Annotated in this window: 465 protein-coding genes, 3 tRNA genes, 6 pseudogenes, 1 riboswitch and 1 other annotated feature (2 of these 476 cut by a window edge); of the genes and pseudogenes, 388 read left to right on the forward strand and 86 right to left on the reverse strand. The window is 37.3% G+C overall.

Annotated elements, in window-relative coordinates:
• Window positions 1–416 carry the 5' portion of a Crp/Fnr family transcriptional regulator gene (locus tag ACKXGF_RS05685; RefSeq protein ID WP_167263812.1) on the reverse strand. Its footprint begins 313 nt before the window's first position, so the window shows 416 of its 729 coding nt (coding positions 1–416); its start codon is at window positions 414–416; its stop codon lies off the left edge, out of view.
• A gap of 487 nt (window positions 417–903) precedes the next feature.
• Here ACKXGF_RS05685 and ACKXGF_RS05690 point away from each other — a divergent pair, with 487 nt between their 5' ends.
• Window positions 904–1,788 (forward strand): N-acetylmuramoyl-L-alanine amidase, encoded by an 885-nt coding sequence (locus ACKXGF_RS05690; protein WP_167263810.1) that lies wholly within the window; start codon window positions 904–906, stop codon window positions 1,786–1,788.
• 1 nt (window position 1,789) lies between these two features.
• Here the strand turns inward: ACKXGF_RS05690 and ACKXGF_RS05695 are convergent, their stop codons facing one another.
• Window positions 1,790–3,010, reverse strand: a complete 1,221-nt coding sequence (locus ACKXGF_RS05695) for an MFS transporter (protein ID WP_411955250.1) — start codon at window positions 3,008–3,010, stop codon at window positions 1,790–1,792.
• A gap of 123 nt (window positions 3,011–3,133) precedes the next feature.
• On the opposite strand from ACKXGF_RS05695, the gene ACKXGF_RS05700 reads away from it, so the two are divergent.
• A complete protein-coding gene (locus ACKXGF_RS05700) occupies window positions 3,134–4,237 on the forward strand; it encodes an NAD(P)/FAD-dependent oxidoreductase (protein ID WP_411955251.1) in 1,104 nt (367 codons plus the stop codon).
• A gap of 45 nt (window positions 4,238–4,282) precedes the next feature.
• Here ACKXGF_RS05700 and ACKXGF_RS05705 read toward each other — a convergent pair whose 3' ends face one another.
• The gene (locus ACKXGF_RS05705; RefSeq protein ID WP_411955252.1) at window positions 4,283–4,681 is read right to left on the reverse strand and encodes a hypothetical protein; all 399 of its coding nucleotides are present in this window, start codon (window positions 4,679–4,681) and stop codon (window positions 4,283–4,285) included.
• 132 nt (window positions 4,682–4,813) lie between these two features.
• On the opposite strand from ACKXGF_RS05705, the gene ACKXGF_RS05710 reads away from it, so the two are divergent.
• The 10 genes from ACKXGF_RS05710 (at window position 4,814) to ACKXGF_RS05755 (ending at window position 12,003) form a co-directional block, all read left to right on the forward strand.
• Entirely contained in the window at window positions 4,814–4,987 is a 174-nt protein-coding gene (locus tag ACKXGF_RS05710) for a hypothetical protein (protein WP_411955253.1), read from the forward strand.
• A gap of 281 nt (window positions 4,988–5,268) precedes the next feature.
• Window positions 5,269–6,027 (forward strand): metal ABC transporter ATP-binding protein, encoded by a 759-nt coding sequence (locus ACKXGF_RS05715; protein ID WP_411955254.1) that lies wholly within the window; start codon window positions 5,269–5,271, stop codon window positions 6,025–6,027.
• Entirely contained in the window at window positions 6,027–6,896 is an 870-nt protein-coding gene (locus ACKXGF_RS05720) for a metal ABC transporter permease (protein ID WP_167263797.1), read from the forward strand. Before ACKXGF_RS05715 ends, ACKXGF_RS05720 begins: the two co-directional genes overlap by 1 nt.
• A gap of 11 nt (window positions 6,897–6,907) precedes the next feature.
• Window positions 6,908–7,807 carry a metal ABC transporter solute-binding protein, Zn/Mn family gene (locus ACKXGF_RS05725; RefSeq protein WP_411955255.1) on the forward strand — a complete coding sequence of 300 codons (900 nt, stop codon included), beginning with the start codon at window positions 6,908–6,910 and terminating at the stop codon, window positions 7,805–7,807.
• 138 nt (window positions 7,808–7,945) lie between these two features.
• Window positions 7,946–8,320, forward strand: coding sequence for a hypothetical protein (locus ACKXGF_RS05730; protein ID WP_411955256.1), 375 nt, complete (start codon window positions 7,946–7,948; stop codon window positions 8,318–8,320).
• A 75-nt stretch (window positions 8,321–8,395) separates the two neighbouring features.
• A complete protein-coding gene (locus ACKXGF_RS05735) occupies window positions 8,396–8,563 on the forward strand; it encodes a hypothetical protein (protein ID WP_411955257.1) in 168 nt (55 codons plus the stop codon).
• 69 nt (window positions 8,564–8,632) lie between these two features.
• On the forward strand, window positions 8,633–8,848 hold the full coding sequence (locus tag ACKXGF_RS05740; RefSeq protein WP_411955258.1) for a hypothetical protein: 216 nt from the start codon (window positions 8,633–8,635) through the stop codon (window positions 8,846–8,848).
• Complete coding sequence (locus ACKXGF_RS05745; protein ID WP_411955259.1) at window positions 8,849–9,424, forward strand: hypothetical protein; 576 nt, start codon at window positions 8,849–8,851, stop codon at window positions 9,422–9,424. It abuts the gene before it with no gap.
• 235 nt (window positions 9,425–9,659) lie between these two features.
• Window positions 9,660–11,591, forward strand: a complete 1,932-nt coding sequence (locus ACKXGF_RS05750; RefSeq protein ID WP_411955260.1) for an EAL domain-containing protein — start codon at window positions 9,660–9,662, stop codon at window positions 11,589–11,591.
• 139 nt (window positions 11,592–11,730) lie between these two features.
• Window positions 11,731–12,003 (forward strand): DUF3219 family protein, encoded by a 273-nt coding sequence (locus ACKXGF_RS05755; protein WP_411955261.1) that lies wholly within the window; start codon window positions 11,731–11,733, stop codon window positions 12,001–12,003.
• Window positions 12,004–12,041: 38 nt separating this feature from the next.
• Here ACKXGF_RS05755 and ACKXGF_RS05760 read toward each other — a convergent pair whose 3' ends face one another.
• Window positions 12,042–12,767 carry a 3-ketoacyl-ACP reductase gene (locus ACKXGF_RS05760; protein WP_411955262.1) on the reverse strand — a complete coding sequence of 242 codons (726 nt, stop codon included), beginning with the start codon at window positions 12,765–12,767 and terminating at the stop codon, window positions 12,042–12,044.
• 222 nt (window positions 12,768–12,989) lie between these two features.
• Here ACKXGF_RS05760 and ACKXGF_RS05765 point away from each other — a divergent pair, with 222 nt between their 5' ends.
• The 3 genes from ACKXGF_RS05765 to ACKXGF_RS05775 all read left to right on the forward strand — a co-directional run bounded on the left by ACKXGF_RS05765 (window position 12,990) and on the right by ACKXGF_RS05775 (window position 16,991).
• The gene (locus ACKXGF_RS05765) at window positions 12,990–14,513 is read left to right on the forward strand and encodes an AbgT family transporter (RefSeq protein ID WP_411955263.1); all 1,524 of its coding nucleotides are present in this window, start codon (window positions 12,990–12,992) and stop codon (window positions 14,511–14,513) included.
• Between the two features lie 152 nt (window positions 14,514–14,665).
• Window positions 14,666–16,249, forward strand: coding sequence for a peptide chain release factor 3 (locus tag ACKXGF_RS05770; protein ID WP_411955265.1), 1,584 nt, complete (start codon window positions 14,666–14,668; stop codon window positions 16,247–16,249).
• Between the two features lie 268 nt (window positions 16,250–16,517).
• A complete protein-coding gene (locus tag ACKXGF_RS05775; protein ID WP_411955266.1) occupies window positions 16,518–16,991 on the forward strand; it encodes a universal stress protein in 474 nt (157 codons plus the stop codon).
• A gap of 46 nt (window positions 16,992–17,037) precedes the next feature.
• Here the strand turns inward: ACKXGF_RS05775 and ACKXGF_RS05780 are convergent, their stop codons facing one another.
• Window positions 17,038–17,979, reverse strand: a complete 942-nt coding sequence (locus ACKXGF_RS05780) for a glycine betaine ABC transporter substrate-binding protein (protein ID WP_411955267.1) — start codon at window positions 17,977–17,979, stop codon at window positions 17,038–17,040.
• A gap of 325 nt (window positions 17,980–18,304) precedes the next feature.
• Here ACKXGF_RS05780 and ACKXGF_RS05785 point away from each other — a divergent pair, with 325 nt between their 5' ends.
• Window positions 18,305–18,817, forward strand: a complete 513-nt coding sequence (locus tag ACKXGF_RS05785) for a type 1 glutamine amidotransferase domain-containing protein (RefSeq protein ID WP_411955268.1) — start codon at window positions 18,305–18,307, stop codon at window positions 18,815–18,817.
• Window positions 18,818–19,060: 243 nt separating this feature from the next.
• Here ACKXGF_RS05785 and ACKXGF_RS05790 read toward each other — a convergent pair whose 3' ends face one another.
• The gene (locus tag ACKXGF_RS05790; RefSeq protein ID WP_411955269.1) at window positions 19,061–19,828 is read right to left on the reverse strand and encodes an SDR family NAD(P)-dependent oxidoreductase; all 768 of its coding nucleotides are present in this window, start codon (window positions 19,826–19,828) and stop codon (window positions 19,061–19,063) included.
• Window positions 19,829–20,026: 198 nt separating this feature from the next.
• Here ACKXGF_RS05790 and ACKXGF_RS05795 point away from each other — a divergent pair, with 198 nt between their 5' ends.
• The 3 genes from ACKXGF_RS05795 to ACKXGF_RS05805 all read left to right on the forward strand — a co-directional run bounded on the left by ACKXGF_RS05795 (window position 20,027) and on the right by ACKXGF_RS05805 (window position 22,466).
• A complete protein-coding gene (locus ACKXGF_RS05795) occupies window positions 20,027–20,539 on the forward strand; it encodes a universal stress protein (protein ID WP_411955270.1) in 513 nt (170 codons plus the stop codon).
• 270 nt (window positions 20,540–20,809) lie between these two features.
• Complete coding sequence (locus ACKXGF_RS05800) at window positions 20,810–21,031, forward strand: hypothetical protein (protein WP_411955271.1); 222 nt, start codon at window positions 20,810–20,812, stop codon at window positions 21,029–21,031.
• A 214-nt stretch (window positions 21,032–21,245) separates the two neighbouring features.
• Window positions 21,246–22,466, forward strand: a complete 1,221-nt coding sequence (locus ACKXGF_RS05805) for a hemolysin family protein (RefSeq protein WP_411955272.1) — start codon at window positions 21,246–21,248, stop codon at window positions 22,464–22,466.
• A gap of 150 nt (window positions 22,467–22,616) precedes the next feature.
• On the opposite strand, the gene ACKXGF_RS05810 is transcribed toward ACKXGF_RS05805, so the two are convergent.
• Complete coding sequence (locus ACKXGF_RS05810) at window positions 22,617–24,386, reverse strand: YhgE/Pip domain-containing protein (protein ID WP_411955273.1); 1,770 nt, start codon at window positions 24,384–24,386, stop codon at window positions 22,617–22,619.
• Entirely contained in the window at window positions 24,379–26,475 is a 2,097-nt protein-coding gene (locus ACKXGF_RS05815) for an efflux RND transporter permease subunit (protein WP_411955274.1), read from the reverse strand. Before ACKXGF_RS05815 ends, ACKXGF_RS05810 begins: the two co-directional genes overlap by 8 nt.
• 117 nt (window positions 26,476–26,592) lie before the next feature.
• Between ACKXGF_RS05815 and ACKXGF_RS05820 the strand changes: the two genes are divergently transcribed.
• From ACKXGF_RS05820 to ACKXGF_RS05835, 4 genes are all read left to right on the forward strand, one after another.
• Window positions 26,593–27,147, forward strand: a complete 555-nt coding sequence (locus tag ACKXGF_RS05820) for a TetR/AcrR family transcriptional regulator (protein WP_411955275.1) — start codon at window positions 26,593–26,595, stop codon at window positions 27,145–27,147.
• A gap of 229 nt (window positions 27,148–27,376) precedes the next feature.
• The gene (locus ACKXGF_RS05825) at window positions 27,377–28,561 is read left to right on the forward strand and encodes an IS256 family transposase (protein ID WP_411953968.1); all 1,185 of its coding nucleotides are present in this window, start codon (window positions 27,377–27,379) and stop codon (window positions 28,559–28,561) included.
• A 208-nt stretch (window positions 28,562–28,769) separates the two neighbouring features.
• Window positions 28,770–30,035, forward strand: coding sequence for a purine/pyrimidine permease (locus tag ACKXGF_RS05830; RefSeq protein ID WP_411955276.1), 1,266 nt, complete (start codon window positions 28,770–28,772; stop codon window positions 30,033–30,035).
• Between the two features lie 138 nt (window positions 30,036–30,173).
• The gene (locus ACKXGF_RS05835) at window positions 30,174–30,746 is read left to right on the forward strand and encodes a hypothetical protein (RefSeq protein WP_411955277.1); all 573 of its coding nucleotides are present in this window, start codon (window positions 30,174–30,176) and stop codon (window positions 30,744–30,746) included.
• Window positions 30,747–30,758: 12 nt separating this feature from the next.
• Here the strand turns inward: ACKXGF_RS05835 and ACKXGF_RS05840 are convergent, their stop codons facing one another.
• Window positions 30,759–31,724 carry a hypothetical protein gene (locus ACKXGF_RS05840; protein ID WP_411955278.1) on the reverse strand — a complete coding sequence of 322 codons (966 nt, stop codon included), beginning with the start codon at window positions 31,722–31,724 and terminating at the stop codon, window positions 30,759–30,761.
• Window positions 31,725–31,997: 273 nt separating this feature from the next.
• Here ACKXGF_RS05840 and ACKXGF_RS05845 point away from each other — a divergent pair, with 273 nt between their 5' ends.
• Both ACKXGF_RS05845 and ACKXGF_RS05850 read left to right on the forward strand, forming a co-directional pair.
• Window positions 31,998–32,933, forward strand: coding sequence for an InlB B-repeat-containing protein (locus ACKXGF_RS05845; RefSeq protein ID WP_411955279.1), 936 nt, complete (start codon window positions 31,998–32,000; stop codon window positions 32,931–32,933).
• Window positions 32,934–33,202: 269 nt separating this feature from the next.
• Complete coding sequence (locus ACKXGF_RS05850; RefSeq protein WP_411955280.1) at window positions 33,203–34,174, forward strand: DMT family transporter; 972 nt, start codon at window positions 33,203–33,205, stop codon at window positions 34,172–34,174.
• A 115-nt stretch (window positions 34,175–34,289) separates the two neighbouring features.
• Here ACKXGF_RS05850 and ACKXGF_RS05855 read toward each other — a convergent pair whose 3' ends face one another.
• From ACKXGF_RS05855 to ACKXGF_RS05870, 4 genes are all read right to left on the reverse strand, one after another.
• Window positions 34,290–34,730, reverse strand: a complete 441-nt coding sequence (locus ACKXGF_RS05855) for a YrvL family regulatory protein (RefSeq protein ID WP_411955281.1) — start codon at window positions 34,728–34,730, stop codon at window positions 34,290–34,292.
• Window positions 34,731–34,754: 24 nt separating this feature from the next.
• On the reverse strand, window positions 34,755–35,048 hold the full coding sequence (locus tag ACKXGF_RS05860) for a hypothetical protein (RefSeq protein ID WP_411955282.1): 294 nt from the start codon (window positions 35,046–35,048) through the stop codon (window positions 34,755–34,757).
• Window positions 35,049–35,414: 366 nt separating this feature from the next.
• Window positions 35,415–35,714, reverse strand: a complete 300-nt coding sequence (locus ACKXGF_RS05865) for a nucleotide pyrophosphohydrolase (protein WP_411955283.1) — start codon at window positions 35,712–35,714, stop codon at window positions 35,415–35,417.
• A complete protein-coding gene (locus ACKXGF_RS05870; RefSeq protein WP_411955284.1) occupies window positions 35,707–37,353 on the reverse strand; it encodes a DUF2075 domain-containing protein in 1,647 nt (548 codons plus the stop codon). The genes ACKXGF_RS05865 and ACKXGF_RS05870 overlap by 8 nt, the downstream gene beginning before the upstream one ends.
• A gap of 159 nt (window positions 37,354–37,512) precedes the next feature.
• On the opposite strand from ACKXGF_RS05870, the gene ACKXGF_RS05875 reads away from it, so the two are divergent.
• Complete coding sequence (locus ACKXGF_RS05875; protein ID WP_411955285.1) at window positions 37,513–38,022, forward strand: YfiT family bacillithiol transferase; 510 nt, start codon at window positions 37,513–37,515, stop codon at window positions 38,020–38,022.
• A gap of 139 nt (window positions 38,023–38,161) precedes the next feature.
• Here ACKXGF_RS05875 and ACKXGF_RS05880 read toward each other — a convergent pair.
• A tRNA-Val gene (locus ACKXGF_RS05880) sits at window positions 38,162–38,233 on the reverse strand.
• A gap of 99 nt (window positions 38,234–38,332) precedes the next feature.
• Here ACKXGF_RS05880 and ACKXGF_RS05885 point away from each other — a divergent pair.
• From ACKXGF_RS05885 to ACKXGF_RS05895, 3 genes are read left to right on the forward strand one after another with little or no spacing between them, the layout of a single operon-like run.
• Window positions 38,333–38,524: a hypothetical protein gene (locus tag ACKXGF_RS05885; RefSeq protein ID WP_411955286.1), complete on the forward strand. Its 192-nt coding sequence runs from the start codon at window positions 38,333–38,335 to the stop codon at window positions 38,522–38,524.
• Between the two features lie 29 nt (window positions 38,525–38,553).
• The gene (locus ACKXGF_RS05890; RefSeq protein WP_411955287.1) at window positions 38,554–39,420 is read left to right on the forward strand and encodes a gamma-glutamylcyclotransferase; all 867 of its coding nucleotides are present in this window, start codon (window positions 38,554–38,556) and stop codon (window positions 39,418–39,420) included.
• On the forward strand, window positions 39,420–39,677 hold the full coding sequence (locus tag ACKXGF_RS05895) for a GIY-YIG nuclease family protein (protein WP_411955288.1): 258 nt from the start codon (window positions 39,420–39,422) through the stop codon (window positions 39,675–39,677). The genes ACKXGF_RS05890 and ACKXGF_RS05895 overlap by 1 nt, the downstream gene beginning before the upstream one ends.
• Before the next feature lie 320 nt (window positions 39,678–39,997).
• Here ACKXGF_RS05895 and ACKXGF_RS05900 read toward each other — a convergent pair whose 3' ends face one another.
• Both ACKXGF_RS05900 and ACKXGF_RS05905 read right to left on the reverse strand, forming a co-directional pair.
• Window positions 39,998–42,484, reverse strand: a complete 2,487-nt coding sequence (locus ACKXGF_RS05900; protein ID WP_411955289.1) for a S8 family serine peptidase — start codon at window positions 42,482–42,484, stop codon at window positions 39,998–40,000.
• Between the two features lie 288 nt (window positions 42,485–42,772).
• Window positions 42,773–43,084 (reverse strand): winged helix-turn-helix transcriptional regulator, encoded by a 312-nt coding sequence (locus ACKXGF_RS05905; RefSeq protein ID WP_167264026.1) that lies wholly within the window; start codon window positions 43,082–43,084, stop codon window positions 42,773–42,775.
• 135 nt (window positions 43,085–43,219) lie between these two features.
• Here ACKXGF_RS05905 and ACKXGF_RS05910 point away from each other — a divergent pair, with 135 nt between their 5' ends.
• Window positions 43,220–43,750 (forward strand): YceI family protein, encoded by a 531-nt coding sequence (locus ACKXGF_RS05910; protein ID WP_411955290.1) that lies wholly within the window; start codon window positions 43,220–43,222, stop codon window positions 43,748–43,750.
• A 259-nt stretch (window positions 43,751–44,009) separates the two neighbouring features.
• On the forward strand, window positions 44,010–45,380 hold the full coding sequence (locus ACKXGF_RS05915) for a dipeptidase (protein WP_167264023.1): 1,371 nt from the start codon (window positions 44,010–44,012) through the stop codon (window positions 45,378–45,380).
• Between the two features lie 60 nt (window positions 45,381–45,440).
• Here ACKXGF_RS05915 and ACKXGF_RS05920 read toward each other — a convergent pair whose 3' ends face one another.
• Window positions 45,441–45,686: a GlsB/YeaQ/YmgE family stress response membrane protein gene (locus ACKXGF_RS05920; protein WP_167264021.1), complete on the reverse strand. Its 246-nt coding sequence runs from the start codon at window positions 45,684–45,686 to the stop codon at window positions 45,441–45,443.
• A gap of 192 nt (window positions 45,687–45,878) precedes the next feature.
• Here ACKXGF_RS05920 and ACKXGF_RS05925 point away from each other — a divergent pair, with 192 nt between their 5' ends.
• From ACKXGF_RS05925 to ACKXGF_RS05945, 5 genes are all read left to right on the forward strand, one after another.
• Window positions 45,879–47,276 (forward strand): tyrosine phenol-lyase, encoded by a 1,398-nt coding sequence (locus ACKXGF_RS05925; RefSeq protein WP_411955291.1) that lies wholly within the window; start codon window positions 45,879–45,881, stop codon window positions 47,274–47,276.
• A gap of 160 nt (window positions 47,277–47,436) precedes the next feature.
• Window positions 47,437–49,116 carry a PucR family transcriptional regulator gene (locus ACKXGF_RS05930; RefSeq protein WP_411955292.1) on the forward strand — a complete coding sequence of 560 codons (1,680 nt, stop codon included), beginning with the start codon at window positions 47,437–47,439 and terminating at the stop codon, window positions 49,114–49,116.
• Window positions 49,117–49,370: 254 nt separating this feature from the next.
• Complete coding sequence (locus tag ACKXGF_RS05935; protein ID WP_411955559.1) at window positions 49,371–50,579, forward strand: M24 family metallopeptidase; 1,209 nt, start codon at window positions 49,371–49,373, stop codon at window positions 50,577–50,579.
• 84 nt (window positions 50,580–50,663) lie between these two features.
• Window positions 50,664–51,860, forward strand: a complete 1,197-nt coding sequence (locus ACKXGF_RS05940) for a cystathionine gamma-synthase family protein (RefSeq protein ID WP_411955293.1) — start codon at window positions 50,664–50,666, stop codon at window positions 51,858–51,860.
• Between the two features lie 531 nt (window positions 51,861–52,391).
• Entirely contained in the window at window positions 52,392–53,243 is an 852-nt protein-coding gene (locus ACKXGF_RS05945; protein WP_411955294.1) for a CAP domain-containing protein, read from the forward strand.
• Between the two features lie 39 nt (window positions 53,244–53,282).
• Here the strand turns inward: ACKXGF_RS05945 and ACKXGF_RS05950 are convergent, their stop codons facing one another.
• On the reverse strand, window positions 53,283–53,678 hold the full coding sequence (locus ACKXGF_RS05950) for a thiol-disulfide oxidoreductase DCC family protein (RefSeq protein WP_411955295.1): 396 nt from the start codon (window positions 53,676–53,678) through the stop codon (window positions 53,283–53,285).
• A 14-nt stretch (window positions 53,679–53,692) separates the two neighbouring features.
• Window positions 53,693–53,992, reverse strand: a complete 300-nt coding sequence (locus ACKXGF_RS05955) for a TIGR04104 family putative zinc finger protein (protein WP_411955296.1) — start codon at window positions 53,990–53,992, stop codon at window positions 53,693–53,695.
• A gap of 82 nt (window positions 53,993–54,074) precedes the next feature.
• On the opposite strand from ACKXGF_RS05955, the gene ACKXGF_RS05960 reads away from it, so the two are divergent.
• From ACKXGF_RS05960 to ACKXGF_RS05970, 3 genes are all read left to right on the forward strand, one after another.
• Window positions 54,075–54,764: a response regulator transcription factor gene (locus ACKXGF_RS05960; RefSeq protein WP_411955297.1), complete on the forward strand. Its 690-nt coding sequence runs from the start codon at window positions 54,075–54,077 to the stop codon at window positions 54,762–54,764.
• The gene (locus tag ACKXGF_RS05965) at window positions 54,751–56,091 is read left to right on the forward strand and encodes a sensor histidine kinase (RefSeq protein ID WP_411955298.1); all 1,341 of its coding nucleotides are present in this window, start codon (window positions 54,751–54,753) and stop codon (window positions 56,089–56,091) included. The genes ACKXGF_RS05960 and ACKXGF_RS05965 overlap by 14 nt, the downstream gene beginning before the upstream one ends.
• A gap of 138 nt (window positions 56,092–56,229) precedes the next feature.
• The gene (locus tag ACKXGF_RS05970) at window positions 56,230–57,147 is read left to right on the forward strand and encodes a PepSY domain-containing protein (RefSeq protein WP_411955299.1); all 918 of its coding nucleotides are present in this window, start codon (window positions 56,230–56,232) and stop codon (window positions 57,145–57,147) included.
• Here ACKXGF_RS05970 and ACKXGF_RS05975 read toward each other — a convergent pair.
• Window positions 57,144–57,752, reverse strand: a complete 609-nt coding sequence (locus ACKXGF_RS05975) for a hypothetical protein (protein ID WP_411955300.1) — start codon at window positions 57,750–57,752, stop codon at window positions 57,144–57,146. The genes ACKXGF_RS05970 and ACKXGF_RS05975 overlap by 4 nt on opposite strands.
• Before the next feature lie 143 nt (window positions 57,753–57,895).
• Between ACKXGF_RS05975 and ACKXGF_RS05980 the strand changes: the two genes are divergently transcribed.
• The gene (locus ACKXGF_RS05980; RefSeq protein WP_411955301.1) at window positions 57,896–58,423 is read left to right on the forward strand and encodes a PepSY domain-containing protein; all 528 of its coding nucleotides are present in this window, start codon (window positions 57,896–57,898) and stop codon (window positions 58,421–58,423) included.
• A 479-nt stretch (window positions 58,424–58,902) separates the two neighbouring features.
• Entirely contained in the window at window positions 58,903–59,379 is a 477-nt protein-coding gene (locus ACKXGF_RS05985; RefSeq protein ID WP_411955302.1) for a glutathione peroxidase, read from the forward strand.
• Window positions 59,380–59,466: 87 nt separating this feature from the next.
• On the opposite strand, the gene ACKXGF_RS05990 is transcribed toward ACKXGF_RS05985, so the two are convergent.
• The gene (locus tag ACKXGF_RS05990; protein ID WP_411955303.1) at window positions 59,467–60,117 is read right to left on the reverse strand and encodes a hypothetical protein; all 651 of its coding nucleotides are present in this window, start codon (window positions 60,115–60,117) and stop codon (window positions 59,467–59,469) included.
• A 141-nt stretch (window positions 60,118–60,258) separates the two neighbouring features.
• On the opposite strand from ACKXGF_RS05990, the gene ACKXGF_RS05995 reads away from it, so the two are divergent.
• Together ACKXGF_RS05995 and ACKXGF_RS06000 are read left to right on the forward strand one after the other, a co-directional pair.
• Window positions 60,259–62,673, forward strand: coding sequence for a penicillin acylase family protein (locus tag ACKXGF_RS05995; RefSeq protein ID WP_411955304.1), 2,415 nt, complete (start codon window positions 60,259–60,261; stop codon window positions 62,671–62,673).
• Window positions 62,674–62,740: 67 nt separating this feature from the next.
• Window positions 62,741–64,366, forward strand: a complete 1,626-nt coding sequence (locus ACKXGF_RS06000; RefSeq protein ID WP_411955305.1) for a BCCT family transporter — start codon at window positions 62,741–62,743, stop codon at window positions 64,364–64,366.
• A gap of 39 nt (window positions 64,367–64,405) precedes the next feature.
• Here the strand turns inward: ACKXGF_RS06000 and nfsA are convergent, their stop codons facing one another.
• Together nfsA and ACKXGF_RS06010 are read right to left on the reverse strand one after the other, a co-directional pair.
• The gene (gene nfsA / locus ACKXGF_RS06005) at window positions 64,406–65,146 is read right to left on the reverse strand and encodes an oxygen-insensitive NADPH nitroreductase (RefSeq protein WP_411955306.1); all 741 of its coding nucleotides are present in this window, start codon (window positions 65,144–65,146) and stop codon (window positions 64,406–64,408) included.
• Window positions 65,143–66,624, reverse strand: coding sequence for a methyl-accepting chemotaxis protein (locus ACKXGF_RS06010; protein ID WP_411955307.1), 1,482 nt, complete (start codon window positions 66,622–66,624; stop codon window positions 65,143–65,145). The genes nfsA and ACKXGF_RS06010 overlap by 4 nt, the downstream gene beginning before the upstream one ends.
• Window positions 66,625–66,878: 254 nt before the next feature.
• Here ACKXGF_RS06010 and ACKXGF_RS06015 point away from each other — a divergent pair.
• From ACKXGF_RS06015 to ACKXGF_RS06035, 5 genes and pseudogenes are all read left to right on the forward strand, one after another.
• Window positions 66,879–68,152 (forward strand): annotated as a pseudogene (locus tag ACKXGF_RS06015) (MFS transporter).
• Window positions 68,153–68,561: 409 nt separating this feature from the next.
• Complete coding sequence (locus tag ACKXGF_RS06020; protein WP_167263987.1) at window positions 68,562–69,095, forward strand: HD domain-containing protein; 534 nt, start codon at window positions 68,562–68,564, stop codon at window positions 69,093–69,095.
• Window positions 69,096–69,158: 63 nt separating this feature from the next.
• Window positions 69,159–69,584: a YwpF family protein gene (locus ACKXGF_RS06025; RefSeq protein WP_167263985.1), complete on the forward strand. Its 426-nt coding sequence runs from the start codon at window positions 69,159–69,161 to the stop codon at window positions 69,582–69,584.
• A 213-nt stretch (window positions 69,585–69,797) separates the two neighbouring features.
• A complete protein-coding gene (locus ACKXGF_RS06030) occupies window positions 69,798–71,174 on the forward strand; it encodes a TrkH family potassium uptake protein (protein WP_411955308.1) in 1,377 nt (458 codons plus the stop codon).
• A 34-nt stretch (window positions 71,175–71,208) separates the two neighbouring features.
• Complete coding sequence (locus ACKXGF_RS06035; protein ID WP_411955309.1) at window positions 71,209–73,173, forward strand: EAL domain-containing protein; 1,965 nt, start codon at window positions 71,209–71,211, stop codon at window positions 73,171–73,173.
• Between the two features lie 47 nt (window positions 73,174–73,220).
• On the opposite strand, the gene ACKXGF_RS06040 is transcribed toward ACKXGF_RS06035, so the two are convergent.
• The 3 genes from ACKXGF_RS06040 to ACKXGF_RS06050 form a co-directional block, all read right to left on the reverse strand.
• Window positions 73,221–73,334, reverse strand: a complete 114-nt coding sequence (locus ACKXGF_RS06040) for a YjcZ family sporulation protein (RefSeq protein WP_411955310.1) — start codon at window positions 73,332–73,334, stop codon at window positions 73,221–73,223.
• An 81-nt stretch (window positions 73,335–73,415) separates the two neighbouring features.
• The gene (locus ACKXGF_RS06045) at window positions 73,416–74,591 is read right to left on the reverse strand and encodes a S1C family serine protease (RefSeq protein ID WP_411955311.1); all 1,176 of its coding nucleotides are present in this window, start codon (window positions 74,589–74,591) and stop codon (window positions 73,416–73,418) included.
• Window positions 74,592–74,603: 12 nt separating this feature from the next.
• Window positions 74,604–75,785 carry a hypothetical protein gene (locus ACKXGF_RS06050; RefSeq protein WP_411955312.1) on the reverse strand — a complete coding sequence of 394 codons (1,182 nt, stop codon included), beginning with the start codon at window positions 75,783–75,785 and terminating at the stop codon, window positions 74,604–74,606.
• Window positions 75,786–76,195: 410 nt separating this feature from the next.
• Between ACKXGF_RS06050 and ACKXGF_RS06055 the strand changes: the two genes are divergently transcribed.
• The 3 genes from ACKXGF_RS06055 to ACKXGF_RS06065 all read left to right on the forward strand — a co-directional run bounded on the left by ACKXGF_RS06055 (window position 76,196) and on the right by ACKXGF_RS06065 (window position 76,855).
• A complete protein-coding gene (locus ACKXGF_RS06055; protein WP_411955313.1) occupies window positions 76,196–76,417 on the forward strand; it encodes a DUF1659 domain-containing protein in 222 nt (73 codons plus the stop codon).
• Window positions 76,418–76,432: 15 nt separating this feature from the next.
• Window positions 76,433–76,657 carry a DUF2922 domain-containing protein gene (locus ACKXGF_RS06060; RefSeq protein ID WP_411955314.1) on the forward strand — a complete coding sequence of 75 codons (225 nt, stop codon included), beginning with the start codon at window positions 76,433–76,435 and terminating at the stop codon, window positions 76,655–76,657.
• Window positions 76,658–76,723: 66 nt separating this feature from the next.
• Window positions 76,724–76,855 (forward strand): YvrJ family protein, encoded by a 132-nt coding sequence (locus ACKXGF_RS06065; protein ID WP_167264099.1) that lies wholly within the window; start codon window positions 76,724–76,726, stop codon window positions 76,853–76,855.
• 53 nt (window positions 76,856–76,908) lie between these two features.
• Here the strand turns inward: ACKXGF_RS06065 and lepB are convergent, their stop codons facing one another.
• Window positions 76,909–77,418 carry a signal peptidase I gene (gene lepB, locus ACKXGF_RS06070; protein WP_411955315.1) on the reverse strand — a complete coding sequence of 170 codons (510 nt, stop codon included), beginning with the start codon at window positions 77,416–77,418 and terminating at the stop codon, window positions 76,909–76,911.
• Window positions 77,419–77,704: 286 nt separating this feature from the next.
• On the opposite strand from lepB, the gene ACKXGF_RS06075 reads away from it, so the two are divergent.
• Window positions 77,705–77,908 (forward strand): aspartyl-phosphate phosphatase Spo0E family protein, encoded by a 204-nt coding sequence (locus ACKXGF_RS06075; RefSeq protein ID WP_411955316.1) that lies wholly within the window; start codon window positions 77,705–77,707, stop codon window positions 77,906–77,908.
• Between the two features lie 8 nt (window positions 77,909–77,916).
• Here the strand turns inward: ACKXGF_RS06075 and ACKXGF_RS06080 are convergent, their stop codons facing one another.
• Complete coding sequence (locus ACKXGF_RS06080) at window positions 77,917–79,080, reverse strand: aminotransferase A (RefSeq protein WP_411955317.1); 1,164 nt, start codon at window positions 79,078–79,080, stop codon at window positions 77,917–77,919.
• A gap of 79 nt (window positions 79,081–79,159) precedes the next feature.
• Between ACKXGF_RS06080 and ACKXGF_RS06085 the strand changes: the two genes are divergently transcribed.
• Entirely contained in the window at window positions 79,160–79,513 is a 354-nt protein-coding gene (locus tag ACKXGF_RS06085; protein WP_411955318.1) for a hypothetical protein, read from the forward strand.
• A gap of 117 nt (window positions 79,514–79,630) precedes the next feature.
• Window positions 79,631–79,840 carry a PLDc N-terminal domain-containing protein gene (locus ACKXGF_RS06090; RefSeq protein WP_167264110.1) on the forward strand — a complete coding sequence of 70 codons (210 nt, stop codon included), beginning with the start codon at window positions 79,631–79,633 and terminating at the stop codon, window positions 79,838–79,840.
• Between the two features lie 286 nt (window positions 79,841–80,126).
• Here ACKXGF_RS06090 and ACKXGF_RS06095 read toward each other — a convergent pair whose 3' ends face one another.
• From ACKXGF_RS06095 to ACKXGF_RS06105, 3 genes are all read right to left on the reverse strand, one after another.
• Complete coding sequence (locus ACKXGF_RS06095; RefSeq protein WP_411955319.1) at window positions 80,127–81,227, reverse strand: 5-methyltetrahydropteroyltriglutamate--homocysteine S-methyltransferase; 1,101 nt, start codon at window positions 81,225–81,227, stop codon at window positions 80,127–80,129.
• A 96-nt stretch (window positions 81,228–81,323) separates the two neighbouring features.
• Window positions 81,324–81,421, reverse strand: a riboswitch (SAM riboswitch).
• Window positions 81,422–81,482: 61 nt separating this feature from the next.
• On the reverse strand, window positions 81,483–82,076 hold the full coding sequence (locus tag ACKXGF_RS06100) for an SCO family protein (protein WP_411955320.1): 594 nt from the start codon (window positions 82,074–82,076) through the stop codon (window positions 81,483–81,485).
• 136 nt (window positions 82,077–82,212) lie between these two features.
• Window positions 82,213–83,082, reverse strand: coding sequence for a metallophosphoesterase (locus tag ACKXGF_RS06105; RefSeq protein WP_411955321.1), 870 nt, complete (start codon window positions 83,080–83,082; stop codon window positions 82,213–82,215).
• 163 nt (window positions 83,083–83,245) lie between these two features.
• Between ACKXGF_RS06105 and fadH the strand changes: the two genes are divergently transcribed.
• The gene (gene fadH, locus ACKXGF_RS06110; protein WP_411955322.1) at window positions 83,246–84,013 is read left to right on the forward strand and encodes a 2,4-dienoyl-CoA reductase; all 768 of its coding nucleotides are present in this window, start codon (window positions 83,246–83,248) and stop codon (window positions 84,011–84,013) included.
• 356 nt (window positions 84,014–84,369) lie between these two features.
• Here fadH and trhA read toward each other — a convergent pair whose 3' ends face one another.
• Window positions 84,370–85,008 carry a PAQR family membrane homeostasis protein TrhA gene (gene trhA / locus ACKXGF_RS06115; protein WP_411955323.1) on the reverse strand — a complete coding sequence of 213 codons (639 nt, stop codon included), beginning with the start codon at window positions 85,006–85,008 and terminating at the stop codon, window positions 84,370–84,372.
• 135 nt (window positions 85,009–85,143) lie between these two features.
• On the opposite strand from trhA, the gene cbpB reads away from it, so the two are divergent.
• From cbpB to ACKXGF_RS06135, 4 genes are all read left to right on the forward strand, one after another.
• Complete coding sequence (gene cbpB, locus ACKXGF_RS06120; protein WP_411955324.1) at window positions 85,144–85,596, forward strand: cyclic-di-AMP-binding protein CbpB; 453 nt, start codon at window positions 85,144–85,146, stop codon at window positions 85,594–85,596.
• 69 nt (window positions 85,597–85,665) lie between these two features.
• Window positions 85,666–86,385, forward strand: a complete 720-nt coding sequence (gene dapD, locus ACKXGF_RS06125) for a 2,3,4,5-tetrahydropyridine-2,6-dicarboxylate N-acetyltransferase (protein ID WP_411955325.1) — start codon at window positions 85,666–85,668, stop codon at window positions 86,383–86,385.
• 90 nt (window positions 86,386–86,475) lie between these two features.
• Window positions 86,476–87,591 (forward strand): N-acetyldiaminopimelate deacetylase, encoded by a 1,116-nt coding sequence (locus ACKXGF_RS06130; protein WP_411955326.1) that lies wholly within the window; start codon window positions 86,476–86,478, stop codon window positions 87,589–87,591.
• 68 nt (window positions 87,592–87,659) lie between these two features.
• On the forward strand, window positions 87,660–87,866 hold the full coding sequence (locus ACKXGF_RS06135; protein WP_411955327.1) for an ATPase: 207 nt from the start codon (window positions 87,660–87,662) through the stop codon (window positions 87,864–87,866).
• A gap of 178 nt (window positions 87,867–88,044) precedes the next feature.
• Here the strand turns inward: ACKXGF_RS06135 and ACKXGF_RS06140 are convergent, their stop codons facing one another.
• The 4 genes from ACKXGF_RS06140 to ACKXGF_RS06155 all read right to left on the reverse strand — a co-directional run bounded on the left by ACKXGF_RS06140 (window position 88,045) and on the right by ACKXGF_RS06155 (window position 92,470).
• Window positions 88,045–88,281, reverse strand: coding sequence for a DUF2164 domain-containing protein (locus ACKXGF_RS06140; RefSeq protein WP_411955328.1), 237 nt, complete (start codon window positions 88,279–88,281; stop codon window positions 88,045–88,047).
• Window positions 88,282–88,293: 12 nt separating this feature from the next.
• Window positions 88,294–90,105 (reverse strand): S9 family peptidase, encoded by a 1,812-nt coding sequence (locus ACKXGF_RS06145; protein ID WP_411955329.1) that lies wholly within the window; start codon window positions 90,103–90,105, stop codon window positions 88,294–88,296.
• Window positions 90,106–90,266: 161 nt separating this feature from the next.
• Window positions 90,267–91,601: an FAD-dependent oxidoreductase gene (locus tag ACKXGF_RS06150; protein WP_411955330.1), complete on the reverse strand. Its 1,335-nt coding sequence runs from the start codon at window positions 91,599–91,601 to the stop codon at window positions 90,267–90,269.
• Window positions 91,602–91,669: 68 nt separating this feature from the next.
• On the reverse strand, window positions 91,670–92,470 hold the full coding sequence (locus tag ACKXGF_RS06155) for a mechanosensitive ion channel family protein (RefSeq protein WP_411955560.1): 801 nt from the start codon (window positions 92,468–92,470) through the stop codon (window positions 91,670–91,672).
• A 251-nt stretch (window positions 92,471–92,721) separates the two neighbouring features.
• Between ACKXGF_RS06155 and ACKXGF_RS06160 the strand changes: the two genes are divergently transcribed.
• The 3 genes from ACKXGF_RS06160 to ACKXGF_RS06170 all read left to right on the forward strand — a co-directional run bounded on the left by ACKXGF_RS06160 (window position 92,722) and on the right by ACKXGF_RS06170 (window position 97,415).
• Window positions 92,722–94,473 (forward strand): ABC transporter ATP-binding protein, encoded by a 1,752-nt coding sequence (locus tag ACKXGF_RS06160; protein ID WP_411955331.1) that lies wholly within the window; start codon window positions 92,722–92,724, stop codon window positions 94,471–94,473.
• A 12-nt stretch (window positions 94,474–94,485) separates the two neighbouring features.
• Window positions 94,486–96,309: an ABC transporter ATP-binding protein gene (locus ACKXGF_RS06165; RefSeq protein ID WP_411955332.1), complete on the forward strand. Its 1,824-nt coding sequence runs from the start codon at window positions 94,486–94,488 to the stop codon at window positions 96,307–96,309.
• A gap of 404 nt (window positions 96,310–96,713) precedes the next feature.
• A complete protein-coding gene (locus ACKXGF_RS06170) occupies window positions 96,714–97,415 on the forward strand; it encodes a potassium channel family protein (RefSeq protein ID WP_411955333.1) in 702 nt (233 codons plus the stop codon).
• A gap of 99 nt (window positions 97,416–97,514) precedes the next feature.
• Here ACKXGF_RS06170 and rnjA read toward each other — a convergent pair whose 3' ends face one another.
• The 3 genes from rnjA to def form a co-directional block, all read right to left on the reverse strand.
• A complete protein-coding gene (gene rnjA, locus ACKXGF_RS06175) occupies window positions 97,515–99,182 on the reverse strand; it encodes a ribonuclease J1 (protein ID WP_167264141.1) in 1,668 nt (555 codons plus the stop codon).
• Between the two features lie 3 nt (window positions 99,183–99,185).
• Complete coding sequence (locus ACKXGF_RS06180) at window positions 99,186–99,395, reverse strand: DNA-dependent RNA polymerase subunit epsilon (RefSeq protein WP_167264143.1); 210 nt, start codon at window positions 99,393–99,395, stop codon at window positions 99,186–99,188.
• Between the two features lie 418 nt (window positions 99,396–99,813).
• A complete protein-coding gene (gene def, locus ACKXGF_RS06185) occupies window positions 99,814–100,371 on the reverse strand; it encodes a peptide deformylase (RefSeq protein WP_411955334.1) in 558 nt (185 codons plus the stop codon).
• 170 nt (window positions 100,372–100,541) lie between these two features.
• Here def and ACKXGF_RS06190 point away from each other — a divergent pair, with 170 nt between their 5' ends.
• The 5 genes from ACKXGF_RS06190 to lpdA all read left to right on the forward strand — a co-directional run bounded on the left by ACKXGF_RS06190 (window position 100,542) and on the right by lpdA (window position 106,462).
• Window positions 100,542–101,213 (forward strand): YkyA family protein, encoded by a 672-nt coding sequence (locus tag ACKXGF_RS06190; RefSeq protein ID WP_411955335.1) that lies wholly within the window; start codon window positions 100,542–100,544, stop codon window positions 101,211–101,213.
• A 481-nt stretch (window positions 101,214–101,694) separates the two neighbouring features.
• Window positions 101,695–102,738 carry a pyruvate dehydrogenase (acetyl-transferring) E1 component subunit alpha gene (gene pdhA / locus ACKXGF_RS06195; protein WP_411955561.1) on the forward strand — a complete coding sequence of 348 codons (1,044 nt, stop codon included), beginning with the start codon at window positions 101,695–101,697 and terminating at the stop codon, window positions 102,736–102,738.
• Between the two features lie 3 nt (window positions 102,739–102,741).
• On the forward strand, window positions 102,742–103,719 hold the full coding sequence (locus tag ACKXGF_RS06200) for an alpha-ketoacid dehydrogenase subunit beta (protein WP_167264149.1): 978 nt from the start codon (window positions 102,742–102,744) through the stop codon (window positions 103,717–103,719).
• Window positions 103,720–103,746: 27 nt separating this feature from the next.
• Window positions 103,747–105,048: a dihydrolipoamide acetyltransferase family protein gene (locus ACKXGF_RS06205; protein ID WP_411955336.1), complete on the forward strand. Its 1,302-nt coding sequence runs from the start codon at window positions 103,747–103,749 to the stop codon at window positions 105,046–105,048.
• Between the two features lie 4 nt (window positions 105,049–105,052).
• Window positions 105,053–106,462: a dihydrolipoyl dehydrogenase gene (lpdA, locus tag ACKXGF_RS06210; protein WP_411955337.1), complete on the forward strand. Its 1,410-nt coding sequence runs from the start codon at window positions 105,053–105,055 to the stop codon at window positions 106,460–106,462.
• Window positions 106,463–106,605: 143 nt separating this feature from the next.
• On the opposite strand, the gene ACKXGF_RS06215 is transcribed toward lpdA, so the two are convergent.
• Window positions 106,606–108,141 (reverse strand): BCCT family transporter, encoded by a 1,536-nt coding sequence (locus ACKXGF_RS06215; protein WP_411955338.1) that lies wholly within the window; start codon window positions 108,139–108,141, stop codon window positions 106,606–106,608.
• Between the two features lie 146 nt (window positions 108,142–108,287).
• On the opposite strand from ACKXGF_RS06215, the gene ACKXGF_RS06220 reads away from it, so the two are divergent.
• The 4 genes from ACKXGF_RS06220 (at window position 108,288) to ACKXGF_RS06235 (ending at window position 112,303) form a co-directional block, all read left to right on the forward strand.
• The gene (locus ACKXGF_RS06220; RefSeq protein WP_411955339.1) at window positions 108,288–109,196 is read left to right on the forward strand and encodes a polysaccharide deacetylase family protein; all 909 of its coding nucleotides are present in this window, start codon (window positions 108,288–108,290) and stop codon (window positions 109,194–109,196) included.
• Between the two features lie 202 nt (window positions 109,197–109,398).
• Window positions 109,399–109,965: an RNA polymerase sigma factor gene (locus ACKXGF_RS06225; protein ID WP_411955340.1), complete on the forward strand. Its 567-nt coding sequence runs from the start codon at window positions 109,399–109,401 to the stop codon at window positions 109,963–109,965.
• Complete coding sequence (locus ACKXGF_RS06230; protein WP_411955341.1) at window positions 109,958–110,752, forward strand: anti-sigma factor domain-containing protein; 795 nt, start codon at window positions 109,958–109,960, stop codon at window positions 110,750–110,752. Before ACKXGF_RS06225 ends, ACKXGF_RS06230 begins: the two co-directional genes overlap by 8 nt.
• Before the next feature lie 204 nt (window positions 110,753–110,956).
• Complete coding sequence (locus ACKXGF_RS06235) at window positions 110,957–112,303, forward strand: copper amine oxidase (protein WP_411955562.1); 1,347 nt, start codon at window positions 110,957–110,959, stop codon at window positions 112,301–112,303.
• A gap of 268 nt (window positions 112,304–112,571) precedes the next feature.
• On the opposite strand, the gene ACKXGF_RS06240 is transcribed toward ACKXGF_RS06235, so the two are convergent.
• The gene (locus tag ACKXGF_RS06240) at window positions 112,572–113,279 is read right to left on the reverse strand and encodes a class F sortase (RefSeq protein ID WP_411955342.1); all 708 of its coding nucleotides are present in this window, start codon (window positions 113,277–113,279) and stop codon (window positions 112,572–112,574) included.
• 231 nt (window positions 113,280–113,510) lie between these two features.
• On the opposite strand from ACKXGF_RS06240, the gene ACKXGF_RS06245 reads away from it, so the two are divergent.
• The 3 genes from ACKXGF_RS06245 to ACKXGF_RS06255 all read left to right on the forward strand — a co-directional run bounded on the left by ACKXGF_RS06245 (window position 113,511) and on the right by ACKXGF_RS06255 (window position 114,965).
• Complete coding sequence (locus tag ACKXGF_RS06245; protein WP_167259772.1) at window positions 113,511–113,615, forward strand: GapA-binding peptide SR1P; 105 nt, start codon at window positions 113,511–113,513, stop codon at window positions 113,613–113,615.
• 104 nt (window positions 113,616–113,719) lie between these two features.
• Window positions 113,720–114,679 (forward strand): NAD(P)H-dependent flavin oxidoreductase, encoded by a 960-nt coding sequence (locus ACKXGF_RS06250; protein WP_411955343.1) that lies wholly within the window; start codon window positions 113,720–113,722, stop codon window positions 114,677–114,679.
• Between the two features lie 13 nt (window positions 114,680–114,692).
• Complete coding sequence (locus tag ACKXGF_RS06255) at window positions 114,693–114,965, forward strand: UPF0223 family protein (protein ID WP_411955344.1); 273 nt, start codon at window positions 114,693–114,695, stop codon at window positions 114,963–114,965.
• 294 nt (window positions 114,966–115,259) lie between these two features.
• On the opposite strand, the gene ACKXGF_RS06260 is transcribed toward ACKXGF_RS06255, so the two are convergent.
• The gene (locus tag ACKXGF_RS06260) at window positions 115,260–115,895 is read right to left on the reverse strand and encodes a YktB family protein (protein ID WP_411955345.1); all 636 of its coding nucleotides are present in this window, start codon (window positions 115,893–115,895) and stop codon (window positions 115,260–115,262) included.
• Window positions 115,896–116,053: 158 nt separating this feature from the next.
• Here ACKXGF_RS06260 and ACKXGF_RS06265 point away from each other — a divergent pair, with 158 nt between their 5' ends.
• Window positions 116,054–116,854: an inositol monophosphatase family protein gene (locus tag ACKXGF_RS06265; RefSeq protein ID WP_411955346.1), complete on the forward strand. Its 801-nt coding sequence runs from the start codon at window positions 116,054–116,056 to the stop codon at window positions 116,852–116,854.
• Between the two features lie 32 nt (window positions 116,855–116,886).
• Here the strand turns inward: ACKXGF_RS06265 and ACKXGF_RS06270 are convergent, their stop codons facing one another.
• The gene (locus tag ACKXGF_RS06270) at window positions 116,887–117,066 is read right to left on the reverse strand and encodes a DUF5325 family protein (protein WP_167259782.1); all 180 of its coding nucleotides are present in this window, start codon (window positions 117,064–117,066) and stop codon (window positions 116,887–116,889) included.
• A gap of 130 nt (window positions 117,067–117,196) precedes the next feature.
• Here ACKXGF_RS06270 and ACKXGF_RS06275 point away from each other — a divergent pair, with 130 nt between their 5' ends.
• Window positions 117,197–117,526, forward strand: coding sequence for a YlaH-like family protein (locus ACKXGF_RS06275; RefSeq protein WP_167259784.1), 330 nt, complete (start codon window positions 117,197–117,199; stop codon window positions 117,524–117,526).
• A 79-nt stretch (window positions 117,527–117,605) separates the two neighbouring features.
• On the opposite strand, the gene ACKXGF_RS06280 is transcribed toward ACKXGF_RS06275, so the two are convergent.
• Window positions 117,606–117,809, reverse strand: a complete 204-nt coding sequence (locus ACKXGF_RS06280; RefSeq protein ID WP_167259786.1) for a YlaI family protein — start codon at window positions 117,807–117,809, stop codon at window positions 117,606–117,608.
• A gap of 135 nt (window positions 117,810–117,944) precedes the next feature.
• Here ACKXGF_RS06280 and ACKXGF_RS06285 point away from each other — a divergent pair, with 135 nt between their 5' ends.
• Complete coding sequence (locus ACKXGF_RS06285; protein WP_167259788.1) at window positions 117,945–118,196, forward strand: hypothetical protein; 252 nt, start codon at window positions 117,945–117,947, stop codon at window positions 118,194–118,196.
• Between the two features lie 43 nt (window positions 118,197–118,239).
• Here ACKXGF_RS06285 and ACKXGF_RS06290 read toward each other — a convergent pair whose 3' ends face one another.
• The gene (locus ACKXGF_RS06290; protein ID WP_411955347.1) at window positions 118,240–118,830 is read right to left on the reverse strand and encodes a YhcN/YlaJ family sporulation lipoprotein; all 591 of its coding nucleotides are present in this window, start codon (window positions 118,828–118,830) and stop codon (window positions 118,240–118,242) included.
• 67 nt (window positions 118,831–118,897) lie between these two features.
• Window positions 118,898–119,377: a hypothetical protein gene (locus ACKXGF_RS06295; RefSeq protein ID WP_411955348.1), complete on the reverse strand. Its 480-nt coding sequence runs from the start codon at window positions 119,375–119,377 to the stop codon at window positions 118,898–118,900.
• A 107-nt stretch (window positions 119,378–119,484) separates the two neighbouring features.
• Here ACKXGF_RS06295 and glsA point away from each other — a divergent pair, with 107 nt between their 5' ends.
• From glsA to pyc, 3 genes are all read left to right on the forward strand, one after another.
• Entirely contained in the window at window positions 119,485–120,414 is a 930-nt protein-coding gene (gene glsA / locus ACKXGF_RS06300) for a glutaminase A (protein ID WP_411955349.1), read from the forward strand.
• A gap of 92 nt (window positions 120,415–120,506) precedes the next feature.
• A complete protein-coding gene (locus tag ACKXGF_RS06305; RefSeq protein ID WP_167259798.1) occupies window positions 120,507–120,797 on the forward strand; it encodes a YlaN family protein in 291 nt (96 codons plus the stop codon).
• A gap of 513 nt (window positions 120,798–121,310) precedes the next feature.
• On the forward strand, window positions 121,311–124,757 hold the full coding sequence (pyc, locus tag ACKXGF_RS06310; protein WP_411955350.1) for a pyruvate carboxylase: 3,447 nt from the start codon (window positions 121,311–121,313) through the stop codon (window positions 124,755–124,757).
• A 259-nt stretch (window positions 124,758–125,016) separates the two neighbouring features.
• Here pyc and ACKXGF_RS06315 read toward each other — a convergent pair whose 3' ends face one another.
• Window positions 125,017–125,925, reverse strand: a complete 909-nt coding sequence (locus ACKXGF_RS06315) for a COX15/CtaA family protein (protein ID WP_411955351.1) — start codon at window positions 125,923–125,925, stop codon at window positions 125,017–125,019.
• Window positions 125,926–126,255: 330 nt separating this feature from the next.
• Here ACKXGF_RS06315 and cyoE point away from each other — a divergent pair, with 330 nt between their 5' ends.
• The 12 genes from cyoE to ACKXGF_RS06375 all read left to right on the forward strand — a co-directional run bounded on the left by cyoE (window position 126,256) and on the right by ACKXGF_RS06375 (window position 138,979).
• Window positions 126,256–127,194 (forward strand): heme o synthase, encoded by a 939-nt coding sequence (cyoE, locus tag ACKXGF_RS06320; protein ID WP_411955352.1) that lies wholly within the window; start codon window positions 126,256–126,258, stop codon window positions 127,192–127,194.
• 95 nt (window positions 127,195–127,289) lie between these two features.
• Window positions 127,290–128,612, forward strand: a complete 1,323-nt coding sequence (gene coxB / locus ACKXGF_RS06325; protein WP_411955353.1) for a cytochrome c oxidase subunit II — start codon at window positions 127,290–127,292, stop codon at window positions 128,610–128,612.
• A 36-nt stretch (window positions 128,613–128,648) separates the two neighbouring features.
• Entirely contained in the window at window positions 128,649–130,505 is a 1,857-nt protein-coding gene (gene ctaD, locus ACKXGF_RS06330; RefSeq protein WP_411955354.1) for a cytochrome c oxidase subunit I, read from the forward strand.
• A complete protein-coding gene (locus ACKXGF_RS06335; RefSeq protein WP_411955355.1) occupies window positions 130,498–131,118 on the forward strand; it encodes a cytochrome (ubi)quinol oxidase subunit III in 621 nt (206 codons plus the stop codon). The genes ctaD and ACKXGF_RS06335 overlap by 8 nt, the downstream gene beginning before the upstream one ends.
• A gap of 3 nt (window positions 131,119–131,121) precedes the next feature.
• A complete protein-coding gene (gene ctaF / locus ACKXGF_RS06340) occupies window positions 131,122–131,451 on the forward strand; it encodes a cytochrome c oxidase subunit IVB (RefSeq protein ID WP_167259810.1) in 330 nt (109 codons plus the stop codon).
• Window positions 131,452–131,663: 212 nt separating this feature from the next.
• Window positions 131,664–132,683: an ABC transporter ATP-binding protein gene (locus ACKXGF_RS06345; protein ID WP_411955356.1), complete on the forward strand. Its 1,020-nt coding sequence runs from the start codon at window positions 131,664–131,666 to the stop codon at window positions 132,681–132,683.
• Window positions 132,658–133,626, forward strand: coding sequence for an ABC transporter ATP-binding protein (locus ACKXGF_RS06350; protein ID WP_411955357.1), 969 nt, complete (start codon window positions 132,658–132,660; stop codon window positions 133,624–133,626). Before ACKXGF_RS06345 ends, ACKXGF_RS06350 begins: the two co-directional genes overlap by 26 nt.
• A gap of 48 nt (window positions 133,627–133,674) precedes the next feature.
• A complete protein-coding gene (locus ACKXGF_RS06355; protein ID WP_411955358.1) occupies window positions 133,675–135,384 on the forward strand; it encodes an ABC transporter substrate-binding protein in 1,710 nt (569 codons plus the stop codon).
• 102 nt (window positions 135,385–135,486) lie between these two features.
• Window positions 135,487–136,488, forward strand: coding sequence for an ABC transporter permease (locus tag ACKXGF_RS06360; RefSeq protein ID WP_411955359.1), 1,002 nt, complete (start codon window positions 135,487–135,489; stop codon window positions 136,486–136,488).
• Between the two features lie 14 nt (window positions 136,489–136,502).
• The gene (locus ACKXGF_RS06365) at window positions 136,503–137,435 is read left to right on the forward strand and encodes an ABC transporter permease (protein ID WP_411955360.1); all 933 of its coding nucleotides are present in this window, start codon (window positions 136,503–136,505) and stop codon (window positions 137,433–137,435) included.
• 164 nt (window positions 137,436–137,599) lie between these two features.
• Complete coding sequence (gene ctaG, locus ACKXGF_RS06370; protein WP_411955361.1) at window positions 137,600–138,517, forward strand: cytochrome c oxidase assembly factor CtaG; 918 nt, start codon at window positions 137,600–137,602, stop codon at window positions 138,515–138,517.
• Between the two features lie 6 nt (window positions 138,518–138,523).
• On the forward strand, window positions 138,524–138,979 hold the full coding sequence (locus ACKXGF_RS06375; protein WP_411955362.1) for a DUF420 domain-containing protein: 456 nt from the start codon (window positions 138,524–138,526) through the stop codon (window positions 138,977–138,979).
• A 49-nt stretch (window positions 138,980–139,028) separates the two neighbouring features.
• Here the strand turns inward: ACKXGF_RS06375 and ytvI are convergent, their stop codons facing one another.
• Window positions 139,029–140,087, reverse strand: a complete 1,059-nt coding sequence (gene ytvI, locus ACKXGF_RS06380) for a sporulation integral membrane protein YtvI (protein ID WP_411955363.1) — start codon at window positions 140,085–140,087, stop codon at window positions 139,029–139,031.
• 166 nt (window positions 140,088–140,253) lie between these two features.
• A complete protein-coding gene (locus tag ACKXGF_RS06385) occupies window positions 140,254–140,631 on the reverse strand; it encodes a YugN family protein (RefSeq protein WP_411955364.1) in 378 nt (125 codons plus the stop codon).
• A 184-nt stretch (window positions 140,632–140,815) separates the two neighbouring features.
• Here ACKXGF_RS06385 and ylbD point away from each other — a divergent pair, with 184 nt between their 5' ends.
• From ylbD to ACKXGF_RS06400, 3 genes are read left to right on the forward strand one after another with little or no spacing between them, the layout of a single operon-like run.
• Window positions 140,816–141,175, forward strand: a complete 360-nt coding sequence (ylbD, locus tag ACKXGF_RS06390) for a spore coat protein YlbD (RefSeq protein WP_411955365.1) — start codon at window positions 140,816–140,818, stop codon at window positions 141,173–141,175.
• A 56-nt stretch (window positions 141,176–141,231) separates the two neighbouring features.
• Window positions 141,232–141,678 (forward strand): YlbF family regulator, encoded by a 447-nt coding sequence (locus ACKXGF_RS06395; RefSeq protein ID WP_167259833.1) that lies wholly within the window; start codon window positions 141,232–141,234, stop codon window positions 141,676–141,678.
• 20 nt (window positions 141,679–141,698) lie between these two features.
• Complete coding sequence (locus ACKXGF_RS06400; protein WP_167259835.1) at window positions 141,699–141,986, forward strand: YlbG family protein; 288 nt, start codon at window positions 141,699–141,701, stop codon at window positions 141,984–141,986.
• 303 nt (window positions 141,987–142,289) lie between these two features.
• Here the strand turns inward: ACKXGF_RS06400 and ACKXGF_RS06405 are convergent, their stop codons facing one another.
• Window positions 142,290–142,679, reverse strand: a complete 390-nt coding sequence (locus tag ACKXGF_RS06405) for a methylthioribose kinase (protein ID WP_411955366.1) — start codon at window positions 142,677–142,679, stop codon at window positions 142,290–142,292.
• A gap of 138 nt (window positions 142,680–142,817) precedes the next feature.
• On the opposite strand from ACKXGF_RS06405, the gene ACKXGF_RS06410 reads away from it, so the two are divergent.
• Entirely contained in the window at window positions 142,818–144,155 is a 1,338-nt protein-coding gene (locus ACKXGF_RS06410; RefSeq protein WP_411955367.1) for a hypothetical protein, read from the forward strand.
• Between the two features lie 110 nt (window positions 144,156–144,265).
• Here ACKXGF_RS06410 and ACKXGF_RS06415 read toward each other — a convergent pair whose 3' ends face one another.
• Complete coding sequence (locus ACKXGF_RS06415) at window positions 144,266–145,336, reverse strand: IS30 family transposase (protein ID WP_411953264.1); 1,071 nt, start codon at window positions 145,334–145,336, stop codon at window positions 144,266–144,268.
• A 151-nt stretch (window positions 145,337–145,487) separates the two neighbouring features.
• Between ACKXGF_RS06415 and ACKXGF_RS06420 the strand changes: the two genes are divergently transcribed.
• From ACKXGF_RS06420 to coaD, 3 genes are read left to right on the forward strand one after another with little or no spacing between them, the layout of a single operon-like run.
• Complete coding sequence (locus ACKXGF_RS06420; protein ID WP_411955368.1) at window positions 145,488–145,706, forward strand: hypothetical protein; 219 nt, start codon at window positions 145,488–145,490, stop codon at window positions 145,704–145,706.
• Window positions 145,707–145,746: 40 nt separating this feature from the next.
• A complete protein-coding gene (rsmD, locus tag ACKXGF_RS06425) occupies window positions 145,747–146,346 on the forward strand; it encodes a 16S rRNA (guanine(966)-N(2))-methyltransferase RsmD (RefSeq protein ID WP_411955369.1) in 600 nt (199 codons plus the stop codon).
• Complete coding sequence (gene coaD, locus ACKXGF_RS06430) at window positions 146,339–146,821, forward strand: pantetheine-phosphate adenylyltransferase (RefSeq protein ID WP_167259845.1); 483 nt, start codon at window positions 146,339–146,341, stop codon at window positions 146,819–146,821. The genes rsmD and coaD overlap by 8 nt, the downstream gene beginning before the upstream one ends.
• 14 nt (window positions 146,822–146,835) lie before the next feature.
• Here coaD and ylbJ read toward each other — a convergent pair whose 3' ends face one another.
• Window positions 146,836–148,056: a sporulation integral membrane protein YlbJ gene (gene ylbJ / locus ACKXGF_RS06435; RefSeq protein WP_411955370.1), complete on the reverse strand. Its 1,221-nt coding sequence runs from the start codon at window positions 148,054–148,056 to the stop codon at window positions 146,836–146,838.
• Between the two features lie 123 nt (window positions 148,057–148,179).
• Here ylbJ and ACKXGF_RS06440 point away from each other — a divergent pair, with 123 nt between their 5' ends.
• A complete protein-coding gene (locus ACKXGF_RS06440; protein WP_411955563.1) occupies window positions 148,180–148,968 on the forward strand; it encodes a patatin-like phospholipase family protein in 789 nt (262 codons plus the stop codon).
• On the forward strand, window positions 148,969–149,988 hold the full coding sequence (locus tag ACKXGF_RS06445; RefSeq protein WP_341770907.1) for a SepM family pheromone-processing serine protease: 1,020 nt from the start codon (window positions 148,969–148,971) through the stop codon (window positions 149,986–149,988).
• A gap of 78 nt (window positions 149,989–150,066) precedes the next feature.
• Here ACKXGF_RS06445 and ACKXGF_RS06450 read toward each other — a convergent pair whose 3' ends face one another.
• Window positions 150,067–151,278: a nucleotidyltransferase gene (locus tag ACKXGF_RS06450; protein WP_167259851.1), complete on the reverse strand. Its 1,212-nt coding sequence runs from the start codon at window positions 151,276–151,278 to the stop codon at window positions 150,067–150,069.
• A 186-nt stretch (window positions 151,279–151,464) separates the two neighbouring features.
• On the opposite strand from ACKXGF_RS06450, the gene ACKXGF_RS06455 reads away from it, so the two are divergent.
• The 4 genes from ACKXGF_RS06455 (at window position 151,465) to ACKXGF_RS06470 (ending at window position 153,606) form a co-directional block, all read left to right on the forward strand.
• The gene (locus ACKXGF_RS06455) at window positions 151,465–152,025 is read left to right on the forward strand and encodes a YceD family protein (protein ID WP_411955371.1); all 561 of its coding nucleotides are present in this window, start codon (window positions 151,465–151,467) and stop codon (window positions 152,023–152,025) included.
• A gap of 42 nt (window positions 152,026–152,067) precedes the next feature.
• Window positions 152,068–152,241 carry a 50S ribosomal protein L32 gene (gene rpmF, locus ACKXGF_RS06460; RefSeq protein WP_411955372.1) on the forward strand — a complete coding sequence of 58 codons (174 nt, stop codon included), beginning with the start codon at window positions 152,068–152,070 and terminating at the stop codon, window positions 152,239–152,241.
• Between the two features lie 82 nt (window positions 152,242–152,323).
• The gene (locus ACKXGF_RS06465; RefSeq protein WP_411955373.1) at window positions 152,324–153,088 is read left to right on the forward strand and encodes an enoyl-CoA hydratase/isomerase family protein; all 765 of its coding nucleotides are present in this window, start codon (window positions 152,324–152,326) and stop codon (window positions 153,086–153,088) included.
• 44 nt (window positions 153,089–153,132) lie between these two features.
• Complete coding sequence (locus ACKXGF_RS06470) at window positions 153,133–153,606, forward strand: RsfA family transcriptional regulator (RefSeq protein ID WP_411955374.1); 474 nt, start codon at window positions 153,133–153,135, stop codon at window positions 153,604–153,606.
• Between the two features lie 53 nt (window positions 153,607–153,659).
• On the opposite strand, the gene ACKXGF_RS06475 is transcribed toward ACKXGF_RS06470, so the two are convergent.
• Complete coding sequence (locus ACKXGF_RS06475) at window positions 153,660–154,136, reverse strand: N-acetyltransferase (RefSeq protein ID WP_167259861.1); 477 nt, start codon at window positions 154,134–154,136, stop codon at window positions 153,660–153,662.
• A 146-nt stretch (window positions 154,137–154,282) separates the two neighbouring features.
• Between ACKXGF_RS06475 and ACKXGF_RS06480 the strand changes: the two genes are divergently transcribed.
• The 41 genes from ACKXGF_RS06480 (at window position 154,283) to ACKXGF_RS06680 (ending at window position 197,489) form a co-directional block, all read left to right on the forward strand.
• Window positions 154,283–155,152, forward strand: a complete 870-nt coding sequence (locus tag ACKXGF_RS06480; RefSeq protein WP_411955375.1) for a ketopantoate reductase family protein — start codon at window positions 154,283–154,285, stop codon at window positions 155,150–155,152.
• 3 nt (window positions 155,153–155,155) lie between these two features.
• Window positions 155,156–155,527, forward strand: a complete 372-nt coding sequence (locus ACKXGF_RS06485) for a DUF3397 family protein (protein WP_411955376.1) — start codon at window positions 155,156–155,158, stop codon at window positions 155,525–155,527.
• A 43-nt stretch (window positions 155,528–155,570) separates the two neighbouring features.
• A complete protein-coding gene (gene bshC, locus ACKXGF_RS06490) occupies window positions 155,571–157,196 on the forward strand; it encodes a bacillithiol biosynthesis cysteine-adding enzyme BshC (RefSeq protein ID WP_411955377.1) in 1,626 nt (541 codons plus the stop codon).
• Window positions 157,197–157,368: 172 nt separating this feature from the next.
• Window positions 157,369–157,800 (forward strand): division/cell wall cluster transcriptional repressor MraZ, encoded by a 432-nt coding sequence (mraZ, locus tag ACKXGF_RS06495; RefSeq protein WP_306975459.1) that lies wholly within the window; start codon window positions 157,369–157,371, stop codon window positions 157,798–157,800.
• Between the two features lie 23 nt (window positions 157,801–157,823).
• Window positions 157,824–158,798 (forward strand): 16S rRNA (cytosine(1402)-N(4))-methyltransferase RsmH, encoded by a 975-nt coding sequence (rsmH, locus tag ACKXGF_RS06500; RefSeq protein ID WP_411955378.1) that lies wholly within the window; start codon window positions 157,824–157,826, stop codon window positions 158,796–158,798.
• Window positions 158,799–158,800: 2 nt separating this feature from the next.
• Window positions 158,801–159,181, forward strand: coding sequence for a cell division protein FtsL (gene ftsL, locus ACKXGF_RS06505; RefSeq protein WP_167259873.1), 381 nt, complete (start codon window positions 158,801–158,803; stop codon window positions 159,179–159,181).
• Window positions 159,182–159,184: 3 nt separating this feature from the next.
• A complete protein-coding gene (locus ACKXGF_RS06510; protein WP_411955379.1) occupies window positions 159,185–161,389 on the forward strand; it encodes a penicillin-binding protein in 2,205 nt (734 codons plus the stop codon).
• Between the two features lie 205 nt (window positions 161,390–161,594).
• Window positions 161,595–163,535 carry a stage V sporulation protein D gene (locus ACKXGF_RS06515; RefSeq protein WP_411955380.1) on the forward strand — a complete coding sequence of 647 codons (1,941 nt, stop codon included), beginning with the start codon at window positions 161,595–161,597 and terminating at the stop codon, window positions 163,533–163,535.
• A gap of 65 nt (window positions 163,536–163,600) precedes the next feature.
• Window positions 163,601–165,079, forward strand: coding sequence for a UDP-N-acetylmuramoyl-L-alanyl-D-glutamate--2,6-diaminopimelate ligase (locus tag ACKXGF_RS06520; RefSeq protein ID WP_411955381.1), 1,479 nt, complete (start codon window positions 163,601–163,603; stop codon window positions 165,077–165,079).
• A 12-nt stretch (window positions 165,080–165,091) separates the two neighbouring features.
• Complete coding sequence (locus tag ACKXGF_RS06525) at window positions 165,092–166,444, forward strand: UDP-N-acetylmuramoyl-tripeptide--D-alanyl-D-alanine ligase (protein WP_411955382.1); 1,353 nt, start codon at window positions 165,092–165,094, stop codon at window positions 166,442–166,444.
• 60 nt (window positions 166,445–166,504) lie between these two features.
• Window positions 166,505–167,461, forward strand: a complete 957-nt coding sequence (gene mraY / locus ACKXGF_RS06530) for a phospho-N-acetylmuramoyl-pentapeptide-transferase (RefSeq protein ID WP_208379571.1) — start codon at window positions 166,505–166,507, stop codon at window positions 167,459–167,461.
• Window positions 167,461–168,807 (forward strand): UDP-N-acetylmuramoyl-L-alanine--D-glutamate ligase, encoded by a 1,347-nt coding sequence (gene murD / locus ACKXGF_RS06535; RefSeq protein ID WP_411955383.1) that lies wholly within the window; start codon window positions 167,461–167,463, stop codon window positions 168,805–168,807. The genes mraY and murD overlap by 1 nt, the downstream gene beginning before the upstream one ends.
• Window positions 168,808–168,865: 58 nt before the next feature.
• A complete protein-coding gene (gene spoVE, locus ACKXGF_RS06540; protein ID WP_411955384.1) occupies window positions 168,866–169,972 on the forward strand; it encodes a stage V sporulation protein E in 1,107 nt (368 codons plus the stop codon).
• A gap of 229 nt (window positions 169,973–170,201) precedes the next feature.
• Window positions 170,202–170,996: a cell division protein FtsQ/DivIB gene (locus ACKXGF_RS06545; RefSeq protein WP_411955385.1), complete on the forward strand. Its 795-nt coding sequence runs from the start codon at window positions 170,202–170,204 to the stop codon at window positions 170,994–170,996.
• Window positions 170,997–171,128: 132 nt separating this feature from the next.
• Window positions 171,129–172,430, forward strand: coding sequence for a cell division protein FtsA (gene ftsA, locus ACKXGF_RS06550; protein ID WP_411955386.1), 1,302 nt, complete (start codon window positions 171,129–171,131; stop codon window positions 172,428–172,430).
• Window positions 172,431–172,490: 60 nt separating this feature from the next.
• Window positions 172,491–173,618 (forward strand): cell division protein FtsZ, encoded by a 1,128-nt coding sequence (gene ftsZ, locus ACKXGF_RS06555; RefSeq protein ID WP_411955387.1) that lies wholly within the window; start codon window positions 172,491–172,493, stop codon window positions 173,616–173,618.
• Between the two features lie 143 nt (window positions 173,619–173,761).
• On the forward strand, window positions 173,762–174,670 hold the full coding sequence (spoIIGA, locus tag ACKXGF_RS06560; RefSeq protein WP_411955388.1) for a sigma-E processing peptidase SpoIIGA: 909 nt from the start codon (window positions 173,762–173,764) through the stop codon (window positions 174,668–174,670).
• Window position 174,671: 1 nt separating this feature from the next.
• The gene (gene sigE, locus ACKXGF_RS06565; protein WP_411955389.1) at window positions 174,672–175,391 is read left to right on the forward strand and encodes an RNA polymerase sporulation sigma factor SigE; all 720 of its coding nucleotides are present in this window, start codon (window positions 174,672–174,674) and stop codon (window positions 175,389–175,391) included.
• Window positions 175,392–175,487: 96 nt separating this feature from the next.
• Complete coding sequence (gene sigG, locus ACKXGF_RS06570) at window positions 175,488–176,270, forward strand: RNA polymerase sporulation sigma factor SigG (RefSeq protein WP_167259897.1); 783 nt, start codon at window positions 175,488–175,490, stop codon at window positions 176,268–176,270.
• A 148-nt stretch (window positions 176,271–176,418) separates the two neighbouring features.
• Entirely contained in the window at window positions 176,419–176,658 is a 240-nt protein-coding gene (locus ACKXGF_RS06575) for a YlmC/YmxH family sporulation protein (RefSeq protein WP_208379560.1), read from the forward strand.
• 67 nt (window positions 176,659–176,725) lie between these two features.
• Window positions 176,726–177,517 (forward strand): peptidoglycan editing factor PgeF, encoded by a 792-nt coding sequence (gene pgeF, locus ACKXGF_RS06580; RefSeq protein WP_411955390.1) that lies wholly within the window; start codon window positions 176,726–176,728, stop codon window positions 177,515–177,517.
• A gap of 14 nt (window positions 177,518–177,531) precedes the next feature.
• Window positions 177,532–178,206, forward strand: coding sequence for a YggS family pyridoxal phosphate-dependent enzyme (locus tag ACKXGF_RS06585; RefSeq protein ID WP_411955391.1), 675 nt, complete (start codon window positions 177,532–177,534; stop codon window positions 178,204–178,206).
• A 15-nt stretch (window positions 178,207–178,221) separates the two neighbouring features.
• Complete coding sequence (locus tag ACKXGF_RS06590; RefSeq protein ID WP_411955392.1) at window positions 178,222–178,659, forward strand: cell division protein SepF; 438 nt, start codon at window positions 178,222–178,224, stop codon at window positions 178,657–178,659.
• A gap of 21 nt (window positions 178,660–178,680) precedes the next feature.
• Complete coding sequence (locus ACKXGF_RS06595; RefSeq protein ID WP_411955393.1) at window positions 178,681–178,947, forward strand: YggT family protein; 267 nt, start codon at window positions 178,681–178,683, stop codon at window positions 178,945–178,947.
• A gap of 26 nt (window positions 178,948–178,973) precedes the next feature.
• On the forward strand, window positions 178,974–179,747 hold the full coding sequence (locus tag ACKXGF_RS06600; RefSeq protein WP_411955394.1) for an RNA-binding protein: 774 nt from the start codon (window positions 178,974–178,976) through the stop codon (window positions 179,745–179,747).
• 89 nt (window positions 179,748–179,836) lie between these two features.
• A complete protein-coding gene (locus tag ACKXGF_RS06605) occupies window positions 179,837–180,394 on the forward strand; it encodes a DivIVA domain-containing protein (protein WP_411955395.1) in 558 nt (185 codons plus the stop codon).
• A gap of 84 nt (window positions 180,395–180,478) precedes the next feature.
• Window positions 180,479–180,691 (forward strand) — a binding site (T-box leader).
• A gap of 60 nt (window positions 180,692–180,751) precedes the next feature.
• On the forward strand, window positions 180,752–183,496 hold the full coding sequence (gene ileS, locus ACKXGF_RS06610; protein WP_411955396.1) for an isoleucine--tRNA ligase: 2,745 nt from the start codon (window positions 180,752–180,754) through the stop codon (window positions 183,494–183,496).
• Between the two features lie 132 nt (window positions 183,497–183,628).
• Entirely contained in the window at window positions 183,629–184,117 is a 489-nt protein-coding gene (lspA, locus tag ACKXGF_RS06615; RefSeq protein WP_411955397.1) for a signal peptidase II, read from the forward strand.
• Entirely contained in the window at window positions 184,095–185,009 is a 915-nt protein-coding gene (locus ACKXGF_RS06620; protein ID WP_411955398.1) for an RluA family pseudouridine synthase, read from the forward strand. Before lspA ends, ACKXGF_RS06620 begins: the two co-directional genes overlap by 23 nt.
• Before the next feature lie 182 nt (window positions 185,010–185,191).
• A complete protein-coding gene (gene pyrR, locus ACKXGF_RS06625; protein WP_411955399.1) occupies window positions 185,192–185,731 on the forward strand; it encodes a bifunctional pyr operon transcriptional regulator/uracil phosphoribosyltransferase PyrR in 540 nt (179 codons plus the stop codon).
• A 140-nt stretch (window positions 185,732–185,871) separates the two neighbouring features.
• The gene (locus ACKXGF_RS06630) at window positions 185,872–187,218 is read left to right on the forward strand and encodes a uracil-xanthine permease family protein (RefSeq protein ID WP_411955400.1); all 1,347 of its coding nucleotides are present in this window, start codon (window positions 185,872–185,874) and stop codon (window positions 187,216–187,218) included.
• 11 nt (window positions 187,219–187,229) lie between these two features.
• The gene (locus tag ACKXGF_RS06635; protein ID WP_411955564.1) at window positions 187,230–188,126 is read left to right on the forward strand and encodes an aspartate carbamoyltransferase catalytic subunit; all 897 of its coding nucleotides are present in this window, start codon (window positions 187,230–187,232) and stop codon (window positions 188,124–188,126) included.
• On the forward strand, window positions 188,110–189,381 hold the full coding sequence (locus ACKXGF_RS06640; protein WP_411955401.1) for a dihydroorotase: 1,272 nt from the start codon (window positions 188,110–188,112) through the stop codon (window positions 189,379–189,381). The genes ACKXGF_RS06635 and ACKXGF_RS06640 overlap by 17 nt, the downstream gene beginning before the upstream one ends.
• The gene (locus ACKXGF_RS06645; RefSeq protein ID WP_411955402.1) at window positions 189,374–190,498 is read left to right on the forward strand and encodes a carbamoyl phosphate synthase small subunit; all 1,125 of its coding nucleotides are present in this window, start codon (window positions 189,374–189,376) and stop codon (window positions 190,496–190,498) included. The genes ACKXGF_RS06640 and ACKXGF_RS06645 overlap by 8 nt, the downstream gene beginning before the upstream one ends.
• Window positions 190,465–193,665: a carbamoyl-phosphate synthase large subunit gene (carB, locus tag ACKXGF_RS06650; RefSeq protein ID WP_411955403.1), complete on the forward strand. Its 3,201-nt coding sequence runs from the start codon at window positions 190,465–190,467 to the stop codon at window positions 193,663–193,665. The genes ACKXGF_RS06645 and carB overlap by 34 nt, the downstream gene beginning before the upstream one ends.
• Window positions 193,662–194,423, forward strand: a complete 762-nt coding sequence (locus ACKXGF_RS06655) for a dihydroorotate dehydrogenase electron transfer subunit (protein WP_411955404.1) — start codon at window positions 193,662–193,664, stop codon at window positions 194,421–194,423. The genes carB and ACKXGF_RS06655 overlap by 4 nt, the downstream gene beginning before the upstream one ends.
• The gene (locus tag ACKXGF_RS06660) at window positions 194,420–195,346 is read left to right on the forward strand and encodes a dihydroorotate dehydrogenase (protein WP_411955405.1); all 927 of its coding nucleotides are present in this window, start codon (window positions 194,420–194,422) and stop codon (window positions 195,344–195,346) included. Before ACKXGF_RS06655 ends, ACKXGF_RS06660 begins: the two co-directional genes overlap by 4 nt.
• On the forward strand, window positions 195,319–196,032 hold the full coding sequence (gene pyrF, locus ACKXGF_RS06665) for an orotidine-5'-phosphate decarboxylase (protein WP_411955406.1): 714 nt from the start codon (window positions 195,319–195,321) through the stop codon (window positions 196,030–196,032). Before ACKXGF_RS06660 ends, pyrF begins: the two co-directional genes overlap by 28 nt.
• Window positions 196,010–196,636: an orotate phosphoribosyltransferase gene (gene pyrE / locus ACKXGF_RS06670; protein ID WP_411955407.1), complete on the forward strand. Its 627-nt coding sequence runs from the start codon at window positions 196,010–196,012 to the stop codon at window positions 196,634–196,636. Before pyrF ends, pyrE begins: the two co-directional genes overlap by 23 nt.
• Before the next feature lie 165 nt (window positions 196,637–196,801).
• The gene (locus ACKXGF_RS06675; protein WP_411955408.1) at window positions 196,802–197,062 is read left to right on the forward strand and encodes a hypothetical protein; all 261 of its coding nucleotides are present in this window, start codon (window positions 196,802–196,804) and stop codon (window positions 197,060–197,062) included.
• A 160-nt stretch (window positions 197,063–197,222) separates the two neighbouring features.
• On the forward strand, window positions 197,223–197,489 hold the full coding sequence (locus ACKXGF_RS06680; RefSeq protein WP_411955409.1) for a hypothetical protein: 267 nt from the start codon (window positions 197,223–197,225) through the stop codon (window positions 197,487–197,489).
• A 445-nt stretch (window positions 197,490–197,934) separates the two neighbouring features.
• Here ACKXGF_RS06680 and ACKXGF_RS06685 read toward each other — a convergent pair.
• Window positions 197,935–198,093: pseudogene (locus ACKXGF_RS06685) on the reverse strand (IS1595 family transposase); the annotation flags it as partial.
• A 174-nt stretch (window positions 198,094–198,267) separates the two neighbouring features.
• A complete protein-coding gene (locus ACKXGF_RS06690; protein WP_411955410.1) occupies window positions 198,268–199,986 on the reverse strand; it encodes an NFACT family protein in 1,719 nt (572 codons plus the stop codon).
• 126 nt (window positions 199,987–200,112) lie between these two features.
• Here ACKXGF_RS06690 and ACKXGF_RS06695 point away from each other — a divergent pair, with 126 nt between their 5' ends.
• From ACKXGF_RS06695 to spoVM, 14 genes are all read left to right on the forward strand, one after another.
• Window positions 200,113–200,991: a YicC/YloC family endoribonuclease gene (locus tag ACKXGF_RS06695; protein WP_411955411.1), complete on the forward strand. Its 879-nt coding sequence runs from the start codon at window positions 200,113–200,115 to the stop codon at window positions 200,989–200,991.
• Window positions 200,992–201,063: 72 nt separating this feature from the next.
• Window positions 201,064–201,324 (forward strand): extracellular matrix/biofilm regulator RemA, encoded by a 261-nt coding sequence (gene remA, locus ACKXGF_RS06700; protein WP_167259949.1) that lies wholly within the window; start codon window positions 201,064–201,066, stop codon window positions 201,322–201,324.
• Between the two features lie 11 nt (window positions 201,325–201,335).
• Window positions 201,336–201,956 (forward strand): guanylate kinase, encoded by a 621-nt coding sequence (gene gmk / locus ACKXGF_RS06705; protein ID WP_167259951.1) that lies wholly within the window; start codon window positions 201,336–201,338, stop codon window positions 201,954–201,956.
• Window positions 201,953–202,153, forward strand: a complete 201-nt coding sequence (gene rpoZ / locus ACKXGF_RS06710) for a DNA-directed RNA polymerase subunit omega (RefSeq protein WP_167259953.1) — start codon at window positions 201,953–201,955, stop codon at window positions 202,151–202,153. The genes gmk and rpoZ overlap by 4 nt, the downstream gene beginning before the upstream one ends.
• A 500-nt stretch (window positions 202,154–202,653) precedes the next feature.
• Window positions 202,654–203,850, forward strand: a complete 1,197-nt coding sequence (gene coaBC, locus ACKXGF_RS06715) for a bifunctional phosphopantothenoylcysteine decarboxylase/phosphopantothenate--cysteine ligase CoaBC (protein WP_411955412.1) — start codon at window positions 202,654–202,656, stop codon at window positions 203,848–203,850.
• Between the two features lie 9 nt (window positions 203,851–203,859).
• Complete coding sequence (priA, locus tag ACKXGF_RS06720) at window positions 203,860–206,268, forward strand: primosomal protein N' (RefSeq protein WP_411955413.1); 2,409 nt, start codon at window positions 203,860–203,862, stop codon at window positions 206,266–206,268.
• A 27-nt stretch (window positions 206,269–206,295) separates the two neighbouring features.
• Complete coding sequence (gene fmt, locus ACKXGF_RS06725; protein WP_411955414.1) at window positions 206,296–207,237, forward strand: methionyl-tRNA formyltransferase; 942 nt, start codon at window positions 206,296–206,298, stop codon at window positions 207,235–207,237.
• A 4-nt stretch (window positions 207,238–207,241) separates the two neighbouring features.
• The gene (gene rsmB, locus ACKXGF_RS06730; protein ID WP_411955415.1) at window positions 207,242–208,597 is read left to right on the forward strand and encodes a 16S rRNA (cytosine(967)-C(5))-methyltransferase RsmB; all 1,356 of its coding nucleotides are present in this window, start codon (window positions 207,242–207,244) and stop codon (window positions 208,595–208,597) included.
• A 19-nt stretch (window positions 208,598–208,616) separates the two neighbouring features.
• Complete coding sequence (locus tag ACKXGF_RS06735; RefSeq protein ID WP_411955416.1) at window positions 208,617–209,378, forward strand: Stp1/IreP family PP2C-type Ser/Thr phosphatase; 762 nt, start codon at window positions 208,617–208,619, stop codon at window positions 209,376–209,378.
• Window positions 209,369–211,399 (forward strand): Stk1 family PASTA domain-containing Ser/Thr kinase, encoded by a 2,031-nt coding sequence (gene pknB, locus ACKXGF_RS06740; RefSeq protein WP_411955417.1) that lies wholly within the window; start codon window positions 209,369–209,371, stop codon window positions 211,397–211,399. Before ACKXGF_RS06735 ends, pknB begins: the two co-directional genes overlap by 10 nt.
• Window positions 211,400–212,281: a ribosome small subunit-dependent GTPase A gene (rsgA, locus tag ACKXGF_RS06745; protein ID WP_411955418.1), complete on the forward strand. Its 882-nt coding sequence runs from the start codon at window positions 211,400–211,402 to the stop codon at window positions 212,279–212,281. It abuts the gene before it with no gap.
• 2 nt (window positions 212,282–212,283) lie between these two features.
• Window positions 212,284–212,934 carry a ribulose-phosphate 3-epimerase gene (gene rpe, locus ACKXGF_RS06750; RefSeq protein ID WP_411955419.1) on the forward strand — a complete coding sequence of 217 codons (651 nt, stop codon included), beginning with the start codon at window positions 212,284–212,286 and terminating at the stop codon, window positions 212,932–212,934.
• Between the two features lie 18 nt (window positions 212,935–212,952).
• Entirely contained in the window at window positions 212,953–213,597 is a 645-nt protein-coding gene (locus ACKXGF_RS06755) for a thiamine diphosphokinase (protein ID WP_167259971.1), read from the forward strand.
• A gap of 26 nt (window positions 213,598–213,623) precedes the next feature.
• A complete protein-coding gene (gene spoVM, locus ACKXGF_RS06760; RefSeq protein ID WP_167260491.1) occupies window positions 213,624–213,704 on the forward strand; it encodes a stage V sporulation protein SpoVM in 81 nt (26 codons plus the stop codon).
• Window positions 213,705–213,758: 54 nt separating this feature from the next.
• Here the strand turns inward: spoVM and rpmB are convergent, their stop codons facing one another.
• Window positions 213,759–213,947: a 50S ribosomal protein L28 gene (rpmB, locus tag ACKXGF_RS06765; protein WP_411955420.1), complete on the reverse strand. Its 189-nt coding sequence runs from the start codon at window positions 213,945–213,947 to the stop codon at window positions 213,759–213,761.
• Between the two features lie 191 nt (window positions 213,948–214,138).
• On the opposite strand from rpmB, the gene ACKXGF_RS06770 reads away from it, so the two are divergent.
• Together ACKXGF_RS06770 and ACKXGF_RS06775 are read left to right on the forward strand one after the other, a co-directional pair.
• Window positions 214,139–214,498, forward strand: a complete 360-nt coding sequence (locus ACKXGF_RS06770; RefSeq protein ID WP_167259975.1) for an Asp23/Gls24 family envelope stress response protein — start codon at window positions 214,139–214,141, stop codon at window positions 214,496–214,498.
• A gap of 30 nt (window positions 214,499–214,528) precedes the next feature.
• Window positions 214,529–216,193, forward strand: coding sequence for a DAK2 domain-containing protein (locus tag ACKXGF_RS06775; RefSeq protein WP_411955421.1), 1,665 nt, complete (start codon window positions 214,529–214,531; stop codon window positions 216,191–216,193).
• A 351-nt stretch (window positions 216,194–216,544) separates the two neighbouring features.
• Here the strand turns inward: ACKXGF_RS06775 and ACKXGF_RS06780 are convergent, their stop codons facing one another.
• The gene (locus tag ACKXGF_RS06780; RefSeq protein ID WP_411955422.1) at window positions 216,545–217,807 is read right to left on the reverse strand and encodes an NCS2 family permease; all 1,263 of its coding nucleotides are present in this window, start codon (window positions 217,805–217,807) and stop codon (window positions 216,545–216,547) included.
• Between the two features lie 184 nt (window positions 217,808–217,991).
• Between ACKXGF_RS06780 and sdaAB the strand changes: the two genes are divergently transcribed.
• The 9 genes from sdaAB (at window position 217,992) to rnc (ending at window position 225,955) form a co-directional block, all read left to right on the forward strand.
• Window positions 217,992–218,654 (forward strand): L-serine ammonia-lyase, iron-sulfur-dependent subunit beta, encoded by a 663-nt coding sequence (sdaAB, locus tag ACKXGF_RS06785; RefSeq protein WP_167259981.1) that lies wholly within the window; start codon window positions 217,992–217,994, stop codon window positions 218,652–218,654.
• A 20-nt stretch (window positions 218,655–218,674) separates the two neighbouring features.
• On the forward strand, window positions 218,675–219,559 hold the full coding sequence (gene sdaAA / locus ACKXGF_RS06790; protein WP_167260493.1) for an L-serine ammonia-lyase, iron-sulfur-dependent, subunit alpha: 885 nt from the start codon (window positions 218,675–218,677) through the stop codon (window positions 219,557–219,559).
• A gap of 6 nt (window positions 219,560–219,565) precedes the next feature.
• The gene (gene recG / locus ACKXGF_RS06795) at window positions 219,566–221,602 is read left to right on the forward strand and encodes an ATP-dependent DNA helicase RecG (protein WP_411955423.1); all 2,037 of its coding nucleotides are present in this window, start codon (window positions 219,566–219,568) and stop codon (window positions 221,600–221,602) included.
• Between the two features lie 70 nt (window positions 221,603–221,672).
• The gene (gene fapR, locus ACKXGF_RS06800) at window positions 221,673–222,236 is read left to right on the forward strand and encodes a transcription factor FapR (protein WP_411955424.1); all 564 of its coding nucleotides are present in this window, start codon (window positions 221,673–221,675) and stop codon (window positions 222,234–222,236) included.
• A gap of 15 nt (window positions 222,237–222,251) precedes the next feature.
• Window positions 222,252–223,265: a phosphate acyltransferase PlsX gene (plsX, locus tag ACKXGF_RS06805; protein ID WP_411955425.1), complete on the forward strand. Its 1,014-nt coding sequence runs from the start codon at window positions 222,252–222,254 to the stop codon at window positions 223,263–223,265.
• Entirely contained in the window at window positions 223,258–224,202 is a 945-nt protein-coding gene (gene fabD / locus ACKXGF_RS06810; protein WP_411955426.1) for an ACP S-malonyltransferase, read from the forward strand. Before plsX ends, fabD begins: the two co-directional genes overlap by 8 nt.
• On the forward strand, window positions 224,202–224,942 hold the full coding sequence (gene fabG, locus ACKXGF_RS06815; RefSeq protein ID WP_411955427.1) for a 3-oxoacyl-[acyl-carrier-protein] reductase: 741 nt from the start codon (window positions 224,202–224,204) through the stop codon (window positions 224,940–224,942). The genes fabD and fabG overlap by 1 nt, the downstream gene beginning before the upstream one ends.
• A 40-nt stretch (window positions 224,943–224,982) precedes the next feature.
• On the forward strand, window positions 224,983–225,216 hold the full coding sequence (locus ACKXGF_RS06820) for an acyl carrier protein (protein ID WP_411955428.1): 234 nt from the start codon (window positions 224,983–224,985) through the stop codon (window positions 225,214–225,216).
• A gap of 22 nt (window positions 225,217–225,238) precedes the next feature.
• The gene (gene rnc, locus ACKXGF_RS06825; RefSeq protein WP_411955429.1) at window positions 225,239–225,955 is read left to right on the forward strand and encodes a ribonuclease III; all 717 of its coding nucleotides are present in this window, start codon (window positions 225,239–225,241) and stop codon (window positions 225,953–225,955) included.
• 40 nt (window positions 225,956–225,995) lie between these two features.
• Here rnc and ACKXGF_RS06830 read toward each other — a convergent pair whose 3' ends face one another.
• Window positions 225,996–226,217, reverse strand: coding sequence for a DUF1128 domain-containing protein (locus ACKXGF_RS06830; protein WP_167259995.1), 222 nt, complete (start codon window positions 226,215–226,217; stop codon window positions 225,996–225,998).
• A gap of 183 nt (window positions 226,218–226,400) precedes the next feature.
• Here ACKXGF_RS06830 and smc point away from each other — a divergent pair, with 183 nt between their 5' ends.
• From smc to ffh, 4 genes are read left to right on the forward strand one after another with little or no spacing between them, the layout of a single operon-like run.
• Entirely contained in the window at window positions 226,401–229,970 is a 3,570-nt protein-coding gene (gene smc / locus ACKXGF_RS06835) for a chromosome segregation protein SMC (RefSeq protein ID WP_411955430.1), read from the forward strand.
• Between the two features lie 32 nt (window positions 229,971–230,002).
• Window positions 230,003–231,025, forward strand: coding sequence for a signal recognition particle-docking protein FtsY (gene ftsY, locus ACKXGF_RS06840; RefSeq protein WP_411955431.1), 1,023 nt, complete (start codon window positions 230,003–230,005; stop codon window positions 231,023–231,025).
• An 11-nt stretch (window positions 231,026–231,036) separates the two neighbouring features.
• Entirely contained in the window at window positions 231,037–231,363 is a 327-nt protein-coding gene (locus tag ACKXGF_RS06845) for a putative DNA-binding protein (RefSeq protein WP_167260001.1), read from the forward strand.
• A gap of 12 nt (window positions 231,364–231,375) precedes the next feature.
• Window positions 231,376–232,716 carry a signal recognition particle protein gene (gene ffh / locus ACKXGF_RS06850; protein WP_411955432.1) on the forward strand — a complete coding sequence of 447 codons (1,341 nt, stop codon included), beginning with the start codon at window positions 231,376–231,378 and terminating at the stop codon, window positions 232,714–232,716.
• Between the two features lie 72 nt (window positions 232,717–232,788).
• On the opposite strand, the gene ACKXGF_RS06855 is transcribed toward ffh, so the two are convergent.
• Window positions 232,789–233,166 (reverse strand): PH domain-containing protein, encoded by a 378-nt coding sequence (locus ACKXGF_RS06855; RefSeq protein ID WP_411955433.1) that lies wholly within the window; start codon window positions 233,164–233,166, stop codon window positions 232,789–232,791.
• Window positions 233,167–233,359: 193 nt separating this feature from the next.
• Here ACKXGF_RS06855 and rpsP point away from each other — a divergent pair, with 193 nt between their 5' ends.
• The 100 genes from rpsP to ACKXGF_RS07355 all read left to right on the forward strand — a co-directional run bounded on the left by rpsP (window position 233,360) and on the right by ACKXGF_RS07355 (window position 329,047).
• Entirely contained in the window at window positions 233,360–233,632 is a 273-nt protein-coding gene (gene rpsP, locus ACKXGF_RS06860; RefSeq protein ID WP_167260007.1) for a 30S ribosomal protein S16, read from the forward strand.
• 14 nt (window positions 233,633–233,646) lie between these two features.
• Entirely contained in the window at window positions 233,647–233,874 is a 228-nt protein-coding gene (locus ACKXGF_RS06865; protein ID WP_411955434.1) for a KH domain-containing protein, read from the forward strand.
• A 77-nt stretch (window positions 233,875–233,951) separates the two neighbouring features.
• The gene (locus ACKXGF_RS06870) at window positions 233,952–234,338 is read left to right on the forward strand and encodes a YlqD family protein (RefSeq protein ID WP_167260011.1); all 387 of its coding nucleotides are present in this window, start codon (window positions 233,952–233,954) and stop codon (window positions 234,336–234,338) included.
• Between the two features lie 5 nt (window positions 234,339–234,343).
• Window positions 234,344–234,862 carry a ribosome maturation factor RimM gene (rimM, locus tag ACKXGF_RS06875; RefSeq protein WP_411955435.1) on the forward strand — a complete coding sequence of 173 codons (519 nt, stop codon included), beginning with the start codon at window positions 234,344–234,346 and terminating at the stop codon, window positions 234,860–234,862.
• Window positions 234,862–235,611, forward strand: a complete 750-nt coding sequence (gene trmD / locus ACKXGF_RS06880) for a tRNA (guanosine(37)-N1)-methyltransferase TrmD (protein WP_411955565.1) — start codon at window positions 234,862–234,864, stop codon at window positions 235,609–235,611. The genes rimM and trmD overlap by 1 nt, the downstream gene beginning before the upstream one ends.
• Window positions 235,612–235,712: 101 nt before the next feature.
• Window positions 235,713–236,057, forward strand: a complete 345-nt coding sequence (rplS, locus tag ACKXGF_RS06885) for a 50S ribosomal protein L19 (protein ID WP_167260015.1) — start codon at window positions 235,713–235,715, stop codon at window positions 236,055–236,057.
• Between the two features lie 126 nt (window positions 236,058–236,183).
• Window positions 236,184–237,029 (forward strand): ribosome biogenesis GTPase YlqF, encoded by an 846-nt coding sequence (ylqF, locus tag ACKXGF_RS06890; RefSeq protein WP_411955436.1) that lies wholly within the window; start codon window positions 236,184–236,186, stop codon window positions 237,027–237,029.
• 57 nt (window positions 237,030–237,086) lie between these two features.
• Window positions 237,087–237,857 (forward strand): ribonuclease HII, encoded by a 771-nt coding sequence (locus ACKXGF_RS06895; protein WP_411955566.1) that lies wholly within the window; start codon window positions 237,087–237,089, stop codon window positions 237,855–237,857.
• A gap of 42 nt (window positions 237,858–237,899) precedes the next feature.
• Window positions 237,900–240,080: a hypothetical protein gene (locus ACKXGF_RS06900; protein ID WP_411955437.1), complete on the forward strand. Its 2,181-nt coding sequence runs from the start codon at window positions 237,900–237,902 to the stop codon at window positions 240,078–240,080.
• Entirely contained in the window at window positions 240,077–240,346 is a 270-nt protein-coding gene (locus ACKXGF_RS06905) for an EscU/YscU/HrcU family type III secretion system export apparatus switch protein (RefSeq protein WP_167260021.1), read from the forward strand. The genes ACKXGF_RS06900 and ACKXGF_RS06905 overlap by 4 nt, the downstream gene beginning before the upstream one ends.
• A 118-nt stretch (window positions 240,347–240,464) precedes the next feature.
• Window positions 240,465–241,625, forward strand: coding sequence for an ADP-forming succinate--CoA ligase subunit beta (sucC, locus tag ACKXGF_RS06910; RefSeq protein ID WP_167260023.1), 1,161 nt, complete (start codon window positions 240,465–240,467; stop codon window positions 241,623–241,625).
• A 16-nt stretch (window positions 241,626–241,641) separates the two neighbouring features.
• A complete protein-coding gene (gene sucD, locus ACKXGF_RS06915; RefSeq protein WP_167260025.1) occupies window positions 241,642–242,544 on the forward strand; it encodes a succinate--CoA ligase subunit alpha in 903 nt (300 codons plus the stop codon).
• A gap of 74 nt (window positions 242,545–242,618) precedes the next feature.
• Window positions 242,619–243,533: a DNA-processing protein DprA gene (dprA, locus tag ACKXGF_RS06920; RefSeq protein ID WP_411955438.1), complete on the forward strand. Its 915-nt coding sequence runs from the start codon at window positions 242,619–242,621 to the stop codon at window positions 243,531–243,533.
• A 571-nt stretch (window positions 243,534–244,104) separates the two neighbouring features.
• Complete coding sequence (gene topA / locus ACKXGF_RS06925; protein ID WP_411955439.1) at window positions 244,105–246,180, forward strand: type I DNA topoisomerase; 2,076 nt, start codon at window positions 244,105–244,107, stop codon at window positions 246,178–246,180.
• A gap of 250 nt (window positions 246,181–246,430) precedes the next feature.
• Window positions 246,431–247,330 carry a tyrosine recombinase XerC gene (xerC, locus tag ACKXGF_RS06930; protein WP_411955440.1) on the forward strand — a complete coding sequence of 300 codons (900 nt, stop codon included), beginning with the start codon at window positions 246,431–246,433 and terminating at the stop codon, window positions 247,328–247,330.
• 15 nt (window positions 247,331–247,345) lie between these two features.
• Window positions 247,346–247,909 carry an ATP-dependent protease subunit HslV gene (gene hslV / locus ACKXGF_RS06935; protein WP_167260031.1) on the forward strand — a complete coding sequence of 188 codons (564 nt, stop codon included), beginning with the start codon at window positions 247,346–247,348 and terminating at the stop codon, window positions 247,907–247,909.
• The gene (gene hslU / locus ACKXGF_RS06940) at window positions 247,909–249,303 is read left to right on the forward strand and encodes an ATP-dependent protease ATPase subunit HslU (RefSeq protein WP_411955441.1); all 1,395 of its coding nucleotides are present in this window, start codon (window positions 247,909–247,911) and stop codon (window positions 249,301–249,303) included. The genes hslV and hslU overlap by 1 nt, the downstream gene beginning before the upstream one ends.
• A 17-nt stretch (window positions 249,304–249,320) precedes the next feature.
• Window positions 249,321–250,100, forward strand: a complete 780-nt coding sequence (gene codY / locus ACKXGF_RS06945) for a GTP-sensing pleiotropic transcriptional regulator CodY (RefSeq protein ID WP_167260035.1) — start codon at window positions 249,321–249,323, stop codon at window positions 250,098–250,100.
• 220 nt (window positions 250,101–250,320) lie between these two features.
• Window positions 250,321–250,701, forward strand: coding sequence for a flagellar basal body rod protein FlgB (flgB, locus tag ACKXGF_RS06950; RefSeq protein ID WP_411955442.1), 381 nt, complete (start codon window positions 250,321–250,323; stop codon window positions 250,699–250,701).
• Between the two features lie 3 nt (window positions 250,702–250,704).
• A complete protein-coding gene (flgC, locus tag ACKXGF_RS06955; protein ID WP_411955443.1) occupies window positions 250,705–251,160 on the forward strand; it encodes a flagellar basal body rod protein FlgC in 456 nt (151 codons plus the stop codon).
• 10 nt (window positions 251,161–251,170) lie between these two features.
• Window positions 251,171–251,488, forward strand: coding sequence for a flagellar hook-basal body complex protein FliE (fliE, locus tag ACKXGF_RS06960; RefSeq protein ID WP_411955444.1), 318 nt, complete (start codon window positions 251,171–251,173; stop codon window positions 251,486–251,488).
• Between the two features lie 43 nt (window positions 251,489–251,531).
• Window positions 251,532–253,115: a flagellar basal-body MS-ring/collar protein FliF gene (fliF, locus tag ACKXGF_RS06965; RefSeq protein WP_411955445.1), complete on the forward strand. Its 1,584-nt coding sequence runs from the start codon at window positions 251,532–251,534 to the stop codon at window positions 253,113–253,115.
• An 18-nt stretch (window positions 253,116–253,133) separates the two neighbouring features.
• Complete coding sequence (fliG, locus tag ACKXGF_RS06970) at window positions 253,134–254,147, forward strand: flagellar motor switch protein FliG (RefSeq protein WP_411955446.1); 1,014 nt, start codon at window positions 253,134–253,136, stop codon at window positions 254,145–254,147.
• On the forward strand, window positions 254,140–254,889 hold the full coding sequence (fliH, locus tag ACKXGF_RS06975) for a flagellar assembly protein FliH (protein WP_411955447.1): 750 nt from the start codon (window positions 254,140–254,142) through the stop codon (window positions 254,887–254,889). The genes fliG and fliH overlap by 8 nt, the downstream gene beginning before the upstream one ends.
• Window positions 254,890–254,896: 7 nt before the next feature.
• A complete protein-coding gene (gene fliI / locus ACKXGF_RS06980; RefSeq protein ID WP_411955448.1) occupies window positions 254,897–256,216 on the forward strand; it encodes a flagellar protein export ATPase FliI in 1,320 nt (439 codons plus the stop codon).
• Entirely contained in the window at window positions 256,213–256,653 is a 441-nt protein-coding gene (gene fliJ, locus ACKXGF_RS06985; RefSeq protein ID WP_411955449.1) for a flagellar export protein FliJ, read from the forward strand. The genes fliI and fliJ overlap by 4 nt, the downstream gene beginning before the upstream one ends.
• A 17-nt stretch (window positions 256,654–256,670) precedes the next feature.
• The gene (locus ACKXGF_RS06990; protein ID WP_411955450.1) at window positions 256,671–257,249 is read left to right on the forward strand and encodes a MotE family protein; all 579 of its coding nucleotides are present in this window, start codon (window positions 256,671–256,673) and stop codon (window positions 257,247–257,249) included.
• Window positions 257,250–257,281: 32 nt separating this feature from the next.
• Window positions 257,282–258,805 carry a flagellar hook-length control protein FliK gene (locus tag ACKXGF_RS06995; RefSeq protein ID WP_411955451.1) on the forward strand — a complete coding sequence of 508 codons (1,524 nt, stop codon included), beginning with the start codon at window positions 257,282–257,284 and terminating at the stop codon, window positions 258,803–258,805.
• Window positions 258,806–258,807: 2 nt separating this feature from the next.
• A complete protein-coding gene (locus ACKXGF_RS07000; RefSeq protein WP_411955452.1) occupies window positions 258,808–259,269 on the forward strand; it encodes a flagellar hook capping FlgD N-terminal domain-containing protein in 462 nt (153 codons plus the stop codon).
• The gene (locus tag ACKXGF_RS07005) at window positions 259,262–259,639 is read left to right on the forward strand and encodes a TIGR02530 family flagellar biosynthesis protein (protein WP_411955453.1); all 378 of its coding nucleotides are present in this window, start codon (window positions 259,262–259,264) and stop codon (window positions 259,637–259,639) included. The genes ACKXGF_RS07000 and ACKXGF_RS07005 overlap by 8 nt, the downstream gene beginning before the upstream one ends.
• 83 nt (window positions 259,640–259,722) lie before the next feature.
• On the forward strand, window positions 259,723–260,646 hold the full coding sequence (gene flgG, locus ACKXGF_RS07010; protein WP_411955454.1) for a flagellar basal body rod protein FlgG: 924 nt from the start codon (window positions 259,723–259,725) through the stop codon (window positions 260,644–260,646).
• Between the two features lie 41 nt (window positions 260,647–260,687).
• Window positions 260,688–260,915, forward strand: a complete 228-nt coding sequence (locus ACKXGF_RS07015; RefSeq protein WP_411955455.1) for a flagellar FlbD family protein — start codon at window positions 260,688–260,690, stop codon at window positions 260,913–260,915.
• Complete coding sequence (locus tag ACKXGF_RS07020; protein WP_411955456.1) at window positions 260,899–261,318, forward strand: flagellar basal body-associated FliL family protein; 420 nt, start codon at window positions 260,899–260,901, stop codon at window positions 261,316–261,318. Before ACKXGF_RS07015 ends, ACKXGF_RS07020 begins: the two co-directional genes overlap by 17 nt.
• Window positions 261,319–261,349: 31 nt before the next feature.
• A complete protein-coding gene (gene fliM / locus ACKXGF_RS07025; RefSeq protein WP_411955457.1) occupies window positions 261,350–262,348 on the forward strand; it encodes a flagellar motor switch protein FliM in 999 nt (332 codons plus the stop codon).
• Window positions 262,341–263,564 carry a flagellar motor switch phosphatase FliY gene (gene fliY, locus ACKXGF_RS07030; RefSeq protein WP_411955458.1) on the forward strand — a complete coding sequence of 408 codons (1,224 nt, stop codon included), beginning with the start codon at window positions 262,341–262,343 and terminating at the stop codon, window positions 263,562–263,564. Before fliM ends, fliY begins: the two co-directional genes overlap by 8 nt.
• 21 nt (window positions 263,565–263,585) lie before the next feature.
• Window positions 263,586–263,948 carry a response regulator gene (locus tag ACKXGF_RS07035; RefSeq protein ID WP_411955459.1) on the forward strand — a complete coding sequence of 121 codons (363 nt, stop codon included), beginning with the start codon at window positions 263,586–263,588 and terminating at the stop codon, window positions 263,946–263,948.
• A gap of 22 nt (window positions 263,949–263,970) precedes the next feature.
• Window positions 263,971–264,651 (forward strand): flagellar biosynthetic protein FliO, encoded by a 681-nt coding sequence (locus ACKXGF_RS07040; RefSeq protein ID WP_411955460.1) that lies wholly within the window; start codon window positions 263,971–263,973, stop codon window positions 264,649–264,651.
• A complete protein-coding gene (gene fliP, locus ACKXGF_RS07045; RefSeq protein WP_411955461.1) occupies window positions 264,644–265,312 on the forward strand; it encodes a flagellar type III secretion system pore protein FliP in 669 nt (222 codons plus the stop codon). The genes ACKXGF_RS07040 and fliP overlap by 8 nt, the downstream gene beginning before the upstream one ends.
• Window positions 265,313–265,333: 21 nt before the next feature.
• Window positions 265,334–265,603: a flagellar biosynthesis protein FliQ gene (fliQ, locus tag ACKXGF_RS07050; RefSeq protein WP_167260077.1), complete on the forward strand. Its 270-nt coding sequence runs from the start codon at window positions 265,334–265,336 to the stop codon at window positions 265,601–265,603.
• 1 nt (window position 265,604) lies between these two features.
• The gene (gene fliR, locus ACKXGF_RS07055) at window positions 265,605–266,384 is read left to right on the forward strand and encodes a flagellar biosynthetic protein FliR (protein ID WP_411955462.1); all 780 of its coding nucleotides are present in this window, start codon (window positions 265,605–265,607) and stop codon (window positions 266,382–266,384) included.
• Window position 266,385: 1 nt separating this feature from the next.
• Entirely contained in the window at window positions 266,386–267,471 is a 1,086-nt protein-coding gene (gene flhB, locus ACKXGF_RS07060) for a flagellar biosynthesis protein FlhB (protein WP_411955463.1), read from the forward strand.
• Between the two features lie 23 nt (window positions 267,472–267,494).
• Window positions 267,495–269,531, forward strand: coding sequence for a flagellar biosynthesis protein FlhA (gene flhA, locus ACKXGF_RS07065; RefSeq protein WP_411955464.1), 2,037 nt, complete (start codon window positions 267,495–267,497; stop codon window positions 269,529–269,531).
• The gene (gene flhF, locus ACKXGF_RS07070) at window positions 269,528–270,673 is read left to right on the forward strand and encodes a flagellar biosynthesis protein FlhF (protein ID WP_411955465.1); all 1,146 of its coding nucleotides are present in this window, start codon (window positions 269,528–269,530) and stop codon (window positions 270,671–270,673) included. The genes flhA and flhF overlap by 4 nt, the downstream gene beginning before the upstream one ends.
• Window positions 270,670–271,536, forward strand: a complete 867-nt coding sequence (locus ACKXGF_RS07075; RefSeq protein WP_411955466.1) for a MinD/ParA family protein — start codon at window positions 270,670–270,672, stop codon at window positions 271,534–271,536. The genes flhF and ACKXGF_RS07075 overlap by 4 nt, the downstream gene beginning before the upstream one ends.
• Before the next feature lie 3 nt (window positions 271,537–271,539).
• The gene (locus tag ACKXGF_RS07080; protein ID WP_411955467.1) at window positions 271,540–272,607 is read left to right on the forward strand and encodes a protein-glutamate methylesterase/protein-glutamine glutaminase; all 1,068 of its coding nucleotides are present in this window, start codon (window positions 271,540–271,542) and stop codon (window positions 272,605–272,607) included.
• A gap of 11 nt (window positions 272,608–272,618) precedes the next feature.
• Window positions 272,619–274,664, forward strand: coding sequence for a chemotaxis protein CheW (locus tag ACKXGF_RS07085; protein ID WP_411955468.1), 2,046 nt, complete (start codon window positions 272,619–272,621; stop codon window positions 274,662–274,664).
• Between the two features lie 12 nt (window positions 274,665–274,676).
• A complete protein-coding gene (locus tag ACKXGF_RS07090) occupies window positions 274,677–275,141 on the forward strand; it encodes a chemotaxis protein CheW (protein ID WP_411955469.1) in 465 nt (154 codons plus the stop codon).
• A gap of 27 nt (window positions 275,142–275,168) precedes the next feature.
• A complete protein-coding gene (locus tag ACKXGF_RS07095; RefSeq protein ID WP_411955470.1) occupies window positions 275,169–275,798 on the forward strand; it encodes a chemotaxis protein CheC in 630 nt (209 codons plus the stop codon).
• Entirely contained in the window at window positions 275,795–276,292 is a 498-nt protein-coding gene (locus tag ACKXGF_RS07100; protein WP_411955471.1) for a chemotaxis protein CheD, read from the forward strand. The genes ACKXGF_RS07095 and ACKXGF_RS07100 overlap by 4 nt, the downstream gene beginning before the upstream one ends.
• Entirely contained in the window at window positions 276,292–276,618 is a 327-nt protein-coding gene (locus ACKXGF_RS07105) for a hypothetical protein (RefSeq protein ID WP_411955472.1), read from the forward strand. Before ACKXGF_RS07100 ends, ACKXGF_RS07105 begins: the two co-directional genes overlap by 1 nt.
• Window positions 276,619–276,630: 12 nt before the next feature.
• Window positions 276,631–277,398 carry a FliA/WhiG family RNA polymerase sigma factor gene (locus ACKXGF_RS07110; RefSeq protein WP_411955473.1) on the forward strand — a complete coding sequence of 256 codons (768 nt, stop codon included), beginning with the start codon at window positions 276,631–276,633 and terminating at the stop codon, window positions 277,396–277,398.
• 22 nt (window positions 277,399–277,420) lie between these two features.
• Window positions 277,421–278,929 carry a DUF342 domain-containing protein gene (locus ACKXGF_RS07115; RefSeq protein WP_411955474.1) on the forward strand — a complete coding sequence of 503 codons (1,509 nt, stop codon included), beginning with the start codon at window positions 277,421–277,423 and terminating at the stop codon, window positions 278,927–278,929.
• 67 nt (window positions 278,930–278,996) lie between these two features.
• A complete protein-coding gene (locus ACKXGF_RS07120; protein WP_411955475.1) occupies window positions 278,997–279,302 on the forward strand; it encodes a hypothetical protein in 306 nt (101 codons plus the stop codon).
• Window positions 279,303–279,328: 26 nt separating this feature from the next.
• Window positions 279,329–279,883, forward strand: a complete 555-nt coding sequence (locus tag ACKXGF_RS07125; RefSeq protein ID WP_411955476.1) for a hypothetical protein — start codon at window positions 279,329–279,331, stop codon at window positions 279,881–279,883.
• 148 nt (window positions 279,884–280,031) lie between these two features.
• Complete coding sequence (gene rpsB, locus ACKXGF_RS07130) at window positions 280,032–280,784, forward strand: 30S ribosomal protein S2 (RefSeq protein ID WP_167260106.1); 753 nt, start codon at window positions 280,032–280,034, stop codon at window positions 280,782–280,784.
• Between the two features lie 99 nt (window positions 280,785–280,883).
• Complete coding sequence (gene tsf, locus ACKXGF_RS07135) at window positions 280,884–281,768, forward strand: translation elongation factor Ts (RefSeq protein ID WP_411955477.1); 885 nt, start codon at window positions 280,884–280,886, stop codon at window positions 281,766–281,768.
• A gap of 81 nt (window positions 281,769–281,849) precedes the next feature.
• Window positions 281,850–282,572 (forward strand): UMP kinase, encoded by a 723-nt coding sequence (gene pyrH, locus ACKXGF_RS07140; protein WP_411955478.1) that lies wholly within the window; start codon window positions 281,850–281,852, stop codon window positions 282,570–282,572.
• Between the two features lie 2 nt (window positions 282,573–282,574).
• Window positions 282,575–283,132, forward strand: coding sequence for a ribosome recycling factor (frr, locus tag ACKXGF_RS07145; protein WP_411955479.1), 558 nt, complete (start codon window positions 282,575–282,577; stop codon window positions 283,130–283,132).
• Between the two features lie 83 nt (window positions 283,133–283,215).
• Window positions 283,216–283,962, forward strand: coding sequence for an isoprenyl transferase (locus ACKXGF_RS07150; RefSeq protein ID WP_167260113.1), 747 nt, complete (start codon window positions 283,216–283,218; stop codon window positions 283,960–283,962).
• A gap of 12 nt (window positions 283,963–283,974) precedes the next feature.
• On the forward strand, window positions 283,975–284,763 hold the full coding sequence (locus ACKXGF_RS07155; RefSeq protein ID WP_411955480.1) for a phosphatidate cytidylyltransferase: 789 nt from the start codon (window positions 283,975–283,977) through the stop codon (window positions 284,761–284,763).
• 24 nt (window positions 284,764–284,787) lie between these two features.
• Entirely contained in the window at window positions 284,788–285,933 is a 1,146-nt protein-coding gene (gene dxr, locus ACKXGF_RS07160; protein ID WP_411955481.1) for a 1-deoxy-D-xylulose-5-phosphate reductoisomerase, read from the forward strand.
• A 15-nt stretch (window positions 285,934–285,948) separates the two neighbouring features.
• Window positions 285,949–287,205, forward strand: a complete 1,257-nt coding sequence (rseP, locus tag ACKXGF_RS07165; RefSeq protein ID WP_411955482.1) for an RIP metalloprotease RseP — start codon at window positions 285,949–285,951, stop codon at window positions 287,203–287,205.
• Between the two features lie 82 nt (window positions 287,206–287,287).
• Window positions 287,288–288,982, forward strand: coding sequence for a proline--tRNA ligase (locus ACKXGF_RS07170; protein WP_411955483.1), 1,695 nt, complete (start codon window positions 287,288–287,290; stop codon window positions 288,980–288,982).
• Between the two features lie 81 nt (window positions 288,983–289,063).
• Window positions 289,064–293,371, forward strand: coding sequence for a PolC-type DNA polymerase III (locus tag ACKXGF_RS07175; RefSeq protein ID WP_411955484.1), 4,308 nt, complete (start codon window positions 289,064–289,066; stop codon window positions 293,369–293,371).
• A gap of 238 nt (window positions 293,372–293,609) precedes the next feature.
• Window positions 293,610–294,080, forward strand: coding sequence for a ribosome maturation factor RimP (gene rimP, locus ACKXGF_RS07180; protein WP_411955485.1), 471 nt, complete (start codon window positions 293,610–293,612; stop codon window positions 294,078–294,080).
• Between the two features lie 18 nt (window positions 294,081–294,098).
• On the forward strand, window positions 294,099–295,199 hold the full coding sequence (gene nusA, locus ACKXGF_RS07185) for a transcription termination factor NusA (protein WP_411955486.1): 1,101 nt from the start codon (window positions 294,099–294,101) through the stop codon (window positions 295,197–295,199).
• A gap of 15 nt (window positions 295,200–295,214) precedes the next feature.
• Window positions 295,215–295,487, forward strand: a complete 273-nt coding sequence (gene rnpM, locus ACKXGF_RS07190) for an RNase P modulator RnpM (RefSeq protein WP_411955487.1) — start codon at window positions 295,215–295,217, stop codon at window positions 295,485–295,487.
• The gene (locus tag ACKXGF_RS07195) at window positions 295,484–295,786 is read left to right on the forward strand and encodes a YlxQ family RNA-binding protein (RefSeq protein WP_411955488.1); all 303 of its coding nucleotides are present in this window, start codon (window positions 295,484–295,486) and stop codon (window positions 295,784–295,786) included. The genes rnpM and ACKXGF_RS07195 overlap by 4 nt, the downstream gene beginning before the upstream one ends.
• Before the next feature lie 17 nt (window positions 295,787–295,803).
• Complete coding sequence (gene infB, locus ACKXGF_RS07200; RefSeq protein ID WP_411955489.1) at window positions 295,804–298,035, forward strand: translation initiation factor IF-2; 2,232 nt, start codon at window positions 295,804–295,806, stop codon at window positions 298,033–298,035.
• A complete protein-coding gene (locus ACKXGF_RS07205; RefSeq protein ID WP_411955490.1) occupies window positions 298,036–298,314 on the forward strand; it encodes a DUF503 domain-containing protein in 279 nt (92 codons plus the stop codon). It abuts the gene before it with no gap.
• A gap of 25 nt (window positions 298,315–298,339) precedes the next feature.
• Complete coding sequence (rbfA, locus tag ACKXGF_RS07210) at window positions 298,340–298,684, forward strand: 30S ribosome-binding factor RbfA (RefSeq protein ID WP_167260134.1); 345 nt, start codon at window positions 298,340–298,342, stop codon at window positions 298,682–298,684.
• A gap of 68 nt (window positions 298,685–298,752) precedes the next feature.
• A complete protein-coding gene (gene truB, locus ACKXGF_RS07215) occupies window positions 298,753–299,667 on the forward strand; it encodes a tRNA pseudouridine(55) synthase TruB (RefSeq protein ID WP_411955567.1) in 915 nt (304 codons plus the stop codon).
• A 14-nt stretch (window positions 299,668–299,681) separates the two neighbouring features.
• Window positions 299,682–300,629, forward strand: a complete 948-nt coding sequence (locus tag ACKXGF_RS07220; protein WP_411955491.1) for a bifunctional riboflavin kinase/FAD synthetase — start codon at window positions 299,682–299,684, stop codon at window positions 300,627–300,629.
• 127 nt (window positions 300,630–300,756) lie between these two features.
• Entirely contained in the window at window positions 300,757–301,026 is a 270-nt protein-coding gene (gene rpsO, locus ACKXGF_RS07225; RefSeq protein WP_167260138.1) for a 30S ribosomal protein S15, read from the forward strand.
• 157 nt (window positions 301,027–301,183) lie between these two features.
• Entirely contained in the window at window positions 301,184–303,298 is a 2,115-nt protein-coding gene (pnp, locus tag ACKXGF_RS07230) for a polyribonucleotide nucleotidyltransferase (protein ID WP_411955492.1), read from the forward strand.
• 57 nt (window positions 303,299–303,355) lie between these two features.
• Complete coding sequence (locus ACKXGF_RS07235) at window positions 303,356–304,576, forward strand: M16 family metallopeptidase (RefSeq protein ID WP_411955493.1); 1,221 nt, start codon at window positions 303,356–303,358, stop codon at window positions 304,574–304,576.
• Between the two features lie 35 nt (window positions 304,577–304,611).
• The gene (locus ACKXGF_RS07240) at window positions 304,612–304,845 is read left to right on the forward strand and encodes a YlmC/YmxH family sporulation protein (protein WP_411955494.1); all 234 of its coding nucleotides are present in this window, start codon (window positions 304,612–304,614) and stop codon (window positions 304,843–304,845) included.
• 113 nt (window positions 304,846–304,958) lie between these two features.
• On the forward strand, window positions 304,959–305,834 hold the full coding sequence (gene dpaA, locus ACKXGF_RS07245; protein WP_411955495.1) for a dipicolinic acid synthetase subunit A: 876 nt from the start codon (window positions 304,959–304,961) through the stop codon (window positions 305,832–305,834).
• Window positions 305,835–305,849: 15 nt separating this feature from the next.
• Window positions 305,850–306,440: a dipicolinate synthase subunit B gene (locus ACKXGF_RS07250; RefSeq protein ID WP_411955496.1), complete on the forward strand. Its 591-nt coding sequence runs from the start codon at window positions 305,850–305,852 to the stop codon at window positions 306,438–306,440.
• Between the two features lie 72 nt (window positions 306,441–306,512).
• On the forward strand, window positions 306,513–307,562 hold the full coding sequence (locus ACKXGF_RS07255; protein WP_411955497.1) for an aspartate-semialdehyde dehydrogenase: 1,050 nt from the start codon (window positions 306,513–306,515) through the stop codon (window positions 307,560–307,562).
• Window positions 307,563–307,576: 14 nt separating this feature from the next.
• Window positions 307,577–308,791, forward strand: a complete 1,215-nt coding sequence (dapG, locus tag ACKXGF_RS07260; RefSeq protein ID WP_411955498.1) for an aspartate kinase — start codon at window positions 307,577–307,579, stop codon at window positions 308,789–308,791.
• Window positions 308,792–308,809: 18 nt separating this feature from the next.
• Window positions 308,810–309,676 (forward strand): 4-hydroxy-tetrahydrodipicolinate synthase, encoded by an 867-nt coding sequence (dapA, locus tag ACKXGF_RS07265; protein WP_411955499.1) that lies wholly within the window; start codon window positions 308,810–308,812, stop codon window positions 309,674–309,676.
• Window positions 309,677–310,253: 577 nt separating this feature from the next.
• Window positions 310,254–310,919, forward strand: coding sequence for a ClpP family protease (locus ACKXGF_RS07270; RefSeq protein WP_411955568.1), 666 nt, complete (start codon window positions 310,254–310,256; stop codon window positions 310,917–310,919).
• Window positions 310,916–311,128 carry a YlzJ-like family protein gene (locus ACKXGF_RS07275; protein ID WP_411955500.1) on the forward strand — a complete coding sequence of 71 codons (213 nt, stop codon included), beginning with the start codon at window positions 310,916–310,918 and terminating at the stop codon, window positions 311,126–311,128. Before ACKXGF_RS07270 ends, ACKXGF_RS07275 begins: the two co-directional genes overlap by 4 nt.
• A gap of 91 nt (window positions 311,129–311,219) precedes the next feature.
• On the forward strand, window positions 311,220–313,514 hold the full coding sequence (locus ACKXGF_RS07280; RefSeq protein ID WP_411955501.1) for a DNA translocase FtsK: 2,295 nt from the start codon (window positions 311,220–311,222) through the stop codon (window positions 313,512–313,514).
• 66 nt (window positions 313,515–313,580) lie between these two features.
• A complete protein-coding gene (yfmF, locus tag ACKXGF_RS07285; RefSeq protein ID WP_411955502.1) occupies window positions 313,581–314,870 on the forward strand; it encodes an EF-P 5-aminopentanol modification-associated protein YfmF in 1,290 nt (429 codons plus the stop codon).
• The gene (gene yfmH, locus ACKXGF_RS07290; RefSeq protein ID WP_411955503.1) at window positions 314,863–316,152 is read left to right on the forward strand and encodes an EF-P 5-aminopentanol modification-associated protein YfmH; all 1,290 of its coding nucleotides are present in this window, start codon (window positions 314,863–314,865) and stop codon (window positions 316,150–316,152) included. The genes yfmF and yfmH overlap by 8 nt, the downstream gene beginning before the upstream one ends.
• 1 nt (window position 316,153) lies before the next feature.
• Entirely contained in the window at window positions 316,154–316,882 is a 729-nt protein-coding gene (ymfI, locus tag ACKXGF_RS07295; protein ID WP_411955504.1) for an elongation factor P 5-aminopentanone reductase, read from the forward strand.
• A 70-nt stretch (window positions 316,883–316,952) separates the two neighbouring features.
• On the forward strand, window positions 316,953–317,213 hold the full coding sequence (locus tag ACKXGF_RS07300; RefSeq protein ID WP_167260164.1) for a DUF3243 domain-containing protein: 261 nt from the start codon (window positions 316,953–316,955) through the stop codon (window positions 317,211–317,213).
• Window positions 317,214–317,402: 189 nt separating this feature from the next.
• Window positions 317,403–318,197 (forward strand): DUF3388 domain-containing protein, encoded by a 795-nt coding sequence (locus ACKXGF_RS07305; RefSeq protein WP_167260166.1) that lies wholly within the window; start codon window positions 317,403–317,405, stop codon window positions 318,195–318,197.
• Window positions 318,198–318,214: 17 nt separating this feature from the next.
• A complete protein-coding gene (locus ACKXGF_RS07310) occupies window positions 318,215–319,177 on the forward strand; it encodes a helix-turn-helix domain-containing protein (RefSeq protein ID WP_411955505.1) in 963 nt (320 codons plus the stop codon).
• 59 nt (window positions 319,178–319,236) lie between these two features.
• Entirely contained in the window at window positions 319,237–319,815 is a 579-nt protein-coding gene (gene pgsA / locus ACKXGF_RS07315) for a CDP-diacylglycerol--glycerol-3-phosphate 3-phosphatidyltransferase (RefSeq protein WP_411955506.1), read from the forward strand.
• Window positions 319,812–321,053 (forward strand): competence/damage-inducible protein A, encoded by a 1,242-nt coding sequence (locus ACKXGF_RS07320; RefSeq protein WP_411955507.1) that lies wholly within the window; start codon window positions 319,812–319,814, stop codon window positions 321,051–321,053. The genes pgsA and ACKXGF_RS07320 overlap by 4 nt, the downstream gene beginning before the upstream one ends.
• An 87-nt stretch (window positions 321,054–321,140) precedes the next feature.
• Window positions 321,141–322,184, forward strand: coding sequence for a recombinase RecA (gene recA / locus ACKXGF_RS07325; protein WP_411955508.1), 1,044 nt, complete (start codon window positions 321,141–321,143; stop codon window positions 322,182–322,184).
• Between the two features lie 243 nt (window positions 322,185–322,427).
• Window positions 322,428–323,993: a ribonuclease Y gene (gene rny, locus ACKXGF_RS07330; RefSeq protein WP_306975175.1), complete on the forward strand. Its 1,566-nt coding sequence runs from the start codon at window positions 322,428–322,430 to the stop codon at window positions 323,991–323,993.
• 90 nt (window positions 323,994–324,083) lie between these two features.
• On the forward strand, window positions 324,084–324,881 hold the full coding sequence (locus ACKXGF_RS07335) for a TIGR00282 family metallophosphoesterase (RefSeq protein ID WP_411955509.1): 798 nt from the start codon (window positions 324,084–324,086) through the stop codon (window positions 324,879–324,881).
• A gap of 112 nt (window positions 324,882–324,993) precedes the next feature.
• Entirely contained in the window at window positions 324,994–325,254 is a 261-nt protein-coding gene (locus ACKXGF_RS07340; RefSeq protein ID WP_017186088.1) for a stage V sporulation protein S, read from the forward strand.
• A 133-nt stretch (window positions 325,255–325,387) separates the two neighbouring features.
• A complete protein-coding gene (locus ACKXGF_RS07345) occupies window positions 325,388–326,290 on the forward strand; it encodes a dipeptidase (RefSeq protein ID WP_411955510.1) in 903 nt (300 codons plus the stop codon).
• Between the two features lie 141 nt (window positions 326,291–326,431).
• Window positions 326,432–326,707 carry a hypothetical protein gene (locus ACKXGF_RS07350; RefSeq protein WP_411955511.1) on the forward strand — a complete coding sequence of 92 codons (276 nt, stop codon included), beginning with the start codon at window positions 326,432–326,434 and terminating at the stop codon, window positions 326,705–326,707.
• Between the two features lie 144 nt (window positions 326,708–326,851).
• The gene (locus ACKXGF_RS07355) at window positions 326,852–329,047 is read left to right on the forward strand and encodes a recombinase family protein (RefSeq protein WP_411955512.1); all 2,196 of its coding nucleotides are present in this window, start codon (window positions 326,852–326,854) and stop codon (window positions 329,045–329,047) included.
• Between the two features lie 347 nt (window positions 329,048–329,394).
• On the opposite strand, the gene ACKXGF_RS07360 is transcribed toward ACKXGF_RS07355, so the two are convergent.
• Both ACKXGF_RS07360 and ACKXGF_RS07365 read right to left on the reverse strand, forming a co-directional pair.
• Complete coding sequence (locus ACKXGF_RS07360) at window positions 329,395–329,736, reverse strand: recombinase family protein (RefSeq protein ID WP_411955513.1); 342 nt, start codon at window positions 329,734–329,736, stop codon at window positions 329,395–329,397.
• A 428-nt stretch (window positions 329,737–330,164) separates the two neighbouring features.
• Complete coding sequence (locus tag ACKXGF_RS07365; protein WP_411955514.1) at window positions 330,165–330,446, reverse strand: hypothetical protein; 282 nt, start codon at window positions 330,444–330,446, stop codon at window positions 330,165–330,167.
• A gap of 216 nt (window positions 330,447–330,662) precedes the next feature.
• Here ACKXGF_RS07365 and ACKXGF_RS07370 point away from each other — a divergent pair, with 216 nt between their 5' ends.
• From ACKXGF_RS07370 to ACKXGF_RS07655, 58 genes and pseudogenes are all read left to right on the forward strand, one after another.
• On the forward strand, window positions 330,663–330,998 hold the full coding sequence (locus ACKXGF_RS07370) for a hypothetical protein (RefSeq protein ID WP_411955515.1): 336 nt from the start codon (window positions 330,663–330,665) through the stop codon (window positions 330,996–330,998).
• Window positions 330,999–331,458: 460 nt separating this feature from the next.
• Window positions 331,459–332,961 (forward strand): IS21 family transposase, encoded by a 1,503-nt coding sequence (gene istA / locus ACKXGF_RS07375; protein ID WP_411953786.1) that lies wholly within the window; start codon window positions 331,459–331,461, stop codon window positions 332,959–332,961.
• Entirely contained in the window at window positions 332,958–333,683 is a 726-nt protein-coding gene (istB, locus tag ACKXGF_RS07380) for an IS21-like element helper ATPase IstB (protein WP_411953787.1), read from the forward strand. Before istA ends, istB begins: the two co-directional genes overlap by 4 nt.
• Window positions 333,684–333,924: 241 nt before the next feature.
• A complete protein-coding gene (locus tag ACKXGF_RS07385; protein ID WP_411955516.1) occupies window positions 333,925–334,965 on the forward strand; it encodes a hypothetical protein in 1,041 nt (346 codons plus the stop codon).
• Window positions 334,959–337,205: an AAA family ATPase gene (locus ACKXGF_RS07390; RefSeq protein WP_411955517.1), complete on the forward strand. Its 2,247-nt coding sequence runs from the start codon at window positions 334,959–334,961 to the stop codon at window positions 337,203–337,205. Before ACKXGF_RS07385 ends, ACKXGF_RS07390 begins: the two co-directional genes overlap by 7 nt.
• A gap of 87 nt (window positions 337,206–337,292) precedes the next feature.
• Window positions 337,293–337,652 (forward strand): hypothetical protein, encoded by a 360-nt coding sequence (locus ACKXGF_RS07395; RefSeq protein ID WP_411955518.1) that lies wholly within the window; start codon window positions 337,293–337,295, stop codon window positions 337,650–337,652.
• Window positions 337,652–337,873: a hypothetical protein gene (locus ACKXGF_RS07400; RefSeq protein ID WP_411955519.1), complete on the forward strand. Its 222-nt coding sequence runs from the start codon at window positions 337,652–337,654 to the stop codon at window positions 337,871–337,873. The genes ACKXGF_RS07395 and ACKXGF_RS07400 overlap by 1 nt, the downstream gene beginning before the upstream one ends.
• A 12-nt stretch (window positions 337,874–337,885) precedes the next feature.
• Complete coding sequence (locus ACKXGF_RS07405; RefSeq protein ID WP_411955520.1) at window positions 337,886–338,122, forward strand: hypothetical protein; 237 nt, start codon at window positions 337,886–337,888, stop codon at window positions 338,120–338,122.
• A gap of 100 nt (window positions 338,123–338,222) precedes the next feature.
• Window positions 338,223–338,384: a hypothetical protein gene (locus tag ACKXGF_RS07410; protein ID WP_411955521.1), complete on the forward strand. Its 162-nt coding sequence runs from the start codon at window positions 338,223–338,225 to the stop codon at window positions 338,382–338,384.
• A complete protein-coding gene (locus ACKXGF_RS07415) occupies window positions 338,381–338,800 on the forward strand; it encodes a hypothetical protein (RefSeq protein ID WP_411955522.1) in 420 nt (139 codons plus the stop codon). The genes ACKXGF_RS07410 and ACKXGF_RS07415 overlap by 4 nt, the downstream gene beginning before the upstream one ends.
• A gap of 93 nt (window positions 338,801–338,893) precedes the next feature.
• A complete protein-coding gene (locus ACKXGF_RS07420) occupies window positions 338,894–339,511 on the forward strand; it encodes a hypothetical protein (RefSeq protein WP_411955523.1) in 618 nt (205 codons plus the stop codon).
• Window positions 339,512–339,526: 15 nt separating this feature from the next.
• A complete protein-coding gene (locus ACKXGF_RS07425; RefSeq protein WP_411955524.1) occupies window positions 339,527–340,054 on the forward strand; it encodes a hypothetical protein in 528 nt (175 codons plus the stop codon).
• 3 nt (window positions 340,055–340,057) lie between these two features.
• The gene (locus ACKXGF_RS07430; RefSeq protein ID WP_411955525.1) at window positions 340,058–340,369 is read left to right on the forward strand and encodes a DUF5658 family protein; all 312 of its coding nucleotides are present in this window, start codon (window positions 340,058–340,060) and stop codon (window positions 340,367–340,369) included.
• 98 nt (window positions 340,370–340,467) lie between these two features.
• Window positions 340,468–340,836, forward strand: a complete 369-nt coding sequence (locus ACKXGF_RS07435; RefSeq protein ID WP_411955526.1) for a hypothetical protein — start codon at window positions 340,468–340,470, stop codon at window positions 340,834–340,836.
• Window positions 340,837–341,360: 524 nt separating this feature from the next.
• Window positions 341,361–341,624 (forward strand): hypothetical protein, encoded by a 264-nt coding sequence (locus ACKXGF_RS07440; protein WP_411955527.1) that lies wholly within the window; start codon window positions 341,361–341,363, stop codon window positions 341,622–341,624.
• Entirely contained in the window at window positions 341,625–341,999 is a 375-nt protein-coding gene (locus ACKXGF_RS07445) for a hypothetical protein (RefSeq protein WP_411955528.1), read from the forward strand. It abuts the gene before it with no gap.
• A gap of 139 nt (window positions 342,000–342,138) precedes the next feature.
• Window positions 342,139–342,828 carry a hypothetical protein gene (locus ACKXGF_RS07450; protein WP_411955529.1) on the forward strand — a complete coding sequence of 230 codons (690 nt, stop codon included), beginning with the start codon at window positions 342,139–342,141 and terminating at the stop codon, window positions 342,826–342,828.
• Window positions 342,815–343,459 (forward strand): hypothetical protein, encoded by a 645-nt coding sequence (locus ACKXGF_RS07455; protein ID WP_411955530.1) that lies wholly within the window; start codon window positions 342,815–342,817, stop codon window positions 343,457–343,459. The genes ACKXGF_RS07450 and ACKXGF_RS07455 overlap by 14 nt, the downstream gene beginning before the upstream one ends.
• A gap of 618 nt (window positions 343,460–344,077) precedes the next feature.
• The gene (locus tag ACKXGF_RS07460) at window positions 344,078–344,920 is read left to right on the forward strand and encodes a hypothetical protein (RefSeq protein ID WP_411955531.1); all 843 of its coding nucleotides are present in this window, start codon (window positions 344,078–344,080) and stop codon (window positions 344,918–344,920) included.
• Window positions 344,907–346,328, forward strand: a complete 1,422-nt coding sequence (locus ACKXGF_RS07465) for a terminase (protein WP_411955532.1) — start codon at window positions 344,907–344,909, stop codon at window positions 346,326–346,328. The genes ACKXGF_RS07460 and ACKXGF_RS07465 overlap by 14 nt, the downstream gene beginning before the upstream one ends.
• 16 nt (window positions 346,329–346,344) lie before the next feature.
• Complete coding sequence (locus ACKXGF_RS07470; RefSeq protein ID WP_411955533.1) at window positions 346,345–347,796, forward strand: phage portal protein; 1,452 nt, start codon at window positions 346,345–346,347, stop codon at window positions 347,794–347,796.
• A gap of 10 nt (window positions 347,797–347,806) precedes the next feature.
• On the forward strand, window positions 347,807–348,781 hold the full coding sequence (locus ACKXGF_RS07475) for a phage minor capsid protein (protein ID WP_411955534.1): 975 nt from the start codon (window positions 347,807–347,809) through the stop codon (window positions 348,779–348,781).
• Window positions 348,782–349,153: 372 nt separating this feature from the next.
• Window positions 349,154–349,789, forward strand: coding sequence for a hypothetical protein (locus ACKXGF_RS07480; RefSeq protein WP_411955535.1), 636 nt, complete (start codon window positions 349,154–349,156; stop codon window positions 349,787–349,789).
• A gap of 29 nt (window positions 349,790–349,818) precedes the next feature.
• A complete protein-coding gene (locus tag ACKXGF_RS07485) occupies window positions 349,819–350,739 on the forward strand; it encodes a DUF5309 family protein (RefSeq protein WP_411955536.1) in 921 nt (306 codons plus the stop codon).
• 61 nt (window positions 350,740–350,800) lie between these two features.
• Entirely contained in the window at window positions 350,801–351,181 is a 381-nt protein-coding gene (locus tag ACKXGF_RS07490) for a Rho termination factor N-terminal domain-containing protein (protein ID WP_411953188.1), read from the forward strand.
• 9 nt (window positions 351,182–351,190) lie between these two features.
• Entirely contained in the window at window positions 351,191–351,649 is a 459-nt protein-coding gene (locus ACKXGF_RS07495; RefSeq protein WP_411953189.1) for a DnaT-like ssDNA-binding protein, read from the forward strand.
• Complete coding sequence (locus ACKXGF_RS07500) at window positions 351,646–351,966, forward strand: hypothetical protein (protein ID WP_411953190.1); 321 nt, start codon at window positions 351,646–351,648, stop codon at window positions 351,964–351,966. Before ACKXGF_RS07495 ends, ACKXGF_RS07500 begins: the two co-directional genes overlap by 4 nt.
• A complete protein-coding gene (locus ACKXGF_RS07505; RefSeq protein WP_411953191.1) occupies window positions 351,966–352,448 on the forward strand; it encodes a hypothetical protein in 483 nt (160 codons plus the stop codon). Before ACKXGF_RS07500 ends, ACKXGF_RS07505 begins: the two co-directional genes overlap by 1 nt.
• Window positions 352,448–352,822: a hypothetical protein gene (locus tag ACKXGF_RS07510; protein ID WP_411953192.1), complete on the forward strand. Its 375-nt coding sequence runs from the start codon at window positions 352,448–352,450 to the stop codon at window positions 352,820–352,822. The genes ACKXGF_RS07505 and ACKXGF_RS07510 overlap by 1 nt, the downstream gene beginning before the upstream one ends.
• Before the next feature lie 25 nt (window positions 352,823–352,847).
• On the forward strand, window positions 352,848–353,441 hold the full coding sequence (locus tag ACKXGF_RS07515; RefSeq protein ID WP_411953193.1) for a hypothetical protein: 594 nt from the start codon (window positions 352,848–352,850) through the stop codon (window positions 353,439–353,441).
• A 57-nt stretch (window positions 353,442–353,498) separates the two neighbouring features.
• Window positions 353,499–353,966, forward strand: coding sequence for a hypothetical protein (locus tag ACKXGF_RS07520; protein WP_411953194.1), 468 nt, complete (start codon window positions 353,499–353,501; stop codon window positions 353,964–353,966).
• A 59-nt stretch (window positions 353,967–354,025) separates the two neighbouring features.
• Window positions 354,026–354,328: a hypothetical protein gene (locus ACKXGF_RS07525; protein ID WP_411953195.1), complete on the forward strand. Its 303-nt coding sequence runs from the start codon at window positions 354,026–354,028 to the stop codon at window positions 354,326–354,328.
• 20 nt (window positions 354,329–354,348) lie between these two features.
• The gene (locus tag ACKXGF_RS07530; RefSeq protein WP_411953196.1) at window positions 354,349–356,682 is read left to right on the forward strand and encodes a phage tail tape measure protein; all 2,334 of its coding nucleotides are present in this window, start codon (window positions 354,349–354,351) and stop codon (window positions 356,680–356,682) included.
• Between the two features lie 9 nt (window positions 356,683–356,691).
• Window positions 356,692–357,072: a hypothetical protein gene (locus ACKXGF_RS07535; protein WP_411953197.1), complete on the forward strand. Its 381-nt coding sequence runs from the start codon at window positions 356,692–356,694 to the stop codon at window positions 357,070–357,072.
• 36 nt (window positions 357,073–357,108) lie between these two features.
• Window positions 357,109–359,154, forward strand: coding sequence for a hypothetical protein (locus ACKXGF_RS07540; protein ID WP_411953198.1), 2,046 nt, complete (start codon window positions 357,109–357,111; stop codon window positions 359,152–359,154).
• Window positions 359,147–359,791, forward strand: a complete 645-nt coding sequence (locus tag ACKXGF_RS07545) for a hypothetical protein (RefSeq protein WP_411953199.1) — start codon at window positions 359,147–359,149, stop codon at window positions 359,789–359,791. Before ACKXGF_RS07540 ends, ACKXGF_RS07545 begins: the two co-directional genes overlap by 8 nt.
• Window positions 359,792–359,844: 53 nt before the next feature.
• Window positions 359,845–360,267, forward strand: coding sequence for a hypothetical protein (locus tag ACKXGF_RS07550; protein ID WP_411953200.1), 423 nt, complete (start codon window positions 359,845–359,847; stop codon window positions 360,265–360,267).
• Between the two features lie 60 nt (window positions 360,268–360,327).
• A complete protein-coding gene (locus ACKXGF_RS07555; RefSeq protein WP_411953201.1) occupies window positions 360,328–361,605 on the forward strand; it encodes an N-acetylmuramoyl-L-alanine amidase in 1,278 nt (425 codons plus the stop codon).
• The gene (locus tag ACKXGF_RS07560) at window positions 361,606–362,028 is read left to right on the forward strand and encodes a hypothetical protein (RefSeq protein WP_411953202.1); all 423 of its coding nucleotides are present in this window, start codon (window positions 361,606–361,608) and stop codon (window positions 362,026–362,028) included.
• Window positions 362,015–362,467 carry a hypothetical protein gene (locus ACKXGF_RS07565; RefSeq protein ID WP_411953203.1) on the forward strand — a complete coding sequence of 151 codons (453 nt, stop codon included), beginning with the start codon at window positions 362,015–362,017 and terminating at the stop codon, window positions 362,465–362,467. The genes ACKXGF_RS07560 and ACKXGF_RS07565 overlap by 14 nt, the downstream gene beginning before the upstream one ends.
• Before the next feature lie 102 nt (window positions 362,468–362,569).
• A complete protein-coding gene (locus tag ACKXGF_RS07570; protein WP_411953204.1) occupies window positions 362,570–362,836 on the forward strand; it encodes a hypothetical protein in 267 nt (88 codons plus the stop codon).
• Window positions 362,837–362,963: 127 nt separating this feature from the next.
• Complete coding sequence (locus ACKXGF_RS07575; RefSeq protein WP_411953205.1) at window positions 362,964–363,809, forward strand: DNA adenine methylase; 846 nt, start codon at window positions 362,964–362,966, stop codon at window positions 363,807–363,809.
• Window positions 363,787–365,070: a type II restriction enzyme gene (locus tag ACKXGF_RS07580; RefSeq protein ID WP_411953206.1), complete on the forward strand. Its 1,284-nt coding sequence runs from the start codon at window positions 363,787–363,789 to the stop codon at window positions 365,068–365,070. Before ACKXGF_RS07575 ends, ACKXGF_RS07580 begins: the two co-directional genes overlap by 23 nt.
• Window positions 365,071–365,160: 90 nt before the next feature.
• Entirely contained in the window at window positions 365,161–366,732 is a 1,572-nt protein-coding gene (gene miaB / locus ACKXGF_RS07585; protein ID WP_411953207.1) for a tRNA (N6-isopentenyl adenosine(37)-C2)-methylthiotransferase MiaB, read from the forward strand.
• Window positions 366,733–367,143, forward strand: coding sequence for a RicAFT regulatory complex protein RicA family protein (locus ACKXGF_RS07590; protein ID WP_167260183.1), 411 nt, complete (start codon window positions 366,733–366,735; stop codon window positions 367,141–367,143). It begins immediately after the preceding gene.
• A 188-nt stretch (window positions 367,144–367,331) separates the two neighbouring features.
• Window positions 367,332–367,862 (forward strand): outer spore coat protein CotE, encoded by a 531-nt coding sequence (gene cotE / locus ACKXGF_RS07595; protein WP_411953208.1) that lies wholly within the window; start codon window positions 367,332–367,334, stop codon window positions 367,860–367,862.
• Window positions 367,863–367,962: 100 nt separating this feature from the next.
• The gene (mutS, locus tag ACKXGF_RS07600; protein ID WP_411953209.1) at window positions 367,963–370,512 is read left to right on the forward strand and encodes a DNA mismatch repair protein MutS; all 2,550 of its coding nucleotides are present in this window, start codon (window positions 367,963–367,965) and stop codon (window positions 370,510–370,512) included.
• Window positions 370,513–370,535: 23 nt separating this feature from the next.
• Window positions 370,536–372,380 carry a DNA mismatch repair endonuclease MutL gene (gene mutL, locus ACKXGF_RS07605; protein WP_411953210.1) on the forward strand — a complete coding sequence of 615 codons (1,845 nt, stop codon included), beginning with the start codon at window positions 370,536–370,538 and terminating at the stop codon, window positions 372,378–372,380.
• 17 nt (window positions 372,381–372,397) lie between these two features.
• Window positions 372,398–373,351 (forward strand): tRNA (adenosine(37)-N6)-dimethylallyltransferase MiaA, encoded by a 954-nt coding sequence (gene miaA, locus ACKXGF_RS07610; RefSeq protein ID WP_411953211.1) that lies wholly within the window; start codon window positions 372,398–372,400, stop codon window positions 373,349–373,351.
• 24 nt (window positions 373,352–373,375) lie between these two features.
• Complete coding sequence (gene hfq / locus ACKXGF_RS07615; RefSeq protein WP_167260193.1) at window positions 373,376–373,597, forward strand: RNA chaperone Hfq; 222 nt, start codon at window positions 373,376–373,378, stop codon at window positions 373,595–373,597.
• Between the two features lie 331 nt (window positions 373,598–373,928).
• The gene (hflX, locus tag ACKXGF_RS07620) at window positions 373,929–375,164 is read left to right on the forward strand and encodes a GTPase HflX (protein ID WP_411953212.1); all 1,236 of its coding nucleotides are present in this window, start codon (window positions 373,929–373,931) and stop codon (window positions 375,162–375,164) included.
• Between the two features lie 6 nt (window positions 375,165–375,170).
• Window positions 375,171–376,406, forward strand: a complete 1,236-nt coding sequence (locus tag ACKXGF_RS07625; protein ID WP_411953213.1) for an aminotransferase class I/II-fold pyridoxal phosphate-dependent enzyme — start codon at window positions 375,171–375,173, stop codon at window positions 376,404–376,406.
• Between the two features lie 107 nt (window positions 376,407–376,513).
• Window positions 376,514–376,918: a MerR family transcriptional regulator gene (locus ACKXGF_RS07630; RefSeq protein WP_411953214.1), complete on the forward strand. Its 405-nt coding sequence runs from the start codon at window positions 376,514–376,516 to the stop codon at window positions 376,916–376,918.
• A gap of 27 nt (window positions 376,919–376,945) precedes the next feature.
• Complete coding sequence (gene glnA / locus ACKXGF_RS07635) at window positions 376,946–378,280, forward strand: type I glutamate--ammonia ligase (protein WP_411953215.1); 1,335 nt, start codon at window positions 376,946–376,948, stop codon at window positions 378,278–378,280.
• Window positions 378,281–378,488: 208 nt separating this feature from the next.
• Window positions 378,489–379,815: pseudogene (locus tag ACKXGF_RS07640) on the forward strand (IS3 family transposase).
• Window positions 379,816–380,684: 869 nt separating this feature from the next.
• Window positions 380,685–380,912, forward strand: a complete 228-nt coding sequence (locus ACKXGF_RS07645) for a hypothetical protein (protein WP_411953216.1) — start codon at window positions 380,685–380,687, stop codon at window positions 380,910–380,912.
• A 3-nt stretch (window positions 380,913–380,915) separates the two neighbouring features.
• Window positions 380,916–381,245, forward strand: a complete 330-nt coding sequence (locus tag ACKXGF_RS07650; protein ID WP_411953217.1) for a YolD-like family protein — start codon at window positions 380,916–380,918, stop codon at window positions 381,243–381,245.
• A gap of 13 nt (window positions 381,246–381,258) precedes the next feature.
• Complete coding sequence (locus ACKXGF_RS07655; RefSeq protein WP_411953218.1) at window positions 381,259–382,515, forward strand: DNA polymerase IV; 1,257 nt, start codon at window positions 381,259–381,261, stop codon at window positions 382,513–382,515.
• Between the two features lie 32 nt (window positions 382,516–382,547).
• Here the strand turns inward: ACKXGF_RS07655 and lexA are convergent, their stop codons facing one another.
• Window positions 382,548–383,168, reverse strand: coding sequence for a transcriptional repressor LexA (gene lexA / locus ACKXGF_RS07660; protein WP_167260320.1), 621 nt, complete (start codon window positions 383,166–383,168; stop codon window positions 382,548–382,550).
• Between the two features lie 201 nt (window positions 383,169–383,369).
• Here lexA and ACKXGF_RS07665 point away from each other — a divergent pair, with 201 nt between their 5' ends.
• From ACKXGF_RS07665 to ACKXGF_RS07700, 8 genes are all read left to right on the forward strand, one after another.
• The gene (locus ACKXGF_RS07665) at window positions 383,370–383,603 is read left to right on the forward strand and encodes a DUF896 domain-containing protein (RefSeq protein WP_411953219.1); all 234 of its coding nucleotides are present in this window, start codon (window positions 383,370–383,372) and stop codon (window positions 383,601–383,603) included.
• Between the two features lie 89 nt (window positions 383,604–383,692).
• Window positions 383,693–385,702, forward strand: coding sequence for a transketolase (gene tkt / locus ACKXGF_RS07670; RefSeq protein ID WP_411953220.1), 2,010 nt, complete (start codon window positions 383,693–383,695; stop codon window positions 385,700–385,702).
• Between the two features lie 96 nt (window positions 385,703–385,798).
• Entirely contained in the window at window positions 385,799–386,230 is a 432-nt protein-coding gene (gene sirA / locus ACKXGF_RS07675) for a sporulation inhibitor of replication protein SirA (RefSeq protein WP_411953221.1), read from the forward strand.
• A gap of 119 nt (window positions 386,231–386,349) precedes the next feature.
• Window positions 386,350–386,598 carry a YneF family protein gene (locus tag ACKXGF_RS07680; protein WP_167260328.1) on the forward strand — a complete coding sequence of 83 codons (249 nt, stop codon included), beginning with the start codon at window positions 386,350–386,352 and terminating at the stop codon, window positions 386,596–386,598.
• A gap of 447 nt (window positions 386,599–387,045) precedes the next feature.
• A complete protein-coding gene (ltrA, locus tag ACKXGF_RS07685; protein ID WP_411953222.1) occupies window positions 387,046–388,407 on the forward strand; it encodes a group II intron reverse transcriptase/maturase in 1,362 nt (453 codons plus the stop codon).
• Between the two features lie 184 nt (window positions 388,408–388,591).
• Window positions 388,592–389,296 (forward strand): cytochrome c biogenesis CcdA family protein, encoded by a 705-nt coding sequence (locus tag ACKXGF_RS07690; protein ID WP_411953223.1) that lies wholly within the window; start codon window positions 388,592–388,594, stop codon window positions 389,294–389,296.
• Between the two features lie 71 nt (window positions 389,297–389,367).
• A complete protein-coding gene (locus ACKXGF_RS07695; protein ID WP_411953224.1) occupies window positions 389,368–389,811 on the forward strand; it encodes a Na(+)/H(+) antiporter subunit B in 444 nt (147 codons plus the stop codon).
• A gap of 2 nt (window positions 389,812–389,813) precedes the next feature.
• Window positions 389,814–390,299: a CcdC family protein gene (locus ACKXGF_RS07700; protein ID WP_411953225.1), complete on the forward strand. Its 486-nt coding sequence runs from the start codon at window positions 389,814–389,816 to the stop codon at window positions 390,297–390,299.
• Window positions 390,300–390,316: 17 nt separating this feature from the next.
• Here the strand turns inward: ACKXGF_RS07700 and ACKXGF_RS07705 are convergent, their stop codons facing one another.
• Window positions 390,317–390,772, reverse strand: coding sequence for a DUF2621 family protein (locus ACKXGF_RS07705; RefSeq protein ID WP_167260337.1), 456 nt, complete (start codon window positions 390,770–390,772; stop codon window positions 390,317–390,319).
• A 27-nt stretch (window positions 390,773–390,799) separates the two neighbouring features.
• Window positions 390,800–390,887, reverse strand: a tRNA-Sec gene (locus ACKXGF_RS07710).
• A 216-nt stretch (window positions 390,888–391,103) separates the two neighbouring features.
• On the opposite strand from ACKXGF_RS07710, the gene ACKXGF_RS07715 reads away from it, so the two are divergent.
• The 12 genes from ACKXGF_RS07715 to ACKXGF_RS07770 all read left to right on the forward strand — a co-directional run bounded on the left by ACKXGF_RS07715 (window position 391,104) and on the right by ACKXGF_RS07770 (window position 401,477).
• Complete coding sequence (locus tag ACKXGF_RS07715; protein WP_411953226.1) at window positions 391,104–391,694, forward strand: hypothetical protein; 591 nt, start codon at window positions 391,104–391,106, stop codon at window positions 391,692–391,694.
• A 1,981-nt stretch (window positions 391,695–393,675) separates the two neighbouring features.
• Window positions 393,676–393,918, forward strand: a complete 243-nt coding sequence (locus ACKXGF_RS07720) for a helix-turn-helix domain-containing protein (protein ID WP_411953227.1) — start codon at window positions 393,676–393,678, stop codon at window positions 393,916–393,918.
• Between the two features lie 21 nt (window positions 393,919–393,939).
• Window positions 393,940–394,188: a helix-turn-helix transcriptional regulator gene (locus ACKXGF_RS07725; protein WP_411953228.1), complete on the forward strand. Its 249-nt coding sequence runs from the start codon at window positions 393,940–393,942 to the stop codon at window positions 394,186–394,188.
• A gap of 462 nt (window positions 394,189–394,650) precedes the next feature.
• Window positions 394,651–395,916, forward strand: coding sequence for a DEAD/DEAH box helicase family protein (locus ACKXGF_RS07730; RefSeq protein ID WP_411953229.1), 1,266 nt, complete (start codon window positions 394,651–394,653; stop codon window positions 395,914–395,916).
• A 94-nt stretch (window positions 395,917–396,010) separates the two neighbouring features.
• A complete protein-coding gene (locus tag ACKXGF_RS07735; protein WP_411953230.1) occupies window positions 396,011–396,724 on the forward strand; it encodes a CGNR zinc finger domain-containing protein in 714 nt (237 codons plus the stop codon).
• Window positions 396,725–396,830: 106 nt separating this feature from the next.
• Window positions 396,831–396,992 (forward strand): hypothetical protein, encoded by a 162-nt coding sequence (locus ACKXGF_RS07740; protein WP_411953231.1) that lies wholly within the window; start codon window positions 396,831–396,833, stop codon window positions 396,990–396,992.
• Window positions 396,993–397,032: 40 nt separating this feature from the next.
• Window positions 397,033–397,167 (forward strand): hypothetical protein, encoded by a 135-nt coding sequence (locus ACKXGF_RS07745; protein ID WP_411953232.1) that lies wholly within the window; start codon window positions 397,033–397,035, stop codon window positions 397,165–397,167.
• Window positions 397,167–397,364 carry a hypothetical protein gene (locus ACKXGF_RS07750; RefSeq protein ID WP_411953233.1) on the forward strand — a complete coding sequence of 66 codons (198 nt, stop codon included), beginning with the start codon at window positions 397,167–397,169 and terminating at the stop codon, window positions 397,362–397,364. The genes ACKXGF_RS07745 and ACKXGF_RS07750 overlap by 1 nt, the downstream gene beginning before the upstream one ends.
• Before the next feature lie 2 nt (window positions 397,365–397,366).
• Window positions 397,367–397,741, forward strand: coding sequence for a hypothetical protein (locus tag ACKXGF_RS07755; RefSeq protein WP_411953234.1), 375 nt, complete (start codon window positions 397,367–397,369; stop codon window positions 397,739–397,741).
• A 179-nt stretch (window positions 397,742–397,920) separates the two neighbouring features.
• Window positions 397,921–398,559, forward strand: a complete 639-nt coding sequence (locus tag ACKXGF_RS07760; protein ID WP_411953235.1) for a hypothetical protein — start codon at window positions 397,921–397,923, stop codon at window positions 398,557–398,559.
• 24 nt (window positions 398,560–398,583) lie between these two features.
• A complete protein-coding gene (locus tag ACKXGF_RS07765; RefSeq protein WP_411953236.1) occupies window positions 398,584–399,009 on the forward strand; it encodes a hypothetical protein in 426 nt (141 codons plus the stop codon).
• 86 nt (window positions 399,010–399,095) lie between these two features.
• Window positions 399,096–401,477 (forward strand): hypothetical protein, encoded by a 2,382-nt coding sequence (locus ACKXGF_RS07770; protein WP_411953237.1) that lies wholly within the window; start codon window positions 399,096–399,098, stop codon window positions 401,475–401,477.
• A gap of 272 nt (window positions 401,478–401,749) precedes the next feature.
• Here ACKXGF_RS07770 and ACKXGF_RS07775 read toward each other — a convergent pair whose 3' ends face one another.
• Together ACKXGF_RS07775 and ACKXGF_RS07780 are read right to left on the reverse strand one after the other, a co-directional pair.
• On the reverse strand, window positions 401,750–402,727 hold the full coding sequence (locus ACKXGF_RS07775; protein WP_411953238.1) for a tyrosine-type recombinase/integrase: 978 nt from the start codon (window positions 402,725–402,727) through the stop codon (window positions 401,750–401,752).
• Window positions 402,728–402,969: 242 nt separating this feature from the next.
• A tRNA-Sec gene (locus tag ACKXGF_RS07780) sits at window positions 402,970–403,066 on the reverse strand.
• 230 nt (window positions 403,067–403,296) lie between these two features.
• Between ACKXGF_RS07780 and ACKXGF_RS07785 the strand changes: the two genes are divergently transcribed.
• Window positions 403,297–404,382, forward strand: coding sequence for an ATP-binding protein (locus tag ACKXGF_RS07785; RefSeq protein WP_411953239.1), 1,086 nt, complete (start codon window positions 403,297–403,299; stop codon window positions 404,380–404,382).
• A 23-nt stretch (window positions 404,383–404,405) separates the two neighbouring features.
• Window positions 404,406–406,280: a selenocysteine-specific translation elongation factor gene (gene selB / locus ACKXGF_RS07790; protein WP_411953240.1), complete on the forward strand. Its 1,875-nt coding sequence runs from the start codon at window positions 404,406–404,408 to the stop codon at window positions 406,278–406,280.
• A 59-nt stretch (window positions 406,281–406,339) separates the two neighbouring features.
• Here selB and selD read toward each other — a convergent pair whose 3' ends face one another.
• Entirely contained in the window at window positions 406,340–407,401 is a 1,062-nt protein-coding gene (gene selD, locus ACKXGF_RS07795) for a selenide, water dikinase SelD (protein ID WP_411953241.1), read from the reverse strand.
• Window positions 407,402–407,577: 176 nt separating this feature from the next.
• On the opposite strand from selD, the pseudogene ACKXGF_RS07800 reads away from it, so the two are divergent.
• From ACKXGF_RS07800 to acnA, 3 genes and pseudogenes are all read left to right on the forward strand, one after another.
• A pseudogene (locus ACKXGF_RS07800) lies at window positions 407,578–407,760 on the forward strand (Rdx family protein); the annotation flags it as partial.
• A 74-nt stretch (window positions 407,761–407,834) separates the two neighbouring features.
• On the forward strand, window positions 407,835–409,232 hold the full coding sequence (selA, locus tag ACKXGF_RS07805) for an L-seryl-tRNA(Sec) selenium transferase (RefSeq protein WP_411953242.1): 1,398 nt from the start codon (window positions 407,835–407,837) through the stop codon (window positions 409,230–409,232).
• A gap of 147 nt (window positions 409,233–409,379) precedes the next feature.
• Window positions 409,380–412,088, forward strand: a complete 2,709-nt coding sequence (gene acnA, locus ACKXGF_RS07810; protein WP_411953243.1) for an aconitate hydratase AcnA — start codon at window positions 409,380–409,382, stop codon at window positions 412,086–412,088.
• Between the two features lie 46 nt (window positions 412,089–412,134).
• Here acnA and ACKXGF_RS07815 read toward each other — a convergent pair whose 3' ends face one another.
• On the reverse strand, window positions 412,135–414,246 hold the full coding sequence (locus ACKXGF_RS07815) for a catalase (RefSeq protein WP_411953244.1): 2,112 nt from the start codon (window positions 414,244–414,246) through the stop codon (window positions 412,135–412,137).
• Between the two features lie 144 nt (window positions 414,247–414,390).
• On the opposite strand from ACKXGF_RS07815, the gene ACKXGF_RS07820 reads away from it, so the two are divergent.
• The 6 genes from ACKXGF_RS07820 (at window position 414,391) to ACKXGF_RS07845 (ending at window position 416,946) form a co-directional block, all read left to right on the forward strand.
• The gene (locus ACKXGF_RS07820; protein ID WP_411953245.1) at window positions 414,391–415,068 is read left to right on the forward strand and encodes a hypothetical protein; all 678 of its coding nucleotides are present in this window, start codon (window positions 414,391–414,393) and stop codon (window positions 415,066–415,068) included.
• The gene (locus ACKXGF_RS07825; RefSeq protein WP_411953246.1) at window positions 415,065–415,649 is read left to right on the forward strand and encodes a TlpA family protein disulfide reductase; all 585 of its coding nucleotides are present in this window, start codon (window positions 415,065–415,067) and stop codon (window positions 415,647–415,649) included. The genes ACKXGF_RS07820 and ACKXGF_RS07825 overlap by 4 nt, the downstream gene beginning before the upstream one ends.
• A gap of 56 nt (window positions 415,650–415,705) precedes the next feature.
• Window positions 415,706–415,852, forward strand: a complete 147-nt coding sequence (locus tag ACKXGF_RS07830; RefSeq protein ID WP_306975008.1) for an FbpB family small basic protein — start codon at window positions 415,706–415,708, stop codon at window positions 415,850–415,852.
• A gap of 54 nt (window positions 415,853–415,906) precedes the next feature.
• Window positions 415,907–416,143, forward strand: coding sequence for a small acid-soluble spore protein Tlp (locus ACKXGF_RS07835; RefSeq protein ID WP_411953247.1), 237 nt, complete (start codon window positions 415,907–415,909; stop codon window positions 416,141–416,143).
• Between the two features lie 79 nt (window positions 416,144–416,222).
• Complete coding sequence (locus ACKXGF_RS07840; RefSeq protein WP_411953248.1) at window positions 416,223–416,660, forward strand: acyl-CoA thioesterase; 438 nt, start codon at window positions 416,223–416,225, stop codon at window positions 416,658–416,660.
• Window positions 416,644–416,946 (forward strand): hypothetical protein, encoded by a 303-nt coding sequence (locus ACKXGF_RS07845; protein ID WP_411953249.1) that lies wholly within the window; start codon window positions 416,644–416,646, stop codon window positions 416,944–416,946. Before ACKXGF_RS07840 ends, ACKXGF_RS07845 begins: the two co-directional genes overlap by 17 nt.
• 16 nt (window positions 416,947–416,962) lie before the next feature.
• Here ACKXGF_RS07845 and yidD read toward each other — a convergent pair whose 3' ends face one another.
• The 4 genes from yidD to plsY form a co-directional block, all read right to left on the reverse strand.
• Entirely contained in the window at window positions 416,963–417,199 is a 237-nt protein-coding gene (gene yidD / locus ACKXGF_RS07850) for a membrane protein insertion efficiency factor YidD (protein WP_411953250.1), read from the reverse strand.
• Between the two features lie 9 nt (window positions 417,200–417,208).
• Window positions 417,209–418,126 (reverse strand): GTP cyclohydrolase FolE2, encoded by a 918-nt coding sequence (folE2, locus tag ACKXGF_RS07855; protein ID WP_411953251.1) that lies wholly within the window; start codon window positions 418,124–418,126, stop codon window positions 417,209–417,211.
• Window positions 418,127–418,206: 80 nt separating this feature from the next.
• Window positions 418,207–419,376: a CapA family protein gene (locus ACKXGF_RS07860; RefSeq protein WP_411953252.1), complete on the reverse strand. Its 1,170-nt coding sequence runs from the start codon at window positions 419,374–419,376 to the stop codon at window positions 418,207–418,209.
• 14 nt (window positions 419,377–419,390) lie between these two features.
• Window positions 419,391–419,972, reverse strand: a complete 582-nt coding sequence (gene plsY, locus ACKXGF_RS07865; protein ID WP_411953253.1) for a glycerol-3-phosphate 1-O-acyltransferase PlsY — start codon at window positions 419,970–419,972, stop codon at window positions 419,391–419,393.
• A 159-nt stretch (window positions 419,973–420,131) separates the two neighbouring features.
• On the opposite strand from plsY, the gene ACKXGF_RS07870 reads away from it, so the two are divergent.
• From ACKXGF_RS07870 to ACKXGF_RS07930, 13 genes and pseudogenes are all read left to right on the forward strand, one after another.
• Window positions 420,132–420,545 (forward strand): CoA-binding protein, encoded by a 414-nt coding sequence (locus ACKXGF_RS07870; protein WP_411953254.1) that lies wholly within the window; start codon window positions 420,132–420,134, stop codon window positions 420,543–420,545.
• 102 nt (window positions 420,546–420,647) lie between these two features.
• Window positions 420,648–422,600: a DNA topoisomerase IV subunit B gene (parE, locus tag ACKXGF_RS07875; RefSeq protein ID WP_411953255.1), complete on the forward strand. Its 1,953-nt coding sequence runs from the start codon at window positions 420,648–420,650 to the stop codon at window positions 422,598–422,600.
• A gap of 11 nt (window positions 422,601–422,611) precedes the next feature.
• Complete coding sequence (gene parC, locus ACKXGF_RS07880; protein WP_411953256.1) at window positions 422,612–425,065, forward strand: DNA topoisomerase IV subunit A; 2,454 nt, start codon at window positions 422,612–422,614, stop codon at window positions 425,063–425,065.
• Window positions 425,066–425,164: 99 nt separating this feature from the next.
• A complete protein-coding gene (locus tag ACKXGF_RS07885) occupies window positions 425,165–425,773 on the forward strand; it encodes a TetR/AcrR family transcriptional regulator (RefSeq protein WP_411953257.1) in 609 nt (202 codons plus the stop codon).
• Window positions 425,774–425,848: 75 nt separating this feature from the next.
• Window positions 425,849–426,991 carry an acyl-CoA dehydrogenase gene (locus ACKXGF_RS07890; RefSeq protein ID WP_411953258.1) on the forward strand — a complete coding sequence of 381 codons (1,143 nt, stop codon included), beginning with the start codon at window positions 425,849–425,851 and terminating at the stop codon, window positions 426,989–426,991.
• A gap of 28 nt (window positions 426,992–427,019) precedes the next feature.
• Entirely contained in the window at window positions 427,020–428,657 is a 1,638-nt protein-coding gene (locus tag ACKXGF_RS07895) for an AMP-binding protein (RefSeq protein WP_411953259.1), read from the forward strand.
• 15 nt (window positions 428,658–428,672) lie between these two features.
• On the forward strand, window positions 428,673–428,984 hold the full coding sequence (locus ACKXGF_RS07900; RefSeq protein WP_411953260.1) for an AMP-binding enzyme: 312 nt from the start codon (window positions 428,673–428,675) through the stop codon (window positions 428,982–428,984).
• 13 nt (window positions 428,985–428,997) lie between these two features.
• Window positions 428,998–430,341, forward strand: coding sequence for an acetyl/propionyl/methylcrotonyl-CoA carboxylase subunit alpha (locus ACKXGF_RS07905; protein ID WP_411953261.1), 1,344 nt, complete (start codon window positions 428,998–429,000; stop codon window positions 430,339–430,341).
• A 12-nt stretch (window positions 430,342–430,353) separates the two neighbouring features.
• The gene (locus ACKXGF_RS07910) at window positions 430,354–430,566 is read left to right on the forward strand and encodes an acetyl-CoA carboxylase biotin carboxyl carrier protein subunit (protein WP_167260385.1); all 213 of its coding nucleotides are present in this window, start codon (window positions 430,354–430,356) and stop codon (window positions 430,564–430,566) included.
• A gap of 24 nt (window positions 430,567–430,590) precedes the next feature.
• Complete coding sequence (locus ACKXGF_RS07915; RefSeq protein WP_411953262.1) at window positions 430,591–431,493, forward strand: hydroxymethylglutaryl-CoA lyase; 903 nt, start codon at window positions 430,591–430,593, stop codon at window positions 431,491–431,493.
• 4 nt (window positions 431,494–431,497) lie between these two features.
• Window positions 431,498–432,277, forward strand: coding sequence for an enoyl-CoA hydratase-related protein (locus ACKXGF_RS07920; protein ID WP_411953263.1), 780 nt, complete (start codon window positions 431,498–431,500; stop codon window positions 432,275–432,277).
• Window positions 432,278–432,322: 45 nt separating this feature from the next.
• Window positions 432,323–433,825: an acyl-CoA carboxylase subunit beta gene (locus ACKXGF_RS07925; protein ID WP_411955569.1), complete on the forward strand. Its 1,503-nt coding sequence runs from the start codon at window positions 432,323–432,325 to the stop codon at window positions 433,823–433,825.
• Window positions 433,826–433,912: 87 nt separating this feature from the next.
• A pseudogene (locus tag ACKXGF_RS07930) lies at window positions 433,913–435,211 on the forward strand (FAD-binding dehydrogenase); the annotation flags it as partial.
• A gap of 116 nt (window positions 435,212–435,327) precedes the next feature.
• Here ACKXGF_RS07930 and ACKXGF_RS07935 read toward each other — a convergent pair.
• Window positions 435,328–436,398, reverse strand: a complete 1,071-nt coding sequence (locus tag ACKXGF_RS07935) for an IS30 family transposase (RefSeq protein ID WP_411953264.1) — start codon at window positions 436,396–436,398, stop codon at window positions 435,328–435,330.
• Window positions 436,399–436,503: 105 nt separating this feature from the next.
• On the opposite strand from ACKXGF_RS07935, the pseudogene ACKXGF_RS07940 reads away from it, so the two are divergent.
• A pseudogene (locus tag ACKXGF_RS07940) lies at window positions 436,504–436,863 on the forward strand (FAD-binding protein); the annotation flags it as partial.
• A 291-nt stretch (window positions 436,864–437,154) separates the two neighbouring features.
• Here the strand turns inward: ACKXGF_RS07940 and ACKXGF_RS07945 are convergent.
• Both ACKXGF_RS07945 and ACKXGF_RS07950 read right to left on the reverse strand, forming a co-directional pair.
• A protein-coding gene (locus ACKXGF_RS07945) for an IS3 family transposase (RefSeq protein WP_411953265.1) occupies window positions 437,155–438,482 on the reverse strand; the annotation gives its coding sequence in 2 pieces (ribosomal slippage) (window positions 437,155–438,104 and window positions 438,104–438,482; 1,329 coding nt in all).
• A gap of 212 nt (window positions 438,483–438,694) precedes the next feature.
• Window positions 438,695–440,641 carry an AMP-binding protein gene (locus ACKXGF_RS07950; RefSeq protein WP_411953266.1) on the reverse strand — a complete coding sequence of 649 codons (1,947 nt, stop codon included), beginning with the start codon at window positions 440,639–440,641 and terminating at the stop codon, window positions 438,695–438,697.
• A gap of 204 nt (window positions 440,642–440,845) precedes the next feature.
• Here ACKXGF_RS07950 and ACKXGF_RS07955 point away from each other — a divergent pair, with 204 nt between their 5' ends.
• From ACKXGF_RS07955 to ACKXGF_RS07965, 3 genes are read left to right on the forward strand one after another with little or no spacing between them, the layout of a single operon-like run.
• Complete coding sequence (locus ACKXGF_RS07955; RefSeq protein WP_411953267.1) at window positions 440,846–441,400, forward strand: TetR/AcrR family transcriptional regulator; 555 nt, start codon at window positions 440,846–440,848, stop codon at window positions 441,398–441,400.
• A 58-nt stretch (window positions 441,401–441,458) separates the two neighbouring features.
• Window positions 441,459–442,301 carry an MFS transporter gene (locus tag ACKXGF_RS07960; protein ID WP_411953268.1) on the forward strand — a complete coding sequence of 281 codons (843 nt, stop codon included), beginning with the start codon at window positions 441,459–441,461 and terminating at the stop codon, window positions 442,299–442,301.
• A 1-nt stretch (window position 442,302) separates the two neighbouring features.
• Complete coding sequence (locus tag ACKXGF_RS07965) at window positions 442,303–442,521, forward strand: hypothetical protein (protein WP_411953269.1); 219 nt, start codon at window positions 442,303–442,305, stop codon at window positions 442,519–442,521.
• A 230-nt stretch (window positions 442,522–442,751) separates the two neighbouring features.
• Here ACKXGF_RS07965 and ACKXGF_RS07970 read toward each other — a convergent pair whose 3' ends face one another.
• Together ACKXGF_RS07970 and ACKXGF_RS07975 are read right to left on the reverse strand one after the other, a co-directional pair.
• Entirely contained in the window at window positions 442,752–443,318 is a 567-nt protein-coding gene (locus ACKXGF_RS07970; protein WP_411953270.1) for an NADPH-dependent FMN reductase, read from the reverse strand.
• A gap of 15 nt (window positions 443,319–443,333) precedes the next feature.
• Window positions 443,334–444,389 carry an LLM class flavin-dependent oxidoreductase gene (locus ACKXGF_RS07975; protein ID WP_411953271.1) on the reverse strand — a complete coding sequence of 352 codons (1,056 nt, stop codon included), beginning with the start codon at window positions 444,387–444,389 and terminating at the stop codon, window positions 443,334–443,336.
• 158 nt (window positions 444,390–444,547) lie between these two features.
• On the opposite strand from ACKXGF_RS07975, the gene ACKXGF_RS07980 reads away from it, so the two are divergent.
• The gene (locus tag ACKXGF_RS07980; protein WP_411953272.1) at window positions 444,548–444,763 is read left to right on the forward strand and encodes a hypothetical protein; all 216 of its coding nucleotides are present in this window, start codon (window positions 444,548–444,550) and stop codon (window positions 444,761–444,763) included.
• A gap of 109 nt (window positions 444,764–444,872) precedes the next feature.
• Entirely contained in the window at window positions 444,873–445,673 is an 801-nt protein-coding gene (locus ACKXGF_RS07985) for a hypothetical protein (RefSeq protein ID WP_411953273.1), read from the forward strand.
• Here ACKXGF_RS07985 and ACKXGF_RS07990 read toward each other — a convergent pair whose 3' ends face one another.
• Together ACKXGF_RS07990 and ACKXGF_RS07995 are read right to left on the reverse strand one after the other, a co-directional pair.
• Window positions 445,674–446,678, reverse strand: a complete 1,005-nt coding sequence (locus ACKXGF_RS07990; RefSeq protein WP_411953274.1) for an LLM class flavin-dependent oxidoreductase — start codon at window positions 446,676–446,678, stop codon at window positions 445,674–445,676.
• Window positions 446,679–446,810: 132 nt separating this feature from the next.
• A complete protein-coding gene (locus tag ACKXGF_RS07995; protein ID WP_411953275.1) occupies window positions 446,811–448,580 on the reverse strand; it encodes a methyl-accepting chemotaxis protein in 1,770 nt (589 codons plus the stop codon).
• A 269-nt stretch (window positions 448,581–448,849) separates the two neighbouring features.
• Here ACKXGF_RS07995 and ACKXGF_RS08000 point away from each other — a divergent pair, with 269 nt between their 5' ends.
• The gene (locus ACKXGF_RS08000) at window positions 448,850–449,209 is read left to right on the forward strand and encodes a carboxymuconolactone decarboxylase family protein (RefSeq protein WP_411953276.1); all 360 of its coding nucleotides are present in this window, start codon (window positions 448,850–448,852) and stop codon (window positions 449,207–449,209) included.
• Between the two features lie 49 nt (window positions 449,210–449,258).
• On the opposite strand, the gene ACKXGF_RS08005 is transcribed toward ACKXGF_RS08000, so the two are convergent.
• On the reverse strand, window positions 449,259–449,462 hold the full coding sequence (locus ACKXGF_RS08005) for a CDGSH iron-sulfur domain-containing protein (RefSeq protein WP_411953277.1): 204 nt from the start codon (window positions 449,460–449,462) through the stop codon (window positions 449,259–449,261).
• A 140-nt stretch (window positions 449,463–449,602) separates the two neighbouring features.
• On the opposite strand from ACKXGF_RS08005, the gene ACKXGF_RS08010 reads away from it, so the two are divergent.
• Window positions 449,603–450,523, forward strand: a complete 921-nt coding sequence (locus ACKXGF_RS08010) for a glycerophosphodiester phosphodiesterase (protein ID WP_411953278.1) — start codon at window positions 449,603–449,605, stop codon at window positions 450,521–450,523.
• Between the two features lie 27 nt (window positions 450,524–450,550).
• Here the strand turns inward: ACKXGF_RS08010 and ACKXGF_RS08015 are convergent, their stop codons facing one another.
• Window positions 450,551–452,587 (reverse strand): penicillin-binding transpeptidase domain-containing protein, encoded by a 2,037-nt coding sequence (locus ACKXGF_RS08015; protein WP_411953279.1) that lies wholly within the window; start codon window positions 452,585–452,587, stop codon window positions 450,551–450,553.
• 118 nt (window positions 452,588–452,705) lie between these two features.
• Here ACKXGF_RS08015 and ACKXGF_RS08020 point away from each other — a divergent pair, with 118 nt between their 5' ends.
• Together ACKXGF_RS08020 and msrA are read left to right on the forward strand one after the other, a co-directional pair.
• Window positions 452,706–452,852 carry a lmo0937 family membrane protein gene (locus ACKXGF_RS08020; protein WP_167260417.1) on the forward strand — a complete coding sequence of 49 codons (147 nt, stop codon included), beginning with the start codon at window positions 452,706–452,708 and terminating at the stop codon, window positions 452,850–452,852.
• A gap of 99 nt (window positions 452,853–452,951) precedes the next feature.
• Window positions 452,952–453,482, forward strand: a complete 531-nt coding sequence (gene msrA / locus ACKXGF_RS08025; protein ID WP_411953280.1) for a peptide-methionine (S)-S-oxide reductase MsrA — start codon at window positions 452,952–452,954, stop codon at window positions 453,480–453,482.
• A 42-nt stretch (window positions 453,483–453,524) separates the two neighbouring features.
• On the opposite strand, the gene ACKXGF_RS08030 is transcribed toward msrA, so the two are convergent.
• From ACKXGF_RS08030 to ACKXGF_RS08045, 4 genes are all read right to left on the reverse strand, one after another.
• On the reverse strand, window positions 453,525–455,507 hold the full coding sequence (locus ACKXGF_RS08030) for a prolyl oligopeptidase family serine peptidase (protein ID WP_411953281.1): 1,983 nt from the start codon (window positions 455,505–455,507) through the stop codon (window positions 453,525–453,527).
• Between the two features lie 132 nt (window positions 455,508–455,639).
• Complete coding sequence (locus ACKXGF_RS08035; RefSeq protein WP_411953282.1) at window positions 455,640–459,197, reverse strand: dynamin family protein; 3,558 nt, start codon at window positions 459,195–459,197, stop codon at window positions 455,640–455,642.
• A gap of 31 nt (window positions 459,198–459,228) precedes the next feature.
• Window positions 459,229–460,272 carry a GGDEF domain-containing protein gene (locus ACKXGF_RS08040; RefSeq protein WP_411953283.1) on the reverse strand — a complete coding sequence of 348 codons (1,044 nt, stop codon included), beginning with the start codon at window positions 460,270–460,272 and terminating at the stop codon, window positions 459,229–459,231.
• Between the two features lie 85 nt (window positions 460,273–460,357).
• Entirely contained in the window at window positions 460,358–460,594 is a 237-nt protein-coding gene (locus ACKXGF_RS08045; protein WP_306978084.1) for an indolepyruvate ferredoxin oxidoreductase subunit alpha, read from the reverse strand.
• A gap of 166 nt (window positions 460,595–460,760) precedes the next feature.
• Here ACKXGF_RS08045 and ACKXGF_RS08050 point away from each other — a divergent pair, with 166 nt between their 5' ends.
• Window positions 460,761–461,373, forward strand: partial view of a M14 family metallocarboxypeptidase gene (locus ACKXGF_RS08050; RefSeq protein WP_411953284.1) — the 5' portion only. 287 nt of this gene lie beyond the right edge of the window; only the first 613 of its 900 coding nucleotides appear in the window; the start codon lies at window positions 460,761–460,763; its stop codon lies off the right edge, out of view.

Consider the following 461,373-nt stretch of genomic DNA (forward strand, 5'->3'; position numbering starts at 1 on the left):
TCACGTTCTTGTAAACGCTCACTTAGTAATTCGATCACTCGATTTAATAATGTTGGGTGTTTTTTTGAAAGCTCGTTAAACGCTGATTCCGAAATACTACAAAGATGAGTAGGTTCTAACGTTTCAATATAAACATTTTCAATTCCAAGAGAGAAAGTATTAATCTTTCCATAAGTACTGCCTGGCCCTAACATTGAGTAAGTAAATTGTCGTCCTTCTTCATTAATTGAATAAATTCTCACACTTCCAGCTTTAATAAAATAGAGTTCTTTCACCGGATCATCTGGGCGTTGAATAATTGTGTAACGTTTGAGGTAATTATGGTGAATACACTCTAGAGCTTCTTCTGCAATCTCAGATGGCAACGTCTCAAAAAAGCCAATTCTTGATAAGTACCACAGTTTACTATACTCCATTTTCCCCACCCTTTAAATCATTTGATAAGTATAATTATACAATAATCTTGAATATAAAGCCTGGTTATTCCACAACTCCTTAAAAAGCTAATATATATCTTAAAATAATCATATAACGAACAAAAAATATCAAATTAAGTATATTTTTAGCATTTTTCATCAAAAATAATAAAATAATTCGAAAATCGTTCTTTATTGTGAACTAGTTAACGGAAAAATTACACTTAACCAGATATTATAAATATACAGATCACCCCCAGCAAGTGATTTGTAAGCCAATCGAATACTTTTTGATGTGCCTGCTAAATCCCCTAACACTGTTACATTATGTAACAGAGCAGGCTCTTTTTTTGTTTAAAATCAATAATATTATAACCTATTCACTTTATAGTTCGATTATAATATGGGACAACATTTTGAGAATAGCTAGACTAACGTTGTTTCAATTTTGATTGACTAGCATAAATAAAGCTATGGGGGTGAAAATATGAAAATACGTGATTTACGTGGCCAAACAATGGGTGGAAATACCAAACGTGACGTAGTTAATCATATTGTGCGCCATCATAGTGCGACCACTTCAGGTAATGTGAATACATTCGAGCGCTATTGGCGTTCGAAAGGTTGGGAAACGGGTGGCTATCATGAAATTATTTTGAGGGATGGTACTGTTGAAAGGTGTTATGACTGGAATGTGATCGCAAATGGTGTGAAAGGACATAATAGTGACTCGTATCATATTTGTCTAGTAGGACGAGGTCAGTTTACTGATGAGCAGGAGCGTATATTTGAAGAACGGGTAAACACTTTGATGGATCAATTCGAACTTGAAGTGAGTGTCATTGTTGGACACCGTGAATTAGCAGGTGGAGGCACACAATGCCCTGGGATCAATATGGATGAAGTGCGTTCGAGTTTGAGAAATGGACAAACATCTAGGTTATTGCGTTTAGGTGACCAAGGAGATGCGGTAAAACAGTTGCAGGTGACATTAATTAATAGAGGTTATGATTTGTCTCAATATGGAACTGACGGCATATTTGGAAGTGAAACAGAAGATGCTGTTATATCGTTGCAACAGGATGGAAATATCACAGTGGATGGCATCGTTGGCCCAGAAACGCGTGATGTTTTAAATCGCAATCGAATACTTCCTAATGGGATTTACCAAAGAGGGAGTCAAGGCGGTGAAGTTAAACGAATCCAATCGGCATTAGATGAATTAGGATTTTCCCTAGGTCCTATTGATGGTATTTATGGACCGAAAACAGAAAAAGCGATCGAACGATTTCAGAGTAAATTTGTTCCGAATGAAGTCGATCGAATCTATGGACCAAATACAAGAGAAGCTATGTTAAGCGCGTTAACTTAGGTTAACGCGCTTGTTTTAATGAAGTGGCTTTTACGACGAGAATAACACTAGTTAATAGACCAATAATGGCTGTTGCGGCTAGAACAGTGTGGATGGATATACCAAAGCCGACAAACAGCGATACAAAGGCAAATGCAACAGGGGCGACCCCTTCAGAAGCAACGGTAGCAATACTCATCACACGGCCTTGTTTATCAAAAGACGTATATTCTTGAATAACACTCAAAGATTGTAAGTAAACAATCATCGCCGCAAAACCAACGATTGCAGCTAAAATCATTAGGGCAGGTAAAATGGTCATTTGACTAAAGAATAAAAAGCCAATCATTGTTATGACTAGAGTTAATAATATCATTCGACCACGTCGACTGCTTGCTGCTAAACGGTAAACTATGATGCTACCAGAGAATGTTCCAACTGATAAACCCACTTCAAGCATGCTTAATTGGAAGGCTGAACCCCCGATTGAATCAATAATTAACGGAAAGCTAATAATAATAGGTCCAATTACAAATAAGTTAACAGCACTAATGGTCATAATCCCTGATGAAATAATCGGTGAATCTTTTATGTAGCGCAAGCCTAGAATAAAATCGTTTTTAACTTCACGCAATTCAGTTTGGCCAGTAGGTTTAGCGTCTTGAATAAAACCAGGGTAGACAAATATAACTGATAAAGCGACGAAACAAGCTGCAACTGACACAGTCACACCAAATGTAGAGATGGTTAGAAGCCCGCCTGCAATAACAGGACCAAACATAAACATGAGTTCAATTGATCCATGAAAGAGTGAGTTAGCACGTTGAATATTTTGATGACCTACCAAATTAGGAATTAAAGCTGTCACAGCAGGGTAGAAGAAGGCATCTAAAAATCCAAATAAAAAAGTGATAACAAACAAGCCCAAGATTCCGAGTTGATCAAGACTAATGAAGATAGCCATCGCGCTAATTAACACGGTTTGTAGCAAGTTTGTGATAAACATTATTTGTGATTTCTTTACACGATCTGCAATAACACCGCCTAAAATCATCATTATAACGCGTGGTATCGTGATCATCATAAGGACAACGCCAACAAGAGCTGGACGTTCTAAAACATCGATGACAAACCACGACGTCGTTAAAAACAACATCGCAAAGCCAAGCATTGCAAAAATTCCAGCGGTCCAGACGAGTAAAAATGGTTTATTGTTCCGTAGTCGGTTTGGGGCTTCTGTCATGTTGGATTGTCCTTTCGTTCATGTATTTCCGGCTATCATAACATAGATGAAGGGTTATTGACTTTTAGGATGACTTCCATCCTGTTAAACTAAAACAAGACATAAGTTGAAAAGGAGATAAATATGACGCATTACCTCGTGGTTGGCGCTGGTATATTAGGTTCTTCAGTTGCTTACCATTTAGCTAAATCAAACCAACAGGTCACGATAATTGACCACTCGAATAATGGCGAAGCAACACGTGCAGCCGCAGGAATCATTAGCCCATGGTTATCACAAAAACAAAACGATACGTTATATCAATTATTAAAGCATGGTGCATCCTATTATCAAGAGCTTAACGCTGAATTAAACGCTCTCGGTATTCAAGATACGAGTTATAAGCAAGTCGGATCTCTTCATTTACATAAAAGTGAAGATAAATTGGCAAAGATGGTGGATGACACGATTGCGAGGAAAAAAGACGCTCCAGAAATAGGAGATGTCCAGCAATTATCAGAAGAAGCTGTAGCCGAATCAACGCCTGTCATGACTAGAAACATGGGCGCTGTAAAAATTTCTGGTGGCGGACGTGTCAATGGAGCTGTTTTTCGTGATGCGCTATTAAGAGGAGCCGAAATTCATGGAGCACATATAATCAAAGGTGAAGCAACCCTTAACAATGATGGGGCTACAGTGACAGTTAATGGTCAAAGGATAGAGGCTGATCAACTGATTATTACGAACGGTGCATGGGCCTCTTCATTCTTAAATAAGTCTGAAGATCATTTAGATATTAAGTCGACGAAAACACAAATCGTCCAGCTTCAGCTACCTGGGTATCAAACGGAAGATTGGCCTGTCGTGATGCTTCCGAATAATAAGTATATCGTCGGTTTTAAAAACGGGATCGTTTCAGTCGGAGCTGAACATCGTGATAATCATGATTTTAACCCGAGAGTTGATGCATCGAGTATTCATGAGATTTTAAAAGCTGCTTTCAAATTTGCACCTGGTTTAAAGGAAGCACATTTTATTGATGCTAAAGTCGGCTTTAGACCGCAAACCAATCATAATAGACCTGTTTATGGCTTTTTACCTCACAACCGATCCATTTACGTGGCAAATGGACTCGGGGCATCTGGTATGACAAACGGACCGTTCATTGGAGCAGAAATTACACGTCATTTATTAGGGCAGTCGACTGTGCTATCTCAACTGGATTTCGACCCTAAGGAACAAGTGTGAGACGATAAATGGTGGTGTGAAGTCGTTCTTTAGAGTGACAAGCTATTATTCAGAACCTAATTTTCCCATGCCCCACGTTAGGCTGATTTTTACATGATAGAAAATGAGAGCTGCGATCACACCTAAAACTGCGAATACTCTAGCATCAAAAACAAAGCCTTGATTGATCATGAAAAGTAATAAAAAAGGATTCGTGATCAAACCGCCCAGCGCATAGAGTAATAGATTACCCCAGTAAGTAGACTGATTTAGTCTCGACATGATCCAATCGGCCAAATATGAGTAAGGAATTCCGGCAAAGAATAGGGAACCCAAAGCATATAACCCTACAACAAATGCTTCCATCCAAAAGGGATTAACCCAATCAGTTAACCATAAGGTCGTCCCAATTGAAAAAATAACGGCTGATAAGATCGCTGTCAGAAAGCGCGTGAAAAAATTCATTTTAATCCCTCCAAGATTATAATTAAACATAGCACCAATCAAAAAAATAAAATTTAATGCAATGGTTGTCTATTAAACGATGCATAAAAAACTAAAATTATGATCAATTTTAAACAAATGGGGGCAAAGATGATGAAGCATACAGTACTATTAGGTATTTTAATTGGATTTACAGTTGTTTTTCTTCTCCAAGGTTTACTCACACAAGAGTTTGATTGGTCTTGGTGGATCGGTATGCTTATTGGTGGGTTGATTGGTTATATTGTAGCATACAATTTGTGGAATAAAATGAAACTGTCAAAATAATTGTATTGGAATGCAACTGAAATAACCGTATTTTATAACCTATGTCAGTTTTTAAAAAGATAATCATTAAACGACAGCTTGTTCTTGGTTGATAGGACTACAATCAACTTAAGAAGGAGCTGTTTTTTTGTGTCAAGCTTTCAAAATTGCCAGAAAAAAATTGTGCAAAATGGTTGCCATTTTTACCTTATCAGCATTATAATATATTAAGGATTTGCCCTAGGTAAAAAAATGTGAGTTTATACAAAATAAATGATTTGACGCCAAAGGAGGCGAGTCGTATGAGTAGTTCGGTAGATATCAACCATTTATCAGTGGCTTATCACGGTGAATGGGCATTAAGAGATATATCATTTCAAGCCCCTAAAGAAGAAATAATCGGGATTATCGGACCGAATGGTGCTGGTAAATCAACGTTGATGAAAGCTATCATGGGAATGGTCAGTGTGAATCAAGGAACCATTCGCGTGTTTGATCAACCTATTGACGAGGTCCGTTCAGATATTGCATATGTGCCACAACGTAATATGATTGATTTTGATTTTCCTATATTAGTAGAAGATGTGGTGATTATGGGACGTTATCCACATATGAAATGGTGGCAACGTCCTGGCAAACAAGATCGTGAAAAAGCGATTGAGAGCTTGCGCCAAGTAGGGATGGAGTCATATCGCAAAAGACAAATCGGTGAATTATCCGGTGGTCAGCAACAGCGGGTGTTCATTGCGCGAGCATTAGCACAAGAAGCTGACTTACTATTTTTAGATGAACCATTCGCAGGCATTGATTTAACATCTGAACAGATTATTATCGATTTATTGCGTCAAATTCGTGATCAAGGTAAGACTTTATTTATTGTCCATCATGATTTAAGTAAAGTAGAAGAGTATTTTGATCGTTTGATGTTACTGAATCAACGCTTAGTTGGATTTGGTCAACTTCAGGATGTGTTTTTACCTCAATTGATTAGCGAAGCCTATGAAGGGCAAGTCGCCACTATTAAAGGACGTAATAATGAGGATATGGTGGTGGTTAAATAATGGAAAATATTCAATTTTTCATATCAGGAGTAGCAAACTATCCGTTTTTACAAAATGCGCTTATGGCAGGCATTCTAGTCGGAATTGTTTGCGGCATTGTTGGTTGTTTTATTATCTTGCGTGGAATGGCACTGATGGGAGACGCCATTTCGCATGCTGTGTTACCTGGAGTTGTGATCGCCTATATGGTTGGTGTCAGTTTTTTTATCGGCGCAGTCATAACAGGTGTTTTAACAGCACTTGGAATAGGTTATATATCGCAAAATAGTAAAATCAAAGATGACTCAGCCATTGGTATTTTACTGTCAGGTATGTTTGCGATAGGGGTTATTTTAATTACCGCTATTGGAAGTATGGAAGTGGACATTTGGCATATTTTATTTGGTAATGTTCTTGCCGTATCTGTCGGTGATTTGTGGATGACGTTTGGAATCACGATTGCGGTTATTGCGTTCGTCTTCTTGTTTTATAAACAGCTACTAGTTAGTACATTTGATCCAACGATGGCGAAAGCAATTGGTGTACCAACCAAATTAATTCATTACTTGCTCATGTTTGTGTTATCACTTGTGACAGTGGCTTCACTTAACACAGTTGGTATTATTTTGGTTGTCGCAATGTTAATAACGCCTGGTTCAACAGCGTATTTATTAACTGATCGCTTACCTGTTATGTTGGTGTTATCAGCCACATTCGGTGTTATTTCCGCTGTTACAGGTGTTTTCTATTCGTATATTTATGATGTAGCTACAGGTGCATCTATGGTTATAGTGGCAACCATTATGTTTATGCTTGCTTTCTTCTTCTCACCAAAACAAGGGCTTGTTGTGCGTTGGTTCCGTGACCGTTCAGCACAACATGCATCATAATGGTGATCGTTATGGTAAAACGTAAAATTATAGTAGTTTTGATGGCCTTATTAATGGTGGTACTTACAGCTTGCTCACCACCAGATCAAGCAGAAAAAAATGATGATCAGGTTCGTATTACAGTAAGTTTTTCTATTTTGGCAGATATAGTGGAGAATGTTGCAGGTGATAAGGCAGAAGTTGATCACATTGTTCCAAATGGAGGAGACCCTCACGAATACGAACCAGTACCAAGCGATTTACGAAGCGTCAGTGAATCGGATGTCTTTTTTGTTAATGGACTAAATTTAGAACAATGGATTTCATCTCTGGTTGAAAATGTTTCTGATACACCAATTGTTGAATTAACTGAAGAGGTTGAACCGATCGAGGTCTCTGAAGGAGTCCATGACCCCCATGCTTGGTTGGATCCGGATAATGTTAAATTATATGTCGATAAGGCTGTCGAACACTTAAGTGAGATAGACCCAGCTAATTCCAATACCTATAAAGAAAATGCAGCTAAGTATAAGGAAAGATTAGATAATTTAGATGAAAGTATTCGTAATAAAACCGAATCTGTTCCTGAAGATCAACGCACCATAGTATTAAGTGAAAATGCTTTTGTATATTTTGGTGATGCTTATGGTTACGAAACAACAGGTGTTTGGGAGTTGAACTCGCACTCAGAAGGTACACCTCGTCAAGTTGCTGATTTAGTTGATCGTTTACAAACCACTTCAGCACCTTATGTGTTCTTAGAATCGACGGCTAATCCAGTGCATATGGAATCAGTATCACATGATTCTGGTGTGCCGATTTATGATCAAGGTCTATATACAGATGGCTTACCAATCGACAGCTCAATAGACACTTACTATGAAATGATGGAAGTTAACGCTCGTGCCATTACGAATGCCTTGAGTGAATAATTAGATTGATAACCACTTTAAACGATAGAGTTTAAAGTGGTTTTTTGTATAAGGTCAAACGACTTAAACTCTCCCCATTTAAATATAAAACTTGTTACAATAGAAGTTAATTCGGAATTTAAAAGAGGAGTTACAGTTATGATTTATCGTATACTTACAATTTTTACACTTTCATTTGGATTAGTTTGGGGGAGTTTAACCATTGTAGATGCTTATTCGGACCCTCTTAATGTTTTAACTGATGTTAATGATACAGGTTGGCAATTTGGCGCTGAAATTAATGAAAACCTATTAATAGAACATAATCAAGATCAAGGCGACTTTGAAACAGCCTTAGCCAATAAAATGAATTTGGACTTAGAGCAGTCTGATGTAACAGGTTCAATGGCAATTACGTTAACAGAACTAAGGCATATGGAGGACACCAAGGCGATTGAAGGTGACGGTGAGGCGGCTTTTGAATTTGGTGATTACACGTTTACAATCCCGTTCGAATCACAAGAGATTTATTAAATTGATCAAAACGGCTCGTCTGTTCGAGCGTTAAGTTTAGATGAAGAATACGAAACAGTTAATGGAGAACCAGATATGATCAATATCAATGCTTATTGGGAGCCTGATACGGATGAGGTTTATGTGGTGGGTAGCGTAGGATTTGTGACGAATTTAGCTGAAATTGTGTTCGGCGAAAAATTCATCACACCAGAAGAGTTCAATCAATCCCAGCTCGTCGAAATTGAAGACAATAATGACTAGGCGATATTTTGCTATATAATACTATTAATTAATCTAGTTTTATTCAGAAGAGATGTAAGGAGACTAAATATGTTTGAACGATTAAAACCGACGAGTCAATATGGACGAATTGGGCTATATACATTTATTATTGGAGCTATTTTATTTGTCGTGATTGAAAGTATTTTCACCTTATGGCTTAATCAATATCAATTGGTTAGTTTAATTTTCTGGTTCATTGGTATGATTGGCGCTTTGGTCTATATTACAGATTTAATTAAACATCGAGAAGGGAAGGATGAGTAGTTGAAACAATGGGTTTCTTTAATTAGTCTAAGTATCCTACTTGTGGCTTGCCAAAACAATGAGGAACCAAATCATGAAGCACAAGTCGAACAATTAACTGAACAAGTACAGGATAAAAATGAACAAATAGAAAAGCTTCAGCAAGAACTTGAAGAGAAAACTAGAGAATTACAAGAGGAACGCCAGGACGAAACAGTACAGGATAACTTTAGCGAAAGTGATGATGAACCAACTGAACCAGCTAATTCTTCCGATCAAATAGCTAGAACGGAGAATTTTCAACTTCAAACGCCACAAGAAGGAGCAAGCATTAGCGATACATTTTCTATCCAAGGCATGATCCGTTACGCAGCGGTTGGATCTGTAAGAATAGAGTTAATAGATGCTGATGGAAATACGATAGAAGAAACACAAATTGAGGAAGATTGGTTTACACAAACGACAAATGAACGAGAATGGACTGGGATTGAACTCAATCTTACGATCACTTCAAACATGACGCCAGGTGAAGGCAAGGTTGTGATTCATGATGACCTATCTGAAGAAGAAGTTACAGTACCTATTAAGCTTAAATAATTGTAAAAAATTGAATAGATTATAGGATATCTATTTTTATTTTTGTCGAATATTGGTATAATGTTGACTAATAATTAGTAGTTTTTAATCGTTTCGTCCTATCATTATTGGTCTTACCAATTTTAAGTTTGCAAAATTGTACACGGCTAAAGTCTCAAATATGAATGTAGATTATAACTAAACTATGTTTCATAAAATTGATTAAGTCAGTATCGTGGAATTTGAGGTGACAGGATTGCTTAATTTATCACTAGAACAAGATCATCTCCAACATGCTATTGAACAAGGGCAATTCACGCTTGTCTATCAGCCGAAATTAAGTTTGAACACAGGTCATGTCGTAGGGGTGGAAGCTTTAATTCGTTGGAACCATCCAGAGTATGGGTGGATATCACCAGCTGAATTTATCCCTTTAGCGGAACAGAATGGGACCATAACCGATATAACCAAATGGGTCTTATATGAAGCGTGTCGGCAAAATAAAGCTTGGCATGACCAAGGTTTCCCGAAAACTATTATATCCGTTAATATTTCACCGCTTGACTTTGAATCAACAGAATTATACCAATTGATTCTTGATACGTTAGATCAGACTGGATTAGACCCGAATTTGTTAGAGATTGAAATTACAGAAAATGTCATGCTGAATCATATCAGCCAGACGATTGAAACGTTAAAAGAAATAAAACGTACTGGAATCCGTATCGCGGTCGATGACTTTGGTAAGGGCAATTCTACGATCAGATATATTCGCGACCTTCCGATTACGACGGTTAAGATCGATCGGTCATTTATGCAAAATATACCTTATAACCAAAAAGAATCAACGGTCGTTAAAAATATGATTGAGTTATCTCATAATTTAGACTTAGAAGTAGTAGCAGAAGGTGTAGAAACGGAAGAAGTTGTGACGTTTTTATCTTTACATTCCTGCGATGTAGCGCAAGGGTTCTTGTTTAGTAAACCAATGTCACTTGATAACTATCAAGCATTGATCAAACAAACAGACTCCTATTCTAAAGAACTCATTTATCGATTAGAAAAACATATTAATGTTAAGTCAGCTCAAATGAATGACCACCGTTTTAAATCATTATTTGAACAGAATCCTGATCTCGTTTGTTCCTTCAGTTTAGAGGGTCATGTCATTAGTGTGAATCCAACCATCCAACATATGCTTGGTCTAAATCAAAAGGATGTCATGGATTCACATTTAGCTAACTTTATTCGTGATTCAGATCAATTCAAGGCTCTTAGACATTTTAAGCAAGTATTAAAAGGTGAAATACCAGAAGCAGTCGAGCTAGATTTGATACATAGTAATGGTCATTATGTGCCAACGAATGCGGTTTGTTTTCCTATGTTACTAGGAGAACGAATCGTCGGGGTGTATAGTGTTATCAAAGATATGTCAAGGCAAAAAGAACTAGAACAAAAGTTAATCGAGAGCGAAAAGAAATATCGACTCATTACCGAGAACATGTCGGATTTAGTTGTGGTGGTGAATCGAGGGGGAAGCATTGATTATGCTTCACCTTCCAATGAAAAGGCCTTCCAAATTAAACAAGAACTCATCTTACAAAAGAACATTATGTCGTTTATCGACCCAGAAGATGTCGGACATGCATATGAGGTCTTTGACCGTATATTCGATCAACATGAAGCGCAATCAACGGAACTCCGTTTGAATACGAATAACGGTAAGATTGTTTGGATTGAGGCACATGGGAGTCCCGTTTTTAGCGAAGATGGAAGTGTTGAACAAATTGTGGTTGTTTCCCGAGATATTACGAGAAAGAAACAAATGGGCGCTGAATTAAAAGCAGCTCAGGATGATTTGAAGAATACACTTGAACGTCAGTTAGGCATGACTTTTAAATATATTAAAACCCAAAGTGGATATGTTCATACTTTATGTGAAGGTGAATTAATGCGAAAGTTCGGCTATAAGTCAGAAGAAGTGGTTGGTTATACATTATATGACTTTTTACCGATAGATAAGGCTAAGATGATTGACTATTATTATAAGTTAGCATGGCATGGTGATGATGTACATTTTGAATCAACACTAAATGGAATTTCTTTTATCATGCAATTGAAGCCTGTTATGTACAATGATAAGGTTCTAGAAGTAATCGGGTCATGTGCAGAATTAACCAGACAATAATGAGAGAAAGCTGGCGTTAACTGGAACGTCAGCTTTTTTTATCTCAATCACCATAATATGAATTCAAAACACATAATTTTACGCTTATGTTTATGGTGAGCTATGATTAATACATCGTTTTATAGAAGGAGGATCAAGTATGCGAGTCTATATTAATGATGTCTTTATCGATGTTGATCAATGTGAAGTGACGCAACATCAAGGCAAACAATTAATTAAACTTGATTTCCAAGTCACACATGAAGATTATCATGATATAACGGTTTTGTTTTATGAAAATGATTTTCGAGTTAAGATTCCTAGTGAGGGAATCGATCAACATGCTACGATTCATCGTTATTATACGTCATTTACAAATTTATATGTAGAAGGTAATGTAGGTGACTTCCACGTTGAGTTAATTGAAACCTAAATTAATCCCCGCTTGTTCTTACAAGCGGGGATTGTTAGTTAGAATGGATTGGTTGCCCATTGAAGTGATTGTTTGATAAACATGCGTTGGTTTAGTTTGAGTTGAGCTACCATGTATTCAGCTAAATCCTCAGGTTGAATGAATTTTTCAGGATCATTTTTCTCATCCAATTGGTCACCAAATGGTAGTTCAGTTGCGACTAAGCTTGGATTCATGGTAAACACTCGAATATTATAAGGTCTCACTTCCTGCATAAGTGATTCTGACATACCTTGGACAGCAAATTTAGAAGCGCTATAAGCAGAAGTGCCAGCTGTTCCTTTTAATCCACTACTTGATGAAATATTGATTATATCGCCATGTTCTTGTTCCATCATGTATGGTAGGACTGAACGAGTTACATGATACATACCAAAGACATTAACATCGAAAACACGTCGCCAGTCTTCTGGTGAAGTTTCTAAGAAGTTACCACTCATTGCCATGCCTGCATTATTAATGAGAATATCAGGTGTACCTAGCCTAGAAACAAGGTTTTTGATGGTTTGTTCGACAGCTTCTAAGTCAGAAACATCAACAATTCCAATCTCTGCGTTAACGCCATATTGTTCAATTTCTTTAGCAACATCATTAAGTTTGCTTTCTTGTCGAGCAATTAGACCAACATGGACACCTTCTTGTCCTAAAGCAATGGCTGTAGCGCGTCCAATTCCTTGGCTTGCCCCCGTAATATAAGCGACTTTACCTTCCAATTTCTGACTCATACTCTCACTCCTTTTACGACTATAGCTATAGTGTAACCCCTAGAAGCGAGGAAAAGCAAAAAATAGCCACAACGCAGACAATAATATTACTAATTTTAACTCTATTGGGACAATTATATTTCCTCTTTTAATCACCAAACTTCTCATATATAATGACTTTTGTCTAAAGGCTATAATTGTCTAAATATTATTAAATTACTACACAAAGGAAGGTTATACATCATGGAACAAAAACGTCGTGGTATTTTCCAAAAGTTTTTGGATGGCATTGAACGTGTCGGTAACAAACTACCGCACCCGATTACGTTATTTGCGATCTTAGCTGTTCTAGTTGTTGTTATTTCAGCGATTGTGTCATCGCTAGGAATTTCAGTAGAACACCCTGGTGACGGAAGTGAAGTTACCGTCAATAATTTATTAGATAAAGAAGGCATACGCTATTTATTCAGTAGTATGGTCGAAAACTTCATCGGATTCGCCCCTCTAGGCGTTGTACTAGCTACCATGCTAGGAATTGGTGTCGCTGAACGTACAGGTTTAATCAGTGCTGCATTACGTGGCTTTGTTATGTCTGTCCCTAATTTCTTAATTACGGGTGGTTTAGTGTTTGCAGGTATTATGTCAAGTGTGGCTTCTGATGCTGGTTATGTTGTTCTACCACCATTAGGTGCTCTTATTTTCGCAGCATTAGGTCGTCATCCACTAGCAGGACTGGCCGCAGCTTTCGCAGGTGTATCTGCTGGTTTTAGTGCTAACCTATTCTTATCAGCTACTGATGCGATGCTAGGTGAGATTACGATTGAAGCAGCTTCTATTGTTAATCCAGACTATGCAGATACAATGAATATTGCAATGAACTATTACTTCATTGTTGTGTCAGTATTCTTATTAACACTCGTTGGTTGGTTTGTCACTGAAAAAATTGTTGAACCTCGTCTAGGAGAATATAATGGCGAATATCGAGAAGAATTAACTAAGTTACAGAAGATTGAAGTGAAAGGTCTGATCTGGGCTGGAATTTCCCTTCTAGTAACTTCAGTTGGCTTTGCGTTACTTGTATTATTACCAGATGCTCCACTACGTGCGGATGATGGTGGCATTATTCAGTCGCCGTTTATGGATTCACTTGTACCGATCATTATGATTCTGTTCTTTATACCAGGTTTAGTGTACGGAATCGTGACGAAAGAAATTAAGAATGATAAAGATGTTGCTGAACAACTATCAAATACAATGGCGTCCATGGGAATGTTCATTGTCTTAGCATTTACAGCAGGTCAGTTCGTTGCTTACTTTAATGAAACGAACATGGGGCTTGTATTAGGTGTTTATGGCGCTGAATTTTTAGAATCTGCTAATTTCACTGGAATTCCATTAATTATAGGATTTATCCTAGTTGTCGGCTTTATTAACTTATTTATCGGAAGTGCGTCAGCCAAGTGGGCAATGTTAGCACCTGTGTTTGTTCCAATTTTAATGGAACTAGGCTATTCACCAGAACTAACCCAAATGGCTTATCGTATTGCTGACTCATCAACAAATATTATTACACCACTCATGACTTATTTTGCGATTATTATTGCCTTTGCACAGAAATATGTTAAGAATATGGGTATTGGTACTTTGATTTCTGTTATGTTCCCTTATTCAATTGCATATTTAGTAATTTGGACATTAATGTTAATCGTTTGGATGTTACTAGGTGTTGAATTAGGCCCTGGTTCACCAATTATGTATACTGAATAATATTGTTTTTAGCCTCTCCAGTATTGGAGGGGCTTTCTTTGTATATAAGTGTTCAATTTAGATAGGTCAAATCTTCGGGATTTTTCACTACAATGAGGCTTGGGTTTATGTTAGGATATGAAAGGCTAAGTTAAGATAGAAAGGGTTAATATATGTCGATACAAGAAGAAGTGCAAAAACGTAAAACATTTGCGATTATTTCGCACCCTGATGCAGGTAAAACAACATTAACGGAAACGATGTTGCTTTTCGGTAATCTAATTCGGGAAGCTGGAACTGTAAAAGGGAAGAAATCAGGCAAATTCGCGACATCTGATTGGATGGAAATTGAAAAGCAACGTGGAATTTCTGTGACATCAAGTGTGATGAACTTTCCTTATGAAGGTTATGAAGTTAATATTTTAGATACACCAGGTCACGAAGACTTCAGTGAGGACACGTACCGTACACTCACCGCTGTTGATAGCGTGGTCATGGTTATTGACTCAACGAAAGGGATCGAAGCGCAGACAAAGAAACTGTTTAAAGTTTGCCGTATGCGTGGTATTCCGATTTTCACCTTTTTCAATAAGGTTGACCGTGAAGGCCGGGAACCGCTTGATTTAATGGAGGAAATTGAGGAAGTTTTAGAGATTGAAACGTATCCAATGAATTATCCAGCTGGCATGGGTAAACGCTTCTTAGGGACATTTGACCGTCAATCGAATGAATTCGTTCGTTACTTACAGAATGGAGAGGAGGAGCGCGTGCCTTATGATGAATTAGAGGCTGATGAGTATGCAGAATTACGTCAGCGCGAAGAGTTTCAGATGGCACAGGATGAAGTTGCATTATTAGATGAAGCGGGCGAAAACTTTTCGCTTGATGCAGTGCTTGCTGGTGAGCAGACACCTGTTTTCTTCGGTAGTGCGCTTGCACCATTCGGTGTCGAAACATTTCTTGATTCATTTATTGAAATGGCCCCAGCACCAGGTTCTCGTCAAACAACAGATGGCGTCATTCAGCCGACAGAGGAAGAGTTTTCTGGATTTATCTTTAAAATTCAAGCTAATATGAATCCGAATCATCGTGACAGAATCGCGTTCGTCCGTATCTGTTCAGGGAAGTTTACGCGTGATATGAGTGTAAAGCTATCTCGAACAGGTAAGACGATCAATTTAAATCAATCACAGAAATTTGTTGCCTCACAGCGCGGAACGATTGAAGAGGCGTATGCTGGTGATATTATTGGCATCTACGATCCGAATGTGTATCATATTGGTGATACGATTACTGAAAGCAAGACGCTGTTCGAGTTTGATGAATTACCTCAATTCCCACCTGAATTATATAAGACGGTGACGGCGAAAAATGTGATGAAGTCGAAACAGTTTTACAAAGGGATTGAACAACTTGTTCAAGAAGGGGCTATTCAGTTATTCAAGAAGTATCATACAGAGTCGTTTATTATTGGTGCAGTCGGTCAATTACAGTTTGACGTGTTCCAATATCGCATGCAAAATGAGTATAATTCAGAAGTCATGTTAGAGGACATTGGAGAGCGAGTACCGAGATGGTTGAGACCTGATCAGGTTGATGAATCCATTTTTGACAGCCGAAGCACGCTTGTCCGTGATCGGGAAAATAATCCGGTCGTGTTATTCAAAAATGAATTTTCGTTAAACTTGTTTAAGGATCGCCATCCAGAAATTGAATTAATCGATCTATATGAAGTGAATCAATACGAACAAAATTAATCAATTGAGTCGTAGCTAATCATAGCTGCGGCTCTTTATTTGTGACGATTACATGACTTATTAGGACAATAGGTTTAGTTGGTACGAAAAAGGTGTATATGAATAATGAGAGGATGAATGAACCATTATATGAAATAGAGACCTTGTTCATAATTGACTTATGCTCTGACCAATTATTTCACTCAGATCCTCCGAAAGACAGTTTAGTTCTTAAGCTAAATTGGAAGCATAGGAGAAATGCTTTGAAAATTAAGAGGAGGTTGTTGTAATGAAAACTTTATTTAATCATGTTTTATTGGCGTATGATGGTTCTCCTGACAGTCAAAAGGCACTGCAGATCGCAGAAGGAATCGTTAAACAAAGCGAGGCCCGTTTATACTTAGTATTTGTTGAAGGACATGACCCGTATAATCATCCAACTCCATATGATAATGAAGCGCTTAATGATCCTGAGAAAAACATTCCGAACAAATCTCAAATGAATTCCTACGATGATGGCGAAAGATTAGCTGATCGTGTCATGGAACAAGCTAAGTCTGAAGTGTCAAAAGATATTGATGTAAGGTTTGATGTATTAACAGGGCCGCCTGAACGACGTATTATCCAATACTCTGAGGAAAATGATATTGATTTAATTGTGATTGGTAATAGAGGTCTAGGTGGATTAAAACGAATAGTCATGGGTAGTATCAGTCACAAAGTCTCGAATGATGCTCATTGTCCTGTTTTAGTGACGAAATAAACGAAAAAGCTTGGACCTGTTTAATAGGTCCAAGCTTTTTAATCGTTTATTGTTCGATCCATTCGTTAACTAATTCTTGGTTGTTTTCTACCCATGTACGAGCACCTTCAATTGGCTCTTCAGCATTTTGTACAGCTGACATTAGCTCACCAATTTGCGTGTCATTCATCTTCCAGTTCTTCAACCATTGAGTGAATTGCGGATATTCATCTCCGAATCCTTGACGTGTTGCAAAGTGAATTTTCTCAACGCCACCATAAGTTTCTTTTGGATCTTCTAAATACTTAAGGTCATGTTTGGCGAAAATACTATGTGGATTCCAAAGGGGTGCCACAATTGGTTCTTCATTTTTAATTGCTTTATCGATTGCTGCGATCATAGCAGGCTCAGAACTTGGCATAAGTTCAAGGTTTAAACCGTATTCTTTAATCATTTCTTCAGTTACTTCCATGGTACCAGCACCAGAATCGAAGCCAGTAATTTCACCATCGAATTTCTCAGCATTTTCATTTAAATCTTCAATACTATTAATGTCTTCCATATATTCAGGTACAACAAGACCTACTTTTGCGTTATCATACCAAGTTGCTTCAGAGAAGAAAACTTGATCTTCATATTGGTCTAAATAGTTAGCGTCTTGAACAGGTAACCAAACTTCTAGTCCTAAGTCTAGTTCATCGCTAGCTAAAGCTTCCATAGTCGGTCCCATGTCTAAGTTTACAAGTTCAACATTGTAGCCTTTTTCTTCTAAGATAACTTTCCACATGTTAGTCACAGCGATGTTTTCAGCCCAGTTGATTTGGCCCATTTCAATCGTTTCTTGATTGACATCACCTTCGCTAGATTCGCTACCTTCATTATTTGATTCTTCGTTATTACCTTCTGATTGGTCTGATCCTTCAGATGATTCCCCGCCGCCACATGCTGCTAGGACGATTAAAACCATTCCTGTAAGGATAAGTAGTAATGCTTTTTTGTTGAAACGCATATGTGTTGTTCCTCCTCAGATTGTTAAAAATAAAGTTGATGTTATGTTGGCAAAGTGATTACAACCAATGTTGATTAGCATACATGATTCTGAATGTTTGTTCAACATTAGGTATGACGTGTCAATACGTCGATAAATAGTTTGCCATAAATCACCATCCTTTGAGTTGTTAAAAACGTTAATTTTTTTCTTTACAAAGTTTATAATAACATAGTCGGATATAATGTCAAACAATGTCGGGGAATTTTTTGATGAGTAGGTTTAAGACTAGTTGTTGATTGGGTATACCAAAGAATGTGACATTCAAAAAGGAGGTCATTAATTTATGGATAAAAAAGTAGCAGCATTACTAACAGATATGGTAGAAGAAATTGAATTAACGGATCCAGCAGAAAAATTACGAGATGCTGGACATCAAGTTGATTTGATTGGCAAAGGAAAAGGTGAAACGATAAAAGGCAAAAACGGCCAAGAAATGACCCTTGATTATGGGGTTGATGACGTTGATCCGAGTGATTATGATGCATTATTAGTTCCAGGTGGTTTTTCACCTGATTTATTACGTATTAATGAAAAGAATGCGACATTCGCACGTCAGTTCTTTGAATCAGATAAGCCAGTGTTTGCGATTTGTCATGCTCCACAGTTCCTGGTTGATACTGAACAACTAAAAGGTAAAAGACTAACAAGTTTTGTGTCAGTGCGTAATGATTTACGTAACGCAGGGGCTAAAGTAGTCGATGAAGAGGTCGTAGTCGATGGTAATTTTGTCACGAGCCGAAAACCTGATGATTTACCAGCCTTTAATCGTGAAGCGCTAAAACAATTAGAAGGTTAAAGATGAAAGGAGGGGAGAGATCTTCCCCTTTTTCATAGGGTTAGAATTTTTATTAGATAAATCCATTAATTTATGAGATAAATTCTCTGAGTTATGAGATAAACGCTTAGTTATTAGATAATCCAGTTGAATTATGAGATAAATTCGAGCAGAAATTTAATAAAAGATAGCGGAAATAAAATAAATAGAATGTTCAATAGAAAACCCTACGCTAATGATTAATAGCGTAGGGTAATTAATGTCTTATTTTAATAACTTCGCTAGGAGCCGCTGAACCATTTTTCGAGATAGAATACGCGTAAATGCAATAAGGAATTTATAACGTTTTCCAGGAATAGATACATTTTTCTTTTTGATAAGGGCATGATAGCCAATTGAAGCAACTCGTTCGGGTGACATCGCTATATCGTTAAATGATTCACCCATGGCTTGCATATTGGCTTCTTTGGCAAAGTTTGTTGCGGTTGGTCCAGGACATAGAGCAGTGACGGATAGATCGCCTTTTTTCTGAAGTTCGGTGTTAAGAGATTCAGATAATGATAAGACATAAGCTTTCGTTGCTGCATACGCACTCATCGCTGGGGTAGGGATAAAGGAAGCGATGGAGCCGATATTTAAAATTCTTCCATATTGAGAATGTACCATATCCTGTCCGAAATAATACGTTAAATTAGTAAGTGCGACCATATTAAGTTGTAACATTTGATTAAGATGTTCCAGATCAGTCTCAAGAAATAAGTCTTCTATTCCAAATCCAGCATTGTTCACTAAGGTATCCACATGGTGCCCATCCTGATGAACACGATCATAAAGAGCTTTTGTTGCTTGGGGTTTGGCAAGGTCAAACGGAATAATCGTCACATTGGTGTGTGGGCTTAATTCTGCTTTAACTTCTTCTAGTTTATTTTCGCTTCTTGCGACTAGAATAAGGTTAAAATCATTTGCCATAAGTTTAGCGAGTTCATAACCAATGCCACCACTTGCGCCAGTGATTAGAGCGGTTCTTACCATGAATATTTCATCCTTTCATAAATACATTACTTCATAAGCGTAACACAACAAATTCCTATAAATCTTGAGATATGTTCAGTGTGAGCAGTGATCGTTGATGTTGTTTTATAAAATGATAGAACATGTGATCTGTAATGTTTAAGCATCTTCGGCAAAGGATATACATAAAGTAGAACCCTTTAGAAGGAGTTGAATAGTATGAATCATGATTATGAAAAGATACTAGTTGCGTATGATGGTTCTAGTGATAGTATGAAAGCGATTCGTCAAGCAGAAAGTTTAGCAAAAGCGCATAACGCTTCCTTGAACGTCGTATACGTTCATGATCAAAATACACGACCGAAATCAACGATGAATTCAGAACCTATTTTTTCACACGGAGCGTCTATGATGCATAATACAACCAATTATGTGCCATATGTCCAATTCGGTGACTTTAACCCAACCGCAAACAAAGAATCGATTGGTAGTGAAGCTCAAAAGCTACTGGATGAAGTAGCCACCAAGGTTTCTGATGATATTAAAGAAGTGAATTATGAAACATTAGTAGGCGATCCCGCTAAAACGCTTGTCCAATATGCAGATGATCAGAAGATGGATTTAATTGTTATAGGAAATCGTGGTATTAGTGGTCTTCGTCAACTTGTGATGGGGAGTGTTAGTAATAAAGTGGCTAACGAATCAAATGTGCCCGTCTTAATCGCAAAATAGTAAGTGTATGAGAGTAAAAGCTTGGCATTGTGCCAAGCTTTTATTATGTATTAAATTTTAAATAAGTTGGTGAATAGTGGGCAGGGTTATTTCCCGGGCTATAATGTGAATTACCTTTTAAAAAATTAAATAGGTAAGAGGAAATCTTTCAAATTTTATCAATTAAGAGGTATTAAAGCGATTGAAGACGAAATAGTGTTAAGAGATTAATCAGGAGCAAAACGGCGAAATTCCAATAAATAAATATTTTATTAATGGAGTGTGGTTGGTGTGAAAAAATCAGTATTTGCACTATTGGTTGTATTAAGTTTGATGACAGGAATATTTATAAAAGGAATTTTTGAGTGGTTAAACGTTAGTTTTTTCTCTGAAAATGTATGGGAATTAATGTTTGGTGAACCAACTGTAATGTCAAAAGTCTTAGTTTTTTTGATAACAGGTTTGATTGCTTTTGCTGTTTTCTTTCCACTTTACAAAAAATTAGTTAATTAAGGTTTGTTCACAAAAATTTTGAAAAAAGTGGTCTTATTTATGAGATAATTGCATCAAGTTATTTCATAAATAACAAAGTTTATGAGATAACTGAGATAGGTTTTGAAATAAATTCATGAATTTATTTCAAAACTTCAGGAGTTAATCGTGTTATGAGTGTATCTATTGGGGGAATAGATACACCAGTTTGATGATACATAAGGAGGCGCAACTATTGATTTTCGCAATCATTGCATTAATTTTTGTTTCATTTTTCTTCTCTGGGAGTGAAACGGCTCTTACAGCAACGAATCGAATGAAATTGCAAACACAAGCCCAAGAAGGAGATAAAAAGTCAGAAAAATTATTAAAACTGGTACAAAAGCCGAATGAATTTATTACGGCAATCTTAATCGGTAATAATATTTCAAATATAATCTTGCCAACACTTGTTACAACCATGGCAATTCAATATGGATTTGATGTTGCGATAGCGACAGCCATTTTAACGATTACGATTATTATTGTCGCTGAAGTGATTCCTAAATCTGTGGCAGCTACATTTCCAGATCGAGTCTCTTATCTTGTTTATCCTGTGATTAAAGCAGCTGTAATCATTTTTAAGCCCATTACAGTTATCTTAAATTGGCTAACTGATACGATTACAAAAGTATTATCAAAAGGTGAAAAGCAACAATATTCTTTCTCAAAAGAAGAGTTCAAGGCAATGATTGATATCGCGGATTCGGAAGGAACATTTCGTGATGACGAGTCTTACCGCATTAAAGGGGCGTTAGATTTTCAAAACTTAAACGTCAAAGATGTTCTTCAAACACCGCGAGTTGAAATTGTATCACTTGATGCGGATGCTAATTTTGAAGACGTAAGGGAGATTGCGATTCAGCATCCTTATACCCGATATCCAATTATTGCTGATGACATCGACCATATTATAGGGGTTTTTCACTCGAAGTTCTTGATTCATTGGTCAATGGAGCCGGAAAAATCACTTGAATCATTCAGTGATATGGATCCATTAATTACGTATGAATTTCAGTCCATTGAGCATGTGTTCCTTGAAATGACGAAACATAACAAACACTTTGCAGTTGTATTAGATGAATATGGTGGAACTGAAGGTATTGTGACACATGAAGATATTATTGAAGCGATGATTGGAATGGAAATTGAAGACGAGATTGACGCCGATAATGATTCTATGGTTGAGAAACTTACAGAGACCGAAGTGATTTGTGACGGAAAGATTCCATTAAGACGATTAAATTCAATTTTTAATTCTGATATACCAGAAGAAGAAGACGTCCTGTCGGGTTATTTATTAACAGAAATGAATCGATTCCCAGAAGAGGAAGACGTCATTGAACGTAATAATTTAACCTTCAAAATCTTAGAAACAGAAGACAGGTCTATTCGTAAAGTGCAAATAGTGAAATAAAGAGGAAGAGCCATTTAGCACAGCTAAATGGCTCTTTTTTGTTATGAGTGATGAGATTGTTAAACAAACTAGATCATTTGTTTAACAATCTCAATTAAATGTTAAAAAACTCGGCTAATTAAAGGTTACCTTCAATTAGCCGGGTAGTTATTAAAAGAGATTTAAGAATCGATCCCAAATGGATTGATCTTCATTTGTTTGTTCAGGTTCTTCTTCAGGTTCTTGCATTTCTATTTTTTTAGTTTGTAAGGTGAATTGAACTGATTCAATTTGATCATTATTTTGCTCAGATACGAATGATTTCATTTCAAAATCATCAAAATCATATTCGCTCATCATATTATCGATTTCACTTTGCATTTCTTCAGGTAAGTCACTTGTTTGATCGCGTAACTCACGAGAACCATTGCGCAATTCATTTGATCCACTATAAATATCGCTTAATCCAGAACTTAGGTCACTTACGCCACTGTGAACAGAAGGGTAGGAATTCGCTAATTCACCGACGCCATCTGTATAGTCAACCAATCCAGAATGGAAATCGCCATATTCAGAAGATAACTGAGCTAAACCTTCTTCGAGTTCAGCCAGTCCACTTGCTGGGTCAGCATTGTTTAAACCTTCAGCCATCGTGCGTAATTCATTTGCGATGTTACCTAGTTGACTGCTTGTATCTTTTAATGCTGGGCTTACAGCATCAAAGGCTTCACTGACCTCTTGATAAGTGCCCTTAGTCGTTTGGGCCGCTTTATAAGTGTTGATTAATGTTTTTACAGTCTCATTTTTAGGATTCTCATTTTGTAATTTTGTCAATTGTTCATCGCTCAATTGTGAATCAGGAATCCCTTGAATTGTTCCGCTAAGCTCCTCATAAGCGCCTGTGTAATTACGACGCAATTCGTCTAATCCCGTAGACGCTTCATCTAATCCACTCGCTATTTCTTCTAAGCCTGATGCCATCTCACCTAAGCCATCACCAGATGTGTCTTGATTGGCTAAGTTTTGATGCATGTCATCAATTCCAGCTTGAATCGATTCAGATCCTCCTACTAGATCACCAGAACCACTATTTAAATCACGCAATCCATTTAAAACACTGGCTGAACCATCACTTAAATCACTAGCGCCATTATTTAATTCATTTAAGCCATTATTAAGTTCAGCGACACCATTGTGTAATTCTGCAACGCCATCTGATAATTCTTCCATATCACCAGTCATATCACTTGTGTTAGGCTGTTCGACAGACATGGAAGCTGGCAGTGCTGAAATACTAAATCCATCAAATTCAAATGATTCAGCTTCAGCTTCTAATGTTACCGTTTCTTCCTCTCCTGGCATGACTGTAAATGAAACTTGTTGATCCTGACCAGCACTGGCAACTGTACCATCAGGGGCTGATATATTACTGAAAATATCGGAATTCATAGTGGCAGAGACTTGAACCATGAAATTTTCAGTAAAGACTTCTCGAGCTGATTCACTATGATTAACATTGACAGACATTGTCACTGTTCCACTTTTACCAACAATTTCATTCGGTTCAACCATTTCACCATCGAGTTTATAAGTGACATCAAATGTCCACGGTAACGACTGATCATTCATATCACCTCGATAATAGAATGGATCTTCTGTTGCTGGTATAGACAATTTGTTGTCATTTCTTGTGATTTCATCAACGTTTGAAAGGTTCTGAGTCGAATCATAATTGCCATAATCAGTGATGGTACCTTTTTCATTGACGTTAAATTCATTAACAACGTATAAGCCATCTTGTTCACCACTGGCATTTAAAGTAGCGTATATCACTTCATGTTTTTCACTATAACTGCCTTCTTGTTCCGTTGCTGCAAATGTTTGGCTAGCTGGGTAAAGCAATAAGCTTAAAGCCGCTGTCACTGCGATTGTTTTACGCATCCTCTGATGCCTCCTTTTTAGAAGATCTTAACCTTAAACGATCGGTTATAAGCAGTAAAGCCGGGAGTAAGAAGACAACCGACAAGAATGCTAATAACGCACCTCGACCTAATAATAGACCAACAGATCCTACGATTGGATTACTGGATGTCAGCCATAAAATAAAGCCGACACTGGATAAAATCGCTGCTGAAATAAAGATCGCAAAGATTTTTCCATCGATCGTTTGAATAATCGCTTCTTTCGCCGGTAAGGTTTGGCGCAAGCGATTATAATTCTCGGTAAATAGAATACCGTAGTCGACAGTCGCTGCGAGTTGTACAGTACTGACAATCAAATAACCAACGAAGACAAGCTCTAAGTCCATGAAATATGGAATTGATAAATTAAACCAAACAGCTGATTGTATGGTAATTAACAAGACCACAGGGAAGATGATATTTCTAAAGGTCACGAGTAACACAGTTGCGACTGCAAGAACTGTTAGCCATTTAACAAGTGTATTATCTCGCTCTACGGTCTCCTTGATATCGTATAAAGTGACGCTTTCACCGAGTAGTTCAGCTTCTTCACCATAATATTGATCGCCAATAGATCGGACTTCCTCAACGAGACTGAATGCTTCTTCACCTTCTGTAGGTGTGTCTGTATGCAAGATGATTCGGCTATAATCTTCAGAATAAAAGGCTTCCGTCTGACTTTCGTCTAAATATTCAGCAGGAATAATGGGACCAATTGTATTAACGTAACTTTGGACCGTATCAACAGCATTTAATTTTTCTAAATCATTCACAAGCTGCTCTTCTGAAGCAACATCGCCTCTAGGTACTAACATGACCATTGGCGTATTTTGACCAAATTGTTCTTTTATTTGATCTTGGTCGGCACCTAACCTTGAAGAATCGGGTTGTTCACCAATTCCATAGATGAAAGATGTTTCACTTTGACCAAGAAAAGCCGGGACAATTAAGACGGCCACTAAGATTAGGACTGGAATTCGTACTTTTAATACTCGACGCCCAACATTTTTGAATGATGGAACAATTGGTCGATGCTCTGTTTTATCAATCCATTTGTAAAACATTAACGTCAGTGCCGGTAAAAAGATCATGACACTGATAAAGCTGAATACGATTCCTTTAACCAGATTCACGCCAAGGTCAGCTCCAATTTCAAAGTTCATAAACGTCAAGGCGATAAATCCGAAGAAAGTGGTCGATGCACTCGCTGCAATCGCTGGGAACGAACGCTTCATCGCTAGCCGCATCGCTTCATATGGCGAAGATGTTTCTTTCCGGTAATCGGAGAAACTGTGTAATAAGAAAATCGCATAATCAAGCGAGACGGCTAATTGCAGAATCGGTGCGACAGATTGTGTGACAAACGATATTTCACCGATAAAAATATTTGAACCTAGATTGATTAAGACAGAAATGCCGATCGCTGTTAAGAAAAAGATTGGTTCTGCCCATGAGTTAGTCGAAAGCACAAGAATGATAATGATAATCGGAATAAGTAAAGCAGCCGCATACATCGATTCTTGTCCTGTCATTTTTTGAGAAGTGGCAGTGTCAGCTGCTTCTCCGTCTAATGCATTATCTTCACCGATTAAGGCATAGATCTCATCAGTTGCTTCAACTTCTTCCCCTTCTTCAATGGTTACTTGAAATAGGGCGGACTGTTGATCATAATATTGTTCAACTGTGTCTTGATCAGCCATTTCAAGCGGTTGTTTTAAGTCGATTAAATCATCAAGCCAATCAACATTAGACACGCCATTAATAGCCTCTAAGTTTTCTTTGTATTTAAGCGCTTCAGGAATGGTGACATCTTCCACCATGACGCGCGCATTAGCAGTAGGTTCGTCGAATTCAGCTTCCATCGTGTCCGTTGCTTGCATAGATGGAGCCTCATCCGGTAAATAATCCATCATATTGTAATTGACGGACACAGCAAACTGCGCAATCGTACTGGCAATGGCGAGAATGATAAATGTCCAGACAACCGATTTTTTATGTTTTAGTATCTTATTTACGAGATCGATTGGTCTCATCCCTTTCTTGCATTGAATCTTAATCCACCTTATCATTATATGGACACGGTGTTGGATATTCAACAAACAGATTTCAACTTCGTGTTAGATATCCAACATTACGTTGGATTAGTGTTGGATTTCAACAAAATTGTCATAAAAGGATGAAGATCATTGAGTGAAAAACTTGATCGTCGCAAGCAATATACTCGCAAGATGTTAAAAGAAAGCATGATTGAGATGTTAAAGGAAACATCGATTAATCACGTGACAGTTAAAACGTTGTGTGAAAAGGCTGATATTAATCGGTCAACGTTTTATACACATTACCGCGATCCATACGATTTATTGATGACGATAGAAGATGAGATTATAAACGATTTAAAGGATTATTTGAATAGTTATCGTTTTGACCAAGATGAGGAATCAAAGCTCATGACGAAGAAATTGCTAGATTATATAGAGGACACACCGGAGACGTTTCGAATTTTATTAAATGAGAATGGGGATCATGCTTTTGAGAAACGGATTATGAATGTGGCTCATCAATTTGTTATGAGTAACACGAATGATTTAGATGAGGTTGTATCTGATTACTACAGTACCTACATTATCAGCGGGGCGATTCACGTTATTAAAGCTTGGATCGCTGCTGGTCGACCAGAAAGTACAGAAGACATGGCCGACTTAATTCACGCTTTTGCAAATGGAGGAGCATTAGAAGGTTAGCAATTTAAAGGGGTAACTATCTCAATTTCTAGCTATTTATGAGATAAATCCCCGAATTAATGAGATAACTCGAGCGAGTTATCTCATTAATTCCACTAATTATTTAAAAAATAAAGGAAATGGCTAATCTCAAGATAGAGTCCATATAATTGTGTAAAAAGGGTCATTTTCCTCTCCACATGGTACAATGTTTTCAACCACAAAAACGATTACCAGGAGGAGAGTACTCATGACCCAACTTAAGTTTAGCGCAAATATTGAAGATTTGAAAGAAAAAGTAATGGGCTCAGACCTAGAAACGATGGTGAAATCAACGATTGTGTTGATTTTGAATGAATGTATGGAACAGGAGCGTGAGGACTACTTACAGGCTGCTGCTTACGAACGGACAACGGAACGTGTCGATTATCGAAATGGCTACTATGAACGCGAATTGATCATGAGTTTGGGATCTATTAAATTGACTGTTCCACGAACGCGATTCGGTGATTTCTCACCTTCTATTTTTGAGCGATACGCTCGCTATGACCAAGCGTTTGTGATGTCGATGTTAGAGATGTTTGTGAATGGGGTTTCAACACGTAAGGTGACGAAAATCGTTAATACGTTATGTGGTGAAACCGTTTCGAAATCCTTTGTATCGAATTTAACGAAAAAATTAGACCCCATTGTGAATGAATGGGCTCAACGCCCATTGCACACTTTAACGTTAGATTTTGTGTTTGTCGACGCTCTTTATATCAAAGTAAGAGAAAACCAAAAAGTGGTCTCCAAGGCAGTTTATATAGCCATCGCATTAGATGATGAAGGCTATCGGCATATATTAGGGCTTCACATTAGTCATTCGGAGAATGAGGAGGCTTGGCAAACATTTTTTCAGCAGCTAATTGGAAGAGGGGTATCATCACCTAAGTTGGTTGTTTCAGATGCTCATAACGGCTTAGTAAATGCGATTCAAAAGTCTTTTATAGGGACGTCATGGCAACGTTGCACCGTTCATTTCAAACGAAATATCATCGTCAAAATGCCTAAAGAAGGCAAAAAAGAAGCCATTAAGTTATTGAAACAAATATTTGATGCCTCGTCGCAAAAGGAAGCACGACAACTTAGAGATCAGTTTCTCGATGACTATGGTGATCAACCATCATTTCAAAAGGCTTGTAAGGTTTTAGATGAAGGGTTTGAAGACGCGATTCAATATCTAGGCGATGCCATTCCTGAAAACTTTAAAACACATGTTAGAAGTACAAACTCATTAGAACGTTTAAACCAAGAAGTTCGAAGACGAGAAAAAATCATTCGTATTTTTCCGAACACACAATCAGCCTTCCGTCTGGTTGGGGCAACATTAATGGCGTATGAAGAAATCATCAAACATAATCCTAAAAAATTTAGGATCTGGGAAAACAAATGAAATGACGCGATGAGGTGGAGATGGCTCGTCCCTCACCATCTCCACCTCATCGCGATAACACATAAATAATCAATGACAAGAGTTGAATTTCATTGCCATGTATTTTACACATAATTATGGACTTGACTAATCTCAAGGTGTCAGCTGTCGATTATTACCGAAATTATGTTAAAATGTCCTTTGGTTCAATTGAAGGAGGACTTATAAATTGTTTAAAGTTATACAATGGTTTATCTTTTTACTCGCCAATGCTGTCGCGATTCCGATTGTCATTGGTTCTATTTTTGATATGGACACGACTGCTATTATGCAGCTTATGCAACGAACATTTTTCATTGTCGGAATTGCTGGTTTTCTTCAAGGACTAATCGGTCATAAACTGCCGATCGTCGACGGACCTGCTGGATTATGGGTTTCTACGTTTTCCGTTTTTGCCATTAGTGTTGGTACAACTGGACAAGCAGGCGTCGAAGCTTTTCGTTTACTTGAAGCGGCGATGATTTTAACTGGTGCGTTCTTAATGGCATTTGGTTTATTTAAAGTCTCTGGCAAAGTCATCGGATTGTTCACACCACTCGTAACAGGGGTGTTCTTAACTTTACTCACATTTCAACTAAGTGGAACCTTTTTAGAAGGAATGCTTGGGCTTAGCAGTCAAGCAACACAGATTAATTCCGGTCAATTTGCGATTGCTATGGTGACATTCAGCTCGGTCTTAATTCTATCGATCTTTTTCACAGGCTGGATGAAGAGCTATGCGGTTTTACTTGGTATTTCGCTTGGATGGTTATTATTTGTTATCTTTTTCGGTGCTGGTGATATGCTGGCTAGTCAGGCGCCAATCATGCAAATGCCAGAAATGTTCGCTTGGGGTGTTCCGAAGTTTGAATGGAGTGTGGTTCCAATCGCGATATTAACGGCATTCATTTTGCTTTCGAATATTGTTGCTGCTCTGTCAGCTACTTCTGACGTTATTGATGGCCATTCGAATTTCAGTCAAACACAGATGAATCGAGGTAGCTTTACGCTCGGTATTAATCATGGTATTTCGGGGATGTTTTCCGGTGTGGCAGTTGTTCCACTAGCATCAACAGCTGGATTTATTCAATTGACAGGCCAAACGAAAAAAGGCCCGTTCATTTGGGCCTCGGCATTATTAATGATTGTATCATTCTTCCCGGTCGTTATAGCCTTTTTAGCGATGATTCCGTCGCCGATTGCCAATGCGGCTTTACTTGCAACATTCGTACAATTAATGGGACTAGGTTTAAGAAACTTATTCGCAGAACCTCTATACGAGCGTCGTATGACCATTATTACCGTTTCGATGTTACTGGGTGGAGGCCTAATGTTTATTCCACCTGAAAGTTTCGCTCATTTACCTGAAACGGTTAAGCAAGTTGTTAGTAATGGATTATTAGTCGGTACGATCATAGCCGTGATTCTCGAAAAGATCTGGAAAACAAGTAAATAATAAAAATTAATCGTCAATTCTATGATTGGCGATTTTTTGTTAATGATCAGCATATAATGAAAATAATCCTTGTATAATCCTCAAATGTTTAACAATCCGTGTTAAACTATTTCTAACAATTATAAAGGTGGAAAATTAATGGGGGAGAAGAGGGATAAGTACATAGGATTCGTTGTTTTAACCGGTTTTATTATTGCTGTTCTATTCATCACGGGCACTATCAGCACATGGGTATCTGGCATGCAATTTGTGATTACGAAAGATGACGTCAAACCCTATTCGAATGAACTTGATTCTACGTTTCAGACGACATTTAAAAAAGGATTTCAGCTAGGCGAATTAGACAAACAGTTAGTCCTATATGACGATTTGAGCCTACAGTTAAAAACGATTGAACAAGATGATGATCAGATTGTCTTTACATTTGAATCTCAAGGTACATATGGAGCTAACTCAGCAGAAATTATATCAGTAGCCGATCAGGGACAAGATGAAAACTTCGCTAAGATTAAATTGATATCAGATGACTCGCAAGTCGAACTTAAGCCAAAGACGAATCATGGCGTTAATCACCGTAAAGGGGATCAAGTGACCTATATATTATCCCGAAAGAAATTTGAACCATTCCAATTCAAGACAACAACGCTCATGATGGATGATCTCTATTTAACGAAATGGATTAACTTTAAAGAATTAATTCGTGGACTATAATCGAATTAATGTCTAGGCTACTGGGTGATAATCTGTTGTTTTTACGGAATGATTAAATAATAAGCTGGTTTCAATGACCAATAATAGCACTAGCATCCATGGCAAAGTTTGAATAAGTAAGTTTTGAATAATTGCAAGCAAACCATCCACTTCAACCAATGAAGTTAATACGTAGAGCATGCCAAATGTGAAGTTTCGAGCCCACTGACTGACATGATATTGGCCAAGCCCTTTAACTAGACCATATTGTTTATAACGTTCATGAATTCGTATTAGTTCAATCACCTCCACGATGATGAACCAGAGCAGAGCCCAGGTCCACATCATAACGACTTCATAACTAGGAAACGCACCACTAATGAAAATAGCGACTCCGGAAATAGACATGACACCATGTATGATGCAATTAGTATTCGACCAATGATCTGCAATATTTAATTGTTGAGGTCGTGCATATTTATAAATCATCATCAAAAAGGAAATCATATAAAACACAAAGCCGATGACAATCAATGTTTGGCTTAAGATAATTGGCCATATGTCAGGTATTAAATGAGTGTACATCATGACGATGGATTGTGTACTGACTGTACTCAAAAAAAGTATACCGTGGACTTTATAGAGATATTTTTCTCGCCAAATACGAATGAATTGCCTCACGACCAGACCAACATAGCCCCCCCCACACATGACGGTGTTAAGCAATGCAAGCGGTATAACGACTACTTCCCAATCTGGTAGCCATAATACAATGACATTACACACAATAGAAGTGCCTGCAATCCATGTACCAATTGCAAAGCTATTAATTGGGTCTGATAGATGAATTTGAATAAACTGCTTATGGATGACTGACTTTGTAATGGCTAGGGATGTAAGAAGCCATATGAGGATCAATGTGACTACAAATAAATGACGTAGCCATAAACTCACATCGAAGAATAACAGAATGCCATACAAAAATACGCCGACCCCCATGACAACTGCCCCCCGATGCTGTTGGAGCTGATTGTAGGCGAATAATTTTATTTTGAAATATGAACCATACAACTAATAAGAGTACAATTGTCAAAAACACATTCATGGCGACCACTTCTTTCGCTTTTTCGTTTTCCGAAATTATTATATCAAACTATATTGAATTAAAAAGGTAAGAAAGTTTTTCGAAAAGGTCAAAAAATTAAAGCCTAAAGGTTTAATTTTAAAATTTTTCGAGTTATGATTTAATTAAACTAAAACGAGGTGAGGACTGTGCTAAGGCTAATTATCGCAATACATATAATGTTATTTATGTTATTAATTGGTTGTTCTGAACAAGAATATGAAGTCAGTGTTGATATACAACCGGAAGATGCAGGGGAAGTTACTGGCACAGGCTTATATGAATCCGGTGAAGAAGCTGTTGTATCACTTCAACCTGAGGATGGTTACGAGTTTAGTGGCTGGAGTGAAGAAGGAGAAACAGTTAGTTCAGATTTAGAATATCGGTTCGAAGTTGATCAAGACGTTCAACTACAAGCTTCTTTGGAAGAAACAGTCGAAGATATTGTCGTAGAACATATACTGGATAAAGGTACTGCTATGTCATTGGAAACTGTTGAAAAGATCGAATTTAAAGATGAAAATGTCTCAATTGATAAATCACAACTGCAGCAATCACTTAATCAAGTTTGGGAATCATCAAATGCTCCTGATTTATGGGATGATCAATTTGCTGAGGTAATTGAAGAACATCCTGATGTTAATCAATTGTTTATAAGACATGAAGGATTATCACCTAATCAGGATAAGGTTGCAGTTTCTGTGTTTACATCAGGTGATATTTTTTCCTATACCGTGGTAGGGTACGTCGATTTAGAGACTGAAGAGATTCAGTTTACTAATGTGACCAATCAAGTGGTCTCAGCTCGTGAAAGCATCATATGGTCACCAGAGGGGAATTATTATGTTTACACGACTGTTAATGAAGCACCATCGAACCAACAGGCTTTTGTCGATTCCATTGATGATGGGAATAATATTGTAACAGCTGATTTTTCAACGATTAGCGAAGCAGAACTGTTAAATGTAAATACGATTGAGTGGGAAGATGATCAAGAATCGATCTATATCGATGCAATCGGTCAAGTTGGAAATCGAATTGAAGCAAGGCTGAGTCTAGAATCAGGCGAATTTGAGCAAGAATAACACGGTCTCATCACGAGATCGTGTTTTTTTTGAATAAAGCAATCCTTTTACAACTAAAACTAATAAGACTTCTATTATGATTAAAAGCTTTGAAATGCCATTGTGACAGATTTAAAACTATATAGAAAAAGTTTCTGATTTTTCGCATCAAAATGGTTGATAATAAGCGTTCAGCGTTGTAAGATTTAAGTGCTCGAAGTAATACAACACAATATACATCTTAGTAGTTTTACCTGAACCGACAGACAGAGAAGAGGGAGGGTTTAACGATGAGAATGAATCACGTTATTGCCTACAGCATGGTAATCTTAGGGGCAGCTTTTTGGGGCCTTACGGGGTTATTCGTGCAAAATTTGTACGCCACAGGCTTCACGCCTTGGCAAGTAGTTACTCTACGTTTAACATTTTCCAGCTTGATCCTACTAGTTATGTTAGCCATTCTAGCACGCAGTTATCTTAAAATCCGACTAAAAGACCTACCTTATTTTATCGCACTAGGCGTATTTAGTATTGCCTTTTTCAATTGGTTTTATTTTCAAGTAATGGACCTAGCAACGCTTGCAGTCGCAGTCGTATTCGTGTACTCATCACCAGTGTTTGCAGCGATTATTGCCAAAGTATTATTCCAAGAAGCGCTAACCAAGCAAAAACTCGTTGCAATTTCGCTAACGATTTTAGGGAGTGCGTTTGCGATTGAATTCCTACCATTAGGAGATTTTGCCTTAACATTGCAAACTATTTTATTTGGACTGTTAGCAGGCTTTTTCTGTTCAACGTATAGCTTGCTCGGTAAAAACGTTAGTCGTTGGTACCATCCATTTACCATTACTTTTTACGCAATGGCCGGTGGAACAGTGTTTTTAATCCCGACAAGTGGTATTTGGGAAAATGCTTCTGCCTTTGCAAATGGTGATGTGTGGCTTAACATCTTAGGAATTGTTGTCATATCAACTGTCGTAGCTTACTTGCTCTATACGACTGGTCTGGCTTATATTGAATCAAGCAAAGCAACGATTCTTTCATCCGTAGAAATTATTGTCGCCATTTCAGTGAGTGTCATCGTATTTAACGAAGCCTTAACAGGTTACCAACTATTAGGGTTTGGACTACTGTTTATATCGTTATTCTTAACGGTATTTTCACTGAAAAAGTTGAAAAGATACAAGTTCCGAAAAATGCGTGGCCAAAAGCAACATTGGCCAACGGAAACGCATCATATGACCGAAAAACCCTCATGGTAACATGAGGGTTTTTCTATGTGCTTTGAAGTTTTTATTTTTGAAATAATTCCTCGAATTTATCTCAAAAATAAAAAAGAAGGTTCATCTAGACGAACCTTCGATCAAATCAATTCTATCAATAAGAAGAGGATTTAGCATGACGATCTTTATCTAATAGAAATTCTATTAATGCGATCGCAACTGCTAAAGTCAGCAAAGCGACTTCGGTTAAGGCGACTGAACTCATTACTAAATTCATCACCGATAAACTCAAAATATTAGAAAATATATCTAAACCAATCGTGATGAAAGATGAGAAGGATCGGCTATCTGTACTTGCAGATAATATGGCCGCTAATGGATTAAAGAATAGATCGAAAATAAACCCTATCAAGAAGTAGCCTGCCACAAATCCAATTAATCCCCACACTGAATGATACTGCACCCCGAGAAGCTCGAAAGTACCAGCCATCGTTAAAAAGTAGACGCCAATAACCGAACTTAAAATAATGATGACAAATAAACCCATTCCGACCCATAATCCAACTCGTTTAAAATGTTTTGAATGATCTACCATAACCTTGAACTCCTCAATAATGTCTTAGTCGTTTTGACGCCGAAATAACTGGAAAAGCATATAAATGAAACCGCCTGCTGCAATCAGTGCTAAATAGGTGGTCGTATAACGAAAAGATAATAGAATTGTATCCATCAAATAAATCTCACTACAATATTCAACTGTTTCAGGCTTGAATATGAACAAGGGTCGACAATCAGATAACGGCAAAATCGCTACTTGATTAACAAAAAACAATGAGTATAGAGCTGATACGGATAAAATCATCAATAAAGCAACCATGCCCAATATCAAGAAAAATGTTCGCCAATATCTCATACTGATCCCCCAACGCAACTTTAAGACTAATCTATCATAAGTTGACTAGGATTAGAATCACTATTCTAAAATTTTCCTTATTTATGCAATAACAGACGACATTAAGGAAACATCATTGATTTAAATGCTAGAAAAGATCATTTTTTATGTTTAAACCGCTCATTTCCTAAATTGCAATAAAAACTCAATACGCTATAATACAAATCGTGCAAAGAAAAAGATGCACATCAATCGATCAGTTGATAGGGAAATCACTGGACAATAGGAGGGTAGAAGGGGAAGTATTACAATTAAAATTAAATAGGTCGGACTTCAAAAAACTTGCTCAACACATTTGTTTGTGTTGAGCAAGTTTATTAAAAAAGATTATGTCGGATATTTCTCAGCATTCTTCTCAAGTTTCTTCGTTACAATCTCTTCAATATCCAAATCTAAATCCGAAGATAGCATCATTGTATAAATAAGAACATCAGCAATTTCTTCTTGAATATTTTCCATATTGTCTTCCAAAGCTTGCTCACTATTTTTCCACTGAAAATCTTCAAGTAATTCAGCAGCCTCTATTGAAATTGAAACGGCAAGGTCTTTTGGATTATGATATTCTCTCCAATTGCGAGCGTCGCGAAATTCGTTGATGGATTGAATTAGCTGATTAAGATTATTCATGAATATCATTTCCTTTCAATTCGAGTAATCTATTACGTAATTTTGGGTCAGTTGCATAAATGTACAATCCACGAATACCCCGCTTCATTAAGACATTAACTGAATTTAGAATAATTTCTTCTTTGATCCGTTCATTTTCTTCATACGAAAAGTCTTTTCGACGTTGAAATGCGCCTTTGTCTTGATACTGATCTGCATCAACAATTAATCGGTCATTTACTTCGTCGTAAGAAATAGATGGTCCTAATATAACCCCTACATAATTAAGGTCAAAACCTTGTACAGTATAAATTGACCCTACTTCATTAATAGTACCAGCTTCCTCAGCCCATGTCTTATTTTCATCGGTTATGTTCCAAGGCATGTTAATACCATTAGGGTCAACATAGTAAGTCGCTCCGTCTTTCTTATGTTCATAATCAAAAGTAGAGACTATTCTTGATAAACCATATTCATTATTTTTATCATACATAGATTGTTTAAATAATTCAGGGTTATCGAAAATCTTCAAGTCAAAAGAGTCATTTTCATGCGGGATAGATTCTAGCTTTTTCTCAGTAAATTGATTAATCCAGTTTACTATTTCTGGTGATGCATTCATACGTAACTGGTTTTCTAATTTTAGTGTATCAGCTTGATATTGATTGGTTATCTCTTGAAGCAATCTTTCGTTCCAGTAACTTTTAATTTTTAGAACTTGTTTTGGATCAAAGATGACGATAGTCGTGTGACTTCTTTTAATGATTTCATCGAGATGGTTATTGTAACGAAAATTATTATATGAATCTTCTTTAGTTAATAATAAATGCGCTTCATCAACTAAAGTAATATCAGCTTTTTCATTATTTTTATCCATGTTATTTATAAAAGAAGTTGGTTTCTCAAACTGCTTTTTCTTTAAATTAGGTAGACTGTAAGCGATATTTTCATAAGTTTTTAGCATTTCACTATGATTTACGAGTAAATAGTTGTTTGTATTGTAAAGGTTCGAACTCGATTCATTCGCAAAATCTTGCAAAGTGTTGAACAAGGAGCTGAGTAAGACACTTTTCCCTGTACCTGAATCTCCTTCAACAATAAGTACATTTTGTCCTGATTGTTTTGACTTAGCTTTACAAAAATCGATAATTTGTTTTTTAACTTCTACTTGTTCATCAGTCAATTCTTTAAAAGGAGATAGTTTAAAAATGTCTTTGTTTTGTAGGTCTTCAATGGATTCTTGTGCGATATTATGCTCACGTAACTTTTCCCATATATTCCGGAAAATATGATGGTTGTAGAGTTCTTTCTGAAAGTAATTATGTGTCCGCTTTATGGTTGTCTGACTCACATTTTGTAACTTATATCGATTATCAGCAATGAAGTAATTAATTAAATTAGTCTCAATATTATATGTAGCTGATTGATTGAATTTCTCATGTCCGATGAGAATTGTTTGTTCATGAATTTTACGTTCTGGGTCATTTAAGTGACTTTGCAGACGTTTATTGGCATGAGCTGTTTGACCAATATATGCGGTTGGATTCTTTTTGTTGTTAAATAATATATAAACAATTGGATAGTCATTTAAATAAATCGTTTGGAAGTTCTGTAATTCTGATTGATTAAATGCTCGTGTTTCAAATACTAGGTCACTCATATGGTTCTTCACCCTATTGTTGAATTTTGTTATATCTTAACATAGTTGGAGAGAAATACTGAATATTTTATTCAGTAGAGCGCAAGAAAGATAGTGCCAATTGGAATATGTTAAAATGTAGTAAATAATTATTTAATCAACCCCAAAAGGAGGCTACACATGGATGTTAAATTCCCAATCGGTCAATTAGAATTGCCTGAAACTATAACGTTAGATCATATCCATGAATGGATGAAAGATATTGAGACTTATACGAACAGGTTAAGAGAAACAGTGGAGGGTTTAAGTGAATCAGACTTAGAGAAAACGTATCGTGAAGGTAGTTATAATGTCCGTCAGTTGGTGCATCATATTGCTGACTCCCAGTTGAATATGTATCAACGACTAAAGATGGTTTTAACGGACAATAATCCGACTGTGCCTGCATTTGACCAAGATGAGTGGGCCGTGCAGCCAGATACTAAGCTATCTGTTGAAAGTTCGATTAAAATGTTAGAGGGTATTAATGAACGGATTGTTGCTCTGGGTAAGAGTATTAGTGAAGACGAGTTATCTAGAGTTTTCACCCGTGCGGATGAGGGTGAAATTTCAGTTGCGACTAAGCTAGCGAAGTTATCGTGGCATGAGGAGCATCATTTAGAGCATATAAAGATTGCGTTAGGAAATTAAATGGGTTCATAGTTCATTTCGATAATGCTTAAAATTTTCTAAGCTATGATGAAACCGGCTATCTACTTGATGGCCGGTTTTTCATAGATATAAAAAATACGCCCAACCGATCGGATATCAGTTGGACGCATTTGCCTAGTGACTCCGGCTGGATTCGAACCAGCGACCCCTTGCCTGTCAAGCAAGTGCTCTCCCACTGAGCTACGGAGTCTTGTTGTTGAATTGTCACCGACGTTTTGTCGACAAGTACTAATATAATAGCTTATAATATGAATGTCAACACTTTTTGATGAGTTGGAGGTAAAATTTTATGTTACCGCGCATTTTAACTTATTTATTAATTGGTTTAGCTGTGGTTGGTGTTTTTGCGTTTGTATTTCCGCAGTATTTAAATTTTGTATGGATCGGATTATCGGCGCTTTTCGTCGTCGGACTAGCCGTTATGGTTTACATATATAGTAAGCGTGTTTTCACCTTAATGAAAGAAATGAAAAAACAGTAGGCTTAGGTTAAGAATAGGGGGAGGTTATTATGGGGACGTACGTGTTTGTTTATGGTACGCTTCGTTATGGTGAACGGAATCACAGAATAATAGCCGAAGAGAAATTAATAGCCTATCAAGCTTCAATTCAAGGTAGAATGGTGGATACTGAATTAGGATTTCCTGCGGTGGTATTGGACGATTCATCTTGGGTCTATGGTGAGGTGTATGAAGTATCTGAGGAAACGCTGATAAAAATTAATGCGCTTGAAGGGTATGAGCCGAAACAGGATCCTTATTATGAACGTGTTCAGGTCGAGGTGAAGACAGATTATGGCTTTTTAAATGCATATACATATTATATGGTAGCCCACCAAGTTAAGGAATGGTCCACGATTGCATCAGGTGATTGGCGATTAGAATCTATCCTTAATCGATTTAGGCCTTATTATTTTGCCTATGGGTCTTGTATGGATACCGAAAGAATTGAACAGGCTGGTGTGCTATCTGAGTTTGATCGAATGGGGAGAGGTCAGTTGAGTGGTTTTGAGTTACAATTTACCACTCATTTACCAGATGGTGGTCGAGCAGATATTGTTGAAGCTGATGACATGGTTGAAGGGATTGTTTATCAGGTTACGATGTGGGCAATACATTATTTGTATGAACGTGAAGGTGTAAATGTGGGCAGGTACCGTCCAGCTGTCGTGGATGTCGAGTTTAACGGTGAGTTGCACTCTATGCTGACGTTTATTGTGATTGATAAACAAGAAGAGTTGGCCCCACCTGATCATTACTTACGGGAAATTTTACGCGGTGCTTCACCAGATGTCAGCTCCTCTTATTTGGCAAAAGTGCATGAACGAGCAGCTTTATTACGACAACCTGATGAGATGGGTGTAGAAGGGGAATTGTGATGTTTTTTATTTATATATTGCGTTGCTGTGATGGGTCTCTATATACAGGGTATACGAATGATGTCGAAGCGCGAGTTGCTAAACATCAGGCGGGTGAAGCGGCAAAATATACCCGGGCCAAGCGACCAGTTGAATTAGTGTATCAAGAATCGTTTCAAACGAAATCTGAAGCTATGCGAAGAGAAGCAGCGATTAAACAATTACATAAGCAGGCGAAGGAAGAGATCGTTCGCACTGCCGTGATGAATATAGAGTGAACCTGTTAGGTGCAGGTTCTTTTTTTATGGCTCAATTAATTTTTTAAATAATTTTGGGTCATTATGAGTTCATTTATACAAGTGATCTCATAATTGATTGGGTTTATCTTCCAATGAGATTGATTATCTCACAAATGGTAGAAGTTATCTCACAAATGGCGGTTGTTATTTTACAAATTGAGATGATTGTCTCACAAATTGCTGGGATTATCTCATAAATAGAGATGATTGTTTCATAATTGAAAGGCTTTATTTAATAATTAGACGAGTGAACAAAATAAAAAGCATTGGGGCCTCGCCCCAATGCTTTCATTAATCAATTATTCTTCTAAATCAAATTCACCTAGTACCCAACCTTCTTCTTTATCTCCTTTGCCAACAAAGACGACAAAGTTGTAACCATCAGAAGGTAAGATTGTAGGTAATTGAGGCAAGATAGGACTCGCATCAATTGTGAAGTTGTGCTCGCCTGCGTCATGAGCACCTGCTTGAGCAATGACTGCTCCAGCTGATAATCCTGAATCGTAAATCGCAAAATCGACGTACTCAATATCGTAATTGAATCCAAGTGTGACATCGAAAATGCCTTGGTCTAATGTGAAGTCTCCATATGCCATGAGGTCGTCAATTTCGAATACATCATATGGATCTTGGACGAATAGGACGGTAGGAATTTCGATTGTTTCATTATCGTCTTTCAACGTAAATAATCCTTCATAATATCCGCCATCAAGTTTTCCAGCATCGACTTGAACGTTCATGTTTACTTTTTGTGTGCCGCCAGCTTTAACATTTAAGTTATTGCTTGTCTTCACTTTGATGTGATCATTGCCATCAAATAAGGTCACGTCCATATCGTAGCGTTTACGCTCATTAGATAGGTTTTCAATTTCAAAATGCTGACGTTCAACTTCTTTACCGTTGTCTTTTTCAAATGTACCGAAAGAATATGAACCTGGTGCCATCAGTGTATCTGTCGTAATCGCTTCAGGAATACGGATACTACCAGCACCTTGTGTATTGTTCGGGTAGCGCTCACCACTTAAATCTTCGAGTGGTTCAGCTGTGTTCATTAGGGCACCTTTCACTTCATCGACATCCCAGTCTTCATGTGCTTGAACAACTAATGCTGCTGCTCCCGCGACATGAGGAGCTGCCATACTTGTACCAGACATCGCCGCATAAGCATGTGGCATGGCATCATTATGGGTTGGAACAGTACTAATAACATTAACCCCTGGTGCACTAACATCAGGTTTAATCATCCATGTATCTGTTACAGGGCCTCGAGAAGAGAAGTCTGCGATGGTCTCACCTGACATTCCATCTTCTTCAATATTAAAAGTGACTGTGTTTTCTCCAGCTTCTACTGAATCAACTAAAGCAGCACCGTCAGCCTTAGACATTTTAATGGTAGGTACAGCCATGTTACCAACACGTGGTTGTGTACCTTCAACATTATTATAAATCACCATACCGACGGCACCTGCCGCGGCAACGTTTTCAGCTTTATCAACGAATGGATATTCACCACGTTCGACTAAAGCTATTTTCCCTTCTAAGTCAACTTCAGCCACTTCGTCAGCTGAACCTAATCCAGCTTGTGCTAATTCATATTCACCTTCATTCAATGCTTGAAGAGCTTCAGATGAAGGTGTGCCCATCACATCTGCACTATCAGCACTTAATCCATTCACATCGATTCCGACGTTATAAAGCATATATGGCAGTTCACTTGCTCCAACAGATATAGCTTCACGGCTTGTACCTGGTGAGCCAACTGTCCAATCGCTTGGACCACTATTACCGTTTGAAGAAACAGCAACAACTCCGTCTTGCATAGCGTTATCAAGTGCTAGAGACGTCGCAAAGTCTGGATCATTATTCGTATTACCTAAAGATAAATTCATGACATCGACGCCATCTTCAACGGCGCGTTCAATCCCTGCAATGACGTTATCTGTTGTACCACTACCACCTGGACCTAATACGCGGTAACCAAGTATATCAGCTTCGGGTGCAACACCTTGAATAAGTCCATTAGCGGCAATCGTCCCAGCTACGTGTGAACCATGATTAGTGACTTCACCTTGTTCAGGTTGTGTTTCTTGTGGGTCTTCATCTTGATCGACAAAGTCATAGCCCTTATAGTCACCAAAGGCATGATTAAGGTCTGGGTGTGTGTAATCGACACCTGTGTCAATAACCCCGACTGTCACACCTTCACCTGTGTAACCAAGATCTTCCCATACATCAGGAGCACCGATATGAGGCGCAGTATCAATCATTTCAGGTGATACTTCATCTTGGCTAAAAGATTGTTCATCAACTTTCGTTACTTCGTGTTTAACGTTTGGATAAACAGCTTCAACTCCGTTAACAGCAGCGATTGCTCTAATATCGCTTTGTTTAACTTCAAGTGAAAAACCGCTAAAGACGTAATCATATTCTCGGTTAACCTTGCTAGATTCTGAAATTGATTGGATGTGATCAATAACAGAACCACGTTCTTCTTTTAACGTATCACGATCAACGGATGTATTTTGATGTTTACCTTCTAAGACCGAAGGAGAGGTCATCTCAACAATAACTGTAACGGCCTCATCAGACTCATAATCAAACTCACCGTGAATGGTTCCGGTCTTTTGTAGTTCGCTACTTGCTTCACTTGTGTCTTGATGCTTGTCGTTACTTTTGTTTTTACCTTTACCCTTTGCTTCAGCATAATCTGTAGACATAATGAATACACTGAGAGCCAGTAAAAAGGCGGTAACCCCTAATAAAAACTTGCGTAACCTTCTCGACATTCAATTCCCTCCTAAGATTTATTGTTTCGCCATATGGCGCACAACTTAACTATTCCATAGTCGCCATCAAATTCCCTTGCGACTATATAACTAATATTTAGAAAATTTGAACAATAGATGTTTTAGCATGTGTGTGAGTGGGAATAGAAAATGGTGAGGGAAAAATCGAATAGGTCATTCGAACGTTGAATTCGGGGTGAATAGTCAATTTACACAAGGTAATGAGAAGAGGTTGGTGCTTTAGACCTAAAAAATACTCCCGCTCTATAAGCGAGAGTATCTCATAAGTTATTCCGCTTCGACCCATTCATCAGCCCACGACTGGATTTGATTAAGCGCTGGCTTAAGAGAATGGCCTTTATCCGTTAAGGAATATTCGATCCGCACAGGCGTTTCGTCGTGAACAGTGCGCGTCACCATTCCTTCTTTCTCTAAATCTTTTAGGCGTTCTGATAAAACGCGTCCACTGACACCAATGGCGGACTCTATTTCACAAAAACGCTGAGAGCCTTCTAATAGTTGAAAAATAATTAAAGAAGTCCAGCGTTTGTTCATAATGGATAAAGCTTTTTCGAATTTCGGGCAAATCGTTTGATCCATATGCGATCACCTCTTGCTTACATTATAACCAATTTGTTGACGATTGAAAATCATTTTACTTACTTGACTTTATTAAATTATTTGTGTATAGTTAGTTACATAAAGTAAGTAACATATTTTGAGGAGGCTATTTTTATGGCACAAGTATCACTAGACAAAGTACACAGCTCGATTGATTTCCAGGTCAAACACATGATGGTATCTAAAGCGAAAGGTGAATTCCAAAACTTCGATGTAGAAGTAAGTGGTAATCCTAGAGATTTAGACACAGTTAATGCGAAAGCAACTGTTTATGTAGATTCAATTGAAACAAATCAAGAAGATCGTAACGGTCACTTAAAATCAGAAGACTTCTTCGATGTAGAAAATTATCCAACGATCACTGTTCAGTCTAAATCATTTAATAAAGTCGCTGATTCAGAATATGAAATGGTGGCAGATGTTACGATTAAAGACGTGACAAATGAGGAAACATTCAAAGTAGAAGCAAATGGTGTTGCAAAAGATCCGATGGGTGGTAACATGGTTGCTGGTTTTGATATTGAAGGTAAAGTTAACCGTGAAGATTATGGCCTGACGTGGAACGCACCACTTGAAACAGGTGGCGTATTAATTGGTAAAGAAGTCAAAGTTCAAGCAGCACTTGAATTTGTAATTGAAGAATAAAGTTATTTTAAGAGAGGCCACGGTCTCTCTTTTTTTTGGTTAAGTTTAATGTTATGTGAGATAGATAGTGCTGTGCCTGGTCGCGTTCATGGTTCTAGAGTCTTATCTTAGTTGATTCTAATATCATTTCTATTACATAATCAATTAAAATCACCGAAATAAAATAGTGACCAAAACGTTATTTTTAATGATTAAGTCATGCACAATCAGTCCTTTTATTTTATAATGGAATGAAGAATTAGTTTAAGGAGGGGCAGTTATGCAGAAGCAAGTTATTCAGTTTTTAAAAGATAATCGTGAACGTCACCTGGAGGAACTTCAAGATTTTTTGAAAATACCAAGTATTAGTTCATTATCTGAACACAAGGAAGATACATTGCGCGGTGCTCAGTGGGTAGAACAAGAGCTTCATAATATTGGTTTCCAAGAAGCTAAAATTATGGAGACAGACGGTCACCCTGTTGTTTATGGTGAATACATAGCAGATGGTAATGCGCCGACCGTTTTAGTTTACGGTCATTATGACGTACAACCAGTTGACCCTGTCCATTTATGGGATTCGGAGCCGTTTGAACCAACAATTCGTGATGAGAAAATTTATGCACGTGGCGCGACTGATGATAAAGGACAAGTCTTTATGCATTTGAAAGTGATGGAGGCTGTCATTAACCAAGATGATGCGCCACCTGTAAACTTCAAAGTATTAATTGAAGGTGAAGAGGAGATCGGTAGCCCAAATTTACCGAAGTTTGCGGATGAGCATGCTAATCAACTTAATGCTGACCTTGTAATTGTGTCTGATTCGGCCTTAGTAGAAAAAGGAAAACCGACGATCACGTACGGTTTGCGTGGTCTAGCAGGTATTCAAATTGATGTTGAAGGGGCGAATAGTGATCTCCATTCAGGTGAATATGGTGGAGGCGTCGTAAACCCAATTCATGCGCTTGTTAAAATCGTGGATTCGTTCCGTGATGATAATAATTTCATTCAAGTAGAAGATTTTTACCGCGATATTCCTGAATTAACGCAAGATGAGCGTGATGCGTTAGCGCGCGTGTCAGTTGATGAAGAGCAGTTAAAAGATGACCTTGGTGTTCCAGCTTTAGATGGTGAAGCGGGTTATTCTTATGTTGAGCGCACCTCTGTCCGTCCAACTTTAGAAGTTAACGGTATTTATGGTGGATTCCAAGGGGAAGGCATCAAGACAGTGTTACCAAATCAAGCAACGGCTAAGATCACTTGTCGTTTGGTACCTGACCAGGATCCAGAACATATTGTTCAACAACTGACGAAACATGTTCATGCTCAGGCTCCAGTGGGTGTGAATGTGAGTGTGACACCATTTGATAAAGGTAAGCCATATGTGACACCATTTGATCATCCTGTTATTCAGAAAGCGGCTCAAGCCTACGAAACGGTTTATCAAAATGATACGGCTTATGTTCGTGGAGGAGGATCGATTCCGATTGTAGCTGAATTGGATCGTATCTTGAATGTACCCGTGGTGCTAATGGGCTTTGGTTTACCAGATGAAAATCTACACGCACCGAATGAACATTTCCACTTAGAAAACTTCGACCAAGGTATGGAAACACTCGTCCATTACATGTATTTGTTAGGTGAACAATAAGATGAAAGCTCGGCCAGAATCCTGGCCGAGCTTTCTTTATTAAATGGGGGAAAAATTTGTCTATTTCACAACTTTCATGATTAAACTTAAGATTGCAACAAAGATCAGTGCGCCAACAATGGCAGGGAATACAGCAATCCCCATGACTTCAGGGCCAATTGTTCCAAATAGATTATGACCAATCCAAGCGCCAACAAAGCCACTCACGATATTTCCGATAATTCCACCAGGTGTGCCACCAATCAGCATACCGCCAATCCAACCGATTAGGCCGCCGACAATTATAAATAATATAAGTTCTAACATCTGAACAGCACTCCTTTCTTCTTTTATTCAAACATTACCCTTTTTTAATGTTCTATTAAACATTAAGGATTTAGATGCAAAATGATGTAAATTTTATGACGTTAAAGCGTTTATCTTTTTATGAGTGTGCTTGTTAGTTTTTAAGCCTATTTATATACTGAAAATTAAGAAAATATAAAAAGGGGTGTTTGAATGCGACGCACAGCTGAACCGTATAAAATAAAGGCGGTCGAACCACTGACGATGCTTAACCGCGAAGAACGAGAGGAAGCGTTGAAACGAGCAGGTTACAATACATTTTTACTTGATAGTGAAGATGTTTATATTGACTTGTTAACAGATAGCGGTACGAATGCGATGAGCGATAAACAGTGGGGCGCGCTGATGATGGGTGATGAAGCGTACGCCGGAAGTAAAAGTTGGTACAAGCTAGAACATGCGGTGCAAGATTTATTTGGCTATGATTATGTGATTCCGACCCATCAAGGTCGCGGGGCTGAGAATTTATTATCACAGATGAAAATTCAGCCTGGAGATTACGTTCCTGGTAACATGTACTTTACGACAACTCGTGCTCACCAAGAAATGAATGGTGGTACATTTGTAGATGTCATTATTGATGAGGCACATGATCCTTCAGCTGAGCTTGATTTTAAAGGTAATGTAAATCTTGTGAAATTAGAAGAATTAATTGATGAGGTCGGAGCTGATAAAATCCCTTATGTCTGTGTCGCTGTGACGGTCAACATGGCAGGGGGCCAACCAGTTAGCTTAGCGAATTTGAAAGAGACTTATACCTTATGCCAAGAGCATGGAATTGACGTTATGTTCGATGCGACCCGTTGCGTTGAAAATGCTTATTTTATCCAAGAAAGAGAAGAGGGCCAACAAAACCGCCCGATTAAAGATATTGTCCGTGACATGTTCAAATTCTCTGATGGCTGCACCATGAGTGGTAAGAAGGACCCGCTAGTTAATATTGGTGGTTTCCTAGCGATGAATGATTTTGATTTATATACACGAGCTCGTGAGTTAGTTGTCGTATATGAAGGGATGCCGTCTTATGGTGGAATGGCTGGCCGTGATATGGAAGCGATGGCTCAAGGGATGTACGAATCGATGGATGATGCTTATATTGAGCATCGGATTAAGCAAGTTCGTTATTTAGGCGAACAATTAATGGAAGCAGGCGTTCCGATTGTCCGTCCAATTGGTGGTCATGCTGTATATTTAGATGCTAAAGCATTTTTAAGTCATTTAGACCGGGAAATGTTCCCATCACAATCACTAGCAGCAGCGCTTTATCTTGATTCAGGTGTTCGTTCGATGGAGCGGGGCATTGTTTCGGCTGGGCGTAATAAAGAAACCGGGGAACATAATGTACCGAAACTAGAAATGGTAAGACTAACAATCCCTAGACGCGTCTATACCAATAGCCATATGGATGTTGTCGCTGATTCAGTGATTAATCTTTATAATAAAAGAGAACAAATCAAAGGCTTATCAATGGATTATGAACCGCCAACATTACGCTTCTTTAACGCCCGTTTTTCGCCGTTAAAAAGTACATTAATCGCAAATGAATCGTGATTAGCTAATTATCTTTGAATGCTGAATTTGATTATAACTTATGAAAAGTGTCGGTTTACTTAAGCCGACACTTTTTTATCAAATATCGCAATATTCTGAATTGACGGTTTTCACTAAATCCATCTATAATAAAAGAACAGATAGGAGAGAAGGTGAGAACATGGGCGTGTCAATGCGTGATGTGCTTAATCTAGATATTATGAATGAAGCGGTTGTTCATACTGGTGAAACAGAACTTGATCAACGTGACATTGAATGGATATCAGTCATTGAGATTCCGGTTGAAAATTTTGTACGTAAGCATGAATTTGTTCTGTCGACAGGGATTGGTTGTGAGGATCACCCTTCAATATTTCGTTCCTTTGTTCAAGATATTATTGATTCAGGGGCAACAGCTTTAATGATTGCAACTGGCCGCTATGTATCTGCTATACCTCAAGAGGTACTGAAGCTTGCGCAAGAACACGATTTCACGTTAATCGAAGTCTCATGGCAAACGCGTTTCTCTGATATTATTCATCGCGTAATTCAACTAATCAATGAAGAAAATGAGTCCAATCGTAATCGAGTTGAAGCTTTGCGCCAAGCACTAGTGACGAGTGTGTTGAATGGCTGTACATTGGAGGAGTTAATGAACCAATTATATCATGCCATTGAAATTCCTGTTGCGATCAGTGATGATGAGAAGAATATTCGTGCTAATTGTGATTTTGATGCTGATGTGATTGCTGCTCTAAATGGCGAACGCGATATAGCTGTGGAACAACTTGTCCGTCCTGACTTACCTCTAACTGAACATCCACTATATCACCATTTGAATCAATACTTAGTCGGTGAGAAAACATGTTATGAGTTAACGATTTTTTCAAATAATAAGAAGCAAGGTTATTTGTTGGTGATGCCGAAATCTGCAGAAGAGTTAAATTGGTTTACCATGCATGCCTTAGAACACGGCTTAACGGCTTGTGCGCTATATTTTTTAACTGAAAACGCTGTTGAAAAGACAGAAATTCGTTTAAAGGATAACTTTGTCTTGCAGTTAGCAAAAGACGATACAGCTCTTGATGCTAAAATGCTGTCTAAAGGGGAATTATTAGGGTATGACTTAACTTTACCTTATGCTTGTATTGTCGGAGATTTTCAATTAAAAGAAATTGAAACGGATTGGGATGATCACTACGATCAACCTGGGCAATCATCGTTACATAGTCTGAACTATTATGTACAGAAAGAAATAACTCATGCTAGTCAGCAGCTCGACCGTAAAACGATGTCCTCATTTGATGAAGGAGAAGTTATTATTTTTTTAGAAATAGACCATTCAGGGTATCAAGAGACGGTTAATCACTTTTTAGATATGGTCGAGCGACGATTGCATGATCAATTAGCTCATGTTTATTTTGCTTGGGGCATTGGTTTACACGCTAATGGGATGCGAGCGTTTTATGAAAGTTATCAAGAAGCACGAACGGCCCTGGATATTCATACAGATGAAGCTGGTTTTGGAGATCGAACGTTTTTTGAAGAGACGAAAGTCAATCGCTTGTTAATGAATGTGGCTGATAACGAAGCTCTAATTGAGATGGTACGGGAAACAGTGAATCCATTAATTGAGTATGATCGTAAACGACAAACGGATCTAATTCATACCTTTATGACGTATCAGAAGTTTAAAGGGAACGTCAGCCAAACATCACGAGCCCTTAATTTACATCGCCAATCGTTATTATATCGTTTGCGTAACATTGAACAATTAACAGGTTTAACGTTAGTTGATGCAGATGATTCGTTTATGCTCGAATTAAGCGTCAGACTGTGGTTGCTAAAGCAATTTAAATAAGAATGGTTGATGAAAAACTTGGCACATGCCAAGTTTTTTTATGTTCTATGAAGTTTTGAAATAAACTCGGCTACTTATTTTAAAAACCAAAGGATTTATCTAATGAATGATAGCGCTTTCAAAAAGTGTATAAATACTTTCCTGAAAACTTCATACACTTTGCACATTATCAAACCAGCTATAACGGGAATACAATAAACATAACAAAACATTTAAAAAATTCAGTCAATTAAAGAAGGGAGGCGTTAATTATGTTGACGTTTGATATTTTAGAATATCAAGAACGACTTAAGAAAACGAAAGCTCGAATGGCAAAACAAGGGGTAGAAGTATTGCTGATAACGGATCCAGCCAATATGAATTATCTATCAGGATATGATGCGTGGTCGTTTTATGTGCATCAAATGTTGATTGTCATGATTGATGAGCCGCAACCAATTTGGGTCGGACGGTTAATGGATGAGAACGGAGCGAAGGCAACAACTTGGATGTATGATGAAAATGTCATGTCTTATCCTGATTACTATGTCAATTCAGAAGTGTATCATCCGATGCAATTTATCGCTGAAATTTTAACTGAAATAGGCCATGGTAATCGCAGAATTGGTGTAGAGATGGATCAATATTATTTCTCTGCTAAAGCTTATATAACATTACTACAGAAATTACCGAATGCGACCTTTATTGATGCGACTTCACTCGTCAATTGGGTTCGTATCGTTAAATCAGATCAAGAACTAGAATATATGCGACGAGCAGGACAAATTTCAGAGCGAGCGATGCAGGCAGGAATTCAAGCGATTCATACAGGAGCAAGAGAAAACGATGCTGCTGCTGAAATTTACTACGAATTGATCAAAGGAACTGAAGAATTTGGAGGCGATTATCCGTCGATTGTGCCGATGATCCCGACAGGTGAAAATACTTCTTCACCCCATTTAACTTGGTCTGATCGTTATTTTGAGGAAGGCAATGCCGTTATTATAGAATTATCTGGTTGTTATGAACGCTATCATGCACCATTAGCAAGGACGATTTCAGTCGGTCATGCGTCCGATCGCTTAGAACGATTAAATCAGATTGTCCAAGAAGGAATTGAAAATGTGCTCGAACGTGCCAAACCAGGTGTTTATCTAGAAGAATTGGAAGAAGCTTGGCGAGAATCAACACGTCGTTATGGCATTGAAAAAGAATCGCGACTTGGCTATGCAGTCGGTTTAAATTACCCGCCTGATTGGGGTGAGCACACAGCAAGTATTCGTAAAGGCGATAAGACGGTGCTTGAACCGAATATGACGTTTCACTTTATTCCAGGGTTATGGTTCGATTCAGATGGGATTGAAATGAGCGAATCCTTTGTTGTAACGAATCAAGGCGCAGAATTGCTGACGAATTATTCGAGAGATTTAATCGTGACGAGCCCATATCACTTTCCAACTAATAGCCAAGGGATTATAAGTTAAACTTAATCCATAGTGATCAAGCGGGTGGCGGCTTTGACACAATGTGAGGTCGCCTTTTTATGAATATATTGAGGAGGGGTTATCATGACAGAATTTAAACCAGCTACAAAAGCTCTTTGGTCAGGTGAGAAAGAACAGTTGTCATACGGTGCAACGCAAGTCCCCGTAGTACACAGTGTTTCATTTGGGTATGATGATATGGATGAATGGAATGCAATTGCAACCGGTAAGCAAGAAGGCCATGTGTATGGTCGTAATACTAATCCAACGACGCAAGCTTTTGAAGATAAAGTAAAAGATTTAGAAGGAGCGGAAGCAGCAACGGCTTTTGCGACAGGTATGGCAGCCATATCTGGAACTCTAAACGCATTTGTACGTCCTGGTGATCGTGTCGTCACGGTCAAAGATACTTACGGGGGCACTAATAAAATTTTTACGGAATTCTTACCTAATACTGGTGTTGAAGTTGTTTTTTGCGAAACTGGTGATCATGAAGAGATGGAACGAGAAATTGCAAAAGGCTGTAAACTTGTGTATTTAGAATCACCGACAAATCCAACGTTAAAACTGATTGATATAGAACGTATGGCAAAAGCGGGTCATGATGTAGGAGCCCTTGTTGTTATTGATGGCACTTTTGCATCGCCAGTCAATCAAAATCCACTCGATTTTGGTGTAGATATCGTCTTGCATAGTGCGACGAAATATCTTGGCGGTCACTCAGATGCATTAGGTGGCATAGTCTGTGGGCCACATCATTTGATCGATCAAGTGTATCATTATCGTGAAATTAACGGGGCGACATTGAATCCGCAGGCAGCGTACTTTTTATTAAGAGGAATGAAAACACTTCATTTAAGGTTAGAAAGACAGAATCAAAATGCGATGCAAGTAGCTAAGTATTTGCAGTCAGTTGAGTGGGTAGAAGATGTTTTTTATCCTGGATTAGAAAGTCACACAGGCCATGACATCGCTAAAAAACAAATGAAAGGTTTCGGCGGTATGCTTAGCTTTTCCGTGAAAGGTGGTTTAGATACAGTATATCAACTGTTACCTCACTTAAAATTAGCTAAGCGTGCAGCAAGTCTTGGTTGTGTTCAAACGATCGTCGGACCACCTGCTTTAACAAGTCATGTGGAATGTACACCAGAAGAACGTGCTGCGATGGGCATTCCTGAAGGTTTAATAAGATATAGTGCAGGCATTGAAGATATTGATGATTTAATTCAAGATTTAGAGCAAGCCTTTGCAAAATTACCTAAAGAGGCTTTAAGTAAATAATCTTTAAGAGGTTGGTTTTCTACACAATTAAAATTTCGCTATGATTAAGTCCGTTATTAAATTGTAATCCGCTATCGGTGGACGCTTTCCGTAGGCACGGCTCGAGCCTTCTCGGCAACTGAAGGAACTTCGGATAAGTGCCGGACGTCCTGTCCGAACGCCGAAGTAACCCACATCCTGTGGGCCTCTGGGGGTCTCGAGACTCGTGCCTTTCCTGTGACGGCCCGGACGGCCTAATGTCGACGTTGGTCACAGGACGTGACCGAACTTAGTCGACCAGGAGTCGCCACCTTCGCTACTTACAATTTAACAACTCAGTGCTAAATTAGTTGAAAACAAGAACCAATCTTTAACAAATCCAAAATCATAAGTACTTTTTTAGGTGAGAAGGACATTTAAAAACAATGCCTTCTCATTTTTTAATGATTTTATTGAACAAACATGCTTCTTTTTCCAAAATCCACCCAGTATCATCTCCTAACAAGCGCACAAGCTATGAATGCAACAGAGAAGAAAGGAGGTATGCTAAAGATGCGAGTAACGAAGTGGTTGATCGGTGTAATGGCAATTATGCTTTTATTAACGGCTTGCCAAGAAGAGTCTGAACCGAATGATAATGTCAATGATGGTACAAACATGACCGATATTGGATTCACAGGTGATGGGAACGGTAATAATCAGGCAGATCGCGACACGTCAGACAATCGTAACGACGCCAATCGTTTTCAATATGAAAATAATCAAGACGGGAATCAACGTGGTGATGGTAATCGTTTCGTCCCATTTAATTTCTTTGATCGTGAAGGTAATCCTGATCCTGGTCAAACCGAGGAAGGTCAACGTGGACAAGATAACACCAACCGTCAACAGGGCGGCCAAAGACAAGGTGAAAATGATCGCGGTCAACAAGGTCAACAAAACGATCAAGGTCAAGGACAAAATGAAGCTCAAGATAACGAAACAAATAATGGCCAACAATCAGGCGATGTGACGACAAATCAGTCAATGGTTGATGAAGTGATTCGATTGACGAATGCAAAACGAGAAGAGAATGGTTTGAGTCCTCTTAAACATGATTCAGAAGTGACGGATGTAGCTCAACGTAAATCGGTTGATATGGCTGATCAGAACTATTTTAGTCACCAATCACCGACATATGGGTCACCATTCGATATGCTTGACCAATTTAATGTATCTTATACCGCTGCAGGAGAGAATATTGCAGCTGGACAATCAACAGCTGAAAAAGTCGTTAATAGCTGGATGAATAGTAAAGGGCACCGTGAAAACATTCTAAATGATGCCTTTACTCATATTGGTATTGGCTATGAAGATAGTGGTCGTATGAATCCTTATTGGACACAAATGTTTATTGCTAAATAAAATAAGCACGTGTTTCCAAATAATTGAGGAAACACGTGCTTATTTAACATTTAAAAACTTCTGCTTTAAGTCAGGTGTCGGCATCATACATGATTCGCGCTCGCCAAATATACGTTTACGATTATTGGCAACGAAGTCATAGCCAACATCACGTACCTGTCTAGGTAGCCATTTGAGTAAGCTTAAACTCTGGTGAGGTCGGCCTAATTCCTCAGCAATGACTAAAACAGCATCAGACTTTACATAGCGTTGGTTGTTTCGAATGACAATAATACTGTCTAAATCGGCTGATCCAGTATCGTCTAAGACACGTCTACCTAAATCACTTTGAAGCGGAGCAAAGCGAAGTGAATCCTGATGATCACGTTCAATCAACCATTGAACAATACCATTACATAAGTTACAAACGCCATCAAAGAAAATAACGGTTTTCATATTAGCATCCTTCATCACCACATGGGTTCTTCTTCATCTGATAATTCAAATATAAAAGGCGTTAGTAATAATAACGCACTTACCATAACGCCTGCGATTAAAAATACATAGGGTAATGGCAGATTAATGCTGTTCGAAAAAATGATGATGATCATGCCGACTAGGGTAAAATACATGGACTTCTTACGACTTGCTGCAGAATAATACTGCCGGTTCCCGCAATTTGGGCAATCACGGCCAACACGAGCATTCCAACTGAACGGCATAGCTTCTTTATATTTGAATTTATAGCCACAACTTGCACACGAGAACATCTAAATCACCTCAATAATCTGTATTACCTTTCCCTTTATGATATCATAGACCTTAGAAAATGTCGTAACAGAAGGTGATGAGATGACGCATATCTTGGTTGTTGAAGACGAAGCTAAAATCGCGCGTGTTTTACAGTTAGAATTAGAATTTGAAGGGTATGGGATCACGACTGTTTCCACTGGTTATGATGCCCTTGAAATCATGCGTGACGAAACATTCGACCTTATTTTACTTGATATTATGCTACCTGAGATGAGTGGACTAGATATCTTAAAACGTTATCGTAAGCATAATCAAACGACACCTGTCATTATGTTAACGGCTAAAGACACAGTTGAAGATAAAGTGACGGGACTGGATAGTGGAGCGCAGGATTACGTTACCAAACCTTTTCAAATCGAAGAGTTACTCGCAAGAATCAGGGCACATTTACGTTCTACTGAAATAGAAGATGACGGTGATTGGTTGAACTTTCCGCCCCTTCATTTAAACGTATCAACACGTGATGTCATTCGTGGAAATCGAACGATTGAATTAACACCTAAGGAATTTGACTTGCTTGTATTACTTCTTCGGCATCCAAGACAAGTGTTGTCGCGTGAGCAAATTTTAAATGCTGTTTGGGGCTATGATTTCGTTGGTGACACGAATGTTGTCGACGTTTATGTCCGTTACTTACGTAAAAAAGTTGATCAAGAAGACGAGTCACCTCTTATCCATACAGTCAGAGGTGTCGGTTACGTGCTAAAGGATCCGTATGAAACTACGTAATAAAATTTTTGTCGCGACAACCGGGTTGTTTATTGTATTACTGATTGCCTTCTCTGTTGCTATTTATGTATTATTTGCTGAGGAAGCCTATGACCGTGAGTTAAATCGTTTAGATCAAGAAGCGCAAGCAATGACTTCGAACGTTCATGATCTCAATTCTTCTGTAGAAACGGAAGATCTACTGCGTGCTTATGTCCCATCAAATGGGGCGATTCGAGTCGTTAACCAATCATTTGAAATGATGACATCCGTTACAGCGAATAGACAAGTTGGTTTATATCGAGCTTCATTACCAGAAAAGGAAGGGCGCGTCGTTACTCGATTAGATGAAATCGATGGATCAACTGTGTCATTCGTGCAACAACCCATCATTTGGAATGAGGGTGATGTTGTTTATGTCCAAATGGTTGAACGATTAGATGCTTTGGATGAAACGTTGGCAAACCTCCAATTAGTGATTTTACTCGTTACTTTAATTGCGATTGTGCCAGTTGTCATCTCTGGTAAACTGGTTGCTGACTTGGTTTTGGAACCGATTCAGTCGCTTATTCAGACAATGACTCGGATTAAAGAGAATGAAACGTTTCAAGAAATTTCTCTTCCTAAACGCTCTAAAGACGAATTGTTTACTATGAGCCAAACATTCAATGACATGATTCGCTTGCTAAAAGCTAACTTCGAAAAACAAGAACAGTTTGTCTCGAATGCGTCTCATGAATTAAGAACACCGATTACGGTCATCGAATCTTATGCTAATTTGGTGAAAAGGCGAGGGTACGAACGGCTTGAAGTGGTAGAAGAAGCCATCGAAGCGATTCATAATGAAGCTAGGAGAATGCGCGATTTAACAGAACAATTATTGCTTCTGGCTAAACGTGATCAAGATTGGCAGCTAAACACGTCTAAAGTACATCTTGACGCTCTAGTACAAGATGTGGCGAATCACATGCACCAGGCTTATGAACGGACAGTATTTGTTGATGCCTTACCTACTACTCGTTATACAGATGAAGGGAAACTCAAACAATTACTGTATATTTTATTAGATAATGCACTTAAATACAGTGATTCATCAGTGGACCTGACACTAGATTTTGTTGATGACAATCCAGTCATTATAGTTCGAGATTATGGTATAGGGATCCCAAACGTTCAACAAGAGCAAATTTTTGAACGTTTTTACCGAGTCGATGAATCAAGACAAAGAGCGACTGGTGGCAGTGGTTTAGGTTTGGCTTTAGCTAAGGAATTAGCTGATGTATTAGATGCATCGCTTGATTTATCAAGCACACCGGGGGAAGGAACCACCGTCAAAGTGATTCTTTAATCATTGGATTTATTTAATAAATAGAGGAACTAATTAAATAAATGATGGATGAAAGCTAAAATTTTGTGTTTTAATCTCATTTTAATCTCTGTGCGTTATCATAAGTCTTAGTAAAAACATTAGTTTAGGGTGAAAAGAATGAGACTTCGTACTGGACTTTGGATTGTAGTAGGTGTGATGGCAACTGGGCTGTTATTTTTACTAGCCCAATCAGTTATTTTTTCTGATGAAACGGCATTGTTGTCTAAACAGGATGCCGAGAATCGTTTAGCAGAACAGGTCGATGGTGAAATGACTTTTAAATCTGAGTCATCGAATGATTTCATATTTGAAATAACCCGAGAACAGGGTGTCTACCATGCGACAGTAAGTCGTGAAGATGGGGCGATTATTGATTTAACACGTGAAGCAACAATTGAAAATGATGAAGAAATTACTAATCAGTCAAATCAAGAAAGTCAAGATTCTAATCAGACCGAACAAAACAACGGTCAAAACAGCTCTGATTCATCCAATGATCAAGGTTCGACCCAGAATGATGAAAATAATCCTGACAATGAAAAAGAAAATGAAACCGAAACCGAAGATGAACCGACACGCCTAAGTACAGATGAAGTGACTAACCAAATCAATCAAGAATTTGAGGGAGAAATTACTTCGATCGAATTAGATGATGAATCTGATATTTATATGTTAGTAATCGAACATGAATTGACACAGACTCAACTTGAAGTGGATGCATTGTCAGGTGAGATTATTGCTCGAGAAACAGAAGATACTACACCAGAACTTGCCGTTACAGAAGAAGAGGCAACGACCATTGCGTTAGAACAAGTGCAAGGTGATGGGGAAGTGGCCAATGTTCAGTTACAAGAAATCGAAGGAATCATTTATTATATCGTGACAATCAATGCTACAGAAGAAGAACAAGCTATCGTTGAGATTAATGGATTTTCCGGCGATGTAGAAACTGTGACGTGGACAGAACGAAATGATACCTCCTCAGAAGAAAAAGAAAATGAAAATAATCAGAATGAAGAAGAGGAATCGGATTAATCCGATTCCTCTTCGTTTTCACTACTGCTATCGTTTTCACTACTGCTATCGTTTTCACTACTGCTATCGTTTTCACTACTGCTATCGTTTTCACTACTGCTATCGTTTTCACTACTGCTATCGTTTTCACTACTGCTATCGTTTTCACTACTGCTATCGTTTTCACTACTATTATTTTGGCTTTGTACCGTTTCAAACTCTAATTCATTTTTAATTGTATCTAGATGTTCTCCTTGTTCGAGGATTTCATATGTTTTCACGCCATCTTGTCCGAACATCATGACATAATCTTCCGAGAACTCGACTACTTTTTGGTCAAAACTAATGATGTAGTCTGGTTCAATGGTTTGGTTCTCGACTTCAAGTACCTCCATAGAACCTAAATCATCTAATAAAGCTTGTATTGTCTCACTTTCGGAAGTAACTGCTTGATCTGTTTCACCTTTAGAGCGACGTAAGACACTGGCTTCTTCTACTTCTTCAATGTCATTGGTGAATACTTCAGAAAAAGCTTGTGGTTCTGGTGCAGGTTCACGGTACATCCAAATAAATATTAGAATTACTGCAATACCTGTAGCGATGGACCAAATTAATGTTTTCTTCATAGATTAGTCTCCTTCCTTAGCTTCAATTTCTATTAGAGCTATTGATATTTTACCAATATTTTAATCAAATTTTAATCTTCTTTTTCTTATTTTCTCATATCTCATGAGTAAACTTGTAAGTGTCATGAATTGGAGGGAGATCAATGCGTAAAACGATCCTATATAGTACATTCGCTGGAACATTCATGTTTGGTACGATTTTCGGAATAACGAATGAGACACAACATTCTGAAGCAGATATTGCTAAAGCGGAGGATGATCAAATGAATCCAGCGTTACTAAGTCAATCTGAATTACAAAACATTATTAATCAATACATGCAAGGAACAATCGACGAGGTTACTCTAAATGAGCACAATGAATTTGAAGTAACCGTTAATCAAGATGATGAAACATTCGATGTTTTAATTGACGGTCGAAATGGTTATGTTAAACATTTATATCGTCGAGAAGAGCAACCGTCTCATAGTCTAACTGCAACAGGAACAACAATTGAACAATTAGATGCGATTGAATTGGCATTGGAAACCGTGAACGGGGAACCGAAACGCGTTGATTTAACTCAAAACAATGGTACATTGGTCTATCAAGTAATAGTTCGTTACGATGAAAAAGATTTTCATGTTATCGTCGATGCTTATACAGGTGTCGTTTTAGACGTCAATTCATAAGTGTCTAACAATCATTTCGAATATAATGAAAATAGATAAAATATATTAGGAATATGGAATTTAACCGTTTAAAAAAGTCAGATGAATCGTGATTCATCTGACTTTTTATTTAAATAATTTATTCAAAAACTTACCTGAGGCTCATCCTGCAACACGCCTACCAACCCTTTTTCCAATCTTTCCTTTTCGAGCAGCATCAACATCATTCCAAATTCTTAGTAATTTATAGATGCGTGACTTTAAACCCATACTTTCACCATCCTTAATTTTCTGTTAAATTTATTATAAACGAACAATTCAATCTGAACCAACAAAAATATTTTATAGGTGGTGTTTGATGATTGAATTTGTTGGGTATTGTATAAGATGTGAAAGAGTAGTTTACTGTGAAAATGGTTTTTAAAATGGTGTTTATCAAGATCGTAAGCTATTTTGTGAACACTGTATAGATCATTAGTATTAATATTGGGGGAAAGTAGATGTCAATGATTTACGAGTTTGAAGTCACCAAAGGAAATGGCGAAATTCAAGCATTGTCTGACTTTAAAGGAGATGTCTTATTAATCGTTAATACAGCAAGCAAATGTGGTTTTACACCACAGTTTGAGGGATTGCAGAAACTGTACGACGATTATCATACTAAAGGCTTTCACATATTAGGATTCCCTTGTGATCAGTTTATGAATCAAGAATTTGATGATCAAAACGATATTGAAAGTTTCTGTAAACTGAACTATGGTGTTAGTTTTCCGATATATCAAAAGATAGATGTTAAGGGCGAACAACAAGATCCGTTGTTTTCTTATTTGACGGAAGAGAAGAAAGGGTTTCTTGGTGGAGAAATTAAATGGAACTTTACTAAGTTTTTAGTTGATCGTGACGGTAAGGTTATTCGTCGTTACCCTCCACAAGCAACACCTGATAAAATTGAAAAAGATTTAGTCGTATTGATATAGCTTTTTGCTGAGTTTACTAATGGTTGTAAGCTCAGCATTTTTTATAAAAAACACCGATGAATTATTGAACTCATCGGTGTTGCATCATTAAAAATTCTCGCTTTTATTGCTATCCTTAAATAAAAATGCTTGGTCATTATAACTAAGGGTAATTCGTCCGCCTGGTACTTCTAACTCGGATTGGATTAAGTCGATTAAAGCTTGCAAATCTTCATCATCACCTTTTTCCTCACCGCGGTTAATCGTTAAGCGAATATGTGGTTTCACATCTTGACCAGCAACAGATGGAACATTATTCGCGTCTATCTCTTTCTTTTGTCCAATATTTTTTGGGTAAGCAATCCATAATTCTTTTATCATGTCGTCGCTACCGAACCTTGATTCGATTTCAGGACGTAAGACATTTTCTAACTCATCTTCCCAAACTTCAGCTACGTAACTGTCTACAAATTGACCTTGCTCATTTTCAAATACAAGCATGTTAAAATCCTTTTCATCTAAATCAACAATCGCAGCGTTTTGAAAAGCTTCATAAACACCAGTGGAATCATTAATGACTTCTGTTACATCTCCTTCGTGAGGAAACGATTCGTTAATATAAGTTGTGGCCTCATCTTTAAGAGAAGAAGCTGTATCATCATCTGTTGTAAAACCAAGATACATTAGATAAACAACACCAATTGCTAGAGCCACAATGAAAATGATCACAACGAGTAATGCTTTTGTTTTGGTGGGCACCTCTGTCACCTCATTTCGTATATCCTTATACATTATAAGCTTAATAAAAGGAATTCGTAAATTAAAACTATGAATCGACACAAAAGTGTTAATTTTTTTGAATATTTGTATTATGATATTAGAATAAAGGGGGAGATTAGTATGGTTGATGTAGGACAGAAGAAACGTATGCATAAAGGTTTGAAATGGAGTCTTATTATCATTGGAATTTTAGTTGTAATCATGATTATTGCACTATTGGTTGTAAACGCTTACATAAATCGGTCGCTACCGAAAACTGAAGGAGAAGTGGAGGTTAGTCAATTTATTGATGAAAGTGATAGTTTTTCAGGTTTATCTGAGGATGTTGATATCACTCGTGATGATGATGGTGTACCGCATATTAGTGCTGAAAATGATGAGGATTTATTTTTTGCACAAGGTTTTGTTACGGCACAAGATCGTTTATTTCAAATGGAGATGTCACGTCGACAAGCTTCAGGTAAGTTGAGTGAAGTTGTTGGTGATATGGCACTGAATCAAGATAAATACTTCCGTACATTAGGGTTAAGACGTGCTGCAGAGAAATCGATTTCAGAATATGATGATGAAACAATGCAAGCTTTAGAAGCTTATGCAGCAGGAGTGAATGCTTATATTGAGCAGGCCGATGAAGAGAACGGAATGCCGATTGAGTTTGCTTTAATGGGCTTGGATGAAGTGCGTGAGTGGACACCACTTGATTCGCTAACCATTGGTAAATTCATGGCATACGATCTCGGCGGTCATTGGGAGCGTCAGGCTTTTAACTATCATTTAATTCATAATTTCCCGGAAGAAGAGGCATATGAATTATTTCCTTCTTATCCTGAAGATGCTTTGACAAATATTTCAGATGAGGAATACGTAGATGTCACGGCAAGCATGACAAAAGCCCCGTCGCCTCCAGAATTTAATGGGAGCAATAATTGGGCTGTATCAGGCGATAAAACGGAGTCAGGGCAACCTTTATTAGCAGATGACCCGCACCTAGGCTTGGCTACACCATCTATTTGGTACCAAGTTCAATTAGATTCACCAAATTATCAAACGTCTGGTGTTATTTTTGCTGGTGTTCCTGGCGTTATTTTAGGGCAAAATCAAGACATTGCCTGGGGTGTCACCAATGTAGGCCCGGATGTTCAGCAACTTTATTTAGAAAAAAGGCATGAAGAAAACCCTCATCAATTTTTGTATGATGATGAGTGGTATGAAGCTGATGTGATCAATGAAACGATTGAAGTGGATGGTGAGGAACCTATTGATTATGAAGTTGTTGAAACGAAACATGGACCAGTCATTTCTGAATTTGCGAATCCAGTTGAAGCTGAAGAAAATCAAACGGTTATGTCGATCGACTGGACAGCACTAGAGGCTACAAAAGAATTGTCAGCCGTTTTACAAATGAACAGAGCCTCGAATTGGGACGAATTCGAAACGGCATTAGAGGATTTTCATGCTCCTGCCCAAAATTTTGTCTTTGCAAGTACGGACGGCACCATCGCTTATAAAGCAAACGGTCGTATTCCTATATATGATCAGCCAGATCAGGCCTTATTACCGATGGAAGGTTGGAATCCCGATCATGATCTAACAGAAACCATTCCTTATGATGAGTTACCGACACTAGTTAACCCTGAAAAAGGATTTGTCGGAACAGCTAACAATAAGATTATTTCAGATGAATACCTTTATCATATTAGTCATGTTTGGGCGCAGCCTTACCGCTACACTAGGATCCATGAGTTTTTAGAAGAACGAGATCAGCTAACTAAAGAAGATATGAAAACATTACAAATGGATACGAAGAATTTGAGAGCACGTGAGTTTGTTCCGATGTTCACTGAATTATTATCAGATGGTGACTGGTCAGAAACGGAATCTAATGCCTTAGACACATTAGCCGAATGGAATTTTCAAGATAAACGAGAGTTAGCTGGGCCACTGGTTTTTGATCGATTGTTCGCTAATATAGAAGCAGTTTTATTTGAAGAGGCATTTTCTGAAGACTTAATGGGCATGTTTAAAGGGAGTGGTCAAACGATTGATGAGCTAATACGTCATAGTTATGAAGGCGAATCAGTGAGTTGGATAGAAAAGAATGGCGGTTTACAGACTGTTGTGCGTGAGGCTTTTAAGCAAGCAGTTGAAAATATTGAATCAGACCATGGTTCAGATGTAAGTGCTTGGCAGTGGGGAGATTATCATCAAGTTTATTTCGAACACCCATTATCAAGTACAGCGTTTTTAGATGTCTTCTTTAATGAAAAAGAACCTAAACCTGTTGATGGCAGTCCTGTCACGGTAATGGCTGCTTCACATAATGAAAATGGTATTGTTGATCATGGTGCAAGCTGGCGCTTTGTGACGGATATGGTAGAACCGCTTCAAGGTGATCATATTGTCGGCCCAGGCCAAGCAGGGCATTACCGTAGTGAATGGTATGATGATCAAATTACCGATTGGGTAGAAGGTCAATATCATACGACAAATATGGAAGATTTTGCAGGTGAGACTTTCCAATTGTTGGCTGAATAGAGTAATCACTCATAATGTTACCCGCCTCGTTCATACTAAGACCATTACATCATAAGGAGTCGTACACATGAGAACAAGATTAATTGATTGGCCAACGTTTATTATCTCATTTATTGTTATATTGGCCGTTGTGGTTCCGTTAATTATCTATCCAGAGGCGGGTAGTGTTTTTGTTGCACAGTTAAATAGTGTGATGTCTGACAGGTTCGGTTTTTTATACTTAACGATGGGGTTAGCGATTTTCTTTTTTCTTATCTTTGTTGCTTTTAGTCAAAACGGTCAAGTGAAGTTAGGAGAAGAAGAAGAAGTTCCTGAATTTAGTACTCCAGCATGGGCTGGAATGTTATTTTCTGCAGGGATTGGATCGAGTATTTTATATTGGGGTACCATTGAGTGGGCCTTTTATTATCAAGGTTCACCTTTTGGGTTGAGTCCGACATCTGATCAACTTGAAACCATTCAGTGGGCCTCTACGTACGGTATTTTTCACTGGGGACCGATTGCTTGGTCCATTTATGCTCTTCCAGCTGTTCCGATGTCCTATTTCTTCTATGTACGAGAAAAACCTATTATTAAAATTAGTGAAACGCTCAGACCTCTGTTAAAAGGTTATTCGGATACAATGGTCGGTAAGCTGATTGATGTTTTGTTCATTTTTGGTTTGTTAGGCGGGGCAGGGACAACATTAGCCCTTGGTACACCACTGATTTCTCGAGGTATTGCGGATTTAACTGGATTTGAAGATAACATGTTGTTACGCACAATTGTGTTATTAGTCGTTACCGTAATTTTTGCAATTAGTGCTTATGTTGGTTTAAAGGAAGGAATTAAGCGTTTAAGTAATCTGAATTTAGGTTTATCGATTTTCTTATTATTATTTGTTTTAATCACTGGACCTACGTTGTTTATATTGGAAACGACCACGAATAGTGTTGGCCTAATATTAGATAATTTCTTTCACATGAGTACCTGGACAGAACCATTTGCAATTATAGATGGCATTGAAGAAACAGGGTTCCCAGAGTCATGGACGGTATTCTATTGGGCATGGTGGCTTGTTTATGCACCATTTGTCGGGTTATTTATTGCGCGGATTTCAAGAGGTCGAACGATTCGTCAAGTTATTGTAGGATCTATAGTATATGGTTCAATTGGTTGTTTATTGTTTTTTGGCATTATGGGTAATTTTGGATTGTTTCTGCAAATAACAGGAGAATTTGATGTTGTCCAAATATTAAATGATCAAGGTGCGCCTGCAGCGATCATATCAATCATTAATCAATTACCATTTTCGAATGTGATGGTGGCTATTTTTGTCTTCCTATCAGTTGTGTTTTTAGCTACAACATTTGATTCAAGTTCGTACATTTTAGCTTCAGTTACACAAAAAAGGTTAGAAGATGGGGAACCGTTGCGTTGGAACCGAATGTTTTGGGCGTTTACAATTTGTTTATTACCACTGACCCTCATGTATTTAGGTGGATTAGAAACGTTACAAACGGCAAGTATTGTCGGTGGATTCCCGCTCATATTCATCATGTTTTTAATCGCTTGGTCATTTATGAAGACTTCAACTCGTGACTTAAAAATCGATGAGCAGTATGAACCGAAAACCATAATACTTGATATGAAAAATATCAGACAGAAGTTGAAACGACGACGCAAGAAAAAACAACCAAATGATGAAGAATAAAAAAGAGGGGCGGAAATTTATTCCGTCCCTCTTCTTGGTTTAATGGCGATTTAGAGATTTATCTTGGATAAACGGTCCGACATCTTGACGCATCGGATTGGTTAACTTACGTTTGATTTGTTCACTCCATTGATCGTCGCGACCGTTAGTTTTCCGGTGTGTGTAATAATCAGTTACGGTTTTGTCAAAAGCATGAAACTCAGTTGCTGTTGTTACATCATATTGATTTTCGTGATATACGGTTGTCCAATCAAAACGCGGCTTACGCTCTGGCTTTTCTTCAGGGACACCAACAGCCATTCCAAATAAAGGAATGACATATTCTGGTAAGTTAAGAGTGTCATTCACACGTTTAACATCGTTACGTAAACTGCCAAGATAGCACATACCTAGGCCGAGCGATTCTGTCGCTACAGCACAATTTTGAGCAGCAAGTGTGGCATCAATTGTTGCCATCATATAGAATTCTGTGCTTTCTAGGTTAGTTTTCATTTGTTCACGTGTTGCTTCGTCTTGTGATTGCGCCAATCGATTGAGATCGGCACAAAATACAAATAAATGACCGTTTTCTTCCACATAAGGTTGACCACTTACTTCTCGTAGTTGTTGTTTAATGTTTGGATCTGTAACGCCAATTATAGAATAGGCTTGATAGTAACTTGAAGTTGAAGCGGCTTGACCGGCTTCAACAATTGTTTTGACCTGGGATTCTGTTATTTTTTCATCACTAAATTTTCGAATTGAGCGATGATTCATAAGTAAGTCGATGGTTTCATTCATCTTGATGACTCCTTTGTAAGTTGTTGTAATGCTTCAGTGGTTTTTTCAATCTCTTCATGAAGCTGTGAATTCTGATTGGTTTGTTCTTGAACAGTTGCAGTTATTTCTTCAACAGAAGCTGTAGTATGTTGAACTTTAGAAGAGATTTGTTCCATTGTATCATTAATATGTCTTGTACTTTCATTGACTTGCTCAGCAATCTGACTAAATTGGTTTAATTTTTCTTGAAGGTCTTTCGTATCATCTTCAAATTGATTAAATCGTTCGCTACTCTGATTGATTGTTGCAATATTGTCTTGTAATACATTTAGAAGATTTTGCATTTGTTCATCAGTTTGTTCATTTGTCTGTTTCATAGCATTAAGATTATCGGAAATATTAGATGCCGTTTTATCAGTATTGTCGGCTAATTTACGGATTTCATCAGCGACAACAGCAAAACCTTTACCATGTTCACCAGCACGCGCTGCTTCTATTGAGGCATTAAGAGCTAGTAGGCCAGTCTGTTCGTTAATTTCTTTAATTGATTGAATAAACGTAGCTGATGATTCAACTTTTTCCGTTAAATCTTTAAAAGTTGTACGCATTTGATTCATACTATTTTCAAACGTTTTAATCTGTTCAATCATTTGGTCTGATTCTACTTTACCTGCTTGGGCTTGATCAGATGTTTCATTTGTATTTTCTTGAATATCGTTTAAGTGATGCATCATGTGGTCAATATTAGTGGCTGTATCATTAATAGAATTATTAATTGTTGTTAAATCATAAGCTTGTGTTTCTGTACTAGATGCAATTTCCTGGATGGCACGATGCATCTCAGAAAATGCTTGAATATTGACGTTCGATTGAGATTTAATTTCTTCCATACTATTCTTAATGATCGCTGTTTGTTTTTCGATATGTTCTTTTTGTTTGATTTCATTTTGGAATCTTAAATCATTTTCTTGTCGTAACTGTTCTAATTCGTGATCTGTTTGTTTAGTAATTCTATGAAGTCCAAATAAAATGATGGCAGTGAACAAGATAAATGACAACGTTGTTTCATATCGTAAGTCTAATTGGTCGCTGTGCATAAAAACGAGAGTATGAAAAATGATCATACTTGAGGTGAAACCTAAAATTAATAAAGGCAGCGACATGTAAATTGCTGATGTGATGAGTAGGAAAAATATTAAACCGATATTATGAGTTGCAACACTTGCAATTAAAACGATATAAGCAAGCATAAGCGATAATCCTATGATAAATATGTATGGAACAATGGTCATCGCCTTTTTCGTTTTAATCAAATAACCTGTTACTATTAAGATAGCAATTAAAGCAAGTAGAACAAAAATGATCAATTGCATAGACAATCCTGCTGATATGTTCACCAATGTGCTTATAATTGTAATGATCGTGATCATGATGAATAATAGCTTGTTTTTACGATGCAAAGAAAGCTGTTCAATCGACAATGTGTCGCGATTAGACATAAAATCCCCCTCAATATTCTGGAAATTATTTATATTTAAAATTATCTTATCATAAATAGAAAATATTAGGTAGACTGGAAAGTATAAAATAATTGCAAGTATGACTCCGAATCATTATGATTAATAAGGATAAGGGGAGAGGGGAAGCTTAGATGCAATCTGAAAAAGAAAAAAATAATCTACATATAGAAAATCCCAAAATGTTATTGTTTTCGATTTGTTTCGTCTTAATGTTTTCGGTCATGAACGGAACGATGTTCAACATAGCAATTCCTGACATTGCCGAAAGTTTTAATTTATTACCATCTGAAGTCAGTTGGGTGATGACAGGCTATATTATGATTTATTCGGTTGGAGCATTAGTTTATGGCAAGTTAGCTGATATGGTAGCATTTAAGAAGTTAATTACGTTTGGTTTAATTGTTTTACGATTGGCTCAGTGATTGGTTTTTTAGCACCTAATTATTACTTTGTGTTGGCAGCTCGTGTGATTCAAGCAGTGGGTGGGTCCATGATGCCTGCGATTGCATTTATTGCTCCAATTCGTTTTTTTCCAAATGAGCGTGGAAAGATTCTTGGTATTATCTCATCTGTTATGGCTTTCGCATCAGGAATCGGCCCCATACTAGGTGGTGTGATTGCAGGATTTTTAACGTGGCAGTATTTATTTTTAACATCAGCTTTAATGATTGTTACACTACCGTTTTTACTTAAGAACCTTCCAGAAGAAGAAACAGTCAGTGCTAAATTAGATTATTTAGGTGCAGCCCTTGTTGCGGTGACAATTTCAACTACAATTATTGGTATTACGTTAGGAAATTTAAATGTTTTTTGGATCACAGGATTAGCTGGTATATTTGGAACAGTAAGAATGTTTACAGCGAAAAATCCATTTATACCGCCTCATTTATTCAAAAATCGAAACTATATTGTTGCTCTTGCCTCAAGTTTTCTAGCTGTTGCTTGTTTATTTGGTTTAATGTTTACTGTACCCATCATGTTACGAGATGTATATGATCTAACCACCATGCAAATAGGTCTTGTCATGTTTCCAGGGGCTATGAGTGCAGCATTGATTGGACGAAAAGGTGGAAGTCTAGTGGATCAAATTGGTTCACGTAAAGTCTATATCATGAGCTTAAGCTTCTTAATGACAGGATTTATTGTTGTATCTTCAACTGTTGGCTTAACTCCATGGATTGTCAGTGCCATGCTTGTGTTTCCAATGATGTGCTTCCCACTCGTGCAAGCTTCAGGTGCTGATATTTTAGCGAACTTATTGTCCAAACAAGAAACAGGCGTCGGAATGGGTGTATTTAACTTGATGAATTTCGTTTCCGGCGCATTAAGTGGGGCAATCGTAGGGGTAGCGCTTGATTTGTTTTCACCACAACATCCTGTGAATATCTTAGCCGTTAGTGGTGATAGCGCCGTATTCAGTAACGTCTTTTTTGCCTTTATGGGCTTAGTCTTATTATCACTGTTACTATTTTCGCTAATTTTCCGAGAATCAAGCCCTACAACATAATTTATTAAAAAACTTCACTAACTTTTTAAAATAGCTTTGATAAAGTCCGTTGTTGAAATTGTGATCCGCTCTCGGTGGACGCTTTCCGCGGGCACGGCTCGAGCCTCCTCGGCCGAAAAGCGTGGCCTGCGGGGTCTCGAGACACGTGCTATTCCCGCAGGAGTCGCCACCTTCGCTCCTCACAATTCAACAACTCAGTGCTAACTCATTTAATAACCACATAAAACTTTAACAGAACCAAAAAAATAAGCCAATTATTGAAATACCCCCGGATTAGTTTTGAAATAACTAATCCGGGGTATTTTATAAACTAAACAAAACCATTAACAATTGCTTTTTAATTGCATATTATGCTATATTGTTTCTTAAAACTAAACGATGGAAAACCATAAGAAAAGGAGGTAAAACAATGCAACGAGTCACATTAAATGAAATATTTAATCATCCAATCACACAAAAATATTTGCAACGTTCTGGCATTCACCATGCTGTCTCAACTGCAGAGCAATCCGTCACATTAGCTGAACAACAAGGTGTTGACCTTGATCTTGCAGCTAAATCTGCTTTGCTTCACGATATTGGGCATTATGAGTGGTATAAAGATGGTAAATGGGATTATGATGAATATCGTAAACATGACATTCATGCCATAAAAGGGGCGGAAAGATCCCATAAGTTATTAATTCGCTTAGGTGAAAATAAAGAACGAGCTAAAACAATTTCAATTGCAATCTTGCTACACACAGACTCATATTTACCATTTTCAATAGAATCAATGCGAACACCATTACATGATGTCGTATTTCGTGCAGATGAAATGGAAGAGTTACCAGGTGGGGCACATCATTATGTTGAGATGGATACCGGCGAAGCAAATGAACGTTTAGCTCGATTAGAAGAACGGATTTTGCAAAGCCAAGATCCTAAACGGTCCATTTCCTAATAAGGGCTTTTGTCTTCTGTTCGTTTACTTTATAATAGAGGTGAAGTAGGAAAGGAAGATTCGATGAAATCATTTAAGCTTGTGTCACTTGACGTTTTAGAAAAATCTGGTGATGATCTTGCTACGAAAGATATTGCTTTTTTCGATGCATTAATTATTGATCGTGAAGTTGATGAATCCCGCTGGTTAATAGAAGCGTATATTCCTAAGAAATATCAAGATTTTTTCGTACGGAAATTAGATGGAAAACAAGAGCTTGTGACACAAGTGCGTATTACGAAAGAATCGAATCCTAAAGCAACTATTTTAGCAGAAGTACAATCCGTTAATAACATTGATCAAGATATGAATGTGATTTTAATGGGAGATATGGTTAATCGTGAACGTCAACAAGTAGAAGAGACATTGCAACAACTTATTGAGGCAGGTTACCAAGGCGACTCATTATTAAATAAGTTTAAAGAGAAAAACCAAGAAAACACTTTTTAATGAATAGAAGTTAACCCTAACTAGGCAATCGAATCTAGTTTAGGGTTATTTTTATATGAACGTTGCAACGCTCAAAAACAGTCGAATACAAAAAATGGTTGATGGAAGATAAAACATGCGACATAATAAGTACTATCGACATTCTTTAACAATATTAAGACATTTTTTAAGCGATATTGCAGGAATTATTATCATCGAAGGAGAACATATACAATGAGTCGGATTAATCGTTTAACACCAACTAAATCCATACTAGATGTTTTAACACCTGTTCAATTGATTTCACTTTATTATTTTTTAGCAGCTTCAATTGCGACAGTCTTGTTATCATTACCGATTGCACACAAAGCAGGCGTCGAGTTAAATCTAATGGAAGTATTATTTACTGCTGTAAGTGCAGTTACTGTAACAGGATTAACTGTTGTTGAAACCGCAAGTTCTTTTAGTGTATTTGGTGTATTTGTCATAGCCATCGCTTTACAAATTGGTGGTTTAGGTGTCATGGCATTAGGAACGTTAATATGGATTGTATTAGGTAAGAAGATAGGGTTTAAAGAAAGACGATTAATCATGACCGATCAAAACACTAAATCAATCGCAGGAATTGTTCGGCTTGTTAAAGATATGTTTTTTGTTATTTTAGCTATTGAATTTGTTGGCTTTTTAATTTTAGGAACATATTATTTAACTTATTTTGACTCTGCACTTGAAGCGTATTATCAAGGTTTCTTTGCTTCAGTCAGCGCAACAACGAATGGTGGTTTTGATATAACGGGACAATCCTTAGAGCCATTTGCTCAAGATTATTTTGTTCAGTTTATCAATATATTATTGATTATTGCTGGTGCCATTGGTTTTCCAGTATTAATTGAAGTCAAAGAATATTTACAAATATCACAAGAACAACGTAATTTAAAACGCTTTTCTTTATTTACGAAATTAACAAGTTTAACGTATTTTGTACTACTAGCATTTTCGTTCATAGTTATTATTATTTTAGAGTCTAATCACTTTTTTGCAGATAAATCATGGCATGAAACACTATTTTATAGCCTATTTCAATCTACAACAGCTAGAAGTGGCGGGTTGTCGACTGTTGATATGAATGAATTTACAGAACAAACCCAACTCTTTTTATCATCCATGATGTTTATAGGTGCATCTCCTAGTAGTGTCGGTGGTGGTATTCGGACGACAACATTCGCTTTAGTTATTATTTTTATTTTTACATTTGCCAGTGGTCGAAATCGCGTAAGAGTCTTTGGTAGAGAGATAGAAGAAGAGGACTTATTTAAAGCAGTTGTTGTGACATTACTGGCTATGGTGATGTTCTTCTCCTGTGTCATCATTATTACAGCGATCGATGCTCATTTGTCATTAACAAGTATTATTTTTGAAGTGAGTTCAGCTTTCGGAACAACAGGGCTATCGATGGGAATCACCGAGGATTTATCAACGTTTAGCCAATTGATCCTCATTGCATTAATGCTAATTGGACGTATTGGTATTTTGACTTTCTTATTTTCATTTAATCGAGGAAAGGCGAGAGATCGTTACCGTTATCCAAAAGAGAAAATTAATATAGGATAAAGCTTAATGACACGTATATGTAGGGGGATGTGCAGTGTTTAAATCAGATAAAGAATTAACATTGCCGATTGATGAATGGATATTAGAAAATGTGAAGGATGCTATTATTTTTGTCGATGACCTTGGTTTTATTGTATCGGCTAACCAACATGCTGAAATGATGCTAAAGATCGATGAAGAAGCTGGGTCACTACGATTTGCTGACTTTATTGATTTAGAGGAAGTATTACATGCATGGGACGATGAACAATTAGTCTGGACCAAACAACAGCCAATTAGTCTTGTCATTATGAAGAAACAGTCGATTGGTCATTTAACGTGCTATACCTTAAAAGATGGTGGTTTGAAAGGCAAAAAGGATTCACTGATTTATCGCTTGAACCACGCACGAAAAAGTCCCTATGAAGGTATTCTTATGCATGATCGTGGTAAATTAATTGATTGTGATTATGCATTTGCTAGCATGCTTGGCTATAAACGATCTGAGGTAATTGGAACGTCAGTTTTTAATTTTGTCTATCCCGAAGACCGTGATTATTTAGCACAAGAAATACAACAAGAACAGCATGATGCCCCTTATCAACTTCGTGCCTATAAGAAAAATGGTGATACCATTTATGTTGAAATATTGCCAGAACAATTAAGGGAAGGTTCAAATAATATTCGTGTTGCTATTATCAGAAATATAACTGAGAGAGTAGAGAAAGAACAGCAAATAGAATTTATGGCTTATTATGATCAATTGACGAACTTACCAAACCGTAATTACTTTCATATGACAGTGAAAGAAGAGATTGATAATTTAGAAACAAAAGATGAACGGTTTGCTGTGCATTTTATTGACATTGATTATTTTAAACACATCAATGATACACTGGGTTATCATATTGGTGATGAATTACTCAAAGCTTGTGCTTTAAGATTAAAACAGCTTCTTGATGAAGATGTTTTCATTGCTCGAATGGCAAGTGATGAGTTTTTGTTATTACAACGAAATGTCCGAAAAGACGAAGATATTGATCAATTATCTAATCAAATAATCGAAAAGTTACGTAATCCTCTTAATATTGAGGGATATGATATTTATACAACGGTTAGCATCGGAGTAAGTATATATCCTGATTCAGGAACGAACGCATCAGAGTTAATAGAACATGCAGATTCAGCGATGTATGTTATAAAGGAGGAGAGGCGAAATGAATATCAAATCTTTCGTCATTCATTAAAAGAAGGGGTAAAAGAACAACTACAGCTAGAGGCTGAGCTACATAAGGCGATGCAGAATCATGATTTTGATTTATTTTTTCAGCCACAATATGACTTAAAAACCAATCGTATCATTGGATTGGAGGCTTTGTGTCGATGGTTTCATGCTAAAATGGGTGTCATTCCACCTGATCAATTCATACCGTTAGCTGAGAAGACAGGATTAATTGTTGAATTAGGTGAGTGGGTGATTTATGAAGCTTGTCTTCAGAATAAGAAATGGCAGGATGAAGACTTACCTAAAGTGAAAGTAAGTGTTAATCTATCAGCAAAACAGTTTCTACAACGTGGTCTTGTTAAACGAGTGAGTCATATACTTTATGAAACAGGCTTAGATCCTCAGTATTTGGAAATAGAAATTACTGAATCAATGGCCATGTCGAATGAATATCATATCATTGAAACGTTGAATCGTTTTTCTGAGTTAGGTGTACAAGTAGCTTTAGACGATTTTGGTACTGGTTATTCTTCATTACAGTACTTAAGTCAGTTCCCTTTAAATAAAATCAAAATTGATCGAATGTTTATCCAGGATCAAAGCGAACAAAATATTGCCATTGTGAAATCCATCATCCATTTATCTCACGCCTTGAATTTAAAAGTCATTGCAGAAGGTGTTGAAACAGAAGATAATTTAAAATTTTTACTTAATGAACAATGTGATGAAGTACAAGGCTTTTATTTCAGTAAACCAGTTGCTGCACAACGCGTGAAAGATTTTGTGGATTTTTAAAAAAAGCGGTTATTCCTTGTAAATGGAATAACCGCTTTTTTTGGAATTTAGTAATAAAATGTTGCACCTACGATGACAAGTAAAATAAACAGCACAACAATCAGGGCGAAATTGTTTCCGTATCCACCATGATGCCCTTCTTGTGAATAACCTTGATACATTCCATCACCTCCCAAGCGTGTAATATATGCATATGCTTAAGAGGCTAATGTTGTCTAGTTAACTACCTAATCTGTATTAAATTATTCACCAGAAGTTTCATTAGTACGGGATAAGATATCGCGATTCATGCTAAGAATCTTTAATTGATCGTTTTCCTGTCCGACTTCAAAGGTTGTTTCATAATGGTATGTTTCTTCGTTTTCATCATCATCCGTTACGAGATGATCTGAATTTACAACGATGGTTGCTTTGTAGTCACCAATATTAGTGACTTCACGATTGGTAACATCAATTTCAATTGAATTGACAACACTTTCACGGAACTCTTGATAGTCTTGTGATGTTTGCAAATCACTACCTAATAAAGAGTATGCCGCAAAGTAATCACGAACATTTAATGTTTCATAAAAATAATCAATCAAATAAAGCCCATCTTCTTCTAGGGTTCCCGGACTGATATCTTGATACATCGTTGGGTCACCATCATAATTCAAATCTTCTTCACTAGCTGTGTCTGACCACATAGAAACTCGATCGAAGATTTGTGCAATTGGGATACTGAAGCCGATCGTACCTTCATTGGTTGCTGCTGAGTTAATCCCGATAATTTTGCCTGTTTTTTCATGAATAAGTGGTCCACCACTATTACCCTGAGAGATATTAGCGGAAATTTGGTATAAATTATTGTATTCATATTGCTCGACTGACATATTGCGATCTAATCCAGAGATATGCCCGAGGGTCACTGTGTTTTGAAAGCCGTGTGGGCTACCAACTGCGATAATTTCATCTCCAATACTCGGTTCGAAGTTCGGATCAACTTCTAGTGTCGCACTATTAGCTAATTGTGGAACTCGAATTACAGCAATATCTTGTTGACTACCAATCCCAATGACAGCAGCTGGATATGTCTGAGCTTCAGACGTTTTCACATAGACGGAATCAGCGTCTTTAACTACATGAGCATTCGTGATAATGTCACCCTTTTCATTGTAAACAAATCCTGAACCTAAATTAGAGCCATCAGGACCAGTTGTTTCGATTTGAACGACGTTTTTTTGTGCTTCATGAATGATTTCTTGTAAATTATTTGAGCTAGTATTTTCATCTTGTGCTACTGTTTCTACTAAATTCTCTTGCGAAGCCAAACTTGTTTGTTCCCAGTTATTGTAATAGGATAACATCGCTATTGTGCCAATAATGATAATGGCGACTGAGAGAACAAGTGGTATGTTTTTAAGTAATTGATATTTCATTTGAATTCACCTCTATTCGGCTTCTTCAGGGTCTAGGTACCACGTGATTTGATCCACGTTTACATTTATTTCTTCAGCTTCAAAATCTTCAGGTAAATCGCTATGGGTATAATCAATTTGACCCGTTTCATCAGGTTGTAAAGTATCAGGGTAGGCAAACACTTCATTAGTTAACACTTCATTTTCATCTCCATCATTCAATGTATAAGTGATGGAGACTGAGTGAATGGGACGTGTTGCGACACTTTTGACTGCACCTGCCACTTCAATTTCATCGAATTCATTAAGTGATGCATTGATTTCTACCATTTCTACTGCATTATTTTCGTTATGTTCTTGTTCCAATTCATATTGAGATAAAGCCTGTTCAATCCGTTCTTGTTGCTGTGTTTCAAAATCAGACTTTTGATTTTCTACAGTTGATTGTAAGCTTGTTAACTGTTCGTTTTCAGGTGCATAACGTAGCCCATCATCAATTAATGATAAAGCAGCTGAAAACTGATTAGTTTGCAGCATTTCGTTTGCTTCGTTTGATACATGATTGACAATCCGTTCACGAATTGTTGATTCCAATTCTCCTGCTTCTTCGTGTTCAAGTGATTCAGCTTGCCAAATTAAGATTTTCAGTTCTTCTAGACCTGGATTATCTTCTAAGCGTTGATTAATTTGACTAACCCGAATTTCATTACGCGTGTTCATGATCGTATCAAGGATCTGGTTAATGATTTCACCGTCATAACCACTGATATCATTTTCAGCTTCTTGAGTTATTTGTACGGCTTGCTGGAAAGCTCCTTGTTTCATAAGGGTGCTAGCGTTTGTAAGTTTTTCAGATACGTCTAAAGCTGTATTCATAAATTCTTCATTTGTTTTGGCAGCTTCTAAGTTAGGATTATACGTTTGTGCTTTTTCGAACTGACCTTGCGCTTTAGAGTATTGACCATCTAATGCATAGTCGACACCTTCATTATATAACGATTGAGCTCTGGAATTATTATATTCTAAATAGAAGTGTAATCCAATGGCAGTTAATAATACACAAATTAATGTCACTAATGGTGTGAACCACCAGCGGTTAATACGATTAGGTGATCGCTTACGATCATCAAAATCTTTAGGTAATTGTGCGCCACAGATGACACAATATGCTTCGTTTTCTTTTGTTTTTGATCCGCAACGTGGACAGTACATCATTATTTGATCACCTAATAATTCCTTTCTATATTGTAAATTTTAACATGTGACAAGTGGATTGAGAGAGGGTTGAAAGAACTAATTGTTACAATTTATTCACAATACTTAGCAATTGCTTTTGTTTTTGATACTTATTCTATTCAAAAGGAATAATATTTGCTAGAATATAAATAGTTCATTAAACGAAACATACTCGTTAAGGAGGTGCCTCACGATGGAAGCAATTGATGTAACAATGGGCATTTTATCAATCGGAGTTCTTGTTTATTTTATTGGCAGTTGCATTTTTGATAATGTGAAGCACTAAGTGTACTCAATTTATATGACGAATTGGAAGTGTGAAATGTTGCATAACATTTCACACTTTTTTTATTTTCACTCGATTATAAGGGTGAAGGGAGGTTGACAACATGGCAGAAAAAATTGATAGTCAACTGCAATTAGTTTATCAGACAGGTTTAGATGAAGAAGGGAATTCAATTTTTCAAACGCGTCGTTACAACAATGTAAAACCAGATGCCACAAACGATGCTGTAATTGCTGTCGCTCAAGTATTATCTAATTTATGTGATGATTCACTTTCTGAAGCAATCAGACAAGATGATTCATTATTAGTTGGAACACAAGGTTAAAGGAGGGAAAAGTAAATGAGTAAACGTTTAGAGTTGAAATTTCGTAATGAAGAAGGACGAATGGCAACAGTTAGTATTGATAACCCTAAAGATCCGGTTGACCCTACTGAAGTAAAACAAGCGATGGACACCATTATCGCAGAAGGTATTATGACATCGGGTGGTTCTACGATTACAGCTATTGAATATGCACAAGTCGTGGAACGTCAAGTCAATCAAGTCCCATTAGACGAAGCATAATAAATAAGGTGGCGTATCAGTGATGCGTCACCTTTTTTCTTAACTGAAATAGAGGAGGTAGACATATTGGCTGAAGCTTGGATTAGTTGGGTTCCTGATGTTGGTTTTCCAATTCTTGTTACGTTTTATTTATTACATCGAATTGAAAATAAACTAGAGAAACTCAATAACTCAATAAAAGCAATTCCCCAATCATAATGAAAGGCCCCATTCACTTGAGTATCACGTGGATGGGGCCTTTGTTAATCGTATTACCTTGTTAATGAAAAATGACTGAATGGGAATATGACAATTTCAGAACGTCCGATGACATCATTTTCTTTAATTAATCCCAATCCATTTCGACTGTCTTTACTCACATCACGGTTATCACCCATGACGAAATAATGGTTTGCGGGGATTTTTCTTTCCCCGAAATTACCCGTTCCCTTTAATTCTTCTTCAGTTAAATAATCTTCATCTATTGGCTTACCATCTATAAACAGTTGATTATTTTCAGCTTTAATCGTCTCATTTGGCATGCCAACAATACGTTTGACGTAGTTTTTATTTGGATGTTCAATAATGACAATATCTCCACGTTCTGGCTCGTCTAATAAATAAACAGCCTTGTTAAAAATGACACGTTCGCCACTTTCTAAAGTCGGATCCATGCTAGCCCCTTCGACAACCGAAGTTGCAAAGACGAAAGACCGTAAAAAGAAAGCAATAACAAGGGCTATAACTATCGCTTTTGTCCATTCCCAGATTTCTCTTTTCAATGGGTTTCTTCCTTTCTAGCTGATTCAAAATAAACGCTTATCTTTTTATCTTATCATAATCATAAAAAAATGACAGTATAAAACGAGGTGGAAGTCGAGCTAACTATGATCTAATAGTGATGTCCAATTTCATGAAAGAATTTTCATGATTAAGTTTCAAAGTTTATTTAAAGGGTATTAATACAATAAGTTATAGTTAACTATAGTTCTTTTGGCTTTTGACAATACTGTAATTAAGTCATAGAATATATATTTTGATGCTAATTGTTACAAGGAGGACCATTAGTTGAAAAAGGATAAAGAATTAATCGAACTTGAACATAAAATTGAGATCTTAAGGCAAGACATGATTAATGTTGCTGCTAAATACGGTTATACTAGTCATGAATCCGTCCGTTTGTCACAAGAACTAGATAACTTATTGAATCAATATACAGAGAAGACAGGTTCTACTAAAAAAACACATTTAGACAATAGCACAAGTTATTAAAAGTTCACTTAACTGTGCTCATTGTCGTTTAAAAATGCTTCTAACCGATCTAACCCTTCTTTTAAAACTTCTTGGCTATAAGCATAGGACAACCGCATGTAGCCCTGTCCGTACTCACTAAATGCATCACCAGGTACTAAAGCTAACCCGGCTTCGTCTACCAAGCGTAACCCAAGTTGAAAGGACGTTGTATTTTCTAGTTGAATTTTAGGAAATACATAAAAAGCTCCTTCAGGCTCAACAACATTGACCCCCATGGATTGTAGACGAGTTATGACATAACGACGTCTTTCTGCATATGCATCACGCATCACATCACTATCATGCTTTCCTTCTGTTAATGCTTCTAAAGCAGCATATTGACTAATTGAAGTCGCACAAGAGACGTTGTATTGATGGATTTTCAACATATGCTGTCTAATAGAGCGATCTGCTAATACATACCCTATTCTAAAACCAGTCATAGAATGAGATTTAGATAACCCTTGAATAACAATCGTTTGTTCGCGAATTTGATTAAACTGAGCAATGGAAACATGTTCTTGTTTGTAAGTAAGTTCGCTATAAATTTCATCAGCCAAAATAAAGATAGGATGATCTTTGATGACTTCAGAAATATCGTGAAGTTCTTTTTCGCTTAATGAAACCCCTGTTGGATTAGAAGGATAAGGCATAATAATACATTTAGTTTTTTCAGTTAAGTTAGCTTCGATCAGATCAGCTGTTAATTTAAATTCATGATCACGTGTATCAATATGAACGGGATTAGCTCCAGCCAAACGTATGAGAGGCTCGTACCCAGGGTAAACAGGCCCTGGTAGGAGTACATCGTCACCAGGTTCTAATATTGTCCTTAATGAAATATCAATCGCTTGTGAAGCTCCAGCTGTTACAATTATTTCGTCATTTGGATCATACTGTAATTGATAGCGTTCTTGGGTATAATCGGCAATCGCTTGTCGTAATTCAAGAATACCCGCGTTCGGTGTGTAAACGGTCTTGTTTTCATCAAGTGCATGTTTCGTTGCTTCTTTTATATGATCTGGCGTTGTGAAATCAGGCTGCCCTATTGTAAGTGAGACAACATCCTCTTTTCCTGATACTAAATTGAAAAATTGACGGATCCCTGAAATTTCAATGTCTTTGACGTTTTGATTAAGTAAGTGTTCCATTGTATTCCCACCTTGTAGTATTCATTAGGTTTAAAAGTTAATAGCTCCGCTTATGCTGATAGATAAGGGAGGGACGATTATGTTTTCAGAATGGATGATTTATTTAACTGCACACTGGCAAGCAATAGGGTTATGGATTGTGTTGATTGGTTGCTTAATTAGTTTGACATATGCTGTTATTGTTCGCTTTTTAAAATTACCAATTAGTTTCAGCTTGCTATACTGGATGAGTATGGCTACTGCTTTTATGTTCGTGTTATTAGCTATATACATATTTAATCATACTGTGATTAATGATGCATCACAAATGCGGCAAGTTGTTTTAACGCTTATAAATGCCAGTTTCTTAGTTGGTACTGCGTTTTTAATTTTAGGGATTATAACCTATTTGTCTGATCGGTTTAAATATAAACAATCATTAAAAGGTAAATGAGCTGGGAAAAGTGTATCATAGAAACCAAATGGTCAAAATAAGCTTTTATTAATAGTCATCAATTATTTCATCTTATCTATATATTTTATATAATTTAGAAAAGAGGGGAGAGGTAAGATGATTTTAGATTTTTCTATTTTCGCTATCATTATATTTTTACTTTTTGGTTTAGGGTTATTAATTTTAAATATCGTAACGAGTATATGGTCGTACCGTGATGCTAAACGTAAAGGTAAAAGTAATGAATATGCTATGATCGTTTTATTTGGTACGTTGTTTTTACCTGTAATGGGGTTCATAGTGTACTTAATCATTCGAAATGATTGATGTTAAAAATGGGATGAGACAAAAGGATACTCAATTGTACAAAAAAGGAATGTATGAAAATCATAATAGTTAATCACTTATGAAGCGGAGGCAAAACACGTAGACGCCTGCGGGAATAGCACGTGTCTCGAGACCCCGCAAGCCATGCTTTTGGGCTGAGGAGGCTCGAGCCGTGCCCGCGGCAAGCGAAGTGTTTTGATGGAGCGTCATTTAAGCAGAAAACCCGAACGATTTAATTAAATCGTTCGGGTTTTACTTTGCATTATTAACTTTTGTCTCAGCTTTATTAGTTCGACCATATGTCATTAGCGAGTTGGACGATATAGCTTAATTTTTCCCATTGTTCTTCTTCAGTTAAATCATTACCATGATGAGTCGAAGCAAATCCACATTGTGGACTTAGGCATAGTTGTTCTTTAGATAGGTAGGAAGAAGCCTCATTCACTTGACTGATTATAAGATCGCGATTTTCTAGCTTGCCACTTTTAGAAGTCAATAATCCTAATACAACCCTCGGGCCATCTTCTGGGATGTGTTTTAAAGGTTCAAACCCGCCTGATCGTTCATCATACTCTAGAAAGAAACCGTCCACTTTTTCATAAGCAAATAATGTTGGGGCAATTAAGTCATAGCCACCTGAAAATGCCCAAGTTGAACGATAGTTACTACGGCATAAGTGTGTCGTGACATACAAATCATCTGGTTTGTGTTCTAAGCTGCCATTGACAACACGTAGCGCTAGATCGATAAGGTATTCACGCGAATATTGCCCATCATTAAATGGGATATCAGGTGCTGATAATCCAGCAATGTAGACATCATCAAATTGTAGGTAACGGACACCAGCATCATAAAATGCTTGAATCGCATCTTGGTAGGCTCGAATAATATCTGCTGCATACGTTTCGATGTCGGAATAGATCGATTCGTTTTGAATACCAGCATTAAAAAATTGATTAGGACTTGGAATGGTTAATTTGGCAACTGCTCGACCATTTACAATTTGGTTTAATGTTTTGAAGTCTTCTATAAAAGGGTGGTTAGGGTTAAAAGAAATACGCCCTGTATTACGAACATCATATCGTTCGGTTTCAGTATCGTTTGCGAATTGGAAGCCTGTTTCAGGTACATATCCCTCCATACCATGGAAATGCTCCATAAAATCTAAATGAAACCAAGTGCGTCGGAATTCGCCATCTGTAACAGCTTCTAATCCAATTTCTATTTGTTTATTAACAATGCGTTCAATTTCTTGATCTTCAACCTGTCGTAATGTCTCTTCATTAATGATGCCTTGCTTATAATCAGAGCGTGCTTGGTGAAGCCTTTCGGGTCTTAATAAACTCCCTACATGGTCAGCTCGAAACGGAACCTGATTTTTTGTCATGGTATATCCTTCGCTTTAAAGTATATGTTTGTAATGGATGTGAATCTCCATAAAAAAAGCCTCTTCCTAAGAAGAGACTCGTACGTGTTTGTTCTCTTCTTATCTTCTAGCGTTTGCTACTGGAATTAGCACAGTGTCAAGAACCTGTTGCTGAAGCTTCAAAGGGCCAGTCCCTCCACTTCTCTTGATAAGAATTGTATGAAATTTATTAAAGCACAACTTACATGATGACAAGACCACTGTCAATCACACTTATTAATTAACTGCTTTCAAGTCTTTAATAATATCATCCATTGCCTCATTGCTTGTACCAGAATAAGTCTTAATGACAGTACCTTCTGGATTAACTAAAGCAAATGATGTACCATGGTTGACTTGACTTTCACCATCCACTTTGGAGACGAGTGTATTGAAAGAATTTGCAGCGAAACTTTCGATTTCATTTTGGGAATAGCCTGTTAGAAAATCCCAATTGCTATAGTCGGCATTATACTTATCACCAAAAGCCTTTAATGTCTCAGGGTCGTCAACTTCAGGATCGACACTAAATGAAACAAAACGAACATCTAAATCTTCTTCAGCTGCTGTTTGTTGTAAACCAGCCATATTACCTGTCATAGGGGGGCATACTGTATTACAACTTGTGAAAATAAAATTAGCAACCCAATATTGTCCTTTGAGGTCTTCTAAGCTGACTGTTTCATTATCTTGATTCGTATATTCGAATGATTTAACTTCGACATCCAGCTCGGCTTCCAGTTCACTGGCTGAACTACCATTACAGGCGACAAGAAATGTCAGAATGCCTATGATGCTAAGTGGGATTACCCATTTAGATCGACTGATCATTTTATCAACTCCATTTATCAATCTTATCCGTTATTAATCACGCATTTAAAATTAATTTATACTTATTTTAACATGTTATAAAATAACGGCGTGTGACAGGAACGTGAATGTTTTTACAATTTCTTGACAAGCCACTTTAAGTGGCATTTAGTGTGATGACATTAATCTCAGGCCGGCAGAGAAACCGAAAAGGAAGCCGAGTCGTTCCTAAGCCGCGTGATGTTAACAAATGTAGTGGGCGCTCACCAATTGTTGTCTTACCTTCGACATATTTTTGCCCGAGAAGTGGTGTAATAATATAACCATAAAACGGAATCTGTACTTGGCCACCGTGGCTATGTCCTGATAATTGTAAGTCGAAGTTATAATCTTTGACTTCATCGGCATAATCTGGTTCGTGACACAAGAGTATGTTGAAAGTGTCTGACTTATCGTCTGGTATTAATTGGTTTAAGCGAGGATCTCCTAGTAATACATCGTCAACACCAGCTAGTAGTATTTGACTCCCATTAAGATTTATATTGTCATAATCATTCTGAAGCAAACTGAAGCCACCTTGGTTCATAACTTCTTTTATTGGGTCTGTTCCATAACCACCATGATCATGATTGCCGTAAATCCAATACTGGCCATGCTTTGCTTTTAGATTCGATAAGATTGAAATCAAATCATTATAACTCGATTGACCTATATGAGAAGGGTTATCAAATAAGTCTCCTGTAAAGACAATTAAATCAGGTGATTCTTGATTGACTTTACGGACAATTTTCTTCATGTCCTCTAATGTTAATTGGAAACCTAAATGTGTATCTGTAATTTGAACAATTTTAAAGTTATTAAATTCATCCGGTAAGCGTTCGGATTCAACCGAGTCTCGTTTGATGGTTAACCAATAAGGCTCGATGTCATGAGCGTAATAATAACCACCATAAGCTGCCCCGATGGAACCAAGTGTACCGAAAGTCGCATTTTTTAAAAATGAACGCCTAGTCATTTTATTCCCCATATTACGCCATCCTTTTTGATTGCTTATCGACATTATAGCACGATTAAGGAATGTTCAAGAGTGATAGCAAGTAGTTTTTGAAAAAAGGACAAATATTCGTTACAATAAATGAAAACGAATGAATATTCATTCATTTTAAAATTTGGGGAAAAGGGTGGTTTGTGTGAAGGATGAAGTAGTCATTGTCACAGGTGGTTCGAATGGAATGGGCAAGTATATGGCCAAGAAGTTTGCTCAAGAAGGTGCGCATGTTGCTATTACGGGTCGAAATGAAGAAAAGTTAACGCAAGCAAAAGAAGAAATTGAAGCGACTGCAACTGGCAATGTTATGGTCGTGCAAATGGATGTGCGCCAGATAGAAGATATCGAGAGAATGGTGGAGGAGGTTCATCATAAATTTGGCCGAATTGATCATCTTGTGAATAACGCAGCAGGTAATTTTATTGCGCCGGCTGAGAAACTGTCTCCAAATGGCTGGAATGCTGTTATTGATATTGTGTTGAACGGTACTTATTATTGTAGTTATACAGTAGGCCATTATTGGATTGAGCATGGTATTAAAGGGACGATCTTAAACATGGTTGCGACTTACGCTTGGGATGCTGGTCCAGGTGTGATTCATTCCGCATCGGCAAAAGCAGGTGTATTAGCCATGACGAGAACGTTAGCTGTGGAATGGGGCCGTCGTTATGGTATTCGGGCAAATGCTATTGCTCCAGGTCCAATTGATCGAACAGGCGGAGCTGATAAACTTTGGGAATCAGAGGAAGCCGCACAACGCACTATTAAATCCGTACCTCTAGAACGTTTAGGGGAACCAGAAGAAATCGGAGAGCTCGCATACTTCATGCTTTCAGATAAGGCGAAATATATGAATGGTGAAGTGATCAAGCTAGATGGTGGTCAATCACTTAATCAATATCCGTTTTAAAGAAAAAGAGGTTAGTACAAAATCTTACGATACAAAGTAAACCCCGAACGATTTATTTTATTTAAATCGTTCGGGGTTTATACTTAAGTGACGCTTCATCAAAACACTTCGCTTGCCGCGGGCACGGCTCGAGCCTCCTCGGCCGAAAAGCATGGCCTGCGGGGTCTCGAGACGCGTGCTGTTCCCGCAGGCGTCTACGTGTTTTGATTCAGCTTTATTACTGCTTATATATAATCGTTTTCAAACATTTCTCTTTTGAATTGTTGATTATTTTTGGTTCCATCCTCTTATTTAGTCATCACTTTATGAGATAACTCTGCTAATTTATTTCATAAATGAAAGAAAGTATTTCAAAATTAAGCGAGGACGACATAGAATAAGATGGTGAAGAAATGAAAGGCGCTTCCTGCAATCACAAATAGATGCCAGACTGCATGGTGATAGGGAAAACCGCGCCACATATAAAATAGGCTTCCAACAGAATATAAAATACCACCAACAATTAAATAAACGAGTCCAGTTGTTGCCATCTCAGTTGCAAGTGGTTCCCATATAAACACAATGAACCAACCAAGAGCGAGGTAAATTAACGTTGAGACGACCATAAACCGGTGGACGAAAAAGATTTTAAAAACAATCCCTAATAACGCCACACCCCAAATGACGCCAAAAAGTGTCCATCCGATTGTTCCCCGAAGCATGACGAGTAGAATCGGCGTATACGTTCCTGCAATAAATAAATAAATCGAGGAATGATCAATAAATAAAAAGATATCCTTCGCTTTACCTTCTTTTAAACTGTGAACAATCGTAGATGATAAATACATGATCAACATAGAAGCGCCGTAAATGGTAACCGAAACCACTTGCCATACATTACCGTGTAATGAGGCATATACAATTAATATAACAAGGCCTGCCAAGCTTAACAAAGCGCCTAGTCCGTGTGTTATAGCATTAACTTTTTCTTCTTTTGGTGTGAATGTGTACGACATCAAAACCCTCATTTCTATTATATTAGTATAGCTGATTTTTTTCCTATGTTAAACAATATCTATTTTCCTTATTTTATGTTAAAATAGTTCTCGGAAAACGAGACCAATCGTTTCGTTTTAATGAGGAGGAAAACCATGTTAGAAGCAAAAGAGTTTGATCTAGCGACAACTCTTGTGAAAGATATGATGGTCGACGCTGAAAAAGTGGCTCACGTTCAAAATAGTAATCCACTAGAGCATGCGTTGTTAGTTCTAACTAAAACAGGTTATAATGCAGTACCTGTTTTAGATTTCCACGGAATATTTGAAGGTGTTATTAGCAAATCAGATATTATTGAAGCGATGTTCGGTTTGGAACGAATTGAGTTGGAGCGTTTAGACTCACAAACCGTCATGGATGTGATGAATGATGAGGCACCACGTTTACACATCAATGACACTCTTGAAGAAGCTTTACACGAATTGATTGATTATAATTTTGTTTGTGTTGTAGATGATGACGAGATTATGCAAGGGATTATCACGCGTCGCCAACTTTTAAAACAATATCGAAATGAGTACTATCAGTCACGCCAAAAAAGTTCTTAAACATCTTGTGAAAACTAAGACCTCTTTGATACATTAAAAGAGTAACTAAATGAAGTGGAGGATCGAAAAATGAATCAAATGGATGCTAATGAAATTATTAATTTTATTTCGAATGCGAAAAAATCAACACCTGTAAAAGTTTATGTGAAAGGTGAAAACCTAGAGCAAGTTAATTTCCATGATGACGTACAAGCGTTTATTACGGGTAACGCTGGCGTATTATTCGGTGAATGGAGCGTTGTGAAAGAAGAATTAGAACAACATGCTTCATCAATTGAAGATTATGTCATCGAAAATGATCGTCGTAACTCAGCGATTCCGACATTAGATATGAAAAATATTAATGCACGTATTGAACCTGGTGCGATTATTCGTGACCAAGTTGAAATCGGTGATGGCGCTGTCATCATGCTTGGTGCCGCGATTAATATTGGTGCAGTCGTAGGAGAAGGCACGATGATCGATATGAATGTCGTCTTAGGCGGTCGTGCGACAGTCGGCAAGAATTGTCATATTGGTGCAGGGTCTGTATTAGCGGGTGTGATCGAGCCACCTTTTGCTCAGCCAGTAGTCGTAGAAGATGGAGCAGTTGTTGGTGCTAACGCCGTGATCTTAGAAGGTGTCACAGTCGGTGAAGGTGCAGTTGTTGCAGCTGGATCGATCGTGACTGAAGATGTACCAGCGAACACAGTTGTTGCAGGTACACCAGCGAAAAAGATCAAAGAGATGGATGCACAAACTCGTGATAAAACAGAAATCAAACAAGAGTTACGTAAGCTAGATAACTAATAGTATTTACTTAGCAGAAGCGGAATTGACTTAATAAGCAATTCCGCTTTTCTTACATATGATAGAGGTAATGAAAGGTTGAATAGGTTTATGACAGATGAAAAATGGATTGAAATACGCCGTGAATTACACCAAATACCTGAATTAGGGTTTCAAGAAGTTAAGACACAACAGTATTTGCGCGAATATATTGAAACATTACCACAAGATTTCCTCACTGTGACGCCTTGGGAAACGGGTTTATTTGTGTTTGTCGAAGGGACAGTAGGAAGTCAAACGATTGCCTACCGTACTGATATAGATGGTTTGCCAATCAAAGAAGAGACGGGTTTTTCATTTGAATCGATCCACGATGGGCAAATGCATGCATGTGGCCATGACTTACATATGACCATTGCACTTGGTGCTCTTACGGAGTTAGTTCATCATCGACCTGAAGCGAATGTCTTATTCTTATTCCAGCCAGCTGAAGAAGGACCAGGTGGAGCAGAACCGATGTTGGCGAGTGAACCGATGAAACAATATGCGCCGGATTTTGTGTTTGCATTACACGTCGATCCTAAACGTGAAGTTGGTTATGTCGCTTCAAAACCTGGATTATTATTCGCTAACACGAGCGAACTGTTTATTGATTTTCATGGTAAAGGAGGTCATGCAGCATACCCGCATGAGACACGTGATATGATGATGGCAGCTAGTGCTTTTAACGTTCAATTACAACAAGTGGTTGGTCGCATGGTTGATCCCCTTAAATCTGCCGTTGTAACGTTAGGCAAGATGGAAGCAGGCACAGTACAAAACATTATCCCTGAGCATGCTCGAGTAGAAGGGACGATCCGTACCACTGATGCCGAAACGATGAATGTTGCGAAACAGTCAATTGAGCAGATGCTAAAAGGAATTGAGACACGTTATGGATGTGAGACGACTGTAGATTATGGTGCGAATTATTATATGGTTAATAATAATGGTGATTATGTTGAACGATTTAAGCAAGCAATCGAGAAGACAAATGTTACTTATGCTGAAGCGAATGCAGCTATGACAGGGGAAGATTTTGGCTATATGTTGAAAGAACTTCCAGGTTTTATGTTTTGGTTAGGTATTGATTCAGAATCAGGTTTGCATACGAGCCGATTGAATCCGAATGAAGATGCGATTGGTATTGGTATTGAAGCGATTGTGGCGATGATTCGTGAAGGATGAAGCAAGGTTAGATCTTTAGAATTGCTTTTTTGATTAGTTAAATTCATTTGATTATTAGAGGTGGTTTTGTGAATAAATCCTTTTGGGTACCTTTAGTGGTATCGTTTGGTAGCATCATATTATTGTATCTATTAGGTTTTATTGCTGAAATCGAATCACTTATGTTCAAACTTTCTTTATCATATACTGAGATCTCGTTATTACCCATTTTGATTGGAATCATATTAGGATTCCTGAGTGAGCGGATGATGAAATTAAAAATTAAAGCGGATTAATTATTTGTCCTAAAATAACACTGATAGGCTAATGTCTTCATGACACAAGGCAAAAGAAAAGGAGGAAACTGCGAATACATTTTCCTCCTTTTATACTAGGTCACTTATTTAAGCTGAATCAGAATTTTCATCGAGTCGGTGACTGATACCATCGAGTTAAATTGACTGCCATTTTATATTATCTTAGTGGTCGTTCTAAAGAGCTTATATCTTCATCAAGGTTCACAATTTTTTGTTCGACGATTTGTCTCGCGTCATGAACACCTTGATTATAATAATAAGGCGCGATTTGTTCGGTGAGCCATGCATACATATTTTCTGCAGCTAAATCACCTAGTTCTTCTCCGCGTTCCTCGTAAAAATAAACCTTAATCTCGTCTATTATCTTGTCTTTCATAAATGCTGGTTCTTTCATAAAATCCATCTCCTATAAATGTTCATCTAAAAACGTTTTGATAGCCTGATATCCTTTTATTTGGTTAGTACGTTTAGTGAATCCATGCCCTTCATCTTCAAAAACAAGGTATTCTACTGGTACATCGTTTTTCTTGACTTCAGCGACAATTTCGTCCGATTCGATCTTGAGCACACGTGGGTCATTGGCACCTTGTAACACAATTAATGGTTTATGAATGTGATCGGCATGAAATAGTGGTGAAATGCTTCTAATATAGTCATTTTCGTGATAAGGATCACCAATTTTCTTATAGAGTGCTTGACGGCCAGACTCCCACCACGCTGGTATTTCTTTTAACGTTCGTTCCCAATTTGATACACCGAAGATATCTACACCGACTTTAAATGAGTCTGGTTGGAAGGCCAATGCTGCAAGGACCATATAACCACCATAACTTCCACCCATGATGCCAATTCTCTCCTCATCAATTCGCCCAGTAGAAATTAAATATTTTTTGGCTTCAATACAGTCTTGTAAGTCAATTTCACCATGTTGCTTATCAGCAGCTTTATAGAACGATTTCCCGTAGCCTGAACTTCCACGATTATTAACGGCCATAACTGCATAGCCCTGATTGACTAAATATTGGACCATTGGAACATAATCAGTTGTTGACTGCCCACCTGGACCACCATGAACGAGTACTAGGGCAGGGGCTTTCTCATCTTTGTTTAAATAGGGCTCATAATAAACAGCAGGGATCGTTAAACCGTCAAAAGATTGATAACGAACAATGTCAGCTTTAACTAATTCTTCAGATTGGATATCAGGGTGCTGAGCATTCGTTAGTCGATAAATTTGATTGTTTGTCGGGACATATCCAAATAAATCTGTAGGTGTAACTGAACTGTTCGTTACAAACGTCATAGCTTTTTCATCGTATGACAATTTTATTTCAATTAATTCTCCTTCTGGTAGTTCTGGGGGTTGAAACTCAATCGAACCTTGACTTAAGATTTTAAGTTTTTCTTGTCCATCTTCGTTATAGGAATAAATCAGAAAAGAATACTGCGGTGAAAATCGTGCGGATTCTATATTCCAATTCTCATCTGCAACTAATGTAACATCTTTAGTGGCAAGATTGATTTTCTTCAGTTGTAAGAATTCAGATGATTCATTTGTTAAAAAATATAATTCCTTCGAATTCTGACTGAACATCATTGGTATAAATTCAGCTTCTCCAGGTTGATCATTGAGTTGGGAGAGTCCATTTTCATATGAATAAATGTACATATTTGATTCGTTATCTGTAACAGTGTGTTGGATGGCTAATTGTTTACCATCAGGTGCTACGGTTTCGACATTCAAACCGTCCTCGTTTTTAAAAACGAGTTCAGCTTTCCATGAAGTAATATTCATTTTATAGAGGTCAAAAAATCTTGCATCACGTTTATTCGATAAGTAATAAAAACCAGTCCGATCGTGATTCCATTGTAAAAATGATGCTTTTTCATTTTCAGAAGGTGTCAGATCTGTTATTAAGCCATTTGATTGATATAAATATAAGTGACTGATTTCATTCCCTTCATGATCCTGTTGAAAAATAAAATCGTGTGATCTCGGTAAATAAGTAACAGGATAAATGCCATCATTAGTAGATTGGGTGATTTGTGTTCGGTTGGTACCATCTACTTGGACAGTATAGGCGTTGAAAACACCAGATTCATCACTCGCATACAGGATGGTTTGGTTGTCATCATTCACAGAAACGCCGCCGATCGTTTCACTACTCATAAATTGATCAATTGTGTATTTACCCCGAATAGATAAAGCATTAGTCATAGAATCCCTCATTTCAAAATTTTCTCTCCCAATTGTTATTCGTGCACAACGTAATGATTTCCTTGTTATTGAAATGATTTTATATCTAGGAAGAGATATTGATGGTTAGTGAACTTAATAACTAAAAAACCTGTCGAGCCTCAGTCGACAGGTTTAGTTCATTAGAGTGTTTTCTTTGCAGCTTGTTGGATAGGATCCCATACGCCGTTATAGGGCGGAGCATAGGCCAAATCAAGGTCAAGTAATTCTATTGTAGTCATATTGTGATAGAGTGCTGTTGCCAGGACGTCGATTCGTTTGTCCGCACCATATGTCCCTATAGCTTGGCCACCTAGAAGTTTTCGCGATCCTTGTTCGTAGACGAGTTTTAGGTGAAGCGGTTGCTGATCGTAGTAACCGGCAACGGCATTAGTTTTGATCGTTGATACATCGTAATTAAAGCCTAAGGAATTAGCTTCTTTTTCTGATAAACCAGTTCTTGCAACATCAAGTGTGAAGAATTGCAGGATGGATGTCCCTACAATTCCTTGAAAGGCTTTCGCTTGACCTACAATATTCATACCAGCAATCATACCTTGTTTATTGGCAGTTGTTCCGAGGGGTACAAAGTCTTTTTGTTGTTTGACTCTATTGTAATCAACTGCACAATCTCCAGCAGCGTATACGTTGTTAACGTTCGTTTCCATATATTCATTGACCAAGATAGCCCCTTGATCATTTGAGTCAAATACATTTGGGTCTAAGAAATCAGTATTAGGTTTAACTCCGATATTAACAATCGCTTGATCTGTTGAATATTCGCCTTGATCGGTAATCACTTTTTCTACTCGTTGATTCCCTTCGAAACGTTGAACAAATTCATTAAAGATAAGTTCGACGCCATGTTGTTCTGCTTCATCATGGAGTAGTTTGGCCATATCATAATCAAGCGGGTTCATGAGTTGTTGACCAGCCTGAATGATGCGTACATGTTTTCCGATTTCTTGCATGTTCTCAGCGATTTCAAGTCCAATAAAACCACCGCCAACGATTGTAACATTCTCAGGTTCTTCAGCTTGGATATCCGTTATAATCTTTTCTGTATCTGGGATCGTCTTCATCGAATGAATACCATCCAAACCAATACCATCCCAATCGGGCTTAATCGGGCTTACGCCAGTCGCGATCAGCAATTTATCGTATTCTAGTTCAAATGGTTCGTCGTTATCAAGGTTAACGCCTGAAACAACTTGTTGATCAGCATTGACATCAGTCACCTCATGTCTAGTTCTGGCATCTATACCATGTTTTTGACGAAACACTTCAACAGGTTTAGCAATCACGTCATCTGTTGATTGAACATCACCACTTATGACATAAGGCAAGCCACATTGGCCATAGGAATAATAATCACCTTTTTCAAGTGTAATAATTTGATCATCTTGTGAGCTTTCTCGTTTAATCTGCATGGCTGCACTCATTCCAGCAGCATCGCCTCCAATAATAACGTAACGCATTCTTACCACCTCATTTAGTTATTATAGAAAGAGCTCATGCAATAGACATGAGCTCTTTGTAGTCCGAATTAATCGTCTTGTTTCTGAATAATTGTATGATGTGGAAAAGGGATTTCGATTCCTGCATCATCAAGTGCTTCTTTCATGGCTTTACGAAGATCGCGTTCCACTTCCCATTGTAACATTTTCTCGGTTTGGGCGATGACACGTAATACAACGTCAGATGAACCTAAACTTTGGACTCCGACAACATCAGGACCTTCTTTGATGCGGTCGTCTTCACGAAAACGATCGCAGACATTCTGTAAAATTTCCATAGCTTGATCAATATTTTCACTATAACCAATGCCCATGTCGACGAGTGCACGCATATTACCACGTGTGTGGTTGTTTACAGCTTGGATATAACGGTTTGGAATGAAGTGTAGGGTTCCATCAAATCCACGTAATTGAGTTGTTCTAAGACCCAACTCCTCGACAATACCATCATGACCACCCGCTGTAACATAATCATCGACATCAATTTGTTTTTCAATCAGAATAAAGAATCCAGTAACAATATCACTAACTAATCCTTGGGCACCAAAACCGACAGCTAGTCCAACAATACCAGCACCTGCCAAGATTGGAGCAAGCGGAATACCTAGAATTCCTAGGAACGTAACGATGAAAAAGAACAATAATACGTATGTAAACACGTTTAACAATAAGTTCTCTAATGTTTTCTTACGTCCTTCATGTAATTTTTGACGCTTAGCAACATGATCCATGGCTTTGGAAATAGCTTTGCGACCGATTGGTGCCACAATAACATAAACGATAATAAGTAATAATAGCTGACCACCAATACTCACTAAGTTACTTAACATACCTTCTAAATCTAAAAAGTCCACCTTAATACTCCCTTCATTTCTTATTATAACTATTATATACCACATAATGTATTTCGTTAATCATGTTTCAATCATAATATGACATTTTACGGGCATTCAAAGTTATATTAAGAATGCGAATTATAAATTTTTTCAAAAAATTAAGGCAAAGGGGTAGCATTTTATTTCGTAACCCGATATATTTATTAGAGCAGTAATTTTCATCGAAAGAAAGTGGGGGAAGAGGCTTGGATATTTTCAAAAAGCTAAAACAATATTACTGGCCTTTTAAGCGGTATTTGATCATTTCACTTATTTCAATGTTATTTGTGACGATCATAACAGCCGCTTATCCAATCGTGATTCAACAAACGATTGATAACGTGATTGGTCAGCAAAACTTTGACCTTTTACCAATTATTATTATTGCATTCATAATTCTTATGGGCATCAAAGCAATATCTGTTTTTACACAACAGTATTTTGGTGATTTATTCGGTATCTCAACCGTTTATGAAGTCCGAAATGATTTGTATCGTAAATTACAACGCTTGTCATTCAAGTATTACGATAATGCCAAAACAGGTGACTTAATGTCACGTCTGACTGCAGATGTAGAAGGGTTTCGTTTCTTTTTATCCTTTGGTTTTGCAGAGTTATTGCGCATTGTCTCGCTTGTAATCGTAAGTGGTGCGGTTATGTTATTCTACTCCGTTCCATTAACACTCGTAACACTAGCGGCTATGCCATTTTTGGCTGTTTCCGTTTATATGTTCGATAAACGTGTTCATCCAGCATTTTTAGGAATTCGCCGTTCTTTCGGGAGGATGAATACACGTGTTCAAGAAAATATTTCTGGAATGAACACGGTTAAATCATTGTCACGTGAAAACTTTGAGATTGGTCGTTATGAAGAAAAAGGTGAAAACTACCGAGATCACTATTTAAAAACAGCATCGATTTGGTCAAAATACATGCCGTTTATGGAATTTGTCGGCAATGTATGTGTTGTCGCTTTACTTGCTTTTGGCGGTTACTTAGTGATCCAAGGTGATGTTCAGGTTGGTGAATTAGGTGCCTTTTTCTCATTAGTATGGATGTTTTTAGGACCCTTAATGAACTTCGGGTTTGTCGTCAATCAGTTTTCACAAGCCAAAGCATCAGGTGAACGTTTACTGGAAGTTCTAGAATCAGATTCAGAATTAGATGACGATCAACCAGCTAAAGGTGAAACGATTAAAGGTCATGTTACGTTTGACGATGTGACACTAACATATGTTGAAGATGACGATGAAGCGTTAAAAGAAGTTAGTTTCGATGCACCACCTGGGAAGGTTGTTGGGTTGATTGGTGCAACGGGTGCCGGAAAATCCAGTATCACACAGTTGCTAACACGTTTTTATGAACCTGAACAGGGGACGGTTTATATTGACGGGAAACCAACGACAGATTATTCATTGAAGGATCTACGTAAACAAATCGGGTTTGTCTTACAGGAGCCCTTCTTATTCTCAACGACGATAAAAGAAAATATCGCATACGGCAATCCAGAAGCTTCAATGGAAGAAATAGTAGATGCAGCTAAACGCGCACAAGCACATGACTTCATTGAAACAATGCCAGATGGCTATGACACCTTATTAGGTGAACGTGGTATGGGTCTATCTGGGGGACAAAAGCAACGGATCTCCATTGCGAGAGCCCTCTTGATTAACCCGAGTATTCTGGTATTAGATGACGCTACATCAGCTGTTGATATGCAAACAGAGGCGAAAATCCAAAAAGCCTTACGGGAAGTCATGTCGGACCGTACGACGTTTATTATTGCGCATCGTATTTCATCACTACAACACGCTGATGAAATTCTCGTCTTAGAAGGTGGAGCAATCGTTGAACGCGGTAAACATGAAGATTTACTCGACAACGAAGGTCCCTACCAACGTATTTACGACATTCAATATCAAGATAAAGAAGCCATTCTAGGTAAACAACACGTATAAGGGGGGAGACAAGTGGCAACCGAAGCTAACGAAAAAAGTCCACATTTAAAACGATTTCACTATACGCAGGATATAGCTGTTGATAAGCCATTTAACTGGCAACAAACAGTTCGACTATTAAAATACTTAAAGCCGTATTCTAAAAAGATTCTGCCGATTGCTATTATAGCCATGCTCGTATCAACGGCAGTTCGGCTTATTGTACCCATTCTTGTTGGGCGTGTAGCCATTGATATGGCAATTGACAGGGGTAACACTAATTTACTCATCCAACTTGTTATAGGCATTGCGATCATGTATTTATTTAGTTACGTCGGGAATATGGTTCGAATTAAATATGTGAATTTACTCGGACAAAACGTGATTTATGACTTAAGACGACATTTGTTTTCACATGTTCAGCATTTGTCGAACCGCTTTTTTGATAAAAAATCGGCTGGCAGTATTATCGTCCGTATCATGAATGATATTAATTCACTGCAGGAACTGTTTACGAATGGAATTATTAACTTACTCATGGATATCGTCATGCTAGTAAGTATTATTATAATCTTATTTGTTCTCAGTCCACCATTGGCTGCAGCAGTAGTCATTGTAATTCCAATTATGTTTTATATTTCAACGAAGTTAAGAAAGAGAATTCGTCGCTCATGGCAACAAGTTCGGATTCAACAATCAAGACTTAATTCACATCTTAATGAAAGTATTCAAGGGATTCGGATTACGCAATCTTTCGCACAAGAACAAGAAAACACAGAGTTTTTTGAAGGTGTTAATTCTGATAATTACGATCGTTGGCAGACAGCAACTCGTAAAAGTGCGATGTTCCGTCCGTTTGTTGAGATGAGTAATGCATTTGGAACTGCGGTTCTACTTGGTTTTGGTGCATTCTTGATTTCACAAGATGCATTAACAGTCGGTACTTTCTTTACGTTTGCATTATTCATCGGTATGTTCTGGGAGCCGATCTCACGCCTTGGGCAAATGTATAACCAATTGCTTATGGCGATGTCAGCATCTGAACGTATTTTTGAGTTTCTTGATGAGGAGCCGAATGTGAAAGAGAAAGAAGATGCCGTTCATTTAAATGATATTAATGGTCATATCGAATTTGATCACGTTCAATTTGCTTATGATGATGAGCGGATTGCGTTAGATGATATTTCCTTAGAGATGAAACCAGGTCAATCAGTAGCTCTTGTTGGTCATACAGGTTCTGGTAAAACGACCATTGCGAACTTAATTAGTCGTTTTTATGATCCGACAAAAGGTGCTGTTAAGATTGATGGGGTTGATTTACGCGACGTAAAACTCGATGATTTAAGGCAGAAGATTAGTGTCGTCCTGCAAGATACGTTCATTTTCTCAGGAACTATTATGGAAAACATTCGCTTCGGTCGTCCAGATGCATCGGATGAAGAAGTGATTGAAGCAGCAACAGTCGTTGGAGCAGATGAGTTTATTCAACGTCTGGCAGATGGTTATGAGACTGAAGTTGAAGAACGTGGGAATATATTATCTGCTGGTGAGCGTCAATTATTATCGTTTGCCCGTGCGTTATTAGCTGATCCTAAGATTATTATTTTAGATGAGGCAACAGCAAGCATTGATACAGAAACAGAAGTAAAAATCCAAAGTGCGCTTAAACGTTTATTAGAAGGACGTACTTCTATTATTATTGCACACCGTTTATCAACGATCCGTGACTCGGACAACATTATTGTGTTAGAAAACGGTGAGATATTAGAGCAAGGCAATCATGATGAACTAATGGCACATGGTGGCGAATACTATGGTCTAGTGAAGTCACAATTTCAAGCATTAGACCAAATGTAAAGGAGGACCGAGCGGCTTACATGTCGTTCGGTTTTCTTTCTTATATCAAATAGCTTATCATTAGATTGAAGGCTGCATTATTAAAGAATTTTTTAATAATTGGCTTTGTTAAAGTTTAGTGTTGATTTCAACTGGTTTAGCACTAAGTTGTTGAATTGTGAGTAGCGATGGTGGCGACTCCAGGTCGACTAAAAGCGGTCACGTCCTGTGACCAACGTCGACATTAGACCGTCCGGGTCGTCATGGGAAAAGCACGAGTCTCGAGCCGTGCCCCACGGAAAGCGTCCACCAGTAGCGGATCACAACATCAACAACGGATTTTAACAGAACATATTAAATTAGTGTATTTGTATCACAAAGATTTAATAATCATTCGACAAATAGCATGTGATATATGGTAGACTATGCTCAGTATAGACAAAAGAGGAGGAAGGCAGTTGAGTAAGCATCTCTATGGTGTCATCGGTCTCGGCCGTTTTGGCGGTAGTATTTGTAAAGAACTTGCTCGTGAAGGTATGGAAGTTCTTGTAATCGATTCAGATGAGGAAAAGATTAACGAATATAAAGATATTGCATCACATGCGGTTATTGCAGATTCAACAGACGAATTAGCTTTAAAAGATATAGGCATTCGAAATATTGACCATATCATCGTCGCAATCGGCGATAATATTCATGCAAGTATTCTAACAACCTTAATCGTTAAAGAATTAGGAATTAAAATGATTACGGTCAAAGCTCAAAATGATTACCATGAAAAAGTCTTGAATAAGATAGGTGCTGATGAAGTCGTGCACCCTGAGCGTGATATGGGTAAACGCATTGCTCATAGCATTATTTCAAGCAATATTCTAGATTATCTAGAGCTATCAGATGAGCACAGTGTCGTTGAAGTAAAAGCAGGAGAGAAGATGAATGATAAGACATTAATTGATCTTGATATTCGTGCTCGTTTTGGTTGTAACGTTGTGGCGATCAAACGAGGAGATGATATCAATGTATCGCCAATGGCGGATGATGTCATTCATCGAGATGATGTTATCATCGTGATTGGTGCTGACCAAGATATTCATCGATTTGAAAAAGCACTTGTTATTGAAGATTAGATTGTGATTGTTAAGTAAAAATAAGTTATAAATCAATATTAAAAGCCCCCATCGCCAAAAGGCGATGGGGGCTTACTACGTTGGATAGGAATGATTTAATTATACTTCCATGATGATCGGTAAAATCATCGGACGACGCTTCGTTTTATCATATAAGAATGGCTGAATTGTATCCGTAATTTCATTTTTAATTTCAGACCATTGCGTCGTCTTACGTTCCATTACTTTTTCTAAATGGTTCGCAACTAGACCTTGTGCATCTTTGATTAGATCCTCTGATTCGCGCATATAGACGAAACCACGAGAGATAATATCAGGTCCAGAAGCAATTCGGAATTCTTTCATATCGATACTTACCACCACGACAACTAAGCCTTCCTCAGAAAGGATGCGACGGTCGCGAAGGACGATGTTACCAATATCACCAATTCCACTACCATCTACATAAACTGAACCAGATGGAATCTTACCAGCAACACCTACTTTATTTTTGCCAAGAGCTAGGACATCCCCGTTATCCATAATGAAACTGTTTTTACGAGGGACACCTGTTTGTTCAGCTAAATTAATATGTTCAGCTAACATACGGTATTCACCGTGAATTGGCATAAAATATTGTGGTTTTAGTAAACGTAACATTAATTTTTGTTCTTCTTGTGCACCATGTCCTGAAGTGTGAATATCATTTAATGATCCATGAATGACATTCGCACCGGCACGGTACAATTTATTAATATTACGATTAATACTAATTGTGTTACCAGGAATCGGTGATGATGAAAAGACAACTGTGTCATCTGGTTGGATCTGTACATGGCGATGTGTGCCATTAGCGATACGTGATAATGCCGCTAATGATTCACCTTGTGAGCCTGTACAGAGAATAACCAACTCATCACTTGGTGTTTTCGAAATTTGGTTAGGTTCAATAAATGTATCTTTCGGTGCTTGAATGTAACCAAGTTTCTGACCGATTTTAATTGCGTTTTCCATGCTTCGTCCAAAGACAACAATTTTCCGTTTATTCTTAATTGCTGATTGGACTACTTGTTGCAGACGGTAAATATTCGATGCGAATGTTGCAAAAATGATTCGTCCACTCACTTCGTCGAATATATTTTGGATACTTTCGCCTACAACGCTTTCAGATAGACTAAAGCCTGGAACTTCACTGTTTGTACTATCTGATAAGAGGGCTAAAACACCTTCTGAACCGATTTCAGCCATTTTAGATAGATTGGCTGGTTCACCAACAGGGGTGAAATCAAATTTAAAGTCACCTGTGTGAACGATGTTTCCAGGTGGTGTTTTGACAACAATACCGAATGAATCGGGAATGCTGTGTGTTGTACGGAAGAAACTGACGGATGTTTTACGGAATTTAATCACGTCATCTTCCTGAATTTCGTTCAAATCAGCGCTACGGAGTAAACCGTGCTCTTCTAACTTGTTTCGGACTAAGCCGATTGCTAGCTTCCCGCCGTAAATCGGGATGTTCATCTCGCGTAATAAATATGGAATCCCACCGATGTGGTCTTCGTGTCCATGTGTAAGAAACAATCCTTTAATCTTGTCTTGGTTTTGGATTAAATACGTATAATCCGGGATGACATAATCAATGCCTAATAATTCATCTTCTGGGAATTTAATACCAGCATCGACTAAAATAATTTCGTCTTGGAATTGAATGCCGTACGTATTTTTACCAATTTCACCAAGACCACCTAACGCAAATATCGCAACTTGATCGTTTTTAACAAACTTCATGCGTTAGAGATCCTCTACTTTAAAGTTTTCGGATTGTTGTTCATAGGCTAAATGAGCCTCACTTAATTCTTGGACATGTTCAATATTATACGGACGGTCTGCTAGCTTTTCACGGACTTCACGTTTGGTTTCTGCTTCAACGTACATGGTTTTTGTTTCTTCACGTACTGGAGCTTCTGTAATGTTTTCTTGATAGAGTACTTTGAATACCATTTTGTCTCTCTCCTTACTTAGATTAGTTTTACGTTCATTCCTATCCGTATAGCTATATAAAATGCAATTAAGCATTATTAAACAAATTCAATTTGATACCATGCGAAATAAAAGGTGATAATTTACGTACTTGCACCTTGTTTAGATCTTAGTACTTTTTTTAGACGTTTTTTAATTTTTTCACGCAACCGTTTCAACATTATACCATACATCTCCTTTCAGTATGATATACAACTAGTAGTAGGTTGGTAATAAGATCGCAACTGATCGCATAGCTATGATTGGTACAGTGATTGTTTTATTCAATGCCCATAATAAATCCTATCTTTATTATATACTGTTCCTCACCATAAATAAAATAATAAATACAAAAAAAGTACTGACAAAGTTCGTCAGTACCTTAAAAATCGTCTTTGAATTATAATTCATCGACGGATACAGCGCCTTCTGGTGGAGACATTGGGTCATCTTGATTAATATGGTCATAAAACATAACACCGTTTAAGTGATCAATTTCATGTTGAAAAACACAGGCTGCGTAACCTTTGAGTCGAATTTTTACGTCTTCGCCATCTAAGGTTGTGGCTTTAACAGTAATACGTGCATGGCGTGGAACGATTCCAGGCACATCACGGTCAACACTCAAACATCCTTCTCCACCTGGTAAATAAGTTTGCTCGACTGAATGACTGACAATGCGTGGATTGTAGTAACCATTGCTGTATTCTCGGTCATTTGCATCTGTGAAGTGAACAGCCATCATCCGCTTGGCTAAGCCGATTTGGGGAGCTGCTAATCCAACACCGGGTCTCAAGTCATATTGTTCAGCTAGTTCCTCATCTTGGCTGTTTTTAATAAATTGAAGCATCTCATTTAATGTATATTGATCTTCGTCTGAAGGAGGAAGGGTGACGTTCTCGGTGCGTTGTCGTAGTCTCTCGTGTCCTTCACGAACAATATCATCCATTGTGATCATTAGTGACATCCTTTCTTATTGCACAAATTCCATCATCTATTTTAGCATAAAACCTATAAAATCATCATGGAAGTTGTATATTTTTAAAACAGAAATATGCTATACTTTACTTGTTATATAGATGTAAATAAAAGAATTGAACTATTGAAGATCAGAAAGGGAATGACGAGATGAAAAAACTTAGCTTATTGTTTATAATGATTACGATCACGACGTTTCTAGTCGCTTGCAATTCCAATCAAGCAGCAGAAGACATCTATAATCATCTAGAGGCTTCTGTCGAAGAAGAATCAGGTTTTCACGACGCACAAGAGGAATTAGTAGACGTAGAACAACAGGAACAAGAATTATATAATGAGTTAATCGAAGTTAACATGAATGAATTAGATGAGATTCAAGGCACAGTTGAAGAAGCACAAGCCCTTTTAGAAGAACGCAGAGAATTGATTGAACAAGAAAAAACGAGTATCGATGCTGCAAAAGAAGAATTTGATCAAGTTGAAGAGTCAATAGAAAACTTGGATGAGGAAGCACAAGAAGTAGCGAATAATATGGTAACCACTATGAACGAACGTTATGAAGCATTCCAAAATGTTTATGATGCTTATAATAAATCATTGGATTTAGATCAAGAGCTATATAACATGTTGGCAAATGAAGACTTGGAGCAAGAAGCTTTAGACGAACAAGTAGATGAGATCAATTCAAGTTACGATGATATCACTTCGGCTCAACAAACATTTAATGATAAGACAGAAAGCTTTAATAACCTTAAACGAGAATTTTATGAAACAGTTGACCTAAATGTAGAATTTGAAGGTGGAAATGGCGAATCTGAGTAAGTTGTTGTAGGACAGAGCACACGTATTAATACGTGTGCTTTTTTATATCCAAACATGTTTCAAATACAAGGAATACCAAGTCTCGCTCAAGTTGATATTGACTGGGGTAAGAAAACGCTTTCTTAATGTGTTTTCTGTTATAATACAGAGATGACAATTTGCTGTAACAGTTTCAGTTATTGAGTTGAATAGTATTTATTAAAAATGTTTATCATCATGCATAATCAAAAGTGTTTGACGAAAAATATTCTTTTAGGATAAACTACTTAATAGATGGATGTTGTACTAATTCATTCTAGCAGAATGTTGTAACAGTTTTTTATGATTAACGTTAATCGATTATGGGTACATATAAAAAGGATAGGTATTCATTAAATTAGGACGTTAAATCATTCCATAACAAAAATTTTTAAGATGAAAGGAAGAGGTGACCTACGTGAGTTTTAAAAGTCCACTTGAAGGTATCGAAGAACAGTTCGAAATGATTCAAATTTTAGATGAAAATGGTCAAATTGTAGATGAAGATAACCTCCCTGATTTATCAGATGATGATCTTGTTGAATTAATGCGCCGTATGGTTTACACACGTGTGTTAGACCAACGTTCAATTGCATTGAACCGTCAAGGTCGATTAGGTTTCTATGCACCTACTGCTGGTCAGGAGGCATCACAATTAGGAAGTCACTTTGCAATGGAGAAAGAGGATTTCTTGCTTCCAGCTTATCGTGATGTTCCTCAATTAATTTTCCACGGACTACCATTGTATCAAGCGTTTTTATTTTCACGCGGCCATTATCACGGTAACCAAATGCCAGAAGACGTGAATGCGGTAAGCCCGCAAATTATCATTGGTGCGCAAATTACTCAAGCTGCAGGAGTGGCATTAGGTATGAAGCGTACTGGAAAACAAAATGTCGCAGTAACTTATACTGGCGATGGTGGTGCTTCGCAAGGTGATTTCTATGAAGGTGTTAACTTTGCAGGAGCTTACCAAGCACCAGCTATTTTCGTTGTGCAAAATAACCAATTTGCCATCTCTGTTCCAGTTGAAAAGCAGTCTGCAGCAGACACTATTGCTCAAAAGGCAGCGGCTGCTGGTGTTCCTGGCTTCTTAGTTGATGGAATGGATGTACTAGCCGTATACCAAGTCGTTAAAGAAGCACGTGAACGCGCTATTAATGGTGATGGTCCAACAATGATTGAAACGATGACTTATCGTTACGGTCCACATACAATGGCTGGTGACGATCCAACGCGTTATCGTACAGATGATATGGACGACGAATGGGAAAAACGTGATCCACTTGTACGTTTCCGTAAATATTTAGAGTCTAAAGATTTATGGTCTGAAGAGAAAGAAAATGAAATCATTGAAACAGCAAAAGAAGAAATTAAAGCAGCGATTAAAGATGCTGACCAGCAAGATAAGCAAAAAGTAACGGACTTAATGTCAATTATGTACGATAGACTTCCACAAAATTTAGAAAGACAAATGGAAGAATATAAAGAAAAGGAGTCGAAGTAAGCCATGGCACAAATGACGATGATTCAAGCAATCACTAACGCTTTACAAACAGAGCTTAAAAATGATGAAGACGTCCTTGTGTTCGGTGAAGACGTCGGCCAAAACGGTGGTGTTTTCCGTGCAACAGAAGGGCTTCAAGAAGAATTCGGAGAAGATCGTGTCTTTGATACGCCGTTAGCTGAATCAGGAATTATTGGCTTATCCGTTGGTATGTCAACACAAGGTTTACGTCCAGTTCCTGAAATTCAATTCTTCGGCTTCGTATTTGAAGCAATGGATGCTGTGAGTGGACAAGCTGCTCGTCTACGTTACCGTTCAGGTGGTCGCTGGCATGCACCAATCACAATTCGTTCACCTTTTGGTGGTGGTGTTCATACGCCAGAATTGCACGCTGACAGTTTAGAAGGGTTGATGGCGCAACAACCAGGTTTACGTGTTGTCATTCCGTCAAACCCATACGATGCAAAAGGATTATTAATTCAATCTATTCGTGAAAATGATCCAGTTATTTTCTTAGAACATATGAAACTTTATCGTTCATTCCGTGAAGAAGTTCCAGAAGAAGAGTATACGGTTGATTTAGGTAAAGCAAATGTGAAAAAAGAAGGTAGTGACATTACATTTGTCGCTTACGGCGCGATGGTTCACGCGGCTCTTAAAGCAGCAGAAGAATTAAAAGAAGATGGTATTGAAGCTGAAGTGATTGACTTACGGACCGTTAGCCCGGTTGATTACGACACGATTATTGAATCTGTTGAGAAAACGAATCGTGCTGTCGTAATTCAAGAGGCTCAGCGTCAAGCAGGTATTGCAGCAAGCGTTGTTTCAGAGATTCAAGAAAGAGCAATCTTGCATTTAGAAGCACCCGTATTACGGGTTACTGCACCGGATACAGTCTATCCATTTTCTGAAGCAGAAGAAGTATGGTTACCAAATCATAACGATATTGTTGAGAAAGCAAAACAATCAATCAACTTTTAATGAAGTCAAAGACAGGAGGGTATCATAGTGGCCTTTGAATTTAAATTACCAGATATTGGTGAAGGGATCCATGAAGGTGAGATAGCCAAGTGGTTTATTAAAGCAGGTGATGAAATCCAGGAAGACGACGTGCTTTGCGAAGTGCAAAACGATAAAGCCGTTGTTGAAATTCCATCACCCGTTGAAGGAACAGTTAGCGACGTTCATGTTGATGAAGGAGAGGTCGCAACGGTTGGACAAGTAATCGTTACGATTGATGCTGAAGGATATGAGGATCAAGGGTCTGATGATGAAAGTGAATCAGAAGACGCTGAAGATCAAAAAGAAGAAAAAGAAGAACAGAAAGAACAGAAGTCTGAATCTAAAGAGAGCACAACACAAGATCGTGAAGATTCAGATGATGAAGGCGAACGTGTTATTGCGATGCCATCTGTTCGTAAATATGCCCGTGAAAATGAAGTGAACATTCAAAAAGTACAAGGTTCAGGTAAAAATGGTCGCATTCTAAAAGAAGATATTGATACCTTCTTAAGTGGAGATCAACCTGCAGAGACTGCAGAGGCTGAAGAAACTAGCGAAGAGCAACCAGCTAAAGGCAGTAAGCAAGAACCTGCACTTGAGGGTCAATATCCTGAGACACGTGAGAAAATTAGTGGCATTCGTAAATCAATTGCTAAAGCAATGGTTAAATCAAAACAGACTGCTCCACACGTAACATTAATGGATGACGTTGATGTGACAGAACTAGTCAATCACCGCAAGAAATTTAAAGAAGTTGCGGCAGAACAAGATATTAAATTGACTTATCTACCTTATGTAGTTAAAGCATTAGTTTCAACTATTAAGAAATACCCTGTGCTTAACACGTCATTTGATGATGATACAGATGAATTAATTCAAAAACATTATTACAATATTGGTATTGCAGCCGATACGGATAAAGGCCTACTCGTACCAGTTGTAAAAGACGCTGATCGTAAGTCGATCTTCAGTATCTCTGATGAAATCAACGAGTTGGCAACGAAAGCTCGTGATGGTAAACTAGCTTCAGAAGAGATGAAAGGTGCATCAACATCGATTACGAATATTGGTTCAGCAGGTGGTAAATGGTTCACACCAGTTATTAACCATCCAGAAGTCGCGATTCTAGGTATTGGTCGCATTAGTGAAGAACCAGTTGTACGTGACGGTGAAGTGGTTGCAGCACCAGTCTTAGCGGTATCATTAAGTTTTGACCACCGTATTATTGATGGTGCAACAGCGCAACACGCGATGAACCATGTTAAACGATTATTAGAAGATCCACAATTAATTATGATGGAGGCGTAGATTTATGGTAGTAGGAGATTTCCCAGTTGAGGTCGATACGTTAGTCGTAGGGGCAGGCCCAGGCGGATATGTAGCAGCCATTCGTGCTGCACAAATGGGTCAGAGTGTCACGATTGTTGATAAAGGTAATTTAGGTGGCGTTTGTTTAAACGTTGGATGTGTGCCGTCTAAAGCACTTATCTCAGCAGGTCACCGTTATGAGCAAGCAAATGATTCTGAAGATATGGGGATTACAGCTGAAAACGTATCTGTTGACTTCTCAAAAGTACAAGAGTGGAAAGGCCAAGTCGTAAACAAATTGACTGGCGGTGTTGAAGGCTTACTTAAGTCCAACAAAGCAGATATTGTTAAAGGTGAAGTTTACTTTGTTGATCAGAATACAGCGAAGATCATGGACGACAAACAATCTCAGACGTATAAGTTCAAAAATGCGATTGTTGCAACAGGTTCTCGTCCAGTAGAACTTAAACCATTCCCATACTCTGACCGTGTTCTAGATTCAACAGGAGCACTTGAATTAGATGAAATTCCAGAAAAAATGGTTGTGATCGGTGGTGGTTACATCGGTACTGAGCTTGGTGGTGCATACGCTAGCTTTGGTACAGAAGTAACTATTCTTGAAGGTACAGAAGATATCCTAGGTGGATTCGAAAAAGGCATGACACAACTTGTGAAGAAACGTCTTAAGAAGAAAGGCGTCGATGTCGTGACAAAAGCGATGGCACAAGGTGTTGAAGAAACAGATAATGGTGTTAAAGTAACGTATGAAGAAAAAGGTGAAGAAAAAACGGTAGAAGCTGACTATCTATTAGTAACAGTTGGTCGTCGTCCAAACACTGATGAAATCGGTCTAGATGAAATGGGCGTTGAGATGGACGATAATGGTCTAATCAAAATTGACAAACAGTGTCGTACAAGCTTAGATAACATCTATGCGATTGGTGACATTGTTGATGGACCACCACTTGCACACAAAGCTTCTTATGAAGGTAAAATTGCAGCTGAGGCAATTAGTGGTGAGAAATCTGAGATCGACTATCTTGGAATTCCAGCTGTTGTCTTTAGTGATCCAGAATTAGCAAGTGTTGGTCACTCAGAAGATAGCGCGAAAGAAGCTGGATTTGAAGTAGACGCTTCGAAATTCCCATTCGGCGCTAACGGCCGTGCGTTATCACTAAATGACTCTGAAGGTTTCGTGAAGCTTATTACACGTCAATCAGATGGTCTTGTAATTGGTGGTCAAGTGGCTGGACCAAATGCAAGTGACTTAATCGCAGAAATTGGTTTAGCAGTTGAAGCTGGAATGACAGCTGAAGACTTAGCATTAACCATTCATGCTCACCCAACATTAGGTGAAACAGTTATGGAAGCAGCAGACCTAGCAATGGGCATGCCAATTCATATCACAAAATAAACTCAATTAATTGATTAAACCCGCAAAATGTTGATCGACATTTTGCGGGTTTTTGTATGTTCTCCTCATTTATTAAATAAATCAGTGAACTTATTAAATAACTGAAGGAAGTTTTGAAATAAATGCATGCATTTATTTCAAAACTATTTATATTTGCGGCGTTTGAGGTCGTGTTGTTTTGCTTCTTCTCGAAAAGCTTTAACAATAGAGAATATAATCATAATGAGTATAAACACAAACGGGAAGGCGGCAATGATTGAAGCGGTTTGTAAAGCACCTAAACCACCTTGCCATAATAAAACGGCAGCTGTTGCAGACTGAACAATCCCCCATGCAAGTTTTACTTTCAAATCAGGATTAAGATCGCCACCAGTCGTTTGCATGCCTAATACGAAAGTGGCTGAATCGGCAGATGTGATAAAGAATGTGCTAATTAATAAGATTGTCAGTAATGTCGTGAAAAGTTGTAAGGGATAGTTTTCTAAGACTGTGAATAAGGCCCCTTCTGCACCTACACTATTTATAACCGTTTGTATATCCATCCCGTGATGATATTCGAGGGAGATTGCTGAACCGCCGAAAGCTGAAAACCAAAGAGCACCGAAAATCGTCGGGACTAGAAGAACACCGATGATAAATTCACGAACGGTTCTTCCTCGTGAAACACGTGCGATAAACATACCAACAAAGGGAGCCCAAGCAATCCACCATGCCCAATAGAAAATCGTCCAGCTTTCAAGCCATCCTGTATTATCTGGATTAAATGGCGTTGTACGAAAACTCATAAACGGTAAATTTTGAACATAACTACCAAGTGTGGTCGTGAAATAGTTCATAATGAAGTTGGTCGGTCCAGCAAATAACATAAATAAGAATAGCACAAACATTAGCACGATATTCGTCGTACTCAAATATTTAATACCACGGTCTAAACCTGTCAAAGCAGATAGCATAAATAAAATAGTTACGACACCAATAATAATCAATTGCAAAGTGACAGTATTAGATAAATTTTCATTAACGAAACCTAAGCCACTGCTGATTTGTTGAGCACCGAGCCCAAGTGATGTCGCTACCCCGAAGACAGTGGCAAACACGGCAATCGTGTTAACGATCGTACCTGAACTACCATCCATTCGATCGCCAAATAATGGCTTCAGTGTACTACTAATTAGTCCAGGATATTCTTTACGGAACTGAAAATAGGCTAAAGCTAAAGCTAAAATCGCGTAAATTCCCCAAGGGTGAAGACCCCAATGAAAGAAACTATAACGCATAGCAACGCGTCCAGCTTCGCCATCACCACTAACATCATACGGAGGTGAGTTAAAATGTGAAATAGGTTCTGCGGCCCCCCAAAATATCAAACCAATCCCCATACCAGCGCTAAATAACATACCGAACCAAGTTAAGTAATTGTATTCAGGTTCATCATCTTCTTTACCCAAGACAATGTTTCCGTATTTTGAGACGATCAAATAAATAGCGAAAATTAAAAAGGCAGTGGCAGATAATAAATAAAACCAACCAAATTTAGAAACAAGGAAACTTTGCACATTATTTGTGACGGTGTTAAGGTTCCAATTTGGCCAGGTTTCTTCAGGAATGACACCCCACGCAATAAATAATATGGCGATAACTAATGATATATAAAATACGCGTGTAACGGATTTCTTCATAAAACATCCTCCTATCTGAAAGTAAGACATCGTTAGTTTTAGCAAGTCATTCTAATCCATACATAAATCAGTCATAAATTAACCTATCCATTTTAGATCAAGGTAAGATATAATATAAATAAAGACGATCAAGAGGGGGAACAGAATTGAAAAAATGGATCATATTTTTTGTGTGCATTTTAGCATTAGTTGGGTGTGGAAGTGAAACCGAAAACAAAGAATCGAGTGAAGAAACTAATAATCAAGAAGAGCAAACAAATGAACAAGTAGACGAAGAAAAGAAAGAAACAGAAGATCAATCAAATGAGGAAACAACTGAACCAAGTGAAAATGAAGCTCAAGCAAAAAATGATGAAGATCAAGAGGAAGATGATAACGAGAACACGACTTCTGGTAATAATGATGAAGAAGTTCAAAAGCCTTTATATGAATTGAATGATAACGGTTTATTTAGGCCGATTAATGATGCACCTCCAGAAGTTGTTTTACTTACGATTGATGATGGGCCTGATGGTCAATTCCTTGAAATGGCCAAAACATTGAATGAACTAGATGCAACAGCGATATTTTTTGTGAATGGTATTTTTATGGAAGATGAAGAAAGCCAAGAAATTGTTAGACAAATACATGAGATGGGTTTTCCGATTGGTAACCATACATATAGTCACAAAAATCTGAGTGAAATTAGTCAATCAGAGCAGCGTGAGGAAATCTTGTCTCTTAACCAATTGATTAAGGAAGTGACAGGTGAAAAACCAGAGTTTTTCCGAGCTCCACATGGCGTTAACACCGATTTTGCTAAGCAATTGGTAGAAGAGGAAGGCATGTTGTTAATGAATTGGTCGTATGGCTATGATTTTAAGCAGGATTACATGGAGAAAGATGCGATTGCAGACATCATGGTTAATACAGAGTTATTATCAGACGGAGCGAACCTACTGATGCATGATCGTGAATGGACGAACGCAGCTTTGAAAGACATTGTTCAAGGATTGCGCGACAAAGGATATGACATGCTCGATCCAGATACTATATTATTACCGACGGATAAATAAGGGGCAAAAAACTTGGTGAACACCAAGTTTTTTTGTTAAAGTTGTAGAATTAGGATTTCCTAGATGAATTGTAGAAGATTTTTGATAAATATCATCCATTCACTCTTTTCAAACGTACTCTTAATGAATCCTTTTAAATTGTGAAAGGCTGATCTCTTAATTATAATAGTAATGACTAACTTAGCACAAAAAGGAGACTCATATGAGCGATCGGGATTTGGAATTATATGATGCAATCCAACAGGGCGACAAACATGCACTCGAAGAATTATACGAGAAGTATGAAAAGCTCCTGTATTCGTTTGCTTTTAAGATGACGAAGAATAACGAACTGTCTGAAGAAGTCGTGCAGGAAGTATTTATTAAGATCTGGACTAAGAAGGGGATTTACCAAAAAAAGAAAGGAAAGTTCTCTTCATGGATTCTGACAGTAGCAAGAAATACCGCAATCGATATCATAAGAAAAAAGAAAGTTCAAACCTACACGTTAGAAGAAAGAGATTCGCTGTATAGTGAAGAACCTTTAACAGAAGAGCTGTTCGAGTGGAAAGAGGATGCTGAAAGGGTTCGAGAGGCTATGCGTAAATTGAATACAAATCAATTAGAAGTTATCCATTTGTTCTACTTTGATGCAATGTCACAACAAAAAATATCTGAAAGACTAGATATTCCGCTTGGGACAGTCAAAGGACGGATACGACTGGCATTAAATCATCTAAAGAAACATCTGACGACAATTGATGAAAAGGGGGGATCGCGTGATGAATAACGAAAAATGTAATTGGTTGATTGATTATTTTAACGGGGAGTTATCAATAAAAGAGAAGGAAGAATTTGAAGAACATCTAAAGGACTGTTTGGAATGCCAACAGGAATTAGCTGAATTAAACACATTACACGAAGATCTCCCTTTTGCTTCCGAACCTGTTAACCCTCCTGAAGGTATGAAGGACCGTGTGCTTGGGAATATTTTCGCAAATGATGAAACGAACTCAAGTAATGAATCAGAAACTGTAGAAGGAACAGAGGAAAATGAAACAGAGAGAAAAGTTCCATCTATTTATAAAAATGACTCAAAAAGAAAGATCCAGAAAAAGCAAGCGTCATTTTATACCATTGCAGCAATTTTGTTTTTATCACTTGTAGGAAATATATATCTTCTGATGGAGATGAATGATATTGCAGATACTCCTGTCGAAGAATCTGAAAATCAAACAGACCAACTCATTCAATCCGTGTCCCTAGATGCAACTGAAGTAATGGATGCGACCGGTCAGGCGTCGATTTTGGAAAACGAAGAAGGTCGGACATTATTAGTCCAAGCTGATAATTTAGAGGAAGTTTCTGGAGAAGAAGCCTACCAAGTATGGTTATTAGAAGATGAACAGCCTTACAGAGCTGGTACCTTCGTTCCTAGTGAAAGTGGTAGCGGGGCTGTTTCCTTTAATTTAGATAACTTAGAAGATGTAAACTGGGATACCGTTGCCATCACGCTTGAGCCAACCCCTAACAGTGAAGTTCCTCAAGGGGATATCCTACTAGCTGCCGGTTTGTAAATAGCACCATTAACATTTGTCTGTGTCTTATTACTGCATAACTATTGAAGTGATATGGCACAAGGCAAATGTTTTTTATATGACAAAGTACATGTAACATAATTCTTTCAACAAAAATTTCAAAATAATTTATAATAAAAGTGATCCAAACCATCAACCTCCACGTATGCTCTGTGAAATCAATAAAAAGGAGAGTGGAGAATGATGAATTGGAAAAGAGGATTAATGGTTGTACCTTTGGCAGTATCACTGGTAATTCCAGGGACGATGACGGTGAACGCAGACGATCACAACAGTCAGAAAATGGAGCCAACAGTACAGAATGAAGCAATTGACCTTCGAACGACATTAGATCACTACTTAAGTGAACATGCGTTCTTAGCCGTTGAAGCTATGCGTAAAGGTGCAGATGGTGCAGAAGATTACGATGCTATCGTAGCAGCGCTTAACGAGAACACAGAAGATTTAACTGGAGCAATTGAATCGGTATATGGTGAAGATGCTGGTCAACAGTTTAATCAAATGTGGTCAGATCATATTGGATTCTTCGTTGATTATGTCATGGCTACTGCCGAAGAGGATGAAGAAGGAAAGCAAGCAGCACTTGATGAACTTGCTCAGTATAAGAATGAATTTTCCAAGTTTCTAGAAACAGCGACGGGAGAACGTTTAGAAGCTGAATCGCTAGCAGAAGGGTTGCAAATGCACGTAAATCAATTGATTGGTGCTTTTGATGCTTATGTGGCTGGGGACTATGAAACAGCATACGAGTATGAGCGTGAAGCTATTGGTCATATGTATATGGTAAGTAAAGGTTTATCAACAGCGATTGCTGATCAGTTCCCAGATAAGTTTAATGAAATGTCACCAGCAACTGCAGCGGCAGACTTTCGTTCAGACTTAAATAATCTTTTATCTGAGCATGCTGGACTAGCTGTAATGACAATGCAAAATGGAATTGACGGATCAGAAGATTTTGATGCATCTGCAGCAGCACTTAGCAATAACACAGATGACTTGGCAGCAGCGATTTCATCAATATATGGTGAAGAAGCAGGACAGCAGTTTAAAGAAATGTGGGCGGCACACATCGGTAACTTTGTTGAATACGTTCAAGCAACAGGAGCCGAGGATGAAGAAGCGAAACAAGCAGCACTAGATGCACTTGATCAGTACCGAACAGACTTTTCAACCTTCCTTGAAAATGCAACAGATGAGCGTCTAGAATCTGACGCATTGGCTGAAGGACTTCAAATGCATGTGAATCAATTAATTGGAGCATTTGATAATTATGTGGCAGGTGAATATGAAATGGCATATGATAAAACGCGTGAAGCATACGCGCATATGTTTAATCCGGCTGAAGGTCTATCAACAGCATTTGTTGATCAGTTCCCTGAAAAATTCCAAGAAAAATCACCTTCAGAAATGCCAAAAACAGGTTTAGCACCAGCAGATGAGGGCATGTCAGCTCTTGGGATAACTGCACTAGTCGGAATTCTTGTAGCAATTGTGGCCACAGGATTCTATATTAGAAGATCCGAACAATAATTATACAATCAATTTTAAAAGAACCGTCCATACTTAGGACGGTTCTTTTTTTGAGACACCTTTGATCTACTCACTATTAGTTCAATATTTTAACGAATCACTTCAAACTCCATTCTAAAGCCTGTGAAATCTTACCAATTTCTAATGCTGTTTATTAATCCGATGCTTTATATAATAAAACTCTAATATAAACTGCATTCAGAGCCATAAAAAGTCTAAGACCTAATACATAAAGAAGGCAATCGCATTCGGTGCGATTGCCTTGCTTTTATTTTTTCAATTCTGTAAAGACTACTAACCGTTCTTCCCGGCCATTAAATTCGTGATCGAATTCACCTTCACAAGTAATCAAGTTGAGAAGACTACGATGGGAATACCCGAAAATTTCTTTTACTGGTGAGTCTTTTCTAGGGTAAACTTCTTTTTTAAAAACTTCAAAAGTAAGTTCTTTGCCATGTTTATCAGTTATGATCACTTCATCACCAGATTCGAGTTTGTGCAGATCATAGAAGACTGCAGGATTGACTGTATCGTCTACATGTCCAGCAATAACTGAGTTGCCGCGTGCACCAGGTTTGGTACCCGGTTCGTACCAAGCAACATTTTCAAGTCCATCCGGTACATCCATTTGACCATTATCTAGTAGTCCAACATGTTCGATTTTGGTGTCTACACCAATAGCGGGAACTTCTATGCGTGTAGGTGTAATACCATTTCGTTCATCCTTTATGATATCACTACTTGAAAATGAATTTTCGTTTTGCATATGATCTGAAGTTTGATTCTTGCTTTCTGTGTTACTTTTCTCGATTTCATCATTTGAAGATGTTTTATCTTGCTTTTCTTCTGATTCTTCAAAAGCACTTTCTGAATCAGTGGAATTATTTGAACTCATCTGGTTCTGTGTAGAACTCGCACAACCAATTAAAAAAATAAGAAAAAATAAAACACAGATTAAGCTTATTATGGGCTTCATTTAATTTACACTCCCCCTTTTTAGATTTATTTAGCATACGATTAAATTAATCACTTGGATCATAGAATTAACTAATTGTATAAATAAAAATGTTGCTGTATCACATTTCTTAACGAAACAGAACTAATTTTTTTGCGGATAATTATTATAACTTGTTGCAAAAAATAGTATGACATAATATACTGTTATTAACCTAAAATTATATCATTTTCTGATAAAGGAGCGATGGTCATGGGCACAATTGTTTGTAAAGAGTGTCAACGTGTTATTGATCACTTTGAAGTTGAAAAAGTGACAGTAATTTACAGTAGTCAGTGTTCTTGTCATAAACACTAGTTTGAAATCGCTTTCAGTATCAAAGTTTTAGCACACGGTATAGACCGTGTGCTTTTTTCAATTCGAAGGGAAAATGCTATACTAATTAAAAAGGAGGGGACGCAATGGGTTTAAAAACGAGAGTAACTGAATTATTAAACATTGAGTGGCCTATCATCCAAGGGGGTTTAGCTCATTTAGCTTATGCTGATTTGGCTGCTGCTGTTTCAAATGCTGGCGGACTAGGTCAAATAACAGCTATGAGCTTACCTGACGAAAACGCTTTACGCCAGGAAATACATAATTTGAAACAAAAAACAGATCGCCCATTTGGTGTTAACTTCGCCATTGGACAAGGGCACCGAGAGTTTGCGCACATGGTGCAAGTAGCGATTGATGAAAAGGTTCCAGCAATCTCAGTAACAGGTGGCAATCCTAAGCCTGTTTTAGAACAAGTTGAAGGCACAGGTATAAAAACGCTCGTATTAGTAGCTGCCAAACGCCAGGCAGAAAAAGCTGCTGAACTGGGAGCAGATGCAGTGATGGTTGTAGGGCAAGAAGGAGGCGGTCATATTGGTCGTGACGATCTCGGAACTTTTGTTTTAACGCCAGAAGTTGCTGATGTTGTTGATATTCCAGTTATTGCATCAGGTGGCATTAGTGATGGACGTGGATTAATGGCCGCCTTAGCATTAGGTGCAGAAGGGATTGAAATGGGGACTCGGTTTATCGCGACACAAGAATGTATCCATGCACATGAGCAATATAAGCAGGACCTCGTTAATGCTGATGCTCAATCAACTGTTGTGATTAAATCATCTCTAGGTCAACCTGCCCGAGCTTTAAAAAACAATTGGACAGATGAAATTTTGTCGTTAGAAGCAAAAGAAACGGGATATGAAGGGTTAAAAGATTATATTAGCGGTGAAGCTAATAAACGTTATATTTATGACGGACTAGAAACACTAGGCTTCGGCTGGGCTGGGCAAGTAGCTATGCGAATCCAAGATATACCGACAGTAGCAGAATTATTTAGCGCTATTCAATCAGACGTTACAAGTATCCAAAAACAATGGCAAATGTAAGAGGTGACCAAATATGAATTATCATTATCCGATTGATCCTGATTGGTCGACGGAAGAAGTGATGCAAGTTATTCAGTTTTTTAACACGGTAGAATCGGCTTATGAAGAACAAGTAACGGCAAAACAAGTATTAGATGATTACAAACAATTCAAATCAGTAGTCCCAGCTAAAAGTGAAGAAAAATCGATGTTCAAAACTTTTGAAAAAGAAACGGATTATATCCCTTATCGAGTCGTGAAAAAAGCACAAGAATTGAATGAACAAGACTCATTTTCTATGACTTAATAGTTAAGAAGTTGGAACAAAATAATAATTAGCTATACAAAATATGAATGTTTGAAATAATCATAGGTAAGCAGTAGCAAAGCGGAATCAAAACACGTAGACGCCTGCGGGAACAGCACGCGTCTCGAGACCCCGCAGGCCCCGCTTTTGGGCTGAGGAGGCTCGAGCCGTGCCCGCGGCAAGCGAAGTGTTTTGATGGAGCGTCATTTAAGCAGAAACCCCGGCCGATTTATTTTTCATAAAAATCGGTCGGGGTTTACTTTGCATTATTAGTTTTGTCTCAACCTCTTTTGGTTACTGTAGTTTTTTCGTCAGATTATAAAGCGGCATTAGTGTTCTAACAGCTTCATCAAATAATTCCATCATCGTTTCTTCATCCTGTAAACGTTCATCATCACGATTGAACACTTGGCCACATAATATTTCTGCTTTTTTCACCGTTTCTAAACGTTCCACAAGTTCATCAAATTCACGATCTTTAACGTCTTTATGACTAATCGTTTCAGGTTTTGTGTGGTCTTTGGACCATACGAAATTATCGGGAATTTGACTGAGTATCTCTTGTTTGTTTGATTTTAATTGTTTTGCAAAATCTTCTTTAATTGGACTTTCGTAAATAACCGCAAACCAAATAAATACATGGGATTCCCACATGCCAATCTGGAAGTGCGGAAGCTTTTTATAACCACGCTGATTATTCGCAAGGGCAGCCCACGTGTCGTTAGGTGGATTTGTTTTACGACGTGCGTGTTTAGCGACGTGAATATACATTTGATCGCCAGCAAGTGAGGAAACAGTAGGTTCTAAACGTTCTGCAATATCTTGAAGTTTGGGCGATATACGGCTTTTCAACTCAGTCATTCGCTCATCTAATCCGTTAATTGTAAAAACATCAAAATCCTTTTGGCTAAATCCATTAAACGTTGTCATGCAATCACTCCTTGTTCAATTAATGTTCGTATTATGTCGAATTCTTTAGTTATTTTAACATATTTAGCTCATCTTGTAGCATGAAAGCCTTTAGCTTATGCGGGTTAATTATTTTTGTTATAATATAGTTATTGAAAAGAGAAAAAGGGGTTCTGTTAATGGATAATCGCAGCAAACAATCGATGTTAGATCAAGCTAAACAATGGGTTTATGATGCTGGTCAATTGATCCGAGATATGATGGAAAGCCCGTATCAGATTAATACCAAAAAAGATCACAAAGATCTAGTGACTGAAGTTGATGAAGCGACAGAACAATTCTTACTTAATAAAATTAAGTCGATCTACCCTGACCATCAAGTGATGGGGGAAGAAGGTGTAGGTGAAGATGTTAAATCACTAGAAGGCACCGTTTGGATTATTGATCCGATCGATGGAACGATGAATTTTGTTCATCAGAAACGGTTTTTTGCGATATCAGTAGGTATCTATCATGAAGGTATTGGCGAGATTGGCCTCATATATGATGTGATGGGCGATGTGATGTATGAAGCTACACGTGATCAAGGAGCTTACAAAAACGGAAGACGCCTACAACCATTGGATCAAACGAAAACACTAGAGGACGCTCTAATTGGTTTGAATAATGTTTGGGCTATGCCTAATTGGCGTCTGAAGGAGACGACGATTCATCAGCTTATTGCTAAAGCTAAAGGCACCCGTTCATATGGATCAGCTGCTTTAGAGTTTGCTTTTATTGCTGAAGGGATAATCGATGCCTATGTCACTATGCGTCTAGCTCCATGGGACGTAGCTGCTGGGATGATTCTAGTGAATGAAGTTGGGGGTATGACCACGCAAATAGATGGATCGCCTCTTGATTTGTTACAAAAAAATACGGTAATTTGTGCTAATCAGGCGATTCACTCTGAACTATTAACTTATATTGAACCGAAATAGAAAGCGAGCGCCTACGTTAAGTAAGCGCTCGTTTATTGTTCATCACGTTGATATTCGCTTTTTAATTTAAAGCCATATCCCATTAAAGCTAAACCTGAGAAGAAAAAGAGGGCCATTAACCCATAATTTCTATAGCTAATGACAATCGCAGTTGCAATAAAGCAGGATACGATAATAATAGCAAGTATGAGCATTTTCGTTTCGTATTTCATGATTTCACCTCATTCATATTCAGTGTACACGATGTGACAAATTTTGAAAACATTCAATTCCTATGTAGCACAACGTTTTCGGATTTAGTATGATGGTAAAGGGAAAGAAGGTTAGAAAAGAGGGATTATTGTGGACTCAGAATCAATTGAAGCAGCAGATCAGCATTTTCGCTTTGCGCCGATTGAACAATATTTTCTTGTAGATGTTGGCGGTGAAGCGGGCTTTTGGTTATTATTTTTAGCTATTGCTGTATTTGCAATCATCACATATAAATTAGGGTTTGCTAAACAATTGCCGATCGGTAAATCGTTGATTGTTTATGGACTGTTAGTATTAGGTTGCTTTTTATTAATTTTATTTGCGGTCTTTTCTTTACCTATTGTTGAAGTATTAATGATTGTATCGGCGGTGTTAGGTATTTATCGTTTTCGCCTTCATCGTGAACGAAATACGAATTAGAATGCTAAAATTCCGGAGGGCTAATTTGCTTAAGCCTTCCGGAATTTTTTAATGAGAATTGTAAAAAATCGCTCTCAACCTATCTTAAATATTCATCATACTCATCTGTTTGATAAGTTTTAAAGTGTGGTGATTGTTTTCGCTCAATTGTTTTAGTTGTAATACGCTCAGAACATTCTTCACATAGATAGGAAATTTTTCTTTTTTTCCGTAATTGCTTCGCTAATAGTGACACCGAATCGATTTTGTCTATTTGATCGCATAGCACACATTGTGCACGCATTTCGATCACCTCAATTAATTCATCTATAGCTTGTATTATAGCACGACAAATAAAAAATTGTCATTTCGATGTTTGAAATAGGAACATCAGGGAATACCTTAACTAAGAAATTTTTCATTTCAGGAGGGAACTTTTATGTCTAGAAAACTTATTATTTCATCAGCAATTGCTGCTGGAGCGGCCGTCACATCTTATTTATTAATTGATGAGAATAGACGTCAGGATGTAAAAAACAAAATTAATGATTTTACAAATTACTTAACAGGAGAAAGATTCCCAATTGAGGAAGCAGGTAAGCCTGAATTAGATGATCTTGAAAACTCTGAAATGGTAGCAGAAGGGTCTCAATTCGGTGTGCAATATTATAATGAAGTGAAGTCAGAGTAAATTTAACTCCCAAAAAGTCAATCCTTTTTGGGAGTTAGTTTTATTATGAAGATGTTTCCTGTTGAGGTGGATTTTGAGGGTGACGTTGCTGTTCGTCCGTTTGCTGTTCATTCGTTTGTTCTTCATATGAAGGAGCTTGATTTGATTCTGGAGGAGTTTCTGGAATGTAACGACCCACAAGATTAGCTATTTCATTAATAATGACATGTTGTGCTTCTCCCTCTCGGATACCGCGGTTGATTTCTTGGATACGTGCAACGATATCTCCACCGGCGACAACAAATGCATAATGGCCGTATGGGTCATCTTTTAATGCTTCAGCAACCGTGTATTTAACACTACCTACACGTGAGCGACTAAGATCATCAGTCACATTAATACCAACAATCGTATAACGACCGAAGACCAATGCATTAGCTTCTTCAACTTCTTCGACCTCAGCAGCGATTTGGGAGAGACGATCTGCTGCTTCTTGGTTTGTATGGTCACGGTTTTGGGGTTTTTCTGAATCTTCGACCTGAATAATGTGTTCTTCATTGATATTAGAATCAATTGAATCCATTTCAGGTTCATTTTGACAAGCATACATTCCCATAAGCGCTAAAAGAAATGAGCCGATTATAAAATATCTCATCAAAAAACTCCTTTTTAGCTTAGTATTAAGTTAAAAGGAGCTTTTAATCGTAACAAGATATTCCATTTTAAACGATGGTAATTTCGCCTACACCTTGATAAGGATTTGATTGATTAGAACCATCAGGTAAAATCACATGTACAGGACCAGATTCTTTTAATGGTTTTCCATCAACTGAGAACAATAGATAACAATTGATTAAATCTGAAATCGAAATACGTTTCTCACCATTGTCGGTATGTAAAATGGCTTCTGTAGCATCAGCGCTAGGCTCGGCATTATGGATGAAATGCTGAAGTGGCATCACATAACTGTTTTCTAATGCTTTTTTTCGATTGTAACGATCGACACTATCGTTAATTGGTGGATTAATTTTTTGTTGATACTGTTGAACGGTTAAAGCATCATCCGCTTTTTCGTCTTGTTGTTCATCTTGTGGTGTTTGGTTAAACACTTCGTCTAATAACACTTTCCGATCATCAAAAATCCATACAGTGGGATCGAGAGTGATTGGAAAGCCAACGTTTCCTTTAATTTGTACGATCATGACGTGCACCTCTTTCTATAAGAACAATCAATTTTGGGTCATTTTTTATTGACCGACAAGTTGATTATATCTAAAAATAGCTAATCATGCATTAAGGAGAGATGTTAATGAGTTTTGTTTCTAAGAATGAGCTTGATTACTGGTTAGAACATGTGCGAATTTATGCTAATAATGGAACAGTCGCCGATTATATTCCTGCCTTAGCCAATCAAAGTCCTGAAATTAGTGCGGCGGCTTTTTATAGTGTTGATGGTGAAAGTCCAAGTGCTGGACAATCAAATTATACATTTACCATACAAAGTGTATCCAAAGTTTTCATATTAGCGTTGGCATTAATTCAACATGGAGAAGAAGCGGTATTTAATCGTGTAGGTAAAGAGCCCTCAAGTGATCCTTTTTATTCGATACGTAAGTTAGAACTTGAATCGCCGGGAAAACCAATCAATCCAATGATTAATGCTGGAGCGCTTGCTGTGACCAATATGATTCGTGGTCGTCATTCTGAAGAGATGGTGGAAGAAATCTTAGACTTTATTCGACGGTTATGTCAAGATGATTCGATTACTTATGATCGCGATGTGGCTGAATCTGAATTTCAGACAGCTTTTTTGAATCGCTCATTAGCCTTTTTCATGAAACAAAATGGAGTCATTACAGGAAGTGTTGAAGAATTATTAGATGTCTACACGAAACAATGTGCGATTGAATTGAATGTAAAGCAATTGGCAAGGATCGGTGCTGTTTTTGCGAATGATGGGCGAGATCCTGATACGAATGTTCCTCTTATACCAGCAACTGTTGCAAGAATTTGTAAGACTTTCATGGTCACATGTGGGATGTATGATTACTCTGGAACATTTGCGATCAATGTAGGGATCCCTGCTAAAAGTGGAGTTTCCGGAGCTATACTTAGTGTAATCAAAAATGAAGGAGGCCTGGCTGTATTTGGGCCTTCATTAGATGAAAAGGGTAACAGTGTAGTGGGCATCGAATTATTGGAAAAACTTGCACAAGAAAAGAAATGGTCGATTTATTAAAATTCTTCTTTATAACTAGATTTCTTGCATTTTCAGCTGTGAAACGGTAGTATAATTAAGTAGATAGGATTAATAGGTAAGGGGGAATTTTCGTGTCATCTCATGTAGCGCTTGAAGAAAATGAACAAGCACTCGCCCTCTTAAAGGCAGATGCGGATAAAATATTGCAATTAATTAAAGTGCAAATGGATAACTTAACTATGCCGCAATGTCCTCTTTACGAAGAGGTTTTAGATACACAAATGTTCGGATTGTCTCGCGAGATTAATTTCGCTGTTCGTTTAAATTTAATACACGAAGATACTGGTAAAGAAATCATGGAGAATTTAGAGCGCGAATTAAGTGCCTTACACGATGCGGCTCAGGCACAGAAGTCGACTTAACAGAAACTCAAACTAATGGCTTGAATAAGTTGTTAGTTTGAGTTTTTTTATTTTCTCGATTTTCGATGGTCTTATAGTGTTCTATCAATAAGGCACAGTTAAGGTTTAGTGTTGACTTTAAAAGATGCAACACTAAGTTGTTGAATTGTGAGAAGCGAAGGTGGCGACTCCTGCGGGAAAAGCACGCGTCTCGAGACCCCGCAGGAAGTGCTTTTCTTCCGAGGAGGCTCGAGCCGTGCCCGCGGAAAGCGTCCACCGATAGCGGATCACAATATCAACAACAAATTTAAACAGAGTTATTAATTAAAATCCACCAACAACTGTTAAAATTAGTCTTTTTGATCAATGAGATGCAATATTCTTTGGTATTAGCCTTATTTCGAAGCATTACATCATTAGACAAAAATAATTTTTTCATGTAATCTAAAAAATATTCAGATATTTAAGTATATATCGTAATTGCAATCAAGCAATAATCGACGCTTAGAATAATCATTCATTGGAGGTAATACTATGGCAGACCTTAAATCATTTAATAAAGTTTTGGTTGCGAATCGAGGAGAGATTGCGATTCGTGTATTTCGTGCTTGTACTGAGATGAATATTCGAACAGTAGCGGTTTATTCCGAAGAAGATACAGGTTCGTATCATCGTTATAAGGCTGATGAATCGTACTTAATTGGTCAAGGTAAAAAACCAATAGATGCTTATTTAGATATCGAGGGGATCATTGAATTAGCGAAAGAAGTCGATGTTGACGCGATTCACCCAGGTTATGGTTTTCTATCTGAGAATATTGAATTTGCTAAACGATGTGAAGAAGAAGGGATCACTTTCATTGGACCATCAAGCGATTTATTACATACGTTTGGTGATAAAGTAAGAGCGCGAGAAGCGGCAGTTAATGCTGATATACCCGTTATACCAGGAACGGATGGGCCTGTATCATCTGTTGAAGAAGTAGAAACGTTTGTTGAAGAACATGGTTTACCAATTATGATTAAAGCTGCGTTAGGTGGCGGTGGACGTGGTATGCGCATTGTTCGCACACGCCAGTCTCTTCGCGATTCATATGAGCGAGCAAAATCAGAAGCAAGAGCTGCTTTTGGTAGTGATGAGGTTTACGTTGAAAAACTAGTCGAACAACCGAAACACATTGAAGTACAAATTTTAGGTGACCACCAAGGGGATATCGTTCACTTATATGAACGAGACTGTTCAATTCAGCGTCGTCACCAAAAAGTGGTTGAAATTGCTCCAAGTATTTCATTAGATGAAAAACAACGAGAAGATATATGTGATGCAGCTGTGAAATTAATGAATTCAGTTGATTATGTTAACGCTGGTACAGTTGAATTCCTAGTAACTGAAGATGAATTTTTCTTTATTGAAGTCAATCCGCGGGTACAAGTAGAGCATACGATTACTGAAATGATTACAGGGATCGATATCGTTCAATCACAAATCCGTATCGCAATGGGTTACACATTACACAGTCATGATGTTGGTATTCCTAGACAAGAGGATGTCATTACACACGGTTATGCCATTCAATCACGTGTTACAACAGAAGATCCACTTAATCAGTTCATGCCGGATACAGGAAAAATTATGGCCTATCGTACAGGTGGAGGTTTCGGTGTACGCTTAGATGCCGGTAATGGCTTCCAAGGTGCTGTTATTTCGCCACATTATGATTCCTTACTCGTTAAAGTTTCGACATGGGCGCTGACATTTGAACAAGCTGCTCATAAGATGGTTCGTAATTTGAAAGAATTCCGTATTCGAGGCATTAAGACGAATATTCCATTTTTAGAGAATGTCATTCAGCATAATAAGTTCTTGAACGGGACTTATGACACGACGTTTATTGATACAACGCCTGAATTATTTGTGTTCTCGAAAAGGTTTGATCGCGGAACGAAATTATTGTCTTATTTAGGTTATACGACGGTGAACGCGCCAGCAGCAACGGGTGTTGATAAAAAACCATTGTTCTCTAACCCACGTTTACCTGATGTGGATAAACACACGCCATACCCAAATGGAACAAAGCAAATCTTAGAAGAGCATGGTCCTGAAGCTGTTGCTGATTGGTTAAGTGAACAAAATGAAGTGCAGTTAACTGACACGACATTTCGAGATGCTCATCAGTCGTTATTAGCAACACGAGTGCGTTCTAAAGATTTATATCAAGTAGCTGAACCAACAGCAAAATTATTACCTAATTTATTTTCAGTTGAAATGTGGGGCGGGGCAACATTTGATGTGTCTTACCGTTTCTTAAAAGAAGATCCATGGGAACGTTTGCAAACTTTGCGTGAGAAGATGCCAAACGTACTTTTCCAGATGTTACTCAGAGCGAGTAATGCAGTCGGATATAAAAACTATCCTGATAATGTTATTGATGATTTTGTTGAAAAGAGTGCTGAAGCTGGTATCGATATCTTTCGAATTTTCGATAGCTTGAATTGGGTTGAAGGAATGATCCCAGCCATTGAAGCTGTTCGTAAACAAGGTAAAGTAGCAGAAGCGGCTATTTGCTATACAGGTGATATTTTAGATCCTAAACGCGATAAGTATGATCTAGACTATTACGTTAATCTGGCGAAAACATTAGAAGAAGCAGGGGCTCATATTCTAGGAATTAAAGATATGGCTGGGTTGTTAAAACCTGAAGCGGCTTATCAATTGATTAGTGCACTGAAAGAGACAGTATCCATTCCAATTCACTTACACACACATGATACGAGTGGTAATGGTATTATGATGTATTCTCGCGCTGTAGAGGCTGGTGTCGATGCAGTTGACGTGGCAACAAGTGCTATGGCTGGTAGTACATCTCAACCTAGTGCGAATAGTCTGTATTACGCTTTAGAAGGTTCTAGTAAGCAACCAAATGTTGATATTGCGTCTTACAATTATTTATCCAGATACTGGGAAGATATTCGCCAGTATTATAATCAATTTGAAAACGGGTTAAAATCACCAAACCCAGAAGTTTATTTTCATGAGATGCCAGGCGGTCAATACTCAAACTTACAACAACAAGCTAAAGCTGTTGGTTTAGGTGATCGCTGGGATGAAGTCAAGGAAATGTATCGCAATGTGAATGATATGTTTGGTGATATTGTTAAAGTAACACCATCATCAAAAATTGTTGGTGATATGGCATTATTTATGGTGCAAAACGAGTTGACCGTTGATGATGTGTATGAAAAAGGTGAATCACTTGATTTCCCTGATTCTGTCGTTGAATTCTTCCAAGGTTATATTGGTCAACCATATAAAGGATTTCCAAAAGAATTACAGCGTATTGTATTGAAAGGACGAGAAGCAATTGAAACACGTCCTGGTAAAACACTTAAACCCGTTAATTTTGAAGCTTTAAAAGAGCAACTTTATGAGAAACTTGATCGACAAGTCACGTCGTTTGAAATTGTATCCTATGCTCTGTATCCAAAAGTATTTTTGGATTACCAAAAGTTTGTTGATCAATACGGTGATGTGTCAGTCCTAGACACACCTTCATTCTTATATGGCTTACGATTAGGTGAAGAAATAGCTGTTGAAATCGAGCAAGGAAAAACACTCATGGTTAAGCTTGTATCAGTAGGAGAAGCTCAAAAAGATGGAACGCGTGTGGTTTACTTTGAATTAAATGGTCAGCCACGTGAAGTCATTGTACGCGATGAAAGTGTTCAAGATGTCACGCAGGCACGTGTTAAAGTTGACGAAGGCAATGCAAATCATATCGGCGCGTCTATGCCTGGTACAGTGGTTAGTGTATTAGTAAAAGAAGGCGAGCAAGTGAAGAAAAACGATCACCTGATGATTACAGAATCCATGAAAATGGAAACAACTATACAAGCACCGTTTGATGGTAAAGTAAAACGAATTCTTGTAAAAGATGGAGAATCGTTAGAATCAGGCGACTTACTTGTTGAGATGGATTCATAAAATAAACTTTGTTAAGGTTTAGTATAGTTTATCTATTGATTTAGCTCAGAGTTGTTGAATTGTGAGAAGCGAAGGTGGCGACTCCTGCGGGAAAAGCACGAGTCTCGAGACCCCGCAGGCCACGCCTTTGGGCCGAGGAGGCTCGAGCCGTGCCCGCGGAAAGCGTCCACCGAAAGCGGATCACAATGTCAACAACGGACTTTAACAGAGTCCAAAATAAAGAAGTCGAGAGGCAATTTAACGCCTCTCGACTTCTTTACTATATAGACCTTCTTGCAATCATAATCATGTAACATAATAACGCAAAGAATAGTGAAATAATCACAGCATGGAGTAACGCAATGGTCGCATTTAGCATCGTTATGATAATTAATGCTCCTAAAACGACTTGGAATACAATTAATAATGATGCAATCGTCCAACCATATAATAAAAAGTTATTTTGACGATAGTGACGGAGAATGTAAATAAGTAAACCAATCACCCAAACAAATAATAAACCTGCTAATAAACGATGGCCCATATGAACAGCTTGTTCAACTGAGAAACTACTAAGGGCAAATGGATTATCATTTGAACAGAATGGCCAGTCACCACATACGAGACTTGATTGCTTGTGACGGACAAGGGCCCCTGTATAAACTACAATTAACGTATATACGAATAAACTGTATAGGTGGACACGAATTGTTTTTGGAATCTTGACCATTGTCGTATGAAGTTTCTCATCGACGTTAAAAATAATGGCAGCCAGTAAAAATACTGAAGCGAACGAAACTAGAGAGATCCCAAAGTGTAATGCTTTAATAAGTGGTGTTTGTTCAATCAGAACAGCAGCTGCACCTAATAAGGACTGAATAACGATAAAAAGAATCGTAATAAATATCAGAAATTTAGTTTCTTTGATTTGTGAATAGTATTTCCAAGCCTGGTAAGACAATAGTAAAATGATTATTATAGCGACTCCAGAAACCATCCGATGACTATATTCAATGATCATTTCAATGTTTATGTCAGCCGGTATAAGTGTGCCATGGCAGAGTGGCCAACTTCTACCACAACCTAAACCTGATTCTGTTTTTGTTACAAGGGCGCCGCCAACTAAAACGAAAAACATCGTTATGACAGATACAACAGCAACGACCTTAGGATGTAAGATATATTTCAATGTCTTATTGACACCTCTTTTCATGCGTATCCATTTCATAGTACATCTTAATATAAATATGGCCCAAGCGAAAATATAAAACGTTACAAAATTATAACAATCTATTGAATAATGCCATAAAACAAGGCTTAGTCGTTTTAAAACTTTCTTAAATATGCTAAGTTTAAATTGTGGAGATTTCTCACAGATTTTTCACAGATTCTTCACAACTTAAGATTTTTTATATGATTAAATAGAAGTGGCAGATGTAACATGATACAATAGTTTTGTAATACATTGTCATATTTTATCCTTTTCAATGTAGAAAGGTTGAGAGGTAGGTCGAATGCTATGAGTGAAGTGCGCTCAGCAGAAAAAGCGACGACCAATATCGTTGATCAATCCCAATCTAGCGTAAAATCACTATGGGCAGACTTTTTGGCGCTAATTAAAATTGGCATTATTAACTCCAATTTAATTACAACTTTTGCAGGTTTTTGGTTGGCATTACATTTCACGAACCAAAATCCGCTTGAGCATTGGGGAACATTCCTCTTAGTCATGCTCGGAACAGCCTTAGTTATCGCTGGTGGTTGTGTCATTAATAATTATTATGACCGCGATATTGATATTGATATGGGACGTACTAAATCACGTCCTACGATTACTGGTACAATTCCTCTACCTGTTATCTTAGGGTTAGGTATTGCTTTTTCTGTTATTGGTTTATTAACTTTATATGCAACAACATTACAGGCAGCCTTGTTCGGTTTTATGGGCTGGTTTGTCTATGTTGTCTTGTATACAATGTGGTCCAAGCGAAAGTATACTATTAATACCGTTGTCGGAAGTTTTTCAGGTGCAGCACCGCCATTAATTGGTTGGGCTGCTGTTGATAGCACTTTACATCCGGCGGCATTTGTATTATTTTTAATTATGTTTATATGGCAAACACCACATTTTCTAGCGCTAGCTATACGTAAAAAGGATGACTATGCGAATGCTGGAGTGCCAATGCTTCCATCTGTTTATGGTAATGAAATCACTAAAAGACAAATGGTAATCTATACAGCCTGTTTATTACCATTACCTTTATATTTTTTCCAATTAGGTATGGTCTTTATTGTGTTTGCTACATTATTAAACATAGGATGGTTCATCTTAGGGTTATATGGTTTTCTGATGAAAGATGATCAGAAATGGGCAAAATGGATGTTCATATATTCCCTTAATTATTTAACATTGTTTTTCGTGGGATTAGTTGTTGCAACAATTCCATCATTCTTGTGATTCAATTAAGAAATTTTTATTTTCTTAATTAATGAATAAATATGCTTTGGGCATAAAACAACAATGAATTAAGAGAAAGAGAGGTATCAAACAAAATGAAAGGCTGGATGAGTCGGTTTAAAGCTGTATTCGCTTTAACAGTCATGGCCCTAATCCTTTCAGGTTGTGGCGAGTCATTTTTAAGTGCGTTACAACCGAGTGGTGAAGGAGCCTCGATGCTTCTAGACCTAATGATCTTAAGTATCGTGATTATGTTATTTGTCTTTGTTATCGTCATGATTATTTATGTCTTTGTTATCTTCAAGTTCCGTCAAAAGAAAGGACAAGAAGATATTGTGCCGAAACAGGTTGAAGGTAGTCACGCCCTTGAGACATTATGGACAGTGATTCCAATTATTTTACTCCTCATTTTGGCAGTTCCAACTATTCAGTATACGTTTGCATTAGCAGACACTAGTCCAGAAACGACTGAAGAAGGGGAAGAACTTGATCAAATTTGGGTAGATGTAACCGGGAGCCAATATTGGTGGCATTTTGAATATCGAGATTTAGAAGTCACAACAAGCCAAGAGTTATACATTCCAACAGATCGTCGAGTGAACTTATCAATGATTTCTGATGACGTTATTCACTCATTCTGGGTGCCAACGATCCAAGGTAAGATGGACGTAAACCCTACAGGAAATAAAAATGAGATGTATATCCAAGCAGAAGAAGAAGGGGTATATTGGGGTAAATGTGCTGAGTTATGCGGCCCGTCCCACTCACTCATGGACTTCAAGATTGTAGCTGTAAGCCCAGGAGAGTTTGAACAATGGGTAGAAGATATGCAATCTGTTTCTGGTGAAGAAGAACCAGAATCTAAAACAGCACAAGCAGGACAACAAGTATTTGCAGATAATTGTATGTCTTGTCACGCAATAGGTTCTTCTCCAAATAAAAGAGGACCAAACCTCACAAATTTTGCTGATCGTAAAAAGTTAGCTGGAGTCTTTGACATGAACGAAGAAAATCTTCGTGAATGGATTGCTACTAAAGGTGAAGAAATGAAACCTGGTAACTCCATGATGGATGCTCCATATGACTTAAGCGATGAGGAAATTAATCAAGTGATGGAATACTTAATGACACTAAGCCCTAGTGACGTAACACCTGAAAGTGCTAATAATGGTGTTTATGAAGATTCTGATTTAAGTGGATTATTCCCAGAAGAATCTGAAGGCGAAGGCTCTGGTGAAGGTGAAGGAAATAGCGATTCTGAAGGAAATAGCGATTCTGAAGGAAATAATAATTCTGAATCAGGTTCAGATTCAGAGTCAGGAAACAACGAATCGTCTGGAAATAATTCTGAGGGTGATTCTGAAGGTAGTTCTAGCGAGAACTCTAATGATAATTCAGATAGTAACTCAGATGAGTAATGTATAGAGACTTATGAATAGAGGGAGGTTACAAGCGTGAGCACGACAGCTAATCAAAAAGCTGGTATTGGTTCAGTTTTATGGGATTACCTTACTACGGTTGACCATAAAAAAATCGCTATTCTCTACCTAATCGGCGGAATGTTTTTCTTCCTAGTAGGTGGACTACAGGCGATGCTGATCCGTATACAGCTAATTGTACCTGAAAATGAATTCCTTTCAGCTCAATTTTATAACGAAGTGTTAACGATGCACGGAACAACGATGATTTTCTTAGCAGCCATGCCGCTCTTATTTGCGCTCATGAATGCTGTATTGCCACTACAAATCGGTGCGCGGGACGTTGCATTTCCATTTGTAAACGCACTAGGATTTTGGTTATTCTTCTTCGGAGGGATATTTTTAAACATATCTTGGTTTACTGGTGGCGCACCTGATGCTGGTTGGACAGCATACGCACCACTATCAGTCTTTTCAGAAGGCCATGGTGTAGATTATTACGCTATTGGCTTACAGATATCAGGTTTTGGTACATTAATGGCAGGTATCAACTTCCTTGTTACCGTGATTAATATGCGTGCACCAGGCATGACATATATGCGTATGCCGTTATTTACGTGGACATCATTTATTGCAAGTGTTTTAATTCTATTTGCATTCCCAGCTTTAACAGTTGGTTTATTCCTTTTAACATTTGATCGGTTATTTGGAGCAAATTTCTTCAACCCAGATATGGGTGGTAATGCTATTATTTGGGAGCACTTATTCTGGATCTTCGGACACCCAGAAGTTTACATCTTAATTCTCCCTGCATTCGGTGTGTTTAGTGAAGTTATACCAGCATTTGCGAAAAAACGTTTATTCGGTTATTCGTCTATGGTATTTGCGACGATCTTAATCGCATTCCTTGGTTTCATGGTATGGGCACACCACATGTTTACAGTAGGACTTGGCCCAATTGCTAACTCAATCTTTGCGGTTGCGACCATGGCGATTGCGGTTCCAACAGGTATTAAGATCTTTAACTGGCTATTTACTTTATGGGGCGGCCAAATTAGGATGACATCCCCGATGGTTTGGGCTCTTGGTTTTATACCGACCTTTACAATTGGTGGTATGACAGGTGTTATGTTGGCCTCAGCTGCGGCTGACTTCCAATACCATGACTCATATTTCGTCGTCGCACACTTCCACTACGTGATCGTTGGTGGTGTTGTACTTGGTATTTTTGCAGGTCTAATTTATTGGTGGCCGAAGATGTTTGGTACACTCTTAAACGAAAAGTTAAACCATTGGTTCTTCTGGTTATTTTTCATTGGTTTCCATTTAACATTCTTCGTCCAGCACTTCCTAGGCTTAATGGGTATGCCACGTCGTTATTGGGTGTTCTTAGAAGATCAAGGCTTAGATTTATTTAACTTAATAAGTACCATTGGTGCCTTCTTTATGGCAGCCGGTACACTCGTATTTTTATTCAATATCGTGAAGACACAAATGAAGGGTGAAAAAGTTTCTGGGGATCCTTGGGATGCACGTACGCTCGAATGGTCTATTCCATCACCTCCACCTTTCTATAACTTTAAACAAGAACCACTTGTACGTGGTTTAGATCCTTTATGGATAGAAAAAATGCAAGGGAACGGCAAAATTCAGCCTGCTGAACCTTTAGGTGATATTCACATGCCTAACCGTTCATTGACACCGTTTATGATCTCACTCGGCTTATTTGTAGCTGGTTTCGGTGTTATGTATCAAGGTGGAATGTGGGTATTAGCTGGTATTGGCTTTGCAATAACATTTGGTTCAATGTTATATCGTTCCTTGAAAGATGACATTGGTTATCATGTTCATAAAGAAGAATTAGAAGAAGAGGGGGATGGTTCGAATGGCTGAAGACGTTCTTAAATCAGGTAATCTGCCTGAGAACCCTGAAAGAGCCACCCTTGAAGGCCGTAACAAATTTATGGGCTTTTGGTTCTTCCTAGGCGGAGAAACTGTTTTATTCGCAAGTTTGTTTGGTACCTTTTTAGCTTTACGTAATTCCAATGCTGATGGTCCAGCAGCAGAAGATATCTTTGGATTAGGTCTTGTTTTTATCATGACAATGCTTCTTTTAACAAGTTCACTAACAAGTGTTTATGCTATGTATCATATGAAAAACAATGACTTTAAGAAAATGCAATTATGGTTAGGAATTACAGTTGTCCTTGGACTCGGTTTCTTGGGCATGGAGATTTATGAATTTTATCATTATGTCCATGGTTATGAATTTGGCTATACGACATCAGCCTTTTCTAGTGCATTCTATACACTAGTAGGCTTCCACGGTGCACACGTTGCATTTGGTTTATCGTGGTTTGTAGCGCTCATGATTCGTAATGCAAAACGTGGACTGAACTTATACAACGCTCCGAAGTTCTATATTGGTAGTCTTTATTGGCACTTCATTGACGTCGTATGGGTATTCATTTTCACAGTTGTATACTTGCTAGGAAAGGTGGGCTAATCGATGGCAGATCACACCAATTCCGTAGAAAACTCAGAGAAGCATGAATTTTATAAGAAAAAGCATCGCGAGCAAATGAAACATCAAGTTGTCACGTTTGTGATGATGATTGCCTTCACGCTAATTGCTTTTGGCTTAGTTATTGCAGAAGTGAGTGCGATGTTTACTATTCCAATTATTTTAGTCTTAGCCGCTGTGCAAGTTCTTTTCCAATTATATTACTTTATGCATATGAATGAGGAAGGCCATCAGTGGCCAGCAGTAATGATCTATTCTGGTATATTTGCTGCTGTTTTAACCATTCTAGCGCTTACGACTATTACATGGTGGTAAAGATTCTAAAAGAGCTCAGATCAATTCTGAGCTCTTTTTTTTGTTCAATTATTGCTCAATATCAGTCAATATTTTGAGGATGGTTGTCATAAAATTATAAAAAGATTGCAAATAGGCTTGATTATTTTCTCGATATTAAGTATATTTAACTACATACAGAATTTCGAAAATTCACAAAAATAGCACTAATTTTCGACAAAGGGGGAGGTAACATGTCGGATACGATATTAGAATTAAATAATTTACATACACACTTTTTTACAGATAGTGGTGAAATACCTGCTGTTGATGGCGTCAGTTTTCATGTGAATAAGGGTGAAGTTGTGGGTGTAGTTGGTGAGTCAGGTTGTGGTAAAAGCGTGACATCACTTTCTGTTATGCAATTAGTTCCAAGCCCGCCTGGACGAATTGTTAGCGGTGAGATTAATTTTAAAGGTGAAAATCTTGCTTTTGCCTCTGAAAAAAGAATGAGGCAAATACGTGGAAATGAGATTGCCATGATTTTTCAGGAACCGATGACTTCATTAGACCCTTTGTATTCGATAGGAAATCAGTTAGTTGAAGCAATTCGAATGCACAATAAAATGTCTAAAAAAGAAGCCCGTTTAAAAGCTATCGAAATGTTAGATTTAGTTGGTATTCCACGTGCTTCAGAAGTAGTTGATGAATTTCCGCATCAACTTTCTGGCGGAATGCGTCAGCGCGTTATGATTGCGATGGCAATGGCTTGTGATCCAGAACTTTTGATAGCTGATGAACCGACTACTGCCTTAGATGTTACGATCCAAGCTCAAATTCTTGATCTAATGCGAGATTTAAATAAACAAAAAAATACTGGCATATTATTGATTACACATGACTTAGGGGTTGTGGCTGAAATGTGTGATCGAGTGGTTGTCATGTATGCAGGTCAGGTGGTAGAAGAAGGAACAGTTCGTGAAATATTGAAAGATCCGAAACATCCATATACAAAAGGTTTAATACGTTCTCTTCCTAATCTTCATGAGAAGGAACAAAAACTGTATTCCATTCCTGGTACTGTTCCAAAGGTAACCATGGATTCTGTAGGTTGTCGATTTGCTCCGCGCTGTGAATATGCTTTTGGTCGTTGTTTTAATGAGAACCCAGCACTATATGAAACAGAAGATCAACGATACGCTCGTTGTTTCTTGTATGACAACTTTGAAGAACAGGAGGTGGCAACACATGCCGGAACCGATTCTAGAAGTTAATCATTTAAAAAAGTATTTTGATATTTGTGGTGGTGTTTTTGGCAAAAAGGTTGGAGCTGTCAAGGCTGTTGATGACGTCTCATTTACAGTTAATGAAGGTGAAATTCTTGGGATTGTTGGTGAGTCTGGTTGTGGTAAATCAACAACAGGAAAAGCATTGTTAAGGTTAATTGAACCAACAGAAGGCGAAGTGAAATTCAACGATCAAGATATCACGCAAATTAATAGTGAGGAAATGCGAAAGCTTAGACGTGATATGCAGATTATTTTTCAAGATCCATATGCTTCACTTAACCCACGTCACACAGTGGAAAAAATAGTCGCTGAGCCATTACTAGTTCATGGTATGACAGACGCGAAAGAGCGCAAAGAACGAGTCAAAGAGTTACTTGAGATTGTTGGGCTACGTGCTTATCATGCATCACGATATCCTCATCAGTTTAGTGGAGGCCAACGTCAACGGATTGGGATTGCACGCGCTTTAGCTAACAACCCTAAGTTAATTATATGTGATGAGCCTGTTTCGGCTCTTGATGTTTCCGTTCAGTCACAGATATTGAATTTGATGTCGGATTTACGAGATCAATTTAATTTAACTTATTTGTTTATAGCTCATGATTTAAGTGTTGTGAAACATATTAGTGATCGAGTAGGCGTTATGTACTTGGGGCGCATGGTTGAGTTGGCAGATAAGGATGAATTATACGAGAATCCGAAACACCCATACACACAAGCATTATTGTCAGCTGTACCAGTAGCGGATCCTGACGAGACAGGTGAACGCATTATTTTACAAGGTGATGTACCTAGTCCTTCAAACCCACCGTCTGGATGTCCATTCCACACAAGATGTCCTCAGGCGATGGATATATGTCAAGAGGTTACACCGACGTTTCAAGATCATAGTGATCAACATTATGTAGCATGTCATTTATATGAATAAATGTGCTACAAATGTTATCTATAAAAAATCTATTTAGGGGGTAAAGGTATGAAACTCAAGTTTTCCTTTTTGGTAGCCATGCTACTAACCTTATTTTTAGTGTTAGCAGCTTGTGGTGGCGATGATGGTGAAGATTCATCATCTGATTCTGGCTCGTCTGATGATGGGCAATCAGAAGAACAATCTGGTAATGATGGCGAAGAAAGTAGTGAAAGTGAAAGTGGCGATGAGGCTTCTGGAGATGGAGAAGATATTCTTGTCTATGCACGCGGCGGTGATTCAGAAAGTCTAGACTTTGCTAGTACAACGGATGGTGAGTCATCTCGTGTCACTAAACAAATTTATGAGAGTTTGTTAGATTTTGAAAAAGAATCTTTCGAAATTAAGCCAGGTTTAGCACATGACTGGGAAGTAAGTGATGATGGCTTAACGTATACATTCCATCTTGAAGAGGGCGTTACTTTCCATGATGGTACTGAATTTAATGCAGAAGCGGTTAAAACGAACTTTGATCGCTGGTCAGGTGCTGATGATACGTACGCATTTGAAGACGAAGGGTACGCATATTCAATGTACGGCACTATGTTTGGTGGTTTTGACGGTGATGAAGGTCACGTGATTGATTCCATTAATGTCGTTGATGATCATCAGATTGAATTCCAACTTAAACGCCCATTAGGTTTCTTCTTACAGAACATGGCGATGAGTTACTTTGCGATTACTTCTCCTGCAGCTCTAGAAGAACATGGAGCAGCAATTAACGAAAACCCTGTAGGAACTGGACCATTTAAATTTGTAAGTTGGGAAAGAGATAATCAAATTGAGTTAGAAGCATTTGAAGATTATCGCAAGGATGGTCAACCTAAATTAGACGGTGTTGTGTTTGAAGTTATTCCAGATAACTCGTCTCGTTTAATTGCACTAAATTCTGGTGAAGTTCACATTATGGACGGTTTAAACCCAGATGATGCGGCAGGTGTAGAAGAAGATGATGCTACAACACTTTACACTCGTGCTGCAAATAATTTTGGTTACTTAGGCTTCCAGACTGAAAAAGAACCGATCAACGATGCAACGGTACGTCAAGCAATTAACCATGCGATTAACCGCGAAGAAATTGCTGAAGCAATGTACGCTGGTTATGCTCAGCCGGCTGTAAACCCAGTTCCACCTAATTATTTGGGTTATAATGATGAATTAGAATTATACGAATATGATTTAGAACGTGCGCAAGAATTATTAGCTGAAGCAGGTTATGAAGATGGCTTTGAAATTGATTTATGGACAATGCCCGTAGCCCGTCCGTATATGCCAGATGCTGAAACGGTGGCAACAATTATTCAATCAGATCTATCTGAAATCGGTGTTTCTGTTAATATTGTGCGTGAAGAATGGGCGCCGTACTTAGAGAAAACAGCCGCAGGTGAACAAGAAATGTTCATGCTTGGCTGGTCAGGTACAAATGGTGATCCTGATTATTTCTTAAGTAGTTTGTTACATGGTGATAATGCTGGTTCAAGTAACCGTTCTTTCTATCAAAATGATGAAGTAGACGAATTACTTGATCAGGCGAAAGTTGCAACAGATCAAGAGGAACGTGCTGAATTATACAAACAGGCACAAGAAATTATTTATGAAGATTCACCAATGATTCCGCTTGTTCACTCTGAACCAGTTCTAGCTTCATTAAGTAGTGTTCAAAATTATGTACCACACCCATCAACAAGTGAATCACTTGCAGAAGTAGAATTAGAATAATAAGACGAGGGAGGGTAGTGGAGCATACCTCTACTACCTTTCTTCAATTTTACAACTATAACTGGCTACATAGACGATGATGAAAGAACTGAGGTGGAAAACATGTTTGCCTATACGATCCGTCGCTTGTTAATGCTAATACCAGTATTATTAGGGATGACATTAATCGTTTTTTCAATCGTTCACTTGATCCCTGGTAATCCAGCCCAAGTTATCTTAGGTGAAACGGCGACACAAGAAGCGATTCAGGAATTAGAACAATCTATGGGATTGAACGAATCGTTTTTCACACAATATGGTTTTTATTTGGCTGATTTATTACAAGGTGACTTAGGCTCATCTTTAAGAACAAAGAGTGATATTAGTCATGAAATTTTACCTCGTATAGCCGCGACTTTTGAGTTAACTTTCTTTGCTATGTTATTTGCTATTATCATTGGTATTAATGCCGGCATTATAAGTGCTTGGAAGCAAAATTCATGGTTGGATTTTGCTGCTATGATTTTTGCTTTGGTTGGTGTATCAATGCCAATATTTTGGTTAGCATTGATGGAACAATGGGTTTTTGCACAGGAATTAGGATGGTTACCTTCATCAGGTAGGCAACCTAGTACCGGTCAAATCGAGCCTATTACGCATTTCTATGTGATAGACGCAATTTTACATTGGGATTTTGATCGCCTAATTCAAGTGCTTTCACATTTAGTTTTACCTGCTGTTGCACTAGGTACTATTCCAATGGCGATTATTGCTCGTATGACGCGTTCGAGTATGTTGGAAGTGATGAAATCGGATTACATTCGAACTGTACGAGCTAAGGGTTCAGGACAATTTTTAGTCATTTATAAGCATGCTTTACGAAATGCAACTATTCCTGTACTAACTGTAATTGGTTTACAAACAGGGGTTTTACTAGGTGGAGCTATTCTTACAGAAACAATTTTTGCTTGGCCTGGTTTAGGTCGTTATGTTTATGAGGCAATAAATCATCGCGATTATCCAGTGATTCAATCTGGTATTTTAGTTATCGCCTTTTTATTCGTTATGATCAACCTCATTGTTGATTTACTCTATGCATTTATTGATCCAAGGATTAAATATTAAGGGGGTTAAATATTATGAAGACACGTGAAGAACAGCGCGAACAAATAGAAGACGAGTCGCAGGTATATAACCCCAACCCTTATCAAGAAGAAGAGGATGTCGAAGCGATATCACCATGGAAGGATGCTTTAAAACAATTAAGAAAAAGTCCTCTAGCTATTACCGGTTTTTTACTCGTTCTCTTTTTCATTATTTTAGGATTTGTTGCGCCATTTGTATCACCATATGAATTTGATGGGGATGACCCTATCAATCGATTGCAACCCCCTTCGGCTGATCACTGGCTAGGAACAGATGATATAGGTCGTGATATTTTTACAAGATTAGCCTATGGGGCAAGAATTTCACTGATTACTGGTTTTACAGCTGTTACTGGGGCCTTAGTGTTTGGTACTTTATTAGGGATTATATCAGGTTACTTTGGGCGCTGGGTGGATATGCTAATTTCAAGAATCTTTGATATTTTACTTGCTTTTCCTAGTATATTGCTAGCAATTGCGGTTGTGGCTATTTTAGGAGCATCTTTAACAAATGCCTTAATTGCTATTGCTATTATAAATATTCCAATCTTTGGTCGACTCGTTCGTTCTAAAGTAATCAGTTTAAGGGAAGAAGAGTTTATTTTGGCCGCTAAGGCACAGGGGATGAAAAGAGGTCGAATACTACTTCATCATATTTTGCCGAACAGTTTAGCACCGATTATTGTTCAGGCGACACTTGGCTTCGGGACAGCTATATTAGAAGCAGCTGCATTAGGGTTTTTAGGATTAGGCGCACAACCGCCTACACCTGAGTGGGGGAAAATGTTATCTGATTCAAGAGATTTTATTCAATTAGCGCCGTGGACTTTGATTTTCCCTGGTGTTTCAATCATGCTTGTGGTGCTTGGATTTAATTTAATCGGTGACGGTTTACGTGATGCACTCGATCCGAAGATGAAAAATTGATTATTAATTGAGAGCCTAAAAGAGATGACACTCTTTTAGGCTTTAAATATGTGTTGGCAAATTCAACAATTTTATTAACGTTAATGGAATTAGTCGAGTGTGAAGATGTTATCATGTATACTGAAGGTAAATGATGTGATAACTAGACTTCAGAGGTGAAGATTATGTGGGATAAAATACAAATTTTTGGGTTTCAAGCCCTATGGAATCCAGAGATAATCATAATCACGCTTACGTTAGTGATTCTGTATTATTTATTTACCGGACCATTAAAACATAAAGCGGGATTATCAGAAGCACCGACTAAAAAACAGAAAGTATCAATGTATTCAGCATTAGCTATTTTCTATCTTGTAAAAGGATCTCCGGTTTATTTGATGTCACATATTATGTTGATGGCTCACATGGGACAGATGGCTATCTTATACTTGCTAACGCCGATTTTAATCATTAAAGGTATTCCAAAAGAGTGGTGGAGCAAGGTATTTAATGCTTCTGGGCTTAGACATGTTTTATCGCTGTTTACACGCCCGCTAATGGCTTTAGTGATGTTTAATTTATTATTTTCGATCTATCATATACCGTTAATTCTAGATTTTACTAAGTCACATATCACTGTACATTGGGCTGTAACCCTCCTCTTATTAATTTTTGCTTTGTTTATGTGGTGGCCAATCTTTGGACCATTAGAAAAGCGAGTGGAAATCAAGCCTTTATTTAAACTGTTGTATATTTTTGGTGCTGGCATGTTATTAACACCTGCATGTGCATTAATTATTTTCGCAGATACACCGTTGTATGCGACATATTCTCAGCCAGATGCCTTTATGCAAGCATTAGCACTTTGTGTACCACCAAGTGTATTAAGTGGTATGAATCTAGGTGGACCACAAGTGTTCTTAAATATGGAACTTGTTAGCGACCAACAAGCAGCTGGTATTATCATGAAAGTTTCACAAGAATTATTATATGGCGGAATTTTAGCTCGTCTTTTCTATAACTGGTTCCAAAGTGAAAATCAAAGAGGAATTGACCCGCTCCCGCAAGATTTAGAACAACAAGCAACTGTAGAGAGAGGATGACAATGAATGCCGTTTTTACCAACCATTAGTACCGTTTTTATTGTATTGAGTGCCATTTTAGTCGCGATTGGTTGGGTGTTAATTGCGAATGGTAAAGCAACTGCTCATAAACGAACGATGATTGCTGCAGCGATTTCCGCCTTAACATTCTTTATACTATATGTTTCAAGGACCATTTTCCTCGGGAATCAGACATTTGGCGGTCCAGATGATATGCAAATTTATTACACGAGTTTCCTAGTATTTCATATTATCTTAGCGACAACAGGTGCTGTTTTTGGGATTGTGACGCTTTATTTAGCTTTTAAACGCCGTATTAGCAAGCATAGAAAAATAGGTCCAGTAACTGCTGTTATCTGGTTTTTCACTGCAATTACAGGCGTTATGGTTTATTTATTACTATATGTTTTATATGATAGCGGCCATAGTTCAAGCTTATTTCGAGCAATTTTTGGTGGCTAATAAACAAGCTCCCTTTTAGGTAATGACTTACCTTAAAAGGGAGCTTTATTTAGATCTTCACACGCCATTTTATAATTCCTGCCTCACGAGCCGAATTGAAAATGATGACCACAATTGGGCCGATAAAGAATCCGAGGATGCCTATTAATTGTAGCCCGATATACATAGCGATGAGCGTTGGTAATGGTTTCAAGCCAATATGATGCCCCATCACTTTAGGTTCAATAGTGCGTCGAATCGCGAGCAGTACAATCGCTAAGACTCCGAGTTGAATTCCCATTAGTGTGTCACCAGCTAGGAACATATAAATGGACCAAGGGCCTAAGATTATAATAGACCCTATAATCGGTATCAGGTCTACAGCCCAAATAATAATTGACATCAAAAGCGCAATTTCAGGCGTTATAAAGATTAATGCTACGAGTGTAACGGAAAAGATAATTAAACTGACTAAAAATTGAGCTTTAAAGAAGCCAAGTAGTACATAGGCCAGTCGGTTATTCATGAATTTAAACTTTTCTTGAGTTTCGTCTGTCATCAAATTATACATTTTCGTTCGGAGAGTAGGTAAATCCAACATGAATAAGAAAAGTGCAATAAGATAGACGATAAAACTGATTAAGAAGTCGGGTATATTAAGAATGAATTGTGCTACCTGATCTATTTCAACATAATCCATGATTTGTTGCTCTAAAGATTGTAAATGCTGAATCGAAGTTTGTTCAACTTCTTGAACGAATTGGTTAGGCCAATCCTCTGTAAATGTATTGATATTATCTTGCATATCGATCAACATATCTTCGACTTCTTCGATATATTCAGGGGCGTTTTCAGTTAGTTTCACAACTTGCCCAATTGTCTTCGTTACCGTGTATGTACCAATTGTCGCAATGACAGTTAAGAAGATAAAGAAGACAATGGTAACCGCCATCGTTCGTTTTAAATTTAGTCGGTTCATGAACCAGCTCACGCCAGGATTTAATAAAAGAGCTGTAAAAAGAGCTAATATAAGTGGAATTGAAATAGGTAAAATAAAGTAACCGACGATGATCGCTATGATAGCCAAGAAGATCAACGTCCACTGTTTTTTAGATAAATATTTAAACAATGGGGAAAGAGTCTCCTTTCATACATTTATAGAATGATTATAACATAGTAAAGTAGAATTTATGCTTATTTGACTTAAAATTCTGATTATTAAAGCCGTTTGAATAAAAAATGGAGACTTATGAGGGAAAGGTGACCAAATAGATTACTTGGTCACCTTTTAATTACTATTGTTGTGATTGTTCTTCTTTGAACTGTTGTAAATCTTCTTCGACTTTGCTTAAAACTCGTTCACTACGGTCAATGACGTTATTAGGAAAATCTTCATCACCGTATTCTACACCATGTGGATAATAATGCTTTCCAAGGAGTGGCGGTAGTAGCTGAATTAAAGCAGTTCCTTTGTCAACATCACCCTCAACTGCAATTCCACGCAATCTTAGATAATAAGTAATATTTTTTTCAGGTGATTCAATTTTCAAATCATATGTGGCACGTTCATAATCCCATTGACCAGCAAGAACGAAGCCGTTTTGTTCTAAAACATGGGTTAACGGTTGCTGTTTAACAACAGTCTCATCAATTGAGAACTTTGTAATTTCCATTATGGTCACCTCTTCTAAATTCTTCTTATCAAATTCATCATATTATGAAATCAACAATTTATCAATTATTAATCCCCAAATTCCATTGAGTTGTAACAATTTTATCAAATCGGGTGGTTCTTTATGAACTCAATTAGGTTGTATGTCGTAATATACCATAAAGAAGATATAAGGAGGTAACTGTATGTCACCGGTTCATTTACCACCAGAACTGCATCAATTTAAGCAATTTGTTGAAACGAGGCCAGAGCTTATAAATTTAGTTCGACAAGGGCAATATACTTGGCAAACGTTGTTTAATTTATGGAAAGAAAAAGGGGAGGAAGAAGGCTTCTGGAAGCAGTTTGGTGCAACAAAAACAGAGACACGTCAAAGTAATAGTGATTATATACAAAACGTCTTAAAAAAGATTTCAGAAATTGATATTGATCAAGTTGAAAAGAATGTTAATCAATTAATGGGGGCTTTAGCTCAAATAGAACACTTATCAGATCAATTTAAACAAATGAAGAAAGGTCCAGACAAAAAACGATTTCCATTTTAAAGGATATTGGTTTTTCTGAATAATATTTGTTATGATGACGGTATGGAGGTGTGTAGATGTTAGCGAACACGGAAGTTATAGAAGTATTAGAACAAGCAGAAAAGCTTGGTGAAATGATTAAGCAATCGGAAGACTATGAGATATATCAGCAACACAAACAACAATTATATGGTGACCCTGAGGCACAAAGACTCATGAATAACTTTCAACAAATGAAAGATGATTATGAAGATGTGCAACGTTTTGGCCGTTATCATCCAGATTACACCAAAATTATGAAAGAAATACGAGAAGTAAAACGTGATTTGGATATGCATGATACTGTGGCAGAATTCAAACAAAAAGAGACGCAATTACAATCATTTTTAGATGATGTATCAGAAATTGTAGCTGGTGCTGTAAGTCCGAACATTAAAGCTCCACGTGATGGTGTTGCATTGAAAGACACGGGAGATAGTTGCGGTTGTGGCAGCGGCGGTGATTGCGGCTGTGAAGCCTCTTAGGTGAAATGGGGGAATCTTGATTGTTCACAAAGCGACAGGGTTTAATCATCTGGTTTAAACATATTAAGCAAGCTAAAAAATTACGTCGTTATGGTCATTTAATTTATACGTCAAAGCGTCTGAAATATGCTGTGTTATATGTGAACCAAGAAGATTTAGAAGATATAGAGGATGAGTTAAATGAATTATCTTTTGTAAAATCTGTTGAACGTTCTCATAAACCAGATATAGATACGGCTTATCAAGGGATGTTGAATAAAACGCATGACCTTGAAGCTGAAATGGAAAGTTACTATAAAAGTGGGTGATTGTACTAACAATCGCCCACTTTTTTGTGTTTACCTTTGTTAAAGTCCGTTGTTGATATTGTGATCCGCTACCGGTGAACGCTTTCCGTGGGCACGGCTCGAGCCTCCTCGGCCGCTAGAGGAACTTCGGCTAAGTGCCGGACGTCAATCACAAACGCCGAAGTGACCCACATCCTGTGGGCCTCTGGGGGTCTCGAGACACGTGCTGTTCCCACAGGAGTCGCCACCTTCGCTCCTCACAATTCAACAACTAATTGCTAAATGATTTAAAATCAACAATAAATTTTAACAGAGCCTTTTTATTCAAATCGGTGGAAGTAAGTGGTTTAATCTGAAGACGGCAATGAGTTGTTGAAAGAATAAAGATTCATCATGATATTTGGTTGAAGGTGGTACGTCAAATTCTATTAGATTGATGCCGATTTGCTTTGCAGATTCATTAAATGCTTCGTATCGAGCGTGGCTTTGACCTTCTTGAGGCTCAGGCATACCTTCTAAGCACACGTATATTGGCAAGAAGTGAGCTTGACTTGTAGGTTTCATAATAGCGGCAAACGAAATCTTATCCTGATCATCTTTTGTGGTGTGTAGTACTAATAAATGTTGGACGCGGTCAGGCATTGAATTAATTAACGTGATTAATTCATAAACGTCACCATAGCCTTCACCTAATTTTATTATATGTTGTGTCAATTTTCTGTTCCTCCTTTTGATACAGGTTTAATGTAGCATGTTGTCTTTGTTTTGTGAAATCATAGTCTGATTGAGTCGAATTTGATAAAATGAACGTTATATGCTAGATGAAGTCAAAAGCTACAGGTGATTGTATACATGCGGACAGTCATGAGTATAATAGTGTTTTTAACAGTGACAAGCGTTTTGTTAGGGGGCTATCACTGGTCGTCATTCCAAGAATCTACTCCCGAAAAAGATTTAGTCATTGATGAAACAGTGAGAGTAACCGAGACTGATGATACATTGATGATCGAACATCAATTGGACTCTTTATCACAAATGCAAATCCCAATAAGTCTTCCAGGCCAGGTTAATTCTATATCTTGTTTAGAAAAACAGTGTCAGGTTGAAAATGATGAGTTGATTGTGAATTCACAAGGGGCCTATACTTTAGAATATCAAGTTGCTAAAACAACGATTGTTCCATCTGTTTATTACATAAATGATTGGCTCGTAAAATTAGATCCAGAGAAACGTGATCAAAATTCGCGAAACATCCGAATGACCTTATCAGGGAAGAAACAAGGGCAATGGCATAGTATCAGGCCGCCTGTGCTAGATAGTGAGCGAAATAATATTCATTATTATGAATGGCAATTTGAAGATTCTGTAGAACCGCCGTTAATCAAATTAAAAGAGCCTGTGAGCTATCAAGAACGATTGAACCGTTTAAATATCTTATCGTATGAGGCTATTTCTCAGAAAAAATTACAAACCTTACAAAAGACATTTAATCAGTCGCATGATCAACTGTTAATTGTTAATCCTAATTTAGAAAAAGTGATTACAGATCATTTAGTTATTGTAAGTGACTTAAATAATTCTACTGAAAAAATGTTTGAAAGTTATTTGCAATCTGTGTCAACTGATGTTGAGCGAGACCAGAAAGTTATTCAAACATTAACAAATTTATTTTATCAACAAGACGTTGATCAGCCACTTGTTAATGCTTTAACAGAAACATTAACTAATGAAGAACAGAGTAAGCTATTTCAGCGACTTATGAGTTTAGATATGAATCAAGGTTCGCTTATTCAACTCCTAGATCAATTGTTATCAGGTTTATTAGGGTATCAGACGCAATTTTTCGAGTTAAATGATTCAAGTGAGTCTTTTGTTTCGTTGTTTGGTGATGAAACAAGGTCGTTGTATATCAATGGTGAGCAAGTTGACTATGATTTGAAGCGGAAAAATGAACAAGTCTATATGAAGATGAATGATTTTATCACTGCTTTTGATCTTTATGGTTTCTCTATTGATCAACGAAATGAGTGGTTCGTGGAGTCTGATGAAAAAGAATACCGCTTTTATTCGAATCGCTCTGTTTACATGATTGATCATACACGTTTTCAAGTTGATCAATCAGATTGGTTTGAAACAGAAGACTCATTTTATGTCAGTATAAGTTTACTAAGTGAAATATTTAATCCCTAAATTTCAAGTACAAGTTAGCCACTGGGCCAGCCCCTGCTATGGGGAGATTGTGAATAGATGAAGAGAGTTGACGCTCTCCCCCCTAGGGGGGAGCGAAATGTCACAACTATCTAAGCTATTGCCTTGACCTCTGTCATGAGTGCTTCCTGTGGCGTGCGATAATTGAGCTGTTTCCGCGGATAGGTATTCATCCACGTTTGTACGCGTAAGGTTTGTTGCTGACTCACTTGACTGATGGGGTGACTTTTCGGTATAAACCGTCGAATCAATTTGTGCTGATTTTCGCTGGTGCCGCGTTCATAAGATGCATAGGGATGACTAAAATAGACTTGGGTCGTTTCTTTTAAATCCGTTTCTAACGTGCTGAACTCCGACCCGTTATCTGACGTGATGGTTTTAAACATGGCGCGCATGTCTGTGCCGGTTCGCTCGGCCAGTGACTGAACGGCTTTTGAAATCGATGATGCATCCTTTCGGTCGACTTTAATAACGCATTCAAACCGTGTTTTACGCTCGGCCAAGGTGAGTAATACCTCATCATCTTCACCTTTAACGCCCAGTACCGTATCAATTTCCCAGTGTCCGAACTCTGCTCTGTCTTCAATATGTTTCGGCCGCTCTTCAATGGAAGTACCTAACTTGCGCTTATTTTCTTTACCGTGCCGCCCGGTCTTTCTAGGTGCGCGACTGACTTTCTCAAGCAGGTCAATATTCTTCGTCCGCATAATGCCGATGTTGATCCAATGATAGAGTGTGGTAGTGCACGGTAGTAAGGCTTGGGCATACGGAAAATGGACTTTCAAATAACCGACGACAGCGTCTGGAGACCATCCGTCCTGAAGCATCTTGGTATCCGCCCATTCTATGAATGTAGGGATACCAACCCATTTCGGTATACGCCCGCAGTTTAACCGATTTTCTTCGTACTGACGTTGGCCGACATCTGGGAAATAAACGGGATGCGTATAGCGGTATGTTTTGCCATTTTGTTTCTGTTCTCTTGCTTGCGTCACCGAACCCCGTTTAATCTCATTATTGATTGTTTGCGGCGCACAGCCTAATACTTTGGCGATTTGACGGTGAGAATAGCCTTCCTGCTTTAACACTTGGATTTTTGACCGTTCATCCGCGCTTAAGTGTTTGCCCTTAGTGCGGGGCATGTTATCATTAAATGGCGTCATGTGATTTCATTCCTTTATTGAGTGTTGTGGTTAACTTCAATATAACATGAAATTCACATGGCGTTTTTTATGACTTAAGTGGCTAAGTTCATTATAAAATCCACCGAAATATTTAATCGAACATATGAAGAGAATAGCGAAGAGATTCGACTTGAATAAAAAAACGGCTCTTTTTCAAGTATTTGAAAAAGAGCCACAATCTCTTTGCGTTAACAAAGAGCACAAAAAGGGAGAGGAGAAACCGGAAGAAGGTCTTATGGGGAATGATAAGACTTCTCCGAATCTAGAACGGATTCCTCAATACCGCTCTTGTTATCAGTATGGCCATTTCAAGAAAAGCTATACATTTTTAAGCAAATTTCTGTTGTAACATTGACATTTCGCTATACTTCTATAAAGATATTACTGAGATGAACAAAAAAGTTGGTGAGGCCATGCGAGTCATATCAGGAAAATATAAAGGAAGAAATTTGAAAGCGGTACCGGGAATGAGTACACGACCTACTACTGATAAAGTCAAAGAATCTTTATTTCATCGAATTGGTCCTTTTTTTGATGGTGGACAAGTTTTAGACTTGTTTGCAGGAAGCGGTGGCTTAGGGATTGAGGCATTAAGTAGAGGCGCTGAACATGTCGTGTTTGTTGATGCTCAGAGTGCAGCTGTAAAAACGATTCACAACAATTTAAAGACTCTTAAAGTTGAACAGAATTATGATGTGTTTCGCCAGGATGCATTTCGTGCAATAAAAGCAGCCGGTAAACAAGACAGACAGTTTGATTATGTTTTTCTTGATCCCCCTTATGGGAAAGTGTCATTTGAGAAATTATTCGAAGCGCTTATAGATCATAAAGTGTTAAATGTTGATGCCATGATTATTTGTGAACATGATCCAAATGATACATTACCAGAAAGCCAAGCTTTATTTGAAAAAGAACATTACGATAAATATAGCAATACAATCGCCGTTACGGTTTATCGTTATGAGAAACAGGAGGATACTAATGTATAAAACAGCCATTTGCCCAGGAAGTTTTGACCCCATTACTAACGGTCATTTAGACATTATTAGAAGAGGTTCTGAAGTGTTTGATCATGTGATCGTAGCTGTCTTTAATAATCAATCAAAATCACCTTTATTCTCAATAGAGGAGCGACTTCAATTGATTCGTGAAGCGACCAAAGATCTGAGCAATGTCTCGGTTGATGTTAGTCATGGATTATTAGTAGATTACGCTGATGAAAAGGATGCAACAGCTATTCTAAGAGGGTTACGTGCGGTCAGTGATTTTGAATATGAAATGCAAATAACTTCAATGAACCGTCATTTAAATGAGGAAGTAGAGACGTTATTTATGATGACCAATAACAAATATTCATTTTTAAGCTCAAGTATGGTGAAAGAAGCCGCTCGATACCATTCTGACGTATCAGAACTTGTACCAGAACCTGTTGAAAAAGCTTTGATCGAAAAATACAAAGCTTAATCAATGACCCAACGTCATGTAGTACGTTGGGTCATATTTTTTATCATCAACCAGACTGTCACCAATATAGCTAAACTAGTAACTAAGGGGCCAAATGTTTGGATATCATTCAAGAGGTTAATAACCCAATGGTTAGCTGTTTTAGACGTGTCGACCGGAACGTCTTGCGGATTAGATGTTTGACGATCTAAATAAATAGGTTGGTATAAGAGTAGCACAAGTATAACCGCCCATACCATATGTAATAGACGTCCAATCAGGTAGGGTTTGTAACGAATCTCAGTGTTGGCAATGATACTGGCGACTTGTGAATGAATGGATAGTCCATTGAAAGCTAGTAATAAACTAACAAAGATGACTTGTACAAATAAAGTGGCTTCGTCCGTTTGTGCAACCATTTGTGCCCCTAAAGTAATTTCAAATAGTCCACTAATGATGGGAAGTGCTAATTCTCCAGGTTGAGAAATAAATTCAAGCCCTTTTTCTAAAATAGAACTTAGCCATTCAGAAACACCAGATAAAAATAACAATTTATTAATGACGGAAAAAAGTATAATAAATCCACCGATCATGACCAACGTTTTGACTGAAGAATAGACAGCATCTCCAAGATGTTGGCCGAGTGGTTTTTGTTGCTGTGGTTGTGGGGTGGATAACATGTGTTTGATTTTTTCTCCAAGCGTCGATGATGACTGTTGATTGGATTTCTCACTTTTAGTGTCCGAATGACGAAGATAAAAACGCATGCATACACCAACTAATAGACTAGCCCCGTAATGACTAATCGCAATAAGCCATCCTAACGTAGGATTATGAAAGAATCCTACTGCAACTGCGCCAAAGATAAATAAAGGGTTGGAAGCATTCGTAAAAGCAATTAATCTTTCTGCTTCTATAGTCGATATGGCTTTTTCTTCATATAAACGCGTCGCAATTTTGGCACCGGATGGATAACCACTTACAAGTCCCATCGCAATAGCAACACCACCAGCACCAGGTAAGTTAAACAGAGGGCGCATGAGTGGTTCTAATAATATTCCAATCAGCCTAACGACACCAAAGGCAAGTAATAATTCTGCTATGATAAAAAAAGGAAGTAATGATGGGAACACAATTTCAGTCCATAACGTAAGTCCTCGAATGGAAGCTTCGTATGTTTGATCAGGAAAAAGAATCATAGCAATTGCAAAGAATAAGACAATCAAGGCATAATAGAATGTGGCAAATTTGAACAAGTTTGTTGCCTCCTTGCATTCTAACTGTACGAATAAGTTGGAGCGTAGTAAAATATGCATTAATAGAGCACTTGTAACTGTGACTTGTCTATATATATGCTAGGGGCTCATTGTATAGAAGAGGTGTTAAGAATGACACGACCAACGATTGGTTTAGCATTAGGTTCTGGCGGGGCGAGAGGGTTCTCTCATCTCGGTGTCATAAAGAAATTGAGAGAGCATAAAATTCCGATTGATTATATTGCTGGAAGTAGTATGGGTGCCTTAGTAGGAGCTTTTTATGCAGCCGGACAAAATGTCGATGATTTATATAAATTGGCTTTAACATTTAAACGCAAATACTTCATGGACGTTTCAGTACCAAGAATGGGGTTATTACAAGGTGAAAGAATCAAATCGTATATTCGACTATTTACATATAAAAAAACTATAGAAGAGTTTACGATTCCGATGTCAATCGTCGCAACAGATTTATACACGGGAGACAAAGTGGTTTTTCGCGACGGGGATGCTGCATCTGCTGTACGCGCGAGTATTTCCATTCCAGGAGTTTTTGTGCCAGAAAAGATAAATGATCAGTTTCTTGTTGATGGTGGAGTTATTGACCGTGTTCCTATATCAGTTGTTCGTGATATGGGGGCAGATATTGTCATAGCTGTGGATTGCTCTAAATTTGAAGCAAATGGAGACATTCAATCAATTTATGATGTCATCATGCAAAGTATTGATATAATGCAAGATGATATTACGGATCATATGATGATCGATGCAGATATTGTCATGCGACCAGAAGTTTATCAGTTTAGCTCGCGAAATTATTCAAACACTGCAGAAATCTTACAAAAAGGAGAAGAAGAAGCGGAAAGACGGATAGCAGAAATTCAAACGCTGATGAAAGGTTGGAACCAATAAATGATGGGATTTAACAGAAAACATTTAGTAATCTTAGTCTTAACTATTGCAGTAGCTGCGTTTCTTTCGTTTTATAAGCTGGATTATTATATATACCAACCAGGAGATACGACATCATTGACGGATGTTGTTGAAATCGAAGGAACAGAAAGAAGTGAAGGGCAATTTAATTTAGTGACAGTTCGTGGTGGTCAAGCCACACCTATTTATTATGGGTGGGCTATGTTACAAGATCATTATGACATTGTTGATCTTGAAGAGGTGCGACCAGAAGGTATTAGTCAAGAAGAATATATGGAAACTCAATTACATTATATGGAGAGTTCACAAGAAGCCGCAACAGTCGTTGCTTATGAAGCGGCCGATGCTGATATCACAATCAATTATAATGGCACATTTGTAGCAGGAGTTTTACCTGATATGCCAGCAAATGATGTGATTGAACCAGGTGATGAAATTATCGCTATTAATGGTCAAGAAATTGAATCAACAAATGATATAATTGAACGAACATCCTCATTTGGTATGGGAGATACCATAGATGTAACACTTTTAAGAGATGAAGAGGAATTGAACGTGAGTGTAGAACTGGCGCCGTTACCTCAAGATCCTGATCGACCAGGAATGGGTGTTTCGCTAGTGACCGACCGTGATGTGTCTGTTGAACCAGAAGTTGAGTATGAAAGTGGTCAAATCGGAGGACCAAGCGCCGGGTTAATGTTTGCTTTAGAAGTTTATGATCAATTGACGGATGAAAATTTGACTAACGGATTAAATATCGTTGGTACAGGTACTATAGATTATAATGGTCAAGTAGGATCGATTGGTGGTATTGATAAGAAAGTTGTTGCCGCAGAGAAAGATAATGCTGATTTGTTCTTTGCACCTAATGAAAATGGAAGTGAAGGGTCAAATTATGAAGTAGCGCAAAAGACTGCAGAAGAAATAGATGCGTCGTTTGACGTTGTGCCGGTAGACAATTTCCAAGACGCTGTTGATTATTTAGAATCTATGGAATAAGTAAAAAATAAGTTATTAATAAAACTCTAACGTTCATGGAGGATCGTTAGAGTTTTATCTTATATTAGTAATCATCACTTAAGTGATAATCGGCCCTTTAATTTCTTGCCGCTTTAATGAATATCTTTTATGAGGGGGTATAGGACTATAATAGGCATCAGTTGCACGTTCTTCTATGTTTAAGAGTGGATCGTTTAATTGCTGAAGGTTTGATATGAGTGGAACATCTAATGATTTTTTGCGTAAATTAATCCATTCGCGACCCATTGAACTCATACCAAGTAAACGTATATAAGGTGGTTCTTTTCTTTCTTTGTATTGATCAACTTCTGTTTTAGTTGTGTTTGTTAATAAGTGGACAAACATTCTTTGAAGACGTGTCCATGTATAACGTTTCGTTTTTAATCGTTCCATCCAATCTTGAAAATTATTTGCTTGGTTAACTGTTTGTTTAAGACGATATTCCAATCCTTCAATCATACCGTGAATATGACGTAACTGCTCATGAGAATGCGTTTGAACAAGTAATTGAAGGTGTGGAAAATATAGTTCCCATTCATGCCATAATCCACTTGTCTGCTGATAGGTAATCAATTGGTTGATGGTCTCGTCAGGTAATGCCTTTTTTGATAAATCGGATAATTCTCCTTCATTAAACAAGTCTTTACGAATACTTGTTGCTGAAGCGATGGAATAATCGATGGTCTCGTCGTGATAATGACTTTTAGTACGAGTGATGGTTTCGGGTTGAATATAACTATTCAGATGACGGATTGCTTTTACATAGCTAAATCCAAGAATGTTATTCGGTTGACCTAAATCAAGTTTTCCATCGCGTAAACCAATTGCTTCATAGGCTTTGGTGCTAGCTTGAGGAAAAGATTGGCCTTCATTCAAATGGTTTTGTCGTATTTCATTGAACAGGTCTTCGTGTTCATTAAAATAATCGTAATTCTCGGTGAATTCCGTAATATCTCCAGATTCACTTCCGAAGCAAAGATAATCGACACCTAATGCATTTAAAATCGAGACAGCTCCGTGAGCAAAAAGGTCAGCATATTGAACGGCATAGATAAACGGGAGTTCGACTACAACATCAACACCGTGCTTAAGGGCTGCTTGGGTACGAGAGAATTTATCAATAATGCCTGGTTCTCCACGTTGTAAGAAAGAACTACTCATGACTGCTACGGTAATTTCTGCATTTGTTTTCGTGCGAGAAGCTTCCTGATGATATAAATGTCCGTTATGAAATGGGTTATATTCAACGATCAGGCCACATGCTTTCATTTAGACTCATCCTTTTTATTATCATTAAGTCTATCGTAGAAATAAATCGCTCAAAAAACAAGGGCGATATGGTATGATGAATATAAATTATATAAAAATGTATGATTTAAGATGGTGTTAAGAAAAAATATTGACAAAAGGCTGAATACCTTTTAAAATAACTCTTGTTGCCTTGAGGTGATTATAATGAATATTGCATTACAAAAAATTGCGGCACATACGCCGTACACAATTACGGAAACGGTTGATGTTAGTGAGTTAGAGGATTTCGATAATGATATTCGCCGGATTGGATCAGTTGATGTTTCGGTTGAAGCTACACTAAATCAAGGTATTTTTACGTTCCGAATAAACATTACTGGTGAAATGATCTTGCCATGTGCAAGGACATTAGTTGATGTGCCTTATCCTTTTACGGTTGAAGCATATGAACAATTCACTCAGGTGGAATATAAAGCCTCAAAAGATGATGAAATCTTTTTCGTTGACCGTGAAGTCCTTGACTTAACGCCTTATATCAAGGAAAATATTTTATTGGAAGTTCCCATTCGCGTTTTTAGTGAAGGTACTAAAATCGAGGATGTTGTTGATGAGCAAGAAGGATTTACTGTTCTAGGTGAAGATGAATATCTAGAAAAAGAAGCGATGCAGCAAAAGAAATTCGAGCAAGAGAAAGAATCAGAACAACAAAAGAAAGTAGATCCTAGACTCTCATCCCTAAAACAATATTTTGAAGATGATGAATAATTCAATCGATCCTAAAACGGACTGATTAAGGAGGTGTAGAACATGGCAGTACCTAAGCGCAAAACATCAAGTAAAGTAAAACGCCAACGTCGTACGCACAAAAAACTACATTTACCAGGTATGGTAGAATGCCAAAATTGTGGTGAATATGCAAAACCTCACCACGTATGTGCAGGATGTGGTCATTACAACGGAAAAGAGGTTGTTGAGAAATAAATCAACAACCCATTAACTAATCAAGATGTCTCAACAAGAGGCATCTTTTTTATTAACTAATCTCATCATGTAGGTGAATATAATGGAAAATTTAATCAATGTGGATTACAATGAATCCTTTAATGTGACAACAATCACTTTAAATCGACCGGAAAAGCGCAATGCTTTATCAGCACAAATAATCCAACAATTACAACAAGCTATTGATCAATTACATAATGATCCACATACAAAACTTGTGATTATTAAAGGTGCAGGAGAAGCTTTTTGTGCGGGTGGTGATTTATCTGAATTTCATGGTGATCTAACGCAACCAGAAGCGCTTACCATGTTAGAGCCGATGAAATCCGTTCTATGGAAGTTAACAACACTATCTGTCCCAACAGTTGCTTGGATGAATGGACTAGCACGAGGTGGCGGCATGGAACTTGCGAGTGCTTGTGATTTTCGCTTTGTTCAATCGGGAAGCAATTATGGATTCACACAAGGTCAACTTGGTATTTCAACTGGTTGGGGTGGTGGCACTTTACTATATGAGCGAATCCATAAACAAGATGCTTATTATTGGTTAGTGACGGCCGATGTTCGTGAGGCTGATCAGTTAATTGCCAATCGCTTTGCTCAAGGGGTATTTTCATATCATGATGATATTTGGGATAGTGAGCTTATAACGCCGTTTCTTAATCGTGACATCGAACAATTAAAACATTGGAAGCAACAATGGCTGCAACAATTTGATTTACAAATGTTAAAAACTCGTATGGACGATGAAGTAAAATCTTGTAGTTATTTGTGGGTTAGCGAAGCACATCATCAAGCCGTTGCTCAATTTTTTAATCGAAAATAAATTCACTAGTCTATCTAATCTTCTAGATGCATACCTTACTAGTAATGATTGCTAGTAAAGGAGGGATAGACGTGACGACAAGACAAGATGCATGGACTAAAGATGAAGATCTATTATTGGCTGAAACGGTTATTCGCTACATAAGAGAAGGAAAAACCCAAATGAAAGCATTTCAGTCAGTAGGGGAAAAGCTCAATCGAACTGCTCAAGCTTGTGGCTTTCGTTGGAATGCTAATTTAAGAAAGCATTATGATCAGGCGATTGAACTGGCTAAAAAAGATCGAAAACAATTGGGAAGACAACGATTACAAACTTTTGAAGAAGAGATGCCCAAACAAGAAAGCGAACGATTTGATGATTTGATTGCTCAACTCAAACGCTTGAAAGAAGAGTATGGTGAGTTTGAACAACCAGATAAAGTTGAAAATTTACAAGAGCAATTGGAAGCTTACCACACATGTTTGTCACAAATTCATCATTTAACACGGCCATTTGTAAATGGTTATAAAACAGATTGATTAAAGTAAAAGCACCTCATCCCAATATGAAGAAGGGATGAGGTGCTTTTATATTATTCACTACCTTTTTCGCTGACACCTTCAGGTAACCAAATAAAAGGATTTTCGCCGAAATCACGTTGTAATTCATAAGTAGCGGGTTGAAAACCTTGTTTTTCCCAGAAACCATGAGAATTAATACGTGCGTTAGTTTTAATAGGTAAATTAAAACTTTTGGCAAAGTCTACTAACTGTTTACCAAACCCACGATTTCTGAAGCTGTTTAAGACTTCCAATTTCCATAGCTGTAAGAAGTCTTGCTGTGGCTCGAAGTAATAGTCATATTTGGCATCAACACGATACAAGCTCATACGAGCAACAAGTTCATCACCATAATATATACCGTAAAATGGTGATTCGCTATTGTTTTCAATCATGTTGTTTTCTAAGTCTTCTAACATCGATAATTCTTGAATACCGTATGCTTTGAATTTTTTAAATTCTTCTAGAGTTCTAAAATTTATTAATAAGGGTTCTACTTTCGTTGGCATGGTTCGGACCTCCTTACGTTTTCTGATACTTATTATAGTACAATCGCACGTTAATGAAAACGATTGTCCTCAGAAATTCCATCCCTAATCATGATATTTTTTGCTAAAATAAGAAGTAAAGGTACGATAGGGATAGGTGAATGGTGATGTCAGTTGGTGTAATTGGTATTGGTGCATTGGGTTTATTTGTCGCACATGAATTAAGTCAAATGGGTTATTCGGTCACTTGTTATGTGAAGCGAGAGGACCAGAAGATTACGCTGGATCGTGAAGGCATACAGAAAGATAATCAAACTCCAGTTTACCCGAATGTTCGAATGACTCAAGCACTACAATCGCATGATTGGCTATTTGTGTGTACGAAACAAACAGATTTAGATAATGTTCTAGAACGGATTGATCAAGCGAACGTTAAAATTAATCATGTTGTGTTTTTACAGAATGGTCTCGGACATGTTGAAAAGATTAACGCTTTAACGGGCTTGCAAAAGTTTATCGGTGTCTGCGAGCATGGTGTTAAGCGTGAAAATGATCACCATGTTTTACATACAGGGAAAGGACTTATACGACTGGCTCCTCTTAATCATACAGAAACGTTTAGTTTAAATCACCTTCAACATGATCATTTCCCTATTATTATAGAGGATTCATTACAAAAAACAATAGAAGAAAAACTTGTTATCAATAGCGTTATAAACCCATTAACTGCTATTTACGGTGTTAAAAATGGAACAATATTAAAAGTAGATCGTTTACGACGATTAGCACATCGATTGGTATTAGAAGCAACGGAGGTATTAGATTTAGACGATGAGGTTATTTGGGGTCGGGTTGAATCGGTATGCCGTAACACAAGTGAAAATACGTCTTCGATGTTAGCGGATATTAAACGTGGAAGACAAACAGAAATAGATTATATGAATGGTTACCTTGTTCAGTTAGCTTCTGAACAATGCCCGACTCATGAATTAATATATCAAATGATAAAGGTGAAAGAATGTTTAAGTGAGGTGTAAGTGGTGGCGTATTTTGGAACGATTATTGCAGTGTTGTCCACTGTTCCATTTTTAACCTTTTTTATTCTATTTTGGGTGTTTAGGAAATGGACTGGACAAGCGTCGCGGTCGACAAAACGAGCTGCCGATTATTCTACTGTGTTATTTCTTTTTGCTGATATTGCTTTATTAGATTACATATTTGATATCGTTCCTTTCGGGGAAACGCTATTAGCTTATATCATTTTTTTTGCTATTGTCTTAACCATTCAATGGCGGCGAGAAGAAGAAATAATAATTATTCGAGCGGTTCGTTTTGTTTGGCGCTTAAGTTTTGTTATGTTATCAGTAGCTTATCTTTTGTTAGTGCCTGTAGCTATCTTAATGAATTTGTAATTGAATCGAAAATATAGATGTGTAATTAAAGGAAGGTATCATGATGGACGTACAATCAATAAAATTAGATCAATCCAAATTAATGCAAGAGTATCGAGACAGAAAAGAATCAATTTATCAGCATTTTTACTATGATCCATTTCAAATTAATAACTTCAAACGTCGTCTAGACTATATAACAAAACAAAAGTATCAACGTGAGAATTTAGTCGATATATTAAAGGTGCAGAATCGAAAATGGGGGATGTCGGATCAAGTAGAAAAACAAATTGATACCTTATTAGATCCTAATGCTTCTGTTGTGATTGGTGGTCAACAAACAGGGTTGTTAACAGGTCCTTTATATACCATTCACAAGATTGTATCAATAATCATTCAAGCTAAAGAACAACAAGATTATTTAAAACAGCCTGTTATTCCTGTTTTTTGGATGGCTGGAGAAGACCATGATTTTTTAGAAGTCGATCATGTCTATACGCTTGATGAGAATGAGTTACATAAAACAAGAATTAATGACCAGACTCCGTTTGATGTGAAATTACCACTTTCAAAACGCGAATTACCAAAAGATACGCAAGCGTTTGTAGATCGTGTCTTTGCATCATTCCAAGAAACCGAGCATACGAAAGCAGTTTATGATTTAGTGACGCAAGCTTTATTAGCAAGTGATACCTATGTAGACTTTTTTGCCTGTTTTATTCAACAGTTATTCCAAGAAGAAGGGCTAGTCTTGGTTGATGCAGCAGATGATGATTTGCGCCGAATGGAAAAAGATTATTTCATTAAAATTGTCGATCATCAACAAGAAATCGCGACTTCTGTTGTTAATCGTTTGCAAGAATTATCAAAAGATGATTATCACGTTTCTTTAGATGTAACGGCAACTGATGCACATTTATTCTATCATCATGAAGGTGAACGTTTATTGTTAGAAGTTGATGATTCAGGAGATTTCGTGACGAAAGGCGGAGAGGCTCGTTTCACCAAAGAATCTCTCAAAGATACAATCGAAGCGTCTCCTGAGAAATTCAGCAATAATGTGGTCACCCGACCTCTAATGCAAGAATGTGTATTTCCTGTGTTATCCTTTGTCGGAGGTCCGGGTGAAATTGCTTATTGGGCAGCTTTAAAAGATGCTTTTGTAACTCTAGACTTGCAGTTGCCAATTGTAACGCCACGTTTATCTTTAACTTTAATGAAACGGAATCACCAAACATTGTTAAATGACTATCAAATAGACGCGACGGATTTGATTAATTATGGAACTTACCAAGACAAGATGGATTGGTTAAAACGTCAAACGCAGTCGCCTATTGACGAAACAGTGAATGAAGTGAAGAAACAATTCACCCAGGATCATAAGCCACTACAAGATTTAGCGGCATCGATTAGCTCTGATTTACACGATCTAACTCAAACGAATCTGGATCAAATTCAAGAACAAATCAATTATATAGAAAAACGATTAATGCAGGCAGTAAAGGAAAAAAACCAAGTAACTGTTAATCATTTTGATACACTAGATTTGTTCTATAGACCGGAGGGTGGTTTACAAGAGCGGATTTGGAATATAACTTATTGGTTGAATGAACTTGGGTTATCATTACCCCAAGAATTAACCAAGTTGCCAGCTCGTTGGGAACAAGATCACCAACTTGTTTATCTGTAACCACTGAGTCACCACCCGCTACCACTTTTCTACCACATTTAAAAATCTCTATATACCAAGGGTTGAACACGTATAGTTTAAACTATACGTGTATTTTTTTGATAAATTTTAAATACATGGTGGTGAAAAGTGGAGCGATGTGGTAAACTTGTTGAAAAGGTGGGCAAAGTCTATGTTCATGGGAGAATATCAACACAATATAGACGCAAAAGGACGTATGATTGTGCCGTCCAAGTTTCGTGAAGGGCTTGGTCAAACTTTCGTCGTCACGCGCGGATTAGACAAGTGTTTATTTGCATACCCTATGGACGAGTGGAAGCAATTAGAAGAGAAATTGAAGCAGCTTCCATTGACGAAGAAAGATGCCCGAGCTTTCACGCGTTTTTTCTTTTCAGGCGCAGTGGAATGTGAAATTGATAAGCAAGGAAGAATTAACATCCCGTCCTCGCTTCGGTCATATGCCAATTTGGATAAGGAATGTACTGTCATTGGTGTTTCAAACCGAGTTGAACTATGGGCGAAAGATTCTTGGGATGAATATGTAGAAGGTTCTGAAGATTCCTTTAGCGAAATTGCAGAAAATCTACTTGATTTTGATATTTAATGTGACGAAAAGAGGCAAATCCCATGTTTGATCATTATAGTGTACTAAATGAAGAGACAATTAAAGGACTTAATGTTCGTCCTGATGGAATTTATGTTGATTGTACGCTAGGTGGTGCTGGTCATGCCCAACGTATTTGTGAACTCTTGAATAGTGATGGACGCTTTATAGCTTTTGATCAAGATCAAACAGCTCTAGAATATGCCCAATCATTACTACAAGGTTATGAAGCTCAAACAAACTTTATGAATCGAAATTTTGTTACATTGACAGAAACTTTAGATGAATTAGAAATATCTGAAGTTGATGGTGTTTTATTCGATTTAGGCGTATCTTCACCCCAATTGGATGAAGGTGAACGTGGATTTAGTTTTCATAAAGATGCACCATTAGATATGCGAATGGACCAGTCAGAAGATTTAACAGCTTATCAAGTTGTTAATGAGTGGTCTTATGAAAGTTTGGTTAGCATCTTTTTTAGATATGGGGAAGAGAAATTTTCTAAACAAATTGCTAGGCAGATTGAGCGAAAAAGAGAAGAAAAGCCAATCGAAACAACATTAGAATTGGTTGATGTCATCAAAGAAGCAATACCAGCCTTTGCTAGACGTAAGGGTGGTCATCCTGGCAAACGGATATTCCAAGCTATTCGAATTGCTGTGAATGACGAACTAAACGTTTTTCAAGATGCATTGCATCAAGCAGCAAGAAAATTAGCTGTTGGTGGACGTTTAGCTGTTATTACATTTCATTCATTAGAAGATCGGATTTGCAAACAAGCGATGAAGAAATGGAGTTCAGAACCACCTATTCCTAAAGATATTCCGTTGTTACCCGAAGAAGTACAACCACCGTTTGAGATGATAACACGTAAACCAATCGTTCCTTCTGAAAGTGAATTGGATGAGAACAGACGATCTCGATCGGCTAAATTACGTATCGTTGAAAAAGTGACTGAATGGGACGAAAAATATGCACTTGAAGAAAGGAGAAGTTAAACATGGCGCTTGAGGAAGTTAGGTCGTATCACGTTCAAGAACCTGTTCAACCCACGAGAAGACAAGATGATCAACACAGCCCACAACAACCACCTGTTCAAAAACCTTGGTTTACAAAAGGTGAGAAAGTTATTTATATTTGTGGGATATTAATAATTGCAGTTATGGCAACATTTGTTGTGAATTTTTCTTCTTCAGTTGATTCATTAAATCGTGATGTCGAACAATTAGATTCTCAATTAACTGAGGTAAGAACACAAAACGATTCATTACATGCTAATGTTCAAGAGCTTAGTAACCCTAATCGTATCTTAACAATTGCTGAAGAGAATGGATTGAACATTCGCCATGCAGAAGTGAAACAAGCGTCGAGTATGCCATAAGGTGTGATCATCTTGAAGAAGAACCAAATGAATTTCATGTTACTCGGTGTTGTCGTTATTTTTTCATTTTTATTTGTCGTAATTTTAGGTCGCTTTCTATACATACAAGCGACAGGAGAAGTTCATAATGTTGATTTGGTTAAATACGGAGAGAACATGCGTGAAACGGAAGAAGTTGTGCCAGCAGAACGTGGTTTGATTTATGATCGTTCGGGCATGGTTTTGGCCGACAATCAGCCAGTTTATAATATGTATGCGATCTTAGATGAATCCTATACCGGAGATTCTTCATCGCCTCTCCATGTTAAAGATGTTGATCGTACGGCTTCTGAACTAGCATCTGTTTTAGATGCTAAACAAGCCGAAATTAAGCAGATCCTTTCCAATGGTGTAGAGGAAGATCGGTATCAAACAGAATTTGGTCAAATAGGAAAAGGATTATCTGAAAAAACTTATGAAGAAATAAAATCACTTGATTTACCAGGGATCTATTTCAATGAATCACTCGATCGTTACTATCCTAATGGGTTATATGCATCACAGGTGATTGGCTATACAGGTTATGGCGGTGAAAATAATAACCAAATCACTGGTGTGTATGGTATTGAACGACGATATAATGAAGAATTGACAGGTCAAAACGGTTATGTCAATTATCAACAAGATAGTTATGGTGACCCTATTCGAAATGCTGATAAAAATGTTCAGGCACCAGAAGACGGTAATAATTTGCATTTAACAATTGATCAGAAAATCCAGACCTTTTTAGAGGATGCATTGACTACCGTTGAAAATGAATATGATCCAGAAAGAATTATGGCAGGAGTTATGGACCCTGATACTGGCGAAGTTTTAGCCATGTCAAATCGACCAACATTTAACCCGAATAAACGAGAAAATATCGAAAATTGGTATAATGATATGATTTCGTCACCATTTGAACCAGGTTCAACAATGAAGATTTTCACTGTTGCATCTGCAATGGAAGCAGGTGTTTATAATGGACAAGCAACATATGAATCAGGTGAATTTAAAATTAATGAACAAGGTCGATCTATACATGACCATGACGTAGATGGTTGGGGGACGATTACTTTTGACGAAGGAGTTCTAAGGTCCTCTAACGTTGCTATGGCTGAACTATTATGGAATTATATGGGTCCCGACACTTTTATGGATTATCTAGAAGCGTTTCACTTCGATCGTAAGACAGGAATTGATATTAATGGTGAACGTATAGGTCGCATATCATATGGTGGTCCTTGGGAACAAATCACAACCGCTTATGGTCAAGGTTCAACTTTCACGCCAATGCAAATTATGAAGGCTGCCACTTCATTTGCTAATGGTGGAAAAATGGTGAAACCTTATGTTGTTTCTCATATCACAGATTCGGAAACTGGAGATAAGGTTAAGGAAACTGAACGTGAAGTTGTAGGTCAACCGATTAGTGAAGACACAACGGAACAAATGAAAGACTTATTAGGTCGGGTTGTGACAGCAGAAGAAGGTACGGCTGGTGCATATGAACTTAATCAGTATTCATCATTTGGTAAGACTGGTACTGCATCAATACCTGATCCGGAAACAGGTCTATATATGAAGGGTGGAGGCAACTATGTCTTTTCTTATATAGGTATGGCACCTAAAGATGACCCTGAATTGATGATGTATGTAGCGGTTAAACAACCAGATGTTGAATATCGTTACCAAGGTAGCGAAACAACGTCTTTTATCTATAACACTGTTATGGAGAACAGTTTGAATTATCTTGATGTAGCGCCTGACCAAAAGGATATTGACCAGACTAAGAAGCAAAGCCTTAACGATGTAACAGGCCAATCAACGGATGAAGCTGTTGCAACATTAGAAGAAAAGGGCTTGATTGTAGAGGTTATAGGATCAGGTGAGCAAATCAAATCTATGTGGCCTAAAGGAAATACAGAAGTTGTAGCTAGTCAAAGAGTGTTACTTCAAACTAATGGAGAATTAACAATGCCTGATATGACTGGTTGGACTTTACGGGATGCTTTAGCCTTCGGTAGATTGAATAATTTAGAGTTAGATTATATAGGAACAGGATTTGTACAGAAACAAAATATAAAACCAGGTGCAACCTTTGAATCTAATCAAAAATTAGTATTAGAACTATCTGATAATAGCGGAGAAGCTGATCAAGAAAATCAAGATAACGACGAAGAAGATTAAATCGTAATACTAAATCTATACTTTTCGAAATGTTTATTCTAGAACCCAGATGATTTCTACATTTGAAATCATCTGGGTTTTTTCGTGATAATGATTAAATTATCAATCACAACAGAATCAAGATGATGAAAGCAACAGGTGATATATTGATCGTTTCATACATATTATGAGTACAAGCTCATTATTAGATAAAAGGGGTATGGAGATGAAACGAATTTCTTTTGTGACTGTTCGTAAACGGCTCGTCATATTGCTGTGTTTGTTAGCTGTCTATTTTTTGATTATGATTGTTAAATTAGCTTATGTTCAATTGGTATCCAGTCCTGAAATACTAGCAAAGGCAGAAGATTTGTGGAGTCGTGATATACCTTTTCAAGCAGAACGGGGGCAGATTATTGACCGTGAAGGTGATGTTCTGGTCGAAAATGAAGTAGCGCCCAGTCTAGTTATTGTACCTCGACAAGTGGAAAATGTGGCTAAAGTAGTAGATGAAATATCTCAGATTATTGATATTGAACAAGATAAATTGCGAGACCATGTGACGAAAGATGTATCAGTTGAAGCGATTCACCCAGAAGGCCGTCAATTATCTGATGAACAAGCCGATAAAATTCGTTCCTTAAATTTACCAGGATTATATTTGGCTGAGGATTCCATTCGCCATTATCCAAATGATGACGACTTAGCGCATGTTTTAGGTTTTACAGGGATCGATAACCAAGGATTAATGGGACTTGAGGCAAGTTATGATGATGTTTTAAGTGGTGAAACAGGAGCCTTATCATTTTTCTCTGATGCTAAAGGTCGCAGGTTGGAAAATCGATCTAATCGTTATACACCACCACGAGATGGTGATCACCTAGCTTTAACAATTGATAAAGATGTTCAATCAATCGTAGAACGAGAGTTAGATCAAGTCGTTGCAGAGTATAATCCAGATGGAGCGATGGCTGTCGTTATGGACCCATCTAACGGGGAAATTCTAGCTATGTCAAGTCGTCCAACATTCCACCCGAATAACTATCAATCTGTAGAACCTAGTGTTTATAATCGTAACCTTCCAGTTTTCAGTACATATGAACCAGGTTCAACTTTTAAAATTGTGACCCTTGCTGCCGCCTTAGAAGAAGGTGTGGTTGACTTGGAAGAGGATAGTTATCATGATCATGGTCATACGAAAGTAGGCGGGGCACGTCTTCGTTGTTGGAAAAGTGGAGGCCATGGTGATCAATCTTATTTAGAAGTTGTTCAGAACTCATGCAACCCTGGTTTTGTTAATTTAGGTCAAAAGTTAGGGGAAGAACGACTATTTTCATATATTGATACATTCGGATTTGGTCAAAAAACAGGTATTGACTTGGAAGGTGAGAGTAAAGGAATTATATTCGATGAAAGTCAAGTTGGGCCGGTAGAATTAGCCACGACAGCTTTTGGGCAAGGGGTTTCTGTTACACCGATACAACAATTATCTGCGGTTTCTGCTGCAATTAATGGAGGGTATCTGTATGAACCTCATGTTGTAAAAGGCATTGTTGATGGTCAAACTGGAGATATGAAAGAAAGTAAAGACCCCACTTTGAGAGATAAAGTCATTTCAGAAGCAACGTCCGAAAAGGTACGAAATGCTTTAGAGCATGTGGTGGCAAAAGGAACAGGTAGAGGTGCTTATGTTAATGGTTACCGTGTAGGAGGTAAAACAGGAACAGCTCAAAAGGTTGGACCAGATGGAAATTACTTAGACAATAACCATATTGTATCTTTTATAGGTTTTGCACCAGCCGATAATCCTGAATTACTTGTTTATATTGCCGTTGATAATCCTAAAGATGTTATTCAATTTGGTGGGGTTGTGGCCAGTCCAATTGCAGGTCGAATCATTGAAGATTCTTTACGAGAGTTAGACGTTCCAAAGAGAGATGACGGTTTAGCGAAAGATTTCCAATGGCCAGAACAACCTACAGTAGAAGTGCCAGAGCTTATTGGGGAGTCGGTTGAAGATCTCTCACGTTATTTAACAAATGTGACAATCGATGTACAAGGTGAAGGCGATACGGTCGTTTCGCAATCACCAGCTGCAGGTGAGGTGGTTGAATCAGGCTCAACCATACGTGTATTTTTGGGTGATACAGAAAAAGACGAAAATTGAGTTCCTCGACTTAGACAGAATTTGTTATAATAGTATAGGTAAACTGTATTAAAGGTAGTGATTATATGAACTTATACGAATTAATTCAATCAACACAAACAATAAATGCTATAGATCGAGAAACTATTCAGGAAATAGAAGTTGCAGCTATTGAGATGGATTCTAGACAAGTAAACAATGGGGCATTATTCATTTGTATGGAAGGTTTGACAGTAGATGGTCACGATTATGCTGGGTTAGCTGTTGATCAAGGTGCTAAAGCGATCGTTGCTGAAAAACAGGTGGATGTCGATGTGCCAGTTATCTTAGTACCAAGTGCTGTCCATGCCTTAGCAGATTTAGCTAATGCGTTTTATGGCTACCCAAGTGAAAGCATGAATGTAATTGGAATTACAGGGACAAATGGAAAAACAACTTTAACGTATTTACTTGATGCAATCTTTTCAGAAGCAGGACAAAAGACTGCTGTCATTGGCACAATAGATATGAAAATAGGTGATAAACGAATCCCTGTTGAAAATACAACACCTGATGCCCTATTTTTACATAGACACTTACATTTAATGCGTGAAGAAAATGTTGATACCGTGATTATGGAAGTATCTTCACATGCTTTAAAACAAGGAAGAGTGCTAGGTATTGAATTCGATGACGCTGTTTTCACGAACTTATCACAGGACCATCTTGACTATCATCCGCATATGGATGATTATGCTTATGCGAAGTCATTATTATTTGCGCAACTAGGACAGTCTGTACAAGGGAAAGCTAAATCAGCCGTCATTAATATAGATGATTCATATAGTGATGTCATGATGAGGTCAACCGCTCAATCAATTATTTCATATAGTTTAGAACAATCAGCGGTTATTCAAGTAGAAGACTATGAATTGTCCCCGCACGGTTTATCATTCGTGGTGAAAACGCCGCTTGGTGATATTCCAATCACCACAAAAATGTCTGGTAAGTTCAATATATATAATATATTGGCTGCGATTGGTGTGGCTTATCAACATGAATTATCGTTAGAAGTAATTAAAAGTGCTATCGAACAACTACAAGGTGTTCCGGGACGATTTGAATTGGTAGATGCTAATCAAAACTATACGGTTGTTATTGATTACGCGCATACTCCTGATTCTCTCTTGAATGTGTTACAAACAATTGAAGAGTTAAAACAAGGGCGAGTTGTTACGATTGTAGGTTGTGGAGGAGACCGTGATCGTTCAAAACGACCGAAAATGGCTGATGCCGCTATAGCCTATAGTGATGAAGTTATATTCACTTCCGATAATCCTCGAACAGAAGATCCACATGCCATTTTGGAAGACATGACTAATCACTTAGATGAAAGCAACTACTTTAAGATCATTGAAAGCAGGCGAGACGCGATTAAAGCAGCCATTGACAACGCGGGTGAGCGTGATATGATTTTAATTGCTGGTAAGGGTCATGAAACTTATCAAGATGTTGCTGGTGAACGTCATCATTTCGATGATCGTGAAGTAGCGCGTGAACTAATATTAGCTCGGCAAAAGTCATAAAGGAGCAGGACAATGACTAAATTTACTTTTAATTTTCTAAACCAACTTTTCCCTGATCCTTCAGGAAATTTACAAGAAGAAACGAAGATACAAGAAATTTATACTGATAGCCGAAAATCGGTATCTCAAGGGTTATTCGTGCCAATCATTGGTGAACGTTTCAATGGGCACGATTTTGTTTTGCAGGCTATAGATAAGGGAGCTGTCGCAGTTATTTGGCAGAAGGACCAACCATTCCCTGAAAACAAACCTGACAGTATACCGTTTTTCCTCGTTGATGACTCATTAACGGCTCTGCAAGAATTGGCACAAGCCTATCGAACTAAAATTAATCCAACAGTAATTGGTATAACAGGGTCAAACGGTAAAACGACAACAAAAGAAATTATAAGTTCTAGTTTGAAACCTTTTTACCAGGTGTCTAAGACTGAAGGTAATTTAAATAACTTAATAGGAATGCCTTTGTCCATTTTAGCAATGCCTCAAAATACTGAGGTACTCGTATTAGAAATGGGAATGAATCAATTCGGTGAAATAGCCCGGTTGTCAGAAATAGCCCAACCTGATATTTCTGTCATCACTAATATTGGCGAATCACATATAGAATACTTAGGTAGCCGTAAAGGCATTTCACAAGCTAAATTAGAAATCGTTGAAGGGATGAAGAAATCTGGGTTAGTCATTGTGGATGGAGATGAACCACTATTAAATGTCACTTTATCTCAGCAAATGATTACCTGTGGTTTTGCGGATGAATTGGATTATGTTGTTTCCCAAGTTGAACAGCATGATGATCAAACCACTTTCGTGATCAATGAAATGCCTGTATCGATTCCATTACTGGGTAGTCATCAAGCGAAAAACAGTGCATATGCCCTTGCAGTTGGTCGTGCTTTAGAAATTCCAGAAAGAGAGATGGTTCAAACATTAGCGGACTTAACTTTGCCTGGAATGAGATTCGAACAAATCGAAACAGAATCAGGTGCTTTCTTGATTAATGATGCCTACAATGCGTCAGCTACGTCTATGAAAGCATCTATTGATGTAGTCAAAAATATGAAACAACAATACAAAGTTCTCGTTTTAGGGGATATTTTTGAGTTGGGCGAGCATCTTGAAGCAGAACACCAAAAAGTAGGAGCATCAATAGATTCTGACATCACTGCATTAATTACAATTGGTGATGCTAGTCGTTTTATTCATGATGGCTTATCTGATAACTTTAAGGGATATAAAACTCATGTTAAGTCTAATGAAGAAGCTAGTTCTTTAATTAAGCCCTATTTAAAAAACGATAGTGTTATTTTATTCAAAGCTTCTAGAGGAATGCAGTTGGAGAAAATTATTGATGAGTTAATGAATTAATTTTTTATATGTAGAAGAAAGGAAGTTCTAATTGTGTCACAGTCGACTATCTTGATTACTATGGCGGTTGGCTTTTTAATAACCGTTATGTGTTCACCAATATTTATTCCGTTTCTAAAACGATTGAAATTCGGTCAAAGCATTCGCGAAGAAGGACCGGAATCACATCAAGTTAAATCTGGTACACCAACTATGGGTGGACTAATGATTATATTCGCTACCGTTATAGCTAGTTTGGCGCTTACATGGTTTGAGACAGAACTATTTATGACTAAAGAATTAGCGATTGCACTCATTGTACTAGTTGGTTATGGCTTGATTGGATTTTTAGACGATTTTATTATTATTGTTAAAAAACGTAATTTAGGTTTAACTTCAAAACAAAAAATGCTCGCTCAGGTTGTCATTGCAGTTGTTGTTTATTGGATATTACATAATAGTGATTTCTCAACGGCTGTTACACTACCTGGTACAGATTTATCGCTAGAATTCGGTTGGCTTTATAGTGTACTTATTTTACTCATGCTTGTCGGCACATCGAATGCCGTTAATCTAACAGATGGATTAGATGGTTTAGTTTCAGGAACAGCATCGATTGCTTTCGCAGCTTTTGGTATTATTGGTTGGGCTTATGGTTTACCGTCAGAAATTGTTATTTTCACATTTGCAATGGTAGGGGCACTATTAGGCTTTCTAGTCTTTAATAGTCATCCTGCTAAAGTTTTTATGGGGGATACAGGTTCTCTTGCAGTAGGTGCATCATTAGCAATTATTGCGATTTTAATGAAATTAGAATTATTATTAATTCTAATTGGTGGTGTATTTGTTGTTGAGACTTTATCAGTTATGTTACAAGTTGTTGTGTTTAAAGCTACTGGACAAAGAGTCTTGAAAATGAGCCCACTACATCACCATTATGAATTAAGTGGTTGGTCTGAGTGGCGAGTTGTAGCTACTTTCTGGACTGTAGGGTTTATTTGTGCAGCATTAGGCGTTTACATCGAGGTGTTTATTTAGTGAAGACGTTAAAGAATTTTCCATATCAACATGTACTTGTATTAGGTTTAGCTAAGAGCGGACAAGCAGCTGCTCAATTACTATATGATAGTCATATTTCATTTGCGATTAATGATAAGCAATCATTTGAACAAAACGAAACGGCTCAATACTTCGCTCGCTTGGGTGTCGACGTCGTCACAGGTGATCATCCTTTATCAGTTTTAGATGGGGTGGATCTTGTAGTCAAGAACCCGGGGATCCCTCATCAACATGTTATTGTTGCTGAAGCTGAAAAACAAGGTGTGCCTGTTGTAACTGAAATAGAACTAGCTTATCTCTTAGTCGATGGGCCACTTGTTGCCATTACAGGAACGAACGGTAAAACGACAACGACAACACTCATCCATCGAATTTTAGATGAAGCAGGATTAAACCCACTTCTAGCAGGTAATATTGGTGTGGTTGCCTCAGAAGTTGTTCGTGAACAGAAGCCAGGTCAACCAGTTGTCATGGAGTTATCATCTTTTCAGCTAAAAGCTATTCATCAGTTCAAACCAGACATTGCAGTGTTGTTAAATATTACGGAAGCTCATCTTGATTATCATCAAACGCTTGAGGATTATGTTAATTCCAAGTTACGTTTAGTTGAACGGCAAACAGCAGAAGATTTTGTTGTATATAATCATGATGACTCCACAATTACATCAAACCATGAATCGTTTCAGGCGAAACAAACACCGTTTTCTATGATAAATTCTATGCCTCATGGTGTTTCATGCCTTGATGGCGACCTATACATTGGCAAAGAGAAGTTAATGGCTAAACGTGATGTCGCCTTACCTGGTGACCATAATTTAGAGAATGTGTTAGCTAGTATTGCTGTAGCTTCTCAGTTTAATGTTCCTCACTCAGTTATTGAATCGGTGTTAAAGCAATTTATAGGGGTTAAGCATCGTTTACAATTTGTGAAATCTCTTGATGGTCGTTATGTTTATAATGACTCAAAAGCCACCAATATCTTGGCGACCACAAAAGCTATCCAGGCTTTTTCCAATCCAATTGTTTTAATTGCTGGCGGATTAGATCGTGGTGTTTCATTTGATGAGCTCATTGAGCAATTTGATAGCATAAAATACTGTGTAGCATATGGTGAGTCAGCACAGAAGATTGCGCAATCAGCTTATGAATATGATTTTCATGCTGTAACAATTTGCGAAGATATAGTTGAAGCAACAAATGAAGCCTACCAGCAAAGTGAAGCAGGTGACGTCATTTTATTATCCCCAGCATGTGCCAGTTGGGATCAGTTCAAAACATTTGAAGATCGTGGTGACATGTTTATCGAAGTCGTGCATAAGCTCTAGTGAGGGGCTTGTCCATGACGTAAGCTCCAACTTCCTCTTTGAAGTTAGGGGTGTTTTTTTGTTCAAATCACATCACTCTGTTGATCGATTTTTATTATTTGCAATTATTTCATTATTAGTGATTGGCTTGCTTATGGTTTATAGTGCATCGTCAGTCTGGTCAGAATACAAGTTCGATGATCCAACATTTTATTTGAAACGACAAGCGTTGTTTGCCTTTCTTGGTTTATTAGGTATCATTTTTATGATTAAAACGCCGTATGAACAGTTTCTGAAATTCGCTGTCATTATTTATGGAGCGTGTTTCATATTTTTAATCATTGTATTAATCCCTGGTATTGGCATGGTACGTGGAGGTGCCCAGAGCTGGGTAGGCGTTGGTGCGTTTAGCATACAGCCGAGCGAATTTATGAAAGTGGGCGTGATCCTGTTATTCGCAGCGTGGTTACCTAAGTGGCAAGATCGATTGCATCAATTTAAAAAGGGATTTTTCCCACTATTATTGTTGTTGATGATTCCTTTTGGTCTTATAATGCTACAACCTGATCTGGGGACAGGGGTTGTATTAGTCGGTACAGGAATGTTGATGCTTTATATAGCTGGTGCAAAAATAAGTCATTTTGTTTCGTTAGCAATGCTTGGATTGGTTGGATTTGTGGCCCTTATCGCATCTGCACCGTATCGCATTAATCGAATTACAGCCTTTTTAAATCCTTGGGAGGACCCTTTAGGTGATGGGTTTCAAATCATTCAGTCATTATATGCCATTGGTCCAGGTGGTTTATTGGGGCTTGGGTTTGGTGAGAGTATGCAGAAATATTTTTATCTCCCTGAACCACAAACAGATTTTATTTTTGCAATCATTGCTGAAGAATTAGGCTTAATTGGTGGCAGTGTCATTATTGGACTGTTTTTTATCATTATCTGGCGCGGAATTATTATAGCCTTAAACGTTGAGGATTTAAGCGCTTCATTATTAGCGTTTGGCATTACGGCTATGTTTTCTATTCAAGTTATGATTAATATTAGTGTTGTAATTGGATTAACACCTGTAACTGGAATAACATTACCATTACTGAGTTATGGTGGATCATCATTAACTATTACATTAATCTCGCTAGGATTATTGTTAAATATTAGTCAATATGCGAAAATAAAAACGTAAATAGAGATTTAACTTTGGCTCGCTAACATAGCGAGCTTGTTTTTATGTTTGGTTCTTTTAATCAATTAATGTTTAAATAGTGAAGCCAAAATTTTGAGAAAATCTTTAATTTAGCCCCAAATACCTTATTATTATTACGAAAATCTATGCTATAATGGGTTAATAGAATGATAAGATAGGATGACTGTCACTTCATAAAGTGATAAGTCTGTAAGGAGCCGCTTTAACGATGGCTGATGATCAAGAAAAAGTTGTTTCGTTAGAAGAACGCATGCCGCAATTAAAACATTCGCGCAAAAGACGTGCAAACCGGCGATTTTATATGGTTATGATCTTGATTATATTATTAATCCTAATTTTAGTTTACATACAATCGCCACTTAGTCATGTCAAGTCGATTGAAACGACCGGCAATTCAACTCTAGAAACTGAAAAAATAGTTGAACTATCATCTGTGCAATTAGATGATTCTTTTTGGCAACTGAAATTAAATGAAATAAAAGAGCAGGTAGAGCAACATCCTGAAATTGAAAAGGTTGAAATATCAAGAGAATGGTATAATACAGTCCTTATATCGGTGTCTGAATATGAACGTGTTGCTTATCAACAGTCAGGTGATTATTTCTATCCAATCTTGCAAAATGGTGAACGATTAGAGCGTGTCGAATTAAAGTTACCACGTGAAGACGCACCTTTACTCCATAATTTTGAAGGGGAGTTTTTACAAGATGTTGCAAAACAAATGGCTAGTATGCCTGATTCCATATCACGGTTAATATCTGAAATATATTACGAGCCAAATGATCAGGATCAACGGCGTGTTCGGCTTTTCACAATAGACGGACAAGAAATTATTGCAACGATTGATCAATTAGCTGATAAGATGGAATCCTATCCATCCATTGCAGCGCAGATTCAAGAAGAATCAATGGAAGGTGTTCTTCATCTTGATGTCGGTGCATATTTCGTCCCTTACGAATCAAGTGACGATGAGGAGCGGGTCGAGATTGATAATGGTTCGTAAAAAATGTAGAAAGTTGTAAGATTATGCAGGGATTCAGCCTTCTTTAGTTGAATTATTATACAGTTAGAAGTTTAAGCGCATTGGATGCGTTGAATCGATATAGAAAACGGAGCAGTTACTGGAGGTGCAATCATGAACCGAAGTGAAATTTTGGTGAGTTTGGATATAGGGACATCCAAAGTGAAGGTCATCATTGGAGAAGTTTCAAATGACACGATTAATGTTATCGGTGTTGGAACAGCAGAATCATCAGGAATGAAGAAAGGTGCTATTGTTGATATTGATCAAACCGTTCATGCTATTCAAAGCGCCGTAGATCAAGCGGAAAGAATGGTTGATATGACAATTCAACGTGTCGTTGTATCGATTAACGGCGATCATATTCAATTACAAGATTGTCATGGTGTTGTCGCTGTATCGAGTGAGACGCGTGAAATAGAACAAGAAGATATTGCAAGAGTGATAGAAGCATCACAAGTTATGCAAATCCCTCCTGAGCGTGAAATTGTCGATGTTATTCCAAGACAATTTATTGTTGATGGACAGGATGAAATCTCAGATCCTCGTGGCATGATTGGTGTTCGTTTAGAAATGCAAGGAACATTAATCACTTGTGGTAAAACAAACCTACATAACATATTAAAATGTGTTGAGCGAGCAGGATTACATGTGGAGGATATTAGTTTACAACCACTTGCTGCTGGTGAAGTCGCTTTATCACTAGACGAAAAAACATTAGGTGTCGGTTTAGTAAATGTTGGTGCTGGAAGTACAACAGTATCCTTCTTTGCGGATGGCCATCTAATTAATACATCTGTTATACCCCTTGGTGGAGACAATGTTACTAAAGATATTTCTATCGTATTAAAGACTTCAACTGAAGAGGCTGATCAGATTAAACTAAATCATGGTCATGCTCAATTAGAAACAGCAAATGAAGATCATACTTTTCAAGTGACATCGATAGGAAATGATGAAACGAAAACAGTTAGCCAAGTTGAAATTGCTGAAATTATTGAAGCTCGTTTAGATGAGATATTCCAATTTGTTTTACAAGAATTTCGACGGATGGGTTATCCAGACTTACCAGGTGGGTATGTACTAACTGGAGGACTTATGCAATTACCAGGTGTTGTTGATTTAGCACGTGATACATTCAGAACCAATGTTCGTTTGTCTGTGCCAAAGCATATTGGGGTTCGTGAGCCACAATTCTCAGTTGGCTTAGGTACCTTGCAATTCGCCTATCGAAATGCGAAAATACAAGGTAAAGAGTTTGGCAGTGGTATTATGACACAACAGTCAAACCTAGAACCTAATACGAAACCAAAACAACAACATCCAAAACAAGAGCAACCTAAACGTAAGGAAAAGGAACAAACGAAAGATAAAGAAGGTTTCATGAAGAAAATACAAAACTACTTCTTTGATTAATTGCACGTTTCCTTCAAAGGTAGTATGAGTTGGGAATAATGAAAGTAGGAGGAACGAGACATGTTAGATTTTGAAGCGAATATGGAACAATTAGCAACAATCAAAGTAATTGGTGTCGGTGGCGGCGGTTCTAATGCTGTCAACCGGATGATTGAGCATGGCGTACAAAATGTCGAGTTTATTGCTGTTAATACAGATGCACAAGCTTTAAATTTATCAAAAGCTGATACCAAATTACAAATTGGTGAAAAACTCACAAGAGGCTTAGGTGCAGGTGCAAACCCAGAAGTTGGTAAGAAAGCGGCAGAAGAAAGTAAAGATGTATTAGAAGAAGCACTACAAGGTGCAGATATGGTATTTGTAACTGCAGGAATGGGCGGCGGTACTGGTACTGGTGCTGCGCCTGTCATTGCACAAGTTGCTAAAGAAGTAGGGGCTTTAACTGTTGGTGTGGTTACAAGACCATTTATGTTCGAAGGTCGTAAGCGTTCTACTCATGCAACAACAGGTGTTGATACATTAAAAGAAAGTGTCGACACACTGATTGTGATCCCAAATGACCGTTTACTTGAATTAGTTGATAAGAACACACCAATGCTAGAAGCTTTCCGCGAAGCTGATAATGTATTACGACAAGGTGTTCAAGGTATCTCAGATTTAATTGCTGTCCCAGGTTTAATTAACGTGGACTTTGCAGACGTTAAAACGATTATGTCTGATAAAGGATCAGCCTTAATGGGCATTGGTATTGCAACAGGTGAGAATCGTGCATCTGAAGCTGCCAAGAAAGCCATTTCATCACCATTGCTTGAGACATCTATTGATGGTGCTCACGGTGTACTAATGAATATTTCCGGTGGCCAAAACTTAAGCTTGTTTGAAGTACAAGAAGCAGCGGAAATTGTTACTTCTGCAGCTGATCAAGAAGTTAACGTAATTTTTGGTTCAGTGATTAATGAAACATTAAAAGAAGAAATTGTCGTAACTGTTATTGCAACTGGTTTTGATGAAAATAATGATGAGCAAATCACACAACACTCTCGACCTGCACAGTCCAATACTCAGTCGGCATCACAGCAACAACAACCACGTCGCGAGCGTCCCGTACAGCAACAACAACGCCCTGCGTATGAAGAGGATACATTAGATATCCCGACATTCTTACGTAATCGTAATCGCGATCAATAAGAATAATGAAACCGAAATAAGACAAAAGTTTGCAAAATAAGTAACACTAGAAGCCGAGAAACTGACATGTTTCTTCGGCTTCTTTTTTTATACTCAAGATACATAGTCAAGCTGTTCAGTTATTGAATTAAAGGATGTGTTACGTGCCATTATATGTTGATTTAATCTGGCTATTAAACTTGCTATTTGATTGGATGGTGTTATTACTTGTTTGTTGGGCCACTAAAAGCATTTACCAGCCGAAACGAATTGCCTTAGCCGCTTTATTTGCATCTATGATTATTCCACTTCAATTATCATTATCGTTTGAGTGGGTAACGTTACCAATCGTGAAATTGATTTATTCCATTTTAATTATACTAATCGCATTCAAATATCAACGATTAACGCAATTAATACTTCAATGGCTATCATTTTATTTTATTAATTTTACAATCGGTGGCGCTATGTTTGGGTTACATTTTTTTATGATGAGTCACGATGTTTTATTAGATCAAGGTGCTACTCCATTTGGTAATTGGTTAAGCTGGGGTGTTGTTTTGGTATTATTTCCTGTTGCTTATTTCTTAACGAAACATCAATTACAGCAACTGACTGTTAATCAAATGAAACATGACCAATTCTATCAGATCACGATTCGTGTATTAGAGAAAAGTATTACCGTTAAGGGGTTTTTGGACACAGGCAATCAATTAAAACATCCGTTGTCGAAGAAACCCGTTATCTTACTCGATGAAGAAACCTTTCGAAATTGGTTCAGTGAGGAAACATTGTTATTAATGAAACAACAGGATGAATCAGTCTTTCAACATACTGATGATTTACACTGGATTCCATTCCGAAAAGCAGGTGGTGAACACGGATTATTACCTGTTTTTTTAGCTGATGAAGTTTTGGTTCATACAGATTCTACACAAATAAAAACGCCACACGTATATGTTGGATTTCATGAAGGTAAGTTGTCTCAACAAATGGACGTCCATTGTTTACTACATCCGATGTTGTGGCAATCCAAACAGATGCAAATCAAACACTATAAGGGGGTATCTTAGGATGAAAAATCTATGGTTACGAATCAAAGAAAAGTGCATGAATCTATGGTTCAAGATTTCAGGAAGATCGAATGAAATATATTATATTGGTGGTCACGAAGCATTACCACCCCCTTTATCAAAGGATGAAGAAAGACATGTATTGGAACGCTTGATGAATGGAGATCAAGCAGCTAAATCGTTATTAATTGAACATAACTTACGTTTGGTTGTTTATATTGCTAAAAAATTTGAAAATACAGGCATTCACATTGAAGATTTAATAAGTATAGGTTCAATTGGCCTGATTAAAGCAGTTAACACGTTTAACCCTGAGAAGAAAATAAAGTTAGCAACCTATGCCTCGCGCTGTATTGAGAACGAAATTTTAATGTATCTAAGACGAAACAATAAACGTAAAACAGAAGTATCATTTGATGAACCCTTAAATGTCGATTGGGATGGTAATGAATTATTACTATCAGATGTATTAGGAACGGATGATGATTTAATCACGAAGGATATCGAATTTTCAGTTGATAAAACCCTGCTTAAGTCGGCAATGGAATCTCTAAACGGCAGAGAAAAACAGATTATGGAGATGCGATTTGGATTAAGTGGTTATGATGAACAAACGCAGAAAGACGTTGCGGACCGTTTAGGCATTTCACAATCCTATATATCGCGCTTAGAGAAAAAAATTATTAAACGGTTAAAGCGTGAGTTTAATAAAATGGCTTAAACAATCGTTCTATGTTAGTCGCTATTAAGTCCGCATAAATTTTCCCATTCTGGAAACAATGATTATTGAGATCAACTCCAGGTGGGAGGGGCAACAATGACGAAAAGTAAAGTGGAAATATGCGGCGTAGATACATCAAAATTACCAGTGTTAACAAATGAAGAAATGCGATTTCTGTTCAAACGTTTACAAGCGGGTCATGAGTCCGCAAGAGAAGAACTTGTTAATGGTAACTTACGATTAGTATTGAGTGTGATTAAACGTTTTAATCATCGTGGTGAAAACGTAGATGATTTATTTCAAGTAGGTTGTATAGGTTTAATGAAATCAATTGATAATTTTGACCTAAGTCAGAATGTTAAATTTTCAACTTATGCTGTTCCGATGATTATCGGTGAAATACGACGTTACTTAAGAGATAATAATCCAATACGGGTTTCTCGTTCATTACGTGATGTAGCTTATAAAGCTTTACAAGTTAGAGAGAACTTGATGAGTAAACGGTCTATAGAACCTACAACACAAGAAATAGCAAAAGAGATGGATTTGCCTCAAGAGGATGTTATTTTCGCATTAGATGCTATTCAAGACCCTGTTTCATTATTTGAACCAATCTATAATGATGGAAGCGACCCTATTTTCGTCATGGATCAATTAAAAGATGATAAACAGAAAGATTCTTCTTGGCTTAATGAACTAGCGATTCGTGAAGGAATTAAAAAGTTGAATGAACGTGAAAAATTAATTATTAATCAACGATTTTTTGAAGGTAAGACACAAATGGAAGTAGCAGATGAAATCGGAATTTCACAAGCGCAAGTGTCTCGATTAGAAAAATCAGCCATTAAGGAGATGAACAAGACAGTTCTTGATTCTTAAGAGTAGACAAGCAATAAATAAACGATCAGTACAAAGATTCTGAGCCTTAAATCTTTAAAGGTTCAGGATCTTTTTTTATTTAGCTTTTAGCGTTGAGCAAGATTTTAAATCATATAACATAGGATAAACTATAAAGGGGGTCGGCATCATGTTGTTGTCAGAGCTTCAAACAAAAGATATTATAGATGTTGAGAGCGGGGAAAGACTCGGTGTCGTAACGGATTTAGAAATAGATGTCACCATTGGGTTGATTCAATCGATCATTATTTCGACCAAAGGAAAATGGTTGGGCCTTTTTGGAGAGCAAGAAGAACTTTGGATTGATTGGGCTCAAATTCAAATGATTGGTCATGATGTGATTTTAATAAGCCGATCGAAATATTCTTAAGAAAAGGCGCGTTAAGTACGCACTACCCTTTGAAATATGATAAAATGTTATGAAGAGGAGTCTTATTATGAACGAACCATTTATAGATCAAGGTACTGCACTTATGCCTCTTTCAAATTGGGATGTATTCCATGTGAAATCGGGTTTTACAACAAGACGAACTGGGTATAGTGAAAAACCGTATGATTATTTAAATATGGCTCTACATGTAAATGATCGTTTGGAAGATGTATTAGCAAATCGACAGTACATAAGTCAACAACTGAACGAACCGCTTGAACATTGGCGAACACTTAATCAAGTCCATAGTACAGTTGTAAAAGATTTAACGGAACTTGATGATTTAGCTACTAAGCATGATGAGACAGTAATAGATGCTGATGGTATGATTACCAATGATAAAAATCATGTTCTAACCACATTTTATGCCGACTGTGTGCCTTTATATTTCGTCGCACCTCAAGAGCGTTGGATTGGTTTAGCTCATGCAGGTTGGCGTGGGACTGTTAATGGTATAGCCGATAAAATGGTTGAGGCCTTTAACCAACAAGGTATTTCATCTGATGCGTTATTTGTAACGATTGGACCGTGTATTTCTCAACCATATTATGAAGTTGATGAGAAAGTTTCTAGTCAGATTCCAAATCAATTTCAACAAGTTCTAAAGAGGTCTCAGCAAGATCGTTATTTATTAGATTTAAAAGAACTTAATCGTTTGTATTTGCAATTAGCTGGGGTTAAACCCGACCAAATTGCGATCACTCAATATTGTACATATGAATCCAGTGATTTGTTTTATTCATTTCGACGTGACCATGGTCAAACAGGTCGTATGATGGCTTATTTAACACTAACGTAATAAGGATGAATAATATGTCAGTTAAACAAAACTTCGAGACAATCAAACAAGACATTGTTGATACTTGCCAACGAGTTGCTCGTGATCCTGATGAAGTGACTACTATCGCTGTAACAAAATATGTGAGCATCGAAAGAGCAAATGAAGCAATCAATGCAGGCATAATAGAATTAGGAGAAAATCGGTCAAAAGAATTTTTAAATAAATATGATGCGATCGGACAAGCCGCTAATTGGCATTTTATTGGCACGTTACAATCTCGAAAGGTGAAAGACGTGATTGGAAACGTCACAACGATTCATTCTTTGGATCGTGTTTCTTTAGCGGAAGAAATAAACAAACGAGCCAATCGGACTATTCCTTGTTACGTACAAGTTAATACGAGTGGTGAAGATTCTAAACATGGTTTGGTCCCTAGTGAAGTTATAACCTTTATTGAGGGACTTTCGCAGTACTCAAATATAAAGGTGGCAGGTCTGATGACGATGGCACCGTTAGTTGAAGATGAAACGATAATCCGTCAGAGTTTCCGTTCATTAAAAGAACTACGTGATGATATTCAACAACTAAACCTCTCGTTTGCTCCGTGTCAACATTTATCTATGGGAATGAGTCATGACTTTAAAATAGCAATTGAAGAAGGAGCAACTCACATACGGATTGGATCAAGGTTAGTAGGACAAGAATAATAGGAGAGGATTGCAATGAGCTTTAAAGACAAATTCAAATCATTTTTTGATCTTGATGAACAACCTTCTTTTGAAGAAGAATCCAAAAGTTATAGAAAACAACCAGCAACTCATCAACAAGAGGCAGAGCAACCTGTAAAACCTCAAACACATGATAATGTGGTCAGTCTAACCTCAATTCAGAACGATGCCAAAATGGTTTTATTTGAACCTACCGACTTTGATGATGTTCAAGAGATTGCTGAACACGTTAAGAAGAAGAAATCAGTTGTGATTAATTTACAACGTGTCGATCACCCTACAGGATTAAGAATTGTCGATTTTCTCAGTGGTACCGTTAATGCCTTGAATGGTGATATTCAAAAATTAGGGCAAAAAACATTCTTGTGTACCCCAGAAAACGTTAATATATCAGGTAGTATTTCAGAAATTTTTAATGAAGATGAACAGTAGCTTTGAGAGGATGAAGAGATTTTGGGTCAAATATTAAGTCTGCTTTTAACAGCAGTTCAAATTTATTCATTTATGATCATTGGGTATATTCTAATGTCCTGGTTTCCAGGTGCACGGGAGTCGGGTATTGGTCAATTTTTAGAAAAAGCTGTTGAGCCGTATTTAGAACCATTTCGTAAAATCATTCCTTCACTTGGAATGATAGATATATCACCAATTGTTGCTATTATTGCTTTAAATTTAGCAACGAATGGCTTGGTATTTATTTTTACAAGTTTTTTAATGTAAGCTATACATGAAAGAAAGAGGAAGCTATGGACTTATATCAACACTTTAGGGCAGAAGAACAACCGTTTATTGATCAAGTACTTGATTGGCGCGATCAAGTAGAACGACAATACACCCCTGTTTTAAGTGACTTCCTAGATCCGCGAGAACAATTAATATTTCGGTCTATTATTGGTTATGATGAGAGATTTAATCTGACCTTTCATGGTGGATATGAACGATCCGAACGAAAGCGAGCTATACTAGCACCCTTCTATGAAGATGTAAAAGAAGAGGATTATAATCTCTCGATCTTACAAGGACAGTATAATGCAAAATTCGTTTCGCTTAGCCACCGTGATCTACTTGGAACGGTCATGTCTTTAGGTTTGCATCGAAAGAAATTAGGGGATTTAATTGTAGAAGATGGTCAATTTCAAATCATCTGTGATCATGATTTGGCAATGTATTTACAAATGAATATCGATAAGATCAAAAACACTCGAATTAACTTACATGAAGCATCTCAAGAAGACATTTTAACGGCTAGCTATGAGTGGAAAGAGAAGGATGGGACGGTTTCATCAACTCGACTGGATGCTATTTTAAAAGAAATTTATCAGATTTCCCGTCAAAAAGCACAACAATTGATTGAGAAAGAAGCTGTTAAGATAAATCATCGCACAGTCAATAATTCGTCCTTTTCATTACAACCTGGTGATCTGATATCCTTAAAATCATATGGTCGTAGTCAAGTCGTTGATATTCTTGGGGAAACAAAGAAGCAAAAGATTCGTATTAAAACGGCAAAACTAAATTAATATCGTATTTTATTGCAGGAATACAGATGGTTTTGTCGAATTAATGATATACAGAGAACTGCATCGAAAACAAAAGGGGGTTCAAATCAATGGGTCTTACGCCGTTAGATATTCATAATAAAGAGTTTACAAGAGGATTTCGTGGTTATGATGAAGATGAGGTTAACGAATTTCTAGATCAAGTCATTAAAGATTTTGAGAAAGTTGTTCGTGAAAAGAAGCAATTAGAAGAGCGTGTCAATGAAGCTGAAGAAAAACTGAATCATTTTAGTGACATTGAGGAAACATTGAACCGCTCCATTCTTGTAGCGCAGGAAACGGCTGATGAAGTGAAGAATAATGCCAATAAAGAAGCTAAATTAATCATTAAAGAAGCAGAGAAGAATGCTGATCGTATTGTTAATGATGCATTAGCTAAATCACGACAAGTTTCAATGGAAATTGAGGAGCTGAAGAAGCAAGCTAAAGTCTTTAGAACACGTTTGAAGATGTTAGTAGAAGCTCAGCTTGATATTATTGATAATAGTGATTGGGAAGACTTATTTGAAATTGATACTTCTGAAGAGGATGATCAACAACATTTATATGAAACAACACCTCAGGGTCATGGTTATGCCAATGATTCTACATCTGATTCTTCTTACTAGTGTTTAATTGCGTTATGTCTTGACTTGTAATGGGAAATTATCTATAATTTTTTTATCATGAATCATAATGAAACGAAATAATAATCGATTGCATTGAAAGGAAGAGTACTTCAAGAAAGTTATCAAAGCGAGCTAGGGTTGGTGTGAGCCTGGTGATAACACTTGTAGGAAGATCATCCTGGAGCACCCTTTTTGAAATGGCAGTAGAGAAGGGCGGTTCATTCACGTTACGAATGACGAGTGGAATGATGAAGGTCATTCAACTAGGGTGGTAACGCGAGCTTTCTCGTCCCTTATTAGGGGTGGGAAAGCTTTTTTTGTGAACACAAATAAAAAGGAGATATAAGGAGGATTCTCATGAGTTATAAAGACACGTTGTTAATGCCGAAAACGGAATTTCCGATGCGCGGTAACTTGCCAAACCGTGAGCCAGAAATGCAACAGAAATGGGAAGATGAAGCCATTTACGAAAAAGTGCAAGAACGGACAGAAGGACGCCCGCTCTTTGTCTTACATGATGGCCCCCCATATGCGAACGGCGATCTACACATGGGGCACGCATTAAACAAAGTTCTAAAAGATTTTATCGTCCGTTATAAATCTATGGCCGGCTTTCATGCACCATATGTTCCAGGATGGGATACACATGGTTTACCGATTGAAGTGGCTTTAACAAAGAAAAAGAAAATTAATCGTAAAGAAGTTCCTGTTCCTGAGTTTCGTGAAATGTGTAAACAGTATGCTCTAGAACAGCTAGACAATCAGAGAACACAATTTAAGCAACTAGGTGTGCGAGGCGATTGGGATAATCCATATATTACGCTTAATCCGTCTTTTGAAGCACAACAAATTCGTGTATTTGGCGAAATGGCGAAAGCAGGTTATATCTATAAAGGGAAAAAACCAGTCTATTGGTCACCTTCATCTGAATCAGCTTTAGCAGAAGCGGAAATTGAATATCATGATAAAAAATCCCCTTCAATCTATGTTGCGTTCGATGTGACGAATGGAAATGGTGTTTTAAATGGTGATGAGAAATTTGTTATTTGGACGACAACCCCATGGACAATTCCGGCTAACTTAGCGATTGCTGTGCATCCTGATCTTGATTATGTCGTGGTATCGACAGATCAAGGAAACTTTGTGATTGCAGAAGATCTTTTAGAAGAAGTTGCGGAAAAAGTAGAATGGCAAGAATATTCCATTCGTTCTCGTCATAAAGGTAAAGACTTAGAATATGCCAAAACACAGCATCCACTTTATGACCGTGAATCACTCATTATCCTTGGAGATCACGTGACTACTGAATCTGGTACAGGGTGTGTTCATACAGCACCTGGTCATGGTGAAGAAGACTACTGGATTGGTAAGACATATGGTTTAGATGCATTGTGTCCCGTGGATGAGAAGGGGGTTTTCACCGAAGAAGCACCTGGTTTTGCTGGCGAATTCTATGATAAGGCAAATAAATCAATTACGGAGCAATTAAATGAAAATGGAGCTTTATTAAAACTTGAATTTATGACTCACTCATACCCACATGATTGGCGTACGAAGAAACCGACAATCTTCCGTGCAACATCACAGTGGTTTGCATCCGTTAGTGATTTTCGTAATGATTTACTAGACGCAATTGAAAAGGTTGATTGGCACCCACATTGGGGTGAAACACGCATGTACAATATGGTGCGTGATCGTGAGGATTGGTGTATTTCTCGTCAGCGTGTATGGGGTGTCCCAATTCCTGTATTCTATGCGGAAAATGGCGAAGCAATCATTACTGACGAAACGATTGCCCACGTTTCCGACTTGTTCCGTGAACACGGTTCAAACATTTGGTTCGAACGCGATGCTAATGATTTATTACCTGAAGGCTTTACTCATCTAGGAAGTCCAAATGGTGAATTTACAAAAGAGACGGACATCATGGACGTATGGTTCGATTCAGGTTCGACTCACCAAGGTGTCTTACAAGAGCGAGAAGATTTAAGTCGTCCAGCTGATCTATACTTAGAAGGCTCTGATCAGTACCGTGGTTGGTTTAATTCCTCATTAACGACTGCCGTCGCAATTACTGGCGAATCACCATATAAAGGTATTTTAAGCCATGGGTTTACTCTAGATGGTGATGGAAGAAAGATGAGTAAGTCACTTGGAAATGTGATGGTTCCGTCTAAAATCATGAAACAGCTTGGTGCTGACATTTTACGCCTATGGGTGGCAAGCTCAGATTATGGTGCTGACGTTCGAGTTTCCAATGAGATTCTAAAACAAGTTTCAGAGGTTTATCGTAAAATTCGTAATACGATGCGATTCGTGTTAGGTAATTTACATGACTTTGATCCGAGCATCCATCGTGTTGCTGAAGAAGATTTAGAAGAAGTTGACCGTTACATGCTAATTCGTTTGCAAGAAACGGTAGCGAAAGTACGAAAAGCGTATGATAATTATGAATTCGCAACCATTTATCATACAATCAATAATTTCTGTACAGTTGACTTGAGCTCGTTCTATCTTGACTTTGCGAAAGATGTCTTATATATCGAAAAACAAGATAGCCATCGACGTCGTAGTATTCAAACGGTTTATCATGAGATTGTAGTAAGTTTAACACAGTTACTCTCACCAATCTTAGCTCATACAGCAGATGAATTATGGCAACATATTCCTGGTGTTGAAGCTGAAAATGTACAGTTAACGGATATGCCAGATGCTCGTCATGTCGTTGGTGAAGAAGATACCAAAGCGAAGTGGCAACAATTAATGGCCGTACGTGAAGATGTCTTAAAGGCATTAGAAGCTGCGCGTGATGATAAGGTGATTGGTAAATCCTTAGAAGCACATGTTACGATAGTACCGAAAGATGAACAAACACGTGACTTATTAGAGTCTGTGGATCATCTTCATCAATATTTAATTGTTTCAGAAGCTTCTGTTGTCGAACATTATGATCCAGCGAAAGCTTATGAACATGTATCAGTTGCGGTTGATCGCCATGAAGGCGAAACGTGTCAACGTTGCTGGGTATCATCCCATTCTGTGGGTCAACACAGTGATTATCCAGATTTATGTGATCGTTGTGCAGACGTTTTATCATCATAATACGATCATTCAACGAGCTAACCCTTAAGAACCAGGGTTAGCTCTTTTTTTGATTAACAACATTAATCGTGTTTTCAGTCGTTTTATGGTAAAATGCAAGAGGAAAAAAGTGAATATGGAGGTTATGATGCGTTGATTTATTATATATTAGCTTTATTTTTAATAGTCCTAGATCAAGTCACAAAATGGGTCGTCGTTAAAACGATGGACGTTCGAGATTCAATTGAAGTCATTCCAGGTTTCTTTCACATCACATCCCACCGAAATAGTGGAGCCGCTTGGGGCATGCTAGAAGACCAAATGTGGTTATTCTATATCGTAACGGTATTCGTTGTTGGTGTCATCGTCTATTACATGATTCAGTATCGTCATGGATACAGACTATTGAATATTGGATTAGCCTTCATATTAGGCGGTGCAATAGGTAATTTTATCGACCGACTCCGAATTCAAGAAGTGATCGATTTCTTTGATTTTATGATATTTAATTATAACTTCCCGATATTTAACGTAGCGGACAGTGCATTAACAGTTGGTGTTATTCTGATTATTATCTTGATGTTATATGACGAATGGCAGAATAAGAAAGGTGAAAAACATGACGGAAAAACAACAAATTAAAGTGGATCATACTTATCAAGGAAAACGTCTTGATCATGTTTTAGCGCAATTAAATCAAGAAGCTTCTCGTTCACAGGTTCAGTCATGGGTGAAAGATGGACATGTTACTGTAAACGGGAAACAAGTTAAGAACAATTATAAGTGTCAATTGAACGATCTTGTAGAATGGCAAGAGCCAGAACCAGAAGATATGACACTTGAGCCTGAAAACATCCCATTAGACATTCGGTTTGAAGATGAACATTTGCTTGTTGTGAACAAACCTAAAGGGATGGTTGTCCATCCTGCTTTTGGCCACGAAAAAGGGACGCTCGTGAACGCTTTATTATATCACTGTAATGATTTGTCTGGTATAAATGGGGTTAATCGTCCAGGTATTGTTCATCGCATTGATAAAGATACAAGTGGCCTGTTAGTCGTTGCTAAACATGACAAAGCGCATGAGCGACTATCAGAACAATTAATGAATAAGGAAATTAAACGTCAATATGAAGCACTCGTACATGGCGTTATTTCGCATGAATTAGGTACGATTGATGCTCCTATTGGACGTGATCCTAATGACCGCCAAAAAATGGCGATAGTGGATGAAGGTAAGCCAGCTATTACCCATTTTTCCGTCGTTGAAAAGTTCAATGATTACACACATGTCAGTTGTGAACTAGAGACGGGGCGAACGCATCAAATTCGTATACACTTTAAGTACATTAATCATCCATTAGTAGGTGATCCGAAATATGGTTATCGTAAAACCTTAGATACTGATGGTCAGGCGCTCCATGCGAAAACATTATCTTTCACACATCCGATAAATGGTGAGGATATGATGATCACCGCAGAGCCACCACAAATCTTTTTAGATACGATTGAAAAAATTAAGAGAATGACTTGACTTTTTTCTACAACACGTTAAAATATGTAATAGTGAAATTAAATTTAAACCTTTAAACGTAGTCCCGTGAGGCTAGTAAGGTAACGATATAAACATAGTTAGGGATTCGTGTATCTCCCCCCCCTTTCTCGTTACCTGAAGTAGCGGGAAAGGGGTTTTTTGTGCCAATCGGAGGTGATCTTGTGGAAGAAAAAACACAGTTATTAGATGAAGCAGCAATTGGACGTGCGATTAAACGGATATCGCATGAGATTATTGAACGTAATAAAGGAACTGAGGATTTGGTATTAGTAGGGATTAAAACAAGAGGAACACCTATTGCTAATCGGATTCAAGAAACAATCGAACAAATTGAATCGGTCACCGTTCCAACGGGCGAGTTAGACATTTCGCTCTACCGTGATGATCTAACTGAAATCGATAACCATGATGAAGCCCAGTTAAATCAAACGAATATTAACGAAACACTAGAAGGAAAAACAGTGATTTTAGTTGATGATGTGTTATACACAGGACGAACAGTTCGCGCAGCAATGGACGCGATTGTTGATATTGACAGACCTAAACAAATTCAACTCGCTGTCTTAGTTGATCGTGGTCACCGTGAATTGCCAATTCGAGCTGATTACGTAGGGAAGAACATCCCTACCTCTCAAGAAGAAGTTATTAAAGTTCATTTAGATGAAACGGATGAACATGAACAAGTGAGCATCTACGAATAATTGAATAAAAGACCTTTAAGGAAGTCCAGCGAGGCTTATAAGGTCGTGAAGTTGCGTGCATGGGGAAAAGTGTACGCATGCCTCTTTGCGATCTTATCGTAAAGAGGCTTTTTTTATAGCACAAAAAGGAGTGGAAGCAAATGAGTGAACAGGAAAAAGTATTAGATGTAAGAGATGTACCGAATAAAGCGAGATGGTTTTGGCTGAGTTTACAACATTTATTCGCCATGTTTGGCGCCACGATTTTAGTTCCGTTTTTAGTAGAGATGCCAGCAAATGTGGCACTTGTGACAAGTGGTATCGGAACATTAGCTTATCTCGTCATTACAAGAGGTCAAATACCGGCTTATCTCGGTTCGAGTTTTGCTTTTATTGCACCGATTCAGGCTGCAAGTGTGGCTGACGGACTGCCAGGTGCAATGGTAGGTGCTTTTTTAGCAGGACTCGTTTACGGTCTCGTTGCGATGCTGATCAAAGTAAGTGGCGTCAATTGGTTACTTAAATTACTGCCACCTGTCGTAGTCGGTCCTGTGATTATGGTGATCGGTTTAGGTTTAGCACCGACAGCGATCGATATGGCGATGTATAACAGCGAAGGGGATATTCATTTTACATACATGCTCGTAGCACTGATTACGTTGCTCATTACGGTGATTGGCTCAGTTTATTTTAAAGGATTCTTTAATGTCATCCCAATCTTACTTGGGATTGTCGGTGGTTATCTTACAGCTTTAATGGTAGGCATAGTCCAAACAGATGGTATTCAATCAAGCTTTCAAGCATTAACGTCCAGTCGTTCGTTCGGGGAAATGATGAATGCAGTGTTTGTCGTGCCAGATTTCATCATTCCATTTGTCGATTATCAACCGCTCGATGTATTAAGTCTATCAGTCGTTTTTATCATGGTCCCAGTCGCTCTAGTGACGATCACAGAACATATCGGTGACCAAATGGTGTTATCAAAAGTGGCTGATCGGAATTTTCTTAAGTCACCTGGTTTAGGTAGTTCGATTTTAGGTGACGGTGTGGCAACAATGATTGCCTCAATTTTAGGCGGACCACCTAACACAACATATGGTGAAAATATTGGTGTGCTTGCGATTACGAGAGTTTTCAGTGTGTTCGTCATAGCTGGTGCGGCTGTCTTAGCGATTTTATTCGGATTTATCGATATCATAGCTGTCTTAATTGAATCAATCCCAGAAGCGGTAATGGGTGGTGTGTCCATCTTATTATTTGGTGTGATCGCATCGAGTGGTATGCGGATGTTGATTGATAATCAGGTAGATCTAGGAGTTAAACGGAATCTCATCATCACTTCGGTTATTTTAGTGATCGGAATTGGGGGAGTTGCTATACCAGTTAGCGAACAAGTTGAGATTCCTGGATTGGCGGTTGCAACGATTGTCGGAATTATATTGAATGCAATTCTACCTGGTGGAGAGAACGCTAGAGGAAATGGTCAATTATTTGAGGATGAATCATAAGGGGGAAGGTAATTGTGAATTTATATCAAATGGATGATTTATCAAATGATGAGATTCACGATGTTCTTCAGCTAGCTGAACAGTACAAACGTGAGGAACGGAAGCAATCATTCGAAGGACGAACGGGCGCCTTATTGTTTTATGAACCATCGACACGAACAAAGATGAGCTTTGATATGGCTTGTCAGAAACTTAATATTCCAGTTTTATCATTCTCTGAAGCAACTTCGAGTGTCACAAAGGGTGAATCTTTGTACGACACGGTAAAAACGGTCGAAGCAATCGGCGCTGATTTTGTTGTCATTCGCCATCCTGATGCAAATTATTTTGATCAATTAACAGGCATAAACATCCCGGTTATAAACGGAGGTGATGGGACAGGTGAGCATCCGACTCAATGTTTGCTTGACTTAATGACAATCAAGGAACAGTTCCAAGAATTCGCAGGGTTAACAGTGACGATTTGCGGTGATATTCGCCATAGTCGTGTCGCTAGGTCGAATGCGTTTGCGTTAAATAGGCTTGGTGTTCACGTAAAGCTATCTGCTCCAGAGGCGTGGCAAGATGATACATTGCCATTTCCGTATCAATCGATTGATGACGCTGTAAAAGACTCTGATGTTATGATGCTTCTGCGCGTGCAAGCTGAGCGTCATGACAGTCCAGTCAGTTTCGATCATTATTTAACATCGTATGGTTTAACGATTGAGCGGGCTGAGCGTATGCGAACCAACAGTATGATTCTGCACCCAGCCCCGGTCAACCGAGGCGTTGAAATCGACTCTAAGTTAGTCGAAAGTAAGAAGTCATTCATTTTTAAACAAATGGAAAATGGTGTTTATGTAAGGCAGGCAGTGATCGATTTATTACTTAATCAAGGAGGAATACATAATGAGAAAACTGATTAAAAATGTGATGTATCAAGGGGAAATGACGCATGTGTTAATTGACCAAGGTAAAATTGCGAGCATTGGCGATGTCGACTTAGGTGAAGCCGATCATGTGATTGATGGTCAGGGCCAACAAGTTGCGCCCGGTTTCGTTGATTTACACGTGCATTTGCGTGAGCCGGGTGGAGAGCGAAAAGAAACGATCGCTACAGGAACACAAGCTGCTGCGCGCGGTGGTTTTACAACGATTTGCGCCATGCCGAATACGAATCCTATTCCAGATGAGGAAGTTAATCTTGCCTTTGTTCAAGACCTAATTAAACGTGATGCTTTCGTGCGTGTGCTACCTTATGCAGCGATTACAACTGGGCAATCTGGTGAATCTTTAGTAGACATGAAGCGATTAACCAAACAAGGAGCTGTTGCCTTCACCGATGATGGGGTAGGTGTTCAATCAGCTGGCACCATGTTTGAAGCCATGCAACAGGCAGCTCAAGTGGGTCAACCAGTCGTCGCTCATTGTGAAGATAACTCCCTTGTGTATGGTGGTGTTATGCATGATGGTGAACGAAACAAGTCATTAAATTTACCAGGGATTCCATCGCTTAGTGAATCGGTTCAAATTGCACGTGATGTCCTTTTAGCAGAAGCTGCACATTGCCATTATCACGTTTGTCATGTCAGTACGAAAGAGTCCGTTCGAGTTATACGAGATGCGAAACGAGCTGGCATCCATGTGACAGCCGAAGTCACACCTCATCACTTACTTCTATCAGAAAACGATATTCCAACAGACGAGGCTCATTATAAAATGAACCCACCTCTTCGAAGCGAAGCAGACCGTCAAGCGTTAATTGAAGGGTTGGAAGACGGTACAATCGATTGTATCGCAACCGATCACGCGCCTCATACCTCAGATGAAAAATCGAACGGATTTTTAGCTTCACCGTTCGGGATAGTTGGGTTAGAAACGGCTTTTCCTCTTTTATACACTCACTTTGTTGAAGCGGATCATTGGTCAATTGAACAACTAGTCGACTGGCTAACCGTTAAACCAGCCACAATATTTCACTTACCATATGGTCGACTCGAAATGGGCTCTCCTGCTGATTTGGTGCTCATCAACACAACAAATGAATCCGTCATTGATTCAAGTGAGTTTTTATCAAAAGGACGTAATACACCATTTCACGGCTATACAGTTAAAGGTATTCCAACGTTAACCATGATTAACGGTGACATTGTTTGGCAAAAGGAGGAGACATATGCATAAACGTTATTTGTTGTTAGAAGATGGTTCTTTATTTAAAGGGCAAGCGTTTGGAGCTGACTTAAATCATCATATCGGAGAAGTTGTGTTTCAAACAGGAATGACAGGTTATCAAGAAACATTGTCTGATCCATCTTACTGTGATCAATTGATCGTGATGACGTATCCTCTGATTGGTAATTACGGGATTAACCGAGATGATTTTGAAACGGTAAGACCTGCGTTATCAGCGTTAATCGTCAAAGAAGTGGCAACGTATCCTTCAAATTTTAGAAGTACGATGTCATTGGACGATTATTTAACACAGAAAGAAATTCCAGGGTTAAAAGGAATCGATACAAGACGACTTGTTAAGAAGATCCGACAAAAAGGGACGATGAGAGGTGTCTTACTAGATCATATAGATGAAATGGATTCCTTATTAGAAACGATGAAAGAAACAACACTGGCAAATGATCAAGTCAAGCGTGTCTCTGCTGCTAAACCATATGTTATCCCAGGTAGAGGTTATCGCGTCGTCTTAGTCGACTACGGGATGAAACATGGGATGTTACGCGAATTAACAGAGAGAGGCTGTCACGTGACGGTCGTACCCTATGATGTCACAGCCCAAGAGGTGCTACAACTCGAGCCAGATGGTGTCATGTTATCGAACGGGCCAGGAGACCCAAAAGATGTCCAAGAAGGGATCAACCTTGTTCAAGACTTAATCGGTTATGTTCCGATATTTGGCATTTGCCTTGGCCATCAACTCATTGCATTAGCAGCTGGTGCTGACACTGAACCGTTAGATTTTGGTCACCGTGGCGTCAATCACCCTGTAAAAGTCGTTAATACAGGTGAGGCTTGGATGACATCACAAAACCACGGATATACGGTCTCAGAATCATCGCTATCCAACACGCCTCTCCGTGTAACTTATCGGGCAATTAACGACGGGACGATTGAGGGGTTGAGTCATCAAGAATATCCAGTGTTCTCTGTCCAATTTCATCCAGAAAGCGCACCCGGACCGCATGATGCGAATGGGTTATTTGATCAATTTTTAGCCATGATGAAACAGACTAAAGAAGGAGGCGTGGCTTTATGCCAAAACGAACTGATCTTAAACGAATCCTAGTGATTGGCTCAGGACCAATTATCATTGGGCAAGCTGCTGAATTTGATTATTCAGGAACTCAAGCCTGTCAGGCGTTAAAGGAAGAAGGCTATGAAGTTATTTTAGCCAATTCAAACCCTGCAACGATTATGACTGATGAAACGGTAGCCGATGTTGTTTATATGGAACCATTAACGGGTGATTTTTTAGCTAAAATCATTCGCCAGGAACGACCAGATGCCTTGCTACCGACTTTAGGTGGTCAAACAGGTTTGAATATGGCGACTGAATTACATCAACGTGGCGTGTTAGAAGCTTATAATATTGAGTTATTAGGAACGAATTTAGAAGCGATCGAAAAGGCTGAAGACCGTGACCTCTTTCGGCAATTAATGCTCGAACTTAATGAACCAATTCCTGAAAGTACGATTGTAAGCTCAGTTGATGAAGCGGTTAAGTTTGCAGGGCAAATTGGTTATCCGACGATCGTAAGACCAGCCTACACGTTAGGTGGAACAGGAGGTGGCATGTGTGAAGATGAAGCCACGTTAATCGAAACCGTTCAAAATGGCTTAGCTGTTTCACCTGTAAGTCAATGTTTAATCGAGCGTAATATCGCAGGTTATAAAGAAATTGAATATGAAGTGATGCGTGATGGGGAAGATCATGCCATTGTTGTTTGTAATATGGAAAATATTGATCCAGTTGGGGTGCATACGGGAGACTCGATTGTTGTTGCTCCATCCCAAACATTAAGTGATCGAGAATATCAATTGTTGCGTGATGTGTCGCTTAAATTAATTCGCGAATTAAATATTGAAGGTGGTTGTAATGTCCAGCTGGCGTTAGATCCTAACAGTTTTCAGTATTATGTCATCGAAGTGAATCCACGTGTTAGTCGTTCAAGTGCGCTTGCGTCGAAAGCAACGGGTTATCCAATTGCGAAATTGGCTGCTAAGATTGCTGTCGGCTTAACGTTAGATGAGATGCAAAACCCTGTCACTGGCCGAACATATTCACATTTTGAACCTGCTTTAGATTATGTCGTTACGAAAATTCCACGGTGGCCGTTTGATAAGTTTCAAGCTGCTAATCGTCAGCTTGGAACGCAAATGAAAGCAACTGGTGAAGTGATGGCGATTGGGCGCAATTTTGAAGAATCGCTACATAAAGCGGTCCGCTCACTTGAAATAGGAACGGAAGAATGGCATTTACCCGTTTTAAGACAGGTTGAAGAAACAGAGTTAGAAGAACGTTTAGCGAAACCAGATGATGAGCGCTTATTTGTGTTAGGTGAAGCATTTCGTCGTGGGTATTCAGTAGACAATATTCACACTATCACCCAAATAGATCCTTGGTTTTTACACAAATTCAACCAACTTATCGTCGTAGAACAACAACTAGTTAAACAGCCCTGGCAAGTTGAACCTTTAAAAGAAGCTAAAGAGTTAGGCTTTTCTGATCAAGCCATAGCTCGTTTATGGGAAACTAAAGAACAAATAGTATATGACTGGCGTCGGAATCATGACATCGTTCCTGTTTATAAAATGGTTGATACATGTGCAGCAGAATTTGCATCAGAAACTCCGTATTTCTATAGCACGTATGAAGAAGAGACCGAATCCATTCGTACCACGCGTCCTAAAGTCGTTGTTCTCGGATCAGGTCCGATTCGAATAGGGCAGGGGGTTGAGTTTGATTACGCCACGGTTCATTCTGTATTAGCACTTAAAGAAGCGGGGTATGAAGCGATTGTGATCAACAACAATCCTGAGACAGTATCAACTGATTTCCAAATATCCGATAAATTATATTTTGAACCGTTAACGATTGAAGATGTCATGCACGTCATTGATCATGAACAACCTGAAGGCGTAATTGTCCAGTTCGGGGGACAAACAGCGATATCACTCGTCGATGAGTTAGAGAAGCGAGGGGTAACGATTTTAGGAACGTCGAAATCATCCATCGACAGAGCAGAGGATCGAGATCAGTTCGATCAGTTATTAGAAGACTGCCAAATCGCAAGGCCAAAAGCTGGTATGGCAACAACAGAAGAAGAGGCGAAAGAGCTCGCACGAGAAATCGGTTATCCAGTTTTAGTTCGCCCATCATATGTCTTAGGTGGACGTGCGATGGAAATTGTTCATGAAGAATTTGAATTGACGCGTTATATGAGTGAAGCAGTCAGTGTTCATCCGGAACGACCAGTTTTAATCGATCGATATTTAATTGGTCAGGAGTTAGAAGTTGACGCTATTAGTGATGGGGAGACGGTTGTTATCCCAGGCATTATGGAACATATCGAGCGGGCAGGCGTGCATTCTGGTGATTCCATGGCTGTTTACCCAACTCAACATATTCCGGATTCAGTCAAAGCACAGTGTGCCGAAATCACGACGGCAATTGCTAGGGCGTTGAATGTAAAAGGATTGCTCAATATTCAATTCGTTTATCATGATGGCGATGTTTATGTGTTAGAAGTCAATCCTCGCGCAAGTCGCACCGTTCCATTTTTGAGTAAAGTCACTAGCGTTAAGATGGCAAATATCGCAACCCGCGTTATGCTAGGTGAAACTTTATTTGATCTCGGGTTTGCGGGTGGATTATGTGAAGAAGACGACACGATTTCGGTTAAAGTCCCTGTCTTTTCATTTGAGAAATTACGTCAGGTCGAGATCACACTTGGTCCAGAAATGAAATCTACAGGCGAAGTGATTGGCCGTGATCAGACATTAGAAAAGGCTCTGTATAAAGGGATATTAGCGTCAGGTTTAAAAGTTCCAACAGGAGGCAGTGTGTTATTAACAGTAGCGGATCAAGACAAGTCAGAAATGATTGAATTAGCTAAAAGGTTGAACGCATTAGGATTTCAATTGTATGCAACAACTGGTTCAGCACAAGCGATTCGAGAGGCTGGATTAGCGGTTGAAGAAGTGAACAAAATTAAGGATGATCAGTGCCACATCTTACATGTTATTGAGGAAGGTCATGTTCATTTGGTCGTCAACACTTTATCAAGAGGCAAACAGACAGAAACAGATGGCTTCCGCATACGCCGTAGTGCGGTAGAACATGGTATTGCGTGTTTAACATCATTAGATACAGCTGGGGCGATGGTAAGTGTGATTGAGTCGATGAGTTTTGCAGCGAGTCCAATGCCGAAGCAAGAGGTTGTGAACGTATGATCGTTGAAGATATGACGATTCAGAAAAACGAATGCATTGCGTTAAACACATTTGAAATGGTGATATCAGGTGAAGAGATTCCGCTTCAAATACAATCAGGACAGTTTGTTCATATACAGATTGGTGATGGAAAGTTAAATATGCTTCGTCGACCAATATCAGTTGCAGATATTAACCGTATCTCAAAAACAATTACGCTCATCTATCATGTAACAGGTGATGGGACTAAATGGTTGTCTACTCTTACTGAAGGAACCATGGTAAATGTACTTGGCCCACTCGGTAATGGTTTTGAAATTAAACATGCAGAAGGTAATCATATTTTAGTTGTCGGAGGTGGTGTCGGCGTTCCACCGCTATTCCATTTAACAAAACAACTTGTAAGACATCATCAAGTAACCGTTGTTTTAGGGTTCGCAACACATGAAGCCATTTTCTATGAATCTGCTTTTCAACAATTAGCTGAGACTTATGTAGCAACAAACGATGGAACTTATGGTTACCACGGAGTTGTCACAGATGTCATCAACCAGTTAGATCAACCTTTTCAATATTATTATGCTTGTGGACCATCGCCGATGTTACAAGCTGTACAAAGACAAATGACAGATACGCATGGTCAATTATCTTTCGAAGAACGAATGGGGTGCGGAGTCGGCGCTTGTTTTGCATGTGTTTGTGAAGCAAAGAATGACAAGGGTTATGTAAAAATTTGTCAAGATGGCCCTGTATTACAAGCAAATGAGGTGATTCTATGAATTTAGAAGTCACATTAGGTGATTTACATTTAAACAATCCGATCATGCCAGCATCAGGTTGTTTCGGCTTTGGTCGTGAATTTAGTGCGTTCTATAACTTGAATCAACTAGGAGCGATCGCGATTAAAGCAGCTACGGGTGAAGCGAGATTCGGCAATCAGACACCTCGAGTTGCTGAAACATCCTCGGGCATGTTAAATGCGATAGGCTTACAAAACCCTGGGGTTGACGGGATTATTGAAAAAGAATTGCCCTTCTTAAATCAGTATAATGCACCCGTCATAGCCAATATTGCAGGGAGCACACTTGAGGAATACGTCGAGGTCGCTCGAAAAATGGCTGAGCAGTCTGTGGTTAAAGCATTAGAATTAAATATTTCATGTCCTAATGTGAAGGAAGGCGGCGTGCAGTTCGGTACGGATGCCAACTTAGCTTATCACGTTACCCAAGCCGTCAAATCAGTGTCAACTAAGCCAGTTTTCGTTAAACTTTCCCCAAATGTAACAGATATTACGGATATCGCAACGGCTGTAGAAAAGGCTGGAGCAGACGGTCTATCAATGATTAATACCTTAACAGGAAGACGTATTGATTTACATCAACAATCGCCGATTATTGCCAATGGTTCAGGTGGTCTATCAGGACCGGCGATTAAACCAATTGCAATTCATATGATTTACCAAGTCCGTCAAAAAACAGATTTACCCATTATTGGAATGGGGGGCATTCAATCAACGGAAGATGTACTCGAATTTTTACTAGCTGGTGCTGATGCAGTCGCGGTTGGAACAGCGAATTTCCAAAACCCGTTCATATGTGAACGATTAGTTCAAGACTTACCTAACACATTACAAGCTTATGGGTTTAATTCTGTAAAAGAAGTGAGGGACGCGCGATGCAGCCATCAATCTACCTCGCTTTAGATGTTCGAAGCGTCGAGGAAGCTAGATATTTTTTAGAAAATCATCATTTAGAAGGTGTTCCAGTCAAAGTTGGCATGCAACTCTTTTATAGTGAAGGGCATCACATCATCGATTATTTAAAAAGGAATCACCATCCGATTTTTTTAGATTTAAAGTTACACGACATTCCTAATACCGTCTATGAAGCCATGCGACGATTAGCACAGTATGAACCATCAATCGTGAACGTCCATGCAGCAGGTGGAAGCAAAATGATTGAAGCTGCTAAAAATGGATTAATCGCTGAAAATAGTCAATCTCAGTTATTAGCCGTTACCCAATTAACCTCAACAGATGAGACAATGCTCGAATCGGAATTATTAATTCAAAAAAGTATGGAAGAAACAGTGCAACACTACGCACGTGTTGGTCAAGAAAGTGGGGCTGATGGTGTTGTTTGCTCGGTTCATGAAGTCCCTTTGATTAAACAATATTGTGGTTTAGATTTTAAAACATTAACCCCAGGGATTCGTCTTGCAAATGGGGATCATCACGATCAAACGCGTATAGCGACTCCTCTTAAAGCAAAAGAAGCGGGAAGTGACATGATTGTGGTTGGTCGTGTTGTCACACAAGCTGACGAACCAAAACAAACCTATCAATCAATCGTAAAGGAGTGGTCCTATGCATCAGCAAACAATAGCTGAACAGTTAATTCAGATAGAAGCTATAAAAATTAATATGAATGAACGTTTTACATGGTCGTCAGGTATTACGTCACCTGTTTATTGTGATAATCGTTTAACGATGTCCTATCCACAGGTTCGCCGACAAATTGCGGGGCAATTAGCTAATCAAATTGACAGGTCCCAAGTCGATGTGATTGCTGGATGTGCCACAGCAGGAATTCCTCATGCGGCTTTTACGGCGGAGTTGCTAGATTTACCGATGATTTATGTACGCAGTAAACCGAAAGGGCACGGGTTAGAAAATATGATTGAAGGTCGCGTCGATTCAGGTGATCGTGTTGTGGTAATTGAAGATTTGATTTCGACTGGACAAAGTGCAACAAAGGTCGTCGAAGCCTTAAGGGAAAAAGGTTGCGAAGTGTTGTATGTGTTATCGATCTTTACTTATGGATTAGACGTGGCAGAAGAACAGTTCAATCAAAAGGGGATTATTAATACTAGCCTAGTGACATTTGATGAGATCGCCAACTTATTGAGGGATAAAGGTGAAATAAATCAATATGAATATAATGCCTTACTAAAGTGGCGTGATCATCTTATATTAACAAGCTCTGAATCTTAAAATTTAATTAGGATAACTAGCTTATAACAACTAATTAATTGAATCTCTTACAATTCACTATTTTCCTCTGTTCTGTTAAGGATTTCCGAAAGATTCTCAAAAAAGGATTTTTATGGTATAGTGTCGTTTATATCATTTATAAAATCTAATTTAGGAGTTTGTGAGATGAAAAAGATTGGTACAGTCAGTTGGGTATCTTTAGCTTTAAGTATGTTACCTGTTTTTGCTATATTCATGCTATTAAGAGGTTATGAAATTTCGCTATTAGTAATAGGTTTCTCTTTATTTGGATCTATAGGGTTTTCAATCATAGCCCTCTATAAGCAGAATGAAAAGAATACCATTCCTTTAATAGCCTTTATTATAAGTTTTGGAGTTTTTGCATACCCGATTTTAATTATAGTTGGTTTAGCAGTAGGTAGCTAATAGTATATGGATATGTTGATTAAGAGTTGTTGGAGTATAATAGTTGGACAAGGTATAAATGGTTACTAGTTATTTAGGGTAACATAAATCTTTTTACATAAAATGAACCACATTGAAAAGGGCTTTAAACTAAAGAACGTTCAATGAAGGGGGTTTAGAGATGAAAAAGATGACTATATTAAGTTGGTCGTCATTCGTTTTTAGTGTCATACCTATTTTCATTTTTATAGCTATGCTGGGAGGTAGAGACTTTTCTGAAGTAATGTTATTTTTACCTTTAGTAATCGCTGTAACTTTGGCCCTGATTGGGATCATGCGTGAAAATGAGAAAAATATAATCCCAATTATGTCGTTAATTGTAAGTATCGGTATTGGAGCATTTATATTTTTAATTATAGTTGTTTCTGGTATGGGCCAACCTACTTAAGAAACCTGCCGGCATCATTTATATACTGTATATGACATGAATTTCTCAATATAATTATTGCACTTTATTTAAGGGCTCTGTTAAAGTTTAATATTGATATACAGAGAAAAAACATAACTTCCTTAAAATTGGAATTTATGTTTGATTTTATTGCTTTATTGAACGAACGCACCCTTTAGTTTAATACACACTTGCTGAAGCTATACTCCACATAATAAGTGTAAAAGATATTGTAATCCAAACAGTATTGACTGTAGTTTCTTCTTCATTTTTTACCTTTTTCAATATAGAAACTAAATTCAAACAAAATACAACACACAAGATAGGCATTAAGAACCACCCTATGTAAAAAGAAGCAATAATCATAGTATCTATTTTCCTCCCCAAATTTAAGTATTTATTGTTGCTCCACGTAACTGCTCAGTTAGTTGAACACAGAAAAACTTTATAGAGTACACTTAGATAATCTAAGTGTATCATATGTTTCTATATTTGGAATTAAATTCCCTAAAATTATTAAGTCATTAATTATAACCTCATTTTGTTGGTGTTTGAAGCTTTCTAAGGTTTAGAACCACGCTAAGTAATTATCCAAATACTCGGTCATTGACGAAGCAGTAAGAGCATTGATTAAATATTCTTTTAACCGATGCTTTTCTGCGAAATCAGATATCAACAACAAGCTTCAACAGAGCCTGTTTAAAAAGAAACACCCGAAAGATTGAAAAATCAATCTTTTGGGTGTTATTTTGATTAATTATTATTTAACGAAACGGTATTATGTTGGCTGGTTTTCTGTTACTTTCATGTGCTCAATCTGTCTTTCATCAGGCGTTACATAAACAGTCTGTTGGTTGTCATATGTTACATAACCTGGTTTTGCTCCGTTTGGCTTACGGACATTCTTAATTGCTGTATAATCGACTGGCACAGTTGATGAATGTTTCGCTTTACTGTAGTACGCCGCAATCATCGCCGCTTCTAAGATGGTTTCGTTACTTGGATCACTATGGCGAATAATGACGTGTGAGCCGGGAATATCCTTTGTATGCAACCAGATATCATTCTTATTTGCCATTCGATTCGTCACGAATTCGTTTTGTTTATTATTGCGACCCACGATGAGTTCTGTTCCATCTGAGGCCTGATAGTGGTCAGGTTGCAACCATTTTTGTTTTTTCTTCTTCGACTTTTGTTGTTTTGCTTTTAAATAACCTTCTTCTTCGAGTTCTTCGCGCATATCTTGCACATCATCTTGTCTTGCTTGTTCGAGTTGTTGAATTAAGCGTTCGAAATAGTCGATTTCTTGTTTGGCTTTTTCAATTTCAACGAGGACGACTTCTTTTGATTTCTTCAACTTTTGATACTGTTTAAAATAATATTGTGCATTATCACTTGGCGACTTGTTTGGATCCAACTCAAGCGTGATCGTTTTTTGTTCTGGGTCGTAATAATCCATGACATTAACCGTTTCATCACCTAATTTCACGAGGTGTAAGTGGGCCGTTAATAGTTCGCCGTATTTTTGATAGTCTTCAGCTTGCTCAGCTTTGGCTAACGTTTTTTCTTGTTTTTTGATTTTCCGTTCATTTTTCGCTTTTTCGTTTTTTAAGAAGCGCATTAAATCATGTGTTTGGTTTTTTATTCGGTCGCGTTCAGCTTTACCTGCATAATAATCGTCTAGCATGCCACTGATTGAGTCGAACGTTTTCGTCTCTTGGTCAAAAGTGACTTCTGGTAAGACATGAAAGTCTTCCTGTTGTCCGATTGCGCGTTTCGGTTCATAATGATGATTAATCAAATGATCCTTAAATGTCTCAAACACGTCAGCATACGCTTGATTATCGCCTAAGTAAGCCTCGCTTGCTAATGCTTTCGTAACAAGTGGAGAACATCCCATTAACAGATTCAACATTTGTCGGTCGATTTTTCCTTGGAGGAAATCGAGCTTACGGACAAATGAATCACCGTCTAGTTCAAGCGGATTAAGTTTACCTTGTTCAGGCGGAGCAATATACGTCTGACCAGGTAAAATCGTGCGGTGACGGTTTTGTGCTGGACTGATGTGTTTTAAACTGTCTAATATGACATTACGTTCAGGATCGACGACCATGACGTTACTGTGTTTGCCCATTAATTCGATGATTAAGGTTTTGGATTGTTCATCGCCAATTTCATCTTTGCTGCGGACTTTAATATGAATAATGCGTTCTAATTCAACTTGTTCAACCGATTCGATGAACCCAGCGCCTAAATATTTACGTAAGACCATGCAAAACATCGGTGGTTCTTTCGGATTTGTATATTTTTCATTCGTTAAATGAATGCGAGCATAACTTGAATGCGTTGAGATGAGTAGGCTGTGATTCTTCCCACCACTACGAACAGTTAAAATGAGCTCGCTATCAGTTGGTTGGTATATTTTTTGAATGCGACCACCTTGTAAACTTGTTAATTCATTCGTGATCGCACGGGTTACTACTCCATCAAATGGCATATTTATCACCTCATAGGTTTTCAGTATAGCATGAACAATTACGGATTTTATACCATTAATTAGTTGAAAAGTTATTCGAAATAATGCGAGAATATGTTAGGTACTAAATAAAAGATGGTGATTATAGTGATAAAAAGTATGACAGGATATGGCCAGGCTGTTGAAACATATCATGACCGACAAATTTCTGTAGAAATCAAAACCGTGAATCATCGCTTTTTAGATTTTTCTTTTAAATTGCCAAGAGAATTAACAGCTTTAGAAGATAAGATAAAAACACAGTGTCGAAATTGGTTTAATCGAGGACGAATAGACATATGGGTTCAAATGAATGGAGAATCATTGAGTGAACCCACAATCAATGTTAATTGGCCTTTATTGAATCAATATTTAGCTAAAGTAGATGAAATTAAAGACGAAACAGGGATTTCGGGCGATATAACGATTAATCATCTATTACAACTAGAGGGTTTGTTTGAAAAAGACGAATCTAACCAAGTAGATGAAGCGTTAGAGCAAGTGATTATGGCTACTTTGGAAAAAGCGCTCGCCAATACTTATCAAATGAGAATCGATGAAGGTGAGACATTAAGGCAAGATGTGTTACAGTATAATGAAGAGATTAAAAAGCTAGCAAATGAATTGAACGATAACCGTGAAACGCTGAAACAACATTACTATGATCGTGTATTAGTTAGACTCAAAGATACATTGAAGGAAGTAGATGTTGATCACCAACGTTTAGTTCAAGAAGTAGCAATGTTGGCCGATAAGGGAGATATAACGGAAGAAGTGACACGTCTATTGTCGCATACTGAACAAATAGATGAATTGCTATCTTCTAATCAAGCTGTTGGGCGTCAGTTAGATTTTTTATCTCAAGAATTGCATCGTGAAGCGAATACAATTGGATCGAAAGCGAATGATATTGCTTTAAGTAAGCAAGCAATCGCATTAAAGAGTGTTATTGAGAAAATCAAAGAACAAGTCCAAAATATAGAATAATATTTGAGTTTTTGCTTATATTTAGTCTATAATAGAAGTATTCTATAAAGAAATAAGTTAGGGGAGACAATAATGAATTTGAAATTAATTAATATCGGGTTTGGTAATGTTGTGTCTGCCAATCGCATTATCTCGATTGTATCACCCGAATCAGCCCCGATTAAACGAATTATTACTGTTGCACGTGATAGTAATAAGTTAGTAGATGCTACATATGGAAGACGTACACGTGCTGTAATCGTAACTGATAGTGACCACGTTATTTTATCTGCTGTGCAACCGGAAACAGTTGGACAACGTGTCGTTAATGAAGATATGAACATCGACAACTAGGAGGAAGTTTTGTGAAAGATGAAAAAGGAATTCTGTTTATCCTTTCTGGCCCCTCTGGTGTCGGGAAAGGAACGGTTCGAAAAGCCCTTTTCGATCAAGATCCAGCATTAGCTTACTCAATTTCCGTTACGACGCGCAACCCTCGCGAAGGCGAAGAAGATGGCGTCGATTACTTCTTTAAAACGAAAGAAGAAGTGAAAAAGATGATTGAACATAACCAATTAATTGAGTATGCTGAGTATGTGGGGAATTATTATGGAACACCTAAGACATATGTTGAAGAGACACTAGCCCAAGGACGTGATGTGTTTTTAGAAATAGAGGTCAAAGGTGCTTTGCAAGTTAAAGAAAACTTCCCAGAAGGTGTGTTTATCTTTTTATTCCCACCAAGTTTAGAAGAATTGAAAAATCGCATCATTAATCGAGGCACTGAAGATCAATCAATTGTCAGTAATCGATTATATGAAGCGAAAAAAGAAATTGAAATGATGGATGCATACGATTATGTAGTCGTGAATGATGATATTAATTCTGCAGTTAGACGTATTGAATCCATTGTTGAAAGTGAACACTGTAAGCGAGAGCGCATCGCTTCACAATATAAAAAAGCTTTAGGGAGTGTTGATCTATGATTTTAGAGCCGTCAGTAGACAACTTATTAGAAAAGATTGACTCAAAATATGCAATCGTGATTGCAGCTTCAAGTCGTGCACGTGAATTGCATGATGAACAGAATTATATGCTTGATGACCATAAGTCACCGAAGTATGTTGGTCAAGCATTAGAAGAAATCATCGAAGATAAGCTAACGATTGAAGACTATAAATAATAGGTATCTTAGCGTATGCAGGTTGGTGATGAGATGGTATTAAGCCATGCACCACCTAGCGCAAAACATGATGACCCAATCAAGGAACAACCTGCTTATGATCAGGTTGTTCTTTTTTAGTAGAGAGCTTTGTTAAAGTCCGTTGTTGAACTGTGATCCGCTTTCGGTGGACGCTTTCCGCGGGCACGGCTCGAGCCTCCTCGGAAATTAAAGGAACTTCGGCTAAGTTCCGGACGTCAATCACAAACGCCGAAGTGACCCACATCCTATGGGCCTCTGGGGGTCTCGAGACACGTGCTGTTCCCGTGACGGCCAGGACGGCCTAATGTCGACGTTGGTCACAGGACGTGACCGAACTTAGTCGACCAGGAGTCACCACCTTCGCTCCTCACAATTCAACAACTCAGTGCTACATCAATTGAAAATCAATACTAAGCTTTAACAGATTTTAGTTGAAATTAATGAAATTGAACGTCATGTTAAAGATGGAGGCGAAACCCATGGAACAACAAAAACATGTATTACTAGGAGTATCAGGAGGCATTGCTGCGTATAAAGCATGTGCACTAACAAGCAAGTTAGTTCAACGTGGTTATGACGTGAAGGTAATCATGACAGAAGGAGCTACAGAATTTGTTAATCCATTAACATTTCAAGCTCTATCACGAAATCCTGTTTACACAGATGCCTTTGATGAAAAAAATCCCGAAAAAATCGCTCATATTGATTTAGCAGATTGGGCTGACCTAACCATTTTAGCTCCAGCAACAGCACATCTATTAGGGCGAGTTGCCAATGGTTTAGCAGATGATATGTTAACAACAACATTACTCGCAACGATAAGCCCTGTTTATGTAGCGCCAGCGATGAATGTTCATATGTATGACCATCCAGCTGTTAAGCATAACTTAACGACACTAGAGGCATACGGCTATCGTTTTATTGAACCAGGTGATGGTTATTTAGCTTGCGGTTACGTAGGTAAAGGCCGATTAGAAGAACCAGAGCGCATTATCGATGTGGTAGAACAAACTGAAAAACAAGACGCTTATCAACCCTTAGCTGGAAAACAAGTATTAGTCACAGCAGGACCGACAATTGAAGCAGTAGATGCTGTTCGTTATTTTACCAATCATTCTTCAGGTAAGATGGGTTTTGCCATTGCTAAAGTAGCACGTGAATTAGGTGCAAATGTCACATTAGTCAGCGGTCCAGTTGAACTGGAAACGCCTCCTAATATTGAACGCGTGGATGTGACGACTGCAGAAGAAATGTATGATGCGGTCATGTCTAGGTTTAATAATCAAGATATTGTAGTTAAAGCTGCGGCTGTTGCTGATTATAAGCCAACCAATCAGCATGACCGTAAGATGAAGAAACAATCAGGTGACTTAACACTTGAATTAACAAGAACACGAGATATTTTACAAGCCCTTGGTGAAGTGAAAACAACTCAATATCTAGTAGGGTTTGCAGCAGAAACAGATGATCCTATCACGTACGGTCGCGATAAGATGGCCCGCAAGAACTTAGATGCGATTGTCGTTAATGATATTAGCCAAGATGAACAAGGGTTTAAGACGGACACGAACGCTGTTGAAGTCCTAACAAATAAAGGTGAGCATCAATCAATTGCGCTTCAATCAAAAGAAAACGTTGCACAACAATTGTGGTCGATCTTAACGAAAGAAATGTAGGTGAAAAGGGTGAACATCGCAAAGGTAGTTGTTGACGTTCCAGTCTCTGCAACTGACGCTCTGTTTGATTATCAAATTCCGGAAGACTTACTAACAATCGTAGAACCTGGAATTCGTGTCATTGTGCCGTTTGGGCCACGACAAATTATGGGATTTGTTGTTGATCTAACAAGTAAGAGTGAGTTTGAAAACTTAAAACCCATCCAACAAGTGATGGATTACAAACCAATCCTGACATCTGAGTTAATCCATTTATCGAAATGGTTACAACATGAAACGCTTTGCTTTAGAATTTCTGCTTTACAAGCTATGTTACCAGCTGTTTTTAAAGCGAAATATAGTAAGGAAGTTTGGTTACAGACAGACGAAACATTATTACCAGAAAATTGGCAAGCTATTTCCCAAGGGCGTGAAGTATTTCCTTTTCAAGATTTAATTGACGCTAAAATTCCTGATTCTCAGATTCGACGTCACATCGAAGATGGAATTATTGAAATTAATTATGTTGTTAAAGGGAAAAATCGAGTAAAAAAGGATACATATGCCGAACTAGCTTTAAGTGAGCCTGACACTCTAGAAAAATTAGCTGAATTCTCCAATCAGGCTAAGAAACAACACGATATACTAGAATGGTTACTGGATCAAGAACAACCTGTACGATTAAAACAGTTGCAAGAGACTTTAGGTGTTACTAGAAGTCCAGTTAAATCTTTAGAACAAAAAGGACTATTAAACCTTGTTCAAAAAGAGATATATCGAGATCCTCATTCGCACCCATTTGAGGCAACAGAATCTTTACCTTTAACCGAACAACAGCAAAATGTCATGGACCCTGTTCTAACTAATATTCACGAAACCAAACATGATGTTTTCCTATTACATGGTATTACGGGAAGTGGGAAAACAGAGGTATACTTACAATCAATTGAAACGGTGTTAAACAAAGGGGAAGAAGCGATTGTACTCGTACCGGAAATTTCTTTAACACCACAGATGGTTGAACGGTTCAAGTCGAGATTCGGTGATGACGTTGCGGTGCTCCATAGTGGCTTATCAACTGGTGAGAAATACGATGAATGGCGAAAAATTCATCGAAGAGAAGTAAAAGTAGTAGTAGGTGCACGATCTGCTATTTTTGCGCCTTTTGATAATCTAGGAATCATCATAATTGATGAGGAGCATGAAAACACTTATAAACAAGAGGACTATCCTAAATATCATGCGCGTGAAGTAGCTAAATATCGTGGTGAATTTCATCAATGTCCAGTTATCTTAGGAAGTGCAACTCCGACATTAGAAAGTTATGCAAGAGCACAAAAAGGCGTGTACCGTCTGCTTGAGTTGACAGAACGCGTTAATAAGCAAGCTATGCCAGAAATGGATATAGTCGATATGCGCGAAGAACTAGCTAAAGGGAATCGCACGATGTTTTCTGATACGCTAGTAGATAAGATCAATGCGAGAATCGAACGTGGCGAACAAGTTGTCTTATTACTTAACCGACGAGGGTACGCTACGTTTGTGATGTGCCGAGAATGTGGTGAGACGATCCAATGTGAGCATTGTGATATTTCCATGACTTATCACAGAACCCAAAACAAGCTGAAATGTCATTATTGTAGCGATGAACGGCTCATGCCAAATACCTGCCCGAGTTGTGAAAGTGATGCCATTCGTTTTTTTGGTACAGGAACTCAAAAAGTCGAAGAGGCCTTACAAGAACAGTTTCAGCACGCTCGTATTATTCGTATGGATGTCGATACAACTAGTCGCAAAGGTGCACATGAACGCTTATTAAATCAGTTTGCTAATCAGGAAGCAGATATATTGCTTGGCACGCAAATGATTGCTAAAGGGTTGGATTTTGAAAATGTAACACTTGTCGGTGTGATTGCAGCTGATGCATTACTTCATTTACCAGATTTCCGAGCTGCGGAAAAGTCATTTCAACTTTTAACTCAAGTAAGCGGTCGTGCAGGTCGACATGAATTAACAGGCGAAGTCGTTGTACAAACTTATACACCAGAGCATTATACAGTTGAAATGGCAGCAGATTATGATTATCAAGCATTTTATTTACGTGAGATGCAAGTGCGTAAACGATTTGGATATCCACCATACTATTATTTAGTTTTAATTAATCTATCTCATACCAATCACGTAAAAGCAGTCGATGCTTCAAAACGAGTGGCTCAGATCCTTGCTCGTGATTTAGGTGATACGACACAAATGTTAGGCCCAACACAATCACCAATGTTAAGGATTAAAGATCGCTATCGGTACCAATGCATGATAAAATATAGAGAGCGAGAAGATGTTGAGGCAGCGTTATCAAATGTTCTCAACCATTTTCAAAAAGAAATGAATCAAGATGATTTGCAACTAACGGTTGATTTTGAACCTTATAATTTTATGTAATCAATAGCATAGATAAAGGAGTTTGCTATGACGAAACGAATTGTATTTATGGGGACACCTGATTTCAGTGTTCCAGTATTAGAACAACTAATCGAATCTAGTTATGATGTGGTGGCAGTAGTCACACAACCTGACCGTCCCAAAGGAAGAAAGAAAAAGTTAGCGCCATCACCAGTTAAAGCGTTTGCTCAATCACATGAAATTCCAGTATTACAACCTGAAAAAATTAAGCATGATTATCAAACGATTCTTGATTATCATCCTGACTTAATTGTCACAGCTGCTTATGGGCAAATCCTACCCGAACCATTATTAGAAAGCCCTCCATTTGGCTGTATTAATGTCCATGCGTCACTATTACCAAAATTACGAGGTGGTGCCCCTATTCATTACGCCATTTTAAATGGTGAAAAAGAGACAGGTATTACCATTATGTACATGGTGAAAGCATTGGATGCAGGTGCAATGTTATCGCAAGAAAAACTTGCAATTCATGACGATGATACTGTCGCTGATTTACATGATCGATTGGCCGAAGTAGGTAGCCAATTATTGATGCGAACAATCCCACAACTATTTGAAGGGTCTATTGAACCGACCGAACAAAACCACGAAGAAGCAACTTATGCACCAAATATCACACGTGATGTTGAACGTATCGATTTCTCAGATACACAACAGAATATATACAATCAAGTGCGAGGCTTAAATCCATGGCCAGTCGCATTTACGACATACCACGATCAATCAATTAAAGTGTGGGCTGCTGAGAAGGTGCAAGATAAAACGAATCAAAAACCAGGCAGCATAGTTGCCGTAGACGTTGATGAAGGTGTCGATATTGCAACGGGTGATGGTGGTATACTTAGATTAACTGAAATTCAACCAGCAGGTAAGAAACGCATGAAAACGGTCGACTTTCTAAGAGGTTCAGCTGACTTCTTTACTGTTGGCGATCAATTAGGGTGATAGGATGGCAGAGACGAAGACAGTACGCGAAATCGCATTAAATTTACTAGAACGAGTGAATCAAGACGGTAGTTTTAGTCATATTTTGATTAATCAAACGATCTCAAAACATGATTTAAAACGAGAAGACCGTGGGTTATTAACTGAAATGGTTTACGGCACGTTGCAACGACAAATGACACTAGACTATTATTTAAAACATTTCGTTGGTAAGAAAAAGCTTGATCCATGGGTTAGAATCTTACTTAGAATGTCTCTTTATCAAACGATTTATTTATCCCGAATTCCTGACCATGCCGTCATTAATGAAGCGGTTACGATTGCCAAAAAGCGAGGTCATAAAGGGATTAGCGGATTCGTTAATGGTGTTTTACGCCAAGTGCAACGCGAAGGAATACCGTCACTTGATTCTATTGACGACCCGATAACAAAACTTGCAGTCAGTACCAGTCACCCAACATGGATGGTGAAGCGATGGGTTGAACAATACGGTTTTGAGACAACGAGAAAAATGTGTGAATCCAATATTGAATCAAAACGTGTGTCAGTGCGAGTTCAACCATTAAGAATCGAGCGAGATGAAGCCATATCACATTTAGAACAAGAAGGAATCAAAACCATACCATCTCGTTTATCGTCACAAGGATTAGTGATAACAGAAGGAAATGTGTTAGAAAGCAGTCTCTTTCCTGATCAGTTAACCATTCAAGATGAAACCTCTATGCTCGTTTCAGAAATGGTGGACCCGTCTTCTGAAATGTCCGTACTTGATGCTTGTAGTGCACCTGGTGGTAAGGCAACGCATATGGCTGAAAAGATGGCAGGAGAAGGAACACTATATGCTTATGACTTACACGAATCTAAAATTAAACTCATAAATGACAAGGCTGAAACATTAGGGTTAAATAACATCATCACAACACCTATGGATAGTCGTCATTTGAATGAACAACACGATCATGGGTCATTTGATCGTATTTTACTTGATGCACCATGTACAGGCCTAGGTGTTTTAAGAAGTAAACCAGATATTAAGTATCAAAAGTCTGAAGAAAATATATCAGAATTAGCTGATGTACAACGACAACTTCTTGATGCACTTATGCCGTTACTAAAAGAAGATGGTCAATTTGTCTATAGTACTTGTACAGTGGATCAAGAAGAAAATGAACATCAGATCAAGGCGTTATTAGAACGAGTTCCTCAGTTAGAAGTGGATCCGAGTTTCTTCGAGGAACTTCCTGAGGTTTGTCAGTCATTATCAGGCTTAAGTGAGTTTGGATTACAGTTGTATCCGCATGACTTTGCGGCAGACGGATTTTTTATCACGCGTTTACGTTTTAAAAGTAATTTGAAGTGAAATGAGGTGCAATACACCTATGCATGCAGTGTTTAAATCAGATAAAGGTAAAGTAAGACAGGCGAATGAAGATAGTGGTGGTTTATTTTATAATCAAGGGGAACAGTTATTAGCTGTTGTTGCTGATGGAATGGGTGGACATCAAGCAGGTGATGTTGCCAGTCGTATGGCAACTAAACATATGCAATCTTACTGGGAAGATACTGAGCCCTTCTATGATGTTCAAGAGTTAGAGGTGTGGCTTGATACGGTCGTGCAGGAAGTTAATGATGTATTAGTCGAACATGCTGCTAGTGATTTAGAATGTTCTGGAATGGGAACGACGCTTGTTGCTGCAGCATTTATTGGTCAGACAATAGTTGTTGCTAATGTTGGTGATAGCCGTCTATATCAAATCACACCTAACACGATTGAACAGAAGACTCAAGATCATTCTTTCGTTAATGAATTAGTGCATCAAGGTCATATTACGGAAGAAGAAGCTGAAAGCCATCCTAAAAAAAATATCCTAACACGAGCCTTAGGAACAGCTGAAGAAATTATCGTAGATATTATAAGTTATCCTGCTCAGAGCCCTGTTTATTCTTTACTTTGTACAGATGGCTTAACAAATAAGCTTTCAAATGATGAGTTACTACACATTGTTCAGACCAGTGAGACGATTGATGATGGTGTAGAACAATTAATTGCACGAGCAAATGAACTCGGTGGCGAAGATAATATTACAGCAATATTAGTGGAGCTATCGTTTAATGAGTCGGGTGATTCAACGTGGTCTTAGGCAATGTATTAAATGATCGATATCAAATTATTCAATACATAGGCGGCGGTGGTATGGCTAATGTTTATTTAGGCCAAGATTTAATTCTAAACCGTGAAGTCGCCATTAAGATCTTAAGACTTGAATATGCTGACAACCAAGAGTTTATCGAGCGTTTCAATCGTGAAGCTGAAGCGGCAATTAGTTTATCTAACGAACATATTGTTAGCATATATGATGTAGGGCAGGAAGACGATATTCACTATATGGTGATGGAATATATTGATGGCATGACATTAAAACAATATATTCAATCACAAGGCCATGTTCCAATGGAAGAATCTGTGCATATCATGCTTCAACTTACAAATGCCGTGGAACATGCCCACCAAAATGGCATTGTCCACCGTGATATTAAGCCACAGAATATACTAATTGATCAGTCGGGACATATAAAAATTACGGATTTCGGAATCGCTCGCGCTTTAAGTACGACTTCATTAACTAAAACCAATGATGTTATGGGTTCTGTCCATTACTTATCACCAGAACAAGCACGAGGTGGTTTAGCAACCAATAAATCTGACATCTATTCATTAGGTATTGTTTTATATGAGTTGCTAACTGGAAGGCTTCCGTTTTCAGGAGAATCAGCAGTATCGATTGCTTTAAAACATATGCAAACGGAACCACCATTTGTTCGAAGTTTTAACCCGAATATCCCTCAAAGTTTAGAAAATGTTGTATTAAAATCAACCGTCAAAAATCCATTAGAGCGATATGAAACAGTAGAAGAGTTAAGACAGAGCTTAGAAACTGTCTTTGATCCATCAAGACTTAACGAAGCAAGGTATGTTCCACCTGTTGAAGAAGGTGAAGATACCAAGGCTATTCCGGCTATTAATGAAGAACAGAGTACTCATTCAGTATCTAATAGTAATCAATCTGAAACGATTGTACCTGGCAAACAAAATGGTTCTGATAAACGCTCGAAAAAATGGGGTATATGGATAACAGTAGGATTATTTATTGTGATTGCAGCTATTGTACTCGCATTATTTGTTTTACCGGGTCTATTTATGCCTAAGGATGTTACTATTCCAGATGTAAAAGAAACGACCTATGAAGATGCAGTCACAGAACTATCAAATTTAGATTTGGATGTCGAGCGAGAATCAGTTTTTTCTGAAGAAATAGATGAAGGTTTAGTTGTTCGTTCTGAGCCTAATGCGGACTCAACGGTTAAGGAAGGTTCGACCGTAACACTTTACACCAGTCTTGGTCAGGAAAAATTAGAATTCCCAGATTATGTAGGGGATGAATTTAATGATGTGAAACGTTATTTAGAAGCGAATGGTTACCAAGAAGTTATTCACTACGAACAAACGTCGGAACAACCAGAGGGCCAGATCATCAATCAAATTCAGCCCGAACCAGGACAAGAGATCATTCCGGAAGAGACACGAGTTATTTTTGATATTAGTCAAGGACCGCCATCGACAGAAATTCCATCGTTTACGAATTGGACATTAGATGAAGTTCAAGATTACGCTGGAGAGCATAATCTAACATTATTAACTGAAGAAGAGCACTCAGAAGAGTTTTCAGAGGGGCGTATCATTCGTCAAGAGCCAAGCCCTGAAAGCGAGCTAGAAGAAGGCGATGAGGTGAAAGTTTTCGTGTCGGAAGGCCCAGAACCACAACCTATTACTGAAACCGTATCATTCACAGTTGAATATGATGGTTCACAAACTGAGAATAATCAAAATAGTAACGGAGAAGGTTCATCCAACAATGGTGACCAAGCTAATCAGTCAAATCAAGAAAATGAAGAGCCCCAAGGTCAAGAAGTCAGTATTTATATCGAAGACCAAGACAATAGTATAGAAGATATTTATGAAGAAGATGTCATACGTGAAGACACAACGTATGAAGTAGATTTAACAATTGCGCCAGATTCAACAGGTGAAGTATTGGTTATTAAAGAGGAAGAGCAAGTTTATCAAGAAACAATCCCATATGATTCAGGAGAGAGTGAGTAAATGGTTCAAGGCAAAATAATGAGAGCATTAAGCGGATTTTATGATGTGATGGTTAATGGTCAAGTGTATCGTTGTAAAGGACGTGGATTATTTCGTAAACAAAAAATCACCCCATTAGTTGGTGATGATGTCGATATCACATTAGAAGAGGACGGAACAGGTACCATTACCGATATAGAGAAACGCCACCATGAATTAGTCCGTCCACCTATTGCGAATGTCGACCAAGCTATTGTTGTTACATCAACAGTTGAACCTGATTTTAATCCATTATTGCTAGATCGATTTTTAATGTTAATTGAACATAAACAACTAGATACCGTGATCATTTTCACAAAGGACGATTTATTAACAGATGATCATCGACAAACAATCGAATATTACCGTCAAGCCTATGAACAAATTGGTTATCCGATTGTGCAAACGTCTAATGAACCAGTTAAATTAACTGACCAACTCAAACCTTATCTAAGCAATAAAACGTCTGTTTTTGCTGGTCAATCTGGTGTAGGAAAATCAACATTATTAAATCAAATGGATGACTCATTAAACATTGAAACAAATGATATTTCTCAAAGTCTTGGTCGAGGGAAACACACGACACGTCATGTAGAGCTTTATTCATTAGGTGGTGGGTTGGTGGCTGATACACCAGGTTTCAGTGCGTTGGATTTTGATGAGTTATCGCTTGAGGATTTACGTCACTGTTTTCCTGAATTTCTGAATTATGAAGATGCCTGTAAGTTTCGAGGGTGCTACCATATTAACGAGCCGAAATGTGCAGTGAAACAAGCTGTAACTGAAGGTGATATTGAAGAATTTCGTTATCACCACTATCAACAGTTTTTTGAAGAAATCAATCAAAGAAAGCCGAGGTATTAAATATGACGAAGGTTGCTCCATCTATTTTATCTGCTAATTTTGCAACATTAAAAGATGAAATCGAATCAGTAGAAGGTCAAGCGGATTATATTCATGTCGATGTTATGGATGGTCATTTTGTACCTAATATAACAATTGGTCCTATGATTGTAGAAGCGATTCGTCCAGTAACAGAATTACCATTGGATGTTCATCTTATGATTGAAAATCCAGATCAGTACATTGCTGCTTTTGCTGAAGCAGGAGCTGACATCATTTCTGTACATGAAGAAGCATGCCCACATTTACACCGAGTCATTCAACAAATTAAACAGCATGATGTAAAACCTGGGGTCGTCATTAATCCAGCGACACCTGTGTCATCGATTGAACCGATTTTGCAAGACGTTGATTTAGTGTTAGTGATGACAGTAAATCCCGGTTTTGGTGGTCAATCATTTGTTGATTCAACTGTTGGTAAAATAGAAGAGCTAGCTCAACTTAAATCAGATTACGGTTTTGACTATGAAATTGAAGTCGATGGTGGCGTTAAACCAGAAACAGCTAAAACATGTGTTGAAGCTGGAGCTGACGTATTAGTCGCTGGTAGTGCTGTTTTCAAACAAGATGATCGCAAAGCAGCAATAGAAGTTATTCGATCTAGTTATAAATAAGTTTAGGAGGATCCTGCCATGGAAAAAGTGGCAATAGTCGCTGGTGGACCACCAGTTGATATACCATCATTTCAACAATACCCATCGATTACGACTTGGATTGGAGTCGATTCAGGAGCTAAAATTCTAAGTCAATCATTAAATGAATTTGACTATGCAGTAGGCGATTTCGATTCTGTAACTTCTGAAGAATTGGCTGGTATTCAAGATGTGTGTCATGATGTCAGAATTCATCCATCTGAGAAAGATGATACAGATTTAGAGATAGCCATAAATTTAGCGATTTCACTGAATCCTGATCAAGTCTTAATTTTCGGTGCCATGGGCGGAAGAAGAGACCATGAATGGGTTAATTTAATGTTACTTCAATCTTTTATACCCCATCAAATCGATGCGTGGTTGTGTGATAAACAAAATGAAATAACACTAAAAAAACCAGGGACATATACTATTAATCGAGATCATACATTTCCTTATATCTCTTTTCTTGCATTAACAGAAACCGTTGAAAATTTAACATTAGACGGTTTTAAATATCCATTAGACAGCTATTCCATTAAAAGTGGCTCCTCTTTGACTGTATCCAATGAATGGAATGAAAAAATCGGTACTTATTTTTTTACTCGTGGCATATTAATAGTGATAAAGAGCCGTGATCAATAAGAAGCGTTAGGTATAGGAGGGGGAAGATGACGTTTCATACGATTAAATTACCCAGATTTTTAGGTGGGCTTGTCAAATCAATGTTAGGGTTAGTGAAGAAGGATTAACAAAAAAACTCGCTTACAATGCATGATTGTAAGCGAGTTTTTTATTGATTAACATTATACACGCTGAACTTTACCAGATTTCAAAGCACGTGGTGAAACATAAACCTTTTGTGGTTTACCGTCTACCATGATACGTACTTTTTGAACGTTTGATTTCCATTTACGTTTATTGGCATTCATTGCGTGTGAACGGTGATTACCAGTTGACGTTTTGCGTCCGGTAATTTTGCATTTACGAGCCATTTAAAATCCCTCCTACTTCTCTTTCTATCACTTTATATACTTTATCATATGGTCGAGCTGATTTCAACGATGGAATTTCACCTTATCAAGTTTATATACTTGACAGATTGAAAGGGGTAACAAAGCTTTTAAAATTAAACCTTATATAGTAAAATAACGTTAGTTATCGTCATCAACCAAGGAGGATGGTTATGTCAATCGAATTTAATAATGAATATGGACAAGTATCGATCACGAATGAAGTTGTCTCGACAATTGCTGGTGGCGCCGCAATGGAATGCTATGGTATAGTTGGTATGGCTTCTAAAAAGCAATTAAAAGACGGCTTATCAGAGATTTTAGGTAAAGAAAATTTCACTAAAGGTGTTGTCGTACGTCAAGAAGATGACAAACTAAATATTGATATGTATATTATCGTTAGTTACGGTACGAAAGTTTCAGAAGTTGCTCATAACGTCCAAAACCAAGTTAAATATGCTTTAAAACGAATGGTTGGATTAGACGTCGTATCAGTCAATATTTATATTCATGGCGTTCGCGTAACGACTTAGATGATTGTTGTGGATGAAGGAGGAAATGTTGTGTCAAATCATACATTAACAGGTGAGCAGTTCGCTCAGATGGTTTTATTAGGAGCGAACCACTTATCAAACCAATCACAAATGATTGACTCATTAAACGTATTTCCGGTCCCTGATGGAGATACCGGAACAAATATGAATTTAACGATGACTTCGGGTGCCTCAGAGGTGGAAAAAGTAACTTCTGATCATATTGGAGAAGTGGCTAATTCTTTGGCTAAAGGCCTTCTAATGGGAGCACGTGGTAATTCAGGTGTTATTTTATCTCAGTTATTCCGTGGTTTTTCTAAGAGTGTTAAAGAGAAAGAAACCTTAACAGTTAAAGACTTAGCTGATGCTTTAGAATCAGGGGTTGAAACCGCATATAAAGCCGTTATGAAACCAGTTGAAGGAACGCTTTTAACTGTGGCAAAAGACGCTGCTAATCAAGCTAAGAACATTGCTAATGACGATCAAGATCTGGTTGAATTTTTCACAGCTGTATTGGATGAAGCTAAAGCTTCACTTGAACGTACACCTGAATTATTACCAGTGTTAAAAGAAGTTGGCGTTGTTGATAGTGGTGGACAAGGATTAGTAACAGTTTATGAAGGATTTCTAGCTTCGCTTAAAGGTGAAGAAGTCCCTGAAACACAGTCTCATCCATCCCTTGATGATATGGTTAGTGCTGAACATCATAAAATGCATCAAGATTTCATGGAAACTGAAGATATTGAATTCGGTTATTGTACAGAATTTATGGTAAAGTTTGAAGAGGATAAATTGCAAAATAATCCTTTTGATGAAGATGCCTACCGTCATGAATTAAGTGAATATGGCGATTCTTTACTTGTTGTGGCTGATGATGAAGTCGTTAAAGTACATATTCACGCAGAGCATCCAGGAGAGGTTATGAACCTTGCCCAAAAATATGGAAGCTTAATTAATATTAAAATCGAAAACATGCGTGAACAACATACGTCAATCGTGGGTGAACAACCTAAAGAACAAAAGAATTCACCAAAACAACCATTAGCAGTTGTTACCGTTGGCATGGGCCAAGGAATTAAGGAAATGTTTGAAAGTTTAGGAGCAACGGTTGTGATCGAGGGTGGTCAAACGATGAACCCTAGTACACAGGACATCGCGACAGCTGTTGAACAAGCTAATGCTGAGAAAGTACTTGTTTTACCTAATAATAAAAACATTGTCATGGCAGCTGAACAAGTTAATGAATTAGTTGAATCTGAAGTTCATGTTGTGCCGACTAAAACGGTCCCTCAAGGTATGAGTGCCATGCTAGCGTTGAACTTAGAAGCAACAATCGATGATAATGTGACGTCGATGAGTGAAGCTATGCAACATGTTAAAACAGGGCAACTAACATATGCTGTACGAGATACACAAATTGATGGTCGTGAGATTCAAGAAGGTAACTTCATGGGTATTATCGATGGCTCAATAAGTGCTGTTAATCGTGACAAACTCGAAGCGATTTTTGAACTATTAAATAATCTTATAAATGATGAAGAAGACGAGATTGTGACGATTTTACAAGGCGAAGAAGGAACAGATGAAGAAGTTCAACGTATGGAAGAATATATTGAAGAACATTTTGAAGAAATAGAAGTTGAAGTGCATAAAGGTCAGCAACCTATTTATTCATATATTTTATCTGTCGAATAACATAGAAAATGATATTGATTTATAAATTACGCACTGTTAGATTTAGTGTTGATTTGAATAGTTAAGCACGGAGTTGTTGAATTGTGAGAAGCGAAGGTGGCGACTCCTGGTCGACTAAAAACGGTCACGTCCTGTGACCAACGTCGACATTAGGCCGTCCGGGCCGTCACGGGAACAGCGCGCGTCTCGAGACCCCGCAGGCCATGCCTTTGGGCCGAGGAGGCTCGAGCCGCGCCCGCGGAAAGCGTCCACCGAAAGCGGATCACAATTTCAACAACGGACTTTAACGGAGTCAATAATTAAAAAGCTGTTTTAAGTTGTGAATAAAATCAACTTAAAACAGCTTTTTTCTTACATAATCCCTTTTAAAATAAATTCAATTAAGAATAATATTGAAATTAAAATCATGAGTGGTTTTAATTCTTGTTTACGTCCTGAGACGATTTTGACAATTGGGTAAGCGATAAAACCAAATGCCATCCCATCAGCAATACTATACGTGAACGGAATCATAAACATAATTAAAAATGTTGGGAATGCTTCAGTCATGTCATCAATATTAATGTGTTTGATTGATTGCATCATCAAGACACCAACAATGATTAAGATGGGACTGATTGCATTCGCTGGTACGAGCGAGATATAAGGGATTAGAAAGAATGTTGATAAGAACAATAATCCAATTACAATACTCGCTAAACCTGTTCGTCCTTTGGCTGCAGTCACAGCAGCTGTTTCAGCGGCTGGGATCGTAGGTGAAGTTCCTAGGAATCCACTCAACATAGCTGTGATAGCACTACTTTTGTTAGCACGGTGAAATGATTCATGACGATCAATCATATCGAGTTGGCCATGTAATAATCCCATGCTCTCAAAGATGAGTACTATAGCTAAAGGTAAGACAGCTATCCAGAATGTGAAATCTACCATATGTCCAAAAGTTGGCAAGACAAGGAAGTTTGCAATATTTTCTGCAGTGATGGATGTCTGTTCTGTATCCAAAGTGCCGAATACATATGCAATACCAGTACCAATGACCATTGTTAGTAAAAAGTTAGCTGGTACATTCTTCACAAACAATATGACACCAACAAGTAGAGACAATAAACTAACGATTACAGACGGTGAAGAAAAGTCACCGAGTGAAATAATCGAATGTTCACCACTTACAATTAAACCACCGTTTTCCAAACCAATTAGGACTAGAAATAAGCCGAGTCCAATGGTGATGCCATGCTTTAAAGTATCTGGTATAGCTTGTTTAAATGCTTCACCCAGTGGTGTAATAGCTGTGAGAAGAAAAATCAAACCAGAAACAACGACAACACCCAATCCTTGTTCATAAGTGAATTGATATTGTTCAACAATTGAGTAAGCGAATAATGCATTCACGCCCATTCCGGGTATGATGATAATTGGAACTCGAGCCCAAATACCGACAAGTAAACAGCCGATGGCACTGGCTAAAATCGTCGCAATCATAGCATCTTCACGATTAATGCCGGCATCACTTAGGATGGAGCTGTTAACCACGACAATGTAAACAGTCGTTAAATAACCAATGAGGCCAGCGATGATTTCATTTAACCAATTTTTATTTGGCCAATTATTCATGTTGACTCCTTCTTTTTTTGTGAGCCCTCACCCTCCCAGGTTGTAAAACCCAAACAATATTATAAGCACTGTATATTAAAATATCAACTGAATCAGGGTATCCAAAGAGAATAACGGTTGGAATTTCGGACAAATAACGATAGAATAGAAGTATAACGGAAAAGGGAAAAGGAGAGTGCCAAGCATGAAATTCAGATCGGTTTTCGATGTTATTGGACCTGTCATGATTGGTCCATCGAGTTCGCATACAGCAGGTGCTGCTCGGATCGGTAAAATGGCACGAGAATTATTTGGTCGTAAACCAGATTGGGCTAAAATCCATTTATATGGTTCGTTTGCTAAAACGTATCAGGGTCACGGAACAGACGTAGCGTTAATTGGTGGAATACTAGGTTTTGATACGTATGACGAACGGATTCGTGATGCTAGAGCCTTGGCTAAAGATGAAAACGTTGACATAGAAATCATTGAAGAAGATGGTTCGTCAGAACATCCGAATACAGCTCGGATTGAATTGGGTGATCAAGAAAGCACCTTCGAGTTAGTCGGTATTTCAATTGGTGGGGGCAAAGCAGAGATTACGGAATTAAACGGTTTTGAATTACGTTTATCCGGCAGCTCACCAGCGATATTGGTGATGCATAATGACCGATTTGGTGCTATTGCATCCGTCACAAATGTTTTAGCAGAGTATAAGATTAATATTGGTCACATGGAAGTATCAAGGCGAGAAGCAGGAGAAGAAGCCATGATGGTCATTGAGACTGATGAGAAGATTCCAAATGATGTGATGGATCAATTAGATGATTGCGATCACATTTTACAAGTAGTAACAATTTCTGAATAGGGAAGGAGTGAGACAGCATGATGTTTCAAAATGTAAGTGAGCTCGTCCAAAAAGCTGAAGAAGATGGGATTTCATTATCAGAGGTGATGATTCGTCAAGAAGTTGATGAAACAGGGAAGCCTCGTGAAGAAATTTTTGCTGAAATGGGACGTAACTTAGATATTATGGAAAAATCCGTAGAAGATGGATTAGAAGGGGTTGAGTCCAAATCTGGTTTAACAGGTGGTGACGCCGTTTTAATCCAAAAGTATATGGCTGAACAGGAATCATTGTCAGGAAATATGCTATTAGATGTTGTTAGTAAAGCGGTGGCGACAAATGAAGTGAATGCGGCGATGGGTACGATTTGTGCAACGCCTACAGCAGGAAGTGCAGGTTGTGTTCCAGGCGTACTATTTGGATTAAAACCCCGGTTAAATCCTACTCGTGAACAAATGGTACGATTTTTATTTACCTCAGGTGCATTCGGTCAGGTGGTTGCCAATAATGCCTCGATCTCTGGCGCTGCAGGTGGTTGCCAAGCGGAAGTCGGTTCAGCAGCTGGTATGGCAAGTGCGGCAGCGGTCGAAATGGCTGGTGGAACACCTCAACAATCTGCTGAAGCTATGGCGATCACACTCAAAAACATGCTCGGGTTAGTATGTGACCCTGTGGCAGGTTTGGTTGAAGTTCCGTGTGTTAAACGAAATGCGATGGGTTCATCCCAAGCGATTGTGTCAGCCGATTTAGCGTTAGCTGGTGTAACTAGTCGAATTCCAACAGACGAAGTGATTGGAGCTATGTTCCGTATTGGCGAAAGCATGTCACCAGCTTTAAAAGAAACAGCAGAAGGTGGCTTAGCTGCTACGCCTACAGGCCGAGAGTTGGCGAAAAAAGTGTTTGGTCCTGCTATGGGAAGTGAGTGATGAACGTTGTTAGAAGAGTCAGTTGAAATCATCCCCAATGTGGGTGATAAAACAAAGGAACAGTTAGAAATGCTTGATATTACTAAAGTGGGAGATTTACTCTTCCACTTTCCTTTTCGTTATGACTTCTTAGAACTGAAGAATTTAGAAGATATTGAGCATGAAGAAGTGGCGACGATTGAAGGCGAAGTCGTTTCACAACCAAATGTGTCGTTTTTTGGTAAGAAAAAATCACGACTGACTTGTACCATTCAAGTTGGTGTCGTAGCAGTAAAGGCTGTGTTTTTTAATCAAAATTTCTTGAAAGATAAGTTAATTCCAGGCGAAACTGTGACACTCACAGGCAAATGGGATATGCACCGTTTACAATTAACTGTACATAAGTATCATCCTAAGTCATTTGATGAAGCAGAATCAATAGAACCGGTGTATCATACAAAAGGGAATTTAAAAGTCTATCAACTCAAAAAATTAATTCGCTATGCTTTGAAATCCTCTTTACAAGAAATCGAGGAAATATTACCTGAACAATACTTACAAGACTATAAATTACCAGTACGCCAAGAAGCTATTCGTCATTTACATCAACCCGATTCACAAACCTCTTTAAAACATGCTAGACGCCGGTTTGTTTACGAAGAATTATTTCTATTTCAATTAAAAATGCAATATATTCGAAAAGAGAACAAAGCTCAATCTATCGGAACTCAAAAGAGTTATAACGAAGAAAAAGTTCAAACGTTTATCGATGCTTTACCTTTCCAATTAACCCAGAGCCAGTTGAGGGTTCTAGACGAAATTCTGAACGATTTAAAGCATGAGACACGAATGAATCGTCTTTTACAAGGTGATGTTGGTTCCGGAAAAACAGTCATTGCAGCCATTGCTTTATATGCAACAACGCAATCAGGACAACAAGGAGCTCTAATGGTTCCTACCGAAATACTAGCTGAACAACATGAGGATTCTCTTAATGACTTATTCGGCGATCAGCTTAAGATTCGTTTATTAACAGGATCGATTAAAGGTAAAAAACGAGAAGCGATCTTAGAGGAATTGGCTAATGGTGAAGTCGATCTATTAGTGGGAACGCATGCTCTTATTCAAGATGATACGATCTTTAAACAATTAGGATTAGTCATTATTGATGAACAGCATCGCTTTGGTGTAGAACAACGCAAAACATTGCGTGATAAAGGCTTAACTCCTGATGTGTTATTTATGACGGCGACCCCAATTCCGAGAACACTATCCATCACTTCATTTGGTGATATGGACGTATCTGTTATTGATGAGTTACCAGAAGGACGGTTACCTGTTGAAACATATTGGGTTAAGCATCAAATGACAGAACGAATTCACCAGTTTTTGATTGACCAGATTGGTAAGGGACAACAAGCTTATGTGATTTGCCCCTTAATAGAAGAATCAGATCAATTAGATATTCAAAATGCAGTTGAAATTTATGAAACATTAAATCAAGTGATGCCAGACTCTATTCACGTAGGTCTTATGCATGGTCGTCTGAGTGCTCAAGAGAAAGAGGATATCATGCGACAATTTGCAGCCAATGAAATCCAATTGCTTGTCTCAACAACAGTGATTGAAGTTGGCGTGAATGTCCCTAATGCGACGACGATGGTCATTTACGACGCTGAACGATTTGGATTAGCGCAATTACATCAATTACGAGGTCGCGTAGGGCGTGGTAGTAATCAAAGTTATTGTATTTTGATGGCAGATCCTAAAACTGAAAACGGACAAGAACGTATGCGTGTCATGAGTGAAACAACTGATGGTTTTGAGTTATCAGAGCATGATTTGCAAATTCGTGGGCCAGGCGACTTTTTTGGCAAAAGACAAAGTGGTCTTCCAGAATTTAAAGTTGCGAATATTGTAGAAGATTACCGTGCTTTAGAAGTCGCAAGGCAAGACGCAGTCCGTGTCATGCAAGAGAATCGATTAGAGAATAATCCAGATTATAGTAAATTAAAACAATTGATTGAATCCGATCCATTAATCCAAGAACGAATTTTTGATTAATGTTTGCATCTATCGGTGACGTATTATATATTACTATTAGGACCTAGTCATAAAATGGACGGTGTATGACATGAAACAAAAGAAAAAAGAACGGCAAGAACAGTTGACACAGCTGATTGATGAAACACCGTTTATCACAGATGAAGCATTAGCTAATAAATTCGGTGTCAGTATTCAAACGATCCGTCTAGATCGGTTAGAATTAGCAATTCCAGAATTACGCGAGCGAATTAAATATGTTGCCGAAAAACAATGGGATGAAACAGTTAAAGCACTACCATTGGATGAAGTGATTGGTGAAGTTGTACATTTAGAATTAGATCAATCAGCTATATCACTGATTGATATAAGTACTGAACACGTTTTTTCACGCAATCAAATCGCCAGAGGTCATCATTTATTTGCTCAAGCTAACTCACTTGCTGTTGCCGTTATAGATGATGATTTGGCTTTAACATCGCAATCCGATATACGGTTCACTCGTCCTGTAAAATTGTATGAGCGAGTGATTGCGAAGGCGAAAGTACAAGGTGATGATGATAAAGGCCATACAATTGTAGATGTCACGAGTTACGTTGATGAAGAAGTCGTCTTTCATGGTCGCTTTCATATGTATCGATCAACTGATGAATAAAAGGAGTTAACCGATATGAAAATTGCAATAGATGCCATGGGTGGTGACAATGCACCTAATGCTATTGTTGAGGGTGTAAAGGAAGCTGTTAATCACTATAATAAAGTTGAATTTATTTTGTTTGGAGATGAAGAACAAATCAAACCTCTTTTAAATGAGGGGTCTGAACGAATTTCGATTCATCATACTACAGAAAAAGTAGAGAATGATGATGAACCTGCTCGAGTCGTTAAGAAGAAGAAGAATTCCTCAATGGTCTTAATGGCTGAAGCGGTAAAAAATGGTAATGCTGATGCTTGTATTTCAGCAGGTAATACGGGTGCGTTAATGAGTACTGGATTATTCAAAGTCGGTCGAATCAAAGGAATCGAGAGACCAGCTTTAAGTCCAACGTTACCAACTATTGATGGAAGTGGATTTCTTTTATTAGATGTTGGGGCCAACGTCGAAGCGAAAGCCCAACATTTAATGCAATATGGGATTATGGGATCAGTCTACGTTGAAAATGTGAGACAGGTAAAAGCTCCACGTGTTGGTTTGTTAAATGTCGGAACAGAAGATGGCAAAGGGACTGAATTAACCAAACAAGCTTTTGAAATGTTGGAAGAAGCCCCAATTAACTTTGTCGGCAACGTTGAAGCGCGAGATTTATTAGAAGGTGTCGCCGATGTAGTTGTGACTGACGGTTTTTCAGGTAATGTTGCCTTGAAGTCAATAGAAGGTACGGCTATGTCGATGTTTTCAATGCTCAAATCTGCTTTTTCCAAAAACCTTAAATCCAAATTAGCAGCAGGGATGGTTAAATCAGATTTAAGAGAAATTAAAGATCAATTAGATTATTCAGAGTATGGTGGTGCGGCGCTTTTCGGCCTAGCAGCACCAGTTATCAAAGCGCATGGCTCATCAAATGGTAGAGCGATATTTAGTGCGATTAAACAAACATATAGCATTGTTGACCAAGATGTTACTCATTTAATTCAACAAGATGTCGAAGTAATGAATGAAGGAAAGGAGTCACAAAATGACTAAACTAGCCTTTTTATTTCCTGGTCAGGGCTCTCAGGAAGTTGGAATGGGCCAAGCATTTTATGATCAATTTGATGATGTGCAAGCATTATTTAAGCGTGCAGATGATGTTTTAGGTTATCAATTATCTGATTTAATGTTAAATGGACCAGAAGAAACGTTAACAAAAACTGAGAATGCTCAACCAGCTTTATTATTAAATAGTGTTGCGATCTTAGAACAAATTCGTCAAGCAGGTATTCAACCAGACATGGTAGCAGGACATAGTTTAGGAGAATATACAGCTTTATATGCTGCTGGTTCCATTTCGTTTGAAGATGCGATTCAAATTGTTAACAAACGCGGTAAATTGATGGAGGAAGCAGTGCCGAGCGGTCAAGGTACAATGGCAGCTGTTTTAGGATTAGATGATGAAACCATTCATGAGATTACGAAAACTGTAAATGAAGCTGGCGAAACAGTTAATGTCGCCAATTATAATTGCCCTGGTCAAACGGTTATTTCCGGAACGGTATCCGGTGTTAATGAAGCAATCGAAAAGTTAAAAGAAGCTGGTGCAAAACGCGCGTTACCATTAAATGTGAGTGGACCGTTTCATTCAGATTTAATGCGACCAGCTAGTGATCAATTTAGAGCAATCTTAGATGAAATTTCAATTCAGTCGGCTGCTATTCCTGTTTATGCTAATGTGACAGCAGAACCGACACAAGATGAACAAACCATACGTTCTCTTTTAATAGAACAATTATATTCCCCTGTGAAATTCAAACAAACACTTGAAAACATGGTCGAACAAGACGTTGATGCTTTTGTAGAAATAGGACACGGTAAAGTGTTAGCCGGTCTGGTGAAAAAAGTGCATCGACGGGCTACAATTTATAATATTCAAGACGTTGAGCAATTGAACGCGTTTATTGCTGACTTAAAGGAGGAATCATAATGCTAGAGGGTCAAACAGCGCTTGTAACAGGTGCCTCACGTGGTATTGGTCGAGCGATTGCTTTGGAATTAGCCAAAAATGGTGCTAATGTTGTCGTTAACTATGCTGGTAATCAAGCGAGAGCCGATGAAGTCGTTGAAGAGATTAAAGAATTTGGACAAGAAGCGATAGCATATCAAGCAAATGTTTCAAGTTCTGAAGAAGTTACCGCCATGATCAAACAAACAGTGGATCAATTTGGTTCTGTCGATATCTTGGTGAATAATGCAGGAATAACAAGAGATAATTTGTTAATGCGTATGAAAGAAGAAGAATTTGACGAAGTTATTGACACGAATCTTAAAGGTGTGTTCAATTGTATTAAAGGCGTGACACGTCAAATGATGAAGCAACGTGGCGGTAAGATTGTTAATGTTGCTTCAATTGTTGGTGTCATGGGTAACCCTGGACAAGTCAATTATGTAGCAGCCAAATCCGGTGTGATTGGTATGACAAAATCAGTTGCAAAAGAATTAGCGGCGCGGGATGTTAATGTTAATGCTGTTGCTCCTGGCTTTATTGCAACAGATATGACTGAGGATTTAACAGACGATCAGAAGCAACAAATGTATGATATGATTCCGCTTAATCGTCTAGGTGATCCGGAAGATGTCGCTCGCGTTGTTCGCTTTTTAGCTTCTGATGATGCGAAGTACATGACTGGCCAGACCTTACATGTTGATGGTGGTATGGTCATGTAATAGTAAAGTTATTATGGTTCTTTGAAGGGAGGTGAACGACATGGCAGACGTATTTGATCGTGTCAAAAAAATCATCGTTGAACGTTTAGACGTAGACGAGTCAAAGGTAACTGAAAATGCTTCATTTAAAGATGACTTAGAAGCAGACTCATTAGACGTTGTTGAGCTTGTAATGGAGCTTGAAGATGAGTTTGATTTAGAAATTTCCGATGAAGATGCAGAAAAAATTAATACAGTAGGTGATGCTGTTAATTACATAAACAGCAGTCAGTAACTGAGAAAGTAGAGGATGGCTCATGATGTCATCCTCATTTTCTATTAGAAAAGGTGACAGTATGGATATTAAACAATTTCAAGAACGTTTTAATCTTTATTTTGAAAATGAATCATTATTAAAACAAGCTTTTATGCATACATCATATGTTAATGAGCATCGAGATCAATCATTAGAAGATAATGAACGTTTAGAATTTTTAGGTGATGCTGTATTAGAATTAGCCGTTTCACAATATTTATTTAGACAATACCCTCACATGAGTGAAGGAGAATTGACTAAATTTCGTGCAAATATCGTTTGCGAACCATCGCTTGAACAATTTAATCGACAATTATCTTTAGGGCAATATTTATTACTTGGGAAAGGTGAAGAGGTATCTGGTGGCAGAGAACGTTCGGCTATCTTAGCAGATGCTTTTGAAGCTTTAATGGGTGCGATTTATTTAGACCAAGGCTTTACATCAGCTTTAGCATTTTTAGAAGAAAATATTTTCCCAAGTATTGAACCTGGTGCTTTTTCGCATGTGATGGATTATAAAAGCAAGCTACAAGAGAAAATGCAGAAGAAAGGCCAAAATGTCTCGTATCAGATAATTGATGAGCAAGGACCTGATCATGATCGTGAATTTATTGCAGGTGTTTTCTTAAATCATAATCAAATTGGTGAGGGACGCGGTCGTTCGAAAAAAGAAGCAGAACAAGAAGCGGCGAAAGAAGCATTACAACAAACAGACTAATGATCGAAAAATGACCAACCTACAATAGGCTGGTCATTTTTTACTTACGATATTTACTTAGTTCATTAATAATAGCATTGATTTCTGCAACGCTTACTTGTCCTTGAGCTTTAACCATGTCGTAAATGTCCTTAATATCATAGTAATGATCAAGATCATAATCGCCTGGTTTTAATAGGGCAGCATTTAACACCTGTAGTTCTTGAGCTAAGTCTTCAATGATGTATGTTAGGTTTTCTTCTGTTGGTTCGTTTAAATTCATAAAATCACTTCTCCTATTCGTTGTATTGAGCCTTCTGTGAGCTCTTCATTTATGATAAAATGTAAAGGTTGACAATCATAGCGTATCAGATATAAAACAACTCTAAATTATAACAGAACATAGATATTAATTAACGTATACATAAATTAAAGTGTAGCATGAAATGAGTAGGTGTATAAAGTCATGTTTCTAAAAAAACTTGAAACAGTCGGATTTAAATCATTTGCGGAACGTGTATCAGTCGATTTTGTTCCAGGAGTGACAGCAGTTGTTGGTCCCAATGGAAGTGGCAAATCGAATATTACTGATGCCATCCGTTGGGTATTAGGTGAACAATCTGCTAAATCCCTACGTGGCTCGAAAATGGAAGATGTCATTTTTTCGGGTAGCGATACTCGAAAAGGGCTAAACGTTGCAGATGTAACACTTGTTTTAGATAACCATGATCATCAATTACCAATTGATTATGATGAAGTAGCGGTCACAAGACGTGTTTACCGTTCAGGTGATAGTGAATACTTATTAAACAAACAACCTTGTCGCTTAAAAGATATTACAGATTTATTTATGGATTCTGGCTTAGGGAAGGAAGCCTTTTCAATCATTAGCCAAGGAAAAGTCGAAGAAATTCTATCCTCTAAATCAGAAGAACGTCGTAGTATTTTTGAAGAAGCAGCAGGTGTATTGAAATATAAAAAACGTAAATTAAACGCCCAAAAGAAACTCGATGAAACAGAAGATAATTTAAGTCGTGTTGAAGATATCATTCATGAAATCGAAGGTCAGCTAGAACCACTTCAAGAGCAGGCTGATATCGCAAGAGAATACATGACTAAGCGTGATGAGTTAGAACAAGTTGAAGTTTCATTACTTGTAGCAGAAATAGAAATCATTCATCAAGATTGGGAACAATTATTAAATTCTATTGAACAACTTAAATCGGCATTGACTGAAGAAAAAACGGTGATTCAACAGGATGAAGCAAACTTAGAAGACAAGACCAATACCATTAATCACTTAGAACAACAAATTAACAAGTTACAAGATGAGAAACTGTCTTTAACACAAGAGATTGAACAACTTGAAGGACAGAAGAATGTTTTAGTTGAACGGCTTAAGCATTATGACGAAAGTAAGGAAAAGCTCGAGCAATCCATTGAATCACATCAAAATCAAATCGATCAACTTCAACTTGATTTTGACGATTATCAATCTAGGCTTAATGTACTGAAATCATCACGTCAAGAAACAAAAGATCAAATCAATGAACTTAAGCGAGCTATGGCGTCTGGAGATGAAAACATCGAAGACACCATCGAGCAACTGAAAGCTGAATATATTGATCTTTTGAATGAACAAGCAGCTAATCGAAATGAGAAACATTCCATTGATAAGCAATTAGAACAGTTAGAAGCACGAAAAGAACGGTTAGACACGCGTTTCAATGAAATGTTAAATGAACGTGAACAACTTGAAAGAACTTTAGCAGAAAACGAACAAAAAGAAACAGAGTTAAATAAGGAATTGCAAACGAAACGTGATATTTTCGAGGATCAAAAATCTAAACGTGATGCTTTACAAGAAGAGATTCAAGCTGATGACGATAAACTTAACCAAGCCTATCGAATGATCGAACAATTACGTTCGAAAAAAGATATGTTAGAAGATATGAAAGAATCGTATAGTGGATTTTATTACGGGGTTAAATCGATTTTACAAGCGAAAGAAAAAGGGAAGTTGTCAGGAGTTCATGGTGCAGTTGCCCAATTAATCGATGTTGATCAGAATTATGTGACAGCCCTTGAGACAGCTTTAGGTGGACAAGCGCAGCATATTGTTGTTGAAAACGATAAAAATGCTCGTGATGCGATCCACTTTTTAAAACAAGCTAAAAGCGGTCGCGCAACGTTACTCCCATTAACGACTATGAAATCACGTTGGGTAGGTGACCAGGTCTATAATACTGTAAAGAAGTTAGACGGCTTTATTGGTGTGGCTTCAGAACTTGTGACAGTAGAGGAAACCTATCGTTCGATCGCAGATAATTTATTAGGTAATATAATCGTGGCTGAAACACTTAAAGATGCTAATGCCATGGCTAAAGCTATTAATCATCGGTATCGACTGGTGACTTTAGAAGGCGACGTCGTCAATCCAGGTGGTTCAATGAGCGGTGGTGCTAAGAAGCAAAATCAACAAGCTTCGTTATTCACCCGTGAGCGAGAATTAGAAGATGTACAGACGAAGTTAGAACAATATGAAACCAAAACAGAACAATTTAAATCAGGATTATCATCTAAACGTCAACAATTAGAGACGATCAAACAAGAATGTCTTGATGCTGAACAACAATGTGACACTTTGAATCAATCTTTACAAGAAGTCGAACAAGCTAAACAATCGAACCGTATCCAGTTAGATCATATTAACAACCAATTAGAAGTGTATGATCAAGAAACGAAACAATATGAAGATGATAAAAATCAATTTCAGACACAGTTGAAGCAATTAAATGAAACACTTTCAAATCAAGATGAACAAGCAGCAACATTAAAACAGCGAATTGATGATTTAACTGAGAATCAATCTTCTTATAAGGCTGAGCAAGACGAGCAGCAAGATCAACTTAATCATTTGCAAATTAAACTAGCTGAACAAGATAGTGATGTCCGTAACCAAGAAGAGCGCTTGGAGCAATTAAAAGGATCTTTAGAAGAAGAAAAACAACAAAAAGAACAATTGGAACAAGAATTAAATGAATTACAAACATCACATGAAAAAGCTGAAACGGTCGAAGGTTTATCGGACTCATTAAGTAACCATCGTGAACGCTTAGTCAATGTTAATACACAATTAGATGATGCCAAAGAGCAACGTGAGCAGCAACGTCAGTTGAAAGATGACCTAGAACGTGAGGTAAAAGAAAAAAATCGTTTATACGATGAGAAAAGTCAACAATTACAGAAACAAGAAGTTCAGGCTAATCGTTTAGATGTTGAACTTGAAAATCGTCTGCAACAATTGCAAGATGAATATGCTATGACATTTGAACGGGCGAAGTCAGAATATGGACCATCAGATGATATTGAAGAGGCAAAACAATCGGTACAGACGATTAAACAAGATATTAAAGCCTTAGGTCACGTTAATCTTGGTGCGATAGAAGAATATGATCGCATTCAGGAACGTTATACGTTCTTGACTGATCAACGTAATGATTTACTAGAAGCTAAAGAGACTCTAAATGGCATCATTGGTGAGATGGACGAAGAAATGGTGCGGAAGTTTAGCGAAACATTTAGCCAAATTCAAGAACAGTTCACTAAAGTATTTAAGTCTTTATTTGGTGGTGGACATGCTGAACTGAAACTAACAGATCCGGATAATTTATTAGAAACGGGTGTCGATATCATTGCCCAACCACCAGGCAAGAAGCTACAACAGCTTGGCCTCTTATCAGGTGGAGAAAGGGCTCTTACCGCAATTGCATTATTATTTGCGATCTTACGCGTTAGACCCGTTCCGTTCTGTGTACTAGATGAAGTTGAAGCTGCTTTAGATGAAGCAAATGTTATTCGTTTTGCTCAATATCTAAAAGAATTTTCCGCACAAACACAATTTATCGTAATTACACACCGTAAAGGGACAATGGAGTATGCCGATGTTCTTTATGGCGTCACGATGCAAGAGTCAGGTGTATCAAAGATGGTTTCAGTTAAATTGGAAGAGACTGAAGAGATGATATATAATTAGAGTGTAATGGGTGTAGTAGAAAGGAAGGTACGATGAGTTTCTTTAAAAAATTAAAAGATAAAGTAAGCAAGCAAACAGAAGAAGTGACTGATAAATTTAAAGATGGTTTAAGCAAGACACGAGACTCATTTACGACTAAAGTTAATGACCTAGTGGCGCGTTATCGTCAAGTTGATGAGGAATTCTTTGAAGAACTAGAAGAAATTCTAATTTCAGCAGATGTTGGCGTTAATACAGTCATGGAGTTTATTGAAGAATTAGAGATGGAAGTAAAACGTCGTAATATAAAAGATACAGAGGAAGTAAAGGAAGTCATCTCTGAAAAGTTAGTCGAGATTTACTATGGTGACGATGATGAATCACTTGAAGCGTTGAATATTCAAGAAGGCGATTTAACCGTTATATTAGTTGTAGGTGTTAATGGCGTAGGTAAGACAACTTCAATTGGAAAGCTAGCTTACCAGTTACAACAAGAAGGGAAATCAGTGGTAATGGCTGCTGGTGATACATTCCGTGCTGGTGCGATTGACCAACTGGATATTTGGGGCCAACGTGCTGGCGTTAATGTCATTAAGCATAGCGAAGGAGCTGATCCTGCAGCTGTCATTTACGATGGCATTCAAGCAGCCAAGTCGCGAGGTGCAGACGTTTTACTTTGTGATACGGCTGGTCGTTTACAAAACAAAGTGAATCTAATGAAAGAATTGTCTAAAGTTCATAAAGTAATCGAGCGAGAAATCCCTGATGCTCCACACGAGACATTACTCGTGTTAGACGCGACAACGGGTCAAAATGCTTTAAGTCAAGCTAAAACGTTTAAAGAAGCGACAGATGTATCTGGTATCGTTCTAACGAAATTGGATGGTACAGCACGAGGTGGTATTGTGTTAGCTATTCGAAATGAACTGAATATACCTGTCAAATATGTGGGTCTAGGCGAGCAAATTACTGATTTACAACCGTTTAATGCTCATCAATTTGTTTATGGTTTATTTGGTGATCTGATGACACGTGTTGAAAATGATGAAGATGATTCGGATGACAAAAATAACTGAGGAGTGTCATCATGTTAGAGAAAACAACACGCATGAATTATTTATTTGACTTCTATCAGAAGTTATTAACAGAGAAACAACGCAATTATATGGAATTATATTATTTAGAAGATTATTCGCTAGGTGAAATTTCCGAAACTTATCATGTCAGTAGACAAGCTGTATATGATAACATAAGACGTACAGAACTCATGCTTGAAGAGTATGAAGACCATCTCGGTTTATATCGTTATTTTGAAAAGCGACATGAACTGATTCAAGCGATGAAACAAAAATTATCTCATCAGAAATATGATGATATTCAAGCACTACTAGAACAATTGGAAAACCTAGACTAGGGGGTCAGCCATATGGCATTCGAAGGATTATCCGAACGTCTGCAAGAAACGATGAAGAAGATTACAGGTAAAGGTAAAGTTAGTGAGGCAGACGTTAAAGAAATGACACGTGAAGTCCGTTTGGCATTACTTGAAGCGGACGTTAACTATAAAGTTGTAAAAGATTTAATTAAACGAATTAAAGAACGAGCTGTAGGCCAAGAAGTAATGGAAAGCTTAACGCCTGGTCAACAAGTTATTAAAGTGGTTCGTGACGAACTGACTGAACTTATGGGCGGTGAACAAAGTAAAATTGCGGTGGCTAATAAACCACCGACCGTTATTATGATGGTTGGTTTGCAAGGTGCCGGTAAAACGACGACGACAGGTAAATTAGCGAATCATTTGCGTAAAAATTCTAATCGTAACCCCCTACTTGTTGCTGCAGACGTCTATCGACCAGCAGCGGTTGATCAGCTCGAAACGCTCGGTGAACAACTTGATTTACCTGTTTATTCAAAAGGAACAGAAGCAAATCCAGTAGATATTGCTAATGAAGCGATTGAGAAGGCGAAGGCTGAGCATCATGATTATGTCATCATTGATACAGCAGGTCGTTTGCACGTAGATGAAGATCTAATGGATGAATTACAACAAGTTAAGACAAATATGAATCCTGATGAAATCTTCTTAGTGGTGGATTCAATGACGGGTCAGGACGCCGTCAATGTTGCTGAGAGCTTTGATAGTCAGCTCGACATAAGTGGTGTCATCTTGACGAAACTTGACGGGGATACGCGTGGTGGTGCTGCGCTTTCTATTCGTTCTGTCACTGGTAAGCCAATCAAATTCGCTGGTATGGGCGAGAAGTTAGATCAGCTTGAGCCTTTCCATCCTGATCGTATGGCTTCACGAATTTTAGGGATGGGTGATGTCTTCAGCCTGATCGAAAAGGCTGAGTCAGAAGTCGATGAGAAGAAAGCGAAAGAAATGCAGAATAAAATGAAATCTGCATCATTTACATTTGAAGACTTCTTAGAACAAATGGAACAAGTGAAAAATATGGGACCACTTGATGAATTAGTTAATATGATGCCTGGCGCGAACAAAATGAAAGGCATGAAGAACATGCAGGTGGATGATAAACAATTATCCCATATTGAAGCGATTATCCAATCGATGACTAAAAAAGAACGTGTTGAACCTAGTATTATTAATGCTAGCCGTAAAAAACGGATTGCTCAAGGTTCTGGAACGTCAGTTGCTCAAGTGAATCGCTTGTTAAAGCAATTTGAAGAAATGAAGAAGATGATGAAACAAATGACGAGTTCTAAAAAAGGTAAAAAAGGCGGCATGAACCTGCCGTTTATGTAAAATATAAACACCACTGTATCGCAGAATGACATAAGCGATAGAGTGGTGTTTGTTTTTAGAAGTTGCCTTAAATTAAGTGCACTTCGAAGCTAACATTTTCTGGATGTCGTAGATGCTGTGATCCTTCTTGAATTGTTTACTAATGGTTGGCTGTGCACCGCTGGAAATCCAGATTTTAAGTTCGGCATCAAGGTCGAAGGTACCCGCCGTTTCAATGCTAAAATGTGAGATGCTGTTATAAGGGACGGAATGATAATCTGTCTTTTTACCTGTCATCCCTTGTTTATCTACCATAATTAGTCGGCGATCTGTAAAAACGATTAAATCACGAACCAATTTAAAGGCCACATCAACGTTTTCGTTATCAATTAATAAGTCACTTAATTCTTCTTCGACTTCTTCTGCTTTTGCGGTTGAAGCATTACCCATTAATCCATCAAATAATCCCATCTAGAATCCTCCTTGAATTCAGCTTACACTGTTTATAATTAGACAAACATAGCAGAATTCCTGCTAATATAGTATGCTTATTTAAATAGAAATAATAAAGATTTTTAATATGTCATGCAAAAATACTTTACACGCTTTGAACTGTCTGCTACAATCTGTACTTGTGATAAGATATTTAATGGAGGTGTAAGACATGGCAACTAAAATTCGTCTAAAACGTATGGGTTCTAAACGTAATCCGTTTTATCGTGTCGTTGTTGCAGATTCACGCGCGCCACGTGATGGTCGTATCATCGAGCAAATTGGCACATATAATCCAGTATCAGAAACACCAGAGGTTTCAATCAATGAAGAGAAAGCACTTGACTGGATGACTAAAGGTGCTCAACCAAGCGATACAGTACGTAACTTGTTCTCAGAGAAGGGCATCATGAAGAAGTTTCACGAGTCAAAAAATAACGGATAAGGATTTGTGATATCATGAAACCCTTAATTGAAACGATTGTGACACCGTTAGTTGATCATCCTGAACAGATTCATGTTAATGTTGAGGAATCGGATGAAAAAATCCGTTATCACTTAACCGTTCATGAAGATGACGTTGGGAAAGTGATTGGCAAAAACGGTCGTATCGCAAAAGCGGTTCGTACAGTGGTTCATGCCGCTAATTCGGACACGCATAAAAAGGTTTATGTTGATATTATGTAAAAGGGGGAGAGGGTTTCAAAACCTTTCCCTTTTTTTGCATTCCCAAGAATTAAAGTCACAAACTACAGGTGATCTTCATGAAAATTATCCGTCAAACCAAAGTGAAGCAAGTATTAACTGAGACGAGTAAAGAAAAATTGCAATATCATTTTGAAAATGAAATTTCTGCAAAACGGAAAGAAATTGATCAACTCGTGTTTGAAAAGAAAAAACTTCTTAAACAACAATTTGATCCTCAAAAAGTTGAAGAAAAATTTGCTAAAGAAGAGTTGAAACGCCAACAGTCAATCGAGTGGTATGAATTTCAACTTGAACAATTAAATCAATTACCATTGGGCAGTGAAATGACCGAGCGTGAAGTAGAAGAAATCGTTGAGGTTTCAATTGGTGATAACTGGGATGAACTGATGGGTAATCGAGAGATCGTCGTTCAAGATGGAAAAATTGTTAAAATAAATAGGTGATATACATGGACCAAGATTATTTAAAAGTAGGAACGATTGTTAATACACATGGTGTTCAAGGTGAAGTTCGTGTCATGTCGGTGACAGATTTTAATGAACGTTACGAACCTGGAAATCGACTTTTCATGGAGTGGAATAATCAGATGGTAGAGGTTATTGTACAGTCTCATCGGGCACACAAGCAGTTTGACCTTCTAACATTAGAAGGTTATGACACCATGGAGTCTGTTGAACCATTAAAACAAACAACACTTTATGTTAGTACTGAAGATCTACATGAATTGGATGACGATGAATTCTATTATTTCGAAATTATCGGTTGTGACGTTTATTTCACAACTGGGGAACACCTTGGTCGGATAAAAGAAGTGATGCAACCTGGCGCAAATGATGTGTGGGTAGTTGATCGTCCTGAGCCTGGTGCAAAGGATGCACTCATACCATTTATTGATGATATCGTAAAAGATATAGACATTGAAAATGGGCTGATTACGATTGAATACATGGAAGGATTACTCCCATGATGAAATTGGACATATTAACATTATTTCCTGAGATGTTCCAAGGTGTTTTTGAATCATCTATTTTGAAGAAGGCAAAGGATAAAGGTGCCTATGACTATAACCTGATTGATTTTCGGCCCTATACGACGAATAAACATAACAAAGTAGATGATTACCCATATGGTGGCGGTGCTGGTATGGTGCTTACGCCACAACCGATTTTTGATGCTGTTGAAGATTTACAAAAGCAACGTGAATCTAAACCGAGGGTTGTTTTACTTTGTCCTCAAGGTGAACCTTATACTCAACAAAAAGCTGAAGAATTAGCAGAGGAAGAGCATTTGATTATGATCTGCGGTCATTATGAGGGTTACGATGAACGAATTCGTACTAAATTAGCAACAGATGAAATATCAATTGGTGATTATGTATTAACTGGCGGTGAACTGGGGGCTATGGTGGTGGCCGATAGCGTGATTCGGTTGTTACCAGAAGTATTAGGAAACAAAGAATCTGCAGAACAGGATTCGTTTTCTACGCCATGGTTAGAACATCCTCACTACACACGACCACAGAATTTTCGTGGTCATCAAGTACCAGAAGTTTTGTTATCAGGTAATCATCAAAAAATTGATGATTGGCGAGAATATGAATCAATGAAACGAACCTATGAAAGAAGACCTGATCTGATTGATGAATCACAATTAACTGAGCGAGAAATAATGCTATTAAATCAAATAAAAAACGAGCTAGGTATTGAAACAGATTAAGGTGTATGATATATTATTCTAGTGCTTAAGTCTTCTTAAGTCGATAACGATGTTCCGCTACTTGGATAAGTAAGAGCATTAGTTGGAAGGAGTGAACGAATATGCAACAGATTTTAGAACAGGTCGTACAAGACCAACTACGTACAGACGTACCTGAATTCCGTGCTGGTGACTCAGTTAAAGTACACGTTAAAGTTGTCGAGGGTAACCGCGAACGTATTCAGGTGTTTGAAGGTGTTGTCATCAAACGTCGTGGTGGTGGAATCAACGAATCGTTTACAGTGCGTAAGATTTCTTACGGTGTAGGCGTTGAGCGTACATTCCCAATCCATTCACCTCGTGTTGACAAAATTGAAGTTTCTCGTCGTGGTCGCGTACGTCGTGCGAAGCTTTATTACCTACGTAATCTACGTGGTAAAGCAGCGCGTATCCCAGAAAGACGATAGGTATAAGAAGAAACAAAAAGAGCTTGGCGCTTACGTCGTCAAGCTCTATTTTTTTACGACAAATTTAAAGACAACCTGACGCGTAAAGGGTATACTAAGTATAAAATTAATCAATGAGGTGATGGTATGGCGATTCAATGGTTTCCAGGACATATGGCAAAGGCGAAACGGGAAGTAGAAGAACAACTGTCACTCGTAGACCTTGTAATTGAATTAGTTGATGCCCGTGTACCATATTCAAGTCAAAATCCAATGCTTCAAGATGTCATTCAAGAGAAACAAAAATTGATATTATTGATGAAAAAAGATTTGGCTGATCAAGAGCTAACAACAAGCTGGATTAATCATTTTCAAGAACAAGGGCACTATGCACTCGCTGTTGATGTTAATAACCAAGATGATATCAAACAAATTGTGAAGCAAACCAAACAAATTAGTGAACACATTAATGAAAGAAGACGTAATAAAGGGATTAATCCCCGTTCATTACGAGCTATGATCATCGGGATTCCTAATGTTGGTAAATCAACCCTTATTAACCGCTTGGCCAGTAAAAAGCAAGCTCAAACAGGAGATAAACCAGGTGTTACTAAGAAACAACAATGGATTAAAATTCAAGGTGAATTCGAATTATTAGATACTCCAGGAATTCTATGGCCAAAGTTTGAAGAACAAGAGGTAGGCTATAAATTAGCGGCCATTGGTACGATCAAAGATCAAATTTTGTATTTAGATGATATTGCGGTCTATATTTTAAATACAATGAAAGAGCATTATCCTGACGCATTAACTCAACGTTACCCAAACCTGAATCTACAAAGTGAAGATATAGTTGAATGGTTTGATGCAATTGGCAAAAAACGTGGTTGCTTAATGTCAGGTGGGAATATTGATTATGATCAAGTGGCAGATGTCATTATTAAAGACTTACGACAAGGTCATTTAGGTCCTATAACTTTTGACCATATTTAAACTTATAATTTATTGAAATATGTCGATATAGAAATAAAGGAGACGATTGTGGTGGATGTGAGTCAACTAACCATTCGTCATATTAAGACGATGGTTGAATCAGATGAGGTAACAAGTGAACAATTAGCCTTATTAAGGGAAGATACACGCTCGGGTGTACAGAAACTAATCAATCAATATGATAAACGGATTGAAAAGCAAGAACAATTAAAGGTTAAGTTCGAGAAGATGAAGGAATTCGAAGATACACAGTATCAAAATGGTTACCGGTTTATAGCAGGTGTTGATGAAGTGGGACGAGGGCCACTAGCTGGTCCAGTAGTAGCCGCTTCTGTCATCTTAGATCCGTTTGATTCCTCACTAATCGGAATTGATGATTCAAAACAACTTTCTGAACCAAAACGAAAGCAATATTATGAAGCAATTATGGATAATGCGATTGCTGTTGGAATCGGTATAGTCAATGCAAATAGAATTGATCAAATTAATATCTATCATGCAGCAAAACAAGCTATGACAGAAGCAATTAATGATATGAGTCAAGAGCCTGATTATTGCCTGTTAGATGCGATGACACTTGAGGAATTGTCGTGCCCGCAGCAATCACTTGTGAAAGGTGATCAAAGAAGCATATCGATTGCTGCTGCAAGTGTTATAGCCAAAGTGACACGTGACAACATGATGGTAGAAGCAGCTCATACATATCCTGATTTTGAATTTAACCGTAATATGGGATATGGAACATCTAATCATTTACAAGCATTATCTGAACACGGACCCACACCACTTCACCGACGATCATTTAATCCGGTAACGTCATATGTATAAACTTTGACGTTTAATAATGAAAAATATAAGGCGTGAATATTAATGGCTGAAGTAAATAAAGTGTTTCAATCGATTCGAACGGGACAGGCAAATTCAAACCAGGTCAATTTACGTGAAGGTCAAGTTGTGTCTGGACGTGTGATGAAGTTTTTCCCAGATAATAAAGCAGCCGTTCAATTAGGGCAGCAACAAGTAGTCGCTCAATTAAATGCTAATTTACAGTCCAATCAAAACTATTTATTACAAGTGAATCGCACAAATCCTAATCTTCACTTACAAGTGGTCAGTGAAGAACCGGTTCGTTCACCCATGGATGCTGCTAGAACATTATTAAGCGCAAGTCATCAGCAAGCAGGTCGGCAAGAAACCACAATGCTTGCACAAATGTTAAGGGAACAACTTCCTGTCAGCCAGCAAAATGTAGGAACATTATTATCTTTAGCCCGAAGTGATAGTCATGATGCCCAAACGGTATTACGTGAAATGCTCACCAGACAGTTCCCCTTAACTGAACAGACTTTTAAAGCGGTGGATCAGCGAATTAATAATCCTCTTTCTGTCCAACAAACATTGTCGCAAATGCAAGGTCAATTGGCCGGGTCTAGCCAATTGACGAATGCTCAAATGCAGTTAAGTTTATACATACAAGCACTTAGTGGCAACCAGATATCAAATCAACAAATGATGGCACAACTATCTCATCAAATTTTATCTGAAATCGGACGTGGATCTGAGACAACGTTTCAAATGATGCAAAAAGCTGGTGTCATTGGTCAGCAAACGACATTTGCTCAATGGTCTAGTACATGGTCTAATTGGGCTTTGAACAATCAGATCACATTTAATATCGATTCAAGTGGCGCAGCAACATCAACCAATTTGACCTTACCTTATAATTTAACGGCAGATCAAGTGCAATCCGGTTTTCAGCAGTTAGCGAACCAACAGTTACCAGGTGGGCTAAAAACACAGCAGTTAATGCAATCGTTTATGAATCAATTAAGTCAACTTCAACAGGCAGGAACAGAACGATTGAATTTCCTGCAAAATGTGACACAATTACCTGTCTTTAATCAAGTGCAATCGAATTTATCATCGACTAATCAACAAACAATGCAACAATTAGTTCAGTTTTTAAATAAAAATCAAGGCACACAGGCTCAGCAATTATTAAATAGTGATTCTGGTCAACAATTGATGCAGAACTTAAACCAATTGTTAGGGAATCAATTAACCTCAGAACAAAGTCGTGGGCTTCAAATCTGGCAAAATGTCATGCAATCATCACAACCAACTAATATGCAACAAATGATGCATCGGTTTCAAACATTTTTTAATATGACACAACAAGATCATCAAGCCACCAATCGAATGCAACAAGCATTAGCCCAAGTACAAAACCAATTATCTCAACCTAATCAACAAATGCTTCAACAAGTTCTGCAAGCTGTTAATCAAAACCAACCCGCTCAAGTACAGCAACTACTAAGTAGTGAGAATGGACAGCAATTAATGCAACAACTAGCTCAATTTAATGCTCAGTCAATGACACAACAAGATGCGCGTGCTATGCAAGTTTTAAATAATATGATGCAGCAATTGTTGACTCAACCTCAACAATCCGCGTCAGTTAACCAAGTCATGCAACAGTTACAAGCTATGTTCAATCAGCAGGATATGGTACAAGCGCAAATGTTGCGTCAAGATTATCCAGGTATGGGTCAATTACTACAAGCAACTTTTGCGCAGACAGGACAAGAGTCATTCGGGCAAATGAATCAAGTTTTGCAAGCCATGCATCTATCTATGCAAGATACAGCGAAAGATTGGATGCAATTTTCTGCTCAGTTACCGAAGGAAATGTTAGGTTTGAATGAGGATTTATGGATGGACTTTGAAGGCCAACGCCAAGCGGATGGGTCCATTCACCCTCAGAACTGTCGTGTTATGTTTTACTTAGATTTACCGAATCTTGAACAAACAGTTTTAGATATGCGGGTTAAACAAGGTGAAGTTTCACTAGATATCTATCATGAGAATCCTAAAGAGTTGGAACCTTTAGTTAATGGATTGACTGAAACACTTAAATTGAATTTAAGAGATAAACAGTATGAACTCAATCAAATACAAGTAAAACCGATCGAAAAACAGCTACAAAATCCAGATATTCAACAAGAAGAATCTGTTGAGTCGTCTTATAAAGGGGTGGATTTTCGCGTATGACTGAAAATTATAAACGCAAGGAAGCTATGGCATTAAGCTATAATGAAGCGTCAGACGATGCACCAGAGATCGTTGCTAAAGGTAAAGGGTTAGTAGCTGATGAAATATTGGAACGCGCAACAGATCATGATGTTCCTGTATACGAAGATCCAGCGCTCATGAATTTAATGAGTGAACTTAATATAAATGAGAAAATTCCAGAAGATTTATACCAAGCTGTTGCCGAAGTATTTGTATTCATTTATCAATTAGACAAAAAATACTAAAAAACCATATAAAAATGTGACAGATTCTTTTGATTACGACACAATTCATGTATAATGATAGAAGTGTGGTTTTAATTAATTAAGTATATTGTAGTGACTTTTGATGGGAGGATGTAACATGAACATTCATGAGTACCAAGCGAAGGAAATTTTCCGTTCTTACAACGTGGCAGTACCTAATAGCAAAGTTGCTTTTTCAGTTGATGAAGCTGTTGAAGCGGCTAAAGAGTTAGGTTCAGATGTTACTGTTGTAAAGGCACAAATTCACGCTGGTGGACGTGGGAAAGCAGGCGGTGTAAAAATCGCTAAAAGCTTAGATGACGTTCGTGAACACGCGAATGAAATTTTAGGTAGTACATTAGTAACTCACCAAACTGGCCCTGAGGGTAAAGAAGTTAATCGGTTACTAATCGAAGAAGGCTGTGACATTCAAAACGAATATTATATCGGTGTTGTCATGGACCGTGCAACCTCTAGTGTTGTTATGATGGGCTCAGAAGAAGGCGGTACTGAGATTGAAGAAGTAGCGGCTGAGACACCTGAAAAAATCTTTAAAGAGGTAATCGATCCAGTGACAGGACTTATGCCTTATCAGGCACGTCGTTTAGCGTTTAATATTAATATTCCTGAAGAGTACTTAGGCAAAGCGGTTAAGTTCATGATGAGCTTGTATGACGTATTTGTTCAAAAGGACTGTTCAGTAGCAGAAATTAACCCACTTGTAACAACAGGTGATGGTGAGGTTCTTGCACTTGATGCGAAATTAAACTTTGATGACAACGCATTATTCCGTCAAAAAGACGTTGTTGATTATCGTGACTTAGATGAAGAAGATGATAAAGAAATTGAAGCATCTAAACATGACTTAAGTTATATTGCCCTAGATGGTAATATCGGTTGTATGGTTAACGGTGCCGGTCTTGCAATGGCAACCATGGACATCATTAAACACCATGGCGGCGAACCAGCTAACTTCTTAGATGTTGGCGGTGGTGCTTCAGCTGAAAAAGTAACAGAAGCATTTAAGATCATTTTGTCCGATGACAACGTTAAAGGCATCCTCGTTAATATCTTCGGTGGTATTATGAAGTGTGACGTGCTTGCTGAAGGTGTTGTTGAAGCTACGAAACAAATCGGCTTAGAGATTCCGTTGGTCGTTCGTTTAGAAGGTACAAACGTAGAACAAGGTAAGAAGATTCTAGACGAATCAGGCTTAAATATCACGTCTGCTAATTCAATGGCCGACGGTGCTGAGAAGATTGTATCTCTAGTAAAATAAGAAAGGACGGACGAAAATGAGCGTTTTTATTAATAAAGACACAAAAGTAATTGTTCAGGGTATTACAGGTGGAACAGCCCTTTTCCACACGAAACAAATGCTTGATTACGGTACGCAAATCGTCGGAGGTGTTACACCGAAAAAAGGTGGCACTGAAGTAGAAGGTGTACCTGTATTCAATACAGTAGATTCAGCAGTTGAAGAAACAGGTGCGAACGCGTCTGTTGTATACGTACCTGCTCCGTTTGCGGCTGACGCAATCATGGAAGCGGTTGATGCTGAACTTGATCTAGTTATTTGTATTACGGAACATATTCCGGTACAAGACATGGTTAAGGTGAAGCGTTATATGGAAGGGAAGAAAACGCGCTTAGTAGGACCAAACTGCCCTGGTGTAATCACACCAGAAGAATGTAAGATTGGTATTATGCCTGGTTACATCCATAAAAAAGGTCACATCGGTGTTGTATCCCGTTCAGGTACATTAACGTATGAAGCGGTTCATCAATTATCTGAAAATGGCTTTGGTCAATCAACAGCTGTTGGTATTGGTGGCGACCCAGTGAATGGTACAGATTTCATCGATACACTTAAAGCTTTCAATGAAGATCCTGACACAGAAGCTGTAATTATGATTGGTGAAATCGGCGGTACAGCTGAAGAAGAAGCAGCAGAGTGGATCAAAGCTAATATGGACAAGCCTGTTGTAGGCTTCATCGGTGGTGCAACTGCTCCTCCAGGAAAACGTATGGGTCACGCAGGTGCGATTATCTCAGGTGGTAAAGGTACTGCTGAAGAGAAAATTCGTGTTATGAATGATTGTGGCATTAGTGTTGCGTCAACTCCAGCTGTCATTGGCGAAACAATGATTGAAACATTAAAGGAAAACAATCTTTATGACAAGTGTAAAACTCATTAATATGTAATAACGAGTTGGGCGCATGATCGTGTTGCCCAACTCGATTTTTATCCATAGGTTAGGAGTGTTGTTATGTGACTAAAAAACAAACGTTTTTACTTTATCTTATTTTACAAACCCGCTTCGTTAAAAGGCAAAACCTATCACGCTATCTCCTCGAAAACTATGAGCTTGATTTATTATTATTAGCTAACCCTAAAGAACTCTCACAACTATTGAGAATTTCTCATGATCATTCAACAAAATTACAACAATTAATCCACAGCGACCCCTTTAAGCGAAAGTTATGGCAAAAATTTTGCTCTGAGCCAGTTATTAGTTGGTTTGATCAAACATACCCCGAGTCACTTCGCCATATTCCAGACCCACCATTAATCTTATATTATCAAGGTGATCTCTCTTTATTAAACACTCCTAAATTAAGTGTTATTGGTTCACGAAAACCTTCCCAATATGCCGAGCGAAAGATTTCCTATATGCTTAAACCACTTTTAACCGAAACATGGTCAATTGTTAGTGGGATGGCAAAGGGCATAGATAGTTTGAGCCATCAATACGTATTGAATCAAAATGGTAATACGATTGCCATACTAGGATTTGGTTTTAATTATATGTATCCAGCATCACACCGTCCGTTATATGAACAAATTGCTAATAAGGGCTTAATCCTTTCAGAGTATCCCCCAGATACAAAACCCCAAAAATGGCATTTCCCTGAACGAAATCGTTTAATTAGTGGTTTATCTACTGCTACGTTGATTGTTGAAGCGACGGAGCGTAGTGGCACGATGATTACAGCAGACCAAGCTTTAGAACAAGGAAAAGAAGTATATGTTATCCCAGATAGCATCTTTTTACCGCAAGCACAAGGCTGCCATCATTTATTGAACGAGGGTGCTGTCCCCGTTACAACACCTGAACAACTTCATTCATATTTATCTTCAGGATCATGGATGAATGACAACCATCCACTTCCTCAAATTAAATGAGTATATTCCCCCGAAAAATTTAAAAAATGGCTCTATTAAAGTCCGTTGTTGTTATTGTGATCCGCTTTCGGTGGACGCTTTCCGCAGGCACGGCTCGAGCCTCCTCGGCCACTAAAGGAACTTCGGCTAAGTTCCGGACGTCAATCACAAACGCCGAAGTGACCCACATCCTGTGGACCTCTGGGGGTCTCGAGACACGTGCTGTTCCCGTAACGGCCTGGACGGCCTAATGTCAACGTTGGTCACAGGACGTGACCGAACTTAGTCGATCAGGAGTCGCCACCTTCGCTTCTCACAATTCAACAACTCAGTGCTACACCATTTTAAAAAAAACACTAATCTTTAAAAGAGCCTAAAAATTAAATGATAATCGTGTTATTCGACAGTGATTTAATTGTCATTGTCGAACATTTTTTCGTTTAACCGTTTGACAAATGCATAGAAGTTATTTAATAATGAATGAGATTATAATGCAAGGTGAATTTGTAGAACAAGCGATTAATGCAAATACCATTTTGACAACTATAATATGACGTAAACACACGAAATCACCTCGTAGGAGGCATCAAACATGTCAGATTATCTAGTTATTGTAGAATCGCCCGCAAAGGCCAAAACAATTGAACGTTATCTAGGCAAAAAATACAAAGTTAAAGCATCAATGGGACATGTCATCGATTTACCAAAAAGTAAGATGGGAGTCGATGTAGAAAATGATTATGATCCGAAATATATTACGATAAGAGGAAAAGGGCCAGTATTAGATGATTTAAAAAAGTCAGCTAAAAAAGCTAAAAAAGTTTATCTCGCAGCCGACCCTGACCGTGAAGGTGAAGCCATTGCATGGCATCTTGCCCACAGTTTAGGAATTGAAGAAGGCGCGAAATGTCGAGTCGTTTTTAATGAAATTACGAAAGAAGCCATTAAAGAATCGTTTAAAGAACCACGAGAGGTTGACATGGACTTAGTCAATGCTCAACAAGCTCGTCGAGTATTAGATCGTCTCGTCGGTTACAATATTAGTCCATTATTATGGAAGAAAATCAAAAAGGGATTAAGTGCAGGTCGTGTTCAATCTGTTGCCGTTAAACTGATTATTGATCGTGAGAATGAAATTAATAATTTTGTGCCAGAAGAATATTGGTCAATTACTTCAGAGTTTACTCACAAAAAGAAAAAATTCGAAGCCAAGTTCCATGGAATTGATGGTGAAAAAACAGATCTGAAAAATGAAGAAGATGTACAAAAAATATTGAACAGACTAGATGGAGAAACATTTGACGTTCAAAGCGTGAATAAACGTGAACGTAAACGAAATCCATCTTCACCTTTTACCACTTCCTCATTACAACAGGAAGCTTTCCGGAAATTGAATTTCAGAGCTAAAAAGACGATGATGATTGCTCAACAATTATACGAAGGTATAAATTTAGGTGGTAAAGATGGAACGACAGGTTTAATCACTTATATGCGTACAGACTCAACTCGTATATCTAATACAGCTAAAAATGAAGCTGCTGAATTAATCGAAGCGAAGTTTGGTCAGTCTCATTTAGGCAAACAAAAACAAGCTAAAAATGATGAACGCTCTCAAGATGCGCACGAAGCCATTAGACCGACGGCTATTCATAAAGAGCCAACAGCCATCAAGCCCAAGTTATCTAATGATCAATATAAGTTGTATAAATTAATTTGGGAACGGTTTGTGGCTAGTCAGATGGCACCAGCCGTGCTTGATACCGTGACAGCTCACCTTATGAATAACGGGGTAGAATTCCGCGCGACAGGATCTCAAGTTAAATTTAAAGGCTTTATGGAAGTTTATGTTGAAGGTCAAGATGATAAAAAGAAAGATGAGCAGAAAATGTTGCCGCCTTTAGAAGAAGGGGATCAAGTAACAGCGCAGGATATTACACCTAATCAGCACTTCACACAACCACCTCCACGCTATACGGAGGCTCGCTTAGTTCGCACGCTTGAAGAGAAAGGAATCGGACGACCATCAACCTATGCACCGACTTTAGATACTATTCAACGCAGAGGGTATGTCGCCTTAGATAATCGTCGCTTTGTTCCAACTGAGCTTGGAACGATCGTCATTGATTTATTAGAACAATATTTCCCTGAAATCATTAATGTTCAATTTACAGTAGATATGGAAAACAATTTAGATAGTGTAGAAGATGGCGAAAAAGAGTGGCGTAAAATCATTGATGACTTCTATCAAGATTTTGAAAAACGCTTAGAAAAGGCAGAAGAAGAAATCGAAAAAATTGAAGTTCGAGATGAACCTGCTGGTGAAAACTGTGAAAAATGTGGTCACGATATGGTTTATAAGATGGGACGATACGGTAAGTTCATGGCATGTTCGAACTTCCCTGATTGCCGCAATACTAAGCCAATCTTGAAAGAGATTGGTGTTGATTGTCCGCGTTGCGAAAAAGGTAGTATTGTAGAGCGCAAAAGTAAGAAAAATCGTACGTTTTACGGATGTGATCAGTATCCTGAGTGTGAGTTCATCTCTTGGGATAAACCGATTCAAAGACCGTGTCCAAAATGTGCCTCGTTAATGGTTGAAAAGAAACAAAAGAAAAGCACACAAGTTAAATGTACAGAATGTGATTATAGCGAAACTGAACAATCATAATATGAGGGGCTAACGTTATTCGTTAGCTCTTTTTTTGTATATTTTTAAAACAAATTGTGAAAGATGAAAATAGTTAAGTATTTTAAATTGACACACAATTTCACTTCGTTTAAAATTTGCTATTGGTGAGTAAGCTTCATAATTGAAATGACGGTGCTCAGCAAAAAGTGACAACAATGTGAAAATTGTTGTATTATTTTGAAAAGTTTGATAAAATTTTAAATGGTAAAGCTAAGGGGGAGGAGTCTTTGTGACGTCAGAAAAGCTATTGCATGATTTCAAACAATTTCTAGTGGTAGAACGTCATGCATCCTCATATACGGTTGATCAGTATATGACTGATTTAGATCAATTCTCTCGCTTTATCACGAAAGAACAGATTGATGGATTTTCTGAGATTAAACAGTCCGATCTTCGTATCTATTTAACGGAACTATACGAAGAAGGTCTTTCTCGAGTATCGGTTTCACGTAAATTATCAAGCCTGAGATCTTTTTATACATTTTTAGAGAAAGAAGGCTTTGTTAGTGTTAATCCGATCGAGTATGTTTCATCACCTAAGCGTGACCGGAAAATACCTCAATTTTTTTATGAGGAAGAATTAGCTAAATTGTTTGAAACTGAAGATGTAAGTACACCACTTGGTCAACGAAATCAAGCCATTGTCGAAATGCTCTATGCGACAGGTGTTCGTGTGAGTGAACTTGTTCAAATGAAACAAGACAATTTCGATTTTTCCTTAAAAACAGTTCTAGTACAAGGGAAGGGAAAGAAGCAGCGTTATGTTCCATTTGGAGCGTATGCTGAAGACGCCTTAGTTACATACTTACATGATGGTCGAATTGAATTAGCCGATAAAGCGAATGAGACGTCTGATTATGTGTTTTTGAATCACCGAGGTGATCCTTTAACTGACGAAGGTGTACGCTATATTTTAAATGAAATGATGAAACGTGCCGCTATAACAAGTACTATTCATCCCCATAAGTTAAGGCATACTTTTGCAACGCATTTACTAAATCAAGGTGCAGATATGCGCTCAGTCCAAGAATTACTCGGACACGAAAGTCTGTCATCAACTCAAATTTATACCCATGTTACCAAGGATTATTTACAAAACATTTATAACAATGCTCATCCACGAGCGTAGTGAAAGAGGGATAAAATGGAACAATCGTTTCATGCTACAACGATTTTTGCAGTGCGCCACAAAGGTCAAGCTGCAATGTCAGGCGACGGACAAGTTACATTTGGTAATGCTGTCGTTATGAAACATAAAGCTAAAAAAGTAAGAAGATTATATCATGGTCAAGTTTTAGCTGGCTTTGCTGGTTCAGTTGCTGATGCTTTTACATTATCCGAAAAGTTTGAAGCTAAGTTAGAACAGTATAATGGTAATCTTAGTCGCTCTGCAGTTGAATTAGCCAAAGAATGGCGAAGCGATAAAGTGTTACGTCGCCTTGAAGCAATGTTGATTGTCATGAATGAAGATCAAATGTTGCTAGTTTCAGGGACGGGTGAAGTGATCGAACCAGATGATGATATTTTAGCGATTGGCTCAGGAGGTCATTATGCCTTAAGTGCCGGGCGTGCATTAAAACGTTATTCTGAAGATCAATCCGCAGCAAATATTGCGCAGGCCGCTCTACAAATTGCAAGTGAAGTTTGTGTCTATACCAATGACGAAATTATTTTAGAGACACTAGACAATAAAGGAGATTCTCATTAATGAGTACAAAAGCAACACCTAAACAAATTGTAGACCAACTGGATCAATATATTATCGGTCAAACTGATGCTAAACGAGCTTTAGCCGTTGCATTAAGAAATCGGTATCGTCGGATGAATTTATCTGAAGAGATGCGAGATGAAATTGTCCCGAAAAACATTCTAATGATTGGCCCAACAGGTGTTGGTAAAACAGAATTAGCTCGTCGTTTAGCTAAGTTAGTTGGGGCACCATTTTCTAAAGTAGAAGCGACTAAATTTACAGAGGTTGGTTATGTTGGTCGAGATGTCGAATCAATGGTTCGTGATCTTGTTGAGACTAGCGTCCGCATGGTACGAGAAGAAAAGATGCTAGAAGTTCAGACTAGAGCGCGTGAAGCCGCTAACGAACAATTAGTAGACTTACTTGTTGGCGGTAAGAAAAAGCAATCAAATCAAGCTTCTAAAAATCCATTAGAAATGTTGTTTAATCAGCAGCAACAACAGCCAGAAGAAGCCGCTGAAGAACAAGAAAATTATGCGAATAAACGCCGACAAGTAAAAACGCAACTTGATCAAGGACAACTAGAAAATGAAACAGTGACCATTGAGGTCGAAGAACAACAATCGTCAATGTTTGACATGTTACAAGGTTCGGGTATGGAACAAATGGGTATGAATATGCAAGATGCACTCAGTCAGTTCATGCCGAATAAGACCAAAAAGCGAAAACTACCTGTTAAAGATGCTCGTGAAGTCCTAACTCAGACTGAAGCAGAAAAATTAATCGATATGGATGAAGTTCACCAGAAGGCTATTGAGCAAGCTGAACAATCGGGCATTATCTTCATTGATGAAATTGACAAAGTTTGTGGTCAAGATAATAAACAAGCGAATGTTTCGCGAGAAGGTGTTCAGCGTGACATCTTACCAATCGTTGAAGGTTCCACGATTATGACCAAGTATGGAGCACTTAAAACGGATTACATGTTATTTATTACAGCTGGAGCATTTCATACGGCGAAACCGTCTGATTTAATCCCTGAATTACAAGGTCGTTTCCCGATTCGTGTTGAATTGAATAAGCTAATTGTTCAAGACTTTATCAACATCTTAACGGAACCGTCTAATGCGATTATCAAACAATATACCGCGCTTCTTGAAACAGAAGGTATTCGTGTTGAGTTTACGGAAGAAGCAATTGAACGGATCGCTGAAATTGCGTTCGAAGTGAACCAGGAAACAGATAATATAGGTGCAAGACGTCTACACACTATAATGGAAAAATTATTAGAAGACCTATCATTTGAGGCGCCAGATATCACGATGGAAAAAATCGAGATCACAGCACCTTACGTAGATGACAAGTTATCTTCCATCGTTAAAAATAAAGATCTATCTGAATATATCTTATAATCTAGGAGGAATGAAAGATGAATTTATTAGAAAAAGCACGCGTGATTAATGCAATGCTTCAAAAAACACAAGGGAAAGCCGTTAACTTCAACGACATGTCTGCTACATTGCGTGATGTGATCGGAGCGAACATCTTTGTATTGAGTCGTAAAGGTAAGTTATTAGGTTTTGCTATTAAACAAGAGATTGAAAACGAACGAATGAAAACGATGTTAGAAGAGCGCCAGTTCCCAGAAGAATATACAAACAATTTATTTAGTATTCAAGAAACAACAGCCAATATTGACATTGATAGTGAGTACACAGCTTTCCCAGTTGAAAACAAAGAGTTATTTCAAAATGGTTTAACAACAATTACACCGATTATTGGCGGCGGTGAACGACTAGGGACGCTTATTCTAAGTCGAATCGAAGAGTCTTTTGAAGAAGATGACCTTTTATTAGCTGAATATGGTGCTACGGTTGTAGGCATGGAAATCTTACATCAAAAATCTGAGCAAATTGAAGAAGAAGCTCGCAGTAAAGCTGTTGTTCAAATGGCGATCAATTCATTATCATATAGTGAACTTGAAGCGATTGAACACATCTTTAATGAATTAGAAGGAAACGAAGGACTGCTTGTAGCTAGTAAGGTAGCAGATCGTGTGGGCATTACACGTTCAGTGATTGTGAATGCATTACGTAAGCTAGAAAGTGCAGGCGTCATTGAGTCACGGTCACTAGGAATGAAAGGAACGTATATTAAAGTATTAAATGACAAATTCTTAGTAGAATTAGAAAAAGTCAATATGCTATAAACTAAGACTAAAGGATAGCTGATCATAATCCGCTATCCTTTTTTTAGTTAAAATATAGTATATTTTTACTAGTCCTATAGAACCAGATCTATTTATATCGACAAAATATAAAAATTTTTGAGCGAAACTCTGTGTTATTTTTTGAGAATCTATGCAATAATATAAGGAAATGCGACAATACATATTAATTCGAAAATTTAAAAGGAAAGGTGGGGGTCGATTGAGTTTATTTGGTCAAACGATTAGTAACTTAGAGCAAGGACTTAATTATTCTTCAGCTAGGAATCAAACTATTGGGAATAATATTGCAAATGTTGATACCCCGGGTTATAAAGCTAAACATGTAAATTTTAAGGATCATTTAAATGCTGCAAGTTTTGAAGCAAAACGTACTGAGCAACAACATATTCCTTTTTCTAACCAGGAATCATCATTTAATGTGACTTCTAGACAAAATACGACATATAACCATAATGGAAACAGTGTCGATATTGATAAAGAAATGAATGAATTAGCACAAAATCAACTGTATTATGAAGCATTAACTGAACGAATTAACGGTAAATTCAGTTCACTTAAGTCCGTCGTAGGAGGTAGATAAATCATGAGTATTTTTTCAGGTATGAATACGAACGCAAGTGCTTTAACAGCTAACCGTTTTAAAATGGATGTTGTGTCGTCAAACATTGCCAATGCCGATACGACACGTGCTGAATTAAACGAAGATGGTGAATGGGAACCGTATCGACGTAAAATTGTATCCCAAGAATCGAGAGGTGCAAGTTTTGACTCATTCTTACAAAAATCATTAAACCGAAGTGACAACCCTGGTGGAGGGGTTCGTATTAATTCGGTTGAAGAAGACCCATCTCCTTTTCAACAAGTTTATAATCCATCACATCCTGATGCGAATGAAGAAGGTTATGTTCAAAAGCCTAATGTTAATCCATTAGAAGAGATGTTAGAGCTCATGTCAACTTCACGTGCTTATGAAGCGAATGTAACGGCTTTAAATGCATCAAAAGGAATGATGATGAAATCCTTAGAGATAGGAAGGTAAGGTGATTTGAATGAAACCGATAGATCCACAATTTTTCACTCAAGCAACTGGCGAGATCGCTAAGCAACAAACTCAACAAAAAAACTCAGTCAGTGCAAGTGATGTTCAACAAAACTTCGCGAAAGAGTTAAAGAACGCGATTAATCAAGTAAATGAAACTCAACAAGCATCTAATCAGCAAACAAATGCTCTTGTGAATGGTGAAGCTGATAATTTACATAATGTCATGATCGCGGCGGAAAAAGCTAGTGTGACTTTACAAACAGCTACTGAAGTACAAAACAAGGCTGTAGAAGCTTATAACAAAGTCATGCGTATGCAACTTTAAAATAACCAATTGGTGAAGATTTTCTGAGAGTCGGAGGACTACAATGAACGAAACAATAAAGACATATAGAAATAAAGTAACAGAGTTTTGGAAAACAAGAACAACTCCTCAGAAATCACTCATCCTTGCAGGTACTTTGGGGATTATTGTACTGATCATTTCTTTGACCCTATTTGCAAGTTCACCCAATATGGTTCCTCTATACAGCAATTTAACGGTAGAGGAATCTGGGAGTTTGCGAGAAGAATTACAATCTCAAGGCGTACCACATGAACTAGAGGATGGAGGGACAACAATCCTTGTCCCTGAAGAACAATCTGATGAGTTGGTTGTTGATTTAGCAGCCCAAGGGATTCCGGACACTGGAAATATTGACTACTCATTTTTTAGTGATAATGTCTCTTGGGGTATGACTGATGAAGAAAGACAAATTATCGAACGTGATGCTTTACAAACAGAGTTATCCAATTTGATCACGAGTATTTCAGGTATTTCAGAGGCGAATGTATTAATTAATGAAGCCGAAGAATCTGTCTTTGTTGCAGATCAAACAGGTGAAGCATCAGCCTCAGTAACGATTAATACAGGCTACGGAAACTCATTTGATCAAAGTCAAGTACAAAGTTTGTATCACATGGTTTCAAAAGCTGTACCAAACCTTAAACCTGAAAACATTGCTATTATGGATCAAAATTTTAACTATTATGACTTAGAAGGTTCTGGAACTGGTACTAGTAGTACATATGCCGAAAATCAACAAATTAAAGATAATATTGAACAAGATATTCAACGTGAAGTCCAGAAAATGCTAGGAACGATGATGGGACAAAACAAAGTCGTTGTTTCTGTTTCATCCGATATAGATTTCTCCCAAGAGAATACAGTCGAGCAACTGGTCAAACCAGTTGATATGGAAACAATGGAAGGATTACCTGTCAGTGTTGAACGTGTAACTGAAACTTATACGGGTTATGACGGTGGAGACATGGTTGATGGTGAAGGTGATATACCTGAATTACCAGCTGTTACAGAAGATGGAGAAGAAGTCTCTGAATATGAAAATGTTCGTGAAACGATTAACAATGAATTCAATCGTGTCCGTAATGAAATTGTAGAGAGTCCTTATGAAATACGAGATCTAGGTATTCAAGTGGCTGTTGATAATACCATAGAAAATGATACGGGTGAAATGGTGCAATTAAGCGAAGAAGAACAGTTAGCTGTTGAGGAGGATGTTCAATCAATTTTATCAACAGTTGTTGAAACATCGATCCCAGGTGAAGAAGATACGTTTGACCCAGCAGACAAATATTCAATCGTATTCCAAGAATTTTCTGGTGCTCCTGAATTTGAATCAGGTGGCGCAGGGATTCCAACTTGGATGTATATAGCCGGAGCTTTATTGATTTTAGCTGTTGTTATTCTTCTATTCATTCTATTAAGAAGACGCAATCAAAACGAAGAAGTCGATGAAGTTGTTGAACAACGAGTCACCCAAGAAGAACGTGATTATACACTAGAACGAGAAGAAACAGAATCTGATGTTAGACGAAAACAACTTGAACAAATGGCGAAAGATAAACCAGAAGATTTCGCTAAGTTACTTCGCTCATGGATTGATGATTAAAGGGGGAGTAGGCGTCATATGACTGCTCAGAAGAAAGATTTATCTGGAAAACAAAAAGCGGCAGCACTCCTCATTTCTTTAGGACCAGATGTGTCTGCAGAGGTTTATAAACATTTAACTGAAGAAGAAATTGAGCAATTAACCCTTGAAATTTCATCTGTAAAGAAAGTGGATTCAGAACAAAAAGACGACATTATGGATGAATTTCATCAAATAGCTGTCGCTCAAGATTACATTGCTCAAGGCGGAATTAACTACGCAAAGACCGTACTCGAAAAGGCATTAGGAGATGATAAAGCTGGTAAGATCATCGATCGTTTGACCACTTCACTTCAAGTCAAACCATTTGATTTTGCACGTAAAGCAGATGCTGGTCAAATCTATAACTTTATTCAAAATGAGCATCCTCAAACAATTGCTTTAGTCTTATCGTATTTAGATGCTGAACAATCATCCCAAATTTTATCAAATTTACCTGAGGAATCTCAGTCAGATATAGCAAGACGAATAGCTGTCATGCAATCAACATCTCCGGAAATTGTTAATGAGGTTGAACATTTACTCGAGAAAAAACTATCCACGACTGTGACAGATGATTATGCTGAAGCAGGTGGAATTGAGTCTATTGTCAACATTCTAAATAGCGTTGATCGTACAACTGAACGTACGATTTTAGATGACTTAGAAGTACAAGATCCTGATTTAGCAGAAGATATCAAGAAACGTATGTTTGTATTTGAAGATATTGTGACCCTAGACAATCGTGCTATTCAACGCGTAATTCGTGATACTGAAAATGAAGACTTAATGTTATCACTCAAAGTGGCAAGTGATGAAGTAAAAGAAACATTATTTAATAATATGTCTAATCGAATGGCTGAAACGATGAAAGAAGAAATTGAGATCATGGGACCTGTTCGATTGAAGGATGTGGAAGAGGCTCAAACACGTATCGTTGGTACGATCCGCCGCTTAGAGGAGATGGGTGAGATTGTTATCGCACGTGGTGGAGGTGACGATATCATTGTCTAATCTATACCGTTCTTCAAAGAGTGATGAACATAAAACGATTCAATTAAAACCCATTCAGGTTCAACAAGAACCTGAAATACATAATGATCATGAAGTTGATACAGAAGCGATTCTTAATGAAAAATTAGCAGAAGCAGAAAAAAAACTAGCAGATGCAAAACAACAAGCTGAACAGATTATTAACGACGCACATAATCAAGTCAATCAAGAACGAGAGCAATTCGAACAGGAGAAAGAAACAGCTTATAAACAGGCTCATGACCAAGGCTATCAAGAAGGGTTTCAAAAAGGTGAAAAGCTAGGTGAAACTCAATATAATGAGTTAATTGATAAAGCAAATTCTGTTATAGAAAAGACGAACCTTGATTATCACGAACATATTAAATCTGCAGAAGATACAATTTTATTGATTGCCATGAAAGCTGCAGAAAAAATAGTCCACCAACATTTGCAAGAAAATGAATCAAGGCTGATGCCAATTATACAAGAGGCAATAGAAGAAGTATCAGATCAGCCAGAAATTAAAGTATATGTCCATGTAACCCAATTTCAAATGGTGTTAGATCATAAAGAATCACTACAAGCAATGCTTAATAATTATTCAACTCTATCAATCTATCCTAAAAAATCTATTGAAGAATTTGGTTGTGTTATTGAAACAGAACAAGGTCAAATTGATACATCGATTGATACTCAACTCAATGAGTTAAAACGGACTTTACTTAATGAAGTGGAGAGGTAATCATACTATGGTCGTTGAAAGTATCTTAAATCAAATCGAACAAACTAACACAGTTAAACGATATGGAAGAGTGAATAGAAGTGTTGGTTTGCTGATCGAATCGAAAGGGCCTGAGACAAATATTGGTGATGTTTGTTTTATCTATAGCGGTCAGCAAGGTGATGCAATCAAGGCTGAAGTAGTAGGATTTCAAGATCAGAATGTCTTACTTATGCCATATGAGCAAACGAATAAAATCGGACCTGATAGTTTAGTAGAATCCACCCATTGTACACCTCATATTCAAGTAGGAGAAGAATTGATAGGTAGAGTATTAAACGGATTAGGTGAACCAATAGATGAACAATCTTTATCAGGTAATCTTACATCGTTTGATATAGAACAGAAATCACCTAATCCTCTTTCTAGAACGCCAATTGACCAGGTTGTATCAACTGGAATTAAAGCCATTGATAGTTGCTTAACTGTAGGTAAAGGGCAACGTATAGGTATTTTTGCAGGTAGTGGTGTTGGCAAGAGTACCTTGCTTGGGATGTTAGCTAAAAATAGTGATGCAGAAATTAATGTGTTTGCTTTATTAGGTGAACGTGGTCGTGAGGTTCGGGAGTTCATCGAACATGACTTGGGACCTGAAGGCTTAAAACGATCGATTGTTGTTGTCGCCACTTCAGATCAGCCAGCGTTACAACGTATTAAAGGTGCTAGTACTGCTACAGCTATTGCTGAATACTTTCGTGACCAAGGCTATCATGTCAACTTGATGATGGACTCGATTACACGAATTGCGATGGCACAACGTGAACTTGGGTTAGCTAGTGGCGAACCACCAACTACAAAAGGGTATACGCCAAGTGTTTTTGCTTTACTTCCACAACTATTAGAACGTACGGGGCCTGATCAACAAGGAAGTATCACAGCCTTCTATACTGTTTTAGTCGATGGAGACGATTTAGATGAACCTATTTCTGATGCTGTAAGAGGACTGTTAGATGGCCATCTAGTCTTAGACCGTCAGCTTGCTGAACAAGGGCAATATCCGGCGATTAATATTATGAAATCGATAAGCCGCCTGATGTCTAAAATCGTTAATCAAGAGCACCAACAGCTTGCTCACCGTGTTAAATCGTTATTAGCTACATACGAAGAAAATCGGGAACTGATTCAAATAGGTGCCTATAAAAAAGGGTCATCATCTGAAGTAGATGAAGCTATCTTTTATTACCCAAGGATTATGAAATTTCTATCCCAATCAATGAATGAAGCAGTAACGGCTGAAGAAAGTTATCAACAATTACAAAATCTATTTAAAAATGGTGATAATTCATGAACGATCTAAATACGTTTCAAAAGCTGTATCAAGTTCGTGAACAAGAATTAGATGATGCACGATCGAATTATAACCGCGCTGTAGACCACTTTGAGACTGAAGCTAATAAGTTGTATGAATTACTTAAATCTAAAGAAGGTTTAGAAAAACAATTAGATAATCAGATGACATCAGGAATAAAAGTCGACTGGATGACGAGTTATTATAATTATTTCAATTTAATTCAAGACCAAGAAAGTGATCTTCAGAAGAAAGTACACCAAGCACGGTTGAACATGTATAAGAAGCAGGATGCTGTACAGGCTGCTCATCAAGAATTAAAGAAAATTAATAAAATTATAGATAATAAAAAAGAAAAACAACACCAATTAAATAAACAAGCAGAGTTAGAATTCTTGGATGAAATTGCAGTACAGCATTATTCTAGAGCGAAATAAAAGGTGATCGTATGGCTATGGATCAAAATAGAGAAACAAATACAAGTAAATTTCAATGGTTTCTATTTGTTATTATTATTCCCGTTATCTTTGCGATAACCTTGGTCTTAATTATTTCAACATTTGCAGGTGTTAATCCGATTGAAAAAACTCAAGAGTATGGTAGTCAAATGCCGGTTGTTGGTTCTTTTGTTTCAACGCCTGAACAAGAAACTCAAGAACAACAGATTGCTAATCATGAAGCAACTATTCAAGATCAAAAGGCGACTATTGATGAGTTAGAAGCAACGATTAATACGAAAGATCAAGAAATAGAAGAATTGTCTAATGAAATTAATCAATTAACTGAACAATTAAAGTCTCAAAAAGAAGCTCAAGCAACCCGAGAAGAATCAATATCACAATTATCCAGTTCTTTTACTGAGATGAATGAGGAAAGTGCGGCAAATGTTATGGCCAATATGGAACAATCGGTTGTACTTGATATTCTAGAAGGCATGAATGATGGCGAGCGTGGCACAATTCTCGCAGAGATGGACGCAGAATTCGCAGCGACTTTGTCTAATGCACTAGTCCAAAGATCAAATGGTGAATAATGAATTTCAACCTTTTGAAAGGGGGTGAGAAAATGAATGGACTCGTAGCTATGATGCCAACAGCTCAAAGCCAACCAATAATGAATAATGCTAATGTAAAATCTCCGAGTGGACAAGGATTTAAAAATGCTTACGATAGTGCATCAAGCAGACATAGTTCTCAAAGCATTGAACCAAAAAATCAGACAATGTCTGAAAGTGAAGTTAAATCAATTGTTGAGAAGGTTCAAGAAGAATTACAATCCGAAGATGGTGATATCACTAAGGTAGTTGAAAGTCTTTCTGATGAAGACACAACTAAATTATTGAACACAATCAATCAGCTTATGGGTCAATCTAATTCCTTTATGAATCAACTAAACGTTGATGATTTAAATGCTTTAGGAAAGCTACTATTAGAAACACATAATCAGATGACGGATCTTGATCCTAGTAATCAATCACAATCATTAGAGAAACTATTAGATTCAATAAAGCAATTACAGTCAAAATCAGATGTTGACTTAAGTCAATTAAGTAAAAAAGACCTGTCAAATTTAATTGAATCAACCGATAACCTAAGCTTAGAGCAATTAGGCCTATCACTAGACGAATTTAAATCCTTGTTAAGTGAGCTTGATCAAGTGAATTTGGAATCTTTAAATGAAGATTCGCTTCAAGAAATCCTTGAATCCATACAACAACAGGAAGTAAGTCAGTTATTAATCAATACTCCAAGTATTAATTTACAACAAATTGATTCTTTAACGACTGGCAATCAAAACCAAGTTCAACAAACGGAACAAGCATTAGCTCGTGTGATCGCATCATTATTTGGCCAACAACAGAATATGACGTTTAATCAACAATCAGGATCATCTAATAAGTGGCAGCAATTATTACAGCAATTACAACAACAATTAAATCAACAAAACTTGAATCAACCATCTGTTCAACACAAACAAGACGTTGCGGCGATTAGACAATCACTTAATCAATTATTGAATAATCAATCGGGTGATCAGACGATGCCAACAGCACGATTAGATCAATTGTTTGGTGACAATAATCAGATGTCAAAGCTAGAACAGTTTACGATTCATTTAGCGCGCGCAAATGGTCAGCAATCGACGAGTAATATGAGTAGTCAGCAACAGATGATTGAGCAATTACAAAAAATTATTCAATCTTCTAATTTTGGTAGAGCTAATGGGGCACAAAATTTAACGATCCAATTGAAACCTGCAAATTTAGGCCAAATGACCTTGCAATTTATGCAAATAGATGGTCAAATGGGCGTTAAAATCTCTGTGATGTCACAAGCGGCTCGCGAAATGTTAGAAAGTAACATCAACCAATTGCGTCATATGTTCCAACCCAACCAAGTGGTGGTCGAACAACGAAGTGTTGATCAAGCTAATACAGATTTCACGAAACAACATATGAATGACGAACAGGCTGAACAAGAAGAACAGGAAGGACAGCTGTTTGAAGAAGACCAGCTAGTTGATCAAGATGATGAAGAGCAAGATCAACCTCTGTCATTCCAAGACTTTTTAGTCAGTGAGGAGGTGTAAACATGAAAATTGATGAATCCTTAATGCTACAATCCCAAAATCAGCAACCCATTAAGCAAGAAGGTAAGCAGGGTTTGGGACAAGATGCATTCTTAGAAATTTTAATGACACAATTAAAAAACCAGAACCCATTAGACCCAATGAAGGATAAAGACTTCGTAGCACAAATGGCAACCTTTTCTGAGTTGGAACAATCAACAAAGATGGCAGAAAGTATTGAACAAATGACTCAAAATCAAGGTTACTCAGACTTCTTACAAATGTCTAATTTAATCGGCCAATCTGTCCATTACGAACAGATGAATGATGAGGGTGATGTTGTTGAACATTCTGATGTCGTGCAATCGGTTAGAAAAGGCGAGAATGGTTTAGCGTTAACACTTGAAAATGGTGATGAGGTTAGTGCATCACAAATCATTCAAATTGGTCAATCCAACCAAGGAAGTGGTGGCACCAATGAATAAGATTAATCAAGTTTATCATCAACAGCCATTACCTTTACCAAACAAAACGAAAACAGAACCATCACAAAACCAATCATTTAAGTCAGTTTTACAACAAGTTGCTGAAGAAGGAATTAAGGTCAGCAAACATGCTCAAAAACGTTTGGACGAACGTGGGATTCACATTAGTGATCAACAATGGTCACAAATAGAATCAAAAATGAACGAAGCCAAACAAAAAGGAATTACTGATTCAGCGATTGTCATGAACGATGCGGTATTAGTTGCAAGTGCGAAAAATGATACGATTGTTACTGCAATGGACCGATCTGAAGCTTCGAGCCAATTACTGACAAATATTAATGGAACTATTATTTTGAATGAAGATTAACGGCTGGACCGAAAGGAAGCCGTCAAACTGCTGACCGACAGAAGCAGTTAATAAACTGAAGAAAAAGAGAGGATGCATAAAACATGATACGTTCATTTTACACAGGTATATCTGGTATGAGTGGTTTCCAGGAAAAACTAGACGTAACGTCCAATAACATCGCAAACGTCAATACATTTGGCTTTAAAAAAGGTCGTCAAACATTTGCTGACTTAATGAGTCAAACGACACAAGGGGCAACGGCGCCTGCAGCTGATGGCCAATTAGGTGGTCAAAATCCGATGCAAGTTGGTTTAGGGTCAAACACTGGAAGCATCGATAATATTCACACACAAGGTACACGACAAACTACTAACCGTCCTTTAGACTTAGCCATTGAAGGGGACGGGATGTTTGCTGTAGCGACTCGTACCAATTCAGCAGGTGGCGGTGATGATGCAATAAATTATTTGGATAGTGCTAATCCTGATGAAATCAATTTCACCAGAGCGGGTAATTTCTATTTAGATGGTGAAGGGTATATTGTTAATTCTAGTGGACAGTACTTGGTTGGTGATTATGCTACTGATGCTGATGCAGAAGACCCAGCAACTGATTTAGAAGGTGCACCTGGTCGAATTCAAATTCCTGAAGGTGCACAAAGCTTCGATATTTCTTCTAATGGTGTCGTGAATTATGTCAATGAAGCAGGGCAAGCACGGGTTGCTGGTCAGGTGACATTAGCTAATTTTTCTAACCCTGGAGGATTGGAAAAATCAGGAGGTAATAATTTCACACTAACGGATAATGCCGGCCTCATGGGTGGCGGAGATATCGGTGGTTCCTTAAATACTCCTGGCGAAGGCGGAACTGGTGGCCTTTACGCTGGTGCTTTAGAAATGTCGAACGTTGACTTATCTGAAGAATTCACCGAAATGATTACAGCACAGCGTGGTTTCCAAGCCAATACGCGTGTGATTACAACATCAGATGAAATTCTACAAGAACTAGTAAACTTAAAACGATAAGGAGGAAAGGGGCTAACGTCGCTTAGCCCCACTTATCATTTATGATTGATGTAACCCGTTTAAACGGTGAAGAATTCGTCGTCAATGCATTGTACATAGAAAAGGTCCAAGCATTACCTGATACGACAATCACATTATCAAATGGAAAGACTTATTTCGTAAAAGAATCAACAGACGAAATTATTCAAAGAGCAGTTGAATTCTATAAAAAAGTAGGTTTAGTTGATCTCCAAGCAAAGGTAGTTGATGAAGATGTCGAAACCGATTAAGATCATGCTAACAACCATCATTACATTAACGATTGTTGGTATTGTTGCCATTATTCTATTAATCTATGTCGATTTTGATGAGAGTGATAGTGAACCGACAATTAGTGATATGGCTGATAGTTCATTTGTCACTGATGAGATCACCACTGATTTAGCAGATGGACAGTTTATCCGTGTGCAATTTCGCATAGTAACAGATAATCAAGACACGAGCGAACAGTTAAAATCAGGTGATCATTTCGTTATTAATGATGCGATTATCGAAGAGCTGACAGTACTTGAGGGTAGTGATTTCCGTAATGAATTAACATCGGTTAGAGAAGATGTTAAAGGAGCGATTAATGATCGCCTAGATGAAGGTGAAGTAACTAACGTCTTTATTACCCAGAAGGCAGTACAATAAATGAAAACACTCCACAATGGAGGTGATGAAAGTGGCGGATGATGTTCTGTCCCAAGGTGAAATTGACGCGCTTTTGTCGGCTATTTCTACTGGTGAAATGGACGCAGAAGAATTAAAAGAACAACAAACAGATGAACGTAAAATACGTGATTATGATTTCAAGCGAGCCTTACGCTTTTCAAAAGATCAGGTTCGTGGATTAACACGAATTCATGAAAATTTTGCGCGACTTCTAACATCATTTTTTGCAGCACAGTTAAGGTCTTATGCTGAAGTAACTGTAGCTTCTGTAGACCAAGTACCTTATGAAGAATTTATCCGTTCAATGCCACAGCGAACCGTGTTAAATATTTTCTCGGTAGATCCACTTGAAGGGCGCTTATTGTATGAAGTTAATCCAAATATTGCTTATGCCATAGTTGATCGAGTTCTAGGTGGTGAAGGCATTGGAACAAATAAGGTTGAAAATTTAACTGAAATTGAAAGCAGGATTATGTCACGGTTATTTGAGCGAGCTTTTGAATCATTAGAAGAAGCTTGGGGATCGATGGTTGATATCGATCTAACCCTAGAGGAATTTGAAACAAATCCTCAATTTATTCAAATGGTATCGCCGAACGAGACAGTTGTTGTCGTTTCCTTAAATACAACTATTGGTGAGAGTACGGGTGTGATGAATATTTGTATACCTCACATGGTTTTAGAGCCGATTATTTCCAAGCTTTCAGTGCACTATTGGATGCAAAATGAGAAGTCGCAAAGTAATCCAGAAGATTATCAACATTTATCGAAAAGTTTAACTCACGTTGATGTAGAAGCGAAAGCGATTCTAGGGGAGTCCGATATCTCGATAGAAGAATTTTTAAACTTAAAAGATAATGATGTCATCATGTTGGATCAAGCTATTGATGATCCGCTTACGTTATATGTAAATGATGAGCCAAAATTTAATGTTCAGCCTGGTAAACAAAAGCGCCATATGGCTGTTCAAATTCTAGATGAATTAAGGGGTGAAGATGACCATGAATAATAATGATAATATGCTATCTCAAGAAGAAATAGACGCCCTATTGAACAGTTCAAGTGATGAAGAGAACTCTGGCAGCAATCAAAATGCTAATCAGACAGATGAAAATTCCAATCAGGGTGGACAAACATCAAGTCAATTACAAGATTTCCTGACAGATATTGAGATTGATGCCATTGGAGAAATTGGTAATATTTCATTCGGTAGTTCAGCTACGGCCTTATCTTCTTTATTAAATCAGAAAGTAGAGATTACGACACCTGTTGTTTCGGCAATCGACAGTGAATCACTTGTCGATGAATTTCCTACACCGCATGTAGCCGTCAAGGTAGACTATACAGATGGGTTTAGAGGTATGAACTTATTTGTGATCAAGAGTCATGATGCTGCGATTATCGCAGACCTTATGTTAGGTGGTGATGGGACTAATCCATCTGAAGAATTAGGGGAAATTCAATTAAGTGCTGTTCAAGAGGCGATGAACCAAATGATGGGTTCTGCTGCAACTAGTATGTCTTCAGTGTTTAATAAACGCGTTGACATTACTCCACCAGATATTACGGTACTTGACGTAGAAAAAGGTGAAGGAACAGATTATATTCCGAGAGAAGATAACTTTGTCAACGTATCTTTTCAATTGCAAGTAGGTGAATTAATTGATTCTAATATCATGCAATTACTGCCTGTTGACTTTGCAAAAGAATTCGTTGATAGTCTATTAAACGCGGAAGGTCCTGTTGAAACAGAAACAGCTAAACAAGAAGAACCAACTCAACCAAAGCAAGAAACTCAGCAAAAACAACCAGAAGCGCAACCTGACCCGAGCGAACAATCAACACAAGCGCAGACAAATTCGCAACAACTGGGTCAAAAAGCTTTTCAACAGGGAGAAGATCATCAAGTTGACCAAGCACAATTTGAAGAGTTCGGAAAACAGCCTCAACTTGGCCAAGATGAGCAACGAAACTTAGATTTATTAATGGATATTCCGTTGAATGTATCGGTTGAATTAGGGCGTTCAAGCAAAAGTATTAAAGAAATATTAGAACTCAACACGGGTTCCATTGTCGAACTTGATAAACTTGCTGGAGAACCGGTTGATATTCTCGTTAACAACAAACTGATTGCCAAAGGTGAGGTTGTTGTTATTGATGAAAACTTTGGTGTTAGAGTATCAGATATTTTAAGTCAAGCAGAACGTATTCAAAAATTACGATAATTAAATTAGGGGGATTACATTATGGCACAACAAATTTTAGTCGTGGATGATGCAGCATTTATGCGTATGATGATCAAGGATATTTTAGAGAAGAATGGTTATGAAGTAGTTGGGGAAGCAGAGAATGGTGAAGCGGCCGTTGAACAATATAAAGAGTTAAATCCTGATTTAGTAACGCTGGATATTACGATGCCAGAGAAAGACGGAATTGAAGCATTGAAAGAAATTATGAGTCAAGACAGTAATGCGAAGATTGTGATGTGTTCAGCGATGGGTCAACAAGCTATGGTAATCGATGCGATCCAAGCCGGAGCAAAAGACTTTATTGTTAAACCATTTCAAGCGGACCGTGTACTAGAAGCAATTGGTAAAGCATTAAGTTAAATGGTTGTGGGGTAGGAAGACGATGAATAAACGTGTTATTTGGGTTGGGATGATAGCATTGATGATGTTAATCGTTAGCCCAATCGTGATAGTAGCTGATGAAGAGTGTGATGGTAGTGTGGCTGATTGTTTAGAATCAGAGTCAAATAACAGTCCAAATGAGAATGACGAGACGGACGAACCAATTGCGGATCAACCGACTGAAGATAGCTCAGAAAACGAAGAAGCTATTGGTTCGTCGAATCAGTCGCTATTTTTAGACTTTTTACGAATGATTGCAGCCTTAGTTCTTGTATTAGCTTTAATATATATTGTATTGAAATTCATTCAAAAGCGAACTAGAAACTATCAACAGACGCGAGCACTCGAAAATATAGGTGGCGTTTCATTAGGACATAACAAATCCGCTCAGATTGTTCGAGTTGGAGATGAATTCTATTTAATTGGTGTAGGAGATGACGTTAATTATTTAACAAAAATTGAAGATCAAGACACAATTGATCAATTAATGACGACGCCTGAAGAGGCTTCAAGTAATATGTCATTTCAATCGATCTTCCAAAGTTTTCAAAACAAACGGAAGAATAGTTATCAAGAAGCTGAAACTAAAAACCAATTTAAAACAGAGTTAGAAACCATGAAAAACTCTAGACAACGTATGAGGAAACGTTATCAAGATAAGGACGACGATAGCAATGAATGAATTTATGAATCTATTATCAGAGAATGATCCTGGGACAATTTCAACAGCTGTTCAATTGTTATTACTTTTAACCGTATTAACACTCTCACCGAGTATTCTTGTGTTAATGACTAGTTTTACTCGTATTGTTATCGTATTATCATTTGTTCGAACAGCACTGGCAACCCAATCAATGCCTCCAAATCAAGTGTTGATTGGACTAGCACTGTTTCTAACCTTTTTCATCATGGCTCCTACATTATACGAAGTGAATGAGGAAGCCTTACAACCGTTATTTAACGATGAAATCACTTTAGAAGAAGCCTATGATGAAGCAAGTATTCCATTCAAAGATTTTATGTCTGAACATACGAGACAACAGGATTTGGCTTTGTTTATGGATTATACGGATGCAGAGACACCTGAATCTGTCGAAGATATTCCATTAACCACTCTGGTGCCTGCTTTCGTAATTAGTGAATTAAAGACAGCTTTTCAGATGGGTTTTATGATTTTTATACCATTTCTTGTTATTGACATGGCTGTAGCCAGTGTTCTGATGTCGATGGGAATGATGATGTTACCACCAGTTATGATCTCATTACCGTTTAAAGTCCTGTTATTTGTTATTGTGGATGGTTGGTATTTAATCACCCACTCAGTCTTAGAAAGTTATATATAGTGATAGGAAGTAGGAATCAATATGACACCAGATATGGTTGTTGCATTAGCAGAACGAGGCGTTTATACCATCTTAATTGTGGTAGGGCCACTATTAATAATAGCATTATTCGTTGGTTTAGCAGTAGCGATTTTCCAAGCGACGACACAAATCCAAGAACAAACATTAGCATTTATCCCTAAGATTATTGCTGTGTTTATAGCCATCGTCATTTTAGGCCCTTGGATGTTGCAACGTTTGATTGAATTCACGACCAGTATTTTTAATGAAATTCCTAATATAGTTGGTTGATATGATTGAGTTACTAGACATTACGAGAATTCCGGCTTTCTTTTTAATTTTAGCTCGATTAACGGGGTTTATATTGTTTGTTCCTTTATTTGCATATACGACAGTCCCTAACCGAGTTAAGATTAGCTTAATCATTATTTTATCGTGGATTATGTATCTTACGTTAGACAGCCCAGCTTTAGTTGTAGATGGCCAATACATATTATTACTTTTAAAAGAACTAACCATTGGAATTATGATTGCACTTGTTGCCTATATCATTTTCACGGCTGTCCAAGTTGCTGGTGGCTTTATAGATTTTCAGATGGGTTTTGCGATTGCAAACGTAGTCGATCCTCAAACAGGGGCACAGAGTCCAATTATCGGCCAGTACTACTATATTATTGCAACGCTATTATTAGTCGCAACCAATGCTCACCATCTCTTAATCGATGGCATTTTTTATAGTTATGAATTTATCGGTTTTCAAGAGATGATTCCGATTCATACAGAGTCTTTTGCCGAATTTATCATGACGACGATGTCACAGATGTTTTTATTAGCGTTTCAAATGGCAATTCCGATCGTTGGAACATTGTTTTTGGTAGACGTGGCCTTAGGCATGATAGCTCGTACAGTACCACAAATGAACGTTTTTATCATTGGTCTACCACTTAAAATATTAGTTAGTTTCTTCACTATATTTATTGGCTTCGGTTTCTTTGGATTATTAGTCTCGAAGTTGTTTGAATATATGTTTCAAACGATGAGACAGTTAATGGAACTGATAGGGGGCGCATAATGTGTCGTTACTTCGTTTAGATTTACAATATTTTAACCAAGAAAAAACTGAACAAGCGACACCGAAAAAGCGTCAAGATTCGCGTAAAAAGGGCCAAGTGGCAAAGAGTCAAGATATTACGACGGCGATTTTATTGTTTGCTGTTTTTGTTTTCATGGTTACCTTTGGTTCGACGCTAGGCGATACGTTATCAAGTGTATTTATATTTACATTTACTGAACTGATTCACTATGAAGTTACTCCCGAAAATGTCGAGAGTGCTATGTTTCAAGTGTCTGTTGAAGCTATTAAAGTCGTCTTACCAATTATGGCCGTTGCGATCACAGCAGCGTTAGTGGCTAATTATCTACAAATTGGGTTTTTACTAACAGGTGAACCACTCAAGTTTGATTTAAACAAAGTCAATCCTATTAATGGGATTAAACGCATATTTTCAGCAAGAGCCATTGTGGAATTTTTAAAATCTATGTTAAAAGTTAGTTCTATAGCTATTGTTTGTTTTGCCATTCTATGGGTTAATCGTTCTGATTTGATGACATTATCACAAAAATCAGTTCCTAATGCGATTGCGTTTTTTGGTCAATTAACACTTATTATGGGTGTTGCAGCAACGCTTATGTTATTAATCATTGCTGTTATAGATTATATCTATCAACGTTACGACCACGAAAAAAATATTCGAATGTCAAAACAAGATATTAAAGACGAAAACAAAAATATGGAAGGTGACCCGCTTGTTCAATCACGAATGAAGGAACGCCAACGTTCAATGGCACAGCAACGTATGATGAGTGAGGTACCTGAAGCAGATGTTGTGATCACAAACCCTACACACTATTCGATCGCATTAAAGTATGACGAAGAGCGTGCAGAAGCTCCTTTTGTTATTGCTAAAGGGGTAGATTATGTTGCTCTTAAAATTAGAGAGGTTGCCGAAGCGAATGGAGTTATGAGAATTGAAAATCGCCAACTAGCTCGAGGGTTATATAATTCTGTAGAAATTGACGAAACGATTCCCGAAGATTTTTTCCAACAAGTTGCAGAAGTATTAGCTTATGTTTACAAAATGGAGAAACAAGCTAAGTAAGTATGAAGAGAGGATTTTGAAGCATGTCAGCAAGAGATTTATCGGTACTATTAGGTGTTATATTAATTATTGTCATGTTAGTCATCCCACTCCCGGGATGGTTATTAAGTATTTTAATTTTGACGAATATATCATTAGCTCTAATTGTTATTCTCGTCACAATGAATACACAAGAAGCTCTAGACTTTGCTATATTTCCATCATTATTATTATTATTAACGTTATTTCGACTAGGGCTTAACGTATCAACAACACGTTCGATTTTATCAGAAGCTGACGCTGGTAATGTCGTCGATACGTTCGGAAATTTTGTGACGGGTGGTAATCCATTTGTCGGTTTTGTGATCTTCTTAATCCTCGTTATTATTCAATTTATTGTTATTACTAAGGGTGCAGAACGTGTATCAGAAGTGGCAGCACGCTTCACCTTAGATGCGATGCCTGGTAAGCAAATGAGTATTGATGCTGATTTAAACGCTGGTATGATTACCGAACAACAGGCCAAAGCACGCCGTGAAAAAATTGAAAATGAAGCAGATTTTTATGGTGCTATGGACGGTGCCAGTAAATTCGTAAAGGGTGATGCTATTGCTGGTATTGTTATTGTACTCGTCAATATTATCTTCGGTTTTATTATCGGTATGACACAGTGGGGGCTATCTTTTACTGAAACCGTGAATACCTTCCTTCGTTTAACTGTTGGGGATGGTTTAACGTCTCAAATACCCGCCTTATTAATTGCAACTGCAACTGGTATTGTTGTGACAAGAGTTGCTGCTGAAGGTAATCTATCACATGATGTGACAGGCCAATTATTCCGTTATCCAAGTCTAATGTATGTGGCAGCTGGAACGATATTTATGCTTGGTTTAACACCAATAAATATCTTTTTAACAACATTTATTGCAGTAATCCTTGCTGTTGGTGGCTGGTATCTAGCACAAGCTCAAGAAAGACAAAGTCAATATGAAGAAAGTGAACTTGAAGATCAATCGGAGGAACAAGAAGTGGCTCAACCTGATAATGTCGTCGATCTTCTTAATATGGATCCGGTAGAATTCGAATTTGGCTATGCGTTAATTCCGATTGCTGATGCGAATCAAGGAGGAGACTTGCTTGATCGTGTTGTAATGATTAGGCGGCAGTTAGCGTTAGAATTAGGTATTGTGATTCCAGTTGTCCGTATACGAGATAATATTCAGCTAAATCCGAACGAATATCAGTTAAAAGTGAAAGGAAATGAGGTTGCAAAAGGGGAACTTTACTTAGATCACTATCTCGCTATGTCTCCAGGTATGGAAGATGACTCAATAGAAGGTATTGATACTGTAGAACCCGCTTTTGGTTTACCTGCTAAATGGATTTCCGAAGATATGAAAGATGAAGCAGAGTTATCAGGTTATACCATTGTCGACCCACCTTCAGTTGTCTCGACACATATTACTGAAGTTATTAAACGATATGCTTATCAATTATTGGGACGTGAAGAAACACAGCAATTAATCGATCACTTAAAACAAAGTTATCCAACGCTCGTGGATGAAGTGACGCCTGAACCTCTATCTGTAGGCGAAATTCAAAAGGTTTTATCAAAACTATTAGAAGAACAAATCTCGGTTCGTAATTTGCCAGTTATATTCGAAACACTAGCTGATTACGGGAAGATGACTAATGATACAGATTTGCTAGCAGAATATTGTAGACAGTCACTATCAATGCAAATTACCCAAACATTTGCAACAGCTGATTATCAGATGAAGGTTGTCACATTGTCACCACAAGTTGAGAAGAAAATCGCTGAACATATTCAACAGACAGAGCATGGAAATTTCTTATCGATGGATCCTGAAACGCAACAAAAAATTATCGAATCCATTCATCAACAAGCAAGTCAAGCGTTTATGGATGATGCAACACCTGTCTTACTTTGCTCACCAGCGATTAGAAGATACGTAAAACAAATGATTGGACGCTATTTACCAGATGTGGTGGTACTATCTTATAACGAACTTGAACCAGATCTAGAAGTCGAAAGTGCTGGGGTGGTGAACATAGCATGAGAGTGAAAAAATATACGGCACCGACAATGCCAGAGGCGATGAAGGATGTACGTAAAGAACTTGGTGATTCAGCGGTTATATTAAATTCTAAAGAGAAAAAGACAAAAGGATTTCTCGGGTTATTTAAAAAGAAAAATATAGAAGTAGTAGCTGCCGTGGACCCTTCACCTATGCAACAAACGAAAGCGAAAAGTGTAAAAGAACCTAATGTTAATTTTCAATTGGATCATCAACCATCACTAAATCTTAAGCAACCAACACAGGAGCCTTCATCACATGATCAAGATTTAATCAAGGAGATCAAAGAGCTTCGTGAATCTTTAAAGGATTCTAAAGAAAATACTAATTATTATCCTACTCCAATAGATTCAGTTGCTAATGATTTGAGACATTTAGGAATTGATCAGAATACTATTCAAGAGTTGATGGAGCCAGTTATGACAGAATACTATACAAACAAGAAATCACAAGACATTTCTGTCTATTGGCAAATCGTAAAAGATCAAATATTTCACAAGATGGAAAGTGCGACTCAATATGAACAAGATGCTAGGTCCAAACATATCTTCTTATTCGGACCTACTGGGGTCGGAAAAACAACGACATTAGCAAAACTAGCAGCTGATTTTTCTATTAATCAAGGATTAGATGTTGGCCTTATCACATTAGATACATTCAGGATTGCTGCGGTTGATCAATTGAAAACCTACGCTAAAATACTGAACTTACCTGTTGAGGTGGCTTATAATCACGAAGATTTCTTGCAGGCTAAAGAAAAATTCACTGATAAGGATATTGTATTTATTGATACACCGGGTAGAAATTTTAGGGAAGATCGTTATATTGAGGAAATGAAACAATTTGTTGAATTTGAAGATCATGATGAATTATTTTGCGTCTTATCTCTTACTTCAAAAGAAGAGGACATAGATGATATATATGCTAAATTTAGTAGTTTATCGATTAATCAAGTGATCTTAACGAAGTTAGATGAAACAAGTTATCTAGGTTCAATCTTAAATCTTTGGCAACAACATCAATTTAGAATTGCGTATTTAACAACTGGTCAAGACGTTCCGGATGATATTGAACCACCATCTCCACAGAGAATGACGGATTTGATAGTAGGTGATCAGTCGTGACAGATCAAGCCCATGAATTAAGGCAACGTGTGTTGCAAAACGAGCAAAACCAAGCTCGTACCATTGCGATCTTTAGTGGTAAAGGCGGGGTCGGTAAGTCTAACTTCGCTCTTAACTTTAGCATGGCATTATCGGAACAAGGCAAAAGCGTCCTGATATTTGATCTAGATATTGGTATGGGAAATATTGATATCTTGCTGGGCCTACAACCTAGACAAAATTTATCGACAATGTTAGAGAAAAAGTTACAAATTTCTGATATCATAGAAGCAGGTCCACAACGTTTGTCCTATATTGCAGCTGGAACTGGTTTGTCAGATTTCTTTCATCTTGACCGTTCTAAATACGACTATTTTATCAGGCAACTACAACATGTAACGACGGCCTATGATTATATCATTTTTGATCTAGGTGCAGGTATGTCTGAAGAACATTTAGCCTTTATTCAAGCAGCTGATGAAAGTATTGTTGTGACAACGACAGAACCAACATCGATTACGGATGCTTACGCAGCTATAAAGCAATTGGTTGCACATAGTAAGCGTCAAGATTTGCAACTATCTTTATTAGTCAATCGTGCAAGTGACCGTGATGAAGGAGAATTTGCCTACACGAAATTAAATGCTGTCGTGATGAAATTTTTAAATCAAAGCTTATCCTACCAAGGGTACATCCCAGATGATTCAACTGTTGTTCAAGCAGTCAAGCAACAACAACCTTATTATTTAGTTTCACCTAAGAGTAAGGCTAGCAAGCAAATGAGAAATTTAGTTGATATTTACTTGAATCAGGATGACGGAATTGAACAAGATCGTAAATTTGTTAAACGACTTCGATCATTTTTCTCACGAAAGGTAGATTGAACTATGGATAAGAAAAGGGTATTAGTCATCGATGATTCTGCCTTTATGCGAAAAGTTATTTCAGACATTATTAATGATGATAGTAGTTTAGAAGTAATAGGCACTGCTCGAAACGGCGAAGATGGTCTAAAAAAGGTTGAAAAGCTTAATCCAGATGTTGTGACGTTAGATATTGAAATGCCTATCATGGATGGTTTAACAGCACTCAAACGTATTATGGATGACTATCCTACACCCGTTATCATGTTGTCAAGCTTAACTTATGAAGGGGCCGAAAGCACGATAACAGCACTGCAATATGGAGCGATTGACTTTATCAATAAAACATCTGGTTCCATTTCACTTGATTTGGCGCAAAAAAGTGCTGAAATTTGCGAGAAAGTAAAAGATGCAGCGCATGCTAAATTACACAAGTCTATGGCCCTATTGCCTGAAGCGACACCTAATGAGTTAACAATTAATAGAAACCAACCATCCAAGAAATTTCAGCACGAGCAAACACTTGTTGTAGTCGGTGTATCAACTGGAGGGCCTAAAGCACTGCAGGAATTATTATCTAGAATTCCTGAATCGTTTAGCTGCCCGATATTAATTGTCCAACATATGCCCGCTAAATTCACTCGATCATTGGCAGAACGATTAGATCGATTATCTGAAATTTCTGTTAAGGAAGTCCAACATGGAGAATTGTTAAAGAGAGGGCACGCTTATATAGCACCAGGTGATAACCATTTTGAAGTTAAATCAATCGGGAGATCTTTGGCAGCAATAATAGAACAGACACCAGCTGTTAATGGTCATCGTCCAAGTGTGAATAAATTATTCAAGTCAGTTGCTGGTGTATCTCACATGAACAAAGTGGCAGTTGTCCTAACTGGAATGGGCAGTGACGGAACTGAAGGTGCTAAGCACCTTAAAGAACAAGATTCTTCTACATATTTAATTGCTGAATCGAAAGAAACAGCTGTCATTTACGGAATGCCTAAATCAATCGTTGAACAAGCCAATCCCAATTTAATTAAACCAATCAATGAAATGGCAGATGCTATCGTTGAAACCGTGAAACAATGAGGAGGTCAAGTATGGAATCGAACCAATACTTAGATGTATTTATTGATGAAAGTAAAGAGAATTTACAAGTTGTTAATGATGGATTACTAGAATTAGAGAAAGACCCGTCTAATTTATCGATCGTTGATGAAATTTTTCGTGCAGCCCATACCCTAAAAGGAATGTCTGCGACAATGGGGTATGAGGATTTATCTGATTTAACGCACAAAATGGAAAATGTTCTAGATGCCATTCGTAACGAAAAAATCACTGTTAACTCAAATGTAATGGATGTGTTATTAGATTCATTAGAATATCTTGAGAAAATGACAGCTGATATCGCTGAAGGTGGTACAGGGTCAATGAACGTTGAATCAGTTGTCACTCAATTAAAAGCGATTGAAAAGGGAGAGGAACTATCACAAACGGAAACACCCTCTGCTGTAAATGATGATGAATCCGGAGATACAACCTCTTCAGTTGAAGGGTTAACGGTAGATCAATTTGAACGAACAGTTTTAGAACAAGCCAAAACAGACGGTCAAAATGTTTACCACATCACTGTCTCACTCTCTGAGGACTGCTTGTTGAAAGTCGCACGCGTTTATATGGTTTTTGAGGTTCTTGAGCAAAGTGGTGAAGTGATTAAATCAGTTCCAACTGTAGACGCATTAGAAAATGAGGAATTTGAAAATCATTTTGATCTCATCCTTGTTACATCAGAACAAGATGAAGAATTAAAAGCTAAAATCATGAAGGTCTCTGAAGTTCGTGAGGTGATCATTAAGCCTTTTGAGTTTGAAACAGAACAGTCTTCTGATGACAAGCAAACAACTGAAGAAAACCAAGTTGTTTCTAATGAGCAGCCTGAAATATCGAATGATCAAGCGAACGACCAACCAATCGATCAGCAAAAGAAGGCAGCTGGTAATAAAACTATCCGTGTGAACATCGAACGTTTAGATGCCTTAATGAATCTATTTGAAGAAATGGTGATTGATCGTGGACGTCTCGAACAAATTTCAGAGGAATTAAATCACAATGATTTAAAAGGTACGGTTGAGAGAATTTCGCGTATTTCTGGTGACTTACAAAATATTATCTTAACCATGCGTATGGTACCTATTGAACAGGTGTTTAACCGTTTCCCTCGTATGGTACGTCAGCTAACACGTGAACTCGGAAAAGACATCAATATGGAAATTGAAGGGGCTGAAACAGAGCTTGACCGAACTGTCATTGATGAAATCGGCGATCCACTTGTTCATTTGATCAGAAATGCGGTTGATCACGGAGTGGAAATGCCTGAAGAAAGAAAGCAAAAAGGTAAGCCAGCTCAAGGTAATATGTTATTAAAAGCCTTTCATAGCGGAAACCATGTATTCGTCGAAATTCGTGATGATGGTCAAGGGATTAATAAGGAAAAAGTACTTAATAAGGCTATAGAAAATGGCGTTATAAGTAGTGATCAAGCATCCAGTCTTACAGATAAGCAAATTAATGAGCTGATCTTAGCTAGTGGTTTTTCTACAGCCCAGGAAATTTCGGATATATCCGGTCGTGGTGTTGGCTTAGATGTTGTTAAGAGCACGATTGAATCCTTAGGTGGTTCAATCGAAATCGAATCTGAATATGGAAAAGGCACGACTTTTTCTATCCAATTACCTCTTACTTTATCTATTATATCTGTCATGTTGGTGATAATCGAAGAAGAGACATATGCAATTCCATTATCATCGATCATTGAAACAGCGGTTATTAAGCACACTGATGTGATGAAAGCCCATAATAAAGAAGTGATTGATTTCAGAGGTCATATCGTTCCGCTAGTTGATTTACGTCAAGTATTCGAAGTACCAAGTGTAAAAGAGGAACAGGAAGACTATTATTCTGTCGTTGTTGTACGAAAAGGTGACCAAATGGCAGGGTTAGTCGTAGATTCATTTATTGGTCAACAGGAAATAGTCTTGAAGAGTCTTGGTGATTATCTATCAAATGTATTTGCTATTTCTGGTGCAACGATCTTAGGTAATGGCGAAGTCGCGTTAATCGTTGATAGTAATGCACTAATTAAGTAAGGAGGTATTTCTATGAGTGAAGTCATGCAAGATGATAAGGTTATCGTTTTTAAATTAAAAGATGAAGAATACGGGATTCCAATTGAACATGTTGGTTCGATTGAAAGAATCTTTAATATCACCCGTGTACCTCGTGCACCTAAATTTGTAAAAGGTGTGATGAATTTGAGAGGTGTGATTACACCGATTATTGACTTACGGGAACGTTTTGGCTTAGAAACGGTGGAACAAACGGAAAGTACGCGCATTATCATTATTCATGTGGGTGACAAGAGTATTGGCGTCATCGTGGATGCAGCTAACGATGTTGTGGATGTACCACAAGAAAAAGTTGAGCCATCACCTGAAGTAGTCGGAGCAGTAAATGCCGATTATATTAGAGGGGTAGCTAAAATCGATCAGCGCTTACTGATTCTATTAAACTTAGAAAAGGTTCTTTCAGAAGAAGAGTTTGATGAGCTATCAACCATTGACTAATTATGATACAAAGAAGAGGAATTCGTGATGAATGATTACTTTAATTTTGAACAAATTCATCTAGATGTACTGAAAGAAATCGGTAATATTGGTGCTGGGAATGCAGCTACTTCATTATCTCATTTAATCAATCGTTCAGTATCTATGGATGTACCCGTTGTAAATGTAGTGACTTTTGACGAGATGATGATGGAAATAGGCGGTAAAGACGAAGTACAAGCGACTGTATTTGTACAAGCAAATGGAGATATTTCGGGGAATATGTTTTTTATGATTCCGCCAAATGAAGCAGATTTATTTGCTCAATTGATGATTGGTGACCCATCTGAAAAGGTCTCTGAAGGTGATGAAATTGCAACGTCAGCATTTCTTGAACTAGGAAATATTTTAACTGGATCTTATTTGCGAGCGTTCTCTGACTTTACACAATTAGATATTAATCAATCTGTGCCGCATGTTGCCATAGATATGGTTGGGGCTATGTTAACGCAAGGACTACTGGAAATATCAACCGTATCTGATCAAGCGATTATGATTGAAACGATTTTACACGATATCGAAGGGTTTGACCAAGCGATCAAAGGACATTTCTTCCTTTTACCGAATCCCGATGCCTATGCAACGATTTTTCAAGCTCTAGGAGTTCATTCGTCATGACGCAAGTTTCAGAAGCCGTTAAAGTTGGAATTGCAGATTTGAATATCGCCCAACACCCACAAACCATTATGACAGCAGGATTAGGGTCTTGTATTGGATTAGTTTTATACGATGAAACGAACAAAATTGCTGGTTTAGTCCATATTATGTTACCAGATTCGTCGATGAGTCGTAATCAAACATTTAAAGAAGCAAAGTTTGCTGATACTGGTCTAATAGCTCTACTGAAATTAATGGAGTCTCAAGGTGTTAGAAAGTCGCGATTAAAAGCAAAAATGGCTGGAGGTGCTCAAATGTTCAACTCAACTAATAGTAGTGAAATGATGCGCATTGGGTATCGAAATGCTGAGGCAGTACGTGCGTCATTAAAAGAACATAACATTCCAGTTGTTTCTGAAGATTGTGGTGGCAATAAAGGGCGAACGATTGAATTTATGATAGATGATTCACTACTAAAAATTAGAACAATTCATGAAGGTGTGACTTATATCTAATGGTTGGATCTATTTTATATAATATTCTGACGTCAACAGTTGTAGCGGTTTATACATTTATTCTAGCAATTACGACTAATACCCCAGAACACGCTTTATTTCGTAGTATAATCATATTTTTTCTAACATTTTTGATCGTGTACTTGATTCGAAAAGCATTATTCTTTGTTACTAAAACAAAAAAAGAGACTGTAGCTGTTGAAACTTATTCAGAAACGAGTCATCGAGATGGTCAATCTGATCAGGATCAAGAAGAAATTGATCATAGTCAAGCCGCAGAACAGGTTCGGACACTATTGCAGGAAGAACAACAACGTGAAACTTAAGCTTGGGGGTGCATGCCATTGAATAAATCAACAACGTCAATGACTGCCTTATGGAATAAATGGCAGGAAACAAAAGACCAAGAAGCGGGTAATTTACTGGTTGAACATTACATGCCCTTAGTAGATTATCAAGTCAATCGTATTCACTCCCACCTACCAAGAAATGTTGACCGCCAGGACGTTAAAAGCCTTGCGTTTATGGGGTTAGTTGATGCGTTGGAGAAATTTGATACAAGCCGAGACTTAAAGTTTGATACTTATGCTTCCTTTAGAATACGAGGCGCAATTATTGATGGTTTGCGCAAAGAGGATTGGCTTCCCCGCTCAGTTCGAGAGAAATCGAAAGAAATCGAACAAGGATATGAGACACTTGAGCAAAAACTACAAAGGGAACCTTCTGTAGAAGAACTTGCGAATTACTTGAAAATGCCGGAAGATGAAGTGGCAGAAGTGTTAAAGGATACGCTGTTTGCCCACGTACTGTCAATTGAAGATAAAACAGACGAACAAAGTGATGAACCGCGAGAGAATTTAAGAAATACGATCCCTGATACATATGAAATTCAACCTGACCAACAACTGGTCAATCAGGAAAGCATCCATGAGCTAATTCAAAAGATGCAAGAACTGAATGAAAATGAACAAATGGTTTTGAGTTTATTTTATAAAGAAGAATTAACGTTAACTGAAATTGGTGAAGTTTTAGACCTTTCTACATCAAGAATCTCACAAATTCACACAAAGGCAATTGCCAAGCTCTATCATTTATTATCCGCTTAATAAAAAAGGGGGGGCGTTCAGAATGGAATTAATAGACTTTATTAAGATTAAAGTATCAAATGATCGTCTCGAAGCGTCTTTAGAAGCAAATATTGACTATTTAAAAAGTTTGCAGGCAGAAATTGAACATCAAGAATCTCAAGAAGATGATCCTTCAGATGAACTGAAAACAGAAACAGTTCAATTAACGGAAGAAACGTTCAATATTGAAGAAATAGTGACTGTGGAAGCAATCCACAGGATTCTTGCGCAAGAAAATATTCAATATGGATTGGATGATATGGCAATCCAATCGTTTTGTGAAGTGATGGTTAATGGGGAATATGATGACGAAAACACATATGCTCAAGTCATTGCTACTGGTGATGCGCCTATCAATGGCGAGGATGGGTCGATTGATTATCATATTAGCTTGATGACTCAGACTCAAGTAGACGAAACTGCTCAAAAAGTTGATTTTAAAGAAATGATGAAGATTCCAATTGTGGAAATTGATGATCCGTTAATTACGATTATAAAGCCGACAGAAGGTGAATCAGGACAAGATATCTATGGTGAACTGATCGCTCCTAAGCCAGGTAAAGATGTCCAAATCAAAGCTGGCGAAAATACTAAAATCAATGACAAACAATTAACCATTTATGCAACAAATAGTGGCCAAGTGCATTTCACTGAGAAAGAAGTTCAAGTATTGCCCGTTTATCAAGTTTCTAGTGATCTTGATTTGAGTGTGGGTAATATCGATTTCAATGGTTCGATTGTCATTAAAGGAGATGTTCCTGAAGGTTTTGCGCTGAAAGCTCGTGGGGATATTACGATACAAGGAATTGTTGAGGCATCTAAGATTGAGGCAGGTGGGTCAGTTTTTATTAAAGAAGGAATATCTGCATTAGGGAAAGGGTTTGTTAAAGCGACATTAGATATTTTTGCTGGTAATGTCAATCAAGCTAATCTTGAAGCAGGTAGAAAAGTTCAAGTCAATAATTCAATTTTGCATAGTCACGTGACTTCAAGAGAACAAGTTATTTGTCAAAAAGGGCATATTATAGGTGGTTCTGTTTCGAGCGGGAATTATATTGAAGCAAGAGATGTTGGTAATCGCATGAGTACTAAAACTCAACTATACTTGAGTGAAAACAAGAAGGCAGTCGAAAAGAAATCCTATATAGAAAATCGCATGAAAGAACTCGTCGATCAGCTCAAAAAACTAAAGACTATTGGGGATAAGTTTGAACAATTAAAAGCCGTCCGTGACTTAACAAGTAAAGAGCGTGTGACTTTATTAAAACAACAAAATTCTTATGAAAAAGCTAGATTAGAATTGAATGAATTAAATGATGAATACAAAGTCTATGCTAAAAGCCAACCAGATGAGCAATCGAATCAGTTAATAAAAGTAGTGATTCATGATACAATATACCCGAATGTAGAAATTAATGTCGGTAAATACGCTAAAGTGATTAATAAAGAAACGTCTAAAGTATCCGTCATATTTCAGGACTTAGATTTTTCTATTAACCCTTTAGTTTAAGTGTAGTTAATCACAAATAGTTGCTGATGATTAATTTGTTAGTAGCTGATAATGAAGAGGTGATCACATGAGTTGGAAAGCTGTTGAACTGCAGGTTGCACTTCCAAGAACACAAGATGCTGGTCAACTTCAAGATCAATTACAACAAAGAGCACAAGTTATGCAAGATGTATTAAGTGAAGAACAATTAAAGGAATTAGAACACAAAAGAAAAGCAGTCTTAGATACAAATGAATCTGAACCCGCTCAAAATGAAGGTGACGATCATTCAGAGCATAACTGGTCACAAGAGGTTGGACAACAATCTAGAAAAGAACCAAAACAGCAAATTCCTCATCCTTATCTAGGTAGTCGAGTGGACATATCTAGGTGAGATACAAGATTTAGGTGGTATAATTAGTGGAAATATTTAGTCTTATCTTACACGGTGTTTCATTTATCGCTATTATATATTTATATCAAAGACTAAGACATATAGATGAATCTAATGCTGATCCGGAAAAGCGTATTCGGGAAATTGAAGATTTATTTAATTCTTATCTATTGGAACTTAAAGATGAGAATCGTAAATTGCTTGAGGAAATGTCGAAATTTGAACGTCAATCTCAAGCAAGTGAGACAAGAGAAAAATCGTACCATAATTCTAAAACTAATGATGAAGTATCAGAAGCTACATTATATGTAAGCGAGGAAGATAACCAACAAGCTGAAAAGTCATCCAGTGTACAAAAAACTGAAACAACACAACCGTTTGACATTAGTGAAATGATTGCTGACAAAGAAGATAAAGTAGAAATTAGCTCTCAAAGTACAACGGATGTTTCAACACCACAGCAAAAAGCTTTTCAAATGTATGATCAAGGTTATTCCATTGAATCAATAGCCAAACACCTGGAAATGGGCTATACTGAGGTTGAATTGATGATAAAATTTCACTATAAAATGTCGCATTAAGACTTGCCTACCCAATAGTAATGTGATATATTTACTTTTGGTGTTAATACACACGTCTGTGGAGGTAAGTGAAGGTGCTCGTGAATCGAGTTTCGCTTTCGTATGAAGCAGTCGGAGGAAAACAAAAACCATTTAGGAGGATTTTATTATGGCAGCAATTTCAATGAAACAATTGCTAGAAGCAGGTGTCCATTTCGGTCACCAAACACGCCGTTGGAACCCGAAAATGAAACGTTATATTTTCACAGAACGTAACGGCATTTACATCATTGACCTACAAAAAACAGTTAAGAAGGTTGATGAAGCGTTTAACTTCGTTAAGGATGTTGCGCAAGATGGAGGCACAATTCTTTTCGTTGGAACGAAAAAACAAGCACAAGATACAGTGAAGGAAGAAGCTACTCGTGCTGGCATGCATTATATCAACCAACGTTGGTTAGGCGGCACATTAACAAACTTCCAAACTATTGAAAAACGTATTAGTCGTCTTAAAGAAATTGAAGGTATGGAAGAAGACGGTACTTTCGATGTTCTTCCTAAGAAAGAAGTCGTTATGATTCTTAAAGAAAAAGATCGTCTAGAGAAATTCTTAGGCGGTATTAAAAATATGGATGGCATTCCTGATGCATTATTTATCGTTGATCCACGCAAAGAGCGTATCGCTGTAAAAGAAGCGCATAAGTTAAATATTCCAATTGTAGCTATGGTTGATACAAACTGCGATCCGGATGAAATCGATTATGTTATTCCAGCAAACGATGATGCTATCCGTGCGGTTAAATTAATCACAACAAGAATGGCTGACGCGATTTTAGAAGTTAAACAGGGTGAGGCAACAGAAGACGTTGCTGAAGAAGTAACTTCTGATGACGAAGAAGAAAAAGAAGCTGTTCAAGAGTAAAAGGTTAAGGTGATAAGAGGTAGGACCTTTTATCACCTTTTTTACACTGGTTATCTATGAACTCTTATAAATTAACTATTCCCTAAGGAGGACATTTTAATGGCAATTACAGCGAATTTAGTAAAAGAGCTGCGTGAAAAAACAGGCGCAGGTATGATGGATTGTAAAAAAGCATTACAAGAAACTGACGGTGACTTAGACAAAGCTGTTGAATACCTACGTGAAAAAGGTATGTCAAAAGCAGCGAAGAAAGCTGATCGTATCGCAGCAGAAGGATCTACACATATTGTTGCAAACGATCAAGCAGCTGCTATGATCGAAGTCAATGCAGAGACGGACTTCGTTGCTAAGAACGAACAATTCAAGCAACTTTTAAATGATTTAGCAAGTCATATTCTAAATCATCGTCCGGCTACGGTTGAAGAAGCATTTGAACAAAAAATTAATGGTACAGACCAGACCTTAAGTGAGTATATTACATCAGCTATTGCAACGATTGGTGAGAAGATTTCACTTCGCCGTTTTGAGGTGTTTGAACAAGGCGAAAAGAGTGCTATCGGCAACTACATTCATATGGGTGGTAAAATTGGTGTACTAGCTCATTTAGACGGTACAAATGATGAAGCTGTAGCAAAAGATATTGCAATGCACATCGCAGCAATCAACCCTCAATATTTATCACGTGATGAAGTTGATCAAGAGCTTGTTGATAAAGAACGTGAACGTCTAAAACAACAAGCACTTGAAGAAGGCAAGCCTGAGCATATTGTAGAGAAAATGGTTGAAGGCCGTTTAGGCAAGTTCTTTGAAGAAATTTGTCTTTTAGATCAAGCTTTTGTTAAAGATTCTGATCAAACTGTAAAACAATATGTTGAATCAAAAGGTGCAACAATCAAGACTTTCGTTCGTTATGAAGTCGGCGAAGGCATGGAAAAACGTGAAGAAAACTTTGCTGATGAAGTCATGAGCCAAGTTAAGAAGTAAAGATTTGTTTAAAATAGGGGACACATTGTGTTCCCTATTTTAAAACAAGTCTTTAATATTTACATAATGACGGAGGTAAATATGTCTAAAGCTGATTTCAAACGAGTTGTCCTAAAATTGAGTGGAGAAGCCTTAAGTGGGGAGCAAGGCAATGGGATTGATCCACGATTTATTAAATCAATTGCTAAACAAATTCAAGAAATACACGCCCTAGGATTAGAAATTGCAATCGTAGTGGGTGGTGGAAACATTTGGCGTGGTAAGGTTGGTAGTGAAGTTGGTATGGACCGTGCCAATGCTGATTATATGGGGATGCTTGCAACTGTCATGAATTCGCTTGCTCTACAAGATAGTTTAGAAAATTATGGGGTAGAGACACGTGTTCAAACATCCATTGAGATGCGTCAGGTAGCAGAACCTTATATTCGCCGGAAAGCCATGCGCCATTTAGAAAAACAGCGCGTTGTCATTTTTGCTGGAGGTACAGGAAATCCTTACTTTTCTACTGATACAACAGCTGCTTTACGTGCTGCAGAAATCGAAGCAGATGTTATACTAATGGCTAAGAATAATGTAGATGGTGTTTATTCAGATGATCCATCCTTAAATACAGATGCTGTTAAGTACCATGAATTAAGTTTTATGGAAGTATTGAATGGTGGATTGGGCGTCATGGATTCCACTGCATCTTCATTATGTATGGACAATGACATAGCATTAATAGTATTCTCGATTATGGAGGAAGGTAACATCAAACGAGTTGTTACTGGAGAAGAAATAGGTACAATTATTAGGAGGAAATAGTGATGAGTGACGAAGTGATTAAAGATTGCCGTGACAAAATGCAAGGTGCTGTTGATGCTTTTTCGAAACAATTAGCAACAGTACGAGCTGGACGTGCAAATCCGGCTATTCTAGATACGGTTTATGTAGAGTATTATGGTGCGCAAACACCTTTAAATCAGTTAGCTAATGTTTCTGCACCAGAAGCACGTTTGCTTGTCATCACACCATTTGATAAGTCTGCAATTGGTGATATGGAAAAAGCAATCCAGAAAGCCGATTTAGGTTTAACACCTAATAATGACGGAAAACTCATACGTATTAATATTCCAGCACTAACAGAAGAGCGACGTAAGGAACTTGTGAAGATTACTAGAAAATACGCTGAGGAAGCTCGGGTTCAAGTTCGTAACATTCGTCGTGAAGCTAACGATCAATTGAAAAAGTTAGAGAAAGATAGTGAAATCACTGAAGATGAGTTACGTTCTTATACAGATGATGTTCAAAAAGAAACAGATAAGCACATTGATCAAATCGATCAATTGCTAGAAGCTAAAGAAAAAGAAATGACTGAAGTATAAGACATCATAAGTGTTTCTGACAGCTTTCGCTTTAGCGGCGAAAGCTGAATTTTTCTTAAATGTTATATTGGAGAGGGATCAGTATGCTTTTTCGTCAAAATGAAAAAGATGAAAAACAAGAAATAAGTTCAGACAATATCCCGCAACATATTGCGATTATTATGGATGGGAATGGTCGATGGGCAAAAAAACGCGCATTACCAAGAGTGGCTGGCCATCGTGAAGGAATGAAATCAATTGAAAAAGTAGTAAAACGTGCTTCGAACCTAGGTGTTAAAGCTTTAACGCTTTATGCTTTTTCTACTGAGAATTGGAAACGTCCTCATTCAGAGGTTGAATTTATCTTGAAGTTACCATCTCAATTTCTTGATACATATTTACCAGGGTTAAAAGAAAACAATGTTAAAATTACGACAATTGGAGATTTTGCCTCCCTTCCGGATTTCACTCAGAAAGCAGTAAACCAAGCCATTGAAGAGACGAAGAATAACGATGGTATGTCATTAATATTGGCTTTGAATTATGGTAGTCGTAAAGAGCTTGTAGAAGCGACAAAACAAATCGCTCAAGATGTTCAGGAAAATTCGCTTCAAATTGATGAAATTGATGAGAATGTCATTGAACAACATTTATTAACTTATACGGTTCCCGATCCTGATTTATTAATTAGAACGAGCGGTGAAAAACGATTAAGCAATTATTTATTATGGCAATTAGCTTATGCAGAATTTTATTTTACCGATCAATTATGGCCAGAATTCGACGAGAATGCATTAGATGAAGCCATTAAGGAATATCAACATCGAAAAAGACGATTCGGTGGATTGTAGGGATGTGATGTATTGAAACAACGCGTTTTAACAGCTGTAATTGGGCTAATTATATTTATCCCATTTATCGTTTATGGTGATTGGCCTTTTATATTAGTTATAGGGCTTTTAGCAACCGTTGGACTTAGTGAATTATTCCAAATGAAAAATATCACGTTGTTCAGTTTTCCTGCTATGTTAAGTTTTGTGCTATTGTGGATTGGATTTATTGATTTATTTATTTATTCATTTTTAGTAAACTTACCAATTAATCTGACCGAATTGGCATTATTAGCAGCGTTTACTTTATTAGCTTATATTGTACTTGTAAAAAACCATGTGACGTATAGCGACATGGCTTTTATACTTTTATCATTCATTTATGTTGGCGTTGGATTTGCAACCGTTATTGAAACGCGCTTACTAGGCTTAGATTATATATTGTTTGCATTTTTAATTATCTGGTTTACTGATACAGGAGCATACTTAATTGGTCGTTCGATTGGTAAACGCAAATTATGGCCTGAGATTAGCCCTAAAAAGACAATTGCAGGATTTAATGGAGGAATTGCAAGTGCGGTCATTATCGCCTTAATATTTGAAATGTTTAATCCGTTGTATGATAATATGATAATAGTTATCTTGATTGCCATTTTAGGTTCAATCTTGGCACAATTAGGTGATTTAGTTGAGTCAGCACTGAAACGTACTTACGGAGTGAAAGATTCTGGTCGGATATTACCAGGTCATGGTGGCATATTAGATCGCTTTGATAGTTTAATTTTTATGTTACCTTTTCTACACTTTTTACAGTTCCTTTAATTTAATCATGAATGAGGGTAGACAATGAAAAATATAGTCTTATTAGGGGCAACAGGATCTATTGGTGTACAAACCTCAGATATTATTGAAGCCAATCCATCCGAATTTAATTTGTATGCGATGGCATTTGGTACACGAATAGATGTTGCGAAACCCATTATAGAGCGTTTGAAACCATCTGTTGTGGTTGTGAAGAATAGCTCAGTTAAGGAGCAATTAATCAATCAAATTGATCATAACATTACAATTTATTCTGGATTAGACGCTTTAAATGAATTGGTTACAGAGCCTGATGTGGACTTAGTGGTTAACGCCTTATTAGGAAGTGTTGGGTTAAAACCTACATTGGCGGCTATTCGTGCCCGAAAACAAATTGCATTTGCAAATAAAGAAACACTAGTTACGGCAGGTCATCTTGTAAAAGCTGAAGCTGACCGATATGGTGTTGATTTATTACCTGTTGATAGTGAACATGCTGCTATTCATCAATGTTTACGAGGTGAGAATCCGAGTGAAATTAAGCGAATGGTCATCACAGCTTCAGGAGGTAGTTTTCGTGACTATACACGAGATGAGTTGGTTGGTGTTACTAAAGAAGATGCTTTAAAACATCCTAATTGGAGCATGGGTGCGAAGATTACAATTGACTCTGCTACCATGATGAATAAAGGTTTGGAAGTCATTGAGGCACACTGGCTTTTTGATGTGCCTTATGATCAAATAGACGTGTTAATGCATAAAGAAAGTGTTATTCATAGTATGGTTGAATTTGTTGATCAGAATGTAATGGCGCAACTTGGTACACCAGATATGAGAATCCCCATTCAATATGCTCTAACCTACCCTGATCGAACGACTTATAATTTATCATCAGGTCTTGATTTAACATCGTTCGGTACGCTTCACTTTCAAGACTTGAGTTTTGATCGTTTTCCTTGTCTAGACATGGCTTATCAGGCTGGTCGTGAAGGTGGCTCTATGCCAACTGTATTAAATGCAGCGAATGAAGAAGCAGTGCAGTTATTTTTAAATGATCATATTGATTTTTTAGGTATTGAGAAGGCAATCTATGATGAATTAGCTGAACATCAAAGAATGGAATTACCAAATTTAGATACAATTTTAGAGATTGATCAAGAAACACGCAAACGTGTAAGACGCCGTCACTAAAGGAAGGTGCTTGGATTGAATACGTTAATAGCATTTATATTTATGTTTGGCTTACTCGTGTTTATTCATGAGTTAGGCCATTTGATTTTAGCGAAAAGGGCAGGAATGCTTGCACGAGAATTTGCCATTGGTTTTGGTCCGAAAATTTTTTCCTACCGTAAACACGAAACATTATATACGATTAGGTTATTGCCGATTGGTGGTTATGTAAGGGTTGCTGGTGAAGATCCGGAAATTATCGATTTAAAACCAGGCCACCATATTGGTTTAGAATTTAATGACTTAGGTGAAGTCAATAAAATCATCGTCAATAATAAGTCAAATCATCCAGATGCTAAAGTGGTAGAGGTATCAAGAATTGACTTAGATCATGAACTAACAATTGAAGCTAATGATTTGGACACTGATACGTTTCATAAATATAGTGTTAATCGACAAGCTCTGTTCGTGATGGATGAAAAAGAAACATTAATTGCTCCATATGATCGACAGTTTTCGAGCAAGAATACAATCCAAAAAGGACTACAAGTATTTGCAGGACCATTTATGAACTTCGCATTAGCGATTGTCTTGTTCATTGCACTTGGATTTGCTCAAGGTGTTCCAGCTGAAGAAGCAATAATTGGAGAAGTACAGGATGATTCTCCTGCTTCATCAGTCGATATTGAACCAGGTGATCAAGTTGTCTCTATTGATAACCAGTCAATTGAGACGTGGACTGATTTTGTAAGATATGTACAAGAAAGACCTGGGGAAACAGTAGAATTAACAATGGAAAGAGGAGATGAACTTGTTACGACCTCAGTCGCTCCTGCTGAAATTACAAATCAAGGAGAATCTATCGGTCAATTAGGTGTCCGAAGACATTTCGAAGATGCAGCAGGTGATGTGATTGCTTATGGATTCACCCAGACTTATGACATGACGATTCTTATATTAGATGCTCTTGGCCAACTTGTGACAGGTCAATTATCATTAGATGCATTAGCAGGTCCAGTCGGCATCTATTCAGCTACTGATGACGTAGTTCAAACGGGTTTCTTTAACTATATTATGTGGACGGCGATGCTCAGTATTAATCTAGGTATAGTAAACTTATTACCTCTACCCGCATTAGATGGTGGACGATTGATATTCATTGGACTTGAAGCTATTCGAGGTAAACCACTCGACCCTCAAAAAGAAGGGATTGTCCACTTTATCGGGTTTGCACTACTCATGTTATTAATGATTGCTGTTACGTGGAATGACATTGAACGGCTATTTATGTAATTGGTTTTACATGACTAGATTAAATGAGTGATCATAGTTGTTCATAACTGATCAGGGAATATAACAAATGAGGTGAAATTGTATGAGACAAAGTAATATGCTAATACCAACTTTACGAGAAGTGCCTAAAGAAGCAGACATTCCAAGTCATCAGTTGTTATTAAAAGCTGGTTATATTCGTAAATTAGCTTCTGGTGTATATAACTTTTTGCCATTAGGTAAGCGTGTCTTACGTAAGTTAGAAACCATTATTCGTGAAGAAATGGATCGTACAGGCGCACAAGAAATTCAGATGCCAACTCTACAACCAGCGGAACTATGGGAATCTTCAGGACGTTGGGAGACGATGGGACTTGAATTAATGCGGCTAAATGATCGCCATGAACGAAAATTTGCATTAGGGGCAACGCATGAAGAAGTTGTGACATCTCTAATTGGAGATGAAATCAATTCATATAAAAAATTACCGTTAACTGTTTATCAAATTCAAAGCAAATTCCGTGATGAAAAACGACCTCGTTTCGGATTATTGCGAGGTCGTGAGTTTTTAATGAAAGATGCTTATTCCTTCCATGAAACTTATGAGTCTCTCGATGAAGCTTATAATCGTTTATTTGAAGCTTATAAACGTGTATTTGAACGATGTGGCTTAAATTTCCGAGCCGTTATAGCTGACTCAGGTGCTATGGGGGGTAAAGACACGCATGAATTTATGGTTTTATCAGATATTGGTGAAGATACAATAGCTTATTCAGATCAATCTGACTACGCTGCCAACGTTGAAATGGCACCAGTCCTGCCAACACAAGAGAAGTCAGAGACTGAACCTAATCCACTTGAAAAAATTGAAACACCGAATGCAAAAACGATGCAGGAAGTAGCTGACTTCTTAGGGCATTCCTTACAAGAAGGCATGAAAGCCATCATGTTTAAAGTAGATGATCGTTTTGTTATGGTTGTCACACGTGGGGATCATGAAGTGAACGATGTTAAACTCAAAAATTTATTCGATGCTAAGTTTATTGAGTTAGCAACAGAACAAGAAACGATTGATGTAGTTGGTGCTGGATTTGGTTCTTTAGGACCGATTAATGTTCCGGAAGATGTTGAAGTTATTGCTGATTATGCTGTTAAACCGTTAGTTAATGCCTCTTGTGGTGCCAATGAAAATGGTTACCATTACCGTAATGTCACACCAGAGCGTGACTTTGAGGTGACACAATATGCTGACCTGCGTTTTATTGAAGAAGGAGATCCTTCTCCAGATGGTCACGGTACCATACAGTTTGCAAAAGGTATTGAAGTAGGCCATGTATTTAAACTTGGGTCTCTGTATGCGGACAAGTTAAACGCTTCATTTTTAAACCAAGAAGGACGTGCCCAAACCTATATTATGGGTTGTTATGGAATAGGGGTGTCACGTACACTAGCTTCTGTAGTTGAACAGTTCCATGATGAACAAGGCATGTTTTGGCCAGATTCCCTTGTTCCGTTTGATGTTCATATGATCAATCTTAATATGAAGAAGGAAGAACAAGTTGAGTTAGCAGAAACAGTTTATACAAACTTACAAGAACAAGCCTTTGATGTGTTATACGATGATCGTCAAGAGCGAGCAGGTGTGAAATTTAATGATAGTGATTTGATTGGAATTACGCATCGTGTGACGATTGGTAAACGCGCAAATGAAGGTTTTGTAGAATATAAGAATAGAAAAACCGGCGAACAACAAGATGTTCATGTAGATGAGCTAGTTTCATTTTTAAAAACGTTATGATTGCAATCAAAACCCTTGTCTATGTATAGGCAAGGGTTTCTAAAATCATGATAAGTCCACCTTTTAAGTGAGGAATCGAGTATGGATTTAAATAAACGCGAAAAATTAGAGTTATTATTACAACAAATAAATATGCCTGAAGAAGTGGTGAATAATCATTTTGATCAGACGGTCTTAAAAAAATTGACGGTTTATAAATCGACGAAACAGTGGATTTTTCATTTACATAACCCACATCCATTTGATTATGACGTGATTTCATTATTTAAAGCGAATTTACAAACAGCTTTTCACCATGTGGCATCTGTTAATCTACAGATTACAACAGACGAATCGACAGTAAGTGAGAGCACTTTCCAAGCCTATTGGTTTGATTTCATTCATTCTGTCCATGATTTGTTTCCAGCTTATAAAGAATTTATATGTAATCAGACGCCTAGACTTGAGGGTGCGAGTGTCATTTTGAATGCTCGCAATGACGCTGAAGCTAATATGGTAAAGAAGAAACTCGATCCGTTATTTCAAAGTTATTGTCATAAGCATGGTCTTAAGACGTGTCATATTCAACTTGAAGTAAGCCAAAACGAGGAAGCTATTCAAGCATTTCAACAACAAAAGTTAGAAGAAGAACGTACTTTGGTTCAAAAGGCGATGCAAGAACAAGCTGAAAGACAAAAAGCTAAAGAAGAATCTGAGACTACCGAAAGTGAAACAGAGGGTCCTCTTCAAGTTGGTCATGAGATCAAAGAAGATGCTGTTGAAATGCACCTTATCTTAGAAGAAGAACGACGCATGGTCATTCAAGGCTATGTTTTTGATGTAGATATTCGTAACCTTCGATCTGGGCGAGATTTACTCATTATTAGCATCACGGACTATACAGATTCAATTCAAATTAAAATGTTTTCTAAAGGCGATGAACAGAAGGCATTATTTGCACAAGTCAAAGCGGGCATGTGGTTAAAAGCTAGAGGTAGTATTCAGACTGATACGTATACAAATGAATTAATCATGATGGGTCAAGACTTAAATGAAGTAAAAGCTAAAAAGCGTCAAGATCCAGGTATTGATGGCGAAAAACGTGTTGAGCTTCATGCACATACGACGATGAGTCAAATGGATGCGACTGTTTCTGCTGAAAGCTTAGTTGAACAAGCTGCTAAATGGGGGCATGAAGCTGTCGCGATTACAGACCATGGTGTTGTACAAGCATTTCCTGAAGCCTATAATGCGAGTCAAAAGCATGGTGTCAAAGTGCTGTATGGAATTGAAGCGAACTTAGTTGATGATGGTGTGCCAATTGCTTATAACGAGGCAAACCAGACCTTACACGATGCTACTTATATCGTATTTGACGTTGAAACAACTGGCTTGTCCGCAGCTTATGATAAGATTATAGAACTCGCAGCTGTAAAAGTTCATGACGGAGAAATTATCGATCGGTTTGAACGATTTGCCAATCCACACCAAAAGTTAAGTCAAACAACGATCGATTTAACCGGCATTACTGATGACATGGTTAAAGACGCACCTGAAATCGAAGAGGTAAGCCGTGAATTTTATGAGTGGTGTGGTGAGGATATATTAGTCGCTCATAATGCTAGCTTTGATATCGGTTTTATTAACGCAGCATATAAGCAGTTCAACTTACCGAAAGTGACTAATCCAGTGATCGATACATTGGAATTAGCTAGATTATTATATCCGAATCTAAAAAATCACAGATTAAATACACTTTGTAAACATCTAAATATTGATTTAACTCAACATCACCGTGCTATTTATGACGCTGAAGCGACAGGTTATTTATTGTGGAGTCTAGTCAAATCGGCAAAAGAAAAAGATATTGAGACACATACGGACTTAAATAATTATGTAGGGCAGGGCGATGCTTATAAACGTTCGCGTCCAAACCATGCTACGATCATTGCTCAATCTGAAGAAGGTTTAAAAAACTTATTTAAACTTGTATCGATGTCACATATTGATTATTTTTATCGTGTTCCAAGAATTCCTCGTTCACAACTCAAGAAACATCGTGATGGGCTGTTTATTGGATCAGCCTGCGATCAAGGTGAACTTTTTGATACGATTGCGCTCAAATCAGAAGAAGAAGCAGAAGAGGTTGCTGAATTCTATGATTATATAGAAGTCCAACCACCAATGAATTACTATCATTTGATCGAAAAGGAAAATGTTCAATCGGTCGAACACATTAAGCAATTAATTAAGAAGCTTGTGTCGATTGGTAAGAAATTAGATATACCTGTTGTCGCTACAGGTAATGTGCATCACTTGCATTCTCATGAGAAGATTTATCGCCAAATATTAATTGCATCCCAAAGCGGAAACCCATTAAACCGACAAACGATTCCAGACGTTTATTTCAAAACAACGGCAGACATGTTAGAAGACTTTGCTTTCTTAGGCGATGATGTGGCTAAAGAAATCGTCGTCACGAATACCAAGTGGGTTACTGATCAGATTGATGATATTAAACCAATTAAAGATGAATTATATACACCTAACATTGAAGGTGCAGATGATGAAATTCGTGACATGTGTTATACACGAGCTAAGTCGATTTACGGTGATGAACTACCAGAGCTTGTGTCTAAGCGATTAGATACTGAATTAACCAGTATTATTGAAAATGGTTTCTCGGTTATTTATTTAATCTCTCAAAAGATCGTGAAAAAATCATTAGACGATGGTTATCTTGTAGGCTCGCGTGGTTCTGTTGGCTCTTCATTTGTCGCAACTATGATGGAAATAACAGAAGTGAATCCATTACCACCACATTATGTTTGTCCGAACTGTCAATATCACGAATTTTATACTGACGGTAGTGTCGGCTCAGGCTTTGATTTATCGAAAAAGGATTGCGAACAGTGTGGAACTGCCTATCGTCGAGATGGACAAGATATTCCGTTTGAAACGTTCCTTGGGTTTAAAGGTGACAAAGTTCCGGATATTGATTTGAACTTCTCTGGCGAGTATCAACCAGTTGCTCACCATTATACGAAAGTGTTATTTGGTGAAGATAAAGTTTATCGTGCTGGAACTATTGGTACTGTAGCTGAGAAAACGGCTTATGGATTTGTGAAAGGCTATGCGCAGGACCATCAACTCATGTATCGTCAAGCAGAAGTGGACCGACTTGTGCAAGGATGTACTGGCGTAAAACGGACAACAGGTCAGCATCCCGGAGGAATAATTGTCGTTCCAGATGACTATGAAATATACGATTTTTCACCCATTCAGTATCCAGCAGATGACTCTAGTTCGGAATGGTTAACAACGCATTTTGACTTCCATTCCATTCATGATAACTTATTAAAACTAGATATACTGGGACATGATGATCCGACAGTTATTCGAATGTTGCAAGACTTAACTGGTATAGACCCAGAAACGGTGCCAACCAATGATCCTGAAATGATGAAAATCTTTAGTGGCCCTGAGGTGTTAGGCGTTAACGAAGATGATATTCTTTGTAAAACGGGGACTTTAGGTGTACCAGAGTTTGGTACGCGATTCGTTCGCCAAATGCTTGAAGATACGAAGCCTTCAAGTTTTGCTGAATTAGTCATTATTTCTGGTTTATCTCATGGTACTGACGTGTGGTTAGGTAACGCTCAGGAATTAATTAATGACGGAATTTGCGAAATTGGCGATGTCATTGGTTGCCGTGACGATATTATGGTTTATTTATTACAAAAAGGTTTGGAATCATCCTTAGCCTTTACGATTATGGAATATGTTCGTAAAGGTCGTGGATTGAAAGATGAATGGATCGAAGAAATGAAAAACCATGGCGTGCCTGATTGGTATATTGAATCTTGTAAGAAGATTAAATATATGTTCCCGAAAGCACACGCAGCAGCTTATGTATTAATGGCAGTTCGAATTGCTTATTTCAAGGTGCATTACCCAATTGAATTTTACGCAGCTTATTTTTCAGTTCGAGCTGATGACTTTGATATTGATACAATGGTTAAAGGTTCGGAAGCTATTAAACAACGGGTTGAAGATATTTTAGAAAAAGGCAATGAAGCATCGCCAAAGGAAAAGAGTTTATTGACTGTTCTAGAACTTGCTCTTGAAATGACGATGCGAGGTTATCAATTCCAATCTGTTGATTTATACCGTTCTGATAGTCAGCGGTTTATCGTTGATGGCGATACGTTAATTCCACCGTTTAACGCGATTGATGGCTTAGGAACAAACGCTGCTATTAATATTGTTAAAGCTAGAGAAAATGGCGAATTTCTTTCAAAAGAAGATTTACGTGAGCGCTCTCGTATCTCTAAGACAGTACTGGAGTATTTAGACAATCACGGTTGTCTAGGTGAGTTACCTGATCAAAATCAATTATCACTGTTTTGATCAAATAAAGGTGTTAAATCTGCATGTGGTTGCATGACATACCTATTTATGGTATATTAATTGACAGATTAGCAAAAGATACGTCTACGATGAAAGAGTGGGTTCTTCCCACTCTTTCGTTTTGTCTACCCTGCTGCTCGATTCACCTTATACAGCAGGGCAAATTTTTGTAACAGCAACAGATGCCTTACATCTGATGACGATATGTTGATAGTAACATGATGAAGGAGGGTATAATATGAGTCAGAAGATCATTTCATTAACAGAAGAGATTGTACAACCGATTGTTAAAGACATGAACTTAGAGCTGGTCGATGTTGAATTTGTAAAAGAAGGCAAAAATCATTTTCTACGTGTCTATGTCGATAAAGAAGGCGGTGTAGATATCGAAGATTGCGAGCGCGTTAGTGAAAAACTAAGCGAAGAGTTAGATCAACGTGATCCTATAGAGCAAGCGTATTTTCTAGAGGTATCATCACCAGGAGTAGAGCGTAAATTAAAGAAAAGAGAAGACTTTGAACGGTTTGAAGGTTCTTATATTTACGTCAAAACTTATGAGCCAATTGATGGTGATAAGGAATTTTTCGGTGATTTAAAAGAGTTTGTTAATGATCAATTGACACTTGAAATAAAAGTAAAAACTCAAACGAAACAAGTGACAATTCCATATGAAAAAGTAGCCAATGCACATTTGGCTGTTCAGTTTTAAATTGGGGAGGTTTAACAGTTGAATAGAGAATTGTTTGAAGCAATGGAAACGTTAGCTGATGAAAAAGGAATTGATCGTGAAGTATTGTATGAAGCATTAGACGCTGCGCTCGTTTCTGCTTATAAGAAAAACTTCAACTCAAAAACAAACGTCCGTGTTGAATTAGATTCTGACGACAATACCATGAAAGTATTTTCACGTCGGGTAGTCGTAGATGAAGTTGAAGATGAGGAATTAGAAGTATCATTAGAGGACGCACAACAGATTGACCCTTCTTATGAATTAGAAGATGTTGTGGAACATGAAGTGACACCTCAAGATTTCGGTCGAATTGCTGCTCAAGCAGCTAAGCAAGTTGTGACACAGCGTGTTCGTGAAGCGGAACGTGGTGTGATTTACAATGACTTTGTTGACCGTTTAGATGATATTATAATTGGCACTGTACAACGAATGGATAATCGCTATTTATACATCCACTTAGGAAAAGTTGAAGGTAAATTACCAACGAATGAAGTCATGCCAGGCGAATCGTATCAAGTGCATGACCGCATAAAAGTTTATGTAACAAAGGTTGAAAATACGAGCAAAGGGCCTCAGGTATATGTTTCTCGTACACATCCAGGATTACTCAAACGTTTGTTTGAAATCGAAGTACCTGAGATCTATGAAGGTATTGTAGATATTATGTCCGTATCACGCGAAGCGGGTGATCGTTCTAAAATTAGCGTTCATGCTGATGACCCAGAGATCGACCCTGTTGGCTCTTGCGTTGGTCAGCGTGGACAGCGTGTGCAAACAGTCGTTGACGAGTTAAATGGCGAGAAAATTGATATCGTCCATTATTCAGAGGATCCTGTTGTTTATATTTCCAATGCATTAAGTCCTTCCCAAGTAATTGATGTATTAGTTGATGAAGAAGAACATGCAACAACAGTTATTGTTCCAGATGACCAGTTGTCATTAGCAATCGGTAAAAAAGGACAGAATGCTAGGTTGGCTGCTCGTTTGACTGGTTGGAAAATTGATATTAAAAGTGAATCTGAAGCAAATGAAGAAGATGCTTCTGATCATGCAGATTCTGAAGTAGCTGATCAAGTCGAAGAAGACGAGGAAGTGTAAAAGGGGGAGAGAGTATTGGCTAAACAAAAGAAACAACCATTGCGTAAATGTGTCATAACTCAAGAAATGTTTCCCAAAAAGGAATTAATTCGTGTTGTGCGAAATAAAGAGGGTGACGTATTCATTGACAAAACGGGCAAACAAAATGGTCGAGGTGCATATTTAAGTAGGGATGTTTCCACGATTGAAAAAGCGAAACAAACAAAAGCGTTAAACCGCCATTTAAATGCTGATGTTGATGAAACGTTATATGATGAATTACTGCAACATGTGAGTGAATCATCATGAATCAATCTTACTTGAACATGCTCGGTTTAGCCAATCGCGCTCGGAAGTTGATTTTAGGTGAAGAAAATATTGTTGAAAGTATTCGTCATAATGAAGCTCAACTTGTTTTAATTGCAAATGATGCCTCGGACAATACGACGAAGAAATTAACAGACAAGTGTAAAAGTTATCACGTTCCATACGTTATTGTGAGCGATCGGAAAACATTATCGCAATCAATCGGAAAAGATGGACGTGTTGCCGTTGCGGTAACAGATCAAGGGTTTGCGAACAAACTCCGGGAAAAGTTATCGGAATAATATTCGGGGGTGAATGTATGAAAAAAATGCGCGTATACGAATATGCCAAACAACAAAACGTATCAAGTAAAGAAGTTATTAATAAATTAAAAGAACTTGATGTTGAAATTTCAAATCATATGTCAACAATAACTGATAATACGATTCGTCAATTAGATGAAATCTATCAACCAGAACAAGCACAAACAACATCTAAAGATTCTCAAAAAGAAGAACCAAAACAACAAACTCAGCAACAAAATTCAAAACAGCAACAAAGCCAACAACAAAAACAAGATAACAAATCTTCTAATAACCAGAATCAAAACAGCAAACAACAACAAAACCAAAATCAAAACAGTAACCAACAAAACCAGAACCAATCACAGAATAAACAACAGAATAAGCAGCAAAATAAATCTAACCCATCTCAAAACCAGAATAAACAGAACAACAAGAAGAATAATGCTAAGAAACAGAAGGGCAATCAAAAACAACAGAAACAAAATCAATCAGAGCAAATTGATAAGATCACCTATCAAGGCTCATTAACAGTCGGAGAATTAGCTGACAAATTAAATAAAGACTCTTCAGAAATTATTAAGAAGTTAATGATGCTCGGTGTTATGGCAACGATTAATCAACAATTAGATTCCGAAACTATAGAGCTAATTTGTGATGATTATGGAGTTGAAGTTGAAGAAGAAGTTGTTGTTGATCAAACAGACATCAATAACTATATCATGGAAGATGCTGAAGAAGATTTAAGTGTACGCCCAGCTATTGTCACGATTATGGGACACGTTGACCATGGTAAAACAACACTACTTGACTCCATTCGTGAAACGAAAGTGACAGAAGGCGAAGCTGGCGGGATTACACAGCATATTGGTGCCTATCAAATTGAACAAGATGATAAAAAGATCACGTTCTTAGATACACCAGGACACGCAGCATTTACTAGCATGCGTTCCCGAGGTGCTCAAATTACTGATATCGCCATTTTAGTTGTTGCTGCTGATGATGGCGTTATGCCACAAACAATTGAGGCTATAAACCACGCAAAAGCAGCCGAAGTTCCAATTATTGTTGCGGTTAACAAAGTGGATAAAGAAGGTTCAGACCCTAACCGAGTTATGCAAGAACTAATGGCTTATGACCTTGTACCTGAAGACTGGGGCGGTAACACAATTTATGTTCCACTATCTGCTCTTCAAGGCGAAGGTATTGATGACTTAGTCGAAATGATTAACCTTGTCGCTGAAGTTGAAGAGTTAAAAGCTGACCCAGCTAAAGTAGCAAATGGTACCGTCATTGAAGCGCAACTAGAAAAAGGTCGAGGAAGTGTCGCAACGTTACTCGTTCAAAACGGAACTTTAAATAAAGGTGATTCACTCGTTGTAGGTAATCACTACGGTAAAGTCCGAGCAATGAGCAATCATCTTGGAAAATCCGCATCCAAAGCTGGACCATCTATGCCAGTAGAAGTAATTGGTTTAAATGGTGTTCCTCAAGCAGGCGACCAGTTCTTAGTCTTTAAAGATGATAAGCAAGCGAAACAGGTTGCTCAAATGCGTGAACAAAAACAAATTCAAGAGCAGCGTGAATCAACAGGTAAGTTAAACCTTGATGAATTATTTGATCAAATCAAACAAGGTGACTTAAAAGAAATTAATGCGATTGTCAAAGCTGATGTGCAAGGTTCAGCGGAAGCTGTAGCATCTTCATTACGTAAGATTGAAGTTGAAGGTGCAAAAATTAACATTATTCATACTGGTGTTGGTGCAATCACCGAATCAGATATCATTTTAGCTTCAGCTTCAAATGGTCTTGTTATTGGATTCAATGTTCGACCAGATAATAATGCTAAGCGCGCGGCTGAAAATGAAGGCGTAGAAATTCGTTTACACCGTATTATTTATAAAGTAATCGAAGAAATGGAAGCAGCCATGAAAGGTATGCTAGATCCAGTTTACGAAGAGAAAATTATCGGTCAAGCTGAAGTTCGAGAAACATTCAAAGTATCGAAAATTGGTACGATTGCAGGTTCTTACGTAACGGATGGTAAGATCACTCGTAATTCTGGTGTTCGTGTTATTCGTGACAGCGTTGTGCAATTTGAAGGAGAAATTGATTCATTAAAACGTTTCAAAGACGACGTCAAAGAAGTACAACAAAATTACGAGTGTGGTATCACGGTTAAGAATTATAATGATATTAGAGAAGGCGATATAATCGAAGCCTTTATCATGGAGGAAGTTGAGCGCTAAATGATTGGTTATGCTTATGTTGAATGCTTAATTTATGATGTCCAGTCATTAAAAGCAAAACGTTCAATTATCAAGCAAACAATGCATCAAGCTAGTAAGAATTTAAATGTTAGTATTGCTGAAATCGATTATCACGATTTGTGGCAACGGACTGCATTTGAAATAGCTTGTGTAGCCAAAAATCAAGTCATTGCGGAACAGATTCTGCAAAACGCAGTCAACCGAATTGACGAACTTGCAGATCTAGAAATTACAGTTGTTCAATATGAATGGCTGTAAATGGAATAGTAAGAGGTGAATGAAAATGAGTGATTTACGAGCTAATCGTGTCGCCGAACAAATGAAAAAAGAGATGGGCGATATCTTATCACGTAAGATAAAAGATCCTCGTGTAGGTTTTGTAACAGTCACTGATGTCCAAGTAACTGGAGACCTACAACAGGCAAAAGTGTTTATTTCTATATATGGTGATGATGCTCAACAAGAAGAAACACTCGTTGGTTTGACGAAATCAAAAGGTTTCATTCGGTCCGAGATTGGTCAGCGAATTCGTTTACGAAAGACGCCAGAAATATCGTTTGAGATCGATGAAGCGATTGAATATGGTAATCGTATTGAACGAATTTTAAAGGATTTGAATGATGAATAAAGAGTCAATGATTAAAGGATAGACACTAGGTCTATCCTTTAGTCTGTTTGATTGTAAAATGAGGTGTTATCATGAATGGAATCATCCCATTATGGAAACCAAAAGGTATGACATCGCATGATTGTGTTAATAAATTGCGGGGCATACTGCAAACCAAAAAAATTGGTCACACAGGCACATTGGACCCGAATGTTGAAGGTGTATTACCAATGACAGTTGGAAAAGCGACTAAATTAACTAGCTTTATTACCGATCATACCAAAACCTATGTAGCTGAGGTTTCTTTAGGGCAGCAAACGACAACAGAAGATAATACGGGTGACACTGTATCTTCTAAGATAGTGGATCCAACTCTGACTTTAGAAGACTGCAAGCACGCAATAGAAAAGTTTAAAGGTGAAATTAGGCAAATCCCACCGATGTATTCTGCAGTTAAAGTCAATGGAATGAAACTGTATGAATATGCTCGAGAAGGGTTAGAAGTTGAAAGGCCTGTACGAGATGTTACGATCCATTCTATTGAGCTAGCTACTGACCAATTCGAACAGTATTCAAATAATGATGTTCGTTTTTCATTTCGTATTAATTGCTCAAGTGGAACGTATGTCAGAACTTTATGTGTTGATATCGGAGCCGAGATTGGTTACCCAGCTCATATGACGCATTTAATTCGCGAAGAAGCTGGAACTTTTCATCGAGATGAGACGGTAACATTTGCTGAACTTGAAGAAGCAAAAGGAACTGCAGCGTTAGAATCTTATATACAAGATTCGGGACGAGCTTTGACAGAAATACCAGTTTATGTCGTTGAAGATGATGAAATAATTCGCTTTAAGCATGGACAAGTCCTACCAATCCCCGATAAACTGAAAGAAAATGATTTGTTTCGAGTGGAAACGGAATATGGTGAATTAATCGCTTTATATCAACCCCACCCGACGAAGTCAGATTTAATGAAACCATATAAAGTTTTGCAGACGTAAAGAAGGTGACAGACATGGAAGTAATTGAATTAAGTCTAAAGCAAACTGAACCAATGCCGGTACTTGATGATGTTAGTCTTGCAGTAGGATATTTTGATGGTGTGCATACTGGTCATCAGCGGGTTATTCAAAAGGCTATAGATGAGGCGGAAAGACAAGGAATAAAATCAGGGGTCATGACGTTTAGCCCTCATCCATTAACCGTTATTAAAAATCGACCATTATTGGATTATTTGATTACCACACATAATGAAAAGATCAAGGAATTTAGGAAATTTAATTTAGATTACGTCGTGGTTATAACATTTAATCATGATTTAGCTCAATTATCACCTCAAGCGTTTGTTGATCAATTTTTTATTGCGCTAAATGTGAAGCACGTAGTCGGTGGGTTTGACTTTTCTTTTGGCCATAAAGGTGCAGGTAAAATACAACAAATGGATGAATACGCTAAAAATACATTAACTTATTCAGTTGTCGATGAAGTCTCTTCTGATGGTGAAAAAATTAGTTCATCGAGAATTCGTGATCTAATAAAAGAAGGTGACATGGCTGAATCTAAACGATTATTGGGTCGATCATTTTCGATTGAAGCGAATGTCGAGTATGGCTATCAGAGAGGACGAGAAATTGGTTACCCGACAGCCAATTTAGATGTTAATCAGGAACATATTATTCCACGTGTTGGCGTTTATGCAATTCAAGTCTATGTGAATAACACATGTTATGACGGTATGGCAAGTGTTGGTTTTAATCCTACATTTGGTCAAGAACATGACCAACCAATTATTGAAGCTCATCTTTTCGATTTTGATGACGATCTATATGCGGTCAATATAGAAGTCTTGTTTTTACATTACATACGTGATGAAAAAGCATTTTCAGAAGTGACAGAACTCATAAAGCGCATTGAACAAGATGAAATAGAAGCGAAAAATTTCATTCGTTCTTATTCTAGCTAACACTTGCATTATCGCTTTATAACATGTATTGTAATTAATGTACGAATTATAACCTTTTTCTTGGTATTACGTCACTCCGCCGAATGCGAGGAAGAAGGGGATTAAACTAATTTAGGAGGTGGATAGGATGTCCCTATCACAAGAACGCAAAAGCGAATTAATCAACGAATTTAAAACACACGAGAACGATACTGGTTCTCCAGAAGTGCAAGTTGCGATTTTAACTGAACAAATCACAACCCTAAACACGCACTTACGTGAGCACAAGAATGATCACCATTCTCGTCGAGGCTTAATGAAAATGGTTGGTCGTCGTCGTCATTTGTTAAATTATCTACGTAACAAAGATATCCAACGTTATCGTGATCTAATTAACAAATTAGGTTTACGTCGATAAGCTATAGGTTAGAAAAAGCGGGGTAGTACCCGCTTTTTCTTTTATTCTTAAAACACTCTTCGTATTTTGTCATGTTAAAATGATTATAATAAAATAGAAAGAAAAACGTGTTTCTTGTGACTACATAAGCAACAGTTTGGAAGGAGTCGTAAATATTATGACGAATGAAATGAAGTCATATTCAATTGATGTCGCTGGGCGCCAACTGACCTTTGAAGTAGGCGAAGTTGCGAAACAAGCTAATGGTGCAGCCATGGTACGCTACGGAGATACTTCCGTTTTAGTCGCAGCAACAGCATCAAATGAACCGAAAGATTTACCATTTTTCCCACTCACCATTAATTACGAAGAAAAATTATATGCTGTGGGTAAAATTCCAGGAGGTTTTATTAAACGTGAAGGTAGACCTAGTGATAAAGCCGTTTTAACATCCCGTTTAATCGATCGTCCTATTCGACCATTATTTGCTGATGGTTTTCGTAATGAAGTACAAGTTATGAGTACTGTTATGAGTCTCGATCAAGACTGTTCATCAGAAATTGCTGCAATGATCGGCTCTTCACTAGCACTATGCATTTCTGACATTCCATTCGATGGCCCAATTGCAGGTGTTCACGTAGGTCGAGTTAACGGAGAATTCATAATTAACCCAACCGTAGAACAAGGAAAAGAAAGTGATATTGAATTAACGGTTGCAGGAACCAAAGATGCGATTAACATGGTTGAAGCTGGTGCACAAGAAGTGCCAGAAGATATTATGTTAGAAGCGATTATGTTTGGTCATGAAGAAATTAAGCGATTGGTAGCATTCCAAGAAGAAATCATGGCTGAAGTTGGTAAAGAAAATATGGAAGTTGAATTATTCCAACCTGAAGCAGATTTAGAAACAGAAGTCATTGATTTAGCTAAAGATAAAATTGTCCAAGCGATCCAAACGGAAGAGAAGCAGGCTCGCGAAGAAGCAATTGATGCCGCTAAGGCTGACATTGTCGCACAATATGAGGAAGCAGAAGTGGAAAGCGACGTCTTATCACAAGTAAAATCAGTGCTAGATTCCATTGTTAAAGAGGAAGTACGTCGTTTAATCACGGTTGATAAAGTTCGGCCTGATGGGCGTGGGTTAGACGAAATCCGTCCTCTATCCTCCCGCACTGATGTATTACCACGTACACATGGCTCAGCTATGTTCACACGTGGGCAAACACAAGCATTAAGTGTAGCTACATTAGGGCCATTAGGTGATGTGCAAGTTCTAGATGGATTAGATTTAGAAGAAGAGAAACGTTTCATGCACCATTATAACTTCCCGCAGTACAGCGTAGGTGAAACAGGTCCCGTACGTGGTCCAGGTCGTCGTGAAATTGGCCATGGTGCATTAGGTGAGCGTGCATTAGAAGCTGTTATTCCTGATTCAGAAACATTCCCATACACGATTCGTGTTGTATCAGAGATATTAGAGTCTAATGGTTCTACGTCACAAGCAAGTATTTGTGCAGGAACTATGGCTATGATGCAAGCTGGTGTACCGCTTAAACAACCAGTTGCAGGCATTGCTATGGGTCTTGTGAAATCCGGAGACAATTACACAGTTTTAACTGATATTCAAGGTATGGAAGATGCCTTAGGTGACATGGACTTTAAAGTAGCTGGTACTACAGAGGGTGTAACGGCTCTTCAAATGGATATCAAAGTCGATGGATTATCACGTGACATTCTAGAAGAAGCATTGACACAAGCTAAAAATGGCCGCATGGATATTTTAGCTCATATGAATGACACGATTTCTGAACCTCGCCAAGAGCTCTCTGAATATGCACCTAAGATTGAATCGTTATCAATCAATCCTGATAAGATTCGTGATGTGATTGGTCCGAGTGGTAAACAAATCAATAAGATCATTGAAGAAACAGATGTGAAAATCGATATTGAACAAGATGGACGTATTTTTATTTCATCACCTGATCGCGATAAGATTAACCACGCAAAACAAATTATTGAAGACTTAGTTCGTGAAGTAGAAGTCGGTCAAATCTACCTTGGTAAAGTAAAACGCGTTGAAAAATTCGGTGCGTTTGTTGAATTGTTCAGTGGTAAAGACGGCTTAGTGCATATTAGTGAACTAGACGAAGCTCATGTTAAAAATGTAACGGACATTGCTGATGTTGGCGATGAAATGCTTGTTAAAGTTAAGGAAATCGATCAACAAGGACGTGTTAATTTATCACGTAAGGCAGCGCTTAAAGAAGAAGAGACAGAACAATCAACATCATAAATTGAACCAAAGAGCTGGTTTTAACCAGTTCTTTTTTTACATATAGGAGCGATCAGTATGTTAGAACGTTATCAATTAAGTAATGGACTAAGAATTGTTGAAGAACGAATCGAACATGTTCGTTCTGTCACAATAGGAATTTGGATTCTTTCTGGAACTCGAAATGAATCAAATGAAGAAAATGGGATGGCCCATTTAATTGAACATATGTTATTTAAAGGTACCAAACGAAGAACAGCTAAACAGATTGCTGAAGCCTTTGATCGAATTGGTGGACATGTCAATGCTTTTACATCTAAAGAGTATACATGCTTCTACGCCAAGGTGATGGATGAACATGTTGAAGAAGCTCTTGATCTCTTGTCAGATATGGTTTTACATTCTTCAATTGATAAAGATGAACTTGAACGAGAAAAGGACGTAATCTTTGAAGAAATTGCTATGACAGAAGATACACCAGATGACGTCATTCATGATTACTTACAAGAGACTAGTTATCAAGGTCATCCTTTAGGGCAGTCCATTTTAGGTACACGTGATTCGTTGTCGTCGTTATCGCGTGAAGATGTCATCAAGTTCAAAGAGCGTTTTTTTACTGGAGAGCGAATCGTCTTATCAGTGGCTGGGCAGGTACCAGGTCAATTTCATAAGTTAGTAGATAAGTATTTTAGTGAACTATCAACTGGTGACACTAAACAAGACTCTCTTTCTCATATGTTTAATCATAGAAAATTAGAGTTATCAGAAGATATTAGTCAGGCTCACGTCTGTTTAGGATTTGATGGCTATCCAATTGGTGATCAGACGATGTATCCATTAACAATCTTAAATAATGTATTAGGTGGAGCGATGAGTTCGCGACTGTTTCAACAAGTTAGAGAAGACCGTGGACTAGCTTATGATATTTTTTCTTATCATAACCCTTTTCGAGACAATGGAATATTAACGATTTATAGCGCTACATCCTATGAACGATTGAATGATGTAGAGACGATTATGTTTGATATTATATCTGATATTCGCCAAAACGGTATTAAAGAACAAGAACGGCTTGATACGATTCAACAATTGAAAGGGCAACTTGTATTAGGTTTGGAACACACAAGTAGCCGTATGCAGCGGAATGGTCGAAATGAATTACTAAATGAGCCGCATATGCCTGTTGAGGATGTCATATCTAAGTTAGAAAGTGTTACTCACCAAAATATTCAATCAGTAGCGAAAGATTTATTCTCTAAAGAACCTGCCCGTGCATGGATTGTACCTAAGAGCATATAATAGTTTAACAGCTATTTAGCGAGGTGATTATAGGTGTGCGGTATCATGACTTAACGGGAAAAGAATTAATTGATGCAGACAAAGGTGAACGATTGGGTGTCCTGGGGCATACAGACCTTACGATTAATGGTGAGACTGGACAAATTGAAGAAATTGTTATTCAGGATTATGCCATGCTTGGATTTAAAAAAGGGGAAGCATCCACATCGATTCAATGGAAAGATATCGAAGTCATTGGAGAAGACATGATTGTAATCAAAAGAGATTAATAACATATTTATCATGCTAAGCTGGTTTCTTTTAATAAGGAACCAGCTTTTTCACGTTTTGACTGTTTATACATAGGATAATATGGACTGAATGAACATGGGCAGGTGATGAGATGTTAACAGGCAAAAAAGCTTTAATTGTTGGTGGTGACGCCCGGTATATTGAATTAATGAAGCAACTATTATTATATGATGCTAGTGTTTATGCTATTGGTTTTGATGATGCTGAAGAAGAATTGACGGGTGTCATTTCCATAACAGAACAAAAGGTTGATCATACAACAATTGATTTTGTTGTTTTACCGATTTCAGGCGTTGATGAAGAAGGGTTTGTTGACACCCACTTCAGACGACCATCGATTCAGTTATCAGATGAGTGGTTTACTTCTTTTTCAGATGATTGCACGATTTTCACCGGAATTATGACACCATATTTAAATCAATTGAGCGAATCGTCTGTTGCTATTACTGCATTAATGAATCGAGATGATTTAGCTATTTACAATTCAATACCAACTGCAGAAGGAGCAATTATGTTAGGGATTCAACATACTGATGTCACTTTACATGATGCAAATGTCGTTGTTTTAGGATATGGGCGTGTCGGTAAAACAATTGCAAAGTCTTTCCAAGGATTAGGTTCTCACGTATCGGTTTATGCGAGAAGTGATGCTGATTTAGCTCGTATTTATGAAACACACGCCACTCCAATAACTTATGATCAATTACTAAACGCTGCATCAACAGCACATCTAATGATTAATACCATTCCAAAATTGGTTGTAACACCAGAAGTCATTCAAAAGTTACCAACGTCTTGTTTTATACTTGATTTAGCATCAAAACCAGGTGGTGTTGATTTTAGATTTGCAAAGAAGAGAGGAATTGAAACAATGCTGGCTCCGAGTTTGCCAGGATTAGTTGCTCCAAAAACGGCAGGTAAAATGCTTGCTCATGTTATTCAAATGATTATTCAAGATCATGAGTAAAGGAGAGTTTTTACTGTGGAATTAAAAGGAAAAAGAATAGGTTTTGGTTTGACTGGATCACATTGCACTTATGATGAAACATTTCCAGTTATAAAAGAGTTGGTTAACTTAGGAGCAGATGTTGTTCCGATTATATCTAGTACGGTTAAAACAACGGATACGAAATTTGGTGAAGCGAAGCAACATCTTGAAACAATTCAATCGATTACCGAGCGACCCATTATAGATTCAATTCCTGGAGCAGAGCCTTTAGGTCCCCAAGAACCACTTGATTGTATGGTAGTGGCACCTATGACAGGTGCATCGATTAGTCGATTTGCAAATGCGATCACTGATAGTCCTGTTTTAATGGCGGCTAAAGCGACATTGCGTAATAGAAGTCCAGTTGTCTTAGCTATTTCAACAAATGATGCACTTGGATTTAACGCGCAAAATCTAGCAAAATTACTACCAGCAAAGCATATTTATTTTGTCCCATATGGTCAGGATAACCCCGTTAAGAAACCAACTTCTTTAGTCGCTCACATGTCTCTATTACCTCAAACCGTTGAGAAAGCGTTAGATGGTGAGCAATTACAGCCGTTATTACAGCCTTTTGACCAATAGTGTTAATTCTCATAAAATATGATAAACTGTGAGATAGAAAATAAAAACGTTATTATGGAGGTTATTAGAATCATGGAAGCTAAAAGCAGATACAATGTAGCAATCGTCGGAGCAACAGGAGCAGTAGGTCAAAAAATGATCGAAATGCTAGAAATGGTTGAATTTCCTATTGAAGAATTGAGACCATTAGCATCGAAACGATCAGTTGGTAAAATTATTGAATACAGTGGAAGAAATATTACGATTCAAGAAGCTACGCCTGAAGCATTTGAAGGGATAGATATTGCATTATTTTCTGCTGGCGGATCAATTTCAAAACAACTGGCTAATGAAGCGGTTGAACGTGGTGCTGTTGTTGTTGATAACACGAGCGCATTTCGTATGCATGATGATGTGCCACTTGTGGTTCCTGAAGTTAATAGGGAAGCACTTAAAAACCATAAAGGAATTATTGCGAATCCAAACTGTTCGACAATCCAAATGGTGGGCGCTTTAGAGCCTGTTCGCCAAAAATACGGACTTAATCGTGTGATTGTATCCACCTATCAATCTGTCTCAGGTTCAGGATTGGATGCTGTTGAAGAGTTAAAAGACCAATCGCAAGCTATGTTAGACGGAACTACAGTTAATACAGAAATTATGCCAGTAAAATCAGAGCCTAAGCATTATCCAATCGCATTTAACGCATTACCTCAAATTGATACGTTTGAAGATAACCATTACACATTTGAAGAAATGAAAATGATTAACGAAACGAAAAAAATTATGGAAGCTCCTGATTTAAGTGTGGCTGCAACATGTGTTCGTTTACCATTCTTCTATTCTCATGCAGAAAGTGTTTATATCGAAATTGATGATGATCAAGTGACGGTTCCACAAATGCAAGGTGCTATTAAGGAAGGGCAAGGCGTTGTACTAGAAGATGATATTATGAATCAAGGTTATCCAACACCATTGTCCGCTGAAGGTAAGCTAGAAATCTTTGTTGGGCGTGTTCGTAAAGATTTAGATGTGCAAAACGGCTTTCACCTCTGGGTTGTTTCAGATAACTTACTAAAGGGCGCAGCCTGGAATTCAGTACAAATTGCGCAAACATTAATTGAAATGACAACAGAACAATAAGTTGAGGTGCAAAGATGACGACATTAGTACAAAAATTTGGTGGTACATCGGTGAGAGATTCTGAATCGCGAGAACGTGCCATCCAACATGTTAAAGATGCTTTAGCAGAAGGTTATCAAGTGGTGGTAGTCGTTTCTGCAATGGGTCGTGAAGGGGACCCTTATGCGACTGACTCGCTTTTAGGTTTAATTGATTATCCTGAAACTCATATTACGAAACGTGAAACAGATTTATTAATGTCATGTGGTGAAACGATATCTTCAGTTGTTATGACGCATGAATTACAACAACAAGGCGTTACCGCTACATCACTAACAGGAGCAAGAGCTGGGTTTTTAACAACAAATGACTTCTCGGATGCTCGTATTAATAAAGTCGATCCAACTGATATCTTCAAATATTTAAAAACAAACGATGTTGTAGTTGTAGCAGGCTTCCAAGGGCAAGATGAAGATGGCAACGTGACGACACTAGGTCGTGGCGGTTCTGATACATCTGCTGTTGCTTTAGGTGGTGCGTTACAATCTGAATATGTCGACATTTTCACCGATGTTGATGGTATTAAAACAGCTGACCCACGCATCGTTGAGAATGCGCGTACATTGCAAGTTATGACCTATAATGAAATTGTCCATTTAGCGTATCAAGGGTCGAAAGTGATCCATCCACGCGCTGTTGAAATTGCAATGCAGGAGAAAATTCCAATTCGGGTGAGATCAACGTACTCACAAGATGCTGGCACACTTGTTACAGCGAAAAAAGATCATACCGTTGACCAAGGGTTTAAAGACCGTCTTGTAACGGGAATAGCACATGTATCTGGTATTACTCAAATTAAAGTATTATCAGAGGAAGATCCGGTGACACTACACAATGATGTGTTAACAGCATTAGCAGATGCTCAAATATCGGTTGATTTCTTTAACATATCAATGGATGGCATCACATTTACGGTCCCGACCGATCGACTCACTCAAACCACAACGATTATCGAAGCATTTGAATATCGCTTTCAAATTGTAGAGAAGTGTGCGAAAGTGTCGACTGTGGGTGCTGGAATACAAGGTGTCCCTGGAGTAGCATCGAAAGTTGTGAAAGCTTTAACGCGTTATAATATTCCGATTTTACAATCGGCTGACAGTCATACGACGATTTGGGTGTTAGTGAAAGAGCAAGATTTAGAAAATGCGGTTAATGCTTTACACCAAGTGTTCTTAGAAGAACGTTAACATAGGAGGGGTGTGCTGATGGATTTTGGCCGTGTCTTAACTGCAATGGTAACACCGTTTGATTCAATGGGGCGTCTTGATTTGAAGAAAGCAGAGAAATTAGTGACTCATTTGATTGATAACGGTTCAGAAGGGTTAGTTTTAGGAGGAACAACAGGAGAGTCTCCAACACTTACTCATGACGAGAAATTGCAGCTTTTTGAATATGTTGTTGGTTTAGTTGACCAAGAAATCAGTGTGATAGGTGGTGCCGGATATAATGATACCTCTGCCTCAGCAGAGTTCACCAAAGCAGCTTCAAGCACAGGGTTAGATGGTATTATGCTTGTGACACCATACTATAATAAACCGAATCCCGCTGGTTTATATCATCACTTCTCTACAATCGCCCAGGAAACAACATTGCCCATTATGCTTTATAATATACCAGGGCGGTCAGTGATTAATATGCCTGTGGAGACGACCGTGCAATTATCTAAAATCGATAACATTGTTTCGATTAAGGATGCTAGTGGCGATTTAAATATGATGAGTGACATTATTGAGCAAACAAGTGATGACTTCTCTTTATATTCAGGAGAAGATCACCTGACACTACCTTCACTTGCAATCGGTAGTCATGGTGTTGTATCTGTTGCCTCTCATATTATTGGTAATCAAATGCAAGAAATAACGCAAGCATACCTCGAAGGTGAGGTTACAAAGGCTGCCTCACTACATCGTCAATGGTTGCCAACTATGCGTGCATGTTTTATGGCTCCTTCACCAGCACCAGTAAAAGCAGCATTAAATTATCAAGGTATTGATGTTGGCTCTGTACGTGGGCCATTAGTCGATCTATCACTCGAAGAATTTAATCAATTAAAAACGATATTAGATACTTAATAATAGTATAAAGAAAACTCCGGACGTATCCCGAACTCGTCCGGAGTTTTATATTTAGACTCTAAAATATTTGTTGGGGTTGATACACAATTTAGCGTGAAGGTTTGATGGTGGCCGTTGACATCATGTGATCCGCTTACGGTGGATGCTTGCACCCATAGGGCACAAGTGCAACATCTGCTCAATCTCACTACGTTCGTTTTTTTTGCAGTGTTTTCTATGCAGGGGCACGGCTCGAGCCTCCTCGGCTGAAAAGCATGGCCTGTGGGGTCTCGAGACGCGTGCTATTCCCGCAGGCATCACCACCTACGCTCCTCACCTGACGCCAACTTAGCGATTTGATTAGAAAAAGCACGCTAACTCCCTGTTTGTTATCCTTGTTTTATACCACCGATGTTCTGGCATCATAAACGGCGCTATCAATATCATATAATTTGCTGCAAGACGATATAAAGAACCCAATAATCTTGCAAAAGTGATGAATGATAATATCAAAACCGTTAACACTACTAGCTAGAAGGTGGTGTTTACGTTGAGTGATAACCAAGAAGATCAAAATCAACAAAAAGATAATCTAATGGAAAAAATCAAACAGTTAGGTACGACAAATGTTCCACAAACTTCAGATTCCAACATCCATGTGTTACCGATTATTGGCCAAATAGAGGGCCATTTACAACTACCAGCTAAAAATAAGACAACGAAATACGAACACTTAATTCCACAAATTGTAGCGATTGAGCAAAACCCTAAAATAGAAGGGGTTATTATTTTACTTAACACAGTTGGTGGTGATGTTGAAGCAGGTTTAGCCATTTCTGAAATGATTTCATCATTATCCAAACCAACTGTATCGATTGTTCTAGGTGGTGGTCATTCGATCGGTGTTCCTATTGCAACTGCAGCTACAAAATCATTTATTACTGAAACAGCAACTATGACCATTCACCCGATTCGGATGACTGGTTTAGTTGTAGGGGTTCCACAAACCTTTGAGTATTTAGATAAGATGCAGGATCGCGTCATTAATTTTGTGACCCATCATGCTAAAATTGATGAAGACACATTCAAAGAATTGATGTTTGCTAGAGGCAATTTAACACGTGATATTGGTACGAATGTGGTTGGGCAAGATGCGGTAGACCATGGTTTAATTGACGCGATTGGTGGCGTTCAAGAAGCGATGAGTACTTTGAACTCATTAATAGAAGAACGTAATCCTCAAGGGGAATCTGAATCATGATTATTTATACACCCTTACGTGAAGATGAAATATTTGAATCGGATGAAGCGGAACATGAAGCCTTTCAATGGGTTAATGTTAATCACGCAACGCTTAAATTAAAACGAGACCCTAGTTCACATGGTTATGAGATTGTGCACATGACTTCGACGAACCCTCAAGACTATCTCAACAAACGACTGGAACCTGGTTCAATTTATTATTTATAACTATCCCAAAAAGCGTCATGTCTATGATATAATTGAGTTGATGAAAGCAGCCTATTTCTAAGGCTGCTTTACGCTTTTTGAGGTGATAGACATGGCAAAAAAGAAACGAAAAACAAAACGCAATAAACGTCCGCCGTTTTTGAAATTTGAATTAATTGGATTATTATTGATTTTAATCGCAATCTTTTCAAGTGGTATTGAGCCTATTCATGAAGGGGTCATACCGAATCTTCTAACAAGTGTTTTACAATGGCTATTTGGTTTTTGGTATGCAATTGCAAGTATTTTTATGCTTGGATTAGGTGTTTATATCGTATTTAAACGCTCATGGCCAACATTTACGACTAATCGTTGGATCGGATTTTATATCTTTATGGCATCGCTTATCTTATTTACGCATTTACAAGCTTTTGATGATGTCATTACACAAACAAATTCATCAATTTTCACCGTGACATGGGATTATTTTGATGCTTATCAAAATGGCTCTATCGCTTATGCCAAGATTGGTTCTGGTATGTCCGGAGCAACTTTGTTCTTATTAACTTTTTATTTATTATCAGGTCCTGGGGCAAAGGTGTTAGCATTTTTCGGACTTGTCATTGGCATTATGTTTCTATTAGAAAAATCATTGTCAGATGTGCTGGCAAACATGTTATCGTCATTTCAATCATTTTGGGAAAACATAAAAGCGAAACGTCAAACTAAGAAGGACGAAAAAGCAGAACGAGTTAAAAATGCAACAGCTTCTGAAGAACCAGAAGTTGATGTGACGTTTGCTGAGAATCAAGAACATACTGAACAACAACCAGTAATAGAAAGTTTTGAGTCAGATGTGGACCCACCAGCTGAACAAACTGCTAGTACTAATGAAATCGAAACAAATGAGTGGACAGAACGAGTAGATCAGGAAAGCGAACAAGTTGATGAATCATTACCGTTAACAGAACTAGAAAACGAAGATTATTCTTTACCACCTTTGAACTTGTTATCAAATCCTGTAGCTCATTCTCAACAACAGGAAAAATCGCAAATACAGTCCACAGTTAAAAAACTTGAACAGACTTTTCATAGTTTTGGTGTAAAAGCAAAAGTAACAAAAGTTCATGTTGGACCTGCAGTTACGAAGTATGAAGTCTATCCGGATGTCGGCGTGAAGGTTAGCAAGATTGTTAACTTACATGATGATTTAGCCCTTGCTTTAGCTGCAAGAGATATTCGAATTGAGGCACCAATCCCAGGTAAATCAGCTATTGGTATTGAAGTGCCTAATAACGAAGTGGCTCAAGTTTCTATGAAAGAAGTTATGCAACCTATTCAACAAAACCCTGCTAAGTTACTGTTTGGACTAGGTCGAGACATTGCTGGAGAGGCGATCACAGCAGAACTGAATAAAATGCCACACATGCTTATTGCTGGTGCTACAGGTAGTGGTAAAAGTGTTTGTGTTAACGGCATTATTACGAGTATCCTACTAAGAGCTAAGCCACATGAAGTTAAAATGATGATGATCGACCCGAAAAAAGTTGAACTTAATGCTTATAATGGGATCCCTCATTTATTAGCACCAGTTGTAACTGATCCGAAGAAGGCCTCGCAAGCGCTTAAGAAAATCGTTTCAGAGATGGAACGCCGTTATGAATTGTTTTCTGAAACAGGTACTCGTAACATCGAAGGTTATAATGAGTATATTAAGCGTGTTAATGAAGAAGAGGATGAAAACCACCCAACGTTACCATACATCGTTGTTCTTATTGATGAATTAGCTGACTTAATGATGGTGGCATCGAATGAAGTGGAAGATGCTATTACCCGTTTGGCACAAATGGCTCGTGCTGCAGGTATTCACTTAATTATTGCTACTCAGCGACCATCTGTGGATGTCATTACCGGAGTTATTAAAGCTAACATTCCATCACGTATTGCGTTCAGTGTTTCTTCTCAAACCGATTCACGGACAATTTTGGATAGTGGCGGTGCTGAGAAGCTACTCGGTAAAGGGGACATGCTTTTCTTACCTGTTGGTGCTTCAAAACCAACACGTATTCAAGGCGCTTTTCTTGATGATTCTGAAGTAGAATCGATTGCAGATTATTGCGTGGAACAACAAAAGGCGCAGTATCAAGATGATATGATTCCGTCAGAGACACCTGAACAACATGAAGAAGTAGATGATGAACTTTATGATCAAGCGGTTCAATTGATTGTTGATATGCAAAGTGCTAGTGTATCAATGTTACAACGAAAATTCAGAATCGGGTATACGCGTGCAGCGCGGTTAATTGATGCAATGGAAGAACGTGGCGTTGTAGGACCTTATGAAGGTAGTAAACCAAGAAAAGTCTTACAAACATCGACACAGCCTGAAGAACAATCACCGTCTTAATTGAAGTTCGTATGATTTCAATCAGTACGGAAATGCTACAGTAAAGAATATGTTAGGAGGACAAACATGAATACACTCGTTGACAATCAAATTGACCATCAAGATTATCAATTGCATATGATCCCAACGACTAAATTCAAAACTAATACGATTGCATTAAAATTTGCACGACCAATTGAACGTGACACCATTACGAGTCGTGCATTGTTACCTTTCGTATTACAGAAAGGGACAAAGAATTTCCCGTCTGAACGCGAACTACGTTTAGAATTAGATCGTTTATATGGGGCTAAGTTTTCCATCAATGGTGCTAAAAAAGGCGAAAATCATATTATTACGTTAACTTTAGATTTACCAAATGAAAAATTCATTGATGTAGAAAATGATTTGCTTAAACAGGGAGTTCAATTTCTCCATGAAGTAGTCGCTAACCCGAAATTAATCGATCAGGCATTCGATCCGGATTTAGTGGCAAAAGAGAAAGAAACATTAGAGAACAAAATTAACTCAATTGTAGACGAAAAGATGCAATATGCGAACATGCGGTTAGTTGATGAAATGTGCCAAGACGAATCATTTGGTATTCGTTCACACGGCTATATTGATGACTTAGATTCCATAGATGGAACGACTTTATATGACACATATCAAGATATGATTCAACATGATCGTTTGGATATTTATGTGGTAGGCGACATTGAAGGTGAAGTGGTTCAACAATTATTTGAATCAGAATTTAAATTAGAACGCCAAAATCCTGTCGAGATTAAAGAAGCTGATCAAGTTGAAGCGGGACAATTGAACACTATTTCAGAAGCCCAAAAAGTTCAACAAGCTAAACTGCATTTCGGTTATCGTACACAGATCACTTATCGTGATGAGAATTATCCAGCACTTCAAGTGTTCAATGGAATCTTCGGTGGATTTCCACATTCTAAATTATTCTTGAATGTGCGAGAAAAACATTCACTTGCTTATTATGCAGCTTCACGTTTCGAGAGTCATAAAGGCTTACTGTTTGTCTTTAGTGGTATTGCCCCTGAAAAGTATGAAGAAGCAAAAGATATTATTATGAAACAACACGAGAGTATCCAAGAAGGCAATATTTCAGATGATGAATTAGAACAAACGAAAAAAGCAATCATCCACAGTCTCAAAGAAACACTCGATGGATCACGAGGGATTATTGACTGGCATTATCAGCAAGTGGTTGGTGGAAAACAACAAACAAACCAAGATGTTATTGATGCTATTCAAGAAGTAACAAAAGACGACGTGAAAAAAGTGGCTAACCTTGTTGCACTTGATACAATTTACTTGTTAACGAGCGAAGATGGAGGTGCTCAAGATGCATGAGATTGATATACCTAAAGTTCAAGAAACTGTTTATCATAAACAATTAGATAATGGATTAGATGTTTACTTATATCCTAAGCAAGATATGGAAAAGACATTTGCAATCTTTTCAACCAATTATGGTTCCATTGATCAATCATTTAGTCCGATTAATCAAAAAGAAATGGTAACAGTACCCGATGGAATCGCTCATTTTCTAGAACATAAAATGTTTGAAAAGGAAGATGGTGATGTCTTCCAACAATTTTCTGAACGAGGTGCTTCAGCTAACGCTTTCACTTCATTTACTGAGACGGCTTATTTATTTTCGAGTACAACAGAAATTGAAGCGAACGTGGAAACGTTGTTAGATTTTGTCCAAAACCCTTATTTCACTGAAGAAAGCGTCGAAAAAGAAAAAGGCATTATCGAGCAAGAAATTCGCATGTACGATGACCAACCTGATTGGCGATTATTTTTTGGCACAATTGACTCGATGTACCGTCATCATCCTGTAAGAATTGATATTGCTGGAACAGTTGATTCCATTAACGACATCACAGCTGATGATTTATATACGTGTTATAACACCTTTTATCATCCCGGCAATATGCAATTAGTGATTGCAGGCCAATTTGATGCTGAACAAATGATGCAACTAGTTGAAGAAAATCAGAATGCTAAATCATTTGATCATCCGCCTGAAATTAATCGTGATTACGGAGATGAACCGATTGGTGTTGACCAGAATGAGAAGACAATTAAAATGCCAATCAACACACCAAAATGTATGGTTGGTATAAAAGAAAAACCAGATGCACTAGAGCCAGATGTTCTTTTAGAGAACGATTTAATTCGCGATTTAGCTCTGGATATCTATTTTTCAAAAAGTGGTTTGCATTATGAATCATTATATCAAGAAGGATTAATCATTGATTCATTACGCTTAGAATACATGTTGGAGAAATCATTTGGATTCACTGCCATTGGGGCTAGCACAATGGAACCTGAAAAATTCGGTGAACGCGTGAAAGAAATGCTTCATTCAATCAAAACAGATCAAATTAACCAAGATGCATTCGAACGAGTGAAGAAGAAGAAATATGGTGAATTGCTACGTGAATACAACAATTTAGAAACTGTCGCTAATAACGTCATCCAATACCATCAACTTGGTCTTGATTTTCGCGATATATTCCCGACATTAGAACAATTAACGGTTGATCGTTTTCAAGAGAAGATCCAATCTTGGATTGATGAAGATCAAATAACCGTTTGTTCGATTGTTCCAGAAGGTGAATAGTGTGCAAACAGAAACTATATTGATTATCGGAGCGAGTAGTGATATTGGAAAAGCTGTTGTTAGTAAATTAGCTTCAGCTAACCCGAATAGACAATTCATTTTGCATTACTATAAAAATGATGGTGTGATTAATCATATTGAAAAGAAATTAATTCACAACACTGTTTTATTAACCGTACAGGCTGATTTACGATCAGACCAGGAAACGGATCAGTTATTAGCGTCAATTCCTTTTGACATTGATACCATTGTTTTTGCACAAGGACAGAGTTATTCCGGTTTAATCACTGATACTTCTGATCAGGTAATGGATGATTTGTATCATGTGCATGTTAAGTCAATGACACGAATCGCAAAACACTTCTTGCCATCAATGAATCGAAACCAACATGGGACCATTGTTGTGATTTCTTCCATATGGGGTGAGATCGGAGTTAGCAATGAAGTATGGTATTCCATGATGAAAAGTGCTCAACATCAGTTTGTGAAATCATTATCAAAAGAAGTCGGTCCATCTAATATACGAGTGAATGGTGTTGCACCAGGTCTAATAGCAACGAAAATGAATCAACATTTATCTGATGAAGAAGTAGAGGATTGGTTACAAGATGTTCCTTTACAACGGGTGGGTCAACCAGAGGAAGTTGCTGATGCCGTACAGTTCTTATGCTCTCCTCAATCCAGTTATTTTAATGGTCAGTTATTGCGTTTGAATGGTGGCATAAACTAAACACAGCTTCATGTATAAATGTCTCTATTTCGTTCACACTACTAGTGAATAAAATAAAGGAGGCTTTGCGATGTCCGTCTTAGATAATTTTGACCAATGGAAAGATTTCCTAGGTGATCGACTTCACCAAGCACAAGATCAAGGTGTTAATCAAGAAACCATTAATGAAATGGCTTATCAAGTCGGAGAACACTTAGCAACGAAAGTTGATGCGAAGAATAATGAAGAAGCGATGCTACGCGACTTATGGAATGTTGCTTCAGATGAAGAGCGACATACAATCGCTAATATGATGGTCAAAGTAGTCCAAAATGAGGGAACTCATGAATAACGTTAGGATTAATTAAAAAACTGGGTCGGGTGATACAACTCGATCCAGTTTTTTGTGTGATGATTTCCAAAGAAAGGATTTTATTTATAATTTATTGCATTCTATCTTTTCATTGTTACGAAAATAATTTATGATAGACTTAGCATGTATGAATATTATGTTAACAATTACTATAGAAAGGCTGATTAGATGGATGATCGAAAAGATTGGTACTTAGAGTATGAAATTAAACATAATCGGCCTGGTTTACTTGGTGATATATCCTCTTTACTCGGCATGCTATCTATTAATATTATTATGATTAATGGTGTCGAAAATCAACGAAGAGGCATGCTCTTGTTAAGCAAAGATGATCGTCAAATCGATCGTTTAATCAGCATTTTAAATACAATGGATACTATTCGTGTGACGAAAATTAGACGACCTAAACTCCGTGATCGTCTTGCTGTGATGCATGGTCGATATATTAAAAGTGACTCAGATGATAAGAAAACATTCCGTTTCGTTCGAGATGAACTCGGTTTACTTGTTGATTTTATGGCAGAGCTATTTAAAAAGGAAGGTCACTTATTAATCGGTATTCGAGGTATGCCACGAGTTGGTAAAACTGAATCCATTGTGGCAGCAAGTGTTTGTGCAAATAAGCGATGGTTGTTTTTATCGAGCACCTTATTAAAACAAACGGTTCGTAGCCAATTAATTAAAGATGAGTATGCGAAAGATAATTTATTTATAATTGATGGAATGGTCTCAGTGAAACGCTCAACAGAAAGCCATTGGCGACTTATTCGGGAAGTGATGGGAATCCCAGCTATAAAAGTTGTTGAACATCCAGAAGCATTTGTGCAGAACTCAGAGTACACTTTAGATGACTTCGATTACTTTATTGAATTACGTAATAATGTAGATGAAGAAATTCAATATGAGCATATTCAAAAACCAGAATTCGAAGAACAAGATGGATTTTCCATGTTTGATTTTTAATTGGACGGTGTTAATAAATGGAAGTAGGAGAAAGACTAAAAGAAGCAAGAGAAGCTAAAGGACTTACGATTGAACAATTAGCTCAAGAAACAAAAATTCAAAAGCGCTATTTATCCGCAATTGAAGAGCATGATTGGTCAACTTTACCTGGTAATTTTTATATACGAGCTTTTGTTCGAGAATACGCGAATGCTGTAGGTTTAAATGGTGAAGAGCTATTAGATGAACATGCTAATGAATTACCTACTGTAAGCGAACCGACAAGTCAGCAATATATGACCCCATCGCGTTCTGCAGGTAAATCAGGTAAAAAGAATAAACAGATGTTTTCAATGATTCCGAAATTACTTGTTTTTATTTTATTAATTGGAGTCGGCTTTGCGATATGGTATTCAGTGGTCAACTTTATTCAGCCTGCCATGACTGATGATTCGAATAACAATAATTCAGAAGAAATTATTAGCGCCCCTGAAGAAGATGAGAATAATCAAGAAGAGAACACTAATGATGAAAATAGTAATCAAGAAGAGAACTCATCTAATGAAGAAGGCAATAATGATTCATCTCAAGACAACAATAGTAACAATGAAGATGAGGAATCAGAAGAAGAATCCAAAGAAAATAGCGAACCCGAAATTAGTGTGGCAAACGTTGATGAGAGTGGGACACCAACGACGACTTATGAAGTTGCACACAATGGGCCTATTGAAATTACTCTAAATACTGATGATGAGACGTGGTTACAAGTTAATATTTCTGAAAATGGCAGTACGTCTCAACCTATATCTGGAATGTTCAATACAGATAATGCCCCTGAAACGTTTACTTATGAAAATAGTTCGGGTGAAATGGAGCTAGTCATTGGCTTAGCAAGTGCATTTACTGTTGAAGTGAACGGTCAGCCGATTGAATATGAAATTAATCCAAATGACACGGTTCGTCAAAACGTAATCATTCAATGGCAGAATGAAGAATCATAAATCCTTTGCAGTTCGCAAAGGATTATTTTTTGAAACATTATAGCTTTGGAGGTTTATGTATGAATGTACCAAATAAAATTACACTTTCTAGATTGTTTTTAATTCCTATTTTTATAATCCTTCTCGTTGCGCCTTTGAATTGGGGGGAGTTTGATATTGGGGCTTATGAGCTACCAATCGCTCACTTATTAGCTGGAATATTATTTATTATAGCGTCCTTAACAGATTGGTTAGACGGTTATTATGCACGTAAATATAATTTGGTGACTAATTTAGGTAAGTTTCTTGATCCTTTAGCAGATAAATTGTTAGTTTCAGGAGCCCTTATATGCCTAGTTGAATTGCAAATGGCTCCTGCATGGATTGTGATCATTATCGTGAGTCGTGAATTTGCTGTTACTGGATTGCGTTTAGTAGCTGCTGGAGAAGGGATTGTTCTTGCTGCAAGTCAAATGGGCAAACTTAAAACAACTTTACAAATTGGTTCAGCTGCATTTCTCATTTTGCATCATTTTCCGTTTTCCTATTTAGGATTACCAATCGGGTCAATCTTGTTATATCTTGCTGCTTTAGTAACAGTCATTTCTGGCGTAGAGTACTTTAAGAAGAACTGGCACGTTATGAGGGATTCAAAATGACTCTACGATGTGAAGTAATTTCAGTTGGAACAGAGCTTTTACTCGGGCAAATTGTTGATACAAATGCGAGTTGGTTATCAGAAAAATTAAATGATGTCGGATTAAATGTGCTTCATCATCAAACGGTTGGAGATAATGCTAATCGAATGAAAGCTGTATTCGAGCAAGCTCAACAACGCTCTGATCTTGTGATTGTAACTGGAGGTCTTGGACCAACAGAAGATGATTTAACACGGGAAGTGGCGGCTGAGTTATTTGATACGTCTTTATTGATTGATGAACAAGTTATGAACCAAATTGAACAATTTTTTGGCGACCGTAACATCTCAATGACTGAGAACAATCGAAAGCAAGCTTTACATTTTGACGGTGGACACACTTTTGAAAATTATGTCGGCATGGCACCAGGCTTAGCATTTAACCATCAAGGTGTTAACTGGTTCTTCTTACCAGGAGTCCCAAAAGAAATGAAAGATATCATGTCCAATGGCATTGTTCCTTACCTACATCAGCTTGGTTTAACAGATGGTAAACTTTATTATCGTACTTTGTATTTTCAAGGGATAGGTGAATCTATTTTAGAAACTGAACTATTAGACTTAATTCAGGCACAGACCAATCCAACGATTGCCCCTTTAGCAGGAGATGGATATGTCGTGGTTCGATTAGCCGCAAAAGCAAATCAAAAAAATGAAGCTGAAGACTGGTTCGATGAATTAGAAGAACTTATTCGTTTCCGAGTCGGCGAATACATGGTTAATCAACCTCGGTCGAAAACGGAACAAGTTATTGAACATTTCAAAGCTCAAAACATTTCATTAGCTTCATGTGAGAGCTTAACAGGTGGACTATTTTCATCTAGGGTTGTAGATCATGCCGGGGTATCATCGTTTTATTATGGAAGTTTGATTACATATAATAATCAATCTAAGCAAGAATTAGCTAATGTACCTGCTACTATATTGAGTGGTGAAGGGGCAGTGAGTCATGCTTGTGCAAAAGCTATGGCAGAAGGTGCTGCAAATAAATTAAATACTGACGTTGCGATAAGTTTTACTGGAGTGGCAGGACCTAATGATGAGAATGGCATTTCAGCGGGTACAGTTTATATTGGCCTATCCGTTTATGGAAATGTTTATTCTAAGTTGTTCCAATTCACAGGATCCCGACAGGATGTGAGGGAAGCAGCAACAGATGCCGGTATGAAATATTTATATGATCAGATTGTGCGACAATAAAAAACAGAACAAATATTCGCTTTTTTCTTGGCAAAACATTAAAATCGTAGTATGATAGATATAGTGATAAGAAAGGGGAATAAGAAAATGAGTGATCGTCAACAAGCGTTAGATATGGCATTAAAGCAGATAGAGAAACAATTCGGTAAAGGATCCATAATGAAATTGGGTGAACAAGAAGGTCAAGAAATTTCAACTGTTTCAAGTGGTTCACTTGGTTTAGATGTTGCCTTAGGTGTTGGAGGCTATCCAAGAGGACGAATTGTTGAAATTTACGGCCCTGAATCATCTGGTAAAACAACTGTTGCGTTACACGCAATCGCTGAAGCACAACGCGCAGGTGGCCAAGCAGCATTTATTGATGCTGAACATGCGTTAGACCCTGTATATGCACGTAATTTAGGGGTTAATATAGACGAATTATTGCTTTCACAACCTGATACAGGTGAACAAGCTTTAGAAATTGCAGAGGCACTTGTACGTAGTGGTGCAGTCGATATCATTATCGTTGACTCTGTAGCCGCGCTAGTTCCAAAAGCCGAGATTGAAGGCGAAATGGGTGATGCGCACGTTGGTTTACAAGCGCGTCTAATGTCGCAAGCACTTCGTAAACTTTCTGGTGCAATTAATAAATCAAATACGACAGCTGTTTTCATTAACCAAATTCGTGAAAAAGTTGGCGTTATGTTTGGTAATCCTGAAACAACTACAGGTGGTCGTGCGTTGAAATTCTATTCGTCTGTTCGTTTAGAAGTTCGTCGTGCAGAGACGTTAAAGCAAGGTAATGAAATGATCGGGAATAAGACCCGACTTAAAGTTGTGAAAAACAAAGTTGCTCCACCGTTCAGACAGGCTGAGGTTGATATTATGTACGGTGAAGGAATTTCAAGAGAAGGCGAATTAGTCGATATCGGAGCGAATCTTGATATTGTCCAAAAGAGCGGTGCTTGGTTCTCTTACAACGGTGATAAGTTAGGCCAAGGTCGAGAAAACGCGAAACAATATTTAAAAGATAATCCAGCGGTATACGATCAAATTTATAACGAAATCCGAGCTCATTACAGTATTGATGAAAACGAAACAGCAGAAGACGAAGAAGCCGAAAATCAAGAAAAATTAGACTTAGAGTAGGTTATATGAATAAGCTGTTCAACAATCATTCAAGATGGTGTTGAGCAGCTTTATTTATGGGTGACAGCAATAGACAAATTTATAAATTGTTTGACAATTCCTTGACATGAGTGCTAGACAGGCTTAAAATTAATATGTATAATTTTCATTTTATACTTTAATGCTTATGATGAATGATTGTACATTACCGACTGAAATGAAATGAAAGAGTGAAACAATTTTATAGCAAGAGGAGGTGAAAGTATGGATAGTATGGTAACGTTAATCATCTCCATTTTGCTAGCTTTGGTTGTCGGTACTGTTGTTGGTTATTTTATTCGTCGTTCAATAGCTGAAGCGAAGATTTCGAGCGCAGAAGAATTTGCTCGAAAACTTGAAGATGAAGGTCGTCGGAATGCTGAGGCAGCGAAGAAAGAAGCGCTGTTAGAAGCTCAAGATGAAACAAATCGCTTACGCCAAGAACAAGAACAAGAGCTACGCGAACGTCGTAATGAAGTGCAAAAACAAGAGAATCGGCTGATGCAAAAGGAGGAAACCCTCGATCGTAAGAGTGAAACGTTAGATAAACGTGAGCTTACGTTAGAAAACAAAGAGAATTCATTAAATGAAAAGCAACAACAACTTAATGAAGCTGAAAGCAAAGTGGAAGAAATGATGACTACACAACAGGCTGAGCTTGAACGTATTTCTGGATTAACAGAAGAACAAGCTAAGCAAGTGATTATAGACCGTGTGGAAAATGACATGTCTCATGAAACAGCTATGATCATTAAACGTGAGGAAACTAAGGCGAAGGAAGAGGCAGATAAGAAAGCGAAAAATATTCTATCTCTGGCTATTCAACGTCTTGCAGCAGAACACGTTTCTGAAACGACAGTCTCTGTTGTGAATTTACCGAACGATGAGATGAAAGGACGGATTATCGGTCGTGAGGGTCGTAATATCCGTACACTTGAAACATTAACAGGTATTGATTTAATTATTGATGATACACCCGAAGCCGTTATTTTATCTGGTTTTGACCCAATTCGACGCGAAATTGCTCGAATTGCATTAGAAAATCTAGTACAAGATGGTCGTATCCACCCAGCTCGAATCGAAGAGATGGTTGAGAAATCTCGTCGTGAAGTAGATGAATACATTCGTGAAGTGGGTGAAGAAGCAACCTTCGATATTGGTGCTCATGGTATTCATCCTGATCTGGTTAAGATTCTTGGACGTTTGAAATATCGTACAAGCTATGGTCAAAACGTCTTGAAACACTCATTAGAAGTAGCCTATCTATCAGGTCTCTTAGCAGCTGAGCTAGGTGAAGACGAGCAGCTTGCTAGACGTGCCGGTTTATTACACGATATTGGTAAAGCCGTAGACCACGAAGTCGAAGGAAGTCACGTTGAAATTGGTAAAGAACTAGCACAGAAATACAAGGAAAATGAAACAGTTATTAATTCTGTTGCCTCACACCATGGTGATGAGGAAGCAACAAGCGTAATTTCTGTTATTGTAGCTGCGGCTGACGCATTATCAGCTGCACGACCTGGAGCTAGAAGTGAGTCATTAGAAAATTATATTAAACGACTCGAAAAGCTAGAAGAAATTGCGGACTCATATGAAGGTGTTGAGAAATCATTTGCTATTCAAGCTGGACGTGAAGTGAGAATTATGGTTCGTCCAGACGCTATTGATGATGCAAAAGCTGTTACGTTAGCGCGTGACATTCGTCATAAGATCGAAGAAGGTTTAGATTATCCTGGTCACATTAAAGTAACAGTCGTTCGCGAGACGCGAGCAGTTGACTATGCGAAGTAAAAAGACGGCTTAACGGCCGTCTTTTTTATTTTGACTACGGAGACAAAGTATGTAACGATTTACTAGAGAAGATAAGGAAAGGATAAAATTATGAAAATTTTATTTATTGGAGATATTGTTGGAAAACCTGGTCGTGACGCACTACAACAACAAATCACACAACTTAAAAATCAACATCGTGCTGATTTCACAATCGTGAATGGAGAAAATGCCGCACATGGTAAAGGAATCACGAAAAAGATTTATCATCAAATTCTCGAGTGGGGTGCTGATATGGTCACTTTAGGTAATCACGCTTGGGATAAAAAAGAAATATTTGATTTCATAGATGACACTGATCAGTTAGTTAGGCCTGCAAATTTTCCTGAAGGAACACCTGGAAAAGGAATGCAATACGCTAAAATTGGGAAAACTAAAATAGCCATCATTAATGCACAAGGTCGTACGTTTATGAATCCGATTGATGATCCATTTACAGTCGTTGATGGGTTAATTGAACAGGCTAAACGGAATGCACATATTATCTTTGTGGATTTTCATGCTGAAGCAACTAGTGAAAAACAAGCCATGGGTTGGTATCTCGATGGTCGTGCAAGTGCCGTCGTTGGGACACATACACATATTCAAACGTCAGATAATCGCATTCTACCTAATCGAACAGCTTATATTACAGATGTCGGAATGACAGGCCCTTATAATAGTATTCTAGGTGTAGATAAAGATGCTGTTATTCGTAAATTTAAAACAGGACTTCCTGTTAAGTTTGATGTACCAGAAACAGATCAAACTGTTTTAAGTGGTGTTGTGATTGATGTTGATCAAAACACAGGTGAAGCTAAAAAGATTGAACGAATCCTAGTGAATGACGATCATTTAAATTTTGAATGAGTGGATTATTTGAATTTTTCCGACAATTCATTCATAATAAAAGGAATAGGTCGTAAAAATGCTGAATAGATTAATGATGAGATCATTATAGTAATTGAAGGAGGAACTAGGAATGGAAATACTCAAAGTATCATCAAAGTCAAATCCGAACTCAGTTGCAGGTGCTTTAGCAAATGTGTTACGTGAAAGAGGTTCTGCAGAAATTCAAGCTATAGGAGCTGGTGCTCTTAACCAAGCAGTGAAAGCTGTCGCCATCGCACGAGGATTTGTTGCTCCTAGTGGTGTAGACTTAATTTGTATTCCAGCATTTACAGACATTACGATCGAACAGGAAGAACGCACAGCAATTAAATTAATTGTTGAACCAAGATAATAAGGCACTCAACAAAAAGTACAAGGCTATCAAAGCTTTGTACTTTTATTTTTGTCCAAATATTGTTAGTGCATAGTGATAGCGATATCATGTATGCTTGCGCTTATAGACCATATATAAGGAGATGGATAATATGATTGATATGCACTGCGACGTTTTAATGAAACTCTGGGAGGAACCACATAAATCTTTTAGCGATGATGATTTACATATCTCATATAACAAATGGCTGAACAGCCCAGTTCAAGTACAATACTTTGCAATCTTTGTTCCACCTGAGACGAATCAAGATTATTTTCAAAGTGCACTTGAAATGATTGATCTTTTTCATGAAAAAATTATTAAACCTTATCCTGAAATTAAATGGGTCCAAACTAAAGAAGAAATCGAAGCCTTAAGCCCACATGAAAAAGGGGTTGTTTTAACGTTAGAAGGATGCCATGTTATTGGTGAAGATTTAATGAAGTTAAGAACATTATTACGGCTCGGTGTGCGGGCTATTGGTCTCACTTGGAATAACGTTAATGCCCTTTCAGGAACTTGTGTGGATCATGAAGAATTAGGATTAACTACTTTAGGTAAAGAGGCAGTTCAGATCATAAATGAATATAATGCCTTTGTGGATTGTTCTCATCTATCACCAGCAGGTATTGATGACGTTTTAGAGCTAGCTGATCGCCCTATGATTTCTCATTCGAATGCAAAGGCAATCTATCACCATGAAAGAAACATTTCGGATCAACAATTAAAGCAATTTTTCGAGAAAAAAGCCCCTGTCGGAATAACATTCGTACCATATTTTACGGCAAATGAAAGTGTAACTATTGAAAATTTACTGCATCATATAAATCATATGTATGAATTAGGTGGAGGAGATTCCATCAGTTTTGGTTCTGATTTCGATGGCATGTCGGAAACCATTCAAGGTTTAGAAGATATTGAAGCTGTGCGTAATCTTTATCATAAACTAGCTCACCATTATTCTAGTGACGATGTCTATCGCATGCGTTACGACAATGCTATTCGTTTTTTATAATAGAATTTATGAATGATTCATGACATCTTTAATCTTTTTAGGTTGTATTTACCGGCTAATTATTGTTAAAATCCGTTTGAGCACTTATACTGAATATAGGTATGGAACTGGTTTTCGGTATTAGAGGAAAGGAGTCTTGTCATGAACGAAAAACAACGACATGAACAGAATCAAATAAAACAAAGTCATGCGTCTAATCAGGCAAGCGAGGAGAAAAATTTAAACCGTCTGAAGGAAAAAACTTCAGATGATTTTATTAAATATTTTGAAGCGACGTACGAACCACCTAACTTACGCAAAGCTCAAAAACGCGGTAAACAAGATATTCAATATCATGATGATTTTGAAATTGAAGAGCAATTCCGCGATTTAGGAGTTGGCAAGAAATACTTAATCCGAACTTATGGGTGTGCATAGGTAATTAACACAAATAAATTATTTCCCAAGGATAAAATATATTTTATTTGTTATACATAAATGAACCAAAAGTAAATATTGCATTAAATGCCCCACTTATCTATAATCTAGGTAAGTTTTTTTATTTTGAGGGGGAGATGCTCAATGCAATCGAAAAAGGCTGTAATTTATTGTCGTGTTTCAACAGTTGGACAAGCCGAGGATGGTGTAAGTTTAGACAACCAATTGTTCAAGTGCAAAAGCTTTTTAGATTCACAAGCAAAGACTGAATATGAGGTTGTTAAAGTTTTTAGAGAAGAAGGCAAGTCGGGTAAAAATGAATGGCGAGACGAATTTCAAAATATGATGAGTTACATTCGTGATAATAAAGCAGAAGTGGATGCTGTTTGTTTTTATGCTATTAACCGCTTAGGCAGAAATGTTCAATTAGTATTAAATACTATAAATGAGTTAGATGATTATAATGTAAGTGTATTATCTGTAAGTGATAATTTAGATACAAGTAATCCAATGGGTAGATTTGTTTTAACTATACTTGCTTCATTAAGCCAGTTAGAAAGCGAACAAATAGGTCAAAGGGTATTTGATACTATGCATTACTCCTCACAACAAGGAACGTGGCAAGGAGCAAGATACTATCCGTATGGTTATATTCCACAAAATGAATCAGATGAAAGAGGAAATAAACCTCTTAAAATAGTTCCAGAACAAGCAGAACAAATAAAATTAATATTTAAATATTACACAGAAGGTTTGGATGGTAACACAGACGTTGGTACGTTTAAAATTGCCAAAAAATTAAATGAATTAGGTCATCAATATTTAAGAGAAGGTGCAAAAAATAAAGAATGGACTAACAAAAGAGTTTTGGATATCCTTAAAAATGCTCACTTTTATGCTGGTTGGTATTATTGGAACAGAACTGGCACAAAGGAAAAGAAGAAACATATTAAAGATGAATACGGTAATCGTGTTATACCTATAATGTCTAAACGGTCAAAATCATATCAACCAGTGAAAGAAACTTATCTAAAACCTAAAAGCGAATGGTCTGTAGGTAAAGGTATCCACGAGCCAATAATTTCTGAAACAACGTGGAAAGTAGCTGAAACCAAATTTGAAAAAAGGAAAAATAAAAATCCTAATCTAGATACTAGCCGTCAGCCTAAAAATTATTTAACAAATATTTTAGTATGTCCGCAATGTGGGGGTAAAATGATGGCTTCTACGCAAACAAGGAATACGAAAAAGAAAGGGGAAATTAAGGAAGTATATTATCGATGCCAGAGAGCTACAGCAGGGGAAGAATGCAACCACAATGTGATAAAAGAGGATTATGTATTACCAATCGTCAAAGATGCTGTATTCGCTTATTATGACGTTTATTTAAAGCAAAAAATAAAAAAGGTCATCATATCTCAATTATATAATGGTAGTGAAATGCAACGTGAAGCGGATAACAAGATTACTGGATTACAGCAAGAGATTGATAATTATTTAGCAAAAGTTGAGGAAGGTTTTACTGCTTATCAAGATGGTATGATTTTAAAAGACAACTACCTACGTTTGAAAAATAAATATGAAGATGAAATCAATCAGTTGAAACAAGAAATTGCACAAATTGAAAGTACAAGAGAAGATACACTGGTAAGCTCTCAACAATTGAAGACAATTCAAGAAATAATCAATAATTTTAAAAATATAGAAGAATACTTCGACAGCCTAGATAAGTTAAATCAAATCGAATTCTTGAAAAACATATGCTTAAAAGTAGAGGTTAATAAAGATTATTCTAAACGTGGTGCTAAATCTGTTAGTATAAAAAGAATATTTATTAATGATGAAATTACGGAAGAGCCAGAAGAGTTGAAAGAGATTGAAGAAAAAGAGCATCTGTATGAACGTTTTACACAACTAGAGAAAGAAATATTTAGTGATGCACAACTCCGTATGAACCGTGTCCATTTTATGATAAGAGATATACCTAAAATAAAGGAATTAGAACAAAAGTTTAATATTGTATTTTCCGACAAAGACTTTTCTTATCACACTTTAAATATAACTATGCACAAAAAAATGAGTAGCAATATTCCATATGAAGAAAAGAATCAATTTTTACAGACTTATATAGAACAACAAGATAATAAAGATTTAGGTCTAGAAGTTTATTATTTGACAGAAGAAAAAATTAATAAAGAAATGGAAGATTATCCACCAGAGGAAGAAATGTTAGAAGCGCTAAGGGTAGAAGAATTCTATAAGAGAAGAAATAATGATGATACCACGCCAAGTGAAGAGTTATGGAATGAAGTAGTAAATGATATGAAAAGAGAAAGGTAGAGGTCTAAACCTCTACCCTCTTAAATCTGATGGTACAATTCAGTTGTTTGTTCAAATCCTCAAAAGTAAATGTACCACTATCATCTACGAGATTTAAAATATGCGGATTATCCAACCGACTTGTTTTTTTTACTTTAATCAATCCAAACAAATAGTGTTTTTCAATTAAAAGACCTTTATGATTTAATATAGCAAAGCTCTTCCATTCACGGTATTCCAATTCCATAATCATAATTAGAGTAAATAACACAATATACAAGTAGTTAAAATTATCCGTTATCAAATAGCTAATACCTACAAAGGCAAACAATAAATAACATATAATCCTATGCGTATAAAATAATATATTACCCCTGTATGTCAATTTCAGCATCCTCTCCTACTAATTTAATTATATTTATCCCATAGTTCATTAGGTCTTGTTCTATCTTTTTATATTCATAATGGTCAATGTGTAAAATTTGGGGTATCAATACAACTAATCGTGTAAATTCTCCGTTATAAGCTAATTCTAGTAATTGGTTTAATCCCTCCCGTGCTTGTGTGCTTCCCTTTGCATAATCCTCAAAGTAAAACGTATTTTTAATTGGGATGTTATTTTCTTGGATAAAATCTAACATCTGGTTTATCTGTTCTTTTTTTGTCCTTTCCGAGAAATACCTAACATAAAAGCAGTAATTGTTCTTCATTAGACCAGCCCCTTTTATTTAATGGAACCCAGTCTAGCCTGTTTTGACAAATCTGTAAAATCGTATAATATATTTTGTTTAATGTAATATATTTTATTTATTTTATACATCAAATGCATTGTATGTATTGTATTCAATATGTCTAATGTATTTGTCATATATGATAGATAGCAGTTAATAATGAAGCAGTATTTATTGTATATGATAGAAAAGATACTTAAAGGATGTATAACGAAGTTAATACAGCGTTTAAGGTGCTTAAATTATGGCTTCTCAACTATAACCTTTTAAATAAACCAAACATATTACAAATAAAGTGAAGTAAAACCTAAAAAATATACCGAATTCCATTAAAAAAGAGCCTTAACAATTTGTTAGGCTCTTTACCGTTTATATACATATTCAAGTAGGAATTCAAGAGGGGTTATTTAACAGGACGTATTATGCAAAGTTTTAATAGCTCTTTTTCTTACTAATTCGTTATTTAAAATATTTAGGTGTCGTTCTTCTAAACGATTTTTATATTTATTATAAAACCGTTGCTGTTTTTTCGTATCAAAATAAGCAGTATTAACACGTTCTGGGGTGTAAAATGCTTCTGCTAATTCCAGTCTATTATATAAAAAGGTGATAGTTGCTCCAAAGATAATTGGAATAATAGTTAATGTTATTAAAAAAGTATCGGTCTCTATTAACTTTAATAAATCCATATTAAACACCCCTCAAAAAAATGTTATTAAAATTAACATAGATAAACAAAACACTATTTGTAATGCTTACCTATGTACTATATTATACTATGGTTTTAAAAACGAGTCAAAATTTTCCAGTGTATTAATAGCTGGTATATTGCGATTTTTGGAGATTTTGAGCTTTAATGCTAATATTTATTATCAAACATATTCAAGAAGAGAGGAAGAGGAAAAATGTTAAATCAAAATGAGAAGGCTAGAAGAAAGGTATTGGAATTTAGTAAAGAAATTGTAAAAGGTTTTAGTGCAACGATTGTGGGTAGTGTAGTTATATTCGGAGCATTTGTATTATTAAACAAGTTTAGCAGAAATGAAACACTATTTGATGTAGGACTATTATTTACATTCGGATTTATAATATGCGGTGCAAGTTTTAGCCTATATAACGCATTCCAGAAGTTAAAAGATGATGACAACTTTCCACCACACAATAAGCAAGTATTAGTTAAAAACAGAATAAGCAATACAAAAGTAAATCAGAAAAAGAAATTAGACTATCCTACCTATTAAGGTGGGATTTTCTTTCGCTTTCTGTTAAATATTAAAACCTTCTCCTCGGTAAAATAAAAGATTTGCGTGAAACAACTATCTTAAAATATTTATTATGTATATAAAGTCTTCTTTTATGTATTATCTAAGAACTTAAAAGTATCTTTTTATTATCAGGACCCCTGAACCATATTATTTAATACTTAAAATATTATATAGAATCTAAAACGATTAAATTACTAGACTCTATTTTTAATATATGCGTTTAGTTTTTAAACGTTTAGAAATTAAATGTTAAGATTTTGATATTTTTCTATTATCCGATATAATTTATTATCAACTATTTAAGGAGTGATAAAGTGAAATTATTAGATGAAATTAAGCAATTAAACAAAAGAATAAAAGAGTTTGTGTAATGCAAAATAAAAGTACAGAAGTTTGCAACTAAAAAGTACACAACACTGCAATCAAAAAAAAAGACTTGCCAGCCCAATCAAATACCACTACTGTTATTGGTGTCGAATCAATTAAACAGTGGAGGTTGAAAGGAATGCTGGCAATGTCTGAAATTAATTGTATCAAAGTTTTACGAAATCAAAAATCAAAATCCGTCAATTCAATCGCTGAAATGCTTGGTATTAATTGGCGTACAGCTAAAAAGTACGCCGATAAGGATTGGGTGCCTCAAGAAAACGTGCAACCCAAACAAGGCATGATGCATGAAGAAGGATGGGGTGAGATCGTATCGGATTGGCTTATAGAAGATTATAAACTACCTTACAAAAAGCGTCGTACGAATAAAGCTATTTTTGCACAATTACAAGCCATTGGCTTTGAAGGCTCATATCGTACCGTTTGCCATTTTATTAAAGACTGGCGTGAAGGAAAGATCAACGATGATTCCACGAAGGATAAGGGGTACGAAAGGTTACAACATCCTCCAGGTGAAGCGCAAGTTGATTTTGGCTTGTTAGAAGCTGTTAAAGATGGTCAATATGTCGATGTTCATGGTTTGTCCCTTAGTTTACCTTATAGCAACGCAACTTTTTGTGTTCCGTTACCAAGTGAAAACCAAGAATGTTTCTTAAAAGGGCTAGAAACTATTTTTAAACAAATGGGAGCCGTTCCTAGAGTGCTAAGAATTGATAATTTAAAAGCAGCTGTTATTAAACCTAGGGGACGCCATCAGGAAGTTGAATTCACCCATGAACTCCATCAATTTTCAGCATATTATGGTTGTGAGATTCAAGCTTGTAATCCCTATAGTGGCCATGAAAAAGGTCATGTCGAAAATAAAGTTGGTTATATTCGATATAATTTCACAACACCTGCACCTGTCATGACGTCATATGAACAACTCACAGACTGGTTGGAGGACCAACTGACACAAGATCGCCAACGCCAACATTATGTAAAACAACAAACAATTGAAGACCTTTATCAAGATGAACATCAACACATGCTTCATCTTCCTGATCAAGATTATCCGATATTTAAAGAAAAATGGGTGAAAGCTAATAAATATGGGGAAATTGTGGTCGACCAAGTCAAAGTACATGTACCTAAGAGCTATAATTTTGGACAAGTTCGATTAGTGCTTTATTGGGATCAATTTAAAGTCACATCTCCTAACGGAGAGATCCTTATGAAAGATGTTAGACCGTATATGCATAAAAGAAGACAAATTCCTTGGCAAGGTATTCTATCCTCTTGGCTGGATAAGCCAAGAGCCATAGAGTATTCACGTTACCAACCATACTTGCCGGTTCGAATATTTGAATATATCCGGATTGAGGATCATCGTTTAAGAAAAGAAAGGCTGCGTTGGTTGATTCATCAATTGGCCCAACATGATATGGAACAAATTAATGATCAATTTTATGACTTAATAGATAACGATCTACAACCTGAACACGACGACCATCCATATGATGTTGACTGGAGCCTTTATGATCAAAACATTCCAAGGGGTGAGTCAACATGACGCGGGATATTAAAGCCATGTGCAAGTCACTAAGATTAGCGTATGTAGCAGACGTTTATGAATCAATACCATTTGAAACAAAAGAGCAATTTTTAAAAGAGCTATTTGAAAAGGAATTCGCTTTAAGGGAGGAAGCCAGAGCGGACCGCTTAATGAAGAAGGCGAAGTTCTTACATGTTAAAGAACTGGATGATTATCATTGGGGAAGCCATATCCATTTTCCTCAACAATTAGATAAAGATGAACTGATTTCCCTCAGTTTTATCAAACGCGTCGAAAATGTCATCTTAACAGGAGCACCAGGAACAGGTAAAACCCATCTAGCAACAGCGTTAGGCCGGGAGGCTTGTCGAAATGGTTTTGAGGTCCGATTCTTCCGTGTTTCAGATCTCGTTGATCAATTAGATAGAGCGTGGCAAGACGGAAAATTACGAAACTTTAGGAACAAGTTTAAAACGGTTGATTTAATCGTATTAGATGAAATGGGATACATTCCATTCGGAAAAGAAGGAGCAGAGCTGTTATTTCAACTCATCTCTGAGTGGTATGAACAAAAAAGCTTAATGATCACGTCCAATTTAGAATTTAGTCAATGGAACCGGATATTTTCAGATTCACGTTTAACAGCTGCCTTAGTGGATCGCGTGATCCACCATGCGCATGTACTAAACTTCACTGGAGATAGCTTTAGAGTGAAGCACGCACTATCTAATCAAGAATAGCGAAAAAGGGCTGGCAATCTTATGTATTTTTGATTGCAAAACTATGTATTTTTCTCTTGCAAAATACAAGAGTTGGAATTTGAAATAGTTAAAGCTGGTCAGAGTCAAATAAATACATTAGATTTTGCCGATATAAATTATGTGATGGCTGAAGCCGAACTGAAATATTTAATTAGCAAAAGGCAACAATTATTAGACCAAAAAACCGAGTTAAGAGATTTAATCAAGGAGGAAATATAATATGTCTCAAATATTTAACTTTTTTGCATACTATAAGCAATTTGATATGTTATGGGGAAAAATTTTAGATAAAAATGAAACTGTTGTTTATACCAAACTATTCTTTTGGATGGTAAATAACATTAAAAAAATGCCAATTGATTTGGTTGAAAAAGATTTTTATATTGATTTCAATTTTGATAAAGATTATAAAGATTTTAGTGGTTTAGGCAGGAACACAGTATTGAAAGCAAAAGATGGTTTAGCTGAAAAAGGTTTAATCATTTTTGATAGAGGTGGAAAAAGTAAAGGTGTTAGCAGAGTGTTCTTTCCACTTGTAATACCTACACCAGAAGAATTAGACATACAAAAATATTACATAAACTACTACAAAGGTAAAGATACAACAGCAGTTGAAGAAATAAATAATAATCACCAGTTCCAAAATGAGCTTAATAACAACATTTCTCAAGAAAGAGAAAGTTATGATGATATTGAGATAACAGATGATTTTAGTCATACAGAAAAGCGAATTCGTATTCAAAAGTTATTTATTGCTTTATTAGAAGAAAAAGGTATTCCAATGGACACTAAAAACGAATTGTACGCTGGAGAAACAGCTTCATCCTTTTTTGGTAAGATTGGTGTTTATTATACAAATTCCATAAAAGAAGTATTAAATGAATTAAGAGATGAAGAGATGATAATAGATAGTGATATTAAGCAATTTATTAGCAATTTACATTATGTTGTATTAGATAAAGCAAAAGAGAAAATTAATGAAGGTAAAGAAAAGAAAGCAACTATATCTGGTGATATTCTAAATATTATTGAAGATAAGAAGAAAGACGAGCAAGAACAAAAACAAAAACCAAAATGGCGTGTGATATGGGATAAAGCTAGTGAAAAAGGGTTAGAGCAAGAATTAAAAGCTTTAAATGGTATATTAACCCGTTCTGATAGGTACAAGTTAAGTGATAGCAATAAAGAAGAAATTCAAAACGCTATTAACAAAATCGAAAATAATAAAAAAGTACATATGGAGGTAGATACTAAATGGTAAAAGGAAAGGTTATTAAAATTACTAAGCATTACGATAATTTTTATACATTGCAGATTGAATTAGAGGATGGAACAACAAAAAAACTTGGGGGCGACACTCCCCAAGTTCAAAAGAATAACTTTTATGAATTTAAAACCTTTGTTAAAGGTAAATATACTAATATTATATCATATAAAGAATATACACCCAAAAAAGAGACTGAAATCATCAATTTCTTATGTAATATAGATGGTGTTGGTAAGAAGACAGGTCAAAAGATATATGACCATTTAGGAGAAGAAACTATCAATCTTTTACTAGATGATGTTAATCACATAAATGATGTTCAAGTAAGTAAAAAGATTATAAACAGTGTTAAAGAGTACATACAAGAGAAACAAAAGTATAAGGACATTATAAGCAAGTTAGAGCAATTAGGCATAAATGTAGATGATAGCCATAAGTTAATTGATTTAATGTCAGATAAACATACCATAGTCGAAGATGTGATTGATAATCCTTACATACTTATTAAATATTTAGATTGGACTTTTCATAAAGCGGACCGATTAGCAATGCAGATACAAATTGATAGTAAAGACCATAACCGTATAGCAAGTGGAATAAGGTATATTTTAATTAAGAACCAAGAACAAGGGCATTCTTGTATCAATTACTATGAATTAGAAAATGAATTAGCTAAGTTATTAGATTTAGATAAGCTTGTTATTCAGCGTGAAATTTATGATATAGAATTAATGGAAGGTCAAGAATTTTTAGGGTTTGAGAAGGATAACGATTTAGTATTTTTAATTGGAACACATTATGCAGAAACAATGAACGCCTACTATTTAAAGGAGTTAGTGCAAGCTGATACATATATTTATTCAGAAAGCGATATAGATAGATGTATTGATGAATACCAATTAGATAGTGGAATATTATTAGATAAACAACAAAGAGAAGCAGTTTATATGGTATTCACTAATACACTATCTTTACTAGATGGTAAGCCTGGTGCAGGTAAAACAACGACATTAAGTGCGATTATGTATGTTGCTAATAACCTACATAAGAAACCTTTAAATGTTAGATTATCGGCCCCTACTGGAAAAGCGGCTAGACGTATTACACAGCAAACAGGATTTAATGCGAAAACTATTCATCAAATGCTAGAAGTTGTTAATCACAGTGGTAAGAACTTATTTACATATAATCATCAAAATCAATTAGATGTTGATTTAATTTTAGTGGATGAAATGAGTATGGTCGATATGTTTTTATTCCACGATTTAATTAAAGCAATCAAGAAAGGTACTAAAATATTATTTGTAGGTGATAAAGACCAATTACAAAGTGTTGTAGCTGGTCGAGTGTTCGAGGATATGATTGAGAGTAAGGTATTGCCACAAATACAGTTAAATGAAAATTACAGACAATCAGAAGGTTCTTATATAACAAAAAATGCTAATTTGTTAAATCAGTTAAACCCAATGGGTATTCCAAATGTAAATGATAGAAGTGATTTTAAGTTGTATCAATTAAATGAGAGTACTTTGTTAAATGAAACAATTAATTTCGCTAAAATTTGTTATAAAAAATATGGTCAAGATGTATATCAATACTTTCAAGCGATTACGCCTTATAAAAACGGTGTTATGGGCGTATTTAATCTAAATAAAGAATTACAAAAGATATTTAATCCAGCTAGTGCTGATAAGCTAGAAATAAATAAAGCTGGTGCAACTTATCGTGTCGGTGATAAAGTAATGCAATTAAAAAATGATAAGGACTTTGATATTAATAACGGAGAAGATGGAGTTATCAAAGAAGTTTATCCATCTGAAAGAGTAGTTGTTGTCGATTTTAACGGAGAACTTATCAGATACGATTTTAAAGAAATGGAAAAGATACAACATAGTTTTTGTATTACTATCCATAAATCGCAAGGAAGTGAATATCCTATTGTTTATATTCCAATGACAACTGAAAAGCTTCTTACTTATACAAAACGTCTTGTTTATACAGCGATGACAAGAGCAAAGAATTTACTTATATTAGCTGGTAATACTAAAGTGTTAGACCATATTTATAGCACAAAAGAACAAGTAAGAATGACTAATTTTGTTCATTACATTCAAAAGGAATTCAATTATGAAGAAAATGAAACTGATAATGAAAGTAATGTGATTAATGGAATGGAAGACGTAGGAACATTAGGATTGAATGAAGCGGATATTAAATTCAGTTGGAACGATTAAATATAACATAAAACATATACGTATTTTTGGATAAAATAGCTTTCCTTTGTATAATTAAATATCTTATACATAGGAGGCTATTTTATTATGGCAAAAGAAAATAATGAAGAAGTAATTAATGCAGTTACGTTTAACTTTAACCAAAAATTTTATAAATCGTTGAAAAGTTTTGAAAACAAAGTTGGTTCTATTGAATCTGTAAAAAAGGAATTTTCACTTTACGGAAACACAATATTAAATGAAGATTTGGTTGTGGAGATAGAAGAAACTATGGATTTGATTAAAGATTATATTATTTTATTTGAAAAAGATTGGGAGTTAGAACATCTTGAGTCTAGACGTTTTATTCTTCAAGAAAAGTTAAAGGATTTATATGAGAATCAAAGAATAACAGAAGCTAAACAATTTATATTCAAGGAAAATGAACATAAGGAGAATGATAAGTAATGCTACCAGAATATTGGTCTGAAAGATTTTATTTATTAAGAAATGATGATGAAACAGGTGTGAGTGGAACAGGAATAGTTGCAACAGGAGTGGTTCTGCCAAGTGGGAAAGCGATTATGGAATGGTTATCAGAGCATACAAGCGTTGCTATTTACGAAAGTATTGAAGAACTTGAAGCTATACACGGTCATAACGGTCGTACAGTAGTTAAATTTTATTAAAAGGTGAAGAAAATGAGAAAGAATGAAAAGCTAAATGAACAATATAATATAGCAGTCAATAAATATAAATTAGATACATCACAGTTTGATTTTGATACATACAAGAAAATGTATTACAAGATTAGAGAGAGCGAATTAGAGCAATATTATGGTGTGAATATACATAACTTTAATAAGTTCTTTTTCAACAGATTTCCGTGGTTCTCGACAGATTACGACTATCGCAATTATATGGTTGAAGTGGAGTAGTCGTCGATTGACTGCTCTATTTTTATGTCATTTTTGGAGAAAAATCATTTTGAAGATATAATTCAGTATAAACTAAAAATTACATAGGAGATGGTTAAAAGTGTCATACGTTTTTGAAACTAAAATGACTATACACGAAGATGGAATTAAAGTTGAAAGAAAACCTTTAGATAGGGTTGAGGAAAGAGATGATAAAGAGGTTGTATATAAAGGAGTAAATACAAGTTATGCAGATTATTTTAAGGAAATTGGTACTAAATGATTACATTAAAAGAGCAAGCAAATTTAAAGTATGATTTTTTTGAAAATGAAGAAGATAATTCAAGTGATACATTCGTTGAAGCCGAAAAATTAGAAAATATTCTATTGAAAGCTATGTTTCACCAACTACCAATATTAACTGTACAAAATGTAGAAAAATTCATTCAATTTCACGTTGAAAATACACGCCTAGATAATGATTTAATGATTCAAGTTAATCCTGTGAATGAAAGGCATATTAAGAAGATATTCGATTCTTATAATGTTAGTGATAATGTAAATGACATTACAACTTCTTTTGGTGATGTTGAAGTTCTAGGGTTTCATTATATTAATTTAGAGGAAATACATCTATTTAGTAAAGAAAATACAATGATACATACTTGCGGTTATAATTTTAGACCATATTTAGGGTAGTCAAACGACTGCTCTATTTTTTTACCTAAATTTAGTTATTTTTCGTTTCCGTTGTATAATTCATTATCACATATTAACAGGAGGCGATTTATTATGTGTGAATTACTAGATAGGTATTTTCGCAAGTCGAGTGCTTTGGTATTAGAAGGATTATTTAGCGATATGGAAGTAGAAGAAAAGCAGAAGTTTATAATCAAAATACTAAAACTTGATAATGAAGGTAAAAGGTCAGATTTAGTTGAAGCATTTTTGGATAAAGCAGATATGGATACCATTACAATGTTTTTTAAGACAGGTAATACTAAATTACTTTATAACCATAGCGAAGAGCTAGAAGGAGAAAAACGAAATGTATACAGAGATATTAAAGGTAGTTATAAAGACCAACGCTTAGTATGTCGTATTTTTAAGCTTTATCAAAAGGGTAATCAGATGGCAATTCAGATTAGTAATCAGGATGGAAGAAAAGGTAAAACAGGAACCGTTCATCCAACAGGTAAAAATAATAACACTATGACCTTTTATTTAAGCTTTCCAGAATACGCAAGGCTAATAGCACGGGCAGAACGATACACTCTGAAAAGGGAATTACAGCACTCTATAACAAAATCAGAACCATATATTGAACCACAAATATTTAACCAAACTGAACCGCACACAAATCTAAAAAAAGAGGATAACAATGTTAAAAGGTTTAGCTGGGCAGAATAGTCCAGCTTTTCCTGTATGTATCTACTAAGTCTAGACCAAAGTACAACTAATACAGGTTTAGCGCAGTGGAAAATAAACGGAGATGAAGCGGAATTAATACAGTTTGGTAAATATAATTTGAAAAAAGGAAAAGGTAAAGAGCATTATCCATATACGTTTCAACCGTTGGTGGATAAGATAAATCAATTTGATTATAACGAAGTGGTTCTGGAAGAAGTTTATGCTGGTGGTAATAAACAAACATTTAAGCAGTTAGTTAGATTGCAATATCAAATTATTATGGAGTGTTATATGAAAGATATTGATTTTAAAGTGGTATATCCTACTAGCTGGCAAGCAACAATGAGGAAATTATTCAACATAAAAGAATGGATTAGTAAGAAGTCATCTGTTCAGATTGTACGAGATTTATTACATATACCAGATGATGAAAAAATTAGTGATGATATGGCTGAATCAATTTTAATAGGCATACATTACCTAATTAAAGAAAAAGGTATTGAATTTAAAAATATAAGCTTTAATAAAGCGGAAAGAATATAGGAGGTGGGAGCAATACAAACTAATGCACTTATAATAAGTCTAGCTGTATTAAATGTACTAGATGCAATCTTAACAGCAATTGGATTACATATTGGTTATGCGTGGGAATTAAACCCTATAATGCGTTGGGTATGGTCTAATAGTCCATTTTGGTTTATTGGTATTAAAGTAATATTTAGCGTAATGCTAATTGTATTTTGTTACAACTTACATAGTAAATTGTTTAATCGGCTTTTGTGGTTTGCCTTTATAGTATATTGTTTAATAATTACTCAGCATATTATCGTTACTTCTTATGCCATTCTATATTTTTAGGATGGTATTTTTATTTGTAAATTATTACCATACGAATTTTGATTATTTTTAATCCTCTTGTATAATTTATTATCTTATTAATTAGGAGGAATTTAAAAATGACAGCTTTTATAACAACTAGCCAAGATTTACAAATAGTAAGACAAAAATTACAGGAAGATAAAACAACAAAAGAAAATGCAATTAAGCAGATAATTGATGAAGTTAAAATTTTTAGCAAAACACAAAATATACATTCTGTTTTTGTTAATCAAGATGTATTGGGAAATCAAACTGATGACATTTATTATGCTTTATTGGGTGTAGTTGAAGGACAAGTTCTACTAACTAATAATACATTTTTTAAATACCCTAATACGATTTGTAGTATTACTTATTTTCCTAATCCCTCAGATAACCAATTGGTTGAAAAGGTTGATTTTACTCTACATTGTATCAATGGGCATCATTTTATGGAGGTTATTTAAATGAATAGGACATACATTACAGTGGAGCAACTACAAGATTTACACAATAAAATGTTAAAAACATTAACCCCTTATAAAACACAAGAAACTAAAACTGGTTATAAATACTACATCGAGCCAGATATAACAATTAGTCTAACAAGCAGAAATAACAAGAAAACTAGAATATTTATTAAGCAACGTATAGACAGACCAAATGAGACTACTTTTAACGATTTTAACAGTAAAATTAAGCGTATTTTGACAAAATCTTATTCCGTTATATAATTCAATATCAGCTTTAAAAAATAGAAATATAATGAAATTTGGAGATTTTTTAAAACCATTATATAATTAATTAACACTTAATAAAAAGCTGTTAAATCAAGGGTTTAAGCGGATTTTGACAAAAATTAAAACCGTGCTAAACTTTAGTATCAATTAAATAAATAAACTTTTTTTTTAGGAGTAAATGACGAAGTTCGTCATAGGGTATGGGTCGGCAAAATAATAAAACTATAAAATATTTAAGGAGAATGATAATTATGTTATTTGAAATTAAAAACAGAAACAAATTGGAAAAAGAAATTTTGGAAGATAACTACGATAAGATTTTAGTTTGGAAAGATGGAACTTGGAACTATGGGACTGGTGAATATGTTGTTAGCATAGATGATGATAGTCAGCCAGTTGCGGTTATTAGTAGAGTACATACTTCTGGTATGGATGAGCTTAACCTTGAATGGAAACTAGATGAATTAGAACGAAATATTAATCAACAAATTGAAATCGCAAAGGAGATGGTATAAATGTCATTAAATATTAAAAAGGTAGATACACTACCAAACCTACACAAAAACACACAGGAGCCAATCGTATTAAACGCATTTGATAAGGAACAATTAGTAAGTCTTTTCCCTAATCAATTAAAGAATAAGGTTAAACAAGCTGATACATTAGCAGAGGTACGATACATAGCTTATAAGCACGATATTGAGTTAGATGAAGCGGATATTGAGACAGCTTTTCAAAACGCAACAATTTTTGAGGATTTACATATGAATGAAGCTAATATGGAACTGGAAGAGGAAAGAGAAATGCAAGAGCAAGAGGAATGGGAAAGTAAAATGACTTGGTTGAAACTACATAGCGAACAACATAATACGGAAGAACAAGTCATTTAGTCAAAGGGTGGGTCTTCCCCACTCTTTTTTTATTTTATTTAAAACCATTGTATAATTTAATATCAAATTTTATAAATAGAGATTTTTCTTAAAAACGAAAGGAGTTGATAAATAAAACAAATAAGGAGTTAAGACAATTATGTTAAATGAAAAAATGAATAATGAAACGACATATGATTATGAAATTACAGATAGTATTGAACTAATCATCAAGCGATTTTATTTTGTGGTAAAGCGACACAATTTTGACCCGAACGATATGGATGAAATACTTAACGATTTACGCTTAAAGCTATACAAAAAGCTTGAAACAGTGCAAGGGTTTAGAAATAAAGTTGTTAATTTTAACAAATATAACCGTTATTTTATGATGATATTTGAAAATTACACGAAGGACTACAATTGGAAAAAGTATAATCGTGAATGGCGTGATTATAATGTTTTGGTTGATACATTAAAAGATGAAAATGAAGCTAATATTTTTTATATAAATAATGGAAAGATAAATGATAAATTATATAATATATTTTTTAATTACATACAAGAAAACACTAACCACTTAACCGATAAAAAGATAAGCCAGATAATTAATTCTTTTGTTGATTTTTATAATAAAATACACTCTGGAAAAGAATTAGCTGATATGTATGGTATTAGTCGTGCAACACTTTATCGTAATGTTAATACTGGTCTTAATGTACTTAATAATCTATTAAAAGAGAAATTCGGAGAAGATTACATACAGGATTACGAAAATAATCCGACTAATAAAATATATTATGAATTTGTTTCATATTTACGTGGAGTTGGCGAATATGAAGCAGATTAAACCTAATTATAAGCCGATAAAAATTGATGTACCAGACCACGTTATACAAATGGCTAAGGAAGAGCAGAAGTTATTTGATAAAGAGTGTAATTTTAATTCGACTAAAAAAGATGTTGAAAACCAGATTGAGTCTGGATACATTTGCGAATATGCTTTTATTATTTATGCTCAACAAAATGGCTATAAAGTAAAACATAATAGAACATTTAAACAAGGTAATGGATTTGATGTGTGGATAGAAAGCGAAGGAAAGCAGATTGAAGTTGAAATAAAATCTAAACAGTTTTATGTAAATTATGCTCCAAAGGGTAATTGGAATTTTCCGCTTTATATGAAGGAATGGGTTAAACTATTTGATTACTACCAACATAATGATAAAGTGCCTTTATTTGTTGCTATGGGGTATAATCCTAAGACAAAAACAGTTTATTTATATGGTGTCACTAGACCACATCTAATTCGTGAAGCTTGGAAAAGTGGAGACCAAAATAGAGCGTTCCATTACTTTATAGGTGATTTGTTAGGACCAAAAACACCAGCTAAAAGTGATGGTATAGCAATTAAATTTAGTGAGTTTTACAGCTTTAATGATTTATATAACCTACTAAATTTAAAAATGCCTACCCTCTAGAAAGTTGATATGAAGCGGATTGGTAATATATGGAATTACAGTGTATAAAAACTGGACACATATAATAGTATACGGACCAGATACATAAGTAGATTATTTTATAATCTTTTAAGAATTATTTATATTATTAGAACCAATAATTAAAATCATATAATACATTATATTAATTTGTATAAATAACTTATTGAGTATTAAAAATAGTATAGATTCCGAAAAATTTTGCGTGTAATCTTTAACGAACTTAAATGTACTTTATATTATCAGGACCCTGGACCAGACTTATTTAATACTTAACATATAATATAAAATCTAAAATGATTAAATTAATTATACTATTATTAATATATGCGTTTAGTTTTTAAACGTTTAAGAAATAAACGTTTAGATTTTAAATGTTAAGAATAGTATGAGACAAATTTAGCGAAAAAATCGTCTATATAGTTGAGAGAGAATTTAAAATAAAATATATTTATTAGCGCTAGTAAATATAACCACTGCTTAATTGCGGTGGTTTTTTAGTTTATAAAAAAACGCAACAACCAATCAATGCCTTTAAAACTGGCATCAAACTTTAAGTAAGGAAAAGGAGTGTTAAAGAGAAGAGGAAGGTGAATTAAAGTGAAACTTACCATATATGGACAGGATTACACACTAAAAGAATTAGAAAAAATAACAGGAAGAAAAATAAGAGATACATATGATTTAGATGAATTAAAAGAAGTATATGAACAAAGTGATTTAAACAAAACAAGCTTACAAAAAGCTAATAGAAAGCTAAATAGAATTTTAAAAAATGACTTAAATATAATAAAAACCCCAAATAGATGGAATAAAGAGATTGGCTTGAAAATTGCTTGTATTTTACTTGGAGAAGAAGGAAAGTGCAATAGTACAACAGATAAGCAAAATGGATTCACTGGTTTTTGTACTAAATTACCTAGTCAAGATGATTATGGTAATACAAATGGTAGATGTTCTACACACAGAGGAAAAGTAAAAAGCACAAGCAAAAGAAAGCAAGGTGGGAGGGTAAAAAATGACCCAAGATTAAAAGATAATAGCCACGCTTTGCAACACGGTCAAGATAGTCGAGAAATTAAAAAGTTAAAAGAAAAATATAAAATGTTTTACGACAAAATAGAAGAATTAGATGAACTAACACAATTATTGACTGATATAGAAAAAGATGAATTGGAAAATACAATCAATATGTATGACCGTATGATTAGTAAATTAACATTGCTCATAAATAAAAAAGAACCAGCGGATATAGAAACTGATGGATATAAAAACTATACAACAGCTTTTGCTACATTAAGGTCTTTACTAAAAGATAAAGCTGATTTAATTAAATGGAAGTTAGAGCAAAGAGAAAAACAAGACGACAACCTTGAACAAGAAATACATATTAGAAGATGGACTAAAAAGAAATTAGATGGTGATGACAATGGCACAAGTTAAATGTATTGACCCATTTGATACATTTGAACCCCATTCATTTCAAGAGTATGTAATGGAATGTGAAGCAAGAAATATTGTTATCTTTACTGGAAGACGTGGTGGAAAAACAGCAGTAGCAGCTAGAAAATTTTACGATAGTATATTAGCTGACATAGAGCAAGGTAAAAGCGTTCCAGGTTGGAAGAAGTCTTCAAGTAAAGCAGATAAAATACAAAAACCAAAACTTGAATATTGGTGCATTGCCCCTTACTACTCACTAACTGAAACTCAAATGAATGAATTATCACTTGTTATACCCGAAGAACACATTGAAGATATTAACTTATCTAAAAAGTATATTTACCTTAAAGGTGATGTGTTGATTGCTTTTAAATCTGCTGATAATCAAAGGCAATTAGTTTCAAGACCAATAGCAGGGCTTTGGGGAGATGAAGGAGCTAAATTTAAACCAACTGTATGGAATGGAAACCTACGACAAGGTTTATTGGATATGCAAGGTTGGACAATTTGGACCACCACAAGTGAGGGGAAGAATTGGTTTTATTGGGATATTCTCACCCAAGGTAATTGGATTGATATTGGTGGGGATTATGAAGATTTTAAAAGCAATAAAGGATATGCGAACTTTAATTGGTCTTCATTAGATAATGATAAGGTACCAGGGTTAAGAGAAGAAGTATTAGAGAAAATGAAAGAAATGCCTAAAAGAGATATTGATAGAGAAATATTTAGTCGTGTTGATATATTTGAAGGTCAGGTATATGACAACTTTAATAAGCAAAAACACGTTGTTAAAGCAGATTGTATAAATGATTTAATTGAGCAAGAAGAATTTAAACATTACTACATATTTAAAGACTGGGGTTTTAGAAACTTTGGTGTATCTCTACTCGTTGGACAAACATATGATGATAAATGGTATGTCATAGATGAAATATACAAAAAAGAAATAAACGAGTGGAGTGATAGAGATGATGAAGAAAACTGGCACGATTTAGATTATAAGTGGTATAAAAAATATAATGTAAAAATGGTTATAGCTGATAACTCTAACCCAAGTGCAATTAAAGCGTATAAAAAGCGAAAGATAAAGCGAATTAGACCAGTTGAACATAGTGAAAAATTAGTTGGTATAGGTATTCGTGCTGTTAGGTCTTTCTTCCACTATGATGAAGAAGATGAAACATCCGAACCTAAATTATACATAAGTGAGAAATGCAATAACTTATTAAGAGAATTAAACACATACAAATGGAAAGATAACGGTGAAGAAGAAGTTGTAAAGAAAGATGACCACGGTTGTGACGCTTTACGCTATGGAATTTACAGCTTAAATAATAAGAAGCAACCAAAACGAACAATAGAAACAAACAGAAATAAATTAAACCAAGCTCTCGGTTGGGATTAAAAGGCAGGTGAAGAAAATGGTAATTAAGCTAACGGATGTAGAAAAAAGTAATCTGAAGAAAAGGAAAGATAAATATGAGCGCTATGAGAAGCTATTTAACGATGAACACGCTGATGTGTATGATGTAGAAGATAATAAAAAGAAAAAATATATTTCATTTAATTATCTAAGAAAAGCATCCAAAGTTATGGCTGATGGGTTGGCTAAAAATCCACCAAGATATATGGTGCCAGAAAAAGATAATCAAGAGTTTATTGAAGAAGTGATATTTAACAATAAGCTAGATGTACAATTACAAGAATTCGTATTAGGTGCTTCTTACCTCGGTGATTGTTTTATTGGTGTTGATATCGTTAATTTAGAAGAATTTGAAGAATATGGTGACGGTAGCCGAATAACCAACATAAAAGATATAGAATATATTATACATTTCATTCATCCTAAACACGTAATTATCAAGACTGATGAAGTTAATAAAAGGAAAATACAAGCTTATATTATTCAATCCAAGATAGAAATTGAAGATAAAGAGTATTACAAGCAAAAGATAATTACAAGAAATTCAGTTGAGGAATATTACTACAATGCGGAATTAACTACACAGGACAATCTAGATGAAAAAGCATTGGAAAAAAGCTTAACTAAAACTGTACAACACAATCTAAATGCTTTTCTTATTCAGCACGTACCTAATTTAGTCGTTCCTGGTGAAATATATGGACAAAGCGATTATGTTGATGGTGAGAAGATACAAAAGATTATCAACGAATTGATTACTCAACTAATTGATATATTCAAGAAACACGGTAATCCGAGATTAGTATTATCTGGTTCTGTATTTGACTCAATGTTTGAAGATGAAAACGTTGAAGAAGATGAAGAAGGGAATAAATATGTCAATATAGGTGAGGTTGAAGTCGTTCGTGTTGAAAGTGATGGAGATGAACAGCCTATGGTTGAAATGCTTACTTGGGATGCTAAAACAACTGATAGCTTGGAATTATTAAAGTTTGCTGTTAATCAGTTGTTATCATTAATGGAAATTTCACCAGAGTTGTTAGGTAGTTCCCAAACTGGTGGTAATGGACCAGAAAGCGGTAGAGCTTTAACTATGCGTATTATTTCTACCCTAAATAAAGTAGCAAGATTAAGACGTAACTTTGATTACTCATTAAAAAATATATTATATGTTGTCCAATTGTGGGAAGCTAAATATCAGCCGAATAAAAGGATAAGCAGTCCAGAAAAAGTTGATATTATGTGGGATGAATTTTATCCAGAAGATAAACTAGAAAAGTCTCAAATTGCGAGAGAAATGAAAAACATTGGTTTTGACCTAGAAACAATATTAAAAGAACAATACAACTACACACAAGAGCAAGTAGATGAAATATTAGACAGAATAGCAAACAATATGAATAACACAATTATGAAGAACCAAAATAAACGGTTAAATTTTAATAGTTAGGTGATGTTATATGGATTACCTAGAAATGTTTTCTCAATTTTTTAATCAGAAAATTGAAAGTATAGAAGAGTTAATGGAATTAGCGAAAGAAGATATGGAGACATTAACCCAGGAACAATTGGATTTAATATTAGATTACATAGAGTTGTATGGATATGATGAACAAGCTTTACAAAATGAATTTGAAACAATGGAAGAAGAAGTTCAGAAAGTTGCTGATGAAAGTTACAATGAGATAGAAAATGATGTTGAACTTGCCATTTTAGTCGGCTTTGCTTTTGGTTATTTATATACTAATCAAAATGCTAGTGATAACAATATTACATTAAGACCAAACACAGAGCCGAACCAAATGGATGAAATTATAGACTACATTGATAATATAGATGGCTTTGCTACCAAAGAAAATCTAGATTATATAAAAGGTAAAATAAATAGAAATGATTTAGATGTAGCTGAAGAATTTATAGATGAAGCTAAACAATTCATAGTATCGGCTAAAAGTTCCACTGGGGAAAGAACAGCCGAAGTAATGAAAGATGAATTGGAAGATAAGGTAAGCCAATGGATAGCTCAAGGAAAGACAAGGCAAGAGATAACAGATAGACTAATGCAATCAGTAAATGATGAAGGTATAAGATATGTTGTACCTAATGGTAATCGTAAATATCAACCACAAAATTATATTAAGATGGTCTATCAAGGACAAATTCAAAAAGCACATAGGAAAGCAACGGAAGAGGAAGCGGAAAGAAGCGGTCAATATTATGCTGAAATTCCTTCAAGAAATGCTGTATGTGATATTTGTAAAGATGTGCAAGGTCATATTGTGTTTATTGGTCGAAATGCTGATGATAACTTTTTAGAAGCGTTATCCATTGATTACTTACGAGATAGAGGTTTTCAACATCTAAATTGTAATCATCCAGAGAGATTAGTAAGCAATGAACAAGCTGAAAATGGTAATATATTAACTAGTATTTAATTATTGGTAATATATGGAATTACAATGTATAAAAACTGGACACATATAATAGTATACTAACCATATACATAAATAGATTTATTAACTATCTTTTAAGAGTTATTTATATTATTAGGACCAATAATTAAAACCATATAATATATTTTATTTATTTGTATATCTTATATTAGTTAATTTTAAAAGAGTATAGATTCCGATTTTTTAGACACTTTTTAGAGTGTCTTTTTTAATGGGTTTTAATCTTATTAGAGCCTATTAAAAAGGGTATTCTAGAAAACCCTTTACCTATATAGATGATAACTGTCCAAAACTATGAGGACAATAAACAACACTAGGAATTTATAGACGACGGTCTTTAAACGGGAGGACAAAATGACAAAACAAAATAACTTATTACCTTTAAATTTACAATTTTTTTCGGATGATGATGATGAAAAGAAATTTACACAAGCTGAATTTGAAGAAAAGTTAAAAGAACGTTCTGCGAGATACTTAAGAAAGATTGATAAGCTAGAAGATGAAAAAACTGAACTAGAAGCAAAAGTAAATAAAGAGCCAGAAAGCAAACAAGAAGATTTAGATAAGATTAAAGAATTAGAAGGAAAAGTTGAAAAGCTTGAAAGCAATGAGCTTGAATTGAAAGATAAGTTAAAGTTAGCCGAGGAAAAAGTAGATGGATATAAGAAGCAAGAAACAAAGTTAGAAAAGGTTAAAGAAGCGGAAAAAGAGCTGGGTTATAAATTACCAGATATAGTAGTTGGAAAGCTTGATACTGATGATGAAAACTTTGTTGATAATGCTAAAAAAGAATATGAAGCCTTTGAGCAATCTTTAAGCGAGTTTGGATTTAAGCGAGTTGTTAATAATGGCGAACAACAAACTTCTATTTCTACAACTGCTGATGGTGAAGAAGCTGATAGTTTAGAAGCACAACTAGATGAAGCATATAAAAAAGGTGATTCTATTTTGGCAATGGAAATCACTGAAAAAATGAAAGAACAAAAATAAATAATATATTTTATGAGGTGAAATGAATTATGCCAATAAATACTACTTACGATGTAAGAAATTTACCAGAAGATTTAAGAAACTTTGCTTTACATAATTGGGATGACACTCCTTTTTACAGTATGGTATTAGCTCGTGGGGTTGAAACAATTAACTCGACTCGAATCGAATGGAGCGAAAAATTTAATAATGACCACTCTAATAAAGACAATGCGGAAGGTCAAGGAAAACAAGAAAGCGATACTTTCACTGGTGGAGATAACTTTAGTAACTACACACAAATCTACCACGAAGCCGTTGATTATTCTACATCTCAGTTAGCAGTTGAAAATGGGAAGCAAATTAAAACGCTCCATAAAGCTGAAAAATATGGTGATATTAAAGGTCAAATCAACGAATCCATTTTAACAGGTAAAAAATCTGATGGAGACGGTAATAAAGTTCGTAAAACTGGCGGTTTGATAACTGCTGTATCTACAAACGTTGTAAATGCAGGAACTGAAGATGGTTCTGGTGGATTTAATTCTGGAGAATTAACTAAACAGCACATTGAAGGACCTGATGGCGTTTTAAGAAAAATAGTTAAGAATACAAAGCGTAAGCTACGTAATCACGTTATTTTTGTTAATGCTCCATTACTTTTAAAAATCAATGAGATTTATGGAGTAGAACCTGCAAGTCGTACAGAGGGTGGTTTAGCAGTTAGTCGCATTATAACTGTATTTGGTGCGGTAGATGTTGTACTAGACCAAACTATCCCAGAGGATGTTGTATTAGTTTCTAAAATGGACAAAAACAAAATTAACGTTTTACCGACACACGGTCAAAACTTATATGAAGGTCCAGAAGAAAAATCTGGCTTACAAGTGTATCAAGAGATGGCGACTGAACAAACATTTAAGTTTGGTCACGAAGCTTGGCACGGTGTTATTACTAACGCTAAATACTAGAAGTGATTGAGGAAGGGCTTAATTCCCCTTCCCTTTTCATTTTTTAAAGAGGTGATATAAATTGTTTTTATTACAAACAAATAAATTTAAACAACTAAGTATTCCGTCATTAAATGTTGTATTTGAAGATGGTCAATTTAAAACAGAAGATGAATATTTAAAAAATATATTAATACAAATTGATGATGTTGAGTGCGTAAATGAAGATGAATTAAGCGAAGATAAATCGGATAACAATAATGAAGCTAATGAGAATGAGAAAGAAAGCGAACAAGGTAATGAAAATGAAGCGGAAGAAAAGACAAAGGAAAGCCAATATGATGAACTGGAAGCATTAACTGTAAAAGAGCTTAAAGCTAAATGTAAAGAGATGGGTATTTCAGGTTATAGCAAACTAAAAGAAGAAGAATTAATAAATTTAATCTTAGAAAATATGGAGTAGGTGATATAAATGATAGATACTACTCTGCAAGGTAAAGATGCTAATTGTTATGTAAGTGTAGAAGAAGCGGATAGTCACTTCACTACACATCCATTAAAAGATGAATGGGATAAGGTAACAAACAAAGAAAGTTATCTAGTTAAAGCCACACAAAACGTTGATAAATGTATATTTAAGTCTAGTAAATCACTAAAATCACAATCGTTAAAGTTTCCTAGAAAAATAGATAAAGATGAAAACGGTGAGTATTTTATACCGATAGAAGTTAAACGAGCTACTTTTGAAGAAGCTCTTTTTTTATTTCTAAATGAAGATAAATACATTCATCAAATTAATCAATCCAATGGTTTATCTAATTTTAATCTAGGAACCGCTTCTGGTAATTATAAAAATGGTGTAAGTCCTTTATCTACTGAAACCAGACAATTGCTTAGTCCATTATTACTTAAAATAGGGCGATTAAAATGATTTTATATCGTGATACAGCTATTTTAAATCGTACTGATGGGTCGTATGACTATAAAGGTAATTTATCCATTGTAGATACCAAAACCATTAAATGTAATTACCAACCAAGTAGTAAGATAGTTGAAAAAGCAATAGATGGAACACAAATACAATTGTTGAATTCCAAAATAAAACTAGAAACCAATCAAGAAATAACACTAGATGATTATATAAAATTAAATGCGGATGATGAAGAAGAATACCAAGTAATAGAAGTGAAAACCATTAATCCATTAAATAAGCGATTACCTATTACTTATATTGTGTGGTGTAAATAATGGCTAAAAGTGATTTTATAAGCAATAAACAACTTAAAAAGTTTATGAAGGATTTAGAAAAAGTAGAGAAAGATACATTAAAACGTACTAAACGAGTGATATATGAAGCAAGTGAAAAACTATTAGAAGATAGTCGTAAAGACATTCCACGAGATACATACGCAATGATGAACTCTGGTCTTGCACTAGATGAAGATGGCAAACTTATAGCACAAGTACAGCGAAAGAAAACCAAAAGAAAATGGCGTAAGAAACAATTAAAGCTAAAGAAAAGTGAAAAAGAAATACTAACTACAGTAAGTTATAACACTAATTATGTTATACCTATGCACGAAGGTGAATGGAAGGATGGAACTAAGGTTAAAGGTTATTCCCATCCAAGTGCAAAAAGGTATTTCTTAAAAAGAAATATGCAAGATTTAGATAAGTATTTAAAGAAAAATATTAAGTTTGTAAAAGGCAAAAAGGAGGCTAAAAAGTAATGGATTTTCTAGACAATTTAGCCCGTTTTTTAATAAATAATGGATTTAACGACACTTATTTAAAGACTGTTCCTTTTAAGCAAGATTATCAAATTCAAATTTTTGAAGATGATGGCTACGATGAAGGGAAAAAGTTTGTACAACCAGTCGAGTTTATTATATTAGCAAAAGACAAAAGCAAGGCAAAAGAAATTGGTAAAGACTTAAGAAAATTATTAGGAAGAAAATATTATTATTATTTACCGAACAATACGGAGCAAAACTTTTATATTGTATTAAGTTACGATGAAGGTCAATCCGTAGGACAACAGGAAGAACAAGATAACAGAGTGATTTATCGTTATCGTGTTTTATTTAAAATGAATCAAGATTAAAAATATTTTATGAGGTGAATATCTTATGACAGTAAGAATTTATGATATAGGAATTGCAAAATTTGTGCCAGGTGAAGACCCAGAAATGGACCCAGGTACAATTGAAAAGACTCCTTTTGCAGAAGTAAATGAAGAAGGGGTAAGATTAATGATTGAAGCAATTAGAAGTGAAAAGCAGACTTACAAAAGCGGTGGAGCTATCCACGACATTAAGGTAAATGGTGCTAATATCAAGATTGCATTTAGTACATATGATTATAGTTTAGACACAATGGCAAGAGCGCTACCATACTTTGAGTTCGATGAAGAAAACGAAACTTTAAACTTCACCGTAGCTAATGGTTACAGTTTAAGAAAGAACGCTTATGTATTTTACGCAACTCCGCTAGATGTATCAGATGACAGCGAAGACATTATTTTTTATAAAGGTAATGTTGTTAATGACCCAGAGTTTACTTTCCACGGTGTTGAAGACCAAGCTTATGAGGTGGAAGTGCAAGCCTTTCCAGTAACCTTCTTAGTTGATGGTAAGCCGAAGAATAAGTACGGAAAGATTGGCTCTTGGGAAGATGAATTTATAGACAATGAAGGTAGTTTTGAAAACCAACAATCAGAATAAATAAATTAACAGGGTTGGATTATATTCCAGCCCTTTTTATATAGGAGTGAATAAAAAATGCAAGTTGAAGATACTAAAATAATTAAATTTCTAAAAGCTTTCACAGAAGATATCTTAGAAAAGAAAAGCGGAAAGTTATTTGAAATAAAAATGGAAGATGAAGACATAGAAAATGTACAGTTAAAACCTATGAAACTAAAACAATGGGGAACGATTAAAACCATTATAGATAACAATAAAGATGAATTTAAAAAGTTTTTCGATTTTAGTGAAAATGAAGAGGAAGGTCAGGAAATTAATGAAGAATTCTTTAATGATATTTATCAATTAGTTGTTAATCAGTATCCGAATGTACTAGAAATTATTTTTACAGCAACTAAGGTAAATATGAGCCAAGAGGAATTTGAAGACAATTACGACATTGAAGATTTAGTCAATATTTTACTTTGCGTTGTTAAGGTGAATATTGATTTTTTTATGAGCAAGGTGCCTTCCGTAAGAGAACTTATAGGTACAAAAAGGTAAAGAAAAAAGAAGCTAAAAGTCACAAAAACTTTAATGAAGTTTTAAATGATTTTGAACTTATGTTAAGAGAAATGCGAAGTGAGATATCTATTAAAAACAAAATATCTTTATATGATGTTGATGAATATGACTTATACGATTGTAAGGATATTAGTAAATCATATTTAAGAGTTTTTTATCAAGAGAAAGTGATTGAAGAAGCTATTGTATCTAATCCGCACGTTAAAAATAGAAGAAGATTAATAGATAACCTAAATAAACAGATTAAAAAGTTATACATAAAACCAAGAGAAGAAAAAGGTTCTGGTGGATTTGAAGCACTTAAAAAGTTTTTAGGTGGAAGTAATAAAAAAGACAAATAAATAAAAAGGGGGTGTAACCCTTGGCATTAAAAGTTGGAACGCTTTTCGGAGAACTAAAAGTTGAATATAAGAAATACAAAAAAGGCTGGGAAAAGATACAAAACCAGACTAGAAGCTCTGTGCAGGATATAAACAAACAAGTACAAGATATGAGCAGAGAGTTTAAGGATGCACAAAAAGAAATAAAAGAAGATGTGAGTAAAATTGGTAAGTCCTTCGATGACATTGGAACAGATTTAAAGAAAAATGCAGGTAGAGTACAAACGGAATTTAAAAAAATAAATGGAACCATAGGAAATTCTGAACGACATATTAAACAGATGGCTGGACAATACAGTAAAAGTAGTAAAGATATGATTGGCGATGCTAAAAAGACAGCGAATGAAATTGAAGATGTAAATAAAGAAATAAAAGATGGTGGCGGTGGTTTAGATACCGCAGCTGCTGGTGGTGCTATGGCTGGTGCTGGAACTGGCTTAGCTTGGATGGCAATGAGTAAAGACCAAGTTAAAACAAATCTGAAAAACCAATTAGGAAATGAAGCGGATTACGAGGATGCATTAGGAGTAAGTGAAGATTTAGTTTCCAGAGGTCGTGGCGAGTTCGGTGAGGTAGCGGATGCTACGCAAAGAGTTAAACGTCAGACTGGTCTGGTGGGCGATGAATTAAGACAGGTGACTGACCAAGCTTTAATACTTAATAAAACGTTTGGGTATGACTTTCAAGAAAGCATCAGAGCTACAAGTAGTATGACTAATAGTTTTGGTAGTGAAGCATCTGAAAATATGGATTTGATTGCTAAAACAGCACAGAATACAGGCGACAGCTATGATGACCTATTAGATACTTACAGTGAGTTTTCAGACGATTTCAGCCAGATGGGTTATTCGGAAAAAGATATGTCTAACATTATATCTGCTGGTGTGAAAGAAGGTGGCGCTTATAACTCCGATTATGTAGCGGATTCATTTAGAGAAATGTATGACCTAGTAACAGAAGGTGGTAGTGAAGTACAAGAAACACTCCAGACACTAGGATTAGATTATGACGACTTAATAGAAAGAATTAAAAAAGGCGGGCCAGAAGCAAAAGATGCTTATAACGAAATAATTGAGTCTATGGGTAACGTAAAAGATGATACTAAATTAAAAAACATAACCCAATCTCTAATGGGCGAATCTGGACTAGAAGCTGGTGGGGTTGATTTTGTAAGAGCAATCTCTAATGACCAAAACAGCAATATGGTAGGTAATGCAGAAGGAACAACAGAAGATATGAACGAAAACTATGAGGAAAGTATGGAAGCCCAATTTAATCGAATGAAGGCGACAGCAATTAAGACATTAGCACCATTAGGAGCTGAAATATTTAAAATAATTGCTGATACTTTTCAGGCTTTAAAACCACTATTTGATATTTTAACTGAATTATTAAGTAATCCTGCGGTTGCAAAATTTGTAGCCATTATAGGTAGTATTGCAACGGTAATAGCAACAATTGTTGGACCTATTGCAATGCTGGTGCAAGGTTTTATGAAAGTGTTTGGGGTTTTAGGTAGATTAATGCCTATTTTAAGAACATTATTTACGTTTATGACTGGACCTGTTGGTATTATTATAGGTGTTTTAACTTTACTATACACTGCTTACCAGAACAACTTTTTAGGTATTGCTGATTTAGTTAATTGGCTAGTTGATAAAGTTGTAGGTTTCTTTTCCAACATCGGTACTCATTTAAGTAATTTTGTAAATTTCTTGAAAGAAAACTGGTATTTAATTTTTGGTGTATTAGGTATAGCGATTAAGTTCTTTTTAAAATTTAAGGACCAGATATTCGCTCAATTTTCTAAGATAAAAGATTTTATTGTAGGAATTTTTACAAATATCATTGATAGCATTACAGGTTTTGGAAAAAATATGTTCGAATCTGGTAAGAAAATTATAACGACATTAGTAAATGGTATTAAAAGTGTCATAAATAAACCGAAAGAAGCTATATCTGGTGCGTTAAAAAAGGTTAGAGATTTATTACCTTTCTCGGATGCGAAAGAAGGACCATTAAGCCAATTAACACATAATGGTAGTAAAATGATGACAACACTATCCGAAGGTGTAAATAAAGGTAAGAAGAATTTACATAAAGGTGTTAATGATGCACTAGAAGGTGTAGGCTCTGCTATAAATATGGCTCAACCTAATTTAGCATTAGCAACTGATAATAATGGTGAAAGTGTTAATGATGAAGAAGGACAAAGCCAAGATAATAGAACAATTAACTTATATGCTTTGGATAAAGATGAAGCACGAAATATGTTAATTGAAATACTAGAAGATGAAGACAATATGGAATTGTAGGGTGATACTATGGAATTTTTAACAATACAAAAAATAGATACTGATGGTAACTTAATAGCTGATACATTAGATGAATTATTAGCAGAAGAAGCACCAGGTCGAAACTTTTTTAAAAGAGAAGTAGTAAAAGCAAAAGGAATAAATGGCAATACTTTAACTGCTTACAAAAGTGGAATGTTAGGAGAAGCAAAGATAAGGGAAAACTTAGTAACTCACGACAGAGCCGATTATCTAGAGCAACTATACTTAGATAGCGTTAATAATAATAAGCATTATCGCCTAACTTTTACCTTTGGAAGAACTGTTGATATTAAAATTGCAGATATAGACTTTGGTGCTGAAGGATTTAATTATGTGGAATATGTAGAACTAACTGTAAGAGCCGTCTAATATGATGGCTCTTTATTATTTTTGGGTGGTGTTTAAATGGATATAAGTGAAAATATAAAAAAATATTTAGAGTTAAAACATAAAGTTTTACCGTATATTAACTTTAAATGGAAAGAGGAAGTAAGCTCAACCACAGTTTCAGAAGAACGTATAGCTGATACTTATCAATCGTTTTCTTCAATCAACCGTGATACTGCTAGTTGGATAAATATCCATAGGTTAAGTGATGGAAGGTATATAGTGGTTAATCCTGATGAAGCATATGGGGATTCTTATAACGAAAGTGGAGATGTTGTACAAATTTTTGAAAGTGATTTAGTTAATAATACCATTACAATATCTGAAATAGATTATAAAGATAGTATTGATGATGAAGAAGTTTTTATTGATAATGATAATCTATATTTTTATTCTAATAGTTTAGGTGGTAATTACGGAAATATATTATATTACATAACCAAAGATGATGATTATAGTGTTTTACATAGTCGAGAATTAAGCTTTGATTTTGACCCAGAAGAAATACCTTTTGGATTTTTGGGCTTAGGGAAAAGATTGATATGTAAAGTTAATGGCATATATTATATGATTTTGTCGGAACATAATCAGTCGCCAGCTTATTTAGTTCAATCGACTGATTTAACTAATTTTACTTTAATTAGTGAGTTGGATACAGGCGATAACAACGGTGATGAAAAAATGATAGTTTTTAAAAATAATATTTACTATTATACACAGCCAGATGGTTTTGATAGTGAGCCATACTTTTATAAATTTAATACCGCTTCACAAGAAATAAGTTTTGTGAATGAACAAGACTTAGAATTTTATAACGAAAAATATGATTGGTATGACGATTTACATAGATGGATTTATGATGATATTTCCGACACATTTTATTATGTTGAAGGTGTTTCATTATATCGAAAAGATAGTAATGGTGAGGTTTATATAGGTGATTTTCTATTTGAACCGATGACACTATTACACTATTATGATGAAACTGATACGTTGCATATATTAGCTTTTAATGACACCCAATGGCAAGAATTTACGACTATTACAGATAAAATAACCGAGATAAAGTGGAACAATATAGAAGAGAAAATAGCAAGAATGACAATAGATTTAAATGAAAATGCAGTTAATCCACAATTAAACGCTAATTTCTTTGTTGAGAATGATAACGATAAAGAAATGCTAACAACAATTAATAAAACATTAAAAGATGTTGCTATACGAACTGGAAGAGAAATAGAGGTATCTGCTGATTTTCCAGTTGAGCCAGAAGAACAATTTACTCTATATAGAGGTTTTTTGCTAGGGAAAGAACAATCTGGTAATAAACAAGTTCCGCTTAAAGCAATAAGTAAATCTAAAGCTCAACTAGATAAGAAAATAGAACCACTAACACTTTTTGAAGATACATTAGAAAATACCATCCAAACGATTTTACTGAAACACCCTGATATAACCGTTGATGATATTGATTTTGATACTACTAATTTAATGTATCCTGGTAAAAAATACAGTGAAGATACATTAGGTAATATAATTAAAGATATCATAGAGTATTATCCATCCGTTAAATTTTATTATGGATTAGATGGTAAGTATAAGTTGAAAATTATTAAACCAACAAATATAGTTTATAACCTAAATAGCGATGTTATCTCTCAGTATAAGTTTAAGGAAGAAGGAACATATAGCCGAATAGTCGTTAAAACAAATGGACTGTATGACGATATTATTGAGGTTGTTCAAGAAGATTCTAATTTGATGGAAACAATAGGTGAAAAAACGAAAGAATTTACGACTACTATCCATAAAACAAAACCAGCCGTTATTGATTACAGTAAAGAGCTTATGCAACAAAATATGCAAGGATTCTATGAGTTAGATTTTACTGTTAATACCCTCGCTCCTGTTGAAAAAAATGATATTATAACGGTTTTAAATGCCGATTTAAATATAGATAACAACAATAAATGGGTTATTATTGGTATAAAGCAGACACTCGGAGATAATTTTAAAACTAGAATTATATGCAGGTCATATTATGGGGGTGATAGCGTTGAGTAGCTTAAGACAACAATTACTAAATCTATCAAATAACCAAATAAATGAAAAAGTAGAAAAACAAACACCAGCAACTATTACTTATTACAATAATGAAGAGCATACTGCTAGCGTTAAAATAAAAGGAAACACCTACACAGATGTAAGGGTGCAAGGTGGTAATTATATTCCGCAAGTCGGAGATAAGGTTATATTCATAGAAAATAACGGAGACTTTATGATTACACAGGGTTATAATCCTAATTTAATTGACCGTGAGAATAGTAAAATTACAAATATAGTTGAGGAACAAATTCATATAATTATCTATAATATGTTTGGTAATTTTATTTACACGAAAGACAACAAGGATAGTTTGTTATCATTATATGATGAAGGTTTTGAAAGATTTGAAGTTGAAGCGGGTAAATACAATATTATGGGTGAGATTGTTGAATTAACTTCTAAAATTGAATTATCTTTTGATTTAACAACTTTAAGTAATAGCGAATATGTTTTGACTATCGATGAAACGGAATCATTGGAAGTGATTGATATAGATGATATTGAAGATAACCAATTAGAATTATTAAAAATAAATAAGATAGATGATGCGAATATAGAATTCACAGATGTAAGACCAACAATAAAGAAAATATAAGCAATAACGGAGCGTTGATATTATCAGCGCTCTTTTATTTTGGAGGTAAAACAATGACTAAATTATCAGATGAAGAAATAAGCGAAATAAAAAGTGAAGTAAGACAAGAACTGTTAAACGAACTCCAAAAAGAAAGAGAATTTTACATAACTGAAAGAGAAAAATTAAAACAAGAATTAGAAGACCAAAAAGAAAAAACAGATATGAATACGAATGATATCCATAAGATTGATACACGATTAACTAAAGTGGAACTAACCATAACCCATATAAACGACAAGATAGATAATATAGATGAAAAACTAGATAAGTATTTTGAAAGAATGTTGGAAGATAAGGATAAACAATTAAAGTTTAAAAACAAGCTAACAGAACGATTTGTTAAATATTTAATGGTTATTGGTTTAATTGCTTTTTTAGGTAAAGAAATAGTTGGACCAATGCTAGAGCCAATTGTAAAACTGATTTTTGGATAAAATCATAAATCGTAGTAAAATCTAGTGATTTGTAAAAAAATTTAATAGGAAGTGATTTATATGAGCTATTTAATAGCCTTAGATGATGGACACGGTATGGAAACGTCAGGGAAAAGAACGCCTTATATTGAATCGTTAGGTCGTTCAATTCGTGAAAATGAATTTAATAAAGAAGTAATTAAATATTTAGATGTGGAACTAAAAAGATGTGGATTTGACACTCTATTAGTTGCACCAACAGATAAAGATAAACCTCTAAACCAAAGAACTAATCTTGCTAATAAGGAAAATGCAGATGCTTATGTATCTGTGCATTTTAACGCTTATGACGCTAGTTTTAGTGGTGCTAATCCTTCTGGTTTCTCTTTACACATTTATCCTGATAGTGATGGTGGAAGAAAGTTAGCTGATAGTATTTTAAAATATTTAAAGAAAGGAACTAAGCAAAATAACAGAGGAATTAAAGAAAACAACTTCCACGTTTTGCGAGAAACTAAAATGCCAGCACTACTAAGCGAAAATGGTTTTATGGATAATCGAAAAGAAGCTCTTTTAATGGTTAATCAAGATTTTCAAAAAGAGGTTGCTAAAGAACACGCAAAAGGATTGTGCGATTATTTTGGTGTTGATTATGTTAAAGAAAAAATAGAAGAAAACAATTCTGATGACGGTCAGTTACATAGAGTTCAGACTGGTGCATTTAAACATAAGGATAATGCAGTTAGTTTAACTGAAGAATTAGAAAAAGATGGATTTGATACTTATATGGTAAAAGATAGTGGGCTATATAAAGTACAAGTTGGTGCATACAGCAAGAAAGAGAATGCTGATAATATGGCTAACAAACTAGAAAAAGCTGGATTTAATGTTTATATAACAAAACAATCTGGTGAGCCAGTATCCGCTTCTGAACCTAAGAAAGAACAACCTAAAAAAGAAGAAAAACCTAAGAAAGAAACAATCAAAAAAGGTAGCAAAGTTAAGGTTGAAAAAGGTGCTAAAAGCTATGAGGGTAAAGGATTAGCAAGTTTTGTTTATAACAATACATATAGTGTTTTACAAGTTAGTGGAGATAGAATTGTCCTTGATGACATTATGACAGCAGTACATAAAGATAATCTTAATTTAGTTAGTAAAGGTGAAGAAAAATCTAAGAAAAAAGAAGTTAAGGTTGGTAGTACAGTTAAAGTTAAAAACGGTGCAAACAGTTATGATGGCACATCATTAGCTGATTTTGTTTATAAAAACGAATATGAAGTTATACAGTTAAGTGGCAACAGGGCAGTGCTAGATGACATTATGACAGCAGTAAATAAAAACGACCTGGAAGTGATATAAATGAACAATGAATTATTTGAACTATTATTGTGGGTATTAGGAGCAGGATTAACAATGCTTTTTGCGTATTTAAAAAGCACGAAATATGGTAAATTGCTTACTAAATACTCGACAGATTATATAAAAGATAAAATTGAAAATTTACTAGGACCAGTAAAAGCACAAGAGTTATTTGATTTATTAGGTAATGCTGTTTCAAGTGTATCGGATGACTTATTTAATAAGATATTAACTGATTTTAACGATAAATATAAAAAGAATTTTAAGAATCTTGAAGAAGCTGGTGCATTTTTGTTAAGAAAAAATACAAAATTTAAGATTACAAAAAAACAATCTTTAAAAGTGGTTGAAACAGTTAAAAAAGCAATTGTATTAGGTTTAATTAAAACGGATGATGGAGGTAAAAGTAATGGCGATAATTAAAAAAGATTATAATGGAATACACATTCAAGGAACATACGAGAGAAGTTTTTACCAGGGCGAGGGGCTTGCTAATATACCAGCAGAAGATGGTAGCACAGTAGAAATAGAGCTTAACCAAGTCCTTATGCCACCAGAAAATAATAGAACATTTTTTATTAAGACGCTAGAAGTATTTAATGTTTCTGGTGAGCCATCTTATGAATCATTTACAGGACTAAAATCTGATGGAAAATCAATACCATTTGTTGAAACACCAATGGAATCAGCAAACGGAGAAGTTGGTAAAATTAACTTTCAAGAAATGTTTGGCACATTACTTGAAGCTAAAGAAAGTATAAGTCTAGATGTTGAAAACTATGAAGATGCAGATGGTAACCTAGCGACAGAAAGTAAAACGGTAATTGTACAAGTTAGAGGTTATTACATAGACCACTTATAAGATAACGCCCTACTTAATGTAGGGTGTTTTTTTATGCGCTTTTTGATATTTTTTAAAGCCTTGCTATACTCCAGTATCTTAATCAGAAATGGAGATGGCAATATGAATATAAAACAGGGGGATGTATTAGTTATCCGTGGAGACTATACTACGGAAAAGGTAATTGTTATACAAAATAATAAAGGTAATTGTCACAGTCCGACAACAATTGTATATTCAGTTATAGATGGAGATATATTCGTAAGAACAATTGATAAGAAGAGGATTATAAAAAGAATAGGACACGCTAGTGATTATAGCAAACAAGAAATACTACATAATTTAAAATTAAATTTACTAACGCCTAGTGAAAAATTAATGCTTACCTAATATGGTAAGCTTTTTTTATATTTTCACTTTCCTTTATATTATTGCGCTAAATTGACTTTACTAGTACCATCCTAGGGTAGTATAATAAATCTTGTTAGCTGGTGCTAACAACGAGGAGAGATTCAATATGGATAATTTGCAACCATTCTTGAAATGGGCTGGTGGTAAAAGACAACTACTACCCGAAATAAGAAAATACATTCCAGAAAATTATAATAATTACTATGAGCCTTTTGTTGGGGCTGGTGCGGTACTTTTTGATTTAGAACCTAGCGTAGCAACCATTAACGACATTAATGAAGATTTAGTTAAAGTCTATAATGTTATTAAATATAATATTGACGGATTACTAGAAGACTTAAAGAAACATAAAAATCAAGCTGATTACTTCTATGAAATAAGAAGTCTTGATAGAACAGATGAGATTGAAAATTTATCAGAAGTGGAACGTGCTTCTAGAATTATTTATCTGAACAAAACGTGCTATAACGGTTTGTTTAGAGTTAATTCAAAAGGTGAATTCAATGTCCCTTTTGGAAGATATAAAAACCCAGGTATTGTAAATGAAGAAGTTTTAAGAACAGTCCATAAATATTTAAATGAAAATAATATTACTGTACTAAGTACTGATTTCACAAAAGCAGTTGAGACCGCATCAGAAGGGGATTTCGTGTATTTTGACCCACCATACCACCCAATATCACCATCTAGCTCATTCACTGGGTATAGTTTAGGTGGATTTAGTGAAGCGGACCAAAAGAGATTAAGAGACACCTATTTAGAACTACACCATAGAGGTTGCTATGTAATGTTAAGTAACAGTAATAGCGAGTTCATTAAAGAAATTTATGACCATCCAGATTTAACTATTAAAGAAGTACAAGCTAGTCGTAATATCAATTCAGACAGCAATGGTCGTGGAAAAATAAGTGAGGTGCTAATTTTAAATTATGGCAAAGAAAACGAAGAATGATAGAGCTTGGGAAGCTATTTTTGAAGAACATAACATTCTATATTATATAGAAGAACAAGGATTTTATGAGATATTAGCCAGTGATATTAAAAAGCACAGAGAGCCAAGGTTAATGTGTAAATTTGACCACGAAAACAATTTACCAGATATATTTATTAATAATAATTTGAGTATTTTGCCAATATCGAGAAGTGCCTATGTTATTGGCAACTTCTCTTTGTTTGCTAAGGTTGATTATGAAAATATAGAACCCAAAGAGTTAAATATTCCACATCATATTGAAACATTAAATGCCACGGATTTATATAGTGAAAGTTCAGCTTTACATTTTGCATATAATAGTGGAATGATTGATGACTTTTTAGGTGAGGAGACTAAACAAACAGTTAGTGGTCGAATGGGGTCTGGTAAATTCACCTATAATGTGTCCAGTAAAGAAGGACACGTAAAGTTCATTGAAGTTGAAGGAGCCCAAGTCGAGATTGATGGTGGGTATGAAGGGCAAAATAAGTTTGCGCTAGTTGAAGCTAAAAAAGAAAAAGCAAGTGATTTTAATGTGAGACAATTATTTTACCCTTATCGTGTTTGGAAAAACAGAGTTAATAAAGATATAATCCCAATATTCTTCACACATAGCAATGATAAGTTCTCATTTTTTATGTATGAGTTTAAAGAAGAAAACACATTTAATTCATTTGAACTGGTTAAACAGAAAGATTACATAGTACCACACGAAAAGATAACACAGGAAGATGTTGATTCCATTGTAAATAATGCAACGACTTTTGTTGATGAACCAGAAATACCATTCCCGCAAGCAGATACGTTTATTCGTGTCATAGACCTTTTAGGTAATTTATATAATGGAGATATTAGTAAAGAAGAAATAACGACATTATATGACTTTGATAAACGCCAGAGTGATTATTATGGTAATAGCTGTGTTTATCTAGGGTTAGCTTACACATACCGAATTGATAATGAGGTGATGATTTCATTAAATGATGAAGGTAAAAGGGTTATGGAATTACCATTTAGACAAAAATATTTAACATTTGTAGAAAAGATTTTAAATCATCAAGTTTTTAAAGAGGTATATGATGAATACGTTAAAAATAATAAACAGATAGATAACCACTTTATTGTGGAAAGAATGCGTCAAAATAACCTTTATAATATAAATAGTGAAACAACTTATTACAGAAGAGCATCTACCATTAGAGGATGGATTAAATGGATTTATAATTTACCTAATAAGTAAGAGTAGTTGAATGCTACTCTTTTTATTGTTTTAAGGGTTTAAACGGTTTATAATTGTTAGTTGAAGATTTATAAAGAAAGGAGAATGTAAATGAATGAAGAGCAAAGGAAAGAACAGCAACAAATTAACCAAGTTGATTCTGCGGACGTAAAATCCGACCAGGATAATCTAAATCGTTTAAAAGATAAAACATCTGATGATTTTGTAAAATATTTTGAAGCAACATATGAACCGCCAGATATGAGAAAAGCTCAGAAGAGAAAAAAGAAAGAAGTGGAATATGAATACGATTTTGACATTCCAGAAAATATACAAGGTATTGGGAACGGAAAAAAGTATGTGATAAGGACTTATGGGTGTCAGATGAACGAACATGATACAGAAGTGATGTCTGGTATCTTAGAAGAGATGGGTTATGAAGCTACAACTGATCAAAAAGAAGCCGACATGATTTTACTTAATACTTGTGCAATTCGTGAAAATGCGGAAAACAAAGTGTTTGGTGAACTTGGCCACTTAAAATCATTGAAGGTCGAAAACCCTGACTTAATTGTGGGTGTTTGTGGTTGTATGTCACAGGAAGAGTCAGTTGTTAATCGCATTTTAGCAAAACACCATCATGTTGATTTAATTTTTGGTACACATAATATCCATCGTTTACCTCAGTTGGTGCAAAACGCTTATCTAAGTAAAGAGCGTGTTGTTGAAGTTTGGTCTAAAGAAGGTGACGTGATTGAAAATCTTCCTAAACGTCGTAAAGGTCAAATTAAAGCATGGGTTAATATCATGTATGGTTGCGATAAATTCTGTACTTACTGCATTGTTCCATATACGCGTGGTAAAGAACGTAGTCGCCGTCCAGAAGACATTATCCAAGAAGTACGCCATTTAGCTGCGCAAGGTTATAAAGAAGTAACATTTCTTGGTCAGAACGTTAATGCTTATGGTAAAGACTTAGATATAGATTTCGGTTTAGGCGATTTAATGGATGAAGTTCGTAAAATCGATATCCCACGGGTTCGATTCACGACATCACACCCGCGTGATTTTGACGATCGTTTAATTGAAGTGTTAGGCAAAGGCGGTAACTTAATGCCGCATATTCATCTGCCTGTTCAATCAGGTAATTCTGATGTGTTAAAACTTATGGGACGTAAATATACACGCGAGCAATATTTAGAACTCGTTGGTAAAATAAAAGAAGCTATTCCGCATGCGACGTTCTCAACAGATATCATCGTTGGTTTCCCAAATGAAACGGAAGAGCAGTTCGAAGATACCATGACATTATATGATGAAGTTGGTTTTGAACATGCTTATACTTTCATCTTCTCACCACGTGATGGTACACCAGCTGATAAGTTTAAAGATGAGGTTACCGAAGATGAGAAGAAACAACGTCTTTATCGTTTGAATGATAAAGTAAATGCTTATGCGAAAGAAGCAATGAAGAAATATGAAGGTCAGACAGTTAACGTCCTTGTTGAAGGTGAAAGTAAAAACAACCCTGACGTTTTAGCTGGTTATACGGAGCATAGTAAGTTAGTGAACTTCACAGCTCCTAAGTCATCAATTGGTGATATTGTTGAAGTTGAAATTACTCAAGCTAAAACGTGGTCATTAGACGGCGTTATGGTTGAAGAAGCTGTAGAGGTGAATTAAATGGCACAATATACAAGAGAAGAAGTCGTTCAAGAAGCGAAAGATTTAGCTGTAAAGTTATCACAAATAGAAGAGATTGAACGCTTTAAGCAACTTGAAGTAAAATTGAATCAAAACAATAAAGTCCAAGCTTATATTAAAAAGATTAAAGCCTTACAAAAACAAGCGGTTAACTTACAGCATTATGAAAAGTCTGAAGCTCAAAAACGAGTGGAAGAAGAACTGGATCGTCTTCAAGAAGAACTTGATGAAATTCCTGTTGTCCAGGAATTTAAAGAAACACAAGTTGTTGTGAATGATATTCTACAACGCGTATCCAAAACGATCGCCGAAGAAGTCACGAACGAAATTATTCGTGCAACAGGCGGTAATGTTTTAAAAGGTGAAACAGGAAAAGAACTAAAATATTAAACACAATCCCTCCGAAAAACAAAAGAGTTTTCGGAGGGATTTTAATTTTAGCTAATAATTATTAACACTCAACTAGGCAACTGCATATGAATGACACTATAACGTTTCTAATCGTCACAAGATGATTCACATCAAACGCCCAATTAACATAAGAATATAGTGGCGAAATGAAAAAGGAGGAACGTGATATGTCAGGTCGAGACTATCGAGAGATTATTACGAAAGCAGTTTGTGGAAAGGGGAAAAAGTATACAGAGGATCATCACCATGTTTCACCCAACTACAAACCATCTAGTATATTAGGGTGTTGGGTAATTAATCATCAGTATGAAGCGAAAAAACGTGGTCATGTCGTTGATATCACAGGTACTTATGACATTAATATTTGGTACTCTTATTCCGATAATACCAAAACAGAAGTTATCACCGAGCGCAAACAGTACAGTGATCAAGTTCCAATTTCCATGAAAGACCAAAAAAGTTTAACCAATCAATTTGATGTTGTGGCACGCGCAACGCAACAACCTAATACACTTGAATGCGAAATTGATGAGAAGCAAAAGAAAATACGCGTTGATTTAGAACGTGAGTTTGTTGTGGATCTGATTGGTGAAACTAAAGTTTGGGCTAAAATTGAACCTAATGGCTTTGATGAAGATGAAGTTGATATTAGTGGGTTGGACTCAGAATTAGCAGATATCGAAATTGACCGCGAATAAGCTTAAACCATACAGTTGTTTTCCCAACTGTATGGTTTTTAATTTTAGTTATTATTTGTGCTATAATGTCGGATAGAGCATGACAATTGGAGGAACCAACATGGCAAGATATACGCCGATGATTGAGCAATATATGAAAGTTAAAGATGAAAATAAAGATGCCTTTTTATTTTTTCGTTTAGGTGACTTTTATGAGTTATTTTTTGATGATGCTTTAAAAGCTGCAAAGGAACTTGAAATCACCTTAACACAACGAGATGGAGGCGATGAAAAAATCCCAATGTGCGGGGTTCCTTTTCACTCTGCAGAAAGTTATATTAAAACACTGATTGATAAGGGTTATAAAGTTGCAATATGTGAGCAAGTAGAAGACCCACAAACAGCGAAGGGCGTTGTTAAGCGAGAAGTCGTACAAATCGTAACGCCAGGTACTGTTATGGAAGGGAATATGTTAGATGAATCAGAAAATAATTACATAACATCGATTGATCAACATTCTGATGGATATGTCATAGCATATGCTGATTTAACAACTGGCGAAACATTTATCAGTAAAATGCAAGCTACATTAAAAGATATTCTTAGTGAACTTTATAATCGGCCTGTTAAGGAAATTGTGCTCTCAACGAGTTTCCCAGAAGAAGAACAATCATCCTTAAACGCTTATTTAAATGTCACGCTATCATACCAAGATGAAACATCTATTCCAGATGATTTCGATTACCTAATTGAAGGATTAGAGAGCAAAGAGCTGATTAATGGATTTGGCCGCTTATTCCAGTACATTCATCATTCTCAAAAACGCTTCCTAAGCCATCTTCAAGCTGTAGAATATGTTCCAGTTGAACAGTATATGAAACTAGATCTTTATTCTAAGCGCAATTTAGAACTCATGGAGTCCATTCGAGATAAGAGCCAAAAAGGAACACTTCTATCTGTATTAGACCGAACTTCTACAGCGATGGGAGCGCGACGATTAAAGAAATGGATTGATCGCCCTCTATTATCGAAAGAAACAATCGAAAAAAGACATGCTCAAGTGGAGTCACTTATGACCATGTTTTTTGAAAGAGAAGCATTACGCGATCAACTTAAACATGTCTATGATCTTGAACGGTTAGCTGGACGAGTTTCATATGGGAATGTCAATGCACGTGATTTACTTCAACTTAAAAAATCATTAGCAAAAGTGCCGGATATAAAAGCGACGCTTAATCAATTTGATGATGAATTAATTACTGATTTGTTAAGCGATATTTCACCATATGATGCGATGTATCAGCTATTAGACTCTAGCATACATGAGGAACCACCCATTCTTATTACAGAAGGTGGCATCATAAAGGATGGCTATCACGGTCAATTAGATGAATATCGAGAGGCATCCCGTAATGGTCGACAATGGGTGGCAGAATTAGAAGCTGCAGAACGTGAACGTACAGGCGTTAAGTCACTCAAAGTAGGTTATAACAAAGTGTTCGGCTATTACATTGAAGTAACGAAAGCCAACTTACATGCTATTGATGATGAACGATACGAGCGAAAGCAAACACTTGCTAATGCTGAGCGCTTTATTACGCCAGAATTAAAAGAAAAAGAGAAACTAATATTAGAAGCGAAGGACAAGAGTGTCGCTTTGGAATACGATCTCTTTGTTGAGATTCGTGAGGAAATGAAACAGTATATTCCGTTATTACAACGTCTTGCTGAACAAATTAGTGAAATTGATGTATTAGTGAGTTTTGCATTTGTCAGCGAAGAGAATAATTACTTAAAGCCTGTCATGAATGATACGCAGGTCTTAGCAGTTCAAGGTGCTCGTCACCCTGTTGTTGAACATGTGATGCAAGAAGAGTTCGTGCCTAATGATTTCTTTATGGAAGAAGATACGGATATTTTGCTTATTACAGGACCTAATATGGCGGGTAAAAGTACGTATATGCGACAACTTGGTTTATTAGCCATAATGGCGCAAATTGGTTGCTTTGTACCTGCAAGCCGGGCGGACTTACCGATTTTTGATCAAATTTTCACGCGTATTGGTGCGGCGGATGACCTTGTGTCTGGTCAAAGTACGTTTATGGTCGAGATGTTAGAAGCTCAAAATGCTGTTTCGAATGCGTCTGAAAATAGTTTGATATTATTTGATGAAATTGGTCGTGGGACAAGCACATACGACGGTATGGCTTTAGCTCAATCCATTGTTGAGTATTTACATGATCATGTTGGCGCTAAGACGTTATTTGCTACGCATTATCATGAGCTTACAACACTCGAGGAGCATTTAACGCATTTACAAAATGTTCACGTCGAAGTTGATGAACAAGATGGGGAAGTTGTATTCTTACATCACATTAAACCTGGTAAGGCCGATAAAAGTTACGGTGTGCACGTAGCTAAATTAGCGGATCTTCCTAATGAAATTATTGACCGAGCTAATTATCTGTTACAGACATTCGAAAGTACTCAATCGATTAAAGATGATTTAGTACAAGAGCAGCAATTAACACTATTTGAAGAAACAGCGAGTGAATCAACACATCAGGAGTTAGAAGTCTATAAAGATATTCAAAACCTGAACTTGATGGAAATGACGCCAATGGAAGCCATGAATACACTTCATGCTCTCCAGAAGCGTTTAAAGGAATAATAGCGAGAGGAGGGACGGTATAAATGAACTCAATCATCGAACTACCGAGCACCCTTTCTAATAAAATAGCAGCGGGTGAAGTCGTCGAACGTCCCGCTTCGGTCATTAAAGAATTATTAGAGAATAGTATAGATGCAGGAAGTACGTGGATTAAAATAGAACTTGAAGAAGCTGGTCTTCGTTCGATTAAAGTTATTGATAATGGGCGTGGTATGACACAAACCGATGCACCCAAAGCATTTGGTCGTCATGCTACGAGTAAAATCGCTCATGAAAAAGATTTGTTTCGCGTTGAAACCTTAGGATTCCGCGGTGAAGCATTGGCTAGTATCGCAGCCGTTAGTCAATTGACATTAAGAACGTCCACAGGTGAAGAAACAGGAACAGAGCTTGTGGTTCATGGGGGAAAAGTAGAAGAACATCAAAAACATACGAAACGACAGGGTACTGAAATCATCGTTGAACATTTGTTTTACAACACACCCGCTCGGTTAAAATATTTAAAAACCGTCCATACTGAACTTGGGCATTTAACAGATGTCATTAACCGTATGGCGTTATCGCACCCAGATATTCGATTTGAATGTGAGCATAATGGAAAAAAACTATTTTTCACACCTGGGAATGGCCAATTATTACAAACGATTCAACAAATCTATGGTTCAAATATCGCGAAAAATATGCTCAAAGTGGAAAATCATTCTCTAGACTATAATTTAACCGGTTATATTGGAAAACCTGAAATCACCCGTGCTAATCGCCATTACATTTCGTTAATTGTTAATGGTCGCTATATTAAAAATCCTAAAATTAATAAGGCTATACTAGACGGTTACCATACATTCTTACCAATCGGTCGCTATCCTGTGGTGGTCTTACAAATTGAAATGGATCCTTATTTAGTTGATGTAAACGTTCATCCAGCTAAAACGGAAGTTCGTTTCAGTAAGGAAAATGCTTTATTTGAACTGGTTAAAGATACAATTTATGACGTCTTACATGAACAAAAGTTGATACCTGAAGGGAAACAACGAAAGCAAGAACCATCTGAACAGACAACATTAGACTTCACTCAAACGAACAGGAATGAAACGAAGGAACAAGAGGAAACGGTTGGTCAAGGTTTCCAAACTAATAACCATCACATTGCTGAATCTTTATCTTCATTTCAATCGGAAAGAAACGATCAAGTCAATCAGACCGTTTCAACAACTGAGACACAACCGCCATCAGAACAAGAGGAACCAGAAGTGTCATCAATTGATTCGACTGAAACAGAAAGTGAACGGATTCCATTTTTAAGTCCGATTGGGCAATTACACGGTACTTATATTCTTGCTCAAAATGAACAAGGGTTATATCTAATGGATCAACATGCTGCTCAAGAACGAATTAAATATGAGTATTTCAAAAAGAAATTAGGTAAACCTGATCATGAACTACAGACTTTATCTGTTCCATTAACGTTCGATTTCACAGCACAAGAAGCAATCACGATAGAAGAAAATCGTTCACAGCTGGAATCAATTGGCTTATACTTGGAACCATTCGGAGATCAGAGTTATCTCGTAAGAGCTTATCCAACTTGGTTTCCTGAAGGAGCTGAAGAATTAACCATTCGCGATATGGTCGATGACTTAGCACAAGAAAAAGGCATAAGCATTGAGAAAATTCGAGAAGAGGCAGCGATTTTAATGTCTTGTAAACGCTCGATTAAAGCTAATCATTACTTGAGCCATCAAGAAATGAACTATTTGATTGATGAATTACGGTCGTGCCAAGACCCTTATACTTGCCCACATGGTCGACCAATCATTGTACACTTTAGTGATTATGAAATTCAGCGGATGTTCAAACGAATTATGTAATAGAAATGAGGGGCAGTATGAAACCGATTGTTGTCAGTGTTATCGGTCCAACAGCTGTTGGTAAAAGTAAATTAGGTATAGAAATTAGTAAGCGATTTGATGGAGAAGTCATTAACGGCGATTCCATGCAGTTTTATCGGGGTTTTAATATAGGGACGGCTAAAGTAACGACGGAAGAAGCGGATGACGTTGATCATCACTTAATTGATTTTTTACCAGAAGATAGTCAATATTCCGCTGCTCATTTTCAATCGGATTTGAAGTCATTAGTAGATGGAATCACTTCAAGAGATCGATTGCCTGTTGTCGTTGGTGGTACAGGTTTTTATATTCATTCTGCGCTTTATGATTTTAATTTTTCAGAGGTTGACCGTAACCAAGATTATGTAGACTCGATGATGCAAGGAATTGAACAGAATGGAATTGAACCTTATTTTGAGAAATTAAAGCAGGTTGATCCTGAACAAGCAAACAGGATCCACCCTCATAATATTAGAAGAGTCGTTCGTGCATTAGAAGTTTATGAGCGGACTGGGAAAACGATGTCTCAGCTTGAGCAAGTACAGTCTAATGTATCCCCTTACCAACCTTATATCATTGGATTAGATATGCCACGGGAACAGCTCTATGATCGTATAAATCGTCGTGTGGATGACATGATTGAAGAAGGACTATACGATGAAGTATATGCGTTATACCAGGCGTATGGGTCAACTATTCAAGCGATGCAAGGCATTGGTTACAAAGAATGGCTTCCCTATTTTAGAAATGAAATGACGTATGATGACGTCATTAGTCAAATTAAGCAAAACACCAGACGGTTTGCGAAGCGTCAGCTAACCTATTATCGCAATAAACTCCCTGACGTTCATTGGTACACCATTGATCCAGATCGTTACGAAAAAACTTTTGAGACAATTTTTTCAGATTTAGCAGGATTTTTAAAGCACAAGCAGAATAATAATAATTAAGAGATAGATAGAGGAGGAAGAATTATGGCGAATTCAGCGAACATTCAAGATGCTTTTCTAAACAAATTACGTAAGGAAAAAGTTCAGTTAACGGTATTTTTAACGAATGGTTTCCAACTAAGAGGGATCATTCAATCATTCGACAATTTCACCGTGTTAATTGAAACAGAAGGGCGCCAACAGTTAATTTTTAAACATGCCATTTCAACGTTTGCACCGGTTAAAAATATTGATTTGGACTCATAATATTAATGTTAATCATTAAGCCTATCACAAAATAAGTGGTAGGCTTATTTCATGTTGTTTGACGGCAACCAGCTTTTCGTTAACAATAAACTTATACGAAGATGGCTTTGTTAAAGGTTAGTGTTGATTTTCAAATGACGTAGCACTGAGTTGTTGAATTGTGAGAAGCGAAGGTGGCGACTCCTGCGGAAATAGCACGAGTCTCGAGACCCCGTAGGAAGTGCTTTTCTTCCGAGGAGGCTCGAGCCGTGCCCGCGGAAAGCGTCCGCCGAAAGCGGATCACAATCAACAACGGATTTTAATAAACCCACGAAGATAAAGGAGTCCATTTATGAAAGAGCAAGCCATTATAGTCGGGTGTCACACACCTGATACACCTGAGCACTTATTCGAATCATCTATAGAAGAATTAGAAGCCTTAGCTTATACTGTTGATGTTGATGTGAATGAAATCTTTATTCAAAAACGGGATAAAGTTCATTCAGCCTTATATATTGGAACTGGGAAAGTAGAAGAAATCAAACAATACATTGATCATTATGAAATTGATGTCGTTATTATCAATCAGGAGTTAACGCCATCACAGTCTAGAAATTTAGAAGATAAATGGGAAATTAAAATTCTCGACCGCACTCAATTGATTTTAGATATATTCGCGATGCGAGCACGAACGAAAGAAGGTAAACTACAAGTCGAATTAGCTCAACTTCAATATCTATTACCGCGTTTACACGGCCAAGGTACATCGCTTTCTCGACTTGGTGGTGGAATTGGAACGCGAGGACCTGGTGAAACCAAATTAGAAACAGACCAGCGTCATATCCGTAGACGAATTACAGAAATCAAGCGTGCTCTAGAACAAGTGGCTAAGCAACGCGATCAGTATCGTCAGCGTCGCAAGAAAAATTCAGCTTTCCAAATGGCTATTGTCGGTTATACGAATGCAGGTAAATCAACCATTTTCAACCGATTAAGTGAAACAGGCTCGTTGGAAGAAGATAAACTGTTCGCAACATTAGACCCTTTAACACGCCAAATCACTTTACCAAGTGGTTTTGAACTCTTAATATCTGATACCGTTGGGTTTATTCAAGATTTGCCTACGACATTAATTGCAGCATTTCGTTCCACGCTTGAAGAAGTTGTAGAAGCAGATTTTATTTTGCACGTCGTTGATGCTTCAAATGAGGAATCAGTTGAACAGGAAAAGACTGTTTTTAATATTCTTGATGAATTGGGTGCTGGGGATATACCGATGTTAACGGTTTATAACAAAGCGGATTTAGTCTCAGATGAAGTCATCCCTTATTCGACACCAAGCGTTAAAATGTCTGCGCTAGAACCATCTGATTATGATGATTTAAAACAAGGAATTGAACAAGCACTACTTAACAACTGGACACATTATCGTGCCTCTCTTTCAAGTAGTGAAGGGAAACTACTGAATCAATTAAAACGAGAAACAATCGTCAAATACGAACACTTCAATGAAGAACAAGAACAATTTGAAATAGAGGGATATGTTCCAGAAGGTTCCCCAATCCATACAATATTAACAAAAAGGTGAGGACATATGAACGAACAAGATTGGCAAACTATACATGAAGTTGAAACGAAGTTAGAAGCTCGATTTAAACAAATAGGACAATCTGTGACGCACAATCAGGCCAAAGTGCTTCAAGCCTTTCAGGAGCAGCACATTGCTGATATTCATTTCAATCCAACAACAGGGTATGGGTATGATGATTTGGGGCGCGAGAAACTTGAAGCACTTTATGCCTCAGTATTTCAAACAGAGGATGCTTTAGTACGTCCTCAAATTGTATCGGGCACACATGCTATTTCGACCTCGTTATTTGGCGTATTACGTCCAGGCGATGAATTATTAAGTATTACAGGATCTCCTTATGACACATTACAAGGTGTTATTGGTACATCAGGTGAAGCGGATGGTTCTTTAACGGACTTCGGCATTCATTATAAAGAAGTGGAACTGACTGAAAATGGGGGCGTAGACTTTGAATCGATTAGTCAATCTCTGAATGAACGGACTAAAATGGTTATGATTCAACGCTCAAAGGGATACGCAGACCGGCCCTCGTTTATGATTGAAGATATCAAAAATATGATTGAGTTTGTGAAATCAATTAACCCGAATGTCATTGTCTTTGTCGATAATTGCTACGGAGAATTTGTTGAAACTGCAGAACCAACCGAAGTAGGCGCAGATCTAATAGCAGGCTCATTGATTAAAAACCCTGGAGCGGGCATTGTGCGAACTGGAGGATACATAGCTGGACGACAACATTTAATTGAAAAGTGCGCAAATCGTTTAACAGCACCTGGATTAGGTAAGGAAACAGGCGCATCATTAAATAGTTTGCAAGAAATGTTCCAAGGACTATTTTTAGCTCCCCATACAGTGGGTGAAGCACTAAAAGGTTCTTACTTTACCGCAACATTATTATGTAAACTTGGATTCATAACAAATCCTAATCAAGATGAACCACGTACTGATTTAATTCAATCCATTACCTTTCAATCTAAAGATGATATGGTTGAATTTGCTCAAATTATTCAACAGCAATCGCCGGTTAATGCTTATGTAACTCCACAACCAAGTGCTATGCCTGGATATGATCATGAAGTCATTATGGCAGCAGGTACGTTTATTCAAGGAGCTAGTTTAGAATTGACAGCTGATGGACCGATCCGTGCGCCTTATACGTTGTATGTTCAAGGTGGTTTAACATATGAACATGTTAAACTAGCTATTATTTCAGCTTTAAAACAACTTAACTATTTGTAAGGAGTACGAATTTCGTACTTCTTCTTTTTTTATGTTAACTTTCTTAACATCTGTTGACATATCTTATAACTTTACATATAATATTATTTATATTGGAGGTGTTGGTGATGACTAATCGAGATCGTAAGGCTTTACCGTTATTCCCTATCAGCGTTGTTACAGATTTAACTGAGCTTAGCGCTCGTCAAGTCCGTTATTACGAAGATAAGGGACTCGTCATGCCTGTGCGATCGAAAGGAAATAGACGACTATTTTCCTTTTACGATGTCGATCGTTTACTCGAAATTAAAGAATTGATCGATCAAGGCGTCAATCTTGCCGGCATCAAACAAGTCTTGAAAGTTAAAACAGAACAACAAGAGCAAAATCATCAGAAGGAACCGGCTTCAGAAGAGACTGAGAAAATGTCAGAAAAAGACTTACACAAAATGTTACGACGTGAGTTGATGGAGTCTGGTTATATGAATCAATCATCACTTGTTAAGGGAGAGCTTTCGCGGTTCTACCATTAACTGAATAAATTTGAGGAGGCGTTTATTTTGGCTAAATTTACAAAAGATGAGATTTACAAACGTATAGAGGAGGAAAACGTTCGATTTATTCGTTTACAATTCACGGATTTATTAGGCACGATCAAGAACGTTGAAATTCCACTCAGTCAGCTAGATAAAGCACTTGATAATCAAATGATGTTTGATGGTTCTTCAATTGAAGGATTTGTACGTATTGAAGAATCAGATATGTTATTACATCCAGATTTAGATTCATTCGTTGTCTTTCCATGGACTTCAGATAAAGGTAAAGTTGCACGTTTCATTTGTGATATTTATAATCCAGACGGTACTCCATTTGAAGGTTGCCCACGTTACAACTTAAAGCGTAATTTAGAGCGCATGGAAAAACTAGGGTATACAGCATTTAATATTGGTACAGAGCCAGAGTTCTTCTTATTCAAATTAGATGAACGCGGTGAGCCAACAATGGAACTAAACGATAAAGGTGGCTATTTTGACTTAGCTCCGACAGACTTAGGTGAAAACTGCCGTCGCGATATCGTATTAGAATTAGAGGAAATGGGCTTTGAAATCGAAGCTTCACACCACGAAGTTGCGCCAGGACAACACGAAATTGACTTTAAATATTCAGATGCGGTTAAACACTGTGATGATATCCAAACGTTCAAGCTCGTCGTTAAGACGATCGCGCGTAAACACGGATTACACGCGACATTCATGCCTAAACCATTATTCGGCGTGAACGGTTCAGGGATGCACGCCAACATGTCATTATTCGCGGGCAAAAAAAATGCCTTTTATGACGAAAATGCGGATGAACAGTTAAGTGAAGTAGCACACCAATTTACAGCAGGTATCATCAAACACGCGGTTAACTTCACAGCTGTAACAAACCCAACTGTAAACTCATATAAGCGTTTAGTGCCAGGTTACGAAGCGCCTTGTTATGTAGCATGGTCTGGTCAAAACCGTAGTCCATTAGTACGTGTTCCTTCATCTCGTGGTTTAAGTACACGTATTGAAGTACGTAGTGTTGACCCAGCAGCCAATCCATATATGGCTATGTCAGTCATGTTGGCAGCTGGTTTAGATGGTATTGAAAATGAACTAACAGCACCAGAACCAGTTGATCGTAACATTTATGTGATGGATAAAGCAGAGCGTGAAGCAAATGGTGTTCAAGATCTACCAGCAACACTTTATGATGCTTTACAATACTTAAAATCAGACAATGTGATTAAAGAAGCCCTTGGTGAGCACTTAACTGAGCACTTCTTAGAAGCAAAAGAAATCGAATGGGATATGTTCCGTACACAGGTTCACCCATGGGAGAGAGAACAATATTTAAGCACTTACTAAAGTGTTTAAAAACCCCTTGCCATAGTGAACTATACCCCAGTTAGTGGACTTATTAAAAAAAGTCCCTAGCTGGGGTTTGTTATGTTATGGACACCCCCCTGTTATAATGGAATGAATCAGATTAAAGGAAGACCTCAGGAGCCAGACATGCTGCTTCTTACAGGAGCCTCTATGTCTGTAACGGATGTCAATGAAAGGGGTATTGAACATGAGTCAAACGATATTCACAGCTAAACAAATGGAACGGCTTGAACAAAACCCATACGTCGATAAAGTTTCAGATCGCTCGATCTCCTACAACTCAGAATTTAAGGTCCAAGCTGTTGAGGAAAATTTGAATGGCAAAGGGCCTCAACAGATATTTGTTGAACATGGTTTTGACCTCGACAGCATTGGATATGCCAAGCCCCAACAGTGTCTAAAACGTTGGCGCAAAACGTACGATACTTATGGCAAAGAAGGGTTTCGAACAGAACGACGAGGCAAAGGGGCAACAGGTCGACCGTCTAAACAAGATCTAACACCTGAAGAAGAACTTAAGCAAGCTGAAGCTCGCATCAAATATTTGGAAGCTGAAAATGATTTTCTAAAAAAGCTCGACGAACGCGAAAGGCAGGCGATGAAGAAGCACCGTTAAAGCCATGTGAGACATATGAAATCATTGAACGAACCATGAGAATGTACCAATTAAATGGAGTAACGACGCATTTATGTCAATTAGCAGGGGTTAGTCAAAGCGGCTATTATAAATGGCTCAAAAACGAGCCAGCTAGGCAAGAAGCTGAACGACAAGATGAACAGGCGTTTCAATTGATTGAAGATATATTCTTATCACTCAATGGCAAGGCAGGGGCGCAAACCATTCAAATGATTCTGGAGAATGATGAAGGTATCGTCATGAATCTCAAGAAAATTCGGCGGATCATGAAGAAATATGGCTTAATCACGAAAGTGAGACAAGCTAATCCCTATAAGAAAATGGCTCAGGCAACACAAGAACATAAAACATGTGATAATCTCGTGAATCGGGCGTTTGATCAAGATGAACCTGGCAAGGTATTATTAACAGACATCACGTATTTATATGATGGTCATGGAAACGTATCTTACCTTTCAGCTATTAAAGATGCGGCGACACATGAAATTCTAGCACACCACGTGTCCTCGTCTTTAAGAATGGACATCGTTTATGAAACGTTAACGCATTTAGTTGAGAATGGTTTTGAAATGCCACCTGAGAGCTTTTTTCACTCTGACCAAGGCTTTCACTATACGCATCCCATTTTTCAACAACAGCTTAAAGACATGGGATTCACCCAATCGATGTCACGCAAAGGCAACTGTTGGGATAACGCCCCAATGGAATCTTTCTTCGGTCATTTGAAAGATGACATAGACATCAAGCTTGTCACACGATGGAGGAGGTTAAAATAATGATTCATGACTATATAGCCTATTACAATTCATCAAGATACCAATGGACACTAAAAAAGATGACCCCGAATCAATATCGAGGTCACCTTTTAGCCGCCTAGTTTTTTATTAAATTGTCCACTTTTAAGGGTACAGTTCATAGGGTTATGGCAAGGGGTTTCTTTCTTGTTGAGAGCTTTAGAGTTGGAGAGGGAATTAGTTGATTATCCATGTATTCTTACCAATCCTGTTTTTTTGACAATTGATTTTATGTACTCATCATTTATGTGTAGTTAGGGGATATCAAAGCGTATTATATTAAATTAAGCTCACCCAATGATTGCCATATCAAAAAAGCTAGTATGATAGAAATTGAACCTATAAGCATCCAAGAAGTTATATTTTTTGGGCTGCGAAGATTATGATATAAGATGTATAGTAATAACCCAAAAACGAAAGGCATTAATAACCATAATAATAGGTAAACAAGTAGTGAAAGCATATTTGATCTCCTCAAAAACCCCTTATCAAACTAATTTAATGATACGGCTTTTCATAAAATATCTCAATACGATGAATTATTTATCGATTGATCTTCACAGTATGTTGGTTACAAATAATGAGTGTATACTACAAATGATAAAAAAATATGAATATTAGTAGAGCTTAATTTAGATGAAAAGACTTGCTCAGCCATTTTCCATTTATCCCTTCTAAATCTTTGTAACACATGCAATTAATTGATAAATTTTTTATTTTAATGCAATTGAAAGAGACGATCCTTCTTTGAACGAACTCTGTCGCTATTAAGTGAATTCGTTTTAATGAAACTATCCAAAACAGGTTTAACCTTGCCGAACTCCTAGCAACGTGTTGTTGTTAGGAGTTTTCATTTGTTGGTAGTTAATGACATATTGAAATGTATTGCTTTTAAGAATGAGGGTATGCTATAATACGAACAAACGTTCTTGTTACGAGGAGGTTATCAATTATGGGACAGTTATTACCATCATCACTTCGTTACCATAAGAAATTAGAAATGGTCTACATTGATCATCACCATAATATGACGCAACGAACAGTGAGGATTATTAAAGTGGATAATCGTCGAATCCTTGCTTATTGTTTTACACGGCAGGCTGTTCGTTCTTTTCAAAAAGATAATATTTTAGCCATTTATCCGATAAATCACAATCAAAATAAACGAATGGAGGCTTAACTCATGATGCACCATGATCGCGGCAGTATTAAATGGACGTCACTCATGCTTCCAGAGCATGTTGATGCACTTCAAGATATATGGCAAGTGCAAAACGACCGGCAACCACCAATGCTAGACGACCAACAGCTTAGTTATTATATTCATGTGTTAACTGAGGCTTATCAAACGGGGGAACCTATTCATATTGTTTATTATAAAGCTAATGAATTTCGAGAGATGAACGGATGGGTTCTAGACTGGAGTGAACAGGATCAAGCAGTACGGATTCAAACGATGGATGATGAACGCAAATGGATTCCTCTCAGACATATTAAAGATATGATGGAATAAAGGTGTCGCTATGATGGATTATCGTTTATATCCGAGGCATGATGTTCTTTGTATTGATATGCGTTCATTTTATGCGAGTGTTGAATGCATGAAAAGAGGGCTCAATCCGCAAACAGCACTCTTAGCCGTTGTCGGTGATCCGAATCGACGTGGCAGTATTGTGTTGGCTGCATCTCCTGCTTTGAAAAAGAAACACGGTATCAGCAATGTGAGTCGTTATTTCGAGCTGCCTGAAGACTCTAACATCGTGATTGCGCCAGCTCATATGGGTGATTATTTAATAGTATCCTTGGAGATTACAAAATTAATGATGCACTTTGTTCCAAAAGAAGCGATTCATGTTTATTCTGTTGACGAATTATGGTTAACAGTCGATGGTTTAGAACCTTTATATGGATCAACCCACACGATCGCAGAAAAAGTTAAAGCAAGCATTCGGGAACAATTCGGAATTGATTCGGTTATTGGAATTGGTGATAACAAGTTTTTAGCGAAGGTGGTTATGGATTTACATGCGAAAAAATCACCGAATGGGATTAGTGAATGTCGTTATGAACAGGTCGCAGACAAACTGTGGCCGATTGAAATCGAAAACATTTGGGGCATTGGCTCTAAGATGAAAGGCCATCTTAATCGCATGGGGATCGTGACCTTAGGGGACTTAGCTCAATTTTCACAATCACATTTAAAAAAACGCTTCGGCATTATGGGCGAACAATTGTACTGGCATGCGTGGGGAATTGACTTAAGTCCTGTGATTGGCCAATTCACTAAGACAGAACAAAAAGGGTACGGTCATGGCATTACACTACTTAGGGATTATACCGAGGATGAAATCAAAGCCTGTCTCCTTGATTTATGTGATGAAGCATGTCGGAGAGCGAGGCGTGATGACCGCGCAGGACGCACGATACATTTAGCGATTCGTTATACAGATGAAATGGGGCAACATTTTAGCCGTTCTCGGTCGATTGATGTCCCGACAAATGACACGATGGAAATGTATGATGTGTGTATGCAGTTGTTTGAAGAATTCCATACGGAGGGCGCTCATATTCGTAAAGCATCAGTGACTTTAACCAATTTAACGGACGATATTGGCACACAACTTAGTCTGTTTGATAATCGTGCTGATAGAAAACAGTTAAATGAAGCGGTTGATCATATTCGCGAACGATTTGGTTCGACTGCTATTTTGCGAGCTAGTAGTTATACATCAGGAGGAATTGCGCTCGATCGTGGTCAAAAAATTGGTGGGCATTACGAATAAACCCGCGTATGTTAAAACATACGCGGGTTTTATTAATGAATATCACGGTATACGCCAATCACTTTACCTAAAATAGTAACGTGGTCTAAAATGATGGGTTCCATTGATGTGTTTTCTGGTTCAAGACGATATTGATGACTGTCCTGGAAAAAGCGCTTGACCGTAGCTTCATCTTGTTCAGTCATAGCAACAACAATATCACCATTTGCTGCTGTCGCTTGCTTACGGACGATAACCAAGTCATCATTCAGAATACCAGCTTCAATCATGCTGTCACCTTGAATTGATAAAATAAAAACATCATCTTCAACTGTCGCTTGAGTATTAGGTAAAGGAATATATTCCTCGATATTCTCTATAGCTGTAATAGGCTCACCTGCTGTTACTTTACCAACCAGTGGGGCATACATAGCATGACGCTCTTGTACAGTTTGCTGATCTTCGTGTGTGATTTCGATTGCACGTGGTTTGGTTGGATCACGACGGATATAACCTTTCTCTTCTAATCGTGATAAATGTCCATGGACTGTTGAACTGGATGCTAAACCAACCGCCTCAGCAATTTCACGAACAGATGGTGGATACCCTTTTGCTCGGACTTCTTCCGAAATAAACTCATAAATTTGCTTTTGTCGTTTTGATAATTTTGTCATTCCGCTCACCTCATCACCATATCCCATGATAGAATAGCTTCCTAATAATAGTTACATTATACCAACTATTCACACAAAAAACAAACGTTCGTTCGTGTTTTAAACACAATTCTTGTTTTTACATGGTGTACGATTTAAAATAAAGTTTGGAATAGAAAATTTAAGGCAAAATAAATGGATAAAGGCAAAAGGAGTATTATAATGTTATCTCAAGATAAACTCGACCGGATCAATGAACTGGCAAACAAAAAGAAGACAAAAGGATTAAATAAGAAAGAAGAGAAGGAACAAAAGGAACTACGTCAAGAATATTTAGAAGCATTCCGTTCATCATTTAAAGGCCAATTACAATCCATGAAAGTCGTGGATCCAGAAGGACAGGATGTAACACCTGAAAAATTAAAGCAAGATCAAGAAAATAATAAAAAACATTAAAATTATGACGATATTTGTTGGTGTTTTTTGTTAGAATAGAAATGTTGATAAATCTAACAGAATCGCAATATTGAAGGGAGAATTTAGTTATGAGTCAAACGACAGAACAATTATCAATTAATACGATTAGAACATTAACGATTGATGCAGTAGAAAATGCAAGTTCAGGGCATCCTGGAATGCCAATGGGAGCTGCACCAATGGCCTATACACTATGGACTAAAATAATGAATCACAATCCGAATCATTCAACATGGTTTGATCGTGATCGCTTTGTTTTATCAGCTGGACACGGGTCTATGCTTTTATATTCATTGCTTCATTTGTCTGGATATAATGTTACGTTAGATGATCTAAAGTCATTTCGTCAGTGGGGTTCTAAAACACCTGGCCATCCAGAATACGGGCATACTGACGGTGTAGAAGCAACGACTGGACCACTTGGACAAGGTTTGGCAATGGCAACAGGTAAAGCAATGGCTGAACGCTTCTTGGCTGCAAAATACAATACGGATGATCATCCAGTCGTTGATCATTACACGTATGCGATTTGTGGCGATGGTGACCTAATGGAAGGTGTCTCACAAGAAACCGCATCATTAGCAGGTCATTTAAAACTTGGAAAACTAATTGTGATGTATGATTCAAATGATATTTCACTTGATGGTGACTTAAACCGTTCATTCTCTGAAAGTATTGAAGACCGTTATAAAGCATACGGTTGGCAAGTCATTGTTATCGAAGACGGGAATGATACTGACGCGATAGAAAACGCGCTAAAAGAAGCGAAAGCAAACACTGATCAACCAACTATGATCGAAGTGAAAACAGTAATCGGTTATGGTGCACCTAATAAATCAGGTAAAGCAGACGCCCATGGTGCTCCACTTGGTGAAGATGAACTGAAGTTAGCCAAAGAGCATTATGGTTGGGACTATGAAGAATCATTTTACATCCCAGATGAAGTAAAAGCCGACTTCAAAGAGAAAGTACAAGAGCGTGGCGCTCAAGCAGAAGCGAAATGGAATGAGCTTCTAGAGTCTTATAAACAAGCACATCCTGAACTAGCGAAAGATTTTGAACGTGCCATTAATGGCGACCTTCCAGCAGGATGGAACGCTGACTTACCAGATTATGATGAGAATTCGAAAGCTTTAGCAACGCGTGCCGCTTCAGGTGAAGTATTAAATGGATTAGCTGCAAACATTCCTAATTTAATCGGTGGTAGTGCTGATTTAGCTGGATCAAATAAAACAACATTAAAAGGCGAGGACGACTTTAAGCCTGCTGACTATAGTGGTCGCAACATTTGGTTTGGTGTTCGTGAATTTGCTATGGCATCTGCCTTAAACGGCATGGCTTTACACGGTGGTGTAGAAGTTTATGGCGGTACATTCTTTGTCTTTAGTGACTATTTACGTCCAGCTCTACGCCTTTCAGCCTTAATGGGCGCACCCGTCACATATGTGTTAACACATGATTCCATTGCGGTTGGTGAAGATGGTCCTACACATGAACCAGTTGAACAATTACCATCACTACGTGCAATGCCACATCTTGATGTGATTCGTCCAGCAGATGCTAATGAAACGAAAATGGCTTGGGAGCTATCGGTTGAGTCAACTGATCATCCAACTGCTTTAGTGTTAACACGCCAAGGTTTACCCGTGTTACCTGAAACAGATGAATTAGCACGTGAAGGTGTCCGTAAAGGTGCATACGTATTAAAACATGCAGACAAAGAACAACCAGATCTAATTCTTTTAGCAACAGGTTCTGAAGTACAGCTTGTTTATAAAGCAAGTGAGCAACTGAAAGAAGAAGGAATTGATGCTCAAGTTGTGAGTATGCCATCATGGGCACGCTTTGAAGAACAGACTGAAGAATACAAAGAAACAGTTCTTCCATCGAATGTTACCAACCGCTTAGCCGTTGAAATGGCTTCACCATTTGGTTGGGAGCGTTATGTAGGGATCAATGGTGATGTTCTTGGCATTGATACATTTGGCGCATCAGCACCTGGTGGAGAAGTTGTTGAAAATTATGGCTTTAATGTTGAGAATGTCGTGAAACGTGCAAAAGCGGTATTAAACAAATAATACTAGCTTTCGAGCAAGTTTTCACCTGCGTATAGTGTGAAAACGACAAATTTTGATTAGGAATATTGATACGCTTGTCCAAAAGGAGGGCAATTCATGTATCAATATTCCTTATATTTTGTAAAACCTGACTATGTGAATGATTTCTATTATAGAGTTGATGTATTATATCGTTTTTTGAAGCAATGTCATGACAAGATTTTAGATGAACAATTAGTTAGTACTGTTTTAGATCAACCTTCATTTATGCATTTTATTCAGGCATGGGCTTATTATGATCAAGACCATCAATACCTAGCTCAATTAGATCAACAAAAAGTTGTGTTACATAAAGGACAGGAACAAATAGTCGTAACAGGCACTAACGAAGCGATTAATGTTTATACTCAGTCATTTTCACAACTAGAATATGTTTTGTTTCCTTGGTTAAAACAGTGGAACCCACGAACGTTCATCGTCAATTATGATACCATGGAATGCGGATGGATCCTTCCGTTAACCAATCGTGCCTTTGATATTACGATCTAATTTGACTATGCATAGGTACTATTTCAGGAATTCGACAAGACTTCATGAAAAGCTATTGTCATAGTAGATAAGTTTTACTATACTGTATAAAGACAATGAGATAGGAGGAAAATGAAGCAATGGATATACTATGGGTTGTATTAATTGCTATTGCCACATTGATTCTTGGCCTTCTTGCAGGCTTTTTTATTGCTCGTAAGACAATGATGAGTTATCTGAAGAAGAACCCGCCGATCAATGAGCAAATGTTACGTACGATGATGACGCAGATGGGACAAAAGCCATCGCAGAAGAAAATCAATCAAATGATGAAGTCCATGACACAACAGATGGACAATGACGATAAGAAGAAGAAAAAAGATAAGTAGCAAAAAAAGAATGGGTGCGATACCCATTCTTTTTTAGTTTGCCTGGCATGGGTGAGCTCTAACGGGTGAAAGTCCTGAGTGCGACCTGGTAGTGGTAAGCACATAGTCGAAGGCAAGGGTGTCCATGGTGACATGGAATCTGAAGGAAGCCCTAGACAAATCTCTGGTCTGACGAATAGAAACTATATAAGAGGCAACGTATGAGGATAAGACTGCTAAAGAAGTTGAAGTCCTATAACTACTCATATCATGCGGTGTAAATATAGCAGATAGATGGAGAGAAAGAGCTCGCACCTTAACCAGGGAGGTCTCATTATCTACATCAAAGACTTGTAGTGATATAAGTTTGGATGATGAGAAGTCAGCTGAAGCCGTAGTAGTGAAGACATCTAACGAAAGTTAGAAAGAGCGAAGGGCTGAACAATTTTATGGTTACGGAAATCTCGATTGGAAGAGGAAAAAGACCACTGGCATACCGCGTTAAAGTGGATACCATCTTTACGAGAAAGAAAGGAAGTAACAAGCATGTACGATGAAAAACTGTTGGACTTGATTCTTAGGAAAGATAATCTTGACGAGGCACAAAAACGCGTCATTAAAAACAAAGGTGCTGCTGGTGTGGATGGCATGACGATTCAAGAGTTGCCATCATATATGGTGGAAAATCAAAAGAATATCATCCGCCAAATCAAACGAAGAGAGTATCAACCAGCACCAGTCAAAAGGGTTGAGATTCCTAAAGATAATGGGGGAGTTCGCCTACTAGGCATTCCAACTGTGGTTGATCGGGTTATTCAACAAGCAATAACACAAGTTCTAACTTCCAAGTTTAACCCACAATTTCATGAACATAGTTATGGGTTTAGACCAGGACGAAACGCTGAAATGGCGATACGTCAGTCACTTGAATTTATGAATGAAGGTTACGAATGGGTGGTGGATATAGACCTTGAACGTTTCTTTGATACGGTCAATCATGACCGTCTTATGAACCTTATTTCGAGAACGGTGAAAGATGGCGATGTGATCTCACTCATTAGAAAATTTCTAGTAAGTGGGGTGCAATTAGATGAAGGGTATAAGGAGACCATCATAGGAACACCACAAGGTGGCAATCTATCCCCGTTGTTAAGTAACATTATGTTGAACGAGTTAGACCAAGAACTCGACAATCGAGGCCTTCGCTTCGTTAGATACGCTGATGATTGTATCATTATGGTCAAAAGCGAGATGTCCGCGAATCGCGTTATGCGCTCGGTATCAACATTTATCGAAGAGAAGCTTGGCCTGACCGTCAACACAACGAAATCAAAAGTAACCAAACCCAATAACCCTGATTTGAAGTTTCTTGGTTTTGGCTTCTTTATAGATTACCAAAGTCATGAGTATAAAGCAAAGCCACATCAGACATCCATCGAAACGTTCAAATATAAACTGAAACAGTTAACCAAAAGAAATTGGAGTGTTGATACGAAGTATCAAGTGGAACGGATTAACCAACTCATAAGAGGTTGGGTTAATTACTTTAGGATAGGTTATATGAAAAGCCTTTTGGACCGTGTTGACTCCCATACGAGGATTCGCCTAAGAGCGTGCATATGGACAAAGTGGAAAACACCTAAGAACAGGAGAAAGAATCTAATTAAATTAGGCATGAGTAAATACAATGCTTACAGAAACAGCTATACAAGTAAAGGTGCGGTTCGCACCGCTTACTCCTGGATTCTTACAACCACAATAACCAACAAGAGACTAGCCCAATTCGGGCTAGTCTCCTCTGCACGACATTATAAGAAAGTACGTGTTTAAATAAAATTGAACCGCCGTATACGGAACCGTACGTACGGTGGTGTGAGAGGTCGGAGGTTAATCACCTCCTCCTACTCGATTGAGTGATTTTCATAAATCCGTCAATGAATAAGCCTACAAACGAGCGTTATGTTTGATACGATGGTAATATATAAATGTAAGAATAGGATTAGGAGCGTATACCATGACGGATTTAAATATTTTCCTTGCATTTGGTGCAGGAATTCTCACGTTCATATCACCTTGTGTTTTACCTTTATATCCTGTCTTTTTATCTTACGTGACAGGAATGAGCGTAGAAGAGTTAAAAAATGATAAAGCCATGTTAAGAAGGCGAAGTATGTTACATACGTTGTTTTTCTTAATCGGCTTTTCTTCAGTGTTCATCATGCTTGGCTTCACGGCATCGTTTATAGGTGGAACACTATATGCTTATAGTGATTTGATTCGACAAATTGGCGCTATATTAATTATTTTCTTTGGTTTAGTTATGGTTGGCTTTTTTAACTTTGATTTCTTGATGAAGGAGAGAAAAGTCACGTTTAAAAATAGACCAGTGGGGTATTTGGGGACATTATTAATAGGTGCGGCCTTTTCGATGAGTTGGACACCATGTACTGGGCCTATTTTGGCAGCGATCCTATCGCTTGCAGCAACAAACCCTGAATCAGGTGTCGTAATGATGTCAGCTTATTCACTTGGCTTTTCAATTCCGTTCTTCATCATGTCATTCTTCATTGGTAAAATGAATTGGATCAAAAAGTATGCACAGAAAGTCATGACAATTGGGGGATATATCTTAATTGTATTAGGATTTGTACTATTTTTTGATTGGTTAAAAATCATCACATCTTATTTAGCTAATTTATTCGGATTCCAAGGCTTTTAAGGATTGAATGGATGTCTCGAATCACCTATAATTAACTTACAAGGTCAAGGTTAAAGGAGAAACAGACGTATATGATTAATCAAAATGATATTATCTTAAAAACTATGACGCAGCTGATCACATTTATTTTAATCGGTTTCTCAATTTATTTATTTTTTGCTGGTCACAATGCACCTGGAGGAGGCTTCATTGGAGGCCTCATGACAGCTTCTGCTATTATATTAATGTATATGACATATGGTTATGAGAAGGTATCGAAAATATTGCCGATTAATTTCACAACCCTATTTATTGTCGGGGTTGGTATTGCTGCTTTATTTGGTGTCGGAAGTTTTATCTTTGGAGAGCCATTTTTATCACAAAATGCAGCGTATTTTCAGTTACCAATCTTAGGGAAAACTCACTTATCTACAGCATTAATATTTGATTTCGGAATATATTTAGCTGTGATTGGCGTGAGTATGACCATCATTTTAACAATTGCGACTGATTCAAAAGAAGAAGAGGTTGAATAATCATGTTTTCATTCTTGGATCATCCATTTGTTGGAACGGCCATAACCATTATGGCTATAATCATGGCTAGTGGTATGATAGTGGTTCGACAAAGAGCTTCAAAAAAACCAGCAAGTATTAAGAAAATCATGTTACCCCCCTTGTTTATGAGTACTGGGGCACTGATGTTTGCATTTCCATATTTTCGAATCGAATGGATTTTAGTCTTAGAAGCCATAACTGTAGGGTTGTTATTTTCAATAGTACTTATTCTTACGTCTAAGTTTGAAATTTACAATCAGGATATTTATTTAAAACCATCTAAAGCATTAGGAATCGTTTTAATTGGATTACTAGTTATTCGTGTAGCTTGGAAATTAGCCATAGGCGAATCGATTTCAGTAGGTGAGACCAGTTCAATGTTTTATTTATTAGCATTTGCTATGCTAGTGACTTGGCGAATTGGTATGTTAGTTAAATTTATCAAATTAAAAGCAACATTATCATAAAAAAGCGGAAGTCAAGGTTATGTTCCTTGGCTTCCGCTTTTATAATTTCGCTCTAGTAAATGTTCATAAGGCGAAAAATCGATTTCTTTTTCTTCTAATCGTTTGATTAAAAATTTATGATCACGTTTAGGGGTTGCTAATATATAGCCTTCAATCAGCAGGTCTAATGTTATGCTTTTTGCCCGGCGCTCAAGAGCCAGTTGGCCAATCTTAGCTCCAATTTTCTGTTTTGCCACATCTTGAAAAATATCAGGAACTGGCTCAACTAATTCATTAAGTAAAGCTTTTTGGTCTTCACTCCACAGATCAATCGTCTGATCAACATAGTATTCTTCCCAATCAATAATTGATTTACCGTCTTCTTTGGGGAGTTTTTTCAAAAACTTACGAAACATAAAATAGCCACCGATTGCTAGTAAAACAAGCATGATAAACGACCATATCAGTAATAGAATTCCAATCGTAGTTGACATAGACCTCACTCGCTTCATGATATGCATTGGCGGGACTGTGTGGGAATCGAACCCACCGGAGACGGCACGCGCCTCCCGAACGGTTTTGAAGACCGCTCACCTTTGACGTAGTCCCATAAACGGGGGATTCTCCGTAGTCCCACCGTATTATATTTTCGATTGTTACGTACTCACTCGTTAATTAATACGGTTTTTATTATAACGGAGTGAATTACGTGAGGCAAGCTAGAAATATTGTACGAAAGGGAAGACGAGGGGGAGTCGACGGCTTCCTTTTTATTTGTCGGATTATGTTAATATAGGTATAACGAAATAGAGGGAGGGCGAAAGAATGGACGCAATTATAAGTGAGGTTATGAACGTAATAAGTGCGATAGATATTAACGTTTTAAGTTTAATTGTTTCGCCAGTAGCCGGTCTAATAGGTGTGTTTATCGGAAGCTGGCTTAATAGAAAATCGAGTATTGACGTACAAAAAAAGTTTTTAGCGAAGCAAATACGACTAGAAAAGTTGCAAGGCGTTTCAGAGGATTTAGGGGATTTAATTCACGTAATTTTAGAATTAAATGTTATAGCAAGTAATAGAGTGAACAATAGTATAAATGAACAAGAGTTTGAAAGCCAAAGTCATCTTCACTTTCAAAAGGTTATGAGAATTTTTAAAGATGTTCAGATTAAAGATTTATTCTTGGAAGAAGTTTACCGTAAAAAAATTGATAAGTTGAGATTGATGTACACAAAAGCATTTAATCAAACACAAAATGATTTTTTAAAAGACGAAAATATAAAAAGAAAAGAAGTGAACGAAATCCTAAATAGTGATGTTCAAGAAATTTTTTATGTAAGTGATTATGTGTATGAAATAACTAACGAGCTAAATGACGAAATAGAACGCGAATTAACAGAGCTTACAAATAAATAAGTTTATGAATACGAAAATAATCCCCGGATTTTAAATTTTTGTCGGAAATTTTCGTGTGCCCGGCAACGCCCGAAATATACGAATAGCCCCCGGGGAGTCTGACGAAATGCTGAACGAAAACTTTATCGTAGCCCTAACCGCCGAGCTAATCGGATTCAATCGAGGCAAAGACTAACGGAAAAGGCAGGAAGAAGCCGACCGGAACCTATTCCCGAAGCCCTTAACTTAGCCTTCTTTAACGTTTCCATTACGTTCCCATTTCATAACAATAACGTAGTCATAAAGTCCCGATTATACCGAGTTAGGTTTACATAATATATTCGTAACTCTTAAGTAACTACCCTCGAAATAGCCGTCAGCCTTACGGACACAAGGGACGAGAGAGGTTGACATTTAGTTTACATAATGCACCTTATACCAAGTTAAGGTTAACGAAGGGCTAGACGTCACCTTTCCATTAGCCTTGACGTACCCTTAGAACGTCCATATTAGCCGTTTATAGAACGGTAGAGGTAACGGAAAGGTCCGGCAAGGAATACGAAATAGACGGAGGTTATATGGCTTATATGAACGGTTAGAGAACGAGGGAAGGGGACGAATAGTTAACGAAAGGATTTCCGAAGGTCTTTCCGTACAAAGAGAACGGCCAGCTTCCTTGGCTTCCTCGGCTCCGGTTAGTTCCTCGGTTATTCCTCGGCTTCCCTTGCGAGTTTTTTCACTCAGCGTCCATATGAGGCGTTTTATTTCGTTTTGAAGGGTATAACCCTCGGAAGGTTATCGAAAGGCTCATACGGTCGCACAGTAACGAATATTACATAGTAGAATTAACGGCTAAAATGGCGAGATTTCCCGTGTGCCAAGGGATTTGCGGATTGTTGGCGGAAGAGGACGGCTAGCCCTTTCGTTAGACCCTAGGGGTCGTTAAAGGCTTCCGGTTAGATAGTCGACAGATAGCCGTTGGGTAGCAGTTAGAGAGAACGGAAGAGGACGGAATAGATAACCGTTAGACAACCGTTAAATAGCCGTTGAGTGGCTTCCGACTAGGTTTGCGGTTAGTTTTCCGGCAAAAGAACGGTCGGCTGAGGATTTCGGGGGAGGGTCGGCTCGTGGACGGCTTGCCCGGTATAATTCGTTCATTTCGTGTATGCCCTTCAAGTTAAGTTATTTTACGTTTAATTAACCGTACAAACTACGTTCAACATAAGTAACCATTTAACGTACCCTTTTCCGTTCTCTTCTACGTACCCTCAGTCGCTAGACCCTTTCGCTAACCTCTTACGTAACCCCTTTCGTAATCCCTTTCGTACCCTTCTCCGTAATCCTTTTTCCACAACCTTACCCGAACACTCATTCGACTTCTTCCTCGCCTTTTTGTACGAAATAACTTCCTTATTATAACTATGTCAGCCTTTCCGCTATCATTCTACGTCAGCCTAGCCGTTCCCTTCTTCGGCTTCTTCCTAGCTCTCCTACGTTAACCCTCTCGATTTCCACACCCTTCTAACGTACATCAACGTACAATACTATGTAACCTTCCCGGATTGATTTCCGGCTTTTCTGTGTAATTCGTCTTTTTTGTCGGTATATACAAGGTGAAGGGGAGGAAGGGCTTCGGCTTTCCCTTCCGTAAAAAATTTTTAACTTTTTTCGTAAAATCTGACGCAAAACACCCGCTCAGCCCTCCTTATAAGTGAGGGGAGATATAACTTTTTACCTCTCGGAAAAACACTTTACGGTTTTCAATTACGTTACTGTAATTCGTAAACTTCCGGAACGTTTTCGCTTGGAAATGACACGACAAGTTACGAAAACAGAGAACGGAGTTTATTTCGGTTTAACTTAGAGTTAGTTAATCGGAACATTCTTCGTTCTCCTCCTCTTACATAAGAAGTAAAATATTCGAATTAAGTCGGTCACCAGTTGGCCGGCTTCTTTCGTTTAAATAAAAAGTAAACAAAAATCACGAAAGGGGCACGACAGAATGGAACAGAATCAAGTTAAATTGACGGGGGAAGCCGTCAGAATTGTACGAATCAACCTCGGCATGACTCAGCGAGAGTTAGCAAGTAAAGCCGGCATTTCTCCGGCGTTAGTTTCTATGATTGAAAACGGAGAAAAGACGGTTACAAAGAAGGTCGAGCCGAAGATTCGGGAACAGTTTCCGATTTCTGACGAGGCTTTGACGGAACTAGTCGAGGCTATTCAACGTATTCAAAAAGGTTAATTAAAAAGGAGAGGTTACGAAATGGAAAACAGAAGGTTAACGAAAGAGAAGGTAATGGACGAAAGAAAACGATTAGATATGACTCAAAAGGAACTCGGAGAAAAGGTCGATTTATCAACGGCTACAATCGCAGGGATTGAAAACGGCAACCAAGCCATAACGTACGAAAACGAACTTAAGTTACGAGAAGCCTTGCTACTACCTCACCCGAAGTTATTAGCAGTCGTCGAACAAGTGGACGAATATAACGTTAAAGTAACGAAAGACTAACCGACTTTCTCGAAGGGGTACGTTATGTACCTCGGTTAAATTCAATTTTAACGGCTATAACTCGCTATGTGTAACTTCAAAAGTTACATTTGGCGAAAAAAAGCCTGTTATGGCGGGATTTGACGGCATCAACCCTTAAGAGAGTGTAGTAAAAAGTTACACGGTATATAACGGGATAAGTAAACGATTAAATTTTTCGATTTAATAAACGGAAACTATAACCTCACTTCGTTCGGGAAACTCAAAAAACCGAGTTTCAAAGACTAACGTAATCTATCGTACGAAAGGGGTCAAGGCTTCTGACTGTTAAGGAAGAAGGAGGCGGTAGCCTCTTAGGGCTCGGCTTCTATCAAGTTTCGTACAAGGTATTTAACACTACTAACAAGGAAAATAGGCGTTTGGTGCCGTCAAAATTAAACGAGAACTAAAACGAATTAAAACCGAAAGGGAGAGAACGATTAAATGACGACTTTATCAAAAGAGAACCAAGACGTAAACATTACAGTTATAGATTCGATTATGGGCTCGGGTAAGACGAGTTACGCCATTCAGCGAATGAACGACTCGCTACCTTTGGAGAAATTTATCTACATTACGCCCTATCTGGAGCAGGTCGAAAGAATTAAAAAGTACGTACCTAACCGGACGTTTTACGACCCTACGACAAACAACGAGGAAGGGAGTAAATTACGTAGCCTTAAACAGTTAATTATTCGTGGCGAATGTATCGTCAGCACTCACGAGCTTTTTAAGATGGCTGACGAGGAACTTCTCGAATTACTAGACGGAGCCAATTACACACTAATTTTAGACGAGGTTATGGACGTCGTTCAGCCGGCGGACGTATCAAAACGTGATATAAAACTTCTATTAGAATCGAATAAAATTACGGTACAAGAAAATAGAGTAGTATGGAACGACGACGAATACTCGGTTAACGACCGATTCTACGACATTAAAATGTTAGCCGACAACGGTAATCTATTCTATCACCGAGGGCAGTTTCTCGTATGGGCTTTTCCGGCGGAAGTCTTTAAGGCGTTCGACGAGGTTATGGTCTTAACGTATCTATTTCACGCCCAGTTACAGAGATATTACTTCGACTTATTTAACTTTAATTATTCGTACAATGCCGTCGAGTTAATCGACCAAGGTATTTACGAGTTAGTCGAGTACGACAAGACAAACGAAGGGAGACAAGCCTTGTACGACTTAATTAACGTTCATGACGGACCGTTAAATGACGACGATAGACTAAACGCTTATAGCTCGACTTACCTTCGTAATATGGACGCCGAAAGAGCCGAACAAGTACAGAAAAATATCTTTAACTTCTTTCGTAGCTACTCGAAAGAGGACGGCAAAAAGCCAACGAACAAGGAAATTATGTGGACGACGTTAAAAGGTCCGAACGATAGTGTTAAAAAGTCGCTTTCTGGCAAGGGCTACACAAAACGTTTTGCTCCGTTAAATATCCGGGCTACAAACGATTACAGAAACGCCAGAGCCGTCGCTTACGTATATAACCGTTACATGAATCCAATCGAACGTACGTTCTTTGAGGACAACGGCGTTAAAGTAGACGAGGACTTGCTCGCCGTTTCTGACTTATTACAGTATATTTTTCGTAGCCGTATTCGAGAAGAAAACCCGGAATCTATCGACTTATACTTGCCGTCAAAACGTATGAGAACGTTATTAGAAAAGTGGGCTAATTACGAGATTTAAACGGAGATATAAAAACGAATAGATTAAACGAACAAGCCTCGAATAAACGTCGGGCTTTTTTAATTTATCAAAAAAGAGGAGAGAGGACGAGAGAATGAACGAAGGAATGACGGAGAGAGTGAACGAAATGGTAACGCTACAAACACAAGAGGTTAAAACGTACCAAAATCACGTAAAGGAAGTCGGTCAAGTAATCGACGCCCTAACCGCCAAAGGCTACGAACAAAAACAAGCGGAGGTTATCGCTTTAACAATCTACGAAACAATCACGGAGGACATAACCCATTATATGGACGTATTCCAGTCGCCCGCCGAAGAAATCGAGGAGGCTTTCGAGGAAATTACACTTAAGGAAGTCCGGGAGTTAGTCGATAGACGAGCCGAGTTAGTTAACCTCGACTGGAGGACGGTTAAGTTTAAAACGGAAAGGGTCAAGGTTTGTCGTGTTTGTCAGCTTCCGTTTTATGACGTTTCAAGAAACGGGGCAAAGGTAGCGTGCGACGACGGAGGAATCTACCGGACTTATACGGTAAAAGGTGAGGTTAGTTATCGTTACAAAGACGGCAAGCCCTTGTCAGTTTGCGAGGCTATCTATCAGCAGGAGCAGGCGACGGAGGAAACTAGTCGAGGAATAAACGAAAACCTAGTCGACTTTAACCACGTAGAAAGTACCGAAGAAGGGGACGCCCAGTTTATGGCGTTAATGGCTGTAGAAGCCAGTCGAAGAGAAGCCGAAATAGATAGCTTTGCGGATACTTTTGCGGAACAAAGAGCCGAAGAGTTTAAAGATTATCGGCTATTTTCGTAAAAGAAGGTAAAAACGTCTATATGACGTAATATTTAACGTATTTAGTAGGGGACGTAATAGCGTCCATTTTTTATGCGAAATTTTAACGAAAGAAGGAGGCGAAGGAATGAACGAAACGAACGAATTAAACGAGGCTAGCGTCAGTGATTTAATCGAATACTTAGCGACGTTAAACGACATACAAAAGTCTAGTGACGTCAAAGTCTACTCAGAAATGTATAGCGTCATTAAACGCTTAAACGAACGACTAGAGCTTGAAATCGACTAACAAAAAACGAAGGGGAATGAACGAATGAACGAACGAACGAATGAAGGAACGACAGACCGAGCAAAAGGCGAACGATTTAATTATGGAAATAACGAAAGAAAATAGCGAACGAATCAGCGACGATTTAACGAAGATAATCGGCAGGCTAGACGCTATTCAAGGCGTGAAAAACTGATGGAACTTTGGCGAATGGAGCCCGGCAGTTTTGCCGTCTATTTAACCGAAAAGGAAACGATAAAGCAAGCCGACAAAAGCTCGGATTTTAAACGAATGGCGGAGTACCAAAAAGCCGACAAAATTAAAGCCGTCCAGTTTCGTATAAAAGCCGAGGACGAAAGAGAAGCACGCCAAAAAACGAGGGGGCTAACGTAGGATTGCGAAAGTTTTACGCTTATGTATTGCCGAAAAGTGAGTCGGAGGAAGCCGGAGAGACGGCGGTCGGAATCGAGGAATATAGCGAAGGAAAGACGAGGTCAATTCACTCGTTATATATTAACGAGCCGTTAAGTCACAAAAGGCGGATTAAATACGTTTTAAATTACGTTAATAGCTTGCTTGCCGACGACGAAAGAGCCAAGGTGCAAGCCGTTAATGTCCGGAGGGCTGGCGTTAAGTTAGCCGACTGGGAGGACGTTTTAATTTACGAGAAAAAATATCGTGAAAAAGACTTTGAGATAGCAAAAGAGTTATGTAACGACGCTTTGGAACGAAAGGGGAGCGTTCGATTATTGCACGACGAGATGGAGTAACGAAGTTTGAAGGACGTAAGCAGTCGAATAAAAAATCGAGTAACACCAAGTATGGCGACAGTCAGCCGAACTGGATTAGGAATTTAACCGAAGAAAACGAAGATTTACGGCATTTATACAAACCGATTAAAAAGTGGCAAATGCCAAGAAAACAAAAAAGAAAAGGGAGACGATAGAAAATGACAGATATTAAGAAGTTTGAACAGTACGAGAAGGAAATCGAGAACGCCGTTAAAGCGTTCAAAAAAGCGGATAAAGACATGCACAAGTCAGAAAATCCGTATTTTACGCCGGAAGTTATCGACTATGAATTGAAGCTACAAAAAGAAACGTTAGAAAAGACGGTCAAGGAAACGAGAGAAAAGTTTAATCGAGAAATCGAGGAAACAATCGAGGAGCAAAAAGAACGGGCTAACCGAAGCTCATTCCACGTTAGTCAGTCGAGTAAAGACTTCGTAGAAAACACGGTAAACGAAGCCGTCGCCGATATTTCGCTAGCGTTAAACGATAAAGAAGCGTTAGAAGGCTTTAAGCGTTTCGAGGATAAGCTCGATAGCATGAACGAAGCCGAGCTTTATCATTTACGTAAACAGTTGCCGGGAATGTTGAACGAACTAGCTGACGCCAACGACACGATTAAAAGCAAGCTACGTATGACTAACTCGGCTTTATCCGAACTTAAAACGGAAGAAGAAACGTTATTAGAAGAGCTTGAAAATCTCCAATTAAAAGGCGTCGACTTCACTTTCCGTCGCTTGAAAATGACTCACCGTTTTTACAAGCCGAATAATAACAATACCGTTATCAGAACGTGGTAAAGAGAAAAAAGGGGCGACTGGATTATGACGATAAAGACCGAACGAAAAAGAAAACTAGTCCATAAAACGCATGGCTTTGTTCACCGAATATCTAACGTTATGCCGACCGAAGGTTACATGACGAAAAAAGACGTCAAAGAGCCAAAAGTCGAGGTCAAAAGCGAGAAAAATAAAATGCAGTTACAATTACCGAGGCACAATTTTAAAACGGTAGAAGAAGAAATGTATATCGAGGCGTTATATCAAGCCGGCTTTAATTACGCCCAAGCCTGCTTTAACGTACTTTACGCCATAGAACACGAAAAAGGGCAACAAGAGCTTAATAAACGTAAAATGCACGTCAGAAAAGCGGAAGAGAAATATATGGAAACGTTAGATTTATACATTACAGGGCTCGAATTAGAGCTCGCAGAAGCCGAGGAAGAAGAACGGGAAGCTCGCCGAAATTAAACGGCGGGCTTTTTTCGTACATAAAAACGCTAACCTCCGAATTAAAGACGAGGTTAAAAACTTAAATGAAAGGAGGACGAATAAATATGGCAAATGCAAAACGTAATATATCGTTTAAAATAAAAGCGATAGACGACTTTACGAGAACAATGGAGAACTTCGAACGTAAAGTCAACCGGTTAGAAAATAGCGTCAAAGACGTACCGAACATGAGTACGACTAATTTCCACGCTGAAACCTCCGAGTTTAACAAGAAGGTTGACCGAGCTGAAAGAAAAGTCGATAGCTTTCCGAACTTTGTATATACTCACTTTTCGTCAAACTACAAAAAGTTTAGGGGCGACTTAGCTCGATTATCCGACGCTTACCGGGACTTTTCCGTAATAAGTAAAGAAATCGGCGTCGGCGGGCTATTAACGGCGTTACCTATGCTCTCGCCTCTCGTCGCTAGTACGGCAGGAGGACTCGGGGCTTTATCAGCCGGACTTGTCGGAGCCGGGGGAGCAGTCGCCGGATTCTCAGCGGTAGCCGTTCCTGCGATTACGAACGTATTCAGTGCCCGAGAAAAACTTCACGAGCTAGAGAAGGCGGTCGCCAACGCTGACACCGAAGAACAAAAGGCTCAAGCAATCAAGGCGTTAGAAGAGCACTACGACTCTTTGTCAGACGCTCAACAAAGAACGATTGATAAGATGGATAACTTCTCGTCATTTTTCAGTGACTTTGCGAAGCAGTTTGAGACGCCAGTTTTAAATACGTTTATCGGAGGCATGGACGCTCTTAAAACAATTTTAACGACGTTAGAGCCGTTAATTCAATCGTCAGTCAAAACGGTTAGCGACTTGATGGCGTCGTTTAACGAAAACCTTGGAAGCTCCGACGTGATGAACTTCTTTACGTGGCTAAACGAAACGGGAGCCGGTTACTTGAAAACGTTCGCCAAGGCAGTCGGTAACTTTGCCGTCGGGCTTATGAATATGTTAGTTGGCTTTGACCCGTTAGCGAAATCATTCTCGGAAGGCTTTCTCGATATGTCCGAGAAGTTTAGACAGTGGGCTTCGACGTTAGAAAATAACGAGGCTTTCCAGAAATTTTTAACGTACGTACAAGAGCAGGGGCCGAAGGTGCTTAATTTAATCGGTAACTTGGCGACGTTCCTCGTCAATCTAGGCGTGGCAATGGCTCCGCTTGGCGAGAAAATTCTATCGTTAGTTAATAGCTTTCTCCAGTGGATAAATGGCGGGTCAGCAGTCGCTAACATTATTACGAAGCTAATCGCTTACCTTCCCGTTTTCATTGGCGTTATTAAGCTATTAGCAACGCCAGTATTAGCGATTATTAATTTATTTCGTACACTCTGGCCGGTACTTTCAAAGGCTTGGACTTACGTCAGAATGGCGGGCCCTATCCTCAAGAAAGCCGGGGCGTTCTTTTTACGCTTTATTAATCCAGTAACCGCAGTTATTACAACCGTAGTATTACTAGGAATGGCGATATATAAACACTGGGACAAAATTAAGGCGATTACGTTAAAAGTGTTCTCGGCAATAGGAACGTTCTTAAAGGCGACTTGGAAAGTCATTAAATCGGCAGTTGTTAACGTTGTAACGACTATTAAAGACGCAATCGTTAACCGTTTCCGTCAAACAAGGGACGGCATTTCTAACTTTTTAACGTCAGCTTGGAACGTGATTAAGTCGATATGGAATAGTATTCTATCGTTCATAACTGGCGTAGCCCAGTCGATATGGCAGGCGATTTCGTCACGTTTCCAAAGTATCGTATCGACAATCAGTAGCTTGTTATCGTCCGCTTGGTCGACGGTTACTCGAATTTGGAACCGAATTAAGTCGACGATTAGTAGCGTACTAGGTAGCGTAATCAGCACCGTTAAACGTAAATTCGGCAATGTTGTCGACGCTATTTCCGGGGCGATAGGCGACGCTAAAGATTTCGTCAGTGACGGCGTAGACCGAATAAAGGGCTTCTTCGACATTGACTTGTTTGCTTCGGGTAAAGCGATGATTGATAGCGTTAAAGACGGAATCGTTTCCGCAAAGGATTCAGCAATCCGTAAGGTTAAAGAAATAGCCGGAAATATCCGTGACCTATGGCCGTTCTCTCCTGCCAAGGAAGGACCTTTACGAGATATTGATAAAATGGACTTCGCAGGTCCGATAACGAAATCAATCGACAAGGCTAAAAATCCGATAGTTGGCGAAATGGAACGTATACTAAACGTAGCCGAAATTCAAAACGGATTTAAAGGTTACAACGGTAAAGGCGCCGGGCTCGACTCTTCTCGTTATAATCGTACAAGCTCAACGGAAAACGGCAGAGTAATTTACGAAATTCATAACGTAACTGAGTTAAACGGCAAGGTGATAGCCTCAGAAACAAAACGCTATACGGACCGAGAGCTTGAAAAGTCCCGACAGGGCAATCGCAAGGCGAAGGGGCTCTCGTAGCCTTCTAACTTGCATTTTTTGTTACTCAGCGTCCATATAAGCGTTTGAAATCGTTATAAGACCTATACCCTTCGGAAACAATTTCGAGGGTCTTAAAACGGCACACAGTTAAAAAACTCGCAAAAGGACGCCGGGAAAAGCTATAAATCTCTCCAAAATCGAATAAATTAACGTTTAATCTCTCCGATTAAATAGACGAAACCCGTCAGCGTAATTGCTGGCGGGCTTTTTCGTTATCTATGGCGTTTCTATTCGTTCGTAGCTATTCGTTTCTATAAAGCTAATCCGTTTAACGGCGAGAAATTCTCGTGTCTATCCTTAACGTTAGCGCTCGCCATTTGGACGTATCTCCTCGTCATTGACATATCTTTATGTCCAAGTATTTTCTGTAACGAAAACGGGTCGCCTCCGTTCATGATATAGAATAAGGCTCCAGTGTGTCGTAAAACGTGCGGGCTAACTTGTTTATTTATTCCCGCTTCTTTGGCGTAATCTCGTAAAAACGCCCTAACCGTATTACTTGTTAATTCTGTTCCAGTGTACGTTAAAAATATTAAGTCACTGTCAAAGTCGGCTGTCTCTCGTAAAAGCTCCGACAATAGCTTACAAGTCTTGTACGAAAGGGGAACCGCTCGCCCTTGGCGTGTTTTAACCGTACTACCTTCGAGGTACAAAATACCTTCTTCGAGGTTAAGGTTACGTCGCTTCGCTTGCATTAACTCGCTAACCCTCGCCATAGAATCGAGTAACGTTAGAATAATAACCTTGTTACGAAAGTCAGTAAACCACTCGGAAGAGTATCGACTTACCGTCCCGATTAATCGCTCTATTTCCTCGACTTCTAACGCCTCCAAGTTATCAATCGGCGCCCGGACTTTCTTAACGTACATATTTAACGCCTCATTTATATAACCTTCTTCGTAACAAAACTTCAAAAAGGCGTGCATGGTCCGGAGTCTAACGTTAACCGTGTTCGGGCTATACTTTTCGATTAAAAATGTTTTGTAGTCGAGAAAGAGGTCGGGAGTCAAGTCGTTTCTATTAACATCGTTCCCGTCGAGATAATCAAGGAAATAACCGAACGTCTTCTCGTAATCATCAATCGTTCGCTGACTCATTCCGTCCGCCTTTTTGTAACGAATAAAAATCCGGTGCATATCCTTTAACGTTAAGTTAGCCGTTTTGTTCGTAATAGCCGTCTTTTGTTCGTTATGCTTCGATTTAACACCTTGCCGTTTTAGTTTACGCATAAAACACTCGCTCCTTTTCGTTCTATTAAATAGGAAGTTTTTCGAGCGAGTACGTTACGAAACCGTGACAATAAAATACGGAGAATGTCGTTCTTGATTAGTGCGGTCTACGGAAAACGGTCTGTTACGGTCTAGTTTTATATCGGTAAAAGACCGTGACAATAGGATAGTCATACGAAGGGATTCTACGTTGAGTTAAAGAAGGGCTAACGCCTATTATGGCGGGGGATTCTACGTTAAATTGGCGGGACTGTGTGGGAATCGAACCCACCGGAGACGGCACGCGCCTCCCGAACGGTTTTGAAGACCGTGACAAGCACCAGCATTGTAACCAGCCCCATAATATCCAAATAAAATTATACAAGTTGAATAGATTGTGCGCAACTTAAATGTTTTCTTGAAAATATTGAATTAAATTCATTATTTAGTATAATTGTTCTTAATACAGAATTTTTTGTTAAGATTTAGACAATTGACAAAAATTTCGGTAAAATAATATTTGTTGTAATATTTTGATATCATCATTCATAGTTTGTAATAAATTCGCCTGATTGAGGAGGACATTTGTAATGTTGCACGAATCGTTAACCTTTTTGGATATGAATGCCATACAGAATGATGTTCCTAATAGTAGCTTAATAGAGGCTTCACATTATTGGCGTGATGAGCATTCCATGGCAGTAAAGATTATATTCGATGAATCTTTCGAATTAGCGTTTGTTAGTCAATCTGTCTACCATGTGTTTGGTTATGAACGAGATGAATTAACGAAACAATCGATTTTACAATATATTCACCCTGAGCACCGTGATTCGTTACGAGAATTAGTTAAAACGTTATCAACTGATGACAAAAAGAGCCATGAATTTCGTCTATTAAATTCAGATGGTGAGTATATTGATTGTCTTGCAAACTCTGGACAGATTATGGATCCTGATACAAACAAACTATTTTATGTATCCGTTATTCAAGATATTATGGAGCATAAACAAGCTCAGCAAATGCTGATTAGTTCAGAAAAGTTGTCAACGGCTGGCCAATTAGCAGCTAGTATTGCTCATGAAATTCGAAATCCAATCACATCTTTAAAAGGTTTCCTCCAACTTCTCGAAACAGGCATCGAAGGTAAGGAAGAGTATTTATCAATTATGAAAGATGAAATAGAAAAAATTGAGGCTATTTCAACAGAAATGTTGTACATTGCAAAACCTTCTCCGAATGAATTTGAACAAGCAAACATTATCTCTATACTTGAAGATATTTGTATGCTCATGCGTTCACAAGCTAGAATGAATGATATTGATCTCTTGTTAGAAACTGATATTGAAAATCACGATATCTATTGTGATCCGATGCAATTAAAACAAGTTTTCATTAACCTAATAAAAAATGCAATCGAAGCAATGCAAGAACCAGGGGTCATAACGATTCGCATTAATACAGACGAAATATTAACGATTGAAATAATAGATGAAGGGCCTGGTGTGCCTGATTCATTAAAGGAAAAGTTAGGGCAACCATTTTTTACGACAAAAGATAAAGGGACTGGACTAGGCTTAATGGTGACGTTAGATATATTACAGAATCATCATGCTGAATTAAATATTTTGGACCGCGAACCACAAGGAAGTATCTTTAAAATCGACTTTAAATAAATTTAGATGGTGACATAATAGACATGAAACAATACACAATAGGTATGGCCGGCCATATAGACCACGGAAAAACCAAATTAACTGAAGCATTAACAGGGATTAACACTGATCGATTACAAGAAGAGCAGGAGCGAAACATTTCAATTGAATTAGGTTATGCCCCGTTGTATGAAGATGATGGGATGACTTTATCTATTATTGATGTACCAGGACATGAACGTTTTATAAGGCAAATGATTGCAGGGGTCTCTGGTGTTGATATAACAATGTTAGTTGTAGCAGCCGATGATGGAGTGATGCCACAAACGGTTGAACATCTCGAGATTTTAGATTATTTAAAGATCCAGAATACGATGGTTGTGATCACGAAAGTAGACTTAGTAGACGATGAATGGCTACAACTCGTTTTAGAAGAATTAAATCGATACACTCATGATACGGTGTTTGAACAAGCGCCAACACATTTAGTCGATTCGCAATCAGAGACAGGAATTAGTGATTTAAGACATGCTTTGTTACAGCTACTTGAAGCTTCGCCATATCGCGATTCAATGGGTTACTTTCGTATGCCGATTGACCAAGCCTTTCAAATTCACGGGATTGGAACAGTAGTTCGTGGCACTGTGTTAGATGGAGTGGTGTATAACCGTGATCAATTGTTCGTTCAACCGGGTAATCGGTCTGTGAGCGTAAAAAGTATTGAACAATTTGGCCAATCAGTAGAATCAGCGTCACTCGGTAGTCGAGCTGCTTTATCGATCAAGGGGGTTGAAACCGACACGATCAAACGAGGAGACGTTTTAAGTAATCATCCTAGTCAAGCAGAAGCTTATCGTCTAGATGTTGAATTTAAAACTTCTAAATATTTAAAGCATCCTATTAAACAGCGAAGCCCGATTAAGTTACATATTGGAACAACTGAAGTCTACGGACGAATTATTCTATTTGATCGCAATGAGATTCATGAAGCTGATGAGACAGTTTACGCGCAACTTGAACTTGAGGACTCAGTGTATGCATTTAGGCATGATTTATTTGTATTAAGACGTGCTAGCCCAAAAGAAACAATTGGTGGGGGTAAAGTGGTACATGCACCTGCTAAGAAGCATAAATTTGGAAAACAAACAGTTGATACGGTTAGAAGGGCATCTGTACAGTCACCTAGTGAACAATTAATAGATTATTTGCATCAAGAAGAACCACTTTTAACTGAAGGCGAAATTGCTAACGTTTTAAACTTACAAGAAGCCCAAGTTACTTCGTTATTAGAACAATTAATGAAAACGCAAGCACTTATTCAAATAGATCAATCATTCGCATCAAAAGCGTGGTTAGAAAGTCAATATCATCACGTTTTCAATCAATTACAAAATTTCCACAATCAGCGCCCTATGGAAAATGGACTTGATAAATCGATTGTTATGCAAACCATCAAGGCACCTGATAAAGCCCAAAAGAAAATCCTGAATGAATGGGTGAACAATAATCGTATTATTCAAGAACAACACTTAGTTAAACTCCCTGAATTTGAACCTTATATACCTAGTGAAATCAAAGAAGCTGTGAATAGAGGATTAAACTACTTATATGAAGATGGATTAACAGTAAAAGAGTGGGGGACGTATTTTCCTGAGTTGGAAGCAGCAACGCTTGAGTCTTTAAAGAATTATTGTTTATCTAAGCAACTCGTTATTCAACTAACTGAAGAACTAGTTGTTTATTATGATTGTTTTTATCGTGCCGTCCAATCACTTTATCAAGCTTTTCCGAACCAGTTTTCGTTAAAGGATGCTAAGGAGCAATTACAAGTTTCTAGAAAATATTTAATTCCTTTCTTAGAAACTTGTGACCAATTAGAGAAGACAAGGCGTGAGGAACAACATCGATACTGGACATAAAAAACTGGACGAGAATTTCCCTGTCCAGTTTTATTTAGTTTCATAATCAAACATTCGCGCTAACGTGACACCATGATATGTGGTGTTTGATGATCTACCACTTCGCCAATTGCTACGGCTAGATGGTCAGGTGATTCATTCATCTCTTGAATAAAATGCTCTGCGTCTTGAGGATTTAATGAAATAAGTAACCCACCAGATGTTACAGCATCCGTTAATAACAAATGGTCATCTCGGTTTAAATCAGAATTGAATGTAACATCGTCTTCAAGCCATGATAAATTGGCTTTAGACCCACCAGGTACAGCACCTTGTTTAAGATAATCATCAACACCTTCAATTACAGGAACTGAATCATAATTGATTGAAAGTAGAACATGGCTGTTTTCAGCAATTTCATAAGCATGCCCTAGTAAACCAAACCCTGTAACATCGGTCACAGCACTAGGCTGATAATTTTCTAAAATTGACTTCGCTCGCTTGTTTAACTGACGCATCCAATTAATAGTTGTTGTTTGAAGGGCTTCATCAGCTAAACCTTTTTTAATGGCAGTCGTTGCAATGCCTGTTCCAATCGGTTTGGTTAGAATCAATTGATCACCTGGCTTAGCATTTCCGTTTGTCCATATTTGATTGGGGTGAGCGAATCCAGTGACTGATAAACCGAATTTAGGTTCATCATCATCAATGGAATGACCACCAATGATAGCGCCACCTGTTTCAGCCATCTTATCCTCAGCCCCTTGTAAAATTGAAGCTAATATCTCCGATCCATACTTTTCAACAGAGAAACCGACGATATTTAAAGCTGTTTTAACATCGGCTCCCATCGCGTAGATATCGCTTACTGCATTGGCAACGGCAATTTGACCAAATTGATAAGGATCATCCACGATAGGTGTAAAATAATCAACTGATTGTACCATAGCAAGTTGATCATCAATATAGTAAACACCAGCATCATCAGCACTATTCTGACTATATAAAACGTTTTGATTATTTGTTTTTGATTCTACTTGACCCAACACTTGAGTCAGCTCGCTCGGTGCGAGTTTGCATCCTCAACCAGCTTTTGTTGATAATGATGTTAACCGAATAATTTCATCTCGATTACGACTCATAGGATCACCTCCTGATACAAGCTTATTACATGTTTCGATAAAAGGCTATCATTCCGATCTTGATTGTTGCAAAAAGTCTGTATTTTTACTAATCTAATAGTCAAACATAAGAGGAGGGACTTGTTATGGATTATCGAGTGTCAATTGAGTTTTGTATGCAGTGAAACTATGCACCTAAAGCTGCGAGTTTCGCAGATCAATTATTTACAGAGTTTCGTCATGAGATTGAAGAAATGAAATTAATTCCGTCTTCAGGTGGTGCCTTTGAAATAACAGTAAATGATCAGAAAATCTATTCAAAACTAGATACAGGTGAGTTTCCAGACATTAATGCTATAATTAATGATATAAGATCATGATAAACCTCCATTAGCAAATGCTAATGGAGGTTTAGATTGTTATCTGAGTATATAAAATAAATGAGGCGATTAGTATGACATTGCTAAGATCAATTCCGGCGATTGACCAATTACTAAATGATGAAAGAAGTCAAAAGGTGATTGATCAGGAAGGTGTACCATTGGTTACTTTGAAGTCCGTCTTTCAAGAAGTGACTGATGATATCCGTTCTACTATATTAAATAATCAGGCACCCTCATCTTGGAAAGAGGCTAATTTATATGAGGTTACTTTATTCTATGCATTTGAGACATTAGAGATTAAACAACGGAAATCATTGCAATCTGTGATTAATGCTACGGGGACCATCATCCACACAAACTTAGGACGATCTCGATTAGCCGATACTGCTGCTGATCGTGTCACAGAAATAGCCAAAAACTATTCTACTTTAGAGTATGATTTGACCACAGGGAGAAGAGGATCTCGCCACGATTTAGTGGAAGAACGTATTAAGGCATTAACAGGTGCTGAAGCGGCAATTGTCGTTAACAATAACGCAGCTGCTGTGTTTTTGGTATTAAGTGCTTTAGCTCAAGATGAAGAAGTTATTGTATCACGTGGAGAGCTAGTCGAAATTGGTGGTAGTTTCAGAGTTTCTGAGATTATGGAAGAGACCGGGGCTATTCTTCATGAAGTGGGAACGACGAACAAAACACACTTAAGTGATTATCAAAAGGCGATCTCTGAAACCACAAATATGATTATGAAAGTTCATCAGAGTAATTTTTATATGGAAGGTTTTACAGCAAGTGTTAATCGCCAAGAACTTCAACCATTAACGACAAAGCATGATGTAGTGTTATACGAGGATTTAGGAAGTGGTCTGTTATATAATTTGAGTGAACATGAAATCAGTGATGAACCAACTGTCCAACAAGTTATTGCTTCTGGAGTCGACCTTGTGTCATTTAGCGTTGATAAACTATTAGGAGGTCCCCAAGCAGGTATCATTGCTGGTAAGAAAGACTATATAGACCAGTTAAGATCTCATTCACTAAACCGTGTTTTACGAGTTGATAAAATGACCTATGCCGCTCTTGACGAAACACTTCGACTGTTCGAAGCAGGTTCTTATGAAGAGATCCCGACTTTAGAAGCTGTTTTAAAAAATGATGAGCAAATCAAACGATCAGTACAATCTTTAATTAAGAAGTTATCAACCTTAGAAAATATTAATGTGTCAGTTGAGCAGACAACGGCACAAGTGGGTGGTGGAACATTACCTGAAGTTACGTTGCCATCATACAGCCTTGTCATGACTTTTAACGAGGCAAAAACTGCACGTGTAACAGAATTATTGCGACTCAATCAACCTGCGATTATTGCTAGAGTCGAAAACGAAAAAGTTTATCTTGATTTTCGCACGGTTGATTCAAGCGAACATGATTCCATCATTTTGGCGATTTCTAAGATTGATCAACTAATCTAGCAATGAAACGATAAAATTTGTTTTTATCGTTTTACTTCTATACCGTTTTAATATAAAATGAATACGTGCAGAAATAATGTGTTTTCTGTAGAACACGCTTATAAACTGATGAAATGAGACATTACATACGTTAAGGGGGTAAGTAACATGGTAGAAAGTCATGCTGCCAAAGCGAAAAAGCAGTTTGAACTGAATGGTAAAACGTATAACTATTACCATCTCAAAACACTTGAAGAACAAGGGTACGGAAAAATTTCCAAATTACCTTATTCAATTCGTGTGCTTTTAGAATCAATTCTTCGTCAACAAGACGGACATGTTATTCAAAATGAACACGTAGAAAAATTAGCACAGTGGGCAGAAGGAGCAAAAGTGGACGTTCCTTTCAAACCTTCTCGTGTTATTCTACAGGACTTTACAGGTGTTCCAGCTGTCGTTGACTTAGCGTCATTACGTAAAGCAATGGTAGATATGGGTGGAAGTCCAGACCAAATTAATCCAGAAGTACCAGTGGATCTTGTTATCGACCACTCCGTACAAGTTGATCGTTACGGCACTCCAGATGCCCTACGTGTCAATATGGAAATGGAGTTCGATCGTAACAAAGAACGTTACGAATTTCTACACTGGGCACAAAAAGCATTTAATAACTATCGTGCTGTTCCACCGGCAACAGGAATTGTACACCAGGTTAACCTCGAGTACATTGCAAATGTTGTCCATGAACAAGAACAAGATGATGGTTCTTATGATGCATTCCCAGATACATTATTCGGTACAGACTCTCATACAACGATGATTAACGGCTTAGGTGTCCTAGGCTGGGGTGTTGGTGGTATTGAAGCCGAAGCAGGTATGCTTGGTCAACCATCATATGTTCCAACACCTGATGTTATTGGAGTTAAATTAGTAGGAAGCTTCCCAGAAGCAACAACAGCTACGGACTTGGCCTTAAAAGTTACACAAGTGTTACGTGAGAAAAATGTTGTTGGTAAATTTGTAGAGTTCTTCGGTCCTGGCCTAACAGAAATGCCACTTGCTGACCGTGCAACGATTTCCAACATGGCGCCAGAATATGGTGCAACATGTGGTTTCTTCCCTGTTGATGAAGAAACACTTGATTATATGCGCCTAACTGGTCGTACAGAAGAGCATGTACAAATGGTTAAAGAATATCTTCAAAATAATGATTTATTCTATACACCTGATCAAGAAGACCCTGAATTCTCTGAACTTGTAGAGATTGATCTATCAGAACTAGAACCAAACTTATCAGGTCCTAAACGTCCTCAAGACTTAATTCCACTTTCTCAAATGAAAGATTCATTTAATGAAGCCTTAACAGCACCAGCTGGTAATCATGGCTTCGGTCTTGATGCGAAAGACAAAGATAAAGAAGCTGTCGTTAAATTTAATAATGGTAGCGAAACAACTATGAAGACAGGTGCTTTAGCAATTGCTGCGATCACATCTTGTACAAACACCTCTAACCCACATGTTATGTTAGGTGCGGGTCTTCTTGCTAAGAACGCAGTGGAAAAAGGACTAGAGGTGCCAGATTACGTTAAGACATCATTAGCACCAGGTTCCAAGGTTGTTACAAACTATCTAGAAAACTCTGGATTAATGGAATATCTTGATCACCTAGGGTTCAACCTAGTAGGTTATGGTTGTACAACTTGTATTGGTAACTCGGGTCCATTACTTCCTGAAATCGAAGAAGCAATTGCGAATGAAGATTTAACGGTTTCATCCGTTCTATCTGGTAACCGTAACTTCGAAGGTCGTATTCACCCACTAGTACGCGCAAACTACTTAGCGTCACCGCCATTAGTTGTGGCTTATGCATTAGCTGGTACTGTTGATATTGATATCTTAAATGAGCCAATTGGCCAAGACCATAATGGCGAAGATGTTTATTTCAAAGACCTTTGGCCATCATCAGATGAGATCAAGGCACAGATTGCTGAAGTTGTTACACCAGAAATCTTCCGTAAAGAATACGAAGAAGTGTTCAACTCAAATGAAGAATGGAACAAAATCCAAACAACAGATGAACCATTATATGAGTTCGATGAAAACTCAACTTATATTCAAAACCCACCATTCTTCGAAGAAATGTCGAAAGATCCAAAAGAAGTCAAACCGCTTGAAGATCTTCGCGTGATTGGTAAATTTGGTGACTCGGTTACGACGGACCACATTTCGCCAGCTGGTGCCATTCCTAAAGATATGCCAGCAGGTCGCTATTTAATCGAAAATGGCGTTTCACCGCGTAACTTCAACTCTTACGGTTCACGTCGTGGTAACCATGAAGTCATGATGCGTGGTACATTTGCTAACATTCGAATTCGTAATGAAATTGGTGGCGGCAAAGAAGGTGGCTTCACAACGTATTGGCCAACAGGTGATGTTATGCCAATTTATGATGCTGCGATGAAGTATAAAGAAGATGGCACAGGCCTATGTGTGATTGCTGGCCATGATTACGGAATGGGTAGTTCTCGTGACTGGGCAGCTAAAGGTACAGACTTACTTGGTATCGAAACAGTAATTGCTCAAAGCTTTGAGCGTATTCACCGTTCAAACTTAGTTATGATGGGTGTATTACCGTTACAGTTCCAAGAAGGAGATAGCATCGAATCCCTAGGCTTAACTGGCGAGGAACACTTTGATGTTCATGTGACAGAAGACGTTAAACCACATGATCTCGTCAAAGTAACAGCGACAAGCCTTAATGGAGATAAGAAAGAATTTGAAGTAACAGCTCGTTTCGACAGTGATGTAGAAGTTGATTACTACCGTCATGGTGGAATTCTACAAATGGTTCTACGTCAAAAATTAGAAACAGTATAAAATTAAGAATAAATCCCTGCCGACTTTAAAAGTTGGCAGGGATTTTTTATGCTTGTTTCTCATCCATGTATTCGCGTTCCCAATGGCGATGTTGGGTTAAGGCTTGGATAAACAGTTCGTTGAAGCGAGTGATATCGTCCGACCATGTTGAGAGTATGCCGTAATCATTAAATACTTCAGTTGATGATTTTGGTGAAATATTTTGGATTGATGAAGGTAGTGCTTGGGTCAATAAATCAACTGCTTCTTGACTTCCCCCAATTGTTTTAGCATGGGTGAACATTTCTTTTACAAAACTTTTAGCCTCATGATGTTTAAGTAGTTCTTGGATGTGCTGGGCGCCCCCAGGGATAAATAAACCATCATATAAGACTGGATACGTTGTTGAGTAATTTTGATTCACTTGAATAGGTTCTTGATTCATGCTGTTAACCTGACCTAAATTACGGCTTACTATTTCGACGTGAATCCCTTGTTGTTCCATCGTCGACATAAATGATTTAACGTCTTCAAAATGAAAACCTTCTGCTAGTAAAATCGCTATTTTACGCGTTTTCGGCGTGAATACCGTTTGAGCTTGACTTAACGCGTTTGATTTTTGTTGATTCATTTCTTGATTAATTGGCTGTGGTGCTTTAACACCAACAGCATCAGCAATTTTTTTGGCTAACTCATGACTCACATGGTTAAACATTTCAACGACATGCTGCTTTATCGCAGGGTCCTTAACACTTCCGACTTCAAAATGAAAAGCTTTGAACAAGTGACGTTTTTCATGCTCAGATAGACTATTGTAAAAAAGCGTTGCTTGGCAAAAATGATCTTTAAAACTGGCACTACGTTTCCGAACTTTTTTTCCTTCAACCTTTTCTTCATAATGTTCGAAACCTTGGTGCTCTTTAGACACAGGTTGCGGATTATTATGAGCAATGCCATTCGGGCTATAAGCGACTTTCCCTTGATTGATTGTCATACGATGAAATCCGTCTCGTTGATTATTGTGAACAGGTGTTATCGGTCGATTGATTGGAATTTCATGAAAGTTAGGACCACCTAAACGTAGTAATTGTGTATCTAAATATGAAAACAAGCGACCTTGTAATAATGGATCATTCGTAAAATCAATTCCTGGTACAATATTTCCGATGTGAAATGCAGCCTGCTCAGTTTCAGCAAAGAAATTATCTTGGTTGCGATTCAGGGTCATTTTTCCAACTTTTTGGACCGGCACTTGCTCTTCAGGCCAAATTTTGGTTGGGTCTAATATATCAAAATCGAATTGATGTTCTTGTCCTTCTTCAATAACTTGAATACCTAGTTCAAATTCTGGGTATTCACCGTTGTTAATGGCATCCCAGAGGTCTTGGCGGTGAAAATCCGGATTCTTACCAGCAATTTTTTGTGCTTCATCCCAAGTCAAAGAGTGCACACCAAGCAACGGCTTCCAATGAAACTTCACGAAATGCGCTTGGCCCTGTTCATTAACCAATCGAAATGTGTGAACGCCGAAACCTTCCATCATGCGAAAACTTCGAGGGATCCCGCGATCTGACAGCAACCACATAATCATATGTGCCGATTCTTGATTATGAACGACCCAATCCCAAAACGTATCATGGGCTGCTGAAGCTTGTGGGATTTCATTATCAGGTTCTGGTTTGATGGCATGAACCACATCTGGAAATTTAATAGCATCTTGAATGAAAAAGATCGGCATATTGTTGCCCACCAAGTCAAAGTTGCCATCTTCAGTGTAAAACTTAGTAGCGAATCCTCGTACATCGCGTACAGTATCAGCGGAACCACGTGAACCAACAACTGTTGAAAACCTCACAAACACAGCTGTTTCCACATTTGGATCTTGTAAAAACGAAGCACTTGTTAAAGTGGATAATGATTCGTAAGGCTTAAAAACGCCATGTACGCCAAATCCTCTTGCATGTACGACACGTTCAGGTATCCGTTCATGATCAAAGTGAGTCATTTTCTCGCGATAATGAAAGTCTTCCATTAAAGTTGGCCCACGTTCCCCTGCAGTAAGGGATTCTGACGTATTGGGTAATTTTGTTCCTTGATCAGTTGATAGAGACTGGCCTTCATTTGAATTTTTAAAAGCTTTTAATTGTTCTTGTTTTGTATCACGTTGTTTACGGTCCATAAATATAACCTCCTCAGTCAATCATTAGTTTGTTAAATAAATCCAAGTTTATTCGTATGATTCTTAATTGTCATGGAATCGTAAATCATCTCTAGACGAGATTGTATGACTGTTTGATAGGATAGGTAATAGGAGTGAAAGATTATGAATGACATCATACAAATTGGACCACTCAATTTATATATACCTTTATTATTTTATATTGGTGGGATCATTTTATCTGGCATAATAGGTGATCTTGTTTTCAATCGAAAAAGTACACAATCAATTGACAAGAAGCCAGGAGATGTCATCTTCGAATATTGGTTTGTTCTCATCGTTATTTGGAAATTAAGCTATCTCTTTAAACACCCCGCTGATTTGATTGAGAATCCAATCACCATCATATACTTTGATGGAGGTATTCTTGGAATATTATTCGGTATTATAGCTTTATTATTATATAGTATTAGGCAAAAGCGTTATTTCCGTATATCTTATCAATGGCAAATTGCATGGTGGTTGCTAGGTATAATTATAATGTTAAGCATAGAACAAATGATTTCACTAATTTACGGGTTCAGCTTTATAGTAGTTTTTGAAGTCATGATTTATTTGGGGGCAATTGTTATATATTTTTTCAATTCAAACCCATTAACTTGGTTCCAATTATTAGGGGCAAGTCGTTGGGGTGCGATTAATTGGGTGTTATTTCGAGTATTGGACAAATCTTCGGATATATTGATTTTTGAGGTCATGATGTTTCTTGCCATTGCTGTTTTAACTTATATCGTTGAGTGGATTATAGATGGACGTCATAAGAGAGGAGCGTTGCGTAAGTGAAATTAACTAAACGCATCATTGGATTAACTCTTATTGGGATTTTAGTTGGGGTTGTGGTTTATAATACCTGGTTTTCTAATTCTGATGAAAATAGTGAGACATCAGGTGAAGGAATTTTTGTACAACCAGAAGGTGTTGATATAGAGACTGACGAAATTGAGGTAGGAGAGAAGGCACCTAATTTCAAACTCGAGACATTAGATGGAGAAGAGGTTGAATTAGCTGACTTTCGTGGTCAAAAGGTGTTTTTAAACTTTTGGGCGACATGGTGTCCACCTTGTAGAGCTGAAATGCCCCATATGCAAGAAATTTCAAATGAATATGGAGAAGATGTTGTGATTTTAGGGGTTAATGCAACATCACAAGAGACGAATACAGATCAGGTATCATCCTTTGTGAATGGGCTTAATTTATCATTTCCGATTTTAATGGACAAGACTGGAAAAGTGAACGTACGCTATCAAGTCCTAAGTTTACCGACAACGTATTTCATCAATACTGAAGGTGAAGTCCAAATACCTCGACATGTTGGACCACTTTCGTATGAAGATATGGAACAAAAAATAAAAGAACTAGATTAAGTATATTCTTCTAGCATAATGGCTATCCTAAAGAGCAAAAAGGAGAATCAGTCATTATGCGAAAGAAAGATCATTTAACGTTTCAGCGGCTTATTCAATCTGAAAAAGAAAAAATTTTGAACAACCCACAAGAACTAGACAAAATTTATGATAAGTTAGATTCTCGGTTAGGCATCACGCCTTCTAAACAGTCACGTGTATAGCTAAAATTAATCTGCTTATACTAACGACTGTAACAACTCAAAGGAGGCGTAACCATGAGTCAACATCAAAAGAAACCAAATCCTGATGAACGTCGAGATAACATGAAAAAGATTCAGGAAAACTTAAATAATACGTTAGAAAATATGCAAGAAGCTGAAGATTCAATGGAAACAGCGTCAGAATTTCAAGAGGAAGAAATTAAGAAGAAAAACGCAAGAAGAATAGAAGCTGTCGACGGTATGCGTGATGAATTACGGGATGAACATGCTCATGAAAAACGACAAAAATAATAATCGAAAGGCTAGCCATAGCTAGCCTTTTTATTTTAAAATAATATTTAAGTTGAAGTAAGAGGGAGAGAGGACAAATATGGTCATAAATGAAACCGATATAAAAGTCCGTTACCAGGAAACGGATCAAATGGGCGTTGTTTATCACGCCAATTATTTAGTTTGGTTTGAAATTGGTCGAACTCATTTAATTGAACAACTAGGCTTTAATTATGCCGATATGGAACGCGATGGGATTGTGTCTCCTGTAGTCGATATTAATGCACAATACAAGAAACCTTTAACATACGGTGAAACCGCTTCTGTTAAAACATATATCAGTTCGTATGATGGATTTCGAATTATTTATGGGTATGAAGTTTACACCGAATCTGGCGATTTAGCTGTAACTGGTTCGTCTTCGCATGTTTGTGTTAAGAAACAAAACTTTAAGCCAATCTCAATTCGAAAACATTATCCAAATTGGCATCATGCTTATTTAAAAGCGATAGGTGAAGCTAATGGCGTTCGGGATTAAACGAGATGAGTTAAAACGTTGGAAACGCCAAGTTGAAGCTGGAGAAATAGCATTCTTAACGCATTACTGGGCAGATGATCGTTTTCCTGGTCATAAAACGGTTACAAAGGCAGGTTGTCAAGATATCGAACGTTTAAAAGCCTGGGGACGACGATATGGATTAAAACCAGAATGGATCCATGTAGATGAGGAATATCCACATTTTGATTTAATCGGCCAATTCGAAGAGGATATATTACGAGCTGAAGGAAAACTTGATCAATTAAGACGTTTTCGTTCTATTTAAAAAAAGCCGTGGTTAACTAACCACGGCTTTTATGATTCTGTTTTTCTGGTACAGGATCAAAACCACCAGCATTAAATGGATGACATTTTAAGATGCGTTTTATTGATAAATAAAACCCTTTAAAGAAACCAAACCGTTCAAACGCTGTTAGGCTATAGGACGAACACGTCGGATGAAACCGACATGTAGGCCCTAACAAGGGCGAAATAAATTGTTGGTAACCTTTTATTAACCAAATAAAAAGATGTTTCATCTTATCACACTACTCTTCGCGTTTATCATAACTAATCGATGCAATCGCATCATGTAAATGAATTGATTCCTCGTTCACACACTTAACCGAAAATTGCTCGACTGTTTCATATTCATACAAGTCACTCGCAACAAGTCGAACCATATCTTCTACAAAGCGAGGGTTTTCATAAGCTTGTTCGGTAACCATTTTTTCATCTGGTCGTTTAAGAACGGGATGAATTCGAGCGCTTGCATTAGATTCAGCTGCTTCTAATAGCATGTGTTTCCAATCATAAATTGTATCATCAAACTCAGGCTGTAACGTAACTTCCATTTCAATATGACCTCGTTGGTTATGGGCACTATATTCACTGATTTCTTTTGAACAAGGGCAAAGTGTTGTAATCGTACCTGTTAAACCAACCTTGAGATCATAACCAAATCCTTCGTGATAACGGACTCGCAACCAAGCATCTGCATGATTTAAACCTGCTTGCTCAGAATAAGGCGCTTGTCGTTCAAAAAACCAAGGGAAAGACACTGTTAACTCAGCATCTTTCTGTTCAAGACGCTGTTGAAGATCAAATACGAATGATTTTAGTGTCGCAAAATCCAAAGTGAACCCCTCTTGATAATAAGAGTGAAGTTGTTCTGTAAACCGACTCATATTCGTCCCCTTAGAACCTTGGGAAATAGAAGAGGCAAAGTAAAATTGAGCTACGGTTGTTTGTGTTTTAGGTTCTAATTGACTTTTGAGCATAACGGGGTGTTTAACATCACTCACACCTACAGCATCTAATTCAAACAGAAAATCCTTTTTTGTATTCTGTAAATCTTTCATTTTATTTTTTTCCATTGGTTTTGTTTTAGGACCTGGCTCAACAGATCCGAATAATTTATGTCGCTCGGATTTCGTTGGTAACTGTTTTTTAACTGCTTCGTTCATATCGAGGACTCCTTTCAATTCTTGAGAGAAGAGCATAAGCACAACATATATTATACATGATTGAAATTGTTGGATTCAATTTATTGAACTTGCTCAAGGTGTGGCACGACTTGTATTTGTTCTGAGTAATGTTTCATATGGTTTTCAATATCTTGAAAGTTTGTATTAACATCAGTTATAGAACTATCAATAAGCGGAACAACTTCTACATCGTGCATGATGTCTCCTCGGTCATCAAATTCTACATATGTAGGCATAAATCGTATATTTGAAACAGAGGTCTCGCTTGTTTGATTGATTAATCCCTTATTTAATTGGAGCTGCATGATTCCACCTATTCGTCGGTCTAATTCACGCTGCCCTGACAAAAAATTACCTAAAGAATAGACGACAACTGATTGATGATTTTCGGTCTTCACTCGTTCGATTGGTTGAAGCACATGGGGATGATGCCCAAGAATGATATCAGCTCCAGCTTCAGTTAACTCGCGAACTAATTTCTTTTGGTTCTGAGTTGGTAAAGGTTCGTATTGGTTACCAAAATGAAGGCTAACAACAGTAAAATCTGCTTGTTTCTCAATTTCATTAATATCATCCTTGATGTTTCCATCCCTTATATATTGAACTAAATAATCTTGATCGTCTGGGCGAGGGATACCATTAGTTCCATAAGTGTAAGCCGTAAAACCAACTGATATACCATTTTCCTCTAGTATTCTTGGTTGTTGTTGATCGGATTCACTTTGGTATGAGCCAATATAATCGATCGATAAATTCCTTAAAAGATCAGTTGTTTTTTCGATAGCCTCTTGTCCATAATCTAAAGTGTGATTGTTGGCCAACGATACAATATCAGTAGATACATGTTTTAAAGCCTCGGCGACCGATTTAGGCGCATTAAATTGAGGATAACCCGATAAACCCATTTCTTCTCCAGCTAACATTGTTTCTTGGTTAGCAAATAAGAGATTAGCTGATTCAAGTTGCGGTTTAATGACGGATAACATAGGCTTAAAATGATAGTTTCGCCCTTCTTTAGCACCGTGATAGACACGATCATGTATTAAAATGTCCCCAACAGCATTTAATGTGATTGACTTTTGAGACTGTTTATTAGAAAGATTATGCGTCATATTCGCTAGTTTATCCGCCGTATAGCTCGACTGATTCGATTGCTGCTGTAAGATGAAGGTGATGCCCATTACAACTATGATGAAACCTGTTATGACTAATGCAATTTGTTTTTTCACTTTATCACCTTATTTTAAAGCCAGGTTATTTTAGGTTCAGTTTTATTTTTAATTCGCTTAATATTATCTGTGTGACGATAAATGACAAAGAAAGCAAAGAAACAGGTCACAATGATTAAAGGAATATCTTGCATGATAACCGATGTCACTACAGCCGTAAGCCCTACAAGAATCGACGCTAATGATACATACTTGAATAATTTTAAGAAAATAAAAAATGATCCAATAAGAATAGCGAATAACACAGGGCTTACCCCGAGTAGAACTCCGCCCGATGTAGCGACTGCCTTACCACCTTTAAATTTAGCGAAAATCGGAAATATGTGGCCGATCACTGCAAAGCCACCAACAATCAGCGGTTGTAATTCAGGGGCTAGTACAACCACCATGACAACTGGAATCGTACCTTTCAATATATCAAAGATTGTAACAATCAAACCTACTTTGACACCTAAAACTCTAAAGGCGTTGGTTGCACCAAGATTGCCGCTACCATGTTCTCTTATATCAATTTGATAAAATAATTTACCGATTATAAGTGCAGATGGAAAAGAACCAAATAGATAGGCAATCACACTAAATAAAAGATAAAACATTTAATCCCTCCTTTATTGGCTTCTTATAATACACCTTATTTTATCAAATGTATGGAGAAGAAAGAAGATGTTAAATTTTAAGAATGAGTAAAACGAAAGTTGAGAAATATTGCTAAACACGCTATCCTAGTATTATCACGATTATTTAGGAGCGATATTATGGAAAACCCAACACAAGAAAAAATGCGCGACATATTAATCAATGCTAATACGATTGCGGTCATAGGATTATCGGACAAGCCTGATCGCACGTCACATCAAATTGCAAAAATCATGCAAGATCGTGGCTATAGAATTATCCCAATTAATCCTAATGCCACTGAAGTTCTTGGCGAGAAAAGTTATTCATCACTTAGGGACGTCGAAGAATCCATTGATATTATTAACGTTTTTCGCAGACCTGAGCACCTTGTTGATGTAGCACATGACGCTTTGACTACAGACTGTCGTGTGTTCTGGGCACAACAAGGTATCGTGAACGAAGAAGCTTATGAACTTCTTAATGAAAATGATTTCACTGTGATTATGGATGCTTGCATAAAAGTCGTTCATGCTGTCACAATTGGTAGTTAATATGAGTTGAGGAATCTCTGCTGATTAGCAGGGATTTCTCATGTTTTCCCGAATAAATAAAGACAGCACTTGTTTAGCGAATTAGAAAGGGGACAATTATAAGTGACGCATTCATTTGAACAATACAACGATGACTCAATCCAAGTTCTAGAAGGTTTAGACGCCGTCCGAAAACGTCCAGGTATGTACATTGGTAGTACAGACCACCGCGGACTTCACCATCTCGTGTTTGAAATAGTCGATAATGCGGTTGATGAAGCACTTGCAGGTTATGGTGAAACAATCACCGTCACCATACATAAAGACGAATCAATCTCGGTGACTGACTTTGGACGTGGTATGCCGACTGGTATGCATAAAATGGGTAAAACAACTCCAGAAATAATTTTCACGATTCTTCACGCTGGAGGAAAATTTGGTCAAGGCGGCTATAAAACAAGTGGCGGTCTACATGGTGTTGGTGCATCTGTCGTAAATGCCTTATCTGAATGGATGAAGGTAACGATTTGCCGTGATGGCAAGCGTCATGAAATCGTATTTGCTAATGGCGGAAAGGTGAAACAACCTTTAACAGAAGTAGGCAATACTCGAAAATCAGGGACCACCATTCATTTCAAACCAGATGAATCAATGTTTTCGACAATTCATTATCAGTTTGAAACACTCTCTGAACGACTACGAGAGGCTGCCTTTTTATTAAAAGGGATTAAACTCGTCTTAAAAGATGAACGCGAAGGCGCAGAAGAATCTTATGTGTATCCAGATGGCTTACAATCATTTGTGCATTATTTAAACGAAGAAAAAGATGCTTTACATGAAGTTGTTTCGCTTGAAGGTGAAGTGAAAGAAATTGAAGTGGACTTTGCGATGCAGTTCAATGACGGATATTCAGAAAGCATCTTATCATTTGTTAATAATGTTCGAACCAAAGATGGTGGGACACACGAATCAGGAGCCAAAACAGCTTTAACTCGTGCGTTTAATGAGTATGCTCGGAAAATGCAACTATTAAGAGAAAAAGATAAGAACTTAGATGGTAATGATATTCGAGAAGGCTTAACAGCGATTATTTCTGTCCGAATCCCTGAACAATTACTCCAGTTTGAAGGCCAAACGAAAAGTAAATTAGGGACGCCAGAAGCGAGAAGTGCTGTTGATAGCGTGATCGCTGAAAAATTGGCTTATTTCTTAGAAGAAAATCCGAACACGTCTAAAATGCTGATTAAAAAAGCAATCAAAGCACGTGATGCGCGCGAAGCTGCTCGAAAGGCGCGTGAAGAGGCTCGTAATGGCAAAAAACGTAAGCGTCGTGACTCTATTTTGAGCGGTAAATTAACACCTGCTCAGTCGAAGAATGCAGCTAAAAACGAATTATTTTTAGTTGAGGGTGATTCTGCAGGAGGATCTGCCAAACAAGGTCGTGACCGTCGTTTTCAAGCGGTATTACCCCTTCGAGGAAAAGTCGTTAACACAGAGAAAGCTAAGATAGATGACATATTTAAAAACGAAGAGATATCAACCATTGTTCATACCATCAATGCAGGTGTAGGCCCGGATTTCAATATTGATGATGCTCAGTACGATAAAATTATTATCATGACAGACGCTGATACCGATGGGGCACACATTCAAGTGTTATTACTGACATTCTTTTATCGTTATATGAAACCACTCATCGAACAAGGTAAAATTTATATTGCTTTACCACCTCTATTCAAAGTTTCAAAAGGTAAAGGGAAGCAATATAAGGAATCCTATGCTTGGGACGATGATGAGATGGAGAAACTATTAAAAGAATATAAGAATGGTTACACCGTTCAACGTTATAAAGGTTTAGGCGAAATGGATGCTGAACAATTATGGGAAACAACGATGAATCCAGAAACTCGCACATTAATTCGCGTGACCATTGATGATGTTGCACGTGCTGAAAGACGAGTAACGACACTTATGGGCGATAAAGTAGAGCCTCGACGTAAGTGGATTGAATCTAATGTTGCATTTGGAATGGAAGAAGACGATACAATTTTAGACAACGATCGATTGCTTAACTAGGAGTGAAGAATTTGGCTGAAGAAGCAAAATATTTAGATTTACCATTAGAAGAAGTGATAGGTGACCGCTTTGGTCGTTATAGTAAATACATTATTCAAGACCGTGCTCTTCCGGATGTAAGAGACGGCTTAAAACCAGTACAGCGCCGTATCTTATATGCTATGCACCAAGAGAAAAACACGCATGATAAGCCGTTTCGTAAATCGGCCAAAACAGTCGGAACCGTGATTGGTAACTACCACCCTCATGGTGACTCATCTGTTTACGAAGCACTTGTTAGAATGAGTCAATCTTGGAAAGTCAAAAAAGAATTAGTTGAGATGCACGGAAATAACGGAAGTGTAGATGGGGATCCACCTGCGGCGATGCGTTACACTGAAGCAAGACTTTCAGGAATTGCTTCAGAATTAATGCAGGATATCGACAAAGAAACAGTCGATTTTATCCCAAATTTTGATGATACAGATTATGAACCCATTGTTTTTCCTGCGAAATACCCTAATCTTCTCGTTAACGGTTCAACAGGTATTTCTTCTGGTTATGCAACTGATATACCGCCACATAATCTATCTGAAGTTATTGATGCAGTGATTTACAAGATTGAATACCCTGAGGCATCAATTGATCAATTAATGAAGAAGTTACCTGGTCCTGATTTTCCAACTGGTGGAATCATTCAAGGCAAGGATGGTATCCGAAAGGCCTATGAAACAGGTAAAGGCAAAATAGTCGTCCGAGGCAAAGCCGAAATCGAAACACTTAAAGGTGGTCGTGAACAGATTGCCATTAATGAATTGCCTTTCGATGTGAATAAAGCGACACTTGTCAAAAAAATGGACGAGCTTCGTTTAGAACGTAAAGTTGAAGGCATTTCTGAAGTTCGTGATGAAAGTGATCGTACTGGGCTTAGAATTGTCATTGAAATGAAAAAGGACATCGACAGTCAAAGTGTCTTAAATTATTTATACAAGAATACAGACTTACAAGTATCCTTTAACTTTAATATGGTGGCTATTTCTGATAAAACACCAACAATTATGACGCTTCATGGCATTCTTGATGCTTATATAACGCATCAGCGAGAAGTTATAAAACGTCAGTCAGAACACGATTTAAGAAAAGCGCAGGATCGTGCTCATATTGTTGAAGGTTTAATTTATGCTGTTTCGATATTGGACGATGTCATTGCAACGATTAGACAAGCCAATGATAAAAAAGATGCAAAAATTCAATTACAAAATCAGTATCAATTCTCTGAGAAACAAGCAGAAGCAATTGTTATGTTACAACTTTATCGTTTAACCAACACAGATGTGACACAGTTAGAAGAAGAAGCTAAAGAATTAAATGAACGAATCTCATACTTACAAACGATCTTATCTGATGAAAATAAACTTCTAGAAGTGATTAAAACTGATTTGAAACGCGTGAAGAAAACGTATAAAGAAAAACGACAATCACAAATTCAAGATGAAGTAGAAGACTTACAAATCAACTTAGAAGTTATGGTTCCTTCAGAAGATATTGTTGTTTCTTTAACACGCGAAGGCTATATAAAGCGCACCAGTCTACGTTCATTCGGAGCATCTAATATCGATGATCTACAGAAAAAAGATGAAGATTATTTAACTAATCTCTTTGAAGTGAATACAACAGATACATTACTGCTGTTTACAAATAAAGGACATTATTTATATATGCCTGTGCATGAATTGCCTGATATTAAGTGGAAAGATATGGGGCAGCATATTGCGAATTTAATACCTATTGATTCATCAGAAAATGTTATTAAGGCCATTCCGATTAGAGAATTTGATGATCAACATTACATTGTTTCGATCTCCCGCGAAGGCATGATTAAGAAATCTTTATTGTCTGATTTTAAAGTCCAGCGCTATAATCGACCAATTGTTGGCATGAAAATGAAAGGTGAAGATGAAGTTGTAAATGTCCATTTAACGAACGGTCATCAAGAAGTTTTCGTGACCTCACAGACTGGATATGGATTATGGTATCATGAAGCAGATATAAAAGCAGTGGGCGTTAAGGCAGCAGGCGTCAAAGCTATGAATCTAAAAGAACAAGAATGGATAGTGAATGGTGAAGTGTTCGATGAATTAACCAATCCGCAACTTTTTGTCGTCACGCAACGTGGTGCATGTAAGCGTATGTCCATTAACCAATTCGAACAAGGGTCTCGAGCACAGCGTGGTTTAGTTATGCTTAAAGAACTCAAACAGAAACCACATCATATCGTCGGTTTCCATGTTGTTAAAGATGATCATTCAGTTGTCATCCATACAGAAAACAATGAAACTCACACCGTATTACCAATTGAAGTCAAAGAACAAACGAGACAAAACAATGGTTCCTTTATGATTGATACTGACCAAAAAGGTGAAGTTGTTAACACCTATGTCCAACCTGAATATACGAAATGGTTTAATCAAGAAGGTGAAGAGTAATTTAACAAGAGGTAGTCATTTACTTAGACTACCTCTTTAAATTTACCCATTGATACTTGTCAAAATTGTGTTAAAATATTGACAAAAGGTAGGAAGATTATGACACAGTTAAAAGAAAGAATTATTCAATCGTCGTTGAACTTGTTTTCAGATAAAGGGTTTCACGGTGTATCAGTGAAGGACATAGTGGAGGATTGCCAGACATCTAAAGGTGGTTTTTATCACTATTTTCAATCAAAAGATGAACTGCTTTATGTGATCCATGATTTATTCATCTCATATGTCTTAAACGAAGCACACCGGGCGAAATTGCAGCATGAACGACCCGTTCAACAATTACATGGCATTTTATATTCGTTTGTACGTGTTTTTGATTTATATCAGGAACATATTGTCGTTTTCTACCAAGAAAACAAATATTTAAAACCTGAATATGAAGAGCTCATTAAACAAAAACGAGATCAATTCAAACGAATCGTTATCGAAGTTATATCAGAAGGACAGAGACGAGGCGAGTTTCGTGACAGTTTACCAACTACGATTACAAGCATGTCCATTCTAGGTATGGTTAACTGGACCTATATGTGGTATCAACGGGATGGAGAATTAAATATAGATGACATCGCAGAAATATACATAGACATATTATTTCGAGGGGTTTTAACGGATCAAATATTAAAAGAATATCTGCAAACAAGTAGTTTATAAAGGCTTAAACAAATAAGCTTTTTATTTATACTAATAACAGACCAACTAGTCGGTCTGACAAAAGGGGAAATTTAAATGGACTTCACATTAACCGAAGAGCAAGAAATGACCCGCAAAATGGTTCGTGATTTTGCAGAAGCCAAAATCCAACCTCGAGCAATTGATATCGATGTCAACGCAGAATTTCCAGAGGACTTGTTCAAAGAAATGGGAGAATTAGGCCTGCTCGGCATTCCGTATCCTGATGAGTACGGAGGATCTGGAGGTGATACGATTACATATGCACTTTCAGTTGAAGAAATCGGGCGTGTTTGTGGTAGTACAGGATTAAGCTATGCCGCTTCTGTTTCGCTTGGTTCATCACCAATCTATCAATTCGGAACCGAAGAACAAAAACAGAAGTTCCTAGTTCCATTAGCAAAAGGCGAGGCATTAGGATCGTTTGGTTTGACTGAACCAAACGCAGGTTCGGATGCAGCTGGCACTAAAACAACTGCCACAGTTGATGGTGATGATTTCATTATAAATGGTGAGAAGTGCTATATCACCAATGCTTCCTATGCTAAACAAATTATTGTAACCGCTGTCACAGGTAAAGATGAGCGCGGTAAAAATATTATCTCAGCAATTGTCGTCCCAACAGACACTGAAGGTCTTACAATTACGGACAATTACGACAAAATGGGTGTTCGTGGTTCTAATACGGCTGAAATTGTTTTGGAAGATGTACGTGTACCACGTGAGAATTTATTAGGCGATCCAGAAAAAGGGTTCAAACAGTTTTTACAGACTTTAGATGGTGGACGAATTTCGATTGGCGCTTTAGGTCTTGGAATTGCTCAAGCATCATTAGACCGTGCACTAGCCTATGCGCAAGAACGCCAACAATTCGGTCAGCCTATTTCTTCTTTTCAAGCCATACAATTTAAATTGGCTGATATGGCAACAGAAATCGAACTTGCACGTAACATTGTGTTAAAAGCTGCCTGGTTAAAAGACCAAGGCAAACCATTTTCTAAAGAAGCAGCAATGGCTAAGTTAACAGCAACTGAAACCGCTTTTAGAGCTGCGAATCAAGCTATTCAAATTCATGGTGGATATGGTTATATGCGTGAGTATGAAGTCGAGCGTTACTTGCGCGATGCTAAATTACTCGAAATTGGTGAAGGAACTTCTGAGATACAACGTCTCGTTATTGCACGTCAATTAGGTTGCTAACTATTTTAAAAATATAGGGGGATGCCTCATGCCACTTACAAATCTAACGATTGGTGAATTAATTGAACAGCAGGCAAACAACTTCCCAGACTACGAAGCAGCTGTCTATCCTGAAAAAGGAATACGGTGGACGTATAAGCAATTTAATGAAGAAGTTAATCGCGTTGCAAAAGGGTTCATGGCTTTTGGAATTGATAAAGGCGATCACGTTGCAATTTGGGCAGATAACAAACCAGAATGGCTGACTTCACAATTCGCAACAGGAAAAATGGGTGCAGTCCTAGTTACCGTTAACACAAGCTATCAAGCGCAAGAATTAGAATATCTATTGAAACAATCTGAGTCTTCTACACTTATACTTGCGGAATCTTTTAAGGGAACATCCTATATTGATATTGTGAAAGAGTTGATTCCAGATTTAGCTGATCAAGAAAAAGGAAACATACAATCTGAAAAATTTCCACACTTAAAAAATATCATCGTGCTCAGTGACAAATCTTATGCAGGCTGCTATACATGGCATGACGTGGTTCAGGCAAGCGATGATCTATCAGATGAGGAACTGACTCAAAGATTATCGTCACTTAATGAACATGATGTGATTAATATGCAATATACTTCAGGTACAACAGGTTTCCCTAAAGGGGTCATGCTTTCACATTACAATATTGTCAATAACGGAAAACAAATTGCTGAATGCATGAGTTTCACAGAAAATGATCGTTTATGTATCCCTGTACCGTTTTTCCATTGTTTTGGTTGTGTCTTAGGTACACTAGCTGCCGTATCGAAAGCAGCGACAATGGTGGTAATTGAACAGTTTGATCCTGAGAAAGTGCTAGCTGCTGTGTCTGAAGAACAATGTACAGCCCTTCATGGTGTGCCGACCATGTTTATTGCTGAGCTTAATCATCCTAGTTTCAATGACTATGAATTTCCTCATTTAAGAACGGGGATTATGGCAGGTTCAAATTGTCCAATCGATGTGATGAAAGATGTCATGGAAAGGATGGGAGCATCTGAAATCACTATTACTTATGGACAGACAGAGTCATCACCTGCTATCACTCAGACAACGACGGATGATCCAATCGAAAGAAAAGTCAGTACGGTAGGAAAACAACACCCTAATGTCGAAGTTAAGATAGTAGAGCCTGGTACAAACCAAGAAGTAAAAACCAATGAACCCGGCGAACTATGCACTAGAGGTTATCATGTGATGCAAGGTTATTACAATAATGAAGAAGAAACTCGTAACGCGATCGATACTGATGGTTGGTTACACACGGGTGATATTGCAGAAATGGATGACGAAGGCTATGTAAAAATTACGGGTCGTATTAAAGATATGGTCATTCGTGGCGGAGAAAATATCTACCCACGTGAAATTGAAGAATTTTTAATCCAGCACGATGATGTCTTAGATGTTCAAGTAGTGGGAGTTCCTGATGCGAAATATGGGGAAGAATTAATGGCTTGGACCATTCTTAAAGAAGATTCAACGTTAACAGAAGATGGATTAAAAGACTATTGTCGAGGTCATATTGCTTATCATAAAGTACCGAGATATATTCAATTCACCGATGAGTACCCAATGACAGCAAGTGGCAAGGTTCAGAAATTCAAACTTCGTCAACAGGCTGAAGATTTAATAGCAAATGATTAAAGTGAAGGTGATAAGATGCAACATGAACAAATTCCTGAATCATATCAATTAGAACAATTTATCGCATCACATGAACAAGTTGAGGATGCGAAAGTTGTCTTCATACCTGATGCTAAGCAGGGTGAACTGGTTATTGCTTGGGTGATCCCAAATGATGATTTAATTACAGAACAATCAATAAGGGCTTATTGTGAACAAAGAGATGATTATGACAAACCCGATTACGTTTTATTTACTGACGAATTCCCAACCACACCAAGTGGTAAAATCCAAAAAATTCGACTAAAAGAAATAGCTCAAGAACAATTAGGAATACAATTTGAATAAAGGGAGCGATATCATGTTTAACAAAATCTTAATCGCTAATCGCGGAGAAATTGCTTTACGTATTATTAAGACTTGTCAGCAATTAAATGTGAAAACAGTTGCTGTTTACTCAGAAGCAGATGCTGATGCCCCTTTTGTTACTGAAGCAGATGAAGCTTATTTGCTTGGTGGGTCAAAAGTAAATGAGAGTTATTTGAATATCGTCAAAATCATCGACATAGCTAAACAAACAAAAGTCGAGGCCATTCACCCTGGATATGGCTTATTAAGTGAAAATACCGATTTTGCTAAACAAATTGAAGATGCTGGTATTACGTTTGTTGGACCATCATCTGAGTCAATCAATCGCATGGGAAGTAAATTAACAGCTAGACAAACAATGGAAAACGCAGATGTTCCCATCATTCCAGGAACGAATGATCCGATTGAATCAGTCGATGATGCCCGGTCATTCGCGGCAGAAATCGGTTATCCTGTGATGGTTAAGGCTGCGCATGGTGGGGGAGGCATTGGTATGCAGATTGTTTATGATGAACAAGAACTGGCCAAAGCCTTTGAGAGTAATGCGCGCCGAGCTGAACAATTTTTCGGTAATGGTACCATGTTTATCGAAAAAGTAATTGAAGATGCTCACCATGTTGAAATTCAAGTCCTAGCTGATCAGCAAGGTTACACGATTCATTTAAATGATCGTGAGTGTTCCATTCAACGTCGTCACCAAAAAGTCATTGAAGAAGCACCTTCGCCATTAATAAGCAATAGGACTCGAGACAAAATGGGACAAGCAGCTGTTAGGGCTGCAGAAGCGATTAATTATGTGAATGCAGGAACGATTGAATTTTTAGTTGATGAAAATGAAAACTTTTATTTTCTCGAAATGAATACGAGATTACAAGTTGAACATCCCATCACGGAACTCGTGACAGGTATTGATTTAGTAGAACAACAGTTGAAGATTGCTTATGGTGAATCACTAGATATCCAACAATCGGATGTTAAGTTGAAAGGGCATGCAATTGAGGCCCGTATTTATGCAGAGGATCCGAAAACATTTTTCCCATCTCCAGGACAATTAACGGCATTTGAACCACCTGAAGGAGAAGGAATTCGTAACGATGTTGGTGTTCATGGACAATATCAAGTCACACCTTATTACGATCCTATGCTAGCGAAATTAATTGTATATGGCGAAACAAGAGATGAAGCGATTGAAAAGCTTGAACAAGCTTTATCTCAATACAAAGTAGAAGGTATTAAAACAAACATCCCATTCTTAATTGATGTAGCAAAAGCTCCGGCTTTCCAACGAGCTGAAACACGAACATCATTTATTAATGAATTTATGGTCAAACAATAGGAGGTAACACTTATGACAGAAGTAAAAGCAAGTATGGCAGGTAACGTTTGGAAAGTGATGATTTCAGAAGGAGATTCGGTCGATTCTAGTCAGGATGTCGTCATCTTAGAATCTATGAAAATGGAGATTCCGATTGCAGCAGAAGTCACTGGTACTGTTAAAGAATTGAAAGTAAAAGAAGAAGACTTCGTTAACGAAGGGGACGTTATCGCAATTATTGAATAATTCACCCTAAAAGGAGTTTGGGTTATGGTTAGTCTACCAAAAGATGTAACGATTAAAGAAGTGGGACCGCGTGATGGTTTACAGAATGAAAAAACACTCATCGATACAGACGCAAAAATCGATCTAATTAATCGCTTGTCTGAAAGCGGTTTATCTTATATCGAGCTCACCTCGTTTGTTCATCCTAAATGGATTCCACAATTAAAAGATGCGGTCGATGTTGCTAAAGGGATTGATCGAAAGGATGATGTTACTTATGCGGCGCTTGTTCCTAATTTAAAAGGATTAGGACGAGCGATTGACGCTGATGTTGATGAAGTATCTATCTTCATGTCAGCGAGCGAGACGCATAATCAAAAGAACATCAATAAATCGATTGATGAAACCTATCCTGTACTACGAGAAGTCGTTGATGGTGCTAAACAGGAAGGGAAATCAGTTCGCGGTTATATTTCCACCGTTTTTGGTTGTCCATATGAAGGACGAATTGATGTCAATCAAGTGATGTCAGTATGTGACAACTTGTTCTCAATGGGCATTGATGAATTATCCATCGGTGACACGATTGGTGTCGCTAATCCAATTCAAGTTCATAACGTTTTATCATCAATGAAAGAACGTTTTGACCAAGATCACTTAGCTCTTCATTTTCATGACACACGAGGGATGGCGCTTGCTAATACGTATGTCGCTTTAGAACACGGATTCCGTACATTTGATGGCTCTTTAGGCGGCTTAGGTGGTTGCCCGTACGCTAAAGGCGCTTCAGGCAACGTCGCAACAGATGATTTAGTTCATATGCTTACCGAAATGGGGATTGAAACAGGTGTGAGGTTGGATAAGTTAACGGATGCTGGATTAGCAATCGAGAAGCATTTAGATAAGTCATTGCCTAGTAAACAAATGGAACTAGCCAGAAGGATGTGATGCAATGCGTACAGTAACATGGGAAATGCAAACCAACTATGTTGGTATTTTGTATTTAAATCGTCCTGATGCAGCAAATGCTTTTTCAACACAGCTTATTGAAGATTTTCATCATGCACTAGATGAAATCGAGGCTCATGAAGATTTACGAGCTTTAATAATAACAGGAAAAGGTGAGAAGGCATTTTGTGCAGGTGCTGATTTAAAAGAGCGTCAAACGATGACAGAAGATGAAGTTGTTAAGACAGTTCGTTCCATTGGTGGCCTTGTACGTCGTGTCGAACAGTTATCAGTACCAACGATTGCAGCCATTAATGGTGCTGCTTTCGGGGGTGGATTAGAGTTATCACTAGCCTGTGATATTCGTGTAGCAAGTGATAAAGCGAAAATGGGGCTTACAGAGACATCATTAGCCATTATACCAGGAGCAGGAGGCACACAACGTTTAGCTAAGCTAATCGGACTTGCTAAAGCGAAGTACTATATATTAACTGCGAAACGCTTCGGTAGTGAAGAAGCGCAATCAATCGGCTTGATTGAAGAAAATGTGAGTCATGATAAACTAGTAGACCAGGCTGTTACTTTAGCTAATCAAATCTCAGCCAATGGACCAGTTGGTGTTCGTGCTGCTAAACAAGCGATTGAACGTGGTTATGAACGCGATATAGCAACAGGTCTTGAAATTGAGAGACATTATTATTTAACGACGATCCCAACTGAAGATCGTTTAGAAGCTTTACAAGCATTTAAAGACAAGAGACAACCACAATTTAAAGGAAAATAAACAGAAAGGGTGATTTAGGTGGCATTTGAAGAACAACACCAAGCGATGCGCGAACGAATCGAAAAAGGTGGCGCAGAGAAATACCACGAGAAAAACGCCGAAAAAGGTAAAATGTTCGTCCGTGACAGACTTAACATGCTTTTGGATGACGATTTAAATGTTGAAGATGCTTTCTTTGCTAATTGCGTTGACGAATCTTTACCAGCCGATGGGGTCGTTACTGGACTCGGCAAATTAAACGGGGAAACAGTCGCAGTGATGGCAAATGATTCAACGGTTAAAGCTGGATCTTGGGGAGCTCGCACAGTAGAGAAGATCATTCGTATACAAGAAACAGCCATGAAATTAGAAGTCCCTATGTTATATTTAGTGGATTCAGCTGGAGCAAGAATTACAGACCAGATTGAAATGTTCCCGAATCGACGGGGCGCAGGTCGAATATTTCATAATCAGGTGAAAATGTCCGGACGTGTCCCACAAGTTTGCTTGTTATTCGGTCCATCAGCAGCCGGAGGAGCATACATACCAGCCTTTTGTGATATCGTTGTCATGGTTGAAGGTAATGCTTCGATGTATTTAGGTTCACCACGAATGGCTGAGAAAGTAATTGGAGAACAAGTATCACTGGAAGAAATGGGCGGAGCCAAAATGCATTGTTCTGTTTCAGGTGTTGGTGACGTGTTAGTCGAAAGTGAACAAGAAGCGATTGACTATGTACAAAAATATTTAACTTATTTTCCGCAAAACTTTAGAACGCAACCGAATGAACATGAGACAGTTGAACCAGGACAATTCGACAAGACCATTAGCGATTTAATCCCAGAAAATCAGAATGCTCCGTTCGACATGTACGAGTTAATCAATCGTTTGATTGATAACGACAGTTTCTGCGAAATCAAGCGTGAATTCGCTAAAGAGTTGATTACAGGATTAGCTCGAATCGACGGTAAATCAGTCGGTATTATTGCTAATCAACCACGTCAAAAAGGTGGCGTCTTATTCCATGATTCAGCTGATAAAGCCGCTAAATTTATCCAATTATGCGATGCCTTTAATATCCCGCTCGTTTTCTTAGCTGATATTCCTGGGTTCATGATTGGAACCAAAGTAGAGCGAGCAGGCATTATTCGCCATGGGGCTAAAATGATTTCGGCTATGAGTGAAGTAACCGTACCTAAGATTTGTGTTGTTGTACGAAAAGCATATGGAGCTGGCTTATATGCCATGGCAGGGCCAGCGTTTGATCCAGACGTCACTATTGCACTTCCGACTGCACAAATTGCTGTCATGGGACCAGAGGCAGCTGTTAATGCAGTGTATGCGAATAAAATAGCCGAATTACCAGAAGAAGAGAGACAAGAATTTATTAAAGAAAAACATGAAGAATACAAAGAAAATATCGATATTTACCGTTTGGCATCCGAAATGATTGTTGATGACATTGTTGAACCAAACAATTTACGAGGTGCTTTAACGCAACGACTTGATGTTTATCAATCGAAGAACGTACAATTCACAGAACGTAAACACGGTGTTTATCCGGTATAATGATTTTTGGCAGCATGGCATAGACCTAATATAGGTTTAGCTATGCTGTTTTTTATTTATCTAAAAACTATTGTTGGGTGTGATGGAATGAAATACGATGCCATAGTAATCGGCGCTGGTTTATCAGGGCTTGTTGCAACATCAGGAATTGCTGCTTATGGGAAACACGTTTTATTACTTGATCAAGAACCAGAATCCTCGTTTGGCGGCCAAGCATGGTGGTCATTTGGTGGTTTATTTTTAATTGATAGTCCTGAGCAACGTAGAATGGGAATTCGAGATTCATATGAATTAGCTAGACAAGATTGGTTGGGATCAGCGGCATTTGATCAAGGAGAACATGATTATTGGGGAAAACAGTGGGCTGAAGCCTATTTGGACTTTGCAGCAAATGAGAAACGACAATGGCTCAAAAATTTAGGCATTAGTTTCTTCTCTGTCATTGGCTGGGCTGAACGTGGAGGATACTTGGCTGATGGCCACGGCAATTCGGTTCCTCGATTTCATATTGTATGGGGAACAGGCCCAGGGATTCTAGATCCTTTTAAAAAGCTTGTATCAAAATACATTGACGGCGGCTTAGTGACGTATCTACCACGTCATCAAGTTAATTCACTACTTAAAGAAAATAATGCTGTTGTAGGTGTAGAAGGATCTGTCTTAGTTGATGACGAAAGCGAGCGCGGTGAAAAAAGTAGTCGAGAAGTAAAGGATTCATTTCACTATAAGGCTGATCATATCGTGATTGCAACAGGCGGGATCGGAGCTAATTTTAAACTTATAAGAGAAAATTGGCCTGAACGTCTTGGGCCACCATCAAAGCAAATGATCTCAGGTGTACCAGACCATGTCGATGGCAAGATGATACAAAAAGCAGAAGAAAGTGGTGCTAACGTCGTTAATAAAGATCGTATGTGGCATTACACAGAAGGAATCAAAAATTATGATCCCGTATGGTCCAATCATGGCATACGAATATTACCCGGACCATCATCTTTATGGCTTGATGCTGAAGGTAATCGTTTACCGTCTCCTAATTTTCCAGGCTTTGATACACTCGGAACATTAGAGAGCATTATGAAAACGGGATATGATTACTCGTGGTTTATTTTGACACAGAGTATAATCGAAAAGGAGTTTGCATTATCTGGTTCTGAACAAAATCCTGATTTAACTGGTAAAAGCATTAAAAAAGTGTTAAAGCGAGCTTTACCAGGAGCACCTGGACCAGTGGAAGCTTTTAAAGAACAAGGTGAGGATTTTGTTGTCGCAGATAATCTATCGGAATTAGTGACTGAAATGAATCAACTAATTGGCGAAAATTTGCTAGATGAACAGCATATCCTATCACAAATAGAAGCACGAGATCGTGAAATGGATAATCAATCCTAAATTTCAAGTACAAGTTAGCCACTGGGCCAGCCCCTGCTATGGGGAGATTGTGAATAGATGAAGAGAGTTGACGCTCTCCCCCCTAGGGGGGAGCGAAATGTCACAACTATCTAAGCTATTGCCTTGACCTCTGTCATGAGTGCTTCCTGTGGCGTGCGATAATTGAGCTGTTTCCGCGGATAGGTATTCATCCACGTTTGTACGCGTAAGGTTTGTTGCTGACTCACTTGACTGATGGGGTGACTTTTCGGTATAAACCGTCGAATCAATTTGTGCTGATTTTCGCTGGTGCCGCGTTCATAAGATGCATAGGGATGACTAAAATAGACTTGGGTCGTTTCTTTTAAATCCGTTTCTAACGTGCTGAACTCCGACCCGTTATCTGACGTGATGGTTTTAAACATGGCGCGCATGTCTGTGCCGGTTCGCTCGGCCAGTGACTGAACGGCTTTTGAAATCGATGATGCATCCTTTCGGTCGACTTTAATAACGCATTCAAACCGTGTTTTACGCTCGGCCAAGGTGAGTAATACCTCATCATCTTCACCTTTAACGCCCAGTACCGTATCAATTTCCCAGTGTCCGAACTCTGCTCTGTCTTCAATATGTTTCGGCCGCTCTTCAATGGAAGTACCTAACTTGCGCTTATTTTCTTTACCGTGCCGCCCGGTCTTTCTAGGTGCGCGACTGACTTTCTCAAGCAGGTCAATATTCTTCGTCCGCATAATGCCGATGTTGATCCAATGATAGAGTGTGGTAGTGCACGGTAGTAAGGCTTGGGCATACGGAAAATGGACTTTCAAATAACCGACGACAGCGTCTGGAGACCATCCGTCCTGAAGCATCTTGGTATCCGCCCATTCTATGAATGTAGGGATACCAACCCATTTCGGTATACGCCCGCAGTTTAACCGATTTTCTTCGTACTGACGTTGGCCGACATCTGGGAAATAAACGGGATGCGTATAGCGGTATGTTTTGCCATTTTGTTTCTGTTCTCTTGCTTGCGTCACCGAACCCCGTTTAATCTCATTATTGATTGTTTGCGGCGCACAGCCTAATACTTTGGCGATTTGACGGTGAGAATAGCCTTCCTGCTTTAACACTTGGATTTTTGACCGTTCATCCGCGCTTAAGTGTTTGCCCTTAGTGCGGGGCATGTTATCATTAAATGGCGTCATGTGATTTCATTCCTTTATTGAGTGTTGTGGTTAACTTCAATATAACATGAAATTCACATGGCGTTTTTTATGACTTAAGTGGCTAAGTTCATTATAAAATCCACCATGGATAATCAATTTACGAAAGACTTACAAATTACAGCCTTACGTGGATCACGTTTTTACAAAGGGGATAAACTCATTCGTACGGCCAAACCACATAAGCTTTTAGATCCAAAACATGGTCCGTTAATTGCAGTTCGTTTAAATATTTTAAGTCGAAAAACACTTGGAGGCCTACAAACTAACTTATCAGGACAGGTGTTAAACCAACAAGAAGAACCAATTACAGGACTGTATGCAGCTGGTGAAGCATCAGGATTCGGTGGTGGAGGTATACATGGTTACCGGGCATTAGAAGGAACATTTTTAGGAGGATGTTTATTTACAGGAAGAATCGTGGGTAAAACAATCGGAAACAATTGACCATAATTATATTATGTAAACTTATTGATTTAGTTTCGACGGAACTTAATAAAAGAAGGGAGGAGCTTGGTGAGAAAACACGTATTTGGAGTTTTATCGATCACCATAGTCATAATAAGTATTGTCTTTTTTTTCTTATCAGAGGACCAAATGCGAACATTGAGCTAGGAATTGGTGTATTTACAGGACTATCGATCATTGGCATCAGTGAAAACTAAATGATCACACCAATTATTAAAACCGCTCAGAAATTTGAACTGTACCCTTAAAAGTGGACAATTTAATAAAAAACTAGGCGGCTAAAAGGTGACCTCGATATTGATTCGGGGTCATCTTTTTTAGTGTCCATTGGTATCTTGATGAATTGTAATAGGCTATATAGTCATGAATCATTATTTTAACCTCCTCCATCGTGTGACAAGCTTTGATGTCTATGTCATCTTTCAAATGACCGAAGAAAGATTCCATTGGGGCGTTATCCCAACAGTTGCCTTTGCGTGACATCGATTGGGTGAATCCCATGTCTTTAAGCTGTTGTTGAAAAATGGGATGCGTATAGTGAAAGCCTTGGTCAGAGTGAAAAAAGCTCTCAGGTGGCATTTCAAAACCATTCTCAACTAAATGCGTTAACGTTTCATAAACGATGTCCATTCTTAAAGACGAGGACACGTGGTGTGCTAGAATTTCATGTGTCGCCGCATCTTTAATAGCTGAAAGGTAAGATACGTTTCCATGACCATCATATAAATACGTGATGTCTGTTAATAATACCTTGCCAGGTTCATCTTGATCAAACGCCCGATTCACGAGATTATCACATGTTTTATGTTCTTGTGTTGCCTGAGCCATTTTCTTATAGGGATTAGCTTGTCTCACTTTCGTGATTAAGCCATATTTCTTCATGATCCGCCGAATTTTCTTGAGATTCATGACGATACCTTCATCATTCTCCAGAATCATTTGAATGGTTTGCGCCCCTGCCTTGCCATTGAGTGATAAGAATATATCTTCAATCAATTGAAACGCCTGTTCATCTTGTCGTTCAGCTTCTTGCCTAGCTGGCTCGTTTTTGAGCCATTTATAATAGCCGCTTTGACTAACCCCTGCTAATTGACATAAATGCGTCGTTACTCCATTTAATTGGTACATTCTCATGGTTCGTTCAATGATTTCATATGTCTCACATGGCTTTAACGGTGCTTCTTCATCGCCTGCCTTTCGCGTTCGTCGAGCTTTTTTAGAAAATCATTTTCAGCTTCCAAATATTTGATGCGAGCTTCAGCTTGCTTAAGTTCTTCTTCAGGTGTTAGATCTTGTTTAGACGGTCGACCTGTTGCCCCTTTGCCTCGTCGTTCTGTTCGAAACCCTTCTTTGCCATAAGTATCGTACGTTTTGCGCCAACGTTTTAGACACTGTTGGGGCTTGGCATATCCAATGCTGTCGAGGTCAAAACCATGTTCAACAAATATCTGTTGAGGCCCTTTGCCATTCAAATTTTCCTCAACAGCTTGGACCTTAAATTCTGAGTTGTAGGAGATCGAGCGATCTGAAACTTTATCGACGTATGGGTTTTGTTCAAGCCGTTCCATTTGTTTAGCTGTGAATATCGTTTGACTCATGTTCAATACCCCTTTCATTGACATCCGTTACAGACATAGAGGCTCCTGTAAGAAGCAGCATGTCTGGCTCCTGAGGTCTTCCTTTAATCTGATTCATTCCATTATAACAGGGGGGTGTCCATAACATAACAAACCCCAGCTAGGGACTTTTTTTAATAAGTCCACTAACTGGGGTATAGTTCAATTATAGTCTGAGCGGTTTTGTTTGCTAATTAATTTGTCTGTTTGCCTATTTCGCGAATTTGATCGACGACATGAGGATTTTCTAACGCTGATAAGTCACCTGCGTCTTTATTTAAGTAGGCAGCTTTAATCGCACGTCGCATCACTTTTGCATTTCGAGTTTTCGGTAGGTCATCGATTATATGACATGTTCTTGGTGCAATTGCTTTACCTAAACGGTCAATCGCGTGATTAATTAGCTCATCTTTTAACTTTTCTTCATTATAATCTTCGCCTTTAGGTACAACGAAAGCAACTGGTTTCTCGCCTTTAACGTCATCTGGAATACCAATCACACCAGCTTCTACGACATTATCATGTTCAACAAAAATTGATTCTAATTCTGCTGGACCTAATCGTTTTCCAGCGACATTTAACGTATCGTCTGATCGTCCAGTGATCGTGTAAAAGCCTTCGTCATCTTGAATAACCCAGTCTCCGTGAACCCAAGTATCTTCAAAACGATTCCAGTATGTGTTTTCATAGCGCTCATTTTCTTTGTAAAAACCATTTGTCATGCCAACCCATGGCTGTTTAATGACAAGCTCACCAACTTCGTTTTCAACACGCTCACCATCTTGATCATAAACATCAACATCCATAGCTGGTAAGGCTGCATTGAAGCCAACTGGAGCAATCGGTTTCACCAGTACATTGCCAAAAATGCCTCCTGAAATTTCTGTTCCACCTGAATAATTAAAGATAGGAATACGACGCCCGCATACTTTATCGAATAACCACATCCATGGTTCTTCATTCCATGGTTCACCTGTTGATCCAATTAATTTAAGCGATGATAGGTCATGTTTCGTCACGTAGGACTCATCTAATGTCATGAGTGTTCGAATCAGTGTTGGTGCAATACCAAGATGAGTGACGTCATGACGTTCTACAATATCCCAAATCCGATCGGGCTCAGGGTAGGTAGGAGTCCCTTCGAACATTAAGATTGTAGCACCGTTTAATAAACCGCCGTAAACTAAGAATGGACCCATCATCCAACCCATATCAGTAAACCAGAAAAGCGTATCACCAGCTGAGACATCCATGGTAATTCCCGCATCAAACGCTGATTTGATCGGAAAACCATTATGTGTATGTAGGGCACCTTTTGGTTTACCAGTGGTACCAGACGTGTAAATAATCATATAAGGGTCATTGCCGTTCGTATGGACTGATTTAAATGAATCATTGGAAGAACGAACATCATGCCAACGAACATCAACGTCATCATTCCAACTCACATCATTTTGTGCATGCTCAACAACAAAAACTTTATCAATAGAAGAAGTTGCTTGGACTGCTTCAGAAGCATCATCTTTTAAATTAACGGTTTTACCGCCGCGATGAAAGCCATCTACTGTTATTAAATATTTGGCTTCTGCAGCATTAATTCGTGTTGCAACAGCTTCTGCTTTATAGCCAGAAAAAGCAGGTGAGAAGATCGCACCAATTTTGGAAATAGCAAGCATGGCAATCGTCGTCTCAGGGATCATGGGCATATAAATTGTAAAAATATCACCTTTTTGTGCACCTTGATCTAACAAACCATTAGCCACACGATTCACTTCTTCATCTAACTCTTTAAACGTGAATATGCGTGTGTCTCCAGCATCACTCTCCCAAATCAAAGCATGTTGGTTTTGATAACCTGGATTATGTGCCCATTTTTCCACTGCATTATAGGCAACATTCATTTTTCCATTTACATACCACTGAGGATACATCACACCATTTGTTAAATCTAATGCCTGGTCATAAGGATTAAACCAATTAATATCAAGTTCTTGTTCTGCTTCGTGCCAAAAAGTCGCAATATCTTGAACAGAGTATTGATGAAATCGATCGTAATCTTCGAAACCAAGGCGATTCATCATCTGATAAAGACGGGTATTCGTTAAATAGCTTTCACTTGGATGCCATACTGCTTTTGTCATAACAACTATTCACTCCGTTTCTGTTAAGTTATTAATCTGACACTTATTATAACTTAGATTATCAATTGTGAGAAGGTTATGAATAAAAGCGGTTACATTTGATTTTTGGCATAAGTCTTAGGAATTGACACTAATTCAGATTGATTGCTAGAGTTTGGATTAGAATGACCGTTCTATCTAATTTACAGTGAAGGTGGTATTTAAATGAGCTATTCTGTTAAACGTGAACAATTAATTCGGGTAGCTGAAGATTTATTTTATCAATATGGGTTTCGTGGTGTTGGCTTAAAGCAAATTATTCAAGAAGCGAATGTGGCAACGATGACGTTGTATAATCATTTCAATTCTAAAGATAATCTCGTTGAAGAAGTATTGAGACAACGTGAAAGTAGGTATTGGACGTATCTTGATTCATATGTTGAGTCAGATTCTGATTCACCATTTATTCTTGCAGTGGGAGCACACGGAAAATGGTTGAAAAAAGAGTCTTATCAAGGCGATATGTTCCTTAGAGCAATAGAAGATTATTCTGGTGAAGATAACGAAATCGAGGCGATCGCAAGGGGACATAAAGTAAAACTATTACAGTATTTTAAGAAACTTGCCCAAGCAAAAGGGAAGGACCACGATCATGATCTAGCGCATCAACTGACACTATTATTAGAAGGAACAACATCTATGACGACTTTAATTGGTGCTGAACAAGCAACCGAACATTCTATTGCCATGGCTCGCATCCTTGTGCGACAAGCGTCATAGTTTCTATAACTAATAGTAGAAAAGACGTTCTATCTATATATGTAATAAGGATGAAGTCGTGTTGCGCTTCTCACAACTTGTTTTACCAGGGGTTACGATGATTGCTGTCACATATGGTTTAGCTCGTTTTAGCTTCGGATTATTACTACCGGACATTAACAGCACCTTAAATATGTCTGAGTTTACATCAGGGTTGATCTCGTCATTATTTTATTTAGCTTATTGTTTTACTATTATTTATTCAACTGTTTTAACGACACGAGATGGTCCGAGAAAGATGATTCTATTAGCAGGTGCTGCAGCCGTAATAGGACTTATGATTATTACTGTGACTCCGAATGTTTGGATTTTAGGAATTGGCGTATTACTTGCAGGCAGTAGTACAGGATTAATTTCACCACCATATGGAGCTGCTATTTCATTATGGATTAATCATGCTGAGCAGGGTAAAGCAAACACATGGATTAATTCAGGTACAAGTCTAGGTATTATTCTATCAGGATTGGGTGCCATTGTTTTATCACCAAATTGGCGTATAACTTATCTGATCTATGCCATATTAACGTTCATGGTCTTGGTTTGGAACTACCGTGCCATTCCAAAAACAGAGAGAACATCATTTTTCCAGATAGGTGAGCTTTCAATCAAAGGCGTGAAGGGCGCTATTCCACTCATTATTGCAACACTTATTCTAGGTGTTTCTACAGCAGCATTTTGGACTTTCTCTCGTACATTTATAGAAATAGCGGGTCATTATCCTGATTGGCAATTATCATTTTTTTGGGTAATGATTGGAATCTTTGGAATTCTAGGAGGTTTTTCAGGATCACTGATTGAAACAATTGGTTTACCAACAGCATATAAGGTAGGAGGGCTTGTTTTAGTTAGTATGGGGAATTAAAGTGTTTATTACTAACGCATCATTAGGTATAGAGATTCCGTTTTTATTGCTAGCATTAGGCCAAGTTTTCGGTTCAACGTTAGCAGGGACGTGGATTAGTATATGGAGTTATAGTACAACGTTTATGATCTCTGGTGTGATTGGATTAATTGCAATCTTGATTGGACCTAAACAAACGGTTACTCATAAGCAAATTAGAGAAGATCAACAACAAATATAATGATTGTGTAACTATTATATAAGTTTCGTGTAATGGTTGTATAAGCATTAAAAACAGGCGCAAAATACTTAATTCACGGTAACAAGCGCCTGTTAAACTATATCATTAACTTGGTATAATCAATGTTATGTAAACCTAAAGATAAATTTAATTAGACCAATTTAGTACGTACATCGCTAAATATAATAAATCCTGATGCTAAATTGTTGATTTAACATCAGGATTTCTCGTTAAAAATCGTATTGATCCTCTTTCGCTTGCTTAATTTGTTGATACGTCTCACTCAGTATAATTGTATCTTCAACTAAGCGATCAATTCGTGCTAATACGTCATCATTAACAATTTGTTTCTGATCAAAATCTATTTCTTCAATAAATACATATGATTGCACAATTTGTGCTTTCATATAACCTAATATAGATTTAAGTTGTTGTTCTAATATTAAGTAATGCTTTGCTGATCCAGCTGTTGCTAACATGCCAACAACTTTATCGCGAAATGCATCGACTGGTAATAAATCAAAAATATTCTTTAATGTTGCTGGAATCGATGCCTGAAAAATTGGCGTTCCGATGATGATCGCATCAGCTTCCATAATGGTTTGTGTGACACATTTTGTGTCACCTGGATAATCTAAATAATGTCGGCCATCACTAAATTGGATGTCATAATCTTTTAAATCAATTAAGGTGGTTTCGATCTCAGGGTATTGCTTTTCTAAAGATGCAATTGTATAATCCATTGCTGTTCGTGTTTTCGAACCAACAATAGACCCTGACAAAGCAACAACTTTCATACTCTTCCCCCTCCTCTACTGTTTTGTATATTTCCTAATTGCTGGTAAAATCTCTGAACCGATTAAATCAATATTCCGTTTTAATTTATCGAACGGCATCCCGCCAAAATCCATTTGGGCAATATAACGCTGATGGCCATACAATTCATGTTGATATAAAATCTTTTCAATGATCTGTTGCGGACTGCCGATATTCATAACATTGTGAGGATCAGCGCCTTGAGCAAAGTTTTGCTTCGGAAAGCCTTGACCGTTCGTTTTCTTCATCCCTTCATTAATATGCGGATATAAATCTTGTAGTGCCTGTTGAGACGACTCAGCTGCGTAGAAAAAGCCAGCTGTTGCAACGGGCAACTCATCTGGATTATGTCCTGCCTGTTTTGCTGCATCGCGGTAAGCATCAACTGTGCGTTTAAATACTGATGCTGGCCCTCCTAAATGAGCCATAAACATGGGTACACCAGCATAACCCGCCTTCACAGCACTTGATGGCGATCCACCAACCGCGCGCCAAATCGGTAATGATCCATGTTTAGGTCGAGGAATTACACGAGCCTGATTAAGCGGTGCTCGGTGCTTCCCTTGCCAAGTGACTTCTTCTTGTTGATTAATTAAATTCAGCAGTTCAAATTTCTCTTCATACAACTCTTCATAATCTCGTAAAGGATAGCCAAGTAATTCAAAGTTACCAATACGCGAAGCACGACCAGCAACAATTTCCGTACGGCCATCCGAAATTAAGTCCACCGTTGCAAAATCTTCAAAAACGCGTACAGGATCCAAAGTACTGATAATTGTAGAAGAACTAGCTATTTTAATCTTCTCCGTTGCTTGGGCGATTGCACTAAGTACGACAGAGTGAGCCTGCGTCGTAAAATAATCTTGATGACTTTCTCCAACGCTAAAAAAATCTAATCCGGCTTGCTCTGCAAGTTGTGATAATTCAATGATTTCATTCAAACGAGTCTGAGCGGAAATCCTTTCACCAGAATGAGGGTCTGGTAAATGATCACCTAATGTATATAAACCAAATTCTAATCCTTCATTAGGATTAATACGATATTGTTTCATGTGTTATCACCTTTCATCTATTTTGTCTATAGACTATTAAACCTCTTATATACTACTCATTTTTTATTGAATTGGTTATTAGAACAAGTAGTTTAGCTTAAATCACCATAAGATATAGTATCCTGATCGGGAAAATCTATTTAACGGAGGTGTTAACTATGAGTCAAAATAGACAATCTGCTGTATGTCAATTACTCGAAACACTTAACCCAGGTACACCTGTTAATGAAGTCTTTGTAAACGGTGAATCTGAACCAGCACAATATTTTGCATCGCTTGATTCTGATTCGAATCTAGCTTATTTCGTTCAAGATGACGACGATTTATTAGTTGCTGACTGTAACCGAATCGATATGATTGAAATTGACACTTAATATGTCTATTTCTGGGAGGGAGCCAATGCCATTGGCTCCCTTCTTTTTTGAACAAATTGGGCTTTGTTACATATGATAATATAACAAAAATTATTAGGGGTCGTATTGTATGGTCGCGAAGCTTTATTTAAATCAAAATTTTAAACCCTCGCAACAGAATTCTTTTGTAGAAAAAGAGTCTCAAAAAGAACACAAACCAACAAATCAACTTAAAATAAATCGGTTACTATTGCTAATGCAATCAGTTTTTCAACAACTTTTCGCACTTAATGAACACGCTATTCAATCCGACATTAAACAAGATCAATTGCAAAAAGAGATGATGCAGTTAATCGATACAACAAAACATATTGATCGCAAAACCAACAATAATTTCAATCGTCTTACCCATCAAATAATGCGTCATGACGACAAATTAGATGATTTAAGTGGCTTAACTAAACAGATTATAAGAGAAGAAAATCAGATTAATAATCAACTTGAATCCCTGATAGCAAAGCAAAATGCAGCTATTAACAAAATTGATGGCGTAGATCTACAATTAAACAAATCCTCTCAACTACAAATCGAGATGGATGACCATATTAAAGAGATTGAATACTTGCAACAAATGTTTTTAGATGAACAAGAGCAAGTAAATGACACCATCAAGACTTACTATGATTATCTCATCGAGCATCTGAACAAAATGATTGAATCCAATCAAACGTCACTGATCCCTTTACTACAAAAATTGAATCCAGGCACACCCCTAACAACGGTCACTGTTAACGGTGATTCAATTCCCGTTCGGCTTTTCGTGCACATGAATCATCACACAAACCTTGTCACTTTTGTTGATGCTGAACGACAACTTCTAATTGCTGATTCACGTGATATCAATGCTATTCAGCTTAAAGCAATTAGTTGATTAGACTTTACCATCAACAATATCTTTTAATATTTGGTATGAACGCTTTTGTTTATCACGATCATAAATATAAGTCACTGCCATTAATTCATCAATGTCATAACGTGACTGAAACTGTGTTAATTGTTCCTTAATTGTTTCAGGGCTACCAATTAATGATGTTTTAGACATATTGTGTACCATTTGTAATTCAGCATCTCTAAATTGACTTAAAACATCTTCGTTCGGATGGCTTAGAGGATTGCTTGTCCCTCTTACTACATTTAAAAAGAACTGATCTAACGTCGTCTTTTCAAATTTTGCTTCCTCATCTGTCTCAGCCGCAATCACGTTTAAACAAATCATCATGTATGGTTCGCTTAAATATTCAGAAGGTTGGAAGTTCCGGCGATATAAATCAATAGCAGCATCCATTTGATGCGGAGCGAAATGAGCTGCAAACGCATATGGCAGGCCAAGATTAGCAGCCAATCGTGCTGAATCAGTCGAAGAGCCTAAAATATATAAAGGAATGTCTTTGCCGACACCTGGGAATGCTTTAACATAACCTTGTTGATCTTCCGGTCCAAAGTATTGTAATAAATCTTTAATGTCAGAAGGAAAATCATGAACAGCATCATGATTAGATCGTCTAATGGCACTAGCTGTTAATTGATCAGTTCCAGGAGCTCTCCCTAGCCCTAGATCAACACGGTTTGGATATAACGTTTCCATCGTACCAAATTGTTCAGCTACAATAAGTGGAGAATGATTTGGTAACATCACGCCACCAGAACCAACTCGAATAGAGTTTGTATTCTCTAATGTATGTTTGATTAACATGGATGTAGCAGAACTGACTAAGGTTGGTGTATTATGATGTTCAGCGATCCAATAACGTTCATAGCCCATTTCTTCAGTCGCTTGAGCTAAATCAACAAGGTCGTCAATTGCTTGTTTTTGGTCGCCACCTTCGCGAACAGGTGCTAAATTTAATACGGATAATGGTATATTTAGATTTGCCATAAGGATGTTCCTTTCATCTGTTAATGTCACTTCATATCCTATCAATATCTTTATTAGAATGAAATTAATTTGCTTTATTAACATAACAATTTTCTATCAAAAAAGCTGCCACAAATGTGACAGCTTTTTTGATTATTTCACTTTAAATTGATTAGCAGCTTCTTGGAGTTCTTCAGCCATATGTGAGAGTGCATCAGTTGCTGATGTCACTTCTTCTACACTTGCTGATTGTTCTTCAGCTGCACTCGCAACTTCTTCAGCTAATCCAGACGATTTTTCTGTTTGTTCAGAAACAGCTTCCATTGATTGAACCAACTTACCACTTCGCTCATCAATTTGCTGAATGGAATCAGAAACTTCTTTCATTCGATCTGAAACTGAATTTACAGCTTGAGCAATATCTTCAAAAGATTCGCCAGCTTTATGAACAAGCTCTTTCCCTTGATCCACGTTTTCAACACCATTCTCCATGGAATCGACTGCCTCTTTTGTTTGCTCTTGTATCTCATTGATGATTGACGAAATTTGACTTGTTGATTCTGTTGATTGCTCGGCTAATTTTCTTACTTCATCAGCAACGACAGCAAATCCTTTACCATGTTCTCCAGCACGAGCAGCTTCAATAGCTGCATTTAATGCCAGTAAATTCGTTTGTTCTGAAATATCATTAATAATAGTTAAAATTTTCTCGACTTCTTTTGAACGTTCATTGAGATTCTGAATAATATCACGTGTCGATGATGTATTATCGCTGATTTCATCCATTTGCTGGACGGCTTGTTGGACAACTTTTTCTCCATCCGCTGCTTGCTTAGATGTCTCTTCAGATGATTCATTAACACGTTCAGCACGTGAAGAAATTTCCTGAATATCATTAGAGATTTCCGAAACGTATTCGGTTGATTCATGCACTTGGCGAGATTGATGCTCGTGTCCTTCAGATACTTGTTGAATGGAATGCGCAATTTGTTCTGCTGCTTTAGAAGTTTCATCTGCATTTGCATTAAGTTGCTGAGAAGAAGCAGCAACTTGTTCAGATGATTCAACAACTTTTTTAATTAAAACGTGCATTTGATCAATCATTTGGTTATATTCTTCTGCCAAACGACCAAATTCATCTTCTGAAGTTACATCAATTGGCTGAGTTAAGTCTCCGTTTGCCACATTTTTTAGGCCTGTTTCTAATTGATTCATTTGCCTATTCATATAGCGAACAAATAAATAAACAGCCACGCCACCGACAATCACGGCAATTATACCTATAATAAAAATAGTTTGTGCATTGTCATTGCGTACTAATGTTGCTAATTTAGACATTTCGAAATCAATTGCTGCCACCGAAATAACTTCACCTTGATCATTGGTTACCGTTTTCGCTAATGTAATGATCGATTGATTGGTCGCGGCATCTATATATGGCTCTGTCCAAACAACTTCTCCTTGTTGTTCAGTTGCTAATTGGTACCATTCACGTTCAGTCGCATTATAATCCGATAAGTCCGCATCAGGAATGTTATCTAAATATAGACTCCCATCTGGTGTTCCCATATATAAGTTCAAAATATAATCGTGACCATCACTCTGTTCCTCAAAAAATGACTGATAATAATCCGTTAAGTCTTCATCATTCGTTGTAGGCATATTATCATAGTTTGTACTAGCACTTGGAATATCGGTGTTATTATAATTGATTTCACCTTCTTCAGTGATCGACGTTAATAATTGCTCGTACTCATTAAACACCTCTGTTGCCTCACTCGTTTCCGATTCAATCACATCTTTCGGAATAATGGTGTTTTCCAAAAATGACGTTTGGCTATAAGAAATAAAGCCTATAATCACTAATGGAATAATTAATAGCGCTAACATAATGGCTGTTAGCTTAAATTTTATGGATTTCATATGTATTCCCCCTCGACAATTCTCGACTTTATGATATGTATTAAATGTACCAATTTTACAACAACTTTGTAAATATAAATCTAAAGAATTATTTCCCGGGTAAGCGCAAATACTATATAAATCAAACAATTCAGGTCAAAATGTTTATAATTTTGACAAGTTATTAGATCGAGATTTGTCATAATCGGCTCGAATATAAAGAAAGTCCGGAAATAAAATGAATAACCTCACGCAGATAAATCACATTAATAAAGAAAGGTGTGATAACTATGAATCATGAGAATCATGAAAATTTCGATGATGTACTGCTTTATGTAAAAGAAAAAACAAGCGAAGTGGAGAAAAATTTACCTGAATTGACTGAACAGTATTTTCGGTTTACTGATTCAGCTTTTAAAGAGGGGTCCTTAGACGAGAAGACAAAACAGCTTATAGCATTAAGCATTGCTGTTTATACGAAAGACCATTATTGCATGGTGTATCATGCAAAAGGGGCTGCTGAACATCAGGCTGAAGAACAAGAAGTTTTAGAAGCAATTGGTGTCGCGATTGCTTTAGGTGGAGGCGCCGCTTGGAGTCAAGGTGTGACATTCGCTCATGACGCTTTTCTTCATTTCAAGCAGCAATAATAAAATCCCCTTTGTGTAAAAATAAACACAAAGGGGATTTAATATGTAATTAGGCCCGTGAAATATCTTGGAAATCAATCTGTTTATGTGACCCGTCACAAAACGGTTTATTTTGAGAGGCCCCACAACGACAAAGTGAAAACGCTGGTTTTGTTTGATATTCATTGCCTTCAGCATCCAATAATGTCACATCGCCTTTTACTAAGATCGACCCATTATCTCTTATTTGAACAATAGGTTTTTCATCATTCATACTACCCCTCCCTTCTTTCATATATTATACCATCATCAATATAAATCACAAGTAAGTTTACATAATATTGTTATGGTTATCTTAATGTTTTGCTTAACAAAAAGTATGGAACCATGCAATTATATCTGGGATTGGGGGTGATGGTTTTCAGATTCAAGCTAAATAAAGTGATTATAGTTAGTTTAGTAACAGTGGTGCTCTTGTATACTGGTTTTAATGTGATTGTGTTTCATTCTGTCGAATCAAAACTTTTTTTTGAACAAGACAGGCCTATGGTGATTGCTCACCAAGGAGGTGAAGAATTAAGGCCCTCTTCAACAATGGCAGCTTTTAAACATGCTGATCAATTAGGAGTCGATGCTTTAGAGACTGATTTACATATAAGTGAAGATGGTTATTTAATGAATATACATGATGCAACAGTTGACCGTACAACTGATGGAACAGGACTTGTGGCTAATTTGACACTTGAAGAATTAAAACAATTAGACGCAGGTTATTATTTTAAAGATCGTGACGGTCATTATGCTTATCGTGGAAAAGGTTTAGAATTAATCACCTTAAATGAACTGTTTCAAGCCTTTCCAAATCAAAAATTTATTTTAGAAATAAAAGCGACAAATCCAGACCATCGAATTGATGAAATGATTACTAGACTAATAAATTTAATTGATCAATATAATATGCAAGACAAAGTTTTGATCGGATCATTTGATCATCATATTATTAAAAAATTTCAACGTAAAGATCCCTTTAATGTTGCGACTTCTGGCGGGCGTCAAGAGATCCGTGATTTTGTGCTTACTCATAAGTTATGGATAAGAAATTTATATAATCCAAGTATTGATGCTGTTTCAATACCAACTTCAGAAAGTGGTTTTGATTTAACATCCAAATCCCTGTTAGACGGTGCTGAGCGTTTAGGCCTAGAAGTTTTTTATTGGACAATCAATGATGAAGAAACCATGCGTGAACTATTAAAATCTGGCGCCGACGGAATTATAACTGACAGACCTGATTTATTAATTGAGGTTATTCAAGACTTAGAAAAAGAAAAATGAGTGGCCAGTATGCTGACCACTCATTTTTTATTTATATTCCTCAAAAAACTGTTTACTTAAATCGACAGCAACGCCACTTCCACCTCGATCTTGCACTCCTTCAACTAACAAACTTAATAATAAATTGGGGTCATCTTGATCATAACTAACAAAGAGACCATTTTGTTTACCATTGTCTTCTTCCTGACTTGATTTTAATTCTGCTGTTCCTGTTTTACCTGCCATTGCTTTACCATCAAGATCAATCTGTGTAGCTGATCCATCTGTTACAACACTTCTTAAAGCATCTTGTAAAATTTGATTTTCCTCATTTGATACAACATCTTCTAACCAAACCTCATCTTCTTCATTTAACAACAATTTAGGTTTCATATATTGACCATCATTTGCCACACCGCTATAAATAGAAGCCAAATGAGTGTTATTTATAAGCACTTCACCCTGACCAAACGATGTATCAGCTAGCATACCTTCTGACGTAATTTCACCTGAATTCGATACTTGAGATGCAGGTAATGGATAAGTAAACGGTAATGGTTCACCAAAACCTAATGATTGCAATCCGTTTGCTAAAGGTTCTGCCCCTATATCCAACCCTAGTCGAGCGAAGTAAATGTTATCAGAATGAGTCATAGCAGTATCAAAATCGACTTCTGAATAACTTGAACTCACTCGAGTTACGTAATAATCTCCCCAGCTAGAATCTTTTTGCCAACGTAAGCCATCGATTTGTTCAACTTCTTCAGGGTTTAATTTATCTTGTTTAAAACCAACAAGGCTAGTTAATAACTTCATCGTAGACCCTGGCGAATAGTTAGATGCAAATCGGTTAAGCGTTGGGTTGTTTTCATTTGATGTTACTTCGTCATATTCGGCATTCGTCATACCCATGACAAATTGATTCGGATCAAAAGTTGGAAAACTTAATAAACTTAACACTTCACCAGTTTGTGGGTGCATGACTGTAGCTGTACCCGTTTCTTCTTTTACAATATCATATAATGTCTCTTGTACATTCATATCTATGGTTGTTTCTACTGTTTCACCGTCTACAGGTTCTTTCTCAACGACAGTCGTATTAGATCCGTTATTTTTTTCAATAACGATTGCTACACCATCTTCAGCACGTAGTTGATCTTCAAACAATTGCTCTAGCCCACGTTTACCAATAACATCATTTGAACTATAACCTTCTGATTCTCTTTCTTCCAGTTCACTTGCGGTGATCGGTCCAATATACCCTGTTAAATGTGCAGCAGCTTTTCCATAAGGATAAACTCGATCTGTTTTAACTCTTGTTGTGACACCCGAAACGCTTGTCGCTTCTTCTACTACATCCTCTTCGTTAATCCCAATATTTCGAATCGGAACAAAATAATTCGATTCAACCCAGCTTTGGTTCAACTTATTTTCAATGTACTCATTAGATACTGTTAAGGATTCACTTAGTTCATCTAAATTAGATTCATCAAATTGCTCAGGAGTGATGCCGACTTCATACACCTCACCTAATGTTGCAAGGGCATTACCATTTCGGTCTAAAATCTCCCCTCTTCTTCCCTCATTCTGCTCTAGAGCAACTTTTTCATTCTTTTCTAATTCAGGTAAAATTAATTCCGGTTTCCAATTAATTAACCAACGATCTTTTTCTAAATCTTCATGATCTTCAGCAGCCTGCTTAGTCATGTTGACGTTAACTTCATATTCAACATCGCCCGCTAATGTAGAGAATGAAATTTTTAGAGGCATTTCGTATTCGTCACGATCTTCAATATTTTCTCGAAGCTCTGTTAACTGTTCTTCATTATTGTTAGTCATTTCTACAGACAGGTTACTTATTTCTAAATCGTTATACAAATCATTATAGCGGTCAACAAAGTCCTCTTCACCAAATGATTCTGTAGCTTCTGATGTTAAATATTGATCATACATCTCCTGAAATGAATTCTCTTCCCATAGGGCAATGTAATCTCCCATGCTATCATGAGGAATCACGACTTCTTCATCCGAACAAGCTACTAAGACGAATATAAGAATGGGAAATAAAACAAATGCTTTTTTCATTATGTACCTCCATTAATCTAAACAGTCTACCAATATTTTAGCAAAAAATATTGAAAAATAGTGATAATTTGATTGAAAGATTTAAAATTAGGGTAATCTTATAACTGAGGTGATTAAAATGCTTTGGACTATTATTATTATCATTTTAGCATTATGGCTGATTGGTTTTGTATTAGAAATTGCGGGTGGACTCATTCATCTCCTTCTCGTAGTAGCAGGCATTGTCTTTATTTATCAACTTATTACAGGAAAACGAAGTTTGTAGCTGCTAATCACTTGATTGGCAGCTTTTTTTTGAAGCGGTTGTCTTTCGTCTTTTGAAAAAAATTGCTATAATCAAAAGACGATTTAAGGAGTGATAGACATGAGCAATCAAAAAGCATATGCAACATTTGCTGGTGGTTGTTTTTGGTGTATGGTAAAACCATTCGATCAATGGGATGGCGTCAACAGTGTCATCTCTGGTTATACTGGCGGTCACATCGAAAACCCAACATATGAGCAGGTAAAATCTGGTCAAAGCGGTCATTATGAATCCGTTCAAATTACATATGACCCTGATAAAATAGATTATAACACAATTTTAGACTTATATTGGAAACAGATTGACCCTACTGACCCAGACGGACAATTTCACGACAGAGGTCCTCAGTATCGTACGGCTATTTTTTATCATACTGATGAACAACAAAAATTAGCAGAAGCTAGTCGGCAACAACTTGAAGCATCAGGAAAATTTAATAAACCAATTGTAACTGAAATTAAGCCGGCTGAAAACTTCTATCCAGCAGAAGAATATCACCAAGATTTTCATGAAAAGAATCCTGATGAATATCAAGCTGATCGCGTGAAATCAGGTCGTGATGAATTCATCCAGGAATATTGGTCTAATTAATTAAAGCCGTTTCCCCCTTTTATTGAGAGGAAACGGCTTTTTTTAGCTAATATATTGATTAAACCAATCAATAATATGCTGCAGTCTTTCGATTCTTAAGTTTGGTTTACCGGTGCGCGATAGGTTATGATCTGCTTCTGGAAAACGAACAAATTCTGTTTCATTGCGCTGGTATTTTAACGCAATGTAAAGTTGTTCAGCTTGTTCCATTGGGCACCGGAAATCATGCTCATTATGGATGATTTTAAGTGGTGTTTGAACTTGGTCAACATATGCAATCGGTGAATGCTTCCACATTGTTTCAATATCATAGAATGAGGCTTGGATTTGCCAATCCGAAAAGTAATAACCAATATCACTAACGCCACGGAAGCTTGTCCAATTGGAAATACTTCGTTGAGTAACCGCTGCTTTAAAACGATTCGTATGTCCGACAATCCAGTTCGTCATAAAGCCACCATAACTACCACCAGTTACAGCTAAACGATTCTCATCAATCCAAGCATAGTTTGTTAAGACATGTTCGACACCTGCCATAATATCTTGGTAATCACCATTACCATAATCTCCACGTACAGCATCTACAAATTCTTGCCCATAACTATGACTACCGCGAGGGTTTACATAAAGAACGCCATATCCCTGACCAGCAAAATACTGCATCTCATGGAAGAATGTATTCCCATAAAACGCATGTGGTCCACCGTGGATATTAACAATCAAAGGATATGATTCGGATTTATCGAAATTCGCCGGTTTCATTAACCAACCATGGACTGTCCAATCATCAAAGCTTTTGTATTGAATGGCTTCTGGTTCAACCAATTCTGTTTCATCAATAAATGTCTGATGCTCGTTTGTTATTTGCGTTAAGCGTCCATCAGTTAAAGATAATTCATATAACTCACTTGGGCTTGTTGGGTAACTAATAGTCACTAAGGCAGTTTGTTTATTCGGATCAATATCATAGCCTACAACATGTAAGTTGTCGTTGATGGCTGGATATAATGATCCTCCGACATGTCCGTAATATAATAGCACATTGCCAAAATTCGATACTGGTAAATAAAACGTTTCATCGCTTGCCCAAACAGCAGGCCTTAAAACGGGTTGTTGCTGGGTATCTGCAACAATAAAATCACCAACAGGTGCGTCAAAATGTTCTGTTAAACATGCTGTCACTCCTGAAGAGATGTGATAAGCATATAGTTCAACATGGGTTGCGTTTTCATAGTTTCGTCCCATATGAGCGAATAATAGATGCTCTCCGTTTGGCGAAACACTAAACCCTGAAGGCGTTCCTTCTTCTGTGAATAATGGATGTTCAGTTTTGGCTGTTAGATGGTACAAATAAGCTTCTTGATTGAAATTAAAATCCTCGTCTTCAGAATAATCCGTGGTATAAACAATTTGAGATTGATTAACCCATGTTTGAAAAGAGAAGTTCTGTTCCCCTTCTTTAATGGTTTCAACATCTTCTGTTTCAAGGTTTAAACGTTTTATCACTTGATACTTCCGCTTTAGTAGCCCAGCACCATCTGCTTTGTATTTCATTCGGCTAATTACAACAGGTTGGGGTAAATCATCACATTGATCATCGTTCTCTTCTTCTCGTTGATTTAAATCCTCTGCTTTAACAGAAGTTTGTAGCATGATGAATTGACCATCTGGTGAGAACTCAGCCTTCGAGACTCCCTCTTTCTCATCTGTAATCTTCTTGGCCTCACCACCGTAACGAGACATCCAATAGACTTGATTCTGATCATCACGATTCGAAATAAAAATGATTGAATCGCCTTTAGGTGACCAACGCGGATGACTCACACGTGATACTCCAAATGTGAATTGAGACAGTCGATCTTCCGTCACGTTGTAATGGAACAAATTAGATTCATATTGATTGCGTTCTTCATTCAAAGTGGTTTTAACAAATAAAGCTTCCTTATAATCTGGTGAATACCTAGGATCCGTTAGAGATGCCAAATTAAAAATATCATTCGCTTGTACTGCCTTTTTTGTTATCATAATTCCCTCCGACTATTAAGATTCAATGACCGAACATAACTAGACTCTTAAAGTGATAATCTAGCTAAGTAAAACATTAATATCTTCATGTTATATTTTTTTTCAGAATATGTCGAATAAAATTAAAACTTTTTAAATAAATTCATCATGTAATTCTCTTAATTGATTCGCTTGTTCCGCATCACCATACAATTGGGCTTTAGAGTCAATCATATGACGAATATTGGTTAAATAACGCTCTGATTCTGTATGATATGTGACTTCAATTTGATTTTGGTAATGCTTTTTTAATGATAAGAGAAATTGATCTTGAATTTCATTTAAATTCGATTGCACATGAGCTTTGAGTTCTTCGAATAAAGTTTTGACCTGTTGTTCAACAAAAAATTGTTTTTGATCTTTATAAAAAGAAACAAATTGATTAAGGGAGTTAGAATCAATAATTGAGATAAATTTTTCATTTGTTGCCTCTTCCATTGCCTGCTCAGCAATATACAATTGTTCGAAATCCGTCTCCGAATCAACGAAACGATTAATGTCTTGACTGATTGATTGAAGTACTTGTTGAAAATGGCGATCTAAAATCATGTTTGTTGAATGAAATTCTGTTTCTAATCGGTTTTCAGCATTGATCGCAAGTTGTTTTATCGCTTGCTTTAATTGTGTTTGACCACGTTTACCTTTTTGAGTGATGGTGGTCGGATTAATAACCTCTTTCATCATTTCATTTAATTGAATCATAACGCGGTCATTTAAGTAATAAACAAGTTCATCTATTTGTTGATTGATTTGTTGTTCATAAATGGTCTTATCCATTGATGATAAAAATTGTTTTAGGCTCTTGAATTGCTCTTCGTATTGCTGGATCCGTTGTTCTTGTTCGACTTGGTTTTCTTGTAATTCATGAACAGTTTGTGTAACGAACACTTTTAAGTTTTCAATTTCTTGCGATAATGTTTGAGCCGTTAATAGTTTAGCATCTGTTTCAATAAATTGTTGAAAACGATCAAAAAATGCAACTGCACGAGAATCAGAATATTTTTGACTGACATCTTCATTTAACCTTTTGCTAGAGAGTGGGAAAATCTGAGGCGATTCAATCCCATATTGTCGTAATTGTTCTGATAAATAATCTTTCACATCATTTAATTCCTGATCGTCTTTTGCTAAATCAGCTGCGTTTAAAATAAAGAACATCTTATCTAATGAAAAGGATGATTTCACACGTCCTAGTTGAGATAAGAATTCACGGTCTGCTCGAGCAAAAGCATGATTATAGTAATTAACATAAACAATCACATCAGAATGACGCACATAATGCATCGATACATTTGTGTGTCGTGCATGAATTGAATCTGCCCCAGGCGTATCAACCAGAGTGACGCCTTGTCTTGTTAGTTCACAATCATAATAGACCGTTATTTCCTCCACGTAACAAGATAGTGTCTCATCAGTTACATAAGGTTCGAACGTTTGTAAACTTGATGTTAATGTTTCACCTAAATATTGTTCTGACTGTTGCTTCCCTGTAAAGAATGCTTCTACAAATGACCAATCTGTCTTAGAAAGCATGGCCTGTAAGTCCTGTTGTTGTTTATCAATAAATGAATATAACTGCTCGATCGTATTAAACTGTTTATCAGTTACAGGTTCTAGCACTTTTGAAACTTGATGTAATAAAGTATTTTCTGTCTTGAATTGTACGGTGACCTCACCATGTTCCCTAGGACGATTAGGCGGTGCAATCTTATTGATGGCTGCTGTGGTTGGATTTGGTGAAACTGGCAGTATTGCCTGGCCTACCCAAGCATTAGCAAATGATGATTTACCAGCACTAAAGGCACCGAACAAAGCAACAGTATACTGCTGTTGATCTAATTGAGTAAGGCTTTTCTGAATTGAACTATAAAATTCTGTTAACAAAGGCATCGTTTCTAAATATGATAATATGTTTTGGGCTTGAGTTTGGACTTCTTCTACTACTAAAGTCGATTGATTATAAGATGGTTCAGAATCAGAACTTGTTATAGAATCTGTTATTGAATCAGATATAATATCATCAATTAATACCTTAGTTTGCTCAGCTTCTTTATGATTGATCGCATCTTTTAGAAGACTATGATCACTGGTGGTCATCCAAGTCTCACGTTTAAGATAATCAATAAATTGTTTCTTTTCTAATGTTTCCTGATTTGATTCCCTAGCATTTTCCAAGTGTTCTTCAATGTCTTTAAGTTGCTCAGTTAATTGTTCCTGTTGATCCTCAGTTGCATTTGCTATTTCTGTGAACAATTGTTCTAATAAAGGGGTTACATCTTCTTTAATAGATTGATTGAGCTTTGTTTGCAGATTTTCTGTGTAATTAAGTACATAATGACCCGTAATTTCTGCAGATGAATTGTGAGTTTCTAATAAAATAGCCTCGTTTATTTGAAAATCATACTGTTGAAGTCTCTGTTTTAATTGACTATTACTTAAAGATTGCTGGTTATATGTTTCAAGTAAAGTGTTACGAACATGCCAGCTTATTTCAGTCGTAACTTTTTCTTGTAATTGGTTAATAAACTGATCTCGACGTCTTTCCTTTTCTTCGTCAGTTTTCTTTTTAGAAAACAAGCCACCTACTTTAAATTTAGGCTGTAATGATTCAAGATAAGCCTTTGCAAGTTCTCGTGTATCTGCTGTCATGACGTAAGCTTCATTAACTATTTTTCCAATCGTTTGTTTATACTGTGTGATAAATTGTCGTTGATCTAGATTTAATAAGCTAAGTTGCTCTTTTAGTTCATCATATTGTCTTTGATAGGTTTGTTCATCGGCAGCATTCAACGTTTGGTTTGCCTCATCATAATATCGGTTCGCTAACTGATCAATTACCGTCTCAACTTCTACTTTTAGGCGTAATTCAAGCTGATCCTGTATTGTATCAGTCACACGATCGATATAAGACTTAAGTTCATCCAATTGGTTATGTTCATGGTCAAGATCAATTAAAGATGTTGTGAAAATCGCATCTGGATTAAGTCCCCAAAGTTCGCAACTTTCTCGTAAAGCGTTCAAATAGTCAGACATTGTCATTTCTTTAGCATCATGCTTATCGACTTGGTTCACGACAATAATATATGGCACTGATTTTTTCTCTAATTCATATAAAAACTGAAAATTAATCTCTGACTGTACGTGATTATAATCGACAACATATACGAAATAATCAATTAAATGCACACGAGATAGAGTTCTAGCAAATTCTTGATCGTCTGCAGAATCAATACCTGGAGTGTCCATTAATGTTGTTCCTTTAAGAGATGGTAAGTCTGTTTCAATCGTTAAAGACTGAACTTCTTCACCATTTTTTGAAAGACGATGTACTTCTTCCATATCAATAGATGATGACGTAGCATATCGTTCCTGATTTAAGTGATAAGTCACATGTTCATCTCCGTGCTTAATTTCTACTATATTAGCACTTGTTGGAATCGGACTTGATGGTAATATGGATTGATCTAATATATGATTAATCATGGATGACTTCCCTGCTGAAAAATGTCCAGTAAATCCAATGACTGTTTCAACATTTAACCACTTTTGATATAAATCTATTATTTTTTGTTGCTCTTTTTTCTCATCATTTCGTTTAGCCACTTCAAATAACGTATCTAGATTTAATGCCATCTGTGTTTCTGTTGTCATTCTGTAACTCCCCATCTTCCCTTATACGATTCTATTGAAATGTCTCATCAAAAACAGCTCGATTTTTACCTGAAGCTTTAGCTTGTTGCATGCAACGATCCACTCGTCGTAAGAACTCATTATGATCGTCTTTTTCCATTAGCGTCCCAACGCCATAACTTAATGTGACGTTTTCACCTTGCAAAGGTTCAAGCAATTGAACATGTTCGTAGATATAGTTATTCCATCTCTCAATCTCTTGTTCTAGATGAGTACGTTTCTGATCGAATAGAATCACCGTAAACTCATCTCCATTATATCTAAAGCTATAACCTTTCTGAGGTTCAACCCAAAAATCTAATGTAGAGCCGATAACAGCTAGTACTCGATCACCCCACTCATAACCCAAGCGATCGTTTAACATTTGAAAATCGTCAATATTGAATTTAATTAAAGCGATAGGTTTCCTTTGATCCACGAGCTTCATTAGGGTGTTTTGGAACGTGCGGTGATTATAGAGGCCTGAAACATAATCTTTCATCGCCTCTTCCTTGTAATCGATGTGATCAAATGAGCTAGCTTCTTTTCGAATGGTCATTGAACTCGTTAAAATACCAATTAATAATATAAATACTAGATTCATAATAAACGGAATCGTAATAAAATCATTTACTCCATTAATATAGTAACTAATGATACTATAGGTTGCCATAACTAAGACAGTCATTAGCATTGAAATCTTCATACTCCAAACAAGTGTAATATGTAATAACCATATAAAGAATAATGGTAAGAATAATGAATAATGACTTCCTGCCATTAGTAATATAATCGTATAAAATATTAAATCCAAGATTAATCCTATATGAACAATAATCAACTTCAATTTAGAATACGTCGCCAAGGCTTTTAAACTGATATGAACAATCAAAGTATAAAGTGCAGCAATGCCTATACTATACCAAAAAATCTGTTGATCAATTGTGAAAATCTCTTCTCCTTGTTGTAGCATAAAAATTAAGGCTAAACTTACTAGTAATAACCAGCGTGCATATGAAAAAATATTTTCGATGTACTCGTCTTTTTTATTGAACATATCTGTAATCTCCTAATAAATTGAATTCATTCAGTGTAAAAAAAAGAGACTAGATACGACATCCAGTCTCTTTCTAATGTATCTGTTAACCTTGGAAAAATTTCCGATTGATTTCGATGTATTCACGTTCTTCTTGTGGAAGCTCGTCCTCGTGATAAATTGCTTCAACCGGGCATACGGCCTCACATGCTCCGCAATCAATACAAATATCTGGATCTATATAGAACATGTCTTTACCTTCTTCAATACAATCAACTGGACATACATCCACACACTCTGCTGCCTTTTCATCTTTACAAGGTGATGAAATAACAAATGCCAAGATAAATCCTCCTTTAACTGTTGTGTATAAACCCATCATACCATTTATTAACGCTGTTAACTACGTCTGAATAGAAATTTTCCCTTTCATTATAAGGAGTTTTCAAATTTTGTGCAAATTTAAACCTTAACATACATATTATGAACCGATTAGGAGGTTTTAATTAATGCGGGCCAGACAACTTATTCAAGATCAATCTCTTTACACTTATGCGAAGTTTGAGCATGATTTAATGGCATTAAAAGCTGAACACCCCATCTTTTCAATTGATAAAATTGGGACTTCTATTCAGGGGAAAGCAATATATGAAATCGTCATAGGAGATGGAGACAAATCCATCCATTTAAATGGTTCAATGCACGCTCATGAATCGATTACAACCAATGTCTTAATGCGGTTTCTTGCTGATTATATTGATGCCTATGAGAATAATGAGTCGATTAACCATATAGATGCAAGGTCTATGTATAATCAGATTAAGTTTTCCATTGTACCTCTTGTTAATCCTGATGGTGTTGATTTAATTAATCAAGGGTTACCTCAATCAAAATCCCTCAAAAATGACGTATTAGCGATTAATCAACAATCACACCATTTTGCAGGATGGAAAGCCAACATTCGAGGAGTTGACCTTAATAATCAGTTTCCAGCTCATTGGGAAATAGAACAACAACGGAACCCTAAACAACCTTCACCTCGGGATTTTCCAGGCTTTCAACCGCTGACAGAACCTGAAGCGATAGCTATTTATGAGTTGACGAGTAATAAACAATTTGATC

This window comes from Alkalibacillus sp. S2W, assembly GCF_046764385.1.
GTDB classification, from domain to species: Bacteria; Bacillota; Bacilli; order Bacillales; family Alkalibacillaceae; genus Alkalibacillus; species Alkalibacillus almallahensis.

Excerpts from the sequence above, each read along its gene's own strand:
- ACKXGF_RS05690 (WP_167263810.1), top strand. The coding sequence starts at position 904 with ATGAAAATACGTGATTTACGTGGCCAAACAATGGGTGGAAATACCAAA.
- ACKXGF_RS05695 (WP_411955250.1), bottom strand. The coding sequence starts at position 3,010 with ATGACAGAAGCCCCAAACCGACTACGGAACAATAAACCATTTTTACTC.
- ACKXGF_RS05700 (WP_411955251.1), top strand. The coding sequence starts at position 3,134 with ATGACGCATTACCTCGTGGTTGGCGCTGGTATATTAGGTTCTTCAGTT.
- ACKXGF_RS05705 (WP_411955252.1), bottom strand. The coding sequence starts at position 4,681 with ATGAATTTTTTCACGCGCTTTCTGACAGCGATCTTATCAGCCGTTATT.
- ACKXGF_RS05710 (WP_411955253.1), top strand. The coding sequence starts at position 4,814 with ATGAAGCATACAGTACTATTAGGTATTTTAATTGGATTTACAGTTGTT.
- ACKXGF_RS05715 (WP_411955254.1), top strand. The coding sequence starts at position 5,269 with ATGAGTAGTTCGGTAGATATCAACCATTTATCAGTGGCTTATCACGGT.
- ACKXGF_RS05720 (WP_167263797.1), top strand. The coding sequence starts at position 6,027 with ATGGAAAATATTCAATTTTTCATATCAGGAGTAGCAAACTATCCGTTT.
- ACKXGF_RS05725 (WP_411955255.1), top strand. The coding sequence starts at position 6,908 with ATGGTAAAACGTAAAATTATAGTAGTTTTGATGGCCTTATTAATGGTG.
- ACKXGF_RS05730 (WP_411955256.1), top strand. The coding sequence starts at position 7,946 with ATGATTTATCGTATACTTACAATTTTTACACTTTCATTTGGATTAGTT.
- ACKXGF_RS05735 (WP_411955257.1), top strand. The coding sequence starts at position 8,396 with ATGATCAATATCAATGCTTATTGGGAGCCTGATACGGATGAGGTTTAT.
- ACKXGF_RS05740 (WP_411955258.1), top strand. The coding sequence starts at position 8,633 with ATGTTTGAACGATTAAAACCGACGAGTCAATATGGACGAATTGGGCTA.
- ACKXGF_RS05755 (WP_411955261.1), top strand. The coding sequence starts at position 11,731 with ATGCGAGTCTATATTAATGATGTCTTTATCGATGTTGATCAATGTGAA.
- ACKXGF_RS05760 (WP_411955262.1), bottom strand. The coding sequence starts at position 12,767 with ATGAGTCAGAAATTGGAAGGTAAAGTCGCTTATATTACGGGGGCAAGC.
- ACKXGF_RS05765 (WP_411955263.1), top strand. The coding sequence starts at position 12,990 with ATGGAACAAAAACGTCGTGGTATTTTCCAAAAGTTTTTGGATGGCATT.
- ACKXGF_RS05770 (WP_411955265.1), top strand. The coding sequence starts at position 14,666 with ATGTCGATACAAGAAGAAGTGCAAAAACGTAAAACATTTGCGATTATT.
- ACKXGF_RS05775 (WP_411955266.1), top strand. The coding sequence starts at position 16,518 with ATGAAAACTTTATTTAATCATGTTTTATTGGCGTATGATGGTTCTCCT.
- ACKXGF_RS05780 (WP_411955267.1), bottom strand. The coding sequence starts at position 17,979 with ATGCGTTTCAACAAAAAAGCATTACTACTTATCCTTACAGGAATGGTT.
- ACKXGF_RS05785 (WP_411955268.1), top strand. The coding sequence starts at position 18,305 with ATGGATAAAAAAGTAGCAGCATTACTAACAGATATGGTAGAAGAAATT.
- ACKXGF_RS05790 (WP_411955269.1), bottom strand. The coding sequence starts at position 19,828 with ATGGTAAGAACCGCTCTAATCACTGGCGCAAGTGGTGGCATTGGTTAT.
- ACKXGF_RS05795 (WP_411955270.1), top strand. The coding sequence starts at position 20,027 with ATGAATCATGATTATGAAAAGATACTAGTTGCGTATGATGGTTCTAGT.
- ACKXGF_RS05810 (WP_411955273.1), bottom strand. The coding sequence starts at position 24,386 with ATGCGTAAAACAATCGCAGTGACAGCGGCTTTAAGCTTATTGCTTTAC.
- ACKXGF_RS05815 (WP_411955274.1), bottom strand. The coding sequence starts at position 26,475 with ATGATAAGGTGGATTAAGATTCAATGCAAGAAAGGGATGAGACCAATC.
- ACKXGF_RS05825 (WP_411953968.1), top strand. The coding sequence starts at position 27,377 with ATGACCCAACTTAAGTTTAGCGCAAATATTGAAGATTTGAAAGAAAAA.
- ACKXGF_RS05835 (WP_411955277.1), top strand. The coding sequence starts at position 30,174 with ATGGGGGAGAAGAGGGATAAGTACATAGGATTCGTTGTTTTAACCGGT.
- ACKXGF_RS05840 (WP_411955278.1), bottom strand. The coding sequence starts at position 31,724 with ATGGGGGTCGGCGTATTTTTGTATGGCATTCTGTTATTCTTCGATGTG.
- ACKXGF_RS05850 (WP_411955280.1), top strand. The coding sequence starts at position 33,203 with ATGAGAATGAATCACGTTATTGCCTACAGCATGGTAATCTTAGGGGCA.
- ACKXGF_RS05855 (WP_411955281.1), bottom strand. The coding sequence starts at position 34,730 with ATGGTAGATCATTCAAAACATTTTAAACGAGTTGGATTATGGGTCGGA.
- ACKXGF_RS05860 (WP_411955282.1), bottom strand. The coding sequence starts at position 35,048 with ATGAGATATTGGCGAACATTTTTCTTGATATTGGGCATGGTTGCTTTA.
- ACKXGF_RS05865 (WP_411955283.1), bottom strand. The coding sequence starts at position 35,714 with ATGAATAATCTTAATCAGCTAATTCAATCCATCAACGAATTTCGCGAC.
- ACKXGF_RS05870 (WP_411955284.1), bottom strand. The coding sequence starts at position 37,353 with ATGAGTGACCTAGTATTTGAAACACGAGCATTTAATCAATCAGAATTA.
- ACKXGF_RS05875 (WP_411955285.1), top strand. The coding sequence starts at position 37,513 with ATGGATGTTAAATTCCCAATCGGTCAATTAGAATTGCCTGAAACTATA.
- ACKXGF_RS05885 (WP_411955286.1), top strand. The coding sequence starts at position 38,333 with ATGTTACCGCGCATTTTAACTTATTTATTAATTGGTTTAGCTGTGGTT.
- ACKXGF_RS05890 (WP_411955287.1), top strand. The coding sequence starts at position 38,554 with ATGGGGACGTACGTGTTTGTTTATGGTACGCTTCGTTATGGTGAACGG.
- ACKXGF_RS05895 (WP_411955288.1), top strand. The coding sequence starts at position 39,420 with ATGTTTTTTATTTATATATTGCGTTGCTGTGATGGGTCTCTATATACA.
- ACKXGF_RS05900 (WP_411955289.1), bottom strand. The coding sequence starts at position 42,484 with ATGTCGAGAAGGTTACGCAAGTTTTTATTAGGGGTTACCGCCTTTTTA.
- ACKXGF_RS05905 (WP_167264026.1), bottom strand. The coding sequence starts at position 43,084 with ATGGATCAAACGATTTGCCCGAAATTCGAAAAAGCTTTATCCATTATG.
- ACKXGF_RS05910 (WP_411955290.1), top strand. The coding sequence starts at position 43,220 with ATGGCACAAGTATCACTAGACAAAGTACACAGCTCGATTGATTTCCAG.
- ACKXGF_RS05915 (WP_167264023.1), top strand. The coding sequence starts at position 44,010 with ATGCAGAAGCAAGTTATTCAGTTTTTAAAAGATAATCGTGAACGTCAC.
- ACKXGF_RS05920 (WP_167264021.1), bottom strand. The coding sequence starts at position 45,686 with ATGTTAGAACTTATATTATTTATAATTGTCGGCGGCCTAATCGGTTGG.
- ACKXGF_RS05925 (WP_411955291.1), top strand. The coding sequence starts at position 45,879 with ATGCGACGCACAGCTGAACCGTATAAAATAAAGGCGGTCGAACCACTG.
- ACKXGF_RS05930 (WP_411955292.1), top strand. The coding sequence starts at position 47,437 with ATGGGCGTGTCAATGCGTGATGTGCTTAATCTAGATATTATGAATGAA.
- ACKXGF_RS05940 (WP_411955293.1), top strand. The coding sequence starts at position 50,664 with ATGACAGAATTTAAACCAGCTACAAAAGCTCTTTGGTCAGGTGAGAAA.
- ACKXGF_RS05945 (WP_411955294.1), top strand. The coding sequence starts at position 52,392 with ATGCGAGTAACGAAGTGGTTGATCGGTGTAATGGCAATTATGCTTTTA.
- ACKXGF_RS05950 (WP_411955295.1), bottom strand. The coding sequence starts at position 53,678 with ATGAAAACCGTTATTTTCTTTGATGGCGTTTGTAACTTATGTAATGGT.
- ACKXGF_RS05955 (WP_411955296.1), bottom strand. The coding sequence starts at position 53,992 with ATGTTCTCGTGTGCAAGTTGTGGCTATAAATTCAAATATAAAGAAGCT.
- ACKXGF_RS05960 (WP_411955297.1), top strand. The coding sequence starts at position 54,075 with ATGACGCATATCTTGGTTGTTGAAGACGAAGCTAAAATCGCGCGTGTT.
- ACKXGF_RS05965 (WP_411955298.1), top strand. The coding sequence starts at position 54,751 with ATGAAACTACGTAATAAAATTTTTGTCGCGACAACCGGGTTGTTTATT.
- ACKXGF_RS05970 (WP_411955299.1), top strand. The coding sequence starts at position 56,230 with ATGAGACTTCGTACTGGACTTTGGATTGTAGTAGGTGTGATGGCAACT.
- ACKXGF_RS05975 (WP_411955300.1), bottom strand. The coding sequence starts at position 57,752 with ATGAAGAAAACATTAATTTGGTCCATCGCTACAGGTATTGCAGTAATT.
- ACKXGF_RS05980 (WP_411955301.1), top strand. The coding sequence starts at position 57,896 with ATGCGTAAAACGATCCTATATAGTACATTCGCTGGAACATTCATGTTT.
- ACKXGF_RS05985 (WP_411955302.1), top strand. The coding sequence starts at position 58,903 with ATGTCAATGATTTACGAGTTTGAAGTCACCAAAGGAAATGGCGAAATT.
- ACKXGF_RS05995 (WP_411955304.1), top strand. The coding sequence starts at position 60,259 with ATGGTTGATGTAGGACAGAAGAAACGTATGCATAAAGGTTTGAAATGG.
- ACKXGF_RS06000 (WP_411955305.1), top strand. The coding sequence starts at position 62,741 with ATGAGAACAAGATTAATTGATTGGCCAACGTTTATTATCTCATTTATT.
- nfsA (WP_411955306.1), bottom strand. The coding sequence starts at position 65,146 with ATGAATGAAACCATCGACTTACTTATGAATCATCGCTCAATTCGAAAA.
- ACKXGF_RS06010 (WP_411955307.1), bottom strand. The coding sequence starts at position 66,624 with ATGTCTAATCGCGACACATTGTCGATTGAACAGCTTTCTTTGCATCGT.
- ACKXGF_RS06020 (WP_167263987.1), top strand. The coding sequence starts at position 68,562 with ATGCAACGAGTCACATTAAATGAAATATTTAATCATCCAATCACACAA.
- ACKXGF_RS06025 (WP_167263985.1), top strand. The coding sequence starts at position 69,159 with ATGAAATCATTTAAGCTTGTGTCACTTGACGTTTTAGAAAAATCTGGT.
- ACKXGF_RS06030 (WP_411955308.1), top strand. The coding sequence starts at position 69,798 with ATGAGTCGGATTAATCGTTTAACACCAACTAAATCCATACTAGATGTT.
- ACKXGF_RS06040 (WP_411955310.1), bottom strand. The coding sequence starts at position 73,334 with ATGTATCAAGGTTATTCACAAGAAGGGCATCATGGTGGATACGGAAAC.
- ACKXGF_RS06045 (WP_411955311.1), bottom strand. The coding sequence starts at position 74,591 with ATGAAATATCAATTACTTAAAAACATACCACTTGTTCTCTCAGTCGCC.
- ACKXGF_RS06050 (WP_411955312.1), bottom strand. The coding sequence starts at position 75,785 with ATGATGTACTGTCCACGTTGCGGATCAAAAACAAAAGAAAACGAAGCA.
- ACKXGF_RS06055 (WP_411955313.1), top strand. The coding sequence starts at position 76,196 with ATGGCAGAAAAAATTGATAGTCAACTGCAATTAGTTTATCAGACAGGT.
- ACKXGF_RS06060 (WP_411955314.1), top strand. The coding sequence starts at position 76,433 with ATGAGTAAACGTTTAGAGTTGAAATTTCGTAATGAAGAAGGACGAATG.
- ACKXGF_RS06080 (WP_411955317.1), bottom strand. The coding sequence starts at position 79,080 with ATGGAACACTTACTTAATCAAAACGTCAAAGACATTGAAATTTCAGGG.
- ACKXGF_RS06085 (WP_411955318.1), top strand. The coding sequence starts at position 79,160 with ATGTTTTCAGAATGGATGATTTATTTAACTGCACACTGGCAAGCAATA.
- ACKXGF_RS06090 (WP_167264110.1), top strand. The coding sequence starts at position 79,631 with ATGATTTTAGATTTTTCTATTTTCGCTATCATTATATTTTTACTTTTT.
- ACKXGF_RS06095 (WP_411955319.1), bottom strand. The coding sequence starts at position 81,227 with ATGACAAAAAATCAGGTTCCGTTTCGAGCTGACCATGTAGGGAGTTTA.
- ACKXGF_RS06100 (WP_411955320.1), bottom strand. The coding sequence starts at position 82,076 with ATGATCAGTCGATCTAAATGGGTAATCCCACTTAGCATCATAGGCATT.
- ACKXGF_RS06105 (WP_411955321.1), bottom strand. The coding sequence starts at position 83,082 with ATGGGGAATAAAATGACTAGGCGTTCATTTTTAAAAAATGCGACTTTC.
- trhA (WP_411955323.1), bottom strand. The coding sequence starts at position 85,008 with ATGTCGTACACATTCACACCAAAAGAAGAAAAAGTTAATGCTATAACA.
- cbpB (WP_411955324.1), top strand. The coding sequence starts at position 85,144 with ATGTTAGAAGCAAAAGAGTTTGATCTAGCGACAACTCTTGTGAAAGAT.
- dapD (WP_411955325.1), top strand. The coding sequence starts at position 85,666 with ATGAATCAAATGGATGCTAATGAAATTATTAATTTTATTTCGAATGCG.
- ACKXGF_RS06130 (WP_411955326.1), top strand. The coding sequence starts at position 86,476 with ATGACAGATGAAAAATGGATTGAAATACGCCGTGAATTACACCAAATA.
- ACKXGF_RS06140 (WP_411955328.1), bottom strand. The coding sequence starts at position 88,281 with ATGAAAGAACCAGCATTTATGAAAGACAAGATAATAGACGAGATTAAG.
- ACKXGF_RS06145 (WP_411955329.1), bottom strand. The coding sequence starts at position 90,105 with ATGACTAATGCTTTATCTATTCGGGGTAAATACACAATTGATCAATTT.
- ACKXGF_RS06150 (WP_411955330.1), bottom strand. The coding sequence starts at position 91,601 with ATGCGTTACGTTATTATTGGAGGCGATGCTGCTGGAATGAGTGCAGCC.
- ACKXGF_RS06155 (WP_411955560.1), bottom strand. The coding sequence starts at position 92,470 with ATGTTAAGTAACTTAGTGAGTATTGGTGGTCAGCTATTATTACTTATT.
- ACKXGF_RS06170 (WP_411955333.1), top strand. The coding sequence starts at position 96,714 with ATGCTCAGTATAGACAAAAGAGGAGGAAGGCAGTTGAGTAAGCATCTC.
- rnjA (WP_167264141.1), bottom strand. The coding sequence starts at position 99,182 with ATGAAGTTTGTTAAAAACGATCAAGTTGCGATATTTGCGTTAGGTGGT.
- ACKXGF_RS06180 (WP_167264143.1), bottom strand. The coding sequence starts at position 99,395 with ATGGTATTCAAAGTACTCTATCAAGAAAACATTACAGAAGCTCCAGTA.
- def (WP_411955334.1), bottom strand. The coding sequence starts at position 100,371 with ATGATCACAATGGATGATATTGTTCGTGAAGGACACGAGAGACTACGA.
- ACKXGF_RS06190 (WP_411955335.1), top strand. The coding sequence starts at position 100,542 with ATGAAAAAACTTAGCTTATTGTTTATAATGATTACGATCACGACGTTT.
- pdhA (WP_411955561.1), top strand. The coding sequence starts at position 101,695 with ATGATTCAAATTTTAGATGAAAATGGTCAAATTGTAGATGAAGATAAC.
- ACKXGF_RS06200 (WP_167264149.1), top strand. The coding sequence starts at position 102,742 with ATGGCACAAATGACGATGATTCAAGCAATCACTAACGCTTTACAAACA.
- lpdA (WP_411955337.1), top strand. The coding sequence starts at position 105,053 with ATGGTAGTAGGAGATTTCCCAGTTGAGGTCGATACGTTAGTCGTAGGG.
- ACKXGF_RS06215 (WP_411955338.1), bottom strand. The coding sequence starts at position 108,141 with ATGAAGAAATCCGTTACACGCGTATTTTATATATCATTAGTTATCGCC.
- ACKXGF_RS06225 (WP_411955340.1), top strand. The coding sequence starts at position 109,399 with ATGAGCGATCGGGATTTGGAATTATATGATGCAATCCAACAGGGCGAC.
- ACKXGF_RS06230 (WP_411955341.1), top strand. The coding sequence starts at position 109,958 with ATGAATAACGAAAAATGTAATTGGTTGATTGATTATTTTAACGGGGAG.
- ACKXGF_RS06235 (WP_411955562.1), top strand. The coding sequence starts at position 110,957 with ATGAATTGGAAAAGAGGATTAATGGTTGTACCTTTGGCAGTATCACTG.
- ACKXGF_RS06240 (WP_411955342.1), bottom strand. The coding sequence starts at position 113,279 with ATGAAGCCCATAATAAGCTTAATCTGTGTTTTATTTTTTCTTATTTTT.
- ACKXGF_RS06245 (WP_167259772.1), top strand. The coding sequence starts at position 113,511 with ATGGGCACAATTGTTTGTAAAGAGTGTCAACGTGTTATTGATCACTTT.
- ACKXGF_RS06250 (WP_411955343.1), top strand. The coding sequence starts at position 113,720 with ATGGGTTTAAAAACGAGAGTAACTGAATTATTAAACATTGAGTGGCCT.
- ACKXGF_RS06255 (WP_411955344.1), top strand. The coding sequence starts at position 114,693 with ATGAATTATCATTATCCGATTGATCCTGATTGGTCGACGGAAGAAGTG.
- ACKXGF_RS06260 (WP_411955345.1), bottom strand. The coding sequence starts at position 115,895 with ATGACAACGTTTAATGGATTTAGCCAAAAGGATTTTGATGTTTTTACA.
- ACKXGF_RS06265 (WP_411955346.1), top strand. The coding sequence starts at position 116,054 with ATGGATAATCGCAGCAAACAATCGATGTTAGATCAAGCTAAACAATGG.
- ACKXGF_RS06270 (WP_167259782.1), bottom strand. The coding sequence starts at position 117,066 with ATGAAATACGAAACGAAAATGCTCATACTTGCTATTATTATCGTATCC.
- ACKXGF_RS06280 (WP_167259786.1), bottom strand. The coding sequence starts at position 117,809 with ATGCGTGCACAATGTGTGCTATGCGATCAAATAGACAAAATCGATTCG.
- ACKXGF_RS06285 (WP_167259788.1), top strand. The coding sequence starts at position 117,945 with ATGTCTAGAAAACTTATTATTTCATCAGCAATTGCTGCTGGAGCGGCC.
- ACKXGF_RS06290 (WP_411955347.1), bottom strand. The coding sequence starts at position 118,830 with ATGAGATATTTTATAATCGGCTCATTTCTTTTAGCGCTTATGGGAATG.
- ACKXGF_RS06295 (WP_411955348.1), bottom strand. The coding sequence starts at position 119,377 with ATGATCGTACAAATTAAAGGAAACGTTGGCTTTCCAATCACTCTCGAT.
- glsA (WP_411955349.1), top strand. The coding sequence starts at position 119,485 with ATGAGTTTTGTTTCTAAGAATGAGCTTGATTACTGGTTAGAACATGTG.
- pyc (WP_411955350.1), top strand. The coding sequence starts at position 121,311 with ATGGCAGACCTTAAATCATTTAATAAAGTTTTGGTTGCGAATCGAGGA.
- cyoE (WP_411955352.1), top strand. The coding sequence starts at position 126,256 with ATGAGTGAAGTGCGCTCAGCAGAAAAAGCGACGACCAATATCGTTGAT.
- coxB (WP_411955353.1), top strand. The coding sequence starts at position 127,290 with ATGAAAGGCTGGATGAGTCGGTTTAAAGCTGTATTCGCTTTAACAGTC.
- ACKXGF_RS06335 (WP_411955355.1), top strand. The coding sequence starts at position 130,498 with ATGGCTGAAGACGTTCTTAAATCAGGTAATCTGCCTGAGAACCCTGAA.
- ctaF (WP_167259810.1), top strand. The coding sequence starts at position 131,122 with ATGGCAGATCACACCAATTCCGTAGAAAACTCAGAGAAGCATGAATTT.
- ACKXGF_RS06345 (WP_411955356.1), top strand. The coding sequence starts at position 131,664 with ATGTCGGATACGATATTAGAATTAAATAATTTACATACACACTTTTTT.
- ACKXGF_RS06350 (WP_411955357.1), top strand. The coding sequence starts at position 132,658 with ATGCCGGAACCGATTCTAGAAGTTAATCATTTAAAAAAGTATTTTGAT.
- ACKXGF_RS06355 (WP_411955358.1), top strand. The coding sequence starts at position 133,675 with ATGAAACTCAAGTTTTCCTTTTTGGTAGCCATGCTACTAACCTTATTT.
- ACKXGF_RS06360 (WP_411955359.1), top strand. The coding sequence starts at position 135,487 with ATGTTTGCCTATACGATCCGTCGCTTGTTAATGCTAATACCAGTATTA.
- ACKXGF_RS06365 (WP_411955360.1), top strand. The coding sequence starts at position 136,503 with ATGAAGACACGTGAAGAACAGCGCGAACAAATAGAAGACGAGTCGCAG.
- ctaG (WP_411955361.1), top strand. The coding sequence starts at position 137,600 with ATGTGGGATAAAATACAAATTTTTGGGTTTCAAGCCCTATGGAATCCA.
- ACKXGF_RS06375 (WP_411955362.1), top strand. The coding sequence starts at position 138,524 with ATGCCGTTTTTACCAACCATTAGTACCGTTTTTATTGTATTGAGTGCC.
- ACKXGF_RS06385 (WP_411955364.1), bottom strand. The coding sequence starts at position 140,631 with ATGGAAATTACAAAGTTCTCAATTGATGAGACTGTTGTTAAACAGCAA.
- ylbD (WP_411955365.1), top strand. The coding sequence starts at position 140,816 with ATGTCACCGGTTCATTTACCACCAGAACTGCATCAATTTAAGCAATTT.
- ACKXGF_RS06395 (WP_167259833.1), top strand. The coding sequence starts at position 141,232 with ATGTTAGCGAACACGGAAGTTATAGAAGTATTAGAACAAGCAGAAAAG.
- ACKXGF_RS06410 (WP_411955367.1), top strand. The coding sequence starts at position 142,818 with ATGCGGACAGTCATGAGTATAATAGTGTTTTTAACAGTGACAAGCGTT.
- ACKXGF_RS06415 (WP_411953264.1), bottom strand. The coding sequence starts at position 145,336 with ATGACGCCATTTAATGATAACATGCCCCGCACTAAGGGCAAACACTTA.
- rsmD (WP_411955369.1), top strand. The coding sequence starts at position 145,747 with ATGAACAAAAAAGTTGGTGAGGCCATGCGAGTCATATCAGGAAAATAT.
- coaD (WP_167259845.1), top strand. The coding sequence starts at position 146,339 with ATGTATAAAACAGCCATTTGCCCAGGAAGTTTTGACCCCATTACTAAC.
- ACKXGF_RS06445 (WP_341770907.1), top strand. The coding sequence starts at position 148,969 with ATGATGGGATTTAACAGAAAACATTTAGTAATCTTAGTCTTAACTATT.
- ACKXGF_RS06450 (WP_167259851.1), bottom strand. The coding sequence starts at position 151,278 with ATGAAAGCATGTGGCCTGATCGTTGAATATAACCCATTTCATAACGGA.
- ACKXGF_RS06455 (WP_411955371.1), top strand. The coding sequence starts at position 151,465 with ATGAATATTGCATTACAAAAAATTGCGGCACATACGCCGTACACAATT.
- rpmF (WP_411955372.1), top strand. The coding sequence starts at position 152,068 with ATGGCAGTACCTAAGCGCAAAACATCAAGTAAAGTAAAACGCCAACGT.
- ACKXGF_RS06465 (WP_411955373.1), top strand. The coding sequence starts at position 152,324 with ATGGAAAATTTAATCAATGTGGATTACAATGAATCCTTTAATGTGACA.
- ACKXGF_RS06470 (WP_411955374.1), top strand. The coding sequence starts at position 153,133 with ATGATTGCTAGTAAAGGAGGGATAGACGTGACGACAAGACAAGATGCA.
- ACKXGF_RS06475 (WP_167259861.1), bottom strand. The coding sequence starts at position 154,136 with ATGCCAACGAAAGTAGAACCCTTATTAATAAATTTTAGAACTCTAGAA.
- ACKXGF_RS06480 (WP_411955375.1), top strand. The coding sequence starts at position 154,283 with ATGTCAGTTGGTGTAATTGGTATTGGTGCATTGGGTTTATTTGTCGCA.
- bshC (WP_411955377.1), top strand. The coding sequence starts at position 155,571 with ATGGACGTACAATCAATAAAATTAGATCAATCCAAATTAATGCAAGAG.
- mraZ (WP_306975459.1), top strand. The coding sequence starts at position 157,369 with ATGTTCATGGGAGAATATCAACACAATATAGACGCAAAAGGACGTATG.
- rsmH (WP_411955378.1), top strand. The coding sequence starts at position 157,824 with ATGTTTGATCATTATAGTGTACTAAATGAAGAGACAATTAAAGGACTT.
- ftsL (WP_167259873.1), top strand. The coding sequence starts at position 158,801 with ATGGCGCTTGAGGAAGTTAGGTCGTATCACGTTCAAGAACCTGTTCAA.
- ACKXGF_RS06515 (WP_411955380.1), top strand. The coding sequence starts at position 161,595 with ATGAAACGAATTTCTTTTGTGACTGTTCGTAAACGGCTCGTCATATTG.
- ACKXGF_RS06520 (WP_411955381.1), top strand. The coding sequence starts at position 163,601 with ATGAACTTATACGAATTAATTCAATCAACACAAACAATAAATGCTATA.
- ACKXGF_RS06525 (WP_411955382.1), top strand. The coding sequence starts at position 165,092 with ATGACTAAATTTACTTTTAATTTTCTAAACCAACTTTTCCCTGATCCT.
- mraY (WP_208379571.1), top strand. The coding sequence starts at position 166,505 with ATGGCGGTTGGCTTTTTAATAACCGTTATGTGTTCACCAATATTTATT.
- ACKXGF_RS06545 (WP_411955385.1), top strand. The coding sequence starts at position 170,202 with ATGGCTGATGATCAAGAAAAAGTTGTTTCGTTAGAAGAACGCATGCCG.
- ftsA (WP_411955386.1), top strand. The coding sequence starts at position 171,129 with ATGAACCGAAGTGAAATTTTGGTGAGTTTGGATATAGGGACATCCAAA.
- ftsZ (WP_411955387.1), top strand. The coding sequence starts at position 172,491 with ATGTTAGATTTTGAAGCGAATATGGAACAATTAGCAACAATCAAAGTA.
- sigE (WP_411955389.1), top strand. The coding sequence starts at position 174,672 with ATGAAAAATCTATGGTTACGAATCAAAGAAAAGTGCATGAATCTATGG.
- sigG (WP_167259897.1), top strand. The coding sequence starts at position 175,488 with ATGACGAAAAGTAAAGTGGAAATATGCGGCGTAGATACATCAAAATTA.
- ACKXGF_RS06575 (WP_208379560.1), top strand. The coding sequence starts at position 176,419 with ATGTTGTTGTCAGAGCTTCAAACAAAAGATATTATAGATGTTGAGAGC.
- pgeF (WP_411955390.1), top strand. The coding sequence starts at position 176,726 with ATGAACGAACCATTTATAGATCAAGGTACTGCACTTATGCCTCTTTCA.
- ACKXGF_RS06585 (WP_411955391.1), top strand. The coding sequence starts at position 177,532 with ATGTCAGTTAAACAAAACTTCGAGACAATCAAACAAGACATTGTTGAT.
- ACKXGF_RS06590 (WP_411955392.1), top strand. The coding sequence starts at position 178,222 with ATGAGCTTTAAAGACAAATTCAAATCATTTTTTGATCTTGATGAACAA.
- ACKXGF_RS06600 (WP_411955394.1), top strand. The coding sequence starts at position 178,974 with ATGGACTTATATCAACACTTTAGGGCAGAAGAACAACCGTTTATTGAT.
- ACKXGF_RS06605 (WP_411955395.1), top strand. The coding sequence starts at position 179,837 with ATGGGTCTTACGCCGTTAGATATTCATAATAAAGAGTTTACAAGAGGA.
- ileS (WP_411955396.1), top strand. The coding sequence starts at position 180,752 with ATGAGTTATAAAGACACGTTGTTAATGCCGAAAACGGAATTTCCGATG.
- ACKXGF_RS06620 (WP_411955398.1), top strand. The coding sequence starts at position 184,095 with ATGACGGAAAAACAACAAATTAAAGTGGATCATACTTATCAAGGAAAA.
- ACKXGF_RS06630 (WP_411955400.1), top strand. The coding sequence starts at position 185,872 with ATGAGTGAACAGGAAAAAGTATTAGATGTAAGAGATGTACCGAATAAA.
- ACKXGF_RS06640 (WP_411955401.1), top strand. The coding sequence starts at position 188,110 with ATGAGAAAACTGATTAAAAATGTGATGTATCAAGGGGAAATGACGCAT.
- ACKXGF_RS06645 (WP_411955402.1), top strand. The coding sequence starts at position 189,374 with ATGCATAAACGTTATTTGTTGTTAGAAGATGGTTCTTTATTTAAAGGG.
- carB (WP_411955403.1), top strand. The coding sequence starts at position 190,465 with ATGCCAAAACGAACTGATCTTAAACGAATCCTAGTGATTGGCTCAGGA.
- ACKXGF_RS06655 (WP_411955404.1), top strand. The coding sequence starts at position 193,662 with ATGATCGTTGAAGATATGACGATTCAGAAAAACGAATGCATTGCGTTA.
- ACKXGF_RS06660 (WP_411955405.1), top strand. The coding sequence starts at position 194,420 with ATGAATTTAGAAGTCACATTAGGTGATTTACATTTAAACAATCCGATC.
- pyrF (WP_411955406.1), top strand. The coding sequence starts at position 195,319 with ATGCAGCCATCAATCTACCTCGCTTTAGATGTTCGAAGCGTCGAGGAA.
- pyrE (WP_411955407.1), top strand. The coding sequence starts at position 196,010 with ATGCATCAGCAAACAATAGCTGAACAGTTAATTCAGATAGAAGCTATA.
- ACKXGF_RS06675 (WP_411955408.1), top strand. The coding sequence starts at position 196,802 with ATGAAAAAGATTGGTACAGTCAGTTGGGTATCTTTAGCTTTAAGTATG.
- ACKXGF_RS06680 (WP_411955409.1), top strand. The coding sequence starts at position 197,223 with ATGAAAAAGATGACTATATTAAGTTGGTCGTCATTCGTTTTTAGTGTC.
- ACKXGF_RS06690 (WP_411955410.1), bottom strand. The coding sequence starts at position 199,986 with ATGCCATTTGATGGAGTAGTAACCCGTGCGATCACGAATGAATTAACA.
- remA (WP_167259949.1), top strand. The coding sequence starts at position 201,064 with ATGAATTTGAAATTAATTAATATCGGGTTTGGTAATGTTGTGTCTGCC.
- rpoZ (WP_167259953.1), top strand. The coding sequence starts at position 201,953 with ATGATTTTAGAGCCGTCAGTAGACAACTTATTAGAAAAGATTGACTCA.
- coaBC (WP_411955412.1), top strand. The coding sequence starts at position 202,654 with ATGGAACAACAAAAACATGTATTACTAGGAGTATCAGGAGGCATTGCT.
- fmt (WP_411955414.1), top strand. The coding sequence starts at position 206,296 with ATGACGAAACGAATTGTATTTATGGGGACACCTGATTTCAGTGTTCCA.
- rsmB (WP_411955415.1), top strand. The coding sequence starts at position 207,242 with ATGGCAGAGACGAAGACAGTACGCGAAATCGCATTAAATTTACTAGAA.
- ACKXGF_RS06735 (WP_411955416.1), top strand. The coding sequence starts at position 208,617 with ATGCATGCAGTGTTTAAATCAGATAAAGGTAAAGTAAGACAGGCGAAT.
- rsgA (WP_411955418.1), top strand. The coding sequence starts at position 211,400 with ATGGTTCAAGGCAAAATAATGAGAGCATTAAGCGGATTTTATGATGTG.
- rpe (WP_411955419.1), top strand. The coding sequence starts at position 212,284 with ATGACGAAGGTTGCTCCATCTATTTTATCTGCTAATTTTGCAACATTA.
- ACKXGF_RS06755 (WP_167259971.1), top strand. The coding sequence starts at position 212,953 with ATGGAAAAAGTGGCAATAGTCGCTGGTGGACCACCAGTTGATATACCA.
- spoVM (WP_167260491.1), top strand. The coding sequence starts at position 213,624 with ATGACGTTTCATACGATTAAATTACCCAGATTTTTAGGTGGGCTTGTC.
- rpmB (WP_411955420.1), bottom strand. The coding sequence starts at position 213,947 with ATGGCTCGTAAATGCAAAATTACCGGACGCAAAACGTCAACTGGTAAT.
- ACKXGF_RS06770 (WP_167259975.1), top strand. The coding sequence starts at position 214,139 with ATGTCAATCGAATTTAATAATGAATATGGACAAGTATCGATCACGAAT.
- ACKXGF_RS06780 (WP_411955422.1), bottom strand. The coding sequence starts at position 217,807 with ATGAATAATTGGCCAAATAAAAATTGGTTAAATGAAATCATCGCTGGC.
- sdaAB (WP_167259981.1), top strand. The coding sequence starts at position 217,992 with ATGAAATTCAGATCGGTTTTCGATGTTATTGGACCTGTCATGATTGGT.
- sdaAA (WP_167260493.1), top strand. The coding sequence starts at position 218,675 with ATGTTTCAAAATGTAAGTGAGCTCGTCCAAAAAGCTGAAGAAGATGGG.
- fapR (WP_411955424.1), top strand. The coding sequence starts at position 221,673 with ATGAAACAAAAGAAAAAAGAACGGCAAGAACAGTTGACACAGCTGATT.
- plsX (WP_411955425.1), top strand. The coding sequence starts at position 222,252 with ATGAAAATTGCAATAGATGCCATGGGTGGTGACAATGCACCTAATGCT.
- fabD (WP_411955426.1), top strand. The coding sequence starts at position 223,258 with ATGACTAAACTAGCCTTTTTATTTCCTGGTCAGGGCTCTCAGGAAGTT.
- fabG (WP_411955427.1), top strand. The coding sequence starts at position 224,202 with ATGCTAGAGGGTCAAACAGCGCTTGTAACAGGTGCCTCACGTGGTATT.
- ACKXGF_RS06820 (WP_411955428.1), top strand. The coding sequence starts at position 224,983 with ATGGCAGACGTATTTGATCGTGTCAAAAAAATCATCGTTGAACGTTTA.
- rnc (WP_411955429.1), top strand. The coding sequence starts at position 225,239 with ATGATGTCATCCTCATTTTCTATTAGAAAAGGTGACAGTATGGATATT.
- ACKXGF_RS06830 (WP_167259995.1), bottom strand. The coding sequence starts at position 226,217 with ATGAATTTAAACGAACCAACAGAAGAAAACCTAACATACATCATTGAA.
- smc (WP_411955430.1), top strand. The coding sequence starts at position 226,401 with ATGTTTCTAAAAAAACTTGAAACAGTCGGATTTAAATCATTTGCGGAA.
- ftsY (WP_411955431.1), top strand. The coding sequence starts at position 230,003 with ATGAGTTTCTTTAAAAAATTAAAAGATAAAGTAAGCAAGCAAACAGAA.
- ACKXGF_RS06845 (WP_167260001.1), top strand. The coding sequence starts at position 231,037 with ATGTTAGAGAAAACAACACGCATGAATTATTTATTTGACTTCTATCAG.
- ffh (WP_411955432.1), top strand. The coding sequence starts at position 231,376 with ATGGCATTCGAAGGATTATCCGAACGTCTGCAAGAAACGATGAAGAAG.
- ACKXGF_RS06855 (WP_411955433.1), bottom strand. The coding sequence starts at position 233,166 with ATGGGATTATTTGATGGATTAATGGGTAATGCTTCAACCGCAAAAGCA.
- rpsP (WP_167260007.1), top strand. The coding sequence starts at position 233,360 with ATGGCAACTAAAATTCGTCTAAAACGTATGGGTTCTAAACGTAATCCG.
- ACKXGF_RS06865 (WP_411955434.1), top strand. The coding sequence starts at position 233,647 with ATGAAACCCTTAATTGAAACGATTGTGACACCGTTAGTTGATCATCCT.
- ACKXGF_RS06870 (WP_167260011.1), top strand. The coding sequence starts at position 233,952 with ATGAAAATTATCCGTCAAACCAAAGTGAAGCAAGTATTAACTGAGACG.
- rimM (WP_411955435.1), top strand. The coding sequence starts at position 234,344 with ATGGACCAAGATTATTTAAAAGTAGGAACGATTGTTAATACACATGGT.
- trmD (WP_411955565.1), top strand. The coding sequence starts at position 234,862 with ATGAAATTGGACATATTAACATTATTTCCTGAGATGTTCCAAGGTGTT.
- rplS (WP_167260015.1), top strand. The coding sequence starts at position 235,713 with ATGCAACAGATTTTAGAACAGGTCGTACAAGACCAACTACGTACAGAC.
- ylqF (WP_411955436.1), top strand. The coding sequence starts at position 236,184 with ATGGCGATTCAATGGTTTCCAGGACATATGGCAAAGGCGAAACGGGAA.
- ACKXGF_RS06900 (WP_411955437.1), top strand. The coding sequence starts at position 237,900 with ATGGCTGAAGTAAATAAAGTGTTTCAATCGATTCGAACGGGACAGGCA.
- ACKXGF_RS06905 (WP_167260021.1), top strand. The coding sequence starts at position 240,077 with ATGACTGAAAATTATAAACGCAAGGAAGCTATGGCATTAAGCTATAAT.
- sucC (WP_167260023.1), top strand. The coding sequence starts at position 240,465 with ATGAACATTCATGAGTACCAAGCGAAGGAAATTTTCCGTTCTTACAAC.
- sucD (WP_167260025.1), top strand. The coding sequence starts at position 241,642 with ATGAGCGTTTTTATTAATAAAGACACAAAAGTAATTGTTCAGGGTATT.
- topA (WP_411955439.1), top strand. The coding sequence starts at position 244,105 with ATGTCAGATTATCTAGTTATTGTAGAATCGCCCGCAAAGGCCAAAACA.
- hslV (WP_167260031.1), top strand. The coding sequence starts at position 247,346 with ATGGAACAATCGTTTCATGCTACAACGATTTTTGCAGTGCGCCACAAA.
- hslU (WP_411955441.1), top strand. The coding sequence starts at position 247,909 with ATGAGTACAAAAGCAACACCTAAACAAATTGTAGACCAACTGGATCAA.
- codY (WP_167260035.1), top strand. The coding sequence starts at position 249,321 with ATGAATTTATTAGAAAAAGCACGCGTGATTAATGCAATGCTTCAAAAA.
- flgC (WP_411955443.1), top strand. The coding sequence starts at position 250,705 with ATGAGTATTTTTTCAGGTATGAATACGAACGCAAGTGCTTTAACAGCT.
- fliE (WP_411955444.1), top strand. The coding sequence starts at position 251,171 with ATGAAACCGATAGATCCACAATTTTTCACTCAAGCAACTGGCGAGATC.
- fliF (WP_411955445.1), top strand. The coding sequence starts at position 251,532 with ATGAACGAAACAATAAAGACATATAGAAATAAAGTAACAGAGTTTTGG.
- fliG (WP_411955446.1), top strand. The coding sequence starts at position 253,134 with ATGACTGCTCAGAAGAAAGATTTATCTGGAAAACAAAAAGCGGCAGCA.
- fliI (WP_411955448.1), top strand. The coding sequence starts at position 254,897 with ATGGTCGTTGAAAGTATCTTAAATCAAATCGAACAAACTAACACAGTT.
- fliJ (WP_411955449.1), top strand. The coding sequence starts at position 256,213 with ATGAACGATCTAAATACGTTTCAAAAGCTGTATCAAGTTCGTGAACAA.
- ACKXGF_RS06990 (WP_411955450.1), top strand. The coding sequence starts at position 256,671 with ATGGATCAAAATAGAGAAACAAATACAAGTAAATTTCAATGGTTTCTA.
- ACKXGF_RS06995 (WP_411955451.1), top strand. The coding sequence starts at position 257,282 with ATGAATGGACTCGTAGCTATGATGCCAACAGCTCAAAGCCAACCAATA.
- ACKXGF_RS07000 (WP_411955452.1), top strand. The coding sequence starts at position 258,808 with ATGAAAATTGATGAATCCTTAATGCTACAATCCCAAAATCAGCAACCC.
- ACKXGF_RS07005 (WP_411955453.1), top strand. The coding sequence starts at position 259,262 with ATGAATAAGATTAATCAAGTTTATCATCAACAGCCATTACCTTTACCA.
- flgG (WP_411955454.1), top strand. The coding sequence starts at position 259,723 with ATGATACGTTCATTTTACACAGGTATATCTGGTATGAGTGGTTTCCAG.
- ACKXGF_RS07015 (WP_411955455.1), top strand. The coding sequence starts at position 260,688 with ATGATTGATGTAACCCGTTTAAACGGTGAAGAATTCGTCGTCAATGCA.
- ACKXGF_RS07020 (WP_411955456.1), top strand. The coding sequence starts at position 260,899 with ATGTCGAAACCGATTAAGATCATGCTAACAACCATCATTACATTAACG.
- fliY (WP_411955458.1), top strand. The coding sequence starts at position 262,341 with ATGAATAATAATGATAATATGCTATCTCAAGAAGAAATAGACGCCCTA.
- ACKXGF_RS07035 (WP_411955459.1), top strand. The coding sequence starts at position 263,586 with ATGGCACAACAAATTTTAGTCGTGGATGATGCAGCATTTATGCGTATG.
- ACKXGF_RS07040 (WP_411955460.1), top strand. The coding sequence starts at position 263,971 with ATGAATAAACGTGTTATTTGGGTTGGGATGATAGCATTGATGATGTTA.
- fliP (WP_411955461.1), top strand. The coding sequence starts at position 264,644 with ATGAATGAATTTATGAATCTATTATCAGAGAATGATCCTGGGACAATT.
- fliQ (WP_167260077.1), top strand. The coding sequence starts at position 265,334 with ATGACACCAGATATGGTTGTTGCATTAGCAGAACGAGGCGTTTATACC.
- fliR (WP_411955462.1), top strand. The coding sequence starts at position 265,605 with ATGATTGAGTTACTAGACATTACGAGAATTCCGGCTTTCTTTTTAATT.
- flhA (WP_411955464.1), top strand. The coding sequence starts at position 267,495 with ATGTCAGCAAGAGATTTATCGGTACTATTAGGTGTTATATTAATTATT.
- flhF (WP_411955465.1), top strand. The coding sequence starts at position 269,528 with ATGAGAGTGAAAAAATATACGGCACCGACAATGCCAGAGGCGATGAAG.
- ACKXGF_RS07080 (WP_411955467.1), top strand. The coding sequence starts at position 271,540 with ATGGATAAGAAAAGGGTATTAGTCATCGATGATTCTGCCTTTATGCGA.
- ACKXGF_RS07085 (WP_411955468.1), top strand. The coding sequence starts at position 272,619 with ATGGAATCGAACCAATACTTAGATGTATTTATTGATGAAAGTAAAGAG.
- ACKXGF_RS07090 (WP_411955469.1), top strand. The coding sequence starts at position 274,677 with ATGAGTGAAGTCATGCAAGATGATAAGGTTATCGTTTTTAAATTAAAA.
- ACKXGF_RS07095 (WP_411955470.1), top strand. The coding sequence starts at position 275,169 with ATGAATGATTACTTTAATTTTGAACAAATTCATCTAGATGTACTGAAA.
- ACKXGF_RS07100 (WP_411955471.1), top strand. The coding sequence starts at position 275,795 with ATGACGCAAGTTTCAGAAGCCGTTAAAGTTGGAATTGCAGATTTGAAT.
- ACKXGF_RS07105 (WP_411955472.1), top strand. The coding sequence starts at position 276,292 with ATGGTTGGATCTATTTTATATAATATTCTGACGTCAACAGTTGTAGCG.
- ACKXGF_RS07110 (WP_411955473.1), top strand. The coding sequence starts at position 276,631 with ATGCCATTGAATAAATCAACAACGTCAATGACTGCCTTATGGAATAAA.
- ACKXGF_RS07115 (WP_411955474.1), top strand. The coding sequence starts at position 277,421 with ATGGAATTAATAGACTTTATTAAGATTAAAGTATCAAATGATCGTCTC.
- ACKXGF_RS07120 (WP_411955475.1), top strand. The coding sequence starts at position 278,997 with ATGAGTTGGAAAGCTGTTGAACTGCAGGTTGCACTTCCAAGAACACAA.
- rpsB (WP_167260106.1), top strand. The coding sequence starts at position 280,032 with ATGGCAGCAATTTCAATGAAACAATTGCTAGAAGCAGGTGTCCATTTC.
- tsf (WP_411955477.1), top strand. The coding sequence starts at position 280,884 with ATGGCAATTACAGCGAATTTAGTAAAAGAGCTGCGTGAAAAAACAGGC.
- pyrH (WP_411955478.1), top strand. The coding sequence starts at position 281,850 with ATGTCTAAAGCTGATTTCAAACGAGTTGTCCTAAAATTGAGTGGAGAA.
- frr (WP_411955479.1), top strand. The coding sequence starts at position 282,575 with ATGAGTGACGAAGTGATTAAAGATTGCCGTGACAAAATGCAAGGTGCT.
- ACKXGF_RS07150 (WP_167260113.1), top strand. The coding sequence starts at position 283,216 with ATGCTTTTTCGTCAAAATGAAAAAGATGAAAAACAAGAAATAAGTTCA.
- dxr (WP_411955481.1), top strand. The coding sequence starts at position 284,788 with ATGAAAAATATAGTCTTATTAGGGGCAACAGGATCTATTGGTGTACAA.
- ACKXGF_RS07170 (WP_411955483.1), top strand. The coding sequence starts at position 287,288 with ATGAGACAAAGTAATATGCTAATACCAACTTTACGAGAAGTGCCTAAA.
- ACKXGF_RS07175 (WP_411955484.1), top strand. The coding sequence starts at position 289,064 with ATGGATTTAAATAAACGCGAAAAATTAGAGTTATTATTACAACAAATA.
- rimP (WP_411955485.1), top strand. The coding sequence starts at position 293,610 with ATGAGTCAGAAGATCATTTCATTAACAGAAGAGATTGTACAACCGATT.
- ACKXGF_RS07195 (WP_411955488.1), top strand. The coding sequence starts at position 295,484 with ATGAATCAATCTTACTTGAACATGCTCGGTTTAGCCAATCGCGCTCGG.
- infB (WP_411955489.1), top strand. The coding sequence starts at position 295,804 with ATGAAAAAAATGCGCGTATACGAATATGCCAAACAACAAAACGTATCA.
- ACKXGF_RS07205 (WP_411955490.1), top strand. The coding sequence starts at position 298,036 with ATGATTGGTTATGCTTATGTTGAATGCTTAATTTATGATGTCCAGTCA.
- rbfA (WP_167260134.1), top strand. The coding sequence starts at position 298,340 with ATGAGTGATTTACGAGCTAATCGTGTCGCCGAACAAATGAAAAAAGAG.
- ACKXGF_RS07220 (WP_411955491.1), top strand. The coding sequence starts at position 299,682 with ATGGAAGTAATTGAATTAAGTCTAAAGCAAACTGAACCAATGCCGGTA.
- rpsO (WP_167260138.1), top strand. The coding sequence starts at position 300,757 with ATGTCCCTATCACAAGAACGCAAAAGCGAATTAATCAACGAATTTAAA.
- pnp (WP_411955492.1), top strand. The coding sequence starts at position 301,184 with ATGACGAATGAAATGAAGTCATATTCAATTGATGTCGCTGGGCGCCAA.
- ACKXGF_RS07235 (WP_411955493.1), top strand. The coding sequence starts at position 303,356 with ATGTTAGAACGTTATCAATTAAGTAATGGACTAAGAATTGTTGAAGAA.
- dpaA (WP_411955495.1), top strand. The coding sequence starts at position 304,959 with ATGTTAACAGGCAAAAAAGCTTTAATTGTTGGTGGTGACGCCCGGTAT.
- ACKXGF_RS07255 (WP_411955497.1), top strand. The coding sequence starts at position 306,513 with ATGGAAGCTAAAAGCAGATACAATGTAGCAATCGTCGGAGCAACAGGA.
- dapG (WP_411955498.1), top strand. The coding sequence starts at position 307,577 with ATGACGACATTAGTACAAAAATTTGGTGGTACATCGGTGAGAGATTCT.
- dapA (WP_411955499.1), top strand. The coding sequence starts at position 308,810 with ATGGATTTTGGCCGTGTCTTAACTGCAATGGTAACACCGTTTGATTCA.
- ACKXGF_RS07270 (WP_411955568.1), top strand. The coding sequence starts at position 310,254 with ATGGAAAAAATCAAACAGTTAGGTACGACAAATGTTCCACAAACTTCA.
- ACKXGF_RS07275 (WP_411955500.1), top strand. The coding sequence starts at position 310,916 with ATGATTATTTATACACCCTTACGTGAAGATGAAATATTTGAATCGGAT.
- ACKXGF_RS07280 (WP_411955501.1), top strand. The coding sequence starts at position 311,220 with ATGGCAAAAAAGAAACGAAAAACAAAACGCAATAAACGTCCGCCGTTT.
- yfmF (WP_411955502.1), top strand. The coding sequence starts at position 313,581 with ATGAATACACTCGTTGACAATCAAATTGACCATCAAGATTATCAATTG.
- yfmH (WP_411955503.1), top strand. The coding sequence starts at position 314,863 with ATGCATGAGATTGATATACCTAAAGTTCAAGAAACTGTTTATCATAAA.
- ACKXGF_RS07300 (WP_167260164.1), top strand. The coding sequence starts at position 316,953 with ATGTCCGTCTTAGATAATTTTGACCAATGGAAAGATTTCCTAGGTGAT.
- ACKXGF_RS07305 (WP_167260166.1), top strand. The coding sequence starts at position 317,403 with ATGGATGATCGAAAAGATTGGTACTTAGAGTATGAAATTAAACATAAT.
- ACKXGF_RS07310 (WP_411955505.1), top strand. The coding sequence starts at position 318,215 with ATGGAAGTAGGAGAAAGACTAAAAGAAGCAAGAGAAGCTAAAGGACTT.
- pgsA (WP_411955506.1), top strand. The coding sequence starts at position 319,237 with ATGAATGTACCAAATAAAATTACACTTTCTAGATTGTTTTTAATTCCT.
- ACKXGF_RS07320 (WP_411955507.1), top strand. The coding sequence starts at position 319,812 with ATGACTCTACGATGTGAAGTAATTTCAGTTGGAACAGAGCTTTTACTC.
- recA (WP_411955508.1), top strand. The coding sequence starts at position 321,141 with ATGAGTGATCGTCAACAAGCGTTAGATATGGCATTAAAGCAGATAGAG.
- rny (WP_306975175.1), top strand. The coding sequence starts at position 322,428 with ATGGATAGTATGGTAACGTTAATCATCTCCATTTTGCTAGCTTTGGTT.
- ACKXGF_RS07335 (WP_411955509.1), top strand. The coding sequence starts at position 324,084 with ATGAAAATTTTATTTATTGGAGATATTGTTGGAAAACCTGGTCGTGAC.
- ACKXGF_RS07340 (WP_017186088.1), top strand. The coding sequence starts at position 324,994 with ATGGAAATACTCAAAGTATCATCAAAGTCAAATCCGAACTCAGTTGCA.
- ACKXGF_RS07345 (WP_411955510.1), top strand. The coding sequence starts at position 325,388 with ATGATTGATATGCACTGCGACGTTTTAATGAAACTCTGGGAGGAACCA.
- ACKXGF_RS07350 (WP_411955511.1), top strand. The coding sequence starts at position 326,432 with ATGAACGAAAAACAACGACATGAACAGAATCAAATAAAACAAAGTCAT.
- ACKXGF_RS07355 (WP_411955512.1), top strand. The coding sequence starts at position 326,852 with ATGCAATCGAAAAAGGCTGTAATTTATTGTCGTGTTTCAACAGTTGGA.
- ACKXGF_RS07360 (WP_411955513.1), bottom strand. The coding sequence starts at position 329,736 with ATGAAGAACAATTACTGCTTTTATGTTAGGTATTTCTCGGAAAGGACA.
- ACKXGF_RS07365 (WP_411955514.1), bottom strand. The coding sequence starts at position 330,446 with ATGGATTTATTAAAGTTAATAGAGACCGATACTTTTTTAATAACATTA.
- ACKXGF_RS07370 (WP_411955515.1), top strand. The coding sequence starts at position 330,663 with ATGTTAAATCAAAATGAGAAGGCTAGAAGAAAGGTATTGGAATTTAGT.
- istB (WP_411953787.1), top strand. The coding sequence starts at position 332,958 with ATGACGCGGGATATTAAAGCCATGTGCAAGTCACTAAGATTAGCGTAT.
- ACKXGF_RS07385 (WP_411955516.1), top strand. The coding sequence starts at position 333,925 with ATGTCTCAAATATTTAACTTTTTTGCATACTATAAGCAATTTGATATG.
- ACKXGF_RS07390 (WP_411955517.1), top strand. The coding sequence starts at position 334,959 with ATGGTAAAAGGAAAGGTTATTAAAATTACTAAGCATTACGATAATTTT.
- ACKXGF_RS07395 (WP_411955518.1), top strand. The coding sequence starts at position 337,293 with ATGGCAAAAGAAAATAATGAAGAAGTAATTAATGCAGTTACGTTTAAC.
- ACKXGF_RS07400 (WP_411955519.1), top strand. The coding sequence starts at position 337,652 with ATGCTACCAGAATATTGGTCTGAAAGATTTTATTTATTAAGAAATGAT.
- ACKXGF_RS07405 (WP_411955520.1), top strand. The coding sequence starts at position 337,886 with ATGAGAAAGAATGAAAAGCTAAATGAACAATATAATATAGCAGTCAAT.
- ACKXGF_RS07415 (WP_411955522.1), top strand. The coding sequence starts at position 338,381 with ATGATTACATTAAAAGAGCAAGCAAATTTAAAGTATGATTTTTTTGAA.
- ACKXGF_RS07420 (WP_411955523.1), top strand. The coding sequence starts at position 338,894 with ATGTGTGAATTACTAGATAGGTATTTTCGCAAGTCGAGTGCTTTGGTA.
- ACKXGF_RS07425 (WP_411955524.1), top strand. The coding sequence starts at position 339,527 with ATGTATCTACTAAGTCTAGACCAAAGTACAACTAATACAGGTTTAGCG.
- ACKXGF_RS07435 (WP_411955526.1), top strand. The coding sequence starts at position 340,468 with ATGACAGCTTTTATAACAACTAGCCAAGATTTACAAATAGTAAGACAA.
- ACKXGF_RS07440 (WP_411955527.1), top strand. The coding sequence starts at position 341,361 with ATGTTATTTGAAATTAAAAACAGAAACAAATTGGAAAAAGAAATTTTG.
- ACKXGF_RS07445 (WP_411955528.1), top strand. The coding sequence starts at position 341,625 with ATGTCATTAAATATTAAAAAGGTAGATACACTACCAAACCTACACAAA.
- ACKXGF_RS07450 (WP_411955529.1), top strand. The coding sequence starts at position 342,139 with ATGTTAAATGAAAAAATGAATAATGAAACGACATATGATTATGAAATT.
- ACKXGF_RS07455 (WP_411955530.1), top strand. The coding sequence starts at position 342,815 with ATGAAGCAGATTAAACCTAATTATAAGCCGATAAAAATTGATGTACCA.
- ACKXGF_RS07465 (WP_411955532.1), top strand. The coding sequence starts at position 344,907 with ATGGCACAAGTTAAATGTATTGACCCATTTGATACATTTGAACCCCAT.
- ACKXGF_RS07470 (WP_411955533.1), top strand. The coding sequence starts at position 346,345 with ATGGTAATTAAGCTAACGGATGTAGAAAAAAGTAATCTGAAGAAAAGG.
- ACKXGF_RS07475 (WP_411955534.1), top strand. The coding sequence starts at position 347,807 with ATGGATTACCTAGAAATGTTTTCTCAATTTTTTAATCAGAAAATTGAA.
- ACKXGF_RS07480 (WP_411955535.1), top strand. The coding sequence starts at position 349,154 with ATGACAAAACAAAATAACTTATTACCTTTAAATTTACAATTTTTTTCG.
- ACKXGF_RS07485 (WP_411955536.1), top strand. The coding sequence starts at position 349,819 with ATGCCAATAAATACTACTTACGATGTAAGAAATTTACCAGAAGATTTA.
- ACKXGF_RS07495 (WP_411953189.1), top strand. The coding sequence starts at position 351,191 with ATGATAGATACTACTCTGCAAGGTAAAGATGCTAATTGTTATGTAAGT.
- ACKXGF_RS07500 (WP_411953190.1), top strand. The coding sequence starts at position 351,646 with ATGATTTTATATCGTGATACAGCTATTTTAAATCGTACTGATGGGTCG.
- ACKXGF_RS07505 (WP_411953191.1), top strand. The coding sequence starts at position 351,966 with ATGGCTAAAAGTGATTTTATAAGCAATAAACAACTTAAAAAGTTTATG.
- ACKXGF_RS07510 (WP_411953192.1), top strand. The coding sequence starts at position 352,448 with ATGGATTTTCTAGACAATTTAGCCCGTTTTTTAATAAATAATGGATTT.
- ACKXGF_RS07515 (WP_411953193.1), top strand. The coding sequence starts at position 352,848 with ATGACAGTAAGAATTTATGATATAGGAATTGCAAAATTTGTGCCAGGT.
- ACKXGF_RS07520 (WP_411953194.1), top strand. The coding sequence starts at position 353,499 with ATGCAAGTTGAAGATACTAAAATAATTAAATTTCTAAAAGCTTTCACA.
- ACKXGF_RS07525 (WP_411953195.1), top strand. The coding sequence starts at position 354,026 with ATGTTAAGAGAAATGCGAAGTGAGATATCTATTAAAAACAAAATATCT.
- ACKXGF_RS07535 (WP_411953197.1), top strand. The coding sequence starts at position 356,692 with ATGGAATTTTTAACAATACAAAAAATAGATACTGATGGTAACTTAATA.
- ACKXGF_RS07540 (WP_411953198.1), top strand. The coding sequence starts at position 357,109 with ATGGATATAAGTGAAAATATAAAAAAATATTTAGAGTTAAAACATAAA.
- ACKXGF_RS07550 (WP_411953200.1), top strand. The coding sequence starts at position 359,845 with ATGACTAAATTATCAGATGAAGAAATAAGCGAAATAAAAAGTGAAGTA.
- ACKXGF_RS07555 (WP_411953201.1), top strand. The coding sequence starts at position 360,328 with ATGAGCTATTTAATAGCCTTAGATGATGGACACGGTATGGAAACGTCA.
- ACKXGF_RS07560 (WP_411953202.1), top strand. The coding sequence starts at position 361,606 with ATGAACAATGAATTATTTGAACTATTATTGTGGGTATTAGGAGCAGGA.
- ACKXGF_RS07565 (WP_411953203.1), top strand. The coding sequence starts at position 362,015 with ATGGCGATAATTAAAAAAGATTATAATGGAATACACATTCAAGGAACA.
- ACKXGF_RS07570 (WP_411953204.1), top strand. The coding sequence starts at position 362,570 with ATGAATATAAAACAGGGGGATGTATTAGTTATCCGTGGAGACTATACT.
- ACKXGF_RS07575 (WP_411953205.1), top strand. The coding sequence starts at position 362,964 with ATGGATAATTTGCAACCATTCTTGAAATGGGCTGGTGGTAAAAGACAA.
- ACKXGF_RS07580 (WP_411953206.1), top strand. The coding sequence starts at position 363,787 with ATGGCAAAGAAAACGAAGAATGATAGAGCTTGGGAAGCTATTTTTGAA.
- miaB (WP_411953207.1), top strand. The coding sequence starts at position 365,161 with ATGAATGAAGAGCAAAGGAAAGAACAGCAACAAATTAACCAAGTTGAT.
- ACKXGF_RS07590 (WP_167260183.1), top strand. The coding sequence starts at position 366,733 with ATGGCACAATATACAAGAGAAGAAGTCGTTCAAGAAGCGAAAGATTTA.
- cotE (WP_411953208.1), top strand. The coding sequence starts at position 367,332 with ATGTCAGGTCGAGACTATCGAGAGATTATTACGAAAGCAGTTTGTGGA.
- mutS (WP_411953209.1), top strand. The coding sequence starts at position 367,963 with ATGGCAAGATATACGCCGATGATTGAGCAATATATGAAAGTTAAAGAT.
- mutL (WP_411953210.1), top strand. The coding sequence starts at position 370,536 with ATGAACTCAATCATCGAACTACCGAGCACCCTTTCTAATAAAATAGCA.
- miaA (WP_411953211.1), top strand. The coding sequence starts at position 372,398 with ATGAAACCGATTGTTGTCAGTGTTATCGGTCCAACAGCTGTTGGTAAA.
- hfq (WP_167260193.1), top strand. The coding sequence starts at position 373,376 with ATGGCGAATTCAGCGAACATTCAAGATGCTTTTCTAAACAAATTACGT.
- hflX (WP_411953212.1), top strand. The coding sequence starts at position 373,929 with ATGAAAGAGCAAGCCATTATAGTCGGGTGTCACACACCTGATACACCT.
- ACKXGF_RS07625 (WP_411953213.1), top strand. The coding sequence starts at position 375,171 with ATGAACGAACAAGATTGGCAAACTATACATGAAGTTGAAACGAAGTTA.
- ACKXGF_RS07630 (WP_411953214.1), top strand. The coding sequence starts at position 376,514 with ATGACTAATCGAGATCGTAAGGCTTTACCGTTATTCCCTATCAGCGTT.
- ACKXGF_RS07645 (WP_411953216.1), top strand. The coding sequence starts at position 380,685 with ATGGGACAGTTATTACCATCATCACTTCGTTACCATAAGAAATTAGAA.
- ACKXGF_RS07650 (WP_411953217.1), top strand. The coding sequence starts at position 380,916 with ATGATGCACCATGATCGCGGCAGTATTAAATGGACGTCACTCATGCTT.
- ACKXGF_RS07655 (WP_411953218.1), top strand. The coding sequence starts at position 381,259 with ATGGATTATCGTTTATATCCGAGGCATGATGTTCTTTGTATTGATATG.
- lexA (WP_167260320.1), bottom strand. The coding sequence starts at position 383,168 with ATGACAAAATTATCAAAACGACAAAAGCAAATTTATGAGTTTATTTCG.
- ACKXGF_RS07665 (WP_411953219.1), top strand. The coding sequence starts at position 383,370 with ATGTTATCTCAAGATAAACTCGACCGGATCAATGAACTGGCAAACAAA.
- tkt (WP_411953220.1), top strand. The coding sequence starts at position 383,693 with ATGAGTCAAACGACAGAACAATTATCAATTAATACGATTAGAACATTA.
- sirA (WP_411953221.1), top strand. The coding sequence starts at position 385,799 with ATGTATCAATATTCCTTATATTTTGTAAAACCTGACTATGTGAATGAT.
- ACKXGF_RS07680 (WP_167260328.1), top strand. The coding sequence starts at position 386,350 with ATGGATATACTATGGGTTGTATTAATTGCTATTGCCACATTGATTCTT.
- ACKXGF_RS07690 (WP_411953223.1), top strand. The coding sequence starts at position 388,592 with ATGACGGATTTAAATATTTTCCTTGCATTTGGTGCAGGAATTCTCACG.
- ACKXGF_RS07695 (WP_411953224.1), top strand. The coding sequence starts at position 389,368 with ATGATTAATCAAAATGATATTATCTTAAAAACTATGACGCAGCTGATC.
- ACKXGF_RS07700 (WP_411953225.1), top strand. The coding sequence starts at position 389,814 with ATGTTTTCATTCTTGGATCATCCATTTGTTGGAACGGCCATAACCATT.
- ACKXGF_RS07705 (WP_167260337.1), bottom strand. The coding sequence starts at position 390,772 with ATGTCAACTACGATTGGAATTCTATTACTGATATGGTCGTTTATCATG.
- ACKXGF_RS07715 (WP_411953226.1), top strand. The coding sequence starts at position 391,104 with ATGGACGCAATTATAAGTGAGGTTATGAACGTAATAAGTGCGATAGAT.
- ACKXGF_RS07720 (WP_411953227.1), top strand. The coding sequence starts at position 393,676 with ATGGAACAGAATCAAGTTAAATTGACGGGGGAAGCCGTCAGAATTGTA.
- ACKXGF_RS07725 (WP_411953228.1), top strand. The coding sequence starts at position 393,940 with ATGGAAAACAGAAGGTTAACGAAAGAGAAGGTAATGGACGAAAGAAAA.
- ACKXGF_RS07730 (WP_411953229.1), top strand. The coding sequence starts at position 394,651 with ATGACGACTTTATCAAAAGAGAACCAAGACGTAAACATTACAGTTATA.
- ACKXGF_RS07735 (WP_411953230.1), top strand. The coding sequence starts at position 396,011 with ATGAACGAAGGAATGACGGAGAGAGTGAACGAAATGGTAACGCTACAA.
- ACKXGF_RS07740 (WP_411953231.1), top strand. The coding sequence starts at position 396,831 with ATGAACGAAACGAACGAATTAAACGAGGCTAGCGTCAGTGATTTAATC.
- ACKXGF_RS07745 (WP_411953232.1), top strand. The coding sequence starts at position 397,033 with ATGAAGGAACGACAGACCGAGCAAAAGGCGAACGATTTAATTATGGAA.
- ACKXGF_RS07750 (WP_411953233.1), top strand. The coding sequence starts at position 397,167 with ATGGAACTTTGGCGAATGGAGCCCGGCAGTTTTGCCGTCTATTTAACC.
- ACKXGF_RS07760 (WP_411953235.1), top strand. The coding sequence starts at position 397,921 with ATGACAGATATTAAGAAGTTTGAACAGTACGAGAAGGAAATCGAGAAC.
- ACKXGF_RS07765 (WP_411953236.1), top strand. The coding sequence starts at position 398,584 with ATGACGATAAAGACCGAACGAAAAAGAAAACTAGTCCATAAAACGCAT.
- ACKXGF_RS07770 (WP_411953237.1), top strand. The coding sequence starts at position 399,096 with ATGGCAAATGCAAAACGTAATATATCGTTTAAAATAAAAGCGATAGAC.
- ACKXGF_RS07775 (WP_411953238.1), bottom strand. The coding sequence starts at position 402,727 with ATGCGTAAACTAAAACGGCAAGGTGTTAAATCGAAGCATAACGAACAA.
- ACKXGF_RS07785 (WP_411953239.1), top strand. The coding sequence starts at position 403,297 with ATGTTGCACGAATCGTTAACCTTTTTGGATATGAATGCCATACAGAAT.
- selB (WP_411953240.1), top strand. The coding sequence starts at position 404,406 with ATGAAACAATACACAATAGGTATGGCCGGCCATATAGACCACGGAAAA.
- selA (WP_411953242.1), top strand. The coding sequence starts at position 407,835 with ATGACATTGCTAAGATCAATTCCGGCGATTGACCAATTACTAAATGAT.
- acnA (WP_411953243.1), top strand. The coding sequence starts at position 409,380 with ATGGTAGAAAGTCATGCTGCCAAAGCGAAAAAGCAGTTTGAACTGAAT.
- ACKXGF_RS07815 (WP_411953244.1), bottom strand. The coding sequence starts at position 414,246 with ATGGACCGTAAACAACGTGATACAAAACAAGAACAATTAAAAGCTTTT.
- ACKXGF_RS07820 (WP_411953245.1), top strand. The coding sequence starts at position 414,391 with ATGAATGACATCATACAAATTGGACCACTCAATTTATATATACCTTTA.
- ACKXGF_RS07830 (WP_306975008.1), top strand. The coding sequence starts at position 415,706 with ATGCGAAAGAAAGATCATTTAACGTTTCAGCGGCTTATTCAATCTGAA.
- ACKXGF_RS07835 (WP_411953247.1), top strand. The coding sequence starts at position 415,907 with ATGAGTCAACATCAAAAGAAACCAAATCCTGATGAACGTCGAGATAAC.
- ACKXGF_RS07840 (WP_411953248.1), top strand. The coding sequence starts at position 416,223 with ATGGTCATAAATGAAACCGATATAAAAGTCCGTTACCAGGAAACGGAT.
- ACKXGF_RS07845 (WP_411953249.1), top strand. The coding sequence starts at position 416,644 with ATGGCGTTCGGGATTAAACGAGATGAGTTAAAACGTTGGAAACGCCAA.
- yidD (WP_411953250.1), bottom strand. The coding sequence starts at position 417,199 with ATGAAACATCTTTTTATTTGGTTAATAAAAGGTTACCAACAATTTATT.
- folE2 (WP_411953251.1), bottom strand. The coding sequence starts at position 418,126 with ATGAACGAAGCAGTTAAAAAACAGTTACCAACGAAATCCGAGCGACAT.
- plsY (WP_411953253.1), bottom strand. The coding sequence starts at position 419,972 with ATGTTTTATCTTTTATTTAGTGTGATTGCCTATCTATTTGGTTCTTTT.
- ACKXGF_RS07870 (WP_411953254.1), top strand. The coding sequence starts at position 420,132 with ATGGAAAACCCAACACAAGAAAAAATGCGCGACATATTAATCAATGCT.
- ACKXGF_RS07885 (WP_411953257.1), top strand. The coding sequence starts at position 425,165 with ATGACACAGTTAAAAGAAAGAATTATTCAATCGTCGTTGAACTTGTTT.
- ACKXGF_RS07890 (WP_411953258.1), top strand. The coding sequence starts at position 425,849 with ATGGACTTCACATTAACCGAAGAGCAAGAAATGACCCGCAAAATGGTT.
- ACKXGF_RS07895 (WP_411953259.1), top strand. The coding sequence starts at position 427,020 with ATGCCACTTACAAATCTAACGATTGGTGAATTAATTGAACAGCAGGCA.
- ACKXGF_RS07900 (WP_411953260.1), top strand. The coding sequence starts at position 428,673 with ATGCAACATGAACAAATTCCTGAATCATATCAATTAGAACAATTTATC.
- ACKXGF_RS07905 (WP_411953261.1), top strand. The coding sequence starts at position 428,998 with ATGTTTAACAAAATCTTAATCGCTAATCGCGGAGAAATTGCTTTACGT.
- ACKXGF_RS07910 (WP_167260385.1), top strand. The coding sequence starts at position 430,354 with ATGACAGAAGTAAAAGCAAGTATGGCAGGTAACGTTTGGAAAGTGATG.
- ACKXGF_RS07915 (WP_411953262.1), top strand. The coding sequence starts at position 430,591 with ATGGTTAGTCTACCAAAAGATGTAACGATTAAAGAAGTGGGACCGCGT.
- ACKXGF_RS07920 (WP_411953263.1), top strand. The coding sequence starts at position 431,498 with ATGCGTACAGTAACATGGGAAATGCAAACCAACTATGTTGGTATTTTG.
- ACKXGF_RS07925 (WP_411955569.1), top strand. The coding sequence starts at position 432,323 with ATGCGCGAACGAATCGAAAAAGGTGGCGCAGAGAAATACCACGAGAAA.
- ACKXGF_RS07935 (WP_411953264.1), bottom strand. The coding sequence starts at position 436,398 with ATGACGCCATTTAATGATAACATGCCCCGCACTAAGGGCAAACACTTA.
- ACKXGF_RS07950 (WP_411953266.1), bottom strand. The coding sequence starts at position 440,641 with ATGACAAAAGCAGTATGGCATCCAAGTGAAAGCTATTTAACGAATACC.
- ACKXGF_RS07955 (WP_411953267.1), top strand. The coding sequence starts at position 440,846 with ATGAGCTATTCTGTTAAACGTGAACAATTAATTCGGGTAGCTGAAGAT.
- ACKXGF_RS07970 (WP_411953270.1), bottom strand. The coding sequence starts at position 443,318 with ATGAAAGTTGTTGCTTTGTCAGGGTCTATTGTTGGTTCGAAAACACGA.
- ACKXGF_RS07975 (WP_411953271.1), bottom strand. The coding sequence starts at position 444,389 with ATGAAACAATATCGTATTAATCCTAATGAAGGATTAGAATTTGGTTTA.
- ACKXGF_RS07980 (WP_411953272.1), top strand. The coding sequence starts at position 444,548 with ATGAGTCAAAATAGACAATCTGCTGTATGTCAATTACTCGAAACACTT.
- ACKXGF_RS07985 (WP_411953273.1), top strand. The coding sequence starts at position 444,873 with ATGGTCGCGAAGCTTTATTTAAATCAAAATTTTAAACCCTCGCAACAG.
- ACKXGF_RS07990 (WP_411953274.1), bottom strand. The coding sequence starts at position 446,678 with ATGGCAAATCTAAATATACCATTATCCGTATTAAATTTAGCACCTGTT.
- ACKXGF_RS07995 (WP_411953275.1), bottom strand. The coding sequence starts at position 448,580 with ATGAAATCCATAAAATTTAAGCTAACAGCCATTATGTTAGCGCTATTA.
- ACKXGF_RS08000 (WP_411953276.1), top strand. The coding sequence starts at position 448,850 with ATGAATCATGAGAATCATGAAAATTTCGATGATGTACTGCTTTATGTA.
- ACKXGF_RS08005 (WP_411953277.1), bottom strand. The coding sequence starts at position 449,462 with ATGAATGATGAAAAACCTATTGTTCAAATAAGAGATAATGGGTCGATC.
- ACKXGF_RS08010 (WP_411953278.1), top strand. The coding sequence starts at position 449,603 with ATGGTTTTCAGATTCAAGCTAAATAAAGTGATTATAGTTAGTTTAGTA.
- ACKXGF_RS08015 (WP_411953279.1), bottom strand. The coding sequence starts at position 452,587 with ATGAAAAAAGCATTTGTTTTATTTCCCATTCTTATATTCGTCTTAGTA.
- ACKXGF_RS08020 (WP_167260417.1), top strand. The coding sequence starts at position 452,706 with ATGCTTTGGACTATTATTATTATCATTTTAGCATTATGGCTGATTGGT.
- msrA (WP_411953280.1), top strand. The coding sequence starts at position 452,952 with ATGAGCAATCAAAAAGCATATGCAACATTTGCTGGTGGTTGTTTTTGG.
- ACKXGF_RS08030 (WP_411953281.1), bottom strand. The coding sequence starts at position 455,507 with ATGATAACAAAAAAGGCAGTACAAGCGAATGATATTTTTAATTTGGCA.
- ACKXGF_RS08035 (WP_411953282.1), bottom strand. The coding sequence starts at position 459,197 with ATGACAACAGAAACACAGATGGCATTAAATCTAGATACGTTATTTGAA.
- ACKXGF_RS08040 (WP_411953283.1), bottom strand. The coding sequence starts at position 460,272 with ATGTTCAATAAAAAAGACGAGTACATCGAAAATATTTTTTCATATGCA.